The sequence below is a fragment of the Sorangium sp. So ce590 genome (assembly GCF_051521365.1).
Taxonomy (GTDB): Bacteria; Myxococcota_A; Polyangia; order Polyangiales; family Polyangiaceae; genus Sorangium.
Map to the genome: position 1 here is coordinate 3,202,501 of NZ_CP150346.1, position 461,373 is coordinate 3,663,873.

Sequence of the window (461,373 nt, forward strand, 5' to 3'; positions counted from 1 at the left end):
GAGGCGGCGATCGCGACCACCGGCGCCGATGCCCAGCAGGCGCTCAACTTCCGGCTTCGCGTGCCCATCAGCGACGCAAAGGAGACCCCGCAGGAGATCGTCGCCGACGTGCAGGGGGGGCCCATCTGGCTCTCGACCCTCGGCGTCCACGAGGGCGACATGGGGCTGTTCGATGTGGCGCGGACCTCGATCGTGAGCCGCGCGCGGGTCGTCCTGTCGGCGGACGGTCAGACACTGGGCGTCGACGGCGAAGGGAGGCTGAAGAACCTCTCCCTGCGGAGCACGGCCCTGGCGGACGAGCCCATCGCCGGGCTCGATCTGGCGTGGCGAGCCAAGGCGAACGGCAAGCTCGACGGGTCCAAGCTCGTCGCCGAGGACGCCGAGATCGATCTCGGCGCGCTGAGGCTGATCGCGCGCGGCGAGTACGAGCACGCCGGGGCTTCGCACCGGGTCCGCGGCAGCTTCGAGGTGCCTCTCTCGGCGTGCCAGTCGATGCTGGACTCGGTGCCCAAGGGGGTCGTGGCGAAGCTCCACGGCATGAGGCTCGCCGGCTCGTTCGGGATCGAAGGGAAGCTCCGCTTCGACACCGCCAACCTGGATCGGACCTTCGCGCTGGACTGGGGCATCTCCAACACCTGCCGCGTCACGGAGATGCCGCCGGAGCTGAGCGTCGACCGCTTCAAGCGCGCGTTCCGGCGTCTGGTCTACGGGCCACGCCGCCAGCGCGTCGAGATCGAGTCGGGGCCGGGGACCGCCGAGTGGGTGCCCTACGAGGACATCTCCCGCTTCATGGAGGTCGCCGTGCTGACCACGGAGGACGGCGGCTTCCATCGGCACCACGGGTTCGACGAGGAGGCCATCAAGAACTCGATCCGCGAGAACCTCCGGAAACGGCGGTTCGTGCGGGGCGCGAGCACTGTCAGCATGCAGCTCGCCAAGAACCTCTACCTCGAGCGGACCAAGAGCGTGGCGCGCAAGCTCCAGGAAACGCTGCTCACGATGTACCTCGAGCAGGAGCTCACCAAGGAGCAGATCATGGAGCTCTACCTGAACGTGGTGGAGTTCGGGCCGCTTGTCTACGGCATCGGCGCCGCCGCGCGGCACTACTTCAACGCGTCGGCGGCGCAGCTCTCGCTGGGGCAGGCGCTCTACATCGGGTCGATCCTGCCCAACCCGAGCGTGCAGCACTTCAATGCCAGCGGCGAGGTCACGCCCGCGTGGAGCGGGTACCTGCGCAAGCTCATGCAGATCGCGCACAGGCGCCGTCGGATCTCCGACGAGGAGCTCGAGAAGGGGCTGCAGGAGACGGTCGTGCGGGGCTCCCCCGCGCCCCATCTTGCGCCCAGGCCGCCCACCGGGGACGGCAGCGAGGCTGTCGACGAGCGACCAGAAGAGGAGCAGGGCGGCGCCTGGGTGGCGCCCTGACTCGCGCCCGGGCGGGCCTGGACGTCAGCGCCTCTGGGCAGCGGTCCGGAGCTTCGCAAAGAACGCGCGGAGCAGGGCGGCGCACTCGTCCGCGAGCACGCCCGACGTGACCGCAAAGCGATGGTTGAGCCGGGTGTCGCGCCCGATCGCGAAGAGCGTGTCGACCGCTCCTGCCTTCGGGTCCGGACAACCGTAAACGAGCCGCGCGATCCGGGCATTGACGAGCGCGCCCGCGCACATGGGACACGGCTCGAGCGTCGCGTAGACCGTCGCGCCTTCGAGCCGCCATCGACCCAGCTGCCTTGCCGCGGCCCGCAGTGCGTCCACCTCGGCGTGCCCGGTCGGATCCTGATCGATCTCGCGCCGGTTACGGCCGCGCGCCAGCACGACCCCCTCCGCGTCGACGATGAGCGCCCCCACGGGCACGTCGCCGGCAGCCGCCGCAGCCTCGGCCTCCGCGAGCGCCTCGCGCATCCGCAGCGCATCGACGCCGCCGGCACCTTCGTCGCCGGCATCCTCCGATCGCGGTATGGCGGAGGAGAGCACATCGGCTCCGTCATCGATCATGACGGTCTCAGGATCTGTCACACAACCAATCAGGCGCGCCCAGGAAGATTCGAACTTCCGACCCCCGGCTTCGTAGGCCGATGCTCTATCCAGCTGAGCTATGGGCGCTCTGGTGAAACAAGTAGCAAGACGTGGCTACGCCACCGCACTCCTCGCGTCGCGCTCGTTTGCGCGAAGTGAGTGCCGGCGTTTATACGCCCCCGAGCGGCCTGTCAAAGGAAAAGTGATCGGAACCTGAGGGCGCTCGCTCAGGGGCGTGACTTTCGCGGGCAAATAGCGCCGATTCTCGCTGCTCCCTCGGGGGCTCTGCTCCCGCCTCGTGGCGAGCCACGCCTCCATGGCTGAGCTCGCCTTTGTCGTGAGCCGTCCACACGACCGAGCGAGCGAGCGGCCCGCGCCGTCCCCTGGCCGGCGATGCGCACGGAGCCGGCCGCCGGGGCAGCCGACCGCAGGACAAAACAATGGCGCGCGGCGATTCCACCACGGAATGGCCGCGCGCTCTCACACGCTCTCGAAGGCAAGCGAAGCTCTGAAACGCTAGAAAGGGCGAGCAGGCCAAGCAGACAAAACGGTAGAAGGCGTAAGCCAAGCAGCAGCTGAGCGATGGACGAGGCGAAACAGCGCCAGCCGAACGACGAAGCGCAAGCTAATGAGGCCCGTCAGGAGGGAGGAGGACCGCGACACGCTGCAGCCCACAGCGAAGAACACGGTCAATTCCGCCTTGAGCAGCCTCCGTGCCATTTCGCCGCGTCGGCCCCGGTGCGCCCTCGGCACGGGGCGTCCGGCGGAATAATCACGTTTCACCGCGGTTTCTTCGGTGGTCACGGAATCCCCTCCAACGAGAGCTCGGGCGGCGATGTCGCGCTGGGCGCCGTGCTTCGCAATCTTTGCGTAGTTGAGCCACCGACCGCCGGCGGGTCGCGACGCACTGCGCTATCGCGGGCCTCCGAAGAGACGATCGTGCGGGGCGTCTGCATGGCAACGTTTGCAGAGGGATAAGGCGCCGCGGTGGGTGGACGTGCCCTGCGGTGTGAGGACGAGGTACTCCCAGTCGCCGCCGTCAGGGTCGTAGCCGGCCGAGCGCTTCACCATGGCGAGCAGCGTCACCGGCTCCGAGGCGCCCGCCGGGTAGTGGAGCTCGACGACGGCCGCGCCGGGCGGGAGAACGCGAGCCGGGCCGAGCGCCGGGTAGGGAGCGGCGGCCGCGTTGATCCGCACCTCGGCTTCCATCTCGCCGGTGAAGTGCTGGGAACGAGCCCGGCCCGTGGCAGGCGTGAAGCTCGCGAGCTGGCCGGCAAGCTCCCAGGCCGACGGCGCCGCGGGCGCAGGCGCAGCGGGCGCAACGGCCGATGCGCGCGGCTCGGCGGCGGCGCTGGAGCCGCGCCCGATCCACGCCGTTGCCCCCTCGGGGTGCGTCCGGGAACGCGTCGGCGCACACCCGAGCGGCAAGGGAGCCGACCCCCAGGGGGACCGCGCCCCCGTCGAGAGCATCGGCAAGGCCAGGGCCGCCGCAGCGAGCGCGCTCCACGCAGAGAGGCGGGGTCGGGACCGCACCGGTCGAGATGCTACACTGCCAGGATGCACCTGGCCTCTTCCAGGCGAGGCCGCGTCTGGCGCGCCCTCTTCGCTGCGACGTTTGTCGCGCTGTCGGGCGCCGCGCTGATGGGAGGTGCCTCACAGGCGGCCGCCGAGGAGGCGCCCCGCCGCGCCTGGCTGGGCGTGGAGCTGGAGCCCGGGCCGGCCGGGGGGGTGCTCGCGAAGCACGTCGTCACCAGCTCGCCGGCGGCCAAGGCCGGCATCGTGGACGGGGATCAGGTCGTCGCGGCGGATGGCGTCCCGCTCGAAGATCCGAAGCAGCTTGTCGCCCGTGTCGCGCTCGCCGGGCCGGGCAACGTGGTGAACCTCCGGATCCGGCGCGGCGGCCAGGAGCGAGACGTCGCGCCGACGCTGGTGCCGTTCCCAGGGCGCGATCAGATCCTTCGCCTCGACAAGATCGGCACCTTCGCGCCCGCCTGGAAGCCGCTCGCCACCGTCGCGGGGACCGTTCCGGCGAACGTCGGGGCCCTGCGTGGAAACGTGGTGCTGCTCGATTTCTGGGCCACGTGGTGCGCGCCGTGCCGCCTGATGGCCCCGCAGCTCTCGAAGTGGCACGCGGCGTACGCCGCGCAGGGGCTGCGGGTCATCGGCCTGACGAGCGACAGCGTGGGCGTCGCCACGAAGACAGCGCAGGCCCTGTCCATGCGCTACGCGGTCGCCGCGGACGCCTCGGAGTCGACCTCCGCGGCGTACGGCGTCAACGCGCTCCCCACGATGTTCGTGATCGACAAGAAGGGCGTCATCCGCGATGTGGTGGTCGGGTACGACCCGTCCCGGCACGCCGAGATCGAGAAGCTCCTCAAGGCGCTGCTCGCGGAGCCTGCGCCGGCGCCGTAGCCGCCGCGGGGCCGGTAGCTCCCCATGCTGCTCTCCATCGACGAATTTCTATGGGCGCTGCGGCGCGACGGCTTCGCGGTGTCGACGGCGCAGGCCATCGACGTCGCGCGCGCGTGCGCCCTCGTCGGGTTCGGCGACCGCGCGCGGCTGCGGGACACCATCGGCGCGGTGGTCGTCGAGCGCGCCGCCGATCTCCGCCGGTACCATGCCTCCTTCGACCGCTTCTTCTCACCGGAGGGCGCGCACGTCGGCGATCTGTGGGCGCGCCTGCGGGAGCGCGGGTTCTCGGAGGGGGAGCTCTCGGCCCTGCGCGATCTGCTGAGCGCGGCCGCGGAGCGGAGCGGCGCGTTCGGCGACGCGATCGGGTTCCAGGCGCTCGCGGGGACCGCAGGGGAGCTCGACCAGGCGCTCCGGTCGGCGGGGATCGCGCGCGTGCTCGCGCCGATGACGAGCTCGCTCCAGGTCGGGTTCTTCGCGCAGCGGGTGATGGATCAGCTCGGGGTGCCGGCCGTCGCCGGCGCGCTGCGGAGGATCCGGAGCGCGCTCGAGGAGGCGCTCGGCGAGGACCGGGGGAAGGCCCTCGCCGAGGCGCTCGCCGCCGAGATGGAGCGGATGCGGCACCGCGTGCGCGAGCACGTGACGCTCGCGCTCCGGCGCCTCGAGGGGGAAGAGCCCGCGGCCCTCGGCCGCATGGACGTGCCGTTCGCCTCGCTCAGCGAAGGCGAGATGGACGAGGTGCGTCGCGCCGTGAGGGCGCTGTCCCAGAGGCTCCGGGGCGCCGAGAGGCTCCGGAGGCGCCGCGCGCGGCGCGGCAGGATCGATCCCCACCGGACGCTGCGGCGCAGCCTCCAGACCGGCGGCGTGCCCTTCCAGCCGGCCCGGCGGGCGCGCCGGCGCGACAAGCCGCGCCTCATGGTCCTCTGCGACGTGTCGGACTCGGTCCGCGTCGCCGCGCGGTTCATGCTCGAGTTCGTCTGCGCGGCGCAGGAGCTCTTCGACCGGACACGATCGTTCGTCTTCGTGAGCGAGCTCGCCGAGACGACCGAGCTCTTCGCGACGATGCCGGCGAGCGCGGCGCTCGAGCGCATCCAGCGCGGCGAGGTGGTGAGCCGCGCGCACAACTCGAATTACGGGCGCGTTCTCCACGCCTTCGAGGAGCGGTACGGGCGCGACGTGGACCGGCGGGTGACCCTCGTGATCCTGGGCGACGGGCGCACGAACTACTTCGCGGACGGGGCGGAGGCCGTCAGGAGGCTCCGCGACCGGGCGCGGGCGCTGCTCTGGCTGTGCCCCGAGGGGCCCGGCGCCTGGGGGACGGGAGACAGCGCGATGCTGCGCTACGCCGCAGCGTCGACCAAGGTGCTGGTGGCCCGGACCGCGCGGGAGCTCGAAACGGCGGCGCGGGAGGTGGTCGCCCGGCGCGCTTAGGGCTATGGGTCGCGCCATGTCGCTCGATCAGAAGCTGAGGGAGCTCACGGCGCGCATCGAGAAGGGGGGCGCGCAGAAGTACCACGAGAAGAACGCGGAGCAGGGCAAGCTGTTCGCGCGGCAGCGCGTCGCGCTGCTCCTCGATGAAGGGAGCTTCATCGAGGATGCGGCGCTCGCCAACGCGCTGGATCCCGAGCTGCCGGCCGACGGTGTCGTCACGGGCACCGGGACCATGGGCGGACGCCCCGTCTGCGTGATGGCGAACGACTCGACGGTGAAGGCCGGCTCGTGGGGGCGCCGCACCGTCGAGAAGATCCTGCGCGTGCAGGAGACCGCGCGGCGCCTCCGGTGCCCGCTGCTCTACCTCGTCGACTCCGCGGGGGCGCGGATCACCGACCAGATCGAGATGTTCCCCGGGCGGCGCGGCGCGGGCCGGATCTTCTACAACCAGGTCGAGCTGAGCGGCCTGGTGCCGCAGATCTGCCTGCTGTTCGGCCCGTCGGCGGCGGGGGGCGCGTACATCCCGGCGTTCTGCGACGTCGTGTGCATGGTCGAGAGCAACGCGAGCATGTACCTGGGCTCGCCGCGGATGGCGGAGATGGTGATCGGCGAGAAGGTCACGCTCGAAGAGCTCGGCGGCGCGCGCATGCACTGCTCGGTCTCGGGGTGCGGGGACGTGCTCGTGAAGACCGAAGAGGAGGCGATCGCGTTCGCGAAGCGCTACCTCGCGCTGATGCCGCAGAGCTCCGCGGAGGCCTCGCCCCGCGTCGAGCCGCGACCGGAGAAGCCAGGGCAGCGGCCGCTCGAGGAGGTGATCCCCGCCGACGAGAACAAGCCGTTCGACATCATGGCCGTGATCGACGCGGTCATCGACGAGGGCAGCTTCGTCGAGATCAAGAAGCTCTACGCGAAGGAGATCGTCACGGGGCTCGCGCGCATCGAGGGGCGCGCGGTCGGGATCGTCGCGAACCAGCCGAAATACAAGGGCGGCGTGCTGTTCGTGGACTCGGCCGACAAGGCCGCGCGGTTCATCTGGCTGTGCGATGCCTTCAACATCCCGCTGCTGTACCTCGCCGACGTGCCCGGCTTCATGATCGGGACGGTCGTCGAGAGGCAGGGGATCATCCGGGCCGGCGCGAAGATGATCGCCGCGGTGAGCGAGGCGACCGTGCCGAAGCTGTCCGTCGTCGTGCGCAAGGCGTACGGCGCCGGGCTCTACGCGATGTGCGGGCCGGCGTTCGCGCCGGACGAGTGCATCGCCCTGCCCTCGGCGTCCATCGCGGTGATGGGGCCGAGCGCCGCGGTGAACGCCGTTTACTTCAACAAGATCCAGGCGATCCCGGCGGGGCCCGAGCGTGAGGCGCTCGTCCAGAAGCTGCGCGACGAGTACCGCGCCGACGTCGACCTGGAGAAGCTCGCGAGCGAGCTCGTGATCGACGCGATCATCCCGACGGCGAACCTCCGCCGCGAGGTGGCGCGCCGCTTCGAGCGATACGCCGGCAAGGTCGAAGAGCGGCCGCGCAAGAAGCACCTCGTGCCGCCGGTGTGAGCGGCGCGCCCGCGCGTTGCGCGTGGCTCCGCGGCGCGATCCGGAGAGCGCGCGGCGCGGGCGACGCGCTCCGCGGGCCCGGCCGCGTGGGAAGAAGGTGGTGTAGACTCGTCGCGTGCTTGCCCGCAGGCTCCCGCTCCCCCTCGCGCTGCTCGGCCTCGCTCTCGCGGCGGGTGATGCGCGCGCCGACGTCCCGGCCCCGGCGGTGGCGCGCCTGCTCAGCTCGCGCCTTGGCCGGCACCCGCTCGCCGATCCGCACGGGCGCATCCCCGTGCTGGTGCCGCTCCCCGCCGGCGCCGACGCGCGGTCGCTCGGGCTGCTCCCGGTCGCGCCGGGCTTCGGGGCCGTCCGGCTCGCACCCGGCGACGTCGGCGCCTTCGCCGCTGCGCGCCCGGAGCTCTCGCTGCTCACGGGACCGCCGCGACAGCCCCTCCTCGATCGATCCAAGAGGTGGATCCACCTCGAGCCGTACCGGAAGGCCACCGGAGCGGACGGCCAGGGGGTGATCGTCGGCGTGGTCGATACCGGGATCGACGTGGCCCACCCGGATTTTCGGGACAAGAACGGCAAGACACGGATCAGATGGGTGCTGCAGGCCGGGCGCCCCAGAGGGCTGCACGGATCGCTCGAGCAGCGCTACGGGTGCGATGATCCGGAGCAGTCCTCGTGCGCGATCTTCTCCGGCGCCGACATCGACGCCATGCTCGCGAAGGGGGATACGGGCATCCTCCGCGACATCGCGGGGCACGGTACGCACGTGGCCTCCATCGCGGCGGGCAACGGCGGGCCGATGCTCCCGAAGCTGTCGCGGTACGTCGGGGTGGCGCCCGCCGCGACCCTGATCATCGCCGCTCCGTCGCGGCCCGGTGAGGGCTTCGAGGATCCGGACATCCTCAACGCGGTGAGGTTCATCTTCGATCGCGCCGAGGAACTCGGCATGCCGGCGGTCGTCAACCTGAGCGTCGGCAGCGACTTCGGGCCCCACGACGGGACGAGCCCGCTCGAGGCAGGGCTCGCCGCGATGGTCGGCGACGCTCACCCGGGACGCGCGATCGTCGTCGCCGCCGGCAACAGCGGCGCGATGTACGAGCTCGACGGCGAAGGACCGATGGGGATCCACACCGAGGCGCACATCTCGAAGTACGGCGAGACGCGCGTGCCCATCCGTACGCCGAGCGCGTCGAGCGGGCAGGGATACGTCTGGATCACCTTCAGGCCCGGGGACGAGGTGTCGGTCGGCCTCGAGGGGCCGGGCGGCGAGACGTGGATCGGCCTTGTCGAGCCCGGAGAAGACGCCGGCTACACAAGCGACGACGGCGAGACGACCGGCGCCGTGATCAACCGGCTCGCGAACGGGAAGTCGCCCATCACGGCGGACACGAACAGCGCCGTCGTGGCCTTCAGCGGGGCGTGGAAGGCGGGCGAGTTCGCGATCCGCCTGCAAGGCCACGGGGACGCGCAGCTCTGGGTGACGGGGCTCGGCGACGTCTCGGTAGCGCACGATCTCGGGCTCCAGTTCACGCGCGGCATCCAGCAGGGGACGATCAACGTGCCCGCGAGCCACCCCGGCCTGCTCGCCGTGGGATGCACCATCAACCGCGTCCGCTGGGAGCCGTACGAGAGCTCCACGAGCGTGCGCTTGACGAGCCTCGACGGCGAGGCGATCAAGGAGGGGAGCGCCTGCTACTTCAGCGCGACCGGCCCCACGCCGTTCGGGGTGGCCAAGCCCGAGATCAGCGCGCCCGGCGGCCTGGTCGCCGCCGCGATGGGGAGCGAGGTCGACCCCCGCGACAGACCCGGAGGGCTGTTCGATACGCCCGGGTGCCCCGACGACACACCCTGCTTCGTCGTCGACGACCACCACGCGATCGCGTCGGGCTCGTCGATGGCGGCGCCGCAAGTCGCAGGCGCGATCGCGCTCCTCTTCCAGAACAACCCGAACCTGAGCCAGGCAGAGGTCACGGAGGTGCTCCAGGCCGGCGCGCGGCGCGCAGAGGACGCCGAGCCGTTCGGCGCGCAGCTCGGGCCCGGCGTGCTCGATCTGGAGGGCGCGCGCCTCGCGCTGGAAGCCGCCGAGACCGGGGACACCGCGCCGGCGCTCGACAAGAGCTGGTACGTCCTGTCGAGCACCTACGCGAGGCCCGACCCGTCCTGGCCGGTCTGGGGGACGATCGAGCTGCGGCGCGCGGACGGAGCCCCGGTGAGGGTCCCCGCCGACAAGCTCACGGTCGCGCTCCGCGGCGGGGTGATGCACACGCCGCTCAGAGAGGTGCGCCGCGGGCTGTGGCGGTTCGCGTTCGCAGCGCCGCGCGGCTCCGGCGGAGCCGCGCTGGCCGTCGACGTGCTCTACGACGGCGCGTCGCTCGGCGCGCACGAGCTCCCGGTCGGGAGCGACGTGTGGATGGCGAACGGGGAGCTCGAGGCAACGAGCGGCGCGTGCTCCTGCGCTGCCGTCGGTGCGGACCGCGCGCCGCCGCCGAACCGCATCGCCTTCGGGCTCGCAGGCGCCCTCGCCGCCGCGTTCGCGGCGCGACGGCGGCGCCGCGGCTGAGCGCCGGCCCGGGCCGGGGCCCGACCTCGGCCCCAGGAGCCCGCGCCCGGCTGCAGTCCGGCGGCGTCCGTGTCACCGTGGCCGGGCGGGCACCAGGGCAGGGCAGACCACGATGACGATGGAGCAAGGGACCATGGAGAGACAGGTGAGCGCCGATCGACCTCCCACGGCAGAGGCGGACACGGGGCGCATGCCCGCGCCGAGGCCGCTCCGGTTCGCGGCGCGCACCGGCTGGGACCTCTCGGAGAACCGGCTCGCGTCCGTCCTCGTCGAGGCACGCCGGGCAGGGCGCGCGCTCGTCGACTTCACCGAGTCGAACCCGACGCGATGCGGGATCATCGAGACGGCTCCCCTCATCGCGCGGCTGGGCGAGCCGCGCGGCTCCAGGTACGCCCCGCTGCCGCTCGGCGACCCCGCCGCGCGCGCCGCGGTGTCGCGCTACTACCAGGAGCGCGGGATCGACGTGGATCCGGCGGGCGTGGTGCTGACGGCCAGCACAAGTGAAGCGTACGGCTGGCTGCTCAAGCTGCTCGCCGAGCGCGGCGACGACGTGCTCGTCCCGGTGCCGTCGTACCCGTTGCTCGAGTACCTGGCCTGCCTGGAGGACGTCGCGCTCACGCCGTACCCGCTCCTCAAGGAAGAGGGGTGGCGCATCGATCTCGGCGCGCTGGAGCGCGCCGTCGGCGAACGGACGCGCGCGGTGGTGCTCGTCCACCCGAACAACCCGACCGGCTCCTTCGTGCGCCGCGACGACGCCGCGGCGCTCGAGGCGTGCGCCCGGGAGCGCGGCCTCGCGCTGATCGTCGACGAGGTCTTCGGCGACTACGCGCACGGAGACCTCGCCCCGGACCGCCTGCCGAGCTTCGCCGGAAGGCGGCAGGCGCTGACCTTCGTGCTGAGCGGGCTCTCCAAGGTGATGGCGCTGCCGCAGCTCAAGCTCGGCTGGATTGCGGTCTCGGGACCGCCGGAGCTCGCCGCCGCGGCGGTGGAGCGGCTCGAGATCATCGCCGATACCTACCTCTCGGTCGGCACCCCGGTGCAGCTCGCGCTGCCGGAGATCCTCGCCGCGCAGGCGCCCGTCCAGCGCGCGATCCTGTCGCGCGTTCAGGCCAACCTGGCGGCGCTCGACGCGGCGATCGCGGCGCGCGCCGGGGGCGCGGTCAGGCGGCTTCCGATCGACGGCGGATGGTACGCGACGCTGGAGGTCCCGCGCGTGCACGACGAGGACGGCTGGGTCGAGCTCCTCGTGCGCGACGAGGGGATCATCGTCCACCCCGGCTACTTCTTCGACATGCCGCGCGACGGCTTCCTCGTGGTCGGCCTGCTGCTCGAGACGGAGGTGTTCGCGGAGGCCGCGCCGCGGCTCGTGGACCGGATGGCGCGCGCGATCAGCGGTGAATGAGGACGACCGTGGAGCGGCCGGCGTCGCGAGAGGCCCGCAGACCGTGCCACCCCTCCGGAACCGGCGGGTCGGTCCAGGCGAACATCTGCTTCGCGTCGATGGGGGAGAGGTTGACGCAGCCGCCGCTCTTCAGCTCGCCCCAGGCGTCATGCCAGTACGCGCCGTGCAGCGCGTGAGGGCCGTGGAAGTTCTGCACGAACTGCACCTCGGAGTGGACGATGTTGTCGTTCGAGCTCGACACCATCGTCGCCGTCACGAACTTCCCGTCGATGCGGAAGCGCCCCGTCGGCGTCGCCGCGGTCTCGATGGCGGGGATGCCCTTCTGCGGGACGCCGCCGCGCCCCGGTGAGATGAGCGTCGCGAAGACCGGGGTGAGCTCCTCGTAGGCGACGAACCAGCCGCCGAGCACGCTGATCTCGATCCACTTGCGCGGCGGTGAGGAAGGCTCGTTCTCGCCCTCGAGCGGCGAGCGCTTCGCCGCCTCGATCACCACGGCGTCGTCCGCGTGCACGTAGATCCCCGGCTCCTGCGTCTCGAGGAACCGCTCGCCGTCCTCGACCTCGGCGCGGCTCGTGAGTCCGACCGAGGCGAGCCGCACGAACGACGCGCCCATGGGCTCGAAGCGGCCGCCGGCGCCCCGCTGGTACTTCGGTCGATCGGTCTTGCGGAAGAACGCGAGCGGGAGCGAACGCTCGCCCTTCAGCCACACACCCTGGAAGCTCGAGCGCGGGTACGGCCTCAGCCGATCCTTCGGCATGTACGCCTGGTCCGACGTCACCACCCAGGTCCGATCCTGCGCGTCGAACACCTGGGTGAACGCCACCGTCGAGCCGTTCACGATCCTGTCGCGCCCCTCGCGCACGAGAGCGCCAAAGGGAAACAGCGCCGGCGCGGCGACGCCCGCGGGCTTCAGATCGACCCCGACGAGGGCCTGGTCGATCTCCCCGATGGCTTCGTCGCTCAACCCCTCGGCGGCGCGCACCTTCGCGGCGTTCGCGAGGTGCTTCTCGATGTCCCACTCGGAGCGCCGCAGCTCTTTCGCGCTCGGGAGCTGCCGGTAGCGCGGCGCGCCGGTCGACTCCGCGTAGTCGTAGGGCCACGGCGAGTCGATCCTGGGCGCGTGCGGCCGCAGCGCGGCGACGACCGGGTCGTTCGGGTCGACCGTGGCGCTGGCGCCGGCGCAGACGTAGCCCCGCGGCTCGACTGCGTACCACGCGTCGCAGCCCTCGCCCGGCGTCCGCGCGGTCTCGACGCTGCCGCCGCGGAGCGCGACGGAGCCGCCGAGCCCCAGGTAGCCGCTCCAGCCCCGTGTCGGGTACGGGCCGGGGTTGATCCATGCAAACCGCGCCTTCGAGTGGATGCGCGCGCCTTCCTTCGCCGCGCTCGGCGAGGGCGTCGCTCCGGCCTCCGCCTGGACCGGGGTGGGTGCCGTCGCGAGGTGCGCCGCCTCGACGACCGCGGCGCGCGGCGCCTCGGCCTCGGCGCGCGGCGCCTCGGCGGCGCGCGGCGCCTCGGCCTCGGCGGCATGCGGCGCATCCGCCTCGAGCGAGGCCGGCGCCGCCAAGGCGGGGCTCTCTTCGGAACAAGCCGCGGTGCCTCCCGACGCGATCACGCACGCCAGGGTGGCGAGGAGCAAGGAGGAAGGTGACCTAGCCATGCAAGCGGGAGAGACTACTTGCCGGAAGCCGCCGCGGACAAGCTAGCGGCGCCCGCGCCGCCCGCCTGTCCCAGGAGAACCGCCCTACAGCCTGCCGAGCACGGCCACGACGAGCAGGATCACCCCGACGAGCGCCGCGGTGAGCATCATGAACCTCGCCAGCCGCGGCTTCAGCCACCTCCACAGGACGAGGCGAGCCACCTTCCACAAGAGCACCAGGATCTGCCGGAGGACCTTGCCCACGACCGGAGCGTAGCTCAGTCGCGTGGCGCGCGCCCCCAGCAAGGGCGGGAGATTTCGCGCCCGATGGACAGGCCCAGCGACAGCCCTCCGCGCCGGACGGGGCCGGGACACAGGGGCAGGCGGCGCGCTGGCCGGCCCCTCCGCCGGCGCTGGCCAGCGGGCGGACGGCCGGCAGCGAGCGGCGTCAATCGATGTCGACGCTCACCTTCGAGGCGTAGCTGCCAGGGGAAGGGAAGGTGATCTCGCGGAGCGCGCCGGCGACACACTCGGCCGCCTCCTCGCCCCGTTCGTCGGCGCTGGAGACGCCCACGCTGAGCGGCTTGCCGTCGGTGTCGATGTAAAGCGTCGCCTTGAGCTGGGCGCCGCCCGCCCGGCTCCGGCAGGAGTTGAGCGCCGGCCGCGCCTTCTTGTACGGCGTCCCGAGCTGGTCGGGCGTCCACGGCACCGGCGGGCGCTCGTCGCTGCTCGGCTCGAAGGTGAAGCTGTTCTCCGCCAGGCCCTCTCCGCCGACCGGCTTCGGCCACCGCGCCGCCTTCAGGACGCCGAGCATGCACGTCTCGGTCTCGCGGTCTCCCAGGGTCGAGTCCTTCACGAACGCCCAGCGCGCCGTGCCCTCCTCGGTCACCCGGACCTTGAAGCGGATCTCGCCGCCGAGATAGGGGATCCGCTGGACGCCCCTGTGATAGCAACGCGAGAGCCGCGGAGCGGCGCGCTCGAACGCCGCCTGCACCTTCTCCTCGTTCATGCCGCCGATCTCGGACCGCGCGCTCATCGTCGAGCGCGACGCCTCGATAGGCTCGGCGTCGCGCATCACCGGCGCCGCGGGCGTGGGGTCGGCGCCGCCGCAACCCGGGAGGGCCGCGGACGACAAGACAGCAACGAGGGGGACGGTGCCCCTGAGCAAGCCAATGAATTTCATGATCCGGCGAGGACTCTATACGAGCCACGTCTCCGGCGAAAAGAGGGCGGTGAGGGGCACCGCGCCTCCAGTGCATGTGAGAGATTCTACGCCAGCGCGAACGCCGACGCGCCGCTCCGGACGCGCGCCCCTCCGCCCTGCCGACGACGAGGCGCGCCGTGACGCCCCCACCGCTCGCTCGCGACGCGGTTGTGACAGGGGCCGGCGGCGCTCTACCATCGGCCGCCATGCGGGGTGCCGCAACCATCTCGGACGTGCTCGTGCGGGTCGCGTCGTCGGGCGCCCTCGGGATCGGCATCGCCGCCGCGCTGCTCCTCGCGCTGCGGTTGCTGATGCCGCCAGCGCAGCGCGGGAAGCTGCGCCTGCCGGTCGCGCTGCTCGGCCTCCACGTGGCGGCGCTGCTCGCCCGGCTCCCGCTCGAGCCGACCTCGTCGCTTCGCGTGGGGCTCTCGGCCGTCGCGCTCTTCTTCCTCCTGACCGCGCTCGGTCGGGCCGCCTTCCTCCTCGTCGTCGACCTGATCTTCGTGGTGCGCCTCGGGCGGCCGATGTCCCGGATCATCCGCGACATCCTCCAGGGGCTCGTCTACGCGAGCGTCGCGCTCATCACGCTCCGCGCGGCGGGGGTCGAGCCGGGCTCGCTGCTCACCACCTCCGCGCTGCTCACCGCGGTGATCGGCCTGTCGCTCCAGGAGACGCTCGGGAACCTGTTCGCCGGGCTCGCGATCCAGGCGCAGCAGCCGTTCGAGGTGGGGGACTGGATCCAGATCGAGCCGGATCCTAGGCTCATCGGGCAGGTGGTCGAGATCAACTGGCGCGCGACAAAGGTCCTCACGAACGATCAGATCGAGTTGACGATCCCGAACGGCGCGCTCGCGAAGAGCACGATCCGGAACTTCACGAAGCCCACCGTGACCGCGCGGCGGACGATCGAGGTGCGGGGCCCCTACGACGTGTCGCCGCGGCTCGTGGAGCAAGCGCTGCTCGGCGCGGTGGCCTCCGCGCCGGGGGTGCTGCTCGCGCCGCCGCCCTTCGTGCTCGCGGCGAGGTTCGACGAGAGCAGCATCGGCTACCAGGTCTGCTTCTTCACCGACGACTTCGCCCGCCGCGACCGCGTCGATTCCGAGGTTCGTCAGCGGATCTGGTACGCGTTCCAGCGCGAGGGCATCGCGGTCCCGTTCCCCACCCGCACCGTCCGGATGGCCGAGACGTCGACCGAGTCGCAGGCGCGCAGCGCGGCCGACGAGCGGCAGCGCCGCCTGCTGTCGCTGCGCGTCGTCGACTTCCTCGCCGCGCTCCCGCCGCCGCTCCTCGACCAGCTCGCGAGGCTGTCGACGACCTGCAGCTACATGACCGGTGAGGTCGTGATCCGGCAGGGGGCCGCGGGGCACGAGCTGTTCATCGTGCAGTCGGGCGAGGTCTCGGTGATCGTGGGGCGGGAGGGCGGCAGCACGGCCGAGGTGGCGCGCCTCGGCCCGGGCAAGTTCTTCGGCGAGATGTCGCTGATGACCGGGGAGCCGCGCAGCGCGACCATCCAGGCGGTGATCGATTGCGAGCTCGTGAAGGTCGACAAGGAGGCTTTCCACGAGATCCTGGCGGCGGCGCCGGGCCTCGCCGAGAAGATCACCGAGGTGCTTGTCGCGCGCCAGTCAGCGCTCGACGAGAACGTGTCGGTGCGCCGCGCCCGCGCCGGCGCGGAGGAGGCCAAGACGACCGCGCTCCTCGGCAAGATCCGGCAATTCTTCTCGCTTTAGTTGCACGGCGGGGGCGCGTCACGGGGCGGGCGCGGCGCTGCTCGGGACGGGGAGAGCGCCGGCGGTGACACGATCGCTCTCCTGGTTGCCCTCGAAGGTGTTGTCCTGCGAGAGCTTCGGCGCACGCGCGCCCTGAAGGACCAGGCCGAACCGGTTGCCCGTGGAGCGAGAGCGCGCGAGCGCACCGTGGCTGTCGCTGAAGAGCAGCCCGGCGCGCGCGCAGCCCTCCGCCTGCACCGAGCTCACCTGCGCCGCCGAGCGGAGGACGAGGAGGCCGTCGCCGATGTCCGGCACCGATTCCTCCTGCCCGCCGGCGCTCGGGGGGGAGAACGTCCCGCTCTCGACGCCCCGGATGACCGTGTCCTCCACCGTGCTCGGCGACGCGAGCAGCAGCATGCCCGCCACGCGGCTCTCCAGCACCGCCGACCTCCGGACGACGACCCCCGCCGCCCCGGCGCTCAGCAGGCCCACGCCGCCGGTGCCGTCGCGCTCCTCCGGCAGCGCGCGCTCGATGAGGCTGTCCGTGAGCTCGAGCTCCGCTCCCCGGGACGCGGCCACGCCGGCGACATGGGCCTCCAGGACATACGTCGACGCCAGCGTGGCCCGCGCGCCCTGCACCACCACGCCGGCTGCGCGATCCCGGTGGATCGGGCGCGCGCGCGTGCCCGCGATGACCACGCCCCTGGCCGAGAACGTCCCGCCCGACACGAACAGGCCCGCGTCGCCGGCCTGACGCACGAGGCTCGACGACAGCGAGAGCGCTCCGCCCCGCTGCTCGATGGCGTACCCGAGGCGGCCCTCCTCCGCGGTGGCCGCGCCCTGGAAGAGGGTCCCGGACACCTCGACCGCCGTGCCGGCGTCCGCGACCACGAGCTGCGCGTCGCACGCGCCGGACAGCACGCTGGACTCGAGCGTCGCGCGAGCGCCCTGCTCCACGATCACGCCGCCGGCCTCCAGCGCCCCCTCGGGCGGAGCGGCGATGAGGCTGCGCGTCGCCACGAGCTCGGCGCCGGAGCCCGTCACCAGCGCGCCCAGGCGGTGGTGGACGAGCGCGCTCGCGTCGAGCCTGAGCGTGCCCGCGTCGAGGAGCACGCCGACCGCATCGCTCGTCTCCGTCTGCAGGGCGGTGGCCTCCAGCAGGTTGCCCTCCGCGACCACCTCCGCGGCCTCGGAGGTGATCCGCAGGCTGACCGTGCCGTCGACCAGCGCGTTTTCCGTGAGCCGCGCGCGCGCCCCGGATGCGACCAGCACGTTCGTCCAGAGATCGCCCGTGCCCTCGCCCGCCCACGACGCCTGGACCAGGCTGCGCGACATGTCGAGGCTCGCGCCCGGGAGCGCGACGACGACGCCGTTGCCGCTCCCGCCCGTCACGCGGACGTCGCGCACCGATACCTCCGCTGCCTGGATGAACAGCCCGATGGAAGGGCTGATCACGCTCACGCCGCGCACGCCTGCGCCCTCGACGTCATGAATCCAGACCGCGCTGACGTTGCCGCTCGAATCGTCCTGCTCGCCCCGGAGCACGACCCGGGACGCGCAGCGCCCGACGAGCTCGATAGGCTTCATGATCTCGACCGGCTCGTCGTACTCGCCCTCGGCCAGGACGACGCGCCCCCCCGCCTGCGCCGCCGAGAGCGCGCCCGCCAGCGTCGTGAACGGCCTGTCCCGCGACCCGTCGCCGTCCCCTCCCGCGTAGGTCAGATCGACATGGATGTCGCCGGGCACCTCGACGACTTGGCCCCACGGCCCCGCGCCGCAGCCGTCTGGGCCGTCGATGGAGATACACCCCTTCTGCGGGACCGCGAAGGTCCCTTCCGGGCACCTGGCCATGGTGGGATGACAGCCGCCGCCCTCCACGAACTCCGCCGCACAGCCGGGGATCCCGACTTCGACGCAACCCTCGTCCACCCTCGGGACCGTCCCGGGTGAACACTTCTCGAGCGCCGGACGGCAGAAGCCGTCCTCGCCGACGAAGTCGCCGGGGCAGCCCTGAATGCCCGCCGAGACACATCCGCTCACGCCGCTGAGTTGCCCCGGTGCACACCCGGGTCCGCCAGCGTCGTCCCCCGGCAGGTGAGAATACGGCGGGAGCTCGGTGCCCTCGCAACCGAGGAGCGACGCGGCGCACAGGCTGACAGTGAAAGAGAAGAGACACAGGAGCGCTGAGAGTCCAAGCTTTGCGCACAACACCCGATCAACGTAGCAGATGAGCCGACGCGCATGCCGGTAATGCGCTCTTTTCCTCGTCGCTCCCGGCCGCTCGAGACCGGACATTCACAGGCGTGACCCGGACAGCTGCACGTCGGCTCGCGCCCAGGCGCGCTCGAAGCGCTCGTGTGCGGCGGTTGCCTCCTCTTCCCTGCCCTGTGCGCGCAGGCTCTGCTCGAGGCCGCGGAGCGACAAGCCATTGTCGGGGTTCCGGGCCAGATCCTCCCGGTACGTCGCCTCGGCGTCGCGCGGGCGACCCGCCCTCGAGGAGCGCCGTGCCGAGCGTGTGGCGGACCGGCTCGGGCCGGCCGTCGAGCGTCCAGAGATCCCACGGGCGCAGGTCCATGAGCGCCTCGGCGAAGAGGGCGCTGGCATCGAGGTCGTCGGGGAAGCGGCGGGCGAGCTCGCACATTGCGCTCGCGTAGGCGCGATCGAGGGCCGTCCGCTGGAGCTCCGATCGACGCGGGCTCCGACGGTTGTACATCCCCTCGCGGGGTCGCTTTGCCTCGGCTCCGCTCTCCGGCGCGAGCGCGGAGGTCGAGCCGGACGACGGTCACGCACGCGCGATTCCCCACCGGCCGGGAAGGCAGCGCACAGAGGACACGGCGCGCGCCCGAGCCGATCCTCGCACCTGCTGCATCAGCGCGGTGTGCGATGGACGGACGGCGCGACTTGCGGCAACCTCGAGACATGACGACGTGCAGGGATGAAGCTCTTCGCTGGGTTCACCGCTACGCAATTGGCGGCGCTGCGTTCGCCGCGCTCCCGCTCCCGATCTCGACGTCCACCGGGCTCGTCGCGATCGAGACCCACATGATGGGGATGGTCGGCGAGATCTACGGCGAGACCGTCGGATCCGTGGCGACGACCGCCGCTGGCGGGAGCTTCGCGATCCTCGGGCAAGGCTTGAAATTCCTTGTCACCCGGGCCGTCGGCTTCGTCCCACTGATCGGGCCGGCCATCAAGATGGGCATCGCCGGGCTCACGATCGAGGCGATCGGCCGCGGCGTCGTGGGCCATTTCGAGCGCAAATATCCGGGCAAGCTCTTCCAGGAAAGGTGAGCTACCCGCGCGCGAGGGCCGCGCGCGGGACGGGGGCGCTGCGTGCGCGCAGCAGGTCGTCGCGGCGCGCGACAGGCCGGGAGGCCCGCGCACGGCACGCAACGCGCCGACGCGCTGCGCCCCCGGATCGTCCGGGCACGCCGCGCGCCGCCGCGTCGCTATCGATGTCCGTCAGCTCTCGCAGCCGCTGCAGGCAAGGGGACAGGTCCCGTTCACCGGCGCCTGGCAGTGCACGTCAGGCGCCTCGGCGCTGGTCCCGTAGTCGCAGCAGATCGTGCCGTCGTTGCAGCACGTCACCCCGCAGCAGATGCCCTCTTCGCACCCGAAGTCGGGGTCGCAGGGATCCTTGCACTCGCCCTGGATGCACGCCTGCGCCTCGGCGCAGCGCGTGTCGCACGAGCCGCAGTTGAGCGGATCGTTGGCCAGGTTGACGCAGGCCGGGCCACAGCACGAGAGCCCGGCCTCGCACGCGCACGCCATGCCTCCCGCGCCGCCGTCGCCGCCCGCGCTCGTCGTGGAGACGGTGGTGGTCGTCCCGACGTCCTCCCCGCCCGCGCCCCCGCCGGAGGAGCTCGATACGCTGATGTAGTTCGGCAGAACGTTCACGGTGCCCGGGTCCGCTTCACATCCAGCAACGGCGAACAACGCGGCCAACGACACCAATGCGATCACCCGATGACAGGGCATGAGCACCTCCAAACCAACCATGACACTACCACGGCGGGTCGCGGTCACACGAGGAGTATGGCGCAGGACGCTCGGCGCGCGCCCTGTGCACTGCGTCGCGCGGCGCGCGCCGCGCGTGACGCGGGCGAACGCAGCAGCGCCTGCCACATCAGGGGTTGATGAGCTTGCAATCCGACAAGAGCCCCGTGTACCAGTCATCGGTCCGGTCGAGCCATGCGCCCTCGCTGGTCCAGCGGATGCCGGGCCGCTTCATCTTGCCTTCGACGGTGTAGGTGCACTTCACCGCAAACCGTGCGGACGGCAGCTTGCCCGCGGTGAGGGCGGGCTCGCTCCAGAGGCCGGCGGCGAGGAACTGGACGCGGTCGGTCGTGGTGTAAGGACGGAGCAGCTTCTTGTCGTCCGCATCCCCCTTGGACCAGCCCTTGGTGGCCGACTCGAACGCACAGTGCCGGCCGGCGACCTCTTCGGCCGACCAGCAAGCGAGCTCCTTGATGTCGCTGGACACCAGGGTGACCTCGACCTGCGCCTTGTCCCCGGGCTTCCACTTGGGGCCGGCCGCGCCGGGCGCGGGCTCGCGCCCGAAGTAGGCGAAGGCCGCGGCCAGGCCGCCGATGATGATCAGGAACAGGATCATGCTCTTGCCGAGCGATCCGCCCTGCGGTTGGGTGGCCGCTCGCGGCCGCGCCCCGGGCTTCTTGCCCGCCGGGCGCCGGGCGGCGCCTGCCTGCTTCGCCGGGCGCGAGGCCCTGGCGGGGCTGGCGGGGGCCGCTGCGTCGGCGCGGGCATCGGCGCGGCCCTCGCCGTCGTCCTCCTCCCTGCTGGTGTCCTGCGCGTCGGCCTCGCCGGAAGGTGCGTCGTCCGTGTCGGGGCGGTCTTTGTCTTCGGAGCTCGTAGCCATCGCGGCGCTTTATGTACCGGAGCGCGTCCGCGACTCAAGCATTCCGTGTACCGGGCCCGGCGCTCGATCGCCGGTCCCAACGCGCAGCCCATGATGTAGGCTGCGCTCCCAATGACTTTCGATGCCAGAAATCCCCGCGCGCGCATCCTCGGCACAGGCCGCTCCCTGCCGCTCGCCGCCCCGGAGAGCGCCGCGCCCGCAGGCGCGCCGCCGGCGGACGGCGCGGCGCGCGACGCGAGCGCGGGGGGCGGCGCGCCTGCGGGCGCCCGCGCGGAGGACGCGCGGCGCCGCGGCCCGGCCGGCGAGACGACGAGCGATCTGGCGACGAGGGCGGCGAAGGCGGCCCTCGACGCGGCCGGCCTCGGGCCGCGCGACCTCGAGATGATCATCCTCGCCACGTCGAGCGGCGACGCGCCGATGCCGGCGACGGCGGTGTACGTGCAGCAGAAGCTCGGCGCAGAGCTCATCCCGTCGTTCGACCTCTCCGCGTCGCTGACGGGTCTCCTCTACGGGCTGTCGGTGGCGACCCAGTTCGTCACGGCGGGGACCATGAAGCACGTCCTCGTGATCGGCGCGGACCTGCTCTCGCGCCGCATGGATCCGCGCGATCGGGCCTCGGCCCAGCTCTTCGGCGACGGCGCCGGCGCGGTCGTGGTCGGGCCGGCGGCCGGCGACGGGCGCGGGATCCTGAGCGTCAGCCTCCGGGCCGACGGGAAGAGGGCCGACGTGCTCCAGGTGCCCGGCGGTGGATCCGCGGAGCCGCTCACGCTCGAGCGGCTCGCCGACCGGCGGCAGTACCTGCGCGTGAAGCAGCCCGAGCTGCGGCAGGCGGCGGAGGAGCACCTCGGCGCGCAGGCCCTCGCGGCGCTCGGGGCGGCCGGGCTCGCGCCCGCGGACATCGACTGGGTGATCCCGCACCACGCCGACCCCCAGCTCGCGGCGCACCTCGCCGATCGCCTCGGGTGCCCGCGGCAGCGCGTCCTCGGCGCGCTCGACGGCGAGGGCGCGGCCGGCGCCAACGCCGGCTCGGTCGCCGCGGTGCTCGACGAGGCGCTCCGCGACGGGCGGATCCTGCCCGGGCATCACGTGCTGCTCTGCGCGCTCGGCGGCGGGCTCACGTGGGGCAGCGCGGTCGTCCGCATGTGATCCGACCGGGGTGAGGTCGAGCGCGGCCCGCCCGGCGCGCGCGTCGATGCGGCGCGCCCCGGGCTTCGCTGAACGGCTGCTCGACGGCGGAGCGCGCGCAGCAGGTGTCGTCGCGCGCGACGTCCTCCGCGTACGCCGCGACCTCCGCGATGGACGCTGCGGGGCCACGCGTGCCCGGCTCGGCCTCGAGCCGCTCGTGCCAGAGCGTCCCGACCCGCGCGACGGCCAGCGCGCTCAGCGCGGGCGCGCGGGGTTGAGCGCGGGCGCGCGGGGCTGGAGGATGCAGAGCTCGCCGCCCGCCGCCGCGGGGGAGCGAGGCTGTCACGGCAGAAGCGATGACGCGCGCGGCGGCGGTCGAGCGCAGGGCGCGCGATCGTCTGTTGTGCTCACCCAGCCTCGCACGCCCGGCCCTGCACGGTAGAAGTCCCCCGTCTTGCGCCAGTGGGGGGACCTGTTATCGTGCGCCCTTCGTCCTGTTCAGGAGAACTCATGATCGACGCTCCCCTTTACAAAGATGCCAAGCAACCCGTGGGCAAGCGGGTGGAAGACCTCCTGAGTCGGATGACCCTGGACGAGAAGATCGGCCAGCTCATGCAGCTGGACGCGCAGGGAGATCTCGAGGACGCGATCGGGCGCATGAAGGTCGGCAGCCTCCTGCACTGCAACGGGAAGGACGCGGACGCGGCGATAACGCGCGCGCTGGGCACCCGGCTCGGCATTCCGGTGCTGATGGCCGATGACGGGATTCATGGTCACTCCTTCTGGGCGGGCGCCACGATCTTCCCGACGCAGCTCGGCATGGCGTGCAGCTGGGACACAGGCCTTCTGGAGCAGGTCGCCCGGGTCACCGCCGCCGAGATGCGGGCGACAGGGCTCAAGTGGACGTTCTCTCCTGTCCTGTGCCTGACGCGTGATCTGCGCTGGGGCAGGGTGGGGGAGACGTTCGGCGAGGATCCCTACCTCATCGGGGAGCTCGCGTGCGCGATGGTCAAGGGCTATCAGGGGAAGGGCCTCGACGATCCGGACGCGGTGCTGGCCACGGCAAAGCACTACGCGGGCTACTCGGAGACGCTGGGCGGCCGTGACGCGTCGGAGGCGAACATCTCGCGGCGCTACCTGCGCTCCTATTTCCTGCCGCCCTTCGAGAAGGCCGCGCAGAGCGGCTGCATGGCGTTCATGACAGGATATCAGTCCATGGACGGGATACCGGCCACCGCCAACCGCTGGCTCCTGACCGAGGTCCTCAAGGAGGAGTGGGGCTTCGCGGGGATCGTCGTGACCGACTGGAACAACGTGGCCAATCTCGTGCTCGATCAGAAGGTCTGCAAGGACATGGCCGAGGCGGCCACGGTGGCGATCCGGAGCGGCAACGACCTGATGATGGCGACCCCGCAGTTCCATGAGGGGGCGCAGGAGGCGGTGCGCCGCGGGCTCCTGGCCGAGGCCGAGATCGACGCGGTGGTGCGGCGCGTCCTCTCGCTCAAGTTCTCCCTCGGGCTCTTCGAGGACCCCGGGTACAGCAGCGAGCGGCGGATCGAGGAGATCATCGGGTGCGCGGCCCACCGGGAGCTCAACCTGGAGGTGGCGCGGGCGTCGCTTGTGCTGCTGAAGAACGACGGCCTCTTGCCGCTCGCGGACGGCGCGGGCTCCCCGGCGGCGAGCGACGCCGCTCGCGGGGCGGGCGCGGCGCCGGGGCCCTTGCGGCGGATCGCGGTGATCGGTCCCAACGCGGACGACCCGATCGCCCAGCTGGGCGACTGGTCGCTCGGGTCGGGCCAGATGAGCGGCGGCAACGGCCCCCAGCACCCTCGCTCGAGCATCGTCACGATCATGGAGGGGATACGGGAGCTCGCTCCCTCGGGGTGCGAGGTCGTCCATGCTGCGGGGTGCTCGGTCGTCAGCGAGGACGAGTCGGACATCCCCGTGGCGGTCGAGCTGGCCCGGGGCGCCGACGTGGTGGTCCTGGTCCTCGGGGATCGGATCGAGCTCATCGGCGAGACGAAGAGCACGGCGACCCTGGAGCTCATGGGCGGGCAAAGGGCCCTGGCGGACGCGATTGCCAGGACGGGCGTGCCCACGGTCGTGGTCCTCGTCAACAGCAAGCCGCTGGTGATGCCGCGCTCGGTGCTCGGCACGTCGGCCATCGTCGAGGCGTTCAATCCGGGGATGATGGGCGGGCGGGCGGTGGCCGAGGCGCTGTTCGGGCGGATCAACCCCTCGGGCAAGCTGACGATCTCGTTTCCCTACCACGTGGGCCAGCAGCCGGTGTTTTACAACCAGGCCCGCGGCCAGCACGGGAGCCGCTACGCCGACCTCACGCAGGAGCCGGCGTTCGCGTTCGGCTTTGGCCTGAGCTACACGCGCTTTGCGTACAGCGACCTGAAGGTCCTGACGCCCAGCGTGGGGCGAGGCGGCGTGGCCTCCTTCGAGGTGACGATCACCAACACAGGAGAGCGCGAGGGCGTCGAGATCGCCCAGCTGTACATCGAAGATCGGGTGACGTCGTCCACGTGGGCGCTGAAGGAGCTCAAGGCGTTTCGCCGGCTGCGCCTGGCCGCGGGCGAGGCGCGCACGGCGCGGTTCGACGTCCCCGCATCGGCGCTGTCCCTGATCGACGCCGAGGGGCGCCGCGTGGTGGAGCCGGGGGAGTTCCGCGTCCACATCGGCTCGTCGTCCCGGCCACAGGACCTGCTGAGCGCCGGCTTCGACGTGGCGTAGAGCATGAGGACGTGTGAAACGTCTCCGGGCCAATGACAGCCCCACCCTTCCGACGGCCTCCGGTAGATACGGGGGCTAGACGACGTTCAACGGCTCGATGCTCTAGCGCCGCCCTGCGCTCTCCGGCCGCGCCCCGGGTCCGGCCGCCGCCGCCGGCTGGCCGCTCATGTCCTGCGGCGTGGGCAGGTACTCGAGCGTCACCCATGTCTCGCCCCCCGCCGCGCGCAGCGCCCCGCGGTACAGGTGGTAGTCCACCGATTCGAACGTGGCCGTGACGGTCTCGGCCGCGGCGCCCGGCGCGGGGGCGAACGTGCCCTCGAACCGGATGCTGCGGTGATCGATCGGGGTCAGCGCCCCCTCGATGCGCCGGGGCTCCCCGACGCTCTCGAGCCGCCGCCCGCCATCGCCCGGATCGATGATCCGGCACGGGAGCCGCGGCTCCTCGCGGTCGCCGTGGTGGAACCGGCAGAAGAACTCGCCGGCCCTCACCTCGAAGAGAGGCCGCTCCGGCGGGCTGATCCCCCGCGAGTCCACGAGCGCCGCCGTGGAGGGCCGGGCCGCGGCGCAGCCCACGAGACCGACCAGCGCGAGCCCGGGCAGAGACCAGGGATGACCGAATGCCGTATTCTCCCGCGGCATCTCGGCTATTCTAGATGCCGCCCGGCCGATGTCGACCCCACGCAAGCGCACGCGCCTCGGGCCTGGCTCGCCAGCGCCCGTCCTGCTCGTCGCGCTCCTCGCGGGGTGCGCCGCCAGCCCGAGCAGCGCCCCCGGTCATCCGGACCGCGCGGCGCTCGCCGGGAGCAGGCCCGCGGCGCAGCGAGGCCAGGTGCCTGTGACGGTCACGGCCGACCGCGGCGCCCTGCGCGACGGCATCGTCTCCCTCGGCGTGCCGTTCCCGTCCGGCGTGCTCCTCGACCCGGCGCACCTCCGCGTCGTCGACCCCGCCGGCGCTGAGGTGAGCCTCCACGCCGCCTCGATCGCGACCTGGCCCGCGGACGGCTCGCAGCGCGCCGTGCTGGTGGCGTGGCGCGCCTCCCTGGACGAGGGCGCCTCGGCGACCTTCTCCCTGGAGTACGGCGCGCCGGGCCGCCGCGACGCCGGCGCGCTCGCGCCCAGCCCGGACGGCCCCGCGGTCGCCCGGCTGCCGCCGTCCTGGTACGCGAGGAGCCGCGTGATCGGCTACCAGATCACCGCGGACCAGAACACGGCGTTCAAGGTCTGGGAGGACAAGAGCGAGCGCTACCTCGCCGAGATGACGCCCGCCTGGCAGGCCTATGGCATCGGCTGCGGCGCGACGGCCATGGAGCGCACCTATTACGACGCGCCACACGCGCTGTTCCAGCGCTTCATCCACCACGGCACGCCCGGCGCGTACCGGCGCGCGCGCGAGGAGTCGACCTGGTACCGCGGGAACGAGCTCCGCTGGTTCGCGGGCGGCGAGGTGGCCCTCTACGCGTGCGCCGATCGCTGGGACCCGGCGACGCCCATGGCCTGGAGGCACCTGCGCAACATGCTCGGCCAGGGGATGCTCGACGACTACCTGCTCACGGGCGATCCGCAGGCGCTCCGCGCGCTCCGCGGGCTGGGCGAGGCGTACCTGCGGAACCTGCCCGCCCTGAGGGCAGGGGACAAGCCGCAGATCAAGGGCACCGAGCGCAACCTCGCGTGGACGCTGATGGGCCTCGCCAGCTACTACGCGGTCGAGCCGCGCCCCGACGTGCGCGAGGCCCTCGTCGCGCTGATCGGCACGGCCTTCGAGTGGCAGCGCGCGAGCCGGAGCGGCGCCTTCGAGCACGACATCCACGCTCCGGATCCCGAGGAGTGCGGGCGGGGCCCGCGCGGGGGCTCGCCGTTCATGACCTCGCTGCTCGTCGAGGGCCTGATGGACGCGTGGCTGCTCCTCCGCGATCCGCGCGTCCCCGAGGTCGTGGTCAGGGCCGCGGCGTGGTACCGCGACCACGCGATCAACCGCGATGGGGTCGCCTTCCAGTATCTCTGGGGCTGCGAGGACGTCGCGTACCAGAGCAGCGCGTGGGGGACGCTCAACCTGCTCATCTCGCACGTCTTCGGCGCGGCTTATCTGGTCTCGGGCGACACGTCGTGGCTCGACTTCGGCGATCGCATCGCCCGCCACGGCATCGATCACCTCTATGCCGGCCGCCCGAAGAACTGGACCCAGGGCACGCGCGGCTTCCTGAAGTACATGGGCTACCGCGCAGAGGGCCGTTCTCCCTAGCCATGCTGAACACCCTTCTCCGCCTCTCCCCGCTTCGCCCCGCCGTTCGCCTCGAGACCGTGCAGCGGCGCGACTTCACCGAGCAGCGCCTGCGCGAGCTCCACGCCCTCGCGAGCGCGCTCATGGCCGAGGACTTCGATCACTTCCGCGTCCACGCCGAGACAAACGATGTCGTTCATGTCTTCCGCCGCGTCGACTCGGGGGTGATCGTCGGATTCCAGTTCTGGAAGACCGCGCCCCTCGCCCTGCCGCGCAGCCGGGCCATCGTCGGCGGGAAGCTGCGGATCTCGCCCGAATTCCGGACCCGCGGGCTGCACCTCGCCTCCGGACTCCTGTTCTTGATCGAGACGAAGCGCCGCGCGCCGCGGACTCGCCTCTACCGGCTCTCGCTCGCCAGCCTCTTCGGGTTCGTCTCCATCACCGAGGCGCTCGCGCGCTACGAGCTCTTCGATCCGAAGCGCCGGGGCACCGCGGAGGACGAGGCCGTGCGCGAGGCGCTCCTCACGCTCGCCAGGGAGAGCGACTACCGCGTGGACGACGAGACCGGCCTCGTCTTCGTCGACATCTTCATCACCGAGGAGACGCTGCGCCGCTATCCAGCGCGCTACTTCGACCGCCCGGCCGCGAGGCGCTACGCCGCGGTCAACCCGGGCTTCCGCACGAACGGCTGCTACGTCGGCTTCTGGTTCCGCTTCACCGGCGATAACCTCCTCGCCATGACCCGCGCGGTCGTGAGGAAGCTCTTCCGCCAGGTCGCCCCCGTCAATCCGCCGCCCGACGCTCGATAGCGTATCGCGATGGCCCTGCGGAACAGGCGGCCATCCAATCCGGCCACCATGGGGTGGTGGGGGCATTTGCCCGGAGAGATGTCACATGAAGTCGGGAAGGCGGGAAGATCATTGACGATTTCCTTCCTGCCTTCCCGCCTTCGGGGGCAAATCGCCCCCCCGCACCCACCCTTGCGCCGTACGGGATCGGCCATCCGGCGCGAAGATCCCCGGGACATCCTCCGATCCGCCACATCTCGCGCGCGGCCCGGCCACGGCGCCGCGCCACGCTCCGTCTCATGACCGACCTCTCTTCCACCGGCGTCGTGGTCCGCCCTGGGGCCGCTGGCCGCCTGCGCCGGCTCGGCGCCGTCGCGCTGTCCCTGCTCGTCGCGACGGCCGTCTGGCTTCCCAGTCTCCAGCTCTTCTTCCGGCACGAGCCGGGCGAGCACCGCGCTTCCGGCGCGCTCTCGCCGCGCGGAGAGGCGCTGCTCGCGCATCAGCTCTCGCTCTGGGACGAGGACGGCGCCGCGCAGGACGCGGCGCTCGCGCGGATGCGGGCCACGAACGCCGAGTGGGATTTCATGGGACGGACCTTCCTCGTCCTCGGCCTCGCCAACGCCGCGCTGCGGGATCCAGGCGCCGAGGCGCGCCACCTCGCCGTCATCGACCGGATCGTCGACGAGACCCTCGCGCTCGAGCGCGAGCGGGGGATGCTGCACTTCATGATGCCCTACGCCACGCGGGGGCCGTTCGTGCAGCAGCCTGCGCGCAGCCTCTTCGTGGACGGCGAGATCGCGCTCATGCTGGGCGCCCGCGCGCTGGTCGCGCGGCGCGCCGATCTCGAGGCCGAGCTCGACGCGCGCGTCGCCGAGATGCGGTCCCGCATGGAGCGGAGCCCCATGCTGTCGGCCGAGAGCTACCCCGACGAGTGCTGGACCTTCTGCAACACGCTCGCCCTCGGCGCGATGCGCATGGCCGACGCGCTGCGCGGCGAGCGCCGAGGCCTGGATCTCGGTCGCCGCTGGCTCGCGGCGGCGCGCGCCCGCCTCGTGGACCCGAGGACAGGGCTGCTCGTGTCGAGCTACACCCACGACGGCAGGATCCTGGACGGCCCGGAGGGATCGTCCCTCTGGCTTGTCGCGCACGCGCTGCTCCTGATCGACCCTGATTTCGCGCGCGATCAGTACGCGCGAGCGCGCCGTGAGCTCGGCGCGGAGCTCCTCGGCTTCGGCTGGGCGCGCGAGTGGCCGCGCTCCTGGTCCGGCCCGGAGGACGTGGACTCGGGCCCGATCGTGCCCCTCGTCGGGGCCAGCGCCGGATCGAGCGGCCTCGCGCTGCTCGGCGCGGCGGCCTTCGGCGACGCGCCGTACCTCGGGGCGCTGCTCACCTCGCTCGACCTGGCCGCGTTCCCGATCCGCGAGGGCGGCCGGCTGCGCTACGCCGCGAGCAACCAGGTCGGCGACGCGGCGCTGCTCTACGCGCTGAGCTTCGGCCCGCTCTGGGAGCGGATCGCCGCCGCGGGAGGCGCCCCGTGAGCCGCCTGCTCGCCCTCGGCGCCGCGCTGCTCGTGGCCGCCTTCGCCGCCTGCCACCTGCTCGGCCTGCGCGAGCACGTCTCCGTGCTGAGCGGCACCGCCCCGCCCGGCAGCGGGGGGGGCGACGCCTCGCTCGGCGTCGCCTACGCGCTCTCGTGGTTCGGCGGCGTGGTCTGCGCGCCGATCCTCGCGATCGCGGCGGGTGTGCTCGCGGCCGTCGATCGGCTCCGATCGCGATAGGCGGGCTGCTGTGCCCGCAGCACAGCGGCAGCAGCCTACTGCCTGCGAAACAGGCGAGCCGCCGGGCGGGCTTGCGTGGCGCGATGCCGCCCGGAGGCGCGCCGCGCAGGACGACAGGGCGCCGCGCAGGCCGGCGTGTGTCATCTCACCTGCGGAGGTGGGGTGAGAAGAGCATGGAATGAAACGTGCTCTGCCGCGGCTCCCGCGACGCGCGACGACCCAGGCGTCGTGTCTGCGGATGAAAGGGAGCTGATCTTGGACCTCGAACTCACCGGCAAGCGGGCCATCGTCACCGGCGGTAGCCGCGGCATCGGCAAGTCCATCGCGCGGGAGCTGGCGCGCGAGGGCGCGGACGTCGTGATCGCCGCGCGCGGCAAGGACAAGCTGGAGGCGACCGCCGCCGAGCTCTCGGCGGAGACGGGCCGCCGCGTCGTCCCGCTGGTGGTCGACACAGGCAACGAGACCTCGGTCAACGCGCTCGTCGAGCGCGCCGTCGCCGCGCTGGGCGGCGTGGACATCCTGGTCAACAACGCCGCCTTGCCGGGCGGGATCTCGCCCGCCACCCGCCTCGACCAGATCCTCGACGCGCAGGTGATCGAGGACATCAACATCAAGGTCGTGGGCTATCTGCGGACCGCGCGCGCCGTCGCGCCGCACCTCATCGCGAACGGCTGGGGCCGCATCATCAACATCGGCGGGCTGGCCGTGCGCAAGACCGGCCGTCCGGTCGCCACCCTGCGCAACGTCGGCGTGGCGGCGATCACGAAGAACCTCGCGGACGAGCTGGGCCCGAAGGGGATCAACGTCACGGTCGTGCACCCCGGCGCGACGCGCACCGAGCGCACCCGGTCCGAGTCCGAGAAGGATCTCGCCGCCTCGGTGAGCATCGGCCGCATCGTGGACGCCCGCGAGGTCGCGTGGGTCGTCACGTTCCTCGCCTCGCCGAGGAGCGTCGCGATCAACGGCGACGCCGTCGTCGCCGGCGGCGGGAGCGTGGGGCCGATCTATTACTGATCTGCCGCCGCTCGGCCATCTCCTTTCTTCCCAAGGCGCTTCACTCCGCTCGGCGTGCCCGATTGACATCCCGAGCCACCCTGCCCACAACTCTACGGGCCACTCCCGAAGAAATCACGGAACACCATGACCCTCCCGACCACCCGCCTCGGCCGTACCGGCCTCACCGTTTCTCGCCTGTGTCTCGGCACGATGACGTTCGGTTTCCAGACGGACGAGGAGACCTCCCGATCCATCCTCGACAAGGCCGCCGGCGCCGGCGTCAACTTCCTCGACACGGCCGACGTCTATCCGCTGGGCGGCGGACTGCCTACCGCCGGGCGCACCGAGGAGATCGTCGGCCGCTGGCTCAAGGGCAAGCGCGACCGCTTCATCCTCGCCACCAAGTGCGTCGGCCGCGTCGGCCCGAACGAGTGGGATCAGGGCGCCTCGCGCAAGCACATCCTGGACGCCATCGACGCCTCCCTGCGCCGGCTCGGCACCGACTACGTGGATCTCTATCAGCTCCACTCAGACGACCGCAACACGCCCATCGACGAGACGCTGGAGGCGCTCGACACCGTGGTTCGCTCCGGCAAGGCGCGGTACATCGGCGTATCCAACTACCTGGCGTACCGCCTGGCGCGCGCGCTCGGCCGCTCCGAGGCGCGCGGGCTCGCGCAGCTCGTGTCCGTGCAGCCGCGCTATGCGCTGCTGTTCCGGGAGATCGAGCGCGAGCTGCTCCCGCTCGCGCAGGAGGAGGGGCTCGGCGTCATTCCGTACAACCCGCTCGCCGGCGGGTTCCTCACGGGCAAGCACCGCCGCGGCGAGCCGACGCCGGGCACGCGCTTCACGCTCGGCGCGGCGGCGAGCAACTACCAGCAACGCTACTGGAACGAGCGCGCGTTCGCGACCGTGGAGAAGCTGCAGGGCATCGTCGCCGAAGCAGGCCAATCGCTCACGACCGTCGCCGTCGCGTGGGTGCTCGCGAACCCGGTCATCACCTCGGCCATCATCGGCGCCAGCCGGCCCGACCAGCTGGACGCCACGCTCGCCGCGGCCGAGCTCGCGCTCGATCCGCAGCTCAAGGCCCGGCTCGACGAGGCGACGGCGGAGTTCCGCCGCGGCGACGCGCAGCGCTGAGCCTGCGGCACCCCGCTCGGCCCGCGCGTCAACCCCCGAGCGGCGTGTCGAGCGCCTGCCTGCGCGACAGCGTCCGCAGCTTGCTCAGCGCGTTCTCCTCGATCTGCCGGATCCGCTCCCGGCTCACCGAGAACATGCCGCCGATCTCGGCGAGCGTGTGCGTCTGCTCGCCGTCGAGGCCGAACCGGAGCCGGAGCACCTCGCGCTCGCGCGGCGTCAGCGACTCGAGCAGCGAGCGAACCTGCGTGTGGAGGCGGCGGTGGACCAGGAGCTCGTCCGGCGCCGCATCCTCGCTCGCGAAGGAATCGCCCGCGCGCGGGCCGTCGTCGTCGTCCCCGACCGGGGCGTCCAGGTACACGAGCGGCAACGCCATCTCCCGCAACGTCTGGAGCTTCTCCATCGACAGCCCGCTCCGCTCGGCGACCTCCTCCGGCGCCGCCTCGCGCGCGTTCTCCTGCTCCAGCTCCTTGCGCGCCTGCAGCGCCCGACGACGGGTCTCGGCGAAGTGGACCGGCACCTTGATGACCTGGCCCTGATAGATCAGCGCGCGCGCGAGCGACTGCTTGATCCACCACGTGGCGTACGTGCTGAACCGATAACCGCGCCGGTAATCGAACTTCTCCGCCGCGCGCATCAACCCGAGGTTGCCCTCCTGGATGAGGTCGAGCAGCGGCACGCCGCGGTGCCGCAGCTGCCGGGCGGCCGCCGCCACCAGCCGCAGGTTCGCGCGGACGATGTCCGCCCTCGCCGCCGCCGCCGCGTGACGGGCGCCGCGCATCGCCGCCAGCGTCCCGTCGATCGCCTCCCGGCCGGGCCCGTCGGCCGCGGCCGCGGCCTCGCACAGCGCGCGCTCGAGGCGCTCCTCCACCGCGGGGCCCAGGCGCACGTCGGTGAGCCCGGCCGACAGGTCGGCCCGGGCGCGCTGCCCGCCCGGCTCGGTCTGGCCGGCCTCCGCCGCGGCTCGCGCGAGCCCGAGCAGCCGCGCGAGCCGCACGGACGCCGCGTCGCGCAGCTCGTCGTCCGCGTCCGCATTCAGCAGCAGATCGCCCACGCCCACCCGACCTTCCTGCAGGTCATCCGCGAGTGCCGCGAGCTCGCGCAGCGCGACGGGCGACGCGACCCAGGCCTCGATCCCCGCGCGATCCGCCGACTCGATCCGCCGGCCGATCTCCACCTCGAGATCCCGGCTCAGCGGCGCGTTGCGCGAGATCTCCTGAAGGTAGATCTCGGTCACGTCCTCGCCCGGCCGCGCGGACGGCGCAGCTTGCCCGCCAGCGGGCGCCTCCCGTCGCGACGGCGCAACCCGGCCGAACCCGGCGTCGAGCTGCACCTTGGCGCGCGCGTCCCGCTCCTCTGGAATTGTCGTTTCGGTCTCGCCCGCCAGGAGCGAGCTCATGGGCTTCTCCTTCATCTCGATCGCTCCACCAGGGTGCCGCGCCGCGGTGGTCGGCCCGGCCGCTCACCGGAGCACGAAGCCCTGGAGGACATTCCCCAGGAGAGACCACCAAACGACGCCGGCCGCGCGACGGCAGAGCAAAGGGGCTCCGCCGGTCCTTGCACCGTAATCACTCGCCGCGCTCGGGAAAGGGGCCAGCGCAAGGAGGCTCCAGATTGCCTGTCAGAGCAGCCCCGCGCCAGGTCGCTCCTGGTCCGCGCTCGCGTCCGCGTCCGCGTCCGCCTTGGTCTGCCCGGTCGAGAGCCGCCGGACGTCACAGCAGCACGGCGAGGGGGAGCACGGCAGGGCGCCGCGAGGCCTCGCGCCGGAACACCCGCCGCACGCCGCGGCTGAGCGCGTCCTCCAGCGCCGGGCCCAGGGTGCGCGCCGCCGGCGACAGCGCCGCGAGCGCGTCGCGCGCGCTCGCGAGCGCGGCAGCGAACAGCGGGCCGCCCTCCTCGAAGTGCGCCACGCCGCGCCCGAGGAGCTCGGGGCCGCGCAGGACCTCGCCCGTCTTGCGGTCGGCGACCACGAGCACCATCACGAGGCCCTGATCCGAGATCTGCTCGCGCTCGCGCAGCACGATCTGGGAGACGTCGAGCCCGCCGCGCGCGTCGAGCCACACCCGCCCGCTCTTCACCGCGTTCCCGGTGCGCATCTGGCCCTCCTCGATGACCAGCGACTCGCCGTCCTCGATCACGAAGACCCCCGACGCCGGCACGCCCATCCGGAGCGCCGTGCGCGCGTGGGCGAGCAGCATCCGGTACTCGCCGTGGATGGGGACGAAGTGCTCCGGCCGGACCGCGTCGAGGAGCATCTTCTGCTCCTCGGCCTGGGCATGGCCGCTCGCGTGGATCGGATCGAGGCCGCGATCGATCACCACGGCGCCGCGCCTCGCCAGGCGGTTGGCGAGCTGGCTGACGGCGATCTCGTTGCCGGGGATCGCGCGCGACGAGAAGATCACCGTGTCGCCCGGGTCGACCCGCAGCCGGTGGTGGTCGCCCACGGCCATGCGCGCGAGCGCGCTGTTCGGCTCGCCCTGCGCGCCCGAGGCGAGCACGATGAGGCGCTTGGGCGGGAGCGTGGCCGCCGTGGCGTCGTCGACGAGCACGCCGGGGGGGATGGTCAGGATGCCGATCTCCTCGGCGATCCGCGTGTTTGTCGCGAGGCTGCGCCCGGCGAGCACGACCTTGCGGCCGAGCTGGGCGGCGAGGTCGAGGACGCTCTGGACCCGGTGGACGTTGGAGGCGAACAGCGCGACAAGGATGCGCCCCTTCGCCTCGCGAAACGGCCGGACGAACCCCTCGGCCACGGCGGTCTCGCTCACCGACCAGCCGTCGCGCTCGGAGTTGGTGGAGTCCGACAGGAGGGCCACCACGCCGGCGCGGCCGTACTCGGCGAAGCGGCCGAGGTCGAGCCGGTCGCCGCCCACGGGGGTGAGATCGATCTTGTAGTCGCCGGTGTGGATGACGATGCCCTCGCCCGTCTCGATCGCGAAGCCGACCGCGTCGGGGATGGAGTGGGTCACGCGCAGGGGCTCGGCGCGGAACGGGCCCGCGGTGAAGTGCTGCTGCGGCTCGACCTCGCGGAGCGGCACCTCGATGCCGTGCTCGACGAGGCGCTCGCGCACGAGCCGGAGGGTGAAGCGCGTCCCGTACACGGGGACCGGGAACTCGCGCAGCAGCGACGGCAGGCCGCCGATGTGATCCTCGTGGCCGTGCGTCACGAGCACCGCGTCGATCCCGCCCACCTCGCGCACGTAGCTGAGGTCGGGGATCGCGACCTCCACGCCGAGCACCTGGTCGTTGGGGAACATGACGCCGCAGTCGACGAGCACGCGGCGGCTCCCCTCCTCGATCAGCATCGCGTTCATCCCGACCTCGCCGAGGCCGCCGAGAGGAATGATCCGGACTCCCATGGGCGCGCAGCCTAGCATCGTCGATCGCGCGAATACTCCCCCACCGCCATCGCGGCGCGCGCGACCGGCCCTCGCGCCCGCTGCGGGCCGGTCGGCGCCGGCCCTCGCGCCCGCTGCGGGCCGGTCGGCGCCGGCCCACGCCGCGCCGCCGGCGCGGGTGAGCCGCGCCGGGAGAGCCGGCTCGCCCGCCTGGCGCGGGTGTGTGCTCCGGTCTGCGGATTACCTCTCCCGCCCCACCGGAGGGGCTCATCCTCGGCGCCCTGCCCCTCGCACGCATCGTCCCCAGGACGTCCACTCCGCCATCGATGGCTCGAATGACCTCATCGTCGCCCTCACCCGCCTGTCCGCGCGCAAGCCGTCGGCGAAGATCGCCGGTGTGATCCTCGGCGCGACCGATCTCTCCGACGTGCTCACTCACCTCGATCCGAGGCCAACCGTTCTCTGGCTCACCCACGCTCCGCGAGCCGCGGTATCGCGCCGACCGGACTCGCGATAACCGCGCCGCGGCGAACATCACCCGCTTTGCCGCGGCGAGCTTACACGCTTGCCACAGGCGTTCTGCCCATGCAAGCATCGACAAACCATGCGCAAGACCAGGATCGGAGATCTACCCTTCACACTGGTTGAGCTGATGTGCGAAACCGCCGATACCGTAATCTACCGCCCACGACGCGACGCAGACGGTACCCCGGTGACGATCAAGGTGGTGAAGGGTGAGCACCCCGGTCAGCGGCACGTCGCGCAGCTCCGGCACGAGCTCGAGATCTCGCGCCACCTCAACCTCGATAGCGTCGTTCGCGCCGACCGGCTGGAGAGCATCCCGGGCGGGGCGGCGCTCGTCATGGAGTACTTCGCCGGGGTGCCGCTCGACAAGCTCGCATGTCCGCTTCCACCTCCACGCCGCTGATGTAGGCGTCGACAGGAATGACGCGTCATCGCGGCTGGTCGCGTGTGTGAGGCGGGAGGCGAGAGGCGCGGAGGTGAGGAGGCGCGGTTGCTCGTCAACGTGTCAGTCGCGCGCACCGCGCGGATCGCCGGTGTCCCGCCTCGAGTCGCCTGTGCCCCGCCGCCTACCGGCCGCGGTGGGGCACAGGCAGGGCGGGGGGACGGGCTCGTGTGTGGTGGGGAATACGAATGGCGCTCACGGGTCGCGCCTCGGCCGAGGGCTCTCCGACGCGCGTCCCGCCCACATACCCCCCGGATGGCGGCGGGTGCAGGAGGGGATTGGATCCGGCCCGAGGACGCCGTAGGCTGGAGGGCTCGTATCGACCACCGGACCCAACATCTTCGATCGCCGACGCATGAGCCGAGAGCCTGAGGTCATGTCGAGGAAGCGCCGGACGATCGCGTTTCTGATCAACAACGTCGTCGGCGACTACCAGTCGGAGCTGCGCGCCGGGGTCGAGCGCGCCGCCGAGGTGCACGACGTCAACCTCTTGACGGCCTTCGGCGACCCGTCCAGCGGCCTCCGGCCGGATGAGGCGGACCGGAGCACGTTCTATCACCTCATCGGCCAGGACACGGCCGACGGCGTCATCGTCGCCTCGTCGACGCTCTCCCACCACTACGGCGGCGTCGACGTCATGCGGGCGTTCTGCCGGTCGTTCGCGCCGCTGCCGGTGTGCAGCCTCGGGATGGCGATCGATGGCGTGCCGAGCCTCATGGTCGACAACGCGCTCGGCAGCGAGATCTCGGTCGCGCACCTGGCCGATGAGCACGGGCGCCAGCGCATCGCGTACATCGGCGGGCCGGTCAACAGCGAGGAAGCGCAGCTGCGCGCCGGCGGGTACCGGAGGGCGCTCTCGACGCGGGCTCTCCCGTGCGACGAGCGCCTCATGGCGGTCGGCGCGTTCACGATACCGACCGGGCGCGACGCGATGCGCGAGATCCTGGCGCGCCGGGTCGGCTTCGACGCCGTGGTGGCCGCCAACGACAGGATGGCGCTCGGGGCGATCGAGGTGCTCAAGGAGGAGGGGCACCGCATCCCGGAGGACGTCCTCGTGTGCGGCTTCGATGACGTCGGCATCGCGCGCTTCACGAAGCCGTCGCTCACCACCGTGCACCAGCCCATCAAGCGGCTCGGGAGGATCGCCGTGAGCACGGTCCTCCGCATGATCGGCGGCGAGCCCGTCCCGGCGCTGGAGCTCGTCCAGGTCGAGCTCACGCGGCGCGAGTCCTGCGGCTGCTGGGTTCACGCGGGCGACACGACCCCGCCGCCGGCTCCGTCGTCGCGGGGCTATCCGGGCGCGGTCGCCGAGCAGCGGGCGTCGCTGGAGAGCGCGCTCAGGAGGAGCGTGGCGATCCCGATCGGCGCCCTCGACGGCTGGGCGGGCGAGCTGCTCGCCGCGCTGGAGGAGGAGCTCGCGGGCGACAGGGGCCGGTTCCTGCGCGCGCTCCAGGAGCTGCTCGACGAGGCGAGGCACGAGGGCGTGCTCCTCGACCAGTTCCAGGCCGTGATCTCGCTCCTGCGCGCGCGGGTCCACCCGTCGCCTGCGGGCGGCGACGCGGCGGCCCTGGAGCAGCTCTGGCACGCCGCGCGGATCCTGATCGGGAGCGAGTCCGTGCACGTCGAGGGAGAGCAGCGGCTGAGCGTGGAGCTCGCCGCGATCGACGTCACGTACGGCGCGCGGGGCTTCGCCGCGTGCTTGAGCCTGCCCGTGCTCAAGGGCCTGCTGGCGTCGGAGCTGCCGAGGATGCAGTTCTCGCAGGTGGCCGTGTCGCTCTACGACGATGCCCAGCGCGCCACGCTGAAGCCGCTGTTCCTGATGGAGGACGGCCGCGAGGTGGAGGCGCCGCCGGTGAGCTTCCCGGCGCGCAACCTCGCGCCCCCGGGGTTCCTGGACGACGCGGAGCGCAGCAGCATGGTCCTCCTCCCGGTCGCGTTCGGCGATGTGGAGAAATTCGGCGTCGCGGTGCTCGACAGCCATGCCAGCGAGATGAGCTACGACGTGCTGCGCCTCCAGCTCGGCTCGGCGGTCAAGGCGGCGGCGCTGCACCGGGACGTCGTGCGGGAGGTGGAGCTGCGCGAGCGCCTGGAGCAGGAGCGGGTGCGCCAGGAGAGCCAGGTCGCGGCGCGCATCCAGACCACGCTGGTGCCCAAGCAGCTCTCGATCGAGGGGCTCGATCTCTGCGCGGTGATGAAGCCGGCGGCGGAGGTCGGCGGCGACTACTACGATGTCATCGCGACGCCCGGGGGCGGGTGGCTCGGGATCGGCGATGTCGCCGGGCACGGCCTCGCGGCGGGCCTCATCATGCTGATGATCCAGAGCATGGTGTCGGCGCTGACGTGCAACGACCCGAGCGCGAGCCCGGCGAAGATCGTCGCTGTGCTCAACAAGGCGGTCTACAAGAACGTTCGCGATCGCCTGGACCGCGACGAGCACGCGACGCTCGTGCTGCTCCGGTACGAGCGCAACGGGCGGGTGACGTTCGCCGGCGCGCACGACGACATGATCGTGTGCTCGGCGCGCACACGGCGCTGCGCGTGCATCCCGAGCTCCGGGGTCTGGATCGGGGCGCTGCCCGAGATCGGCGCGATGACGCGGGATGCCGAGCTCTTCCTGGGGGACGGGGACGTGCTCGTGCTCTACAGCGACGGCGTGACGGAGGCGCGCAACGCCCATCACGAGCAGTTCGGGCTGGAGCGGCTGTGCGCCGTCATCGAGGCTGTCCAGACGGCGCCCGTCGACGCGATCCGCGACCGGATCCTCGAGGAGGTCGCGGGCTGGTGCCCGAGCCCGGACGACGACATCACGATCGTCGTGGCGAGGTACCGCGCGCCCTAGCGCGCCCGAGCAGCGCGACGGGGGGTCGCAGCGGCCGGGATCGAGCATCGCGGCGATCGATCGAGGTGGCGCGGTGCGCCCGGCGCGCGGGTCACCGCGAGCCGGTGGTCTCCTGGATCAATCGACGATGGTGTGGCACCCGAGCTCTCTGCCGCGTTGATGGCAGGACGGGAAGTCCATCGGCGCCGAGCCGCCGAGGCGCATTCGCTGACAGACCCCCGGGGTACGCGTCAAGTACACCTGCCCCCATTCTCTCCCGGTCGGGCTGAACCCCGACGACATGGTGCACTGGAGCCCTGCTTGCCGGAGCGAGGCGTCTTCGCTCGCAGGTGCGGCATCGTATGCCGAGGCGGATGCGGTCAGGGACGCGAACGCCGTCACGAGCGCGAGCGCGAGCCCAGCTTGGATTTTCCGAGGAGTGCCCATACGTAACCTGCCTTTCGATGGAGGGACGGGGTGCGCGATGCAGCGCCCGCCGCATCGTCGCGATCCCTCGCCGTGGTCCCCGGCCGTGGTTCATTGCAACGGGAGTGCCCGGGGCGTGCGTCACCCGGAGGCACGGCGCCCGGGAGTCTCTCTCGGTGGTCGCTCCATTCGCTCAGCTGGCGAAAGCGCGTGATTGCCGGTGAGCGGCAGACGGGGAGATGCGTGGCGATTCGAGCGGACAGGGAACGTGGGTGAGTCCCGGAGGATGGGCCTTGATGTGGCGCCTCCAGCGCGAAGGGCATGTCGACGGGGGGCTCTGGGCAGTCGAGGTCCTCGTCCGGGGTCGAAGCGCGATCTGCGCTGTCAAGGCCGCTCGGCCCTGATTGCCTGGCGCGCCTCATGAAGCCGCGCTTTCCTGATTCAGCGCGAGGTGGGCGAGAAAGCCGCTCCGGCGCGGGCGATCCATCGATAGAGCTCCGCGGTGACTGTGCAGGCCTTGATTCGAGCCCGCTCCTCCGGCGTCAGCGACAGGCACGCGTGCGTCGAGCACAGCGAGCAGAGCCTCCTGCTTGCCTTCAGCCTTGACCTCGGCCCTCCCCCGTTTTTCAAAGAAGAGCCGGAAACATCGAGACGCTGGGGCTTCAGGGGCTTTGCTCGGATCCATGGCCAGCTCCCTGAGCGAGGCGAGCATGGCCTCGCTCAGCACGGCGCGAATTTGGCGAGGCATCAAGTCTCGAATTCGCTCCTCGTCCGATGAGATCCGTGCATCAGACGAAAGATCCGCGAGAGCCTCCTTCTTGCTACTCCTGACGAAATAGGTCTGGCGCGCGTAATGACGTACGGAAGGCGCCAGGTCGCCACCCATCCGAGGAACGGCGAGCGGCGGCGTTCGCCTGTCGCGAAGCCGACGTTGGTTCGCCGGGCTGGGGACGAGCGCCTCGGTCACGGCGACTTCCCCTGGCGGCCGCCACCCCCTCCGCCGCGTCCGCCACCCCTGCCGCCTCGTAAGTCCCTGAAATCGCGTCCATCCGCGCCTGGCACGTTGTTCGCGAAAGGGGTCCGGCATGCAGGCCACGGCGCTCACGTTCTCTCTGCTCGGGCTCGACGCCCACCCCATCCGCGTGGAGGTCGACTCGGGCCGCGGTCCGTCGTTCTTCCAGATGGTCGGCCTCGCCGAGGCGAGCGTCCGCGAGAGCCGCGTGCGCGTCCGCGCCGCGCTCCAGCAACTCGGCGTCGAGCTCGACGAATACGTGATCACCGTGAACCTCGCCCCGGCAGACCTCAAGAAGAGCGGCGGCGCGTACGACCTCGCCATCGCCATCGCCGCGCTCGCGGCGCTCGGCAAGGTCCCCGCCGAGGGGCTCGACAAGATCGGTTTGCTCGGCGAGCTCTCGTTGAGCGGCGCGGTGCGCCCCGTGCGCGGCGTCCTGCCGGCGCTGCGCGGCGCGGCGGAGCAGGGGATCCTGCGCGCGATCGTGCCCCACGGCAATGCGCGTGAGGCGGCGAGCGTGGCCGGCGTCGACGTGCTCATCGCGGAGCACCTCGGCCACGTCGTCGCGCACCTCCGCGGCAACAAGGCCCTTCCCGGCGCCGGATCCATGGCCACGGTCGCGGCCGAGCCGGGCGGCGCGGCGGTGGACCTCGCCGAGGTCCGCGGCCAGCACGGGGCGCGGCGCGCCCTCGAGATCGCGGCTGCCGGTGGACATAACCTCATCATGATGGGCCCGCCGGGCAGCGGGAAGACCATGCTCGCTCGCCGACTGCCCACCATCATGCCGCCGATGTCCTACGACGAGGCGCTGGACATCACGGCGATCCACTCGGTCGCCGGGCTGCTCTCTCCGGACAGGGGCCTTGTCGCGGCTCGCCCCTTCCGCGCCCCGCACCACACGGTGAGCGCCGCGGGCCTCGTCGGCGGCGGAGATCCGATCCGCCCCGGCGAGGTCTCCCTGGCCCACCATGGTTGCCTGTTCCTCGACGAGCTCCTCGAGTTCCGCCGCGGCGTCCTCGAGGCGCTGCGCGAGCCCCTCGAAGAGGGCACGGTCGCCCTCTGCCGCGCCCGCGCCCGCGTCATCTTCCCTGCGCGTCCGGTCCTCGTCGCCGCCATCAACCCCTGTCCGTGCGGCTTCTACGGCGATCGCGGGAGCCGCTGCGTCTGCTCTCTCGACCGGGTGCGCGCCTATCGCGCGCGGCTGAGCGGGCCGCTGCTCGATCGCATCGATCTGCACATCGCCTTGCCTCCCGTCGATGTCGCTCACCTGTGCGCGCCGCTCCGGGCGTCGGGGGTCGACGGCCGGTCGTCGCTGCACGCGCCCGAGAGCTCCGCGGCGGTGCGGGCGCGCGTGGTCGAGGCCCGGGCCGCGCAGCGCGCGCGCTTCGAGGCGGGGGAGGTCGCGGCGACGCACAACGCCGAGCTCGGCCCGCGCGATCTCGCGCGCGTCGCCATGCCGGACGTCTCCGGTGCGCGCGTGCTCGCGTCGGCCGTCGAGCGGCTCGGCCTCTCGGCGCGGGCGTACACAAAGGTGCTGCGGGTCGCCCGGACGCTCGCCGACATGGACAGGACCTGCGCCGTGCGCGCGGCGCACGTGGCCGAGGCGATCGGCGCGCGGCTGTTCGACCGCGAGGCCGCCTCCGGCCCTCCGCCTGCCACCGCCGCAGCGGGCGCCTGAGCCTGCCGCGCGATCCAAGACCATTGCGCCCGCGGTGACGCAGGCGCGATCGCGGCCGCCCCGACGGCCGCGCTGAATCGGCTGTTCGCGCGCTCGGGGGCGCGCACGTTCAACACGCAACACGCAACACGCAACGAACGCACGTCGAGAGGAAGAGACCAACATGATGACCGAGATCGCTGAGAAGCTCCGCACCGTGAAGACCGTCGTCGGCAGCATCGAGAAGCAGTTCGGGAAAGGGGCAATCATGGTATTGAACGATGAGAACGAGACCCGCGACATCGGCCTGATCCGGACCGGATCGCTGTCGCTCGACGCGGCGCTCGGGATCGGCGGCTACCCGCGCGGGCGCATCGTGGAGATCTACGGCCCGGAGTCGTCGGGGAAGACCACCCTCACGCTCCACGCGATGCGGGAGGCGCAGCGGATGGGCGGCGTCGCCGCGTTCATCGACGCCGAGCACGCGTTCGACGTCACGTATGCGCGCTCGGTCGGCGTCGACATCGACAGGCTCCTCGTCTCGCAGCCGGACAACGGCGAGCAGGCGCTCGAGATCGTCGAGATGCTCGCGCGCTCGAGCGCCGTCGACGTGATCGTCGTCGACTCGGTGGCTGCGCTGACGCCCAAGGCCGAGATCGAGGGGGACATGGGCGAGTCGCACATGGGCCTCCAGGCGCGGCTGATGAGCCAGGCGCTGCGGAAGCTCACGGGCATATGTCACCGGACGGAAACGACGCTCATCTTCATCAACCAGCTCCGGCAGAAGATCGGCGTCGTCTTCGGCAACCCCGAGGTGACGACCGGCGGCAACGCCCTCAAGTTCTACGCGAGCGTGCGGCTCGACGTGCGCCGGGTGGGTCCGGTGAAGGTGAGCGATGAGGCCATAGGATCGAGGACACGGGTCAAGGTGGTCAAAAATAAGATGGCACCGCCCTTCAGAGAGGCCGAGTTCGACATCCGCTGGGGAGCGGGCATCGACGGCGCGGCGGACCTCATCGACTTCGCCTGCCAGCTCGGGGTCGTGGAGAAGAGCGGCGCGCACCTGTCGTTCGGGGGCGAGCACATCGGGCAGGGGAGGGAGCGCGCCCGCGAGGCGCTGATCGGCAAGCCGGCGCTCGCCACGTCGCTCCGCGCCGCCGTCGACGCGGCGGCGCCGGCGCGGCCCGGCGCCGCCCCGGCGATGGATGCATGAGCCCAAGCGGGCGGAAGACGACAGCAACGACAGCAAACGACAGCAAACGACGGCGACGACAGCAACGACAGCAACGACGGCGACGACAGCAAACGGCAGCAACGACGTCAAACGACAACAACGTTACGATCTGGAGCACGTCATGAACGAAGGACTGAACAAGGTGATTCTCATGGGCAATCTCGGCTCGGATCCGGAGCTGCGCTACACCGGCAACGGCACGCCGGTGCTCCAGCTGCGCATGGCGACGAACGAGTCGTTCGTCGACAAGAACAAGGAGTCCAAGGAGCGCACCGAGTGGCACAACATCGTGTTCTGGGGGCCGCGCGCCGAGGCGCTCGCGAAGGTGCTGACCAAGGGCGACGGCGTGCTCATCGAGGGCGGGCTGCGGACATCGAGCTACGACAAGGACGGGATCCGGCGCTACCGCACCGAGGTGATCGCGCGGGATCTCCGCTTCACCGGGCGCCGGTCCATGGCGCAGCCGCCGCCGGGGCTGGAGGACGAGGGCGAGGCGACGCAGCCCGGGGTGGGGGTGCCGACCACCGCGCGGCTCGGGATGAACGGCGCGCGGGGACGGCCGCCGGAGGTGCCCGTGCTGGATGAGCTGCCGTACTGAGGGCGGAGAGACGGGCGGGGGCGGCTGTCGCAGGCCGCCTCGCGTGCCTCCGCTCACGCGGAGCGCGCCGCTGACCGGGAGCTCGCGCCCCGCTCGGGCGGCTGGAGCCGCGCGACTCACCGTCAACCGCCCCTCGCTCCTCTCGCGCCCTGGGACGCACCCCATCGCAGATCCATTGAGCCCCAGCGTACAGCGAGTGGAGTGTTGCTGGATTCCAGCGGGACCTGTTTCCGGGATCGATGTCTCACGAGGTCGTCCCTCACGGGCGCCAGCGCGCGGCGTCTGCCGCAAGGTGCCAAAAGATGTCTGAGTCGATGACTCGCGGCGGCGATCATACGGTGGACACTATCCGGCGGTGCCGGCGGAAGAGCTCTTGTGTCCTACATGAGCGCATGAAAATGAATCAGTGAATCGGGAAATGCTCGAAGTGTGTTGACGGAGACCATGTTTGGGAAGTAAACATTGGACGCTAGGCTCGACGCGACCAGGTGCGATTCTCTGGCTACGACCGATCGACATCCTCTACCGAATCTGCTCGGCCTGCGGAACTGCAACGTAGTAACCGTCAACCGAGGTAATTCATGTTCAGCAATGTGGCTCGTTTCCTGATGGCGTCTGCTGCTGTTTCGCTCGTCGCTTTCGGCTCCGCCCCCGCGGATGCGTGCGCGGACATCTCCGACGGCGCGCTCGATATCATCAGTGGTGCCCTACCTACCCCTCCGGGCGTGACGATCGGCGTCGGGGCTGGGTTCTTCACATGGACTCAGAGGCTCGTGTACGGGGTCTCGGGGCAGGATATCAACAACCTCTGGAACTCGAATAGCCCGACCTCGCTGAAATACTACGACGAATTCGTCATCGGGACCCATGCGACGTCGGTCACGAACGCCACCAATATCGCGGCGGGCGACGTCCTCGTCATAGGGAGAGGCACGACAGGATCGTACGGCGGGCACACCGTGATCGTCACGGGTGCGGCGCTTGAGCTCAATACGGTGGCGAACCCGGCGTTGAACCCGAAGTATACCGACACGAGGCAGTGGGCGCTGCCGATCGCCGACTCCACCAGCACAACCCATGGTTGCAACCCCGATTATCCCGACAGCCGGTGGACGGGTACTTGCGCCGGCGGCACGTTCACCCCTGGGCTGGGGACGGCGTATATGCGGATCTACAGCGATCTCTCGGGAAATCTGTCGGGCCTCACGGGAAGTCTGACGGGCCAGGGCCACAGCTGGAGCGTCACCTCGGGCGCGACCGTTTACGATTCCACGACGCGGCCCTACGTGATCGGTCGGGTGATGCCCTGTCCGCTCTTCCCATGATCTGAGCCTCTCCTCCACGAGCCGCGTCGCCGCGCGTTCCAGGAGGCTCGCGCCTCCTGGATGGCCCTCTGAGGCCCTCTTCGGCGGGAACACACGCTCTCCAGAGCAGGCTGCCTCTGACGAACGCCGCGAGCGGTCCGAGACCGGTGCTCGTGGCACGACGTGCCCCGTCAGACGCGGCCTATCGCATGCCCTGCTTCTGATCTGCCGCGGGCACGCGGCAGAGCTGGGCGATGCCCTTCCCGCTCAGCTTCTCGCGCGTCAGCTCGAACTGCGGCACATACATGCAGAAGCGTCCGCCCTTCTCGGTCGCGATGCTCGCTCGACGCGCGATCATGCCCTCGAGCTCCGAGCGGGTGACGGCCGTGTCCGTCTTCAGCGTGTCCGTGACCCGGAGCTCGGGCGCATTCGGGCAGCTCATGGAGGCGGAGACGGTGAGGTTGGGCTTCACCCGCTCCTGCTCGCCAGCCGTCGATCCGGCCTGATCACCGCCTTGCGCTCCGCCGGCCTGGGCGCCTGCGCGGGCCTGGCTGCCGTCCTGAGCTGCGCCGGCCTGGTGGCCGCCGCCTTGAGCGCCGCCGGCCGGGGCCTGGCTCCCGCCGGTGTCGCGGCCGCGATCCTGAGCGCCGCCGGCCTGGGCCTGGCTGCCGCCGGCAGATCCTTGCGCGGCGCCGCCGGTCTGGCCCTGCGCACCCGTGCCGCCCCGTCCCTGGCTACCGCCACCGGGCTGGCCACCCGACGCCTGCTGCGCCTTGCCCGCCGCGGCGGGCTCGATCCGGCCGTTCACGGAGGCCGTGTAGGTGCACCCTTCCTCGACCTGGAACGAGATGTGCTCCTGGAGCTTCATCGCCTGCTTCTTCTGGCCTTGCCCCTGTTGCTGCTGCGCGCGCTTCCCGCTGCTCGCGCCAGGCTGATCGCCCCGCTGCTGCTGCGCGCCGCCACCCTGCGCCGCCCCGTGGGCGCCGCCCTGCTGCTGCTGCGCGCCGCCCTGCTGCGCGCCGCCCTGCGGCGCTCCCGGCGTGCCCGATTCGCGCTGCTGCGGCGGGCTGGTGCTGCCCGTCTGAGCGGCCGCGAGCGCCGGCGCGATCGCGAGCGCGCCCATGGCGAGCGCGAGCTGGATGGACCGATTCGATTTCATATTACCCCCGTGGAACCTGCTTCCGATCGTGTTCGTCGCCGTCGCGGGCCGATCGCCCACTATGCAGCTCGCTCCCAGACCTTCCTCGACAGCGCGTCCTTGATCCACGCGAGGTGCCGCTGCTCATCGGTGTAGTTGCGCTCGACGATGGTCCGCGCCTCGGTCGTGAGCGTCTCGTCCAGCGCCGCCTGGTACTGCCGGTTCGTGAGCTCCTCGTTGCCGCGCATCGCGAGGAGCGCGCTCTGGTCTCCCATGCTCGTGATCGCCGTGAACCCTTCGATGAGCTTGCCCTTGAGGTCGCGGGCCTGCGGCGGGATGCCGCCGAGCGACGCCACGTGCGCGCTCAGATCCACCACGTGACGCCCGTGATCGTCCCTGAACCTCGCGAGCATCTCCCTGGAATGAGCGTGCTCGCACGCCTCGATGGCCTGGTCGTAAGCGGCGATCGCGTCGCGATCGAGCTGGATGAGACCGTTGAGCACCTCGATAACGTCTCTCGCCATGATCGACACTCCTTTTCGGGGTCGCGCTCCGCGCACGGACCCCCTCGCCGACCACCTTGGGCATTTGCGCGGGGACGCAAGCCGTGCGCAGGCCGCGAGCCGAATCGGGCGCCGCTCTGGCCGCGCTCGGCTCGACGGCCCCGCGGGGCCGCGGGGGGCGGCCGGGAGCGGCGGCCCGGCGGTATGATCGGCCCGGCAGCCTCGACCTGGCACGGACCGTGAACCCTGTCGGGAAACCCTGACAGCTTCCGTGGACCGGCGCGACCAGCGCCGGCGCCGCGGGGAGATGGGATGTGCCTATGAAACGCTCTCTTGGCTCCTCGATCCGCGGCGCGCTCGCGTTGCTCCTCGTCGCCGCCTCCGCGGCGTGCGCCGAGGGGCTCGCGAACGCGCCCAGCATCAACCGCGAATGGACCCCGGACGACCGCGAGCACGACGCCATCGCGAACGGCCCGCGCTCGTGCCCGAGGGAAGGCCAGGATCCGCTCGCGCCCCCCGGCGACCAACGCGCGATCTGTCCCAAGGTCGCTCCGCCGACGATGCCCAACATCGCCGCGTCGCCCTGACCGCCGGCGGCGCGCCGGAGAAGGCCTCCGGACGCGCCCGCTCGCGCGGGTGCAGGAGCTCGCCCCGAGCGCGGCAGCCGAGAGGCCCTTCTCATGCAGTGAGCCGGTCGCGCACCGCTGCGCCCGTCACACAAGGCAGAATGTCGCGGCTGAGGCGAACTGCCTCATGCAGCAGGAACGATCGCCTGGGGCTCTCGTCCCGCTCACAGCTCGGGCGCGCCGGCCTCCGCCGTGGAACCGGCCGCCGAGGGGCGGCTCCGCGGCTCGCCGGCGGGGCACTCGCGGAGCCCGGCGGCCGCGGCGGCGGGGGTGGACTGGCCGGTCCGGCGATGCTGCGGCGCGGCCGGGATCGTGACGGGCTGCTCGATGAGCTCCGGCGCGAGCGCGCCGCAGGCGGGGACGAAGCGCGGCTCGCCGGGCTTGCGATCCTCGGCCACCTTCCACGTGCGCGGCACCGCTCTCAGTCCGACGGGGTAGACGGTGAGCCCCTCGCGGTGGACGTGAATCCGCAAGAAGTTCTTGTAGTCCTCGATCTGGAGCGCCGAGAACGCCTCGTTCCCGTGTCGCCGCGCGAGGTTGAGCGAGATCAGGAGATAGACGCCCATCAACGTCGACCCGACCACGGCGCCGGTCACGCCGACGAAGAGCATCACGCCGACGAGGCTCCACATGGACTGGAGATCCCGGACATCGACGCCCAGCAGCGCGGCGCCGGCGTAGGCGAGCCCCAGCGCGGCCGCGAGGTGCGCGAGCGCGTGGAGCGAGCCGGCGAGGTAGCGATACCAGCTCTTGTGCGTGTCGGTGAAGACGATGAACACGAGCAGGACGACGAGGACCCACGCGACGGCGCCCGGACCGGGGCGGGGCAGCGTCAGCGAGGAGAGCATGTAGACGAAGGCAGCGGCGGGCCAGAAGCCGAGGTTGTACCGGGCGAACAGGAGGTTGCGCCAGGTGAGCCGGCGCGACTCCGACTCTGATGGAAACGAGGCCTTCAGGGTGTAGGGGCGCTCGTCCGCGCCCTCGCCGGAGCGGACCACGGCGACCGGATCGCCGTGGGTCGGGTGGAGGAACGCGCCGCCGCCGCCGGCGATGATGTTCTGCCGGCCGTCCGCGGACTCGTGGCGTCGATAGTGGTGCAGATCTCCGGCGATGCGCGCGACGATCTCGACCCCGGGCCGCGTGACCTTGAGCTGCTTCTCGAAGAACGCGAGGTTGTTCTGGAGATCGGTGCTGTAGAGCGCGCCCTTCACCCAGTCGGGCTCGGCGGTGCAGAGGACCACGCGATCGCCGTCGCGCATGTCGTGCCTCGCCAGCTTGCAGAAATACTCGATCTGCGGTTGATCGATGTCGGACTCCAGGTGGATGTCCACGCCGAGCAGCCAGAAGCCGTGGGGGAGCCTCAGCGCGAAGTAGCTGCGCGACTGGAGCGTCTTCCACGCGCCGAGCGTGCGCTTCTGGCCGAAGAGGCGCATGAAGCTCATCAGCCCGTCGTACCAGTCGTGGTTGCCGGGGATGGCGAACAGGTGCGGCGCCTCCGTCACGTCGCCCTTCGCGAGCGCGGCCGCGTAGGGCTCGACGAGGCGCGTCCAGTACGCCTGGCGCGTGGCCGAGGGGTACACCTGGTCCCCGCCCATGATCAGCACCTCTCCGCGCCTGGTCTCGCGGCCGTCGAGCGAGAGCGTCGGCCGGGCGAGCAGGCTCGCGATCGCGTAGGTGGGGTTGAAGCCGTCGCCCATGTCCGCCACGTAATCGATCCAGATCTCGTCGCGCGGGAGGCCGTTTCGGACGGCATAATCGAAGGGCGGCTGCGGTCCGGCGATCGCCTCGATGAGCCTGAAGTCGCCGCGCGCGCCCATCAGGTGGGAGACGGTCATGTCGAGCGCAGAGCGGGCCAGCTGGAAGGGGCTGTACCAGCTCGTCATGGTGCTCGCCTGGAGCCTCTCGAGCTGCTCGTGATCCGGGCGATCGGTCATCTATCCCCTCCCGTCGCTCGACGCTATCACCGCCGGAGCGCGGCGTCGCCTCCGCGCCGCGAGCCGCCACGCTGCGCGGCGGCATCGTCGTCAATCGCGCGACGCGAGCTCACCCGGGTGAGCCGGACGACCCAGGAGGCCGCGGCGGCGGCGCGCGATCAGGCGCCGTCCTTGAGGCAGCTGGCGAGCTCGTTGAGGAGCTTGTCGGCCGCCTCCAGCCCGCTCGTGAAGACCTCGCCGTCCCTGGCGCGACGGGAGAGCCGCATGTCGGGCGAAATCCGGTACGGCGAGCCCTTCAGCTGGACCAGCCTGAGGACCTTGGCGTGGTCGAGCGGGGTGTCCTCGCGCAGGTGCAGCGTGACCCCCTTGGCGCTCGCCTCGCACGCGAGCGCCTTCAGCCGGCGCAGCTCGGTCTTGAGCCGCATGAGATGCACGAACCGGCGCGCCTCGATCGGCGGCGCGCCGAAGCGGTCCTCCACCTCGACCGCGAGATCCTGCACGTCCTCGGCCGAGCCGGCGCCCGCAAACCGCTTGTAGAGGGAAAGACGTACGCCTACGTCGGAAATGTACTCCTCTGGCAGAAGCGCGTCGGCGTCGAAGGAGAGCTCGGTGTCGACGTCGTGGATGACGGGCTCGCCGCGGAGCTCGTGGACGGCCTCGTCGAGCATCTGGCAGAAAAGCTCGAAGCCGACCTGGGCGACGGTGCCGCTCTGCTCGGCGCCGAGGAGGTCGCCGGAGCCGCGCAGCTCCAGGTCGAGCGAGGCGATGTGGAAGCCGGAGCCGAGCTCGGTATGGCGCTCGAGGGCCTCGATGCGGGCGCGGGCCTCGTCGGTCATGGCGTTCGGGGGCGGGACGATGAGGTAGCAGTAGGCCCGCTCCTTGGCGCGGCCAACGCGGCCGCGCAGCTGGTAGAGCTGCGAGAGGCCGAACATGTCGGCGCGGTCGATGAGGATGGTGTTGGCGCGGGGGATGTCGAGGCCGCTCTCGATGATGGCGGTGGCGCAGAGGACGTCGTAGCGCCCCTCGACGAAGTCGAGCATGGCCTGCTCGAGGTTGTGCTCGCTCATCTGGCCGTGGGCGACGCAGATGCGGGCGCTCGGGACGAGCTCGGCGAGGCGGGCGGCGCGCTCGTAGAGGCCCTCGACGCGGTTGTAGACGTAGAAGACCTGGCCGCCGCGGCCGAGCTCGCGGAGGAGCGCCTCGCGGATGACGGCCTCGTCGTGGCGGGTCACCACGGTGCGGATGGCGCGGCGGTCGACCGGCGGGGTGGTGATGATCGACATGTCGCGGAGGCCGGAGACCGCCATCTGGAGGGTGCGGGGGATGGGGGTGGCCGAGAGCGTGAGGACGTCGACGTTTGTCTTGAGGGCCTTGATGCGCTCCTTGTGGGTGACGCCGAAGCGCTGCTCCTCGTCGACGACGAGCAGGCCGAGCCGCTTGAAGTGGACGTCCTTGGAGAGGAGGCGGTGCGTGCCGATCACGACGTCGACCCTGCCGTCCCGGAGGCCGCGGGAGACCTCGTCCTGCTCCTGCTTGCCCTGGAAGCGGGACATGGCGCGGACCTCGATGGGGTAGGAGGCCATGCGGGATTTGAAGCTGAGGTAGTGCTGCTGCGCGAGCACCGTGGTTGGGCAGAGGACGGCGACCTGCCTGCCGGCGCAGGCGGCGCGGAAGGCGGCGCGGATGGCAACCTCGGTCTTTCCGAAGCCGACGTCGCCGCAGACGAGGCGGTCCATGGGACGGCCGGACTCGAGGTCGGCCGCAACCTCGGTGATGGCCCGGGCCTGGTCGGGCGTCTCGTCGAAGGGGAAGGTCGCTTCGAAGGCGTGGTAATCGTCGTCCGTGGGCGGAACGGGCTCGGCGGTGGCGGCACGGCGCTCGGCGTACAGGCGCAGGAGCTCGTCGGCCATCTTGCGGACGCTCTTCTCGACCCGCGCCTTCGTCTTGGCGAAGGTCTGCCCACCGAGCCGGTCGACCTTGGGTGCGCCCTCGCCGCCGCTGAATTTCTGGATCTGGTTGAGGCGGTAGACCGGGAGGTAGAGCTTGTCGCCCCCGGCGTACTCCACGGCGATGAGGTCGACCGTGGTTGAGCCGACCTGCTTGTGGACGAGGCCGAGATACCGGCCGATGCCGTGCTCTACGTGGACGACGTAGTCGCCGACACCCAGGTTGCGGAGGTCCTCGAGGAAGGCCTGCGCGGGCTTCGTGGACGAGGCGGCGGCGCGAGCGGCCCGGCGGTGGGCGCGGGCCCCGAAGATTTCCTCCTCCGTGACCAGAGCGAGCCCTTCGGCCGGAGCGATGACGCCACGCGCAAGGGAGCCTGTGACGACGAGGGCGGTGTCGCGCGGAGAAGCCGAGCTGCTGCCATCGAGGAACCCGGGGTCGAACGGACCGAGGTTGGCCTTTACCCGCACGTCTCGGTGGCGGAGCAGGGTGACCAGGCGCTCAACCTGGGTCTGTGCGCGCGCGGCGATGAGCACCCGCAGGCCCGCCTCTTGCCAGGCGACCACGCGGCGGACGAGCGGGTCCAGGGCGCCGTGCTTGCCGCGTGAGGCGCGGGTCGCCTTGATGGCGCGCTCGAGGTCCGACTGGTCCCGCATGGCGAGCGAGGGGGCATCCTCAGGAACCACCTCGAAGCGCTCCAGCGAGTCCTGATTTTCCACAGCGCCCTCAACCCCGGTGCGGTGCAGCGCAACCCCGGTGCGGTCCCCTAGCCACGATGCGACGTGCGCCTCGTCCTCGTAGAAGGCCCCGAGCGGGAAGTGCGGCTCGCGATCCTTGTGGCTCCGGTCGGCGGCGGCGCGGCCGAGCTCGTCGCGCAGGGCGGCGGTGAGGGAGGCCGGGTCCTCGAGGACGACGAGCGCCTCGCTGGGCAGGTACGAGGCAAAGGGCGCGAGATCGACGTAGGCGGGCAGGTAGCCCTCGGCCCCGAAGAAGGCGCGGCCGCTGGCAACGTCGTCGACCAGGGCGCGCGCCTTGATCGAGGGAAAGTCGATGGCGTCGCAGGCGGCGCGGACACGCTGGCGGGCGCGCTCGACGTTGTCCGCCGTGAGGATTGCCTCGCGCGCCGGCGGGAGCCAGACCTCCTTCACGTCGGCGACCGTGCGCTGATCGTCGGGGTTGAAGGTCTTGATCGACGCGATGACGTCTCCGTAAAAGTCGATGCGCACCGGCAGCTCGGCGGAGGGCGCCCAGACGTCGAGGAGGGCGCCGCGGACGGCGAACGTCCCGGGGTCCTCCACGAGGGGGCTGCGCACGTAGCCGGAGGCGCCGAGACGCGCGGAGAGCGCGTCGCGATCCATCTCCTGTTCGGAGATGACGAGCTCGGCGTGCTCGGTGACCTCGTCCTTGGGAACGACCTTGCGGGCGAGCGCGGTGATGGGGCAGACGAGGACCGACCACGGTAGGTCCATGCCGAGGTGGAAGAGCGTGGCGAGGCGGGTCTGGGCGCCGCGGCGGTCGGGGTTGACGTCCGCGTAGGGGCTGGCCTCGTTGGGCACGTAGAGAAGGACGCGGCCGGATGCCATGGCGCCGGCGGCCTCGGCGGCGTCGGCGTCCCGGTCGGCGAGCAGGAACGAGGTGTCCGCCGCCAGGGCGCGGGCACTGTCGACGTCGGGGGTGAAGGCAACGATGGGGCGGCCGACGGCGGCTGCGGCGAGACGACGGATGACGAGGGCGCCGGCCGAGCCGGCCGAGCCCGTCACGTGGCGTGTACCATGCGCCGCTGCGGCGAGCTCTGCGGCGAGATCGCGGGGCGTCACGACGCGGCGGTCCGCGGGGAGGTCGAACGACGGGAGCGGCTCGTGGTCGGCCGGCGTGGAGGCGAGGGGGCCGCTGGCGGCGGTGTCGTTCGAGGCGAGCTCGTCGAGGTCGCCTGCGAGCTCGCCCATCGTTGCGGTGAGTGGGGAGCTCGTGGAGGAGGGAAGGGAGCGCTCGGGGGGCATCGGCGCAGCGCGGTCTAGCATGGCGAGGGTGAGCTGTGAGCCGTGAGCCGACCGTGCTGGGCGCGTGGGCGTGTGAGTACGGCCGGACCGGAGCCGAGGAGGTCGACCTCGCCCCCGAGCCAGCCCCCCGACCCGAACCGCCCCGCCGAACCGACCGTGGTTGCGCCCGCCCGTACCGCCCGCCCCGCCCGCCCCGACCGTGGTTGCGCCGTTGCCGACCCGTGGTTGCGCCGTTGCCGACCCGATCACGCCCACCCGACCGTCACCCCAACCCGGCCCGGCCCACGGCCCACCCGACCGTGGTTGCGACTCGAATTCGAATTCGGTATCCGGATCCGGGATCCGAACCGACCGTGGTTACGCCGAGCCAGCCAGCCTGCTTACGCCGAGCCCAGTCCCGATCCCGGTGCCCGGACCGAGTAAGGCGAACGGGTAGCTACGCCGACCCGCTATGATCACGCGGCCAGAAACGGACGTTGTGAGCCCATGAGCAAGCCTAGGTGAGCGTGAACGTGTGGTCCTGCGTGCCACCCCTACAGTACGGCAATACGACCTGGACCCTGGTTGTACGACGGGAGAGGCACCACCCGTGGCATCCGCTTACCCCTCGTCGATTTCGAGCCGTGCTCGCTCTGCGCCTATGCTGCAGCGCGCTCGCCCTCATCAACGGAAGCTCCGTGGAACACACGCATCCACCACGTCCCTGTAGGGAAGATTATGCTGCGCGCGCCCGCACGCCATTGCTCGAGTGATTTGCGATACGCGGCGCGGAAGGCGCGCACGGCGGCGATGGCATTGTTTAGCGCGCCGGTTCGCCCGCGACCAACCGCGAATGTCGGATTGAGTTCGCGAAGCGGCTCGATGGTCTTCGCGCGCTTGTAAGGGGAAACCTTGCTTGCACGTGCACGTCCGAGGAAGCCGAGCCCCTGTTGTTCCAGGCTCGCGCGAGCCCGTCGCTCGTATTGATCGAGCTTTGCCGCGACCTCGTGACGAAAACCATCCGTCTCGCTGTTCGCGATCACAGGTGGAATTGTGATCGAAATGGCAGCTTCCTCCGGCCATTCGGTGTTTTTCGAATTGAAATATATCTCAGGGCGTTGGGCTCGCAGTGCACCGCAGCCGAGTTCTCCGACGAGCACCTTCGCCCCTGGCCATTGGTGTGCATGCTGCACGAGGCCAGCCACCACCGGATTCGCGAGCGTGTAGGCGATCTTCTCAACCAGCGCGTCCCTTGTTGTTAGGTGTACCGCGCTCGTCGCCCCGTGGTCCCATACCGGGCCTTCCCACGCTCGCAGGACCTTGGTCCCGAGCGCGACGAGGCGATGAAATCGCTGAAGAAATCGTGGGAGCTCGCCACGCGTGTCTGTGACGACAAGATGAAGATGCGTGGACATCACGCAGAGCGCATGCACGAGGATCCCATAGCGTTGGGCCGAGAGCGCCAGGGTATAGATCACGAGTTGTGTGATGGCGGAATCGGGGCGGAGGAGGAAGTGTCTCCGCAGGACACGGCGGGTGAGGAGGTAGGTAGCGCCGGGGACGATAGCGCGGGGCTGGCTCATGTTCATCGGCGATATCAAGAGCCGTGCCATGCGAGAATGCGGTTGTTCCGGGCGACTGCCGCGCTTGGGCGGGTGGCGGCCGCCACCCTTTCCGCCAGCTATCGCTGCTGTCGCGCAACATGGATCGGGTCCGGCACGGCACACGCGGCACACGGCACACGCACGGCACACGCAACGTGGGTCGGTTCCGGCAGGTCCGGCAACGTGGGTCGGTTCCGGCGCAACGTGGGTCGGGGATCCGGGGATCCGGGGTCGACCGCGCTGCGCCCCCGGCCTGCCTTTCTCTACAAGCGGACCCCGCCTCCCAGCGACGCCCCCCACACGGTTGCCCCTCGCTGGCCAGCCAGCCCGGAGGGGGCATCCAGGTTGACGGCAACCTGGGAGCGCACGAACATCGCGTCGAATTCTGCGTTCGCGTACAAGATCGCCGCCCACTGCGAGAAGTCCCGTCCGGCGAGCGGTGCCGTTTGGGCGAACATCTGCACCCGCAGCCCGGGCGTCAGCGGACCCATCCTGAAGCCCGCGTACGCGGCGGCCATGATCGCCAGCCGCGACGGATTGGAGTTCACGGAAATGAGCACGGCCGGATCCAGCTCGGCGCCAACGACCACCGGCGTAGACAGCTCCATCCGGCTGCGGAGCAGCAAGGCGATCGGGATCGCATTCGGCGCCCACAGCCAGTAATCCGCGAACCCGCGCGCTGCCGTCGCGACCGCGTAGTTATACTCGGTTTCCGTGTTCTCCGGGATCGTGCCAGGGAAAGTCGTCAACGGCGGTGCAACCCCGATCCCGGCGCGGAACGAGCGCTGGCGTTCCTCGACCAGCGCCGCCTGCACGGTAATGAACGGGTTCCCGAAGCGAAACGACGAGCGCCTCGTCTCGCCCTCCACCTGAAACGTGGTCCAGGCCGAGGTCACGTCCGTGGTTGCGCTCAGCCAGCCGTTCAGACGAACGCCCGCCGACACCTGCGGCGCGACATGGATCGTCGCCAGCTCCCTATCCTGCGGCGAGGCCGTAAATATGCCGTACAGCGCAACATGGCCGCGGTCCTCGAGCCGCTCCGGCATCTCGCCCGTCCCCTGCGCCCAGCTCGGCGCTGCCGCGAGGGCGCCTACTCCTACTACTCCTGCTGTGGCAACCACGGTCAACGCGAGCGTGCGCCCGCTCACCTCGTCCTCCTGAACTTCTGCACGCCGCGACCCCGCAGGCTGGTCACGTAGACGCTCCCGTCCTGCCCGACCGCGATCCCGTGTCCCCAGTCGATCTCCCCGGGGCCGTCCCCCGAGGTTCCCCATCGGTCCACGATCTCTCCATCGAGGTTGATCCGCACCACATGCCCCCGCGGCCGCTCCGGATCCTGGTCCCCCCCGTCGACCACATAGATGTGCCGATCGGGCCCGAAGGTGATCGCCCACGGTCGCCCCAGCGCGGCGCTCTTCCACTGCGCAAGGTAGTCGCCGTCTGCGCTGAAGACCTGCACGCGCGCGTTTTCCCGGTCCGCCACGTAGACCCGCCCCTCGTCGTCGGTGACGATGCCGTGGGGCGTGTCGAGCTGCCCACGCCCGAACCCCTTCTCGCCCCACTCCATCAAGAACTCGCCGTCCTCGGAGAAGCGCGCGATGCGAGCATGGTTGTAGCCGTCCGCCACGTAGATGTCGCCGTCCAGGCCGAAGGCGACGTTCGTCGGCCGGTCGAGCTGCTCCGGGCTCGCCGCGCACCCGAGCCCCGCAAGCGACGCGAGGATCCACGCGCCTCGTCCCCTCATGGCGCCTCGCCGAGGGTCATCACCGTCTTCCCCTCCGCCGTCAGCTTGAACACCCGGTTCTGCTCGGAGTCCGTCACCCACACGAAGTCGTTCCGATCGACCTCGATACCGTGCGGATAGACGAACAGCCCCTCTCCCCACGCATCGAGCAGCTCCCCCGTCCCGGCATCGAACACCAGGACGGTCGCCTCGCTGATCGGCGCGTCGTTTCCCGACGTGCGCCCCGCCGCATGGCTCACCAGCACGCGCCCGCGCGCGTCCACCGCCACGTCGAGCACTGGCCCGAACACCATCCCCTCCGGGACGCGCGGCCACCCGTCCACCACCTCATACGGCCCCGCAGGCGCGTCGTCCGCCATCGGGGGCCGCGACGTGCACGCTCCCGAGAGCGCGCCCACCGCGAGCGCCAACCCCACCGCCAGGCCGCGGCAGCCGCGCTGGGCCCCGGAAGCGGCCGTCTCGTCGTAAAGGAATCCCATCCCCTCCAGGGATAACAGTGTTATGCTGAGCGCGTCAACAGGCGAAGCGCGGACGTGGCAGGATCGTGGGTATGGGTGTGACGGAGGCAGATGAGCCGGTGGAGCGCGTGTTCCAGGCGCTCTACGACGGCCGGCTGGCGCGCGACGATCTGACTGCCCGCAAGATCGCCGCGTTCCTGGGCCAGACGACGATGGTGCTGTATCACCACTTCGGCTCGCTCGACGGGTTCCTCATCCGCATCGACGGGGCCGGGTGGCGGCGGCTCGCGGAGCTCCTCGAGGCGCGGGCGCGCGCCGGCGCCGACGCGCGGTCGCTCGCCGTCGGTTATGTCGAGTTCGCGCTGCGCCACCCGGATCTCTACTGGCTGATGGCCGAGCGCCGCTTCGACCGCGCCCGCCTGCGCGAGCAGGGGCGCCTGCGGCTCACGCGCCCGCTGTGGAGCGGCTTCGTCGAGCTCTTGCGCCGCTACGGCAGCGCGCGCCCTGCGGAGGACACCCACGTGCTCTTCGCGGGCCTCCACGGCATCGCGATGCTCGCGCTGAGCGGGCGCGCCAACCTCGGTGAGGGCTCCGTCAACCCCGGCGCGGGCCCCGCCAACCTCGGTCAGGCTCCCGCCAACCTCGGTCAGGCTCCCGCCAACCTCGGTCAGGACCTCGCCCCGGACGAGGAGGTGGCCTTCGTTGCGGCGCGCCGCCTCGCGGATCTCGTGCTCCCCGCCCGTCCCCCCGACCCGCCCGCCGCGCAGGCGATCGACGGCTGCGGCCCGCGGCGCAGCGCCTGAGCCGGCCCCCTCAGGCAACCGCCGGCGCCCGAGGACCCGACCCGCCATCCGCGCGCGACGCACGGGGCGCCCCGCTCTCCACGGCCGGGAAGAACGGGAAAGGACGTCGAGGCGAGCCTTCGCGCCGGGCGCATCTGCCGCGCCGACGCGCGGCCTGCGTCGATGTCGCCCGAAAACGACCGCAGCGCATCGGGCCGCGCCGCTGGACGGACCGTGCGATGTCGGGGAAATCGGCACGTCCTGCGAGCTCGCGGCATCTATCTCGGTTCGGAGGTGCTTATGCGCGCGCGACGCAGGGTCGCTTGGTTGGTCGGTGGGGGGCTGCTCACCGCCGGCGTGGGTTGCGGCAGCGACGAACTGGAGGCGTCCGGCGCAGCTCGGCTCGCGATCGCCGCGAGCGCGGACCGCGCCGTGCATTCCCCCGACGCGCTCGGAGCCCAGAACCAGGCGACGATCGCCGCGAACGCGGACGCGAGCATCCTCGTCGCGACCTACACCGATCCGCGCGGCGCGCTCGCGAGCCCGCTCAGCCTGTCCGGGGTTGCGCGATCCGCCGACGGGGGCAGGACCTTCGCCGAGGTGGTCGGCCCGAACGGCGAACGCGCGCTGCCCTCGGTCCCCGGCGGCCAGGTGCTCGGCGCGCCCCGCGTCGTCCACGATCCGGGCCGCGACGTGTTCATCAGCGTCTCCACCTACGCTCGCCCGGCCGATGGCCTCCAGGGCCTCTGCATCCATGGCTCGAACCCCGGCAGCGCGGCCGGGACCTCGTGGTCCGCGCCGGTGGAGGTCACTCCCACGTTCGTCGCTGGGGAGAGCGCCGAGCAGGCCTCCATCGACGTCAACGGGGCGACCGGGCGCCTGTCCGTCACCTGGGTCCAGCGCGGCGGCGCGCCGCCGAGGATCCTCTACAGCCACTCCGACGACCTCGGCCTGACCTGGTCGCCCGCGGCCGTGCTCGCGCAGGCGCCGGCCGGCGGCGATCTCGACGGGCCGGGCGCGCGCATCCTCGCCGGGACGACCGACCGGGATTCGGTCGTCTATGCCGTCTTCCGCTCCATGGAGCCCGGGACCTCGCTGCGCAACCTCGGATGCCGCCGCTCGACCGACGGAGGCGCCACCTGGGAACCGCTCGTCCTCCTCGACGCGACAAGCTACCCCCCTGAAGACCAGGTCCTCGGCGTCGACCACGCAAGGAGCTCCCCGTCGATCGACATCGACCAGGTCACGCGGCAGGTCTACGTCGTCTATCAGCGGAGCGGCGACCGGGGGACGGGCGACATCGCCCTGCGCTCCTTCACGGAACGGTGCGCCGCCGGCAGCGCCGTCCTCCTCAACAGCGATCCGGGGCGCGATCGAGCCCAGTTCTTCCCCTGGGTCGCCGTCGACCGATCGACCGGCACCGCGCACGTCGTCTATTACGACCAGGATGTCGCCGGCTCGGGCGACCTCACCGAGATCATGCACACCGCGTCGAGCGATCAAGGCGTCTCCTGGAGCCCGCCGGCGCCGATCTCGGACCGCCCGTTTCACGCGGGCCATGGCAACGACGCCTCGCGGCAGAACCTCGGCGAGCACATCGGCGGCGTGGCGCTCGGCGGCGAGCTCTACAGCGTCTTCAGCATGACGGCCGCCCCACCGCGGTTCGATGAGGGACAGCCGACGTCGACCTCCATGATCGCGCCGAATGTTTACCTCGATGTCCTGGACGAGTTCGCGCGCGTCCCGCCGCTGCGCGCCGCCGGCACCCGGGTTGCGGATACGGCGTGCGGCGCCCTCGCGAACGAGCGCATCGATCCGGGAGAGCTCATCGAGGTCGGCGTCTACCTGGAGAACTATGTCGCCAACCCGGTCTCCGGCAGGACGACCCTCTCCGAGATCACGGCCACGCTCGCCACGGAGACGCCCTCCGTGACCGTCGTGAGGGCGAGCGCGACCTACCCCGATCTCGAGCCGCTCCGCGTCGCCGCCAGCGACGCGCCGTTCCTCCTCACCACGGCCCGGGACTTCACCCCGGGATCGCCTATCGAGCTGACGCTCACGGTGCGCTCCGCTCAGGGCTCGATCGCGCTGCCCATCGAGCTCGAGACGGGCGTGCCGGGCGCCGCGGACGTCCTGCTCCGCGAGGACTTCGACGCCGCGAGCGCGCCCGCGCTGCCCTCCGGCTGGCAGTCGGTGCGCGACGGCGGACCGGCCTCCGCCGCGCCGTGGGTCGTCGCGCGGACGCTGACGCCCGACAACAACGCGGCATTTCACGACGAGGAGCCGGCGACGTCGCACGTCGCGCTGGTGTCTCCCGCCGTGACGATCCCGGAGAGCCCCGGGGAATCCCATGTCACGCTCGACTTCGATCTCATCTACGAGCTGGAGGACGATCCGCACAGGCTCGTCCAGGCGTTCGACGGCCTGACCTTGCGCCTGGAGGATCTCACGCCCGGCGCCGCGCCGCGGGCGGTCCTCGCCGAGGCGTTCGCCGAGCGGATCATGACCGGCGCGAGCCACCACTTTCCCAAGCACCTGCCCGCCCGGGACGACCCGGGCTACTTCGGGGATCACTCGGTCTGGTCCGGCAGCTCCGGCGGGAGCAAGCGCGTGTCGATCCGCTTCCCTGGCGCGGGGCTGCGCGGGCGGACCGTCCAGCTCCGCTTCGACTACACGCAGGACGACAGCCTGGTCTGCACGGACATCGGGCGTCCCGGGCCGTGCGGCGTCGCGATCGACAACGTCGTGCTCGCGGCGGTGCCGGTCGCGTCCGGGACCTGCGGGGCGGATCTCGCCATCACGCTGGCGGATGCGCCGGATCCGGTGTCGCCCGGCGCGCAGTTCGTCACGACGATCGGCGTCTCCAACGAGGGGCCGGGCGACGCGAGCGACCTCGTCGTGACGCACGTCCTGCCGTCCGGGGCGAGCTTCGCCAGCGCCTCCGGGACCGGCTGGACGTGCAACCCGACCACCGAGCGGCTCGTGTGCCGGCGCGCGTCGCTCGCCGCGGGGGAGAGCTCGTCGATCGCGGTCACCCTGGTCGCGCCCGCGCTCACCCCGCCCGCGGTCGCCCTCGAGATCGACGGCAAGGCGGAGGTCGCCGCGAGCGAGCACGATCCGGCGCCGGAGAACAACGAGGGCGAGACGCACACGACCGTCTCCGTGCCGACGCGCCTGATCGGCTTCCTGACCGTGCTCAGCGAGCGCACCGCCGGCGGGGAGGTCGTCTACACGTTGCTCATCAACAACACGGGCGGCCGCGCACAGCGCAACAATGCAGGGTTCGAGTTCGTGGACGTGCTCCCGCCGGAGCTCCTGCTGCAGGGTGCGGTCGCGGACGAGGGCGCGGTCACGTCCGACCCCGTGACCAACACGATCGGCTGGGACGGAGAAATTGTGCCCGGGGAGTGGGTGATCCTCACGATGCAAGCGACGATCCGGCCGCTCACCGAGGGGCTCGTCATCACGAACCAGGGCACGCTCTCCTTCGACGCCGACTCGGACGGGGTCAACGAGTCGAGCGTGCTGACCGACGAGCCCCTGTTCGCCGGCGCGGCCGATCCGACCGTCTTCACGGTGAGGCCCGCGATCTGCGGGGACGGCGTGCTCGGGCGGGGTGAATCGTGCGACGACGGCAACCTCCTTGACGGCGACTGCTGCTCGGCGCTGTGCGCCGCCGAGCCGACGACGGTGCTCTGCCGCATCGCGAGCTCGCCCTGCGATCCCGGGGAGTACTGCGACGGCGCCGGGCGCTGCTCCGCGGACGTGATCCTGCCGGACGGGGTCATCTGCGACGACTTCGATCTCTGCAATGGCATCGAGCTTTGCTTCGAAGGGAACTGCGTGAGCGACATCCCCCTCGACTGCGATGATGGGGATCTGACGACCACGGACGAGTGCCACCCGCTCTTCGGCTGCCGCAATCTACCGATCACGTCGCCGGACACCCCCATTGAAGGGACCGGGGGCAGCGGCGCAGGCGAGGGCGGCAACGCAGGAGTGGGCGGCGGCGCGAGCGGCGGTGGCGGCGGCAGCGCGAGCGGCGGCGGCGCGAGCGGCGGTGGCGGCGGCGCGAGCGGCGGTGGTGGCGGCGCGAGCGGCGGTGGTGGCGGCGCGAGCGGCGGCGGCGGCGCGAGCGGCGGCAGCGCAGGACCTGGCGGCAGCGGCGCGAGCGGCGGCACGGGAGGCGGCGGCGGCATGGCCGCAGCCGGGGGAGAGGGCGCCGGCGATGGTGGCGGCGCCGAGGCCAGCGGAGCGGGCGGCGACGGCGGAGGCCGGGATGCGGCGGGCGGGGCAGGGGGAGGAGACCACGCCGAGGGAGGAGCGCCGCCGGGGGCGTGCAGGTGCTGCTTCAGCTTCAACTGCACGGTTGCCGCCGTGGGCGGCGAGGCGGGGCACGCGTCGGGCACCTCCCGCGCGCTCGCGCTCTTCGGCCTCCTCCTTTCGCTCGGCAACGCGCGCCGCGCCCGCCGCCGTCGCTGCTGAAGGCGGCGCCCCCCGCGCCCCCGCGCCGCGCGCGCCCCCGCGATCACTGGTAGAGGAAGACCCCCTTCAGGTCCTCGGTCTGCGAGATGGGCGTGCCGTCCTTCTTCGAGGTGGCCCTGAACTGATAGATCATCCCCGGGTCCAGCGCTGGACCGTCGTACGCGACAGAGACGTTCTTGCTCCCCGACACCCTGGGCACCTCGAGGTTCTCCCAGATCTTCGCCCCGAGCGCGTCGAACAGCGTCACCTCGTAGAGATCTTCGCTGGAGTCGTCCTCGAAGACGAACGTCGGTGCCCCGCTCACCTCGTCGAGCGAGCTCGCGCCGGGCGAGACGACGGCGAGCGCGCCGGTCACCTTGAACGACTCCTGGACAGGGTGGTCCTCGCCGGAGACCGTGATGCGCACGATCTCGGTCCCGCCGATCGACGTGTCAGGATCCCGCACGAGCGCGTCGTTCTCGAACGCGGCGAGGATCACGTAGTCGCCGTCAGGCACCCCGGCGATCGAGAACTCGCCGGTCACGTTGCCCTGCCGGAGCCCGCGCGGGGTCTCGCCGCGGGCGGTCCTCTCATCGAACGTATCGGCCACGACCAGGATGACCGAGGTCACGCTCCCGCCGGACGCATTCACGATCTCGACCTTGCCGCTCACGATCGCCGTGGCGTCTCCCGTGGCGTGCAGATCGACGCCGGTCGTCTCCTTGCCCGCGCTGACGGTCGCGCTCGCCGTGTCGAGCGCGAGGCCGGCGCCATAGCCTTTCACCGTGACCTCGCCCGCGGCCACGTTGAAGATCGTGTAGCTGCCGTCGAGATCGGCCGCGCCGGTGGCGCCGCCCGCGACGAGCAGCGTCCCGCCGGGCTGGTCGGCGAGGACGACCCCGGAGATGGAGCCGAGCCCCTCGCTGTCCGGCAGCGGCAACAGCGCGATCTCGGTGGCCGCCGACGCGACGGCGAGCGGCTTGCCCGACGCGGTCGAGAGGTCGATGGGCAACGCGACCCGCGGCGCCTTCGGGAAGGTCTCGTGAGCGAGCGCGTCGGCGCGCAGCGTGACATCGGTCTTGACCGGAGCCCCGCTCGCGTCGCGCCGCGCCGGCACGGCGAGCTCGTAGCTGCCGTCGGCCCCCGTGATCGCCACCCGGGAGATCACGGCGTCGTTCGGGTCCCGCGCGAGCACGCGCGCGCCCGCGATGCCCTTGTCGTCGAGCGAGTTGTAGACGCGGCCCTTCAGCGTCACCGGCTCGAAGCAGGCGGGCTCGGCGCCCTCCACCTCCTCGCACACCTGCGGCGCGGTGCACCCCGTCTGCTCGGCCACCGAGCAGCTCTTCGGCTGATCCTCGTCGTCGCCGCCACACCCCATCGCCGTCACGGCGCAGAGCATCCCAACAGCCATCGAGCGCATCCCCATTGACTCGTCTCCTTTCAAACCCTGTGTCGTCACCGCAGGCACAACTTCTCAGCTCGCGGGCGTTCAGCGCTGCGTCCTCGCTCACGAAACCAGGGATGATCGTGGGCGATGCGATCGCTAGTTCACGATGGGCTGGCAGCAGCCGGTGATGCAGTAGTGGTACGCGTCACAAGGCTCCTGGCCGGCGAGCCCGCACGGCTGCACATCCGGCGCGCACTGGCCTCCGCTGTCGCCGCCGGTCCCGCTGCCGCCGGTCCCGGCCGCGCCGCCGCCGGTCCCGCTGCCGCCGGTCCCGGCCGCGCCGCCGGCGCCGGTGCCGGCCTCGAAGCAGTCGGCGGGCAGCGTGTCCTTGCCGAGGCACAGCTCGCAGCGGCCGCAGTCGTTGAGGCAGGCGTCCACGGGCATGCACGGCTCGCAGCGGCTCGGGTCGGAGATGCCGTCGCGCGAGCACGAGCCTTCGCCGGTGCCGTCGGCGTCGGAGCCGAGCCAGACATACTCCCCGCTGCCTGCCGGCAGCTCGCAGCAACCGAAGCAGTCGCAGCCGTTCGGCGTGAGCGGACCGCAGACGTCGTGGCAGAGATCGGACTGCGCCATCTTGAGCTGGCTGCAGCTCCTGCCCTGGGCGCCCGGCGTCGAGGCCGCAGAATCATAGGCGCACATCGCCCCGTTGCTCGACTCCGGGTGATATCCGGGCGCGACCTCGTTCGGATCGCACTGATGGTTCCAGTGGCAATCGTCGTTGCCGGCCCCGGAGTCCTGGTCGAAATAGCAATCGACGGTGCACGCCGGCCCTGCCTGGCCGGGGATCCCGCCGTAGTAGCTGTCCTCGGTGTTGTCGCACGGGCCGAGGCAGTCCGGATCCTGCGCGTCGAGGAGCCCGTCCTCATCGTTGTCGATGAGATCCCCGCACTGGTACACCTTGCCCTGGCACTTCACGATGCTCGTCGGGAGCGCGACGCCTCCGCCGCCCGCGGCGCCCGTGCCGGCCCCGGCCCCGCCGCCGCCGCTCGCGCTGCCGCCGCCGCTCGCGCTGCCGCCGCCGCTCGCGGCGCCTCCGCCGCTCGCGGCGCCTCCGCCGCTGTCCCCTGCGCCTGCGCCCCCGGACGGGGCGGCGCCATCCACGGCGCTGTCGCTGCAGCCGGCGCCTAAGGAAACTCCGAACAGCGTGGTCATCAGCAATGAAAGAGAGAGCGGGAGAGCAAGGCGCATGGTGTCTCCAAAGGTGGCTCAAGCCGCCCCCGCCCGCAGCACGGGCTGCGCAGCGGGCGTACCGGCGCGTTCAGTCGGAGCAGTTACACCGACGCGACGTCACGGCTCAGGAAAATGCGCGGACCGAGATAAGGCAGAAGCCCGCCCGGAACCGGCGTGGGGTGATGGGTGATAACCCACCCCGTGCTTGCAGCCATTCCCAGGTAGCCACCGAGCGGGCGCTCGCGTCGCTCCCCTCTTCCTTGTCGTGCAATAGGGAGGAATTTGAATCACAGAGGCACAGAGGACACAGAGTTTCCTTGTTCTCTCCTCTGTGTCCTCTGTGCCTCTATGGTTTCTTCTCTCAGAAAACCAGGAACGAGCGTGGATGATACGGTGTTAGCGTAACTCCTACCTTCTCGCTCTCGTGTCCATGGGACGGAGCTGCCGTGCCGCGCGCCGACAGCCCTTCAGGGCTCCTGGCGCAGCTGCGCGGCCGTGCCGCGCGCGACGGCGCTCACGCCGCCCGACCGCGACGCCGGCGGGAGCCGAGGCCCAGCGCGCCGGCGAGGAGCGTCACGAGGCCGACGAGCGCACCGCCGCTGCCGTCGCCTCGCTGCATCGCGCAGACGAAGCCGGACGAGACCTCCGGCGCCGTGGTCTCGCCGCCGCCCGTCCCGCCGCCGCCCGTCCCGCCGCCGTTTCCGTCGCAGACGTCGCCGAGCCCATCGGCGTCGCCGTCCGCTTGATCCGCGTTGGCCGTGAGCGGGCAGTTGTCGTCGCCGTCCGGGACGCCGTCATCGTCGTCGTCCGCGTCATCGACGTCGCAGGCGTCGCCCAGATCGTCGTCATCGCCGTCGGCCTGATCGGCGTTCGGGACGGCGCCGCAGTTGTCCGCCGCGTCGGGCACGCCGTCGTTGTCGTCGTCCTCGTCGCAGGCGTCGCCCTGCCCGTCCCCGTCGCTGTCGGCCTGATCGGGGTTGTGCTCCTCGTCGCAGTTGTCCGCCGCGTCGGTCAGGCCGTCGCCGTCGCCGTCCGCGCAGGCGTTGCCCACGCCGTCATCGTCGGCGTCCGTCTGATCGGGGTTCGGGACCTCCGGGCAGTTGTCGACGTCGTTCGGGATGCCGTCGCCGTCGACGTCGGCTTCGGCGTCGAAATCGCAGGCGTCACCGCGGCCGTCGGCGTCGCCGTCGGACTGATCCTGGTTCGAGACGTGCGGGCAGTTGTCGCGCTCGTCCGCGATGCCGTCGTTGTCGTCGTCTTCCTCGCAGGCGTCGCCGATGCCGTCGCCGTCCGTGTCTTCCTGGAAGATGTTGGAGTCGACGGGGCAGTTGTCCTCCTCGTCGTCTCGGCCGTCGTCGTCGCTGTCCGGATCGCAGGCGTCCCCGAGGCTGTCGCCGTCCGTGTTCTCCTGGTCCGGGTTCCGATCCGCAGGGCAGTTGTCCTCGGCGTTGACGAGCCCGTCGCCGTCGGCGTCGACGTCGGGCTCGCAGAAGTCGCCGATGCCGTCGCCGTCGCCGTCCTCCTGGTGCGGATTGCGCGTCGCGGGGCAGTTGTCGCAGACGTCGCCGACCTTGTCGTCGTCCCTGTCCTCCTGGCGCGGGTTCGCCACGAAGGGGCAGTTGTCGACGTCGTTCGCGATGCCGTCGCCGTCGTCGTCCCCGGACTCACAGACATCTCCGATGTCGTTACCATCGGTGTCCGCCTGGTCGGCGTTCGCCGCGAAAGGGCAGTTGTCGTCAGCGTCGATGACACCGTCGTTGTCGTCATCGTCGTCGCAGCTGTCGCCGGTGCCGTCCCCCTCCGCATCGCCCTGGTCCGGGTTCCCCGTGACAGGACAGTTGTCGCAGGCATCGCCGAATTCGTCTCCGTCGGTGTTCTGCTGGTCCGGATTGAATACAGACGGGCAGTTGTCGTTCGGATCGGCGATCCCGTCAGAATCTGCATCCACCCCCGCCCACCCCGCGACCGGCAAGATCAGCCCGATCACGCCCGCCGTGAGCCCCATCGCCAGCCGCCGCCCGCGCGACCGCACGCCCCTTGTCCCCGCACGTTTCATCGCGCCTCCATCCTTCCTGGCGACAGCCGCTTCACGGCGACAGCTTGGCCACGAACACGTCCGTCCCCGCGCCGCCCTCGAGCTGCTTCTCCCCGAACATCACCTCGCCGGTGAACGCCCCCGTGACGAACACCTGCCTCTCCCGGTCGATGGCCACCCCCGTCGCCCGGTCCGCGCCCGCCCCGCCGAAACGGTGGCTCCACCGGTAGCCGCCCTCCGGATCGAGCTTGGCCACGAACACGTCGTCGTCTCCCGCGCTCGTCACGGGCCCCTCCGCGAGCGACGCCTCCCCGCGGAACCCGCCCGCCACGAGCACGTCCCCCGTCCCGTCGACGAGCAGCTGGCCCAGCGTCGCGCCCTCCTCGCCGATGACCCGGCTGTAGAGGTGCTCGCCCCTGGCATCGAGCTTGGCCACGAACACCGCCGCGCGCGCTCCGGCCACCCGCGGGCCCCCGCCGAGGTCGATCGCCCCGGCGAACTCCCCGCCCACGATCACGTTGCCCGCGCCGTCCACCGCCACGGCCCTGGCCCGCTGCAGCGCCGCGTCGCCGAAGCGCCTGCTCCAGCGGTGCTTGCCGAGCGCGTCGAAGCTCGCCACGAACACGTCGAGATCCCCCGCGCTTTTCAGCGGATCGCCGCCGAGGTCGAGCGTCCCGGCGAAGTCCCCGACCACGATCGCGTTGCCGAGATCGTCCATCGCGACCGCGCGCGCCTGCTGATCGAAGCCGTCGCCGAACCGCTCGCTCCAGAGCGGCGTCCCGTCGGCCTCGAGGCTCGCCACGAACACGTCGCTGCCGCCGGCGCTCTGGAGCCGGTCCTTGCCGAGGCTCAGCGCGCCGGAGAAGCGGCCGGCCACGACGATGCGCCCCGTCGCGCTCGCCGCCACGCCCGTCGCCGCCTGGAAGCCGATGCCCCCGAGCGGCTGCAGCCACAGCTCCCGCCCCTCGGCGTCGAGCCGCGCGACGTAGCCGTCCCGCCCGCCGGCGCTCGTCCGCGGCGCGCCGCCGAACTCCAGCTTGCCGGAGAACTCGCCCGCGACAAGGAGGCCCTCGTTCCCGTCCGTCGCGAGCCCGTTCACGATCTGCGGATCGAACGCCCCGAACCGCTTCAGCCCGAGCCCCGCCCCGTCGCTCGCCGCGAGCCGCGCCCAGAAGACGTTCTCCACGCCGATCGGCGTCACGCGCTCGTCGTCGAGGGCCACGCCCTCCGCCGCCGTGAGCCGGCCGAGGAGCGCCGCGCTGCGGTCGTCCGCGACGGCCACGCTCGCCCCGGCCTGCTCCCCGCCGCCCCCGAGCGCGCGCGCCCACTGCACCTCGCCGCCCGACCGCGGCGCGCGGCCGCCCTCACCCCCGGAGCCTCCGGCACCCCCGGAGCCCCCCGAGCCCGTCGCGGCCGAGAGGCTGAGGTCCGGCGCGCAACCGAGCGCTGCGCCGCCGAGCACAGCCGTGATTGCAATGATGGCGTAATTTGACATTGACATCAGAACACTCCCCGCCACACCACGCCCTGCGTCGTGGGGGTCAAGAGCGGCACGAGCGACGCCGCCGCCCGCTCGTCGCCCGTCCTGGGCCGCAGCAGGATGCCGCCGAGCGCCGCGCCGACGCCGGCGAGGCCGACCGCGCCGAGCGTCAACGACAGCCCGAGGCTCCGGTTCCACCGCGCCCGGAGCGCCTCCATGCTCTCGAGGTCGTGGGCGCGCCGATCGCACACGGACCCGGGGCAGTCCTTCTCGACCTTGTCGCGCGCGGCCGCGTGGTCGATCGCGAACGCCGCGCTCCCCGCGAGCGCCGCGAGGCCCACGCCGCCCGCCGCCCAGGCCCACATCGGCACGGGCGCGCGGGGCTCCGGCGGCGCGCCTCCGGGCGGCGGCTGCCCGCCACCCCCGGCGGCCTCCGGCTCGGCCCCGCGCCCGGGGACGAGGGCGATGCGGACCTCCACCGGCGCGCGCTCCGCCTCCTTCAGCGTGATCTCGCGCCGCTCCGTCTGGAAGCCGGGCGCCGCCACCACCACCTCGTGGCGACCGGGGTTGAGCTTGCGCGGGTAGGGGAGCGCCGCGCGGGGGATCGGCTGGCCGTCCACCTGCGCATCGAGCTGGTCCAGCGACGCGCCCTCGACGCGCAGCACGAGCGACGGAATGCGCGCGTCGAGCTGCTCGACCATGGCCGCGGCCGCCGCCCGCGCCTGCGTGAACGCCTGGGGCTCGTCCTTCCCGAGGGGCAGGTGGACGACCTCGTAGGCCGTCTCCCGGGCCTCGAGCAGGCGGCCCAGCGCCTTGTCGGCGCGCGCCAGGTCGAGCCCCGTCGTGGGGACGCGCATGAGCGCGTGGGCGGCCTGGAAGTCGGCGCGGGCGGCCGCGACGTCCCCCGCGTCGCGCTTCTTGCGCCCCTCGATGAGGAGCGTCCGCGCTGTCTGTCGATCGGCCGCCGAGGGCTCGGCCCACGCCGGAAGCGCCCCGGCGACCGAGAGGACAGCCAGGGCCATGCCTGCGGCGCGGGAGGCACGAGGGCGCAGCAATTTCATCTCATCACCAAGCTGCCGGGGACCGTCCCGGACCACCTGGTCATGATCGCACGCGGCTCGCGCGGGGGTCAACTGCACCACCGTCGCCCGCGCATCACGCGCAATCTCTCATGACGCGCTCAAGCATTCGTGGCGCGCTCATCCTGTGTCGTGCGTCGCGCGCCCGCCGATCAGCTGGCCGGGCGATTCTCGGGCAGGCTCACGGCCGTCACCGGGACGGCGACGACCTCCGGCGCCCTCGGCGGCGCCACGGAGTCTCCGGCGCCGGCGGGCGCCTCGACCGGCGCGACCGGCGCGAGATCGGCCGTCGCCGGCCCGCGGAGGACGCGGCCCATGGCGTCGAACCGGGCGCCGTGACAGCGGCAGTCCCAGCTGCGCTCCGCGGGGTTCCACGACACGATGCCGCCGAGGTGGGAGCACATGGCCGACCTCTCGTGGATCTGCCCCTGCGGATCGCGATAGACGGCGAGCTTCTTCAGGCCCCTGCGCACGACGGCGCCGGTGCCCGGCGCGATCTGCGCCACGTCGCCGACATCGCCCTTGCCGAGCCACGAGGCGTACTGGCAGGCGACATTGACGTTCTCCTTCACGAGCTCGGAGACCGCGGCCAGGCTCAGGTTGACGCGCGAGGGATCGAAGAGCGACGCCATCCGGTTCTCCCGGTCTTGCACGAGGTCCGAGATCACGAGCCCGGCGATCGTCCCGTGCGTCATGCCGTTGCCGCAGTCGCCCGTGGCGATCAGGATCCTCGAGTCCCTCTTGACGCGGCCGATGTACGCGAGCCCGTCGACCGTCTCCATCACCTCGCCGGACCAGCGGTGCAGCACCTCGCCGGCCTGCGTGAAGCGCTCTCTCGCCCACGCCTCGAGCCGCGCGTAGCGCTGGTCTGCGTCGCTGGCCTGGCCTGTCTTGTGGTCCTCTCCGCCGACGATGAGCACCTCGTCCGGGCCGTCGGCGCCGTCGACGTTGGCCAGGCGGACATAATGGAACGGCTCGGCCGTGTCCCAGTAGAGGCCCGGCGGGACGGCGTCCCGGGGCATGCGCAGGCCGATGACGTAGGTCCTGTATCCGGCCTGCTTCATGTGCACGCTGATGCGCGGGATGAAGGGGGAGCTCGTGGCGAGCACCGCCTCGCTCGCGATCACCTCGAGGCCCCGCGCCGTCCTGACGACGACCTCGTGGGGCAACGCGTCCTCGTCGACGTCGACCACGTGCGCCAGCGTGTAGAGCTTGCCGCCGTCGCGCTCGATCGCCCGCGAGAGCCCTGCGAGGTACCTGCGGATATGAAACTGCGCCTGATCGGGGAAACAGACGGCGGGGCCCGTGTCGAAATCGAGCAGCGGGGCCCGGTCGACGTAATGGGTCGAGCCGAGCCCGGCGCGGTGCGCGGCCTCGATCTCGTCGCGGAGCGTCATCGAGGGCGACCCCGGGGCCGCGAAGAGATAGCCGTGGACGCGCTGGAAATCGCAGTCGATCTCCTCTTCCTTGACGATGCGCTCGATGGTGTCGATGGCCGCCGTGTGGCTCCGCGCGGCGAGGCGCAGGCGGCTCACCTCGTGGAGCTTCGCGAGCGAGGCCCAGCGCCTGTCGAGCGCGTGGGTGATGTGCGCGGTGGTGAGGCCAGACTCGCCCCCGCCGACCGCGCCGTTGTCGAGGACGACGACGCGCTTGCCGGCCTTCGCGAGGAGATACGCCGTCGTCAGCCCGGCGATCCCGGCGCCCACCACGCACACGTCCGCCGTGTGGTCGGTCGCGAGGGGGGCCATGGGGGGGAGAACGGCGTGGGTCCAGGCGGTGTTCTTATCGCAGGCTCGATCCGTCATAAAATCTCCGCGTGTGGACGCCAAGGGCTGCATCCCGGCGCTCGGTCTCGGTGATCGGTCGTCTCGCCCGCCTCCCGCGAGGCGTGGTGCTCTGTCGCCGCCGGGGAGGCACGGTAGCAAGGCGTGCTGGGTCAAGCCGGCACAGGCCTGCGGCGCGACGCCGCCCTCGGGGGCGCCGACGCTCTCGCGGGCGCGGCTCTTGTCGCCGCTGCACGCGGAGAGCGCGAGCGCACAGAGGATCGTCGCGCGCTGAAGCCAAGCCGTCTGCATCGGGCTGCTGGACGATGCAGATCGCATACCGCGACCGCCCGCTGCTCCAGCACGGCGCGCTCGCCCAGAGTCGCCGCGCTTGTCGCGCGCCCGCGGTGAGGCATTCCGCCACGATGAGACAAACCTGCACCGCGCGGGGCGGACGTGCCTGTCGCGCGCCGGAGCGGATCACCTGTGTGGGGCGCGACGCGCGGGCGCGCTGTCGAGGCGGGGCGGGCTGTGGAAAAGGGATGTGTTGTGGAGGCGGAATCGAGAGGTAGCAGGTTGTCGCCCCGGATTTCGCCGAGACAGCTGTTGATTCGATCGGCGGGCACGCGTACTCCAGCTCCACGACACAGCGGATAGGACGTTCGACACCCCACAACGATGGGTACCGGACCATCCTCGGCTCCACCGAACGCCCCGCGGCGCGGGTTCTTCGTCGAGACATGGAGGAATGAGTGAGAGAGCACATCGTGACGAGAGTGGCCCAGATTGCTCTTCTGACGAGCATGGGGTTCCCCCTGGGCTGCGACGGCTGCGACTCGGAGCCTGGCGGCGGAACCACCGCGTCATCGAGCAGCGCCGGGGGTGCCGGCGGGGAGGGCGGCGTCGGCGGGGAGGGCGGCGTCGGCGGCGAGGGCGGTGACGGCGGCGCGGGCGGCACCGGCGGGCAAGGTGGCGCCGGCGGGCAAGGCGGCGCCGGCGGGCAAGGCGGCGCCGGCGGCAGCGGCGAGGGCGGAAGCGGCGAGGGCGGCGCCGGCGGGCCAAGCGGCGTAGGGGGCGCCGGTGGGCAAGGCGGGCAAGGGGGCGCGGGCGGCAGCGGCGAGGGCGGCGCCGGCGGGCCGAGCGGCGTCGGCGGCGCGGGCGGCAGCGGCGGCGCTGGCGGCGCGGGCGGCAGCGGCGGCGGCGAGCCTCCCGCGTTCCTCGGAGAGGCCCTCTGGGGGTTCGGCGCCGGCGAGGAGAAGAAAGAGAGCGTCGAGGCGATCGCGGCGGATCAGGACGAGAATGTCGTCCTGGTCGGCGGCTTCGAGTCGGCGATCAACTTCGGCGGCGAGGCCGACCGCCTCGTGAGCGAGGGCCAACACGACATCTTCGTGGTGAAGCTCGATGCGGCGGGCGGCCACGTCTGGAGCAAGCGCTTCGGCGACGGGTCCGAACAGAACGCGCTCGCGGTGGCCACGGACTCGAGCGGCAACGTCCTCGTCGCCGGCGAGTTCGAGGGGACCCTCAACTTCGGCGCGGACCCGAGCACGGCGCTCGTGAGCGCCGGCGGGCGGGACCTCTTCGTCGCCAAGCTCGATCCCGACGGCAACCACCTCTTCAGCAAGCGCTTCGGCGACGCGCTCGGCCAGTCCGCCACGGCCGTGGCCGTCACCGCGGAGGACGAGATCGTGGTCCTCGGCATCGTCGACGGCGCCATCAACTTCAGCGAGGATCCCGGGGCCGCGCTCACGGGCACCGGCAGCGCCAACGTCGTCGTCGCGAAGCTCGACGCCGCCGGCGGCCACCTCTGGAGCAGGCGATTCGGGTCGGCGAACAGCTGGCAGCGCTTCCGCAGCATCGCGGTCAGCGACTCGGCCCTCTACGCGACCGGCGCGTTCGGCGGCATCCTCGAGATCGACGGCCAGATCGTGGAGAGCGCCGTCGACGGCGAGACCTCCGGCGCCGGAGGCGCCGGCGGCGGCGGCGTCGAGCCGATCTACGGCATCGACGGGCTCGTCGTCCGGTTCGAGCTGGCGTCGGGCAGCCTGGTCTGGGCACGCCCGCTGGGCGCCGCCGGCGAGCAGTACGCGAAGTTCGTCAGCGTGGGCCTCGACGGCCATCCCGTCGTCCTTGGCAACCACGGGGCGGCGTTCCGGGTCGGCTCCACCGACGTCGAGCACACCGAGGCGGCGGGATACGACCTCTACGTCGCCCGGCTCGACGCCGCGGCGGGCGAGCCGCTCGCCGCGCGCGCGTTCCTGTCCGAGGGCGACGAGTTCGTCTGGGGCTTCTCGCAGGATCCCTGGGGCAACCACGTGCTGAGCGGCTACTTCACCAGGTCGCTGGCGCTCGGCGGAGCGCCCGTCTCGATCGGGGCGCCCGCCACGGGCGACGCGTTCGTCGCGAAGCTCAGCCCGGACTTCTCCGAGGAGCTCTGGTCCGATGTCTACCGGGATCAGTTCTTCTCGTACACCACCGCTCAGGCGATCACCGGCGGCGGGAACACGGTCGTGGCGGGCCTCTTCTTCGGCGAGCGGCTCGATCTCGGCGAAGGCCTCCCCGCCCTCGAGCACAGCGCGCCCGCGCGCAATCGCGGCAACGGCGACGTCTTCCTCGTCACCCTTTCGCCCTGACGCATCCGATCGAGGGCGCGGCGCTGCCGTGCGCTCCGGGCGCCGCATCGCGGCGGTGCACGCGAGCAGCTGGTGAATCCAGCTGCCGCGCGTACCCGGGCGCCGGCGTCCGCTGGGCCGCCGCGCGGATCAGTGGGCGCGGCTCTGCGGGCCGGCCTCGACGTGCTGCTCGTCGCCGTCGCCCTGCTCGCGCTCGCCCTCGCCGTCGCCCTGCGCGGTGCTCGCGTCGCTCGCGCCGTCGCCCCGCGCCTCGCCGCCCTTGCGGCCGATCTGGGCCATGTGCCCGCGGTTCTGGCTCACGGCCGCGCCGCCCTTGCGGCCGATCTGGGCCATGTGCTCGCGGTTCCGGCTCACGGTCGCGCCGCCCTTGCGGCCGGCCGCGCGCGCCTCCTCGGAGCTGAACTCGTGGGCCGTGCCCTTCTCGTGCGCGGCCTTGCCGCCCATGCTCGCGATCGAGCGTTGCTGCTTCTGATCCATCGCCGCGAACCCACGACTGCTGCTCTGTCCTTGTTGCTGTGCCATGAGATGTCTCCTTGGTGTCTGGCGCATCGCTCAGCACCGTCACGGGGCAACCCAGGTGGCGTGCCCCGTCGGATCTCCGCTGAACGATGTCGGCGGGGAGGGGTGACTGCAACGTGGATGCCATGGAGAAGAACCCATGGATACTGGGCGCCTCCGACGCAGATCCTGCGAGGTGCCCCCGGATTTCCGTGCGAGCTCGCGCGTGTTCAGGATGCGTCCCGCCCGCCTCGAACGACAAGGTTGCGTGCGGGCGCAAGCGCGTCGCGGCCCAGATCGCGATCCCGCCGCCGGCCTGCGCTGCTCAGCTTGCGCCGCGCGCTCCTCAGCCTGGCTGAACCCGGTTTCCAGCCAAGGATCCGCCACGCGGCAGACTGCCTCACCGGCCGTGGGCGCGCGGGCCATCGCGCCTCGTCCGCAGCGCGATCCGCCCCGAGAGCCGCGACGAGCGGATGAACCCGAGCTCGCGAGCTCAGCGCATTTCGTTGGACCTTCAGCGCGCTTCAGGCGCAGACGAGCCCGGCCATCGGCTCGCATCGGCGCCGCGCAGTCGCGGTGCGCGGTCGTTCGCTCGGAAAGATCTCACATGAAGACGATAAATGAGTAATACGTGAAATAATAGGAGTTTTATCAGCCTCCTCGCCCTCCTGTCCTGTTCAAACCATGGTTGCTGCACAGCGCCGCCGTCACGGGGGTCGATCAGGAGCCGTTGACGATCTCGTGGGGCAGGGGCTCGCCGTCCACCTCGATGCTCGCGCTGGTCGGCCGATGGGAGAAGGCCGGCGTGGCCGTGACCGGGGGTGATCCAGACGTCATTGAGCTGTTCACGATCTCCATCACCGGTCTCCGACTGGCGCGGTGGGTGCAGCACGCGCGCAGATCCTGCGGAGCGCGCAGTCGCGCAGATTCTGCGCGCTCCGGAGCTCGGCAGCGCGGCGCCGGAAGCGAGAGAGCAAGGGGGAGAGACGCGTAGCAGCTGCTCCGCTGCGTCGCCGCGTTCGCACGCGCGCGAAGCGGCGTCCTGCGCGTGCGAACGCGCACGCGGCCCGCCGCGGCGGTGGTGGGCTGCGCTGCCGCGGCGATGGGCTGCGCCGGGGCCGACGCGCCGGAGCGCGGCGGCGCCTTGCGGCTGTCACGCAGCGCGAAGCAAGCCCGTCGAAAACTCGACGACCGCGTGGCCCCCGGGTTGCTCCCCCGAGCTGCTGGCGCGTCGCGGATGTCACGGCGACGCCACACGTGATACAGAGCGAGCTGACGCAACGGACGCACCTGACGCCAACTGACGCCAACTGACGTAAGCGACCCGCGCGCGCACCATGCCATCCCTGGAACCTTCCCGTATGCAAGAGAGGCTTACAACGGACTGTGATAAGGACGCCGGCTCCCGCGGCCTGGTCGACGTCGAGCGCGCCGGGGCGCTCCTCAGGGACGCGCTGCGCGGCCTGGTCGCCATGTTCGCCCTCCAGGACGCGATCCTCATCGGTTACCTCGTCGTGACGACGGTCTGCTTGCTCGGCGCGCCGCCGAGCGAGGTGCGAGCGGAGTGCGTGCTCCGCAATCTGGCCGGCATCGCCGCGCTCGTGTCCCTCTGCGTGTTCGTGCGCCGCGCGACGTTCGTCCCTCGCCTGCTGCGGAGCGTGGTTTACCGGCTCTCGCTCGTCGGCGCCTTCCTCCTCAACTACCTCTCGCTCCGGACCATCCTGCCGACGGTCCGGAGCGACAGCCTCGACGCGCAGCTCCTCCACCTCGATCTCCTCCTCTTCCGGGTCGAGCCGGCGCTCTGGATGGAGCGCTTCAACACGCGTCCTGTCGTGGAGTGGTTCTCCTTCTTCTACTTCAGCTACTTCTTCATCTGCTTCCTCTCGATGGCGCTGGCGGTCTGGGTCGCCCGCCTCGGCCGCGGCACGACCGAGTACGCGGTCGGCACCTCGCTCGTCTACTGCATTGGCCAGCTCGGCTACATGGCGGTCCCCGCCTACGGTCCCATCCAGGCGCTGAGCCACCTCTATCAGGGGCCGCTCGACGGCGGCTTCTTCTGGGGCTGTGTGAGCAGCGTCGTGCAGGCCGGCGGCGCCATGAAGGATGTCTTTCCCTCCCTGCACACGGCCGCGCCGCTCTGGTTCGCCCTGTACACGTTCCACCGCGCCCGCACCGACAGGCGCCTCTTCTGGCCGGCCGTGGTGGCCGCGTTCTTCTCCCTGAACATCATCATCTCCACCATGCTCCTCCGCTGGCACTACGCGGTCGACGTGGTGGCCGGCGTCGCTCTGGCCGTCGGAGTCGCGTGGCTCACGCCTCGGCTCGTCCGCTGGGAGGAGGGCTTCCGGGCCCGGATGGACCAGCCGCAGCCGTGGAGCTTCAGGTGAGCTCGGCCCATCCCACCTGCGCGCGGAGGCGGTAGGCCGACGGCCGAGGCGCGGCCCCGCCCGAGGCGCCCGTGGCTCCCGGCCTGCTCGGGCCGACGCCGCTCAGACGAGCGGGGCCTCCCACGCCTTCAGGGGCACGGACAGCGGTAGTCCGTCGGCGCTCCCGGCCGCCGGCTGCGGGCGCGGCGCCTCGTGGACGCGGACAGCCGGCGCCTCGCTCGGCGGCGCCTCGCTCGGCGCCGGCTCCCCGGTGGGGCTCTCCACCAGGAAGCCGTCCGACTGCTTGCTCCAGAGCCGCTGGTAGGCCCCGTTCCGCGCGAGCAGCTCGGCGTGGGTGCCGTCCTCGATGATCCGGCCGTCCTCGAACACAAGGATGCGGTCGAGGTGGACGATCGTCGAGAGGCGGTGGGCCACGACGAGCACCGTCTTGCCCTTCATGACCCCGTCGAGCGTGTCCTGGATGGCCTTCTCGGTGATCGAGTCGAGGCTCGACGTCGCCTCGTCGAGGATCAGGATCGGCGCGTCCTTCAGGATGACGCGCGCGATGGCGATGCGCTGGCGCTGGCCGCCCGAGAGCTTGACGCCGCGCTCGCCGACCATGGACCGATAGTGCTCCTTCATCTGCAGGATGAAGTCGTGCGCGCGCGCCTTGCGCGCGGCCTCGACGACCTCCTCCTCGGTCGCGTCCAGGCGCCCGTAGCGGATGTTGTCGAGGAGCGTCCGGTGGAAGAGGCTCGGGTCCTGCGGGATCAGGCTGAGCTGCGCGTGCAGCGCGTCCTGCGTCATGTCGCGGAGGTCCACGCCGTCGATCAGGATCTGACCCGAGTTGATGTCGTAGAGGCGCAGGAGGAGGTTGACGAAGGTGGATTTGCCGGAGCCGGAGAAGCCGACGAGCCCGACGCGCTGGCCGTGCGGGATCGTCACGTCGAGGCCCTCGAAGATCGGGCGATCGGGCGTGTAGCCGAAGGTCACGTTCCGGAGCTCGATCCGGCCGCGCTCGAGGCTCGGCGCGACGGCCTCGGGGCGGTCGACGAGTTCGTGGGAGCGGACGATGGTGTTCACCCCGTTCGCGACGTTGCCGACGAACTCGAAGAACTCGAGGAAGCGGCGGCTGAGGTTGCGCGCCTCGTTGATGATGAGGAGCGACAGGCTTGTCGCCATGACGAACTCGGCGACGCCGATGGCGCCGCGCTGCCAGAGCCTGAGCGCGTAGTAGAGCGTTCCCACCTTGAGCAGCGCGGCCGACGCGAACTGGAACCAGCGCACGCGCTCGGAGTACCAGTTCGACCGGCGCACCGCCCGGAGCTCCCTGACCAGCTGCTCGTCCAGGTACTCGCGCTCGAAGCCGAGCCGGGCGAAGAGCCGCGCGCTCGTGAGGTTCGAGACCGAGTCGACGAGCTTGCCCGTCGTCTCGCTCCGCGCGCCCGCGGCGCGCACCGCGTGCGGCTGGCAGCGGGTCGCGAGCCAGTAGGAGATGCCGACGAACAGCACCGCCCAGACCGAGACGAGCGCCGCGAGCTCGGGGTGAGCGCGGTAGAGCAGGCCGATCGAGACGGAGAAGACGATGGCGATGGGCCAGAAGTCGAACAGGATGGCCCACAGCGTCTGCGAGACCCCCATCGACGTCTCGCTGATGCGGTGGGCGAGCGCCCCGGCGAAGTTGTTGCTGAAATATCGGTGGGAGTGGTGCTGGAGGTACGCGTAGAGGTTGCGGGTCACGTTCTGGCGCTGCCACGGCCCGACGAGGATCTGGCAGAGCCCCGCGACGCGGCTGAACAGGAACTCGCCCGCGATGAGCGCGACGAACAGCGCCAGCGCGTCGCGCAGCCGGCCGCTCAGCGCGGCCCGGCCGGCGCCCGACGTCTCGGTCACCCCCTTGATGACCTGCCCGATGGCGTAGGGGATCATGATCCCGAACGAGGCGTGGGCCGACTCGAACACGAACATCGCCAGATACCAGGCGCGGTAACGACCGACGAAGTGAACGATGAACCGGAAGGGCGTGTCCGGGAGCGCCGGAGCGCCGGGGGCGCGCTGCAGAGAGGTCTTGGGTTCCACCGAGTTGTCCTGGGCGGGACGAGAGTCCGCCGGTGCCGCCGTCGGCGTATGCATGAATCGGGCCAGTGCGGTCGCCGGCGTGGCGGAGCGGTGGGTGGCTCCGCTGCTGCCCTGGCAGCAGCCGGTGGTGATCGGCTGCTGCCCCGGGGGCGGCGGGGGCTATCCCCGGCTCGGAAGGCGAGCGCCCCGCGGGGGATGAGCAGGGCGAGCCGGGGGGGTGAGGCGGGCACGTCGGGGGATGACTTTGGTGAGGCGCTGGCGCGACTTGCCCGCTGCCAGCCGGTGATGGTTCGCCTCGTCCTTGTGCCGTAGTCTCCCGCCGGAAGGGATCGAGACATGCCTTCCATGAGGAGGACGGGGCGAAGGTCGCGTCGCGCGCTCTTGCTCGCGATGAGCGGCGTGCGGGTCAAGGACGAGGAGCTCGCGCGCCTGGGGCTGACGCTGCCGGGCTTCGTCGAGCGCAGCGAGGTCATCGCGTCGCTGCCGAGCCTGGGGCTGCTCACGCTCGCCGCGCACACGCCCGAGGGCTGGGAGGTGGAGTACCGCGAGCTCGACGCCGTGACCGAGGCGGACGTCGCGCGCCTCGTGGACGGCCGCTACGATGTCATCGCCGTCTCGTCGCTCGCGGCGCGCGTGCTCGACGCGTACGCGCTCGCCGACCGGCTGCGCGCCGAGGGCGTGACCGTGGTCCTCGGCGGCCTGCACGCCTCCGCGCTCCCGGACGAGGCGGCGCGGCACGCCGATTCGGTCGTCCAGGGCGAGGGGGAGCTGCTCTGGCCGGCGCTGCTCCACGACCTCGACGAGGGCCGGCTGCGCCCCCGCTACAGCGCCCGGAGCGGCGCGTCGCCCGCGTTCCGGCTCGAGGACGCGCGGACGCCGCGCTACGACTTGCTCGATATCGCGCGGTACAATCGGCTCACGCTCCAGACCACGCGCGGGTGCCCGCTCGCCTGCACCTTCTGCGCCGCCTCCCGGCTGATCAGCCCTTACAAGCGCAAGCCGATCCCGCTCATCCGCCGCGAGCTCGACGCCATCGTCGCGGTGTGGCCGCGGCCGTTCATCGAGCTCGCGGACGACAACACGTTCGTGCAGAAGCCCTGGGCGCGGGAGCTCGCGCGGCTCTTCGCCGAGTACAACGCGCGGCGCACGCAGGCGATCGCGTGGTTTACCGAGACGGACATCTCGGTCGCCGACGATCCGGAGCTCCTCGACCTGCTCGCCGAGGCCAACTGCGCCGAGCTGCTCATCGGCCTCGAGTCGACCGACCCCGCCGCGCTCCGGGCCGCGGAGCCGCGGGGGTTCAAGGCCGCCGAGCGGGCCCGCTACGTCGACTCGGTCGGCCGCATCCAGGAGCGTGGGATCCCGGTGAACGGCTGCTTCGTGCTCGGCTTCGACGAGGACGACGGCGGCGTCTTCGAGCGCACGCTCGCGTTCGCCCGGGAGTGCGATCTCGCCGAGGTGCAGATCACGGTGCTCACGCCGTTCCCGGGCACCGCGCTCCACCGCGCGCTCGAGGCGCAGGGGCGGCTGCTCCGCCCCGTGTTCTGGGACGCGTGCACGCTCTTCGACGTGACCTTCAGGCCTGCGCGGATGAGCGTGGAGGAGCTCGAGCAGGGGTTCCGCTGGCTGATGGGCGAGCTCTATCGTCCGGAGGAGGCCGCGCGCCGGCGGAGCCGGTTTCGGCGCGCCACGCGCGCCCGCAGAGGACGACATGCGCAACCCTGATCGACCTTCGTTCGCCCGCGCTGCGGGGCTGCTGCTCACCTTCCGGCTCTCGCGCGAGGAGCTCGCGCGCCTCGACGGGCGGCACCTCGCGCTCGGTCTGGCCTGCACCTGGCTCGTCGGCGTCGGGCGGTACTGGGACGACCCGGCGGCCAGCGTCTGGCGCAAGACCGGCCTCGGCTCGATCGTCTATGCCGCCGTCCTGTGCGCGTTCCTGTGGATCGTCGTGGCGCCGCTCCGGCGCCCGGGCGAGCCGTGGCTCTCGTACACGAAGCTCCTGACCTTCATCACGATGACGGCGCCCCCGGCGGCGCTCTATGCGATCCCGGTCGAGCGCTTCGTCTCCATGAGCGCGGCCATCCAGGTGAACCTCTGGTTCCTCGCGGTGGTCGCCAGCTGGCGCGTCGCGCTGCTCGTCCACTATCTCTCGCGCGGTGTGGGGTTGCGCTGGCCGGCGGTGATCGTCGCGACGCTCCTGCCCCTCGCGCTGATCGTGACGGTCCTCACGTACTTCAACCTGGCCGACGGTGTGATCTCGATCATGGGAGGGTTGCGCGAGCGGGGCGAGACCGCGGACGACGGCGTCAACGGCGTCCTTCTGGTGCTCGCGCTGCTCTCGTATCTCGCGGTGGTCCCGCTCCTGCTCGCGTACGGGGTGCTCGTCGTGAAGGCGCGGTGGTGGCAGGGCGGGCCGAGGCGCGCGCTGCCGCGATGAGCCCCGCCGCGTCAGCCATGCTCCGCTGCTGCGCGGAGGACCTGTCGGCATGCGGTGACGAGGGGCGCTGACCGCCTCGAGCGGCGGCGAAGGGGGTATTCAGGGCATCAAGTGGAGCATCGCCATCATCCCCATGTCCGCGTGATCGAGGATGTGACAGTGGAACATCCACATGCCGGCGCGGTCGTCGAACGGGATGGCGATCCGCACGGTCTCTCCGGGCACGAGGTTGACGGTGTCGTGCCATGCGCGCACGGGGGGCGCGGCGCCGTCGATGTCGAGCACTTGAAAGAAGAACCCGTGCAGGTGGAATGGGTGATCGTAGTTTGTGGTGTTGGTCAGCGTCCAGACCTCGACCGTGTTCGTCTCCGCAAACAGCATGAGCGAGCCGTCGGTCTGGCCGTTGATCCCGAGCACCGAGCCGTCGGCGCTGCCCTGCTCCATGAACTCCACCGCCTGTCCTCGCGCGCCCGTGGTGTCGATCGAGGCAATCTCGGTCAGACGCCTGGGAAGCGGCGGCGCGCCGTGCCCCGGAGGCTCGTCGACCAGCTCGAGACGCATGAAGTCCCTTGGCGCCTCCTCGGCCGGCAGGTGGAATCGGTTCGCGTCGAGGAGCGGGATCACCACCGACTCGCCCTCGACGGGCAGCATGTAGAGCTCCCTGCGCTCCCCCGGCACGAGCGTCACCTCGTCCACCGGTAGCGGGCGCTCCAGGAGGCCCCCGTCTCCGCCGATCTGCACGAGCGGCTGGCCGGGCACGGCGAAGCGGAAGTAGTGGGCGCGCGCCGCGTTCACGACGCGCCAGCGCTGCGGCACACCCGCCCGCGCCGCGATCGTCGGCAGGATCTTCCCGTTGACCAGCACGGTCGAGCCCTCGCGCCCGAAGTAATCGCCGAACCATCCGCTCTCGTCGGCAGGGGCGAGCGAGCCGTCGTCCTTGATGCCGATGTCGCTCAACACGAGCAGCAGATCGTCGCCGAGCTGCGCCTCCTCCGCGGCCTCCTCGACCACGAACGCACCGTAGAGGCCCGCGCCGACCTGGGGGCTCGAGCGAATGTGCGGGTGGTACCAGAAGGTGCCCGCGTCGTGCACGTCGAAGGAGTACTCGAAGCCTTCACCCGGCTCGATGGGCTTCTGCATGTGCTCCGTCCCATCCATCGTCGCCGGCACGCGCAGGCCATGCCAGTGGACGGTCGTCGCCTCGGGCAGGTGGTTCTGGACCTTCACCACCACGCGGTCTCCCTTCTTCGCGCGGATGGTCGGGCCGGGGAGCATCCCGTTGTAGGTCCAGACCTCGGTCGTGAGCCCCGGAATCACCTCGATCTCGACCGCCTTCGCCTCGAGGTGCACCTCGACAACGTCGGGCGCGGGGTCGTGATCCTCGGCGTCCGGCAGGCGCAGCGCGTCGTCCCAGCCCGCCGGCTGCCGGAGGTCCGGCGGCGCGACTTCCTCGCCGCAACCGGCGAGCAGGGTCACGAGCAGCAGGAAACCCGCAATATTTGCGCCGCAGCGCGCCGGGGACACGCATCCTTTGCGCCTTGCGCGCGGCCCTTTGCGCCTTGCGCGCGGCAAGGCGCCTCCAATCCAAAGCATGCGCCTCGCCTCTGCAAGGCGTGATCCGCGCGCAGCTCGGTGAGCTCCGCCGCCGCGAGGGGCTGCACGGAGGCTGTGCGTGTGGGGTCAGGGGGCGCAGCCGATCCGCTCCGACGCGACCGCCACGTCGTCGTACCACATCGAGCGCGCGGGGCCGTGGAAGCCGAGGTAGCCGAAGCTGAACGTCTTGAAATCGAACTTCTTCCAGCCGGTCTTGTCGATGATCTTGTCGCCGTTGGCGTAGACTTGCACGTTGCCCTGGGGGCCGTCGAAGTAGGCCTCCATGCAATGCCAGGTGTCCTTGGGGAGCTTCGTGCCGCTCCCGCACATCGCGGTGGCCCCCTCGGAGAGGACGAGGTCGTCGCGCTGGTTCAAGAGGATCTGGCAGAACTGCTCGGCGATCTCCACGTTGTCGCCCGCGTTGGGCTCGCCGTCGCCGGTCATCGCCTGGAAGTAGGCGTTGTGACCGGACTGGCCGATATCCACGCTGCTGCGCATGTAGAGCCGGACCCAGAACGTCGGCCCGGGCGTCTCGACGGAGAGCATCCTCCAGTCGTATCCGCTGCCGCCCGGCTTCACGTGCAGCGAGCTCGCGCCGGCACGGAAGGTGGCAGTGTCGATCACCATGTTGTTCGCCGCCTGATCCGCCTGGTACGAGGGGCGGTAGGTGGCGCCCTCGGGGAGCCCCGCATCCTCGAACCCGGAGCAGAACGTCGCGTTCGGCGGGCACGCGCCGGTCGGCGTCCCGCCGCCGCTGGTCGACGTGCTGGCTGCGCCCCCCGAGCCGCTGCTGGCGCTGCTGGCGCTGCCGCTGCTGGCGCCGCCGCCGCTGCCGGCGCTGGCGCTGGCGCTGCTGGCGCTGCCGCCGCCGCTGCTGGCGCCGCCGCCGCTGCCGGCGCTGCCGCTGCCCGCGACGGGGGTGCCCGAGCTCACGCTCTCGGAGCCGCCTGCGCCGCCTGCGCCGCCTGCGCCGCCGTCCCCTCCGCCGCCCGATCCGTCGCAGCCCGCCGCGACGGACATCGCCCCGACGAGGGCAACACAGGAGATCCAACCCGAAGTAAAGCGTGCAGTCTCGCGATGAAAAGTCATGTGAATACTCGAAGGTGAAGGGACCCGTCGACCGAAGATGCGCGCTGCCGCAGCGCAGCACATTCGCCGGTAGGTCTGAGTGAAACCGCTGCTTGCGCCGGAGCGGGATCAGCGCTCCGGCGCGGCAGGCAGCTCTTAGCAGAACCGGCCCCTCCCCGGGAGTCGTTCTGGCGGGTTTGCGGCAGATCCTGGGGCGAGTTTACCCCCGCGCGCTCGCCGACACGTCGGCCGTGGACCGGGCCGCGCACGACGACCGCCCGCCGCAGCGCGGCGTCCGCCATATCGCGCGACGCGCCGTCGCGGAGCGCCTCCGCCGGCCCGCCAGGCCGCCGGCCGGGCCGAGCGCGCGGGGGTAGACTCGCCCCGATGCCCCGCCCGCCCGCGCGCCTCGGCGCAGGCCAACTCCACACAAGCTCGCCCGCCCAGGGCAAGGCGATCAGACCTTGCGCGGTTCTCCATGTCCACTATGCGCTTCAGGATGGGCTGTTTCCTCTGTGGGGAGCGATCGCAGGCGTGATGAGCGACGGGATGAAACAGCGGTGCAGCGAGGAACGAGCGGAAGGGCGCGACTTCATCGAACGCCTGGAAGACCTCACGATCGTGAGACCCGTGGACGACTCCGAGGAACGGCTCCTCCAGGACACCGAGCTCCTGAAGCAGGAGCTCACGCGCGCGAGCTCAGGGCGCGAGTCCGGGCTGATGCGGCTCCTCGCGGCGCGGGTCGCGATGAACTGCGCCTTCCAGTTCTGGGGCCTGCTCGACGCCGACGGCACGAACTGGGAGTCGAACTATGCCTCGGTCCGCGGCGCCGGCGTGGAGCGGAGGGAAGTGCACGGAGTGCCCTTCTGGGACTGCCGCTGGTGGCAAGGCGCGCCGGAGGCCCAGGAGCGGCTGAAGGACGCGGCGCGGCGCGCGGCGCGCGGCGAGTTCGTCCGGTACGACGTGGAGATCCTCGGGGGCAACGAGGGAGAGGAGATCATCACCATCGACTTCAACCTCAAGCCCGTCAAGGACCGTCAAGGCAACGTCGTCTTCATGATCGCCGAGGGGCGCGACGTCACCGAGCAGCGGCGGCTCGAGCGGGAGGTGGCGCGGCACAGGGACGAGCTCGCGACGCTCGATCGCCTCAAGACGGAGTTCGTGGCCAACGTGAGCCACGAGTTCCGCACCCCGCTCACCCTCATCCTCGGGCGCGTGGAGGACGCCCTCTCCCGCCCGGCGGGGTCGCTCTCGGGCGAGGCCCTCGCCGCCGTACACCGGAGCACCCTCCGGCTCCTCCGGCTCGTCAACACGCTGCTCGACTTCTCGCGCATCGAGGCGGGGCGCCTCCAGAGGTCGTTCGAGCCGACCGACCTCGCGCAGCTCACCGCGGAGCTCGCGAGCTCCTTCCGCTCGCTGGTCGAGGGCGCGGGCCTGTCGCTCGTCGTCGACTGCCCGCCGCTGCCGGAGCCCGTCCACGTCGACAGGGCGCAGTGGGAGAAGATCGTGTCGAACCTCGTGTCGAACGCCTTCAAGTTCACGTTCGAAGGGGAGATCGCGGTCTCGCTCCTGCCCCAGCCGGCCCACGTCGAGCTGTGCGTGCGCGACACCGGCACCGGGATCCCGGCGGACGAGCTCCCGCGCATCTTCGAGCGGTTCCACCGCGTGCAGGGCGCCCGCTGCCGGAGCATCGAGGGCACAGGGCTCGGGCTCGCCCTCGTCCAGGAGCTCGTCCAGGTGCACGGCGGCGCCCTGCGCGCCTCGAGCGAGCCGGGTCGGGGGAGCGCGTTCACCGTGTCGATCCCGAGGGGCCGCGCGCACCTGCCGCCCGAGCGGGTCGCCGCCGCGGCGGCTCCCGCGCCCTCGCCGGCGAGCACGAACCTCCACGTGATCGAGGCGTCGCAGTGGTCCCCGCGCGGATGCAGCGGCGCGGCGCCCAGGGGCCCGGACGCGCGCGCCGGGGCCGCGCCGGGGCCGTGGCCGCGGGAGGGCGAGGGCCGGATCCTCGTCGCCGACGACAACGCGGACATGCGCGAGTACCTCGTCCACCTCCTCGCGCCCCGGTGGAGCGTGGAGGCGGTCTCCGACGGGCGGGCGGCCCTCGCGGCCGCGCTCGCGCGCCCGCCGGACCTCGTGCTGAGCGACGTGATGATGCCCGGGCTCGGCGGCGTGGCCCTCGTCCGGGAGCTCCGGGCCGACCCGAGGACGAGCATGGTCCCCGTGGTGCTCGTGTCCGCGCGCGCGGGCGACGAGGCCGTCGTCGAGGGGCTCGACATGGGGGCGGACGATTACCTGGTGAAGCCGTTCTCGGCGCGCGAGCTCCTCGCCCGCGTCAGGACGCAGATCGAGATGGCGCGGATGCGGCGGAGGGCGGCCGAGGCCGCGGAGCGGGAGCGCGCGCTGGAGCTGCCCCGCTTCCTGGACGCGGCGAGCGTGGTGCTCGCCGATTCGCTGGACTATCCGACGACGCTCGCCCGGGTCGCGCAGCTCGCGGTGCCCGTCCTCGCCGACTTCTGCCTCGTCGACCTGCTCGACGAGGAGGAGGGCGCCTTCCGGCGGGTGGGCGTGGCCTTCGCGGATCCCGCGCAGGCCGCCCTGGCCGAGGAGGCGAAGCGCTTCACGCCCAGGTTCGACGGCAACCGCGCGCACCCGCCGACCCGGGTGTTCATCGAGCAGGAGTCGTTGCTCATCGAGCATTTCACGGACGATGACATGCGCGCCATCGCGCATGACGAGGAGCACCTCCGGGTGATCCGGGCCATGGGGGGGCGCTCGTCCATGTGCATCCCGCTGGCGCGGCGGGGTCGGCTCTTCGGGACGCTGACGTTCATCGCCGCGCAATCCGGGCGCCGGTACACCCGGGACGACCTCTCGGCCGCGGAGGAGCTCGCGCGCCGCTGCGCGCTGGCCGTGGACAACGCGCGCCTGTACAAGGACGCCCAGAGCGCGATCGCCCTGCGCGACGAGTTCCTCTCGATCGCCTCTCACGAGCTGAAGACGCCGCTCACCCCGCTCTCGCTGCAGATCCAGATCCTGGCGCGCCGGGCGCCGGAGCTGTGCCCCGACAAGGAGCGCCTCGCGTGGCTCACGGACCGGCTCGGGCTCGTTCGCCGTCAGGGCGAGCGGCTGAGGCGGCTCGTCGACAACCTGCTCGACATCTCCCGCATCTCCGCGGGGCGCATTGCCCTCGAGCTGGAGCCCGTCCGGCTGTCCGAGATCGTCCGGCAGGTTGTGTCCCGCTTCCACGAGGGCGGCGAGATCGCGGAGTCGGCCTCCCGGGTCACGGTGAGCGCGGACGACGACGCCGCCGGCAACTGGGATCGGCTGCGGCTCGAGCAGGTCGTCGACAACCTCGTCTCGAACGCGCTCAAGTATGGTCAGGGAAAACCCATCGAGATCGTCGTCACCTCGACAGGCTCGATGGCCACGTTCACGATCGCGGATCACGGTATCGGGATCGCGTCCGAGCACCTCGGGCGGATCTTCGGGCGGTTCGAGCGGGCCGTGTCGGCGCGGCACTATGGTGGTCTGGGCATGGGGCTTTACATCACGAAGCAGCTGGTCGAAGCGCTGGACGGCTCGATCGAGGTGAGCTCGGTCCCTGGCGAGGGCTCGACCTTCAAAGTCACCTTGCCGCTGGCCGGCCCTGGCGCCGCGGGCCCGCGGGACCGGCCGGACGCGGGGATCGGCTGAGGCGCTCGGCGCGAGCGGGCTTCGCGGGCCCGCCCGCGGGCGCAGCGCCGCTGGACCCTGCTGTCTCGGGAGGAGAGCGACTGCGCATGACGATGAGCCGCCCCACCAAGCGCATCTTGATCGTCGATGACGACGCCGCGATCCGCCGGACATTGAGCGAGCTCCTGGAAGACGAGGGCTATGGGGTCGCGTCGGTCGCGAACGGGCGTGAGGCCCTGGAGTATCTGCGGGACGATCCGTCGTCGATCTCGCTGGTCCTGCTCGACCTGATGATGCCCGTCATGGACGGGTTCCAGTTCCGGGCCGAGCAGAAGAGCGACCCGATGCTCGCCTCGATGCCCATCGTGGTGATGACCGCGCGCGGCGGGACGGAGCGCGCCGGCATCGACGCGGACGCGGTGATCAGCAAGCCGTTCGATGTCCTGAAGCTGATGGACACCATCGAGCGGAGCTGTCGGAGGGCGTGAGAGCCGGCGGCGGAGGGGTCTCGGCGACAGTCCGGAGGGGTCTCGGCGACAGTCCGGAGGGGTCTCGGCGACAGTCCGTACCCCTCTGATCGCTCGTCGGACCGTTCCACCAGCACAGCAGCGTCCCAGGGCCTCCACGCCAATCCGGTCGGCGCCCTACGAGTCCCCCCTCGATCCGGCGATGTTCGCGAGCACCGCGAGCAGCTCCGCCGTCTCGATGGGCTTGGGGACATGGGTGTTGAACCCGGCCCGCAGGGCGCGCATGCGGTCCTCCGTGCGCGCATAGGCGGTGAGCGCGATCGCCGGGGTCCGCCCACCGCTGCTCGCCGGGAGCGCGCGGATCTCGCGGATCAGCGCGTAGCCGTCCTCGCCGGGCATGGCGATGTCGGACACGAGCACGTCAGGCCGCAGCGCCTTGAGCGCGAGCAGCGCCTCGGCGGTCGACGCCACGGCCGTCACGTGCGCGCCGCACTGCTCCAGCATCGTGACGAGGAGCTCGCGCGTGTCGTCCTCATCGTCCACGATGAGCACGTTCAGCCCCTCGATCTCCGGAGGACGATCGCTCCCGCCGGAGGTGCCCGGCAGCGACATCATCCGGCGATCCCGGGCGTGGCTCGGCACCACCGCGAGCGGCAGCCGGACGATGAACGTCGCGCCCCGCAGCTCCCCGTCGCTCAGCGCCTGGACCGTGCCGCCGTGCATCTCCACGAGGCTCTTCACGATCGTGAGCCCGAGGCCCAGCCCCCCGTGCTTGCGGGTGGTGCCGCTCTCGGCCTGCCGGAACTGCTCGAACACGTAGGGCAAGAACGCAGGATCGATGCCCTGACCGGTGTCGGAGACGACGATCTCGGCCGACGCCTCGGAGCGCTCGAGCCGGATGCGCACGACCCCGCCCCGCGACGTGAACTTCACCGCGTTGCTGAGGAGGTTCCAGATGACCTGCTGCAGCCGGCCCGCGTCCCCCGCGACAGGGCCCACCCCGGGATCGAGGAGCGGCTCCAGCCGCACCCCCTTGGCGTCGGCGGCCGGGCGCACCACCTCGAGCGCGGCGTCGATCACCGCCACGAGCTCCATCGGCTGGACCTCCAGCCGGAGCTTGCCGGCCATGATGCGCGAGATGTCGAGCAGATCGTCGATCAGCTGCGCCTGCGCCTGCGCGTTGCGCTCCACCGTCTCCAGCGCCTTCTCGCGACGATCCTCGGCGAGCTTGCCGGTGCGCAGCATCCGGATCCAGCCGAGGACCGCCGTGAGCGGCGTGCGAAGCTCGTGGCTCATCGTCGCCAGGAACTCGTCCTTCAGGTGGCTCGCGGCCTCGGCCTCCTGCCTCGCCGTCTGCGCCGCGGCGAGCAGGCCTTGCCGCTCCTCCTCGGCGCGCCTGCGCGCGGTGATGTCGAAGAACGAGGAGACGACGCCCACCACCGCGCCGTCCGAGCTGCGGAGCGGCTGCGCGTTCACCGACAGCCACAGGTCCGAGCCGTCCTGCCGCTCCAGGCGGAGCAGGACGGCCGACTGGGGCGCGCCGGTCCGGAGCGCGACCTGCGCGGGGTACATCTCGAACGGGAACAGCGAGCCGTCCTCGCGCACGATCTTGCTCGACGGATCCAGCAGCGTCGACCCGACGAGCTGCGCCAGAGGCCGCCCGAGGATCCGCTCGGCGCTCGCGTTTGCGGTGCGGATGACCCCGCGCTCGTCCTGGAGCGTGATGCCCTCCTCGAGCGCGCTGATGATCACGCGATAGCGCTCCTCGCTGTCCCGGAGCGCTCGCTCCGCCTCGAGCGCGTCGGTCTCGTCGCGCGTGATCAGCACGGCGCCGGCGGGCGATCCGTCGGCGTGCCGCAGCGGCGACGCGGTCCCGGCGAGCGCGCGGATCGAGCCGTCCGGGCGCGTCACGAGCCAGCGCGCGTTCTCGACCTTCTCGCCCCGGATCGCGCGGTGGAGCGGGTCCTCGTCGGGCCGCAGCGGCCGGCCGTCCAGCGCGAGCAGCCCGTTCGCCCGGAGCGCCTCGATCGCGGCGCTCGCGTCGCGCGCGTACACGCCGTGCTGGCGCTGGGCCTCCCCGTTGCAGATGCGCAGCGCCCCGTGCTCGTCCGTCGCCATGATGCCGTCGCCGCTCTGCTCGATGAGCGCGCGCAGCAGATCGCGCTCCACCGCCGCGATCCGCTCGGCGCGCTCGGCCCGCTCGCGGAGCCGCTTCGAGCGGAGGAGCGCGCCGACGCGCGCCGACAAAGCGGCCGGGGGGCAGGGCTTGACCACGTAGTCGTCGGCGCCCGCGGTGAGCCCCTCGACGAGGTCCTGCTCGTGCCCGGCCACGGTCAAGATGAGGATCGGCAGCCCGACCGTGGCGGGGCGCGACCGGAGCAGGCCGCAGATCTCGTTGCCCGACATCCCCGGCATCACCTGGTCGAGCACGAGGACGTCCGGGAGATCGCTCCCCGTCACGCGCTCCAGCATCACCGCGGCGTCCGTGAAGACCTGGACCTCGTACCCGGCCGCGAGCGAGCACGCCGCCATCTCGGCCTCCAGCGGCGAGTCGTCGAGGATCCACACGACCGCGCGCGGCGCGCGCTCGCTCGGAGGCGGCTCCGTGCCCCCGCCCCGGGCGCCCCGCGCGGCCGGGGCCGCATGGCGCCGCGGCGTGGCGTTCGCTTCGCGCGTCGCGTCGGCGAGCACGGAAATCATCGTTGTCGGACGATTCATCGTTCTCCAGGAGCAGCAGGGGCCGTGAGACTCCTCCTCCTCCCGCGAGGAGCCGCTCTCCGGATTGAACCGGGGCGCGGAGAGGCATTGGCTCTCCAAGCGTCGTTGCCGCCCAATCTCATCTGAGCGAGCGCCTGCGGCGATGCAAGCCCAATGCGCGGAAATGCGTGCTGTCGCGTTCTGCTACATTCCGCGCCCACCGCGCGCCGCCCGAGAACGCGCCTCTCCACCCCCGGCGCCGGCCGGACGCGCCGCCGGATGAGCGCGCCTCCGCCGCGCATCAAGCGCGGCGCTCGGGGCCGATCCGACAGGAATTCCCTGATTCGCGCGGGTGTGCACCGGCGGGCAATTGACACCCAGCGGGCATGCCAGCTATTCCCTCGACCGAGTACCGCTGTGGCAGAGATCCTCGTCGTCGATGACAGCAGGGTGATGCGTGAGATGGTCGTGGCCTGCCTGCGGGCCGAGCAGTACAGGTTCGCTCACGCGGCGAGCGGGCTCGAGGCGATTGAGACGCTATCGCTGAGGCCGTTCGATCTCGTGGTGCTCGACCTGAACATGCCCGATATCGGGGGACTCGAGGTCATCGAGTTCGTCCGGGGCCAGGACAAGCTGCGGAGCCTGCCGATTCTGGTTGTGACCACGCGGGGTGATGAGGAGTCCCGGGCCCGCGCGCTCGGCGCGGGGGCCTCGGAGTTCATGACGAAGCCCTTCACTCCCGACGCCATCCTGGCCAGCGTGCGAGCGCTCCTGGGGGAGGGTGTCGCGAGCGCCGGATGAGCGACGGGCTCGATGTAAGCGAGTTCGTGGCCGGCTACCTCGTCGAGGTGGAAGAGCACCTCTCCGCGTCCACCGCGAACCTCCTCGCCGTCGAGGCGGCCGTCCGCTCCGGGGAGTCGAACCCCAGGGCGATCCGCGAGCTCTTCCGAGCTCTTCACACCATCAAGGGCCTCTCCGCCATGGTCGGCGTGGAGCCGATCGTGGACATCGCGCACGCGATGGAGACCGTGCTCCGGGCGGCGGACAGGGCGGCCGGGAGCCTCTCCACGTCGTCGATCGAGGTGCTGCTCCGCGGGCTCAGGGCCATCGAGGAGCGGAGCCGCGCCCTCGCCGGCAAGCAGCCGGTGCCGCCCGCGGCGCCCGCGCTCCTCGACGCGCTCTCCGCGCTCGAACTCGCCGCCTCGCCGTCGCCCCCCGCGCCGACGATCAGCGCCGATCCCGAGATCCTCGCGAAGCTCGGGCCCGGCGAGCAGGTGCAGCTCGCGCAGGGCGTGGCCGGCGGGCGGCGCGCGCTGCGGGTCGATTTCATCCCGTCGCCGGCGCGCACGGCCGAGGGGATGAACATCACGACCGTCCGCGAGCGCGTCGGCAAGCTCGCCGAGATCGTCAAGGTCGTCCCGCTCTCGGTCCCGGCCAGCGACAGGGCGCCGGGCGGCATCACCTTCGCGCTCCTCGTCCTCACGAGCGCGACCGACGAGGAGCTCGCGCGGGCGGCGGGCGCCGATGGCGTCCGCGCGCTCACGGTGGAGCCCCCCGTCCCGCTGGCCGTCGCCGCCCTCACGGCGGACGATCCGGACGATCCGGCGGACCGGGAGCCCCAGCTCCGCGGCGTCGTCCGCGTCGAGGTGGCGCGCCTCGACGACGCGCTCGACAAGCTGTCGGCGCTCGTCGTCACGCGGTTCCGGCTCGCCCGGGCGGCCGCGGAGCTGCGCGCCCGCGGGGTGGACACCCGCGACCTCTCGGAGATCCTGCGCGAGCACGACCGCCAGCTGCGCGACCTGCGCGGCGCCATCATGCGCGCGCGCATGATCTCGGTGACGGAGCTCCTCGAGCGCGTGCCGCTCGTGGTCCGCGGCCTCGGCCGCGCGACGGGCAAGCAGGTCCGGATCGAGATCGACGCGGGCAAGGCGGAGCTCGACAAGGCGGTCGCGGAGCGCATCTTCCCGGCGATCGTGCACCTGCTCCGCAACGCGGTCGATCACGCGATCGAGCCGCCCGCCGAGCGGCGGCGGCTGGGCAAGCCCGAGGAGGGCGTCGTCCGGGTCTCCTGCTTCGAGCGCTCCAACAACCAGCTCGAGCTCAGCGTCGCCGACGACGGGCGCGGCATCGACCGCGCGCTCGTGGCGGCGCGGGCCGGCCGCCCCGCGCCCGACGGCGACGCGGGCCTGCTCGATCTCATCACCTTGCCCGGGCTGTCGACGCTCGACCAGGCGACGAAGACCAGCGGCCGCGGCCTCGGGATGGACATCGTGCGGCGCATCGCCGTGGAGCAGCTCGGCGGCGAGCTCTCCGTCAGCACGGCGCGCGGCGCCGGCACCACCTTCATCCTGCGGATCCCGCTCACGTTGACCATCGTGGACGCCTTCTCTTTCCTGTGCGGAGGCCAGCCGTTCGTGACGCCCGTCGCCGGCGTGGAGGAAGTCCTGGAGATCGACGCGGCCCGCATCTTCCGCGGCCCGGTCGCGGGCGCGACCCGGGGCGGGGCGGAGCTGCCCGCCGCGGGCCGCGACCGGGGGCCTGTCGCGGGCCGCGCCCGGGGCGGGGCCGAGCTGATCGAGCGCCGCGGCGAGGTCGTGCCGCTCGTCGACCTCGCCGCGCTCTTCGAGCTCGGGGCCTCGTCCGCGAGCCGGGCGCTCGTGGTGCGGCGCAACGGCGCGCCCTTCGCGTTCGGCGTGACCCGCGTGCTCGGCCAGCAGGAGGTGGTCGTGCGGCCGCTCGAGGACCCGCTCGTCAAGGTGCCGGGCGTGTCCGGCTCGACCGATCTCGGCGACGGGCGCCCCACGCTCGTCCTCGATCTCGTGAACCTCAGCGGCAGGCTCTCCTCCGGCCACGGCGGCCGCGACGGCCTCGTCCGGGTGGCCTCATGAACGACCTGCACGTGGTCCTGAAGGTGGCGGACACCGAGTACGCGATCTCGGCGGCGGACGTGCTCCACATGGAGTCGTTCACCGGGGCGACCCGGGTGCCGGGGACGCGGTCGTACGTCGGCGGCCTCATCCAGATCCGGGGCCGCGTCGTGCCGGTCGTGGATGTGCGCACCCGCTTCGGGCTCCCGACCGTGGAGCCGACGCTGGACTCGCGGGTCATCGTCGTCCAGAGCGGCGGCCGCACCGTGGGCCTCCTGGTGGACAGCGCGCGGGAGGTCGTCAACATCGGCGCCGACGCGCTGCGGATGCCCCCCGAGGTCATGGCGGAGGAGAGCGCCGGGTTCGTGAGGGCGGTCGCGCAGCTCGGGAAGCGGCTCGTCATGCTCGTCGACGTCGGCAGGATCATCGGTGAGGAGCAGGATCATGGCAGTTGATGCAATCGCGGACATCGACGGAGCGCTCGCGCGGGCAGAGCAGACCGAGCACTCGTTCCGTCAGGCGATCACGGCCGTGGCCGGCGCCGAGCAGGCGGCCACGCGGCTCGCCGCCGCCGGCGCCGAGCACGCCGCCTCCGGCAGGCAGCAGGGCGCCGCGGCGGGGGCGCTCGCCGGCGAGCTCGAGGAGGCGGGGGCGGCGGCGCAGGCGCTCGCCCGATCGGGGCAGCGGATCAGCGACGCCGTCGCCGAGGCCGCGCAGGGGTCCGAGGTGATGACGAGCGGCCTCGGCGCGCTCGCCCCGGCGTTCGCCGGCGTGAAGGGTGACGCCGACGCGCTCGCCGGCTCCGCGGAGATGACGGCGGCGGCGCTCGAGGAGCTCGCCCGTTCGGTGAAGGCGGTGAGCGCCAGCGCCGAGGAGCTCGCGTCCTCCAGCGAGGAGCTCCTCGGCTCCGTCTCGGTGACGTGCGGGGCCGCCGACGAGGCGGCGGCCCGCGGCGAGAGCAGCGCCGCGGCGCTCGAGGAGATCGGCGCCACCATCGAGGAGATGTCGAAGGGCGTCGCGCGCCTCTCGGCCGACGCCAGGGCGGTCGGGGCGCAGATCTCGACCATGGCCGGCACCGTCGCGGGCGTGAGCGGCTCCCTCGACCGCGTCGCGCGGGACGCCGCCGAGATGGCGAGCGCGGTCGAGGAGACCGCCGCGACCGCCGAGCAGATGGCGCGGTCGATCCGCGGGGTGGCGGAGAGCGCCAAGGGGCTCGACGCGAGCGCCTCGCTGACCGCGAGCACGATCACCGAGATCGCGAGCTCGGTCGAGGAGGTCGCGGCCACGGCCGAGAAGAACGCGGCGACCATCGAGGCCAACGCGGTCGCCGCCGAGCAGCTCGCGCGGACCGCGCAGCAGGTCTCGCAGAGCGCCGAGCAGATCAGCGGGCTCGCGTCCGGCAACGCCGCCGCCTCGTCGCAGGTCGAGGCCTCCACGCGGCGGATCGTCTCCATCGTCGACACCGCGCGCACGACCGCCGAGCAGGGCATCGCGACCGCGCGTCAGGGCGCCGCGACGGTGGGCAGGTCCATCGCCGGCCTCGGGAGCATCCGGCAGGCGATGGCCGACTCCGCGGCGGTCATGAAGGAGATGGGCAAGCGGGCCGAGGAGATCGGCGACATCGTCCAGACGATCAACCTGATCGCCGACCGCACGAACCTCCTGTCGCTCAACGCGAGCATCGAGGCCGCGCGGGCAGGGGAGCACGGCCGGGGCTTCGCCGTCGTCGCCGAGGAGATCAGGAACCTCGCGGACCGCGCGGCCGTCTCGAGCGCCGAGATCGCCAAGATCGTCCGCGCGCTCCAGTCGAGCGCCCGCGAGGCGGTGGCCGCCTCGACCGAGGGCGTGAAGGTGGCCGACGAGGGGACCCGGCTCGCGGGCGACGCCGAGCGGGCGCTCGCGTCCATCCTGCAGGGGGTCGAGGAGCTCGGCCGCTCCATCCGCGAGATCGACCGAGCGAACGCCGATCAGGTGCAGGTGGTGGGCTCTCTCACCCAGACCGCGTCGCGCATGAGCGAGGAGGGCAGGGCGGTCGCGCGCTCGGCGGCCGAGCAGACGAAGGCGGTCCAGGCGCTCGCGCAGGCGAGCTCCGAGATGCGGCGCATGGCCCGGCAGACGAAGGAGGCGACCGCCGAGCAGGCGCGCGCGCTGCGCGACGCCGTGAAGGCGAACGCGCAGCTCACGTCGAGCGCCGAGCGGGTGTCGCGGGCGATGGAGGAGCAGGCCACGGGCGCATCGCAGCTCGCGAAGGTCGCCGCGCAGATGCGCGCGCTGACCCATCAGACCAGCACCGCCATGGTCGAGCAGACCCGCTCCCTGGCCGGGATCACGGCGCTCACGCAGGAGGTCTCGGGCGCGTCGCAGCGGATGGTCGCCGGCCTCGCCGAGCAGGCCGGCGGCGCGACCGAGGTGTCGCGCGCCATGGATGACATCCGGAAGCTGTCGGTCCAGTCGGCGCGGGGGAGCGGCGAGCAGGCGCGGGCCGCGAAGCAGCTGGAGGCGTCCGCCCGCCAGGTCGCGCGGCTCGCGGCGACGGTGACCGCCGCCACGTCGGATCAGAGCAAGGCGACGGCGTCCCTCGCGAAGGAGGGGGAGTCCGTGCGCCGGATCGCCAAGCAAATGGCGCGGGCGGTGGCCGATCAGGCGGAGTCCGTCGCGGCGCTCGCGTCGGGCGCGAGCCGGCACGCGTCGTCGCTCCAGGGCATCGCCAGGGGGGCCGCCGAGCTCTCGGCCCGGAGCGAGCAGCACGCCGCGTCGCTCGCCCGCCTGCGCGACCCGATCCGGGAGATCGTCGCCGCCGCGGCCAGGCAGGCGAGGGAAGCCGGCGCGGTCGCGGCCGACGCCGGCCACGTGCTCGAGCAGGTCGGCAGGATCCGGCACGCGAGCGCCGAGCACGTGGACGCGGTCGCGGGCGTCGCCGCAGCGATCGCGCACCTCAGGGCGAACGGAAGGCAGCCCCACGCCGCGCCGGAGACCTCGTGATCTCTCGGCGGCCCGCGCTCGCGGTCTCGGAGGCGGAGCGGCGGCGCGTCGATCAGGTGGATCGGCTCGCCGCCTCCGGGACGCTGGGGGTGCCGTCGCTCGTCGAGATGCTCGCGGATCCGAGCTGGACCGTGCGGCGCGCCGTCGTCGCGTCGCTGGCCGCGCTCGGCGACGCGGCGGTGGCGCCGCTCTGCGCGTGCCTCTCCGCGTGGCGCGACAGCGAGGCGCGCATCGCCGCCGCGGTCGACGCGCTCGTCGCGTCGCTCGGCGACGTCGACGACGCCGTGCTCGCGCTGACGCGGGACCCTCGCCCCGCGCTCGTCGCCGACGCGGCGCAGATCCTCGGGCGCCGCAGCAGCGCGAAGGCGGTCTCCCGGCTCGCGGAGCTCACGTCGCACACCGACGACAACGTGGCGGTCGCCGCGATCGAGGCGCTCGGCCGCGTCGGCGGCAGATCGGCGGTCGACGCGCTCGTGGTGGCCGTCACCAGCGGAAATTTCTTCCGTGTCTTTCCGGCGATCGACGTGCTGGGCCGGAGCGGCGACCCGCGCGCGATCGACCCGCTGGTGGCTCTCCTGGACGATCCGCGTTACCTGCTCGAGGCGGCGCGGTCGCTCGGCCGCACATGCAGCCGGAGCGCCGTGGCGCCGCTGATGCGCCTCCTCGGGCGCCCGAGCGACGCGGTCGCGCGCGTCGCCGCGGTGGCGCTCGCCGAGCTGCGCGAGCGGTACCGCGAGCGCTACGGGACGGCCGCGCCGATCGACGAGGCGCTCCGGGGCGAGGCGCCGGCGCCCGGCGCGGCGCGGCGGCTCTCGCAGAGCCTCGCGGGGGCGGATCCGGCCGAGCAGGCCGTCATCTGCAGCGTGCTCGGCGCGATCGGGGGCGAGGACGTCCTGCTCGATCTGACCCGCCTGCTCGACGCCGATCCCCCCGTCGCGAGCGCCGCGGCGGAGGCGCTCTTCCAGCTCTCCCGGAGCGCGGACTCCCGGGTGCTCGCGGCGCTGCGCGACGGCGACAGCTCCCGCAGGCTCCTGCTCCTGCCGCTCGTCCGGGGCGTCGCGGCCGCGGGTGACGTGGAGCAGTGCCTCGCGGATCCGGACCCGGAGGTCCGCGCGGCGGCGTGCGACGCGCTCGCGCGCATCTCGGAGCCCGGCTCGGCGCGCGCGCTGTTCCAGCTCCTCGACGACCCGAACCCCCGCGTGGTCCACGCCGCGACGACCGCGATCCAGTGCCTGGGCGGCCCCGACGTCGAGGCGCTCGCGCTCGCCGCGGCCCGCGAGGGGACCCCGGCCGTGCGGCGGACGGCGCTGCGGATCCTCGGCTACTTCGCGCCCCCCTCGGCGCTGCCGGTCTTCCTCGACGGCCTCCGCGATCCCGATCTGCGGGCGCGCGAGCGGGCGATCCACGGCCTCGCGTCTTTCGCGCAGCCGGAGGCGATCGAGGCGCTCGCCGTGCTCGCCGCCGACGCCTCGGAGCGGGTCCGGGCGGTGGCGATGCGGGCGCTCGGGCAGGCGCAGCGGGCGCCACGCGTCATCGAGGTGCTCCTCGTGGGGCTCCGCGACGACGACGCGTGGGTCCGCTACTACGCGTGCCAGTCGCTGGGAAAGCTCGGGTGGGAGGCGGCGGCCGGGCTCATCGCCGAGCGGCTCCGGGACGAGAGCGGCCAGGTGCGCGTGGCGGCGATCGAGGCGCTGTCGGCGATCAAGGGCGACCTCGCGCTCTCGGCGCTGGAGAACGCCGCCCGGGCGAGCGACACGGACATGCGGCGCTCGGCGCTGATCGGGCTCGGCATCGCCGGGCGGGAGGCGTCGCTGCCGACCTTGCTCGGCGCGCTCTCGTCCCCGGACGTGGCGACCCGGCTCGTCGCGGTCTCGGCGATCTCCGGCTTCTCGTCGCCCGAGGTCCTGCCGGCGCTCGTGCGCGCAGCGGGCGACCCCGACGAGAGCGTGCGCGCGGCGGCGACCAGCTTCATCGCGGGGCGGCCCGGGGTCGACGCGACGAGGAGCCTCATCGCGCTGCTCGTCGCCTCGCAGGCACAGGGACCGCTCCCCGCCGCGCTGTCCACGCCCGTGCCGGGGCGCATCGAGGGCATCCTCGACGCGCTCGCGGCGGCGGACGACGAGCTCGCGCCCGTCCTGACCGCGGCGCTCGCGCGGATGCGGCTGCCGGCGGCGCACACATCGCTCCTCGATGCGCTCCGGCTGCCGCACGCGCCGGCGCGGAAGGCGGCGGCCACGACGCTCGCCGCGGTGGCCACACGGGAGGGCTTCGCGGCGGTCGAGCTCACCTCGCGGGCCGATCCGGATCCGGAGGTGCGACGCGTGGCCGCGTCCGTCCTCTCGCAGTGGGCATGACGCCGTTGTCATGACGAGCCGCCTCCCCATCTCTCCGCAGGTCTTCGCGATCTTCAGCGCCCTCATCGCCGAGAAGATCGGCGTCCACTACGACGCCGGCGATCGCGAGCTGCTCGGCGACAAGCTCGCGGTGCGCGCCCTCGACGCCGGCTTCGACTCGCTGCTCGATTACTACTACTTCCTCCGCTACGACCCGGCGGGCGCGGCCGAGATGGACGCGCTGATCGACGCGCTGGTCGTGGGCGAGACGTATTTCTTCCGCGAGCTCGCGCAGCTCGAGGTCGCGGTCTCGGAGCTCGTCGCGCCCCGCGTGGCGGCGGGCGAGCGGCCGCGGATCTGGTCGGCGGCCTGCTCGAGCGGCGAGGAGCCGTTCACGATCGCGATGCTCCTGGCCGAGCGGGGCCTGCGTGACAAGGTCGATCTCGTCGCGAGCGACATCAGCCCGCGGGCGCTCTCGCGCGCCCGGGCCGGCGTGTTCGGGCCGCGCTCGCTCCGGAGCAACGCCCCGCCGCCTCCGTTCGCCCGCCGGTGGCTGGAGGTGACGCCCGAGCGGGTCGTCGTGCGCCCCGAGCTCCAGGGGGCGATCGACTGGCGGCGGATCAACCTGCTCGCGGCGCCCGACGTCACGTCGCTCGGGCCGTTCGACGTCATCGTTTGCCGCAACGTGCTCATCTATTTTCATGACAACACGGCGCGGTGGGTGATCAATAACCTCTCTGGGGCGCTCGCCGCGGGCGGGTTCCTCCTGGTCGGGGTCTCCGAGTCGCTGCTGCGGCTCGGCACCGCGCTCAGCTGCGAGGAGCGGGGCGGCGTGTTTTTCTATCGGAAGACCGCGCAATGAAGATCCCGCCTGTCCGCGTGCTCGTGGTCGACGACTCTGCCTTCGTGCGCAAGGTGCTGCGGCAGGTCCTCGGCGCGAGCGCCTCGATCGAGGTCGTCGATACGGCCATGGACGGCCTCGACGCGCTGGAGAAGATCGAGCGCTACAAGCCGGATGTGGTCACGCTCGATCTCGTGATGCCGAACCTCGACGGCATCGGCGTGCTCAGGTCGTTGCCGCGCGAGGGCGCGCCGCGGGTCGTCGTGGTCAGCAACTCCGAGGCGGACAGCGAGCTCGGCGTCGAGGCGCTCCAGCAGGGCGCGGTCGATCTCGTCGAGAAGCCGACGTCGCTCGCGACCGATCGTCTCTTCGAGCTCTCGGACGAGCTGGTCCGCAAGGTGCTCGCCGCGGCCGGGGCGAGGGTCCACCCGGCAGCGCCTCGCCCGCTGCCGCCGCCCCTGCCCGGCGCGATCCCCGCGCTGCCGCGCACGCGCCTCGTCGTGGTCGGCACGTCGACCGGCGGCCCTCAGGCGCTGACGCGGCTCTTCGCGGCGATGCCCGGCGATTTCCCGGTCCCCGTCGTCGTCGCGCTGCACATCCCCCCGGGCTACACGGAGTCGCTGTCGCGCCGCCTCAACGACGGGAGCGCGCTCTCGATCGTCGAGGCATCGGACGATCTCCAGCTCCGGCCCGGGCTCGCGGTCATCGCGCGCGGGGGGACGCACCTCGAGGTCCGGCGCCAGCGGGAGCGCGCCAGCGTCCGCTTCGCCCAGGCGGTCAGGGCGTCCCTTTATTGCCCGTCGGTCGATCTGCTCTTCGCGAGCGCCGCGGCCGAGTTCGGGTCGGGCGTCCTCGGGGTCGTGCTGACGGGCATGGGGGACGACGGCCTGGAGGGGTCCCGGGCGATCCAGAAGGCCGGCGGGAAGATCCTCGTAGAGGCCGAGTCGTCCTGCGTCGTCTACGGCATGCCCCGCCGCGTGCTGGAGGCCGGGCTCGCCGCGGCGCAGGCGCCGATCGACGAGATGCCCGCGGCCATCGTGCGGCACCTCTGACGCCGGGCGACGTCGCGCCCGTCAGAGCGGCCAGTAAACGACCTTTCCCTCGATCTCCTGGAACGTGGCCGCGTTGCCGTCCTGGGAGACGATGAAGGCGATCCGGTCCGGGTACCCGGCCACGAACGCCGCCGCCGCGCGGTGGCGGGTGCCGCGCGCGTCGAGGCTCAGGCTCGCATCCATCCTCTGGTCGGGGGTGGCGGCGAAGACCTCGGAGATGATCGCCCTCGGCGGGGGCAGCTTCGCCCCGAACGCGAGCACGTCGAGGGCATGGCTCATCACCACCGCGCCGTCGACGGTCGTCAGCCGCACGATGAGGTCGAGCAGCCGGTTGATGCGCTCGGCGCCCTCGATCGCGTGGTCCGAGCCGCGCGCCTGCCTGTGCGCCGCGGGCTGCTCTCCGTGCGACTGCCGCCGCTCGCTCGGCGGATGGCTCTCGTGGACGTCGAGGATGGCCGCGCCGAGGCACAGGGAAGGCTCCAGCCGCTTGACCTCGGTGTCGAGCTGATTCCCCTCCTCGCCGAAGAGCTGCGGCAGGCCTTCGCCCGGGCCCAGGACGGCGACGAGCCCGCCGCGCCCGAGCTCGACCATCCCGTCGACGATGCGCAGGAGATAGCTGCGCACCTGGCGGACGAGCGGCCTGCCGTGGTCCCCGAGGACGGTCCTCGCGATGGATTCCAGCTGCGGCCGGCTCTTGGACATCCATGTCCGCACGGCGCCGCGCTCGTAGCGGACGATCTCCCACTCGCCGCGGTACACGGCCACGACACCGGGCTTCGGGACGACGACGCGCACGAGCTGATCGCTGTCGAACGAACGCCGGCCGTGCGGCGTCGCGATGCCGGCGATCACGAGCGACCCGCCGAGCGGCACCACGGACAGGAAAGAGCGCGGCCATGCGCACGCGGAGGCGAGGTTGGCCACGTGCTCCACGTCGAACGCCACGGCGGACCCGAACCGCACGAGATCCCACGCGGGCTCGTCGAGCTCGAGGTCGGCGAGGCTCCCGGCGAACACGATGCCGACCGGGTTCAGCCGCCCCTCTTCCGTCGCCATGGACGCGAAGAACATCGTCTCGATCAGCTCGGTCAGGATCGTCGCGAAGGGGGGCGGCGACGCCGCGTCGGGGGCGACGCCGGCGCTGCAAGCCAGCTGCTGCGCCGTGAGCTCGGGCTGCTCCTGCAGCTCGAGAAATGCGGCCGTGACATCCGCAGGATACTTGAGGCGCATGAGCTCGTTCTATCATCCCGAGCGCCGCCGGTCAGGCCGACGGGCTGCATATGGGCTCGTTCTCAGCGTCGCAGCGCGGCGCGCTACGTCGCGATGCCTGCGCAGGCCGGTATTGTTACGCATTCTCACGAATCGTTACGAGACGAGCCGTGTGGCATCACGCGGCCCGGCGCGAGCGCTCCTCTTTACTCTTCGGGGTCTCTGCTTTTCGCACCTTCGAGCGGGCGTCGTCGGCCCGCTTGTCGTCGTTTGCGACGTTGGCAGCCTTCGCGCCCTTCTGGCCGAGCCTTCGCGATGCCGACCTTGCCCGTCTTCCGCAGGGCCTCGCGCAGGAGCACGTACGCCGTGACCGACGATTTCTTCTTGCTGTTCGGCGATGCGGGGGCGAGGTAGTACGGCTTCTCGTAGTACATCGGGTCGATCTTCGAGGCATCGACGAAGTCGAGGATATCCACGGTCTGCGTCGCCTCCACGTTCGCGCGGCGCAGGTCCTCGTCGGACATGACGACATACCCCGCGCGTCGCGCCCGTCCCGGCTGCTCGGCGCCCGCCGCGCCGCGGCGCCGCCGGGGCCGGCGTCGCGCTTCGCCACAGCGGGCCTCGGGCGTGGCGATTGCTGCCCCGCTGGTCCGGGTCCGCTATAAACAGCGGTCGACATGCCGCGCCGGACCCACGACCTCCACGGAGCTGCGCCGGACAACAGCCGGACCGCGCTCCTCCTCATCGACGTCATCAACGACCTGGACTTCCCGGAAGGCGACCGGCTGCTCGCCCATGCCCTCCCGATGGCGCACCGCATTCGCGCGCTGAAGCAGCGGTGTCGCGACGCCGGCATCCCCGCGGTCTACGTGAACGACAACTTCGGCCGCTGGCAATCCAACTTCCACCGGCAGATCGAGCACTGCCTCGAGGAGGGCACCCGCGGCCGGGAGATCGCGGCGCTGCTGCGGCCAGGAGAGGAGGATTATTTCGTGCTCAAGCCCAAGCACTCGGGCTTCTACGGCACCACGCTGGAGATCCTGCTCGAGTCGCTCGGCGTGCAGACGTTGATCCTCACCGGCATGGCGGGGAACATCTGCGTCCTGTTCACGGCGAACGACGCCTATATGCGCGATTACCGGCTGCTCGTCCCGTCGGACTGCATCGCCTCGGAGGGCGAGGAAGACAACGGCTATGCGCTCCGCCAGATGCAGCGCTTCCTCAAGGCCGACATCACGCCGTCGGACGAGGTCGACCTCGAGCGGCTGCCCGCCTGACGCCTCCGGGGGGGCCGGGCGTCCGGCGGGCAGCTGCCCGAGGTCACGTGTCGCGTCAGGGCGTCACGCTCAGGCGAGCGCCCGCTGCTTCGACGAGATGCCCTCCTCGCTGAGGACCGCGATGTCGGTCGCGCCGCCCCGCTCCAGGACCTGCTTGGCGAGCGCGCGCTCGTTGCTGTCCTCGACGTGGACGGAGATGAGGATGTTGCCGCCCTTGATCTTGCCCTCGTACTGCTTGGCCTCGACCTCGGGGATGCCGAGCCCGATGAGGGCGCCGGTCACGCCGCCGACCGCCGCGCCCGCCGCGGCGCCGCTCAGCGCGGCCATGATCGGGCCGGCCGCGATGAAGGGCCCGAGCCCGGGGATGGCGAGCGCGCCGATGCCGGCGAGCAGGCCGATGGTCCCGCCGAGGGCGCCGCCCGCGCTGGCGCCCGCGGTCGCGCCCTCGGGCGCCTTCGTGTTCTTCTCGTGCGCGAAGTCCCGCGTCCCGTGCTTGTCGGGGAACAGCGCCGAGATATCGCTGGTCATGAAGCCGGCGCGCTGGAGCTCGCCGACGATGATGTCTGCCTGCGCGAGCGTGCTCACGAGGCCCAGGACCGCTTTCTTCGTTGCCATGGTGTCTTCCTTTCGGACTGGTTCAGTCAACGTCAACTTCGAGCTGGTTATCGACCCGCTGGACGCCCGGGATCCCCTGCGCGATCGCGGCGATGTCGGCCTTCTCCTTGTCGCTCTTCACCGGGCCGCGCAGCGTGACGACCTGCCCGCTCGTGATGATCTTGACGTTCTTGGCGTTCATCGACAGCGCGTCGCTCGCGACCACCGCCTGGCGGATCTTCTGCGTGATCGTGCGGTCGGCCTCGTTCTCGCCCTGATCCCCGGGGGTCAGCGCGGCCGGGTCGCGATCGCGATCGTTCTTGTCCGTGTTGTCGGCGGCCACCGGCGTGGGGTTGTTCGCGCGCTGGGCGACCTCACCCGGCACCGTCGCGGTGTTGTTGTTCGAGCGAGGCGTGCCTTCTGCTCTGTCGCAGCCGACCGCGGCAGCGATCGAGAGAGACGTCATGAAGAAGAGTTTCGCTGTGTCCATGACCCGATGCCCTCGCAAGCCTTGGGCCATCTCGGGCAGAGAGCGCCTGTCGGCGCACGGCTGCGGTCGGGGCGGACCATGAACCCCGTCACTTCTGATAATGAGTTGTCTTTTTCGCGCTGCACCGTGGACGCGTCGCCCGCGCGCGTGGCAGCGACGCGAAGCGACTGGCAGCCTCATGCGTGGATCGAGGCCGGGCTGCCCCAGGTGAGGCGAACTGCCCCGTGCCGGCCGCGCCAAGTCAGGAGAGCTTGACTTCTCGGACGAAGCGGAGCTGTGCTGTTATGCCTGCGGCGGACACGGACCTGCGCGCGGAGGCGCTCAGTCGTCGCGAGGGCTCGCCGGGCGGCCGCTCGGGTGCTTTGTCGGGCGTTCTTCTGAGCGGTCCGTTGGACGTTCTGTCGGACGCTGGATCCCGAGGCGCCGCAGCTTCCGGTAGAAGGTCGCCCTCGACATGCCCGCCTCGCGCGCGGCCTGCAGCGCGTTCCAGCCGGTGCCCTCGAGCGCCGCGAGCAGCGCGGCGCGCTCGTCCTTCAGGGGGCGCGGCGCGCCGCGGCCGCTGCCTTCCCGCGCGCGGGGCAGATCCACGTCGTCGGGGCCGATCCTGCGGCCGTCACAGAGCACGACCGCCTTCGTGATCACGTTCTCCAGCTCGCGCACGTTGCCCGGCCAGCCGTGCTGGCTGAGGCGCCGCAGCGCCTCGCGGGAGAGCTGCGGGGCCGGGCGGCCGAGCTGCTCGGCGGCGCGGCGCACGAAGTGGAGCGCGAGCTCCGGCAGGTCCTCCAGCCGGTCGCGCAGCGGCGGCAGCTGGATCTGCACCACCGCGACGCGGTAGTAGAGGTCCTCGCGGAAGCGCCCGCGCGCGGTCTCGGCGAGCAGATCGCGGTTCGTGGCGCAGACGAGGCGGAAATCCACGCGCACGGCCTCGGCGCTGCCGACCGGGCGCACCTCTCGCTCCTGGAGCACCCGGAGCAGCTTCGCCTGCACCTCGAGCGGCATCTCGCCCAGCTCGTCGAGGAACAGCGTGCCGCCGCGCGCCGCGACAACGAGCCCGGTCCGGTCCCGGTCGGCCCCCGTGAAGGCGCCGCGGACGTGCCCGAAGAGCTCCGACTCGAGCAGCGCGGCGGGGAGCGCGGCGCAGTTGATCCCCATGAACGGGCCGCTCTTGCGCGGGCCGGCGAAGTGGATGGCGCGCGCGACGAGCTCCTTGCCGGTGCCGCTCTCGCCGGTCACGAGCACGCTGACCGGCGTGTCGACAACGCGGTCGAGCGTCGCGAACACGGCGCGGAGCGCGGGGCCGCGCCCCACGATGGCGCCGTAGTCGTAGCGGTGCTCCAGGGCCTGCTGGCGGACGAGCACCTCTTCTTGCAGCCGGTCGATCTCGGCGGCCTGGCCGCGCAGGAGCTCCTCGACGCGGCGCCGCTCGGCCTCGAGCTCCACGGTGCGGCGGCGCAGGTCGTCGACGAGCCGCGCGTTGCGCAGCGCGAGCGCGACCTGATCGGCGAAGGCGAGGAGCAGGTCGACGTCGTCGGGGGCGAAGCGTGCGCGCCGGAAGCGGTTGTCGAGGTAGAGCGCGCCGAGCACGCCGTCCGGCGAGCGGATCGGCACGGCGATCACCGACCGGAGCCGCATGGCGTGCACCGACGCGTGCTCGCGGAACCGCGGGTCGTCCTGCGCGTCCACGGTGACCACGGGCTCCTGCGTCGCGATGGCGCGCTCGGCGATGCTGTAGCTGAACTTGAGGTGGCTCCTGCCGACCTTCTCGCGGTCGACGTTGCGCGCGACCGTGACGCGGAGCTCGCCGCCCGGCTGCTCGAGCAGCAGGAACCCGCGCTCCGCGGCCGTGAGGTCGATCGCGGCGTCCATGGCCATCGCGAGGATGTCGGCGATCTCGACGGATGAGTTGAGCTTTCGGAACATCGCGAGGAGCCGCTCGAGCTTGGCCGCGCGCTCCGCCGCCGGCTGCGTCTGGGCGCCGGCGGCCCCGGGCGGCGCAGCTGCCTCGGCCGGCGCGGGCCGGGCGGCGCGGCGGCGGGGGTGCATCCAGAAGGCGTGCTGGAGCGCTTCCGGGAGCGAGCGCGCCATGGTGGTCCACGCGGCGGTCGCGCGCTCCCGCTGCGCCGCTGCGACCTCGGGCTCGCCCGCGAGCTCCTCGGCGTCGGCGAGCGCGAGGCGGACGTCCGCGACGAGGTCGGGCTGGGCCGCGCGCTCGGCGAGGCCGAGGGCGCTCTCGAGGAGCTCCTGGGCCGCGGCGAGGTCCTGACCGGGGTTGGGCTGACCGGGGTTGAGGCCGGCCTGACCGGGGTTGGGCCCACCCAGGTTGGGGTTGGCGCCGCCCTGACCGGGGTTGAGGCCGGCCTGACCGGGGTTGGGCCCACCCAGGTTGGGGTTGGCGCCGCCCTGACCGAGGTTGCCGTCGCCCTCGCCGTCGAGCAGCGCGAGCCGCCCCTCGAGCAGCGCCGCGCGCGCGCCGAGGTCGGGCGCCTCCCGGACCGCCCCGTGCTCGCGCGCCCGGGCCAGCGCGGCGCGCGCGTCGCCCAGCGCGCCCCGCGCGAGGTGCGCCCGGCAGAGCTCCAGCTCCTCCTCCACGACCTCGCGCTGCGCGCCCTGCGCCTCGAAGCCCCCCCGCGACCGCTCGAAGCAGCGCGCCGCCTCCTCGGCGTCGCCCGCCGCGAGCGCGCAATCCCCGAGGACCGACGCCGCGGCCGCCGCGAAGAACGGGGCCCCCCGCCGCGCGGCCTCCGCTTCCACCCGCGACGCCACGCGCGCGGCCCGCTCGAACGCCCCCACGTCTGCCCAGAGCTTCGCCAGATCGAAGTCGAGCACGAGGACCAGGTCCGCCTGGCCCAGGGCCGAGGCGAGCCGCGCCCCGCGCTCGTAAGCGGCGAGCGCCTCGCCCAGCTCACCCGACTGGTGGCACGCCGTACCCACGTTGAGGCTGCAGCGCGCGACAAGGTCGCCGAGGCCGTGCTCCTCCGCCGTGGCGAGCGCCTGCCGGTAGCCGGCGAGCGCCGCCTCGACCTCCCCCGCGCGGAAGGCGTCGATCGCCTGGTACGACAGCGCCCGCACGAGCGCCCGCGGCGCGCGCCGGTCGCGGTGCAGCCCGGCGGCGAGCCCGAGGTGCAGCCCGGCGAGCCGCCGCTCGCCCAGGTAGCTCGCCGCGACGCCGACGTCCTCGTGCAGGCTCGCCAGCACCTCCGGGTCGTCGCACAAGGCGAGCGCCGGCTCGGCGCGGGCCCGCGCCTCCGCGTGGGACCCGAGCCGCAGCAGCGCCCGGCCCGCGAGGTCGGCGAGGCCCGCGCGCTCGCGCGGGCTGAACGGCGACGACGGCGACGCCTCCCCGCAGGCCTGCTCCGCCTCGTCGATCCGCGCGAGCGCCGCCGTCGGATCGCCCAGCTCGAGCAGGCACGCGCCCAGCCGGACGAGCGCCTGCCCCCGCCGCGCCCCGAGCGCGGCGGCCTGTCCCTCCGCGAGCAGCTGCTCCAGCGCCTCGCGGGCCCGCGCCGCGCGGCCCCCGCGCTGCAGCGTGGACGCGATCTCCAGCCGCGTCTCCGCCGCCGTCGCCGTCTCGAGCAGCGCCTCGGCCGCCGCGGCCCACGCCCCCGGGTCCGCCTCGCGCTCGGCGCGGCGCGCGAGGAACAGGCGCTCGGCGGCCGCCGCGTCGCCCGACAGCGCGAGGTGCAGCGCCTGCTGCTCGACCCGCGCCGGGAACGCCGCCGCCGCCCGCGCGTGCGCCGCGCGGACCGCCTCGCCGCCGAGCGCCGCCAGCAGGGCGGCGCTCGGCCCGGCGCGCGTCAGCGTCCAGCCCCCTGCGGCGCGCGCGGCCACGCCGCGGGCGGCGAGCTCGGCCAGGTGCGCGACCGGCAGCCCGAGCGACGGCAGCTCCTCGTCGGCGACCGCGCCGCCCTGCACGGCCAGCGTGGCCACGGCGTCGCGCAGCGGCCGCCCCAGCCCCCGCAGCCGCAGCGCGTAGCGCGCGCTCGCCCCGGGCGTCGTCGCGTCGAGCCCCGCGATGTCCCCGCTCTCCGCGAGCCGCCCGGCGATCACCACGAGGTCGGCGGGCCACCCGGCGCTCGCCCGCAGCACAACCTCGGTCGCGTCGCCCAGCCCGATGTCGTCCATCCAGCGTTGCACCGCCTCGCGCCCGAGCGGCGGCAGCGCCACCTCGCGGGCGCTCCGCCCCGCCTCGGCGGCCACGGCGGCGAGCGGCGCCCGGCCGCCGCCGTGCGGGATGCGCTCGGCCGCCAGGACCAGCACCGGATCGTCGGGGCCCAGCAGCCGGACCAGCGCCTCGAGCATCTCCCGGTCCGCCCCGGTCACCTCGTCGGCGTCGTCGAGCACGAGCACGAGCGGCTCTGCCCCCGTGCCTGCCCGCGCGCGCGTGAGGCGCTCGTGCGCGCGCAGGGCGCCGAGCGCGCCGGCGGGGAGCGCCTCCTCGCCGGTCGCCCGGCCGAGCATCGAGGCCACCGGCGCGCCGGCCCGCGCGAACCCCTCCACGGCTTCCATCCTGAGCTCGGCGCTCCACTTCGCCTCGCGCAGCAGGCGGCTCTTCCCGCAGCCGGGCTCCCCGGCGATCACGCAGAGGCGCGGCCCGCTCTCCCCGCGCTCGAGCGCGGTGATCGCCTCGGCGACGGCGCGCAGCTCGGCGTCGCGGCCGACGAGGTGGGGCGGCTCCGGCGGCGGCGGGGCCAGGGCGCGCGGCGACGCGCCCACCCAGTCGAGCGCCTCGCCCGCGTCGGCCGGGCGGTCGCGCGGCTCGGGCCGGACGAGGCGCTCGACGAGCGCGGCGGCCGCCTCCGGCAGCGGCTCCGCGAGCAGCGGGGCGATCGCGCCGAGGGTGCGGCCGAGCGAGAACAGGTCCGCGCGGCCGTCGGCCGGCTCGCCGCGGATCACCTCCGGCGCGACGAAGCCCTGGGTGCCGGAGACGCCGTCATCGGTCCTCCCGCCGACCCGCGCCGCGCACGACAGGTCGATCAGGACCGCGCGCCCCGACGCGCCGACGAGGATGTTGGCCGGCTTCACGTCGCCGTGCCGGATGCGCGCCCGGTGGAGGAAGCGCAGGGCGTCGAGCACGTCGACGATCGCGGCCCGCACCTCCTCGAAGCGCCGGCCTGTCACGTACTCGTCGAGCGGCGCACCGAGCACCGCCTCCGACGTGAAGTAGAAGCGCGCCTCTCCGGTCTCCCGGAGCATGCCGAAGTCGTGCACCCGGACGAGGTGCGGATGGAACAGGCCCGCCAGCATCCTGAACTCGCCGCGGAGCGCCGCCCGCTCCGCGGTGCGCGCGCGCCGGAGCAGCTTGAGACAGAGATCGCGCCCGAGCGCCTCGTCGCGCGCGAGCCACGCCGTCGCAAGGCCCCCTCGCCCCAGGGGGCGGAGCAGGCGGTAGCGGCGGGCGACAAGCGTCCCCTCGGCTGGGATCATCCGCACAGTGTCTCACGGATGTGCCATCTGAGACAATGAGACAGTCAACGAGACATCTGTGCCTGATGTTTCACGATGATTTCTGCCGTTTTTCCGTCGTAACCGTGTTCGGCATCGTGTTTGCTGAGGGGGCAAGCATGGCGATGCGGACGACAGGCAGACACGGGGACCGGCGGGGCGCGGTCGTCTCGGCGCTCCTCGCGCTGCTCCTCGGCGGCTGTGTCGTGAGCCCGCAGCCGAGCCCGCCTGTCCACGAGCCGATCCTGGACGGGGGGCTCGTCGGCGTCTCGGGCGAGGTCATGCTGCTGGCCGACCAGATCTCGCTCCTGGGCCAGGCGGGCGCGGTCACGCCGGCGGGCGGCGTGATCGTGGTGACGAACCTCGACACCCTCGACGCGCCGGTGCTCGCCGACGTGAACCCCGACGGGAGCTTCGTCGCCACCTTGATCGCCCGGACGGAGCAGGTCCTGCGGATGCAGGTGAAGCAGGGCGAGCTCCGGTCCGCGCCGGCGGATCTGCTGCTCGCGGGGTCGCCCATCAGCGGGACCCACAAGACGCTCGAGCACCTGCTGTGCCTCGAGATCGAGCCGGCCGCCTGGGTCTCGTTCGAGGGCGCCGGCGGCGCGCGCGACGTGGTCGTCCGCAACACGTGCGCCGGCGACGTGTCCATCGACGCGCCGCGCCTGCGCCGCGGCGATGCGCCGTTCAGCGTCAGCCCGGAGGCGCCGTTCGTGGTGCCGGCGGGCGGGTCCACCGTCATCACCGTGCGCGCGGACGGCGGCGGGGACGAGCTCGAGGACGTGCTCTTCCTCGACGTCACGGCGCCCGAGCCCGGGCGCCGCGCGCTGACGCTCACGCTCCCCGACTGAGCGGTCGGGGGAGCGATCCACGGATCACGCGCCGCGCCTGTGCGCGGCGCAAGAGCGCCCTTCCTCACGAGGGGCTCGTGCATGTCGTTCGCCTCGCCGGTGACGGCGAGGCCATGTTGGAGGAACATCATGAACGTTCAGAATCGCATCAAGAGCAGCCGTATCGGTTCCGTTCTCTGGCTCGCGCTGTCGATGATCCCGCTCGCTGTGGGCTGTCAGGTCGAGATGACCGGCGACAACACCGGCTCCGACTCCGACGAGGTGCGGGGCGGCAGCCGTGCCTGCGGCGGTCTCCTCGGCCTCGAGTGCAAGAAGGGCTTCTTCTGCGACTACGAGCTCGAGGCCATGTGCGGCGCGGCCGATCAGACGGGCACCTGCGAGCGCATGCCGGAGGCGTGCACGGAGGAGTACAAACCGGTCTGCGGCTGTGACGGCAAGACGTATGGCAACGAGTGCGCCGCGAACTCGGCGGGCGTGTCGATCTCGTCGCGCGGCGAGTGCAAGCCGCCCCCGGAGCAGCAGTGCGGCGGCATCGCGGGCTTCGCGTGCGACCCCGGGTTCTTCTGCGACTATGCGCCCGACGCCATGTGCGGCGCGGCCGATCAGATGGGCAGCTGTGCGCCCATCCCGGAGGTGTGCACGAAGGAGTACAACCCCGTCTGCGGCTGCGACGGCAACACCTACAGCACCGCGTGCGTCGCGAACGCGGCGGGCGTCTCGGTCGCGTCGCCCGGCGAGTGCGAGAAGGCTCCGGGAGCGGTGTGCGGCACCCGCGGCGCCGAGGCGTGCGGGCCCGGGCTCTTCTGCAGCTTCCCGCCCGAGGCCGAGTGCGGGATCTCCGACAAGCCGGGCACCTGCGCGCCCATGCCGGAGGCGTGCACGTTCCAGTACGATCCGGTCTGCGGCTGCGACGGCAAGACGTACGGCAACGCGTGCTCCGCTGCCTCGGCGGGCATGTCGGTGGCGTCGCGCGGCGAGTGCGAGAAGGCTCCGGAGCAGCACTGCGGCGGCATCGCGGGCCTCGCGTGCGACCGCGGGGAGTTCTGCAACTACAGCCTGGAGGCCCTCTGCGGCGCGGCCGATCAGACGGGCGTCTGCGAGACCCTCCCGGAGGTATGCACGGAGGACTACACCCCGGTCTGCGGCTGCGACGACAAGACGTACAGCAACGCGTGCAACGCGCACGCGGCGGGCGTGTCGGTGGCGCTGCTCGGCGAGTGCCCTGAGCGCCAGTGAGAGAGCGCCGATAGCGGCCGGCCGCGCCGCGCTTCCCGTGACGCCGACGCGGCAGGTCCTGTGTCTCTTCCTTCGCGGGGCTCTCCGGCAGAGCCCCGTCCCCGCCTGATCGGGGAACGCCGGACCGGTCTGGGCGATTGAACCGGGGGGGCGCGCGGCGTATGCCTGCGTTGCCCTCCTTCTCCCATGCATCCCGTGCAGACCTCGTCCTCGCCACCGCCCCGGTCGCTGCGCCTCGGGCTGGTCTGGCTGATGGCGGCGGCCTCCGGCGCCACCGTCGCGAACCTCTATTACAACCAGCCGCTGCTCGGGGACATCGGCCGGGAGCTCGGCGCTTCGGGCGGCTCGCTCGGGCTCGTGCCCACGATGACGCAGGTGGGTTACGCGGCGGGGATGCTCCTGCTCGTGCCGCTCGGCGACAGCCACGAGCGGCGGCGGCTCATCGTCGTCATGGCGGCGCTGGCGAGCCTCGCGCTGCTCGGCGCGGCGCTCGCGCCGGATCTGCCGTGGCTCATCGCGGCGAGCTTCGCGGTGGGCATCACCAGCGTTGTGCCCCAGCTGCTCTTGCCGTTCGCGGCGCAGCTCGCGCCGGACGAGCAGCGCGGGCGCGTGGTGGGGATGGTGATGAGCGGTTTGCTCATCGGCATCCTCCTGTCGCGCACGGTGGCCGGCTTCGTCGGCACGCAGCTCGGCTGGCGCGCGATGTTCTGGGTGGCGGCGGGGCTGATGCTCGCGCAGGGCCCGATATTGCGCCTGGCCTTGCCGGCGCAGCCGCCGGTCGCGGCGATGTCGTATCCGGAGCTCCTGCGCTCGCTCGGGCGCCTTGCCCGGACCGAGCCCGTGCTGCGGCTGCACTCCGCGCTCGGCGCGCTCACATTCGGCGCCTTCAGCGCGTTCTGGGCGACGCTCGCGCTCTATCTCCAGAGCATGCCCGAGCGCCACGGCCCGCAGGTCGCGGGCCTCTTCGGCCTCGTGGGCGTGGCCGGCGCCGCCGCGGCGCCGCTCGTGGGCCGGTACGCGGACGTGCGCGGCGATCGCTGGATCAACGCCCTCGCGATCGGGGTGCTGCTCGGGTCCTTCGGCGTGCTCTTCGGGCTCGGATCCTGGCTGTGGGGCATCGCGCTCGGCGTGGTGCTGCTCGATCTGGGGGCGCAGGCCAACCAGATCTCGAACCAGGCGCGCGTGTACTCGCTGCGTCCCGAGGCGCGCAGCCGGATGAACACGATCTACATGACCACGTATTTCGTGGGCGGGGCGGCCGGGGCGTGGCTCGGCACGGCGGCCTGGACGCGCTGGGGGTGGCTCGGGGTGTGCGCGGCGGGCGGGGCGATGTCGGCGACGGCGCTGGTCTGGCTGAGGCTCGGGGCGGCGCGGGGCGCGCGCGCTGCGCGCGGAGGGGGAGGGGCTGGCGCGGGCTGAGCAGGCATCGCGGTGACCTGCGCTTCTCCGGGTCGCCGCGGGTGAGGCGGCGGCCGTGACGTCACGGCGTCATCGGCAGCGCGACAAGGATGTTCAGGTTGCACATCTCGTTCTGCGTGCCCCAGCCGGGAAGGACCGGGGCCTCGGCGTCGCGCGTGTCGAAGGTGCATGTCACCTCGAGCGACGAGCTCGGATCGAGCAGCGGCCGCGTGCGGTACCAGTACATGCCCTGCCAGTGGACGTCCCAGTCCTCCACGCGCGCGATGCAGCTCTCCTGCTCTCCCGACGTCACGCGCGTGTCGAAGGTGCGCCCGCGCTCGTGCATGTGCGGCATCACGCCGAGCACCTCGATCGGGGGCAGCGCCGGGTCGAGCGCCAGCTCCGCCCGCGTCCTGCGCCACGTGGTGCTGGCGTCCTTCTGGCCGGGCGGCAGCGAGTCCGGGCCGTCCGGCTCGAAGAGGGTCGTGAGGAAGCCGTCGTCCCCGAGGAACACGGCGCGCCGCTCCACGGTGTCCTCGTAGCGGAGCCGGACGCGCGTCGAGTCCTCGGCTCCGGCGCCCGCGTGATCGTGGATGTTGTAATGCACCTGGACGACGAAATGGTCCTTCGCGCTGACCGGCGCCCCGGTGCCGCCGGGGAACTCGACAACGACCTGTCCGGGCGCCCAGGCGAGCAAGGGCTGGAACGGCATCCCCTCGGCCGGCCCGCCGAAGCACTCCCAGCCGGGCCGGTCCGGCGAGGCGTCGTCGAGCTCCGTCATCAGATCCTGGTTCGTCTTGCCCTCCACCAGGGACGCCTCCGTGGGCGTCACCCGATAGATCGTGACGTGGTGAACGATGGCCCGGACCCCGGGCGTCACCTGATATCCGGTGATGAAGCGGTCGGCGTCGAGGCCTGGGTCCACCTGAAAGCACCTCCACTCGTCGTGCGCCGCGAGGGGGTTCTCGGGGTCGGCCACGGGGGTTATCGGCGGTGTCATGTAGTCGACCCCGCCCTCGAGCGCGGGCGCGGGCGGGGCGGGCGGCGCGCCCGCGGGATCCCCCTCGGCGCGCGCCCCGGTCGCCCAGCGATGGATGATGTCGAGCTCCTCGGCGGTGAGCGTCTCCTCGTCCTCGAAGTCGCCGCACGAGCCGTCGTGCGTCACGAGGAACGGGGGCATATGGCCGCCCTGCACCGCGTCGTCGATCGCGCCGGCGCGCGCCTTCGCCGAGATGTAGTCGTCCAGGCGGAAGGGCGCGAGCCCGCCCTCCTGATGACATGCGGTGCACTTGGACGCCGTGATCGGCGCGACGTCCTGCCAGAACGTCGGCTCCGGCGCCGTCTCCGGCTCCTCTGCCGCGCATCCGAGGGAAAACGCGAGCGGCACGAGGGCCGCGAGGCCGCGCGCGTGGAGGGGCATGGTCGTCGTTCGCATCGATGGCCTCGGGTCGTGCAGCTTCAAGCGGACCTCCCTGGGCTGTGTATAATGTACACAGTTATGTGTGTGGTATACGCAGTTGAGCGATGGCTGTCAAACCAAAGAGGCGTCGAAAGACGGCGACGGAGTACAGCGGGGGCGGCGACGCCGTGCGCAGCCTCGAGCTCCTCTGGGGGGCCAGGAAGCGGCCGAACCGGGGGCCCAAGCCGGGCCTGAGCCTCGATCAGATCGTGCGGGCGGCCATCGAGCTCGCGGACGGCGAGGGGCTCTCGGCGCTGTCGATGCAGCGGGTCGCCGCGAAGCTCGGGTTCACCACGATGTCGCTCTACCGGTACGTGCCGAGCAAGGCCGAGCTCCTGGATCTCATGCTGGACGCCGTGGCGGCGGAGCTGCCCCTCGTCGACGGCGTCCCCGGGGGATGGCGGGCCAAGCTGGAGGCGTCGGCGCTCGCGGACTGGGCGCTCTACCACCGCCACCCGTGGTTCTTGCTCGTGACGCCGGTGCGCCCCGTGATGGGCCCGAACGGGATGGCGGCGTACGACGCGGAGCTCCGCGCGGTCTGCGGGATCGGCCTCACCGACCGCGAGGTGCTCGCCGCCGTCCACCTCGTCGACGGGTACACCCGAGGCGCGGCGAGGCTCTCGGTGGACGCGGTCGAGGCCGAGCACGAGACCGGCGTCACCGACGAGCAGTGGTGGTCCGAGCGCGCGTACTTCTGGGACAGGCTCTTCGACCCGGGCCGCCTCCCGACGATGGCGAAGCTGATGCGCTCGGGCGCCTTCGACGCGCACCCCTTCGCGGAGGACGTCTTCCTGTTCGGCCTGCAGCGCGTGCTCGACGGCATCGAGGCGCTCGTCCGGACGCGCGCCGGCCAGTGTGATGAAAGTCCCGAAGCGTCACGATCCCCGGCGCGCCTCTGTGACGAAACTGCCGACGATGCCTCTCCGCGTGACGAGGGGCCGACGTGCGCGCAGTGCGGCGGCGAGATCGCCCAGCCTGCCACGGGGCGGCCGCGGGCTTACTGCTCGCGGGCTTGCCAGCAGCGCGCGTACCGGGCGCGCAACGCGTCGGACGGACGGTGATCGTCGCCCGTCCGCGCCCGCCGCGCCCCGGTGGCGGGCGCGGCGGCGCCCTCTCAGCGCGCCGCCAGCATCCAGGCCGGCGCCCACCAGTAGCGGTGCAGCAGCCGGCGGTCGACGCGCGCGAAGCCGGCCTCGCGCAGCAGCGCCGCCCAGTCGTCGATGGGGTGCTCGAACGTGGTGCGGGTGGCGCCGCGGTCCGCATAGCCGAAGAGCACCGGCATCAGGAAGCCCTGCGCCACCGTGTCGAGGTCGGCGCCGGCATACTCGGCCAGCCCATCGCGGTAGCGCTCGAGCACGTGCCGCGCGGTGTCCGGCGACAGCGGCTCGTCCATGCGCGGCGCGTCGAACTCGGCGAGGAGCAGCAGATCGCAATGCGCGCGCGCCCAGCGGAGCAGCGCCGGCCTGTCCGCCGGACCGAGCGCGTGCAGGCAGAAGGTCGCCTGCGCCACCGCCCAGCGCCGCGACGCCATGTCGGGGTCGGCGACGAGATCCTGGAGACGCCCTGGGAATGCCTCGAAGTCGACCCCCCGCGCGGAGAGCGCCGCGGCACATCGCTCGAGCAGCGGCGCCGCCGGCTCCACCACGGTTGCCCGCCGCACCGCCGGCGTCAGCGCGGGTAGCAGCGCCATCCCATCGCCGGCGCCTATATCGAGCAGATCGAACGGCGCCTCCGGGTACTCGCTGGCCAGCGCCGCGCTGGTCTCCCGGTAGAGCGGCACGTTGCCGCCCCCGCGGATGAAGGCGGTGAATCCCTCCGCGGACACGTAGACGTTGCGCTTCCCCTCTTGGGCGACCCGCTCGAGGTGCGCCGCGGCCGCATGGAACAAGAGATCCCCCGGCGAGGCCTCGCGGGCGCGCGCGGCGAAGGCCGCGGCGTCCGCGTAGCGCTCGTCGGAGAACGCCAGCATCGCGAGGTAGCCAAGGTCCTCCGGCGACGGCGCGGCGACGGCGGCCGCCGCCTCGTCGAGCCCGGCGGCGCGGTAACGATCCCAGATCCTGTCCAGCATGGCGGAAGCTTACCGTCGCACCGGCGACCTCGTGGGCTGGATTCGGGGCCAATCGAGGCGGAGCCGAGTCGCCGGATCGATCATTCCGCCCGGCGAGCTTACCCGAAACGAGGTTCCCTCCGGCGTGATCCATGAATCCATGGAATCAGCGTCCCCATCCACAGCACGTGGACGGGCTGGCGCTCGGCGGGCGAGGGGACGCCGGCGCCCGCCCGCGACGCGCGCGTGACGCCATGACGGCACCTCGGGGCGGGTCGAATGAACCCCAAGGGTCGTGCCGCTCGCTTCCGCTTGCATCAAATATTTACATCTCGTGCCCTCGGCGCGCGCTCGTATCGCGCCTGATGTGGGGGTGCCGTCATTTGCCCAGAGCGGTTCATATGAAAACAACTCCGACGATCGCCGAGCTCGAGCACGAGATTGCCGCGCTGCGGCAGCGCGTTGCCGAGCTGGAGATCCCCGCGCGCCGCTATCAGGCGCTGCTCGACGGGGGCATCGTGAGCATGATGATCTACGATCGCGAGAGCCGCGCGCTCGAGGTGAATCGCCGGTGGGAGCAGCTCTGGAATCTGCGCCTCGGGGATCTCACCGAGTGGCGGTTGCTGGCGGATGAGCAGGTGTCCGCCAATGGGTCGATGCCCCTCGTCGAGCGGGCGTTCTTGCGGGGCGAGGCCACGGCGTTGCCTACCATACGCTATGATCCGGTCCAGGCGGAACCGCTCCAGGTCGATCCCGGCGGCCAGCCCCGAGATCAGCGCTTCACCACGGGTGACGCTCCGTGCAATTTCCGGATCGAAGTGGCCTGATCATCAAAACGAGAGGCCGGCGCCGAGGTGGAGCGTCCAGGTGACCGCGGGCACCTCGTGAATGAGCTGCGCCGGGCTCTCGAACACGAACGAGCGCCGCACCAGCGAGAACTGCGGTCCACCTTGCACGTCGACGCGCACGAGCGCGCCGGGCGAGACGGTCACGCGCGCGAGGAGCCCGAGGCTGGCCCAGGGCACGGTGACCTCGTTCACCTCGACGATCGTCGCGCCGACCAGCCCGCTGCCGTGGAGAAAGCCGGCCTCGGCGCCCGCGCAGGGCGCGAGCGCGAGCCAGCGCGCCGGGCGGAGGAGGTCCGCGCAGGCGTCGAGCCGGCCGATGCCGCGGGTGAAGCGGGCGCCGCCCGGCCCGGCGTCGACGGCGCCGGAGGCGGCCATCTCGGCCGCGACGCGGAGCGAGGCGCTGACGCCAAGATCGGCGCGCAGCTCGAGGAAGGCCCCCCCGCCGAGGAGGACCTCGGGGGCGACCCCGGTCGCCGCGCTCGCCTGGAGGCCGAGCGTCCACCGGCGCTCCTCCAGCCGCGGCGGAGGCGGTGGCGGGGAGCGCGGGGCGACGGCGGCCGGTGACGCTGGGCGGGCCGGGAGGGCGGCGCGCGGCGGGCTCGCCGGTCGCGCCGCGTCACCGCCGGCGAGAGCCGCCGCCCCGGCGGGGTTTGCAGCCGCGGCGGACCCGGCCGCGGCGCTCGCCGCCCCGGCGGGGTCCGGAACCTCGGACGAGCTCGGCTCCGCGGCCTGCAGCTGCGGGGCGAGGGAAGCGGTGGGGTCGATCCTGAGGGCCGTGATGAGCGCCAGCGCTGCGACGACCTCCGCGCAGGTGGAGCCGCCGACCTCCCGGACACGCGCTCTCTCCTCCCTGCCGAGGGTGATCCGGCCGCGGCTCGCGCCCCCGCTCCGCGTGATGTGCACGCGCACCTCGAGCGCCGCCTCGTCCGGCGCGGCGGCTCGCGCGCGGCTCGTGCGCGCGAGCAGCTCGCGCAGGAACGCCTCGGCGCTGGGACAGCCCTCGTGGGCCTCGTACGAGATGCGCAGGTGCGGGACCTCCGCGCGCGCGTCGGACCCGGCCAGGGCGCCGGCGAGCACGACGGCGGCTGCGAGCCAGCGCGGGTGGAGCACGGCGCTCTCGAACGGTCGCACGGCGGGGCAGGGTACACCGAGCCGCCGTCCGTGGCGGCGTCGATGCGACGGCAAGCGCGACAGGCCGCAGGAAGACGCCGTCCTCTCCCCGGGGCGTTTCCAGCACCTGATCCCACGTCGCCTCAACAATCGCTCGCTCCGGTGAGGCGCTCGAGCCGAGCCTCATGAAAGCAGAGGGCGCCGGCAACCTCCATCCTGTCTCTTCTCTCCTTCATCACGCCTCTGTCCACCAGCGTGCCCTCGTGTCTGGATCTCCTCTCCTGTTCATGTCGCGGCGCCAGAGCCGCGCTGACGAGGGCGGCTGCGCTCTGTGCGCATCACCCTGGCCGCGAGCTCCCCGCCAGCCATGGCCCCTGTTCCGTGCTCCGGCCTGCTGTGGCTGGAGCTGCAGGCCGCGCGCCGCGCAGGCTTGCGATGGGTTTCGAATATTCTGTACAGAGCGGATTGGTGGCGACCGCTGCCGCTCTGCGGCATGCCGCGGCGTTTCGAGGTAGGACCTGCGCGGGACACCGCCTCCGGAGGGAAAGCGCTGCCGTTCGATCGGCTCACGGTTTTACCGAAAGTGGCCGGCGGCGCGTGAATAGAGCATCCTCTCTGCGCCATGTCTGTTTTATTACAGCCGAGCGCCTCGCCCGAGCCCGGCATGAAGGAGGCGCTCCGCCAGAGCGAGGAGCGCTTCCGGCTGCTCGTCGAGAGCGTGAAGGACTACGCGATCTTCATGCTCGATCCGCAGGGCGTCGTCACGTCCTGGAACCTCGGGGCGGAGGAGCTCAAGGGCTACAAGGCCGACGAGATCCTCGGCCAGCATTTCTCGCGGTTCTACCAGGAGGCGGACGTCCGCGCCGGCAAATGCGCCTGGGAGCTCGCGACCGCCGAGCGCGATGGGCGGGTAGAGGATGAGGGATGGCGCATCCGCAAGGATGGCACGCGGTTCTGGGCCAGCGTCGTCATCACGGCGCTCCGCGGCCCGGGCGGGGAGCTCGTCGGGTTCGCGAAGGTCACGAGGGACCTCACCGAGCGGCGCCGCGCCGAGGAGGAGCGCCTCCGCCTCGCGCAGGAGCAGGAGGCGAATCGCATGAAGGACGAGTTCCTCGCGACGGTCTCGCACGAGCTCAGGACGCCGCTCAACGCGATCCTCGGGTGGTCGTCGCTCCTGTGCGACAGCGTGACCGACCCCGCGACCGCGAAGGCCCTCGAGACGATCCGGCGAAACGCGCAGGCGCAGGCCAGGATCGTGGAGGACGTGCTCGACGTCTCGCGCATCATCACCGGCAAGATGCGCATCGAGACCAGGCCGATGAGCCTCGCGGCCGTCGTGACCGAGGCGCTCGAGGTCGTCCGACCGGCCGCGCAGGCGAAGAGCATCGAGCTCTCGGTGCAGGGCGCCGAGCGCCCCCTCCTGCTCCTCGGGGACCCGACGCGGCTCCAGCAGGTGATGTGGAACCTCCTGTCCAACGCGGTGAAGTTCGCCGAGACGGGGGGACATGTCCGCGTGCGCCTCGAGCAGGTCGGGTCGAGCATCGACCTCGCCGTGCACGACGACGGACGCGGAATCGAGCCCGCGATGATCCCCCACGTGTTCGAGCGGTTCTGGCAGGCCGACAGCTCGATCACCCGCAGGCTAGGCGGGCTGGGGCTCGGGCTGTCGATCGTCCGCCACATCGTCGAGCTCCACGGTGGCACCGTCTCGGCCCAGAGCGCCGGGCTGGGCCAGGGGGCGAGCTTCTTCGTCACGCTGCCCGTGCGGGAGACGGCGCCCGTCGCCGAGCAGGGCCCGAACACCGTTGCCGGGGCGGCCGCTCGGCAGGCAGCGCGAGAGCAGCTGGACGGCCTCCGCGTGCTCGTCGTGGACGACGAGCCGGACGCGCGCGAGCTCGTCAACGCCGTGCTCTGCCAGAGCGGGGCGGAGGTGCACGTCGCGGGCTCCGCGTCCGAAGCGCTCGGCGCGCTCGCCGCGGCGAGGCCGCACGTCATCGTGAGCGACATCGGCATGGCCGAGCAAGACGGCTACGCGTTCCTGCGGAGCGTGCGGGCGATGTCGCGGGACGCCGGGGGGGAGACGCCGGCGATCGCGCTCACGGCCTACACGGGCGGCGCGAGCCAGCGGCTCGCCTTCGAGGCGGGCTACGACGAGCACCTCGGAAAGCCGGTCAACCCGGAGGACCTGGTGAGGCTCGTCCGGAAGCTCGGGCATCGCGGGCCCTAGCCGGAGCTGTCGCGCGCGGGTATCGCCGAGCAACGCCGTGACGGTCGGCCGGTAGACGTCGAGGGGGATGCGGGGATCGAGCGCGATATCGCCGACGACCGCCGGCGTCCGATTCTGCATCACCCACCCGCTGACGCAGCTCGACATCGGGAATCGTCTTCCCTGCCAGAGCGAGGAAATCGCATCTTCCTGGGCATCATGGCAGAGCTCACCGTCGCGGAGGACGAGCGACGCACCGTCGGCGCCGGTGAGCTCCCTGACGGCTCGGGCTGCGATTGTCAGACGCGATCCATTGAATGGTATTTGTCCTTGGAGTTCGCTCACGGAACGTGCTATCGTGTCAAGTCAGCCTTCTTGATTCAAGAGTCCACCGGGGGTTCGCGCCTTCACGCCGGTCCCGCGCCTGATGTCATCGTGATCCTGGGGTCTGCGGTCCACGCGCGACGGTGAACCACGGTGAAAGGAGAGCTATGCTCAGGTCCTTTGCATTCGTGCTTGCTGGTACGGTAGTCCTCGGGGTCTCGTCGCCGGCACACGCGACGTCGTCGGTCCTCGTCGAGGGGGCGCGGCTGCACGGCGCCAACGGGATGAACGTGGGACCGGACGGCCGGCTGTACGTCGCGAGCCTGCTCGGCGATGAGATCGCCGTCGTGAACCGCAAGAGCGGGGCCGTCGTGGGGCGGCTCGACGGGTCGGACGGGGTCGACGGTCCGGACGACCTCACGTTCGGCCCGGATGGCTCGCTCTACTGGACGTCGCTCCTCACCGGGAACGTCGTGCGGCGCTCGCCGTCGGGCGCCATCACCCAGCAGCACGTCGCGCCGGGGGTCAATCCCATCACCTTCTCCGATACGGGGAGGCTCTTCGTGGCGCTCGACTTCCTCGGGGACGGGCTCTACGAGCTCGATCCGGATCTGTCGGATCCGCCGCGCTTCATCGCGGGGAACCTCGGCTTCCTGAACGGCATGGACTGGGGGCCTGACGGCAGGTTGTACGGGCCAATCTGGACGCAGGGCAGGGTGGTCAGCATCGATGTGGACTCCTGCACCGGCGCGGTCGACCCGGAGGTGGAGTGCGATCTCCAGACGGTCGCCGACGGCTTCTTCATCCCCGCGGCGGTCAAGTTCGACGGGCTCGGCCGGCTCCACGCGGTCGATCAGGACGGCGAGGTGGTGCGGATCGACGTCCTGACCGGCGACAAGGAGGTCCTCGCGGTGCTCCCGGTCGGCCTCGACAACCTCGCCTTCGACGCGCAGGACAACCTCTATGTCTCGAGCGCCGCCGACGGCTTCGTCGTCCGGATCGCGCCGGACGGGCAGGTGCGCACGCTGCTACGGGGCGGCCTTGTGCTGCCCGGCGGCCTGGCCGTGCTGAGCGAGGGAGGGGCCGAGTCGGTCTATCTCGGCGACACGGCCTCGCTCCGGAGGTTCGACGGCGACACGGGCGAGCAGCTCGGCGTCGAGCCGTCGTTCCTGGGCTTCTCGGAGCTGCACGGGCCCTCCACGGTGTCGGCCGACGGCCCGGAGTTGATCTTCAGCTCGTGGTTCGCCAGCGTGGTTCAGGTCTACGACACGACGACGGCCTCGGTCGTCGAGACCTACAGCGATTTCGCGACGCCGCTCAACGCGGTCCGGCTCCAGGGAGATCTCGTGGTGGCCGAGCTCGGCGCGGGGCCGGGCGCGGGGCGCGTCGTCCGCCAGACCAGCGGCGGGCGCGTGACGCTCGCGCCGGTGGCCGTGCCATCGGGCCTCGCCGTGGCGGGCGGCGACCTCTGGGCCGCCGACTGGGCCGCCGGCGCGGTCCTCCAGCTGGTGTCCGGCGGCGTGACGCTCTCTCCGCCGCTCGAGGTGGCCGCCGGCCTGTGGCAGCCCGAGGGAATGGCGGTCGATCTGGACGGCTCCCTGCTCGTCGTGGAGAGCGGGAGGCGCCGCCTCCTCCGCGTCGATCCGTCGACGGGACACACCTCGATCGTGGCAAAGCACCTCGCGGTGGGGCTCGAGGCGATCACCGGGACGGTGCCGACCTACGGGATGAGCAGCGTCGCCGTCGGCGCGTCGGGCGCGATCTACGTCTCCGGCGACAAGGGCAACGTCCTCTATCGGTTCTGAGCGGTCGGACCATCCGTACGGCGCGGCGATCGCGACGGAGCGCCTGCTCGGGCTCGCGGGCGGTCCCCCTGTCGGCCCGGGCCTCCACCACCCGGAGAGCGTGCTCGACCCCGCGAGCGTCGTCGCGCGGCTCGAGGAGCTCGGCGCGCGCGTTCGCCGCAGCGCGAACCGCCACGGAGCGTGACGCGGGAGGGTCCCGGCTTGACAGGTCTCGGCGGCGCGGAAGATCCTCCGCCGAGATCGCGCGCCACGTCGCCGCGATCGACCGGGGGAGGGATGCATGCGTGGCTTTGGTGTCGAGTGGCTTGCCCTGCGGGAGCCGGTGGACCATCGCTCGCGGAGCGGGGACCTGTCGAGCGCGCTCGCCGCCCGCCTGGGCGCGCGCGCCCAGATCTCCGTGGTCGATCTCGGCGCCGGTACCGGCTCCAATCTGCGCGCGACGGCGCCGCTGCTCGGGCCTGAGCAGCGCTGGACGTTCGTCGACCACGACGGCGCGCTCCTCGCGGCGGCGCGGGCGGCGCTCACGCGATGGGCCGAGACAACCGTCGAGGACGGCGAGCCGCTTGTCGTCGAGAAGGCGGGCAGGCGCATCACGGTCTCGTTCCAGCGCGCCGACCTCGCCGCCGATCTCCCCGCCGCGCTGGGCCGCGCGCCGGACCTCGTCACGGCGTCGGCCCTCTTCGATCTCGTCTCCCCGGAGCGCATCGTCCACTTCGCCGCTCAGGCCGCCGCGCGCCGCGCCGTCTGTTACGTCGCGCTCACCTACAACGGCGTCCAGCGCTGGTCGCCGAGCCATCCGGCGGACAGCGCCATGGCGGCCGCGTTCCACCGCCATCAGAGGACGGACAAGGGCTTCGGCGCGGCCGCCGGTCCGGCGGCGCCCCAGCACCTCGCCGAGCAGCTCCGGCGGCGGGGCTACGAGGTGCTGGAGGGCGACAGTCCCTGGGTGCTCGGCGCCGCCGACGCGGCGCTCCTCGGGGAGCTGCAGAGCGGCTTCGCGCAGGCCGTCAGCGACGTGGGCACCCTCGATGCCCTCGATGCCAGAACGCTCGATGCCTGGTCGCGGCTCAGGCGTACCGGCGGGGTGGTCGGCCACACCGATCTGCTCGCGTTCCCGCCCTGAGCCGTCTTGCTTTTTCTCGACCCTCGGACTAGAGGACCAGGCCGACCTCGAGGCGTGGAATGCGTTCCGGCGCGCGCGATGCCGCCCGGGGGGCCCACGCGGGCAGATGCGACGCTCGAGCGTCTCGGATCTGCGAGATGACCATGCCTGTCGGTCTCTGCTCGTCGCCCGCGAAGAGACTGCGACGGTCGGGCGGTTCGGGCTCAGCAAGGAGGCAATCGTGATGGATCGCCAGTTCATCCATGTGCGCGGCGCGCGCGAGAACAACCTCAAGGACGTCTCGCTGAACATCCCCAAGCAGAAGATCACGGTGTTCACCGGCGTCTCCGGCTCCGGCAAGTCCTCGCTGGTCTTCGACACCATCGCCGCCGAGGCGCAGCGCCAGCTGAACGAGACCTTCACCGCGTTCGTGCAAGGCTTCCTGCCGCACCACGGCCAGCCCGACGTCGATCGCATCGAGCACCTGAACGCGCCTATCATCATCGATCAGAAGCGGGTCGGGGGCGGCTCGCGCTCGACGGCGGGCACCTACACGGACATCGCCGCGCTGCTGCGGCTGCTCTTCTCGCGGGTCGGGCAGCCCGCTGCGGGGGCGGCCTTTGCCTTCTCGTTCAACACCCCGCAGGGGATGTGCCCGGAGTGCGAGGGCATCGGCAAGACCGTCCAGCTCGATCTGGACAGGCTCCTCGATCGCAGCAAGTCCCTGAACGGCGGGGCGATCCTGCACCCGGACTTCAAGGTCGGGAAGTGGATGTGGAAGATGTACCCGCTCTCGGGCCTCTTCGACAGCGACAAGCCGATCGAGGACTACACCGAAGAGGAGCTGCGCGCCCTCTTGTACGGCGCTGACGTGAAGGTCTCGTTCGGCGAGTTCGGCTCGAAGTACGAGGGCCTCGTCGAGCGCTTCACCCGCATGTACATGAAGAAGGACGCGGCGGCGATGTCCGAGCGCAACCGGGCGGTCTTCGAGCAGTTCACCACCTCGCAGACGTGCCCGGTGTGCCACGGCGCGAGGCTCAACCAGGCGGCCCTGAGCTGCAGGATCCACGGCCGGAACATCGCCGAGCTCTCCGACCTGGAGGCGACGGAGCTGATCAAGCTCCTGCGAGACCTCACCGACCCGGTCGCCGTGAGGCTGGCCGCCAGGCTCATCGAGCGCTTGCAGCACCTCGTGGACATCGGCCTCGGTTACCTGAGCCTCGGCCGGGAGACCTCCACCCTGTCCGGCGGCGAGTCGCAGCGCTTGAAGATGATCCGGCACCTCGGAAACAGCCTGACCGACATGCTGTATATCCTCGACGAGCCCAGCGTGGGGCTGCACGCGCGCGACGTTGCCCGCCTGAACCGCCTGCTCCAGGAGCTGCGCGACAAGGGCAATACCGTGCTGGTCGTCGAGCACGATCCAGACGTGATGGCGATCGCCGATCACGTGGTGGACATCGGCCCGAAGGCAGGAGTGCACGGCGGTGAGGTGGTCTTCGAGGGGAGCTACGAAACCCTCAAGAACACCGATACACTGACTGGAAAATTCCTGAAACAACACCTGCCGATCAAGCGGAAGGTCCGGCAGCCCACCGGGCAGAGGGTCATCAAGAACGCCACCCTGCACAACCTGAAGAACGTCACGGTGAGCATCCCCACCGGCGTGCTGACCGTCGTGACGGGGGTCGCCGGCTCCGGCAAGAGCACGTTGATCAACGATGTCTTCCTGGAGCAGCACCCGGAGGCGATCGTGATCGACCAGTCCCGGGTGACGGCCAACAGCCGCTCTGCTCCTTGCACCTATACCGGGATCATGGATGACATCCGGCAGGCGTTCGCCAAGGCGAACAAGGTGAGCGCCTCGCTCTTCAGCTTCAACTCGGAGGGCAGCTGCCCGAGCTGCAACGGTCTGGGCGTGGTCTACACCGATCTCGCGTTCATGGAGGGCATCGTCTCCACCTGCGAGATCTGCGAGGGCAAGCGCTTCAAGTCGGAGGTGCTGGCGTACAGCCTGCGCGGCAAGACGATCAGCGACGTGCTGGACATGACGGTGGAGGAGGCCTTGGCCTTCTTCGCCGAGAAGAAGATCAAGGCCGTGGTGCAGGCCATGAACGACGTGGGGCTGGGCTACCTGAAGCTCGGTCAGCCGCTCAGCACGATGTCGGGCGGCGAGGGGCAGCGCCTGAAGCTCGCCACCGAGCTCCACAAGCAGGGCAGCGTCTACGTGATGGACGAGCCCACCACCGGGCTGCACCTCTCCGACATCGGGCTGCTGATGGGCATCATCGACCGGCTGGTGGACGCCAGGAACACGGTGGTCCTGATCGAGCATCACCTGGACGTCATCCGGCAGGCCGACTGGATCATCGATCTCGGCCCGGAGGGCGGCAGGGCGGGTGGCGAGGTGCTGTTCGCGGGGCCGCCGTACGAGCTGAAGGGCTGCGAGCGGAGCATCACGGCGAAGTTCATCTGAGGGCGCCTTCACGCCGGGACCCCCTGTGCGTGACAGGCACATGCCGACCCCATCGACCGCCGGAGACTCTGTTTCTTCCTGAGCAACGCCGGGGAGCCGGCGGCCGCGACCCGACCGGGGTTGAGACGAGACCGGCCGGGCGATCACTTCCTTCGATACGCGCCGGGCGTCGTCCCCGTGCGACGCTTGAACGCCGTCGTGAGATGCCCCTGATTGGAGAAGCCACAGGCCAGAGCGATCTCGGCGATGGACAGCCGCTCGTCCCGGAGCATGGTCATCGCCATTTCGATGCGGCGTGAAAGCACGTACTGATAGGGAGTCTGATGAAAGGCGTGCTTGAACAGGCGCGAGAAATGGTCCGGCGAGTAGCCCACCAGCCCCGCCAGGTCGACGAGCCCGAAATTCGAGGAGAGCTCGCTGTCCACGAACTTCTCGATCTGAGCGCGCTGGCTGCTCGAGAGGCTCGCGGCGCGCAACGAGATCTCCGCCTTGGCCCCCGCGCCGTACCGAGCCGAAAGGTAAGAAGCCAGCGCCAAGGAGAGCGACTGCACGTAGACGGCGCCAAAGTACTCCTGCCCCTCGGCCTGCGCCTGCAGGCGATGAACCAGGTCGACCACGTGGGCGTCGATCAAACCAAACCGTGGGCCCCGCTCCAGAACCAAGACGGCGGAAGGAGACGAACAAAGAGCCGACATGGAGGCCTGGGGAAAGTTCACCGACGTGCACACGGACGGCCGCCCCCGCCACTCGACGCTGTGAAGCGTGGTCCTCCGCGGCAAGAGGTCGATCATGCCCGAGAGCCGCTCGAAGGAATGCTCCCGAACCTCTCCCGAGGTCGGCTCTGCGAAGCGAATGTCGATCTGCGAGGGGCCTCCCGCCCAGACCAGGACCGCATCCGACTCGCTGGAGAGTCCCTCGACCCGGCCGCTTTCGGGCATGTACCCGATCCGGAGAGGCAGCCCCACCCAGTCCGATCCGGTGAGAGCCGCTCCGTACTTCGCTGAAATTTCCGCTGTCATGCTCGGGGTCGACCCAGAGCATCGTCGACCTCGAGGAACACAGGGGTCAAGCCTTTCAGGCACGGGGCGTGCCCCAGCCCGCACCCCAGCCCGCTTGCGCCGAGCGGATCGGACCCCGCGTGTCGAGATCCTGAAAACCTTCGCCGGGAATTTGAACGACGTCGCCGCGAGCGCTGCGTAGCCTTCCGCCACTTCCTCACAGAGGCCGCGCGGGCGGTGGGGCATCGAGCCAAGCGCTCGCCAGTCTTCTGCCCAAAATACAATTTTCTACCTTCGGTCGCCTGCGACCGGGAGCTCTGCTCACATGTCTACCTCGACCTCTCCGCTGCTCGTCCGCCGTGGTGCATCCGGCGCCTTCGCCCGCGGGATTTCGCTCGCGAGCCTTCTCCTTGTCGGTTCCCTGGCCTGCTCCAGCTCTTCGGATGGGTCGTCCGATGGCTCGGATGGGTCTGGAGAGGCCTCCTCCGGCGGCGCCACGACGGGCGGGGCTGGGGCCACGGGAGGCGCCTCGACCACGAGCGGGGCGGGCAGCACGACGGGGACCGGTGGCTCCGCTTCCAGCAGCTCGAGCGGAGCCAGCTCGAGCGGAGCCGGAGGGGGCGGGGACGGAGGAGGCGGCGGCGGCGCGACGGGAACGTCGAGCGCGGGTGGGGGCTCTCCCGATCAAGGGTTCCAGCCTTGCCCCGCGACGGGCCCCTGCAAGGTCCTGCCCCTCGGGGACTCGATCACCTTCGGTCTCGGCTTCGATGGCGGGTACCGGGTCGAGCTCTTCCGCCTGGCCCGGCAAGACGACCACGAGATCACCTTCACGGGCACGCAGCAGATGAACGGACCGTCGATGGTCGATGGCGCGCCGTTCCCCCGCAATCACGAGGGGATCAGCGGACAGACCATCGCCCAGATCGCCGGTCGTGTGCCGAGCCCGGCGCTCAACGAGATGCCGCACATCGTGCTGCTCCACGCGGGCACCAATGACATGTATCAGTCCCCGAACGGCGCCGACACCCGCCTGGGCGCTCTCCTGGACGAGCTGATCGCCGAGGCGCCCGACGCGCTGATCGTCGTGAGCAACATCATTCCTTTTCCGGGCGGCGCAAGCGCGGTCAATACGTTCAACGCCACCGTCCCCGGGCTTGTCGAGGCGCGAGCCAGCGCGGGCGCGCACATCGTTTACGTCGACCAGTTCGCGGGTTTCCCCACGTCCGAGCTCGGCGACGGGGTCCATCCCAATCAGGCGGGTTACGCCCGGATGGCGGGCGTCTGGTACGACGCGATCTCCGACTACCTGAGGTGAGCCGGCGGGGGGTCGAAGGCGAGCGCGCCTGGGCCGCGTGCGGCTCACGGCGCCCGAGCCGCGGCCCTCGGTTGCAATTGCAATCGAGGCACCTCCACTCCACCTGGCCTTCGGCTGGCACGCCGAACCGCTCCGCCGTGTGCTTCTCGAGGTCGCTCAGGTTCCCCGACGGCCGGGCGTTCTGGGTGCAGCAAGAGGATGGACGCGGTGGAGCGCCGTGCGCTCTCGGAGCACCGGCTCAGCGGACCCTTGCGATGCAGCGCAATCAAGGGTGGATCCACGCGATCACCCCCCCCGGCGGAGATGGCTCGGCCAGCACCTGTGGGGCGATCTCCGGGATCGCCCCACGCTACCGCGCGGGCGCGATCTCGGCGAACAGCCGCTCGTGGGCGGCGAGCATCGCCCCGAGGCTGAAGCGCGCGTCGAACGCCTGCGCGTTGCGCGCGCCCATCGCGGCGGCGGCCGCCGGATCGGACAGCAGCGCGAGGAGCCGATCGGCGAGCGCCCGGGGCTCCTCGGGGGCGACGAGGTAGCCGCCCGCGCCGTCCTCGATCGCCTCCGGGACGCCGCCGACGCGGGTCGCGACGATCGGCTTTCCGGCGGCCATGGCCTCGAGGACCGCGAGCGGGAGCCCCTCCCAGCGGGACGAGAGGACATAGGCGTCGAGGCTCGCCATCACGTCGGGCACGTCGCTGCGCAGGCCGAGGAAGTGCACGCGCTCCCGCGCCGCCATGCCGGCGCGCCGGGCCTCGAGGTCGGGCCGGGCCGGCCCGTCTCCCGCGATCACCAGGTGGACGCGCGGGTCGCGCGCGAGGACCTCGCCGGCGGCGTCGAGCAGGACGTCGATGCCCTTCTGGCGCGACAGCACCGCGACCGTGCCGAGCACGCGGGCCCCCTCGGGCAGCCGCAGCTCGGCGCGGACGCGGTCGCCGCGCCCGGCCCGGACGCGCGCGCCGTCGATGCCGTTGCGGATCACCCGGATGGGCCTCCGGACGCCGAGATCGCGCCGGAGCTTGGTCGCCAGATCGTCGGAGACCGCGATGACCGCGTCGGCGAGGCGCACGTAGTACCTGAACTTGCGCAGCGAGCGGGGGCTCGCGCTGTTGATCTCGTTGTGCTCCGAGTAGACGACGCGGGGGCGCGGCAGGAGAAGGCGCGACGAGACGCCGCCGAAGATGAGCGGGGCGAAGTTGTGGACGTGCACGACGTCGGCCCGGACGTCGCGGAGAAAGCCGCGGATCGCGAGGGGCAGCTCGGGATCCACGCGGGCGAAGCCGAGGTTCAGCCGCGGGCGGCGCCGCAGGACGAGCCGGCGCTCGGGCGGGAGGTCGACCTGATCGAAGAGCTTGCCGGGGGCGTCCAGGCAGACGAGCGACGGGTCGAAGCGGGCGCGATCGAGGCCGTTCAGGAGGCTGACGGCGACCTTCTCGAGGCCCCCGACGTCGAGGTTGATGACCACCGTGCACACGCTGATCTTCCGCATGGGGCCCGCCTCCCGCGGTCGTACCATGGCGCCGCGGCGCCGGGGAAATCGGGTGCGGCGCGCGCGGCGATCATGTAAAGCGGGGGCTCTGCGGCGGCTCCGGATCCTCCACCTGATGCCCTGTCGCTTCTGGGGCGGCCCGGAGCGGCAGACCGTGCAATCGGCGAGGATCCTGCGCGATCGCGGCGCGTGCGACGTCTCGTTCGCCGTGATCCCGCACCGGCAGGCGAAGGTCGCGGACAACCCGCTCGTCGTGGGGGCGCGCGCGGAGGGGTTCGAGGCCGAGCCGCTCGCGATGGCGCGGGGCTACGACCTGCTCGAGGGGGCGCGCCGGCTCCGCGCGATCGCGGCGCGGCTCCGGCCCGACGTTGTCTGCACGGTGAGCTACAAGGCGGACCTCCTGGCGCTCGGGCTGCGCGGGCGCGGCGCGCCGCGGGTGCTGGCCGTGGCGCGCGGGTGGACGGGCGAGGACCGGAAGGTGCGGCTCTTCGAGTGGGCCGATCGACGGACGCTGCGCTGGCACGACGGGGTCGTCGTCGTGTCGGAGGCGCAGCGCGCGCCGGTGCGGGCGTGCGGGGTGAGCGAGGCCCGGATCTTCCGGGTGCCCAACGCGATCGACCTGGATCGGATGCCGCCCCCGGTCCCCCGCGCGCAGCTGCTGGCGGAGCTCGGGCTCGGCGCGTCGGCGCGGCTCATCGGCGCGGTGGGGCGGATCAGCCCCGAGAAGGGGCAGCGCTCGCTCGTGGAGGCGTTCGCGGCGGTGGCGCGCGCGGACGCGCAGGCCACGCTCGTGCTGGTGGGCGACGGGCCGGACGAGGCCGTGGTGCGGGAGGAGGTGGCGGCGCGCGGGCTCGGCGAGCGCGCGCGGCTGCTCGGCCTGCGCCGGGATGGCGCGCAGCTCATCGGGGCGCTGGACGTGCTGGCGCTGCCGTCGCGCACCGAGGGGCTGCCGAACGTGGTGCTGGAGGCGTTCGCGTACGGGACGCCGGTCGTCGCGAGCGCCGTCGGCGGCGTGCCGGAGCTCGTGCTGGACGGCGAGACGGGGTGGCTCGTCCCGCCCGGGCAGCCGGACGCGCTGGCGCGGGCGCTGCTCGACGCGCTCGGGCGGCCGGAGGAGGCGGGGGCGCGGGCGACCCGCGCCAGGGCGCGGCTCCTGTCGCAGTTCACGGCGGAGCGGCAGGCCGAGGCGTGGCTCGAGGCGTTCGCCGCGGTGACCGGCGCCGCGGTGGCCTGAGCGGGCGGCGGGCGGCGCCCGCGTCCGCCGCGGCGCGCGGCCGATCTCCCGGGGGGAGCGCGGATCAGCTGGGCGGCGTGGCGAGGCTCCCGGGCATGGGCGCTGCGGGGGCGCCGCGGCGCTGCTCGGCCAGCTGCTTGTAGATGCGGGCGAGCGTGTCGCCCACCACGCTCCAGTCGTATCGGCTCTGGACGAGCGCCCGGCCGGCCGCGGCAAGGCGCGCCCGCAGCGCCGGATCCGCGTCGAGCTCGAGGAGCGCGCCGCGGATCTCCTCGACGGTCCGGGTGATGATCGCGTGCTCGCGGTCGCGCAGCGCGAGCCCCTCTGCGCCGAGCTGCGTGGAGACGACGGGCACGCCGGCCGCGAGCGCCTCCAGGATCTTCAGCCGCGACCCGCCCCCGATGCGCAGCGGCACCACCGACGCGAGCGCGTCGGCATAGTAGGGCCGCACGTCGGGCACGGTCCCGGTCACCTCCACGCCGGGCAGCGCGCCGAGCGCGCGCACCTCCGGCCCGGGGCTCCTGCCGACCACGGTGAGGCGCCACGCGGGCCGCGCGGCGTGGATGGCGGGCCAGACGTCGCGCGCGAAGGCGACGATGGCCTGCGCGTTCGGGCGGTAATCCATCGAGCCGACGAAGACGATGCGGCGGCGCGGCTCGGAGCCGCCCGCGCCCGCGGGGAAGGCGTCGACGTGGACGCCGTTGTCGACGGCGAAGGCGCGCAGTCCGGGGCGGAGCGCGAGGAGCTTCGCGCGATCCCGCTCGCTGACCGTGAGGTGCGCGTCGAACTGCTCCAGCACCTTGCGCTCGAAGCCGGCGAGCTGCGAGGCCAGGGCGAACGCCGCGAGCCCGCGGAGGGGATCGGGCGCGTGCTTGCTGTAGCGAGAGAGCACCTCCGACTCGATGTTGTGCCAGTCGCAGAGGAGCAGCGGTCGATTGCGCGCCGCGCGCAGCAAGGGCAGGTAACCGGCGAGATGGACGCTCTCGACCTGCACGGCGTCGAACTGGCCTGTATCGAGGACGCGCGCGAGCTCCTGGCGCATTGCGTCCGTCGTGTAATTGAGGACGACGAGCGGCAGCTGCCCCACGGCCCCGCGCAGGATCTTGCCCAGGGAGTTCGGCCGCTCCTGGGTCAGCGTCAGCACCTGGTCGGTGATCTGCGCGATATCGTTCATCGATTGAGGAGCGGGACCGGCACCGCCCATCCGTGCCCGCCCGTTCCTGACGGCGCCGTCGTCGGCGAAGCTCAGGTAAGTGACCCGCGCAAAGCGCGACAGCTGCCGGACAAAATGCCAGTTGCGTAGCTTGGCCCCGGTATCGAGCGGCCAGCAGGCGCGAGGTGCAAAATAGAGAATACGCATCTGTCGCATGGCGGTCATGGACACCTCCGGCTCGCGCGCGACGCGCAGGCGGGTTGGACCGGTGCCTCGCGGCGTCGCGCGGCACGTTCAGCGCGATGAACGGTCCGAGCCTTCCGGCGCCGGCTCGGCGATGGGATTGGATGGTCAACGCCCAGAGAGCGGCGACCATGACCTGGAAAGCTAACATGGCTCACCAGTGCGATGTAAAGAAATCAGCGCTGGGCGGGTCGCGTGAGCGTGCGTGGCGGCGGACGGAGGAGGCCCTGGCGCGTCGGCTGACACTGGCATTTGGCGACGGAGGCGACGCTCGGCGACGTCGCCTGCTTGACGCGCCGCGTCCCGCGGGGCTCGCGAATGACACTGTGAGGAAACGTGGCTCTGCTCGGATCACCGCGGGGCCTTTCGGGCATATAGGACGCCCGCTCGCGGACGCCTGCTTCGGGCACCGCCACGGGTCCGCACCCCTACGATTGAGGATTTCAGCGATGAACAGGGCACGAGGTTCGACGATCGGCGTATTGCTCGCGGTTTTCTTCGTGGCGTGCGGTTCCTCGAACAGCACGACAAAACCTGAGGGCTCGGGGGCGGGGGCGGGTGCGGGCGGCTCGGGGGCGGGTGCGGGCGGCTCGACCGGCTCGGGCGGCTCGACCGGCTCGGACGGAACAGGGGCGGGCGGTTCGACCGGTTCGACCGGTTCGGGCGGTGCCGGCGGCGATCCGACCGGAGACGGCGGCGCTGGCGGCTCGTCCACCGGAGGCGGGCCCCCCGTGATCGAGCCCGTGTTGGTCACTTCCGGGCCGAACGACTACTGGAAGACAGGGGCGCCGACGGAGGTGACGAGCGGCAATGCCGACGTGACCGTCAACGACGCGACGACGTACCAGCGATGGGACGGCTTCGGCGGCACCTTCAACGAGGCGGGATGGCACGTGCTCTCGATGCTCGGCGATGCCGAGAGGAGGCGAGCCATCAAGCTGCTCTTCGACACGCACGAGGGCGCGGCGTTCGCCTACGGGCGCGTCCCCATGGGGGCCAGCGACTATGCGATGGATCGCTATACCCTCAACGAGACGCCGAACGATACGACGATGGCGAGCTTCTCCGTCGCTCGGGACAGGGAGAGGTTGATTCCGTACATCAAGGCGGCGCTCGCCGTGAGGCCCGACCTCCACCTCTGGGCCAGCCCGTGGACGCCCCCCACCTGGATGAAGAGCAACGGCGCGATGGATGGCGGCCGCATGAAGGACGACGCGAGCGTCCTGCGGGCGTATGCCCTGTACTTCGCGAAGTTCGTGGAGGCGTACGCCGACGAGGGCATCACCATCGAGGCGGTTCACCCTCAGAACGAGCCGAACTACGAGACGAGGTACCCGAGCTGCCTGTGGACGGGGCCGCTCATGGCCAAGTTCATCGGCACCTACCTCGGGCCGACGTTCGACGAACGAGGGCTCACGACCCAGATCTATCTCGGCACGATGTCCAACGCCGACAGCGGGAAAGACGGGACGATCATCAGCGCGGTGACCGGCGATTCCACCGCGATGAAGTACGTCAAGGGCTTCGGGCTGCAGTGGAACATGTTGGGCAGCGTCTCCGGCTTGAGGTCGCGCAACATGCCGATCGTGCAGACGGAGCACAAGTGCGGCAACTACCCCTGGAACCCTGCGGGCATGCCGCCGTTCAACGAGAATATGCCGCCGAACGATCATGCCTACGCCGAGGAGAGCTGGAAGCTCATCCGCGACTGGATCCAGGCAGGGGTGACCTCGTACAGCGCCTGGAACATGGTGCTGGACACGGCGGGGAAGAACCTGGACTCGCAGCGGCCGTGGCCCCAGAACGCGCTTCTTACCGTGAACACGGGGATGGGCACGCTGAACGTGACCCCCGCCTACCACGTCTTCCGCCACGTCTCCGGATACGTCGATCCAGGCGCGGTGCGCGTCGGCACGACCGGCGGCGATGCGCTGGCCTTCAAGAACCCTGACGGCACCATCATCACGATTCTTTACAATTCCGGCAATGCAGAGAAGACGACCGTCCTCGGCGTGGCGAGCAAGAAGCTCCAGTTCAGCATTCCTGCCCACGGATGGGCCACCGTCAACTGGAAGTGAGGCGAGCTCTGGTCATGGCGGCGGATCATGCCTAATGTCCGCCGCCGATGGCTTCCACCCCGCTCGGCCTGGCCGAGTCACGCGACCAGCGCATCGCCCAGGTCCTGCTGTTCGTCACCCCGGCGCTGTTCACGGCCAACATGGTGCTGGCGCGCGCCACGGCGGATTTCATTCCGCCGGTGGCGCTGGCGGAGCTGCGCTGGCTGGGCGTCGTGCTGGTGCTGCTGCCCTTCTGCGGCCGCGAGCTCTGGCGCGGCCGCGCCTCGCTGCGCCGCGACTGGGCCCGGTATGCCCTGCTCGGCCTGCTCGGCATGGGCATCTGCGGCGCTGGCGTCTATCACGGCGCCGCCAGCACCACGGCCACAAATATCGGCCTGATTTACGCCGCGTCGCCGGTGATCATCCTCCTGCTGTCGCGGGCCATGTTCGGCGACCGCCTCAGCCGGCGCCAGGGCCTGGGCGCCGGGCTGGCGCTCACCGGCGTGCTGGTCATCGTGCTGCGCGGCGACCCGGCGGCGCTGCTGGCGCTCAGCTTCAGCACCGGCGACCTTGTCATCCTCGTCGCCGCGATCTCCTGGGCGCTGTACACCGTGCTGCTGAAGCGCTGGCCCGATCCGCTGGGGGTCAGCGCGCGCCTCACCGCGATCGCGCTGGCCGGGGTGATCGTTCTGCTGCCGCTGCTCGGCTGGGAGCTGGCCACCCGCGGTCCGCCGGATTTCGACCTGCGCACCGTCGCCGCCGTGCTGACCCTGGTCCTGGTGCCAGGCGTCGGCGCCTACGCCACCTACGGCTACATCACCCAGCACCTCGGCCCGAGCCGCACCGGCCTGCTGCTCTACATGTCGCCGGTCTATACCGCCGTGATGGCCTGGATGCTCCTCGGCGAGGCGTTTGCCCTCCACCACTGGCTCGGCGCGGCGCTTGTGTTGCCGGGCCTCTTCTTCGCCACCCACAAGCCGGCGGCGACCTGAATGCCTGTGCCTCGCGGAGGGGCGAGCTTTGCGGACGCTGGGCTAGCCAGCTCGCCCCTCGGTCCCTCAGGGCGTCACCGCAGGCCGCTCTTCACCGCCGCGATGAGCTCGCCGTTCGTCGTGTCGCCGCTCAGCTCCCAGAACATCGCGCCGCCCAGCCCCTTGTCCTTGATGTAGCGCATCTTGACCCCGAGCGACGCCGGGTTGTCGTAGCTCCAGAACTCGGTGCCATTGAAGGTGTAGAACGCCTTCGTGTCCGGGTGGGTGTAGCCGGGGTGCCCCTTGGCCTTCAGGATCTTGTAGTCCTCGATGCCCGCCTCGTACGTGCCCGGCGCGGCGCCGGCGGCCGACTGCCACACCCCCTGGCCGGCGCTCGTGACCCCGGTCCAGCCGCGGCCGTAGAAGGGCACCCCGACGACCAGCTTGCTCGCCGGCGTCCCGCCGTTCAGCCAGGCCGAGACCGCCTCGTCGGTGCTGTACTTCAGCGCCTTCGCGGGGTTCGAGCCGGAGTTGTAGAGCGGCGCGTGGAAGTTCGTCGTGCGCTCCCACGCCCCGTGCATGTCGTACGTCATCAGGTTGATGAAATCGAGGTGCCGGTGGATCGCCCCGACCTGGATCTTCTCGATCTTGTCGAGTCCGGCGGGCGCCGCGATGGTGAGCTGCAGCCCGGGCCTCACCGCGTTGAGCTGGCTGCGGAACTCGGCGAGCAGCGCCGTGAAGTTCTGGGTGTCCTCGGGGCGCTGGTTGCAGGTGCTGCCGCACGCGGCCGGGTACTCCCAGTCGACGTCGATGCCGTCGAACACGCCGGCCCAGCGGGGATCCTTGATGAAGAGATCGACACACGAAGAGACGAACGAGGCGCGGTTCGCGGGCAGCGCGGCGTCGGAGAAGCCGGCGGACCAGGTCCAGCCGCCGAGCGAGATCATCACCTTGAGGTGCGGGTGCTTGCGCTTCAGCTTGCGGAGCTGGTTGAAGCTGCCGCGGAGCGCGCCGGTGTCCCAGGTGTCGGCGACGCCGTCGACGCTGTCGGCGGCGCTGTAGGCCTTGTCGTAATCGGCGTAGGTGTCGCCGAGCGCACACCGGTTGCCCACCACGTTGCCGAAGGCGTAGTTGATGTGCGTGAGCTTGGCGGCCGAACCGCTCGTGTCGATGTTCTTGACGTGGTAGTTGCGGCCGTAGATGCCCCACTCCGCGAAGTAGCCAATCACCTTCTTGTCGCCGCCCGCGCCGCCGCTGCCTCCCTCGCCGCCGGAGCCGCCGGAGCCGCCGTTGCCGCCCGAGCCGCCGCTGCCGCCCGAGCCGCCGGCTCCGCCGCTGCCGCCGGAGCCGCCGCTGCCGCCTGCACCGCTCGTGCTGGCGCTGGTGGTGCTTGTGCCGCTGCCGCTGACCACCCGCCACAGCGCCGGGACGATCGGCGGCTCCCAGCCCGGAAGAGAGGTGTGCCCCTGAATGCAACTGTACGTGACGCCGCCGTAGGTCACCTCGGAGTTCACGGCATACGCGGTGTACGGCGCCCAGGCAGCGGCGAGGGCGGCTTGCTCCGTCTCCTCGATCTCTGCTCCATCCGGGCCGATGCGCCCCACGTCGTCGCCATCGAGGCCGCCGCACGCGGCCAGAGCCATCACGGCAAAGAGCGGCAGGGTCGTGAGAGGATAAAGCTTCATGGCAGATCTCCTTGAGTGTGCCGGTTTCCGGTCGTCGCAAACCTCATCAGCAACCGGCGTACCGCACGCGGCGATGACCTCGATGATCGATGCCAATGAGCCGCCTCAGCGCGTTTTGCGCTCCCCGAGGAGGACACACGCCGCGATCGCGCCCGGCGATCCCGGCGCGCACGGGGGGTGATCCGGGAGATCGCCGGGCGATCCTCCCGATCGCGGGAGAGCTCCCGGATCGCCCCCCGGGGCCTCCCGGCGATCCCCGGGAGATCGCCCGGCGATCGCCCGGCGCAGCGCTCTTCTTCGCTTCCTCCCTCCCGCAGCAAGCGGCCCCGGAGCAGGGCATGACGCTTGCTTTTGTCGGGATCCGTGGATGGAACCATCGAGCCCCTCGGCCAGGAACCTGTCGAGCCACATCCGGGTAGCATCGCGGTCGAAATGCACACCAGCGAACCGCTGACGCTCCTCGCCCCGCTGTCCGGTCCCATCGTGCCCATCGAGTCGGTCCCCGACGCGGTCTTCGCCGACAAGATCGTCGGCGACGGCATCTCGATCGATCCGACCTCCCAGACGCTGCTCGCCCCGTGCGACGCGACGGTGACCCTGCTCCACGCGGCGCGGCACGCCATCACCCTGAGCGCCGCGGGCGGGGTCGAGATCATGATCCACGTCGGCATCGACACCGTCGGCCTGAAAGGCGAGGGCTTCACGGCACGGGTGAGCCAGGGAGACAGGGTCTCCGCCGGCCAGGCGCTCCTCGAGTTCGACGCCGATCTCCTCCTCCGCAAGGCGCCCAGCCTGCTCACGCAGGTCATCGTCCTGAGCGGCGAGACGAGCGCCATCGTCGAGCGCGCGAGCGGCGTGGCCAGGGCCGGCGCGAGCCGCCTCATGACGGTGAGCCCCAGGCGGCGGACCGGCGGGGAAGCGCCACGCGCGTCGAGCGCGGGAGAGACGAGCGCGTCCAGGCCGCCGCCGCGGGCCACGGTCGGGATCACGTCCGCCCTCGTCGTGGTGCCCAACCCGCACGGGCTGCACGTGCGTCCGGCCGCGGTGCTCGCCACCGAGGCCAAGTCGTTCGCCGCCGACATCGGCGTGGAGCTCGCCGGCCGCAACGCCAACGCGAAGAGCGTCGGCGCGCTGATGAAGCTCGGCGCCGGCCCGGGCGCCGAGCTGCGCATCGTCGCGAGCGGCAGCGAGGCGGCGCGGGCGGTGGCCCGGCTCGTCGAGCTCGTCCGGAGCGGGCTGGGCGAGGATCTCTCCGCCGCGCGTCATCCATCGCCCCCGGCCGATCCCGGGCGCGCCGCCCCCGCCGCCGCGCCGCGCCCGAGCGACGACGCGCGGCACCTCCACGGCGTGAGCGCCTCGCCGGGGCTCGCCATCGGCCCGATCTGCGCGATCGACCCGCTCGCCGCCTCGGTCGACGAGCACGCGACCGACACGGAGGCGGAGCTCGCGCGCCTGCAGAAGGCGCTGCTGCACACCCGGCTGGAGCTGAAGCAGCTCGTCGCCGCGTCGGGCAAGCGCGTCGAGCAGGCCCAGATCTTCAGCGCGCACCTCGCGATGCTCGACGATCCGGAGATGATCACCCGCACAGAGGTCGCCATCGTGGAGGGCAAGTCCGCGGCGTTCGCGTGGCGCGAGGCGGTGATGTCGTCGTACCGGGAGCTCGCTCGCCTCTCGAACCCGCTGCTCGCCGCGCGCGCCAACGATCTGCGGGACGTGGGCGGCCGCGCGCTGCGGCACCTCGTCGGCGTCGACGAGGCCCAGGCCGTGCCGGCCGGCAGCATCGTCGTCGCGGAGAGCCTGACGCCCTCCGAGGTGGTGCGGCTCGCGGATCAGCGGATCGCCGGCCTGGTCAGCGTGCTCGGCGGCACCACCTCGCACGCGGCGATCCTGGCGCGCTCGCTCGGCGTGCCGTACCTCGTCGGCGTTTCGCCGTCGCTGCTCTCCGTCGAGGCGGGGGCGGCGGCCGTGCTCGACACCGACGAGGCGGTGCTGCTGCTCCACCCGGGCGCGGCCGAGCTCGACGCCTACCGCGGCCGGCTCGGCGCGCGCCAGGCGCTGCGCGAGCGGCAGGAGGCGGCCGCGGGGGAGCGCGCGGTGACCCGCGACGGGGTCCACGTCGCGGTGCTGGCCAACATCGCGAGCGCCGACGACGCCCGCAAGGCCGTCCGGCTCGGGGCCGAGGGCGTGGGCCTCCTGCGCACCGAGCTGATGTTCTTCGATCGCGACAGCGCGCCGACCGAGGCGGAGCAGACCGCCGCGTACCAGGAGATCGCCGACGCGCTGGGCGAGCGGCCCCTCGTCATCCGCACGCTCGACGTCGGCGGCGACAAGCCGCTCTCCTACATGCCCTTGCCCGCGGAGGACAACCCGCTCCTCGGCATCCGCGGCCTGCGCATCGGCGCGCTCCACCCGACGATCCTGCGCAGCCAGCTCCGCGCCATCCTGGCGGCCCGGGCCCCGGCCGGGCACCGCGTCCTCTTGCCCATGGTCGCGGGCCTCGAGGAGCTCGAGGAGGCGAGGCAGGTGCTCGAGGAGGAGCGCCGGCGCGCCGGATCGCCGCCGGTGGAGCTCGGGATCATGGTCGAGGTGCCGTCGGTCGCGGTCCAGGCCGACCGGTTCGCGGCGGAGGTCGATTTCTTCTCGATCGGCACGAACGATCTCACCCAGTACACGCTGGCCATGGACCGCACGCACCCGCGGCTCGCCGGCCGGCAGGACGCGCTGCACCCGGCGGTGCTCCGGCTCATCGACGCGACCGTGCAGGCCGCCAAGAAGCGCGAGCGCCGCGTGGCGATCTGCGGCGCGGTGGCGAGCGATCCCGAGGCCGTGGCCGTGCTGATCGGCCTCGGCGTGACCGAGCTGAGCGTCAGCGTCCAGGCGATCCCGGAGGTGAAGGCGAGGATCCGCGAGCTCGACGCCGCGAGGTGCCGCGAGATCGCCAGGGCTGCGCTCGATCTGGGGACCGCGGCCGAGGTGCGGGCGCTGCTCTCGCCCGGCGCGCGATCCGGATGATCTCACCCGCGCAGCATGCAGGCCGGGGGCCGGCCGCCAGCGCGACGCGAAAACCGCCCCGCCCAACGGAGAAGGAGCTTCGGATGAGAGGATTCAACGAGCTGCAGCGCGTCGGCAAGGCGCTGATGTTGCCCATCGCGGTGCTGCCGGTCGCGGGCTTGCTGCTCCGGCTGGGGCAGCCCGACGTGCTGGACATCGCGTTCGTCGCCCAGGCCGGCGGCGCCATCTTCGACAACCTGGCGCTGATCTTCGCCGTGGGCATCGCGGTCGGCCTCGCGCGCGACATGAACGGCGTGGCCGGGCTCTCCGGGATGATCGCCTACCTGGTGATCACGAACGGGGTGAAGAGCATCGACGAGAAGGTCAAGATGGGCGTCCTCGCCGGCATCCTCGCCGGCGTCCTCGCGGGGGCGATGTACAACCGCTTCCGCGACACGAAGCTGCCCTCGTTCCTGGGCTTCTTCGGCGGCAGCCGCTTCGTGCCCATCGTCACCGGCGGCGCGAGCCTCGCCCTCGCGCTCGTCCTCGGCTTCGTCTGGCCGCCCATCCAGGCCGGCATCGACGCGCTGGGCGGCTGGGTCGTAGCCTCGGGGCCGATCGGCGCCTTCGGCTTCGGCGTCCTGAACCGCCTGCTCATCCCGACCGGGCTGCATCACATCCTCAACAACCTCGCGTGGTTCGTCGTCGGCTCGTTCCCGGGCGCCAAGGGGGCGGCGACCGGCGATCTGAACCGCTACTTCGCCGGCGATCCCTCGGCGGGCGTGTTCATGGCCGGCTTCTACCCGGTGATGATGTTCGGCCTGCCGGCGGCGTGCCTGGCGATCTACCGCACCGCCCGCCCCGAGAACCGCAAGGCCACCTTCGGCGTGATGTTCTCGGCCGCGCTGACCGCCTTCTTGACCGGCATCACCGAGCCCATCGAGTTCGCGTTCATGTTCCTCGCGCCGGCGCTGTACGCGGTCCACGCCGTGCTGACCGGCCTCTCGCTGGCGCTGCTCGACGTGCTCGGCGTGCGGCACGGCTTCAGCTTCTCCGCCGGGTTCATCGACTACGCGCTGAACTACGGCCTCTCGACCCAGGGCTGGATGATCGTGCCTGTCGGCCTCGCCTACGCGGTCGTCTATTACGGCCTCTTCGTCGTCTTCATCGAGCGGTTCAACCTGGCCACGCCGGGCCGCGAGGCCGCGGCGGGGCCCTCCGCGGTCCCGTCCGAGGGCGTGCCGGGGGAGGGGGCCGAGGCCGGCGCAGGCGGGCTCGCCGGGCAGCTCCTGCGGGCGCTTGGCGGCCACGGCAACCTCCGCGAGATCGACGCGTGCATCACCCGCCTGCGGCTGGTCATGGTCGACCGCGATCGCGTGAAGGACGCGGACCTGAAGGCGCTCGGCGCCAAGGGCGTGGTGCGCCCGGGGACCGACAGCCTGCAGGTGATCCTCGGCCCCATGGCCGAGTCGATCGCCCGGGAGATGCGGGAGCTCAGGGACGGCGCGCCGGCCGCGGCGCCGCAGCCCGGCGCGCCCGCGGCGCAGCCGGCAATGCCGCCCGGCGCGCCCGCGGCGCAGCCAGCAATGCAAATCGAGCGCTGGCTCGCCGCGCTCGGCGGCGCCGCCAACGTCCGGTCCGTGGAGGGGTTCTCGAGCGGGCGCGTGCGCGTCGAGCTCGCCGACGTGGACACGGTCGACGACGCGGCGCTGGAGGCCGCGGACGTGATGGGCGTGATGCGCCTCCCGGACCAGGTTGTCCACCTGCTGGTCGGCCCGGAAGCGCCGCAATACGCCGCCGCGCTCGCGCGGAAGCTCGAGGGGTGACGGGCGTGGAGCTCGAAGGCAACGTCCTCACGCCGGACGGCTGGCTCCGCGGGCGCGTCTGCTTCGACGCGCGGGTCCGGGAGATCGAGGGCGCGCCGGTCCCCGAGCCCGCCCGGGGGCCGCGGATCCTGCCCGGCTTCATCGATCTGCACGTGCACGGCGGCGGCGGCCGGGACGTCATGGAGGGCGGGGACGCGGCCCGGGTGATGGCCCGCGCGCACGCCACGACCGGGACCACCAGCCTGCTCGCCACCACGATGACGGCGCCCCTTCCGGACATCGTCTCCGCCCTGCGCGCGATCCGGGCCGCCATGAACGCGCGCCGCCGCGGCGAGGCGCGCGTCCTCGGCGTCCACCTCGAGGGCCCGTTCCTCAACCCGGGTCGGCTGGGCGCGCAGCCTCCGTGCGTGCTGGGCGGCGACCTCGGCGTCGCGCTCGCGCTCCACGCCGTGGCGCCGATCCGCGTGCTCACGCTCGCGCCGGAGCTCGCGGGCCACCTGGCGCTCATCCGCGACCTGTCCGCCCTCGGGGTGCGGGTCCAGATCGGGCACACGCTGTCCAGCTACGACGAGGTCGTGGCGGCCCTCGAGGCGGGGGCGAGCGGCTTCACCCACCTCTTCAACGCGATGAACGGGCTGCACCACCGCGAGCCCGGCGCGGTCGGGGCGGCCCTGGCCCACGGCGACTTCGCCGAGCTGATCCCGGATCTCGTCCACGTTCATCCGGGCGCCATCCGGGCCGCCCTGCGCTGCGTCCCCCGGCTCTACGCCGTGACCGACGGCACCGCGGCCTCGGGGATGCCGGACGGGCCGTACCGGCTCGGCGCGCACGCCGTCGCGAAGTGCCAGAACAGCGTGCGGCTCCCCGACGGGACCCTGGCAGGGAGCTGCCTGACCATGCACCAGGCCTTCAAGAACCTTGTCGGCCTCGGGCTCTCCGTGCCGGAGGCGTCGCGTCGCTGCAGCCAGTTTCCGGCCGAGCACCTCGGCCTCGAGGATCGAGGGCGCGTCGCGCCCGGCTGCTTCGCCGATCTGCTGGTCCTGGAGGAGGACCTCGCCCTGCGGCAGATCCTCGTGGAAGGGGAGCCCCTTGAGTAATCGAACGAGCTCGATCATGGCCGAGGAGGCCCGCTCCGCCGCGCAGATCGTGGCGCAGCAGCTCACGCAGGACGAGCCTGCCTACCGCGACCTGGGCGCCCGCCTGCGGGCGGCGCCTCCGCCGTCCGTGGTCACGATCGCCCGCGGCAGCTCGGATCACGCCGCGGCCTACCTCGCTTACCTCGTGATGACGCAGCTCGGCTGTCCGGTCGCGAGCCTGCCTCCGTCGGTGGTGACCCTCTACCGCGCGCCGCTGCGGCTCTCGGGCAGCCTGGCGGTCGCTGTGTCGCAATCGGGGCAGAGCCCGGACGTGGTGACCACGCTCTCGGCGTGCGGCGCCGCGGGCGCGGTGACGGCGGCCCTCGTGAACCAGCTCGGCTCGCCGCTCGCCCAGGCGGCCGGGTCGACGATCCCCCTGCGCGCCGGTCCCGAGCGCAGCGTCGCCGCAACGAAGAGCTTCATCGCCAGCCTGAGCGCCATGGCCAGGGTGGTGGGGAGCTGGAGAGAGGACGCCGCCCTGCTCGACGCGCTGAAGGCGCTGCCGGACACCCTGTCTGCCGCGAGCGAGAGCGACGTGAGCCCGCTCGTGGGCGCGCTGGCCGGCGAGGAGCGCCTGCTCGTGCTCGGGCGGGGCCCGGGCTTCTCCATCGCGCTGGAGGCGGCCCTCAAGTTCAAGGAGACGTGCGGCGTCCACGCCGAGGCGTTCACTGTCGCCGAGGTGCAGCACGGGCCGATGGCCCTCATCGACGAGCGGTTCCCGCTCCTGATCTTCGCCCCGCGGGGCCCGGCGCAGGTCGGCCTCGCCAGCATGGCGGCGGAGTTCCGGGGGCAGGGCGCGAAGGTGATCCTCGTCGGTCCGGCCGGGCTGCCGGGGGTGGATCTCGTCGTGCCCGCGTCTCCCCACGAGCTGCTCGACCCGCTCTGTCAGATCCAGGCGTTCTATCTGGCCGCCGCTGCGTTGGCCGAGGCCAGAGGGCTGGATCCCGATGCGCCGAGGCGGCTCAAGAAGGTCACGAAAACGCTGTAGGAGTGCGTCATGAGGAGGCCTGTTTCCGATTTGGGCTGCTCACCGCCGCCCTGTTCGTGGCAGGGTGCGCCGGCGACGGGACGCCCTCGTCCACCGGGAGCACCACGATGAGCACCAGCACGGGCAATGAGGGTGGCGGCGGCGGCGCAGGAGGGGACGGCGGCGCGGCGCAGCAGCGCCCGTCGGGCGCCGAGCTCGCCGTGAGCTGGGGAGTTCTGGACAACACAAAGAACCCCGCGGTGAGCTTCGGCTCGGAGCTGACGATCACCAACCATGGGACGGTCCCGCTCGGGAACGGCGGCTGGACGCTCTATTTCAACTTCGCCCGCACGATCCTCCCCGAGAGCCTGCCGGCGGGGGTGAAGGTCACCCATATCAACGGCGACTTCTTCAAGATGGAGCCGACCGAGGCGTTCCAGCCGGTGGAGCCGGGGCAGAGCGTCGTCATTCCCTTCGATGGATCGTACTGGGCCATCAAGGAGACGGACGCCCCCGCGGGCTATTACTTCGTATTCACGGACGCCGAGGGCGTGGCCTCTGCGCCGGAGGCGGTGGGCTCCGAGACCGTCAAGCCGTTCCTGGAGGAGAAGCAGACGGACCGTTTCCCGGGCGACATCACGCCCGTGCCGACGGCGGCGTCTCGCCATGACGAGAACCAGGCGGTCCGCTTGCTCCCCGCGGGCGATGTCGACAGGGTCGTGCCCTCGCCGGTGCTCCTCGAGGCGGGCGCCGGAGAGCTCGTGTTGACGTCTGCCGTGCCCGTCGTTCATGCCGCGGGGCTCCAGGGCGAAGCGGCCTTTCTGGCAGAGGCGCTCGGGGTCCTCCTCGGCGGCGCGCCGGAGGTCCGCGAGGGCGCGCCGCCCGCGGGGACGACGGCGATCGTGTTGACGACAGGCGCGCTCGACGTCGGCGGCCAGCCGAAGCAGGCGGGCGACGAGGCGTATCGCCTCACGGTCACCGGGGAGGGCGTCGAGATCGTGGGCAGCGACGCGGCCGGGGTCTTCTATGGGATCCAGAGCCTGCGCGCCCTCGCGCCCGTGGAGGCCTACCGGGCCGCCCAGCCGGAGCTCGCGATCGGCGCGGTGACGGTGGAGGACGCCCCGCGCTTCGCGTACCGCGGCATGCACCTCGACGTCGCGCGCAACTTCCAGCGCAAGGAGGCCGTGCTGAAGCTGCTCGACGTCATGGCCTTCTACAAGCTGAACAAGTTTCATTTCCACCTGACCGACGACGAGGGCTTCCGCCTCGAGGTGCGCGGCCTGCCCGAGCTCACCGAGGCCGGCGCCCGGCGCGGCCATACCCTGGACGACCGCGACCAGCTCGTCCCCTCGTTCGGCTCGGGTCCGGACCCGGACTCTCCGGCGTCGAGCGGCAGCGGCCATTACACCCGCGCCGAGTTCGTGGAGATCCTGCGTCATGCCAGGGCGCGCCACATCGAGGTGATCCCCGCGATCGACATGCCGGGCCACGCCCGCGCGGCGGTCAAGGCGATGGAGTCGCGTCATGCGAGGCTCGCGGCCGCCGGCGACCTCGCGAAGGCCGAGGAGTTCCTGCTAGGCGATCTGGAGGACGCGTCCCGGTACATGTCCGTGCAGATGTGGCACGATAACGTGATGAATCCCTGCCGGGAGTCGACCTACAGGTTCCTGAAGGTGGTCGTGGACGACATCGTCGCCATGTACGCCGAGGCCGGCGCGCCGCTCACCACCTTCCACACGGGCGGCGACGAGGTGCCGGAGGGGGTCTGGGAGCAGTCCCCCTCGTGCCGCGCGCTCCTCGCCGAGGCGCAGGAGGAAGGCGTCGATTCCGTGGACGACCTGGCGAGCCATTTCCTCCGCAAGGTCAGCGCGATCCTCTCGTCCCACGACCTCGTGACCGGCGGCTGGGAGGAGATCGCCTTGAGCAAGGTGCAGGCGGAGGGCGGCGTCGACAAGGAGGCCAACCCCGAGTTCCTGAGCCGCCGTTTCAGGCCGTACGTGTGGAACAACGTCCGGGGCTGGGGGGACGAGGACAACGGCTACAAGCTCGCCAACGCGGGCTATCCGGTGGTCCTCTCCAACGCCACAAACCTGTATTTCGACCTCGCCTACGACAAGGATCCTTCGGAGCCGGGGTATTACTGGGCCGGGTTCGTGGACACGCGGAAGCCCTACGAGTTCGTGCCGTTCGACGTCTACAGGAGCGCCCACGCGGATCGCATGGGCAATCCGATCGATCTGGCGGCGATGTCCCGGGACCGCGTCAGGCTGACCGACGCCGGCCGGGCCAACATCCTCGGCATCCAGGGGCAGCTCTGGGGCGAGAACGCCAAGGGCCAGCGAGCGATGGAGTACCTGATCTTCCCGAAGCTGCTCGGCCTCGCGGAGCGGGCCTGGGCGCCGGACCCGGCGTGGGCGGCGGAGGACGACGGGGCGGCGCGCGCGCGCCTGCTCGCCGAGGCGTGGAATCGCTTCGCCAACAGCCTGGGGCAGCGCGAGCTGCCGCGGCTCGACCACCTGGGCGGCGGCGTGGACTACCGGCTCCCGCTGCCGGGCGCGCGCATCGAGGGCGGCCAGCTCGTGGCGAACGTCGCTTTCCCGGGGCTCCAGATCCGCTACACGACCGACGGCGCCGAGCCCGACGCCACCTCGACCCTCTATGACGGACCGGTGGCGGTGAGCGGCGTCGTCAAGCTCAGGACGTTCGACACGCGCGGTCGCGGCAGCCGCGCTTCGGTCCTCGATCCGGACGCGTCGGGTCGCGGGCGGGCGGTGAGGTGAGGGGCGGCTCGACGACCGCAGCGCAGCGGGGGGCCGCGCTGGCGCTCCTCGCGCTGCTGCCCGGCTGTTACATCGATCTCGACGGCCTGACCGGCGGGGCCCCGGACGGCGCCGGCGGGGCTCCGGGCGGCGCCGGCGGGGCCACGGGCGGCGCCGGCGGGGCCCCGGACGGCGCCGGCGGGGCCACGGGCGGCGCCGGCTCCGGCGACCCGGGTCGCTGCGCACCGGCGGGCTGCGATGCCCCGTGCGTGGTCGCCGCGGCCGAGGAGGCCGGCGGTCCTGCCGCCATCGCCGCGGCCGGGCCGCACGTTGTGTGGACGAGCCGCGCGGGCGATCGTGTCCGCCGCCTCGATCCCGCGACGGGCGCGGTGGAGGACCTCGTGTCGTTCACGCCGTCGCCGGGCCTGCTCGCGGTCGCCGGCGGGCTCGTCGTCTGGGTCGCCGCCGACGGGCTCTGGCGGTGCCCGGCCGACGGTTGCGCGGCGGGCGCGACGTCGCTCCTCGCCTTCGCGCCGGGCGAGGCCGAGGCCGTGCGCGGCCTGGCGACGGACGGGCGGCACGTGTACTGGACGCGCGACGAGCCGAGCGGCACCGCCGGCGAGCTGCTGCGCTGCCCCGTCGCCGAGGGCTGCGGCGCGACCCCGGAGGTGCTCGCGCCGAGCCAGTCCCACCCGCGCGGCGTGGCGGTCGCCCCGGGCGACGCAGGCGACGTCGTGTGGGTCCAGCGCGGCACGGGCGCCGCCTTCGGCCGGGTGCTCCGCCTCGACAAGGGCGCTCCGCCGGGCGCCCTCGCGGCGCAGATCGCGGTGTTGCTGGATTTCCCGGACCAGATCGCGCTCGGCGACACCGACGTGCTCTGGACCTGGGCCCACCCGGACGGGTCGGCGGCCGGCGTCTCCCGTTGCGACCTCGCGGAACCGTGCGCCGCGGAGCCGCTCGCGCCGCAGACCGAGCCGACGCGGCCGCTGCGCGAGCCCACGGCGCTCGTGATCGACGGCGCGGACGCGTACTGGGCGGACCGCGGCGCGGGCACGGTGATGCGCTGCCCGGCCGCGGGCTGCCCCGGCTATCCCGAGGTGCTCGCCGAGGGCCTGATGCGCCCCGCGGCCGTGGCGGTGCAGGGCGCCTGTGTCTACGCGGTCGACGAGGCCGACGGCGGTCGTGTGGTGCGCGCGCCGCGGTAGCGCTGTGTCTGTCGTCCGAGCTCGTTGCGTGCCCGGATGGAGGTTGCGCCGCCTCCAGGTCGTTCAGGAGGCTTTCGCGGGGAGCCGCTCCTCCGCCTGAGCGGCGGCGGCGGAGATCGTCCGGCGCAGCAGTGGGCCGATGGTCAGGCCCTGCAGCACGATGGAGACGACGACCACGACATAGGTGATGGTCAGCACCATCTCGCGCTCCGGCACGAGCGTGCCGTCCGCGAGCTTTCCGGGGATGGAGAGCGCGAGGGCCACCGAGACGCCGCCGCGCAGACCGCCCCAGGTGAGGATGCGGATCGCCCCCGGGGTGAAGAGCCTGCGCCTCTTCATGAAGCTCACGGGCAGCGCGACCGCGATGAACCGCGCGATCAACACGACCGGGAACGCGAGGAGCCCCGCGATCAGCGACTGGGTGTCGAAGGCGACGATCAGGAGCTCGAGGCCGATCAAGACGAACAGCACCGCGTTCAGGATCTCGTCCATCAGCTCCCAGAAGTCGTCCAGGTGCTCGCGGGTCTTCTCGCTCATGGCGCCGGCGCGCGCCTCGTTCCCGATGAAGAGCCCGGCCACCACCATGGCGATGGGGCCGGAGACATGGAGCGCGTACGCCAGGGCGTAGCCGCCCGCCGCGGTCGCCAGCGAGATCAGGACCTCGACCTTGTAGTCGTCGACCTTCCGCAACATGGCGAGCGCCGCGAAGCCGAGCGCGAGGCCGTACAGCACGCCGCCGATCGCCTCCTGGAGGAACAGCAGCGAGAGCCTCTGTGGATCGATGCCCGACGTCCCCGACGCGATCTCCAGGAGCCCGATGAACGCCACCACCGCCACGCCGTCGTTGAAGAGCGACTCCCCGGCGATCTTCATCTCGAGCTCCTTCGGCGCCCCCACGTGCTTGAGGACCCCGAGCACCGCGATGGGATCGGTGGGGGAGATCAGCGCGCCGAAGAGCAGGCAGTAAATCGGCCGGACCTCCACGCCCATCAGCGTCATGAGGGCGTAGGTCATGCCGCCCACGAGCACGGTGGACAGGAGCACGCCCCCCGTGGCCAGGATGCCGATGATGAGCCGCTGCTTCTTCAGATCCGCCAGGTTGACGTGCAGCGCGGCGGCGAACAGCAGGAAGCCGAGCATCCCCTGCATCAACGTCTTGTTGAAGTCGATGCCCGAGAGGTGCTCTCTCGCCTTGGCCTCCACCGCCGGAAACAGCTCGCCGACGGCCACCATGACGAGGGACGCCGTCATCGCGATCAGCATCAACCCGATCGTGGTCGGCAATTTCAGGAACCGATGGTTCACGAAGCTGAAGACCGCGGCGAGCGAGAGGAGCGCTGCTGAGACTTGGAATAGATCCATGCTCCCAGATCTACAGATCGACGCGCGTCGGTTCGAACGAGGCGCGGCGCTGTCCGGGTAAAAGGTTGGACGTCAAAGTACCCTTGAAGCGGAAGGAAATCCAAGTCGATTAAAAATGTCAAGGCTCGACCGCGGGACCTGCGCCAGGGGCCTGAAATCTCGGGGGGATCGCGACAGAGGGCCCCGCCGGCCGGATCGAAATCGAAAGCCCCGCCGACCGGATCGAAAGCCTCGCCCTGCCGGGGCTGCACGGAGGGCGGTACTCCTTCGCTGCAGGCGGTCCGTGCGGCCGTCAGCGAAGGAGACGTGATGAAGACGGACGAGCACGGAGAGCACGCAGTGACATTCGATCGGGCGCGAGCATCGAGCTACGACGACCACGTGCACCGCATGTGGGCGGCCTATGGCGCCATGCACCAGATCGTCGCCGAGGTGATCGTCGCGGCGCTCCCCGACAAGGAGGCCGCGTCGCTGCTGATGGTCGGCATCGGGACCGGGAGCGAGGTGACGCCGTTCGCGCGCTACGCGGGGGCCGGCGTTCGTTTCACCGGCGTCGATCCCTCGGCGGACATGCTCGCCGTGGCGAGAGAGCGGCTCGCGGCGGAAGGCCTCCTGGAGAGGACGAGCCTGCATGCCTGCGAGCTGCGCGATCTCGCGCGCGGGCCCTTGTTCGACGGCGCCCAGATGATCGGCGTCCTGCACCACCTCCCGGGGGATGAGGCTCGCCTGGAGCTCTTGCGGGAGGTCGCCGGGCGGCTGAAGCCGGGGGCGCCCTTCGTGATCGGCTGTCGGGCTGGGAGCGATCCGCTGCTGATGGCCGTCGAGGAGCGGCGGTCCTCCGCGGTCGCGTTGCCGCCCGAGGTGGCGGAGCAACGACGAAAGGCCATGGCGTCGTTGCGGGTCCCGGCCTCGGAGGCCGAGGTCTTCGCGCTCCTCGTCCAGGCAGGCCTCGTGGCGCCTCGTTTGATCTTCGGCGAGCTGCACTTCAAGGTCTGGGTGACGCGCCACGAGCCCTCCACGCTCGGCGCGTGACGTGGCGGCACGCGGGGGGCCGCGGCTCCGTGCGCCTCACGGGCGGAACCGCCCTCACAGCAGCTCGGCGATCCTCTCCTTGAGCTCCGACAGCTCACCACGGACCAGCGTCACGCCGTCGTCCTCCTCCAGGTAGTACCCCCCGGGATCCGCCGTCTCGTGCTGCTTCACCCAGAGGCGGAGCCAGTCGCAGCCCGCCGGCTCGGCGTGCATCAGCTCGAACGCCGAGGGGATCGGTCCGCCAAAGCCGTTGTAGGTCACGACGCACGTGCCCATCGCCACGTTGGCGAGACAGCGAGTCACTCGCCCGACTTCGTTCATGAAGCGGTGCCGGGAGAGCTCCACGGTATCGTCGAGGTGATCGTCGGCCGAATAGAGGTTCTCGGCGAACGGGTTATAGAGATAGAAGCCGTCGAACCCGAACCAGGCGGGGTCGGTCGCGTCGGCCCGGAAGAACCGGACGTTGTCGAGGCCGAGGCGCTCCGCAGCCGCCCGAGCGGCCTCGACGAGGTGAGCCCGCTGCTCGACACCCGTGAAGTCGAGGTCCGGCCGGGCGCACGCGGCGACGAGGCAGAACTTGCCGGGCCCGGAGCCGATGTCGAGCACCCGTCGGGCGTTGTAGCGCGCGAACAGCGAGGCCGCCTGGCGGGCAACCTCCGCGGTGGTCCAGTATCGCCTGGACTTCTCGCGGATCGGCGCGGCGTAGAGCGCGTCGAACGTGCCGTCGTCCACGGGGCCGTGGCGAAGGTCCTCCCGGAGCTGGGCGACCTCGTCGTCGGTCAGAACGCGCGTTCTCGTCGCATCGGCGGGGAGGAGATTGAATTTGACCATCAGGGTGGGTTCGGCGGCGGGCTGGGGGTTGCCCAGAGGCTCGACCTGGGAACGCCTGTGCCTGTTCCCTTGTGTAGCACGATCCTCCGGTGGCGGTCTCTATGTGCGGCTCGGCCACGTCCGGCTGAAGCAGCTGGACGCCCCCCCAGCGCCCTCGGGAGCCGCACCGGAGCGCCAGCGACCGGCGCATGGCGGGCGGTGTCACCGTGTCATCCCACGTGATACGCGCGCATTCCAGCGCGTGACCCCCCTCGCGTTCCACCTCATCCCCGCTTCCCCGGGGCTGTTCCCCCCGCAGAACGGCGCTTCGAGCGCAACACGTGCTCTGCGCACCTCCGGCACGTGGCTTGCTCTGCCACCGCTTCGAAGACGCCGCTGCAAGCGCACCACGGTACGCGATGGGCGCGAAGCGACGAGCGATGAACGACACGTGGAGACGGGGCTTCGTACGACCTGTTCTGAGCGCACGCCGCGCAGCGGCGGCCGTGCTGTCCGGGAAGCGGGCGAATCGAGCGAGCGATGGCCGGCTGACGCAGCGCCGCCATCGCTCGCTTCCTTCGTTTCTGGCGGGCGAGCAGGCCAAGCTCCACGGCGGCTCGCCGCGCTCCCCTCGGGCTTGACGAGGGCGAGGCGGAACGCCCCGGCCGGCAAGGACCCGCAGCACGCATGCCCGCGCGGCGACCGCATCGCGAGCGGCTCGTGTCCCAAACGCCGACCCGCGAGGCAAATTGAGCTCGCTCAAGGTAATGCATGCGGGGCAGCGGAAGCGGGGCATCCTGCGCGAGATGGCCGCGGTACCACCTCGACACTGTCGGCGAGCCGGCTATGGTCATCCGCAGGTGCCACCGATGATCGGTCGAATCCAAGCCATCTGCCCCTCCTGCAGGGTAGCTCCAAGCGGCCGGGTGTTCTCCCGCGCCGGTCGCATCCGACTGATCGACGCCGAGCCCGGCAACTACTGCGTCTGCGTCTGCGGCCTCGTCCTTGTGTTCGAGGAGCGCATGCAGCTACGACGACTGACGCCCGACGAAGAGCACGCGCTCGGTCCCCACGTGCGGCGCAGCTTGCGCATCTGATCCACGCCCCCCATGGGCCGGAGCTCCGGGCGGCCCGCGATGGGCTACTCGTGGACGGCGGAGAAGCGCCCGCTGGGCGTGACGATGACGTGGGCCTGGAGCGGGACGTTCAGCGCGTGCGAGAGGTCGCGCAGCTCCTGGGTCATCGCATGATCCACCTCGGTCGGCGCCGGGTCGCCGCTCGGGTGGTTGTGGACGAGGACGAAGCTCTGGGCTGCCATGTCCAGGGCCGTGCGCAGGATGGCCGCGCAGCCCACGTAGAGGCCGTCGGCGCCGCCGCGGGCGAGCATGCGTGTCTCGCGCGCGCGGCCGTGGCTGTCGAGCGCCGCGATCCAGAGCTCCTCGTGGACGAGGGAGGCGAGCTTCGGGCCGACGTGTCGCGCCACGCGGGCGGCGTCGTCGAGGAGCGCGCCCCGGCGAGCGCGCGCGGCGTGGGTGCGGCGGCCGAGCTCGAAGGCGGCAGCGAGCCGGGTCGCGTCGAGGAGCGCGATCTGGGTGCGCTCGGCGAGGGCCGCCGGAGAGAGGCGACCGAGCGACGGGAGGGCGGCCGCGCCGAGGATGCGCGGCGCCACGCCGGGGATGCCCAGCACCATCTCGATGAGGGCCGTCTCGGTCGCGGTCGGGATCTCGGCCGCCGTCTCGGCGGGGGCGTCGACAGGGGCGCTGCTCATCGGGGCCACCTCCGAAAGCGGGTGAGCGAGCGGGCGAAGAGGCGGCGCGCGAGGCGGAGGCGGGTGGCCGCCGTGGGGCGCGGGAGCGCGAGGGAGGCGGCGATCTCGTGTGTCGAGAGGCCGGTGGCGGCGAGCGACAGGGTCTCGCGAAGCGCAGGACGGAGACGGTGGAAGGCACGGAGAAGACCGCGCGCGACGAGGCGATCCTCGGGAGACGGCGCGGCGAGGGCCGCGAGGCGGTCAGGAGCGAGCGCGGGCGCCTCGTGACGCCGGTGCGCCTTGTCGCGGTCGTCCGCAGCACGCCGTCCGAGACGGGCCGACGGCACCGGAGCCGTCGAGCGGCATGGCGATCCGTCTGCCCGTGCCCGCTAGATCGAGGCGTTAGGCAGCGAGGACGTGGATCCCCGGCACCGGATCATCGTCGATGCCGTAAGCGCCGGCAGGCGGCCTCGCTAGGCCCGGGCAGTGGTACTCGGTCAGCCTGTGGCCGGAGACGGCGCCGTGGTTGCTGGCAGGCGCTCCGATCCAGCGACACGACCCGCGGCACTTGGCACGCCCGCGCAGGAACAGCAGGGACGTAGTGTGTCCTGGATTACTGTTGACGTCGCCGTCCGGTAGGAGAAGCATCGGGATTCGGGGAGAGGACATGAGGCACCGGCTGAAGGTGAAGGCGCGCGCGCTCATGCTGTGCGGCTGTGCCTGTGCGCTGGTCGTTGTTCCGGCGCCGGCAAGGGCTCTCGAGTTTAGCGGTGGCGTGAGCGTGGGCGGGATCCAGATCGGTGCCGATGCCAGGCTTGCGGTGAGTCCTTTCGGTGGATTACTCTGGCGCCGGCATAGCGACTTCCTGCTCGAAGTTCACAACATGTTCAGCATCCTTCCCGGAGAACGGGTGGGAGCCCACGATCGAACGGCAGTCACCCTCGTATACGCCTGGAAGAAAGGCAAATTCGGCCTGGGGCCGTCCTTGTCGATCTATTTGATGCCGGTGTGTGGCATCGTGATTTGTAGCCAAGTAGCGGGGATTGCTCCGGGCGGTCACGCGCAAGTGGACTGGTACTTCTCCGAGCCTTTGGGAGCGTCTGTGAGCGCCAACCTGGACTGGGTTGGCGGAAGCAGTCGTGTTCTTCGCGGCAACCTGATGGCGATGGTTTCCGTTGGGCCTGTTTGGAGATTCGGGGGAGATGCAAAATGAGAAAATTGATCGCCATTTTGGCTGTCAGCCTCGCGGCATGCAACTTCGACGTGGGCGAATGCTGGGTCCGCGGTGAGGGAACGGGCGGTGCAGGCGGCATCATCAATCTGACGACGGGTTCCGGAGACTTCGGAGGCGTGCCTCCGGAACCGTGAGGCGCCGAGGAGCCAACCGAGTGCCAGGGCACGGAGACCGGTCGTCCCGACGCTGATGCTCCGTCACAGCAAGACGCTCCGCCTCAGCCTGGCGCCTCGTCGCAGCCTGACGCTCCGTCGCAGCCTGACGCTCCGTATGAAGCTGGTCTGAAGGTGTTCTGCACCAAGCGGGACCACGGCGCCACATGTTCAGAGCGCTGCTTGGCGAAAGGAATCGGATGCGTTGCGCTCGCCGTGCATCCAAAAAAAGTTGATGGTGGAATTGGAAAGTTGTTCTCGTGTAACGATTTGACTATTGGATTTATGTGCGGATACCATTGTCCAAGTGGTGATGATTGTTATTATCCGTTCGGGCTGCCGTTTCCGAAGGTGTGTTCCTGCTCCGGCGATGATTAGAGCTGGTGTGTGTTGGCCATGTTGCTGTGAGCTGGGTGAGATATCCAAAGCGGGATAGTGTTGAGGGAAAATGTGATGGATATTGAGGAGTTGCTGGTTGATTTTTACAACGGGGCGCACACGCTCGATGTCGTTGCCGCGTGGGCCTATGTGGTTGCAAACCGCCAGGCCGTCCTTGAGAGGCTCGCGTCGTTCCAAAGGGCGTATGAGCGACTCATCGAACTGCACGCGGCGGGCAAGATCGGCGTCGGAACGGCCGACTTCTCGGCTGGCAATCTCGAGCTGGTCAAGCGGATCAATCGGCTGATTGGACCGGGCTTCGACAGCGACGAAGCGCGTCAAGCAGCTCAAGAGATCCATACTCTGGCGGAACGGTGCGTGGGGGCGTTGAAAGAAAGTGACACATTACCGGCCGGGCAGGGAGGTCAGTGACGTCGAGGCGGCGGGCAGCGGGTATGCGCCAGGTGCGTGTGCTCTCGTCCATCGACACCTCCGGCGCGAGTTCCCATGCAGCCCAGAGGCTCGGAGAGAGCACGGAGAACACCGACTGCGGCAGACTCCATCACCACAAGAGCGCTGGCCCGAGCTCTCCCAGGCGGGCCCTCCTTGCCTCGTAGTCGGGCATCACCCTGCCGAGCGCTGCCCAGAACTCCCGCCCATGGTCGTCATGGATCAGGTGCGCGAGCTCGTGGGCGATCACGTAATCGACAAGGGTTCTCGGTGCCTGCACGATGCGCCAGTTGAGCCGGAGGACGCCGCGGGAGCAGCTGCCCCAGCGCTTCGCCTGGTCCGTCACGAGGATGCGCGGGAACGACACGCCGAGCTTCCGCGCCCAGGGTGCGGACCACGCGGGGAGGCGCTCCGTGGCATGCCGCGTGTACCAGTCGATCAGCGCCGCCCGCGCGTAACCGCCGCGGTGCTCGGGCGCGAGCCCCCGCGGGAGCGGCAGCTCCAGCCATCCGCCGTGGAGGGCCAGCGGACGTGGGTCCTGCTCGGGGAGCAAGCGGAGCCGGAGCTGCCGCCCGAGGTAAAGGAACGACTCTCCGCTCACGAACTCTCGCGCGCTGCTGGCAGGCGGCCTCTCGCTCCGGCGCTTGAGCCGCGGGACGATCCAGGGGGCTTTCGACAGGACCACCGAGTCGAGGCGCGCGATCGGCGTCGCGTCGGGCGCCGTCACGACGAGCCCGAGGGCCGGATCGATCGCGATCGACACCGTGGATCTCCGGGCGCTCCGCCGGATCTCGTAGGCGAGGTGCGTCGTGCCCCACGTCACCTCGGACCGCTCCGGGCGCATCACCGGCCTTTGCGCCGCTTCATGAGGTCGACGATGCTCCCCGCCATCACATCGATCTTGTCCTCGTCGCCGAACCCCGCCGCCCGCAGCTGCCGCTTGATGCGTCTGCGCATCTCCCGTTGCACATCGTCCTTGTGCACCCAGTCCACGAGCGACACGTGGTCTTCGAGCTGCTCTTCCAGCAGCGAGGCCAGCTCCTTCTTGGACTCATCCACCTTCCCGTAAGCGTTCCCCGTCCTCTCCGCGGCGGTCAGGGGCTTGCGCTCCGAGATGAGGCCATAGATGGCGAGCCCGGTCTCCGATAGGCCCACCGCCCGGGCGGCCTCCGCCGGCCCTCGTGCCTGGTTTTTCAGCTCGTTGAACAGCTCCATCTGCCTGGCCGCGTCGGTGCGCCTGGCCTTGCGGTCCTCGATGATCTGCTCCAGGCGCTCGCGCAGCGACGTGAAGAACACGGGGTCATCGTCGAGCCGGACGTGGATCTCGTGCCGCAGCGCGTGTTCCATCTCGCTCGCCCGCGCCTCCGGGGTCTTCAGCTTCTTGAGCTTGTCCTCGAGCTCCGGCGCGAAGAGCGAGATGGGCTTGACAAGGATCTCGATCCCGTCCGCCGCGACCGCCTCCTCGATGAGCTTCCGGACCTTGGCCCCGCAGTCCGAGATATCGATCTTCGCGTCGCGGAACCTGGCCGCCGCCGACTGCCGGATCTTCCCGATCCAGCGCGCGTCCGCGACGTAGGGCAGGGCGCTCGCATCCGGCAGCAGCATGTCGAGGCTCTGCGAGAACCTCTTGAAGGCCGCGTCGAACTCGGCCCGGACGTCCTCCGGCTCCAGGACGGCGACACACGCCTGGAGGTCGTCCTTGTCCTTCACCCGGACGAAGAACCTCACCGCCGCCGCGTGCCGCGCCTGTAGCCGCGGGAGCTCGTCGGTCTTCGGCGTCATGGCGCCCTTCACCTCGGCGGGGGCGAAGATCGCGAGCGCCTCGGTGAGCGCCTCCGAGACGCCCCAGTAGTCGACGACGAGGCCGTAGCTCTTCCCGTCGGCGGTCCGGTTCACGCGGGCGATCGCCTGGAGCAGCGTGTGCTCCTTCAGGGGGGCGTCGAGGTACATGACCTGCTCGACCGGGGCGTCGAAGCCGGTGAGCAGCATGTCGCAGACGACGAGGATCGTGAGCGGGTCGTCCTTCGCGAGAAAGCGGTCGATCAGGGCCTTCCGTTGTTTCTCGCTCGTGTGGTGCCGGACGAGGTGCGCGGCGTCCTTGTTCGACTCCGAGATGATGATCGCCGAGGGCGGCCCGTGGAGGCGATCGAGGGTCTCCTTGTAGAGGACGGCGTTCTCGCGGGAGCTTGCGACGACCTGGGCCTTGAAGCCGCCGGGCTGGATGGCCTTTGCATGGTGGTCGATGAGGTCGAGGCAGATCGTCTCGACCCGCCTTGGCGCCCCGGCGAGCGTCTGCTCGTTCGCGTACTTCTTCTTGATCGCCTCGCGCTCCTCGGTCGACCGATCGGCGAACACGCGATCGAAGAGGGCATCGAGCGTGTTGCCGAGGATCCGCAGCGCGGGGAGCCGGCCCTCGTAGAAGATGGGCACGGTGGCCCCGTCGGCGACGGCCTGCTCGATTGTGTACGTGTCGATGTACGTGCCGAAGGTCGAGAGGGTCGAGCGGTCCTTCTTGTCGATCGGCGTCCCCGTGAAGCCGAAGAAGGCCGCGTTGGGCAGCGCCTTGCGCATGTTCGCGGCGAGCCCGCCGTACTGGGTGCGGTGGGCCTCGTCGGTGAGGACGAAGAGGTTGTGCGCGTCGGAGAGGACGGGGTGCTCCTCGCGGGCGGCGCGCTTTCCGGGCTTCCCGCCGGCGGCGGCGAGCTCCTGGAACTTCTGCACGGTGGTGAGCACGGTCTTGCCGGGAGGGCCCGAGAGCAGCTCGCGCAGGTGCCGGACGCTCTCCGCGCGTTCGGGGTGGGGGAACTTGCAGGCCTGGAAGGTGCCGGTGATCTGCGCGTCGAGGTCCTTGCGGTCGGTGACGAGCACGAGGGTGGGGTTCTCGTGCAGCGGGTCGAGGCGGAGCTTGAGCGCGAGCCACAGCATGGTGAGGCTCTTGCCTGACCCCTGCGTGTGCCAGACGACGCCGCCGCGGTCGGCCGGCTTCCTGGCCGTCCGGGCGCGCTCGATCGCCTTGTTGACAGCAGTGAATTGCTGGTAGCGGCAGAGCTTGCGGAGGGTGCGGCCCGTGTCGCGGTCGGGCTCGAAGACGACGAAGCTCCGGACGAGATCGAGGAGGTTCTGCGGGGCGAGCAGCCCGGCGAGGGCGACGTCCTGCGCGGTCGGCTCGCGGCCGATCAGGGAGGAGAGCTCCTCCGGGGTCATCGGCCAGGCGGTCTTCCACTCGGCGAAGAAGCGATGCGGGGTGGTGACCGTGCCGTAGACCGCCGCTTGGCCGCAGGTGGCGATGAGGACCTGCACGGTCTCGAACAGCCTGGGCGCGCCGAGCTCGCGGTACTTATCGTCGAGCTCCTGGTAGCGGCTGAACTGGTCGATCGCCTCGTGCTTCCAGGCCTCGCCGAGCGTGGGGTTCTTGCACTCGATGACGGCGAGGGGGATGCCGTTGACGAAGACAACGATGTCGGGGCGGATCGTCTTCTTGGCGCCCTTCACCGCGAACTGGCGGGTGACGAGGAGCTCGTTGTTCGTGGGGTTGTCGAAGTCGAAGAAGCGGACGTCGTGGCTCTTGCGGCCGTCGCCGAGGTCCTGCTCGAAGGAGCGGGTGTGGACGAGGGTGTTGTAGACCTCCTGGCTCGCCTCGATGAGCGTCGCCGACTGGACGGCGCCGACGGAGCGGACGGCCTTGTGGAGGTTGTCGTCCGAGAGCCAGGGATTGAGCTTCTTGAGGGCCCTGGCGAGGCGGGCGGGGAGGAGCGGCTGCTTGAGGCTCTCGCGCTCGGCTTCGAGGATCTCGGGGACGACGTAGCGGAAGCCGAGCTTCTGGAGGAGGGCGACGGCGGGGTCCTCGGAGAGGGAGGCCTCGTTCCAGGTGTTGCCGGGTGGGGTCATGGGGAGGCCTCGTCGGGGGTGACTCGGATTTCGCCGGTGAGGAGGGCGGATTGGAGGGCGGACTTGAGTTCCCGTAGCCCTTTGAGAGCACTCTGCTCCGCTGCTTCGCGTTGATAAAGGCTATCGATTACATCAATTATACTTCGTTGTTCCTCGACAGGTGGTAGAGGAACGATCGCTTCTTGAAACACTCCCACATTCAGATTTTGCTGCGCTCCGCCAGCTTGTCCTCGGTTAACTATTCTCGATCCGTGTTCAGAGTTCATCAAATGGCAGAGAAACTTAGGGAGCATGCGAGGTCCGGGACGAGATACCAGGAGTGTAAAGCACTGCGCCCCGTCGTACTCAGGAGGAACGACGATTGACACGCCAGGATTTCCGGTGCGTGCAGAAAGTACGTCGCCTGCGCGAAGCTGCTTCGATCTCATCTCATTGGCGAATTTGATTGAGATCCGGAGAATGTCGTCCGCTACAAGACGGTTTGGACGAACATTAGTCGTCCGGATGATCGGGACTCCTCCCTCGGCGACGTAGGCATGGGTTGCGGCCTGAGCAATTCCAACGAACATGCGCTCGTTCACATCGCATAGCTGGACGACCTCCCACTCCTCCGGCACCTCCCCGATCTCGGTCTTCTTGAACCGCGTGTGCCGGCCGGGAAGCCCTCGCGTCAGCAGCTCGGCCATCATCGCCTTCTTGACGACCTGGAGCTGGTCGATGACCGCCTGGGTGGCCTCGATGGCGTCGTCCACGGAGGAGAGGATGGCGGCGATCTTCCGCTGCTCGCCGATGGGCGGCGCTGGGATATCGAGCGCAAAAAGTCTTTCGGATGCAAGACGCTTCGTGCCGTGGTTCGCGACGTCGACCATTCGAAGCACGTCCGAAGCTTTCGCCTGGAGGCACTGAAGAAGGAACTCTGGTTCGAACCTTTCGCTCGGTACAAGAGCCTTCACATCTTGGTTAAAGGCGAGAGGTCGAACGGCGAGAGCAACCGGGAAGGTATGGGCGAGGATCATCCCCCGGACTACCATCAATAGGCTGCCCGCTGGCGCGAGCTGCGTTCCGCTGCCAACGGCGTGCTCGGATACATGGTCGAGCGCATCCGTTAGACGAGACCGCTTCATGTCTTTCGGACTCACCCATGGTACCGGGCCTGACCAAAGCTCCGGATTCTGTTTGCTAGGCGTCCCTCCACTCAACCATTCGCCCGTGGAGCCTAGAGGGATGGATCCCCACACCGTCATGAGTCGAACCCGAGCTCTTTGAGGTACCCGTTCATCCGCACCTCGGCCTCCCCCCGCTTCTTCTCCAGCTCGCGCAGCTTCTGCAGCGCATGCGCCACCTCGACCCTCTCCGCTGCCTCGGCCGTCTCGACGTACCGCGAAATGTTCAGGTTGAAGTCGTTCTTCTCAATCTCCTCGAGCCCCACGACCCGCGCGTACTTGTCCACGTCCTTGAAGGCCTTGAACGTCGCCGCGATCTTCTTGACGTCCTCCTCGCGCAGGTAGTTCTGCGCCGACCCGTCCTTGAACTCCCGCGACGCCTCGATGAACAGCACCTTCTTCCTTCGCGCCGGCGCCTTGCTCCTGTTGAGCACCAGCACCGCCGCCGGGATCCCCGTCCCGTAGAACAGGTTCGCCGGCAGCCCCACCACGGCCTCGACGAGATCCTCCTCCAGGATGCCCTTGCGGATCTCCCCCTCCGCAGCCCCGCGGAACAGCACCCCGTGCGGCATCACGACCCCCACCTTGCCCTTCTCGTTGGTGGTCGCGATCATGTGCTGCACGAAGGCGAGGTCCCCCTTGGTCTTGGGCGGCACGCCGAAGCGGAAGCGCCGTAACGGATCGTTCTCCGCCACGTCCCGCCCCCACTCGTCGAGCGAGAACGGCGGATTGGCGATCACCCGGTCGAACACCATCAGCCCCTCTTTGTCCCGCAGCTTCGGATCGCGGATCGTGTCCCCCTTCTCGATCCTCGCAGATATCCCATGCAGCAGCATGTTCATCTTGCAGATGGCCCACGTCCCCAGGTTCTTCTCCTGGCCGAAGAGCGACAGGTCCTTCGGGTTCTGCCCGTGCCGCTCCAGGTAATGGGCGCACTCGATCAGCATGCCGCCCGATCCGGCTGTCGGGTCGCAGATCCGCAGCCCTGCCCTGGGCTCCAGGAGCTCGACGATGAGCCGCACGACCATGCGCGGCGTGTAGAACTCGCCGCCCTTCTTGCCGGCGTCGTCCGCGAACTTCTCGATCAGGTACTCGTAGGCCCGGCCCAGCATGTCCGGCTCGGAGAGATCGGCGTTCCTGAGCGACAGCTTGGAGAAGTGCTGCACCAGCCGCCCCAGCACCACGTCCCGGTGCTTCGCGTCGCCGAGCTTCCGCTCGTCGTTGAAGTCGATCCCTCGGATCACCCCTTCGAGCTGCGGATTCGCCTCTTCCAGCGCCGACGCCGCCTTGTTGAGCGCGTCGCCGACCTGGCTCGCGACCTTCTGCAGCTCCGACCACCGGGCCCGCTTCGGCACGAAGAAGTCGTGCTCGTCCGGGTCCTCGGGATTGGCGTTCGGCACGCCCCTCAGCGCCTCGACCTCCTCGTGGAACCTGTCGCTCAGGCGCTTCAGGAAGAGGAGCCCGAAGATGAAGTTCTTGTAGTCGCTCGAGTCGATCGACCCCCGCAGGATGTCCGCGGCCGACCACAGGTGCCGTTCGAGCCTGTCGATCGTGAGCTTCTCCCCGAGGGCCAGCTCGACCTGCTCGGCCACGGCCCGCCCGGCCCCGTTCGCCCGCGAAGGCGCCGGCGGCTCGGACGCCTTCCCCCCGGCGAGCCGCGCGACAAGCACGGCCTTCTCGCGGCCGCCGTCATCGAGACGCAGGGCCCGGCAAAGCTCCTTCAGCCGGTCCCGCGAGTACGACGGCAGAAAGGCGGCCAGCGTGGCCTTCTTGGAGGCCGCCACGGCCTCCACAAGCTTCTCCTTGCTCCGCCGGTCCGGGACGTGGACATCGAACGCGTCGGCGATGGAGATCAGCTCGTCGCGGGTGAGGTGTTCGAGAACGGTTCGCTTCTGCACGATCGGCACGATGCCGACGTTACGCGGGCGGGACGGAACGGATCAAGGCGAAGGCGTGTCGGCGGACGGCCGGATCAGCCACGTGATCGCCGTGGTCACCCTGCTGCGCGCGCTCGCTGCCGCGATCTCGGCCCCGCGCTGACCGCGGCGCCTGCAAGGCGGTCAGCCGGTGCCGCTCGGCGGCGAGGGGAACCGCTCCCGAGGTCCGGGGATCGAATCTTCAGGGCGGCGGAACGGGATCGGCGCTCTGCAGAACGAGGTTTCGCGTCTCTGGAACGGGATCTTGCGTCGCGGCTCCAGAAAAATGCCTTCGGTCCACGGGATCGAAGGTCTCGAGGTCGCGCGGCGGGGTCGAGGCCCATCTCGAGACCTCGCGCGCGGTTCTCGAGAGCCAGGATCTCGTTCTCGAGGGCCAGGATCTCGTTCTCGAGGGCCAGGATCTCGTTCTCGAGACCCCCTCGGCGGACCTCGAGACCCAACTTTCCGTTCTCGGGACCCCCCTTGGCGGATCTCGAGACCCCGCTTTCCGTTCTCGAGACCCCCGCCGGAGGTTCGCGAGAGCGGATTTTTCGTTCGCATGACCGCCGGCGCCGTTCGGCGGACCGAATTTTTCGAGCGCCGGAGCCAGCCGGGCGTGCGCGCGGGCCGAGCTCGGGAACCGCGGTGCGACGAGGGCGACGGTCTCCCTGTCCCGCGCCGATCCGGAGCGCTGCACGAGACGCTCATGACAGCCTCACTCGCTGGGTGGCGATCTCCCTGGCTTCCAGACGCCTCATGGCGTCACGCAGCGCGTCGATGGCCTTTGTGCGTCGCTTGTAAATCGTGGAGAGAGGCAGCCCTGCGTCTTCGGCTATCTGGGCCATCGAGACGCCGTTCAGGTCGTGTTCTACGAGCACAAAGCGCAGCTCCGGATCGAGCTCGTGCATCGCGTCGATGGTGCCGGCCCTGATATTGTCGCATTCCATCACAGTAGCAGCGTCCGGCGCTGGATCGAGCACTTCGATCCAATCGACCAACTCCTCCCTCCGGCGCTGCGCACGCTCGTGGTAGCGCGAGGCAACGTGTACGGTGATCGCGTTCAACCAGCGTTCCGGCCTACCACGCTTCGGATCGAACCTGGGCCAGCTCTCCCAGGCGTTGACCCAGACTTGGCCCGCGACGTCGCCACGATGGCACCGTGGGACCCCCAGCCGCTCCAGCCAGCGCAGCACCGCGCGAACCAGCGTCGGGCAAAACAAGCGCGCGCGCGCGGCGGCGCGTTCGTCTGCATTCGGCGAACGACACATGGCTTCACCCCCCGGGGCGATCTCCCGTCCTAGGATGATGGCTCGCCCGCGCGTTCATGCGGCACCGGAGCTGTGTCGCATGATGGCATCGAATGGAACGTGCATCGCCGAGCGCATGCCCATTTCCGCTGAACGCGAGGCGCAGCCGCGCTCACCCATGGCTCCCTACTCCTGGAAGTGTCGTGTTCAGCGCAGAGCGTTCAATGTCATCCCAATCGGATCCGCGTGCAGGGCTTTCGCCACCCTCTTCGCGCTGCAGCGGGAAGCTCGTCAGCGTGGCAGCGCGACGCGCGAGCTCGGCGCCCGCCTCGGCGCGAGCAGGCAGCGGCGACCGCAGCCGCGGCCGTGGAGGCGGCGGGAGCTTCGCCCGTGGGCTCCTGGACGCAAGCTCGGGAGACGGCACCACGGGCGGAGGAAGGTCGAGCGCGCGAGGAGGTATCGTGGGCGGAGTCGGCGGCACCGCGCTCGGCGCCGGTAACGACGCGGGACGCGCCGAGCTCTCGCGCTTGGTGACGGGCTCGCCGAGCTGGATCACCACGGTCTCCTCCGCGTCCGTTCGGTAGTCGTCGTGTAGCCGCCACAGGCGCTCCCAGTACCGCGCCGGCGTGCCGGTGAAGGTCTCCAGCTGCCGCGCGAGGCCGGGCGTCATGGGCAAGTCGCTCCTCAGCAGCCGCTCCACCTCCCTCGGTTCCAACCCCGTGCTCTCGGCCAGCTTCCTCCTCCACGAAGGCGTCGTCGCGCAGAACGACTCGAGGACCCTTCCTGGCCAGGGGACGGGGCGCGCGCGGGCGTCTGTCAGCTCGGCGAGCGCCGCATCGACGTGACAGTCGAGAAGGCGCCGGGTTCGGTCCCGCTCCCCCGCTGCCAGCTCCTTCGCATCGGTGAGGGCCGCCTCCTCGTCATCCTGCGCGTGCTCGCGCGCCTCGCGAAGCCCGCGCTCTCGTCCCAGCGCTTCGCGCGCGGTGACCGCGAAGCCGATCGCGACGCACGCGATCATCGCGAGCCCGAGCGGCGACACGAGCCACATCGCAGCCAGCATGTCCTCCATGATAAATCTCCTCCTGGATGTGTGCATTCCTATGCAAGGCAGATCTCGGCCCTGTGCTGTCTGGTCTGAAGACACCATCAGCGTCACCGTCAGCTCGCCGTCGATCGACGGCCGACGATTCAGCGAATGTGCCTGAACAGCGCTTCGCGCTCCGCTGCGAGCCGACCGCGCGGAAACTCCCGCGCATGGGCTTCGAGCAGCAGGCGCGCCTCGTGATCGCCCTCTCCGTCGTTGTCCTCGATGGCCCTTCTGGCCTGGCCGATCAGGCGCATCTCGCGTGCGGTGACCGCTGGCCACACGGGGCTCCCCGGGGACGAGATACGAGGTGCTGTCGTCACAGAGGGCGCGGGCGTGCCGCTCACCACAGCCTCACCGCGCGCGCTGCCTATGGCCGCCGGCGACGAGCTCTCGGGCGCGGCGGGCGCGGCAGCGGACTGCGCGCTGTCATGTGAGCCCCGCGCCGTGACGTCGTCTGCTGCGGGCGCGCGCCCAGGTGCGCGGAATGCCGCCGGCTGCAGCCACGATTCCGCGCTGGGCAGCGGCGGCACCGCCGAGAGGAGCGCGCCGGTCAACACGACGAACGCGCCCTGCACGACGATCCTCACGCCCAGCCGGCGCAGCCGGGCCGTCCACGACGCACGGCGGTCCAGCCCGAGCACCAGCGGGACGCAGGCGCTCTCGTCCCTACCGTGCGCGGGTTGCTGGGCCCTCCACCGCTTTGAAGCCGCATCGAGTCGATCCCAGGCCCGGCGGTGCTGCGCCCTCACTGTGTCCAACGGGACGTTCAGCTCGGCGGCGATCGTGGAGAGCGGTGTCCCCTCCAGCTCGTGCTTGACCAGGAGATCCCGGTCCTTGGGGCCGACCCGGTCGAGCAAGTCCCGGGTCAGCTCTTCTCGCTGCCGCAAGCGCAGCAGTTCCTCCGGCGTGGGGCATTCGTCTCGCGGATCGCGCTCCTCGAAGGACGTCAGCACCTCTCCGCGGCGGCGCTCGTTCCGCCTGTGCCTCCGTGCCTCGTTGAGGGCGATCGTGAGGAAGTACCGCGCCGGATCGCCGCTCAGCTCGACCCGCCTCGCCACTTCCAATCCCCGCAGCAGCGCGTTCTGCGCGACGTCCTCGGCGTCGCGCGCTGGCACGCCGTGAAGCCTGGCCAGGCGCCGGAAGCGGTTGAAGCTGAGGAGATGGGTCGCTGGCTTGCCCACGGTAGGTAGCATCCCTGAGCCGCTCGAAACGGTGCAGGAAAGCGCAAGGAGCGGCGACTTTGGTAGCACCATGTGGTACCGATGCATGTGTTCAGGTGCTCGAGTCCTCGCTGCGCTGCCGCGAACCGGCGATCGCATTGCCGCACCCGAACGCAATTTGCCACTGTCAGGGCCACTTTGCATCGATTCGCACCCGTTGACGCCGCGCGGCTGGCGTGAGTACTGTCCAACCATGCGATGTTCCGCATGCGTTCTGCTCTTCTCTGCGCTCTTCGTCGCAACCGGCGCTGCGAGCTCGGCCAGCGCGGAGGACACCTATCCGGAGCCAGGACCACGTGACGGCGCGACGGTGAAGGACCATGTTCGCCGCGGTCGCAGGGCACGCAACGCCGGGCAGTGGACCGAGGCATACGCCGCCTACAAGGCCGCCTTGGAGGCAGCAGACCCAGCGTCCAGCACGGAGCGAGAGCGCGCGGAGCTCGCCGGCGAGCTTGGTCTCTGCGAGCTCGCGCTGCGCAAGTACCGCGATGCCGCCGAGCACCTGGCCTTTAGCCTTGAGCAGCGCACGGCGCTGCCGCTCGCGCTTCAGCTACGATTCGAGAAGGGAGAGCGCGAGGCAACATCGCACGTCGCGACACTCGTGCTCTCGGTCGATCCGCCGGATGCCGAGGTGCTCGTCGACGGCAAGTGGGTAGGCCGGGTCGCGCGGACCTACAAGCTGTTCTTGGAGCCCGGCCAACGCATGGTGCGGGCCCGTGCACCGGGCCGCCAGGATGGTTTCCATGAGTTCGGGGCTGTGGCCGCGACGGCGTACAACGTCAGAATGCCGTTGCCGCGTTTGGCGGTGAGCCAAGCTCCGGAGAGCGCGCCGGGTCCACCGAAGGAAACGCCGAAGACCAGGAGCTCTTCGCCTGCCGTGCGGGGCCGGCCGCCCAGCCCGTGGGCTTCCTGGCCAGGCGCCCTGCGCATCACCGGGTTCGGGTTGACCTTGGCGACAGGCTCGCTCGGTGCGGTCTTCATGGTTCGTGCGAGGGCCGCCGACGGAGACCTGGACGAGCGGAACGCGAAGCTCGACGCCGTGGGCGTCTCTCAAGGGGTATGTCGGGAAACGCCGAAGCCCTCCGCGTGCGGCGAGCTGACGAGGCTCCAACGACAGCGAGATCTCTTCGCCGGGCTCGGCACGGCGATGGTGGTGACGAGCGGTGTGGTGGGCGCTGCGACTCTGGCTTCGTTCTTCACGGACTTCTCTTTACTGCAGGCTGAACCGACCAAAGCTCGGGTCGCGCTGGTGCCGACGGTCGCGCCGACACAGGCCGGCCTCGTGGCGTACGGCGCGTGGTGATCAGGGGGCGAGGACATGTCTCTTCTCGAACCGCGACGAATGCGGCTGCTGTTCGCTGTAGGCGCCGTCTCCACGGTCGGCGCGGGCGGCCTCTCCGGGTGCGCTTACTACGACGATAGCTGCTACGACCGACGCCTCTGCCTCACACCGCCGACGTCTCTCTGTGACGGCGACCCCACCACGGCGCCGGCGCTCGACGAGTGCGGGGTGTTCGTCAGCGAGCAAGGTAACGACAGCAGCCCCGGCACGAAGGATGCGCCCGTGAAGACCTTCCAATATGCGGTCGGCCTCGCCGCGCACGGGCGAGGCCACGGCGAGGCAGCGACCCGGCGCGTGTACGCGTGCGGGGGGTCGTTCGAGGAGAAGATCACGCTGCCCTCGGGGGTCGACCTCTGGGGCGGCCGCCGGTGTGACGGCGGCGGTTGGTCGTATGAGGGATCGTTCGGCGGACCGGATCACCCAACGATCATCGCTCCGTCGGGGGGGATCCCGCTGCGGGTCCTCGGGGTGGAGGAGACAGCGCTCGCGGGGGACGACGCGGAGTCTGTGATCTTCGGCGTGCGCGTCGTGGCGGCGGACGCCTCGGCGCCCGATGGCAAGTCGTCGATCGCAATGATCTTGAGCACGGGGGCCAGGGCGATCGTGCAGGACAGCATGATCGTCGCGGGCGACGGCATGGACGGGGAGCCGGGAGAGGACGCGCCGAGCGTCCGCGCGAAGGACGGCGAGCCGGGGAACAACGGCGTGCTCGCCTGTACCGTGGACGCCGCCGTGGGCGCCCTTCCGGTGGTCACCATGTGCGGCGACGGCATCGAGTCGACGGGCGGCTACGGCGGTGACGGCGGACTCGAGTCGGGGGGCGATGGCGCTGCGGGGCAGCCGGTGCCCGCGGAGAATACAGAAGGCAAAGGCCTTGGAGGCACTGGCGCGGGGAGTGTGCGTTGCAGTGTTGGCGAAGACGGGAAGGACGGGCTTGACGGCGGTCGCGCGGTTGGCGCGATGGGCATAGGCCAGCTCAGCATGGATGGCTGGATCGGCGTCCGGGGTGAGGACGGGAAAAAGGGCGGCGTCGGCCAGGGGGGCGGCGGCGGTGGCGGCAGCAAATCGCGAGGCGATATGATGGCGTGCCCGGCGGGCCGACCTCAGGCCGGGGCGGCCGGCGGCTCGGGAGGAAGCGGCGGCTGCAGCGGCCAGGGAGGCAAGGGCGGCGGCTATGGCGGGGCGAGCATCGGCATCATTGCGTTGCAGGGGAGCGCGCTGACGCTCGAGCGGACGGAGGTGTTTGCGGGCAACGGCGGCGGCGGTGGGGTTGGCGGGACGGGCCAACCGGGCGGCTTGGGTTGGACTGGCGGCCCAGGTGGCGGAGCTATTGGTGAGATCTGGCCTGCTTGCCGCGGAGGCCGAGGAGGCAACGGCGGCCGCGGAGGCGATGCCGGAGGTGGCCTTGGCGGCCCTTCGTACGGCGTCGCGTCCATCGCTGCCTTCGTGACCTTCGGTCCGGACGCGCCCGCAACGGCCGGAAGAGGTGGGGACGGGGGTCTCGCCGGCAATGCAGCGCCTGATGACCCCGTCGGGATGGGCCTGCAAGGCGAATCCATGACTTATCGGCAATTCGAAGTCCCCGATCTCCCACCGCCCCAGTGAATGTCCCCCTTCACGACACGACATCGAGGGAGAACGATGCGAACCACAAGAGCGATCCATCTGTCCCCCGCGCTGCTGCTCGTCGCGGCCGGCTGCGGCACCGCACCGGGACCCAACGAGCCGGGCGGAACGGGATGCGACGGCACCTCGTCGTGTCAGGGTGACGCGCCGACAGAGTCGTTCTGTCTCGAGCGCCTCGCCGCGGACGTGTGGGAGGATGGCTGCGGGGTGTTCGTGGCCGGCGTCTGGGGCGACGGCGACGACACGAACCCGGGTACGAAGGAGCGGCCCGTGCGCACGTTGCAGCGTGCCGTCGAGCTCGCGCGTGCCGCACGAGGGCGCGTGTTCGCGTGCGCCGACGGCTTCTTCGGGCCCCTCGCGCTGCCTTCCGGCGTGGATCTGATCGGTGGCTTCAGCTGCATCGACTGGAAGCGGATGCCCCGCTTCGCGCCCTCGATCCTTCAGATTAGAGCTACCGACGGCATCGCTCTGACCGTCGTACCGGCGAGCGCCGGAGACACGGGAGCCGCGGACGGGGTATCGACGATCGTCGACATGCGGTTCCAGTCGGGCGGCCCGATCGGAATGCTCGTGCAATCCGGTACGGCCGTGGAGCTCATCCGGAGCGAGGTTCGCACGTCGTACGGATGGGCAGGTCACGAAGGGGAGGAATGGGACGGGCTAAATCACGCAGCGATCGGACCGGATGGCGTGTACGGCGACGATGCGTGCTCGGCAGACACTGTCTCCGGCGGCTCGGCGGTGGTGAATCGGTGCGACGGTGGAATCCCGAGCGTTGGGGGCAAGGGAGGTGACGGGCTCCCCGACGGCGCGGAGGACGGGGATGACGGGGAGCCGACGCCAACTCCAGACGCCACGCACGCTGGCCGGGGAGGAGGCGGGGACCTGCCAGGCATCCATTGCAACGGTGGAAACAACGGGATCTCCGGCATGTACGGCGTCGTAGGCACTGCGGGTCAGGGCATCGGGCGTATCACCGAGACAGGCTGGGTGGCCGACTGGGCAGGCGACGGCGGCAGGGGCATGCCGGGTCAAGGCGGCGGAGGCGGCGGCGGCCGTCGAGGGGGGCTCACCGCGTGCGGCGTGGCCGCCAAGGGAGGCGCCGGCGGCGGCTCGGGAGGCGCCGGCGGCTGCGGCGGCAGGGGCGGCCGCGGGGGCGAAAACGGGCACCCGACCATCGGCATCGTCGCGCTCCACGCCAAGCTGACGCTGCGCGATAGCGTCGTCACGACCATCGACGCGGGCCCAGGTGGCAACGGCGGGGAGCCCGAGGAAGGCGGCGAAGGGGGCCGAGGCGAACTAGGCGGCGCCGTGGGGGACGGCACATGGTCCTGTCAGGGTGGCGACGGCGGCCGAGGGGGCGACGGTGGCTACGGCGGCCCCGGGCGCGGCGGCGACTCGATCGGCATCGCCTACCTCGACGAGGACCAACTCACGCTGGAGGGCGTGACCTACGAGCTGGGGCTGCCGGGCCAAGGCGGCACGAGCTGGGATTGGTCGGGCGACGTGATCACGGGGGAGGACGGCATCCAGGTTGAGACGCAACGTTTCCCTGAGTAGGGTCGACGCAGAGGCTCTGTGAACACGCACCGGTAGCGCGTTGGCGGCGACGCGCCCGGGCCTTCGGGATACCGCACGTGAGCCTGATGTCAGCAAGGTGGACGGTCGCGCCGAGCTCCAGGAATCTTACTCCAGGCGGCGGCGCCGAGCCCGCGCTCGAGGAGCGCGCGGGCGACGTGGCCCAGCTTGAGTAGGTGGACGGCGGCCTCGCCGAGCTCGTCGACATTCGTATCGACCGCCCACCGCCGCGCGGGAGGTACCGGTAACGGCCTTTCTTCCAGGGAAGGGCTACACCGGATCCACCCAAGTCCACTTGGGCGAGAAGAGGCACATGTAGATCGTCGCCTCGCCCATCATCAAGCCGTCCATATCCACATCCGGCACCACCTCGTTCCCGAGCTCCGGCGGGATCGGCTGGTAGCCAGGGTACGTGGCCTCGATCTCTTCTGCGACCGCCCCCGGCATCTCGTCGGGCTCGCCCGTATCGTGGATCCCATAATAGGGCCCGAGGAGGCTCACGTGGAAGCTGAGCGAAGCCCTGCTGTTGGGCGAGGGAACGGGCTCCAAGTCCTTGGGGCGATAGATGCGGGCCGAGTACGCCGGGTCGCTCCCCCCTGCCACAAGGCTGAGCGACTCGTTTTGAAGGCCGTATCGTTCGTACATGCGGTGGATCATCGCTTCCCACGTTGGGTACTCCGCTCGCCCGCGGTTTGCGGCTTCCACCAGGCGGCGGTGCTCCTCCGTGTCCTCCCAGACGGGGTCGCCCGGAGGCACATAGATGCGGTGGATTTTATGCACGCCCCGCGGGTAGAAGCGGTAAACGACGTCGAGCAGCTCAGAGAGAGTTGTCTTCATGGATTTACTCCAGGCCGCGGCGCCGAGCCCGCGCTCGAGGAGCTCGCTGGCGACGTGGCCCAGCTTGACCAGGCGGACGGCAGCCGCGCCAAGCTCGCCGACATTCGCATCGGCCGTTCACCGCCGCGCGGGAGGTACCGGTAACGGCCTTTCGTTCCAGGGAAGGGCTACACCGGATCCACCCAAGTCCACTTGGGCGAGAAGAGGCACATGTAGATCGTCGCCTCGCCCATCAACGCCCCGTCCATCGCCACGTCCGGCACCACCTCGTTCCCGAACTCCGGCGGGATCGTCCGGTAACCGGGGTACGTGGCCTCGATCTCTTCTGCGACCGCCGCCGGTATCTCGTCGGGCTCGCCCGTATCGTGGATCCCATAATAGGCCCCGAGGAGGCTCACGTGGAAGCTGAGCGAAGCCCTGCTGTTGGGCGAGGGAACGGGCTCCAAGTCCTTGGGGCGATAGATGCGGGCCGAGTACGCCGGGTCGCTCCCCCCTGCCACAAGGCTGAGCGACTCGTTTTGAAGGCCGTATCGTTCGTACATGCGGTGGATCATCGCTTCCCACGTTGGGTACTCCGCTCGCCCGCGGTTTGCGGCTTCCACCAGGCGGCGATGCTCCTCCGTGTCGTCGTAGAATGGCTCGTTGGGAGGTACGTGGATGCGGTCGAAGTTATGCACGCCCCGCGGGTAGAATCGGTAAACGACGTCGAGCAGCTCGGAGCGGTCTATCACCATCATTTCGTCACCGAGGCGCCGAGCCCCTTATACTTGAACTTGAACGCAGCGTCCGCCGCGCTGCGAAACCTTTCGCAGAAGATCCCCGGCGGGAGATTGTAGTCCATGCTGTATCCGACCTCCTCCGTGATCTCCTCGCTGAGGCCGGCTGCACGGACTGGATCGATTTCCCCCATCAACTCAGTCCGGAGCGGCATCTTGATGGTGAGAGGACAGTACCACTCGTTGGTGCCGTCTGAAAGCCTGTGCTTGAATTTCAGGTTGGCCTTGGCCTCTTGATACCCGCCGGCCTTGCCCCGGCCGTCATCCTTGACGGTGGTGACAAACGGGAAATCCTCCGGATCGAAATTTACGTATATGATGCGAGCCATTCCAGGCGAACACTTCGAGCTGCACGCATCGCTACAGGTCAAGGCGATCGCTCCGTCTCCGGCTGTGTCGCCGACTTCGGGGCACGGGTCTGGCGGGCTCGTCGGGCTACCTGTCGGCCTCTCCGCGCTGTCGCTGTCGCTCGGTCTCTCCTCTTCGTCTTCGAGTTCCCACTCGTTGCACGCGATCTTGCGCTCGCCGCCACCTTGGGGGTCGGCCCCGAAGTCACCGGATGCGGCGGAGGTGTAGATGGGGCGGGGCTCCGAGCCTGGACCGGCACCTGCACCCGAAGTTCTTTCCCCGACAGGATAGCAGTCTCCTATCGTCCAGTTGCACGCCGCCAGCGCCCAAACCGCGATGACCAAGATCAATAATAGAACTTTTCTCACGTTCATTTCTCACTCCATCGAAGCACAGGACCAGCAACAACGACGACGGACACATAGCCCGGGAGCACCAAGCTGCCCCGACCGACCCAATCCATGTTGACGCTCACCGACACCCCAGCGGTCCGGCGACGTACGCGTTGGTCTGCGCGTGGCCGCCTACGGCCAAGCCACCGACGCGGCCGCACAAGGTGACGCCGCACGCCGGCATGACGTAGAACGCGACAGACGGCCCCGCGCTCACGTTGCCGTCCTTCCACGCGTACCCGATGTCAACCGAGGTCTGGTTGTAGACCCCGGGCCCGTCCTCCTGGGTCGGGGGTAGGATCGTGCACAGGTCGTGTACCGTGAACAGGATGTCTCTCTGGATGGGCCACGATATGCCCGCGTGCGGCCCCACCGCGAGGCGCGAAACGGTACCGGCCTGGAGCCACCCGAGGCTCACACCGGCGCTCAACTCGGACGCCTCTCCTTGCGTCGGTACGACGACGAACGGGGGGACGACCAGGACCGCCCATGGGATCCGCCGGCTTCTTGTGCCCATCATCCCCCTCTCGCCTCTCCTCAACGGACGACCAACGTGGCGGTGCGGGCCATTCTTCTGATCACAGGATCGGCGTCAAACGGAATCTAGACGACAACACTACACGGACCAGGGGTCGTACCGTCCAGAGCGTGAGCCAGGGCGTAGCTGCCTGCGCGGCTCGCGTGCTCGTCAACCTGCCGGCACCGGAAGCCCGGCCACGTCGCGTCAGAGCGCACGGACGGCCTTGCGCCCCGGGGATGCACGACGTCGCCCGCGTGCCACGGCCACGACCCGCCGCGACACCCTGGCCAGGCCGCCGCCGCGGTTGACGGTGCGATGGGAGCCGCCACGGCGAGAGGTGGCCCGGGCTCAATCAGGCACCTGACGGGGCGCACGGCATCTACGGCGGGGATGCGTGCTCGGCAGCCACCGTCGCCGGCGGGCCCGCAGTGGTGAACCCGTGCGAGGGAGGGATCCCGAGCGTCGGAGGCTCCACCCGTGTGCGAACGAGGCAAGCGTCCCGATCGTGCGCCCGCTCATCGAGATCCGCGGAGATCCCGCGACGTGCGGCTGGAGTACAAGGGTGCCGGCGGTCGGGCGGACGAAGCCCCGGCGCGGGCGGTGGGTCGCGGGGGTCGGCGGGCGGGACCCCGGGGCGGCGGGGGTCGTCCCCGGCTCGGGAGGTGAGCGTCCCGAGGGGGATGAGGCGGGCGAGGTGGGGGATGAGTCGGGCGAGGTGGGGGATGACTCGGGCGAGGTGGGGCAGGGAGCGGCAAGGCGACCGGGGAGAGCGGAAGGCCTGGGCGAGGAGAGGAGGGGGTGTGGTAGAAGAGGGCGGGAGCACCGGCTGCGAGCGGTGGAGTGACGCGGAAAACCCGGGGGGCGCTCGCAAGGCCGGCAGGTGTTTGAAAAGACGATGGATTTCGAGATGGCCGGGGGCGCGCGGGGCGGCCCCGAGTGGCCGGAGCGGGGGGTGGGACGGGGACCTCTCGCAAACCGGGTTGCAAGTGCGCGAAATGTTAGGTAGGTCTGGGAGGCCTCTCTCCGCCGCTGAAAGGCGGCGGCCCCATTGAAGCGCTGTAGGCCATCGGCCCGCCCTTATCGATCGCCGTCTCTCCGCCGCTGAAAGGCGGCGGCCCCATTGAAGCTCGTCGCGCAGCACGAACTCGTTGAACGCCGCGGGGTCTCTCCGCCGCTGAAAGGCGGCGGCCCCATTGAAGCTATGTCGCACAGGTAGGACGCAGAGAGCCCGAGCACCTCTCCGCCGCTGAAAGGCGGCGGCCCCATTGAAGCTGCGGCACCGGGAAGGCTCCCCGCGGCGCATCCTCGAGCTCTCCGCCGCTGAAAGGCGGCGGCCCCATTGAAGCCCCAGGAACAACCGCATGCGGTTACCGTAGGCGCGCGTCCTCTCCGCCGCTGAAAGGCGGCGGCCCCATTGAAGCCGCAACCAGGTACGACACTGGATGGCGCTTTTAGCGCTCTCCGCCGCTGAAAGGCGGCGGCCCCATTGAAGCTCCTCGTCGTCGCCCTCGGCGAGCGCGCGGAGGGCCTTGCTCTCCGCCGCTGAAAGGCGGCGGCCCCATTGAAGCGCCGGATCCACGTGGTTGTGCTCGTCCCGCAATGGTCCTCTCCGCCGCTGAAAGGCGGCGGCCCCATTGAAGCAGCGCCTCGTCGTTCGGTCCGAACGTCCAGTCGCGCTCTCCGCCGCTGAAAGGCGGCGGCCCCATTGAAGCGCGTCGAAGATGAACGCGGGGACCGCCCCGCGGATCTCTCCGCCGCTGAAAGGCGGCGGCCCCATTGAAGCGGTCGCACGAAGATGGCAGCCGCAGCCGCACGGGCTCCTCTCCGCCGCTGAAAGGCGGCGGCCCCATTGAAGCAAGGGGACTCCGGTCATCTCGAACTCGAGCTACAACCCTCTCCGCCGCTGAAAGGCGGCGGCCCCATTGAAGCTCAGTCACTGTGTCCAGGAACGCGCAGCAAGGCGGCCTCTCCGCCGCTGAAAGGCGGCGGCCCCATTGAACGTGGATTTCGCGCCCAGGGGGCACGAGCGAGCCGAAATTGCGGTGCGAGCCGCGCTTAGCCAAAAGAATGCGGTTTGAACTACAATTGGCTGCGCCCAGAGCATCACGAAGGCACACGCCCCCCTTACCCCCCACGAATATTTCGGCTGGTTCCATGCTCAATTGAGCCAGCGGGCGAGCTGCGAGCACGTCGGCACGTGCAGGGTCGTGCCCCGAGCCGACCGGGCCAATCTTCCCGGAACGAGGATCAGCGCGCGGCGCAGCCACGGCGTTCGCCAGCTCGCCAGGTGCGGAACGTGCTCCAGCACATAGCGGCGCATCAGGTTGGCCGTCAGCAGCTTCAGCAGCAGCGCGGCATGATTGGCGTTGAAGCAGTGGCTCGGCACGCGACCGCATCCCCACCCGTGCTTGAGCTCGCCAATGAGCGGCTCGATGCCCGCGCGCAGGTCATACCGCGCCGCGACGTCTTCCGGCGCTTCGACCGGCTCGTTGGTCAAAAAGACCTGCACCGTGTAGTCGAGCCCCTCCCAAAGGTAGATCTGTTTTCCATTCTCCCGGTCGCGTGTGCGTACGGCGATGACGCGGACTACATCGGGCCAATCGCGGCGCCTGAAGGGGACCTCGGTCACCTGCCGGCGAGGACGACCGTCGGCATCCCAGTCGATGGTCCGCCATCCGGTGGCGTACGCGACTCTGCCCACCAGATCGGGGCTCATCCGCGCCTTGGTCAGGAAAAAGCATCCCTTCGCAGCAACGGCGTGCATCAAGGCGCTGCAATCCCCAGCGCCATCGATCCGTACGTAGATGGCCGCACTCGGAGCTGCGGCGCGCGCGCGATCGATGCACTCCTCGACGAAGGGCACATCGGCTTCGCCGAAGCTCGTGTCGCCCGGTCGCAGCTTGGCCCCGACGATGGCGTCGACCTCGGCGATACGCGCCAGGATCGGATGATAGCTCGGCCGGCCGTGGTAGCGCGGGTTCGGGCCCGGCCGTGCCCCCTCCTGCATCCCGAAGAGCGGCTCCACGGTCGTGTCGACGTCGATGTGCACGAATCGGTGCTTTCGACGAGCCACGAGGGCAAGCCCATGGTCGACGACCATGCTGTGCAGCACCTCGAGCGCATTGTCATCGAAGCGGCACAGGTCCCGGTAGACGGTGTCGATGCTCGGGACGACTCCGCCGGCGAGGCGTGCGAAGAGCGGATCGACAGCGAGCGCCTCGATGCCGAAGACGCGCTCCTCGCCGGCGAGCGCGCTGTCCATCAGCAGGCGCATCTGCGCGGCCATCGGGTAGATCACCGAGCGGCCCGTCTTGAGCCGGAAGAACCTGCGGCTCAAGGCCGCGTCGACGCCGAGCTTCCGGAGGAAGGCGCCGAACGGGGCAAGCCCTGCGATGCCCGTCAGGTTCTTCTCCGTGGGCGCGAGGTGAATCATGGCAGGGTTTGGCCGCCGGATTCGCTCCTGGTGCGGCCCGTCGCCTTTCCTCTTGAGCCCGAGCTCGCGCCGGCGCACCTTGCAGGTGCTCGGCGTGTGCCTTCGTTTGGTCATAGCAACCCGGACGGGTCGCCACGCCGAGCCTTTCTTTCAAGGCGTTCCTTTTACTGCGCCGGATTTCTCACGCCCCGGATCGGATTTCTGGGCGCGAAATCCACGTTGAAGCCTGCGCCTGCTGGCCGATGGCGAGCCGCCGCACCCGGCTCTCCGCCGCTGAAAGGCGGCGGCCCCATTGAAGCTTCTACGAGCGCCTTTTCGATGAGCCGCTCCCGGCGCTCTCCGCCGCTGAAAGGCGGCGGCCCCATTGAAGCGGTGACGCCCTCCTCCTCGTCACCGGTCCAGGTGTCCTCTCCGCCGCTGAAAGGCGGCGGCCCCATTGAAGCGAGCTCGCGTGGCAGGCCTGCCGCGGCGTCGGCGGTCCTCTCCGCCGCTGAAAGGCGGCGGCCCCATTGAAGCAGGAACGGGCTCTGCGCGATGAGCTCCGCGCGAACCTCTCTCCGCTGCTGAAAGGCGGCGGCCCCATTGAAGCTCGAAGGCGGTCCACGCGGGTTCGCTCACGTCGCCGCTCTCCGCCGCTGAAAGGCGGCGGCCCCATTGAAGCTGCTGCACCGTCGTGACCGCCCACCTGTCGAGCGGGGGCTCTCCGCCGCTGAAAGGCGGCGGCCCCATTGAAGCCTGGATCTGAAACTTCGCAGCGAAGTGGTCGATGATGCCTCTCCTCCGCTGAACGTGGATTTCGCGCCCAGGGGGCACGAGCGAGCCGAAATTGCGGTGCGAGCCGCGCTTAGCCAAAAGAATGCGGTTTGAACTACAATTGGCTGCGCCCAGAGCATCACGAAGGCACACGCCCCCCTTACCCCCCACGAATATTTCGGCTGGTTCCATGCTCAATTGAGCCAGCGGGCGAGCTGCGAGCACGTCGGCACGTGCAGGGTCGTGCCCCGAGCCGACCGGGCCAATCTTCCCGGAACGAGGATCAGCGCGCGGCGCAGCCACGGCGTTCGCCAGCTCGCCAGGTGCGGAACGTGCTCCAGCACATAGCGGCGCATCAGGTTGGCCGTCAGCAGCTTCAGCAGCAGCGCGGCATGATTGGCGTTGAAGCAGTGGCTCGGCACGCGACCGCATCCCCACCCGTGCTTGAGCTCGCCAATGAGCGGCTCGATGCCCGCGCGCAGGTCATACCGCGCCGCGACGTCTTCCGGCGCTTCGACCGGCTCGTTGGTCAAAAAGACCTGCACCGTGTAGTCGAGCCCCTCCCAAAGGTAGATCTGTTTTCCATTCTCCCGGTCGCGTGTGCGTACGGCGATGACGCGGACTACATCGGGCCAATCGCGGCGCCTGAAGGGGACCTCGGTCACCTGCCGGCGAGGACGACCGTCGGCATCCCAGTCGATGGTCCGCCATCCGGTGGCGTACGCGACTCTGCCCACCAGATCGGGGCTCATCCGCGCCTTGGTCAGGAAAAAGCATCCCTTCGCAGCAACGGCGTGCATCAAGGCGCTGCAATCCCCAGCGCCATCGATCCGTACGTAGATGGCCGCACTCGGAGCTGCGGCGCGCGCGCGATCGATGCACTCCTCGACGAAGGGCACATCGGCTTCGCCGAAGCTCGTGTCGCCCGGTCGCAGCTTGGCCCCGACGATGGCGTCGACCTCGGCGATACGCGCCAGGATCGGATGATAGCTCGGCCGGCCGTGGTAGCGCGGGTTCGGGCCCGGCCGTGCCCCCTCCTGCATCCCGAAGAGCGGCTCCACGGTCGTGTCGACGTCGATGTGCACGAATCGGTGCTTTCGACGAGCCACGAGGGCAAGCCCATGGTCGACGACCATGCTGTGCAGCACCTCGAGCGCATTGTCATCGAAGCGGCACAGGTCCCGGTAGACGGTGTCGATGCTCGGGACGACTCCGCCGGCGAGGCGTGCGAAGAGCGGATCGACAGCGAGCGCCTCGATGCCGAAGACGCGCTCCTCGCCGGCGAGCGCGCTGTCCATCAGCAGGCGCATCTGCGCGGCCATCGGGTAGATCACCGAGCGGCCCGTCTTGAGCCGGAAGAACCTGCGGCTCAAGGCCGCGTCGACGCCGAGCTTCCGGAGGAAGGCGCCGAACGGGGCAAGCCCTGCGATGCCCGTCAGGTTCTTCTCCGTGGGCGCGAGGTGAATCATGGCAGGGTTTGGCCGCCGGATTCGCTCCTGGTGCGGCCCGTCGCCTTTCCTCTTGAGCCCGAGCTCGCGCCGGCGCACCTTGCAGGTGCTCGGCGTGTGCCTTCGTTTGGTCATAGCAACCCGGACGGGTCGCCACGCCGAGCCTTTCTTTCAAGGCGTTCCTTTTACTGCGCCGGATTTCTCACGCCCCGGATCGGATTTCTGGGCGCGAAATCCACGCTGAAAGGCGGCGGCCCCATTGAAGCTAGCGCCCCGCCCCCCAACGCGACCGCACGGTTTCCCTCTCCGCCGCTGAAAGGCGGCGGCCCCATTGAAGCAGGGCGGGATAGGGTCAAAGCTACGGTAAGCGGTGGCACCTCTCCGCCGCTGAAAGGCGGCGGCCCCATTGAAGCGAGGCGGTTCACCGCTTCATGTTCTTCGTGATGGAGACTCTCCTCCGCTGAAAGGCGGCGGCCCCATTGAAGCGACGCCAAGATGAACCCGCTCCTGTACCAGCGTCCCCTCTCCGCCGCTGAAAGGCGGCGGCCCCATTGAAGCCCGCCCTCGTAGACGTACGCGCCGGTGCGAGTGATCCGCTCTCCGCCGCTGAAAGGCGGCGGCCCCATTGAAGCGACAAGGTGGACGTCTCCTCCGTGGGAGACTTCCTCCCTCTCCGCCGCTGAAAGGCGGCGGCCCCATTGAAGCGCGAGGCCGACCGTCTCGAAGGTCTTCTGGACCCCGCTCTCCGCCGCTGAAAGGCGGCGGCCCCATTGAGTCCACAAAGAGTGGTCCTCCAGGCTCACTATCGCCTGGTTGGCATCCCCAAGCCCAAGGGCTACTGCTTCTTCCTGACCAACGTGCCCTGCAAGACGCACGGCCCACATCAGGTAGGTGATCTCTACCGCGTCCGTTGGGAGATCGAGATCGATAACAAAGGCGAGAAGGCGGGTGCCAGGCTCGACGAGATCACCGCGCGCAAGCCGGTCAGTGCGAAGGTCCTTGTGCTTGCCACGCTCCTCAACGCAGCGATCGCGCGAACTATCGTGCAGAGCGAGAAGCTCCCCGTCGTGACGGAGAAGAAGAGCGCAGATGAGCCCGCCTCGCGCGCCCCCCCTTCACCCGATCTTGTTGATGCGGGCTCTCAGCTCGGCTCATGGAACGATCACTCGGCTTCTGTGGGACACTGACGACCAACCGCTCATGTGGGGGGAATCGATGCTCCGGTTCCGCGACCTCGGGTCCGACCCAAATTGGCGTCGACGACCGAGTGTCCTGGATCGAATTCAAGGGCTGACGGTGCCACCCAAGCCGCGTCGTCGAACGAGACACACTGCGTGATGGCGCATCTGCTATCCGATCACCCATGGACTGCGGGGGGAGCGACTGCCCGTCCTGCTGGTAGGCATCGCGTGCGGGCTTGCACGAGATCGGCTTTTCGTCCGGCGCCGGAGCGTCCGCTCAACGCGGACCGTGGTTGCCGAGTCGCCGCTGAATCGGTGGAACGCCGCGGGGTGACACGCCCCGAACGCCAGCTACGGCGCGCCGCGTCGCAGGGGACGGTTCCGGCTACTCGTCCTCATCAAGCTCGGACTCGTCGTCGCTGACCTCCTCCTCGTCGAGCTCCTCCTCGCCCGTCTCCTCCTCGCTGGTCTCCTCGCCGTCGTCCTCTTCCTCGGCCACCTCCTTCTTGCCGGCCGACGCGCGTTTGGCCGTGGTGAGGCCGAGCTTGAGCTGCGCCTTGGTGCCGAACACCTGCCGGAAGGTGGTTGCCCAGTCGTTGAACCAGTCGCGGAGATCGTCGAGGGCTTCTCGCTGCGCTTGCTGGGCCTTCGCGAGCTCGGCGGCGGACACCTTGCGCTGGGGCAGCGGGCCTCCGCCGACCTCGAGCCTGCCGAGCAGATCGCGGACGTCCTTGAGCTTCTCCTCCGTCAGGCCACGCCTTACGAGGGTCTGCCGGACCTTCTTCGCGTCCTCGTCGCTGCTCTGGGAGAGGCCGTCGAGGCGGGAGAGGAACGTCCGGACCGACACGATGACCGCCGGCCCGAGGGGCTGTTGCTCGAGGTTTTTGAAGAAAGCGGCCTCGAAGGCGTCACGGCGGGCGCGCGGGACGATGCGGCGAATGACGACGTGTGTGCGGGGGAACCACATATTTTCGAAGGCGTCGACGTCCTGGAGCAGGCGGAGCCGCTCCGCGCCTTGCAGCACGCCGCCGTTCGCGACCTCGACGAAGAGGTGATCGAGCGGCTTCTCCTCGCCCGAAGCGATCCTGAGGAGCCGCCACCCTTCGCGATGCTCGTCGGTGGTATAGCCCTCGCGACGGGCACGCGCGCTGAAGGGCGTGGTCTGGATGTTGACCAGCAGCTTGAGGGAGCGCTCCAGGAGATCCTGCTCCGCGGCCGTCAGGACGAGCGGCGGCGGTATCTCCTCGGCCGTGCCGGCCGGCGCGGATTTCTCGGATGACTTCTTCGGGGATTTGGACTTGGCCATGGGATGTTCCTCCGGTGGAGGGATGGTAGCGGCGCATCCCGCTGCCGCACAACGGCCAAGTACCCCGCGGATTCGTGCTCGCTCGCGGGATCGTCCGATCCGGCCGGCGTGAGGGGGGCCCACGTCCGCCTTGACGCCGCGCGGCCTCGGCGACGACGTGCGGGCGGCGACGGAAGGGGTGTCCGGCGAGGATGCGGAGGAGGTGCTCCGGCGGGAGCGCCGCGAGACGCCCGCGGCCGCGCCGGAGAAGGTGGCGAGCGCGGCGCCGGCGGCGGTGGAGAGCGGCACCCTCGCGCGAGCACGACGTTCGCAGCCATTCTCGATCGGCGTCAGCCAATGGCAAGGTGCGCACCATCACGCGACGGTCCTACGGCCTCCACGGAGCCTCCTCCCTCATCGCGCTGATTCATCTCTGCTGTTCAGGTCTCGCGCTGCAACCTGTTCACACGTGGACACGCTTCCACCAAACCTAAAAGAGAGCCCTTTTTCACTCTGGATGAAATGTCCGGCCGTGACCGCTTCGGTAACCCACAGGGTAATACCCCGCGCGGGAACCGCGCGGACGACAGCATCTCGAATCTACGCCGCCGTTGTAGGTCAGCCCGCACCCGCTCCGCGGGGTGGGGGCGAGGAGAGATGGGGTCGAGGCGACGGGGGCGAAGGCATCGCGGCGTCGCCGCCTGGCGGCGGTTGCGGCCGGCCTGGTCGCGGGCGCTGGCCGTCTTCGGGTCGAAGATCCGGGACATGCGCGGCGATCGGCGAGCCTGGCACGGCCGGGTGACGCGATTTGTGTTCGGGCCCGGGTCTGCTGAAGAGACAATTCCACGGCATGCCGCCGCCCTCCAGACCCTCCTTCGAGCTCACGAGCTCCCGCGTTGCGCAGCGCCACCCTGGCGTGGGACGCGTCCTCGGGGCGCTCGCGCTGCTCTCGATCGCGGGTCCCATGCTCGTCAGCGAGCTCGCCGCCGTCCTCGGGCAGAAGCTCGCCTCACCGCTGTTCGGCCAGATGGCCCGCGACGTCGGGGCCTGGCGCGGAGCCGGCATGCTCGCCGGCATCTTCCTCGCGCTGCTGAGCGCCGCCATCACCGCCGCTCCCCTCGCCCGGCGCGGCGCGGTGCGCGTGGCGGCCTGCGCGACCGGCCTGCGCCTCACCCGCGGCGCCGCGGTCCGCTGGATCCCGCGCGCCGCGATCCGCTCCGGCCTTGTCGTGCCCGAGCCGCGCTCCCACGTCGCGCTGGAGCTCCGCGGCGGGCGGCTCCTCGAGGTGCAGGTCGAGCGCGAGGAGGAGGGCGCGCGGCTGCTCGCGGCCCTCGGCCTCGGCCCGGCGGCGCGGCGCGTGGCGGTCTCGCTCGGCAGCGCCAGCCGCGAGCTCGCGGCCGGCTGTGCCTTCCTGCTCGTCTCCATGCTCTGCTTCCACTGGGTGTTCTTGAGGGCCGACAGCTTCCGCGGCTCGCCCCTCGACTACGCCGCGTTCGCGGCGAGATGGCTTGTGCTCTCTCTGCTGCCTGCCTGGCTCATCAGCCGAGGCGCTCGCCCCACGCGGGTCGTGGTGGGCAGCGACGGCGTGCTCGTCGAGCGCGACTTCTCGCGCGACTGGCTCCCTTACACCGAGCTCACCGCGATCCAGACGCGCGACGACCGCCTCTTCCTGTTCCGCCAGGGTCACGATGTCCCGGCCGAGCTCCGGGCGGGGCGCGGCCTGGCCGAGGCGCTCGCGCAGCGCATCCGCGAGGCGCACGAGCGCGCCGCGGGGGGCGCGGCCCCGCCAGGCGCCGAGGCGCTGGAGCGGCGCGGCCGCGAGCCCGCGGCCTGGCGCGAGGATCTCCGCAAGATGCTCACCGCAGGCGACTACCGCGCGACCGGCCTGACGCCCGAGGACGTGCTCCACACCCTGGACGACGCCAGCGCCCCGCCGGATCGCCGGATCGGCGCTGCCCTCCTCCTGCGCGTCACCGGATACCCCGAGGCGCAAAGCCTCATCCGCGTCGCCGCCGAGTCCACGGCCGATGACGAGCTCCGCGCCGCGCTCGAGCGCGCTGCCGAGGACGAGCTCGACGAGGCATCGCTCTCGCGGACCGTACGCTGAGCCCCGCGCCGGGGGCTGGCACGCGCGCCGCGCGGTCCGCTCCTGCCGGGAGCCTCCCGGGAGAGCTGAAACTCGACCCCGAGGCGAGCTCGGGCGATCCGGCGTTCGACGAGCTCGGCGCTGGCCGCTTCGGCGGGCTCGCCGTAGGATGGCCGCGCTGCGAGGCAGACTGCATGGCGCCTATCGTTCCCGACAAGAACAAGATCAAGAGCTTCCGTACCGAAGCCGAGCTCGAGGCGTGGCTGGCCGTAAACCACGCGCAGGAGACGGAGCTGTGGCTGAGGATCTACAAGAAGGGCTCCGGCGTGCCGACGGTGACCAACGCGCAAGCGCTCGACGTGGCGCTCTGCTGGGGATGGATCGACGGGATCCGAAAAGCCCTGGATGAAGCCTCGTTCTTGCAGCGGTACTCGCCGCGCAAGGCGCGGAGCGTCTGGAGTCAGATCAACCGCGACAACATCGCCCGCTTGACCGCCGCGGGGCGCATGACGCCCCACGGGCAGCGGCAGGTGGACGCGGCCAAGGCCGATGGCCGCTGGGATGCGGCGTACGCGCCGATGCGCAGCGCAACCCAGGACACCCTCCCCGACGATCTTCGCGCCGCGATCGAGGCGAACCCACGAGCTCACGAGACGTTTCGGACGCTCGGGCGACAGAACCTGTTCGCGCTGGCGTTCCGCGTGAGCAACATGAAGACGCCCGCGGGGCGCGCGAAGAAGATCGCGGATCTTGTGGCGATGCTGGCGCGCGGTGAGACCATCGTGCCGGAAGGGCGTCGACCGTCAAAGGCGCCCCGGTCCCCTGCGGAGTGAGCCGCCCTCGCCGATTCCGTCGGCGCCTGTCAATCGCAGCGGCAGTACAGACACCCAGGGTGGTGCGGGCCGGTGCCGCGATATCCGGCCCACCCTGTATTGCTGCACGTGCAGGGGTCATGAGGGCGGAGACAGCTGTCCAGCTTGCACGGCTGGTCCGGCGTCTCGATCGGCGAATCGCCGCTCGGGGTGTCCGCCGACGCGCCGTTCGCCGGAGCCTCGCCGGATGCCGGACTGTTCGCCGCCGGCTCCTCCACGTGCGCCGCGGGGCCCGCGGCGCCCATCCCCAGCGCGGAGAAGAGCGCCACAATCGAGAGGATCCATCGATTTCCCGAGGTCGGCTCGAGGAGGCGAAAGGGCTCCGCCGGGAAGACAGGGAAGATCTGCTGCGGGCCGTTTATCGCAAGTCGGCGATGCCGCAGCGGCATGCTGTGCGTGGCCAGGTCGATCCGTTGAAATCGAGCAGCCGCCCCTCAGTACCGGCCGCCGAGCGCCGCGGCGGCGCCCCCGGGCAAGAGGACCCCATGCACGGCGGCGGCGGGCGAGGCGGCGTCGGGGCGGCGCAGCAGGAGCGCGGCCACGGCGCCGCCGAGCGCCGCCACGCCGACGCCGAACGCGATGTTCGCGGCGAGGACCTTGGTCCGCACGGCGTCGACGTCCGCCTCGGTGCAGCGCGGCGCGCAGGTCGTCCGCAGGCGTTCGGTGTCGGCGCGCGCGCTCAGGCCGAACGCCGCGTAGGCGACCCCGCCGACGACCGCGGCGCCGCCGAGCGCGATGGGCAGGAAGAGCGCGCTCGCGGGCGACGACGCGGCCCGGTCCTCGCGGGGCGCGAGCGCGCCCGCTCCCGGCGCGGCCGACCGGGCGAGCCGGGCCGAGACGCGGCGCAGCTTCTCTCCCTCGCGCACCACGAGCCGCAGCTCCACGGGAGCGCTGCCCGCGCGCTCGAAGCGGAGCACGCGCTCGCCCGGGTCGACCTCGACGGCCTTGCCGTCCAGCCGCGCGGCGAGGGGCGCGCCGTCGATCGTCAGCCGCACGTCGGCCACGTCGTGGCCCTGCTCGTCCTGGGCGCTCACGATCAGCGTCGGCACGCGCGCGGTGACGTCGGAGAGCCAGCCCGCGCAGTCCGACTGGACGAGGGCGGGACAGGCGGCGCCGCCGCACGCGATGAAGCGCGCACGCGCCTCGCGCAGCCGGCCTTCGTCGCGCAGGCGCTGGCCCTCCTCGGAGGCCGTGAAGCAGGCCTCGGCGTCGCCGGCCAGGGCGCGGGCCGGGTGGAGGCAGGCGAGGGCCGAGAGGGCGGCGGCGACGACGAGGGAGCGGCGAGGGGTGCGCTGGTTCATCCGGCCTCCGTCAGAAGCATTCGCGCTTGTAGCGCTTGTGGCCCTGTCCATCGATGACGAACGGTGGAGTGCACCCGTCGCGCGCCGGCTCGCGGCGTGGCGGCCGGCGCGGGCCGGGGCGGGCGGGCGGCGCGGCCCGCGCGGCGGGCGCGGCCTGCGCGCTCGCGGTGCCCGGCTCGGCTGACGTGCCCTGCGCGCTCGCGGTGCCCGGCTCGGCTGACGTGCCCGGCGCCACGACCGCGCCCCGCGCCCCCGGCACGCCCGTGCTGGCGCCGCCGGCCACGGACGGCGCCTGATGCGCGAGCGCACCCGGCCGCGCCGCGCCCCGCGCCCGCGCCGCCGCCGCCGCGATGCCGGCCTTCGCGCGCACGCGCAGCGGCGCCTCGGCGCGCGCGAGGCCGATCGCCGCCGCCGCGATGGCGAGCAGCGCGCCCGTCGCCGCGACCGCGCCCCAGCGCTGCCGGCTCGCGGCCTGCGGTGCGCTCGACGCGGCGGCCTCCGCCGGGCCTGCGGCGGCCTCCGCCGGGCCTGCGGCGGCCTCCGCCGGGCCGGTCCCGAGCTCCGGCGCCGCGCTCGGGGTCGACGCCCTCGGCTCGATCGCGGCGATCAGCGCCGCGCGCTGCGCCAGCGACTCGCCCGCGAGCGAGGACACCCACCCGCCCACCTCCGAGGTCGACGCCGCGAGGCCGGTCGCCTCCAGCGCGAGCGCCATCGCGCGCGCCGTCGGGAATCGGTCCTCCGGACCGCGCGCGAGCGCGCGCAGCGTGATCGCCTCCAGCTCCGGCGGCACCCCGGGCCGGCGGGCGCTCGGCGGATCCACGCCCGCCTGCAGCAGCCGCAGGATGGAGAGCGCCTCGCCCCGCCCCTCGAACAGGCGCTCGCCCGTCAGCGTCTCCCACAGCACCACCCCGGCCGAGTACACGTCCGCGCGCCTGTCGAGCGGCTCGCCCGCGATCTGCTCGGGCGACATGTAGGCCAGTTTGCCCTTGATCTGCCCGTCGCGCGTGATCTGCGCCCGCCCGGCGGACTTGGCCACGCCGAAGTCGAGCACGCGCGCCACCCCGTCCTCGCCGACGAGCAGGTTGTGAGGCGATACGTCGCGGTGCACGAGGCCGAGCGGAGCGCCGTCCTCGGTGGTGGCCTCGTGCGCCGCGTGCAGCCCGTGGAGCGCGCCGGCGAGCACCGCGCACGTGATGCGCGGCGGGGGCGCGCCGCCGTCCCTCGTCGCCGCGCGGAGCAGGCGCGCCAGCGACTCGCCGTGCACGTACTCCATCACGAGCAGCACCTCGCCCCCGCTCGACACGACGTCGATCGTCGAGACGACGTTCGGGTGCCGGACGCGGGCCGCCACGCGCGCCTCGTCGAGGAGCATGGCCACGAGCTCGGGATCCCGGACGAACTGCGGGTAGAGCCGCTTGACCGCGACGGTCCGCCGGAACCCGGCCGCGCCGTGCTGGCGGCCGAGATGCACCGTCGCCATGCCGCCGGCCCCGATCTCGTCGAAGAGCAGGTAGCGGACGACAGCCGACGCGCCGCCCTGGGCCCGCAACATCGGCGCGACGATACCACGCCCGAGGCGGAGGCCGCGGCGACATGTCGGGTCGAGCGCCGCGCACGCCGCATCTTCAGGTGGAACGCCGCGCGCGCAGGATCTGGAAGTACCGCCGCGCGATGCCCGACGCGGCCGCCGCGCTCCGGACATTGCCCCCGTGCTGCGCGAGGACGCGCTGCACGTAGCGCCGCTCGAAGTGCTCGACGATCCGCTCCCGCGCGCGCGGCAAGGGCAGGTCGAGCGCGAGGATCTCCTCGATGATGTCGTCCGATGTCGCAGGCTCGGCGCCCTCGCCGGCCCCGGCGCCCGCGGCCGACGCCGGGGGCACGGGCGTGGACGGCGGCATCGCCGCGGAGGCGGGCCCGCCCGGCTGGGCCGTCGACGCGGGCCCGCCCGGCTGGGCCGTCGACGCGGGCCCGCCCGGCTGGGCCGTCGACGCGGGCCCGGCCGCCTGGGCCGTCGACGCGGGCCCGGCCGACGAGGTCAGCCCGGCCCGCGTGGTCTCGATCGGCGCGGCCTCGCCGAGCGCCACGCGGCGCGCCACGGCGTTGTAGAGCTCGCGCACGTTGCCCGGCCAGTCGTAGTCCGAAAGCCGCTCGCTGAACCCCTGCGGGAACGGCGCCCCGCGATCCGCGAGCTGCCGCCAGAGGTGGTGCGCGAGCACCGTCACGTCGCCCCGCCGCTTGCGCAGCGGCGGCAGCTCGATCCGGGCCACCGCGAGCCGGAAGAACAGATCGTCCCGGAACCGGCCCGCCTGGATCTCGCGCTCCAGATCGCGCCGCGTCGCCGCGAGCACCCGGATGTCGACGCGGATCCACCGGTTCGAGCCGACGCGCTGCACCTCCGATCGCTGGATGGCGCGCAGGAGCTTGGCCTGCAGGGCGAGATCGAGATCGCCGATCTCGTCGAGCAGCAGCGTGCCGCCGTGCGCCTCCTCGAAGACGCCGCGGCGGGCCTCGTTCGCGCCGGTGAAGGCGCCGCGCTCGTGACCGAAGAGCGCCGACTCCACGAGCGTCGGCGGCACCGCTGTGCAGTCGAACACGACGAACGGCCCGGCCGCCCGCACCCCCTGCTCGTGGATCGCCTCCGCGAGCACCTCCTTGCCGGTCCCCGTCTCCCCCTCGATGACGACAGGGACGCTCGAGGCCGCGAGTCGCTCGCACAGCGGATAGAGCCGCCGCATCTCCTCGCTGGCGCCGACGAGCTTGCCGAAGCGCACGGCGCGCGACAGCTCCGCCGCCTGCGTCACGCCGAGCGCCTCGACGCGGAGCACGGTCTCGCCGATCCTGACGAGCTCGCTGCCCTGCAGGTACGCGTCGCCGACGCGGATCCCCTGGACGAAGGTGCCGTTTGTCGAGCCGAGATCGGTGACGCGCAGGCGGGCGCCGGCGAGCTCGAAGGCGGCGTGGCGGCGCGAGACGAGCCGGTCGGTCAGCGGGATGTCGCAGGCGGGGCTGGTGCCGGCGAGCACGCGCGCGGGCAGCCCCGGCGCCACGGTGAACCGGAGGCCCTCGTCCGGGCCGGCCATGACGGAGAGGGCGAAGCTCTCGGCCGCGGCCCCGGTGGGGCGCATCGGCCCCGGCAGGAGCTCGGTGGCTGCGGCGTCGTCGTCGTTCCACGGGGGCATACCCCCATCTCATCAGGCCTCCGCGCCGGCGTCACGCGGCGCCGCCGCGTGACCGTTCACACGCCGGCGAGGCGGGGCCCCGAGCGCAACGCGATCTCGCCGGGGTGTTACCGATCGTAACGCCACATCGCGGCATCGAGATCAACCGCGCCTCTTCCGGGAATGAAACATGTCGTCTCTTGAGCCCCGTTGTGGCACCGTGGGCGGCGAGTGTAAGTGACATAGCATTGGACGAGGATCATGCGGAAAATTCTTTACGCACTTCTGTTTCTATCGATCACCGCCTGCGGCGATGATTCACCCGGAACCGCGGCGACGAGCGGCGCGACGACCGGTTCGGGAGGCGCGACGAGCTCCAGCAGCACGGAGGCTTCCGGCAGCACCGGAGTTGGCGGCAACGACGCTGGAGGGGGCGGCTCGACCGCGACCGGGACCGGCGGAGCCGGTGGCGAGGGTGGCGCAGGTGGCGCAGGTGGCGAGGGCGGCGAAGGCGGCGGCGGTGAAGGTGAGAAGCGCTGGGTCGGGACCTGGACGACCGGTCCGCAGCTGACCGAGCCGGGCAACAACCCGCCCGCGCCGGGCCTCGCCAACAACACCCTGCGTCAGGTCGTGTACACCTCGATCGGAGGCAGCAACGTGCGGCTGCTGCTCTCGAACGAGTTCGGCGACGGGCCGGTGACGATGAGCTCCGTGCACATCGCGGACTCGACGACCGCCGACGGCATCGAGGCGAGCACCGACAAGGCTTTGACCTTCGCGGGCGCCGACTCGGTGACCATCCCGGTGGGCAAGACCGTCTTTTCCGATCCGATCGACTACGCGCTCAAGCCCCTCAGCAAGCTCGCGGTGACCATCCGGTTCGGCAGCGTCCCGGCCGGCATCACCGGGCACCCGGGCTCACGGACGAACTCGTACATCCAGACCGGCGATGGGGTCTCGTCGCCGACGCTGTCGTCGCCGGTGAGCACCGCTCACTGGTACTACATCACGGGCCTCGACGTCATGGCCGGCCCCTCGGCCGCGGCGATCGCCATCCTCGGCGACTCGATCACGGACGGCCGCGGCTCGGTCACGGACGGGAACACGCGCTGGCCGGACTTCCTGTCTCGCCGGCTGCGGGCCAATCCCGGGACCGAGGACGTCGCCGTGCTGAACCTGGGGATCGGCGGGGGCACCGTGCTGGCCGGCGGGCTCGGGCCGACCGCCAAGCTGCGCTACCAGCGCGACATCCTGGACCAGCGCGGGGCTCGCTGGGTCATCATTTTCATCGGCGTGAACGACATCGGCAACGACAGCGCGCCGCCCGTCGCCGACGGTCTGATCGCGGCCTATGGCGAGTTCATCGACAAGGCGCACGCGAAAGAGATGCTCGTTTACGGCGTGCCCATCCTGCCGTTCAAAGGCAACGGGTACTACTCCGACGCGCACGAGGCCACCCGTAAGACGGTCAACACCTGGATCCGCACGAGCGACAAGTTCGACGCGGTCATCGATATGGATCCGGCGGTCGTCGACCCCAGCGATCCTACAAAGCTGCAGGATAGCCTCGACTTCGAGAATGATGGGCTGCACCTGAACCCGACTGGCCTGGAGGCGATGGCGAATGCCATCGACCTCTCGCTGTTCACGAGCAAGTAAAGCGGACGCCGATCGCGGGGGGGGGCGCCCGGTCGGGCGCGCGGAGCTCCGAGCTCCCGCGCGCCCGGCGAAGACCCCCCGCTCCGCCGGCGAGGAAAGCGCCTCGACCCTCGCGTGGCGCCACGATCGATAACTCCCGGTGACCTCGCGCCAGGATCTGTAACGCAGAAAACTGAGCTATATAACATTGACGCGTAGCGGCGTATTTCCGCACGTGTTCAGCCGTTCCGGTCCTGAGTAGCCTTGCTCCCATGCGCGGAGGAGACGACGCGGAGGCCGGCGCGACGCGCGAGCTCACGCCGCTCGTCCGGAAGGCGCTGCGCCGCGACGTTCACGCGGGCGCGCCCGGGGCACGGCGCGGGCCCGAGGTGGCGCCGTGAGCCGGATTTTGCTTGTCGAGGACGAGGTCGTCATCCGGACGGAGCTCCGGCGGCTGCTCGCGCGCCACGGGCACGACGTGGTCGAGGCGGGCTCGATCGCCGAGGCCGAGGCGGCCGACGATCTGCGCGCGTTCGAGCTGGTGCTCGCCGACGTGCGTCTGCCCGGCGCGCCGGGCACGGAGCTCGTCGGCCGGTGCGGCGGCGCGCCGGTCGTGCTCATGACGAGCTACGCCACCGTGAAGGCGGCCGTCGACGCGGTGAAGCGCGGTGCCGCGGATTACCTCTCGAAGCCGTTCGATCACGCCGAGCTCGTCGCCCTCGTCGAGCACCACCTCGCCGGCGCGCGCTCCGGGCAGAGCGCGCCCGCGGAGAGCGCGGCGCGCCCGTCGTCGCCCGCGCCATCGTACCCGCCTTCATTCATGCCGCCCGCGCCTCCCTCCATGCCGCCCCCGTCGGCCTCGATGGCGCCTGCGCCATCGTACCCGCCGCCCGCGTCGGCCTCCATGCCGCCCGCCCCGGACGACGACGAGCTCGAGGGCATGATCGGCGGCTCGGCGGCCATGCGGGAGGTGTTCGCGCGGGTGCGCAAGGTCGCGCCGAGCGAGGCGACGCTGCTCGTGCTCGGCGAGAGCGGCACCGGCAAGGAGACGCTCGCCCGCGCCGTGCACCGGCTGAGCCCGCGGCGGCAGTTCGCGTTCGTCCGGGTCGACTGCGCGGCCATCCCGGAGGGGCTGATCGAGGGCGAGCTCTTCGGCTACGAGCGCGGCGCCTTCGCGGGCGCGCTCTCGGCGCGCGCGGGGCTCTGCGAGGCCGCGGAGGGCGGGACGCTCCTGCTCGACGAGATCGGCGAGCTGCCGGCGCGGGTCCAGGCGCGGCTCCTCCGCTTCCTGCAGACGGGCGAGGTGCGGCGCGTGGGCGCGACGCAGGCCCGGCGCGTCGATGTGCGCCTCATCGCCGCGACGCACCGGGATCTCGCGGCGATGGTGCGCCAGGGGTCGTTCCTGAGCGATCTCTACTTCCGGCTGCGGGTCCTCGAGATCCGCCTGCCGCCGCTGCGCGAGCGGCCGGGCGACGCGGTGCGCATCGCGGAGTCGCTGCTCACGCGGCGCGCGCGGACGACGGGCCACCTGCCGCTCGCGCTGTCGCCGGAGGCGCGCGCCGCCATCGCGGCGGCCCCCTGGCCGGGCAACGTCCGCGAGCTGGAGAACGCCATCCACCGCGCCATGGTCCTCGCCGAGGGCAGCCAGATCGGGGTGGCCCTGCTCGGGCTCGACGACGCGCCGCAGCCCGCGGCGCCCGCTCCCGCCTCGGCCGCGCACGAGAGCGAGCCCCCGTCCGACTCGCTCGAGGGCTATTTCCGCCGCTTCGTCCTCGAGCACCAGCACGAGCTGACCGAGACCGAGATCGCCCGCCGCCTGGGCATCAGCCGCAAGGCCCTCTGGGAGCGGCGCCAGCGCCTCGGCATCCCTCGGCCGCGCTCCTGAGCCGCCGGTCGACCGCGCCGCGCCGCGCGGGTCGCTGCGATCCGTGCGTTACCGATCGTAGCGCCGCGCCGACGGGTGTTACCGGACGTAGCGCGCCCTCGCCAAGCAGGATACTCCGCGCGATCTCTCGCCGGTAGAACGTGTATTCTCTCGGTCCCTCGGTGAATCGAAGACTCTTGGCTTGGCAGGGTCAACATGCGTAGTTTGCTTTTGATTTCAGGTGTCTGCGCGATCATTTTGGCGGGCTGCGCCAGCGAGCCGAGCGGCTCGGGCACCAGCTCGACGACCGGCGGTACGTCCAGCAGCGTGAGCGGCGGCACGCCCGGCTCCGGCGGCGGCGGCTCCGGCGGTCAGGCAACGAGCGCCAGCACGGGCGATGGCGCGAGCTCCTCTGGCTCCGGCGGCGGCGGCGGCGGCTCCGGCGGAAGCGGCGCGGGCGGAAGCGGCGGCAGCGGCGCGGGCGGCGCGGCTGGCTCCGGCGGAGGCGGCTCCGGCGGAGGCGGCTCCGGCGGAAGCGGCGCGGGCGGAAGCGGCGGCAGCGGCGCGGGCGGCTCCGGCGGCAGCGGCGCGGGGGGCGACGGTGCCGGCGGCAGCGGTGGAGACGGCTCCGGTGCCGGCGGCAGCGGCGGAGACGGCGGCAGCGGCGGAGACGGCGGCAGCGGTCCGGGCGTGCTTTCGGGGCTGCCGGTCCCGCCTGGCGGAGGCGTGGCCAGGCCGTCCGGCACCCCGGGGAACCTGGTCGTGATCAACTGGGCGGGATTCAGGGGCGCCGTCTCGTACTCATTCGACGATGCCCAGCCGTCGCACATCACCCATTACGCGGCGCTCCAGGCCGAGGGCGTCCCGATGACGTGGTACCTCAACAGCGGGAGGAGCGGCCTGGCGAACTTCGACGCGACGTGGACGCGGGCGGCCGCGGACGGCCACGAGCTCGGCAACCACACGGCGCACCACTGCCACGCCAACATGACCGAATGCGCGGGCGGGTCGGCCGGCAGCCTGCTCGCGGAGATCGACGAGTGCACGAGCTACATTGAAGAGCACTACGGTCAGCAGGTCTGGACGATGGCCTCTCCCTTCGGGGACGCGGGCTGGAGCAGCCCCGCGCAGTCAAGGTTCTTCCTGAACCGCGGCGTCCAGGGGGGGACCATCGCCCCGAACGACAGCTCGAACCCGTGGAATCTGCCGACCAAGATGGCGAACGGGGGAGAGAGCGCGAGCACGTTCAACGCCGACATCGACGCGGCGAGGTCGGGCGGCAGGTGGGTCATCTTCCTGTTCCACTCGATCCTCCCGGGGGACAACTGGTACGCGGGGGTCCAGCTGTCGAGCGTCACCGGGAGCATGAGGCACGGCAAGGCGCTCGGCGACGTGTGGCTCGACACGGTGGTCAATGTCGGCGCGTACTGGGCCGGCCAGAAGGCGCTCTCGTCGGCCATGCGCGCCACGTCCGGCAGCAACACGACCTGGACATGGACGCTGCCGGATCACTTCCCGCCGGGCAAGTTCGTGCGCGTGAAGGTGGACGGCGGCACGCTCAGGCAGGGTGGCCGCGCGCTCGCGTGGGACGACCACGGTTATTACGAGGTCGCGCTCGACGAGCGCTCGCTCACCCTGTCACCGTAGCGGGCCCCCACGCGAATCACGTTGATGAAGCGTTGTGCTGTCACCTTTCTGTTCGCGCTGGCGGGCTGCGGCTCATCGAGCGACAACGGCCCAGCTCGGGCGGCGCGGGCGGCGCGAGCAGCTGGGGCAGCCTGGCCAGCGCTGGGAGCGGGGGGTGAAGGTGGCTCGGCGAGCACGGGAGAAGGGGGGGCCAACCCCCCAGCCGTTCAACATCAGCGTGCAGACGGTCGTCGGCGAGAACGGGCAGGGGATTCGCGCCCTCAAGAAGGGCGCGACCGACACCGGCGAGATCGGCATGCAAGACCGTATCGGCGGGTCGTGTCGGTGGTCAGACGTCCGTGCGGGGGGCACCTTCGCTCCACGGCGCGCGCGGCGACGGGGTGACTTTCACCCGCTCCGTCGGTAACCTCTCCCGTCCCAGGGAGGAACTCTCGCGATGCCGACGCTGCTCATCGTCCCCGGCTACACCGGCTCCGGCCCTCGCCACTGGCAAACGCTCTGGGAGCAGAAGCTCGCTTTCGCGCGCCGCGTGGAGATGCCGGACTGGGATCACCCTGACCGGGGCGCGTGGGTCGAGGCGCTCGACCGGGCGGTCGCCGGCAGCGCTGAGCCCCCGGTGCTGATCGCGCACAGCTGCGGCGTGAGCGCGGTGGTCCACTGGGCGGCCCTGGGCGCGCGGCCCGTGCGCGCTGCGCTGCTCGTCGCGCCGGCCGACACCGAATCGCCGAGCTACCCGCGCGCAGCGCTGACGTTCCATCCCTTGCCCGGCGTCAGGCTCCCGTTCCCCTCGATCGTCGTCGCCAGCTCGAACGATCCCTACTGCACCCTGGGGCGAGCCGAAGCCCTCGCGCGCGTCTGGGGGAGCCGGTTCATCAATGTGGGGCCGTCCGGGCACATCAACGTCGACGCCGGCTTCGGGCCCTGGCCCGAGGGCGAGCGGATCCTCGCCGCGCTGGCAGGCGAGCCCGCTGACGTGGTGCAGCAAACCTTCCTCGTGGAGCCGGTGTCAACGCGTGTGTGCTCGTGATCTCCTCGTCCGGGGTGCTCTGGTGGAGGCGGAGGTCGCACACGACAATTTCCGCTGCCGCTGGTGCGGTGCTCGTCCGTGCTCGAGGGCACGGCGCAGCTCCTTCACGAGGTGGGCGCGGTCACCCGGACGCTCCGCGTCGGCGCCGGCCTTTCGATTCGATGATCAGGTCGCCGCGATCCGGAGATTGCAGGAGGTGTGAGCCGTGGCGAAGCGCTGAACCTGGTGCATCTCCCTGCCGCCGTTCCACCCGAGCGCCTGGCGGCGACGGGGCGCCTCGCCGCGCTCGTGGCGGAGCACTCGACCTTCGTGTGGCGCTCGCTGGTGCGGCTCGGCGTGCCGCGCGCCGACGCGGAAGACGCGGTGCAGCAGGTCTTCCTCGTGGTGGCCCGGAGGCTGGGGGAGATCGAGCTCGGCCGGGAGTCGGCGTTCCTGTTCAGCACGGCGCTGCGGATCGCCTCGCGCGCGCGGAGGACGCAGCAGCGGCGCCGGGAGGTCTTCGAGGAGGAGCCCCGCGAGCGCGTCGACCCGGCGCCGGATCCCGAGGAGATGATGGATCGCGCCCGCGCCCGCGCGGCGATCGACGCCATCCTCGACACGATGCCGCTCGATCTGCGCGCAGTCTTCGTGCTGTTCGAGCTGGAGCAGATGACGATGGCGAGCATCGCGGTGATGCTCGATCTGCCGGCGGGTACGGTCGCCTCCCGCCTTCGCCGCGCGCGCGAGCACTTCCAGGCTGCCGTGCGGCGGCTCGAGGCGCGGGCCCATTTTCGAGGTGAGTGCAATGAGTGATCCTGAGCGCCTCCTGGACCAGAAGGAGAGTGAGCTGCAAACGATGCTCCTCCGCGCGGCGCTCGACGAGAGCCCGCCGATCGGCCTGACCCGGCGTACGCTCGTCGCGCTCGGCGTCACCGCCGCCGCGACGGGCGCGTGCAGCGCGGCAGCGGCGATGGGGGCGGGCGGCGCGGTGGGGACGGGCGGCGTCGCGGCGGGCGGCGCGGTGGGGACGGGCGGCGTCGCGGCGGGCGGCGTCGCAGGGGGGGGCGGCGTCGCAGGGGTGGGCGGCGCGGTGGGGGCGGGCAGCGTCGCGGCGAGCGGCGTCGCGGCAGGAGGCGCGGTGGGGACGGGCGGCGTCGCGGGGACGGGCGGCGTCGTGGCGGGCGCGGTCGCCGCGCTGAAGCTGGCGGGCATGGGCGGGCTCTTGAGCGCATTCGGCATCGGCGCGGTAGCGGGGATCATCTCGCTCGGGGTCGCGGAATGGACGAGCGTCGACGCGCCGGCGCCGGCGCCGGCGAACCAGGCTCAGAAAGCGCCCGGCGCGCCGTCGCCGCTCGCCGCGCCGCCCGCGTCCGGCCCGGCCAGGACGGAGCCGGCGCCCGTCCCGGAGGAGCGCGCGGCCGAGGAGCCGCCCCCGCCCGCCGCGACGGCGGCGGGCAGCCCCCGGGCGCGCGAAAGGAGCGCGCGGACGCTGGCCTCCGAGCTGGCGTTGCTCGACAAGGCGCGGCGCGCGCTGCGAAGCGGCGATACGGCGGCCGCCCTCGCGCTGCTGGCGCGCCACGCGCGCGAGTTCGCCGACCCTCAGCTCGCCGACGAGGCCGCCGTGATCCGCGTCGAGGCGCTGGCGAGCAAGGGAGATCGCGCGGGCGCAAACGCGGCGGCGCGGCGCTTCCTCCAGGAGCATCCAGGCAGCCCTCACGCCGATCGTGTCGAATCGGCAGCCGGCATCAACGCGCGCGGCGAGAGCGTGATCCCGAGGAAGAAGCTCGGAGATTGATCCGGCAGGACGCTCTGTCATGAGGCTCTTCCATGCCCTGACGCCACTCTGCTGCTCTTCGGCGCTCGCGCTCCTCAACGCCGCGTGCGGGATCTCGATCCTGGGCTATGGCCCCGGCAATGACGGCGGCGGCGGTGACCATGGCACCGGCACACGGAGCGGCCCGGGAGCCGGAGGCAGCACGGGCGCTGGCTCGGTGGAGATCTCGGACTGCGAGGCTGGGTACAACGAGATCAGCGATGGAAGAGGCGGCGTGAACGTCGAGCAGGTCTGCCCGCTGCTCGTGGACAGGTCGGTCTCGCTGGCGGCCTTCACGTCGACCCTCTATCCGCTGCTGCGCGCGAGCTGCTCCAGCTGCCACAGCACCGAGACCCGCGCCACCGCGCCCCTCATCGCCGACGTCGACGCCGAGCTGGCGCACGAATACGCGCTCACGCGCGTGAGCTTCAAGCAGCCGGCGGACTCCAAGCTCGTCGTCCGCATGGGCGTCGACCGGCACGCTTGCTTCGGATCGAACTGCATGGATGCGAACCGGCAGATGCTCCAGGCCGTCCAGGCGTGGGCCGCCGCTGTCGCGCCGACCCTCCCGGAGGCGCCGCGCCCCGTCCCGATGGACGAGGAGATCTCCGGGATGGACGTGACGGGCTGGATCGAGGCGGACAGGGCCGGGATCCCGGCGGCCGACGCGGAGTTCATCAAGTACGCCTCGCTGCACGAGCTCCACAACGCCGGCGTCTCCGCGGACGAGCTCAACGTGGCTCGCGTGGCGCTGTCGAAGGCGCTGAACTCCACCGCGCGCTGGGCGCCCGAGGTCGCGAACCCGGTGGACATCAACGGCAAGGGCATCGTGTACCGCTTCGATACCCGCGACTACTGGGGCTACAACAAGGGCGTCACAAGGCTCCATTTCGGCGGCTCGGACGACGACGTCTTCTTCGGGTACACGACCGTCAACTACCTGGGCGAGCCGGTCGGCAGCGACGTCACGACGAAGGAGAAATACGGCTACACGGCGGAGGTCCAGCGAGACCCGAGCTTCGCGCGGCTTGTGTGGGGGCGCGTCCTCGCGGGCAACGTCGAGGGCGCCTCGGCCGGCAATCCGCTGCCGCCCTTCGTCGATGGGTTCAAGACGGATTACATCGAGGCCAGCCAGCTGGTGTTCACGCTGACCCGTCCGGACGTGTACAGCGCGATCATGGCCATCCCCTGGTACGCGCACGATCTCGAGGCCGAGCTCGGCGTGATCAAGGACGAGGGCATGAAGTCGTACGAGTACATGGTGACGAAGGAGGCCCACCCCATCGACTCCCGCATGTACTGGCGCGCCAGGACGACGAGCGGCGGGTATTACTGGAAGACGTGGGACGTCTGGACCGGGCAGCTCGCTGACGGCGTGAAAACGATCGAGGAAGCGTACGCGACGGGGCAGATCCGGTTCCCCTTCTGGGCGTACCCGATCCCGAAGTTCGTCAGCGGGACAGGCGGCGGCGTGGCGCCGGCGACGTTCAGCTTCATCGCGACCCTGGCGCAGCCGTTCAACTCGACACCGCCCGGGTGCGACCCGCAGCCGAGCTACGCCGGCGCGCAGTTCTCCAACTGCCGCTACTACACAGGGACCGACGGGATGCAGCAGTCCGAGGAGGCGGTCATCTGGGATCTGCCGAACGGCTTGCAAGGGTACGCCCTCTGGGGCGGCTTCGGCCAGCGCCGGATCGATTCGATGGTCAACGCCGTGCGAGATCCCCGCCTCCACCGGGGCCTCACGGACGCGAGGCTGGCGAGCGAGATCGGCTATGCCATCCCGGACCGCCGCCAGAACGTCGGCAGCTCGTGCATCGGCTGCCACGCGGACGGCGTGAGCCGCGGGGACAACGATCTGCGCGACTGGCTGGACAGCGGAGGCCCGCTCCCGGCCGGGGAGCGCGGGGTCGACCGGTGGATCGACGACGAGCAGACCGTGGCGCAGGTCAGGGAGCTGTACCCCCCCTCCAGCGTGATGAGGCCGAAGATGGAGGACGACCGTCGCGGCTTCCTGGCGGCGATGGCGAAGATCAAGCGCGAGATGATCCTGGGCGAGGACAAGAACGTGTACGTGGAGCCCGCCATCTGGACCATCGAATGGGCGCAGAGCTTCTACCGCTACCCGGTCACCACGTCGAACTGACGTCGTTCGCCCGCCGCTCTCCCGTCGCCCAGGGTCAGTCCGGCGGGAGCAGGGCGAGCAGCGCCCTGGCGGTGACCTTCTTGTCGGAGACGAGCACGCTCCGGATGAGCCTCGGGCTCCCCGTGACCTTCTCGCCCAGCGCCTCGCCTGGAAGTTCGAGCCGGCAGGCCATGAGGCGCTGTCGGTACCGGGAGAGGAGCGCGTCGCAGTCGCGATAGAAGCGGGTGCTGCCATCGTTCGCGAGAAAGAGGAGGCGAGACGCGCGGGCGTTCTGCGGGCTCTCCGGGGCCTTCCTGGCCAGCGCATCCAGCCCCTTCTGCTCGCTGGCGAGCTTGTCGGCGATGAGCTCGAGGCCGTGGCAGGCGTGCTCGGCCAGGAGCGCATTGCGAAGCTCCGTGGCCAGCGCCTCGGTCATCGGGAGGCTCGCCACCCGGTTTCGACCGCTCTCCCACAGCAACCCTGCGTGCTTCGTGAGGAGGGTGGACACCGCGTCGTGGCGCGGATCGGCGACGAGATCTTTCGGCAGCTTGAGCACAGGCACCTCGACGCGTACGCTACCAGACCGGGCGCCGGCTGACGACCACCGCACCGGCGAGGCGCGCTTTTGCGCTCCCTCGCTTGCTGGGCGGCGCGGAGGCGTGGATTGCTGTAGAACGACGGCTCAAAGGACGCTGCTGGCTCCCACCCGCCACGAGGTTCGCCGATGAAGTTCGCCTTCGACAACACCTACGCCCGGCTCCCGGACCGCTTCTACGCGCGCGTCTCGCCCGCCCGGGTCCGCGAGCCGCGCCTCGTGAAGGTCAACCGCGCGCTCGCGGAGGTGCTCGGGCTCGACGCCGAGCAGCTCGCTTCGGCGGAGGGGGCGCAGGTGCTCGCGGGCAACGCGCTGCCGGAGGGCGCGGAGCCGATCGCGCTCGCGTACGCCGGGCACCAGTTCGGCAGCTTCGTCGGGCAGCTCGGGGATGGTCGGGCCATCCTGCTCGGCGAGGTCGTCGGCAAGGACGGCAGGCGACGCGACATCCAGCTCAAGGGCGCGGGGCGGACGCCGTTCTCGCGCGGCGGAGACGGGCGCGCCGCCCTCGGGCCCGTGCTGCGCGAGTACGTCGTCAGCGAGGCCATGGCGGCGCTCGGTGTGCCGACGACGCGCGCGCTCGCCGCCGTGACGACGGGCGAGCCGGTCTATCGCGAGGAGGTGCTCCCCGGCGCGGTGCTCACGCGCGTGGCCGCGAGCCACATTCGCGTGGGCACGTTCCAGTTCTTCGCCGCGCGCAATGACCGCGAGGCGCTGGCCACCCTCGCCTCGTACGCGCTCGCCCGGCACCACCCCGAGGCGGTGGGCAGCGGCAACGACGCGCTGGCGCTGCTCGATCGCGTCGTCGAGGCGCAGGCCAGCCTCGTCGCGCGCTGGCTGGGGGTCGGCTTCGTGCACGGCGTGATGAACACCGACAACACGTCGATCTCGGGCGAGACCATCGACTACGGGCCGTGCGCGTTCCTCGACGAATACGATCCTGCGAAGAAGTTCAGCTCGATCGATCGGGGCGGTCGCTACGCCTTCGGGAACCAGCCGCGCATCGCCCAGTGGAACATGTTGCGGCTCGCCGAGGCGCTCTTGCCTCTCCTGGCCGACGACCAGGAGGAGGCCATCCGCGTGGCGACCGAGCGCGTGGAGCGCTTCACCGGCCTGTTCGTGGAGGCGCACGAGCGCGTCCTGCGCGCCAAGCTGGGGCTCGCGCGCGAGGAGGACGAAGATCCCGCGCTCGCCGCCGATCTGCTGGAGCGCCTCGCGTCGAACGGCGTCGATTACACGGTCTTCTTCCGCCGGCTCTGCGCTTCCGCGGCCGACCCCGCCGCCGACGCGCAGGTGGCCTCGCTGTTCGCGGAGCCCGGCGCCTTCCGCGACTGGGCCGAGGGGTGGCGCCGGCGGCTCGCCAGGGAGGACGTCGACGGCGGAGCGCGCGCGAGCGCGATGCGGCTCGTCAATCCGGCGTTCATCCCGCGCAATCATCGGATCGAGGCGCTCATCCAGGCTGCCGTTCTCCGGAACGACTTCGAGCCCTTCGAGACGCTCGTGCGGGTGCTCGCGCGACCGTACGAGGATCAGCCGGAGAACGCCCATCTGAGCGAGCCCCCGCGGCTGGACGAGCGCGTACAGCACACGTTCTGCGGGACGTGACGGCGGATCGCACCCGGGGGCCTCACTCCCTCCGATCGACGTCTCGGGTGAGGGTGGCCGTCAGTCGGCCACGAAGCCTTTCCATCGCCGCAGGTACCCGGCGAACGTCTCGGAGACGCCGCGCTCGTACAGCTCGGCGCGCGTGAGCGGCGGCCGCCGCGGTTGCCACGCGGGGTCGGCGATCCGCTGTGGCCAGTCGGGGTTGACGATGGCGGCGCGCCCCAGCGCGACCGCGGTGGCGCCCTTGTCGAGGAGCGCCTCGGCCTCGGCGCGCGTCCAGACGCCGCCGGCGGCCACGAGCGGCAGGCTCGCCCCGACCGCCTCGCGGAACAGCGGCAGCGGGTGCGTGTCCGGGCGCTTCTGCGAGGGCTTGCTCGAGTCCCACAGCGAGAGGTGGAGGAAGTCGGCGCCGTCCTCGGCGAGCCAGCGGGCGAGCGTGAGGTTCTCGTCGAGGTCGAGCCCCTTGGCCTGGCCCCAGTCCTCGGGCGACAGGCGCACGCCGACCACGAAGGACGCGGGCACCGCGGCGCGGACCGCCCGGAGGGCCTCGCGCAGGAGGCGAGCCCGGTTCTCCCACGCGCCGCCCCAGCGGTCCGTGCGGCGGTTCTGGGTGGCGGACAGGAACTGGCCGAAGAGGTAGCCGTGGGCGCCGTGCAGCTCGACGCCCGCGAAGCCGGCGGAGAGCGCCCGCGTCGCGGCGTCGCGGAAGCGGTCAATGGCGAGGAGGATGTCCTGCTCGGTGGCGGCGCGGGGGACGGGGAGGTCCGGCTCGGCGACGGCGCTGGCGCTCCACGTGGGCACGCCGGATACCTCGGGATTGGCGCGGAGGCCGCCGTGAAAGAGCTGGACGAGGCCCAGCGCGCCGTGGGCGGCGATCTCGGTCGCGAGCCGGCGCAGGCCGGGCAGCAGCCGGTCGGCGAAGACGCCGAGCTCGCCCTGCCAGGCCTGGCCGTCCTCGGCGACGTGGGCGGCGCAGGTCTCGACGACGCCGAAGCCGCCCTGCGCGCGGCAGGAGAGCCAGCGCAGCTCGTCGTCGCCCAGGGAGCCATCGCCGTGGCTTTGCCCGTTCGTGAGCGGGGCGAGCCAGACGCGGTTCCTGGCGGTGAGGCCGTTCGGGAAGGAGAAAGGAGAGAGCAGCGGTGAGGTCACGGGCAGGTGTTTAGCACTCGCCCCGACCGGAGCGCTATCGCCGGCCGGTCTTGCCGAGCAGCTCGCCGAGAGACGCGACCTCGCGCTCCGGGAAGCTCCTCCTCCGGCTCGAGGAAGCATGCACGATGTCCCAGTCTAGAGCGTGCGGGCTCCACGCCGTCCGTCCGAGGTGAGCGCGTCCCGCAGCTTTGTCCTGTCGATCGCGGCGGACGGCAGCCACTCCACGATGCCGTCGATGGCCCGCTCGATGGCGATGGAGTCGGCGCCGTCGCTGAGGAGGTACTCCTCCGCGACGATCTGTCGTGGCACGTCGAGCGCGAGCAGCGCCGCCGCAATGACAACGCCGGTCCGGTCTCTTCCCGACGTGCAGTGTACGTAGACAGGCCAGGCGAGCTCGGGGGTCGCGAGCACCGAAAGGGCCTTGCCGAGCCAGCTCCTCACCCGGCGCTGCCGCGTGTCGTAGTTCTCGACGTCATCGTCCGCGGCGACATGTACATACGTGACCCCTGTGAGATGACCAGGGTCGGGGCCGCGTCGGAGATTCAGTATCGTACCGGGGGAGCCGAGATCGCTGGCCGTCGTCATGAGGTCGAATCGCCCGCCGCGGAGCAGCCGGCCCGCTGGGATCGGCGATACGTCGAACCAGAGGCCGAGGGCTTCGCCCACATCTCGGTAGTTGGTGGGTTGGAACATCGCGCTCAACCGCCGGCCTCCATGGCCGTCCGCCATATCGGCGGGGCCGGGGGGAAGCAAGATCCTCTCGCTCGAATGCGATGAACGGCCGGTGGACGTCGACTCTCACCATCGCGTCCTTCGCGGAAGCGCGTGGCGAAATGTCGCAGTGGGGCAGGTGTGCAGGTCGCGCGTGGGAGATGACGGCGGGGGATGAGGTGCCGTCGTCGGCCGCCGGCGCGTTCGTGCAAACTCCTCGCGTGCGTTTCATCCAGCCAGCGCTCGGCTCGAACGCCTGGATCGCGCTTTGCAATCGCACGCATCATGCATCAACACGCTGCGCTCGGATTGGGAGTCATGGGTCTCGCGCTGACGCTCGGCTGCGCCGGCGAGACTGGAACGGTCGAGGCGCTCGACGAGAGCGCCCATGAATTTTCGACGGCGCCGGGGGAGCCGAACCACGAGGAGATCACCAGCACCGCGCTGGCGTTCCTGAAGCCTGCCGTGCTGAAGGCCCTGATCGCCGGCAACGTGTCCACGGACCCCACGTTCCTTCTCTTCAATGCCGCCCACTTCGATGACTGCAACTTCAGCGGAGGCGCCGCCTTCGTCGCCGAGTACCAGGCCAGGGCCGTGAAAGCGCTGGGCCCGGGCATCGCGCTGCTGGACGGAGATGCCCTGGCCCTGCTGGCCTTCTCCCGCTCGCTGCACGCGGTGCAGGACTTCTACTCCCACACGAACTGGGTCGAGCTCGGCGGCGACGCCCTCGTGGATCAGTCGCTCACCGCTTTCCCCCGGCTCGCGCCGTACTCGGCGATTCCGTCGACGGGCTTCGTCGTCGTGCAGGGCGACAAGCCGAGGCAGACGGCCTTGGTTCGCGACGCGGAGGCCCCGTACCCGGAGTACGCGGTCGTGACGGTCCGCCACCGGCGGACGACCGCCCATGGGCTCGTCTCGGGTACGGTCCACTACGAGCCAGGCGACGACTGTCCGGCCCCTGTCGCGATGACGCACGACGAGCTCAGCAAGGACAAGAGCTCGTTGTCGGATCGCACGGCGCAGCATGAGGCGGCGAAGTCGCTCGCGATCCAGCAGACACGCCATGAGTGGTGCCGGCTCAATCAGCTCGCTCACGATGCGTGGGGCGATGTCGGAACCGCGCGCCTCGCGGCGTGGGTGGCCGACCCGAGCGCGGCGCCCGACTGCACCGCCGAGTGACGGTCCTCCCAGCCCGTCGAGCGGCCCGTCACAAGGGAAGGGCCATGTAGCGGGCGCCGGCGACCGGGTTGTGCCGGTAGGGCGGGACGTCCTTGAACCCGAGCGCCTCGTACATCGCCGCGGCACGCGCCATCGACGGCAACGTGTCGAGGTAGATACGCCGGTACCCGATCGCGCGAGCCTCGTCGAGCACCCGAGCGACGAGCCGCCGCCCGAGCCCGAGGCCGCGCTGCCCCGGCCGCACATACAGCCGCTTCATCTCGCAGTCCTCGGCGGTGATGGCGCGCAGCGCGACGCAACCATGCGGGACCTTGTCGACGGTGCAGAGCAGGAGTCGACCGGACGGCGGGGCGGCTTGCTGCCGCCGGCCGGGACCCTGGCGCGCGCGATCGGCGCTCCAGCTCACCGAGCTGCCCGCCGACCGGGCGCTCTTGGTGGTGCGCAGGCCGGCAGCGAGCGCCCACGCACACGCCTCGCTGACGACAAGGCGCCTCTGACGACTACATCACCGCGGCGCGCTGGGTCCTCAGCGGGGCGAGCACGCCCTTCAACTGTTCCGGATCGCTCCCGCGCTTCGTCAATCTCCGCTACCCGATTGACGCGCTGCTCGATTCCGCGTGACGTATCCTCGGGGCTTCGTGTTGCAGAGGCGACGGAGCTGACGTGTCGGGCCGCCGATCGTCGCTGACATCGATGTCCCAGGAGGATCATCATGAAGCGCATCTTCTGGGTGCGGTCCGCGATCGTGGCGGCCGCATGTCTCGCCGTGCTCTGCGTCGTCCTGGGCCGCACGGCCATGGGCAGGGGGGCCGGGCGCTGGACCGTCCACGGCAAGGATCTCGCCAACACGCACTACGCGCGCGGCGAGAACGACATCGGGCCAGCGAACGCCGCGTCGCTCGCCGTGAAGTGGGCCTTCACCACGAGCGGCATCGTGCCCGCGACGCCGGCCGTCGACCACGGCGCGATCTACTTTCCGGACGGGGGGGGCAACCTGTACAAGCTCGACGCCGAGACCGGGCTCCCGCTCTGGACGCGCACGATCGCAGGCCTCACGGGCACGCCCGGCGCCGTCGCGCGCACGAGCCCCGCACTCCACGGCCACACGCTGTTCCTCGGCACCCAGGCCGGCGCGCACATGCTCGCCGTCGACAGCCGCACCGGCGATCTCCTGTGGAAGACGCAGCTCGACCCGCACCCCGCGGCGATCATCACGCAGTCTCCCGTCGTGCATGGCGGCCGCGTGTACGTGGGCGTCTCCTCGCGCGAGGAGCTCTTCGCGGCGGACAACGCGTATCCGTGTTGCAGCTTCCGCGGCAGCGTGGTCGCGCTCGACGCGGGGACCGGGGCGCTGCTCTGGAAGCGCTACACGGTGCCCGCCGGCTACACCGGCGGCGCGGTCTGGGGCGGCGCGCCCGCGATCGACCTCGAGCGCCGCACGCTGTACGTGGCCACCGGCAACAACTACACCGTGCCGCCCTCCGTCTCCGCGTGCGTGGAGGCCGCCGGCGACGACGCCATCGCCGCCGAGGCCTGCCTCGCGGAAGACAACTACATCGACGCCGTGCTCGCGCTCGACCTCCGCACCGGCGCGCTGAAGTGGGCGCGGCGGCTCCAGGGCTTCGACGCCTGGACGGGAGCGTGCTACTTCGGGGGCGACTGGTGCCCTGATCCGGCGGGCCCGGATTACGACTTCGGCACGGGCGCCACGCTCTTCACGGCCGGCGCGGGGGCGGAGCGCCGCGATCTTGTCGGCGCCGGCCAGAAGAGCGGTATCTTCTGGGCGCTCGACAGGGACGACGGGAGCGTGGTGTGGAGCACGCTGGTCGGCCCCGGCGGGGAGCTGGGCGGCATCATGTGGGGCGTCGCCGTGGACGAGAGCAGGATTTACGTGCCGATCGGCAACAACGGCCAGGTCGAGTACACGCTGCAGCCGTCCGGGGAGGTCATCCACTGGGGATCGTGGAGCGCGCTTGACGCGGCCACGGGCGACATCCTGTGGCAGACGCCCGATCCCACGCCGGGCGCGCAGACCAGGGGGCCGCTGACGGTCGCGAACGGCCTGGTCTACGGCGGCTCGATGAGCGGCAACGTCCACGCGCTCGACGCCGCGACGGGCGCCGTCCTCTGGAGCCATCCGGCCGACGGCTCGGTCAACGCCGGGCCGGCGGTGGTGGACGGCACGGTGTACTGGGGGAGCGGCTACGAGAGCTTCGGTATCGGCACGCCGGGTAACACGCTGTTCGCGTTCGGCTTGCCGGAGCGCTGCCCGGGTGGGAGGTGGTTCGGCTGTTGCGGTCCACGCTGAACGGAGCACGCGAGCGGCTCATCTCGCCCCTACACTGCATGCACGGCATGATCACTTCCGCTCTGTGAGGTCGGCGGACCGCTGATCGGGATGGGGGAGGCAGGCCGTGATGAACCCGCCCGCGCCCGGCGCGTCACCCGCCCGGGCCGCGGAGCCCCGCCGCCGTCACCGCCCGCTCCACGAGGTCGGGCGACCACGCGCCGGCGTGGCGCGTGAAGAGCGTTCGCCCCTTGAACGCGCGCCCCGCGAGCTCCGCGGGCATGTCGGGCCAGCGCGCGACGAAGCTCCCCTTCGGCGCCCCCTTGCGCGCGGCGACCCAGGGAGGGGCCCCGCCCTCGATCGTGAACCAGTCGATCACGCGATCCACGTCCTGGGACGCCTCGAGCCGCCCGATGAGCTTCGTGCTCGTGTTGCCGAACACGTTGTAATCCACCGAGCGAGGGCTCTGGGTGCACAGCAAGCAGCCCACGCCGTACTTCCGGCCCTGGGTGAAGAGCCGGATGAGCGGCTGCTTGGCGGGTGGCTTGCTGCCGCCGGCCGGGATCCAGTCGCGCGCCTCGTCGATGTAGAAGAGCAGGTTCACGCCGCCGGAGGTCGCGTCCACCGTCGTGATCATCCAGCGGTACAGCTCGGTCGCGAGGGCCGCGAGGAAGAAATGCTTCTCGTCGTCGTTGCTGAGCGCGTTCAGGTAAACGATGTTGAGCGGGACGCGCCCCGGCTTCGAGGGCCGGAGCAGCTCGGTGAAGTCGAGGCGCGTCCCCCCCGAGAACAGCCGCGCCGACGGGCCCTGCACGAACGTGTTGAGCCGGCGCGCGAGCCGCTCGCGCTCGGACTTGCGGATGAGGCTCTCCACCTCGTCCATGCCCAGGTCCTCGGGGGCGGTGACGGCGGCCACGATGTCCCTCAGCCGGACCGGCGCCGCGCGCGGCAGGTGCCGCAGCACCTGATAGAGGAACGTCCGCTGCGACTCCTCCTCACCGCCGCACGCGCACAGGCTGACGAGGTTGGCCGCCACCGCCACGAGCAGGCCCTCCTCCTCCTCGGCGCGGAGCGCGGGGTTCGCGATGTGCGAGAGCTCGCTCGCGCTCGGGAGCCGCAGGGGGTCGAGGCAGAGCCTCTGGCCGTGCGAGGACCCGGGCGTGAGGATGCGCGGCTCCATGCGCTCCTGGAGCTCCTCCCACGCGCGGCGCAGCTCCGCCGGCACGTCGGCGGGCGGGCGCGCCTCCATCATCTGGACGAGATCGCCCTGGGGGTCGATCGCGAGGACGGGAACACCGGCGCGCAGCGCCTCCTCCGCGATGATCTTGGCCATCCAGGTCTTGCCGCTCCCCGCAGCGCCGACGACCGAGACGTGCGTCCGCAGCACCGCAGGGTCCATGCAGACGGGCGAGCCGCCGTCGTCGAACCCGAGGAGCATGCCGCTGACGTTCGCGGCCCGGGCCCCCGGCGGCCTCGCTGCCGTATCGAGCTCCGCGGGGGTCGCGCGCTCACCGCTCGGCGGAGCTTCCGCCGGCGCCTTGGGCCCACGGCCCGGCGCCGGCGCCGGCTTCGGGCGCTCGGCCGCCGGCTTCACGACCGCCTGCGCCTCGTCGAGCTCGGGATCGTCCTCCACCATCGGCTCGTCCGCCATCGGCTCGCCGGCCGTCGGCCCGTCCGCCCCCGGCGCGCCGGCCGCGACGCGCTCGCGCTCCGTCGGCGCGTCGCCGCCGCGGGTGGCCTCGAGCGCCGTCCAGCGGCGGTCCCACGCGCCCCCGTCCTTGGGGCCGAGCTCCGCGACGCACGCCCCGGAGCGCTCGTGCTTGCAGCCGTCGCAGCTCGCGCGGTCGCCCGGCGGCGCCAGCCCCCCGGCGCCCAGCGCGTGGTCGGACCAGGCCACCATGCTGGCGATGAGCTCGTAGACCTTGCCGCGCTTCGCCGCGATCTCCTCCCAGCGCGCCTCCCGGACGCTGCGCGTGGGGTGCAGATAGAACACCGCCACGTCCGGTTGCGTGCCGTGCTGGTGATGGTGCATCAGCGCGTAGGTGAAGACCTGGAACAGATCGCTGTTCGGGGAGGTCGCGGGCGTGAGCTTGTAGTCCACGATGCGGTGCTTCCCGAGCCGCGGATCGAAGTACACGTAATCGATCGCCCCGGTCACGTGGACGTGGACGTCCTCCCCCACGTGGAACGTCACGTCGACCCGCTTGCGCGAGTCCCCGAAGAGCTGGCTCCGGAGCTCCGCCGCGGGCAGGCCGGCCGCCCTCGCGTGCACCGCGAGCCGCGCGAGCTCCTCCATGTAGAGCTGGACCGCGGAGATGAAGCCGAGCCGCAGCGGCACCGGGCGCGCCGCGAGCGCGTCGAGGTTCAGGCACGAGGCGTTGAACCAGCGCATCAGCGCCTGCTGGAGGCTCATGGCGTCGCGGGCGGCCTCCAGCGCCGACAGCACCTCGTCCGAGCTCCGCGCGGCGGCGTTGAAGCGCTCCACAGCGGTGTGGAACAGCGCGCCGCAGCCGGGCGCCGCGCCGCCCTTGCGCCAGATGCGGCTCACGACCTTCTTCCCGTCCTGCCGCTCGGCCGTGGCGCGGGTGTCGAACCAGTGGAGCCTCGGGCACGTCGCCGCGACGCGGAGCTGGGTCACGTTGACGTGGACGAGCCTCACTTCCTGCTCTGGAGCTGGACGAAGAGGTCGTCGTCCGTCGCCGTGGCGTGGACGTGGCCCTCGTCATGGAGCGCCTGCGCCGTCTTCTTGAGGTGCGACCAGACCTCCGGGAAGCGCTTCTCCGGCAGCTTCTTGCGGGTCGCGAAGATCTGCGCGAGCTCCTTCGCCATCAGGCCGAGGCGCCACGACAGCTCGGCCATGATGTGCTCCCGCGTCTGCTGAGCATCCCACGCCGGAGGCGGCACCGAGTCCGCGCCGCCCTTCACGATCTCCTCGGTGAGCAGCTCGCGCAGCACCGGGGGCGCCAGCAGCAGGCTCTGGCGGTGGAACGACGCCATCACCTCGGCCTCGGTCACCTTGCGGTACTGCCCGCGCGGGTGCTCGATCTCGAGGTCCTGGCTCCTCGCGGCGCCGAGGAGCCCCGCGAGCGAGTCGAGCTCCGCGTGCCCGGAGAAGTCGAGGTGGAGGTGGAGGAAGCGCTGGCGGCCCAGCTTGCAGAGCGCGTCGTACGCGGCCTTGCCGGCGCCGCCCAGCCGCAGCGGGCGGCGCTCCTCGTCGGTGACAAGGATGCGCTTGTCCGTGTGCTTCGTGTCGTCGACCATGCGCTGGAGCGGCATCCGCGCGCCGTGCCCGCTCGGCGCGCAGAGGAACGTCACGCCGGTGCTCACGATCACGCCGTCGGCGCGCTTCTCCCTGGCCAGCAGGTGATACGCCGGGGCCTTGCCCCGCTTCTTCGGGGTGAGGTGCTCGACGCTCAGGAGCGTCGAGCCGCCCTGGCCGGCGCACCTGGCGAGCAGGTGGTGCGTCAGGCTCGCGAGGTTGTCCTCGTCGGGCGGGAGCGACGCCTGCTGCAGCCGGCGGCGGTTCTTGCCTTCCTCGAGCTTCTTCCTCACCTCGGCGTCGATGACGTCCTCGAGCTTCGCCACGGGCGGCCTCGGTCTGTCGTCGCCCGGGCCGGGCCACTCCTTGAGCCAGCGCTTGCCGCCGACGGCCGCGAGCCGATCTTGCTGTGCCTCCCAGCGGTCCCGCGCCCAGAGGATCGCGTCGCGCGGCCGGAGCTCCTGCACGCCGTCGAGGCGCTGCTCGAGCCACTCGCCGCCGAGCGGGAACAGCCGATCGCGCTTCCGCGCGGCGATGACCTCCTCGATCTCCTTCTCCTCGAAGCCGGAGAGCGCGGCGTCGAGCCGGCCCTCCAGGATGGCGCGGGCTTCCTCGGGCGAGATCATGTGCAGCTCGAGGATCCGCTCGGCGATCCGGTCCCAGGCGGCCGCGGGGATCACCTCGCCCGCGCGCATGGAGAGCATGGACTGCTTCACGCCGGAGACGATGACGACGAGGTGCTTTGCCCTGTCGAGCAGCGCGTGCGCGTACGACATCAGGGCGCGCACGGCGTCCGGATCGAGGTTGTCGATCTGGTCGAGGCAGAGCACGAGCGGGAGCTCGGCGAGCGCGCAGAGGTGCGCGAGGACGTGGAGGACGCGCTCCACCGCGGCGTCGTCCGCGAGGGCGAGGCCGTCGTCTCCGGCCGCCTGGTCGAGCAGGCGCGCCTCGTCGGGCCCGAGGGTCTCGCCGGAGAGCCAGAGCACCGCCGCGTGGGCGCGCCTCTCGGCGCCGGCGTCGCCGAGGCTCCCGTGCGAGGTCCCGGTGAGGAACGCGTTGAGCGCGGGGATGACCGCGTTCTGCGGGTCGATCTGGGCGCCGAGGCGGGCCAGCGCCTCCTTGCGCGCCTCGATCGCCTTGGGCCCCGTCATCATCTTGCGGCCCTTGAGCGCGCCCGTCCGGATGAGGGCGCGGTTGAGGATGGTGTAGAGGCGCGACTGCGTGTAGTCGCTCCCGCGGTGCCCCGCGAGGTCGCTGACGGTCGCGTTGAGCACGTACCGGAGCATCCGCTCGGGCGAGGCGAGGATGTTGTGCAGGTAGACGATGGTCGCCTTGTCTTCCCCGGCCCACTGGAACAGCCGCGCGAGCAGGTGGCTCTTGCCGACGCCGGGGGCGCCGATGAGCAGCGCGCCGAGGCTCGTCGGCTCCTTCGCGGCGTCCTGCACGACGCGCACGAGCTTGTTGAAGGCGTTCTTGTGGATCGACGCGACCGTGGCCTCGGTGCTGCCGACGTCGGTGATGCGGTGGCTGCGGAACGGGTTGGTGCCCCGGACCGCCGCGAGGAAGCGCTCGAAGGTGGGCTCTTCGCTGCTCATGCGTCGTGCCTCTGCGCCACGTAGACGAGCAGGTTGCCGGCCTCCATGATGCCGGCGTCGCGCTCCGCCTCGGCCATCTGGTGGTGGCGCCCGTCGGACGGGTCGAGCGAGTAGCGCCGCTGCCGCCGGAGCGCGGCGAGCTCCGCGTCGAAGACGGCGCGCGGCACGTCGGGGAGAGCGGCGCGGAGGGCGTGGAGGGTGACGTAGTTGTGGCCGCCGGCGTCGCGGTCGAGGGCGGCGAAGGCGGCGTCGAAGCGATCGGTGAAGGGCGCGGGGGCGGGGGCGGCGTCGGCGTCGGCGTCGGCGTCGGCGTCGGCGGCCGCGGGGTGGGGAGCGGCGTCGCGGGGGGCGTCGGGGACCGTGTGGCGGGGAGCGCCGTCGAGGGCCGCGTGGCGGGGAGCGCCGTCGAGGGCCGCGTGGCGGGGAGCGCCGTCGAGGGCCGCGTGGCGGGGAGCGCCGTGGGGCGCGGGCGCGGCGGGGTGCACAGGCGCGCCGGCGGCCGGGAGGACGGCGTCTGCGATGAAGAAGAACAGCGGCTTCTTACCGGTCAAGGCGCCCACGGTCCGGGGGAGCCGGCGCTCGGTGACGCGTTGATCGAGCGCCGCCTTGAACGCGCGGCTCAAGGCAGGCAGGAGCCCCTTGGGGAGCTGCGCCAGAGCGACCGCGGGAGCGCCGGCCGTGCGCGCTGACTGGAGCTGCAGCTCCAGGAGCCGGTCGGACTGCGCGACCGCCTGGAGGTCGTCCGCGAGCAGCACGAGCGTGGTACCGGGCGCTGGCTTCTTCTTGCCTCCCACGCCGCGGGAAAGCAGCAAGCGCGCCTTCGCCTCCCTGGTGGTCAGCGCCTTGGCCGTCACCGCGGGCGTGTCACCGGTCAGCTCCGCGAGTCGCTCGAGCGTCGGCGGGTACGACGCGCCGCCGAGCTGCTTCTGCGACTCGAGGACCCCGAGGAGCCTCGACACCGGCGAGGGCGACGGAGCCTTCTTGCTCGCCGCGGCCCTCGGCTTTGCGGGAGCCTTCTCCTTCGGCGCGGCGGCCTTCCGGGTCGCGGCGACCTTCTTCGGCTCCTCGGCGCTGCTCTTCCGGGCTGCCGTCGTCTTCGTTGTCGTCGCCCGCACGCGCGAGCTCGATACGCGGTTCGTGTTCGTGACCCACCTCCCTGGTGGCCGAGACTACCCGGGCGTCCAGCCATGGGAAGGGGCTCCGCTCCACCGCGCTGACGCGGGCGGCGAGCAGCTCGTGTCGCTGGCGCTGGGAGGTGCACACCCCGCCGTGGAGCCCGGGGCGAGGCTACCGGGTGTCACATAGTGTCATTTCGCAGGCAGATCTGTAAACGGATGGGCACACGTAGTGTCATTTCGCAGGCAGATCTGTAAACGGATGGGCACACGTAGTGTCATTTTGCAGGCAGATCTGTGAACGAATGGGCACACGTCGTGTCATCCCGCAGGCAGCTCCGTGAGCGGCGGGGCGGGGGGCCCAGGCCCATGCGAACCCTGCGGCCAGCGAGCGCCGCCCGAGAGCGTCGCGACACAGGTCGTCGAGAACGTCGACGGGACGCATTCACCGAGCCTGCACGTAGAGCGAGAACGGGAAATTGCCCTGCCCGTCGGCGAAGGTCGCGTCAGGGACGTCGATCACGAACTCGTGCATGCCGGCGCTCGCGGCCCCCCACGGGACGATCCGGGTGTCGATCACGTCGCCAGGGCACCAATTGCTGGACGACTGCCACACTTCGTCCGAGCGCGGGGACAGCCCGTAGATACCGTTGCTCTGGGTATTGTACTTGCGAAACGGCTCGCACGACGTGCGCCCGGGCTTGTACTGCAAGGCCAGCTCGCCGTCGACGTACACGTAATGCTCGCGGCGAATATACTCCTCGCCGCGCTGGTTGGCGCCGTGATTCGACGTGATCAACACGAGCTGTGCATTCTGTGTATCTGCCGGCAATTCGAAGCTGACGGTCTTGCGGGTCGTGCCGACCTTGTCGCTGGCGCCCACGGCGTAATTGTTGAAGTCTTCGCCGATCGCCAGCGGCAACAGGACGCTGAAGTCCTGGGCCTCCTGCGCGCTGTCGGTATACAACCGCAGCGATCCGAGCTGCGTGTCATCGCGACCAGCGCAACCGGCGACCTCGTCGTTCGCGGCGTAAGGCACGCCGAAGATGCTCAATTCGAACCAAAAATCATGATCGGCCAGGAGGTCGGGGTCTTTCAAGATCGGCACGAGGTTGCTGGCCTCCCATTCGTAGGGGACCGTCGTCGGCTGCTTGTTCATGTTCATGAACGGCGTGACGAACCGCGCGACCTCGATCCGGTCGACCTCGCCGGAAACGTAGGTCTGGGCACCCTTGGGGACCAGCGCCAGGTTGACCGAGCCGAGTCGGTCGTAGTTGTCGCACAGCGCGCCCACGACCACGCGGACCTTCAGGGTGGTCTGGACCTTGGCGAGCAGCTCGTCGGTCAACCTGGTCGCGACCAGCGAGTTGTTGTGGCGGATCACGCCGTCCGGGATCGGTTCGTCCACCGTCGCGGCGTAGCCGTCGTAGAACACGATGTTCTCCAGCACCGGCACCTCCTCGGGTCCGAGGGCCGGCTCCTCGCCGCTGCCGCCCGTGCCGCCCGTGCCGCCAGCGCCGCCAGCGCCGCCAGTGCCTGCGCTGGTCCCGGTCACTGCGCTCGTGCTGCCGGTGCTCTCGGGGGTCCCGGTGCCTCCGCCTGTGCCCACGTCAGAGCGCTGTTCATTCGTGCACGCGGCGAGCAGGGCCGACAGACAGAAGGATGGGATCGCGCGACGCAGGTTCATTCGTCGAACTTATCAGATCGCCGGCTCGATGTCGCGCTGGAGCGGCGGACCCACCACGTCCAGGTGGGGGTGTCCTGATTAGGGCATTCGAGTTATCCAAGAAGGGTCTCAGTCGAGCCCTTCCTTGCCCGGTGCCCAATCAGATCGCGTTCGGATCTGACGGCTCGAGAGACCGAGCGACCGCAGCTGCTTGTTCAATCGCTGGATGGAGGATGCCTTCCCGAAAGAGCGCAGCCCTTGATGGACCTGGCCTGAAGGTGATCGACGGCGACGCTCTCGATCTCGCTCCGGTGCGATTCGTCGGACGTTCGCTCGATCACGTCGTCCGCTTCAGCTTTTGCTGGTCGCGCTCGGCGTGCCCCCTCGGGGACAATGGGCTCGTCTACGTTCTGAATCACAGTGGGCAGATGCTCTCGGCAGACGGCTGCTCGCTGTACGTCTTCACCGGTTTTCCCCAAGACTGCTTGATCGGCGACGACCGCTCAGTGGCGCGTCCTGAGCAGCTCGCTTTCGGTGGGCACGCCTCGCGCGCCCGTCGCGCGGGGGACGCGCGCGCTCCGCGGCGCCCGGCGGGGGTCGGCCGGGCGCGCGGCCTGCGCGGGGAGGGGGCGCGGCGCGTCCGCGAGGACGGCGGCCTCGTCGGGCGCGGGGACGGCGGCCCCCACCGCCGCGGCGTCACCTGAGCTCGCTGCCGGGCGTGGGCTCGCCTGGGCTGCGATGCGCGCTTGCGCGGCGCGAACGATGGAGGTGGCGCGCGCGTCGACGCTCGACGCCCGCAGCGCGGCGGGGACCTGGGCCTGTGCCCGTAGCGCGCCGGTCGACAGCACGACGCCAAGCGCCACGACGAGGCCGGCCGCAAGGCCCAGCTTGCCCCGGCGCGCGGGCTCGGCTCGCGCCGGCTCACCCGACGGGCCGACCGCGGCCTTGTAGGCGGCGACCATGGCCTCGATCGAGGGGAACCGCTCCGTCGGATCCAGGGCGAAGGCGCGCGCGAACCAGGCCGAGAGCGCTGGCAGCGCCTCCGGGTACAGCGCCGGCTGAGCCGGTTGCGCTCGGGCCAGGATCGAGGCGAGCACGTCGCTCATGGTGTGGCCCGGGAAGGGCAGCCGGCCCGTGAGCGCCTCGTACGAGACGACCGCGAGCGCCCACATGTCCGAGTGCGGGCTGGTGTCCCCGTCGCACGCGTGCTCCGGGCTCAGGTACGCCGGCGTGCCCAGCACCACGCCGTCGGCGGTTCGGCGGGGGAAGTCGGCAGGCAGCTCCTTTCGGATCCACTTGGCGATGCCGAAGTCCGCGACCTTGGCGCGCACCTCACCGCTGCGCTCCTCCTCGAGCAGCACGTTCGTCGGCTTGACGTCGCGGTGCACGATGCCGAGGCCGTGCGCGACCGAGAGGGCCTCTCCGATCTGGCCGAGGAGCGGGGCGAGCTCCGCCGGGGATATCGGTCCCCGCTCCTGCATGAGCTGCCTCAGGGACCGACCTCGAACGTAGCCCATGACGAGGTACGGACCCACGGCAGGATCGTCGCCGACGTCGCGCACGGCGACGACGTGGTCCGTCTTCTGCGCCAGCTGCGCCGCGACCTGGGCCTCGAACCGGAAGCGCTCCAGCGCGGCGCCCGCCTGGCGCTCGCGCTGGACCGCGAGGAGCTTGAGCGCGACGTCGACCCGCAAGGCCCCGTCGTGCGCGAGCCACACCTCGCCCATCGCGCCGCGTCCGACCCGCCGCAAGAGCTTGTACCGCCCGGCGACGAGCTGGTTGCGCCGCGGGTCCTGCGCCACGGCGCCCCGCCCGGCTGCGGAAGAAGCGGGACCGGCGTCGCCGGAGCAGTCAGAGCGCGCCGCAGCGGCACGCGCGCTGTCCGCCATCTGGAGGTTGGCGTCAGATCGTCCACCGGAAGCCGATGCTTGCCACACGAGCGGTACCCTCCGTGCCGTCGCCGTGTCCAAGCTCATTGACGCGCTGATGCGACAACGCTCCTGGGCACCGAGACCGGGGCATGTCGGTCACAGTACCACCGGGAGGGCGAAACTGACATCAGGAACGATGGAATCGCCTGGCTCGGGAGTCTCCGGATTCACCATAAGGTGCTCAAGGGTGGTGAATCAGCGCCATGGCGAGCGCCCTCGCCCAGGTCAGAACGTGATCTCGATAGCGTCCGCCGATCGGTTCGCCGGCCGTGGTGGACGACCTCGATGTTATTTCCGTCGGGAGCGAGCTCGGACGCAGCACGCTCCGATGACTCGATCCCAAGCGAGCAGGCTTGGACGATGGTCCCCACCTCTCGCCTCTCCCCCTTGGTCTGTAGTTCTATCTCTCCTCCCCGTCTCCCCGTCTCCCTGTGTGCTCTCTCTTGTTCTGGCCGCGGCGCCCTTGGCCCTTGATGCGTCCGGGGCGCCGCGCGCGCAGGAACCGCGGCCAGAATCCAGATCATCGCTGGACGAACCGCGTTCTCCGTCTATCCTCGACGGGTGCGCTCGGGGGAGCTCTTGGGGGGGCGCTTCCGCGTCGAAGCGCTCGCGGAGACCGGAGGGATGGGGGCGGTCTACCGCGCCTGTGACGTCACCACCGGAAGGCGGGTCGCGGCCAAGGTGCTGCACGATCCGTCGCCGCACCACCTCGAGCGCTTCGCGCGGGAGGCGGAGCTCCTCGCCCGTCTCGCGCACCCGGGGATCGTCCGGTACATTGCCTACAACGCGGCGCGCGAGGACACGCCCTTTCTGGTCATGGAATGGCTGGAAGGAGAGGACCTCTCCCGCCTCCTCTCGCGGCGGCGGCTCACGGTCGACGAGGCGGTGGAGCTCGGGGCGCGCGTCGCTGCGGCCCTGGACGCCGCCCACGCGCGGGGGATCGTCCACCGCGATCTCAAGCCGGCCAACATCTTTCTCGTCGGCGGCCGGATCGCGGAGCCCAAGCTCCTCGATTTCGGGATCGCCCATTTCCCGGGCAGGGTCCCGATCACCGGCGCCGGGGTGCTGGTCGGCACGCCCGAGTACATGGCCCCGGAACAGGCGCGCAGCGGAGAAGATGTCGGCCCGCCCGCCGACATCTTCTCGCTCGGCTGCGTGCTCTTCGAGTGCCTCACCGGCGCCCCGCCGTTCCAGGCAGATCACCTGATCGCCCTCCTCGCCAGGATCATCTTCGACGAGCCGCCGCGCCTGTCGGAGCGCTGCCCCGGCGCGCCCCTGTGGCTCGACGCGCTGCTCTCGCAGATGCTCGAGAAGGATCCGGCGCGGCGCCCGCGCGACGGGGCCGCGGCCCACGCCGCGCTGGCGACGCAGGAGGTCCACGGCGGGTTGATCCCGGCACCGGCGAGCTCCGCGCTCACCAGCAGCGAGCGCCGCTTCCACGGCGTCGCGGTGGTGGGCCGCGCGCCAGCTTCCGCGCTGGACGCCACCCTCTCGGTCGGCGAGGTGGGCGCGGACGACGGCACGCTCCGGGAGGTCGCCGCCCGCTTCGAGGGGCGCCTGGAGCTGCTCGCCGACGGTACTGCGGTGCTCATCTTCGGCCGCCCGCACGTGCCCACCGACGTCGCCGCGCAGCTCGCGCGCTGCGCGCTGGCCCTGCGGGAGCGCGTCCCTGATCGCCCGATCGCGATCACCGTCGGCTGGGGCGAGCTCGGGTGCGGCCTGCCGGTCGGCGACGCCATCCAGCGCGCGGCGGAGCTGCTCCGGAGCGCGGGCCGCACGGGCGCGCCGCGGATCCTCCTCGACAAGATCACGGCCGGGCTGATCGAGGCCCGCTTCGAGGCCGCGATCACCACGTCCGGCGCCCTCGAGCTTCGCGGCGAGCGCGGCGCCGCCGAGCCGTGGCGCCCGCTCCTCGGCAGGCCAACGCCCTGCGTCGGCCGCGATCACGAGCTCCGCCTGCTGGAGCAGACCTTCGCCGCGTGCGCCGGCGAGCCCGCCGCCCGGGCGGTGCTCATCATCGGCGCCGCGGGCATGGGCAAGTCCCGCCTCTTCCAGGAGCACCTCGCGGCCCTCCGGCGCGCCGGTGCGCCCGCGGAGATCTGGCCGGGGCTCGGGGATCCGCTGCGCGCGGGATCGATCGGCGGCCTGCTCGCGGAGGCGCTCCGGGGCGCGGCGGGGATCAAGGGCGGCGAGCCCATCGAGGAGCGGCGCGCGCTCCTCCGGGCCCGCGTCGCCCGCCGCGTGCCCGAGGCGGATCGGCGCCGGATCGAGGAGTTCCTCGGCGAGCTCGCCGGCGTGCCCTTCCCCGACGAGGACAGCCTCCCGCTCCGCGCCGCCCGGCAGGATCCCGAGCTGCTCGGCGACCAGATGCAGCGCGCGCTCCGCGATTTCCTGCGCGCCGAGTGCGCGGCCCAGCCGGTGGTGCTCGCGCTGGAGGACGTGCACTGGGCCGATCGCGCCTCCGTCGCGGCCATCGACACGGCGCTGCGCGAGCTCGCGGACCAGCCGCTCGTCGTGCTCGCCACCGCGCGCCCGGAGATCAAGCAGGCGCACCACGATCTCTGGGCCGAGCGCGGGCGGCAGGAGCTCTGCCTCAGGCAGCTCTCGACGAGGGCGTGCGCGCAGCTCGCGCGGGAGGCGCTGGGCGACGCGGCCGACGGGGCCGTCATCGATCGTCTTGCCACCCAGTCCGAGGGCCAACCCTTCTTCCTCGAGGAGCTGATCCGCGCGACGGCGGAAGGCCGGGGCGACGCGCTGCCCGAGACGGTGGTGGCGATGGTGCAGGTTCGGCTGGAGGCGCTCTCGCCCCCCGCGCGCCGGATCCTGCGCGCCGCCAGCGTGCTCGGCGAGGTGTTCTGGCGAGGCGCCGTCGCGCACCTGCTCGGGGGCGGCGAGGCCGCTCCGCTCGCGGATCACCTCTCCGCGCTCGTCGCCGGGGAGCTCTGCGTCCGTCACCGCGAGGGCCGCTTCCCCGGCGAGGAGGCGTACTCCTTCCGCCAGGCGCTCCTGCGCGAGGGCGCTTACGCGCAGCTCACCGAGGACGATCGAGCGCTCGGCCACCGCCTCGCCGCCGACTGGCTGGAGGCCGCGGGCGAGACCGATCCGCTGGTGCTCGCGGCGCACTGCGAGCGCGGCGGCCTGACCGCCCGGGCGGCGTCGCTCCTCGTCCGCGGCGCCGAGCTCGCGGCCGCGCGCCGGGCCTACCTCGACGCCGAGGGCTGCTACGGGCGCGTCGAGGCGCTGCTCGGCGCGTTGCTCCCCGCGGCGCGCCGCGCGCGGGGCCTCGCTCGCTTCCGGCTCGGGCGCCACACGGAGGCCCTCGCCGACCTCGCCGCGGCGCGCGACGAGGCGGCCGCGGCGTCGGAGCCAGGGGCGGAGATCGAGCTCCTCCTCGATGAGGCGATGCTCCTCGACTGGACAGGCGAGTACCGGGCCGCGAGCGAGCGGGTCGCGGCCGCCGAGCGCCTCGCCGACCGGGTGGCCTCACCCCTGCTCGGCGCCCGCCTGCTCCTCGGCGTGGGCCGCTCGCTCCACCGCGTCGACCGCGAGGACGAGGCCGCCGCGGTGCTGACGCGCGCCGCGGCGCAAGCTGCGCGGCTCGGGGACGAGGGGCACGAGACGTACCTCATCGCCCGGCTCCTTCTCGGCTTCATCCTGGCCAGCCTCGGCCGCGTCGAGGAGGCGGCACGGGACCTGGACGCGGTGATCCTCAGCTGCGAGGAGCGCAGCGATCTCATGCACCTCGGCGCTGCGCTCAACAACCGCGGGCTCGCGCGGGCCCTCCAGGGCGACCGCGCCGGGATGATCGCCGATTTCGAGCGCACCATCACGCTCGGGCACGACCTCGGCCAGCCCGCGCTCGAGCTCGTCGGCCGCTACAACCTCGCCGAGTACCTGTATTTGATGGACGATCTCGCGGCCGCGACGCCCCATGCGTGCGCCGTCCAGGCGACAGCGCCGCGCTGCGGCGATCGCCACGCGTCGATCGCCGTGGCGCTCCTGACCGCGCGCCTGCGCCTCTACCAGGGCGACGAGGCGGGCGCTCGCGGGATCGCCCTGCGGCTCCGCGCGGCGCAGGATGAAGCCGGCTGCGAGGCGCTGAAGCCTTCGGAGGACGTGCTCTGCGCGATGATCGAGCTCGCGACCCGCGACGACGACGGCGCCGCGTGGGCCGCGCTCGAGGAGCGGTCCGCGCGCTGCTCGGTAGGGCAGGAGCGGATCGAGGTGCTCGAGGCACGGGCCCTCGCCTCCCTCCGCCGCGGCCGGCACGTCGATGCCCGGGCGCAGCTCGAGCGCGGCCTCGCGGCCGCCGCCACCATTCCGACCGTCATGGGCGGTCGCCTCCGTCGCTGGTACGCGGAGCTGACGAAGCTGACAGAAACGGACGCTCCGGACACCCACCTTGCCGCTGCATCATCGCCTTTCACCGGCGCGGCAGTGCGGGAAAAAGTAGAATAATAACTCATCAGCGAATCGAGGGAGGTGGTTGGTGGGCCCGCGCGCGCCGCGCCGCGCGCAGGGAGCCGCCGGGTCATGCGCCAGGAACAGGGGGGAATCCATGTCTCTCAAGCGGACATTCATCGTGCTTGGTTGGGCTGGGGCGCTGTCGGGCTGCATCGCCGAGGTGGGGGACACCGGCGCGCGGGATGAGCTTGTGGGGGAATCCCAGGGGGCCCTCCTGGGCGGCAACGCGCTCAGCGCGAACGCCCTGAACCTCAACGCCCTGAACCTCAACGCCCTGAACCTCAACGCCCTGAACCTCAACGGTCTCAGCGCGCAGAACCTCGCCACGATCCAGGATCCCGGGCCGAACGGCACGCTGGCGCGCGAGTTCGTGCGCTATGCGACGAACTGCGCCCTGAGCAGCGCGGGGTCCTTCGACTTCTCGTGGACGGACTCCAGCGGCAACATGCACCACGAGAGCTACCCAGGGCTGCTCGGCGTCGCGCCCACCTGGGCGAGCGGGCCGCTCGACGAGCTCGGGCAGCGCATGGTCTCCAGCTGCGTGGCGGCGCGCGTGAACTACTATCAAGTACCGGTCGTCGTCTCCGCCCGCTCGCTGCGGACTCCGCTGAAGACGCTCTCCTCCAGCCGGGAGCTCATCGATTATCCGGACGTCGAGGGGGCCTTCTGGGGCAACCTGTTCGCCGCGCAGCCCTACCTCAACGCCTGCTACAACAGCGCGACGGTCAACAACTCGCGCGCCTACCAGCGCGACTGCGCCGCGGGCCACCTGACCTCCGGGGACCAGGTCGTGGAGTGCGGGGTGATCCGCATCGCCGGGCCATGCGACCGGGTCTGCCAGAGCCTCAACGGGGCCGGCCAGTACTACCCGTCCTGCGTCGACCGCCCCGGCCAGAGCACCGCGACCACGAAGGAGGTGGTCACCACCGCCTTGCCCTGACCGACGCGCCGCCGCGACCCGCGACCGGCGATGACGTACGATGCTGAAATGAACCATCCAACAAGGGGACACGAATGCCGAGCAAGCCGAATATCTTGATCATCTGGGGTGACGACATCGGCATTTCGAACCTTAGCTGTTACAGCGACGGCTTGATGGGCTACCGCACGCCCAACATCGATCGGATCGCGGCCGAAGGCGTCCGCTTCACCGACTCCTACGGCGAGCAGAGCTGCACGGCTGGCCGGGCGGCGTTCATCACGGGGCAGAACCCGTACCGCACAGGCCTCACCAAGGTCGGCCTTCCCGGCGCCTGCATCGGGCTGCGCGCCGAGGACCCGACGATCGCCACCGCCTTGAAAGCCCAGGGCTATGCCACCGGCCAGTTCGGCAAGAACCACCTCGGTGATCGCGACGAGTTCCTGCCAACGATGCACGGGTTCGACGAGTTCTTCGGCAACCTGTACCACCTCAACGCCGAGGAGGAGCCCGAGCTCGAGGACTACCCGACGCCGGAGGACTTCCCGCAGTTCCAGGAGCGCTTCGGCCCGCGCGGCGTGCTCCACGCGTGGGCCAACGGCGACGGTACCCAGCGGATCGAGGACACCGGCCCGCTCACGAAGAAGCGCATGGAGACCTGTGACGAGGAGTTCCGCGACGCGGCGATCGACTTCATCAAGCGCCAGCACGAGGCCGGCACCCCGTTCTTCGTGTGGTTCAACAGCACCCACATGCACTTCCGCACCCACGGAAAGCCAGGAAGCAAGGGCCGGGCGGGCCGGTGGCAGTCGGTCTACCACGACACGATGTGTGACCACGACGACCTCGTGGGTGACCTCCTCGCTCTGCTCGACGAGCTCGGCATCGCCGAGGACACCATCGTCATCTACTCCACGGACAACGGACCGCACATGAACACCTGGCCCGATGCCGGGATGACGCCGTTCCGCAGCGAGAAGAACTCGAACTGGGAGGGCGCCTACCGGGTACCGGCCGTGGTGCGCTGGCCGGGCAGGATCCCGGCCGGTCGCGTGCTCACCGGCATCGTCAGCCAGAACGACTGGTTCCCCACGCTCCTCTCCGCCGCAGGAGTCCCCGATATCGTCGAGCGGTTGAAGGCGGGGGCCGAGCTGAACGGCACGCCGTACAAGGTGCATCTCGACGGTCACGACCAGCTGCCGTACCTCACGGGCGAAGCGACCGAGAGCCCGAGGAAGCATTTTTTTTACGTGTCCGACGACGGCGACCTCACTTCAGTCCGGTTCGACAACTGGAAGCTCGTGTTCCTCGAGCAGCGCGCTGTCGGCACCTTGAAGATCTGGGCCGAGCCCTATGTGCACCTGCGCGTCCCGAAGATCTTCAACCTGCGGACAGACCCGTACGAGCGGGCTGACATCACGTCGAACATCTACTACGACTGGTTGCTCGACCACGCCTGGCTGCTTGTACCTATCCAGGCCTACGTCGCCCAGATGCTCCAGACCTTCGTCGAGTTCCCGGCCAGGCAGAGGCCGGCGAGCTTCAGCCTCGAACAGGTGATGGCCAAGATCGAGGCTGGTATCACGAGCAGCTGAACGAGCTCGAAGCCGACCACGGGGTCGGCGCCACAGCTGCCCCGCCGGAAGCCGGCAGCCCTCGCGCCGCCGCGGAGCAACACCGCCACGGGAGGGCCCGGGGGGCCCAGGCCCATCCGGTTGTGCCTTCCGCTGCTGTCCATGAACCCGGCGCAGGGCTCCCTACCAAGACGAACCTCAACAACGATGAGGGCACGGAGACGGTCGAGGAGGGCGCCCGCGAGGCGGTGCGCCTCGCGCTGCTCGGCCCGGACGGCCCGACGGGTACGTTCTCGCACGCAACACTCGGACGGCTCCCGTGGTGACGGAGTCTCCTGGGCGCGCGCATCCAGAGTACGGGTCGCGCGAAGTGGCGCTCGATGATTCCTGCTCCCGCGCGCCGTCTTCGACCGCCTCGCCGCGCAGGAGCCGGTGAGGGGCGACTACGGTCCAGGATCCTCCGTGGTCTGGGACTTCGGTCACCTCGACAAGTCGGCGCTCGCGCCGTGAGACGACCGCGGCGCGCCCCGGCCGGATCGAGGCCGAGCCGGGGCGCGCCACCTCGTGGCCCGCCCCGCCCCGCGACCACCTGCTCGATCAGGTTGAGCCGCGGCCGCGGCTCCGGCGCGACGAGCGCCCAGCCGCCGCCCACCTCAGGCAGGACCGCCGGTCGATGCCGCGGCCGTGGGACGTGCCAGACACGACACGGTACGCCCCGGCACCGTGACATGTCACGCCTGCAGCCGTGACATGTCACGCCCCGGCACCGTGACATGTCACGCCTGCAACCGTGATTTGCCCCAACCAGCAACGTAGGGTCGTGCGGACGCGCGGCGGCCGGAGTCTCGCCCCTCTGGGACGGTGGTTGGCTTGGTAGTTGCTATGGGTCGTCGCTGAAGAAGCGGTTCACCGGTTCCTGGTTCGGGGCTTTCGTCATCGACAACAGGGCCCGTTGGAAGGCTGCGACGATCGCGTCCCCTCCCAGGGGCCCCGGTGCGAACCGGCGGCCTCGTCACGCGGGCAGCCGGCAGCACGAAGGCGCCGTGGAGAGGCCCTCGAGCCGACGCCATAGCAACAGCTCATCCGAACGGCGAATGGGCCGCCCTCGCTCCACAGCCAGCCTGAAGTTCTAGAAAAGGAGACCAATGCGTCACTGGTTAGTATTGCTGGGATCCATCATCCTGGTCGGCGTTCCAATCGTCGCCGACGCGCAGAGCACCCAATGCCGAACCGAAGCTCAGCTCTTTGCGGTCTCGCGGTTCCGTGACACCGAAGCCCACCCGTCGATCTACGTGTACGACGGCGACCACGTCTTCACCGTGCGCGGCAACAACTACGGCGAGCCCCATTACGCCACGGCCATCACGTTCGCCAACATCGACGAAGATCCGCACCTCGAGCTCATCGCGGGGCGCAACTGGCGCAACTGCGCGAACTGCGACGTCGTGCCGCGCCTGGTCGTCTACGATGACAAAACCACCCACTTCAAGCAGATCGCGACGCTGGGCAACTGGAGCACGAGCAACGGTGTGGAGGCCCTGGCAGCCGGCGACCTGGACGGCGATGGCGACGACGAGGTCGTCGTCGGGATGAGCGAGAGCACCGATGCGCTGGCGGCCAGGGTGCTGGTCCTGGATGACTTCACCCATGAGGGCGAGAGCCCCCACTTCCAGACGATCCTCGAGCAGCGCTCGGACCCGGAATGGGGCCCGGACTACTACGTGACGGGGCTCGACGTGCGCGACATCAACGGAGACGGTCGCGACGACGTCGCCATCTCCAGGGACAGGCAGTGCGGCATCGGGTGCAGCGGCATCGGGCGCCGCGTCGAGGTCGCGACCCTGGTTGGCGGCAATCTCACCACCCTCTTCAGCGCGGGCGATAGCGTGTTCGGCGACGCCCCCGTCGTGTTCGGGGTCAAGCTCCTCGACTTCGACGGCGACGGCAATGGGGACCTCGCGGCGATCGCCGAAGGAGATCACGGCGACCCGCGCGTGTTCGTCTTCCCCGGCACGCACGACTTCTTCACGAGGGAGATCGCCTTCGGTGCTCCTTTCGACCCCGGCAGCGACAACTGGGACGGCGACCTCCAGGCCATCTCCATCAGCTCCGGGGACATGAACGGGGATGAAAGGGAAGAGCTGGTGGTCGGGCGGAGCGGGGGTGACCAGCGCTCGAAGCTCGTGATCTTCAGCAAGAACGCCGACGGGACCATCTCCCAGACCACCCGCGGTCAGGAGTGGGGCGAAGACGTCGGCGCGAGCGCGGTCGCGATCGTCGACACGGATCTGGATGGCCGGGGCGAGCTCGTGTTCGGCCGCACCGAGAGCCCGAACCCGAGGTGGGGCGTCTACGACGACCTGCTCGCAGACGTTGTCTACCAGAAAGGGGGTACCAGCGACTGGGACGAGGACTACTACGTCACCGACATCGCCGTCGGCGACAAGGTGTGCGTCGTCCACGGCGATCCGCACCCGATCCCCGACTCGGTCGCGGACGCCAACGCCGAGTACGCCGACCGCGTGGAGCGCCTCTTGAAGGCGTGGATGCTCACCTTCGAAGGCGACATCACCAACATCGGAACCTGGGAAAACGCGAAGACCGCAGGCTTCCGCCGCATCGCCGCGGGGCTCGCGGCGCTCGTCCATCTGGACCCGGAGGACGATCTCAGGCCGCCGGAGGACTTCCCGCAGATCGTCGAGGACTGGCTCGTCAACAACGCGCATTTCAGCGATGACGTCGGATCGGAGGCGGACTTCGATTTCTATCTCACGAGCGCGATGACGCTGCTGAACGCGTTCGGGAATACGCCCGAGGGCTCGCAGCCGCTGCTCACAGACAAGGCCGTCAACGCGCTCCTCTTGTACCCAAGGAGTACTCGGACAGAGTGCGCCAACATGGACCTGCCACACGACGATATTGAATACCAGTGGCACTGCACCCCCTTCGCCCTCTACGCCGGAGACAAGGTGCGCAAGCTGGAATACCCGACTTTCTGGGTGACCGTCCCGGAGACCGAGAACCACGTCCTCATGATCAACGCCTGGATCTATCTGGCGAATCAGTGGATCCGCAATAACCCACGACAGGATCCGGAGCTCCAGGCCATTCACGACCGGAGCCCCGAGAAGTTCGTCAACGACGGCACGGAGCTCGAGCAAGCGCTGCTCGCCATCCTCGGCCGGTTCACGAAGAACGGCTACTTCGAGACCAACGCGCGCCCGTACCAGGGCCTCACGCTGCGCGCCTTGATGCAGCTCGCGAGCCATGCCGAAGGCGAAAAGGTGCGGACCGCCGCGCGCAACGCCGTCGATTACACGGCGGCCATGATCGCCTTCCAGTCCCACCACGGCAAGCGCTATGCTCCGATGCGGCGTCGCTTTGAGTACAACAACGTCCTGGAGCTGTACACCTCCGATTATCCGCCCATCATGTTCGGCATCCTGACGGGCGCGTATTCGTTCAACGATGATCCGTTTTGCCCGAAGACGGCTCGCAACTGCATGTGGTGGAACGGCGGAGACCAGTACAAAGGGTTCGCCCTCGACGCCGTGCTCAGCGGCTACGAGGTGCCGGAGCTGATCCACCACTTCATGCTGAAGCCCGACAATGAACAGCCCGGGTTCGGCGCATACACGCGCGCCGGGTCGCGCTACTCCACGGAGATGTATCGGGTTCACGGAGCAGCGAACTACCCGGCGCCCAACGTGATGGGCGACGAGGATCTCGACGCCATCGCGCGTGACCTCGACATCAACCCGACCGAGCAGCCGCCCGGGACGACCGGGTCCTGGCGATACGAGCCCGCGGCCGAGCACTACTTCTCCACGAGCGACTTCCTGAGCAGCTCAGGCGGCAGGTACGGGCGTTTCGTCCACGCGGGGGTGTGGCCTCACGAGCAGCTCTTCGAGCCTGAGGACAAGAAGAACGCGCACGACTTCCTCGCGAAGCCGAGCGTGCTGTTGCTCCCCGGCGATCAGGGCAACTGGGGTGTGACGGAGGCTCAGCACCTCACGCCGCTGATGAGAGGGAACGGCTATACTTCGAACAACGGGCCCGTGTACAAGAACGTCACGCTCGGCTTCGATCCCCATGAAGATTGGCCGACGCGGACTCCGGATGGCTGGGCCCAGAGCGACGTCGTCATGCTGGACAACGGATCGAGGGCCAAGGTGATCACCAAGCCGGGCGGCGACCTGCACCTCGTCGTGGTCTCCTTCCCCGTCCTGCACGGCGGCCTGTGGGAGGTCGTCCCTGGTCATTGGGGCTCAGGCACCGAGGAGGCGGGCGTTCCGGCCGCGGAGGTCCTGAGCGCCGTCGTGTCCAGGAACGCCGGCCTGACGGCGCTGGGCAGCATGCTCCCCTACCAGACGGTGGTGAGCAACGAGCGGCTTGACATCGGCTTCTCGGAGGAGGAGTCCCTGATGTGGATTGATCGGATCGCTGGCCTCTCCGCGGGCGCGTTCGACCCGCAGGAGCCGCAGGACGTCATCGATTTCCCGCTGCTGCTGGTCCAGGAGGTCGACGCGGACTATCAGTTCACGGGGGTCGAGTACGTGCGCGCCACGGGCGACGGGCTCGTTACGATCCACAACCCGCACCTGAGCTCGACGTTGACCCTCGACTCGAGGGACCACCACAACCCGACCCGCATCGCTGAAGGGGACGCAGCCGTGGACCCCCCCAGCCAGATCCGGTTCGACGAGAGCTGGCTGTTCCCCGATGCCGGCTCCGCCGAGCAAAACGCCGACGGCAGCGGCTTCACCATCACCCCGGACGGCGCTGGCAACGCCCGTATCGACCGCGAGTACCAGCGCACCGGGACGAACTGGACGCCGGGGTCGGTGTCGTTCTCGGTCGGGGTCACCGGCAACCCCACGCGCAGCGCCCGACTCAAGGTCACCCTGGAGTCCGCCTCGACCGGCACCGTCCAGCTCGGCTCGACCGTGGTGCTCGCCGATGTCGTCACGGCGGGCGAGACGGACGTGCTCTTCAACGTCCCTGCCGCCGCCCTGGAGGCGCTCCAGCAGACGCAGGAATTCGTCAACATCGCCATTGACGTCGCGGGCGCTGCCGGCGCCGTCGTGCACATCAAGTCGCTGCGGGCCACCACGTACCGCGCCACGCCGCGCGGCCAGGCCAGGATCGGCACCTGGGACGGGCTCTGGGCGACCACGGCCAGCACCTCGAAGAGCCCTGTCGCGACCGTGGGAAAGACGTCGCAGCGGGTGTGCTCCTCGGGCTCCCGTACGCTCGAGAGCGATTCCTTCGTGCCGAAGAGCTTCACCTGGATCTCTCGCCACCTCGCGCTCGACGTCCGGATCCCCACCGGGCTGCCGAACCCGGCCTGGCAGGGCTCCCTCCAGCTCTACTACCATGATCGTCCCGAGGACACCGTCGCCCAGTTCGCCGGGCAGTTCGACCTGACGGGCTATCCGGCGGGCGAGTGGGTCACGGCGCACTTCACGCTCCCCGAGCCGATCTTCGAGGCCCTTCAGGAGACCGACCGCGGCTCCACCCTGCAGGTCTCGCTCATGGCGGAGGCGGCGAACGGCGACTGCTTCCAGTTCGACAACGTGCGGTTCATGGGGGAGCTGCAGTGGAACGGGGCGACGAGCCCCGGCTTGGGCGACGGGCCGTTCGTGCCGGTCACCACCGCCGAGCGCGTGCTCGGCTTCGAGACCGAGGACGCCTGGCACGTCGTGCAGGGCACCACGGCGAGCCTCGTTGAATCGCCGACGAATCCGGAGACGAACGCGCTCTCGCTCCCCGTGTCGAACTACACCGTCATCGAGAGCACGTCGTTCCCGACCAGCGAGCTCTTCACGTTCGGGCCGACGCTGAAGCTCGACGTTGTGTCGCCGCCGCCGGTCAACCCCAGCTGGTCGGGCGATGCCACGATGTTCCTTGCGTGCATGGGAGCGAACATGTCGCACCAGGAGGTCGCGACGAACACGGTCCCGCTCCCGCAGGGGTCGGGCGCCCACGTCGTCAACTTCGTCGTGCCTCCGGCGGGTCTCGCGCTCCTCGCCCAGGACAACGAGTGCCAGCTCCGGCTCGTGCTCAACGGCCCCACGAACGCAGGCACCTACGTGCTCGACAACCTGCGCTTCTCGCTCTGACACCACGCCCCGCAGGGCCGCGCGACCCCGCGCGGCCCTGCGCGGCCCTGCGCGCTGACCGGCGAGACGAACGCATCTATGAGCTGGAGCGGGAGAACGCCGCGCTCCGTGCCCACGATCGCCCTCGTCGATGCCGCGCGCCTTCGCCTCGGCGATCACCCCGGCGAAGTCGCCGTCGCCCACGCGCTCGCGGAGGCTCGCTCCCGCGCGCGCCGGGGCGGCGGCGACGCGCGCTGGAGGAGCGCTCGCGCCGGCCGTACCGGCGCCGGCCGCGTCCTCGCGCGCAGCAGATACGCGCGCGGAAGGCTCGTGCGCCGGAGGCGCGCCCAGGCCCGCGGCGGGCGGCGGCGCCGCGCTGGCCGGCACCCGGAGCCTGCCGGGACGAACCCCCTGGTCGAACTCGGTGCCTGTCACGGTGACCGTGAAGGGCCCCGCCTCCGCGGCTCACGCGGCGCCCGGCAGGTCCGCGACGCGAAAGCGCGCGCTGCCACCCTCGGTGCCGCTTGTCGGTCGCCGGCGATATACCCACCGCCTCCGCCGCTTCCGTGAGCTCCAGGCCCTGGATGTTGCGGAGCACGAAGAGGAGGCGGGCCTTGTCGTCCAGCCGATCGAGCAGCTGATAGAAGCGTTGGAGCGCCTGGCGGACCTCGGGCGCGGTCCCCTCCCGCGCCTCCTCCGGCAGAACGCCGTCGTCCGTGAGGAAGATCCAGCGACGAAGGCGGCGCCGGCGCAGGTCGTACCGCGCGACGCGCGCGGCGATGCCGAGCAGGAACGGCCGGAGCGCAGCGGGGTCGCGGATGTCCTTGATCTGGCGGAAGAAGAGAAGGAACGACTCCTGGACGAGATCCTCGATGTCGCCACCCGGCCCGAGCGCGCGGCGGAGCAGCCCACGCACGACCACGGCGTAGCGATCCCAGACCGCGGCGGGAGCGCCGGCCTCGCCCTTGATCAGGCTGCGCGCCAGCGCGGCGTCGTCGAGCTCGGCGACCCGGACGCTGCGCACGAGCGCGAGCCGGTGACCGGCGAGGGGGAGAGAGGTGGAGGACACGGTGGCGCGGGGGGAGTGGCTGCGGGCCGTGTCCCGTGGCTCAACGAAATGCTCCCGACCGGGCCGGCTCCGGAGCCGCGCACGGCGTGCACCCTCTTGCAGAACCGCGCCGCCGATCGGGAGCTTCGGGTCGTCAGCGGCTACGCCGTCAACGACGGCGCCGACCGGCCGCGGCGCTTCGAAGCGGGCTACCGCGACGGGCGCTACCACCGGCTCGGGCGGGGGGTTCTCGGGTTCGGGGAGCGCGTGGTCGTCGAGGTGGATCGAATCCGGTTCACGAAGCACCCTGGACGGTGTTATTCACAGGGCACCCGCCCCAGATTTTTCATCCTTTCGGGTGCCGCGCGCCCACTTTGCTGACCAGCGTCGCGCACCCAGCCAGGCTTTAACAAGTGCCGAAACCCGTTGGGTCTCTTTCCCCCGATCGAGGCGCGTGGTTGACGCCCGGTCAGTGCTTCAACGTTCTGGGAATCGCCGCGATCCACGCAGGCGCCGTGCTCGCCCTCGTCCGGGGGGGGACCTGGAAGCTCGTCGCGCTCGCCGCGGCGGCCTACCTGATCCGGCTGTTCGCGATGATGGCCGGATATCACCGGTATTTCTCGCATCGCACCTTCAAGACGAGCCGCGCGTTCCAGTTCTTGCTCGCGCTCGTCGCGACGACGGCTGCGCAGAAAGGCCCGCTCTGGTGGGCGTCGACCCACCGGGTGCATCACAAATACTCGGACACCGATCGCGACGTCCACAGCCCCACGCGCCGTTCTTTCTGGCATGCGCACATGGGCTGGTGGATGGGGCGGGAGCACGAGGCGACCGATCTCTCGCTCATCCCCGATTTCGCTCGCTACCCGGAGCTCCGCTGGCTCGACCGGTGGCACGCTCTCTCAATCGTGGCGATGGTCGCTGCGCTCCTGATCTTCGGTGGCCTCGACGTGGGGCTCTGGGGCTATTGCGTGTCGACCTGTCTCTTGCACCACGTCATCTATGCGATCAACTCCGTCGCGCATGTCAGCGGCTCGCGCCGCTATGCGACCACCGACACGAGCCGCAACAACCCGCTCCTCGGCCTGCTCTGCCTCGGGGAGGGCTGGCACAACAACCATCATCACTACCAGAGCAGCGCGCGTCAGGGGTTCTTCTGGTGGGAGATCGACATTACCTATTACGGGCTGAAGGCGCTCGAGAAGATCGGCCTGGTGTGGGATGTGCGCGGCGTCCCCGAGAGCGCGTTGCGGCGCAACCTCGCCGCCGAGATCGGCGAATCCCCCGAGCTGGTCCCCGAGGAGGCGTCCGCGATCGTCGGTGGAGACGCTGTGGCGGTGCAGAAGCTCGACTGATGTGGTGAGCGCCGCGCCCATGAGTCGCCTTGTGCCGTTTTGCGCCATAGGCTCGTGGCTCCTGCCTGGGCGTCCGGGAAATTCGTTGGCATGATTATCGCCCATGCGGCTGCTGCGTTGCCAGGAAGGGCTGACGCGCTGCCTTGAAGGAGGATTCAAATGCTCAGGCGATGGGTGGTGATGATAGAGATGGTGGTGACAGGGTGGGCGGTCGCAGCGTGCGGCGACGGGACCGGCGGCGCGGGCGGGGCCGGCGGCGCGGGCGGGGCCGGCGGCGCGGGCGGGGCCGGCGGCGCGGGCGGAAGCGGCGGTGAGGCGCCATGTGCATCCGAGTGCTGTCCGAGGGAGCCGTTTGCGTGCGCGAGCGTCGATGAGGCGGCATGCCAGGCGAAGCCCGGCTGCGTGCCGGTGCACGGTGTGCCGCTCGGCGACGACGGTGAGCCGAGCGGGTCGGCGGTCTATCTTGGTTGCAGCTCGTGCACAGGCAGCGGCGATTACCAGACATGTGTCGTCGATCCGGCACAGCCGACCGCCTGTTATCAGGTCCAGAAAGCGTTGGTGCCGGACGGGTGGCAGGAGATCTTCGAGTGCAACGCCTGCACACCCGGCGGCGAGTGATGCGCCGGCGACCGCACCCACGGAAGCCATCGAGGCGTATCTCCGGGGTATCCCCCGCGCCCGCTCATTCGACCTCTTCGTCTTCGTCGTCCTCCTCGTCGTCTTCGTCTGTGGTGTCCGGGGCCTCGCGCTCGAGCTGCTCGGTGATGGTCTTCACCTGGACCTCCGCGGCGTGGATCTTCTGGCGGCAAAGCGTCACCAGATCCGCCGCCTCCTTCACGAGCGCGGAGAGCTCATCGATGTCGACCTGACCTTCCTCGATGTCCTGCAAGATCTCCTCGAGGCGCGACGAGGCCTCACCATAGGAGCGCTCTTTCGTGGCGCCCTGCGGGCTTGCCGTGCTCCCGGCGGACGGTTCCTTCCTCTCGCGCTTCGGCTTTGCCATGGTCCTATTTCTCCTCCGACCCGTCCGAGCGAAGCCGCAGCACGCCCTGCTTCAGCTCGGCCGTGAGCGTCGTCCCGCGGGGCGCGCGCGCCGCGTCGGTGAGCACGGTCCCCGCCTCCGTGCGCAGGATCGCGTATCCCCGCTCCACCACGCGCCGCGGGTCGAGGAGGCGCAGGCGCCGCGCGCGCGAGTCGACGCGCTCGGACTCGAGCGCGAGCCTCCGGGAGGAGCGCGGGCCGAGGAGAGAGGCCATCTCGCCGACGTGGTGCGAGGCGGCGTCGAGATCGCGCCTCGCTCCCTGGCGAAGCTGGCGGGCCGCCTCCTGGAGCTGGCCCGCTCGGCGCGCGATGAGCAGCGACGCGGTGCGCGGGACCCGGGCCGCCCCGCGGGTGAGATCCGATGAGGCGGACCGGAGGGCCCGCCGGCCCTGATCGAGGATGTTCAGGAGGGACGATTCGACAGCATCCCTCGCGTCCGAGACCCGCTTGACGAGGGATGCGGCCGCGGCGGTCGGGGTCTTTTCGCGCCAGCCCACGAAGTCGAGCGCGGACATGTCTCTCTCGTGGCCGATCCCGACCACCACGGGGAGCGGGAATGTGGCGACGGCCCGGGCGATCGGCTCGGAGTCGAACCAGGCGAGGTCGGTGCGTGAGCCGCCGCCGCGGCATATCAGCAGCACGTCGAGCTCCGCGGCATGCGCCCGGAAATAGTCGAGCGCGTTCAGGACCGATGGCTCCGTCTGCCGCCCCTGGACTCGCACCCCGTGCGCCACGACGCGGAACGCGAAGCCTGACTCGTTGAACGTGCCGAGCACGTCGTTGTAGGCGTCCGAGCCCAGGCTCGTCACGAGGCCGACGCGGAGGGGCAGGGTGGGGAAGGGGAGGGAGCGGTTCTGCTCGAGGAGCCCTTCCTCGGCGAGCCGGCGGCGGATCTCGTCCCTCCGCCGGGCGGCCTCGCCGAGCGTGTAGCCCACGTCGAGATCCTCGACCATGAACCGGTACGATCCCCACGGGACGTACAGCTCCACGCGCCCGCGCACGCGGATCTGGATCTCGTCCTCGATCTGGAATGGATTGCCCGCGGCGGCGAGCCGCCGCTCGATCTCGGAGCGAGCGCGATCGAAGAGGGTCGCCTTGATCTCGGCGATCGTCTTGCCATGCGCGTCGCGCTCGACGAGCTCGAAGCCGACGGTGCTCTTGTGGGCGGCCCGGTTGTAGCTGCAGACCTCTCCGACGAGCCAGATCGAGGCTGGAAACGCTGCTTCGAGGGCGGCGCGGACCGTTCCGTTGAGCTGCGAGACGGTGAAGTCGGAGGCGGCTGGGGTGGCTGGGGTGGCTGAGCTCGGCCGGGGGGCCATCCTGTCGCGCGGCGCATCGGAGCGGATGGGCTCCGCGGCGTGGACCGGCGCGACGCGCGCTTCGTCGAGGGCGAGGGCGCCGCCGCGTTCCCGGTAGAGGCGCTGCGTCACCTCGCAGAAGGCGAAACCCTCGAGGTGCAGCCTGTCCACCACCGCGACAACGTGCGCCTCCGGGACCCACCAGGTCTTCTGCTCGGGATTCCAGCGGCGGGCGGGGAGCAACTTCACGACCTCCACCAGCCTGCGATCGAAGGCGAAGTGGATCTGGAGGGTCCCGGTCCCGTCGTTGGTGACCCGGCGGCTCATCGCGCGACTCTATCATCGCGGGCGGGGAACGCGGGCGGGGAACGCGGGCGGGGAACGCGGGCCGGCATCGCTCGGCCGTGCGTCGAGGTGAAAAGGTCGCGACGTGGCGCCCAGGTGCCCCGCCGAGGCGGGCGTCGGCGCTGCGAGACGGGCGGTCGGCGCCGCGAGACGGGCGGTCGGCGCCGCGAGACGGGCGTCGGCGCCGCGAGGCGGCCGAGCGTGCGCTGTGCCGCGGTCGGGCGGGAGGCCATCGCAGGTCGCCCGGCCGCTCGCCGACGAGCTCTCTGGGCCGCGGCGGCTCGCCGCCTCTGCAATGCATGCACTGCATGATCACTTCCTCTGTCCGAAGTCGGCGGACCACGGATCGGAATGGGGGATGGCGTGAGACGGCGTGCGCCTCGGCGATCGCCAGGCTCTCGCTGTGCTGCACCGCGGTGCTCTGCTCATGACGTCGAGGTCGCTCCCCGCGGGGCTTGTCCCTGGCGAAAGCTCCACGGTTTCCTATCCGCGGAGCGAGCACGTTGCGGTCGGGATGGCACCGTCCCGACGATCCGATTCCTGCTTCGGGTGCCCCCGCGTCCTTGAACTCCGTTATGCTCGGCGGTGCTTTCCATCCCAGGAGGTCCAAGTTGAGTCGATCAGCACTTGTCAAGCTCGGGTTCGCGGCATTTCTTGCGGCAGCGCCGCTGCTTCCAGCATGTATCAGCGGTCCGGACGGCGCGGAAGAGGCGGAGCTCACCGGTCGCGCGAGCATGTCCCTGGTGACGCAGGCCAATGGACGTGTGTACCGGTTGAGCAACGCGCTCTTCGTCATCGATGGGCCGCTCTTCGGCTACCTCAGCAGCTCGGACAATCCAGGCGAGACGGCGCTCACGGCGGCGTTGCCCGTGGGCGATTACACGAGCTTTCTGGAGACGGGCTGGGTCCTGGAGCGCGACGACGGCGGTACGTTCGTGCCCGTGCAGGCGACGCTCGTCTCCGGCAATCCTGCGCTATTCACCGTTCACGCCGGGGCCACTACCGCGCTGGTTTACCAGTTCCAGACGGACGGCACGATCGTCACCGTCGGGGATGGTCAGCTCGACATCTCCATCGAGGTGACCGAGGTCGGCGGTGTGTGCACGCCGTTCGGCGCGGGCTGCAGCGGCGGCGAATGGTGTGTTCCTGGAGAGGTGGCGGCCGGAGAGCCGATCTGCCTCGCGGAAGGCGATATCCCCGTCGGCGGCGCCTGTGACGACCTTTCCCGGTCGTGCGTGCTCAATGCGCTGTGCGGCGAGGTTGAAGGAACGGGCGCCACCTGCATCGCGCTCTGCCCGATGGGCAGCCTCGGATCGCCGTGCGCCAGCGGCGGGATCTGCACCGACATCGGCTACACCGAGTTCGGGATCTGCTTCTGATCGTGACCCGCCCCGTCAGGGGCCAGAGCCGCGACGTCGCCGCTCATGTGCTGCAGGCCGAATAGCCGCCCTCGCTGAGGTCGCCCGCGCCGTCCGCCGCTCCCCGCCCAGGTCACGACCGCGGTGAAGCCGTCGACGGGCCGCTCCGTGGTGGCGTGGATCCTGGAAGGGCGCCTCGCCGAGGCGCGATGTCGCCTGCGCGACACCGACGAGCTCGTCGAGATCATCGCCGAGCTCGTCGGCTGTGCCGAGTACTGACTCTGTCATGTGACCTCCGCGAATTCGGGAGCATACCACGCCATCGTGAGTCGATGCGACCTCACGCTGAGAAGACCTCGTCCGTGCGCGCTTGCAATAGTGCGTGGGCTTCGTCGCGCAGCGGCTCTCCGTGCGCGCTGATCAGGTGTCGGAAGGGAAGCGCCAGCAGGCGGCGGAAGTCGTCAACACTCGGGTGGCACGCGAGCCGCCAGGTGGATGGGATGTTCGCGGCGCGGATCCGCCCTTGCTCCGCGAACAGCTCACCGCATCGGGGAGAGAAGAACTCATCGATGTGCGTCCAGTTCTGAACGGCGTCGCAGGTGATCAGGATCCCGCCTTCGTGGTGTAGCAGCACCGCTGCTTCGGGGAAACGCGCCGACGAAAAGACGAAGACCTCGCCGGTGCGTACTGGAAACGCTCCACCCGAGGCGAGCTCTCGATCGGGACCTCGACCGTCGAGAGGCGCTGCACCAGGTAAGGTCCACAGCGTGGCGCCGTAGCGATCCCGATAAAATGGATCGTCGCGACCATGGAAGGCGCCGAGCCGGACCACATTTCGCACCTCTCCGAGGCCTTCCAGGTCGCGCAACCCTTCCTCCGTGAGCCGCACCGTGTTCAGCAGTGTCAGCGCGCCGTCCTCACGCACGACGACCATGGTCCGACTGGTTTGGATCCCGACGCCGTCATGCTGCGTCTTGTTCGTACCGATAACGAAGAAGAGCTCGGGAAACGCGATCCGTAACCTGCCATGCGGCCAAGCAGGGCTGTACTCGAACATCTGAAGCTCCTCCACTCTCTTTGGGACGATACATTCCACGATCGCTGCGACCTGGAGAAAAGTCGCCTCGTCTTCGGTCTGCCGTTCCATGACCAACGCCTCCAGCGCCCGCCGCATCGGCTCACGCGACCCGTTCCAGATGAGCTGAAACTAGACCATCGCGCGCTCCTGGTCGAGCCGGCCGAGGGCAACGAGCGCCGCCTGGACCACGGCGAGCCCGTTCGGCCCGTTGCCATGCGCCACCGCCGAGAGCACCGAGAGCTCGGTCTCCGCTTCCGCGTCGGTCGGGTCGGTGATCTCGGGTACGCTGGTCACCGTGCATCGAGCTTGCTGGTTCGTTCTCTTGATCATTTCGACACGGACCGGGCATAGACCGGGCATAAGAGGTGCATACGCATACGCATGCGAACGCCAAGGCATCTGTCGTACATCGGTGCAGCAAGTTTCGCACCTCAGCACCTCTCTTCGCTGGCTGCACCGGCACCATCGCGGACAATGCCGAGGCGGGCGGACCTCTGAATCCATGGAACGCCATGAAAGCTGAGGAACGTCGAACATGAGCAAGAAGCTGAACCGGAGAATCTTCCTTCGTGGCATGGGCGGAGCCGTCCAGGCTGCGCCGTTCCTCAGCTCCGTGTGGGAGCGCACCGCAAGGGGCGACCCCCCTGCACCTGGGAAGTCGCTCATCGTGATGTTCACGCACTATGGGTGCATCACGAACAGCTGGTTTCCCGCGAAGACCCAGGGTGAGCTCACGGCGGATGACCTCACGCCGACGAGCCTCGCGCCCCTCGCTCCCCATGCGAAGAAGCTCCTCATGCCGCGCGGCATCCGCTCGATGAACGAGTGGACCGTCAACAGGTCGCGTGGACAGGGGAACGACCCACATACACAGACCGTGGGGTCGTTCTTCACCTGCCAGCCGATCACTCCGAACAGCAACGACCCGTTCAACTTCGACGGGGCGACGAAGTTCAATGCAAAGCCTGTCGGTCCTTCGCTGGATCACGTCATGGCCCAGCAGCTCAGCCCGCAAGGCGCTCCGTTGCTCTTGAACATGGCGGGTCAGAATCAACACCCTCAGTCGGCGATCTCCTACTCCGCCGCCGAGATCATGCACAGCGGCCTCGACGCGTCGCAGGCCTTCAGCAGCCTCACGGGCCTCTTCCACACGGGGATGCCGATGAACCCGGACACCTACGCGGCGATTCGCGGCAAGAGCGTCCTCGACCTCGTAAAGGATGATCTGCAGACGCTCCAGCGGTTCGACATGAGCAAGGCCGACAAGCAGAAGCTCGAAGCCTGGAAGGAGCTCCTCAGCTCGACAGGAGACGTGATGGTTCCCGCGCTGTGCAACGCGGAGCTCGCCGAGCGGCTCGGTGCGACGGCGGCGAACGCCTCCAGCGTGGAGGCGCATGTCCCGGGCAGTGACGCCCTCACGACCAAGGTCTCCGGCGATCTGGATGGAGCGGATATCTATTCGGCCATCGCAGCGCTCGCGGCCGCCTGCAACGTCAACCCCTTGATCTTCTTGAAATATCCGGCAAATTACGTCTTCGCAGGGCTCGACATCCCTACGGAGTCGCACTCCCTCTCTCACCGCCTCGACAATGCAGGCATGCTGGGCGACTGCCTGCCCGACGCGATCGAGTGGCTCCTGCGGATTGATGCCTACTACGCGCAGAAGTTCGCGAACCTCGTCGGAATACTCGACAGCATCCCCCAGGAGAATGGGACGACGGTCCTCGACGACAGCGCCGTCATCTGGTTCAGCGAAATGTCGGACGGCAACGCGCACAACCTCAACAACGCTCCGATCCTCCAAGCCGGTAGCGCAGGCGGTTACTTCAAGACCGGTCAGATCATCAACGTCGACCCCGCGTGGACCCCGACGAACGGCAACAGTATGGCGCAGTGCGCCGACGGTGCGGGCGAGGCCAACGGTGTCAATCAGGCCACCGGAACCGATCCGAGCGTCGCCAACGCGCCGATCAACAAGTACTTCTGCAACATCATGAACGCCATGGGCGTGAAGGCGGGCGCGGATGGCTTCCCTGCGAAGGGCGGCTCCGCGGAAGTGACAAAGTTCGGCTATTCCGACAGGACGGAAGACTTCATCGGTGGCAAGGGCGCGGTCGCCGGCGCCACGAACCACGATCCGGGCGAGTTCACGGCGCTCAAAGCCTGAGCGCGCGCGGGGCGAGAGCCTGAGCACCCGGACGAGCTCGGGTCCAAAGACTCCTCTGCCTGAGCCTGGCGGCGGCGGTCCGACGTGCCGGTGGGATGCTCGCCCTCGCGCTCGCGCCATCGACTAGCGCGTGCGCTCGATCTCGGGGGTCGAGCGTCGCTTCATGAACGCGACCGGCGAGAGCCCCGCGAGCTCGCGGAACTCCCTGACCAGGTGCGGCTGATCGCAGTAGCCGCTCGCGAGGGCGACCTCCGACCACGACCCGCGGGGGACCTGCACGTTCGAGACGACGCGCTGGAAGCGGGTGATGCGCGCGTACTGCTTCGGCGAGACGCCGACGGTCGCCACGAAGGCGCGCCGCAGGTTCCGCGGGCTGACGTGGAGCGCGCTCGCCGTCTCTTCCACGGTGATCCCTCCGAGCGAGAGCTTCCGTACCGCGGCGCGCGCGACGGCCGCCGATGCCGGCTCGAACACGTCGGGACCGAGCATGCGGCCCTCGAGGGCGCGTTCGATCGCGTCCAGGCGAGCTCGCGTGGGGTCCAGCGTGACGCCGGCTCCGACCGCCACAAGCTGCTCGAGCAGGGCGTCGGCGTGTCGGCCCCAGAGATCGCGCGCCGGGACGAGGCGATCGGCGAGCTCGTCCATCGGCACACCGAAGAAGGGGTACGCGCCGCCGGGTCGAAAGACCACCTGCACCGCGAGCAGGAAGCGCGACATGCGCTTGTACACGGCCCGCGTCTGAGGCCCGAGGACGACGAGATCGGCGCGGTCGGCGTCGAGGAGGCGAAAGACCAGCGATGTCGTGCCATCGGGCAGCAGGTCGAGGCTCGTGACCGGCGGCGTTCTGGCGCGAACGTCGACGACGAGATTGCGGAGCACACGCGACGCCGGCGCGCCGACCGCCGGGGGCGAGGCGCGCCGCGCGATGGCCTGTTCGATCGAGCCCAGCACGATGCCATCGTGCGCTCGCCTTGGGCCGCCATCAACCCTCCCGGCCCCGTCCTGGCCGTTTCCTCCAAGATTGCACGCCGGCGCGGGCGCACGGTGGGGTCCAGCAAGGGCTCCTCAGCCGGAGCCCGCAGGAGAACCACGATGACCCTCGACAACTACGTCACCCTCGGCCGCTCCGGGCTGCGCGTCAGCCCCCTGTGCCTCGGCGCCATGACCTTCGGCGAAGACCTCGGCTTCGGATCCAGCGTCAAGGAGTCCGAGGCGATCCTCGATCGCTTCATCGAGCGCGGCGGCAACTTCATCGACACCGCCAACTTCTACACAAAGGGCCACTCCGAGAAGATCATCGGCGACCACCTCGGCCGCCACCCGAGCAAGCGCGACCGGGCGGTGATCGCCACGAAGTTCGCCGCCAACCTCTACCTCGGCGACCCGAACGGCGGCGGCGCCGGGAGGAAGGCCATCTTCGCGCAGTGCGAGCAGTCGCTGCGCCGCTTGCAGACTGACTACATCGACCTCTACTGGATGCACGTCTGGGACAAGAACACGCCCATCGAGGAGACGGTGCAAGCCCTCCACGATCTTGTGGCGGCCGGCAAGGTCCGCTACGTCGGCGTCTCCGACACGCCGGCGTGGAAGGTGGCGCAGGCGCACGGTCTGGCGGGCTTCCGCGGGTGGGCGCAGTTCATCGCGCTGCAGATCGAGCACTCGCTCCTCGAGCGCACGGTGGAGGGGGAGCTCATCCCCATGGCGCGCGAGCTGGGCCTCGGCGTCACGCCCTGGTCGCCCCTCAAGAGCGGCGTGCTCTCCGGCAAGTACACGCGGGAGAACGCCGGCAAGCACACGTCCGATCGCGGCCCGTTCGTGCTCTCCGCGCTCACCGACAAGGCGTACGAGATCGTCGACAAGCTCGTCGAGATCGCCAGGGATCTCGACACGACGCCGGCGCGCGTGGCGCTTGCCTGGGTGGTGGCCCGGCCGGGCGTCACCTCCACGATCATCGGCGCGCGCACGCTGGCGCAGCTCGACGACAACCTCAACTCCCTGGAGGTCAAGCTAACGCCCGATCAGGTGGCCGCGCTCGACGCGCTCTCGGCGCCGGTGCTCGACTTCCCCGCCGGCTTCCTGCGCATGGCCGGCGCGTTCATGAACGGCGGCACGACGATCAACGGCGAGAGCGCGCCGGCGCTGCCGATGGTGCCGCAGAACGAGAGCGAGCGGTACTGAGCACGTACCCACGCCGCGGCGCTACGTGCGCCGCGTACTCCCGTTGCCTCGCGCCGACGCCTTTTTGGGCCTGACGGCGCCACCGACGAACGCCGCCAGGTGCTCGCCGGTCAGCGTCGACCTCGCCGCCACAAGGTCGGCCGGGGTGCCTTCGAATACGATCCGTCCGCCGTCGTGGCCCGCGCCCGGCCCGAGGTCGATGATCCAGTCGGCGTGCGCCATCACCGCCTGGTGGTGCTCGATCACGATGACCGACTTGCCGGAGTCGACAAGTCGGTCCAGCAGGCCGAGCAGCTGCTTGAGATCGGCGAGGTGCAGCCCGGTGGTCGGCTCGTCGAGCACGTAGACGCCGCCGTCGGCGCCCATGTGCGTCGCGAGCTTGAGCCGTTGCCGCTCGCCACCCGACAGCGTGGGGAGCGGCTGGCCGAGCCGCAGGTAGCCGAGCCCCACGTCGGCCATGCGCTGCAGGATCGCGTGCGCGGCCGGCGTACGCGCCTCGCCGGCGCCGAAGAAGGCGACCGCGTCTTCGACGGGCAGGTCGAGCACCTCGGCGATGTGGAGCCCGCCGAGCCGGTACTCCAGCACCGACGCCTGGAATCGCCGGCCCTCGCACTCCTCGCAGACCGTGCTGACACCGGCCATCATGCCCAGGTCGGTGTAGATCACCCCGGCGCCGTTGCAGGTCGGACAGGCGCCCTCCGAGTTCGCGCTGAACAGGGCGGGCTTCACGCCGTTGGCCTTCGCGAACGCCTTGCGGATCGGCTCCAGCAGATCGGTGTACGTCGCCGGGTTGCTGCGCCGCGAGCCATGGATCGCGCTCTGGTCGATCGACACGACCCCGTCTCGACCGGACACGGAGCCGTGGATGAGGGAGCTCTTGCCCGACCCGGCCACGCCGGTCACCACCACCAGCACGCCGAGCGGGATGTCGACGTCGACGTTCTTCAGGTTGTGCCTGCGGGCGCCGCGCACCTTCAGCACACCCGACGGCTTCCGCACCGACGGCTTCAGGGAGGCCCCGTCGCTCAGGTGACGCCCGGTGAGCGTGCCGCTCGCCCGCAGCCCGTCGACGGTGCCCTCGAAGACCACCTTGCCGCCCGCGGTGCCGGCGCCGGGGCCGAGGTCGACGACGTGGTCGGCGATCACGATCGTCTCCGGCTTGTGCTCGACCACGAGGACGGTGTTGCCCTTGTCGCGCAGCCGAAGCAAAAGGTCGTTCATCCGCTGGATGTCATGCGGGTGCAGCCCGATCGTCGGCTCGTCGAAGACATAGGTCACGTCGGTGAGCGACGACCCGAGGTGGCGGATCATCTTTGTGCGCTGCGCCTCACCGCCCGAGAGCGTGCCGGACGGCCGGTCGAGGCTGAGGTAGCCGAGCCCGATCTCCACGAACGATTCGAGCGTGTGGCGCAGCGCCCCGAGGAGCGGCGCGACGGACGGCTGGTCCAGACCGCGCACCCACTCGGCGAGGTCGCTGATCTGCATCGCGCAGACATCGGCGATGTTCTTGCCCTTGATCTTGGAGGACCGGGCGGCCTCGCCAAGCCGGGTGCCGCCGCACTCGGGACAGGTGGTGAACGTGACCGCCCGCTCCACGAAGGCGCGGATGTGCGGCTGGAGCGAGTCGACGTCCTTGGACAGGAACGACTTCTGGATCCTCGGGATCAGACCCTCGTACGTCAGGTTGATGTTGTCGACCTTGATCTTCGTCGGCTCCTTGTGGAGCAGGTCGTGCAGCTCCTTCTTTGTGAACTTGCGGATCGGCTTGTCCGGGTCGAAGAAGCCGCAGCCGTTGAAGATGCGGCCGTACCAGCCGTCGATGCTGAAGCCGGGGATCGTGAGGGCACCCCCGTTGAGCGACTTGCTGTCGTCGTACAGCTGAGACAGGTCGATGTCGTTGACCGAGCCCCGGCCCTCGCAGCGAGGACACATGCCGCCGGCGCGGGTGAATGTCTGTTTCACGGTCTTGCTGCCGGCGCCGCGCTCGACCGTGATCTCGCCGCTCGCCCGGACCGAGGGGACGTTGAAGGAGTACGCGTTGGGCGAGCCGATGTGCGGCTTGCCGAGGCGGCTGAAGAGGATGCGCAGCATGGCGTTGGCGTCTGTGGCGGTGCCGACCGTGGAGCGGGGGTCGGCGCCCATCCGCTCCTGGTCGACGATGATCGCCGTCGTCAGCCCGTCCAGTACGTCGACCTCGGGCCGGGCCAGCGTCGGCATGAACCCCTGCACGAACGCGCTGTAAGTCTCGTTGATCAGCCGCTGGGACTCCGCCGCGATGGTGCCGAACACAAGCGACGATTTGCCGGATCCCGAGACGCCGGTGAACACGGTCAGCCGCCGCTTGGGGATCTCGACGCTGACGTCCTTCAGGTTGTTCTCCCGGGCGCCCTGGATGCGGATCAGGTCGTGGCTGTCTGCGGAGTGCTGGTTCTGGGAGGTCATGTTCGCAATCATGTCATCGAGCATCGACGGTTTGCGGTTGTGCGGTCCTGTCCGTGGAAGTCACTCGTCCATCTTCTCCAGCAGCTGTTCAAGGCGATCGACGTGCTCCGTCCAGAAGGCGCGGTAGTGCGCGATCCAGTCGATGAGCGGCTTCATCCCGCGCGGCTCCACCCGGTAGTAGACACAGCGCCCCTCGCGCCGGCCGTTCACCAGCCCGGCGTCCTTCAGCGTGGCGAGGTGCTGCGAGACCGCCGGCTGCGAGATGTTGAAGCGCGCCGTGAGCTCCTTCACGGCCGCTTCGCCACGCGTGAGCGACTCGAAGATCGCCCTGCGGCTGGGGTCCGCCAGCGCCTGAAAGATCTTGTCCTCGGCCACAGCCGCGCTCTGCATCCCTTACGTATAAGCTGTCGCTTATTGGTTGTCAAGCGCGCACATCGGGCGTCTCGGCTCGAAGGTTCACTCGTCACTGTGTCCCTTTTGGACGGGACGCTCTCCTTCAGTCGTGTCGGCGCGCCGCCGCTCGGCTCGGAAGGGGATTCACGCTAGCATGCCGCAAGGCTCATGCCCGAGGTCCTGCGCAACGCTCATTTCATCGTGGCCGTCGATCGCATCGCGAAGATCGTGAGGGTCACGCGGACCGCCGAGCCATTCGATTCCATCGAGCAGATCGAGCAGGAGTGTCTGGAGATCACCGCGGCGCTCGCGCCGGTCGACCGGAGCGCGATGTCGCTGCTCCTGGACATCCGGGCGGCCCCGGGGCGAAACGATCCCAGGTTCGAAGACGCGACGCTGCAGCTGCGGACCGCGGCCGTGCGCGGCTTCGGGTGCGTGTCCGTCCTCGTGGGGACGCCCGCCGGTGCGCTGCAGGTCCGGCGCCATAGCCGCGAGGACGGCATCGATCGCCTGATCAGCGACAACGAGGGCGAGCTGCTCGCCTATCTCGCCGCCTTGCCCTCGCGCCACTGCTGATCGCGGTCTCGGCGGTCGCGGGCCTCATCTCGCGCTCCGTCACGACGGGCTCAACGCTGGAGTCCATCTTTCCACGGGACACAGAGCGCGGCATGCCTATCAAGGAGTAATCGATGACGATGAGCGCCGGCAGGGTCAAAGGAGAAGAGGGCGGCGACGACCCTGCGCGTTCACGTACACACTAGAATTCGAGCTCGAATGCGCCACGCGCAGTGACGACCGCATGCCCCCCGACCTCTGATTCGAATTCGAGCATGGGTCTCTGGCGACGTCGGCGGCAACACGAACGCGCTCTCGGACAGGTTCATCTCGCGCGCGAGCACCTGCATCGTCGCGGAGTCCAGCCCGGCCGCCTCGGTGAACACCGCGAGAGGATTGCCAGCAAAGGGGCGGTCCGTGAACACATCGCAGAGTCGGTAGGGCAGCGTGCGCATGCCCAGCAGGCTATCCTGGTGGAACCGTGCTGGTGAAGGCCGACAGGCGGCGCATCAGCCCGGAGAGCTGGGGATACATGTCCCTGTAGATCCCCAGCAGCGCCGCGTAGCGCCGCCGGCGCTCGGGCTCGGGCTGGAAGGTCGCTGTGGCGGCCCCGCGCATCGCCTTCGCGGCCGCCTCGATGCTCCCGGCCAGTCCGGCGCCGGCGGCCGCGCACATGGCGGCGCCCAGGCAGGCCGCCTCGACCGTCTCGGACCGCTCGACGACGACGCCCGTCGCGTCGGCCATGACGGCGCACCAGAGGTCGCTGGCGGCCACGCCCCCGACCGCGGCGAACTCGGCGACCTCGATCCCCGCCGCGCCGCGCATCCGATCGAGCACCAGCGCCTGCTCCAGCGCCACGCCCTCGATCAGCGCGCGGTAGACGTGCCCGCGCCCGTGCGCGTCCGTCAGGCCCAGGATCGCGCCGCGGGCGTCAGGGTCCCAGTGGGGGTTCATCGCGCCTTCCCAGTAGGGCAAGAGCAGCAGGCCGTCGCTGCCGGGCGGCAGCGACGCCGCCTCCGCCTCGATCGCGCCCATCGCGGCCTCATCGCGTGGATCGACGCCCAGGAGGCGGCGCAGGAACCAGTCCGAGAGCAGGGCCCCGCTGCGCAGGCTGCTCTCCAGCACGTAGCCGCGGCCGGAGGCGCTGGTCATGGTACGCCACGCCGGGTCCTGCCGCGGCTCCGGGCAGAAGACGCCGAAGACCACGGCCGTGCCGAGGTTCAGGTAAGCGCGCCGCGGATCCAGGGCATCGACGCCGAGCCCGGCCACCTGGCCATCGCCGCCGCCGGCCAGCACCGGCGTGCCCGCGCGCAGCCCGGTGGCCGCCGCGGCGGCCGCCGACACCGCGCCGAGCAGCGCGCCGGGGGGAAACACCTCGGGCAGGCGGTCGGGCGTGATGCCGACGGCGCCGCAGAGCTCGTCCGACCAGCGGTGCGCGCCGATGTCGAAGAGCGCGAGCGGGTCGGCGCTCGCCCAGCTGGTGCGGGCGCGCCCGGTCAAGGACTGCACGAGATAGGCCTGCACGTCGCAGAAGAGGGCGGTGCGGCGGTGGATCTCCGGCTCCTCCTTGGCCAGCCAGGCGATCTTGGGCAGCGCTGGGCCGAAGTCCGCGGCCTTCCCGGACAGCGCCCTCAGCCGGCCTTCCCCGATGCGGCGGACCAGGGAGCCGAGGTGCCCCCGCGCGCGCCCGTCCAGCCACAGCATGGCGGGGCGGAGCGGCTCGCCGTCAGGACCGAGGCAGGCGAAGGTCTCGCGCTGGTGCGCGATGGCGAGCCCCGCGATGCGCCCCGGGTCCACCGCGGCGGTGACCTCCGCGAGCGCCGCGCACAGGGCGCCCCACCACGCCCGGGGATCCTGCTCGAACCGGTCGGGCGCCGGACGCTCCAGCGAGAGCGGCGCCCGGCCGGCGGCCTGCAAGCGCCCCCCGGCGTCGAAGACGGCCGCCTTGGCGGCGGTGGTGCTCAGGTCGATTCCGAGGACGAGGTCGGCCCGCATGGCGAATCGGCCCCCTCAATCCCCGCCGCGCGCAGCCGGCGCGCCGCGGCGGTCGTCGAACCCGGTCAGCCGCACCGCCGTCATCAGCGCTCTCCCGCGCTCAGGCCATCAGCAACCCGGAACGTGTGTTGACAATCGATCACCGAGGCAGATTACATGCGGGGCCGCGCCGGCACAATTGTCCGCCTCGGCGCGGTCGGGTACCGGCGGGATCGCGAAAGGGAGAGTGAAGCTGTGCGCGCAACGTTCATTCACGGGATCCGCGACGTCCGGCTCGGCGAGGTCGAACCGCCGCAGCCGCGCGAGGGCATGGTGACAATCCAGGTCGCGGGCTGCGGGATCTGCGGCAGCGACCTGCACTATTACCTGGAGGGCGGGATCGGCTCGGCGAGGATCCACCACGCCTTCGTGCCGGGGCACGAGCTCGCCGGCTGGGTCCTCCAGGACACCCCGGAGCTGGGCCTGTCCAGGGGGCAGCTCGTCGCCGTCGACCCCGCGCACGCCTGCGGGCGCTGCGAGTGGTGCCAGCGAGGTCACGTGAACCTCTGCCCCTTCGTGGAGTTCCTGGGCGCGCCGCCGCTCCATGGCGGCATGGCGGAACGGGTGGTGGTGCATCCCGACCAGGTCGTGCCGGTTCCGCGCGGCTTCTCGGTGCGCCGGGCCGTGATGCTGGAGCCGCTGGGCGTCGCGGTCCACGCCATGGACCTGGCGCGGCCCCGCCTGCAGGAGACGGTGGTGGTGCTGGGCTGCGGGCCGATCGGCCTGTGCCTGGTCCAGCTCGCGCGCCGCTCGGGCGCCGACCGCGTCTTCGCCGTCGATCCCGTCGCCTACAGGGCGGAGGCCGCGCGCCGGCTGGGCGCGCACGACGCGGCGCCCACGTTCGAGGCCGTCGCGGCGTGGACGGGCGGCCGGGGCGTCGATCTCGTCCTCGAGGCGACGAACTCGCCCGATGGCTTCCACCACGCGGCCGAGTCCGCGCGCATCGGCGGGCGGATCCTGCTGGCGGGCATCCCCGACGGCGATCGCTATTCGCTGCCGGCGGCGCTGTGCCGTCGCAAGGGGCTGAAGGTCAAGTTCTCCCGGCGCATGGGGCATGTGTACCCGCGGGCGATCCGCCTGGTCGCCGAGGGGGCGGTGGACGTCGATTCCATCGTCACCCACCGCTTTGACCTGTCGAACGCCGAACAGGGCTTCCGCCTGCAGGCGGACTGCCAGGACGGAGCGCTGAAGTCGATCATCGTCCCGGAGGACGGGGACGCGCCGTTCTGATCCAGATCGACGGCAACTCCACGCATCGAGGGGGCCGCCTTCGCTCGACAGCCCGAGGGATCTCGCCCAGACAGAGCGTTTGCTCGAGCGCGCGCGGACGACTGCACGCCGGTTTCGGCCGAGCAAACGCCTGTCCGGTGGACGCCGCCCTCGGTCGCCCAGGATGACGCGGAAGGCTGCACAGCTGTCGTGTGCCTGTCTTCGCTCCACGACCTGCGGAACCTGCGGGCACGAGCCGGTGACAGAGAGATAGCGTGTGCCGTTGTCGCACCCTGGCGCGCGCTGTCCGCTCGCTCGATGTCAGCGCCCCCGGGACCAAAGGATCCTGCCATGTGTACGGCAACACACCGGAGACGGCGATCGACGCGCGCCTGGGAGCGAGGCGGGCGTGCTCGCTGCTGCGCGTGGCCGCAGCGCAGCGGGCGAGCGAAAGCTCTCCAGGGGCGAGAGGCCGGGGCCTCACTCCTCGACACGGATCCTCGACATCGACGGCGTGATCGATGTAGTGTGTCAAGCTGGACATGGCGCAGCCCGACAGCACCACCAGCACGCTTGACGACTTTTTCCTGAACTGTACGGATCTGGTGTTCATCGCCAGCGAGGGCGGGGCGCTCCTCCGTAGCAGCCGCGCGCTCACGAGCGCGATGAGCGCCGAGCTCCTCGATGCGTCCTCGCGAGCGGGGCTCGCCCCGCTGGTCCACCAGGACGACAGGCGCTCGTTCGACGAGGCGTGGGAGCGCCTCCGCGCCGCGGCCGAGCCCATGGCCGTCGATCTGAGGCTGAAGACGGCGGATGGCTCATTCAGGTACTTCCAGTGCACCGCGCGATGGGTGCCCGAGAAGGAAGAGGTGTATGGAACGCTCCGCGACGCCGAGGAGCGGATCAAGCACGAAATACAGCTCAAGCTCCTCAACGCGATCAACGACCACCTCCCCATCTGCCTGTGGGCGATCGACGAGCGAGGGGTCTTCGTCCTCCACGAGGGGAAGGGGCTCGGAGCCGCCGGGCTCAAGCCGGGGCAGTTCGTCGGTCTCGACATCTTCGAGCTCTACCCGGTAGAGGGCTTGGTGATGGTGCGCAAGGCGCTCGAGGGCACGATGTCCTACTTCGTGGTCGAGATCGACGGCGTTCACTGGGAGTCCTGGTATCTGCCCATCCAGAACGAGCGCGGTGACGTCACCCACGTCGCGGGGGTCACCCTCGACATCACGGCCTCGAAGCGCACCGAGCAGGAGCTCCGCGGGAAGCTCCAGCTCATCGAGCGGCAGCAGCAGGTCATCCGCGCGCTGTCGACGCCGATCCTCCAGGTGTGGGACCGCGTGCTCACGCTGCCCCTCGTGGGCATGTTCGACACCACGCGCGCGGCCGACGTGATGGAGGGCGTCCTCCGCGAGGTCGTCCGGACGCAGGCGCGCTATGCCATCCTCGATCTCACCGGGATCGAGGCGATGGACACCGAGACGGCGAACCACCTCTTGAAGCTCTCCTCGGCCATCAGGCTCCTCGGCGCCGAGGGGATCATCACAGGGATCCACCCGGCGATCGCCCAGACCCTCGTCGGGCTCGGCGTGGATCTCTCGTCGATCGAGACGCGCTCGACGCTGCGGCAGGGTCTCGAGCACTGCATTCGAAGGATGGGCCGCTAGGTCAGGTAGCGCGGCTCACCGTCGCCGGCCGCCCGGCGCGAGCTCTCCCGCCTGCGTCCCCGCGTGAGACGCGCGCCTGCGCCCCCCGCGCGGGGGACGCGCGCCTGCGCGCCTGCGCGCCTGCGCGACCGCGCGGTCTGGCAGCGTGCGTCGACGTCGCCGGCCAGCGCCGCACAGGCGATGATCCCGCACGTGCGCCTGAACCGGCAGGGCGCCGATGTCGAATGTGCGATAGGAACATATGACAAGAAACCCTGGCGCCCGAGTCACGAGCATTCGTGATGAACTGTGCTTGACTCGATTTGTTAAGACATTTATATAATATCATTGTTCCTTGGCGACGTGCGCGCGCCCAGCGAAAGAGGTGAGATCTATGAGCACGAACGGCGGTCGTTTCAGCAGCTTTCTGCGTCGTGTCCTGCCGGTGGCCTCCACGCTCGCGCTGGCGGGCGCTGCCATCGTGTCGGTCGCGACGCCCGCGGAGGGCACGCCCCCGAACGGTCTCCCAGAGCTCAAGGCGCTGCAGGAGATCGAGCAGCTCGAGTACTGCTATGCGGCCGGGACCGACGCGATCGGTCGCGGTGATCTGGCGACGGGCAAGCAGATCTACGCGAAGTGCTTCGCGCCGGACGCCCCCGTCGTGATCTGGGAGGCCGGCGCCGCGCCGGGCGATCCGCCGGTGATCTCGGTGCCCAGCGCCGAGGCCTGGGCCGATCTCATCGACGTCCTGTTCGCTGACTCCGGTTATGTGGGCACGCAGCACCTGATCAGCAACGTTCGTATCGACATCCTCCCCGGCGGCCAGCAGGCGAAGATCACCTCCTACCTGATCGCGACGCACGTCTACGACCCGGTCAGCAGCGCCCATATCGCGTACGGCACGTACGAGAACGAGGCGGTCCGGACGCCCTCGGGCTGGAAGCTCAGCAAGCGCACGTTCCGCACCCTCTCGTTCATGCGCGTCGACTCGCCGCCTCCCTGAGCGCGCGCCGCGAGCGCCCGTGGCCGCCGCGCGCCGCCGGCGGTCACGGGACGAAGGCGATGTCGTCGACGAGCAGAGCGAACACGGTCGACTTCGCCGTGTGGAACTCCACCGAGTCGACGTGCGCGGCGTCGAGCGCGGAGGGCGCCGGCACGCCCCAGCCGTCCGGGCTGAGAGCGGAGAACATGACCGTGTACTGCGCCCACTCGGTCGTGAGGTCGAGCCCCTCGCCGAAGTGGTCGCCGCAGCCCGAGCCCTCGCACACGCCGCCTTCGCGATCGGTGTTGCGGTCGGGGAAGTTCACGTAAATGTGGGTCGGCGCTGCCGCCTTGGCCCAGAAGGTCAGGCCCGCGTAGGCGGAAGCGTCGTAGCTCGACTTCGCTCCCCCTGGGGTGAGGTTCAGGTCAAATCCCATCCCGGCCCCCCTCGAGACGAAGCCGCTTCCGGCGACGTGGGCGGCGTAGTTGCTCGGGTCGTGCCCGGGCGATACCGGCACGAACGGGCGGCCGGGTAGCGGCGTTTGCGTGCCGCTCCGGGGGCCGTCGTTGTTCGTGTACCAGCTGCCGATGCGGCCCTCACACCGGAGGATCGCGCTGTCACCGTCCTCCAGGTCATCCAGGAGCGCCGTGCAGGGAGGCGGCTCGGCCCCGGCGTCCGATGCGCCGGCGGCCCCGGCACCGGCGGCCCCCGCGGCGCCTCCGGCCCCCCCCTGGCGCCCCCATCGAGGTCGAACGGATCGGGGTCGTACTCGCCGGATGAGATGCCGAGGACGAGACCGCATCCGGCCGCGACCATCGACGCGCAGAGGCCGACGATGAGCGCCTGGAGACGCATCAGAAGCTGCCTTGCACGAGCGCGCCGCCCACCGTGGGCGTCAGCCCGACCGACGCGCCCTTCGTCGGGCTCTTCGCGGTCAGCCAGAGCACGCCGCCGCCGGCGATGGCCGCGAGGCCGACGCCGAAGACCACCGTCGCGACGTTCGCGCGCGCCACGGCGCTGTCGCGGATGTCCATGCCGCGCCGATCGCAGCGGTCGCCGTTGCAGAACGCGCTCGACTCATCGAACCTCGATTTGGCCGCGAAGCCGAGCGCCGTCGCGACGCCGACGGCCACGATCCCCGCGCCTCGTGCCGAGCGGCGCGATGGTGAGCGCTCCCCCGTCGAGGGGCATGGTCGCCGCGGAGATCGCCGCCCCGGCCGTCGAGGCCGCGAGGGGAGCGCCGCCCGGCGGGGCCGCGACCGGGAGCGCGCCGCGCAGCGCGCCGAAGACGCGCTCGGCGGTCGCTCGCAGGTGAGGCGGGGCGAAGGGCGCAAGCGCGAGCGCGAGGTCCGCGATGGTCTGGAAACGGCGATCGCGATCCCGCGCGATCGCCGCGAGGATCACCCGCTCCAGCGGCTCCGGGACGTCCGGGCGCAGCGCGCGCAGACGCTGCGGCTCACCCTGCGTGACCAGGTAGACGAGCTGCGCGAGCTCCTGCGCGACGAACGCTCGATGGCCAGGGGCACCTGGAGATATCCGCTCTCCGCGAGCACGGCGGCGAGGTCCTTCCCCTCGAGGTGGTCCATCACCATGTACGGCGCGCCGTTCTCCAGCGTGCCGACGTCGGTGACGCGCACGACGTGCGGGCTGCGAATGCGCACGGCGGCGCGCCCTTCTCTCAGAAAGCGCTGGAGGACCTCTGCGTCTTGCACGTACTTCGGCAGGAGCACCTTGATCGCGACGCGATCGTCGAGCGCGAGGTGGCGCGCAGCGACGACGAGCCCCATCGCGCCCCGTCCGAGGACGTTCTCCACGCGGTACTTGCCGAGGAGCACGTCTCCGGGGGCAATCGGGTACTCGTCGGGGGTGAACACGATGAACCGGGCATGGTGGCGAAGGAGCGTCCAATATGCTACGGTCAGAGGTTTTGGTAATTCCACCGCATCGGCTCCCTCCCTGTCTGAATCGCGGTCACGCGGCGCGCGCGCTGGACGAGAGCGAGCGTGAACAGGGCGGCGGACGCGAGGGCCGCCAGCGTCCTCCATCCGTGGTCATGGCTTCTTGCCAGAGGCCTGCTTCACGACCCAGGCGTCGACGGCGGCGAGGATCTCGGCGAGCACGCTGTCCCCCGTCCGGCCCGCAGATTTCAGGAGCTCGAGCGAATGGTCGCCGCCCTCCACCACATGCAGGCTCGCGCGCCTGCCGAGGCGCTTCAGCACCGGCCGGAGGAGATCGAGCTGGCACAGCGGATCGCGCGTGCCCTGGAGGAAGAGCATCGGCGCCTCGATGGTCGAGAGGTGCTCATCGCGGAGCGGGGCGCGCTTGCCCGCGGGGTGCAGCGGGTAGCCGAGGAACACGAGCCCGTCGCAGGGGACGGCCCGCGCCGCGAGGAGCGAGGCGATCCGCCCGCCCATGGATTTGCCGCCGATCACCAGCCGATCCGGCTTCTCCTCCCGTAGCCGCGCGATGGCCGCCTCGTAGGCGATCTCGAGCTTCTCCGGCCTGTCGGGCGCCTTGCGGCCGAGCTCCTTGTACGGGAAGTTGAAGCGCAGCACGGTGTGCCCGCGGTCGTTGAGCCCCCTGGCGACGTCGACAAGGAGCGGCGCGTGCATGTCGCCGCCGGCCCCGTGGCCCAGCACCACGGCCACGCCGGAGCGCTTCGCGCGCGCAGCGGGCGCGTGGAGCACGCCCGAGACCGCGTTGCCGCCTGCGATGGGGATCGAGAGCGCTCGCTCGGGCATGGAGCCCTCATGCCATGGTGGAGGGGCCCATGTCGAGGAGTCGCTTCCACGCGGCAGCGCTCGCCGATTCTACATGTCCGCGCTCGCGGGAGACGCGGAGATGGGCGCCTCGTCACGGCGCTACTTCCCCGGCGCGGACGGACCCATCGACGCCCGCCGCATCCAGGTCGCGCCCTCTCTCACCATGCGCCGCACGCGGATCGGATAGCTGACCTCGCCGCCCGCGCCGTCGCGCGCGATCTCGAGCTCGTTGTAGCCGTTGTGCTCCTGCACCTCGCGGCTCGAGAGCGACGGCGCCGCCGCGATCCGGATCGTCCAGTCCTCGTGCCGCTCCGGCCATTGCTCCTTGCCGAACCAGCCGGTGTGGCTGTGGCCGTGGAGCACCAGGCAGAACTCCTTGTGGGCCGAGGTCATCGTGGAGCAGATCTCCCGCGATGGATTCCGCAGGATCCGTTTCGGGCGCGCTGAACCGTGATTGGCGTCGACGGTGGCGGGCCGGCGGGGCGTGGTCAGACGTCTGGCGGTGCGTGGCCAGACGTCTGGCTGCGGCAGGCTCAGGCCATCGGCTGCAGATGATGCGTCGAACTCCAAACGCATCGCGCTGACACCAGGTAAGCGCTCATCGAGGCGCCGTCGTGCCCGCGGAGCGTGCTGCGAGAGGCGATCGACGATTTCCGCCGGTTGCCGGAGGATGCGCCGGAGCGGGCCGTCGCGCTCGGTCGTCTGCTACGCTTCCGCGCGGAGGTCGCCAAGCGCGGGCCGGTGACGCCGGAGGAAGCCGGAGGAAGCGGAGTTCGTGATGACCACCCAGGCGCTCGTCGAGCAGTTCATCGAGCAGCGCGCACGCAGGGGATCGCGCAGGGCGCCATCGCGCTGTACGAAGCTCGCTTCGGCCCCATGCCGCCGTTGCTGCGCTCCGCCGTCGAAGCCATGCGCGACCTGCCGACGCTGCGGACAGGGCTCGTCCTTGTCGGCACCGGGACGCGCGAGGAGGCGCACGACGCCATCACCGCCGCTCCCGCCGGGCATTCGTCCTGACCCCCGCGCCGGCGCCTCGCGCGCCGCCACGCTGCGAGGTGACGGCGCGCCCCTGCGCGGCTAAGCTCTCGCCCGTGCCGAGCCTCCGGAAGATGAACCCCCTGCGCCGCCTGCCCGCGCTCGCGCTCGCAGCGCTGGCGGCGATCGCCGGTCCCGCCTGCGTCAGCAAGCCGACGATGCAGCTCGATCACGCCGAGATCACCGGCATCCGCATCGCCTTCCCGCCGAGCCTCGGCGTCCTGATGACCGTGGTCGTCAACGTCCACAACCCGAACTCGTACGACGTCGCCGTGCGCGCGGTCCGCGGTCAGGTCGTGCTCGCCGGCCGCTACACGATGCCGGTCGACTTCCGCGCCAGCGGCGACGGGGTCTGGCTCCCCTCCGACCGCACGACCCAGGTCCGCGTCCCCGTCAACCTCCCCGTCGATCTCGGCTTCCAGCTGGTCCGCGAGTCGTTCTCCTCGCCCGTCATCCCGTACCGCTTCAGCGGCCGCGCGGACGTCACGGCCACGCGCACCTTCCGGCTCGAGGCAGACGATTACTCGGTCGACGACCACGGCGTCGTCTCCCGCCAGCAGATCGAGGCCGCCCTCGGCATCCTGCGATAGGCTCCGCGGCGCGCCGGGCGACGAGACCCGCAAGACACGCTCTCCTGGAGGACGTCAGTCCACTTCGCCGCTGTCCGGCGGCGGCGGCGCGCCTCGCGAAGAACGCCCGCGGCGCGCCTCGCACGGGCTGCTGGGGCCGCCGGGGGCGACCCGACAGGCAGGGGTTGACGTCGGATCGAACAGCGCCGCAGTGGCGCCGTGGGCCCCGCAAGGGGACAAGAAGCACGCCCCTTCGTCGTGACGAGGAGCGTTGGTGCGCTGGGCGATGCGGTGCTAACGCGTGCCGGCGCCCAGGTTGGCGACCATGGCGAGGCGCTGAGGACCGTCGCCGAACCGCGCCTGTAGCCGGGCGAGGATCGCCTCGCCGAGCTCGTCCCAGCGCGCCGCGCCGAGCTTGTCCCGCAGGAGCACGAGCGGCGCGTTGCTCCGGCGCATCGAGCGCCAGAGCTCCTCGGTCGAGGTCGCTTCCAGCGCGTGCTCGACCTCGCGCACCGAGACGTCGCGAAACCCCGCGGCCTCCATCTCGGCGCGGAACTCGCCCAGGTCTCCGAGCGGCGCCTTGCCGTCGCCGAAGGGCAGCCCGGGCAGCTCGGCGCGGAGCGCCGCGAAGAGCTCCTCCAGGATCGGCGTCCTGTCCATCAGCGCCCAGCTCCCGACGACGGCCCGGCCGCCGGGGCAGAGCACCCGGAAGAGCTCGCGGAAGCCGCGGTCGCGTTCCGGGAAGAACATCAGCCCGAACATCGAGAAGGCGGCGTCGAAGGAGCCGTCCTCGAACGGCAGCGCCATGCCGTCACCGACGCGGGCGTCCACCGCGAGCCCCGCGCGCGCGGCGCGCTCGCGCAGCCGCTCGACCATCGCCGGGGAGAAGTCGATGGCGGTCACGCGCGCCTCCCCGGCGGCGAGGAGGGACAGGGTACCTGGCCCGGCCGCCACGTCGAGCACGCGGGCGCCCGGCCCGATGCCGGCCAGACGGAGGGCGTCGGCGGCGTACTTCTCGAAATGCGGGACGAGATCGACCGCATAGTCCTCGGCGACCATGTCCCAGGCGACGGGGATGGCGAGGGGGCTCGTGGGCTGGGTCATGGGCCACGTGCTACCACGTGCGCGCCGAGCAGATCCAGCCGGCACCGCCCGGCGACAGTCGCAGGATATCGAGAAGGAAGAGGAGAAGAGACCTACGGCAGAGATGCTGTATGGAACAGGGCGCTCACCGACATCGTGACGCTCCCTGGAACGCCCGCGACCGCGCGGGTGTCACCGCGCGGGCGCGCTCTCGCGCCGCTTCGCCACACGCGCCTGCGCCAGCGCCTTCGACCCGCCCCTCGCGCCGGCGGTGCCCGCGGCCGCCTCCGGCGAGCTCGGAGCAGCAACCGAGTCCGCGTCCTGCGCCTCATCCGTCTTGTCCTCCGTCTTGTCGGCGCCGGCCTCGGTCGCGTCGTGCGGCGGCAGCACGGCCTTCGCGGTCGACACGAGCAGCACGCTGGTCAGCCCGACGACGCTCGCCGACCCGGCGACGAACACCGCGATATGCATCATGGTGCGCTGGAGGAGGCTGCCTTCATTCAACTTCCGGAGGATCTTCAACATCGTGCTACCTGCCTCGTTCGCGAGCGTCCGCTCGCCGCCAGCGTCTCTGCGACATCTCCTGTGAATGCGAGCGTCGTGCCAGCAGCCATCTGCTGGATCCACCGCATGGGTCGCGGGGGTTTTGGCGCCGTTCTGCCAAAGTGGACACGTCGGCCGCATGTACAATGGCGCATCCTGCCAAAATGACAATCCGTTCTGCGGGAGCGTCGCCACCGCGGCGTGTCGAGCGTGGCGCACGGAACACGGCGTACCCCCGAGGGAGCTGCCAGGCCTTCCGTGCGCTCGGCGCGCCTCCTGTCCCGTCGACCTGACCCCCATCGACGAGGTGTCCGCCGGCTTCGTCGGGAGGTGCCTCTCAGCGCGAATTCGGGGGCTCGTCAGCCGCCGCGGGAGCGGCGGGTGAGGCGCCGGCGAACGCGCGCACGGCCTCCGGGTGCTCCGCGATGAGGCGGAGCGCGCGGCCGAGGAGCGAGATCCCCGGCTCGGTCTTGTGCCAGGTCGACGCGCCGCTCGGGTGCGGCAGGCAGATGACGTCGGCCTCGACGCCGTGAAAGCGAGCCCGGCGCGCCTCGCCGATCACGCCCGCGAGCGGCCCTCGGTGGCCGAGCACCTGCTCCACCGCCAGGCCGCCCACCGGCAGGATCAGCCTCGGCTCCAGGATCCCCACCTCCCGCTCGAGGTGCGCCCGGCAGCGCAGGATCTCCTCGGGATCGGGCTTCCGGTCGCCGCCGCCCTTCGCCTTGCCGGGGAAGCAGCGAGCGACGGCCGACATGTAGACGCGCCGCCGGAGCTCCTCCTCGGGGACGCCGAGCGCCGCCTCGAACCAGCGGAACAGGGTGCGGCCCGCGGTCCACGCGAACGGGCGGCCAAAGCTGCCCTCGCGCGGGCCGGGCGCCTGGCCGATGAGCAGGATCCGGCTCGGGACGGCCGGACCATGGACGACCGGGCCGACCATCTTCGGGCAGGCACGGCACGCCTCGAGCTCGCGATGCAGCGCCGCAAGCCTCTCCTCCGAGCTCAGGACGGGAAGACGGATCGCGGGGCCCCTCATCGCGCCGACATCAAGCGCCCTCCGGCGCCGGGGGCCTGCGCGGCCTGCGCGCGCAGGCGCCCCCCGAGGAGGCGCGCCGCGAGCACGCCGCCGAGGAAGCCGAAGAGATGGCCCTCCCAGGAGATGCCGACCTGCGTCGGGAGCACGCCCCAGAGCATCCCGCCGTAGACGAAGCCGACCACCAGCGAAAGCGCGATCGAGAGGACGCTCCGCTCGAACCAGCCGCGGAGGAGCAGGAAGCCGAAATAGCCGAAGATGACGCCGCTCGCGCCGATATGCACCGAGCTGCTCGACCCGATGAGCCAGACGCCGAGGCCGCCCACGAGCGCCGAGAGGAGCGTCACGAGGACGAGGTCGCTCGTCCTGCGGAGCAGGATGAGCCAGCCGAGCGCGACGAACGGGACCGTGTTCGCCGCGAGGTGGGCGAAGCCGCCGTGCAGCCACGGCGCGAGCGCAATCCCGAGGAGGCCCTGGATCGTGCGAGGGCGGATCCCCAGGGCATCGAGCGATCCGCGGAACATCAGGAAGTCGAGGATCTCGATGGCCCAGAGGAGCGCGACGAGGCCTCCGAGCAGCGCCGCATGCTGCTTGAGCTCACGGGTGATCGTCTTGGTTTCGCTTGTGCTCATGCTTGTCCTCGCCGGGCCGCTGGAGAGGGGCCCACCCCTCGAGCGTAGCTCCTGAAACCGTCACGCGCGCGTGGTCTTCCCGCGAGGCGCGTCCTCGGCGCCGATAGCTGCCCCGTCCGGCGAACGGCGGGGTAGAGATCGGGCGTCATGCTGCTCACCCGCGCCGAAGCCACCGGATTCCGCGAGACCTCCCTGCACGCCGACGTGATGCGGTTCGTCCGCTCGCTGGAAGCCCGCAACGACCCGCGCCTCTCCGTGACGACCTTCGGGACCAGCCCGGGCGGACGGGAGCTGCCGCTGCTCGTGCTGTCGAAGGACGGCGTGCGTTCCCCCGCCGAGGCCCGCCGCGCCGGACGCCCCGTGGTGCTGATGCTCGACGGGATCCATCCCGGCGAGGTGGAGGGCAAGGAGGCCAGCCTCGCGCTCGTCCGCGACCTGCTCGACGGCCGGCACCCCGACTGGCTCGACACGCTCGTGCTCCTCGTCGCGCCGCTGTTCAACCCGGACGGCAACGACGCGCTGGACCCGCGGAACCGCCGCCTCGACCTGAAGAAGCTCGCCGGCCAGCCCGGCCCCGTCGTGGGCACCCGCACGCAGAGCCAGGGCATCAACCTGAACCGCGACTACCTCCGCCAGGCCGCGCCCGAGATGCGCCTGCTCCAGGAGCGCGTGTGCATCCCGTGGGCGCCCGATCTCACGATCGACAACCACGCGACAAACGGCTCGGTGCACCGGTTCCACATGACGGTCGACGTGCCCCACACCCACGAGTCCGGCCGCGCCGAGCCGATCGCGATGATGCGCGATCGCCTGGTCCCCGACGTGATGGCGGCGGTCCGGAAGCGCGGCTTCGAGAGCGGCTGGTACGGCAACTTCGTCGAGGACGAGCGCGTGATCGACGCGGGCGGCGACGTCGATCCGACGGCGCCCGTCGGCCTCGGCTGGATGACGTACCCGCACCATCCGCGGTTCGGCTCCAACTACCGCGGGCTCACGGGCCGGCTCGACCTGCTGCTCGAGTGTTATAGCTATCTCCCGTTCGAGGAGCGCGTCCAGACCGCCTCGGCGTGGCAGATCGAGGCCCTCTCCTGGGCCGCCGCGCACGACGGCGCCATCCGCGAGGTCGTGGCCGCGAGCGCGCGGCCGCCGGAGCGCGTCGCGGTCCGGTACCGCCTCGAGCCGACAGGGACCCCGATCGACATCCTCACGCGCAGCCCGCGGGCGTTCGACGGCGAGCCCGTCACCGTGCGGATCCCGCACCACGCGCGCTTCGTCGGGACCACCGTGGTGGACCGGCCGCGGGCCTACCTCGTGCCGCCGGCGCTCGCCGAGGCCCTGCGCCGGCACGGCCTCCGCGTCGAGCTGGCCGAGGGCGTCCACGACGTCGAGGTGGCGCGGGTGGCGTCGCTCGGCGCCGAGGGCGGCCGCGCGATCCTGGAGGCGACCCGGGTCGGCGAGGTGGCCGTGCAGTGGCGCGAGGAGGCCCGGCGGGCCCCCGAGGGCTGGTCCCGGGTCGACACCGAGCAGCCGCTCGGCGCGATCGCCGTGTACCTGTGCGAGCCCGAGAGCGACGACGGGGCGGTCGAGAACGGCCTCGTCGAGGCGCCCGCCGTCGGGGACGAGCACCCGGCCTGGCGGGTCCGATGAGCCCGGAGGCTTGGCATTTCTCCGGCGTTCTGCTTTTTCACGAGGCGGCGATCCGCTCCACGCCTCGCTGCTCGATGCTGCTCGCTGACCTGAAGCTGACCTGAAGGAGAGCGATGAAGGACCAGATTCCCGGCTTTCTGTTCATCGACCACATCGCCATGGCGGTGCCCGCCGGGCAGCTCGACGCGCAGGTGACGGCCTACGAGCTGCTCGGCTTTCGCGAGGTGCACCGGGAGGAGGTCCGGGGCACGGATCAGGTCCGCGAGGTGATGCTGCGCGTCGGCGACAGCGACAACCACATCCAGCTCCTCGAGCCCCTCTCTCCCGAGTCTCCCGTCCAGAAGCTCATCGACAAGAACGGTGGACGCGGGGGCTTCGCCCACGTCGCCTACCGGGTCGGCGACGTTCAGGCCGCCTTCGACGAGCTCAAGGCGCGGGGCTTCCGCATCATCGACGCGGCGCCCCGGCCCGGCTCCCGGGGCACAACGATCTTCTTCATGCACCCGAAGTCGCGCGAAGACGCGCCGTTCGGTCACCTCATCGAGGTCGTGCAGGCCCATGGATGACAGGCTCTTCGCCGAGTTCGCGCCGGTCGCGCTGGAGACCTGGAAGCAGGCGCTCCAGCGGGATCTCAAGGGCAAGACCGCGGACGATCTCTCCTGGGCGAGCGCCGAGGGGCTCCTCGTGCCGCCGATCTTCGGGCCGGACAGCCCCCCGCTCCCCGCGGCCGAGGGCGGACCGCTCGTTGCGTCGCTCGTCGCCGAGCTCCGGAGCGGCGCGCCGGAGCTGCGCTTCACGCTCGGCTGCAGCTACTTCTTCGAGATCGCCCGCCTCCTCGCCGCGCGCCTCCTCGCCGCGCGCCTGCGGCCGGGCGCCACCCTCACCGCCGTCATCCCGTCGGCCGCCGTGCCCGGCGACGAGCAGCACAAGAACCTCCTCCGCGGCATCGTGGCGATGATGGCGGCCGTCGCCGGCGGCGCGGACGACGTCGTGATCACCCCGCCCGAGCGCCTGCTCGGCAACGCCCGGGTCATCCTCCGCGAGGAGGCCCGCTTCGAGGCCGAGGGCAGCCCCGCCGCGGGCTGCTGGTACATCGAGCAGCTCTCGCAGAGCCTCGCCCGGGCGGCGATGCGGCAGCTCGATGACACCGTGGATCTCCCCGCGCCGGCCGCGGCCCCGCAGGACACCGCGCCTCCCGAGCACCTCGGCTTCTCCTCCGGCATTCCGCCGTTCCTGCGCGGGCCGTATACCAGCATGTACGTGGTCCGCCCGTGGACCCTCCGCCAGTACGCCGGGTACTCCACGGCCGAGGAGTCGAACGCGTTCTACCGGCGCAACCTGGCCGCCGGGCAGACGGGGCTCTCGGTCGCCTTCGACCTCGCGACCCACCGCGGCTACGACTCGGACCACCCGCGCGTGGTCGGCGACGTGGGGAAGGCCGGCGTGGCCATCGACACCGTGGAGGACATGAAGATCCTCTTCGACCAGATACCGCTCGACAGGATGAGCGTGTCGATGACCATGAACGGCGCCGTGCTCCCCGTCATGGCGTTCTACATCGTCGCCGCCGAGGAGCAGGGCGCGCGGCCCGAGCTCCTCTCCGGAACCATCCAGAACGACATCCTCAAGGAGTTCATGGTCCGGAACACGTATATCTACCCGCCGGCGCCGTCGATGCGGATCGTCGCCGACATCTTCCGCTATACGGCCGAGAAGACGCCGAGGTTCAACTCGATCAGCATCAGCGGCTATCACATGCAGGAGGCGGGCGCGACCGCCGAGCTGGAGCTCGCCTACACGCTCGCCGACGGCCTCGAGTACCTGCGCACCGGCATCGCGTCGGGCATGGATATCGATGATTTTGCCGGTCGATTCTCGTTCTTCTTCGGGATCGGCATGGACCATTTCACCGAGATCGCCAAGCTGCGGGCGGCGCGGCTGCTGTGGGCGAAGATCGTGAAGGGGTTCCACCCGAAGAACCCGAGATCGATGGCGCTGCGGACTCACTGCCAGACGTCGGGCTGGAGCCTCACCGAGCAGGACCCGTTCAACAACATCACCCGCACGGCCATCGAGGCGCTCGCGGCCGTGCTCGGCGGCACCCAGTCGCTCCACACGAACGCCCTGGACGAGGCGCTGGCGCTCCCCTCGGACTTCTCGGCCAAGGTCGCGCGCGACACGCAGCTTTTCTTGCAGAGGGAGACCGATGTCTGCCGCGTCATCGACCCGTGGGGCGGCTCTCACCACGTCGAGCGCCTCACGGAGCGGCTTTCGCGGAGCGCGTGGCGGTTCATCCAGGAGGTGGAGTCGCTGGGCGGCATGGTCAAGGCCATCGAGAACGGCCTGCCCAAGCTGCGCATCGAGGAGGCGGCGGCCCGCAAGCAGGCCCGCATCGACGCGGGCCGCGACATCATCGTCGGCGTCAACGCGTACAGGCTGGAGAGGGAGGCGCCGCTCGAGCTCCGCGAGGTGGACAACACCGCGGTGCGCGAGACGCAGGTCGCGCGGCTGGTCGCGGTGAAGGCCGCCCGCGCGGAGGCCGCGGTGGGCGAGTCGCTCGCCGCGCTCACCCGCTGCGCCGCGACGGGCGAGGGGAACCTGCTCGCGCTCGCCGCCTCTGCCGCGCGCCGCCGCGCGACGCTCGGCGAGATCTCGGGCGCGCTGGAGCGCGTCTTCGGCCGCTACGAGGCGCCTGTCCGCACCGTCAGCGGCGTTTACGGCGCCGAGATCCGTGAGGCGGGCGCGGGTCGCGAGGTGGAGGCGCTCGTCCGCGAGTTCGCCGCCCTCGAGGGCCGCCGCCCGCGCATCCTCGTCGCCAAGATGGGTCAGGACGGGCACGACCGGGGCATGAAGGTGATCGCCACCGCCTTCGCGGATCTCGGGTTCGACGTCGATATCGGCCCCCTCTTCCAGACGCCGGAGGAGGTGGCCCGGCACGCCGTCGAGAACGACGTCCACGTGGTCGGCATCTCCTCCCTCGCGGGCGGCCACAAGACCTTGGTGCCCCAGCTGATCGACGCGCTCGGGGCGGCCGGCCGCGGGGACATCCTTGTCGTGGCGGGCGGGGTGATCCCGCCGCAGGATTACCGTTATCTCGAGGAGCGCGGCGTCGCCGGCGTCTTCGGGCCAGGGACGGTCATCCCCGACGCCGCGGCGCGGATCGTCCGTACGCTCATGGACAGGCTCTCCTCGCAGGAGGCTCGCTAGGTTGAAGCCGGGTCCGAGACAGCTCGTCGACGGCCTCCTCGCGGGCGACCGCGCGGCGCTCGCGCGCGCCATCACGCTGGCCGAGAGCGCGCTCCCCCGCCATCAGGAGCTCGCCGAGGAGGTCCTGGAGCTCTGCTTGCCTCACGGCGGCGGCGCCGCGCGACTCGGCATCACCGGCGTGCCCGGCGCCGGCAAGAGCACGTTCGTCGACGCCCTCGGCGTGCACCTCGTGCGCGAGCGGCAGGAGACGGTCGCGGTGCTCGCGGTCGACCCCACGAGCCCTGTCCACGGCGGGAGCATCCTCGGCGACAAGACCCGGATGCCGCGCCTGGCCAGCGATCCGCGGGCCTTCATCCGCCCGTCGCCGTCGGGCGGCTCGCTCGGCGGCGTGGCGCGGGCCACGCGCCAGGCCATCGTTCTCTGCGAGGCGGCCGGCTACCGCAACATCCTGGTCGAGACGGTCGGTGTCGGGCAATCCGAGGTCGCGGTCGCCGACATGACGGATTGCTTTCTGCTCCTCCTGCTCCCCGGGGCCGGCGACGAGCTGCAAGGCATGAAGCGGGGCATCATGGAGCTCGTCGATCTCGTGATCATCAACAAGGCCGACGGCGGGAACGAAGGCCGGGCCGCGCGATCGCGCCGCGATTATGAGAGCGCCTTGCACCTGTTCCCGCCGGCGCCTCACGGCTGGACGCCCGTGGTCGGCGCCTGCTCGGCCCAGGAGAACCGCGGCGTCCGCGAGGCGTGGGAGCTCGTGCTGCGCCACCGCGCGCACATGCAGGCGAGCGGCTGGCTCTCGCGCCGCCGGGCCGCGCAGGCGCGCCGCTGGCTCGTCGAGCTCATCGAGGGGCACCTGCGCGAGACGTTCCTGCGCAGCGCCGCCGTGCGCGCGCGGATGCCCGGGCTGGAGGGCCTCGTCGAGGCCGGCGCGCTCAGCCCGCTGCGGGCCGCGCGGCAGCTGCTGGCGGCCTGGGATCCGGCCGGAGAGGGCTGACGATGCGCGACGTCTGCTGGCGCTGCCGGCGCCCCGGTTCCGTCTGTTACTGCGCGCTCCTGCCCTCCTTGCCGACGAGGACGCGGGTCGTGCTCCTCCAGCACCCGCGCGAGCGGCGGGTGGGCATCGGCACGGCGCGCATGACCCACCTGTCGCTGCCCAACTCCGAGCTGCACGAGGGGGTGGTCTTCGAGGAGGACCCCCGGATCGCCGCCCTCGCCGCCGATCCGACGACGGCCGTGCTCTATCCCGGGGGCGACGCGCACCCGGCGGACGGGGCGCCGGTGCGCTCGCTCATCGTGGTCGACGGCACGTGGTGGCAGGCGAGGAAGATGCTCGCGCTGAACCCCCGCCTGGCCGCGGTGCGCCGCATCGGCGTGACGCCCCGGGCCCCGGGCAACTACCGCATTCGCAAGGAGCCGCGCCCCGAGTGCCTCGCCACGGTCGAGGCGGTGGCCAGCGCGCTCGGCGCGCTCGAGGGCGAGCCCGCGCGCTTCGACGCGATGCTGCGGGCCTTCGAGTTCATGGTCGACCGGCAGATCGAGCACCAGGCGAAGAGCGACGCCCCGCGGCGGCGGCGCGCGCAGGCCGCCCCGCCGCTCTCGCCGCTGCGCCCCTACCTCGCCGATCCGGCGAGGGTCGTGCTCGTCGATGGCGGCGCCAACGCCGGGTGGCCGGCAGCCGCCGGCGCGGCCGAGCCCAGGACCGAGCTCGTGCACCTCGTGGCCTGCCGCGCGTCGGGCGAGCGCTTCGAGGCGTTCCTCCGCCCGCGTCGCCCGCTGGGCGAGAGCGTCGCGCACCAGCTCGAGGTGCCCGAGGCCCGCCTGCGCGACGGCGAGGACGCGGGCGCGGCCGTGGCGCGGCTCCGCGCCTTCGTCGGCCACGGCGGCGTGCTGGCCACCTGGGGCGCCTTCACGGTGGACCTGCTCGCGCAGGAGGGCCTCGGGCGCGCGCCGTTCCTCGACTTGCGCGACCTCTGCGCGCGGCACCTGCGACGGCGGCCCGGCGGCATCGCCAACGGGGCGCGGGCGCTCCAGGCCGGGGAGCCGGCGGCGCGGGGCAGCGGGCGGTGCGGGCGCACGGTGGGGTGGCTCGAGGTCGTCCTCGCGCGGCTCCTCGACCTCGCGCGGGACGAGGGCGTTGCGGCGCCAAGCCCTGCATGAGATGCTCCGGCCGTGGCATTCTCCCGGCTGCGCTGAGCTCGGCATCCTCGTCCTCCCTCTAGCCCCGGCGCGGCCGGAGCGACGTGGCGAGCGCGCGGGTGCCTGTCCGTGCCCTGTCTTCCTGGGATCCCCCCGCAACATGGAAGACCGGGGCGCGGAGCCTCACGCCCGGCAGCCTGGAAGGAACACGCCACGCACGCCTGAACGGTCGTGAGCTCGCGCCGCGAGTCTTCCCCATGCACGCGCGCCGTCGCCTGGCTCGACGGCGCGCGAAGAGGCTCGCGATCATGACCGAACGTACAAGCACCCCGTCTCCGGCTCCTTCCTCCTTCGCGCCGATCGACTCCGTCGGCGCGCTCCTCGATGCGGCGCGCCGCGAGGGGCTCCGGCTCGTCACGTCGCACGCCGACCTCGACCAGACCGGGCTCGACTTCCTCGTCGTGCACGCCCACGACGAGGAGGGCGTGCCGTGGGTCGTGCGCACGCCGCGCCGGCGCGCGGTCGTCGAGTCGGCCCGCGTCGAGGCGCGCGTGCTGGCCCTCGTGCGCAAGCACCTGCCGGTCGCCGTGCCCGACTGGCGCGTGCACACCGACCAGGTGATCGCCTATCCACGGCTCGGCGACGTCCCCGCGGTCTCGGTGGATCCCGAGGCGGGTGTGCGCTGGACCCGCGTCGATCCGGCGGCGCCCTCGGCGGCGTTCATCGCGTCGATGGCAGAGGCCCTGGCGGCGCTGCAGCGCGTGAGCGCGGCGGCGATCGAGGCGGCGGGCGTCCCCGCGAAGTCCATCGATGACGTGCGCCAGCTCCACGCCCGGGCCATGGACGAGACGCGCGCCGCGCTGGCGCCGCCGGACGTCCTGTGGGCGCGGTGGCAGCGCTGGCTCGCGAACGACGCGGTGTGGCCGCGCCACCTCGCCCTCGTGCACGGCGACCTCCACCCCGGGCACATGCTCCTCGACGAGGGCGGCCGGCTCACCGGGATCCTCGACTGGACCGAGGCCCACCTCGGCGATCCCTCGGTCGACTTCGCGCTCTTCGCCGGCGCCTTCAGCAAGGCCGCGCTGGACGCGTGCATCGCGCGCTTCGAGGAGGCCGGCGGCACGACATGGCCCGGCTTCGCGGCCCACGCCGCCGAGCGCTGGGCGGCGTGGCCCGCGCTCGCGGCGAAATGGGGGATCGAGTCGGGCAACGAGGGCGTGATCGCGTACGCGCGCTCGATGCTCGACCAGCTCGCGTCCGAGAGCGGGTGAGCGGCCCATGTTAGCTGGAACCCACGAAAATCATTGAGATTTTCCACCTATTTCGCCGCCTCCAAGTTCGCATGACAGCGCGACCCGGCCCTGGGTAGCCTCTTGCCCATGCGCGGAGGACACGACGCGGAGGCCGGGGCGGCGGATCGCGCGCTCGTGCTCGTGCTGCTGGGCGCGTTTTTCCTCGTGTCGCCGGCGCGCCTGCTCTGGGCGCGCGGCCCGCTCGCGGTGGCGGCCGTCTTCGCGGTGTGGGTCGCGCTGATCGCGCTCGCCTGGCTCGCGACGCGCGCCGACCGCGGCGACGCCGGCCGCGGCGACGGCGCCCGCGGCGAGCGGGAGCCGCCGCCGTGATCGACATCGGCGTCCTCCTGTTCGCCACGGTGGCCTGGCTGGCCGTGCTCGCCGCCATCGCGCTCGCCGCGCAGCGCGAGCGCATCCCCCGCGCGCTCGCGCGGCACCCGCTCGTCCTCGCCCTCTCGCTCGGCGTCTACGCCTCGTCGTGGACCTACTACGGCGGCGTCGGCTTCGCGCAGCGCCACGGGCTCGTCTTCCTCGCCGTCTACCTGGGCCCGACGCTCGCGTGCGTGGCCACGCCGCTCCTCTGGTCGCGCGTCCTCCACATCACGCGCGAGCAGCGCCTCTCCTCGCTCGCCGACCTGCTCGCGTTCCGCTTCCAGAGCCCCGCCGCCGGGGCGCTCGTCGCCGCGTTCTCCCTCGTCGCCAGCGTCCCCTACGTCGCGCAGCAGTTCCGCGCGACCGAGCAGTCGGTCCGCGTCTTGTCCGGGCCGGGGCACGAGGAGGCCGTCGGCGCCGTCTTCTGCGTGCTGCTCGCCCTCTTCACGGCGTTCTTCGGCGCCCGCCCGTCCGCCGAGCAGGGGCGCGAGGACGGCCTCGCGGCGGCGGTCGCCTTCGAGTCGGCGGCGAAGCTCGCCGTGCTCGCGGCCGTGGGCCTCATCGCCGTGCTCGGGGCGTTCGGCGGGCTGAGCGGCCTCGCGGGCTGGCTCGGCGATCACGCCGCCGAGGTCGAGGCGCTCGCCCGCCCCGTGCGCGAGGACAGCGGCTGGACCTCGATGCTCGTCATCAGCTTCGCCGCGGCCTTCCTCCTGCCGCGGCAATGGCACCTGGCCTTCGCCAGCGTCGCCGGGGACCGGGCGCTCGCGAAGGCGGCCTGGGCCTTCCCGCTGTTCCTGCTCGCGCTCAACCTGCCCGTGCTGCCCATCCTCTGGGCGGGGACCCGCATCGCCCCGACCGAGCCCGCCGACAGCTACGTGCTGCTCGTGCCCCAGCTGCTCGACCTGCCCTGGCTCGCGCTCGCCGCCTTCATCGGCGGCATCTCCGCGGCGAGCGCCATGGTCATGGTCACCGCCGTCGCCCTCGCGAACGACAGCGCGACGCACCTGCTCCTGCCGCTCGCCCGCAGGACGCTGCGCCGCAACGTCTACGCGCGCGTCCTGTGGATGCGGCGCGGGCTCCTGACCGCCATCCTCGTCGGCGGGTGGCTCTTCCACCGCGCGCAACCGCACCGCGGGCTGCTCGTCGAGAGCGGCATCGTGTCGTTCATCGCCTTCGCGCAGCTCCTGCCAGGGCTCTTCGCCGTGCTCTTCTGGGAGCGCGCGACGCGCGCGGGGTTCATCGCCGGGCTCCTCGCCGGCATCGGGATCTGGACGGCCATGTGCCTCGCGCCGCTCCTGCCCGGCATGCCAGGGCTCGATCCGGCGTGGGTCGATCTCCTGCGCGAGGGCGCGGACCACGGAGGCCGCGCCGCGCGCGCGGCGTCCCCGGACACCTGGTCGCTGCCGACGTTCGTGTCGCTCGCCGTCAACGGCGCGACGCTCGGGCTCGTCTCGCTCCTGCGCCCGCCGGCCAAGGCGGAGCGCGAGGCGGCGCGCCTGTGCAGGCGGCGCGAGATCGGCCCGTCGGTGGAGCGCGCGACCGTGGCCACGAGCGTCGGCGCGCTGGAGGAGCGGCTCGCCCGGCTGCTCGGCCGCGAGGCGGCGGGCATCGAGGTCACGCGCGCCCGGATCGAGCTCGACATCCCGCGCGACGAGACGCGCCCCACCGAGCTCCACGCGCTGCAGGAGCGCCTGCACCGCAACCTGTCCCCGCTGGTCGGCCCGGTGCTCGCGAGGACGGCCGCGGAGGAGGAGGAGGCGCACGCCCCCGCGGCGGCGCCGCGTGGGACCGTGAGCGGCGCGCTCACCGAGGAGCTCCGGTGGCTCGAGCGCCGGCTCGCGCGCGGGGAGACGCGGCTCGTCGGCGCGGCGCGGGAGCTCGACCTCCTGCGGCGGTGGCTCCGCTCGGTCCTCGCGCAGCTGCCGCTCGGGGTCTGCGCCGTGGGCTCCGACGGCGCGATCAGCCTCGTCAACCGGCGCCTCGAGGCGCTCGTCGGCGTCGAGGAGCGCGACCTCGTCGGGGCGCCGCTCGACCGGCTGCCGGCCCCGTTCGCGGAGCTGTTCGCCCGCGCCGTGCGCGCGGCGTCCGCCGGCGAGGCCGGCGCGGGCGCCGAGGAGATCGAGGCGCACGTGGCCGGGCGCGCGCGCTCGCTGCGCGTGCACCGCGCCGCGCTCGACCCGCTCGACGCGCGCGCCGCCTCAGGGGGCGTGGTCTTCCTCGTCGAAGATCGCACCGAGCGGCGCGCGCTCGAGGCGCAGCTCGCCCACCGGGATCGCCTCGCCCAGATCGGCCGCCTCGCCGCGGGCGTGGCCCACGAGGTCGGCAACCCGCTCACGGGCATCGCCTGCCTCGCGCAGAACCTCCGGGCCGAGGCCGACAGCGACGAGATCCGCGCGCGGGCGGGCCTCATCCTCGGCGAGGCGGCGCGCATCGAGGCCATCCTGCGAACGCTGCTCGAGCACAGCCGCACCGGCGCCGTGCCGTCGCCCGGCGAGAGCCCGCGCGCGCGGGTCGGGCGCGTGTCGCTCGCCCAGGTGGTCGCCGAGGCCGAGCGGCTGCTCCGGCTCGACCGCGCGGCGCCGCACGTCCTCGTGGAGCAGGCCTGCCCGGAGTCGCTCGTCGTCATCGGGGATCGGCGCGAGCTCGTGCAGGTCTTCGTCAACCTGCTCGCGAACGCCCGCGACGCCTCCGGGGCCGGCGCGACCATCGCCGTCCGGGGGCGGCTCGAGGCCGGCGAGATCGTCGTCGAGGTCGAGGACCACGGCAGCGGCATCCCCGAGGAGCTCCTCGCCGCGGTGCTCGAGCCGTTCGTTACGACGAAGCGCGATCCGAGCGGCACGGGCCTCGGCCTGCCGCTCTCGCGCTCGATCGTCCAGGATCACGGCGGCACCCTCACGCTGCGGAGCGCGGTGGGGCAGGGGACGACGGTCGTCGTGCGGCTCCCGCTCGCGGGCGCGACCGGGGCGCGGCGCGGGCCCGAGGCGGCGCCATGAGCCCGTGCCTGCGCGCCGACGACGAGAGGGGCACCTGGAGCGCTGCTGGGTGTTACCGATCGTAACGGAGCGTCATCGCACGAGCCGGCCTACGTGATTGGCCGGTGACGGAACGGGTATTCTCTCGGCTCTTTGCGTGATATTCGGATCCTGGAGAGCTGGAGACGGAAAAGCGGGGTGACATGGCATCGCACCACGCGTTGCCGTGCGCTGCCCGGCCTCTCGTCCTCCGCGCGCGACGGTCACGCCGTCAACGCCGTCGCGCGCGGGGGACGAGAGGCCATGAACGACACCGTGGCTCTCTCTCCACGGCTCGACGCCGGCCCTAGGCCCGACTTCAGCCCTCCCGACAAGCGCTGGAACTCCTTCGAGGAACCGCTCCCATGGCACAGACGTCTCCCGAAATCCTCGCCGTGAACCCCACGAGCAGCGCCAGCAAGGGCGCGCGTGAGGTCGTCGACAGCCGCACGCTCTGGAAGGTCATCTTCGCGTCCGCCGGCGGCACAATGATCGAGTGGTACGACTTCTACATCTTCGGGAGCCTCGCCGCGATCATCTCCACCCACTTTTTCCCGAAGGACAACCCGACAGCGGGCTTCCTGCTGACGCTGGGCACGTTCGCCACAGGCTTCGTGGTCCGTCCCTTCGGCGCGCTCGTGTTCGGGCGCATCGGCGATATCGTCGGTCGGAAGTATGCGTTCCTCGTGACCTTGCTGCTCATGGGCGGCGCGACGGCGCTCATCGGCTTCTTGCCGACGTACGACAGCATCGGGATGCTCGCTCCGATCGCGCTCGTCCTGATCCGGCTCGTGCAGGGCCTCGCGCTCGGCGGCGAGTACGGCGGCGCGGCGGTGTACGTCGCCGAGCACGCGCCCGACGAGAAGCGCGGCTTCTACACCTCGTTCATCCAGATCACGGCGACCCTCGGCCTGTTCGTCTCGCTGGCGGTGATCCTCGGGACCCGCCTGCTCCTCGGCGAGGAGGCCTTCAAGGAATGGGGCTGGCGCGTCCCGTTCCTCCTGTCGGTCCTCCTCGTCGGCGTGTCCTTCTACGTGCGTGTCCGTCTCAAGGAGTCGCCGATCTTCGCCAAGCTCAAGGCGGAGGGGAAGACGTCGTCCGCTCCCATCAAGGACAGCCTCGGCAACAAGCGCAACTGGAAGGTCATCCTGATTGCCCTCTTCGGCGCCACGGCCGGCCAGGGCGTGGTCTGGTACACGGGGCAGTTCTACGCGCTCTACTTCCTGCAGAACACGCTGAAGGTCCCGTTCATCACGGCCACGGTCGTGATCGCCGCCGCGCTCGCCCTCGGCATGCCGTTCTTCGTGTTCTTCGGCGCGCTCTCGGACCGCATCGGCCGGAAGAAGATCATGCTCGCGGGCAACCTGTGCGGCGCGATCGGGTTCTTCCCGGTGTTCTGGTTGATGAAGCAGAACGCGGACAGCCCGGTCATCCTCACCGCGCTCGTGTTCGTGCTCGTGATCTTCGTCACGATGGTCTACGGCCCGATCGCTGCCTACCTCGTCGAGGCCTTCCCTGCGAAGGTGCGCTACACGTCGCTCTCGATCCCGTACCACGTCGGCAACGGCGTGTTCGGCGGGATGCTGCCGCTCATCGCCTCCTCGGTGACGGTCGCGACCGGCAACATCTACGCGGGTCTCCTCTACCCGATCGGGGTGGCGCTCATCACGGTGGTCGTCGGTGGGATCTACCTGAAGGAGCGGAGCGACGTGCGCATCTGGGACGAGCTCGATCACGCGCGCGAGTCCTGACGCCTGGAGGCGACGCCTCGCCGGACGGCGCGCCGCCGCGCGCCGTCACCCCCGCCTAGCCCGAGATGACCGAAGCGGACCGCGCTCCCGCGGGACCGCAATGCACCCGCCGAGATCGGCGGCATCGCGTCGCAGCGCGCTCGATGCCCATCCGCGCGCCATGCGCGCTCGCGAACCCGCGTGTCGAGGACATGGATTTCTCGAACCCGCAGGGCGCCCGTCTCGGGCTCGCTCCACGACTCCCCTCCGTCTTGCCGCGTCGCCGGTACCTCGTCACCTGAGTCCGTCCCTGGTTCCGTGGTGTAGAAGAAGTTGAACCACAGAGGCACAGAGGACACAGAGAGGAGAGGACAAAGAAACTCTGTGTCCTCTCGTGAACTACGCGGTGGCGTTCGAGATGCAGGTGCCCTGAGACGCGCCGGCAGGGCGGTTCCATCCAGATCTTCGCTGCCGAGCGCGGGCAGTCAGACGTCTGACCCCGGACGGCCAGACGTCTGGGTATCCGTTCAATCGATCGGCGGGAAGTGGTCGGGCAGCTGCCACGTGTCCGTCGTCACGCCGCCGGACTCCATGCTGGTGCCGGAGGTGACCTGCGGCATTCGCTACAAGCTGGGGCCCGTCAGGGTCGCCACGATGCGCTCGATCGACCAATAGCCTGCCATTCCGCCCATCGCATACACCAGACCGCGCCGCACCGTCGCTGGTTGCATGGGAACCCGCGCGGCAAAGAGGCTCAGCGCGACCACCAGCGCGATCACGCCGAGCTGACCGATCTCCGCGCCCACGTTGAAGAACAAGAGCGCGGTCGGCACATGCTTTTCCGGCAGCCCGATGTCGAGCAGCGACGACGCGAATCCGAGCCCGTGAAGCAGCCCAAAGGCGAACGTGACGATCCACGGGGCCCGGCTGGTAAGCGAGTCGGTCGGCCGTATGCACTCGCCGCAAATCAGTACGATCGAGAGCGCGATGGCCGCTTGGACCGGCGGGGCCGGCAACGTCAACCAGCCGAAGACGGCACAGGCCAGCGTCAGGCTGTGCGCGACCGTGAAGGCCGTGACGGCGCCGGCCAGCTTCCGGCCGCCGCGCACGAGAAGGGTGAGCGCGACGACGAAGAGAAGATGATCGAACCCGGTCAGAATGCGCTCGATGCCGAGCCACGTGTAATCGACCACGATCGGCTTCAGCGCGCGCAGCCCTGCGGAAGCGGGAATACCGTAAACCACCACGCTCGGGTTGCTGCCGGTCAACACCCGAAGAAGTCGGCTCCCACTCCGCCACTCGATCGCCACCATCACGTTGGTCTCGGTCCCCTCGATCCAAGGGAGCTCGACGGTGCCGACCAAGCCGGTTTGACCGCAGTCGAGGAATGCGCCGTCGAGCTTGCAGGGCGGGGGGAACACAGCGGGCGCCTCAAGCTTGGACGTGAGCGTGGACGAGCTCGGCTCCCAGCGTACGAGGAACCGCCCCTCGTGCCCTTCCACTTCCGTCAGCGAAAGAGACGCTGGATTGTGGTCGTGGCCATCTGCGGGGGCAGACGCCAGAAATACGGCCAGCGAGAGCGGCAGGGACCGAGCCAGCCGGGGCAGATACAGACGATTCAAGGCTTCTCCTCGAATCGGTACCGCGCGACGACGCTCTCGACGAAGTCGTCGACGGCTTGCTTCTTCCTCGCGGCGACCCAGTCGGCGGCGAGGGTCGGGCGCAATGCCTCGCGACTGGGCAGCCCCCCATCGATCCGGTTGACCCGCACGAGCAGCAGGCTGTCCTCGATCTCCAGGGCCTGCCATGTTGTGAGCGGCAAGTTGCAAATGCTCTCGGAGACCGCAGGCCCGAACTTGGCTGCGAGCTTGTCGCGGGTGAGGTTGCCGCCCACGATCGGACGACCGAGCGTCCTCGGGTCCGCGCCGTCGGCCAGCGCGAGCCGAACCTTCGACCGCTGCGTCTCTGCAGCTGGGTCGCTCTTGGGAAAAGCTACGAGCTCGAAGTTGTACCGCAGCGGTGCTTCGTATTGGCTCCGGTGAGCAGCCAACCACGCGTCCAGCTCTGCATCTGTCGGCTCCCGCGCCGCCATCTGCTGAGCCGCCCGTGCCCGCAGCCTGTCCGCCAGCAGGGTCCGCACGGCCGCATCCTGCCGGTCGAGCCCCTCCCGCAGCGCCTCACGATAGAGCGCCTCGTCCCGCTTCCACGCGTCGAGCGCCGCCATCAGCTCCGCCTCCGTCGGCGCCCGCCCCGTCTCATCGAGGAAATGCCATTCCACGTCCGCCTTCAGCCCCGGGCCGACGACGATCCTCCTCGGATCGCCAGCGATGAGCCGGTGGGCGAGGAACAACAGCGCGCCGATGAAGAGGAAATGAATGACCGGTTCTCGGAGCAACCGAGCGAAGCTCCCCATGGTTCTCCCGCTGGTCTCAGGCATGGTACCTGTGTATCGAAGGGGCCGCCTTCTCGCCGCAGTCTGCGGGGGCCGCGCTCGACGCCATCGGTGCCGTAGCCGCTTGCTGGTCGCGGCCCTGCGTGGCCGCTATCCTGGCATGAACGGGTGGGGGGCGGCTCCGCCCGAAGCCGCGCCGGTGGCGGCGCGGGGCTTCGGGCGGCTCGCTTCACGGCGACAGCGTGACGGACTCCGGATCGAGGGCAACCTCGTAGTAGCCGTGCGGATTCCAGGGAAGCGCGGCGCCGTTCTGCTTGAGCGTGCCGCCGGTGACCGTCACGCGCACGTACTTGCCCGGCGGGAAGTTGTCGGGGAGCTGCCACGTGTAGGTCGTGTCGCTCGCGGACTGCGTGTTGGAGCCATCGGCGAACGCCTTCTGGCCGCGCCAGTAGGCGCCGATGTTGACCATGCTGTCGATCCACACGTCGCCGAAATCCTTGACGTGCTGGACGTGCTCGCGGAAGGCATTGAGCGATATGGGCTGATAGGCGCCGTCGCTGCCGCCGGTGAAGCCGTGGATACAGAAGGTGCGCCACTTCTTCTGGGACCGCGCGCTCGTGACCTCCGCGTCCATCATCGCCGCGGAGGCGTTCTGCGGGGGGAGGTAGGAGGGCACCTTGAACGGATTGGTCGAGTCGTTCGGGCCGATCAGGCCGTTGGCCACGCCGCGGTTGATGAGGAAGCGCGACTGGGCGACGCTCACATACGCATCCGAGCCCATCGGAGCCGCCATGGTATACGGCGTGATGCCGAACTTGTCCTTGATGAATTTCGTCGCGATGTCCGTATCGGCGCCGCTGTCGCCGCTGTCGTGGCGATTCGTGTGGTTGCCGAGCTCGTGCCCGTCCATCAGCGCCTTCTGCCACACCGGATCGTTCGATTCGCTCCTGTTGGTCCAGAGATAGAAGGTGAACCGCACGCCGAGCGCGTTCAGCGCGTCGTAGTTCTGGATCTGGCTCGAGTTCGAGTCGTCGAGGCTGTACGTCACGGCGCCCGAGAAGCCGGCCCAGTCGATGACCTTGAGCCCGCCGACCGCGCCGGACGGCTTCGCCACGTTGTCGGGGCCGGGGGGCGTCGGAAGGCCGGAATTGACCGGCGTCCCTCCACCGCCCGATCCTCCGCCGCCCGTTGCGTCGTCGCCGCCGGTGCCGGTGCTGGTGCTGGTGCTGGTGTCGGTGCCGGTGCCGGTGCTCGCGCCGCCGGTGCCTCCGGTCGACGCCGAGGTCGTGCCGCCCGGATCGCCGGAGGTGACGCTTCCCGTCGTGCCGCTGCCGCTGCCGCTCGTCGCCGGCTGGCCGCCGCTGCCGCCGGCGCCTCCGTCACCCCCACCCCCACCGTCATCGCCGCAGCCGGTGCAGTGCAGCGCGCCTAACAACAGCATCGCACCGAGCACTGGTGACGATGATGCAGTAAAATTTCTGAGATGGCGGAATCGCGATAGGTTCGACATAGTTCGATCGTAAAGATTCCCGCAAGGCGCTCGGATGATCAAGATGCATGCGAGTTGACGCAGTGCATTGTCGCGGCGATGCCGATCGAGCACCGCTCGATCGCTCTCCCGCCCTCGGTCACAGCCGAGGATCGATGGGCTCGCTCTCCAGCGCGAGCACGCCGAACACGCACTCGTGCACGCGATGGAGCGGCTCGCCCTCCACGAAGCGGTGGAGCGCCTCCAGGCCGAGCGCGTACTCCCGGAGCGCGAGCGCGCGCTTCGAGGAGACGCTGCGGCTCCGCAGCCGCGCGAGGTGCGGCGGCATCAGGTACTCCGGGCCGTAGATGATGCGCAGGTACTCCGGCCCACGGCACTTGATCGCCGGCTGGACGAGCCCGCGCGGGCCGCGGACCACCCACTCCCACGACTTGACCACCATCCCCTCGCCGCCGCGCTCGACCCGCTCGGTCCAGAAGGCCACCCCCTGCGCCTCGCTCTGCGGGTCCGAGAGGTCGACGACGCGGTGCGGGGTCGGCACGAAGAACCCCGGATCGACCTCGCAGAGCCGCCCGAGCTGCCGCAGGTGGAAGCCGTGATCCCGCGAGGCGTGCACCGCGCCCTCGCTCGCGAGCAGGTGAAACGGGGCGAGCCGGAGATCGGCGAGCGACCGCACCGGCCAGCAGTAGCGCCGGTAGGCCGCCACGTACCCGTCCATCGCCGCCTCCCGGGCCGCGTGGCGCTCGAGCAAGGGTCGCGCGCTCTCGTCGCGCGCGGCCGCCATCGAGAGCGCCCCGACCGCGGCGCCGAGCGACGCGCGGCCCGACGCGCCCACGGCGGCGTACTGCCCGCGCAAGAGGTCCTGCGCCTTCGCGGACCAGGGGAGGAGCTCCGCGTCGAGGCAGACCCAGTCGGTGCGGAGCTCGGTCCAGAGGTCCGCCCGGTCCATCGCCGCGCGCACCCGGTCGATGAGCTCCCGGCTCCGCGCCTCGTCCGGGAAGAACGGCCTGCCCGTGCGCGTGACGCACACGCCGAGCGGCCCCTCGTCGACGCGGAACCGCCGCTGCCGCGCGGCCTCGTCGCGGCACACGACGAGCACCGCGCGCGACCCCATGTGCTTCTCCTCGCACACGACGCGGCCCACGCCGTTCTGCCGGAAGTACGCGAACGCCTCGCGCGGGTGCTCGAGCAGGCCCCCGTCCTTCGCGGTCTCGCTCGGCGACATGGTCGGCGGCAGGTAGATGAGCCACCGCGGATCCACGGCGAAGCGGCTCATCGCCTCGAGCGCCGCCGCGGCGTTCTCCTCGCGGATCGTCACCATGCCGTGCACCCGCGTCCGGATCGCGCGCCGGCCCCTCACGTCGTCGATGTCGAGCCCATCGCCGGCCTGCCCGCGCGACTCGGCCCTCGGGTCGCCACCCCCGCGCGGCGCGAGCGGCTTCTGCGGCTCGTAGTACACGCGGCGCGCCTTGACCTCGACGAGCTCGCGCTCCGGGTAGCGGAGCGCCGTGAGCGCGCCGCCGAACACGCACCCGGTGTCGATGCAGATGGTGCGGTTCTCCCACTCGGCCACGGTCGTCGGCGTGTGGCCGTAGACCACCATCGCCTTGCCGCGGTACTCCGAGGCCCAGTTGTACCGCACCGGGAGGCCGTACTCGTCGGTCTCGCCCGTGGTCTCGCCGTACAGGCAGAACTCGCGCACCGCCCCCGAGCCGCGGCCCTGGAACGCCTCCTTGACCCCCGCGTGCGCGACCGCGAGGTTGCCGTCGTCGAGCACGTAGTGGCTGACGAGCCCGTCGATGAAGTCCGCCGCCTTCGCCTTGAACTCGTCCGTCTCCACCTCGAGCTGCGCGAGCGTCAGCTCGAGGCCGTGGGTCGCCCGCACGTCGCGGCCCCGCAGCTTCTTGAGCAGCTTCACGTCGTGGTTGCCGGGCACGCAGATCGCCGCGCCCGCCTCGACCATGCCCATCGCGAGGCGCAGCACGTCGGGCGAGCGCGGCCCGCGGTCCACGAGGTCGCCGAGGAAGAGCGCGCGCCGGCCCTCGGGGTGCGACGCGCGCGGCGCGTCCGGCAGCCCCTCCAGGCGGTAGCCGAGCGCCTCGAGCAGCTCGACGAGCTCGTCGAAGCAGCCGTGGACGTCGCCGATGATGTCGAACGGCCCGTGATCGTCGCGGCGATCGGTCCACAGGCGCTGCCGCTCGATCGTGGCCGCCGCGACCTCCTCGGGCGAGGAGAGCACGTGCACGTAGCGGAAGCCCTCGCGCCGGAGCTCCCGGAGCGAGCGGCGGAGCTCGCGGCTCTGGCCCCGCACCACGTGCGGGCCGAACTGCCGGTCCGGGCGGCCGGCGTTGCGCGCGCGGCAGAGCTTCTCGGGCAGGTCGAGCACGATGGCGACCGGCAGCACGTGGTGCTCGCGCGCGAGCGCCACGAGCGGCCTGCGCGCGTCGGGCTGCACGTTTGTCGCGTCGACGACGGCGAGCCGCCCGGCCGCGAGCCGCTTGCCCGCGATGAAGCGCAGGACCTCGAACGCGTCCGCGCTGGCGGCCTGGTCGTTCTCGTCGTCGGACACGACGCCGCGGTAGTGGTCGGACGAGAGGATCTCGGTCGGCTTGAAGTGCGCCCTCGCGAACGTGCTCTTGCCGGAGCCGGACGCGCCGACGAGCACGACCAGCGAGAGCGAGGGGACGACGAGGGGCTTCGGCTCGCTCACGACGCCACCTCCGCCGTCGGTGCCGCGGCGCCGCCCGTGTCGTCCGCGCCGCCGGCGCCGCCCTCGCCGGCCGCGCGCGTGAAGATCGCCATCTGCGTCGGCGCGCCGAGCGACGGATCCATCGGGCCGATGGGCAGGTGCTCGACGGCGTAGCCGTGCGCCGCCGCGACCTCCGCGCAGAAGGTGTGAAACTCGGCGCGCGTCCACTCGAAGCGGTGGTCGCCGTGGCGGAGCGCGCCGGGCGGCAGCCCCTCGAACCGCACGTTGTACTCGGCGTTCGGCGTGGTCACGACGACGACGCGCGGCCGCGCGTGCTCGAAGACGGCGCGGGTGAGCGCGCCGAGGCGCGAGAGGTCCACGTGCTCGATGACCTCGACGAGGGTCACGGCGTCGTGGCCCGAGAAGCGCGCGTCGCGGTACGTGACCGACGCCTGGAAGAGCTGGATCCGCCGCTTCTGCTTGTCGGGGAGGTCGTCGAGGCGGAGCCGGTTCCTGGCGATCTCGAGGCTGCGCATCGAGACGTCGGCGCCGGCGACGCGCTCGAAGACGCGCTCGTCGACGAGCCGCTTCAGCAGCTTGCCCTCGCCGCAGCCGAGGTCGAGCACGCTCCTCGCCTCGGCCCGGCGGAGCGCCGCGACGACGGCCGCGCGCCGCTCCTCGTCGAGGCTCATCCGCGCCTCGGCCCTGTCCTCGGGCGCGGCCTTCTCGTCCTCGGCCTCCTCGGGGCTCGCCGCCTCGTCGGCCACGAGCCGGGCGAGCGCAGCGCGGAAGAGCGGCCGGCTATGCTTGAGGTAGCGGAGCGCGATCGCCTCGCGCTCGGGGTGCTCCGCGAGCCAGCCCTCGCCCTTGGCGAGGAGGTTGTCGACCTCGGCGTCGCCCACGTAGTAGTGCTTCTTGTCGTCGAGCACGGGCACGAGCACGTAGAGGTGCGCGAGCAGCTCCCGGAGCCGGCACGTCCTCGCGAGCGAGACGCGCAGGTAGGCGCTCTGGCCCCACTCCGGGAACGTCTCGTCGAGCGGGAGGCGCTCGGCCGCGACCTCGTAGCCGAGCGGCTCGAAGAGCCGCCGGAGCAGCGCCTCGCCGCCGCGGCACGGCAGCGCCGAGAGGGTGGCGGAGAGGGGGAGCGGCACGTCGGCGAGCTCCGGGCGGTCGCGGCACTTGCCGCCGAGCGCCGAGCCGAAGACCTGCGCGATCGCCACCGAGAGGAACGACGAGGCGACATAGGGCCGGTCGTTGACGTACTGCGCGAGCGTGCCCGGCTCGCCCGCGCCGCGCCCGCGCACGAGGTCCACGGGGTCGACGTCGAGCAGGAGCGCCGCGGTGCACCGGTCCTCGGTCGCCTCCGGATAGAACACGTGCGCCTTGCCGAACGAGAGCGCGAACGACTGCGTGTGCGCCGGGTTCTTGACGAGCAGGTAGCCGAGATCGGTCGCCGGCCTGTGCGTGGTGGTGAGCGTGAGGAGCATCGGGGGCCGCAGTCTACGTGAGCGGGGCAACTCGCGACAATCGCGGTCGCGCGGCGCTCGCCGCGCAGCGCGCGCCGCGCCGCGCCCGGGCGCGGCAGACAGGGGATCTCCCCAGCTCGGTTGGCTGAAGTCGAGTGTTCGCGGAGGAGACGGTGGTGATGTGGGCGCTCGTGGGGCGCGATGTGGGGAATCGACGCCTGTGCAGGTGCTTTGCCAGAGGTGAAATGTTCGATGAAACAGCGGCCTTCTTCGCTCGGGGGAGATCATTCCAGAGTGCTTGTCTGCCAAAATGATTTTTCTGTATGTTCGAGCGATGGCGAGCTCATGAGTTTGCATTCATGAAGATGCTACCGGTCGCGCTCTCTCGGCGCGCCGATGACGTGGAGACTCAGGATGCGATCTTTGGCTTATGGATCTGCTGTCGCGCTATCTTTCTTTGGCCTCTTCGCCGCCGCGTGCACCGCCGAGGTGCCGGGCGAGGAGGAGGTCGCGGGGGACCTCACCAGCGCCGTGGTGACGACCGACGGGCTCGGGGTCGCGGCGCTGACGAGGTCGTCCGACTGGGGCAGCGGCTACTGCGTGAACGTGAACGTCGTGAACGAGGGGATCACGCCGGTGACGTCGTGGACCGTCGTGATCGATCTCAAGCAGTCCTCGGTGACCAGCCTGTGGGGGGGCCAGTCGAGCCGGAGCGGCTCGATCCTGACGGTGACCCCGCCTTCCGGTAACGCGCCGATCCCGGTGGGCGGCTTGACCAGCTTCGGGTTCTGCGGGAACGCGACCGGGGGCGACTACCGACCGGTGATGGTGTCCATGACCCAGACCGGCGCGACCGGCTCGGGTCAGACGACCGGCTCGGGGGCCACGACCGGCGCCGGCGGCTCGGGCGCGGGCGGGGCAGGGGGGAGCGGTGGGGGCGCGACGACCGGCGCCGGCGACAGCTCCGACGGCGGCGGCACCTGCTCGATCCCGCTCCCGAGCTACGAGGACGGCGACGGATCGGCGACGTGGTACACGCTCAGCCAGGGCTCGGGCGCGGTGAACTGCAGCTTCCCGGTCCTCGGGCGCAGCCCGGACCGGATTGCGCACGTGGCGACCGGCGGAGGCCGGTATTTCGCGGCCATGAACACGGCCGACTACGACACCGCGGCCGCGTGCGGAGCGTGCGTGGAGGTGAGCCGCGACGACGGGCGGAAGGTCGTGGCGACGGTCGTCGATCAGTGCCCGATCGGCAGCAACCCGAAGTGCACGGCCGGGCACATCGATCTGAGCAAGGAGGCCTTTCAGCAGATCGGGTCGACCGAGGAGGGCTATCTCGGGACCGGTAACGGCGGGGCGAGGGGCAAGATCTCCTGGAAGTACGTCCCGTGCCCGGTCGAGGGGAACCTCTCCATCTCGCTCAAGGAGCAGAACAGCTGGTGGAACGAGTTCCGCGTGCAGGGCCATCGCAACCCGATCGAGCGGGTCGAGGTCCAGCTCGGCGGGACGTGGAGGGAGGCCACGCGGCAGTACTACAATTACTGGCGCGTCGGCAACGGCAACATGACGCCAGGGCCGTGGCGCGTGCGCGTGACCGACGTCTTCGGCGAGACGATCGAGACAACGGTCCAGGTCAGCACGGCCGAGCAGACAGCGTCCTCCCAGTTCTCGACGTGCGAGTGAGCCGGCCGCTCTCCGGTCCGCTCCAGCCCTCGCCACCGCTGCTCCGGCCTCACCCCCGAGGGGCTGTCACGGACGTGCGCGCCTGCGCGAATCCCAGATTGACGTCTTGGCCGGATCGGTGCCAGTCGCGGCGTGCCCGTCGGGGGCGACGCGTGGCGGGCTGAGCCGGTACACTCCGGCAGACGGGCACGCGAGCTCGTGGACTCGGAGGATTTATGAGCACAAGCTCTCAGCTTTCGGGCGAGAAGATCCGCGTCGACGTCGGGGGAATGCCGATCGAATGGGATGTCGACAGCGGCCAGTGTACCTGGGCCGGTGTTCCCTCGGTGTCCATGTTCGTGCCGAGCAGCGTGCTCGGGCTGATGTCCGGCTTCCAGCGGATGGCGGGGACCGAGCGCTTCAACCTCGCCGTGGAGAGCGGGGGGCGGCTCAGCATCGAGGACGACTGGACGTTCCTCTCCGGCTACCCGACATTCGAGGAGGGCTTCAGGGCGCTCGGCATCGGGGCGGCCACCGCGGGCTGGGGCCGGTGGCAGGCGGTCTCGGTGGACCGGGAGCGGAAGGAGGCGCGCTTTCGCGTGGTGAACGGGTGGGAGGCGCTCTACCAGAAGGAGCTGGATGTCTGCTGGGGGAGCAGCATGATGGCGGGCAAGCTTGCGGGATTCTGCACGAGGCTGTTCGGGCAGGAGTGCGAGGTCGAGCAAACGTCGTTCGCCGCGCGGGGCGATCTCCACGACGAGTTCACGGTGCGCCGCGCGACGATCACCCTGGAGGAGCGGCTGCAGCGCCTGCTCGACGAGGAGCTGGCGACGAAGACGGATCTGGCCATCGCGCTGCACAAGCTGAAACGCGAGGTCGAGGAGCGGGTCCGCATCGCCGAGGAGCTCCAGAAGACCGAGCAGGAGCTCCGCGAGAAGCTGTCGTTGATCGAGCGGCAGCAGCGCGAGCTGCGCGCGCTCGCCACCCCGATCCTCCAGGTGTGGGACGGCGTGCTGACGGTCCCCTTGATCGGCACGCTCGACGGCGTGAGGGCCGGGGTGATCACGGAGGAGCTGCTCGACGCGATCGTCCGGACGGGCGCCCGCTATGCGATCCTCGACATGACCGGCGTCGACGGCATCGATGAGGCGACCGCCGACCATGTGATCCGGATCGTGCGCGCGGTCGGGCTGCTCGGCGCCAAGGGGGTCATCACCGGCGTGCGCCCCGCTGTGGCGGTGCTGATGACGTCGCTCGGCCTCGACATGTCCGCCGTCGCCACGCAGCGGAACCTCCGCGAGGGGCTGCGGATGTGCATCCGGTCGCTGGCCGGCGCGACCGCTGGGGGGAGCGGCGGCAGGTAAGCCTGGGGCGGTGGAACCGCTCGGCGAGGACCGAGAACACCCTGGGGAAGGCGGTGGAACCGCTCGGCGAGGACCGAGAACACCCTGGGGAAGGCGGTGGAACCGCTCGGCGAGGACCGAGAACACCCTGGGGAAGGCGGTGGAACCGCTCGGCGAGGACCGAGAACCCCCTGGGGAGGGCGGTGGAACCGCCCCAGGAGCACCGGATCCGTGATGGGGAGGCGGTCTGATGGAGAGCTACCGGTCAGCCGGCGCCGCCCGCACCGCCCGCGCCGCCGATACCGCCCGCACCGCCCGCGCCGCCGATACCGCCCGTACCGCCCGCGCCGCCGATACCGCCCGTACCGCCCGCGCCGCCGATACCGCCCGTACCGCCCGCGCCGCCGATACCGCCCGCACCACTGGTGCCGCCCGCGCCGCCCGTGCCTGAATTGCTCAGCGGGTATCTTTCGTCGAGGCACAGCCGGCCTTGAGGCGTCACCGTGCAGACCTCGCCTTCTTCCGTGCATTGCCTCTGGCCCCGCGGGCAAGCCGTCGGTCCGAAGAAGCAAAAGCCGTTGCCGTCCAGCCCCACGAACCCGCACGAGGCGTGCGGCATCGGGCAATCGCCGTGGCTCGTGCACGCCTTGGCGCAGGCACCGGCGTCGCCGATGCCGGGATCGTCCGTCAGCGGGTAGGCGCACAGACCGCTCTCCTGCCCTCCGCAGTCCTCGTTCGCGACGTCCCCGCCGAGCGCGCACAGCCCGGCGCAAACGGCGAACGACGCGCTGAAGCGGATGCACCACCCCGCGCAGGGATCCGTGCCCTCGTCCCCGACCTTGCACGCTGAGCCCGCAGGGAGCCCGGCCGTCGGCTCGTCGACGCAAAGGTTGATCCGGGGGTCGCACACGCGGCCGGCACACTGGCTGTCCGAGCCGCAGCCAGGCATGCACACGGTCACATCCTCACCGATGCTGTCACAGCGAAGGTCCTCGCGGCCGTGGCACTTCGCCGGATCGAGCTCGTCGACGATGCTGACGAAGGGGGGGTCTCCCAGGGGGCAGCCCAGAAGACAGATGCCTTCGAGGCACACGCTGCCCTCGCCCTCACAATCGCCGTCTGCTGCGCACGACGTCGTGCAGTACCCGCCCGCCGGCCCTCCGCCGAAGAACTCGTTGCCCGATTCGGAGAGGCAAAGGCCGCGCGGGCCGCAGTCGGCGTCCACCTCGCACCGAGCGCCGAGCCCCCCATTGCCGCCGCCGTCACCGCCGTCACCGCCGCTGCCGCCGTCACCGCCGCTGCCGCCGTCACCGCCGCTGCCGCCGTCACCGCCGCTGCCGCCGGCACCGTTGCCGCCGTCTCCGCCCACGCCCGAGCTGGCGCTCCCGGAGACGGAGCTCGTGCTCGGCGAGCTCCCTCCCGAGCCGTCCTCCGCGTCGTCAGAGCAACCGAGGAGCCCTGTCGAAAAGGCGAGCGTGGCGAGAAAAACGGCCGAAAGTGTTCGCGTTTTCATCGATGTCTCCCGCGCCAGGAGGCCCTGCCCACAGCGGGCGCGCCCTCGACTGATCTCGAGACAGTAACGGAATCGGCGCTGCTCCAATATCGGCAAACGGCCTCACGCCGTCTTCCGATGTCGCCGCCGGCGGGCGACCCGATCTCGCCTCAGAGCCGCACGAGCAGCCCCAGATACCCCGCGAACGCCGGCCTTCCCGCCGTGCCGAGCCGCTCGCCGCCCAGCGTCACGACGGCGCGGGGCTCGGCGAAGATCGCGTGCGCGTCCAGCAGGAGCGCCGCGCGCTCGGTGAGGCGCAGCCCGGCGCCCCCGCCAAAGGTCGCGGCGATCGACCAGACCTCGCCCGTGGCGCTCCGGAGCGGGGGCAGGGGGTCGCCGCTGATGAACAGGTGGAATCCGCCCAGGCCGGCCGAGAGCACCGGCGAGACCGCGGTGCCCGTCTCCAGCGCCCACACCGCCTCCAGCAGCGCCATCTCCTGCCGGACCGACACCGCGCCGAGCGCGCCCTCCAGCGCCGGCCCCAGCGCCGGCCCCGCGAACGTCAGCCGCGCCGCGAGCCCCGCGGGCAGCGCGCCCCCGCCGCCGCCCGCGCCGGTCCCGTACGACAGCCGCAGCGCCGGCCCCAGCGCCGGCCCGATGCCGCCCGCGCTCAGGAGCGCCACGAGCCCGGCCTCCACGCCGACGCCCGCGAGCATCCCGGCCCGCGCCGCCGCCGGATCCGCGCCGGCCCGCCGCCGCACGGGCGCCATCCACCGCCGCACGTCGTCAGGGACGGCGACGCGCTCGCCGCCCGCCGCGCCCTCGGGCGGCGCGCGCGTCGAGAGCAGGTTGGCCTCCAGGAGGCTCGCCTGCAGGAGCTCGACGGCGCGCACGGCCATCACCGAGGGGGCCGCCGCGCCGGACACCTCCACCGTGCGCACCACGGTCTTCTGCGTCACCCGGTCGACGATCCAGAGGTCCGCCGTGGCGCCCGCGCGGGAGCGGAAGATCGCCGCGGCCGCGAACGCGCCCTCGTCCCGGGCGGCGCGCTCCAGCGCGTCGCGCGCGTCTCCCTGGCGCCCCCGCGGGACGCGCACCACCTCGAACCCCGCCGCGCCGAGCTCGGCCCGGAGCCGCGTGGCCGCCTCGCGGACCAGCGGGTCGTCCGCGTCCGCCTCGACGATCACGACCCGCGAGGCGGCCGCCGCGGCCTCCGGCGGGGGCGCCGCCTCGGCCCGCGCGGGGGCGAGCGCCGGGGCGAGCAAGAGCCAGGTCAGAAGGGGAAAGGAGCGCACTCGCCCAGGGATTTACCAGATCGCGGGCGGGGCCGGAGACGCGTCACGGCTTCACGAGATCGCGCGCCACGGGCGCGTGCGCGCCGCGCGGGTGGCGCTTCAGGTAGAGCTCCGCCACCGGGCGCGCCGCCGACCGGCCGCCGGTGCGCTCGACGGCGACCATCTTGCGGCCGAGCGCCTCGGCCGCGAACGGGCCGCCCGGCGACTCGGCGAGGTACGCGTCGTACCAGGCCACCGCCGCGCCCGGCGCGCCGCCGTCGTCGACCATGCGCCCGAGCAGGAAGGCCGCCGCCTTCCCGTGGCTCGTCCCGGGGAACCGCTTGCGCGTCGCGGTGAGCGCGCGCTGCGCGACGTCGCCCCGCCGCGCGTACCGCGCCGCGTCCGCCAGCGCGACAAGGTCGTCGAGGGGGCCGTGATCGAGCACGCCGCCCAGGCCGCGCTGCTCCGCGTCGGCCAGGACCGACCGGAAATCCCCCGCCGCCACGCGCTTCGCCCAGCTCGGCGCCGCCGCCGCGCCGTCCGGCGCCGCCGCCGAACCGTCCGGCGGAAGGCCCGCGGGCGCCCCTTCAGCCCGCGAGCCCTCCGGCCGTGCGGCCCCGGCGTCGCCTTCGTCGCCAGGTCCGGTGTTCCTCTCTCCGCCGGGCAGCGCCGCCCCGGCGGACGACGGCCCCTGCTGCGCCGGCCCCGCCGCGCTGCCGACCGTGCTGGCCGCGTCGCCGCTCGAGATCTGCACGTCGCCCTCGCGCATCCGCGCCACGAGCCGCTGTCCGGCGCGGAGCGGCAGCCCGTCGAGCGCGAGCGGCCCGCGCACGGTCACGCTCCCCTCGTGCAGATCGACGCGCAGGGTGCCGTCGCCGCGCGTCCACGACACGTCGAACGCCGTGCCGGTGACCAGCACCGCGAACGGCCCCGCCTCGACCGACCAGCGCGCCTTCGGCCGCGGCGTCACGCGCAGCGACGCCCGGCCGTCCTCGAGCAGCATGCGCGCCCCGACCGCGTCGACCTCCGCCACGCGCAGCGCGCTGCCCGGCGAGAGCGCGACCGTGGTGCCGTCCGTGAAGCGCAGCCGCGCCTCCTCGGCCGCCGCGGCGATGTAGCCGCCCGCGGCGCCGGGCGCGCCCTCGACCGCGTAGTCGAGCCGCCGCGACGGCCAGAGCGCGACGAGCGCGAGCGCGAGCGCCGCCGCGCCGGCGAGCGCGAGGCCCCACCGCGCCCGCCCCGCGTGCAGAGGCCAGAGCCCGAGGGAGCGCAGCCACGACGCGACGCGGCCCAGGTCGCCCTCGCGGCGGCGGGCGGCCCCGCGGCTCACCGCCTCCACGAAGCGGGCGCGCTCGGCGGCGTCGTGCGCCGCGTCGACGTCGGCGGGGAGGCCCTCCCGCGCGAGGTCGGCGAGCCGGCTCAACTTCTCCGCTTCATTCATCGTGCTCTCCTCCGCAGGCAAGGAGGCTCCCGGGCTGATCGAGCGCTTGCGGGGCCTTCGCGAGGTAGGCCGAGAGCGCGGGATCGCGCTGCGCGGCGGTGAGGATCCGGTGAGAGGCGCGCGCGAGGTGGCGCTTCGTCGTGGCCAGGGAGCACCCGAGCGCGCCGGCGATCTCGGTGAGCTCGAGCCCCTCGATGAACCGCAGGACGAAGAGCGTCCGCGACCGGTCGTCCACCTGGTCGAGGATGCCGTAGAGCCGCGTGAGCGCCGCGCGCCCCTGCGGATCCTGCTGCGCGCCGCCGACGTCCGGGAGCTCGCCCGAGGGCGACAGCTGGAGCCAGCGGCGCAGGCGCCGGCGCCGCAGCTCGGCGCGCGCGACGCGCACCGCGATGCCGATGATGAAGCTCGAGAGCAGCGACGGATCCCGCAGGTCCTTCGCCACGCGGAAGAAGCGCAGGAACGTGTCCTGCACGTGATCGTCGACCTCGTCGCCCGGCCCGAGGGTGCGCGTCAGGATCCGGCGCACGAGGGGCGCGAACCGCTGCCACACGACCGGCGCGGCGCCCGGGTGTCCCTGCGCCGCGGCGCGCGCCAGCGCCACGTCGTCGGTCGCGGACAGCGGCAGCGCCTGCACGCTCCCCCTTTGCGTGGAGGGCGCGACCGCTGTCAAGGGCGGGACGGTCGAGCGGCGCGTTCGGATCACGCCCAGCAGTGCTCCCCGGGGGGGCTCCGCGGCTCAAGATTCGGCACATGGACGGAGCGGCCCCGCCGCGACCTCCGGGGCCGCTCCGGCGCGACCGCGGGGCGCCGGGAGCAGCACCTCCACGTCGAAGAGCCGCGACGTCGAACGCCGCCACGGAAGGTGTCGTATCGGTTGTAATCTGAACGCATGACGAAACTCGGCGCGGTTCATGCTACTGGATCAGCGAGCCCGCTGCAGGGCTACGCCGCGGACGCCATCCTCCACGAGGGGCCGATGAGCACCGTGCGCCGCGCGCGCCGCGCGTCGGACGGGCAGCCCGTCGTGCTGAAGGGACCGAGCGCCGGGCGGGCGTCGCCGCGCGCGATCGCGAGGCTCCGCCACGAGCAGGTGATAACGCGCGAGATCGCGCACCCGGGCGTCCTCCGCATCCTCGACGTCGAGGAGTGCGATGGGGGGCCCGTGCTCGTCCTGGAGGACTTCGGCGGCGCGTCGCTCGACATCGTCCTGCGGAGCAACAGGCTCGGTCTGGCCACGATCCTGCGGATCGGCATCCACGTTGCGGACGCCCTCGCGTCGCTGCACCACGCGGGCGTCATTCACAAGGACGTCAAGCCGCACAACCTCCTCGTCCGCCTCGATCCGCTGGTGGTCAAGCTCTCCGATTTCGGGATCGCAACGCGCCTGTCGCAGGAGGCGCCGCGGGCCGAGAGCCCGGACGCCGCGGAGGGGACCCTGGCGTACATGTCACCCGAGCAGACGGGCTGGATGAACCGCAGCCTCGACTGCCGGACGGATCTCTACTCCCTGGGCGTCACCCTCCACGAGATGCTCACGGGCGCTCCCCCGTTCACAGCGCCGAGCGCCATGGAGCTCGTCCACTGTCACCTGGCCAGGACGCCGACGCCGCCGCACGCCGCGTCGGCCGAGATCCCGCGCGTCGTCTCCGATCTCGTCATGAAGCTCCTCTCCAAGGCCGCCGAGGATCGGTATCCGTGCGCCGAGGCGCTGCGCGCCGATCTCGAGGAGTGCCTCCGGAGGTACGAGGCCGACGGCCGCGTCGATCCTTTCCCGCTCGGCGAGCGCGACGCGGGCGGCCGGCTCTGGCTGCCGGAGAAGCTCTACGGGCGCGAGGCCGCGACGCAGGCGGTCGTGGCCGCGTGCGAGCGCGTGGCGGCCGGCGCCGTCGAGCTGTTCCTCATCTCCGGCCACGCCGGCGTCGGCAAGTCCGCCCTCGTCCGCGAGGTCTACAAGGTGCTCGCGCGGCGGGCCGGGTACTTCGTCTCGGGGAAGTTCGGCCAGCTCAAGCAGCGTACCCCCTACGCGGCCATCGCGCAGGCGTTCGGCGAGCTGTGCGAGCGCATGCTGTCGGAGGGCGAGGAGTCCGTGGCGCGCTGGAAGGCCCGGCTGAGCGCCGCGCTCGGCTCGATCGGGCAGGTCGTCGTCGACGTCATCCCCGAGCTCGCGCGCATCCTCGGCCCCCAGCCCCCCGCGCAGCCGCTCGGGCCGAACGAGTCGAAGAACCGCTTCAGCCTGGCGTTCCAGACCTTCGTCCGCGCCGTGACGGAGGAGCACCTCCTCGTGCTCTTCATCGACGACCTCCAGTGGGCCGACCCGGCCTCGCTGAGGCTCCTCGAGCTCCTGATGACCGATCCGGACGCCCGCGGGATGCTCGTGATCGGCGCCTACCGCGACCAGGAGGTCGACGACGCCCACCCGCTGGCGAGGCTCGTCCGCGACCTGCGGGCGGCGAACGCGCCCGTCTCCGATGTGTGGCTCGGGCCGCTCGAGCTCGAGGACATCCGCCGGCTCCTCGCCGACGCCCTGCGCTGCCGCCTCGAGGACACGGACGCCTTCGCGGCGCTGATCCTGGAGAGGACCGCGGGCAACCCGTTCTTCATCCACCAGCTCCTGCAGGCCCTCGCCGGCGAGGGGATCGTGCGCTTCGATCCGGCCGCGGGGGCGTGGGCGTGGAGCCTCGACCGCGCCCGGAGCGCGGAGGGCGCGGAGGGCGTCGTCGAGCTGATGGCCGCGAAGATCCGGCGGCTCGCGCCCGGCGCGCAGCGCGCCCTCCGGCTCGCCGCCTGCGTTGGCCACCGCTTCGACCTCAGGACGCTCGCGCTCGTCGCCGAGCAGCCCCCGGGCGAGGTGGCCGCGGCCCTCTGGGAGGCCCTGCGGGAGGGCCTCGTCGTACCCCTCGATCCCGAGTACCGCTTCGTCCACGCCGGCGACGCGGTGGTCGCGGGCAGGCTGCTCGAGGACCCCTCGTTCCGCGTCTCGTACCGGTTCCTGCACGATCGCGTCCAGCAGGCGGCGTACGCGCTCATCGACGAGCCGGAGCGGAGGCGGCTGCACCACCGCATCGGCCGGCTGCTCGCGGCGAGCCTCGGCGAGGACCCGAGCGACGAGGAGCTGTTCGTCGTCGTCGGCCACCTGAACGTCGCCGCGGCCCTGATCGAGGATCCGGCGGAGCGCGGCGAGCTCGTGCGGCTCAACCTGGCCGCGGGGCGGCGCGCGCAGGCGGCGACCGCGTACGACGCCGCGTTCGGCTACCTGAGCGCCGCGGCGTCCGCGCTCGGCCCGGATCCATGGGCCGGCGAGCCTGGCCTCGCCCTCGACGTCTTCGACATCCATGCCGCGAAGGCCGAGTGCGCGCACCTGAGCGGCCGCTGCGACGAGGCGGAGGCGCTCTTCGACGCCCTCCTCGAGCGCGCCGCCTCGGACGTGGAGCGCGCGCGCGTTTACTGCATGCGGATGGTCCTCTACAACGCGCAGCACCGCTGGGCGGACACGCTCGCGGTGGTGCTCCAGGGCCTGCGCCGCTTCGGCATGGAGGTGCCCACCGAGGGCGAGGCGCTCGCCGCCGCGCTCCGCGCGGAGCTCGCCGAGGCCGAGCGCGGCTTCGCCGCCCGGCGGGGCGAGGACGTCGGCGCGGGCTCCGAGCTCGCCGATCCGCGCGTCAGGGTCGTGGTGGAGATGCTCGGCTACGGCTCGCCATCGGCGTATTTCCTCAACCCGCCGCTGGCCCAGCTCCTCGCCGTCAGGATGACGAACCTGTCGCTCCGGCACGGGAGCTCGCCGATGGCCAGCGTGGCGTACGCGCTCCACGGCTTCTACCTGGCCGCGTTCAGGGGCCAGCCGCACGAGGGCTACAGGATCGTGCGGATGGGCGTCGCCCTGAACGACAGGTACCGGATCGATGCCATCAGGGCGAAGGTCGACTTCAACTACGGGGTCGTCATGAACCTCTCGAGGCCGCAGCGCGAGGCGCTCGAGGTCCTCCAGCGGGCGCGGGTCGCCGGGATGGAGACCGGCGACTTCATGTTCGCGTCGGCGGCCTCCAACATCGTCGCCCAGATGAAGCTCAGCCTGGAAGGCGAGCTCCGGCGCGTGCGCGAGGACGTCGGTGGGTTCCTGCGCTTCACCTCCCGCACGAAGGACGCGCTGTCGACGGCGGTCCAGACCGTCGCGCTGCAGGTGATCCAGAACCTCGAGGGGCGCACGCTGGACCGCGGCACGCTGAGCGACGCCGGCTTCGACGAGGACGCCTTCGTGCCGAAGCTCGATGGGGTGGCCTTCGCGATCGTCGCTGGCTTCTACTACACGAACAAGCTCGCGCTCGCGTACCTCTACGGCGATCACGAGGGCGCGCTGCGGATGGCGCGCCGCGCGCACGAGCGGGCCCGCGCCCTGACGGGCCAGTACATCGGCGTCGTCGATCTGCCGCTCTATACCTGCCTCACCCTCCTGGCGCTCGGGCCTCGGGCGAGCGGGGAGGAGGGCGGCGCGCTGGCCGAGATGCTCGCGTCGAGCCACGACAAGCTCGCCGTCCTCGCGCGGGACTGCCCCGAGCTCCGGCACCTGGAGCTGCTCGTCCGGGCGGAGCGCGCGCGCGTCGCCGGGGAGGCGCTGGAGCCGATCCTCGAGCTCTACCAGCAGGCGAGCGGCGCGGCGGAGCAGGCGGGGTACGTGCGCTACCGCGCGCTCGTCAGCGAGCTCTGCGGCAGGTTCCTCGCCTCGAGGCGCATGCCGTGGCTCGCGCGGTCGTGCCTCGTCGAGGCCTACCAGGCCTACGCGCGCTGGGGCGCCACGGCCAAGCTGCGGCAGATGGAGGAGGCCTACGTCGAGCTGCTCCCCCGCGCGGCGGCGGGCCAGCCCGCGTCCGCGGACCTCCTGTCGAACCTGACCTCGGTCGTCTCGTCGACGACCGAGATGGTCGCGCGGCGCGTGGCGCTGCTCGACGCGGCGGCGCTCATCCGCGCCGCGCAGGCCGTGGCGCGCGAGATCGACCTCGGCCGCGTCATGACGCGGCTGCTCCGGCTCGCCATCGAGAGCGTCGGCGCCCAGCGGGGCGCGCTGATCCTGGACCACGAGGGCGGGCCGCGCGTGGAGGCCGTCGTCGAGGACGAGGGCGAGGTGCGCGTCGGCCCGTCGACGCCCGTGCGCGAGAGCGGCGCCGCGGCCGCGCGGGTGATCGAGCTCGCGATGAGCAGCGGGGGCGCCGTCGTCGTGGCGGACGCCGCGCAGGACGCGCGCTTCGACGGCGATCCCTACGTCGCGGCGCGCAAGCCGCGATCCGTGCTCGCGCTGCCCATGGTGAGCCAGGGGGACGTCTCGGGCATCCTCTATCTGGAGAACAACGCCGCGCCCGACGTGTTCTCGCGCGCCCGCCTCGACGTGCTCGAGCTCGTCGCCGCGCAGGCCGCCATCGCCGTGAAGAACGCGCTGCTCTACGCGCGCGTCCAGGCGGCGAGCGACGAGCTCCGCCGCGCCAACGGCGCGCTCGAGGCGGCTGTCGCCGCCCGCACAGCGGAGCTCTCCTCGGCGAAGGCGCAGCTCGAGGAGGAGCTCGCCGAGCGGTCGCGCGCCGAGCAGGAGCGCGCCGGCCTGCAGGAGGACCTCATCCGCATGCAGCGCGAGCGGCTCGCGGAGCTGTCGACGCCGCTCATCCCGATCACCGACAGGATCATGGTCATGCCGCTCATCGGGACCGTCGACGCGCAGCGCGCGGACGAGGCGCTCGCCGCGGCGCTCCGCGGCGTGTCGGAGACGGGGGCCCAGGTCGTCATCCTGGACATCACGGGCGTGCGGGGCGTGGACAGCGGCGTCGCGGCGACGCTCCTGCGCACCGCGACAGCGCTGCGCCTGCTCGGCGCCGAGGCGGTGATCACAGGGATCGCCCCCCGCGTCTCGCAGACGCTCGTCGGCCTCGGCATCGATCTCGGCGAGACCGTCGTCCAGGGGACGCTCCAGCGCGGGATCGCCTACGCGATCCGGAGGACCGGCGAGGCGCCGCGGTTCGCCAGCGTGGCGTCTGGCGGCCGTGGCTGAGGGCGGCCCGGCTGGCGCGCCTGCGCGACGCGCCGCGGCTCGCCAGCGCGGCGTCCGGCGCCGTCGCCGAGGGCGCCTCAGTTGGCGAGCTTGTTCTCCTCGCGCGGGCCGAAGATCGCCTCCCAGTTGGAGCGGTAGGCGTCGGTCGCGACCTGGGCGGGGCCGGACCGGGACGCGTCGGCCCCGCGGGGCGCCGGGAGCAGCACCTCCACGTCGAAGAGCCGGGTGTGCTCGGACCGCTGCGTCAGCTTGACGAGCTCTCCGGCCAGCGGGCGCCCGTGCTCGGTGGGCCGCAGCTCACCGATCTCGAGCCGGTCCTCCCGGCTCCGGATGACCCGGAAGCCCTCTCCCTGCTCGACGGGGCTGTGGATGAAGACGACGTCCTGGTTCGCGGGCGGCGCGGGCTTGTCCTGGTTCTGCGGCGGCTCGTCCTTGCCCATCACCGAAAGCTTCCCACGTTTGCCCCCTGGGGCGCCAGGCGAAGCGAGCGGCCGATCTCCACGCCGCGCCCGCGTCTCGCCGCCTCGCGCGGCCTCCAAAATTTGGCCAGCACGGGGCTTAGGCCGTACTGCCGGCCAGAGGGCCCTCTGCACCGCGGAGGTCCCGCGATCGCGGACGCGGCTTCGCGGCGAAGCGGAGGAGTGGGCGTATGAACGTTCGAGGCGCAGAGGGAGATGGCGTTCGCAAGGCGCCGGAATCCTTGGAGAGAGATCGCGAGAGCGGCGGCGGCGAGCGGCGCGCCGGCGCGGGGCAGCGGGTCCGTATCGAGGCGCTCGTCGCGGTCGGCGAGACGTCGGGCGGCGGCTTCGAGGCCGAATCGATCGACATGTCCCCCGAGGGGATGCGCCTGCGCACGGCGTACCTGCCGCGGGTCGGCGACGCGCTGATCTGCCGCTTCGACGGGCTCGGCAAGGAGCTCGTCGTCGAGGGTGAGGTGTGCTGGCGCGCCGAGGAGGCGCGCGGCGGCGAGTTCGGCCTGCGCTTCACCGGCCTCGACGCCGAGGCGGAGGAGGCGGTGCGCTCGATGTGCTCGTCGATGGATGCCGGCGCCGGCGCCGCCGCGCCGGCGCTCGCGGTCCCCTCCGGCGCGGCGCAGCGGGGCGCGCGCGTGCGGCTCCACATCGACGGGCTGAGCTCGCCCATGAAGGCGCGCGTGCGCGCGGGGGGGCTCGACGATCTCGAGGTCGGCTCCAACCTGGAGTTCCTCAAGGTGGGTCGCTCCCTCGAGCTGGAGGAGGTGGAGCAGGGCACGCGCCGCGAGGCGTACATCGACCACGTGAAGGTCGAGGTCGACCCGGCGACGAGCGTGCCGCAGCTCGTTGTCACGCTGCGCTACGAGGCGCCCCGCGCGGCCAGGGCGTCGCGCCCGCGGGCGGCGTCGTCCGAGTCCCTGCCCCCGGCGAGGCCGGCGGCGGCGCTCGACGCGGGAGCGCCCGCGCGGGCGCCGTCGGTCCCGCCGCCGGGCGAGAGCCCGCGGGCGTCGTCGGCGCCGCCGGCTGAGCGCGCGGCGGGGCGGGCGTCGTCGGCGCCGCCGGCTGAGCGCGCGGCGGGACCGACGGCGCCGCCGGCTGAGAGCGCGCCGGCGCGGGCGTCGTCGGCGCCGCCGCGCGATCCGGGCGAGCGCGCGCCGGGGCGGCCGTCCGCGGCGCCTGCGCGCGATCCGCAGGGCGAGCGCGCCTCGGTCGGCGCGAGCGCCGCGCGCGGCGGTGCGGCGGTCGAGGGGGACGACGATCACGACGGCGACCTGTCGCCGGCGCCCTCGGCGGGGGAGGCGCGCGCGGCGGACGCGGCGCCGGTCTCGGCGCAGGACGCGGCGCCCCTCTCCGCGCGGGAGGGGTCGGAGGACGCGGGCGCAGCGCCGGCGGCCGACGCGCAGCCGAGCCGGCTGCGCGACGTCGGCGAGAAGGCCGCGATGGCCGGCAAGGCCGCGGCGGGCAAGATCGCCCCGGCGCTCGCCGGCGTCGGGGCGCGCGCGGCCACCGCGATGGCCGGCATGGTGGCGCGGATCAAGGAGCGGCGCGCCGCGCGCGCGGCGGGCGAGGGGGACGGGTCCAAGGAGGGCGGCCATCGCCGCACGACGGCGCCGCCGCCGGCCGGCGCGCTGAAGTCCGGCGGCCGCCGGCTGGTGCGCGAGGAGGCCGACGAGACGGCGGGCGAGGGGGCCGAGCCGCCGCGCTTCAACAAGAAGGCGGCCGCGGCCGGGAGCTTCCTCGGGCTGGCGGCGGTGCTCGTCGTCTTCGGGGCCGCGCGCCTCCTCGGCCTGCAGGGCGGCGACGCGCCCTCGGCCGGGACCGCGGCGACCGCTGCGGGCGCTCCGGCGCTGCCGGCGTCGCCCGGCGCGCCTGCGCTGCCGGGGGCCGCGGCTGCGCCGGGCGGCGTGCTGACGGCGAACATCCCCCTGTTCGGCGCGACGCCGCTGTCGACGACGGAGCCTGTGCCGCCGACGCCGCCGGCCGACCCGAGCGCCCTGGCCGGCGACCCGCTCGCGCGGGCGGCCGCGGTCCCGGGCGGCCCCGGCGAGGACGACGAGGCGGAGGCGGACGACGACGAGAAGGAGGGCCCGAAGGAGTGGGGTCAGGGGACCGTGAGGAGCCCCGTCGTGCTGAAGCTGAAGATGGACGGCCCCATCGAGGAGCTGAACGGCGCTGCCGGCGCGATGGGCTTCACGGTGTCGCTGCCCGACCGTCGCGCGCTGTCCTCCGGCAGCGGCCTCGCCCGGAAGGACAAGCGCATCGCGTCGGTGCGCGTGGTCAACACGCCGCACGGCGCGGAGATCACGCTGCAGTTCAAGGACGGCGTGCCCGCCTACAAGGCCAAGGCGCGCGGCGATCGCCTGGAGATCGCGCTCGGCCGCGACGAGCCGAAGAAGGTGGCGTCGAAGTCGAAGAAGGACGACGACAAGAAGAAGAAGAAGGGCGGGAAGGGGAGCGACAAGAAGGACAAGGCGCGCTGACGCGCTCGCGCGCCCCCCGCGGCTCGAGGCGCTGAGCGACCCTCGGCGCCTCCCTGCCCGGGCGGTCCCGCTCCACGAACATGTAAGGCGAAGGCGAGAAGAACAGACACATGTTCTTCTCGCCTTCATGCCTTCTCGCCTTCGCCTTCGCCTTCGCCTTCGCCTTCACGCCTTCACGATCAATCCGACCATCACCTGCAGTTGACCAGGGAGGCGGACATGGAGGCATGGGCCCCGTCGACGCCCCCCGGTTGCCCGGCCTCCCCGCGAGCTTTGCCTGACAGGGCATGAAATCCGCCGCTGCGATGCACAGCCGAGCCGCGCTGTCGTCGAGTTCAGCAGGTTGTGATGTCCGGTGGCGACACGTGAGCGTCTCCGGAGGTTCTGTCATGGAGTAAAGACCGTTTCATTTGTTCTTTGAATTGCGTCTGTCTCGGATATATACATTGGTTCGAGGGGGTGCCTCTGGGCCGTGGGGGCAAGAGGCGCTGGTCCTCGCAGGATGTGCGTCGGTTGCGCGGCGGCTGACGGCTCTGCCACGGCCGGTGAAGCCGCTGCCTCGTCTCGGTCCCACTTTGCCCTTCGCGCGCGGAGCGAGCGCCTACCCCCGCGGGCGCCCCTCTGCGGACAGGAGCATTCGATGTCCAAACCACGTCATCTGAGACCGCGTCACGCCGGGTTCGTGCTTGTGTTCGGCGCCGGCGTGCTGACGGCCGGCTCGTCCGGCGTCGCCGGCTCCCCTGTGCAGGCGCAGTCGGGAGGCGATCATCGTGAAGGTTTCATGAAGGTCCCTCTCTACCGGGGCGCCGGCGTCCCGCCGGAGGCCACGGTCATCGCGCTGCCCCACAACTGCGAGCGCGAGATGCAGGCCACCCTGCGATGGAGCGAAGAGGACAACTCGGTCCGGATCAAGATCACCGGCAAGGGGGTGCTCGTGCCCTCTCCGAGCGTCGATCGCACCCCGGGGGTGAGCTTCTTTCCAAACCCCTTCTGGCCCGAGAGCGAGGACATCGTGAACGGGCGATATCAGTTCTGGGTCGTCAGCCAGGCAGGGCTCCTCAAGTTCTATTACGACGCCGCCACGCGGGATCTGCTCGGCAGCGAGCTCGATTTCGCGGCGCCCCCGCCCGGCTCGATCGCCATCGAGCTGCCGACGGTGAGGGCCATCGGCTCGCCGCTCTTCCAGCCCGACGCGGACGGCGACGTCGATCTGGAGTTCACCCTCGCGTACGACAAGACGGTGCGCGCGGATCTGCCCGAGTACGCTCAGGTCGTCGAGGGGTTCCCGCCGCCGAACCTGTGCCTGTCGGACCCGAACCGGATCGATCTGTCGACGATCCGGGGCTACGCCAAGACGCTCCCCGCCTCGGAGGCGGTCAGCTTCTCGGACTACCTCCGGAGCGGCTTCTTCCTGAGCGTCACGATCGAGCCGACGGAGTACTACACGTTCCCGCCGCGCGGGCACCTGTTCTCCACCTACAGCAACGGCACCCAGTTCGGCGGCGTCATCCCGCGGGGCTACGCGTGGGATATCGACGCGACCTTCGGCAACGTGGCGCCGCCGATCCGGCCGTTCGCAGGCGCCGGGACGTGCGAGGACTTCTTCACCGGGGTGCACACAAAGGGCCTGAACTTCTGCAGCCCGGAGGGGAGCTAGCCATGACGACGAGACTCCTGCGACTGCTCTTCGCCGTCGGCCTCGCGGCGTCCCTCTCGGCGTGCACCGGATCACGCGACGACCTGGAGCTGCTCGGCGCGGCAGGGTCCGAGATCAAGGTCACGAACAGCGGCACCCACAACCTGCATCTGGAGGAGTCCCTGCGGTTCAATCCGACCCAGCCGGGGGCGGATCCGGTGCGGGGCCGCGCCCTCTTCGGCCTGGCCGCGGACAGCGACGCGGAGGACAAGAGCCAGGCGATCTTCGAGGGGCCCTCGGTGGCCTTCGGGGGCACGGTCGTGAGCAACCAGCGCACGTGCTTCACGTGCCATCGCGGGCTCGAGGTGGAGCTCGGGCTCCCGCCCCCCCCGCTGTCCGCGTCGGTGTCTCTCGACGACGCGCTGTTCACGGGCCTCCACGGCGACGCGCAGGGCGACCCGGACGGCCTGCGCAACCTCGACGAGCTGGCCCTCATCAAGTATCGCCCGAACCGCTTCAACCTCCAGCGCGCCGAGGACGACCCGTTCCGGCAGGTGTTCTTCTGGCGCAAGTCCATCCGGCTTGTCAACCTGGCCTTCTCGAACGGGTTCCTCCATGACGCGCGCGCGCGCACGATGTTCGAGACCGACCGGGGCGCCGTCTTCAGCCACACGCAGGAGTCGGACAAGCGCTTCGACGACCTCTTCACGGTCCAGGACGGCAACGACCTCGAGGCGTTCCAGTTCTCGCAGCTCTCGGATCCGCGCCTCGCCGCGCTCCGCGACCCGTCGCACCCGATGTTCCGCGTGCTGGCGCGCGATCCCTTCCACACGGTCCGGATCCGGACGCGGGCCGAGGAGCGCGGGAAGAAGGTGTTCGAGCGCTCGTGCATGACGTGCCACAACGTGCCCAACGTGTTCAACAACCTCTCGAACGTCGAGGCGCTCGGCAACGGCGAGACGGACGTCAAGAACCCGGTGTTCGGGCCGAGCGTGACACGGACGTTCAACGTGGGCGTGTCCGAGCGGAACAGGCACGGTCTCAGGTTCTCTCACCACGCCGGTGGGGGCGTCTTCGAGCCCATCGTCCTCCCGCTCGTCCGCGAGGACGGCGTCATCGTCCCCTTCAAGGTCACGAAGGACGTCGGGCTGGCGGCCACGACCGGGCGGCTCGAGGACGTCGGCCGCTTCAAGGTCCCGCAGCTCCGGCGCCTCGCGCGGAACGCCCCGTACTTCCACGACAATTCGGCGATGTCGCTCGAGGAGGTCGTCGACTACTTCAACAGCGATTTCTACAACAAATCGAAGGACGGCAGGCGGTTCCCGATCCGCCTCTCGCGCGCTCAGCGCTCGGATCTGATCGCGTTCCTGAAGGTCCTCTGACGCCGCGCCCGGACGGCGGCCACGCGCCGTCGTCCGGGCAGCCCGCCTCGTCCACGCGCCGAGGGGCAGCCCGCGCCGACGGACCCCCCTTGCCTTGGTCGCGCGCGGGGGTCACCGCCGGTCTTGTGCGCCTGCGGGCCGCGCCGCTGCCGCGCTCGGCCCCGGCGAGCGGGGGGCGGTCGCGGCGCGCGTGGTCGAGGCGACCGCGTGGCGGAGCGCGTCCTTCAGGGTGCCGAAGGTGACGAGCCCCTGCGTCTCGGCGCCGAGCTCCGTCATGGTGGCCGCGATCTGCGGCGAGATCCCCGACACAACCCCGCGCGTCCCGAGCAGCTGGACGGCTCGCATCATGTCCAGGAGGTGCTTGGTGGTCGCGATATCGACGCTCTCGATGCCGGTCAGATCCATGATCGCGACCCTGGCCTGCGTGCGCACGACCTCGTTGAGGAGCGTCTCCGTGATGCGCGACGCGCGGACGTCGTCGATCGCGCCGATCAGCGGGAGGGCCAGGACGTGCTCCCAGACCTGGACCACGGGGGCCGACATGAGCCGGATGGCCTCGTTCTGGGTGCGCAGGCTGTCCTCGCTGCGCATGCGCTCGAGGATCTCGTTCTCGAGGAGCCGATTCTGCTGCTCGACCTCCTCGGCGGCTGCCTTGAGCTGGATCATCGACTCCTGCACCCGCGCCTCGAGCCGTCGCTGCTCGGTCACGTCCGAGACCGCGCCGACGACCTTGACCAGCTTGCCCTCCGCGTCACGGAGGATCACGCCGCGGTCGATGAGCACGGCGTACTCGCCGGTCGCCCGGCGCAGGCGGTACTCTGCGCTCCAGGTGCTGGCGCCGGAGCCCATCGCCGACCCGAGCGCGTCGCTGACGTTGTTCACGTCGTCAGGGTGGATGTGCTCGCGCCACCAGCCTGCGTCCGCGTAGAGGTCCTTGGGCGCGCCCGAGACCTTCTCGAAGGTATCGCTGCGCCAGACCGCGCCGGTCGCGACGTCGAAATCGTAGATCGCATCCTGGACGGCGAGGACGACCATGCGGAAGCGCTCCTCGCTCTCGCGGAGCGCGTCGTTCGCGCGCGTCCTCTCGGCGGAGCATTCCGGCGTGTGCTTCTCGCGGGTCTCCCTGACGACCGCCATGAGCCCGGAGGCGGCGCCGGACGCGTCGCGCTCCACCACCACCGGCGTGATCTCCAGATCGATGCGGGCGCCGTCCTTGCGGAGACCTTGCGCCGCGAGCGGAGCCTCCTCGTCGCCCGGGCGCTTCCACCACGCGTCGACATCGTCATGGCGCAGGCAGGGCAGCTCGCGGCCGAGCACCTCCGCTTCGGTCCACCCGAACAGCCGCGACGCCTGCCGGTTCCAGAAGCGCACGACGCGCTCACGGTCACACACGATCATCGCAACCGGCGCCACCTCGGCCATGACCGCCAGCTTCGCGTCGTTCCAGCGAGATCGGTCCGAGGGTTTGACAGAAGGATCGATCACCTGTTCCGTTGTCATATCCGCTTCTTTCGCAGGTGCAGCTGCCCGGCTCCTCGGAAGACGGCGCGCGATCGGCGGTCGCCTGGCCCCCCCAGGACATCGCATCTTGCCCGTGCGCGTCACGAAAAGGCAAGGGGTTCGTAAGGACTTTTGCCTGCGCCCGCCCGGCAGCCGACCAGCCGTCGACAGCCGACAGCCGACAGCCGACAGGGGCGCCCGGAAGCTGTCCGTTCACGCACACGCGGTCCGCGACGGCTCTGCACCGACGGCACGTCGGCGCGTGGCGTCGCACATCTCGTTCAAGAATTCCACGAGGCTGCTGCCGCCCGTGCCCTGAGCCTGCTTCTCGTCCGATTCCCGGAGGATATAGCGGACCGTGATCTCGGCGTGCACCTCCCGGACGCGGACGAGGGCGTTCACGCACGCGTCGTGCGCGTCGCACAGCGCGGGGTGGCTCGGCGCGTGCTGTCGAACGAAGCGCCGGAGCGAGGGGCCGCGCTCGACGACCTCGAGAAAGCGGCGGTGGCCCGGTAACATCGAGACGCGCATCTTGAGGAGGAACGAGCGCACCCCGTCGGAGGGCGAGACCCCGAGGATCGCGTCAAAGAGCTGTAGCAGGGGGCTCTGGGCGCCGCTCGAGCCGCCGAAGCGCCGGGGCGTGTCGTCGACCCCCGCGTAGATGACCCCCGGCTCGGGCCAGCCGCTCAGGAAGCGACGGAGCCGCCGGTAAAAGATGTAAGGATCACACTGCTCCGGCATGCGGGCAAGGAGCTCGCGGATATCGTTCAGGGCCGCTGTCATGACGTCGAGGGCGCGCGCCACCTCCTCCACGCGCCCGTCCGCGCAGGCGCGCCGGGCCTGCACGATCGCCTGGATCGCGGGCGCGCACGCGGCGTCCATGGCCACAGCGATCCGGAAGAACCAGTGCTCATCCATGCCCCCGTGGAACAGCTGCAGGATGGCGAGGTTCGACAGCGTGATGCCCGCGTCGTCCTCGAGGCGCCGGAAGTTCCAGAGCGTCATCGTGGCGTGGACAAGGGTCGGCGGCAGGCCATGGCGCTCCGAGAGCTCCCACAGCGGCACGGCGACGCTGCGCGGCAGGACGGTGGCTGGCTCGCTCCCACCCCAGACGTGCGCCGACGCCAGCATCGAGACGAGCAAGAGGCCGCGCCGGGCCTGGCCGACGTCCTCGAGCCGGTCGAGCGGCAAGAGGGGCATTCGCTCCAGCGCCTTTCCGAGCTTCTCCGCCGAGAGGAGCGCGGGGAGGCTCGCGGCGATGCGCTCCCACGCATCGTATGCAGGCGGGAGCCGGACGACCGGATCCGTGGCGGGGAGATAGCCCCGCACCGCATCCATGTCGAACGACGCGAGGTCGTCGAGCTCGCCCGCGTCGAAAGGCGCCGCCGAGGGGGCCCCCTCCGCGGCGCTGGCCGGGTCCGTCGCGCCCCTCATTGGCCGTGTATCTGCCGGAGGAGCTGGTAGTTCGAGGGCAGCGTGGAGAGGAGGTGTCGCTGCTTCTGCGCCACCCTGCCGAAGACCGCCTCGGCTTCCCCGATCGACGCTGTCTTGTAGGTCAACGCCGGCATCGGGCGCTCCGGGAGGAGGCCCAGGCCGGCGAAGATGGCGTAGTAATTGCCGTTGGTCCAGAAGCTCCGGAACTCGGCCTCGAAGTTCCCGTAATAGCTCGTCTCGTCCGTCACCGGCGCGTTCACCGGCATGCCCGCCTGGTAAAGCGCCATCTTCTCCTTGATGCCGTCGGTCAGGGCCAGCGACTTGTTGGCCTTCCAGAACGGCGTGTCCGCGCGGGGAGCGAGGTAGAAGTGGGCCTGGATGAAATCCCGGGTGTCGTCGAACATCGTCTCGATCTGGTACCAGTAATGCGACAGGGGGATGTGATCGTGCTCGGGCAGCAAGCCGAACTGGTGATAGAAGTGGTCCGACCTGCCGTCGAGGGGCCTGGACGTCGCGGCGCCTTCGCCGGGGGTGCGCCAGTTGATGAACTTGACCGCCATCTTGAAGGCGGCGTTGCATTCGCGCATCCACTCGTCCTCGGCGACGCCGAGGTAGTCGAAGAAGGTCTTTTGCAGGTTGGGGATGGTGGCCTCGCCGACGCCGATCCTGGGGATGGACGGGGCCGTCAACACGGTGATCCGCACGCTGCCCTGGAGGGCTTTGCCGAGGTATGCGGCCGCCATCCATCCGGCGGTCCCTCCACCGAGGATGACGACGTCTTTGATGCGATTATCCATGGTCAAGAACCCTCCCCTTCTCCAGCGCGTGCCCCAGGCGGCAGACGTCCTCGAAGCTACAATACAGCGGCGCGACAGCGATCCGCACCACGTCCGGCGCCCGTGTGCCCACGAGGACCCCGTGGCTCCACAGTCGTCGCGAGATCTCGGCGGGGCTCTCCCCGCGCACGCGCAGCGAGATCTGCCCGCCTCGAGAGCCCCGCGGCGTGATCACCTCCACCCGCTCCCGCGGCAGCCCGTCCACGTGGGCGAGGAGCTCCGCGACCAGCGCTTCGCGCTTCTCGACAAGCCGATCCATCCCGGCCTCCTCGAACGCCTGCAGCGCCCCTGACAGCGTGGCGATGCTGGCGATCGGCGGCCCGCTCTGCCGGAAGCCCCACGCGCCGACCTCGGGCTCGAAGGGGTCCGGCATGGCCAGGCGCGTCTCCCTCCGCTGCCCCCACCAGCCCGAGAGACGCGGCAGCCGCGTGTCCCGCCCGTGACGCTCATGCACGAAGAGGCCGGCGACGCCGCCGGGATCGGCGTTCAGGTACTTGTAATGGCACCACACGGCGAAATCGACGTCCGAGTCGTGCAAGCTCAGCGCCACGTTGCCGATCGCGTGCGCCAGGTCCGCCCCGACGAGGCAACCGGCTGCGTGGGCGGCCCGCGTGATCGGCTCGAGATCATAGGCCTGTCCGCTGAAGTGATTCACGCCGCCCAGCAGGACGAGCGCGATCTCGTGGCCGCGCGCCGCGATGTGCGCGACGACGTCCTCGGTGGTCGCGTACGATTGCCCTGCCGGGACGGGGATCTCGCGCACGCTCGTCGCCGGATCGACGCCCGCGAGCCTCGCGTGCGAGGCGACGACGTAGCGGTCGGACGGGAATGCATCGGGCTCGAGCAGGATGGCGTGACGTCCGGGCGTCGGACGGTAGAAGCTGCGCATCAGGAGGTGCAGGTTCGCGGTGACGCTGCCCATCACGGCCACCTCCTCGGGCGCGGCGCCCACGATGGGCGCGAGCCTGCGGGCGAGCAGCTCGTCGGCGTCCAGCCATCTCGGCGTCGCGTCGAAATACGCCCGGAAGCCGAGGTCGCGCCACTGGTCGAGCGCCCCCGCGAGCGCCGACTCCGCGTCCCTGGAGAGCAGCCCCAGCCCATTGCCGCAGAAATAAGCCGCCCCCACGCCGTCCGGCCCCGGCGGTCGATGAAAGCGCCCCCGCAGCGCGGCGAGCGGATCCTCCGCGTCGCGGCGGCGCGCGGCTTCGAGGCGCTCGCGCCACGCGGGGCTCGCCAGCGCCTCACGCGCGAGCGAGTGCGTGGGCGCCGCGCTCGCCGGCCCCGGGGAGCTCGTCGTGAAGACGGCTGGGCCCTCCACGAGCCGTTTCAGCAGGGCGAGCTCCTCCTCCATCTCGCGCTTCATCGCCGCGAAGCGCTCGTCCGAGATCCCCGGCCGCTGGAAGAAGGTGTAGAGAAAGACGGCCCCGCCCGCCGCCGGCATCACCCGCGTCGGCGAATAGCGCCACGCGCCGTCGGCTCCAAGATGGCCGAAATCCACGACGCCCAGGGCGCGGTCGGCGCGCATGGCGAAGCGCACCTCGCCGCGCGCGGTCGCGGCCCAGAGGGCGTCCCCGTCGGCGCGCACGCTCGAGCAGAAATGGACCGCCCAGCGGGGGATCTGCGCCGGGTCGGAGACCACCCCGAAGACACGCTCCGCCGAAGCTGCGATGAAGACCGAATGTGTGCTGCTGTGCATGGGGAAGATTCACTCTTGGAGTGAGAATAAGCCCACTGATCGCAGTGATCGATACGCCAAGAGCGTATCATACGTGCTCGAGTGCCCCGGTAAATAAAATGTATTTCCTTTCCGTGCGACGAGCTTCGCCAGGCGCGCGGCGCTGTGCTCCGCGTCTCCGCGTCTCCGCGTCTTCTCGTCTCCGCGTCTCCGCGTCTCCGCGTCTCCGCGTCTTCTCGTCTCCTCGTCTCCGCGTCTCCTCGTCTCCTCGTCTCCGCGTCTCCTCGTCTCCGCGTCTCCTCGTCGATTACGAGAGCCCGACGGGCTGCGGCCGACTCGTCCTTGATGGCCTGTCCACGCACACCACCGGCGAGGTGTGGCGTGGGTCGACGAACACCCGCGCTGGGCGCCGCGCTTCTCCCCCGTCACGCGTCTTGCGACGAGGATAGGCCCTCGGAGACCGTGTTCGTGGCGCGGCGAGGCCGATGTCCGAGCGGGCCGTGCAGCTCGGCACGGCCTCCCGCGCAGCCAGGGACGCGCCTGGCTAGGCTCCGCCCGGCCCCACCGGCGGCGGGATCGACCACTCCGCGCTGTCCGACAGCCGCGGCTCCGCCTCCTCCGCCGCGCTCCCGAAGAAATCCGCCACGTCGTGCCGCCTCGCCTCCGCGTCCGCCCGCCCGAGCTCGATCAGCTTCCGCGTGAACGACCCGTCGAACAGGAGATAGCTCGCGAGATCCGCGTCGTTCGCGGCCCCCACGTCCACCAGCGAGAGCAGCCGCCGCATCATCGCCGGCCCGCCCTGCACCTTGCCCGCCCTCACGTGCTCCGCCGCGAGGCGGCCGAGATCCACGCTCGGCCGCATGACCAGCGTCTCCACCCGCCGGTACGGCAGCGCCCCGCGCTGCGCCGCCGCCGCGTTGATCGAGTGCAGGAAATCCGGGCCGAACGCCTGCTCGCCGTCCTCGATCATGTGGTTCACCCGCGTCAGCACCTCGAAATCGGTCTGGATGTGGTCGAGCAGGAACGCGTTCAGCACCTTGCCGAGCACCAGCGCCATCCCAGGCGGCTTGCCGCTGTCCCCCGCGTCGATGCTCCGCACCTCCCGCGACAGGCCGATCGCCAGCACGTGCGTCGCCCCCAGCCGGAGCGCCGGCGCGATCGGCGTGTTCTGCCGCACGCCCCCGTCCATGTAGAGGTCCCGGCCGATGCGCACCGGCGGGAACAGGATCGGGATCGCCGCCGACGCGAGCGCGTGCTGCGGGCCGATCAGCGCGCCGCGGATGATCGTCCGCGGCGGCGCCGTCGTCGGCAGCGCGCCGTCCGGGCCGGTCTGCATGAAGATGACCGTGCGGCCCGTCCCGATCTCGGTCGCCGACACGCTGACCGCCGAGAGGTAGCCGTGGCGCAGCGTGCGCGCGATCGCGCGCCACGGGATCTCGCGCTCGACGAGCCTCTGCATCGGCGAGACGTCGAACAGGCCCACGCCCTCCGAGCCGCCGCCGAACATGAGCTTCGGCAAGGAGATCGCCTGCCGGACCCCGAAGCCGAGCACCGTCTCGAGCTTCAGCTGCGTCCACAGGTTGACGAGCCGCCGCACGCCCAGCGTCGGATCGTCGAGGTGCGCCGCGAGGTAGCACGCGTTCACCGCCCCGACCGACGTCCCGCACAGGATGTCGATGCGCGGCGGCGCCCCGCGGCGCCGGGCGAACACGTCGAGCACGTACGACATCACCCCGACCTCGTACGCGCCCCGGGCGCCGCCGCCCGAGAGGATCACCGCGACCTTGCGCCGCGGCTTCGTCCCTGTCCTTCCGCCGGTACCGCTCATGCCATCTCCCCGCGGCGGAGCGGGTCCAGCCCCGCCGCCGGACCCTCGGCCTCCGCGGCGAGGATGCGCCGCACAACGGTGCGCTCCAGGAACAGCGCCCGGAGCCGCGCGTCGCGGATGTAGCTCGCCACCTGCCGCACGTGCATCCCGGCGCGGTGGTACGCGTCCCCGGCGCTCGCCGGCGCGCCCTTCTGCAGCGCCTCGCAGCAGAGGTCACGCACCTCGATGCCGTACTCCGAGCTGCCCGCCTCGACCGCGCCGAGCGCCGTCCGGGCGAGCAGCACCCCCGAGTGCACCTCGCCCGCGTCCACCCGCGCCCCCGCCTCGATGGCCGTCGCGTACGCGTGGTAGCTCATCAGCCCCTGCGACTCGGCGAGCTGCCGCGCCTCCGAGGCGTTCGCGATCGCGCCCTGGACGTCGCCCTGCACCTTCGCGAGGAGGCCGCGCACGTTGCGCTCGTGGATCATGTCGTAGACGCTGCCGGTCACCGCGATGAGCGCGCCCGCATCGGCGCAGAGGGTGTGCGCTGCGTCGAGGTCGCCCGCTTCGAGGAGGATCCCCGCCGAGCAGAGGAGCGTGTCGGCCCGCGCGTCCTGATCATCATAGCGCTCGTGCGCCTCCCGCGCCCGCTTCATGTAAGCGAGGCTGCGCAGGAGATCCCCGAGCTTGGCATACGCGTGGCCGATGTTGCTCAGCGTCTTCGCGATCTGGAACCGACCCCCGATCGCGAGATCGATGGAGATCGACGAGAGCCCGACCGCGATCGCGTCCTCGAAGCGCTCGAGCACGAACATCGCCACGGCGAGCGAGTTCTTCGCGCGGGCCTCGCTGCGGCGCGCCCCCACCGCGCGGAACACCGCGATCGCCTCGGCGTAGGCCTCGACCGCCTCCTGCACGCGGCCGACCCGGCGCAGCAGCACCCCCTTCGTGCGCAGCACCTCCGCGCGCGCCCGCGGCGTCAGGCCGCCCATCTGCGTCACCCGGAGGGCCCGGTCGGCCGCGCTGATCGCGCCCTGGACGTCGCCGAGCTCGCGCAGCACCTCCGACAGGATCGTGAGCGCCTCGACCTCGAGCGCGGGGCGGCGCGCGATGCGCGCGATCTCGGCGGCCCGCTGCGCCACCGGCAGGCCGCGGGCGAGGTGGCCGTCGTCGAGGTCGAGGCGCGCGGTGCGCACGAGCGCGAGCGCCGCCCAGCGCGCCTGGCCGCTCTCCTTCGCGAGCTGGCGCAGCGCCGCGAGGTGCTTCCTCCGCTCGCGGCGGCGGCCGAGGTGGCGGAAGATCGCCTCCAGCGCCTCGTGCGCGATCATCACGCGGGTGTCGCCGGTCGGCAGGAGCGCCAGCGCGCGCTCGTAGTACCGGCGCGACAGCTGCGCCTGGTGTCCGGCGCGCGCGGCCCGCGCCGCGTCGAGGTAGAGCTCGGCCGCCGGCCCGGGCGCCTCGCCGCGCGCGAGGTGCTGCGCCACGATCGCGGCCGAGAGCCCCTGCGCGAGCGGCGTCGTCGAGAGGTGCTCGCCGAGCCGCCGGTGCATGCGCACGCGGCTCGCGCCGTCGAGCGCGAGGTAGGCGACGTCGCGCGCGAGCGGGTGCCGGAAGTCCACCGCCCCGGCGCGGCGATCGCACAGGCCGCGGGCGCAGAGGCGCGTCACGGCCTCGTCGTCGGCGAGCCGCGTCAGGTTCATGATGTCGTCCTTGAGCAGCGGGCCCCCCGCGACCGCCAGCCAGTTCACGACGTCGTGCTCCGCGGGCGGCAGCTCGCGCAGGCGATCGCCGATGAGCTGCTCCAGCGTCGAGGGGAGCGGCTCGCCGCGGTCCCCGGTCCGGTCGTGGCGGACGAGCTCGTGCCGCCCGTCCGGGTGCTCGACGATCTCCAGCGTGCCCCGCTCGAGGAGCGCGTCGACCATCTCGAGCAGGAAGAACGGGTTGCCGGCGACGCGCGGCACGAGCTCGCCGCAGACGGCCGCCACGCCCTCGCGCACGCCGAGCCGCGCCTCCACGAGGCGCATCTGCTCCTCGGCGCTGAGGCCGCGGAGCTCGATCCGCACGAGCCCCTCGATGAACGGGGTCACGCGCTCCTCGGGGCGGGTGAGGAGCAGCACGAGGATCGGGAGCCGCTCCGAGCGCTGCTTCAGGAGCTCCGAGATGAGCTCCAGGCTCGGGCGATCGGCCCACTGGAGGCCGTCGATGACGACGACGAGCGGCTGGTGGCGCGCCAGCGAGCCGAGCAGGTACTTCACGCCGCGCACCACCACGTCGCGGCCGTAGGCCGCGGCGTCGTCCTCGGGGTGGTCGAGCTGCTTGCCCGTGACGAGCTCGGCGAGGCGCGTGACGATGCGCGCCCCGAGCGGCGAGCGGGCGATGGGCCCGAGCAGGGCGCGGATCACGTGGGCGGCGTCGTCGATCGCGTGGTCGAGCCCCATGCCGGTGACGTCGCGGAGCACGTCGCAGACCGTGGCGAGCGGCAGCTCGCTCTTCACCGGCGAGCACTCGACGTGGAGCACGCGCGCCTCGCCGGGGAGCTCCGAGAGGAACGTCGAGATGAGCGCGCTCTTGCCGATGCCCATCTCGCCGACGAGGACGCGCGCCACCGACTGGCCCCGGAGCGCGCCGCCCGGCGGGCCCGGCGGCTTGCTCTGCCGGCTCGGCGGCGGCTTGCTCTGCCGGCTCGGCGGCGGCGGCTCGCTCTCGCCGTAGCGCGGCGACGGCGGCTCGGCGAGCCCCTTCACGGGCGGCGAGACCGCGCGGTGGTAGGCGGCGTGCAGGTCGGCCCGCTCCGCGTCGCGCCCCACGAGGTCGTTCGGCGAGAGCGCGATCTCGGCCATCCGCTCCTCGCGGGTGAGCGGGCGCTGCAGCGCGTAGAGCCGCATCTGGTGCGGGACCTGGTAGCCGCCGGCGTCGTTGAGATCGAGCGACGGCGCGTCGCCCCAGCGGAAGTCGCGCCGGACGAGGCGGTAGACGCCGCCCGCGACCCAGGTCTTGCCGAACGGGGTGCGGCTGCCGAGGCGCTCGGCGAGGAAGTTCGCGGGCTCCTTGAGCGCGTGGTTGATGAGGTGCCCCTGCTCGTCGCGCTCGCCGTACGCGATGCCGCGGACGATGCCGATGGCGGCGCGGAGCTCGACGGGCAGGTCCTCCGACGCGCCCGCGAGCGCCTCGTGCACGTCGACCGCCAGCGAGGCGGCGTCGGCGGCGGCGCGCGAGGGGTTCGCGAGCAGCCCCACGACCGCGCGCGCGCCCGCGTGCGACTCCCAGGACCAGATCGCCCCGTGCTTGAAGGCGATCGCGTCGAGGGTCGTGCGGATCGAGCGCCCGCTGCGCCGGCCGGCGAGCCGCCCCTGCGCCCCGAGCAGCTCGTCCACGCCCTCGATGCGCATCGTCACCACGGCCACGTGGCGCACCTCGCGCACGACGCGCGGCGCGCCGGTGTTCTCGTGCTCGCCGCCCGTGCGCGCGGCCGGCACCGCCGCGAGCGTCTGCGGCTGCGCCACGGAGCCGTCGCCCTCGGCCGCCTCCTCCGCGCCGCCGGCGGCGTTCTCGCGCGCCTCCTGCTCGCGGTCGCGGCCGAGCAGGTGGGCCACGGTCTGCTCGACCGACGCGTTGTCGACGAGCTCCTGCTTCGCGAGCAGGACGCGCGCGATCGCGCCGGCCAGGTCGCGCGCGGTCTGGAAGCGGTCCTCGGGCGCCTGCGCCATGGCGCGCATCACGATCGCCTCGAGCTCCGCCGGGACGTCGCGCGCGTGCGTCGACGGGGGCTCGAAGAGGCTCTCCTTGACGGCCTGGAGCAGCGCCTCGTCGTCGAGCTTGCCGTAGGGCGAGCGCATGGCGAGCAGCTCGTAGAGCACGACGCCGAGGGCGTAGATGTCGCTCCGCCGGTCGACCCGCTCGCCGCGCGCCTGCTCGGGCGACATGTACCCGAACTTGCCCTTCAGCACGCCGGGCTCCTCGCGGAAGAGGTTGGCGCTGGCGATGCCGAAGTCGGCGATCTTCACGACGCCCTCGTACGACAGCAGGATGTTCTGCGGCGAGACGTCGCGGTGGACGATGGCGAGCGGCATGCCGCCCTCGTCCCTGCGCTCGTGGGCGTAGTGCAGCCCCTTGGCGGCCTCGGAGACGACGAACGCCGACACGAGCGGCGGGATCCGCGACTCCTTCTGCTGGGCGGCGCGCATCAGCTTGCCGAGGTCGTAGCCCTCGACGTACTCCATCGAGAGGAGCAGCCCGTCCTCGCCGTGGTCGGAGAACTCGTAGACCTGGACGATGTTCGGGTGGTTCAGGCGCGTCGCGAGGTGCGCCTCCTCGACGAACATCGCGCGGAAGCGCCGCGACGCCCCGTGCGCGGGGAGGATCCGCTTGACGACGAGGAGCTTGTACGTGCCCTCGGCGCCGCGCTTCTTGGCGAGGAAGACCTCCGCCATGCCGCCAGCGCCCAGGCGGCGCTGGATCTCTAGGTCGGCGAGCTGGGACGGGTGCTTGGCCATGCAGCGAAGCGGCGCGCGGGCGCCGTGGCTGGGAGGCGCCGGGCGCGGTGGATCGGGGTGACCGATGAGATGAAGGACCGCGCGCGGTTCCCCCGATCCATGGGAGGACTACGGGTTGACCTGCATGGTAGCGTCCCGCCCGCGTCTTCGGGGAGACAACCATGCTGGAAAGGCGAATCTTTCTGGGCGGGTCGGAGATCCGCACGGGCGGTGAGCCCGCCTGCGCGCAGCGGCTCCTCGGCCTCGGCGCCGTCCACGATCGACCCTGAGCTTTTGCTTGCAGGGCGCCCTCACGGCGGGCCACCGGCCGCCGCGGTCGGGCGAGGGCCACAAAGCGATTGCCCAGGGAGGCGCTGTCTGTTAAAACGGATGATGCGTCCGTGATGGAAGACGCGGTGCGTCCGACCCCTGGCTGCCGGGCTGATCGGCGGCGGGGTGGTCGTGTGCGCGCTTGAAACCTCGAGGATTCGCAATGGACATTCGCGTGACAGAGGCGGACGTCGTCGTCGTGGGCGGCGGCAGCGCAGGCTCCACTGCAGCGGTGGAGGCGCAGCAGCGGTTGCCGCGGGGGCGGGTGGTGCTCCTCGAGAAGGCGCATATCAAGCGGAGCGGCGCGATCGCGATCGGCATGGACGGGCTGAACAACGCGATCATCCCCGGACATGCGACGCCCGAGCAGTACGTGAAGGAGATCACGGTGGCCAACGATGGCATCGTGAACCAGCGCGCCATCTATGAATATGCTCGGAACAGCTTCGCGATGATCCAGGAGCTCGACTCGTGGGGAGTCAAGTTCCAGAAGACGCGCTCGGGCGATTTCGACGTCAAGAAGGTCCACCACAACGGGAGCTACGTCCTCCCGATGCCGGAGGGCTACGATCTCAAGAAGATCCTTACGCGCATGGTGAAGCGCGCCGGGGTGCGGGTCATCAACCGCGTCATGGCCACTCGGATCCTCGTGGCCGACGGGCAGGTCGCCGGCGTGATGGGCTTTGACACCCGCGAGGGCCACATCGAGGTCATCAAGGCCAGGGGGGTCATCCTCTGCTGCGGCGCCTCCGGGCGGCTCGGGCTGCCGTCGTCCGGCTATCTCCACGGGACGTACGAGAACCCCTCGAACGCCGGAGACGGCTACTCGATGGCCTACCACGCCGGCGCCGAGCTCTCGGGCATCGAGTGCTTCCAGATCAACCCGCTCATCAAGGACTACAACGGTCCGGCGTGCGCCTACGTGACCGGTCCGCTCGGCGGACACACGGTGAACGCGCGGGGGCACCGCTTCATCGAGAGCGATTACTGGAGCGGGCAGATGATGCTCGAGTTCTACAGGGAGCTCCACTCCGCGAACGGCCCTGTGTACCTCCAGCTGACCCACCTCGCGCCGGAGACGATCACCGAGGTCGAGCGGGTGCTCCACCAGACGGAGCGGCCGAGCCGCGGTCGCTTCCACGAGGGGAGGGGGCACAGCTACGGGAGCGATCTCGTCGAGATGCACATCTCCGAGATCGGCCTGTGCAGCGGCCACAGCGCGTCGGGGGTCTGGGTGAACGAGAAGGGCGAGACCACCGTGCCCGGGCTCTACGCCGCCGGCGACATGGCGTGCGTGCCGCACAACTACCTCCTCGGCGCGCTCACCTACGGGAAGATCTGCGCCCAGAGCGCCCTCGACTACCTCGATCGCGCGCCCGCGGTCGAGCCGCTCCCCGCCGCGGTCGACGCCGAGCGCGAGCGCATCCTCGCCCCGCTCTCGCGCAGGAGCGGGGTGGCGCCTCACCAGTACGAATACAAGGTGCGGCGCCTCGTGAACGACTACCTGCAGCCGCCCAAGACGGGGAACCGGATGACGCTCGGGCTCGAGTACTTCCTGCGGGCGAAGGACGAGCTCGAGGAGGTCACGGCGACGAGCCCCCACGAGCTCATGCGGGTGATGGAGTGCCACTTCATCCGCGACTGCGCGGAGATGGCCGCGCGCGCCTCGCTGTACCGGACCGAGAGCCGCTGGGGGCTCTACCATCACCGGCTCGATTTCCCCGAGATGGACGACCGCAGCTGGTTCGTTCACGTCAACCTGAAGAAGGGCGATGACGGCGAGATGGTCGCCTTCAAGAGGCCCGTCGAGCCCTATCTCTTCCCGATCGACGACGGCGAGCTCAAGACCTACCACCAGCTGCGCATCCCGGCCGAGGATCAGCGCGCGCCGCTCTGACGAGCAACGAGGTTCAATCGATGGGTCACCTTCTCAACCGCGAATCCGTCAAGGCGCAGCGCGCCAGGACCGTGGGTCACGCCGAGGCCGCCGTCCGGCTCGATCTGCCGGTCGTGATCGACGAGGCGTCCTGCATCAAGGGCTGCCGCATCTGCATCGAATCGTGTCCGGTCGACTGCCTCGCCATCGATCCAGAGACGAAGAAGGCGCACATGGCCTACGACGAGTGCTGGTATTGCCTCGCGTGCGAGATCGATTGCCCCAAAGAGGCCATCACCGTGAAGATCCCCTTTCTCATCCGGTAGCGTCCCGGAGGCGGAGAGACGATATGACACAGCCTTCGCTCGCACAGGAGCTCGTGAGCGTCCTCAGGGATCCCGACCCTGGCGCGCGCCAGCTCGCGCTGACGCAGATCGAGGACCTCTCGGATCCGGAGATCCTCCACCCGCTCATCGAGGCCGTCCGCGACGCCGACCCGACGGTGCGGGCGCTCGCGCTGGGGCACCTCGAGGACCTCGGCGACCCCCGCGCGGTGCCCGCCATCCTCCGGGCGCTCGACGACGAGGAGACCCACGTGCGCGAGGCGGCCGCCACCGCGCTCCGCGAGCTCCGCGCGACGGACGCCGCCACGTACCTGATTGACGCAGTGCGTCATGATGACCCGTTCGTGCGGATGTCGGTGATCGTGGCGCTCCGCGAGCTCCGCGATCCGCGGGCGCTGGAGCACCTCGAGGGCGCGCTGCTCGACCCTGCGCCCGAGGTGCGGCGCGAGGCGGTCGTCGCCCTGGCCTACCTGCGGCGGCCCGAGACGGCGGCTGCCCTCCGCGGCAGCCTGCGCGACCCCGACGCGCGGGTGCGGCAGGTCGCGATCGGCGCGCTCGAGTCGCTCGGCGCGGCGGCGCAGGTCCAGGACTTCGTCGGGCTGCTCTCCGACCCCGACTGGCGGGTCCGCGTCGAGGCCGCCATCGTGCTCGGCCGCTCGGCGCACGCCGTCGCCGCGCCGCACCTCCGGAGCGCGCTCGAGGACGGCGCCTGGCAGGTCCGGAAGGAGGCGGCGCTCGCGCTGGGGCGGCTCCGGGCCGCCTCGGCCACGCCGGAGCTCGTCGCGCTGCTCGGGAGCGACCTCCCGGATCTGCGCAAGGCCGCCGCGCAGGCGCTCGGCGAGCTGGCGGCGGCGGCCGCCGAGGCGCCGCTCCAGCGGCTGCTGGGCGACACCGACGTCGAGGTGCGGAAGGCGACGGCCCGCGCCCTCGAGGCCATCCGGGCCGGGGCCGGACGACGTGGAACCTTCGCGAGAGATTGAGTCGATGAACCAGGCAGCGCGCGTGCTCTTGCTCCTCGTGGCGGTCCTCGTCGGCCTGTCGTGCACCCCGGACGCGAAGCGGACGATCCGCGTCGCGATCGGGACGCAGGACACGACAATCAACTGCGCCACCGGCGGGCTCCTGATCCGGGAGCTCAAGCTGCTCGAGAAGCACCTGCCGAAGGACGGCAAGTACAAGGACGTCTCCTACGAGATCGAGTGGAAGGACTTCACGTCAGGGCCGCCGCTCACGACCGAGATGGTGGCCGGGAAGCTCGACATCGGCGGGATGGCCGACTTCCCCGGCGTGCTGAACGGCGTCGCCCACCGGAAGCAGGGGAGCCGCAGCCTCTACATCGCCACGCTGTCCGGCAGCGCGCTGGGGAGCGGCAACGGCATCGTCGTGCCGAGCGACGCTCCGGCCCAGGGCCTGAAGGACCTCAAGGGAAAGCAGATCTCGGTCCCGTTCGGCTCGTCCGCCCACGGCATGCTGCTCCGGGCGATCCGCGATCTCGGCTGGGATCCGGAGAAGGACGTGACGGTCGTGTCGCAGTCCCCGGAGGTCGGCGGCTCCTCGCTGAAGGCGAAGAAGATCGACGCGCACGCCGATTTCGTCCCGTTCGCGGAGCTGTTCCCCTTCCGCGGCTTCGCCCGGAAGATCTACGACGGCTCCAGCGTCAAGGTGCCGACGGCGCACGGCGTCCTGGTGCGCGCGGCGTACGCGGAGGAGCACCCCGAGATCGTCGTGGCCTTCCTCAAGGCGGCGCTCGAGGCGGACCGCCTGTTCGCGGAGGAGCCCGAGAGATACAGCGAGCTCATCGAGGAGGTGACCGGCGTGGACGCCGAGGTCGCCTACATGTTCCACGGGCCGCTCGGCATCCAGACGCGGGACTTCACGATCAAGCCCGAGGTCCGCCGCGCGCTCCAGGTGGCCGTGGACACGCTCACGCTGCTCAAGCGCACGGACACGACCCTCGACGTGGGCGCGTTCGTGGACGACCGGTACATCCGGCGCGCGGCCCAGGAGAGCGGGCTCGACTACGAGGCGCGGCTCGCGAGCCACGCGAAGCTCCCGCTGTCCGGGAGCGACGCCCTGTCCGGCGGTCCGATCGCCGAGCCGGCGCTGGCCGCGCAGATCTGGGTCGGGGGCGAGCCGAAGGTGCGCGCGTACGGGAGCCCGGGCTCCGCGCTCGCCGCGCTGAAGCAGCTCACGGCCGAGGGCAAGGAGATCCGCGTCGTCTTCGTGCACGATCGCCTCAGCGGGGTGAAGCTCCTGGCCGATCGCGCGTGGTACGCGCGGCACCCCGACGGGGGCCTCTCGGCGTTCCTGGCGAAGGAGGACGCCGAGCGATGGGCCGCGGAGAACGCGTCGGCGGTCGTCGACTTCGCGACCCTGCGGGGCGACGTCACGAAGCTCACGGCGGCGGCGCCATGACGATGCTCTCCGAGCGCAGCGCGCCGGCCGGACCGGAGCTCGGCGGCCGCGCCGCCTTCGCGCCCGCGCTGGAGAGCGCGGCCCTGCGGCGCGCGTCCCCGGCGCCGGGCGGCGCGCTCCGCGAGCGGCGCCCGCGGCGCGACCTCGGCCGCGCCTGTCTGCGCGCCCTGTCGGTGGCCGCGTGCATCGGCCTCTGGCAGTGGGCGTCGACGTCGCGCGTGGACCTCGGCCTCGTCACGTTCATCAACGTGCCCGCGCCGACGGAGGTCCTCGTCGCGGCCCGGGAGCTCTTCGGCTCGCCGAAGCTCTGGCTGCACCTCTGGAGCAGCGTGCTCCGCGTCCTCGCGGGCTTCGCCGTCGCGGGCGTCACGGGCGTCGCGCTCGGGCTCCTCATCGGCAGGTCGCGGCTCGCCGAGGACACGCTCCTCCCGCCGCTCGAGGTCCTGCGCCCCATCCCCGGCGTCGCCTGGCTCCCGCTCGCGATCCTGATGTTCCCGTCGGCCGAGCTGAGCATGATCTTCATCACGACCCTGGGCGCGCTGTTCCCGATCCTGCTCGCGACCATCCACGGCGTGGGCGCGCTCGATCCGCGGCTCATCGCGAGCTCCCGCAGCCTCGGCGCGCGCCCCTTCCGCCTCTTCCTCGAGGTGATCTTGCCGGGCGCGCTGCCCAGCATTCTCACGGGGATGAGCATCGGCATGGGCACGTCCTGGTTCTGCCTCGTGACCGCCGAGATGATCGGGGGCCAGTACGGCGTCGGCTACTTCACCTGGGAGTCGTACAACTTGCAGCGCTATCCGGACATCGTCCTCGGCATGCTGCTCATCGGCCTGTTGGGCATGCTCAGCTGCGCGCTCGTCCAGCGGATCGGCGCGTGGCTCACCCCCTGGCACCGGCCGGAGGAGAAGGGCCGATGACGCCCGCCGCGCGCGCGCCGCGCCGGGAGAGCCCGGGGGGTGCCGTCGAGATCCGCGGCCTGTCCGTGGCGCTGGGGACGGGCTCCCGCCGCGTCGAGGCGGTGCGGGATCTCGATCTGACCGTCGAGCGTGGCGAGCTCGTGAGCCTGCTCGGCCCCTCCGGGTGCGGCAAGTCGACGATCCTGAACGCCGTCGCCGGGTACGTGGCGCCGGAGCGCGGCAGCATCGCGGTCGGCGGCGAGCGGGTCGAGGCGCCCGGGCCGGAGCGCGGCATGGTCTTTCAGCAGTGCTCGCTGCTCCCCTGGAAGACGGTGCTGAACAACGTCGGCTTCGGCCTCAAGATGCGCGGCGTCCCGGAGCGCGAGCGCCGGGAGGCGTCCCGGCGGCTGCTCGATCTCGTCGGGCTGTCGGGGTTCGAGGACGCCTATCCGGCGCAGCTCTCCGGCGGCATGCAGCAGCGGGTCGAGATCGCGCGCGTCCTGATCGCGGAGCCGCGCGTCGTGCTGATGGACGAGCCGTTCAGCGCGCTCGACGCCCAGACCCGGCTCTCGATGCAGGCGCTGCTCCTCGGCGTCATCCGTCACGTGCGCACGACGGTGCTGTTCGTCACGCACGACATCGACGAGGCGATCTTCCTGTCCGACCGCATCGCCCTCATGACCTGCCGTCCGTGCCGCGTCGGCGCGCAGATCGCGGTGCCGTTCGAGCGGCCGAGGAGCGCCGCGATCGTGGGATCGAGCGAGTTCGCCGCGATCAAGCGACGGTGCCTCGACGCCCTCGGCGACGGGCGCTCGAGCGCCGCGGCCCCCGCGCGCGGGCACGGACAGCACACCGACGCGTGAAGCGTGGACCAGCGCGCCGGCTCGCCCTCCCGGCCAGCGGGGATCCGGGCGCGACGCCCCGGATCACGGCGCGTCGTGTTCCGGTGAGCGAGCTTGATGTTCCCTGCGTTTTTCCTTACTAACGAGCCGAGAGGAGTGTTCCCCGATGCTCAAGAGATTCCTGCGGGTGACCGACGTGCCGTTCTCGGCCTCGGTCGCGCTGCTCGTGCTTCGCGTTGTCACCGGCATCGCGTTCATCCTTCACGGCTGGGGGAAGATCCAGGCCCCGTTCAGCTGGATGGGGCCCACCGCGCCCGTTCCGGGGTTCCTGCAGGCGCTGGCCGCGATCGCCGAGGTCGGCGGAGGCCTCGCCTGGATCCTCGGGCTCCTGACGCCGCTCGCGTCGCTGGGCATCGCCGTCACGATGGCGGTCGCGGTCGCGACGCACGTGATGCGCGGTGATCCGTTCTTCGCGATGGGCGGCTCCTCCTACGAGGTGGCGGCGGTCTACTTCTCCATCTCCCTCGTGCTCCTCCTCGTCGGGCCGGGGAGGCTCTCCGCCGACGCCGCGATCTTCGGGACGAAGCGCTGAGCTCCTCCGCGCGCCCTCGCTCGATCGACCGCACGAGGGCGTCGCCGCCCGAGCTCGGGCGACAGATCTGAGCTTCGCCGCGTCCTCCGTCCGGCTCGGCGCAGGAGGCCGGCACACCCTGGAGCGCGCGGTTCCATCGAGAGCGGACCGCGAGCGCCTGGCCCATTTTGCGCCTGTGGAACCGCGCCGCGCCGATGGCCCCGGTACTATGGTGTGGCCGGGAGGGCACCATGAGAGACGGCGGGGCCACGGCGCCTTCAAAAGGCGCGCCGCGCGGTATTGCCATCGCGGCCGCCTGCTCGTTCGCCCTTGGGTGCGCGACCCTGCTCGGCTGGTGGATCCAGGCGACCGCCCTCATTTCCATCGTGGACGGCCTGCCGATCATGGTGCCCAACACCGCGATCGCCCTCGTCCTCGCGGGGGTGTCGCTCTGGGCGCTGGGCGCGCGGGAGCGTCCGGCGCCGCTCCGCCGGCTCGGACAGGTGTGCGCCGCTTTCGTCATCGCGTACGGCGTCGCGGTTCTCGCGCAGTACGTCTTCGGGTGGGATCTCGGCATCGACCGCCTGCTGTCGCCGGCGCGCGTGGAGTCCTCGAGCAAGTTCCCCGGCAGGTCCCCGCCGTACATCGCGCTCTGCTGCATCCTGATCGGCTCGGCGCTCCTCTCGCTGCCCGTGAAGACGCGGCGGGCCTGCTGGCTCTCGGACGGCGGCGCGCTCTCGGCCGCGGCGCTCGCGCTGACCGCGTTGACCGGTTACGTGTTCGGCGTCGGCTACGCTTACGGGCTGCTGCCGCTGTTCCCGTTCACGGGCATGGCGCTCCACGCCGCGATAGCCTTCCTCGCGCTCTGCGCCGGGCTCTTCATGGCGCGGCCGGATTGCGGGGCGTTCGCCGCGCTGACGGCCAGCGGGCCCGGAGGCATCCTGTTGCGGCGCTTCCTGCCCTTCGTCGTCCTGGCTCCGCTCGTGATCGGCCGTCTCTTCCTGATCGGCGCAGATCTCGGGGCCTACCCCCTCGCGGCGTCGTTCTCGCTCTCCTCGGCCATCACGACGCTCCTGCTCGGGGCCCTGCTCTGGGTCAGCGCGGCGCGCCTGGACCTGCTCGACGAGGCGCGGCGCCGGGCCGAGGAGGCGCGCGCCTTCCTCGCGACCCTCGCGCACTCCTCGGACGACGCCGTGATCGGCACCGACCTCGACGGGACCATCCAGAGCTGGAACCCGGCCGCGGCGCGCCTGTACGGCTACAGCGCCGGGGAGGCGATCGGGCGCGCGGTGCTCGTCCTGTACCCGCCCGAGCGCGTCGAGGAAGCCAAGGAGAGCCTGGCGCGCCTGCGCCTCGGCGAGCACCTCGATCACTTCGAGACCGCAGGCCTGACCAAGGACGGGAGGACCCTCGATGTCGAGATCACGGTGTCGCCGATCGCGGGCGACGCGGGGCGCATCACCGGCTTCTCCGCGATCTGCCGTGACATCGCGCGCCGCAAGGCGATGGAGGCCGAGGTCGCGAGCGCCCACGAGGCGGAGCGGCGCATCCGCTCGCAGATCGAGGCCGTCGGCGCCGCGAGCGCGGAGGTCTCGGAGGCGCTGGCGAGGCTGCCGCGCTCCGAGTCGGGGGTGCGCTCCGTGCTGGAGGTCATCACGCGGCACGCGAAGGAGATCTCGGGCGCCGACTACGCGGCGCTCGGCATCGGAGAGGACTGCGGGCGGCCGTTCGATGCCTGGGTCTCGAGCGGCGTCACCGCGGAGCAGATCGCGCGGATCGGCGCCCTCCCGCGCCCCATCGGCGTCCTCGGCGCGGTGGCCCGCGGCGGCCGGTCGATCCGGCTCGACGATGTCCGCGCGCACCCCGAGTTCATCGGGCTACCGCCGCACCACCACCCGCTCGAGGCGTTCCTGGGCGTGCCGCTCCGCTTTCACGGCCGGAGCGTGGGCAACCTCTATCTGGGCAAGCGCCCCGGCCGTCCGCCGTTCACCGAGGACGACGAGCGCGTCGCCGAGCTGCTCGCCGACCGGACCTGCGGCGCGATCGAGACCGCGCGCCTCTACCGGGTCGAGGCGAACGAGCGAAAGCGGCTCGAGGCGGTCGTCGAGCAGATGCCCGAGGCGGCGATCCTTGTCGACGCCGAGGGGCGGCTCATCACGTGCAACAGGCTGGCGCTCGAGTACGCGGCCTGTCGCGCGGGCGAGGTCGATCCCTGGGGCAACGCGATGAGCTTCGACCTCCGGTACCCATCGGGGGAGCCCATGGACTGGCCCGAGCGCCCGCTGATCCGGGCCCTCAGCCGCGGGGAGGTCGTGACGAGCGCCGAGGCGCAGATGCGCCGCGCCGCCGACGGCGCCGTCGTCCCGGTGCTGGTCAACGCTGCGCCGGTGCGCTCGGACGACGGCGAGCTCCAGGGCGCCGTCGCCGTCTTTCAGGACATATCGGCGCTCAAGGAGATGGAACGGCAGCGCCAGGAGTGGGTAGGCGTCATCGCTCACGACCTCCGCCAGCCCATCCAGGTCATCGCGACCGCGAGCCAGCTCTTGCGCGTCCGGTCCGGCGAGCAGCTCGTCGCGGACGGCCAGAAGCAGCTCGGGAGGATCGCCTCGTCCGTCGAGCGGCTGCGCCGCATGATCGACGACCTCCTCGACGCCTCGCGCATCGAGGCGCGGCAGCTCGATCTGGAGCGTGTTCCGGTCGATCTCCGCGCGCAGCTCCGGGAGATCATCGACAGGTCGACCGCGGCGACCGCGGGCCACGCCGTGCATCTGGACGTGCAGGGCGACGTGCCCGCCGTCCTGGCGGACCCCGGGCGGCTCGAGCAGATCGTCACCAACCTGCTCTCCAACGCGGCCAAGTACGGCGAGCCGGAGCGCGACATCGTGGTCTCCGCCGGCGTCTGCCAGGCGAGCGCGCAGGTCTGCGTGACCAACTGGGGCCGCGGCATCGCGGAAGCGTCTCTACCGCACCTGTTCAAGCGCTTCTGGCGGGCGGCCGAGGGCGATCCGCGCCGCGTCCGCGGCGTCGGTCTCGGCCTCTACATCACGAAGGGCCTCGTGGAGGCCCACGGCGGCAGCATCTCCGTCGAGAGCAGCCCCGGGGCCACGACGACATTCCGCTTCTCGCTGCCGTTCGCGGGGGCCCCACGCGCCGCCGGCGCGTAGCGCGTCTCCTGCCCTGCCGGCCCCCCTCGTCCCGGAGAGAGCGCCCGCGGCGAGCTCGGCAATTCGGGGTCAGCGAGCTCGGCAATTGACCCTCAGGGGCGCGAAGGGAGTTTTGTTACCTCGATGTCTCTTCTCCGCGTTCCGTTTTTCGGCACCACCACCCTTTCGCAGTATTCTGTGCTCAGGCCGCTCAGAATGATCGCAGAAGGAACTTCCTGAGGTTCTTATCCTTGCTACACCTGAGATTCGCTCCGGCCCAATGCTGGGGTAGTGAGGTGGCGCAGCAGTGAATTCCTGGTTCTTGCACGTGGGTAGGCGGCTGGGGCCCGCGGGTCGTCGGCTTTGGGTACTCGGGATCATGGGGGTGGTGCTTGCGGTGACTCTCGGGTTCGCGCTCCGTGCGGCGCCGAAGGAGCGCGCGGCGACGTACACCGAGCTGCTCCAGATCGCGCAGGCGGGGCAGGCGACCGCGGTCGAGGTGAGCGGCGATCGCTTCTTCGTGAGCCAGGCGGGCGGCGTGATGGTGACCGCCGTCGTCGACGAGCCGACGCTCCGGCAGGAGCTGGTCTCGCGGTTCGTGGGCGCCGGCGCCTCGGTCGACTTCGCCTCCCGGGAGGAGCCGTCGCGCGCCGCGTCCGCCGTGCTGCCGGTGGTCGTCCTCGCCGCGGTCGGGTTCGCGCTCTTCATGGTGAGCCGGCGCCGCAGCCCGAAGGTCTTCTCCGACGTGAAGGCCGGGGTCGTGCGGTCGCCCGTGCGGTTCGCCGACGTCGCCGGGATGCACGAGGTCAAGCAGGAGCTCGCCGAGACGGTCGAGTTCCTGAAGAGCCCCGATCGCTTCGCGCGCCTCGGCGGCCGGCCGCCGCGCGGCGTGCTGCTCACGGGCGAGCCGGGGACCGGCAAGACGCTGCTGGCGCGCGCCGTCGCGTGCGAGGCGGACGTGCGGTTCCTCTCGGCGTCCGGATCGAGCTTCCAGGAGATGTTCGTCGGCGTCGGCGCCTCCCGCGTTCGCGCGCTCTTCGCCGAGGCGCGCAAGGCCGCCCCGTGCATCGTCTTCATCGACGAGATCGACGCCGTGGGGCGGGCGCGCGCCAAGGGGCAAGGCGACTCCGCCTCCGCGGAGCATGACCAGACGCTGAACCAGCTGCTCGTCGAGATGGACGGGTTCGACCACGCGACCGGCATCGTGGTGATCGCGTCGACCAACCGCGTCGACATGCTCGATCCCGCGCTGCTCCGGCCGGGGCGCTTCGATCGCAAGGTCACCGTGCCGCTGCCCGACGTGCGCGGCCGCGAGGAGATCCTCAACGTCCACGCCGGTCCGATCCCGCTCGAGGGGGAGGTCGATCTCGGCACCATCGCCCGCAGCACGCCGGGCTTCTCGGGCGCCGACCTGGCCAACCTCCTGAACGAGGCGGCCATCCTCGCGGCCCGCGAGGGCGCCGACGCGGTGGACCCGACGCACATCGACCGCGCGCGCGACCGCGTGCTCATGGGGCTCGAGCGCAAGGGGGTGCTGGTCGACGAGGAGGAGCGCTACGCGACCGCCGTGCACGAGGCCGGGCACGTCGCGGTCGGGCTGCTCGCGCCGAGCTGCGATCCGGTGCACAAGGTGTCGATCCTGCCGCGGGGCCGCGCGCTCGGCGTGACCCAGGCGCTGCCCGAGAAGGATCGGCTGATGTACCGGAGGGAGTACCTCGAGGATCAGATCTGCATGCTGATGGGCGGCCGCGCCGCCGAGATGGTCATCCTGGGCACGATGACGGCCGGCGCCTCGGACGACATCCAGCGCGCCGCGACGATCGCCTGGAAGATGGTCGCGGAGCTCGGCATGAGCCACCTCGGCCCCATCTGCGTCGGTGACGGGCACCCCGCGCGGAGCCCGGCCCTGCTCGACCGCGTCGACGAGACGGCGCGCGCGCTCACGGACGCCCAGCTCGCGCGCGCCGTCGAGATCGTGAAGTCCCGGCAGCGCGAGATCGACACGCTCGTCAAGGCGCTCCTCGTGAAGGAGACGCTCGGGATGGACGAGATTCAGGCCTGTTTCCCGGCCGATCGACGGCCGCGCGCTGCCCACCAGGCCGCCTGAGGCCGCGCAAGGATCGAGGGCGCCGGGAAGGGAAGCCCCTTTCTGGCGTCCCCGGCGACTCCAGCGATTCCACCTCCGCACGGTCGCTCATCCGCGCTCTGCCGGGCTCCCCTCTCCCCTCCACTCCAGCCCTCTCCCCGCGTCACCGGCGCTCCTGGATCCGTCAGGGAGGCTCCTGGATTGGCGGCTGGCTCACCAGGTGCCCGTTGTCTCGGGCCTTCGGCGCGCAGAAGAGCTCGCCAGGGGGCATATCGCGCCGGATTGAATGCGTCGCGGCGCCTTTGAACCATGGCGCGCTGCATCGTTCATTCCGTCCAGAGAGCGCAAATCTCCCCTTGCGATTGCCGGGCAAGCTGGTGAAGTGGCGCCACTTGCATGCATGGATTCCGTCGCGTTCGTATGTCCTTCGACGGGGCGCTCTCTCCACATTCCGGCTCGGACAGCCCTGCCGCGGGTCGCTCCCCGAGGTCGGCGCCGCCGTCGCGCGCTCTCCCGCCCCGCGCGGGCGTGCGGCGCTGCGGCGCGGAGGCGCGCAGTGCCTGAGCCCCGGATACTGCTCCTGTCCAACAGAGATCCGGAGGAAGCCGTCGACGAGCCGCCACTCGCGCAGCGGGTGGGGAGCGGCCGGCTCCGGCTCGGCCGGGTGGACGGCAGCGCGGCCGTCGCCGAGAGCGTCCTCGCGGCCCTCGCCGCGGCCCCCGGCGTGCGCGTGGCGCACCGGCCGGTGCTCCGGCCGAGCGAGGTGCTCGCGGCCATCGGCGATCATCGCCCCGACGTGATCTTCAACCTGTGCGAGGCGCTCGACGGCGACAGCCGCCACGAGGTCATGTGCGCGTGGCTGCTCGCGGGGCTCGATATCCGCTTCACGGGCAGCGATCACGTCGCGCTCCGGAGCTGCCTTCACAAGGCCGAGGCGAACTGGATCCTCGCGCGCGCCGGCGTGCGCGTGCCCGAGACGGTGCGGGTCGACGGCCCGGATCGCCTCCCGGACGTCGCGTTCCCGGTCATCGTCAAGCCGGAGCGCGAGGACGGCTCGACCGGGATCGATCGGGGCTCGGTCGTCCACGATCGCGCCGCGCTCCGCGACCAGGTCGCCGCGGTCGTCGCGCAGTGCCGCCAGCCGGTCGTGGTGCAGCGCTACGTGCACGGGCGAGAGCTCTCGGTCTCGCTGCTCGGATGGCCGGCGCCGCGCGTGCTGCCGCCCGGCGAGATCATCTTTCAGGGGCTGCCCGATGGGCACCCGCATGTCGTCACATACGAGTCGAAGTGGCGCCCGGAGACGGCCGCGTGGCTCGGTACACCCTCCACGGCGGCGGTGCTGCGGCCGCTCGACCTGCGCCGGGTGGTCGCCATCGGCCGCCGCGCGTTCGAGGTGCTCGGGCTGCGCGACTACGGCCGCGTCGACGTGCGGCTCGACGAGCGCGGCACGCCGTACGTCATCGACGTCAACCCGAACTGCGACCTCTCGCCGGACGCCGGCTTCGCGCGGGCGGCGGCGCGCGCCGGGCTCTCGTACGCCGACGTCGTCTGGGAGATCCTCCGCGCCGCGCTCGCCCGCGGTGCGCGCCAGGGCGATCTGCTGCGCGCGCGGGGCCGCCCTCCGGCGCGCGGCCGCGCCGCCGTGCGCCCCGCCGCCCGCGGCGCCATCGCCGCCGCGCCCGAGGCGCCGTGAGCACGCAGCGCGGGCTCCGCCCCGAAGACCGGCCGCTCATCGCGGAGCTGCTCGACTCGCTCCCGGCGTTCACCGACGACGAGCGCGCGGTGGCGCTGGAGCTCGTCGACGTGGCGCTGGCCCAGCCCTCGTCGGACGGTTACCGGTTCGTGCTGAGCTTCCACGGCGCGCCGCGCGACGGCGGGGCGCCGCGGCTGGCGGGGTATCTCTGCTATGGCCGCACGCCGATGACGCAGTCCACGTACGACCTGTACTGGATCGCGACCTCGCCGGATTTCGCGCGCTCGGGCGTGGCGCGCGGGCTCGTCTCGACCATGGAGAGCGAGATCGCGCGCGAGGGCGGCGGCCTCGTGCGCGTCGAGACGGGCAGCCGGGAGGGGCACGGCGCGGCGGTGCGCTTCTACGACGCGGTGCAGTTCACGCGGGCGGCGGTCATCGCCGACTTCTACGCGCCGGGCGACGATCTCATGATCTACACGAAGCGGGTCGCACAGGTGCGCGCCTCGGCTGCGCCCCCGGCCGTCGAGGGGGCGCGCGCCGCCTGGCCCGGCGCGCGCGGCGAGGCGCCAGCGCGCGGTGAGGCGCTCGCGCCGGGCGAGGCGCCCGCGCCGGGGGAGCCTGCGCTCTACGATGCGGCCTTCAGCTACCGCGACTACGCTGCGGAGCGCGACTTCCTGCTCGCGTGCGCGCGCCGCTTCGGTGCCCGCCCGGTGCAGCGCGTGCTCTCGTGGGCCTGCGGGCCTGCGCGGCACCTGGCGGCGTTCGCGGAGCTCGGCGTCGGCTGCGTCGGCGCGGACGGCTCCGCGGCGATGATCGCCTACGCCGAGCGCGCCGCGTGCGCCCGCGGCGCCGGGGCGGGCATCCGCTTCTGCCGTGCGGAGCTCGACGAGCGCCCCGACGTCGCGCCGGTCGATCTCTCGTTCGTGCCGCTGTCGGCGATCCACCAGCTGGCCACGCCGGCGGCGCTCGAGCGCCACCTCCGCCTCGCGGCCTCGCTCCTCTTGCCGGGCGGCGTCCACGTCATCGAGGCGACCCACCCGGTCGATCTCACGCCGTCCGGCGTGAACCGGACCGAGTGGACCGAGCTGCGCGGCGAACAGTCGATCGACGCGCGGTTCCGCATCCACATCGAGAAGGCGACGCCCGATCGCGTGGTGCCCGTGAGCCTCGAGGTCGTGTGCTCGGCCCGGCGCAACGGCGGCGCGCCGCGGGAGCTCTCGTCGTTCCGGCAGGTGGCGACCTGGCACATCCCGGACCTCGCCGGCTGGCGGCGCGTCGCGGAGCGGGTGCCGGAGCTCTCCCTGGTCGCGACGCTCGGCGACTTCAACGTCGACGTGCCGTTCGAGCGCGCCGCGGCGTGGCGGCTGATCCTGGTGCTGAAGCGCCTCTGAGCGCGCGCGGGCGCTCGGAGGCGCGCCGGTCAGTTCAGGTCCCAGAAGTACTTGCCCCCGCTCGGCGGCGGCTCGTCTGCGCCACCGTCGGGGCCTCCGCCGTCTTCGGAGCGGGTCAACTGGAGCACTTCTTCGAGCGAGCTCGCCTCGTCGCGCCAGTACGCCTCCGTGCCGAAGTGCGGGAAAGTCCTCGGGAAGATGGGGTCGTGCCACCGCCGCGCGATCCAGGCGGCGTAGTGGATCATGCGGAGGCCCCGGAGCGGCTCGATCAGCCCGAGGGTCGACCGGTCGAAGCGGCGGAGCTCCTCGTAGCCCTCGATGAAGAGCTCGCGCTGCTGGCGAGCGGCCGCGTCGCGGCCGGGGAGGACGAGCCAGAGGTCCTGCACGGCGGGGCCGACGACCATGTCGTCGAAGTCGAGCACGCGGAGCGCGCCGTCGCGGAGGAGCAGGTTGCCCGGGTGCAGATCGCCGTGGATGCGGTGCACGTCGACGCCGCGCAGGCGCTGCTCGGCCGCGTCGGCGACGGCGCGCGCGGCCGCGAGGTACCGCTGCGCGACGGCGGCGGGGAGGACCTTGCGCTCGGCGAGCCAGCCGAGGTCCTCGCGCGCGTACGTGTCGGCGGAGAGCCGGATGCGGTGCTCGGCGGTCCGCTGCGCGCCCACGTTGTGGATGCGGGCGGCGAGCCTGCCGAGGCGCACGAACAGCTCGTCTCCGAGCTCGTCGGGGGCGCGGCCGCCCATGCGCTCGAAGAGGCAGTACTCGATGTGGTCGATCTGGTGGAGCGTCTCGCCGTCGGGGAAGAGGCGCGTCGGGCACACGGGGATCTCGGCGTCCGCGAGCTCCGCGAGGAACCGGTGCTCTTCCAGGATCTGCTCGCGCGTCCAGCGCCCTGGTCGGTAGAACTTCGCGATGATGCGGGTGCGGTCCTCGAGCTCGACCTCGTAGACGCGGTTCTCGAACGAGTTCAGCGGATAGCAGACGCGGTTGCAGAGGACGCCTGCGGCCTCGACGGCCTCGATCACCTTGTGCGGGGTCAGCGAGAGGAAGAGGTCGGTCGGGGTGGTGGAGCTCATGGTCGGGGAGTCGAGGTGGGGGGAAGACCGAGGTGGAGGGGGAAGACCGAGGTGGAGGGGCTGATCTGGAGGAGGAGTTGAGCACCAACCGGCGGTGGTGGTGGCCGGATTTGAACATGCAGGCGGGAAGCCGGGAAGAAAAGATCAAGGATCTCCCTGCCTTCTCGCCTTCATGGGATTCACTCCGGGGCAAATCCGAGCGCCCCGGTGGCGCCGAGCGAGCGGGCGCGCGGGCGCCGTGTCCGGCGGGGTCGTGATACGCTAGCCTGAGGACCTCATGATGGAAGAGACGCAGCTTTCCTTTCCTCACCTCGAGATCAGCAAGCTCGAGGCGATGGTCGAGATCATGTTCCTCGCCGCGTACGCTGACGGATCCATCAACGAGGCTGAGCGCGCCGAGCTCACGGCGCACGCGGCGGCGATGAGCGCGGGCCGCCTCGGGGCGGATGTCGTCGAGTCGCTCATCGCCGTCACCGAGCGCTCGGTGCGCGAGGAGGGCAGGCACGGTCGCTTCTCGGCCCTCCGCGAGCGCCTGCCCGACGTGCGGATGCGCGAGGCCGCGATCGAGCTGGCGGTCCGGCTGATCGCCGCCGACGGCGTGATCCACGAGAGCGAGCACGCGCTGCTCGTCGAGGCGGCCAGGGAGCTCGAGGTCCCGATCGCGTTCAAGGGGCGCGTCCTGTCAGGCGCGCCCCGCTGAGCCGTACGAGGCGCGCGGGAGGCGCGATGGGCGCGAGGATCGGGCGCAGCTCGGCCTCGTGCCGCTCGGGACAGGCAACGACCTGGCCCGCACGCTCGCGATCCCGTTGAGGGGCAGAGGGCTGACACCCGACGCCGATATGCTCGCCGCCCCGAGGCGCCGTGCGCAGGGAATGCGTTGCGCGACAACCCTTGCGCCGGCGGCTCGGTCGCGCGCTGTCCCGGACCGCTGGAGCCGGCGGCGCGCCGCTGGTCTGAGGCGACCTGACGGCGAAGGGCGCTGGATCTGAGGCCTCGGCCCCGCACCGCGGCGCCGAGCGGGCGCGAACGAGGCGCAGTTGCGGCGTTTTTTGTCGGCCTGTTCCTTGCAGTACCCGTGGGCAAGGCAAGGTCATGGACACCCGACGAACTGACAGCTCCACGACGCCACATGGCGCATCGATGGAACCCGCGTCGAATCGATCCCGTCCCCCGAGCGGGGGCAGAGCTTCTTCTCCGCGCGCGTACCGCTCGCCGCGGTCTCCGCGCTGGCCTTCGCCGCACCGCTCTCCGTTCGAGCCTGTCGACATCCGGACGCCGGGCAGGCTGTCGCGGCCGTCCGGCTCGGTATGGCGCCCTGGTGGGGATGTCGTGCCGCTGGACCCGGCGAGCGACGCCCCGGCCGCCCCGGCGAGCGTGTCGCCCGCCACGCTGCGGGCCGGGCTTGCCGGCATGTCGCCTGTTGCCGCCCTGTCGGTTCCGCCGAGCGATGCGCCGGCCGTCGCGCTGCGGCGCTACGCCCCAGGCGACGTCCTGGCGGCGCGCTATCGCCTCACGGAGATGCTCGGGGAGGGCAGCATGGGCGCCGTGTGGAAGGCCCGGAATCTCGCCCTGAACCTCGATGTCGCGCTGAAGCTCATCCGTCGTGACTGCGCGGTGCCGGAGGCTGCCTCGCGGCTGCTCAAGGAGGCCCAGGCGACGGCGCGGGTGTCCCACCGCGCTGCGGTGCGGGTGTTCGATCTCAGCTTCACGGAGGAGGGGGAGCCGTTCGTGGTGATGGAGCTCCTCCAGGGCCGGTCGCTGGCCCAGGCGCTGGCCGAGTCGGGCGCGATGTCGCCCATCTCCGGGGTCCAGCTGCTCCTGCCGGTGATCGGGGCGCTCAGCGCCGCGCACGGCGCCGGGGTCGTGCACCGGGACGTGAAGCCGGCGAACATCGTGCTCGTGCGCGACGGCCGCCGGATCGTCCCCAAGCTGATCGACTTCGGCATCGCCTTCACGGCGACCCGCGCGCTCGACGACGGGCCGAGGGAGGCGCTGGTCGGGAGCCCTGCCTACATGGCGCCCGAGCAGGTTCGCGGCGGGCCGGAGTCGGACGCGCGCTCTGACGTGTGGAGCGTCTGCGTGGTGCTCTACGAGCTCGTGAGCGGCCGGCGCCCGTTCGGCGGGCCGGAGAGCATCTCCATCGTGCACGACGTGCTGCGCGTCGATCCGCAGCGCCCGGAGGTGCTCGAGCCGCACCCGCGGCTCTGGGAGATCATCGAGCGGGGGCTGGCCAAGGCGCCCGACGGGCGCTTTCCCACGATGGCGGCGCTGGGGCGCGCGCTGGCCCAGTGGGCGATCGCGAGCGGGGTCGCCCACGATGTGACGGGGGCGTCGCTCGTCGACTACTGGCTGCCTCCCTCGTAGTCCAGCGCCGCGGCGCCGATGCTGTTCCAGGGGCGCCGAGGAGAAGAGCTCCTCGGTGCCTTGTTTTTTCCCCGGCTCAGTACTGTACGTCGCAGCCCTTCGAGTCGGCGAAGGCCTTCATCGTCTCGAGCTCGGTCGTTGTCGCGTCGCCGTAGGCCCAGCTGATCGCGCCGGCGTATCCCTGGCTGTACCAGCTCTCCAGGAGGATCGACAAGGTGGCGGTGGCCAGGCCGGCGATGGGGAAATCGGCCATGACAACCGGCTTGTCGGTGATGCCGTAGTCCGCGGGCGACTGGTTGTAAGGCCAGTAGCGGTTGACCCGGTCGTTCATGTGAAATGTGTAGAAATCGAGGTCGGCGGTCGTCCAGGCGCGCGCCCACTTCATCGAGGCCGAGCCGATCGTGATGAGCGCTTTGCTCTCCGCGCGCAGCACCCCGATCGTGTCGCGGAGGAAGGTCTCCATCGGCTCGTGCGCGATCGGCTCCACCTGGGGGTCCGGGGCGTAGTCGGGGTCGCCGTACGGGCTCGATCCGGTCATGGCCAGCTCGGGCTCGTTGATCACGTCCCAGGCGACCATCCGGTGCCGGTAAGGGCTCTGCTCGACCGCCTGGGCGAGCGGCTTGACGACGTTCTCCAGGAGCGCCGCGCGCCTCTCGGCGTCCGTCACGAGGGAGGCCAGGCCGACGGTCTTCACGTCGGCGTCGACCCGGGTCGCGTGGAAGTTGTCGAACGAAAAGAGACAGAACATGAGGTGGACGTCCGCCTGCTCGGCGAGCTCGAGCGCCTTCTCGACGTCGCTCCGCGTCGTCCCGCCGAGGCCGATGGGGTTGTCGTTCGCGTCGAACACGACGCTCTCGCCCCGGAGCTCCGGCAGCATCCACCACCGCACGACGCTGGCCCCGTGAGCGCGGATGCCAGCGAGGTTCTTCGCATGCGTCTCCGCCTCGGCCGCGACGCCGCGCTTGTCCCACGCGGCGATGCCGCCGAAGTCGCCGGCGAAGTTGTGCCACGCGTAGTTCATTCCGAACATGAAGCGGGTCTCGCAGCCGATCTTGATTCCACCCTTCTCCGCAGGGCACTCGTCGACACACTCCATGACGCCGACCTGGCCGCCCTGGCCGCCCTGGCCGCCCTGCCCGCCGCCCTGGCCGCCCTGGCCGCCCTCGGCGGAGACGCTCCCCCCGCCGCCGTCCTTGCCCGCCGCCACGCCGTCAGGCGATCTGGCACCCGAGCAGGCGGCGAGGACCAGCGCGGCTGCTGTGATGAGAGCGCGGTGACCGAGTGGACAAGGATGGGTGCGCATAAGGATAACGGAGCGATGGTACGCGCGCCGGTCCACGAGCGCCATCCGATTCACTGCCAAGCTGGCCGAGAGCAACCTTTCGTGACGCCGCGTGAACGGCGGGCAATTCCTCGCGCAACAGAGGTTGTCTGCCCCACGCGCGGCGCGCGTCGTCTGTGGGGTGGAGTGGGAGCACGCCCCGCCGGGCGCGCGGGCGGGGCCCTCGTCGCGGGAGGGGGCGAGCGGGCCGCGTCGGCGGCGCGGCGCGGCGCGCCGCCGGCCGGGTCCCCCTTGAAACCTGCTTCCCCGGCCGGCTATTGGAGGGGCTCGGGCGCCGCTCAGGCCCCGAACGCCCCGCTTGCGGGAGGAGAACCACCGATCATGAAAGCGCGCGCAGCCGTGGCCCACAAGGCCGGCGAGAAGCTCACGGTCGAGGACGTCCAGGTGGAGGGCCCTCGCGAAGGCGAGGTCCTCATCGAGATCAAGGCCACAGGCGTCTGTCACACCGACGCTTACACCCTCTCGGGCAAGGATCCGGAGGGCCTCTTCCCCGCGATCCTCGGCCACGAGGGCGCCGGCGTCGTCGTCGACGTCGGCCCGTCCGTGAAGAGCCTCAAGAAAGGCGATCACGTGATCCCTCTCTACACGCCCGAGTGCCGCCAGTGCTCTTATTGCACCAGCGGAAAAACCAACCTCTGCCAGGCCATCCGCGCGACCCAGGGCCGAGGGCTCATGCCGGACGGAACGAGCCGCTTCTCGATCGGCAACGAGCGGATTCACCATTACATGGGCACGTCGACCTTCTCGAGCTTCACCGTCCTGCCCGAGATCGCCGTCGCCAAGATCCGCGAGGACGCGCCGTTCGACAAGGTCTGTTACATCGGTTGCGGCGTGACGACGGGCATCGGCGCCGTCATCAACACCGCGCAGGTGCGGCCCGGCGACAACGTGGTGGTCTTCGGCCTCGGCGGCATCGGGCTGAACGTGATCCAGGGCGCCAGGATGGCCGGCGCCGACCTCATCGTCGGCGTCGACATCAACCCGAAGCGCCGCGAGCTGGCCGAAAAATACGGCATGACCCACTTCGTCAACCCGAACGAGGTGGCGGGGGATCTCGTGCCTTACCTCGTCGACCTGACCCGGGGCGGCGCCGATTTCAGCTTCGAATGCATCGGCAACGTCAAGGTGATGCGCCAGGCGCTCGAGTGCTGCCACAAGGGCTGGGGAACGAGCATCATCGTCGGCGTCGCCGGGGCCGGCGAGGAGATCTCCACGCGCCCCTTCCAGCTCGTCACCGGGCGCGTCTGGAAGGGCACCGCGTTCGGCGGCGCCAGGGGGCGCACCGACGTCCCCCGGATCGTCGACTGGTACATGGAGGGCAAGATCAAGATCGACGAGCTCATCACCCACACGATGCCGCTCGACGACATCAACCGCTCCCTCGACCTCATGCACTCGGGCGAGTCGATCCGCAGCGTCGTGCTCTTTTCCTGAAGCGCCTCTCCGTCTCTCATCTCCCTTCCGCTCTCCTCCCTCCATCGCGAGCGCTCTCCCGTCCCGCGCGAGGAGGGAGGGCGGTCAGTCGCCGTCGCACGTGGCGCTCGGCGCCGCCGGCTGCGCGTGACCGCCGGGGCGGACGCGCGCGAGCGATGGCGCCCTGCGGGTCAGGGGCGCGGCGCGGGCGCGCGGCGACCGGCCACGTCCGGCCAAGCTGCCTTGGGGGGACGATGTCGGTTCTCTGCCGGCGGCGACTGGTGCTGCAAAAATGCTGACCCCTGTGACATCATCCGCCGCCATGGTCCATGTCACTTCCCTTGCGGGGCTGCCCGCCAACGCCCTCGTCGAGTCGACCGCGGCGACCGCGGGCTGCGATGCTGTCGTCCTCGTCGCGCCGTCGCCGATCGCGAAGCACGCGGGGGGGCTCGGGCCCGCCCTCGGCGCGGTGGTCGAGGCGGCCGCGCGCGTCGACGGCGCGCTGGAGGGCAAGTGTGCGCCGATCGTCCTGCCGGCGCCCGGGGTGCCCGGCGGGCGCCTGGTGCTCGCGCCGACAGGGGCGCTCTCGGAGGACGTCGACGACGTCCGCTCCGTCGCCGAGGCGGCGGCGGCCGGCTTCGCGCGGGCGGTGGACGCGGGGGCGAGCCGGCCGCTGCTCGTCGTGCGCGCGCCGGCCGCGCCGCGGTTCGCGCGGGCGATCGAGGTGGGCGCCCTCGCCGCGCTCGGGAGCCAGTGGACCCCGCTGGAGGCGCGGGAGGCGGAGATGGCCCCGCGCTCGGCCGAGTCGCTCGCGGTGCTCGGGCTGCCCGAGGCGCGCGCCCGCGAGATCGCGGCCATCGAGGTCGGCCGCGCGCTCTGCCGCGACATCACCGGCACCGAGCCGGAGCGGATGGCGCCCCGCCGCGTCGCCGAGATGTGCGAGGCGGCGTTCGCCAGGACGGGCGTGCTCGTCAAGATCGAGCGCAACGTCGACGACTACCCCCTCATCAGCGCGGTCTCGCGGGCGTCGCGGGTCGTCGAGCGGCACCGGCCGTGCGTCGTGCGGCTCGACTACCGGCCTCGCGGGGAGATCCGGCGCACCGTGCTGCTCGCGGGCAAGGGCGTCACCTACGACACCGGCGGCGTCGACCTGAAGACCGACGGGCACATGGCCGGGATGTCCCGCGACAAGGGCGGCGCCGGCGCGGTCGCCGGGCTCGTGCGGGCGGCCGCGGCGCTCGGCCTGGAGGGCGTGCGCATCGTCGGGCTGCTCGGGCTCGTGCGCAACAGCATCGGCGAGGAGTCCTACGTCAGCGACGAGATCATCCGCAGCCGCGCCGGCGTGCGCGTGCGGATCGGCAACACCGACGCCGAGGGGCGCCTCATCCTGGCCGACCTCCTCGCGCTCGCGCGGGAGCTCGCCATGAGCGGCGCCGCCGACCCGATCTTGTTCTCTGTCGCGACGCTGACGGGGCACGTCTACCGCGCCCACGGGCCCTACACCGGCGCGATCTGCAACTCCGCGGCGCGGACCGAGCTCGACCGGCTCGACGTCCTCGCGGAGCGCTGGGGCGAGCCGATGGAGCGCGTGCGGCCGCGGCGCGAGGACTACGCGTTCGTCGCGCCTCGGTCGAGCGCCGAGGACGTTGTCTCGTCGAACCGCCTCGCCTCGGTGAACACGCCGCGCGGGCATCAGTTCCCCTTCGCGTTCCTCGACATCGCCTCGGGGCTCAAGGGGGGGACGCTCCCGTTCATCCACCTCGACATCGGCGGCGTCGGAGTCGAGTCCGCCGACTGGCAGTTCGGCCGCCCCACCGGCATCCCGATCCCCTCCCTAACCTCCTACCTCTCTGGTGAAGCTTAGGGGCTCACCCGCTTCGGATACGGGCCCATCTCGACGTTTTCGGTGCTCGGCGTACAGGAGTACGCCTCCGCGCCGAAAACGCCGATCTGGGCCCGTCTCCTGTGCGGGTGAGCCCCGGCAACGGTTGGGGGGGATGGATTGAGAGAGGGGGAGGAGAGGGGGAGGAGAGGGAGAGGAGAGGGAGAGGAGAGGGAGAGGAGAGGGGGAGGAGAGGGGGGCTTCGGGATTTTGGGGGCGGGGGGCAGGGGGCGCTGATTTTGGGGCGGGGGCGGCGCTCGATGGGGGGGATCCGTTCGGGGTGGCGGGGGCGGGGCCTGGGCGCGGATGTGCGGAGCGGTGTCAGGGGCGGGGGGGCGGCGGCGGGCACGTCGCTGGCAAGCTCGGCGGGTATGGGGAGAACTCGCTCGACCAAGACCGTCCATCGCGCCCTGAGACGGACCGCGCTCGCCGGAGGACTCGCTCTCGCGACGGCGGCGTGCGGGGGCGGTGAACGGGGAAACAACCTGGATTCACCGCGCCTGCCAGTGGCGCAGCGCGATAGCGGCGATGTGCTCCTGGCCGCCGCAGGGGACGACGGGAGGAGCGAACGCGCGCAGCCGGCGCCCGACACGGCAGGGATCGCGAGCTCGGCGATCCCGATCGGAAACACCGGGTTCTCGCGCGGTAGAGCGACGGCGGTCGTCAAGGCGCCGGTGGAGCGCGTGCGCGCCACGGTGCTCTCGTTCGAGCGCTATCCGGAGTTCATGCCGCACTACAAGAAGTGCCGCTTGCTTGGGCGCACGCCCGCTGGCGGATGGGATATCTACATGGAAGTCTCGGCGCTGCAGGGCGCTGTCACGATGTGGGCGCGCATCGAGATCCAGAAGCCGGTCGTCGTGGACGGGATCGAGACCTACTCGTCCCGCTTCGCCTCCGGCAACGTGAAAGATCTGCAAGCCACCTGGCGGCTGGAGAAGATCGACGCCCAGACGACACGCCTGTCCCTCGATGTCTTCCTCCGGCCGAAGCTGCCGCTGCCGAAGAGCCTCCTCAACGCGGAGAACCTGGACGGCTCGGCGCGCGCCGTCGCGGCCATCCGGGCGCGCGTCGAGCAGGCACCGGACGGAAACCGCTGACGCGCGCCGGAGCGAGGCAGAGCGGCAGCGCGCGCTCCGGGGCCCCCGGCCGAGCGCTGCTCCGGGCGGCGCCGGCGCTGTCCTCAGGGCAGCCGGATGCTGAGGTTGTCCATCGGCCCCGAAGGGCCGTCGGGGGGAGGGGAGCCGAGCGTCCATTGGCGGACCGGCGTCCCGGGGGGCAGACCGACGTAGTTGTGGCGATGACAGGACCCGTTCAGGTGCGCCCGGTTGCCCGTGAAGGCGCTCAGCCCGGCGGGGTCCTCGTTCTGGATGCCGTAGAGCGTGTTCCTCGACAGCGTGTTTCCCTCGACAAGCGCGCGCGCGCAGGCCCGCAGCCAGATCCCTTTGCCATCGTTGTTCGCGGACTGGCACCCGACGATCCGCGCGTCCTTCTGGCGATCGAGCAGGAACCCGGCCCCCTTCTGCGGGTCGCCGCGCGACGGACCGGCGTCGACCGGCGGGGCCGGCGGCTGCACGAACAGGGGGGTGCGGTGGACCGTGTTGCCGTCGGCGATGCAGTCGACGAACGCGTTGTCCTCCCCTCCCACGAGGCCGCCCTCCGGGGCCGCGAGCGGCGCCGACGCGATGAACCCGGCCGCGAGCCCGTCATTCTCGGCGGCTCCGCTCGCGTTTCTGTTGCCCACAGCCACGCAGCGCCGGAGCACCACCTGGCGGGTCGAGTGGAGCGCGAAGCCGGCGGCGGGCGCGTTCGCGCCCACGCTGTGGTTGCCCATCGCGCGGCAGCTATCGAGCAGCCCGCGGTACACCGCCCTGCCGATGCGGAAGCCGAGCGCGGAGAAATCGCGGACGACATCGGCGGACGCGACCGGGTTCGCGTTGTAATTCCCGTTCGCCTCGCAGTCGACCATCTCCAGGTTGCTCGTGGTCGAGATGTTGAATCCGCACGCCCGGTTGCCGGTGAGCGTGAAGTTCCGGTTCGCCCGGCAGCGCAGGAACTTGTAGTTCTCCCCCCACGCGAAGAAGCCGGCCGGCTCTCCGCCCGACGTGTTGTCGTGCGCCTCGCAGTCCTCCACGAGCACGTTCCGGCAGATGACGAAGTCGGCGCCGACGACGTTGAACTGCACGCCGCTCGGCTGAGCGCTTGTGTTCGCCGTGTGGTTGAACACGCACCGCTTGACCTCCACGTTGTCGCAGAACAGGACGAGCGCGCCGAGCGTCACGACGAAGTCGAGCCGGCTCGCGTTCTCCGAGCACACGCAATCGAGCATCCGGATGTCGGACGCAAAGGCGATGTTGCCGTCCGCGTCCTGGGCGCCCATCACGAAGATCCCGCCGTTCCGGCACAGGAAGCTCGTGTCGAACACCCCGTCGCCGCCGCACCGCCTGACCGACAGATCGCGCAGATCCACCTGGCTGCACGCCTTGACGGCGATCCCCACCCCCTGGATCCCGAGCACGCTGCCGTTCTTGATGACGAGCCGCCGCCGCCCCTCGGCGTAGACGCCCACGTTCCCGGAGACGACCTCGCCCCGGCACGGCCTCGCGCTCGGGCCTCGGGCGAGGGCGGGCACCGGAGGGGCGAGCTGCCGCAGCGTCCTCCCGCACAGGTCCAGCGTGACGTCGTCGCTCGCGATCGTGATCGCCCGCGCGTCCTCGCCCGCTGCTACCCAGTCGACGTCCTCCGCCAGCGCGTACTGGCCGGGCGCCGTGATGACGAAGGGGACACGGTGGCTCGGGTCCGGTCCGCCGTTGATGTCCTGCGCCGTGATCGGCGTCTTGCGGCAGCACGCGTCGCCGTGGGGGAGCTCGCTCATGGTCCTTCGCCGCGAGTCTACGCTAGTCCGCGCCGCGCCGCGCCGCGCCGGGCCCGGCGCGCCTCACTGGATCGGCGCCGCGCGCAGCGACTCGGCGAGCTTCGCGTAGAGCGAGCTCCGCGGGTCGTCGCGCCGGTACACGAGCCGGAAGTGATCGCGCGCGAGCGCCGCCGACGGGAGGAGCCGCTTCAGCTTGCCGCCGCGGAGCTCGGCGGCGACCATGTGGAGCGGCAGCACCGCCACGCCCTCGCCGGCGAGCACCAGCGCCTTCATGGCGGCGCCGAGCCCCACCCAGCGATGGCGCGCGAACGCGAAGCGGCCCACGCCGCCCATCTGGTCCGCGAGGTACCGGAAGAGCGGCATCGTCGCGTCGATGTCGAGCAGGCAGTGCCGCGACGCGTGCTCCGGGCGGGAGAACGCCTCGCGCCGCAGCAGCCTGGGCGCGGCCACGAACGCGTAGCGCTCCTCGTGCAGCGTCTCCGCCGCGAGGCTCGCCGCGCTCCAGCGGGCGCTCGTGACCACGCAATCGACGCTGCGGTCGTGCAGGCGCCTCAGCAGATCCTCGGAGGCGCCGAAGTAGAGGTGGAGTACCACCTCCGGACGCCGCCGCGTCAGCGGGCCGAGCTGGGGGACGAGCCACGACATCCCGAGCTCGAAGCGCGTGCCGAGCGTCAGCTCGACCGGGGTGGGCGCGGGGCTCATCACGCTGCGGAGGCAGTCCTCGGCGAGCGCCAGGCACTGGCGGGCGCGCGGCAGCAAGGCGAGCCCGACCGGCGTCAGGTGCACCCGGCGGGTTGTCCGCTCGAACAGCGGCGCGCCCACCTGCTCCTCGATCTGCCGGATGCGCTGGCCGAACGCCGCGGGGCTGAGCGCGACGGCGCGCGCCGCGGTCCGGAAGTTCAGCGTCCTCGCTGCAGCCTCGAAGCAGGCGAGGTTCTCCAGCGACGGGAGCAGCATGGCCGCAGTGTATCGTCCACCGCAACAATCCCGTCCGTGAAAACTCCGTTTGCGCTACGCGGGGGCGCTGCAGGCCGTGCGTGCGCGCGGGAGATGGCCCGGGGCGCTACCGGGGATCCTCGACCGGCGCGGTCCCGACCGCGACGGTGCCGCCGTTCGCGACCCACTTGAAGCCGTCGACGAGCGCGGTCGAGTCGAGCGCGTCGTCGCCGGTGTCGAAGATCATGAACCGCAGCTTGAGCTCTTCGCCGCCGGTGACCGGGGCCTGCGTGCGCAGCCAGCGGGTCGCGCCGGCGTCGTCCCACAGCCCGAAGCCGGTGCCCTCGAGCTCGTCCGGCCCGAGGTCGCACCCCTCGCAGACATCGAAGAAGCCGATGTTGACGCTGACGGGTTTGCCCAGGCTATCGAACGAGAGATTGCCGTTGAGCGACCCGGGCGGGGCCGGCGTCGCCAGCGCGAGGAACTGATCGTTGAAATGGTAGCAGATGAACTCCGGGTACTCGAAGGTGTAGAACTTGAACGCGAACTCGTAGCCGGTCGCGTTCGTCGGCGTGCGGATGACGAGCTCCAGGCCGATGTCGTCGTTGATCGTCGACGAAGGAGGGCAATCCGGGTTGTCCTGCGGGAAGCCGGGCGGCGCCTCTCCCGGCCCATAGTTCGTGCAGCTCGACGTGTTGCACGCGCCTGGCCAGTGGGCGATCCGGGCGCGACCCGTGGACAGGACAAGCATGCGGGTCCCGCCCTGCGCGTGCACGTTGGGGCCGAACGAATCGAGCACGCCCACAGCGGGCGTGGGCTCCGCGGGCGAGCCGTCGCCGCGCACGTACTCCGCGCTCAGCACGCCCCACTTCCTGTCGCCGGGCGACGCCTTGGCGCAGAGGTCGACGGCGTGGGCCCCATGAATGGCGTCGAAGTCGGCGGGAGCGATGTTCCTGTCGCACGTCGGCAGCACGTTATCGATCTCGCCGTCGCAGTCCTCGTCGGCCGGCTCGGGCACGACACCGGCGTCGTCTGGCTCCGTGATCGCGACCTCGATGGCGCCCGGATTGACGTTCGTGTCGCCGTCGTTGCAGTCGCCCTCCTCCACGGTGAAGCCGTCACCATCCTTGTCGGGCTCATCGAACTCGTCGACCGGCGCGCCGCCCTTGCCGAAATCGTCCCCGGAGCTCGTCGATGCGGGGCTCCCGCCGGCGCCGGTCTCCGCCGTCGTGGCGCGGGTCGCGCCCCCGCCGCCGTCCGCGCCGGGCGCCGGCGGGCTGGGCGATACAGCGGAGCACCCGCCCGAAATCCAGAGCGCCGCCCCGACGCTCGCACAGAGACCCAAGTAGATGAAGCGCCGGCCTCTCATGGTGCATCGACCTCGACGATTGCTCGCGACCGCCGGCGAGCCCTCTTGTCCGCGGCGGCCAATCGCACATGCAATCACATCATGGCCGGGGCTCTTTGTCTGCTGTCCCCTGCTGCGGTGGCACAGGCTCGTCGTCGGGTGGTCGCGCTCCCTGTCGCAGGAGCCGCGCGGCCCACGCCGAGAGCGCCAGCAGCCCGAGGGCCAGCGCGGCCCCGATCGGCGCGCGGTGTCGCTCGGTGAACGGGAGATCGCGCGCGAGCCGGGCGGCGCCGAAGCTTGGGTTGGCCTGCGCGGCGCCGAGCCGCGCCGCCGCGGGCGGATGCTCGCGCTCGACGCTGTCGAGGACGTCGGCCAGGTCGTAGCGAGGGCGCTGGCCGAGGGGGTCGCCGAGGTAGAGCCGGTGCGGGCCCGGCTGGCCGGCGCGGAACACGATCTCGCGCGCCCGCACCTCGCCCTGCACGCCCGAGAGGGAGAGGGGCGCCGAGTCGCCATCGTGGATCGTGAGGCGGAGAAAGCGCTTGCGGGTGGGGCTCAACGGGACCCGCGTCGACGCGAGCGCCGGCCCGGATTCGCCGAGTGGACGGACTCGATGGATCCGGCCGCTTCCCACGGAGGGCCAGACCGCGCGGTAGGTGGTCGAGGCCACGTCGACCCGGCGGCTGAACTCCGGTGTGGCGACGTCGAGGAGGACGGCCTGCAGCGGCGCGCCGTCGGCGCCGGCGTCGAGCGTGACAAGGGTCGCCTGCGCGTCGCTGTCCCGCTGCGTCTCGATGATCGCGAGCGGCAGCAGCGCGGCCTTCTGGGCGGCGGCCGGCGGCTCGCACGCGACGGTGCCGCCCGTGATCCGGACGTCCGCGGCCGCGCCGCGCGCCGGGGCGCCGTCGGGGACGAGGCGGATCCGCACGAGGGCGGCGCGCGAGAGGGGATAGGCGACCGAGAGGTGCTCGACGGCCTCCGAGCCCTGGGGGATCCGGTACACGTGGGCGCCGCGCGCCACCTCGCTGAGCGACCGCGGGTCTGCGCCTGTGTCGACGCGCGCCTCGCGGAGGAAGCTGCTGCCGAGGACGCTCAGCTCGATCCGGCAGTGGCGCGTGCCGGGCGCGTCGAGGGCCCAGGTCGCGTGCGCGACGCCGGCGGCGTCGACCCCCGGATCGAGCATCGTTGCGGCGATCCGCCCGGAGGAGGGCGCGGCGCCGGCCTCGCGCAGCACGTACGGCACCTCGGCGCCGTCGGGGCCGGCGATGCGGACGTCGGCGAGCAGCTCCTCGGCGCGGCTCTCGCGGTAGAGGTCGAGATCGACGTCGATGCGGTGGTCGCCGGCCGCGTCCACGCCGTCGAGGGGCCGGACGAGCGCGTGCTTCTCTGTCGGCAGCGCCGCGCCGGTCTGCGCCTCGGAGGGCCGCGCGAGGCCGGTCGCCGCGAGCAGCGCGAGCAGCCCGGCCGCGCCGCTCGGCCCGACGCGCAGGAGCGTCACGAGGCGCCGGCCGAACCGCGCGTAGAGGAAGCCGCCGCCGACGAGCAGCGCGCCGACGCCTGTGAAGAGCGCGATCTGGTAGATGCGCTCGACGTGCCAGACGTCCCAGGCCACGAGCTTCGCGATCGTGACGGCGAACAGCGAGAGCCCGGCGTAGCGATGGAAGGCGTCGCGCGCCGCGAACCCCGCCGTGAGCAGCGCGATGGCCGCGAGCGCCAGCACGAGCGTGGTCGCCATCGCGAGGCTCCCCTGCTGGTCCTCGAGGGCGGCGCGGTGCTGCACGGCGAGCTCGGTGAACTCGGCTGCGTCGAGCGGGGCAGGGGGCGCGGGGGGCAGCGCGGTGACCGCGCTCCGCACCTCGATGACCACGGTCGCGAGGAGCAGGGCATACCCTGCGCCGACCGCCGCGAGCCCTGAGGCGCGCAGCTCGGCGCTCACGGGGCCGACGGCGCTCGCAGGGCGCGCTGCTCCGGCGCGCGACAGCAGCCGGCCCGCGGCGAGCAGGGCCGCGCTCAAGCCCACGAACGCGTAGGCCCTCGCGTTGAGCAGGACGGGGACGGCCATCGCCCCGTCGCGGCCGTGCGTCTCGAACCAGGTCGTCACGAGCGCCTCGGCCTCGACAGAATCGACGCCAATCGCCCGCGCGAAGGCGGCGAGGAAGAGCAGCAGGGTGACGGCGAGCCAGGCGCGCTCGCCGGTGCGCGCCGCGATCGCGGCCGCCACCGCCGCGAGGATGCCCCAGACCACGGTGACCGTGGCCCCGCCGAGCCCGAACGCGACGGCCGCGGCGAAGAGGGCGAGCGCCTGCCCGAGGAGCAGGGCGACGCGATCGGCGGCCGGAGGCGCGGCGGGGGCGCGGGCCGCGCCGGCGCGCAGGAGCGCCACGCCGAGCGCGAGATCCAGGGCGCCGGCGGCAGCGGTGAGCAGCGCGCGGAGCGTCGGCGCCTCCTCGGACGTCGCGCCCAGCGCCGCCGCGACGAACCCGAGCGTCGCCACGCTCGCGGCGAGCGCGCCGTACCAGGGGAGCGTCGGCGCGCCGGGCGCGCGCGGGCGCCACGCGGAGGCGCCCACGGCGCCGAGGAACACGAGCGTGACGAGCGACGATGCGCCGAGGAAGCCCGCGTCGACGGCCGCCGCCGCGGCCGCGTCGTCCCGCGCGAGCGCGCCTGGAGCCGCCGCCGCGATCGCGCCCGCCGAGACGACCGCCGCGACGAGGAGCAGCCCAGGGAGCTCGGCCCGCGCGGCCATCCACGCGGCGACGGCGGCGGCGCCCGCGATCGCGAGCGCGAAGAGCGTCGCCTCGGTCTCGAGCAGCAGCATGCCCGCGGTGCAGGCGAAGAGCGCCGCGCCGGCGGAGCACGCGACGGCGATCCTCCGCTCGAGGCGACCTGCGAGCCCGGCGCCGCGGAGCCAGCCCGCGAGGTAGACGGCGGTCCAGACCGCGACAAGCGCGGCGAGCGCCGTCCGGTGCGTCGCCGGCGCGTCGGCGAACGTCCCGGCGAAGGCGAGGAAGGCGGAGCCCATCGGCGCCAGCAGCCAGCCGCGCTCGCCGAGCGCGCGCAGCGCGACGGTCGCCGCGATCGCGAGCGCGACGGCGGCGGCGGCGAGCGCGCGCGGGGCGTCGAAGAGCAGCGCGCCCGCGCCTGCGTGGGCGAGCACGAGCGCGGCGACCGCGAACGCGGTGGCGTCCGCGGACGCCGCTCCGGGGAGGCGGCCGGCCGGCGCGGGGCCCCTCGGGGCCGCGCCGGCGCCGGCGCTCGGGGCGGGTGCGGCGCCGGCGGCGGCGCTCCGCGCGAGCGCGCGGCGCACCCACAGCGCGCGCAGGATGCCCTGCAACGCCGCGAGCACGACGAACGCGAGCGGCGCGGCGCGGGCGGCGAGCGGGAGGTAGGGCCCCGCGAGCGCCTCGGCCGGCTGGTCGAGCCAGGGCGCCGCGGTCGGGTCTCCCGGGAGGGCGCTCGCGTCGAAGTGCCGATCGTACCAGCCCCAGAACAGCGCCGTGTGGCCTGCGAGCGCGAGCCAGGGGGCGACGCGGAAGCCGAGCTTCGCTGCCACCGCGTGGACGACGCTCGTCACGAGCAGGAGGTAGCCGAACAGGGCGAGCGGTCGGTCCTGCCCGGTCGACAGCACGACGGGGTTGAGGAAGCCGGCGACGAGGGAGAGGATCAGGATCGCCTCGCCGCGGTGGCGGAGCGCGAGCGCGGCGCCGAGCAGGAGGAGCACCGCATCCGCCGCGAAGGCGGTGCGGATCGGGATGAGCTCGTACAGCACCGCGCTCGCCCACACCGACGCGATCAGGACCGCGAGCCCGAGGCCGATGAGCGCGTGGACGAAGCGGCGCTGCGCTCGCCCGCGGAGCACCTCGGCCGCCGCGAGGAGCGCGGCGCCGGTCGCGGCGCCGATCGCGACGCGCCCGAAGGGCCCGATCCAGGCGTTGTCCGAGGCGTACTTGAAGAAGAAGAGCGCGCCGAGCAGGAAGGTGGCCGCGCCTGCGCGGGTGAGCCAGGTGAGGCCGAGCCGCTCCTCGATGGTGGGGGTCTCCTGGGCTCCGTGGCGCGCGGCTGAGCCGGCGCCAGCGGCGCTCTCGCCGAGCGTCGCTGCGGGGCGAGGCACCCGGGGGGCGGCGGTGTCCGGGAACGCGATCACGGGCGCCGCGCCGGCGGCCCCCTCGTCGACCGCGGGCGCCGCGCCGGCGGCCCCCTCGTCGACCGCGGGCAGCGCGCCCGCGGTCCCGGCGGCGGACGCGGATGGCGCGACCGCCGGGGTCGTGAGGGCGTCCTGGGCAGTCTGCTCCGGCTCCAGGGGTTGCGCGCTGCGTGGGCGCTGCGCCGCTGGAGTCAGCTCGGCGCGGGCGCGCTGCCCGGAGAGCTCGGCCAGCCGGTGCTCGAGCGCGTGGATCCGCAGCAGCAAGTCCTCGTTGCGCCGGTTGGCCCGGACGGCGAACACGAAGGCCACCACGGGGGCAACCAGGAGATAGCCGGCGAGCGCGAGCCCGAAAAAGACGACAATTCCTGCCCCCATCCAGGCTTCGTAGCATGGGGCGCGTGCCGCAGGCGCCGCCCGTCCGTGCGATCACGCCTGCGCTGTTCATGCGGTTCCTGCCGACAGCCCATCGCTCCTGCGAGGACCTTTCGGCTCGCGCTGGGACTGGAGTAAGGTGCACCCCCATGAGGAACACACGCCTGCCTGATCGCCCGGCGCCAGGCGCCTGCTATCTTCCCTGTGTTCCCGGACGGCGGCGTTGCTCGGGGGGGGAGCGCGGCCATTCGGGAACAGTTCTTTTGTGCTCTCGACCTGCTCAGGAGATCTCGCGATGCTGAAGCACCCGACCGTCTCCGCATGGCAGCGAGATCACGAGGACGGTGGGTATACGGCCGAGATGAACGGCTGGACCTTGCGGGTCCGCTGGATACCCGAGCGTCCGGGCGAGCTCCGTGGCTTCGTGTGGGAGGCCGTCGATCCTTCGGGAAACAAGGTCACATCGAGCGAGATCCACGAGGAGATCGAGGTGGCCATGGCGTACGCCGAGGAGCTCGCGGCCCCCGATCCGAAGAAGCACGGGTCGAAGACCGTCGACTGAGGCGCGCGCCCCGCGGCGGCGCCGGGCTCAGCCTGCCTTGTCCGCCGCCGCCTTGCGGCTCCGCCGGGTCGTGTAATTCCGGATCACGATCTCTCCCACGCGGCCCCTGGCGTCGCTCTTCGCGTTGATGCTCCGGAGCGCCGCGACGCGGTCGATCTTGAACCTCTTGTAGAGCGGCGGGATCTCGGGAACATCGGAGTTCGAGAGCATCACCTGGACCCCGCGCTCGTCGAGCGCCGCGAACAGGGCCGCGAGGCGCTCCTGGTCGCGGAAGCTGAAGCCGCCCGCGCTGTACGAGGTGAAGTTCGCGGTCGACGAGACCGGCGAGTACGGCGGGTCCAGGTAGACGAAGTCGCCTTCGGTCGCGTGGTCGAGCACGCGCTCGAAGTCGCGGACCTCGAGCTCGACGCTCTGCAGCGCCGCCGAGCAGGCCCGCAGCTGGGGCGGGTTGCAGATCGCCGGCTTGACGTAGCGGCCGAAAGGCACGTTGAAGCGGCCGGCGCTGTTGACCCGATAGAGCCCGTTGAAGCCCGACTTGTTCAGGAAGATGGTCCTCGCGGCGCGCTCGGGCAGCGTGAGCGAGGCGGGGTCGAGATCGCGAACCCTGTAATAATGCGCCTCCTCGTAGGCGTGGCTGCCCAGCGCGGCGATGACCTCCTCGACCCGGTCGCGCACCGCCCGGTAGCAGTCGACGAGCTCGGCGTTGACGTCCGTCAGCGCCGCGCGTTTCGGCTGCAGGCAGAAGAAGAGCGCGGCTCCTCCCACGAACGGCTCGAAGTAGCGCCCGTACGACGTCGGCAGGAGCGGCTGGAACTGTCGTAGCAGCTGGCCCTTGCCGCCCGCCCATTTGAGGAACGGACGTGGTGGCAGGGGCGCGGCGCTGTCGGGTTGGGTGACAAGGGCGGTGGTCATCGCGCAATACTGGACGGCAACCTACCAGGGCGCGCGATCGTCCTCAACCGCCGAGGTCATCGCCGGCGATCTCCCGGGTCCAGGCCGCCTCGCCGGTCCGCCCCCGGCGCGCGCGTCCCCCCCCGGGCGTTACGGACCGCGCCACGCATCGCTCCAGGCTAGGTCGTTCTATGTCCACTCCTCGGCGCCGTCGGCGGCGAAGTGCCCTGTGGACGAAGGCGGCTATTGGTAATTTTTATTAATAATTACAGATGTTTATAAGTGTGCGTGAGCGTGCGCGCCCCGGCGGGGACGCTGCCCGGATCATGGCATGTCGCGGCTTGCGCGATCGCCGAGCGAGGATAGGTTGAAGTCTCGACACGCGGGCTGAACAGCCGCCGGTTGAGCGGGGTTCTCCCGAATTCACGCACCGCCGCTTCAGGCCATCTCGCCGGTGGACCTCGGCGGCGCGGCAGGGGCTCGTCCGGGCGCAGGGCGCGGGCGCCCCGGCCGGCTTTCGGCTCTCGTGGGAGCCTCCGTTCCCTCTCGTCCCTCTCGCCAGGAGGAATGCCGCCATGATGCTTGCCTTCGACCTCGATCGCGACGACGCCCCGCAGCAGCGCGGCCCTGCTCCGGCGGACGGACCGGGCTGCTTCGGCGAGGCAGCGGATTACCGGGCTCAGCGGATCCTGTACGCCGCGCGCGGCTGGATCGCCGAGCAGGACGGCATCACCACGGACGGGCGCTCGCTCATCCTGCTGCACGCCCAGAGGACGCCCCCGGAGCGGCGCGAGACGCTCGTGCGCTGCTTCGAGCGCGTGCTCCTGCACGCCCCCCGACCGGAGCTCCCTGCGCTCGCCGCGTCGCTGCGCCAGGCGGGCCTCTCGGTGGACGAGGGGCTCTCGGTGATGGGCGCCCCGGCCGGCGAGGTGCGCGCCGCCGTGCAGGGGCTCGGCCGGTTTCGCTCCTTTCCGGCGGGCCTCCGCGCGTCCCGGGTGTCGCCGGACGACGACGTCACGATCCGGTCGATCCAGGAGCTCCAGGCCGAGAGCGGCCACGCGCCGCTCCCGGCCTGGACCCTGCGCGGCGGCGAGGGGCGTTCCTTGACCCTCGCGCTGCGCGACGGCAGGGGCGCGCTGGTCGGCTGCACCACCCTGTGCGTCCTGACGCAGCCAGATGCCGCCGAGGACGGCGGGCATCGGGCGCTCTCCCAGCTCGGGCAGCTCGGGCTGCTGGGCGCCCCGCCGCTCTGGATCTCCGATGTGGGCGAGGCGCCCTCGTGGACGGGCATGCCGATCTGCACCTGCCTCCGCGAGGAGTATCGCGGCCGCGGGCTCGGGGCCCCGCTCCAGGCCGCGGCGCTCCAGGAGGGGCACGATCGCTTCGGGATCCGGTGGTTCTACGCGCTCGTCCGGGCCGGCGACGAGATCGCGAAGCGCATGAACGCGCGCTGCGGCCTCGCCCCACACCGGGCCGAAGGGTTCCTCGGCGCGTCGGTGGGCCCCTCGGAGAAGGCCCGGCGGCCCGCGGAGGGGGCCGCGTCTCAGGCTGACCAACGAGAAGCTGGCAAGCAAAAACGACGAAAAAGTAGCGATCCCAGCGGGAATCGAACCCGCGTTACCGGCGTGAGAGGCCGATGTCCTAACCGCTAGACGATGGGACCTTGTTCTGTCGAGACGGTCGATAGCAGAGCTGATCGACCTGGCTGGGGGACAAGGATTCGAACCTTGATAGCAAGAGCCAGAATCTTGCGTCCTGCCGTTAGACGATCCCCCAAGGGGTCAGCGCCGTGTTCATCAGCGCCACGGGCCGCGGAATCTACTCGGGCCGTCTGGTATGTCAAGCGAACAAAATCGGGCCCGCCCAAGAAAAAGTCCCCGGGCCGAAAATCCCCGGTGTTTCGCGCTGTTCGCCCCGCCCCTGCCGCCCCCGTCTCCATCGCGCCGCCCTCCGCCGGCGCATCGCACCCGCGGCCGAGCTGCCAACAAATTCCGCTTATACCGTCCTCTTGCCATTGACCTGGCTCGCCTCCCGCTGCATGGCTCGACGGTGGCGGACGGCGCCCCGCGACATCGCGCGGGGTCCGGTCGCTCTATCCGGGGTCTCCAGCTTTGCGGCGTGTGGGCGCCGCCCGCGGAAAAGTCGCGACTGTCTGGCGCGCGCCCTTGACGCGCCGGGCGACTGATTTACCTTCGGCCGCGGTTTAGCCACCGGCCTAGGAGAGTGCCAAGCGACTGTGATCCTGGGCACTTAGCTCTCGTCGTGTGGGCGGAAGGCCCTGCGGGGGGGCGAACGGGACCTCCGGCGAGCCGATGGTCAGTCAACCAGCCGAGGACGAGGGAGCCACCATGAAAATCAGGCCGCTGCAGGATCGGATTGTCGTCAAGCGTGTCGAGAGCGAGACGAAGACCAAGGGGGGCATCATCATCCCCGACGCCGCGAAGGAGAAGCCGATCGAGGGGCGCGTCGTTGCGGTGGGCAACGGCAAGGTCCTGAAGGACGGCAAGGTCCGGCCGCTCGAGGTGAAGGTCGGCGACAAGGTGCTGTTTGGCAAGTACAGCGGCACCGAGGTGAAGCTCGACGGCGAGGAGCACGTGCTCCTCCGCGAGGACGACGTGCTCGCCGTGACCGAGGCCGCTTCCGCCGCGAAGTGATCCGGATCCAGGGCAACCGAACGCAAGCGTTGCAGATGCGGCCGTGCGCGGCCGCGAGGGGATTGAGAGATGGCTGCGAAGCAGATCGTTTATAGCCGCGGCGCCCGTGCCGCGATCCTGAAGGGCGTCAACACGCTCGCCGATGCGGTCAAGGTGACCCTCGGGCCCAAGGGGCGGAACGTCGTCATCGAGAAGAGCTGGGGCTCGCCGGTCATCACGAAGGACGGCGTCACGGTCGCGAAGGAGATCGAGCTCGCCGGGAAGCTCGAGAACATGGGCGCCCAGATGGTGCGCGAGGTCGCCTCGAAGACCAGCGACAAGGCGGGCGACGGCACGACGACGGCGACGGTGCTGGCCCAGGCGATCTACGGCGAGGGCCTCAAGCTCGTCGAGGCCGGGCACAGCCCGATGGACCTGAAGCGCGGCATCGACGCGGCCGTCGTGAAGGTCATCGAGGCCGTGCAGCAGGTCGCCAAGCCGACCAAGGACAAGGACCAGATCGCCCAGGTCGCCACCGTCAGCGCGAACGGCGACAAGGAGATCGGCCAGATCCTCGCCGACGCCATGGAGAAGGTCGGCAAGGAGGGCGTGATCACGGTCGAGGAGAACAAGCGCATGACGACGGAGCTCGAGACCGTCGACGGCATGCAGTTCGACCGCGGCTACCTCTCGCCCTACTTCGTGACCGATCCCGAGAAGATGACGGCGATCCTCACGAACCCGCTCATCCTCGTCCACGAGAAGAAGATCTCGTCCATGGCCGACCTCCTGCCGCTCCTCGAGCAGGTGGTGAAGCAGGGGCGCGAGCTGCTCATCCTCTCCGAGGACGTCGAGGGCGAGGCGCTCGCCACGCTCGTCGTGAACAAGCTCCGCGGCACGATCAAGGTCGCCGCCGTGAAGGCGCCCGGCTTCGGCGATCGCCGCAAGGAGATGCTGAAGGACATCGCGATCCTCACGGGCGCGACCGCGTTCATGGAGGACCTCGGCCAGAAGCTCGAGAGCGCCACGGTGCGCGACCTCGGGACGGCCAAGCGGGTCGAGATCGACAAGGACAACACCGTCATCGTCGACGGCCAGGGCGAGAAGACCGCGATCAAGGGCCGCATCGAGGCGATCCGCAAGCAGATCGCGGACACGTCGAGCGACTACGATCGCGAGAAGCTCCAGGAGCGGCTCGCGAAGCTCGCCGGCGGCGTCGCGGTGGTGAAGGTCGGCGCGGCGACCGAGACGGAGATGAAGGAGAAGAAGGCGCGCGTCGAGGACGCGCTGCACGCGACCCGCGCGGCCGTCGAGGAGGGCATCGTGGTCGGCGGCGGCGTGGCCCTGCTCCGGGCGGCCTCTGCCCTGGAGGCGCTCAAGTTCAACGACGAGCGCGACGTCGGCGTGCGGCTCGTGCGCCGCGCCCTCGAGGCGCCGCTCCGCCAGATCGCCCAGAACGCTGGCGTCGACGGGTCGGTGGTCGCCGAGAAGGTCCGGTCGGGCGCGCCCACGTTCGGCTACAACGCCGCGACCGACACGTACGAGGACCTGCTCGCCGGCGGCGTCATCGACCCGGCGAAGGTCGTGCGGCACGCGCTCTCCAACGCGGCCAGCGTCGCGGGGCTGATGCTCACGACCGAGGCCCTCATCGCCGACAAGCCCAAGAAGGAGAAGGCCGCGGCCGGCGGGGCCCCCGGCGGCATGGGCGGCATGGGCGGCATGGGCGGCATGGGCGGCATGGGCGGCATGGGCGGCATGGGCGGCATGGGCGACTTCGACATGGGTTGATCGCCTGTCCGGCCGCGCTCGGGCTGTCGCCGCTCTCCGGCGGCGCCGGCCCCGAGCGCGCCGCTCCCGACGAAGCGGGCCGAGGGGTCCTCCAAAGCATGCTGGCTTGGAGGGCCCCTCGCGCTTTGTGAGGACGAGAGCTTTTGCCTCGGTTTTTGACCGGCGGTCACGCTGGGCGCTAGACTCTCGAGCAATGTCGGAGTCGTCGTTTGCCCGCTATGGCCGCGCGTACGCGCCGGGCGACGTGCTCTTCCGCGAGGGCGACCCCGGCGATGTCCTGTTCGTCCTCCAGACCGGCGCTGTGCGGATCACGAAATCGGTCGAGGGCGAGGACAAGGTGCTCGCCGTGCTCGGGCCCGGCGAGTTCGTCGGCGAGATGGCGATCCTGAACGGCAAGCCGCGGATCGCGACGGCCACCGTCAGCGAGCCGTCCCGCTGCCTCGTGGTCGCGGCGCGCAAGCTAGAGGTCATGCTGCAGCGGGACGCCGAGATCGCCTTCCGGCTGATCAAGAAGCTCGCGAAGCGGCTCGACGCGGCGGACGCGCTCGTCGAGATCCTCATGCACCGGGACCCGAAGGCGCGGGTGATGCTCGCGCTCGCGCGCCACGCCGAGGCGTTCGGGGAAGAGACGCCGGACGGGATACGCCTCCGCGCCTCCCCCGCCGACATCGCGCGCGAGGTCGACGTCGAGCAAGGAATCGTGGACGAGGTGATGACGCGGCTCCGCCGGCTGAAGCTCCTCTCGGACGGGCCGCCTGCGCACGCGGCGATCACGGTGACCGACATGCGTCGATTCCGGGACTTCATAGAATTCTTGGAAACGCCGCAGAAGTTCGGCGGAGAGAGCTGAGCCAGTGGAGCTGCGCGTCATCGGCTGCCACGGCGGGGAGACTCCCAGGCATCGCACGTGCGCGTTCGTCGTGGACGACGTCCTCGCGATCGACGCGGGCTCGCTGACGAGCGGGCTCGAGGTGAAGGAGCAGGCGCGGATCGAGGCGTGCCTCGTGAGCCATGCGCACCTCGATCACATCCGCGATCTGGCCACGATCGCGGACAACCGCTGCCAGCTCGGGTGCCCGCCGCTCGTGATCGCGGGCACGCGCGAGACGCTGCGCACGCTCAAGAAGCACTTCTTCAACAACGTGCTGTGGCCCGATTTCGCGGTGATCCCGACGCCCGCGCAGCCGACCATCCAGTACCTCGAGCTCAAGCCGGAGCGCCCCACGATGGTCGCCGGGCGGCTCGTGCGCGCGGTCCAGGTGACGCACACGATCGACGCGTCGGCGTTCGTGATCGAGGGGAGCGGCGGCGCGATCGCGTACAGCGGCGACACCGGGCCGACCGAGCGGCTCTGGGAGGTGTTGAACCAGCAGCAGAACCTCCGCGCGCTGCTCATGGAGGTCAGCTTCCCCGACCGGGAGCAGCGGCTCGCGACCGTGAGCGGCCACCACACGCCGCAGACGCTCGCCGTCGAGCTCCAGAAGTTCTACGCGCCGAAGGATCTGCCGACGATGCTCTACCACATCAAGCCGGTCTTCCAGGCCGAGGTGGAGCGGGAGTGCGCCGCGCTGAAGGGGCTGAACCTCGAGGTCCTTCAGCTCATGGATCACTTCGTCCTGTAACCGGCGCGTCGGCGCGAGCCCATGCCGCGCTGCCCGACCCGAGGAGCCCCTCGGTCATCGCGCAGCGCGGGGACCCCGCCGGGCTCGCCTGAGCAGGCATCGAGACGCCCCGCGCGGCAACCAGGGCTGCCGCGCGGGCGGGGACGAGCCGCGGGGCTAGCGGCTCTCCTGGGTGGGCTCGTCGGTGAAGGCGCGCTTGCCGTCGGGGACCTCCTCGACGCGGGCGAGGACGACCGTGATGTTGTCGGTGCCGCCGAAGTAGTTCGCCCGATCGATGAGCGCCTTGCACGCCGCGTCCAGCGAGCCGCTCGACATCACGAGCTCGAGGATCTGATCGTCGCTCACCATCCCGGACAGGCCGTCCGAGCAGAGGAGGTACACGTCACCGTGGCGCGTCTCGTCCGTCACGAGATCGACGAGGACGTCCTCGCGGATGCCGAGCGCGCGCGTGATGACGTTCGCGGGCAGCTGCCGGACCTCCTCCTCGGTCATCCACGGCGCCATGTGCGCCGCGTCGCTGACGAGCGAGTGATCGCGGGTGAGCTGCGTGATCTGGCTGTCACGCAGGCGATAGCAGCGGCTGTCGCCCACGTGGCCCACCGTCACGTGCTCGGCGTCCTTGGAGAACATCGCCGCCACGATCGTCGTGCCCATGCCGAAGTCGGCGAGCGTCTTCAGCGAGCGGTCGAAGATGCGCCGGTTCGCCAGCCTGAGGCCGGTGACGACGTAGTTCTCCTCCTCGGTGAGGTTCGGATCGGCAGGGAACGGCCAGGTGGCATCCCTCCCGACCGTCACGGACAGGAAGTCCGAGAGGGTGCTCACGGCAAGCTGGCTCGCGACGTCGCCCGAGCGATGACCGCCCATTCCATCCGCCACGGCCACGACACGGTACTCCTCGCTGACGAGGAGGTTGTCCTCATTGTGGTCCCGGAGGAGCCCGGTATCCGTCATCCCGGCAAACCGGGTCCGCAACATGGGCAGAGAGTAGACGCGGAGCAGGGGGGCAGCGCAAGTTCAAGGCGAGGGCAAAGCTGAAATCCTGGGCCGGATCTCCCGCAGCAGCCCGTTCACGCCGGCAAGAAGCGGCCGGCGAGGGGGCGGCGGACCCGTCCGGAGGCGTCCGCTCGCCGGACGCACTTTGCTCTTGAAAGATGGAAGTGGACGTGGGGTTCCCCGCCGCGCGGCGCGTACCGGAGCGACGGGCGCGAGCCGGTTGACCGCCGCGCGCGCGAGCTCAGAGCCAGCTCTCGCCGATCGCGAGCCCGATCGAAGCCGCGATCGTCTCGGCGGCGCGCACGCCGCACGCCTGCGCCTCCTCGAAGAGCGCCATCCCGGGCTGGTCGACGTGCGCCCAGGCGACGCGCTCGGAGAGCGCGCAGACCGGCTCGAACGGCCGCGGGCCGAGGAAGCCGGGGCGAGGGCGCGGCATCGCGTGACCCCAGATCATGACGTCCATCCGCTCGACGTCGTCGCGCAGGTGCGGGTGCGCCGGCGCGAGATCGCGCAGCACGCCCTCGGCGAGCGACTCCCACGGCGCGCCGAGCAGCGCCGCGCGCGCGCCGGCCACGTCGGGCCCGCCGTACGCGCGGTAGTAGGTGAGCACGGTGCGCTGCATCGGCGTCGCGAGCCGCGAGCGCTGCGTCGTCCCCGCGGCGAGATCGGTGAGCTGGTGGCGCGCGTCGACATAGCCGAGCCCCTCGGCATCGTAGAGGACGGAATCCCAGGCGTGGTTGGGATCGATGCGCCGCTCGACGTGCAGGTTCGCCACGAGCCACGACGACGCGACGCGCGCCGGCAGCTCGCCCGCCGCGCTCCCCTCGAAGATGCGGCGCACGACGAACGCCGGCGCGGCGAGGATCGCGGCGCGCGCCTCGACGCGGCGCGCCTCGCCGCGCTGCACGTCGACGTAGCTGACCTCCACGCGGCCGCCCGGCTGCGGGCGCACCGACGTGACCAGCGCGCCCAGCGACACGCGCGGCGCCGCGCGCTCGAGCAGCGCCCTCACGAGCCGGCCGTTGCCCTCGGGCCAGATCAGGTAGTGGCTGCCCGCGAGCTCCGGGGTGCGCGCCTTCCGCCCGGCGAAGTAGTGCAGCCCGGCCCAGGCCGAGATCTCCTCGGGCGTGCCGCCGAAGTCGTCGAGCATCGCGTAGCGCACGTACCAGCGCAGGAACGGCGTGCGGTACCCCTCGCGATCGAGCCACGCCGCCATGCTCATCCGGTCGAGCTCGAGGAGCTCCGGGTCGCGCGACGAGCGATCGAGCGGGATCTGGAACGCCGCGCGCCCGTCGCGGCCGGTGAGCTCCGTGAGCTCCTCCTCGAGCGCGTGGAACCGATCGAGCTCCTCGAGCGCGTCGTCCGGGAGCGCCTCGGCCGGCGCGAGGCCTGTGTGCCACGCGCCCTCGTAGAACAGCCGCTCGGCCGGCGCGTGGCAGAGCCGCCGCGGATCGAACGTGGGGCGCCCGGCCGCGTCCCAGCCGGTGACGACGCCCATCTGATCGAGCAGCCGCAGCGTCGCGCGCGCCTCGACGTTCGGCGCGGCCAGGTAGTGCGCGCCCCACGGGTAGGGCACGACGCCGTCCTCGCCCCACGCGCTCGTGCCGCCGGGCCGCGGCTCGAGCTCGAGGACCCGCAGGTCGAGCCCGGCGCCGGCGAGCCGCCACGCGGCCGACAGCCCGCTCACCCCGCCGCCGACGATCACGACGTCCGCGCGCTCCGCGGGGCCGAACGTCGAGGCGCGCGGCGCGCCGCCGCGGAGCAGGTGCCCCGCGCCGTGGGCCGCGCCCACGATCTCGCCGGCGAGCGGCGCCCGCCCCGGGGAGGCCGTGTGCACGAGCCAGCCCGCGCCCACGGAGCTCAGGAAGGCGCGGCGGTTCACGGGATCACCGCGACCACTCCGCCCACTCGCGCGTGTACACGGAGACGAGCTTCTGGTCGTTCAGCCGGTTGATCGGCGCCTCGACGCGGCCGAGATCGCGCGGGAACCGGAAGAGCTCCGGCAGGCCGCTCGAGTCGAGGTAGCGGAGCTTCGACGCGTCGAGCCGCAGGGCGCCGGGCGCGGTGAGCCCCTCGCCGCCCGCCAGGATGAAGCCCCACTCGCCGAAGCTCGGCACGTACACGTGCAGCGGCGCGGTCCTGAAGCCGGCCGCCTCGAGCGTCGTCACGACGCACCAGTACGACTCGCGCGCGTAGTGCGGCGACGTCGCCTGGACCACGGCGAGCCCGCGCACGGAGATCCGCTGCCGGAGCAGGTGGTAGAAGGCGTCCGTGTACAGCTTGCCGACGGCGTAGTTGCCCGGATCGGGGAAGTCGACGACCGCGAGATCGAACGACTCGGTCGACTCCTCGAGGTACTTGAACGCGTCCTCGTTGCGGATGGCGACGCGCGGATCGTGGAGCGCGCCCCCGTTCAGGTCCGCGGCGAGCGGCAGATCGCGGAAGGCGTCGGTGACGGCGGCGTCGAGGTCGACGAGGAGGATCTGCTCGATCGACGGATAGCGGAGCAGCTCGCGCGCGGCGAGCCCGTCGCCGCCGCCGAGGATCAGCGCGCGCCGCGGATCGCGGCCCAGCGCGGCGACGGCCGGGTGCACGAGCACCTCGTGGTACCGGTGCTCGTCGTCCGACGAGAACTGGAGGTTGCCGTTCAGGAAGAGGCGCGTCGTGCGCGGGCTCCTCGTGATGACGAGGCGCTGGTACGGCGACTGCGCCGCGTAGACGATGGGCGCCCCGAAGTAGAGCGCCTCCGAGCGCTCGACGAACCGCGAGACGAGCGCGAGGGCGACCCCGAGCCCCGCGATCACGACCACGCAGAGCGCCCGCAGCCGGATGACGACGGCGCGCTCGAGCGGGAAGAGGAACGTGCTCGCGAGCGCGACCGCCGCGTTGAGCAGGCCGAAGAACAGGCTCGTCCGGTGGATCCCGAGGCGCGGCAGGAGGAGCGACGGGAAGAGCAGGCTCGCGGCGAGGGCGCCGATGTAGTCGAGCGTGAGCACGCGCGCGACGAGCCGCTTGAGATCCAGGGAGAAGTTGAGCAGCCGGATGAGCAGCGGGATCTCGAGCCCGACGAGGACGCCGATGAGCAGCACGAGCGAGTAGAGCAGCGCGCGGAACGCCCCGAGCGCGGTGTAGACGCGGAAGAGCATCGGCGCGGAGAGCCCGCCGACGAGCGCGAGGCCGAGCTCGATCTCGACGAAGCGCTCGAGGAGGCGGGTCTCGATGTACTGGGACAGGTACGAGCCGATCCCCATCGCGAACAGGTAGAGGCCGATGACGAAGCTGAACTGCGTCACCGAGTCGCCGAGGACGTAGCTCGCCAGCGTGCCGGTGATGAGCTCGTAGATGAGCCCCGACGTGGCGATGACGAACACGCTCGCGAGGAGCGCCGGGTGCACGAGCGGGGGCAGCGCCTGCGCCGCAGGGAAGGGCGCCGCTGCGTCCCCGCGCGGGGCGCCCGCAGCTCCCGTCGAGCTCTCCTCGGTGGCCGGCATCGGCGCGGTCCTAGCACCGCTCGCGCTGGACCACAGCCTGTTCGGGCGAGCCCCCGCGCGGCCATCGCGCTGCCCCGGCCACGCCGGAGCGACGCGTGAAACGCTTCCTCTTCCGTGACCGGGGCTTCTAGTATGGTGCTCGCGTGAGCACGCCCTTCGACCGAGCCGCCGCGTGCCCCTCGTGCGGTGCGCCGATCACGTTTCGCTTCGCGGGCGCGATGGCCCAGGTGTGCAAGCACTGCAAGTTCGTTGTCGCACGCACCGACCGCGACCTCCGCGCCGTCGGGCGCGTCGCCGACCTTGTCGAGATACCGACGCCCCTCCAGCTCGGGGCCACGGGGCGCTGGGGCAACGAGCCCTTCGTTGTCGACGGCCGCATCCAGCTCGATCGCGCCAGCGCGCCGGGCGCGCCGTGGCAGGAGATCTTCATCGCGTTCCCGGCCAGCGGCCGCTGGACATGGGTCGCCTTCGCCCAGGGGCGCTGGTACGCGACCACCGAGGCGCCGCTCCCGCTGAACGGCCTGCCCCCGTGGACCTCCCTCCAGCCCGGCGGCCGCGTCCACCTCGAGGGGCACGGCATGTTCACCGTCGTCGAGGTCGGCCGCCGGCGCGTGATCTCGGCCGAAGGTGAGATGCCCTCCGTCGCCGCGCCGGGCGTGGTGACCGGCTTCGTCGACATCGCGGGGCCGCGGGGCGAGTTCGGGACGCTCGACTACGGCGACGGGCGGCTCATCCCGCCGAAGCTCTACCTGGGCCGGCAGATCGATCCGGCCGTGATGCAGCTCGACTCCGGCGCGCCCGTCGAGAAGCCCGCGGCGCAGGTGGCGGCCGTCGCGTGCCCGAGCTGCGGCGGCAACCTGCCGCTCGCCGCCCCCGGCACCGCGGAGCGCATCGTCTGCCGGTACTGCGGCACGGCGAGCGACCTCACGAACGGCGCGCTCGTCGCGCTCGGCCAGGTGCCCCGGCCGCCCGTGGAGCCGTACGTCCCGCTCGGCGCCGAGGGCCAGCTCCGCGGCATGCGCGTGCTCTGCATCGGCTTCGTCATCCGCAGCTGCACGGTGGAAGGCGAGCGCTACAGCTGGCGGGAATACCTGCTCTACGGCGGGCCGAGCGTCGGCTACCTGTGGCTCATGGAAGAGGACGGCGCGTGGCAGCTCGTGACCCCGCTCTCGCCCGGCGAGGTCCAGCCGATGGGGTCGAGCGCGAGCTACCAGGGGCGAACGTACGCGCTCAAGCAGAGCGTCTACGCCGAGGTGGAGTACGTCATCGGCGAGTTCTACTGGAAGGTCGAGATCGGCGAGGGGGTGCAAGCCACCGAGTACCAGGGCGCCGACGGCAAGGTCAGCATCGAGCAGGCCCCGACCGAGGTCAGCGTGTCGTTCTGCTCACCCTTGCCGGGCAAGGAGCTCGCCGCCGCCTTCCACCTGCCGCCCCCGCCGAGGCCCGGGGTCGGCGGGGGAACGAGCCTGAGCGGCGGCACGATGATCGTGCTCATCGTCGTCCTGATCATCGCGCTCCTTATCCTCACCTCGCTCAGCGACTGTGGTGGGGGCGGTGGCCCCGGCGGCATCCTCTTCGTTCCGACCGGCGGGAGCAGCCCGAGCTTCGGGGGCGGGAAGTGATCCAGCTTCACTACCCGATTCGGTTGAACTTGAATTGAACGGCATCGCGGGGGCGCGACTGGCGTGATCCCGGGTGGTGTCGAGTCGGACGCGTGCGGGGCTGGACATCTCTATGTCCACTGCCGCCGCGAGAGCGACCTCAGGTCGAATGGAACGGTCGAATCCGGGCAGGTGATGGTCAGTTTCGGGTATCGGTCGCCGCCGGCCGCTCCCGGCGGTCGAGTGATTTCAACGGCTTACACCATGGCCTGCGGCGGCCCGTGACGTGCAATGTGCCGTCCGAAGCCGGCGCGGACCGGCGACGGAGGCCCATGCAAACCGTGAATACGGTCGACCCGCACGCGCAGCTGCGTGCTCTCTACATCTCGCTGCTCCGGAACCAGGAGCACTTCGACGAGTTCAAGCAGCTGCTCTCCCTTTACATCGTCTCGGCCGAGGCCGACGAGGAGCCGGCGGATGCGACCGCGGTCCGCGCGCTGCTCAACAGCCGCATCCGCTCCTGGATCGGCGGCTTCTTCGACGGGCTGAGCGCCTCCCAGGTGCTCCAGTGGCGCGCGATCGTGGTCGAGGAGCGCATCAACGTGTGCCTGTCGCCCTGGAAGGAGTCGAACATCTATTGATGCTGCGGCGCAGGCGACAGGCGGGGTTGCACCGCCATCGGCGTACGTCCCACCGGCGCGGCTCTGCCCCGGTGCCATCTACCGGCGCCCGGCGCTCGCGGCGCGGCCCGGCGAGCGCCGCGCCGCGCGCGCCGCGCCCGTCCATGGAGGTGCCCGCCCATGGATGACGCGCTCTGGGTGGACGAGCTCTACAAGGCGTTCTGGCGGACCCTCCCCGGGATGCTCCACGCCGAGGCGCAGGGGCTGGCCTACACGCTCGGCCTGGCGCCGTCGCGCGACGTGCCCTGGAGCGCCGTGTTCAGCAACGAGATCACCCTGGCCGCGCCCGCGCTGCTCGCCGAGGCCATGCCCGGGGTCCGCGGGGCGACCGTGCAGGACGCCCTCCTCGCGCACCTCCTGGCCGTCATCGAGGCGTTCGGCACCGATCGCATCCAGGACGCGCAGGTCCGCCCGACCTGGCAGCTCGAGGCCATCCTGGCCCACGCGCGCCGGGCGCGCGACGAGGCGCTGCGCCGCGTGGCGCCCGGCGTCGACGATCCGGCCATCGACTTCGCCCGCGCCGACGAGGCGACGCTGCTCGCCATCGAGACCGAGCGCAGCCTCCTCGCGAGCGGCGAGCCCGCCGGCTTCAGCCGCTACTACGCGCTCTCCCTCGGCAAGCAGAGCGTCGGCTTCCCGGCGTCGATCGCCCTCGCGCACGCCGCGGGCTGGACGGCCGAGCAGCGCGAGGTGCTCGCGCGGCTGCTCTCGTCGGTGTGGCTCGGGCTGCAGCTCCACGACGACGTCATGGACTGGCAGGACGACTACCAGCGGGGCGGCGCCTGGGCCGTCGTCCTCGCCTCCGAGCTCCGATCACGGGCGCAGGGGGAGCCCGACGTCGCGTCCACGGGCGCGCGCGATCAGGACCGCGCCTCCGGGTCGCACCACCGCGGCGCGGTCGCGTACGGGCCGCTCGGCACGCCGCCCTGGGGCATCGCCGCGACCGCGCGGGCGAAGAGCGAGCCGCCGGCCTCCGCCGCGATCTCGTCGCTCCTCCCCGTGCGCCGCATGGTCCTCGACTCGGGCGTCCTCGCGGCGATGCTCGACGGCGAGCGCCGGTGCTTCCGCGCCGCGCGCCGGCGCGCCGCGGCCATCGGCGCCCGCCGCATCGGCGCCTGGGCGGCGTCGCGGGAGGCGCAGGCGCAGGAGCTCGCGCAGTGCGAGGCCGAGAGCCCCGGCTTCGCGAACCGCGCCCACGCGCTCAACGCCTGGGCCAAGGCCGTCCTGGCATGAGCCGGGGCCGCGGCGCGGCCTCGGGGGGGGCCTCAAGGGGCGGAGCAAGCGCTCCGGAGGAGGGGCCCGCGCGCGGCCGCCCGAGCGCGCCGCCCCCCGCGTCGACCGCCTCGCCCAGGGCGCGCCCCCCGCGCCCGCCGTGGGACTTCGGCTATGCCCCGGTGCCCACCGCCGCGGGCGACGACGACGGCGGTCCCCTCGACCTCGTCGTGGCCTTGCGCTGCGCCGTGACCCCCGGCGACCTGGCCGGCGCGCTCTCGGCGCGCTGGTCCGCGGTCGAGGTCGAGCGGGTCATCGAGCGGCCGCCCATCTTCTGGCTCCGCGTCCGGTCTCCCGACCGCGGGCGGCGCGCCGAGGTCGCCGCGGCGCTCTCGGCCGCGGCGCTCCCGGTGCGCTACGTCGCGTCGGCCCGGCGCCCGAGCCCCGCCGTCGCCCCGCGCTTCGACGCGGCCACCGGCGCCGCGGCGCGCCCCGACGGGTGGAGCGTCCGCAGCGCGTCGTCCGAGGACGATCCCGTCACGCCCGGCCGCTGGTTCCTGCGCGACGAGGAGGGCGGGATCGGCGTCGACCGCCGCCGCTGCGGAGGCGGCGCCGGCATGCGCCTCGGGGTCATCGACGACGACGCCTGGGCGGCCGACGAGCTCGGCCTCGACCGCGAGGTGCTCGTCATGATCGAGCACCCCCCGCGCAGCCAGCCGCACGGCTCGTTCATGGTCGCGTGGGCGGTCGGGGGCCGTCGCCCCGGCGGCTTCCGCGGCGTCGCGCCGGACGCGTCGCCGCGGCTCTACCTGATCCCGAAGCCGGGCTCGTGCGTCCTCGCCCTCCCGGTCGCGATCATCCAGGCCGTCAGCGACGGCGCCGACGTCGTTGTTTGCGCCGCGTACGTCGAGGGCTCGACGACGCCCATGCTGGACGACGCGCTCGAGTTCGCCGCCCGCCTCGGGCGCCGCGGTCGGGGCTGTCTTGTCGTGTTCCCCACCGGCCGCGAGGCCTCGAGCCCGCCGGAGTCGCTGCACGCGAGCTTCTCGCTCGGGTTCGGCGAGCCTGCGAGCGACCCGCGGGTGATCTGCGTCGGTCCGGGCGCCCGCGGCGACGGGTGGTTCCTCTGGCGGGATCGCCGGGGGCGCAGCCGCCCCTTCGCCAACCGAGGCCCGGCGGTGCGGTGGCTAGCGCCCGGCGACGATATCACCTGCCCGCTCCCGCCGGCGTCCAGCGCGGCGCCCGCGTCCGGCGCGGCGCCCGCGTCCGGCGCGGCGCCGGCGTCCAGCGCGGCGCCCGCGTCCGGCGCGGCTCCGATGTCCGAGCGGCTCTGCCACGCCGAGTCGAGCGGGGCTTCGGCCCTCGCCGCGGGCGTCCTGCTCCTCCTCCTGTCGCGCAACCCCGCGCTCCGCCTGCCCGAGCTCGACGCCCTCGTCCGGCGCACGCTCGCGCCGGTGCCCCCCGCGGCCCCCGCGTCGGCCGAGCCGATCGCCGATCCGTGGGACATCCTCCCCGACGGGCGCGATCGCGACGGCCACAGCGCCAAGCACGGCTACGGCCGCATCGACGCGGGCCGAGCCTGCCTCGCCGCCGGCGACCCCATCGCGCTCGCGCTGCTGCTGATCGGCGAGGACGGCGCCGCGCGCGCTTGGCACGACGCCCGCGCCGCGGGTCGGCTCGCCCGCGGCCTGTACTCGCGCCGCCTCGCGCGCTGGGCCGTCCGGGGGCTGCTCGCCGACCCGAGCCTCTGCCACGGCGTCTGCGCGCTCGCGCGCCACGCCCGCCTCACCGCCGGCGACGCCGCGCGCCGGCGCGCCCACGGCGCCGGCGTCATCCTGCGGCAGCTCTCGGTCCTCGTCCGCGGCCTCGCCGCGAGCCGCCAGGCGCCGGCGCCGGCGCCGCGCGTGCGCGACGAAGTCGCCGCCCTGCTCGACCGCCTCGAGCGTTCGGCGACCGACGCCGCCGCCGTGCAGGCCGTCGAGTCGCGCTTCGGCGAGCTGGCCGACGCCGTGTTCGCCGACGCCGCGGCGCGCGGCAGGGCGCCGCCTGAGCGCGCTTCCTCACCGCGTTTCACGGCGAGATCCCCCTCTCATCTCCGCGTGAAAACGTAATGAACATCGCGTAACGGCGCCGCCGCGGTCGCCGTTACGCGGGCCATCGCGGCGGCGCGTGCCGTCCAGCGCGTGAGCCCCGTTGGTTCACCCAGGGTTCCAGCGTATCGTGGGTGGCTCGCGGCGCAATTTACGCGCCGTCGAGTCTCCCGATGCCAGCTATCGAGAATCGGCGTTGGCTCCTTGCTGCGGTCGTCATCGCGGCGCTCGTTCTGGGCGGCTCCGGGATCAGCAGCGCCTTGAGCTGGTACGAACGCCCGTTTCCTGGCGTCCTCGTCGACCCGGACGGCGTGATCTCGAGCCTGGGCCTGCCTTCCTGGGAGGGCTTCCAGAAGGGCCTCCGGTTCCCCGATCGCGTCGTCGAGGTCAACGGCTGGCCCCTCGAGAGCACGGCGGGGCGCTACCGCGCCAGCACCTGGGACGCCGCCATCGAGCAGGCGGCGGGCGCGGGGGAGCGCTCGGTGCGCGTCCGCGTCGAGACGGGCGAGGGGATGCGCGACGTCGAGCTCTCCCTCGTCCCCTTCGATCCGCTCGCGTGGTGGTTCTACGCCGGCGGGCTGATGGTCGTCGCCTCGCTCTACGTGGGCGCCGCGCTCATCGCCCTCAGCGCGAGCCCGCGCGGCAAGCTCGCCCGCGCGTTCGCGACCGCCGCGCTGTTCGCCGCGCTCTTCCAGCTCGCGCTGTTCGACTACCACAGCTCGCGCGAGCTCGTCCCGTTCTTCCACGTCGCCTACGCGCTCGTCCCGATGAGCCTGTTCGCCCTGGCGCTGCGGCTGCCGGACGACGTCGCGCTCATCGCGCGCTACCCCGTCTTCGCCCGGATCGCGCATGGGATCGGCGGCCTGCTCGCCGCCGCCCTGCTCGCCTCGCACGCCATGGGCTGGACCACCGTCGGGCTCCGGAGCATCTGCGCGACCCTGGTCGTCGCCTCGTTCCTCTTCTTCGCGATCACCCTGATCCTCCGCTTCGCCGCGGCGGAGGGGGATCGCCGCCGCACGCTGCGCGCGCTGCTCCTCGCCATGGCGCCGCCGCACGTCGTGATCGCGATCGGGTTCATCCTGGCCATGCTCGGCGTCCCCGCGTCGGCGCTCGCGTGGTTCGCGATCCCGGCGCTCGCTTTCACGCCCGTCTCGAGCGTCGTCGCGTTCATCCGCTACGACCTCTGGGGGAGCCGCGCGCTCCTGTCGCGCCCGCTCACGCGGATCATCATCGCCGCCATGATGGTCGCGCTCACGGTGATCCTCTGCTCCGCCTGCGCGGGGTACGCCGGCCTGCCGCTGCTCGGCGCGATCAAGGTCGCCGCGCCGGCCGCGATCGTCAGCGCCGCGCTCGTCGTGTTCGCGCTCGGCGCCGGCGACCGGACGCTCTTCCCGGCGCGCGCCGAGTACAAGCCCACCGTCGAGCAGCTCAGCGAGGAGCTGACGCTCGTCGCCGATCCCGACGAGGTCGCGGACGCGGTCGAGCGCACGGTGGCGCGCTGGCTGTCCTGCGAGCGGGTCACCTTCCGCCGCATCGCGGTCGAGGCCGTCGAAGCGGCCGGCGCGCCCGGCGAGCAGGACCCGAGGGCCGCCGAGCCGAGCGGCGAGCGGCTCATCGGGATCGGTCCGCCCGAGGAGAGCGCGAGCGAGCTCTCGCTCACGGTCATGTTCAGCGGCCGGCTGCTCGGCGTCCTCGAGGTGGGCAAGAAGCGCGGCGGCGCCCTGTTCACCAGCGAGGACCTCGACCTGCTCCGCACCATCGGCAACCAGGCCGCCCTCGCCCTCGCGCACGCCCACAGCTACGCCGAGCTGGAGCGGCGGCGGCGCGAGCAGGCCGCCGCCTGGCGCGACGAGCGCGCGGCGCTCATCGAGACGCTCGCGGCCGAGATCACCCACGAGGTGCGCTACCCGATCAACTTCTTCCGCTCGGTGTTCAAGCGCGGCTCGAGCAACCAGAGCCTGGACGCCGAGGAGGTCGAGATCGGCTGCGAGGAGGTCGAGCGCCTCGAGCGGCTCGTGATGGGCCTGCGCCGCGTGACGCACAGGAGGCTCGAGCGCCGGCGCCTCGCGGTCGGGGAGCTCGTGAGCCGGGCGGAGATGCTCCTGCGCGATCAGCTCGGCAAGCGGCGGATCGAGGCGCGGGTGAGCGCGACGCCGAGGCTCCACTGCGACCCCGATCAGGCCACGCAGGTGCTCGTCAACCTCCTCTCGAACGGCCTCGACGCGGCCGGGGACAAGGGGGCCGTCGGGGTCATCTGGGCGCCGTCGGAGAACGGCGCCGAGCTCGTCGTGTGGGACACGGGGCCGGGCATCTCGGCAGACGCTCCGCGGATCTTCGCGCCCTGGTACACGACGAAGCCGGGCGGGACCGGGCTCGGGCTCGCCATCACGCACCGGATCGTCCGGGCCCACGGGTGGTCCATCGACCCGGAGCGGCGCGACGGCAGGACGCGGTTCGCGATCTCGATCCCGGCCACCGATGTCACCATGACCGCAGAGGACGAGGTCGCGTGAAGATCCTGATCGTCGATGATCAGCGGAGCGGTCGCCGCACGCTGCGGCAGATCCTGAGCGCCCTCGACGGGGTCGAGGTGCTGGAGGCGGTCGGCCTCGACGACGCCATGGCCGCCGTGGAGCGGAGCGCGCCCGACCTCCTGCTCCTCGACGTGCGCCTCTCGGACGATCCGCGCGACCGCGGCGGCCTGGAGATCCTGCGGCGGGTGCGGGCCTCGGGGCGGAGCACGCCGGCGTTGATGGTCACCTCGGTCAGCGAGCTCTCCGAGATCCGGGAGGCCATGCGGCTCGGCGCGCAGGACTACGTGCTGAAGGACGAGCTCTGCCCCGAGATGCTCCTGCCGATCATCGAAGGGCAGCGCGAGCGGCTGCTCCTCAAGGGCGAGGTGGTGCGGCTGCGCGAGCGGGTCGACCGCACGTTCGGCACGAAGGCGCTCCTCGGCTCGTCCGCGGCGATGGATCGCGTGCGCCGGATCGTCGAGCGGGTCGCCGAGTCGAGCAGGACCGTGCTCATCCGCGGCGAGACCGGCTGCGGCAAGGAGATGGTCGCCCGCGCGCTGCACGAGATGAGCTCGCGCCGCGGCGAGCCGTTCGTGGCCGTCAACTGCTCGGCGCTGCCGGGGACGCTCATCGAGTCGCTCATCTTCGGGCACGAGCGCGGCGCCTTCACGGGCGCCGAGAAGCGCATGCGCGGCCAGCTGGAGCTCGCGGGCGCGGGCACCATCCTGCTCGACGAGATCGCCGAGATGCCCGGCGAGCTCCAGGCGAAGCTCCTCCGCGTGCTCGAGGATCGCCGCTTCCGCCCGCTCGGCGCCGAGGCGGAGATCCCGCTGCGCGCCCGCGTCCTCGCCGCGACCCACGTCGACCTCGAGAAGCGCATCGGCGAGGGGCGCTTCCGGGAAGATCTCTTCTATCGGCTCAACGTCGTCACGGTGCACGTCCCGTCGCTCGCCGAGCGCGACGCGGATCTCATCGAGCTCCTGCTCGCCTTCAGCGCGGAGGTCCCGCGCAGGCTCCGCTACACGGACGACGCGATCGCGTGGCTGGTCCGGCGGCCCTGGCCCGGCAACGTGCGGGAGCTCCGGAACGTCGTCGAGCGGCTGGGGCTGCTCGCCGATGACGATCTCATCGACGTCCCGACGCTCGAGGAGCTCGCGCGCGAGCGGCCGGTCGTGGACGCCACCGCGGAGATCGACCGGCTGGCCCGCGCGCTGCTCGCGCTGCCCGAGCGGCTCGGCTCGAAGCTCCGCGTGATCGAGCGCGCGGTCCTGCACCACGCGATCGAGAGCTGCGGCGGCAACAAGGCAGCCGCGGCGCGGCTCATCGGCGTCGACCGGAAGATGCTCGAGCGGCGCTGGGACCGGCACACCGGCGAGGAGCCGCCGAGCAGCCGGCGGATGTCGCTGCCGACCGCGGCGCGCCACCTCGGCGAGGAGCCGCCGAGCAGCCGGCGGCTCACGCCCGCGAACGCGCAGCGGTACCTCGGCGAGGAGCCGCCGAGCAGCCGGCGGATCTCGGTGCCGTCGCCGGACACGGACGACAGCTGAGCCGCGCCCGACGCTGACGGCGCGGTGCGCTGAGCCGCGCCCGACGCTGACGGCGCGGTGCGCTGAGCCGCGCCCCTGCTCGACGCCATGCAGCGCGCGGCGCGCTACTTCCTGCCGATGCCCGCGTAGAGGAAGCCCATCCCGCGGAGCTCGTCGGGCTCCCAGACGTTGCGCCCGTCGAAGAGCGCCGGGGAGCTCAGGATGCGCTTCAACCGGTGGAAGTCGGGTCGCCGGTACTCGTGCCACTCGGTGACGACGACAAGCGCGTCCGCGCCCTCGGCCGCGCCGTACATGTTGTCGCTCAGGAGGATGCGGTTCCCGTAGATGGCGCGCACGTTCGGCATCGCCTGCGGGTCGTGCGCCTGGACGGTCGCGCCCGCCTCGAGCAGCGCGTCGATCAGGGTGAGCGCGGGCGCCTCGCGGATGTCGTCGGTCTGCGGCTTGAACGCGAGCCCCCAGACCGCGATCGTCTTGCCCTTCAGCGCCCCGCCGAAGTGGGCGCTCACCTTGCTCGCGAGGAGCCGCTTCTGCCGGGCGTTGACCCGCTCGGTCGCCCGGACGATCTCCAGGTCGTGCCCCACCGAGCTCGCGGTGAAGAGGATGGCCGAGAGGTCCTTCGGGAAGCACGACCCGCCGAAGCCCGGGCCGGCGAAGAGGAACTTCGTGCCGATGCGCGGGTCGGCCCCGACGCCCTTGCGCACGAGCTCGATGTCCGCGCCGACCTTCTCCGCGAGCACGGCCAGGTCGTTCATGAACGAGATGCGCGACGCCAGCAGGGCGTTGGCCGCGTACTTGGTGAGCTCGGCCGAGCGGGCGTCCATGAGCTGGATGCGATCGCTCGCCCGGACGAACGGGTTGTAGAGGTGGCGGAGGATCTCGCGCGCCTTCGGGTCGTCCGAGCCGATGATCACGCGGTCGGGCTTCATGAAGTCGTTCACCGCGTCGCCCTCCTTCAGGAACTCCGGGTTCGACGCGACGGCGAACGGCTGGGCGGTGTGCGCGCCGATGATCTGCCGGAGCCGGTCCGCCGTCCCGACAGGGACCGTGCTCTTCGTGGCGATCACCTTGAAGTTGTTCATGTTCTTGCCGATCGTCTCGCCGACGGCATCGACGGCGGACAGGTCGGCGGAGCCGTCGTCGGCCTGCGGCGTCCCGACGGCGATGAAGACGATCTCCGCGTCGCGGATGGCGCTGGCGACGTCGGTGGAGAACCTCAGCCTGCCATCGCGCGCGTTCTTCGCGATGAGCACGTCGAGGCCGGGCTCGTAGATCGGCACCTCTCCGCGCTTCAGCATCTCGATCTTTGCAGCGGACACGTCGACGCACGCCACGTCGTTCCCGAAATCCGCGAACCCCGCGCCGGCCACGAGGCCGACATACCCTGTTCCCACGACGGCAAGCTGCATGGGCCGGACGCTACCACGACTCTGCTGCTGTTCGAGCCGGCAGTCGCGCGAAGTGTGATCCGCGATCGATCTGTCCTGCTCCTCAAGTGCACGCGCGGGCGGGGGCGGGGATGCAAGCGAGCGCGGCGGCCGGCCGCGGGGCGCGCGGTCTCCGGGCGCCCCGCGGCTCAGGGGTGCACGAACACCACCGTTCCGGTCAGCGAGCGCGCCGCGCCGTGCCATCCCGGCGGGACGGCCGGCTCGGTCCAGAAGAAGATGCGGCGGGCGTCCTCCGGAGAGAGGTTGATGCAGCCGTGGCTCTTGGGGCGGCCGAACTTGTCGTGCCAGTAGGCGCCGTGGAGCGCATACCCCTCCTCGAAGTACTGCACGTAGGGGACGTCGCGCAGCTCGAACTCCTCGCCGACGGCGTCCGAGTCCATGGTGATGGAGGTGTACTTCGTGTGGATACGGAAGATACCGCGCTTTGTCGCGGTGCTGGACTTGTGGTCCTCGAGCCCCGCCTCGCCGCTGGAGATCAGGGTGGCGTAGACGGGCTTCGTGCCCTCGTAGGCGACGAGCACCTGCTTCGTGAGGCTGATGTCGAGCCACTTCTCGCCGTTCTTGCCCCAGGCGGGCATCTTCTTGGCGGGGTCGATGCGGCCGGCGTGGCGATCGTCGACCCAGTCGCCGTCCTTTGTCTCGTAGTGCAGCTTGCCGCCGAAGAACTGCTGCTTGCCGGTGAGGGGCACGGCGGAGCGCCACTCGAGCTCTCCGCCGTCGACGAGCTTCTTGCCCTCGACGCGCCACCGCTTGCCGCCCTGGCGGCGCACGAGCGCGAACGGGAAGTCGATGTCCTTGCCGATCTCGACGCCGTGGAAGTCGGACCCGCGGATGGGGCGGAACCTGTCGGCGGGGATGACGCGGAGATCGGTTGTGACGTTGTAGCGCCGGCCCTCGTGGAGGAACGACTCGATGAAGGCCATGCCGTTGCGCCGCGAGACCTCGTCGATCTTCACGGCGTCGTCGGACTTGATGAGGCCGGAGAGGTTGGGGGCGCGCCGGCCGTCGCGCAGGAACCAGGGGATCTCGCGATCGGTGATGCGCTGCGCGAGCGCGTCGAGCGCGGGCAGGGCGGGCTCGGCGCTCCATTTGAGCCACACGTCGAGGCCGTAGGTGGCGCCGCTCTCCTCGTCCTTGGCCCAGCGGTCGAGGTGCTTCTTGAGGCCCGGCTCGAAGCGCGCGACGTCGTCCTGGGAGGGGATGCGCGCGTAGACGGGGCCGCCGCGCGTGACGGTGCCGTACATGTACGGGAGCTTGTGGGTGACGTCGGGGCGGCGCGCCGCGGCGCGGACGATCTCGTGATCGAGGTCGAGCGTCGCGTCGGGGCCGAGGCACACATAGCCGAACGGCTTGATCTTGCGGAAGCCGCCGGGGCAGCCGGCGGTGCCGGCGGGCTCGGGATCCATCTCCACGATCGCGCCGGCGCGCAGGAAGCCGACGCGCTTGGCGTCGGTGCTGGGCCGGGCGTAGACGCGGGTGAGCATCGCGATGCTGGCGAGCCGTGGGCTGCCCTCGCGGGCCGGCAGGGGCGGGGTGGAGACGCCGCTCAGCGAGACGATGGGCGGGGCTGCGGGCTGGCCGGGCGGCGGCTCGTCCTCGGCCGGGGCGGGGGAGCCCGGGGGAGAGGGAGACGCGGTGGAGGCGGGGCCCTGCGCGGAGGCCTCCTTGGCGCCGTCGCCCTGGGCCTCGACCGGGGAGTCGGGGGTGCTCCTGGACCGGGACTGGCCGCAGCCCGCGAGGAGCGCGGCGAGGGCGAGGAACGCGAACGCAGGGCGGCGCGCCGCGGGTGAAGCTGCGGCGCACGGTCGGGGCGGCGTGTCCATGGCGGGCAGACCGTAATGCACAGGCGGGGGAGGGGGGCCAGTTTTCGGCGGGGCGCGCGCCGGGGGCGGTCCGCTCCCGCACATCGCCCGGTCCTCGTGGAATGGTGGCGCTCACCACGGACTGCGGCGCCGAGACGAGCGACACGTGAGCGCGATGGCGACTGTCGCCGAGCGCGGAGCCGCGCGATCCACCGCGCTGCGTCGACGACGACATTGGCTATCGCATTCTCGGTCATTCCGACCGCGAGGTTTCGCCACCGATGCTCTCGATCGGACATCGCATCAGCCCCACCGGACTCCATCCACGCGAGCCACTCGTTCGCTCCGTGCAGGGCATCGGCCACGGCGACGAGCGTGCTGTCGCCGCCCACCCGTGCCACGAGAGGCGCGAGCATCTCCACGCCTCCCCAGCCGCTCAGGGTCGACACGAGCGTGACCGCGCCGGCGGCGTCGCCGAGGCTGAGGGCCTCCTAAGACTGTCTCACTGGGGGATTTCGAGCTGCTGGCACACGCCGCTCGAGCACACGTCGCTGTCCGAGCAGCAGTCCGCGTTCGCCGTGCACTTTCCACCTGACTCCTTGCAGGCCTCGCCCCCGCCCGCATCCTCCCCTGGAGCTCCGCCCCCGTCGCCGGCCGGCGGGTCCTCGCCCTCGCACGTCGAGGGAATGCACGGCCCCGGCGTCACGGTGAGCGTGTCCGACGGGTACTTGCTCGGAGACGCGTGCACGTAGCTGATTGTCGCGTCGCCAAAGCCCGCCGCGCCGAAAGCGGAGGCGCTCACCCACACGTCATAGACGACGCGGTAATCCCAGCCCGGTGTCTCCGGGTTGGGGGTGTACTCCTCGTCCGTCTCCGGGGAGTCGACGACGTACGCGCCGTACCCGCACGCGTTGAGATCGCGGTCGAGCGAGGTGGTCGCCGCGACGATGGCGCCCGGGTCTCCGAGGAGCATCTTGCCCTCTCCGCCGAGCACGCCGAGCGACCCGTAGCCCGAGGGCATGGCCTCGGCGGCCGAGAGATAGTCGACGAAGAAGTCGAGCACGAGCTCGCCCCTCCCGTCCGTCATCTGGAACTGGGCCTTGTCGCTGCCCACGAGATCCTTGAACGTGTGTCCCCCATGGCCTTTCGGCTTCGGCTTGTCGCCGGGCTTCGGCTTGTCGCCGGGCTGCGGGTCGCCGGGCTGCGGGTCGCCGCCCCAGCCGACGGCCGTCGCGCCGTACGTGTTGTCGACGAACGCGGGGTTGAGCGTCAGCCGCACGTGCACGAGCTCGTCGCCCTCGGCGATCTCGACGACCCGCTCGACGAACGCCATCGGGGTCGTCGGGTCGCTGTTCGTATAATAGCAGTCGACCTGGGCGGTCCCGTCCACCGGGATGCCCCGGCGGCTCGCCCCGCACGACATCGGATCGAGGTCCGCCGTGATGGGATCGCCGGCGCCCCACGTGCCAGACCCCGGGAAGCTCGGCGCGGGCGCGCTCCCCCCCTCGTCCGACGGGACGCAGTCATCCCCGTCATCCCCGGAGACCACGCTGCTGCCGGCGAGCCCCGTGGTCAGCCCGGTGCAGGCCGAGCCGACGACCGCGAGAGACAACAGCCCACCACAGAACCACCCTGTCAACACGAACGAACGCATCGGCATCCTCCTGCTCGAAAGCAAGCACGACCTGGAGCGCGGCCGGCGAACCCGATCGCCGGCGCGATGATCTCCTTGATGAAGTGGAAGTCGCCGGAGGCGCCGAGAGCAGGCAGGGTTTGTCAGAAATCGAAGAGCGGCTGTCGCGAAACATCTGAAGAGGCGGCTGTCACGCGCGGGCGCTCACGGGCGAGCGCCGCCGGCGCGGGAGGCGGACGTGGCTTCCTCGCGCCCGAAGCCCTGCGGGTAGTCCCTGAGGTACCGGCGCGCCTCCGCGGCGGTCCGGTCCTTGTCGCCCAGCGCCTCGATCGCGCGCAGGCGCTCGACGCGGGCGATCTCGGCGAGCGGCGAGTCCGGGTAGCGGCCGAGGAGGATGTCGAGCCGCTCGATCGCCCGCCTCGGCTGCCCCCGCCGCCGCGCCGCCATCGCGCTCTGGAGCAGCTCGTTCTCGGCCGTGAGCGAGGTGCGCGCCGGGGCCTCGCGCGGCGCGCGCGGCTCCCCCTCGACGCCGCCGCCCTCGCCGCCTCGGCTGCCCCCGCCGCCCTCGCGGGCGGCGCTGTCCTGCTCGGCCTCGCGCGGCGGCGCCTGCGCGTCGCCCGGCCGCCCCCCGGCGGGCCGGTCCGTCCGGCGCTCGTCGCCGAGGGACGACCACGTCTCGCCCGGGCTCAAGAAACGCTCGACAACGCCGCGATGCACGGCGACCCGCCCCTCCTCGACCGACACGCGCGTCTCGGCGGGCTCTCCCGCCGCGCCGGGCCGCCGCTCGACGGAGAAGCGCGTCCCGTGGACCGTGACCACGGCGTCCAGGGTCCGCACCGACAGGCTCACGCCCGCCGGCAGCGGCGGCACCTCGACGGCGATCCGGCCCTGATCGAGGGTGACGATGTCGCCGAATCGGGCGCGCCCGTCCCCGGCCGGCGCGAACCTCACGCGGGTCGAGGGCCCGACCTCGACGGTCGTGCCCGTCGCGAGCGACGCCTTCGCCCGCGCGCCCTCGCCGGTCCGCAGCTCCTCGTCGCTCGCGAGCGGCACGAGGGCGAGCGACGGCGGCGAGCGCGTCGCGCCGCCGGCCGCGATCTCGACCGAGCCCTGGAGCGCCGTCACCTGCGCCACGGCGGGCGAGGCGTCGCGCCCCCGGACCCCGATCAAGACGCCGGCGACCGCCGCGGCGAGCGCGGCCGCCAGCGCGGTCGCGGCGAGGACCGAGCGCCTCCGCCGGGCGACGCGGGCGCGCCGCTCCGCCGCCTCCGCTGCGAGCTGATCGATACGGCCGGCGATCCGCTGCTGGAGGTACCTCGCCTGGGCCCTGGGCAGCGGGGGCACCGGCTGCTCGACAAGCGCCCGCAGCGAGGCCTCCACGCCCGGCGCCGCGGCGCGATCCTCCGGGGCGGCGTCAAAGTCGTCCTGCTTCATCGTGGCTCCTCGGATCGAGCGGGGTCGCGTTGCGCCGCCGCGTCGGGTTCACAGCGCGCCTGGAGCTCCCGCCGCCCCCGCGACAGCCGCGACTGGGCCGCGGCCACGGAGACGCCGGTCAAATCCGCGATTTCCTTGAGTGAATAGCCCATGGCGTGGAGCAGCAGCGCGGTCGCGCGGTCGCCGTCCATCGCCGCGAGGTGCCGGCGCAGGGCCTCGAGATCGCGCTGCGCGCTCACCTCCCGCTCGGGGTCGGCGCTGCGCGCGGGCGCCTCGGCCCCGGCGTCGATCTCCGGCGGCCCCTGCGCGCGATCGATGACCCTGCGCTCGCGCCGGCGGGCGCGCAGCGCGCTCAGCCCGACGTGGCAGGCGATGACGGCCGCCCAGCCCGCCAGGCTGCACTCCCCCGCAAACCGGCGTTTTGTGAGCGTACTTACTATTTGCTCGAACGCGCCCTGCACGAGGTCGGCATGGTCCTGCTCGCGGCAACCCAGGATCCGGTACAGGGTCCGGTCGACGACCGGGAGCAGGTGCTCGTAGAGGCGCAGCCCGATCCCTCGCTCGCCTCGCTGGAAGGCGAGCAGGATTTCCTCGTCGCTCGCGGGCGCGGGCGCGGGGGGCTCGGCGCCCCCGGTGGAGACGAGCCTGAGCCGGCGGCTTGCGGGTCGTGGCTCGACGGTTCCCATGCTTGTGCAGTAGCCGGTCCGTCCGAAAGCAGGCTGAGCCGCGGATCTTCCTCGATGCCCGCCGCGCCGCCGCCCTGTTGGATGCCCGCCGCGCCGCCGCCCTACCGGAGGCGTAGCTGCACCCCCAGCATCCCCGTGAAGCCGCCCTTCGGCAGCGTCGCCTTGGGCTTCGGGTGTACGTGGAGGTCGGTCTGATGGATCCTCACGAACGCCTCGGCGCTGCCGAGGAGAGCGACGCTGCCCTCGGCGGGCCACACGAGATCGATCGCGGTGCGGGTCCCGAAGGCCCACCCGTGCCCGGTCTCCTCCGGCTTCTTCGGGTCGCGGGGGGAGGCCATCACCCAGTCGACGGTGCCCTCGATCCGCGCCCGCGCGAGCGCGTCGAGCGGCGCGATCGGCGCTGCGATGCCGCCGCCGCCTCCGAGCGCGAGCCACTGGACGGACACCCCCGGCGCCGGCTCGCCCAGGGCCGTGGCGTAGGACGCCGACAGCGCCCCGAAGAACCCCGAGCGCCGGTCGAGCGCCGTGGCCATGACCCAGGCGCCGGCGCGGGCGCGGGCGGGGCCGCCGTCGAGCCCGTTGCCGGCGAGCCCGCCGGCGCCGACGAACCAGCCCAGCGGGCGCGGCGGCGGGGCGCCCGCGGCCGGCTCGACGTCGTCCGGCGCGGGAGGTGGGTCGGGCGGCGCCGGGGCGGCGGCGCGCTCCGCCGCCAGGGCCGCGATGACGAGCCCGGCGGTGCGGTAGCGGTCGGGCAGGGGATCTTCTTCGCGGAACTCGATCTCGCGCGACGACAGCGTGCCTTCAGGGGCGCCGAGCGAGGCGACGTCGACCCGCAAGCGGCGATGGTCCGGCCCGTCCAGCCAGACCACGGCGAGCGCCCGGATCGGGGTCCCGGTGCGCTTCGGGTCGCCGAGCGTGCACCCGCCGCCCCCGGCGGCGCCGGAGCACGCCTCGACGAGGAGCGCCGGGAGCTCGCCGTGCACGGCAGGGCCCGACGCGATGTCGACGACGATCGGGGCTGCCACGAGAATTTTACCCGCGGCCGACGCTACCGAGGGCGAGGGGCGAAGGCAAGCCGGAGCCGGGCCCCCTCGTCGGGCGACGCGGTACCAGAGCGACGAGCGGGTTGAGACCGTCAGATGGAGAGCAGAATCTCGAACCGCCAAGGGGCCAAGGAGAGAACAGGATGCTGGCGTCCTTGGCCCCTTGGCGGTTCATTTCTCGCTCGCTCAACGTGATCGGTGCTCAGGGCCGCCCGAACCTGAGGAGCAGCCCGAGCCAGCCCCTCGCCAGGTAGAGGCCGTTGATCAGCACATAGATCCAGAAGAACACGTCGAGCCGGTCCGCGAGCGCGAACGCCCAGATGTGGCTCGGATAGTGGTTCAAGAAGCGCAGGAACGTCGTCACGAGCGCCGCCGCGCGGGCGGCGGGCGACCGGGGGCGCTCCTCGGAGGCGGCCTCGTAGTACGCCGAGACCGACGTCTCCTTGCCGCTGATCTCCGGGCGGCGGACGAAGTTCGTCAGCGAGATCGCCGAGGCGATCACCGCGACCCCGACGACCCCGGCGAGCAGGAAGCGCGGGTCGCCCGCGGGCCAGAGGCCGCCGTCGAGGCCGAGGCCGCCGCCGTGGAAGAAGCGCACCGAGAGGGCGCCCGCGAGGAGCACCGCCTTGAGCTCGTCCGTGAAGAAGTCGAAGAGGTGACCCTCCTTCGACGCGATCTTCTTGTGGCGCGCGAGCATCCCGTCGACGCAGTCGAGGAGGTAGCTCAGCTCGAGCACGCCGATGGCGATGAGGCCCCCCGCCGTCGTGGGCAGCGCGACGAGCAACGCCGCCGCGACGACGAAGACGGCGAGGTTGAGCAGCGTGACCTGGTTCGGCGTGATCGAGGTCGGCGCGAGCAGCGCGACGACGCCGCCGGCGAGCGGGCGCATGACGTAGGTGTTGAAGAGCTGATCGTGCTTCTTCCGCGTGGCCAGGTAGATCCGCTTCGCTTCGCCGAGCATGTCGGGCGCATCCTAGAGCGGGCGGTCCGGCGAGAAGGAGACAAACCGCCAGGGCCCCAAGGAAGCCGCTCCGCGCGCGGCACAGGCCTCGTTTCGCCCTGGCTTCGCCCCGGCAGCGCAGAGCCCGCCTGCCGCTGCCGCCTCGCTCCGCCGTGGCCTCTGGAGCCGGGGTAAGACCCGTCCGGAGCCGCCGAGCGGCTTCCCTCGTGCGGCGGGAACGTCTATCAAGGGATCTTCATTCATTGGGCCGGTTCCCCCGGGGAACGACGCGATCCAGCGGCAGGACCGCTGTCCAGTCACGCACGGAGAAGATCGGATGAAGCGTTCCATTCGCTGTCTCACGCTCTCGCTCGCCCTCTTCGCCGGCTCGCTCGCGCACGCGCACCCCGGCAAGCGGCCCGACCTCGACGCCTACCTGCGCGCGCCGAAGGCGGCGAGCGCCCTGGCCGACGCGCGCGCCTCGGCCGGCGCTCGCGCCGCGCGCGCGGGCGGGATCGTCACGTCCATCGACGAGCAGCGCGGCGCCCCGACCTTCCTGTGGGCCGCCAGCGGGGCTTCGCCGGCCGGGGCCGCGGCGGCCGTCGTCGCAGGCGGCACCCCGGAGGCGGCCGCCCGGCTCCACCTCGGCCGCTTCGCCGCGGCCTACGGCCTCACCCGGGCCGCGCTGGGGACGGCGCAGGGGGTCCACGTCCACGACCAGGGTCAGGGGCCCGTCATCGTCGTCCTGCGGCAGCGCGTGGACGGCGTCGACCTCTTCCAGACCGAGGTGAAGGTGCTCATGCGGCAGAACCTCGAGCTCGTGGCCATCTCGGGCAACCTGCACCCGGCCGCCGTGGCCGCGAAGGCGCGCTCGGGCCGCCGCGCGTTCCGCCTCTCGCCAGGGCAGGCGCTCGCGCGGGCGCTCGAGGACCTCTACGGGATCCACCCGGGGCCGCGAGGCGTCGTCGATCTCCAGCGCCCCGCAGGCGACTACCAGACCTTCGACCTCGCGCCGGGCGGCGCGCTCCGGGCCGCGAGCCTCCACCTCGTCGAGCCGGCCCGCGTGAAGAAGGTCTATTTCCCGATGCCGGAGACGCTGGTCCCGGCGTACTTCGTCGAGTTCATCTCGGGAGAGGTGAAGTCGGTCTCCTCGGACGCCTACGACTACGTGATCGCGGCCGACGACGGGCGCATCCTCTACCGCCGCAACCTTGTCGACAGCGACGCGTTCACCTACCGCGTCTGGGCCGAGACCACGGGCGACGGGCGGCCCCTCGACGGGCCCCAGGCCGACTTCCTGCCGCACCCGACCGGCATGCCGGACGGGTCCCAGCCGGCGTTCATCCCGGCGCCGCTCGTCTCGATGGAGGGGTTCAACAAGGGCCCGGGCGGCGCCGTCGACCCCTGGCTGCCGCCGGGCGCGGTCGAGACCCTCGGCAACAACGTGGACGCCTACGCGGACCACAATGACCCCGACGGCTTCTCGAACGGCGACCTCCGGGCGACCCTCACCGCAGCGAGGACGTTCGACCACGTCTACGATCCGCTGCTCGATCCGGTGTCGAGCGAGACGCAGATCATGGCCGCCGTGACCCAGCTGTTCTACGTGAACAACTGGCTGCACGACTGGTACTACGACTCGGGGTTCGACGAGGCCGCCGGCAACGCCCAGCAGGACAACATGGGCCGCGGCGGCCTCGGCGGCGATCCGATGCACGCCGAGGCGCAGGACGGCGCCGGCATGCCGGACGCCAACCGCAACAACGCGAACATGACCGCGATGTCCGACGGCGCCTCGCCGCGGATGCAGATGTACCTGTGGAATAGCCAGGACCTCCGGCGCACGCTGACGCTCGATCCGGGCGGCGCCAGCCTGAGCACCAACACGGCCGAGTTCGGGGCCGCGAGCTTCAACGTCACCGCCGAGATCGTCCTTGTCGACGACGGCGTCGACGCCACCCCCGACGACGCGGTGGATGGAACCCGGGACGGGTGCGAGGCGCCGCTCTCCAACGTCGCTGGCAAGATCCTGCTCGTTGACCGGGGCGGCTGCACCTTCAAGCAGAAGGCCGTGAACGCCGAGGCCGCCGGCGCGGTCGCGCTCGTCCTCGCCAACAATACGCCCGGCGACCCCGCGCCGGGCATGTCCAACGGCGCGCCCGACGTCGAGGTGACCCTCCCGGTGCTCTCCACGTCCTTCGAGGAGGGGACCCGCCTCAAGGCCGCGCTCCTGGAAGGGCCGGTCACGGCCGCGATGGAGCGCGTGCTCGGGCTCGTGCGCGACGGCACGATCGACAACACGGTCACCGCCCACGAGTGGGGGCACTTCATCCACCGGCGCCTGACCCGGTGCGGCACCGCGCAGTGCGACGCGCAGAGCGAGGGCTGGGGCGACTTCATCGCGCTGCACATGGCGCTCCGCGAGGACGACGACCTCGGCGGGACCTTCGCGACCGCGATCTACGCGGCGGAGGAGAGCGGCGACAGCGCCTACTACGGCGGCCGCCGGGCGCCCTACACGGTCGACTTCGCGAAGAACGGGCTCACGTTCAGGCACATCTCCGATGGCGTCGCGCTCCCGGAGCACCCGCTGTCCGAGGGCCTCGGGCTGCCGAACTCCGAGGTCCACAACGCCGGCGAGGTCTGGGCGCTCATGCTGTTCGAGGCCTACGTGGGGCTGCTGACGCGGGAGGAGGACGGGAGCCGCGTCTACACGTACGAGGAGGCGCGGCGGCTCATGTCGGACATCGTGGTGGCGGGGATGAAGCTCGCGCCGACCGACGCGACCTACACAGAGCAGCGGGACGCGCTGCTCGCGGCCGCGTACGCGCGGAGCGAGGCCGACATGCTCGCGCTCGCCGCCGGCTTCGCGCGGCGCGGGGCGGGGACGTGCGCGGTGTCCGCGCCGCGCGATTCGAGCGATTTCGCCGGCGTCGTCGAGGGGTTCGAGCTGAAGCCGTCGAGCGCGGTGTCGGTGGGGCAGCCGGACGACGGCGTGGAGGCGTGCGACGAGGACGGCCTCCTCGACGCGGGCGAGCGCGGCCGGGTGGCCCTCGAGGTGCGGAACGCGGGCCCCGTGCCGCTCGTCGGGGCCGCGGCGACCGTCTCCACGACGAACGGCCACGTGTCGTTCCCGGGCGGGACCACGTTCGCGGTGCCGGAGGTGCCGCCGTTCGGGGCCAGGACCATCGAGGTCGAGCTGAGCGTGGACGAGGCCGCCGAGGGGATCGAGACGCTGGAGCTCCACGTGGAGATCGCCGCCGACGGGGCGTGCGAGACGACGGTCCTCGGCGTCGCCGGGGCGCGCCTCAACGTCGACGACGTGCCGGGCGCGTCGACCGTCGATTCGGTCGAGAGCGAGGCGCCCGTCTGGGCGAAGGAGGGCGAGGAGGCGGACGCCATCTGGTCGCGCGAGAAGACGGACCTGACGAACCACGCGTGGCGCGGCGTCGACTACTCGGGCCTCTCCGACACGCAGCTCGTCTCGCCGCCGCTCTCGGTCGGCGAGGGCGAGCCGCTCGTGATCGCGTTCAACCATCGGTATTCGTTCGAGATTTCGCCGGAGACGGAGGCCGAGGCGGCGATCTACTGGGACGGCGGGCTCATCGAGATCAGCGACGACGACGGCGCGACGTGGGAGGACGTCGCGGTCCATGCGGCCCCGGGGTACCGCGGCGCGATCGGCAACACGGTCGACGAGCCGTCCGTGAACCCGCTCGCCGGCCGGCAGGGCTTCGTCGGCGAGAACGAGGCCTGGCCGGATCCGGAGCCGGTCACGCTGGATCTCGGCGCCGCGTTCGCGGGCAAGACGGTGAAGGTCCGCTTCCGCATCGGCACCGACGCCTACGCGGGCGATTTCGGCTGGGAGATCGACGACATCGAGGTCCGCGGCATCGAGAACAAGCCGTTCGGCGCGCTCGTCCCCGACGCGCCCGGGTGCGGCGCGCCGCCGGTCGGCCAGGGCGGCGCCGGCGGCGAGGGCGGCGTCGGCGGCGAGGGCGCCGCCGGCGGTGCGGGAGGGGCCCCGAGCGGCGAGGGCGGAGCAGGCGGCAGCGGCGGGGCCGACGCGCCGACCGACGGCCCCAGCGTGGTCGCCGAGGGCGACGGCTGCGGCTGCGATGTCGCGGGCGGCGGCGCGACCACGACCGCGGGATCGCTGGCCACGCTCCTGGCGATGGCGATGCTCGGGCTGCGGCGGCGCCGGGGGGCGGCCTGAGGGGCCCCGGGCCGTCAGCGCCGGGCGCGGTGCGACGCGGGCGCGGCCGCGTCCTGCGGCTCGTCGCTCCAGTCGACAGCGATCGAGTCCTCCCTCACGCTCGCGGGGCCGTCCCACTCGACGGTGACCGAGTTGCCGCTCATGGACGGATCCTCGCTCCAGTCGACGGCGATGGCGTCGGCGACGGTCGGGCGGCTCGCGGGGCTCGTCGGGATCGTGATGGGCCCGTTGTCCTCGTCCGAGGCGGCCGGTGATCGCTGTCCGTGCAGCGTGATCGCGTCGGGATCGAGCGCGTGCGCGAACCGCGACGCGTACGGGGGCGGCTCGCCGCGCAGGAGGGCGAGCACGTCCTCGAGCATGCGGCGCGCGTCGGGGTAGCGCTGGTCGCGGTCGAAGGCGAGCGCGCGGTCGACGACGAGGCACACGTCGCGCGGCGCGAGCGGCGCGCGCTGCGCGAGCGGCGGCGCCGGCTCCCTGCCCATCTTCAGCAGGAGATCGAAATCGGTGCTCGCCTCGTGCACGTGGCGGCCGGCGATCAGGCGGAACATTGTGGCGCCGACCGCGAACAGGTCGGCGCGGGTGTCGATGTCGCGGCCCTTGGCCTGCTCCGGCGGCATGTACGGCGTCGTGCCGAGCACGAGGCCCATCCGCGTGAGCTCCCCCTGGAGGCTGGAGTCCTGCCGGATGCGCGCGAGCCCGAAATCGAGGACCTTGATGCGCACGCCGCCGCCGGGCAGGGGCGTGGCCGCGGCGTCGTCGCGGACGACGTACAGGTTGGGCGGCTTGATGTCGCGGTGGATGATCCCCTGCGCGTGCGCCGCGCCGAGCGTGTCGAGCACCTGCGCGGTGAAGCGGAGCACCTCGCCCAGCGGGATGCCGCCGAGGCGGCGCTCGCGCTCGGCGAGCGACTCGCCCTCGAGCAGCTCCATCACCAGGAACGGCGCGCCGTCCTCGGCGACGTCGATGTCGCGGATCTCGACGGCGCCCGGGTGATGGAAGCGGTTTGCGGCCTGCGCCTCGCGCTCGAACCGGTCGCAGATCTCCTTCGACTTCGCGGCCTGGGGGTGCAGGATCTTGAGCGCGTCGCGGCGCCCGATGCGGTGGACGCCGACGTAGACGGCGGCCATGCCGCCGGCGCCGAGCAGCCGCTCCAGCGTCCACTTGTTGCGGATGGTGATCCCCACGCGTCGTAGGGCCGTGTCGCTGCTCATGAGGTCCTTGCGCCCATGGAAGCGGCGCGGCCGCACGCGGTCAAGCGTATGCTCCGCGCGCGCGGCAAGGTAGAGAGCGATGGCGAAACCGGACAGGCAGAGCGGGCGGCGGTACACCGAGGCCGAGGTGCGGGCCATCCTGGGGCGCGCCCTGCGGGACGCGCAGGCGCGTGACGTCAGCCATGACGAGCTGGTCGCGGCGGCCGAGGAGATCGGCATCTCGCGGGACGCGATCGAGGCCGCGTCGCGCGACGTCGAGCATGTCCGGGGGGAGGAGAGCGCCTCGAGCGCAAGCAGCGCCTCGAGCGGAGCGCGGAGGAGCTCGGGCACGCCGTCGAGGAGGGCGTCGCGACGGTGCTCTCGCGGATCGCGCAGGAGATCCGCGGCAGCGCGCCGCCGGCGCCGCCGGAAGACGCGGCGCGCCGGTCGCGGATCGCGCCGCTCGACGAGGACGGCGCCGAGTCCGAGGCGCGCGGCGAGGAAGAGGAAGAAGAGGCGGATCGCGCGGCGCGGCAGGGTCGCGGCCGGCGCTGACGGCGCGGCGCGGCCGGCCGGCCGGACGTTGGCCGCCGAAGGAGAGACTCATGCGATTGATAGGAATGCTTGACTCGCCGTATGTCAGGAGGGTTGCCGTATCTCTGGAGTGTCTCCGCGTCCCGTTCGAGCACGAGGCGGTCTCGGTGCTCGCTACGTTCGAGAAGTTCCAGAGCATCAACCCGGTTGTGAAGGCGCCGACGCTCGTCTGCGACGATGGCGAGATCCTGATGGACTCGTCCTTGATCCTTCAGTTCATCGAGGCCTCGGCGACGCAAGGAAGAACCTTGTGGTCCGCAGATCCCATGGCAAGACAGCATGAGTTCCGGGCTGTAGGTCTGGCGCTGGCGGCCTGTGAGAAGAGCGTGCAGCTGATCTACGAGCGGAATCTCCGCCCCAGGGAGGCGCAGTACGAGCCGTGGTTGGAGCGTGTGACGGGCCAGCTGCTGGCGGCGTATTCGGGGTTGGAGGGCGAGGTCCAGCGCAGGCCGGAGGTGTTTTCGGCTCTGCACTGCCAGGCATCCATCTCGGCCGCCGTGGCGTGGCAGTTCACGCAGTCCATGCTGGCGTCGATCGTTCCGGCTTCGCGTCACCCTGGCCTGGTCAGCTTGTCGACGCGGCTTGAACGCACTCCCGAGCTCCAGAAGTATCCACCCGTCGGTCCCGGCGTGTCGGCGGCCAGCAAGTGACCGCGCGGCGCTGCCGCTACTCGGTCTCTCGCGCGCCGAGCGGCGCCTCGCCGGATTCAGGGCCGAGCCGCTCGACCTCGCTCCAGAGGGAGTCGAGGTCGAGCGTGAGCCCCTCGAGGCCCGGCACGCCGGAGACCACGCCGTCCGCCGCGGCGAGCGCGTGCACGTAGCGGCCGTCCGGGCCGAGCTCGAGGAGAGCGAGCGTCGCTGCCTGCGGGTCGATGAGCCAGTACCAGCGCACGCCGAAGCGCGCGTATTCGTGCAGCTTCTCCACGCGGTCCCGGCGCGCGTCGCGCGGCGAGGGAGAGATCACCTCGACCATGATGTCGGGCGGGACGTGGATCACGCCGCGGCGCGGCGGCTTGCGGCTCCCAGGCAGGTACGCGGAGGCGTCGGGCTTCCGGCCGGAGGAGGAGGTCACGGCGAACTTCGCCTCGGAGCCCAGCACAAGCCCGCCCCGCGAGATCAGCCAGCTCCGGAGCACCCCGATGACCCAGGTCACGATGACCTCGTGAACCGCGTCCGGCACCTCTTCCTCCGCGAGCACGCCATCCACGAGCTCGCCCGGCTCGTCTTCCGGCAAACAGGTCCAGCCGGCGAGGGTCAGCCTTGGCCTGGCCGGCGCCTCGCTGTCCGCGCTCTGCCTGATCACGACTGCGCGTTGCACCCTCACGACGGTGTCCAGCGTAGCACGCCGTCGTCGGCCTCCGGGAGCCTCGTCGTCCCGGCCCAGCGGCCGCCCGGCGCTCTCCTCTCCTCTCCTCCCGCCCTCCCGCTTCCGCCCCACGGCCGCCCCGGCTACCCTCGACAGGATGTTTCACCCCGTCGTGGACCGGTGGTTCCGCGGTCGCTTCGGCGCCCCCGCCCCCGCGCAGGAGCGCGCCTGGCCAGTCATCGCGGCCGGACACGACACGCTGATCAGCGCGCCGACGGGCGCCGGCAAGACGCTCGCGGCCTTCCTCTTCTGCCTCGACCGGCTCGTCCGTGACGCGACGCGGGGCGCCCTCGAGGACCGCACCGACGTCCTCTATATCTCGCCGCTGAAGGCGCTCTCCCACGACGTCCACCGCAACCTCGAGCAGCCGATCGCCGAGATCTCGGCGGCCATGCGGGAAGCGGGCCTGCCCGCGCCGGGCATCCGGGCCGTCGTGCGGACCGGCGACAGCCCCGCGCAGGAGCGGCGCGCCATGGCCGCCCGGCCGCCGCACGTGCTCGTCACCACGCCGGAGTCGGCGTTCATCCTGCTGACGAGCGAGTCGGGGCGGCGCGCGCTCTCCGAGGTGCGCACCGTGATCCTCGACGAGGTCCACGCGATCGCCGGGGACAAGCGCGGCGCCCACCTCGCGCTCACGCTCGAGCGGCTCGAGGACCTTGTGGTCAGCCGCGGCGGCGCCCGGCCGCAGCGCGTGGGCCTCAGCGCCACGGTGCGCCCGATCGAGGTCGCCGCCCGGCTCGTCGCCGGCGCGCGCGAGCTGCCCCGGATCGTCGACGTCGGGCAGCGGCGAGACCTCGACCTCGCCGTCGAGGTGCCCCGCGACGAGCTCGGCGCGGTCTGCACGAACGAGCAGTGGACCGAGATCTACGACCGCATCGCGGCGCTCGCGGCGGGAGCGCGGTCGACCCTGGTCTTCGTCAACACGCGCCGCCTCGTCGAGCGGGTCGCGCACGCGCTCGCCGAGCGGATCGGCGAGGACGTCGTGGCGGCCCACCACGGCAGCCTCTCGCGGGCCCGGCGGCTCGCGGCGGAGCGGCGGCTCAAGGCGGGGGAGCTCCGCGTCGTTGTCGCGACCGCGTCGCTCGAGCTCGGCATCGACGTGGGCGCGGTCGACCTCGCCTGCCTCGTGGGCTCGCCGCGGTCGATCAACGTCGCCCTCCAGCGCATCGGCCGCTCGGGCCACGCGCTCGCCGCGACGCCGCGCGGGCGGCTCTTCCCGCTGACGCGCGACCAGCTCGTCGAGTGCGCGGCGATCGTGCGCGCGGCGCGGCGCGGCGAGCTCGACCGGATGGCGTCGCGCGAGGGGCCGCTCGACGTGCTGGCGCAGCAGATCATCGCGGCGTGCGCGTGCGAGGAGCGGGACGAGGAGGGGCTCTACGCGCTCGTCCGCCGGGCCGCGCCGTACGAAGGCCTGTCGCGACGCGACTTCGACGCGGTCGTGGCCATGGTGTCGGGCGGCGCCGCGGGCTCGGGCGACGAGGGCGCCTCCGCCGCCCGGGGCGCGCGGCAGCGGGCCGGGGCGCTCGTCTACCGCGACGCCATCGGGGGGCGGCTGCGCGGGCGGCGCGGCGCGCGGCTCGCGGCGCTCACGTCGGGCGGGGCGATCCCGGATATCGCGGCCGTGGACGTGGTGCTCCAGCCCGACGGCACGAAGGTCGGCACGCTCGACGAGGACTTCGCGATCGAGTCGTCCGGCGGCGACGTGTTCCTGCTGGGCAACACGTCGTGGCGCGTGCTCCGGCTGGAGGGCGGGCAGATGTGGGTCGAGGACGCCCACGGCGCCGCGCCGACCGTGCCGTTCTGGCTCGGGGAGGCGCCCGCGCGCACGCCGGAGCTCTCGGCCGAGGTCGCCGCGCTCCGCGCCGAGGTCGCCGCGCGCCTCGAGGAGGAGCGGGCCGAGGGCGCGCGGCCCGGGGCTCCGCGCGGCGAGGGCGGCGGCGAGGACGCGCGCGCGGCACGATCGCGGGCGGCGCGCTGGCTCATGCAGGCGTGCGCGCTCGACGCGCGCGGGGCGCTGCTCGTGCGCGACTACATCGAGGCGGGGCGCGCGGCGCTCGGCGCGGTCCCGGGCGGGGCGACCGTCGTGGTCGAGCGCTTCTTCGACGAGGCCGGGGGGCAGCAGATCGTCGTCCACGCGCCGCTCGGCGGCCGCGTGAACCGCGCGCTCGGGCTCGCGCTCCGCAAGCGCTTCTGCCGCTCGTTCGACTTCGAGCTCCAGGCGGCGGCGACCGACGATGGCGTGCTGCTCTCGCTGTCGGCGGAGCACGGGATCCCGATCGAGGAGGTGCTGGATCTCGTCCGCCCCGAGGGCCTCGAGGAGGTGCTCGTCCAGGCGGCGCTCCAGGGCCCGATGTTCCGCACGCGCTTCCGCTGGGCCGCGTCCCGCGCGCTGGCGCTGCTCCGCTTCCGGGGGGGCCGGCGGGTGCCGCCGGCGCTCCAGCGCATGCGCGCCGACGACCTGCTGCTCTCGATCTTCCCCGAGCAGCAGGGGTGCCAGGACAACCACGGGCTCTTCGCGCACGTCGAGCCGCCGGACCACCCGCTCGTGCGCGAGGCGCTGCGCGACTGCCTGACCGAGCTGATGGATGTCGAGGGGCTGCGCGGGCTGCTCGTCGGCCTGCGCAGCGGGGCGATCCGGGTCGTGGCGCTCGACACGCCGGAGCCGAGCGTCTTCTCGCACGAGATCCTGAACGCGAACCCCTACGCGTTCCTCGACGACGCCCCGCTGGAGGAGCGGCGCGCCCGCGCGGTCCGGGTGCGGCGCGGGCTCCCGGCGGAGGTCGCCGAGCGGCTGGGCGGGCTCGATCCGGAGGTCATCGCCGAGGTGATCGCCGAGGCGCGGCCGGACGCGCGCGACGCGGACGAGCTGCACGAGCTCCTGCTCGACCGGGTCGCGCTCCCCGCCGAGGAGGGGGGCCGGAGCGGCTTCGCGCGGCTCTTCGAGGCGCTCTGCGCCGCGGGGCGGGCGGCGGAGGTGCGCGCCGCGACCGGCGCGGGCGCGGGCGCGGGCTCGCCGCGCGCGCCGCGCTGGGTCGCGACCGAGCGGCGGCCGCTGGTCGAGGCGATCTGGCCGGAGGCGGTGTTCGCGCCCGACGTCGCCGTGCCGCCCGCGCTGCGCTCGGCCGCGGGGCCGGCTGACCGCGGCGCCGCGATCACGGCCCTCGTGCGCGGCTTCCTGAGCGCCGCGGGGCCGGTCTCGACCGAGGAGCTCGCGCGGCGGCTCGACGTGCCCGCGGACGAGGCGCTGTCCGCGCTCGCGCGGATCGAGCTCGCGGGCGGCGCGCTGCGCGGGCGCTTCCGGTCGAGCGCGCCGGCGCGCGCGGCGCAGGCCGGCGCGGGCGAGGCGGGCGCGCCGGGCGATCGGCGCGACCCGTGCGATCTGTGCGATCTGTCGATCGAGTGGTGCGACCGCCGCCTCCTCGCCCGCATCCACCGCCGCACCGTCACGGGCTTGCGCAAGGCGATCGAGCCGGCGACCGCGGCGGAGCTCCTCCGGTTCCTCCTTGCGTGGCAGGGCGTGGCGCCGGGCACCCAGGCGCGCGGGCCGGGGGGCCTCGGGCGGGTGATCGAGCAGCTGCAGGGCTTCGAGCTCGCCGCCGGGGCGTGGGAGCGGGAGGTGCTGCCCGCGCGCGTGGCCGGTTACGACGAGGGGCTGCTCGACGCGCTCTGCCTGTCCGGCGAGGTGGCCTGGGGCCGCGTGGTCCCGCGCGACGCGGCGGCGCCCACGCGCGCGGCGCCGATCACGCTCGCGCTTCGCCGCGATCTCCCGTGGCTCCTCGCGCCCCGGGAGGCCGACGGCGAGCCGCCGCCGGCGTCGCTCTCGGAGGCGGCGCAGGGCGTGCTGTCGTTCCTGTCGCGCGCGGGCGCGTCGTTCTTCGAGGACATCGTCGCGGGCGCGGGCCGGTCCCGGTCCGAGGTGGAGGAGGTGCTCTGGGAGCTCGTCGCCGCCGGGCTCGTGACCGGCGACGGCTTCGCGGCGCTGCGCTCGCTGCTCGGCGGCGGCGCCGCGTCCGTCGCGCTGGGCGCCGGGCGGCTGCGGGGCGGGGCGCGCCGGGCGGGCCCTGTCGCGTCGGGCAGGTGGTCGCTCCTGCGGGCGCGCCCGGAGGCGTCCGCGCCCGCCACCGGCGCCGCCGGGGACGGGACCGACGGCCCCGACGTGGTGGAGGCGCTGGCGCACCAGTACCTCCGCCGCTACGGCGTGGTCTGCCGCGAGCTGCTCGCGCGCGAGCCGCGGCCCCCCGCGTGGAGGGACCTGCTCCGGGTCTACCGGCGGCTCGAGATGGCGGGGGAGCTCCGCGGCGGCCACCTCATCGCCGGCTTCGTGGGCGAGCACTTCGCGCTGCCGGAGGCGCTCGACGCGCTCCGCGCCGTCCGGCGAGCGCCCCCGTCCGGCGAGATCGTCCAGCTGAGCGCGTGCGATCCGCTGAACCTCGTGGGCATCGTCACGCCCGGGCCCCGCATCCCGGCCGCGCTCGGTCATGGGGTGATCTACCGGGATGGAGTCCCGCTCGCGCCCATCGCCCCGGCGACGGGCGAGCGGCCCCGGGCGCTGGCGGCGTTCTCGCGAGCAGCGGTGTGAGCTGCGCGCCGCGCTCATCGCCTCCTCCCCGACAGCGTCGAGCGGCAGCGCGCGGTTTCAAGGAAACCCCGCGCCCGCACCCTTTATATACTCCAGGGATGCGCTCACTCGACAACGGCACTCATGTCCGCGCCCTCGTGGTGCTCTCGATCGCCGCCCTCGGCGCCGTGGCCTGCTCGCCCAAGGTGAGAAATTACGGCGATGGAAGCGGTGGCGTCGGTGAGGGTGGGGAGGGCGGCGGCGGCGCTGGTGACGGCGGCGCTGGCGGCGCTGGCGCTGGCGGCGGAGAGGGCGGCGCTGGCGGCGGAGAGGGCGGCAGCGGCGGAGAGGGCGGCAGCGGCGGCGAGGGCGGCGCCCCGGTGGGGCCGGGGCGGTTTCAATGGGCGCTCCAGATCGGCGAGAACGGCTTCGACTCGGCCGCGAGCGTCGCCGTGGACTCCGACGGGAACCCGATCGTCATCGGGCGGTTCTCCGGCGCGATCGATCTCGGCGGCGGCCCCATCGTCGCGCAGGGCGGCTCCGGGTCGTATCTCGCGAAGTTCGATCGCGACGGCAAGCACGTCTGGAGCAAGTCGTTCGGCCTGAACCTCGCCGGCGGCCAGCACGTCGCCCACGGCCTCGGCGACGCGGTCTTCGTGGGAGGGAGCTATTTCCGGAACCTCGATTTCGGCGGCGGACCGCTGCCCGAGAGCAGCGGCGGGCTCGGGCTCGCGAGGTTCGAGAGCGGCACCGGCAACCACGTCTGGAGCAAGGGGTTCGGCGATCAGTATGTGAAGGAGCTCAAGTACGTCGCCTTCGGCGGCATGGGGACGGTCCTCATCTCCGGTTCCATCGGCGGCACGGCCGATTTCGGCGGTGGGCCGATCGGTGACGAGATCAGCGGCAATGCGGTGTATGTCGCCAAGCTGGACTCGGGGGGCAAACACGTCTTCACGATATACATCGATGACGAGAGGGCGTCGCTCGGGGCCGGCGGGCTGGCCGCGGACGCGGAGGGCCATGTCGCGATCGCGGGCACGTTCGATCAGAACTTCAACCTCGACCCGAGGGTGAGGCCCTTCGTCTCCAAGGGAGGAAGCGATATCTTCTTTGCCAAGGTCGATCCGAAGGGCGCGCTGCTCTGGCAGAAGGCGTTCGGAAGTAGCCTTTACGACGCGGCCTCTCAGGTGGCCTTCGACGCCGCGGGGAACGTGTTCCTGGCCGGGATGTTCCAGGGGAGCGTCGATTTCGGCGGCGGGCCGCTCGTCGCGCTCGGCACGAAGCCGAATTTCTTCGTCGCCAAGTTCGATCCGGTGGGGAAGCACCTTTACAGCCGGGGCTTCGGCGACTCCGAGCTGCAGGACGTCGCGTCGATCGCGGTGGATCCGGCGGGCAACGCGGTCATCACGGGGACCTTCCTCGGGAGCATCGATCTCGACGGCACCATCCTCGAGAGCCAGGGCACGGTCGAGGATCCGAACGGATTCCGCAGCGGAGGCGATATCTACATCGCGAAGCTCGGGCTGGACGGCAAGCACCTCTGGAGCCGCCAGATCGGCGATCCCGTGGAGCAGGCGGCGGGGGGCGTGGCCCTCGGTCCCAAAGGCGAGGTGTTCGCCGTCGGCTCGTTCCGCGGCACCGTGGATTTCGGCGGCGGCCCCGTGACCACGCGCGGTGAGGCCGATGGCTACCTGGTGAAGCTTGGCCCCTGAGGGCCGCCCGCCGCGGGAGCTGCCTCTCCGCCGCCCGACCGGAGCTCGCGCCCTGGTCCAGAACGATCGCGGCGCGGCCAGCGCATCGGCGACCACCGCCTCGGCGTGCCTGCGCGTACGTTGCGCCCCAACGATGATGCGTCAATATCCTGTCGCAACACACGCTCGGGGGGGCGTTCTTGGTGATTCGAGGCCACCGACATGTGGATTGCCCCCCCCGCGCTCCGCCGATCTTTTAACTCCGTCCGCCGCTCCCCCAGTCAGCTCAGGGTGTTCTGGACATCCTGGGCCGCGCTCCTGGCTGTACTTCTGCAGTGCGCTGCGTGCGACAAGGAGGCAGCGCCTCGGCCTGAAGGCGCGAAGGCGGAGAAGCCTGGGGCCGGCGCCAAGGAGGTGACGCTCGCGCCGGTGACGGAGCTCGTCATCGAACAGACCATCGACATCTCGGGGACCCTGGACGCCGATGAGCAGGTGACGCTCGGGGCCAAGGTGCCGGGCCGCCTCGCATCGATCTCGGTCGACCTGGCGAGCCCGGTCAAGAGAGATCAGGTCGTCGCCCAGCTGGAGGCGAGGGATTACGAGCTGCGCATCGAGCAGGCCGGGGCCGCGCTGGCGCAGAGCCGCGCGCAGCTCGGCTTGCCGGCGGACGGTCCCGATGAAGAGCTCGATGTCGAGGGCACGGCGATCGTGAGGGAGTCGCTCGCGACGTCGAAGGAGGCGCAGGCCAACCTTGTGCGCGCGCGGAGCCTCGCCAGGGAAGGGCTGATGTCGGGCATGGACCTCGACGCGGCCGAGGCGGGGGCGGTCCGCGCGGAGGCGGCCGTGCAGTCGGCGCGGGAGGAGGTGCGGATCCGCCAGGCGGCGGTGCGCCAGCGGCGCTCGGAGCTGCGCATGGCGCGGCAGCAGCTCGCCGACGCCATGGTGCGGTCGCCGCTCGACGGCGTCGTCCAGGTGCGGAGGGCGAGCGTCGGCCAGTACCTCGCCGCGGGGGCGCCGATCGTGGAGGTCGTCCGGATCGACCCCCTGCGGCTGCGCGTGGCGATCCCGGAGCTCGAGGCGACCGCCGTGCGCGCGGGGCAGGCGGTTCGCGTGAAGATCCCGGGAGACGACGTGAGCTACGAGGGGACGGTCGCGCGCCTCGCGCCCGCGCTCGACCCGCAGAGCCGGACCTTGCTCGTGGAGAGCGACATCAAGAACCCCGGCCACCTGCGGCCTGGCAGCCTCGTCAGCGCGCAGATCGCCGTGACCGCGAGGCCGGTGCCGACCGTGCCGGCGACCTCCGTCGTCCGATTCGCCGGCCTCACGAAGGTGATCACGGTCGAGGACGGCAAGGCGAAGGAGAAGCAGGTCACCACCGGCAAGACGGCGGGCGATCGGGTCGAGATCGTGTCCGGTCTCGCGGTGGGAGAGTCGGTCGTCGCACGGCCCGGGTCGCTCCAGCAGGGGCAGCCGGTGCGCGTGGTGGAGGGCGGCTAGGATGCAGACGCTCGCCAGGATCTGCATCCAGCGGCCCGTGTTCGCCGCCATGCTGGCGCTCGCCCTCGTGGTCGTCGGCGCGGTGGCCTATTTCAAGCTGGGCGTGGACCGCTTCCCCGCCGTGGATCTGCCGACGGTCTCGGTCCGCACGACGCTCCCCGGCGGCGCGCCCGAGGACGTCGAGGCGGAGATCTCGGAGGAGATCGAGGCGGCGGTCAACACCGTCGAGGGGATCACCGAGCTCCGCTCGATCTCGTCGAGCGGCACCTCGGTCGTCATCGCCACCTTCAACCTCGATCGCGACGTCGACTCGGCGGCGCAGGACGTGCGCGATCGCGTGCAGGCCGCGCTGCGCCGCCTGCCGGTGGGCACCGATCCGCCCATCATCGCGAAGCAGGACAACGACTCGACCCCGGTGATGTCGATCGCGCTCTCCGCCGATCGATCGATCCGGGAGCTCACCGAGGTGGCCGACAAGCTCGTGCGGGTGCAGCTCGAGCGCTCGTCGGGCGTCGGCGAGGTGCGCGTCGTGGGCGGGCAGGAGCGCGCGATGAAGATCTGGCTGAACGCTGACCGGCTCGCCGCGTACGGCCTCCCGATCACGGCCGTCCGCGACGCCATCGTCCAGCAGAACGCGAACATCCCTGCGGGCAACGTGACGGGGAAGGAGGAAGAGCGGACGCTGCGCACCATGGGCCGCCTCGAGAGCGTGGGGGCCTTCAACGACATGGTCGTCGCCAGCGTCGACGGGCGGCCCGTCCGGGTGCGCGACGTCGGCCGCGCCGAGGACGGCACCTACGAGCAGCGCTCGCTGGCCCGCCTCGACGGCAAGCCCACCGTCGTCCTCCACGTCGTGCGGCAGTCGGGCGCGAACACCGTCGCGGTGATCGAGGCCGTGAAGGCCAACCTGGCGGCGCTCTCGGAGCAGCTGCCCGAGGACGTGCGGCTCGAGGTGATCCGCGATCAGTCGGGCTACATCTACACCGCGCTGCGCGAGATCAACGTGCACCTCGTGCTCGGCAGCATCCTGGCGTGCGCGGTCGTCCTCTTGTTCATGCGGTCGTGGCGGTCGACGATCATCGCGGGGATCGCCATCCCGACGTCGGTCGTCGCGACGTTCGGCATGATGTGGGCGCTCGACTTCACCCTGAACAGCGTGACGATGCTGGCGCTCGTGCTGATGGTGGGCATCGTCATCGACGACGCCATCGTCGTCCTCGAGAACATCTTCCGGTTCGTCGAGGAGAAGAAGATGGATTCCTTCGAGGCGGCGCGGGCCGCCACGCAGGAGATCGGGCTCGCCGTGCTCGCGACGACGCTGTCGCTCGTCGTCATCTTCGTCCCCGTGTCGTTCATGTCGTCGATCTCGGGGCGGTTCCTGTTCCAGTTCGGGATCACGGCCACGGTGGCGATCCTCGTGAGCCTCCTCGTCAGCTTCTCGCTGACCCCGATGATGAGCGCGCGCCTGCTCCGCAAGGAGGGGACCCACGCCCACGGCGCGGGCAACGCGGGGGGCGGGGGCGAGGCGGCGGCGCGCCCGGGCTTCTACGGGCGGATCGAGGCCGGGTACCTGCGCGCCCTCGCGTTCGCGATGCGGCACCGCGTGCTCGTGTCGGCCGGCGCCGTCCTGGTGATGGCCTCGGCGGTGCCGCTCTACGGGCTCGTGAAGCAGGAGTACATCCCCTCCGGCGCGGACGACGCGGAGTTCGAGATCCGCGTCACGGCCCCGCTCAGCGCGAGCATCGACGCGATGGACGACGTGATGCGGCGCATCGGCGACGACGTCCGCGGGGTGCGCGGGGTGCGGAGCGTGCTCGCCACGGCGGGCGGCGGCTTCATCGGCGGGGTCAGCTCGGGCGAGGCCTTCGTCCGCATCGCCCCGCACGACGAGCGCACGTTCTCCCTGACGCGGCTGTTCCGGGAGACGTTCTCCGGCAACCCCCTCCGCGCGTTCAGGGACAACTACTCGCAGAACGAGGTGATGCAGGAGGTGCGGCGCAAGCTGCGCAAGTACTCCGATCTCCGGGTCTCGGTCCGCAACGTGCCGTCGTTCAACATCGGCGGCGGGAATTTCGAGATCGACTTCGCGATCCAGGGGCCCGACATCGAGGCGCTCGAGCGCTACGCGAACGAGCTCCGGGAGCGCTCAGCGCAGCTCGGCGGCATCGTCGACGCGGACGTGACGCTGAAGATCGACCGGCCCGAGCTGCGGGTGCTCATCGAGCGCGAGCGCGCGGCGGAGCTCGGGGTGCGGACGCAGGACATCGCGACCGCGCTGCGCCTGATGGTGGGGGGAGACGACGCGGTCTCGCGCTTCCGGGACGAGGCCGCCAACGAGAACTACGACGTGCAGCTGCGGCTCGTCGAGGAGGACCGCGATCGGCTGTCGGCCGTCCGCCGCCTGTACGTGCCCCGGTCGGTGCGCGCGACGGCGGCGCCGCAGGCGGGCGGCTCAGGCGGCGCGACCGCGTCGGCCGGATCGCCGCTGCTCCGGGGCGAACTGGTGCGCCTCGACAACCTGGTGCGCATCGAGGAGGCGAGGAGCCCGTCGCGCATCGACCGGCTCGATCGCCAGCGGGTCTCGAGCCTGCGGGCCGGCGTGGCGCCCGGCTACGCGCTGGCCGACCGGCTGGAGGCGCTGCGCGGGGCGGCGCGGGAGATGGACATGCCCGCGGCGTACACGACCAGCGTGCGCGGCCGCGGCGCGGAGCTCGAGCGCACGTTCGGGGAGTTCATCTGGGCGTTCCTCCTGTCGATCGTGCTCATGTACATGATCCTGGCGTCGCAGTTCGAGAGCCTCGTCCACCCGGTCACGATCCTGCTCTCGCTGCCGATGGCGGTGCCCTTCGCCCTGCTCAGCCTGTGGGCGACCGGGAACACCCTCAACCTGTACTCGGCGCTCGGCTTCCTGGTGCTGTTCGGCGTGGTGAAGAAGAACTCGATCCTCCAGGTCGACCACATGAACAAGCTCCGCGCCGAGGGGGGCATGCCGCGCGCTGAGGCGATCCTCCAGGCGAACCGCGATCGGCTGCGGCCGATCCTGATGACCACGCTGGCCCTTGTCGCGGGCATGCTCCCGCTCTGGCTGGGCACGGGGCCCGGGGCCGAGGAGCGCCACGCGATCGCCGTGGTGGTCATCGGCGGCCAGTCCCTGAGCCTGCTGCTCACCCTGATCGTCACGCCGGTCTCGTACTCGCTGCTCGACGATCTCGCGCACAGCGAGCGCTGGGGGCGCGCCCGGGCCCGCATGGCCTCCTTCCGCGAGCGGGCGTCCGCGCGGCTCGGCCGGCTTGTCGCGCGCAGGACGATGTAGGCGGGGCGCTGGGCCCGGGCGCCTCAGCCCTTCGCGAGCCCGAGCGCGGCCACCGCCACCGCGCCCCAGCCGGCGAGCAGGAACACCCCGCCGATCGGCGTGACCGCGCCGAGGACGCGGACGCCGGTCAAGGTCATCACGTAGAGGCTGCCGGAGAAGAGCAGCACGCCGGCCGCGAAGCAGAAGCCGGCGGTGGTGGCCGCCGCCCCGCCGGTGCGCGCGGCGAGGTGGGCGGCCAGCGCCAGCGCGAGCGCGTGGAGGAGGTGGTACAGGGAACCCGTCTGCCACCAGGAAGCGCGCAGCGCGCCGTCCGGGAGCGCGTCCAGCTTCGCCTTGAGGCCGTGAGCGCCGAAGGCGCCGAGCGCCACCCCGAGGAACCCGTAGACGCCCGAGAGCAGGAAGAAGAGCCGTTCCATATCGGGCGTGGAGCTTAGTCCATGACCGGAGCGCGTCACGAGGCACGCTCGGCCTCCACGCGCCCGCGACGGGCTCGCGTCGACCTTCGAGGTGCAGGAGGACGGCTCGTCGACACGGACGAGCGGGAGCGCGAGGCGCGTCAGCCGCCCTGCGCCGGCCGTCGCGGGAAGATCGTCTCCCGGATCTCGGCGGTCGACGCGCCGGACTGCGCCGCGAGGCGGCCGAGGACGAGGCGGTTCAGCCGGCCGTCCGGCGGCGTCTTGACCGCGATCACGAAGGCGGCGTCGACCGCCACGCCGGCGTGCCTCGCCGCCCGCTCCGCGAGCGCCGCCGCCTCGCTCTCGGAGAGCGCCTGCCGCCGCGCGACGCGGATCTTCACGTAGAGCGCCGCCCGCATCAGCGTGTGGTAGCCGTGTATCCACGCCATCCAGCGCTCCTCCGCGCCCCCGGCGAGGGCCCGCGCCAGCGCGTCGTGGCGCCGCTCGATCTCGTCGAGCGGCAGGTTGTCGAGCTCGTTCAGCGCGCCGGGGAACTCCCCCGCGAGCGCGCGGAACACCTCCTTGGCCGGGATCGCCTCGCCGGCCGCCCGCGCGCGCCGGAGCTCCGCGAGCGCGCGGTACTTGCGGGCGAGCTGCGACAGGACCTCCGGCGAGAGGCGCTCGCCGCCGTCGGGGGGCGTCGCGGCGCTCACAGCCAGCCGTGGGGGAAAGCGAGGACGTCGCCGATCGACGCGGCGCCGAGGCACAGCGCGACGAGGCGATCGACCCCGAGCGCGTTGCCCGCCGCCGGCGGCATCCCCTCCTCGAGCGCGTCGAGGAAGCGCTCGTCGATCGGGTAGACCGGCTTGCCCTGGGCCGCCCGCGCCGCCTGATCGGCGAGGAGCCGCGCGCGCTGCTCGACCGGGCAGGTCAGCTCGCCGAAGCCGTTGCAGAGCTCGACGCCCGCGACGTAGAGCTCGAACCGCTCGCACACCCGGGGATCGCCCGGCTTGAGCCGCGCGAGCGACGCGAGCGGCGCGGGGAAATCGACCAGGAACACCGGGTGGGGCAGCGCCGCGATCGCCGGCTCCACCTGGTCCACGAGCAGGCGGAAGAACCGCTCCTCGTCGCGCGACGCGAGCGCGATCGCGTCGTCCGCGGGCACGCCCGCCCACCGCGCGAACGCGTCGCCGACCGAGATGCGCGGGAACGGCGGCGTGAGGCGCACCTGCCTGCCGGCCGCCGAGAGCGTCCCGTCCGCGTCGAGCGCGGCCGCGACGCGCTGCACGATCGCCTCCGTGTCGGCCATCACGTCGTCCACCCCGGCGAAGGCGCGGTACCATTCGAGCATCGTGAACTCCGGGTTGTGCCTGTCCCCGAGCTCCCCGCGCCGGAAGCAGCGCGCGAGCTGGAAGCAGCGCGGGACGCCGCCCGAGAGCAGCCGCTTCATCTGGTACTCCGGGCTCGTGATCAGGAACGTCGGGCGCGCCGCCTCGACCGCGAACGCGTCGAGGTGCAGGTCGAGCCCGGGGGAGGGGACCATGCTCGGCGTCTCCACCTCGAGGAACCCGCGCTCGGCGAACAGCGCCCGCACCGCCGCGAGCGCCGCCGCGCGCCGCGCGAGCGCCGCGCCGCGACCGCGGTGGATCGCCCGCTCCGTCTCGCTCGACGGCGGCGCCGCGGCCCCCGCGCGCCCCCGCGGCGGCCTCCGCGGCGCGATCCGCTCGACGAGCCGCGCCGCGGCGAGCGCGCCGCCGGCCGGCGCCCCCTCGACGACCGCGAGATCGCCGGCCTCGATCGGCGACGCGGGCGCGCCCTCCAGCGCGACACGCACCGCGCCGAAGGCGTCCCCGAGCACGACGGCGCCCTCCGCGACCTCGAGCACGCGGCCGCCGACGCGCACCCTGCCGGGCAATGTCGCACCGCCGGAGACGATGTCGCTCGGAGCGAACGTCGACGGGAGCTCAGTCAAGAAGTTTGTTTCGGGGAGAGCCACGGGATCCTGCGCCGGGTGTGCCGGAGACATAACACGCATGTTGACCCAAGACGTCAGGCAAGGAGCCAACCGCCGCTACAACTCGTTACTTTCCGAGAGGATGCCGCGTCGCGCCTCCTTGATGACCCAACGTAACTCGATACGTTGGTCGCGCTCGTCGGTCCGGCCCCGCCGCGCCTCACGCGAGCGCCGCTAGCAGAAATCCAGCCGGAGAGAAGAACCATGAGACGACAGCTGATCTTGCTTCCGTTGACCGCGCTCGCAGCTCTGGCCGCTGCGGGGTCGGCTGCCGCGTCCGACTGGCACACCGTCACCGCGGCGCCGGGCGCGCCCGCTGCGGACCTGTCCTCCCGCCGCACCAGCGGCGGCGCGCGCGGCGCGGCGGAGACGTATCTGAAGCACGCGGCTGCCGAGCTCCGGATCGAGGGCGTCTCGCTGGGTTACGAGAGAGAGCTCCAGGACGGCGATCACCGCACCGTCCGGTTCGCGCAGTTCCACGCCGGACACCCCGTGCTCGGCGGCGCCGCGGCGGTCCAGGTCGCCCCGGAGGGCCGCGTGGAGGTCGTGGTGCTCGACGTGGCGCGCGGCCTGTCGGTCCCGGCGGCGCCGAAATACAGGGAGGAGGCGGCGCGGAGCGCGGTCGAGGCGACCTACGGGATGACGCTGGCGGAGCGGCCGAGCGCGGCGCTCGCGGTGTTCCCCGAGGCGGAGACGGGCGGCAAGCTCGTCTGGGTCGTCGATGTCCGGTCGGAGCTCGGCGGCGAGCGCTTCCTCGTGGACGCGCACGCCGGCAAGATCGTCCACCGGCGGTCGCTCGCCGTCCACGCGCGGGGGCGCGTCTACCCGATCAGCTCCGCGGTCACGCCGCAGCTCGAGGATCGTGAGCTCGTCGGCCTCGACGCGGCGGACCCTCAGACCTTGAGCGGCTGGAACGGCAACTTCAAGGTGGCGAACTACGTGGGTGGCGACCTCGTGGGCGGCGTCTCGCTCACCCTGGAACAGAGCGTCGGGCCGAACGCGGGGGAGGACTTCCTCTACGATCCGCCGACGAGCGCGGACGACGCGAAGGACCAGTTCGCGCAGGTCGGCGTCTATTACCACCTCACCCGGATGCGCGATTACTTCACGAAGGCCCACCAGCTCGACATGGGGGCGCCAGGCTGGAAGCTCGTCGCGGTCGCCAACATGCTGGAGTCGGGCCGGCCGATGGACAACGCGTTCTTCTCGCCGCAGGGCACGGAGGCGCCCTTCCGCGCGCCGAACCTCATCGCCATCGGCCAGGGCTCGCGCTTCGACTTCTCGGACGACTCCGACGTGTTCCTCCACGAGTTCACCCATTACGTCACTGCCAACGCGGTCGGCTACAACGATGGCCAGTTCGCCGTCAACGAGTACGGGCTCTCTCCCTGGGCCGGCAGCATCGATGAGGGCATCGCGGACTACTTCGCCTGCACCGTGAACGGCGATGCCACGCTCGGTGAGGCGTCGCTCGCGCCCTTCGGCGCGGAGCGCGATCTGTCGGACAACGTCAAGACATGCCCCGACGATCTGGTCGGCGAGGTGCACGAGGATGGCGAGCTCATCGGCAGCCTCGCGTGGTCGTTGCACGAGAAATTCGGGGCCGATCTGGGCGACAGGCTCGTGTGGAGCGCGCTGACGCTGCTGACCCGCAACGCCTCGCTCGGCGACTTCGCCAAGGGGCTGAAGAGGGCGGCCGACAAGCTGGTGAGCACCGGCGAGCTCACGGCGGCGGACGCCAGCGCCGTCGAGGCGCTGATCGAGAGCCGGGGCCTGGACGACTGCGAGGAGGTGCTCGACCTGAGCGGGGGCAAGCTGCGCAGGACGCAGATGTTCGGCATCGACTCGCTGGTCTACGGGACCGGGGCGTCGTGCACGGAGTGGCGCCGGCAGCTCAGCCTCCAGAGCCTCTTCCACTTCAAGAGCACGCCGGATCGGACCGCGAAGGGCATCCGCTTCACCGTGCAGCTAGAGCCCCACGGCGGCGCCGACCTCGAGTGGGGCATCTACGTGAGGACCGCCCGGCACGTCGGCTTCACGATGGGCGACATGCTGCCGGAGGCCACGAGCTACGATTACAGCGTCGAGGCGATCACGGACACGTACGGTGAGATCGTCATCGACGAGACGTCCGATCCGCCGTTCGATCCCACGCAGACGTACTACATGGTGATCGGTCACGGGAACTGCCCGGCCACCGCCGTCACGGTGGAGAGCGCCGATCTCGGGGTCGAGCCGCCGCCGGTGGACCCGGTCGAGCCGGAGCCGGAGCCCGGCGCGACGGGCGGCGCGACGCCGGACCCGACCGACCCGGCCGAGGAGACGCCTGCAGCGGGGTGCGCGTGCCGCGCCGCCGAGCCGAGCGCGCCGCTCGCCCCGTGGACGGCGCTCTCCGGGGTCGCCCTCGCCGGAGCGGCCGTGCTCAGGCGCCGCGTGCGCGCGCGACGGACGCAGGGCTGAGGCGGCCGCGCGACGTGGGAGGTGGTGCGACGCACCGGCGCGCCGCACCTCGCGGCGCTTGCCCCTACCGCGAGGGGCGGGCGCTCGGCTAGAGTGCGGCCTCCCCCTCGTCTCGACACGGGAGCGCCCATGCCTCTTGATCCCAAGTCCCAGGTGCTGCTTGACATGCTCTCGGGACCGCCGATCTTCTCGGTGCCGGTCCGCGAGGCGCGCGCCGCCGCGAGCCAGCTCGCCGCCGCGATGCCGGCCAGCGAGGCGGTCGGACGCGTCGAGGAGCGCGCGATCCCGGGCCCGCTCGGCGACATCGCGGCGCGGATCTACTGGCCCGCGGGCGCGACCGCGGGCGCCCTGCCGATCGTCGTTTATTTTCACGGCGGCGGCTGGGTGCTCTGCAACCTCGACACGCACGACGGCGTCTGCCGCTCGCTGACGAACCTCGCCGGCTGCATCACGGTGTCCGTCGACTATCGCCTCGCCCCCGAGCACAGGTTCCCGGAGCCGCTCGGGGACTGCCTTGCGGCGGTGGGATGGGTGGCCGACAACGCCGAGCGCCTCGGGGGCAATCCGGCGCGCGTCGCGGTGGCCGGCGACAGCGCGGGGGGCAACCTCGCCGCCGCCGTCGCGGTCGCGTCGCGCCAGCGCGGCGGTCCGGCGCTCGTCCACCAGGTGCTGTTCTACCCGGCGCTCGACGCGCGCTGCGACATGCCGTCGTGCCGGTCGCTGAGCGAAGGCTACATGCTCACGGCCGCCGAGATGCGCTGGTACTGGGACAGCTACCTCACGAGCGACGCCGACCGGGAGAACCCGCTCGCGTGCCCGCTGCGCGCGCGCGACCTCGGGGGGTTGCCCGGGGCGACCGTGATCACCGCGGAGTACGATCCGCTGCGGGACGACGGCGAGACGTACGCCGCCCGCCTGAAGGAAGCAGGCGTCCCCGTGGAGCTCAAGCGGTTCGACGGCGTGCTCCACGGCTTCGTCCTGGTGGCCCCCCTCGTCGATCTCGCGCAGGGCAAGGAGGCGCTCGCCTTCGCGGGCGCGTCGCTGCGGCAGGCCTTCGCGCAGCCGGCGCCTCGGGCCTGAGGCGGCCGTGCCGCGCGCCGGCTGCGGCCTGCCGGCGGAGCGAGACGCCCTGACGAGGCGGGCCAGGACGGCCGGCGCACGGCACGGAGCGCCCGTGCGCCTTGCTTCCGTGACCGTGATGCGGCGTCCGCGTCCGCTGCGCTAGCGTCCGCCGTTGCCGCCGCTGCCTCCGGAGCCGCCGTTGCCTCCGGAGCCGCCGCTGCCTCCGGCGCCGCCGTTGCCGCCGGCGCCGCCGCTGCCTCCCGCTCCGCCGCTGCCGCCGGAGCCGCCGCTGCCTCCCGCTCCGCCGCCGGTGCCCGCCCCGCCGCCGGCGGTGCCTGCACCACCCCCCGTGCCGCTCGCGCTGGTCGTCGTGGTGCTCGTCGTCGGATCCTGGGTGGGATCGCAGACCTGCGTTATCACGTCGGGCCTGCAGCAACGGTGTTGTTGCTGCTGCTGGCCGATACCCCTGCACTCGAGGCCATCCGCGCAGTCCTCGTTGCCGTTCGCAATTTCGCAGGGCTCGCCCTCTTGCTGGTCGCTGCAGCTCGCGGCGGAGGCGACGATCGCCGCGGCGAGCGCGGCCAGGAGGAGCGCGGGGCGCAAGGCGTTGCGCGATGTCTTCAGGGCTTTCACGCGCGCTGGTCTAGCAGAACCACGCGGGCTTGCCTATTGCCCATCTACGGCGGAGGAGCCGGCCGGTTCTTCGCGTCGATGGCGTCGATGAACAGGCCCATGTACTGCGCGGCGCTCGTGATCGAGAAGACGAGCGATAGATAGATGAGCAGCCGGCCGACGTGCACCACGTCGACCTCCCCGAAGTCGACGCCGAGGTGGATGTGGTACGGGTAGCCGAGGATCAGGCAGATGATGCCGATCATCTGCAGCGCTGTCTTGATCTTCCCGCCGTCGCCCGCCGCGATGACGAGCCCCTCCGTCGACGCGATCGAGCGGAGCGCCGTGATCGTGATCTCGCGCGAGATGAGCAGCACCACCGCCCACGCCGGGATCCGGCCCATCGGGACGAGCCACACCAGCGTGGCGGAGACGATGAGCTTGTCGGCGAGCGGATCGAGGAACTTGCCGAGCACGCTCACGAGGCCCTGCCGCCGCGCCAGGTAGCCGTCGAGCATGTCCGTGATCGCCGCGAGCGAGTAGACGCACGCGGCCCAGAAGCAGTCCCGCGGCGTGCCCCTCGAGAGGAGCAGGAGGACGGCGGGGATCATGAGGACCCGCGCGAACGTGAGCAGGTTCGGGAGGTTCTTCGCGTCCTCCCAGAGCGTCCTCCGCCGCTGCGCCTTGATGCCCCGCAGGGACGTGCCCGCGCTAGCGACCATCGACAAGAACCATCCCCTCTCCACCGAACGTCACGAAGCCCTGCTGCCCTCCGGGCGCCTCGGCCGCGGGCAGCGTGCGCGGCAGGAGCCGGCCCATCCACCCGAGCACCGCGGTCGCGCGCGTCGACGTCGGCCGCGACGGGGTGATCTCCAGCGCCGCGGCGCGCTCGGGCACCGAGATCACCATGTGGCCGCGGCCGCGCAGCTGCACCATCGCGACCGCCTCGCCGTCGCCGGCCGGCAGGCGGCCGTTCTCGTAGCCGATCGGCAGCTCGAAGCCGACGAGGACGTCCTCGCGCAGGTAGATCGGCTCTTCCCCGAGCGTCACGGCGTGGAGCCGCCGCCCCTCCGGCGCGCCGAGCACGAGCTCGCAGCGCGCGGCGATCTCGACGAAGGGCGTGCTCGGTCCGCCGAGCGGCTCGTCGAAGATGCGGCCGCGCGCCTGCCGCTTCAGCACGTGCGTGGCGGTCCCGGGGTGCATGCTCATCGTGCGCAGCGCATCGAGCCGGGCCACGAAGCCCTTCGTGGCCTGCACGAGGACGACGCCGCTCGCGTGCCGCGCGACCGCGACGTCGCGCGGGAAGATGAGCAGCCGCTCGCGCGCCACCGCCAGCAGCGTCTCCGGCGGCTGCACCGCGAGCGGCGTCGTGGACGGCGGCGGCGTCCCAGGCGCCACCGTGGGGGGCGGCAGCGACGACGACCGCGCGGCGGCCTTCCTGCTCGCCAGCGCCGCGTCCCCGGTCGCGGGGACGGCGACCGTGAAGCGGCCCGTGATCGAGTGCTCCTCCGGCCCGATCGAGCCGCGGCGCACGCCAGGCGCAGCGCCCCCTGCGGGCGGCGCCTGGACCGCCGGCATGGACGGGACCGTCGGGGCCGCGCCGCCCCGCGGGCCAGGCGAGCGGGCCGCGCCGGCCGCGCTCGCCGCGCCGGCCGCGCGGCCGTCCGCCCCGAGGCTCCGGAGCGACGGCGGCGCCGGGATGGTCGGCATCGTCTCGCGGCCAGGCTCGATCGCCGACCAGGTCCCGGACGGGATGCGCGGCAGATCCGAGTCGTGCCGGAAGCCCGCGCTGGCGCGATCCAGCGCCTGCACCGCCTCGCCCGCGGCGCGCTGCACCTCGGCCCTCGCCTCGGCCCTCGCATCGGCCCTCGCCTCGGCCTTGGCCTCGACCGGCGGCTGGTCCTCGGTGTCGGGCGGCTCGATCGGGTACCTTCCCGTGGCGCCGCTCGTCATGTCGAGCAGGCGGCGCGCCATCGCGTCATGGCCGCCCGCCGCGAACGCGTGGCTCGCGCGCTCGTAGTCGCCCATGCGCTGGAAGGCGAGCCCGAGATAGCCCCAGGCGCGCTGGTGCTTCGGGTTCTGCTCGAGCGCCCTCTCGAGCTCGGAGCGCGCCTGCGCGGGCTGCCCGGTCTTGAGGTACGAGAGCGCGAGGTTGATGCGCGGCTCGACCGCGTCCGGGTGGGCCTGGATCAGCCGCTCATAGATTGCGATCGCCCGCGGATAGAGCCCCAGCCGGAAGTAGACGATCCCGAGGAGGTCCTGCCCCTTGGGATCGCTCGGCTGGAGCGAGAGGGCGCGCTCGAGCTCCGCCTTCGCGGCGTGGACCCGGTTGTCCTGCAGGAGCTCGCTGCCCCGGTGCAGGTGGAACAGGAACTCTTCCGCTGCGACTTCGCGGGTGGAAGGCCGGGGGTCGTCGCGCTCGGGCATCGTCGGGTGGAGCGTACACGAAAACGCACACGCGCCGTCAGGCGCTCGCCGCCTCGATCGCCTCGGCGAGCGTGAAGGCCCCCTCGTAGAGCGCGCGGCCCACGATGACGCCGCTCACGCCGGGGATCTGCGCGAGCGCGCGCAGATGAGCCAGCGAGCCGACTCCGCCGGAGGCCAGCACGGGGAAGCCGCACGAGCCGGCGAGCTCACGGGTGGCCTCCAGGTTGGGGCCGACCTGCGTCCCGTCGCGGGAGACGTCGGTATAGAGTAGCGCGGCGATGGGGGAGCCGGCGAGCGCGTGGGCGACGTCGAGGGCCGTGACGGACGAGACCTGCTCCCAGCCCTGCACGGCCACGCGCCCGTCCTTGGCGTCGACGGCGACCACGACGCGCTCCGGGAAGCGGCCGGCGAGGTCGCGCACGAGCGCGGGATCGTTCACCGCGGCGGTCCCGAGCACGATGCGATCGGCGCCGAGCTCGAGGTAGCTCTCGGCGGCGGCGGCGGAGCGGATGCCGCCGCCCACCTGCACGCTGCCCCCGTCCACGCCGAACGCCGCGACGACGGCGCGGACCGCGTCGGCCTGCACGGGGCGGCCGGCCCGGGCCCCTTCCAGGTCGACCACGTGCAGCCGATCGCAGGCGCGGCGGAGGCGGGCGGCGAGCGCGGCCGGGTCCTGGTCGTAGACGGTGACCTGATCGTAGCGTCCTTGATGGAGGCGCACGGCCTGGCCTCCGAGAAGATCGATGGCGGGGATGAGCTGCACGCGGCGGGTCTAGCGCGCCTCCGCGCCGGCGGGTAGAGGCGGCGAGGGCGCGCGCGGCCGCCGCGTCACCACACCCCGCTCGCCCCGAGCACCACGCCCTGCGGCCCGGCCGCGAGCACCCCTGCGCGGATCCGCCTTGACGTCGCGCCGACGGTCGGCTCGCGCTGCGTCGGCTCGGTCAGGTAGAGCACCGCGGCCGCCCCGAGCCCGGCCAGCCCCACGCCGAAGCCGATCGTGCTCACGAGCCCCGTGGTGCTCGCGCTGTCGGCGGCGTCCATCCCCGCCTGATCGCAGGCCGTCTCGTCGCTCACGCCGATCCCGCTGCCGCAGTGCTCCTCGACGACGCTCTTCTTGCCCAGCGTGAGCGCGCCCGTGATCCCGCCGATCACGAGCCCCGCCGCGCCGACGCCGCCGGCCACGACCATGGCCGCTCGCCGGCCCGAAAGGCCGCCAGCGGGGGGCGCCGATGTGTCCTTCACCTGCAGCTCGACCCGCTTCTTCTCGCCCTGGGCGAGCTGGATCCGCGTCTCCCAGACGGGCCCTCCCGGCGCCTGGGTCGACACGACGTGCTCTCCCGGCTCCGCCGGCACGCCCGCGCCGAGCGCGGCGCTGTCCACCACGCGGCCGTCGCGCTTCACGACCGTCCCTGCGGGGGCGCCCGGCGGGAGGGCGAGCGAGAGCTCCGGCACGAGCCGGGCCAGCTTGTCGTGCTCCTGCCTGGCCACCTTCGGTCGCTCCCCTTGCCGGCTCTTCTGCTCCGGCGTCAGCTGATCGACCTGCGCGAGGTACTCGCCGAAATGCGTGAACGCGGCGGCGATGCGGCCCGAGCGCGACTCGCAGATCGCCAGCGTGAACAGCGCCCCCAGCTTGGGCTCGATCCGATGGCTCTCGGCGATCGCCTCGCAGCCCGTCTCGTACCGGCCTTCCTCCATGTCGGCGAGGCCTCGGTTGAAGAGGGCCTCCGCCGCCGCGCTGTCCTGCGCCGCGGCGGGGGCCGCGGCGGCGAGCGGGCAGAGGACGAGGGCGAGAACGGCAATCCGGCGCAGGCATCGTGTCATGTTCTGGCGCATCCACAGGGCGAGAGGTCGGCCGGCGTGGGCGGTGGGGGGGGCCGGCATCGCGGCGGACATGGATCTCAATCCCGTCCGAGCAAGGGGACCTTGGGGCGCGTCGAGGAGCCCCGTCGCTCGCTCGAGGCTGGCCTCGGTGGAGCGCTCGCCGGCCGGCGCGGGGCTGGGCCCGCGACGGCGCTCGCGCTGGCGCTGGGGGTCGCGGCGTCGGGCGCCGCCGCGGAGGGCTCTGCCGCCGCCGAGGGCACTACCGCCGCGGAGGGCTCTGCCGCCGCCGGGGGCTCTGCCGCCGGCGGCGTTGCGCTCGGCGCAGGGGTGACGACGGCGCCCGCCGTGCCGGCGTCCAGCGCAGCGGCCTCCGGCGACGCGGCCACCGCCGGCTCGGCCCCGGCGCGGATCAGGAGCCAGCTCCCCGCGGCGCTCAGCGCCCCGAGCCCGACGACGACCGCCGCGGCGACGAGCGGCGTCCGGCTCGGCCTTGCAGGGACGAGCGCCCCTGCGGGGATGGAGGTCATCGAGGTCTCCGTCATGGTCGCCGCGAGCGGCACGCCCGGCGAGCGGGCCGGGTGATCCGGACCGAGCGGGGCGACGCTCGTCATCGCGGGCGTCATCAGCACGGGCGCTGTCATGCCGGGCGCTGGCATCCCGTGCGCGGCCGTCCCGTGCGCCGTCATGCCGGGCGCCGTCGAGGTGGGCGTCATCGTCCCGGGCGTCGGCGTCGCGAGCGCCGTCATGGGGGCGCTCGCCAGGGACCAGGGCGGAGCGCTCGGGTGGGGCAGAGGTCCGCTGCTGGCCGCGGCGAAGCCGAGCACCTCGGAGAGCGCCTGCGCCGCCTCGCTCGCGGTGCGGAACCGCGCCGCCGGGTCGACGGCCGCGACCCGGGCGAACCACGCATCGAAGCTCTGCGGCAGCAGCACCCGGTGCCCCATCGCCCGCTGCACCGGCGCCTCCTGCGGCCCGTGGACGACCACCAGCGCGAACGCGATCACGTCGCCGGCGCTGAGCGCCTCCGGGCTCCAGTACGGCGTCCCCACGAGCAGCGTGTACGCGATCATCCCGAGCGCGTAGATGTCGACGGCGCTGGTGAGCTTCGTGTCGACGCGGAACTGCTCGGGCGCCATGTAGAGCGGCGTCCCGAGGCTCCGCGTGACGCCGGCCGCGTTCCCCCCCTCGGCGAGCAGCTTCGCCACGCCGAAATCGAGGATCTTCATGCGGGGCGTCCCGTCGTCCCGCTGGGTCACGAACAGGTTCTCGGGCTTCAGGTCCCGGTGGATGATGGATGCGGCGTGGGTCCGGTCGAGGGCCGACCCGGTCTGCTGGAGGTACGTCGAGACCTCGCCGGGCGGCAGCCTGCCGATGCGCTTGAGGCGCTGGCCGAGCTCCTCGCCGCGGAGCAGCTCCATCACCAGGAACGGCATCCCGGTCGCCTCGTCGATGCCCGCGTCGAAGACGTCGACGATGTACTCGCTCTCGATGTCCGCCGTGATCTGCGCCTCGCGCTTGAAGCGGCCGCGCATCTCCTCGCTCTGGAAGAGATACGCGTGCATCACCTTCAGCGCCCGGCGGCGGTTGGTCTCGATGTGCACCGCCTCGTAGACGGACCCCATCGCGCCGACGGCGAGGAGGCGCACCACGCGATAGCGGTTCGCAAAGACCGTTCCGTCCGCGAGCGTGGCCGACACGGCGGGAGGGTCGCGCGCGGCGGCGGTCGCGTCAAGGATTCAGGGACCAGCGAAGGGCACCTCGGGCGAGCGTCTCGCCCGACCCGCCGGACGCTGTCGCTCCCGTCCCGAGCATCGTGGCCGAGCGCGGCCATGGGCGAGGGGCCCGGCGGCGGGGCGAAGCATCCTGGCCGAGCGGGCGCCGGTTGCGTGAGGTCGACGGGCGGATACCATCGCTCGCGACGATGGCTGTGCTGACGCTCGAGCAAGCGGCGGTCCCGCTCCGGCAGGCGTACCGGGAAGGACGCCTCATTCCTTTTCTGGGCGCAGGCTTCTCCGCCCCGCTCCAGCTGCCCATGTGGAAGGAGCTGGTCGGGTGGATGGGCGAGGCGCTCGGCTTCGAGCCTGCGCTCTTCGAGCTGCACGGCCTGCCCCCGCAGCTCGCCGGCTTCTTCGCCCGGGAGTGCACGGGCGGCCTCGACAGCTTCATCGCCGAGATGCGCGCGCGCTTCCACGCGCGCGCGGTCGACGAGCGCCGCAAGGGCTCGTGCCAGCACAAGGCGCTGGCGCGCCGCCACTTTCCGACCATCTACACGACAAACTTCGAGCACCATATCGAGGAGGCGCTCCGGGACGCGGGCAAGCAGGCCGTGGCGCTCTCCACGTTCGACGACTTCGCGCGGTGCCCGGCCCAGGGGGCATGCCATGTCATCAAGTTTCATGGCGACCTCGACCGGCCCGAGACGGTGGTGCTGACCGAAGCCCAGTATTTCAGCCGCCTGAGGCTCGAGGCCGCGCCCGATCAGCGCCTCCGGGCCGATCTGCTCAGCAACAGCTTTCTCTTCCTCGGCTACAGCTTCGGCGACGTCGACATCCGCTACATCTGGTATCGCATGGAGCAGATGCGCATCGAGGGCCGCTCGCCCGGCGCGCAGCGAGCGCCGAACCGCCGCGGCTACTGGGCGACCTTCGGCGCCGGGCTTGTCCAGCCGGCGCTGCTCGAGGCCTGGCACGTCGACGTCATCGAGCTCGACCCCAACGACAAGACGCAGAGCGTGGTGGCGCTGCTCGATGCGCTGGACGGGTGAGGGGCGCGGGTCATGGTCTATTTCGTCTGCTCGAACGAGCACAAGCTCGAGGACATGGTCCATGGTTGGAAGGACGGGCCGACGCCGCTTCGGGTCCTGCGGCTCGAGGTGCCCGAGGTCCTCTCCTCGGATCTCGACGTCGTCGTGCGGGAGAAGGCCCTCGCCGCCTACCGGCTGGCGCTCGTGCCGCTCTTCGTCGAGCACGGCGGGCTGTTCATCGAGCACCTGAACGGCTTCCCGGGCCCGCTCGTGAAGCCGTTCTGGGAGCGGCTGCAGGACCGGATCTGCTGCCTCATTCCCCCGGGGCTGTCTCGCGCCGCGCGGGTCGTCCAGAAGGTCTGTTACTGCGACGGCCGGACGCTCCGCGTCTACACGGGCAGCATCCTCGGGGAGATCGCCCGCGAGCGGCGGGGCGACGAGGGCACCCACTGGGAGCCGATGTTCATCCCGGCCGGGCAGACGCGGACGCTCGGGCAAATGCCCCGCGAGGAGCGGCTCCGCTGCTCCGCGAGCGCGGAGGCCCTGCATGCGTTCCGGAGCGACATCGGGCTGTGATCGGCGCCGGCGCGCGCCCCGCCTCGCGACCGCGCCGTCCGCGCGTCGCGATGGGGCTTGACTTCCGGATCGCCCTGGAGTTCCTGACCGTGCACGACCGCGGCAAAGGGGCAAGAGCCTGGTGTCCGGCGACCCTCTCCCCTGCGTCGAAGGTTATCCCCATTGGGCACAGCGCGGAGGAGATACATGGATTTCAGGCTGCTTGGCGGGTCAGGGTTCAAGGTGCCGGTGCTGAGTCTCGGGACGGGGACGTTCGGCGGAGGCAACGAGTTCTTCCAGGGCTGGGGCTCGAGCGACGTGGCGGAGGCGACCCGGCTGGTCGACGTCTCGCTCGAGGCCGGGATGAACATGTTCGACACGGCCGACATCTACTCCGACGGCCTAGCCGAGGAGATCCTCGGCCAGGCGATCAAGGGCCGGCGCGACCGGGTCATCGTCTCCACGAAGGCGACCTTCCGCCTGGGCTCGGGCCCGAACGACGTCGGCTCCTCGCGGCATCACCTGATCCGGTCGGTCGAGGGGAGCCTGCGCCGGATGCAGACGGACTACATCGACCTCTTTCAGCTCCACGGCTTCGACGCGCTCACGCCGATCGAGGAGACCCTCGGCGCGCTCGACGACCTCGTGCGGGCGGGGAAGATTCGCTATCTCGGCTGCTCGAACTTCTCCGGCTGGCACCTGATGAAGTCGCTCGCCGTCTCGGAGAAATACGGTCTTTCCCGGTACGTGGCGCACCAGGCGTACTATTCGCTCATCGGGCGCGATTACGAGTGGGAGCTGATGCCGCTCGCGCTCGATCAGAAGGTCGGCGCCGTGGTCTGGAGCCCGCTGGGCTGGGGGCGCCTCACCGGCAAGGTCCGGCGCGGACAGTCGTTGCCGGAGGTCAGCCGGCTCCGGAACAAGCTGTCTGTCGAGGGCGGGCCGCCGGTGGACGACGAGTACCTCTATCGCGTTGTCGACGCGCTCGCCGAGGTGGCGAAGGAGACGGGCAAGACCGTCCCGCAGATCGCGATCAACTGGCTGCTGCAGCGACCGAGCGTCGCGAACGTGATCATCGGCGCCCGGAACGAGGAGCAGCTTCGACAGAACCTCGGGTCCGTCGGGTGGACCCTGGCGCCGGAGCAGATCGCGAAGCTGGACGCCGCGAGCAAGACCAGGCTGGCGTATCCCTACTTTCACCAGACCGGGTTCGCCGAGCGAAACCCGTTCCCCGTCGCGATCTGACCGTCGGCGCTGGCGGGACGGCGTGAAGGGGTGCAGAATCGTCGGTCGTGCTCATCCTCAGCGACTTCGACGGGACCATCACCTGCGCCGACCTGACGAACCAGATCTGGGACGCTCACCTCCGCTATGACTGGCGGCAGGCGCTGCTCACGCCTTCTGCCAGCGGCGAGATCACGCCGTTCGAGCTCCTCCGGCGCGGCTATGCGGATGTGGATCGCGCGGCGGACGAGCTCCTGGCCGAGCTCCGTCCCCACGCCGGGCTGCGCCCGGGCTTCGAGGAGCTGCTGTCGCTGTGTGCCCGCCGGGGGTGGGTGTTTCACGTGGTCAGCCACGGGCTACCGTTCTACATCCGCGAGTTCCTGCCCCCGGGCACCGCGTTTTCTTGCTTCGATGCCGTCTTCGACGGGCGCTGGCGCGTGACCGTGCCGGCGGCGGTGCCGCTCGGTCCGGGGGACGACTTCAAGATCCGCGTCCTCGACCAGCTGAAGGCGGCGACCGGCGAGACCGTCGCGGTCTACATCGGCGACGGGCGGCTGGACTATCCCGCGGCGCGGTGCTGCGACCGCGTGTTCGCGGTGCGGGGCAGCGCCCTCGACGCGCTCTGCGGGCGCGACGGGATCCCGTGCACGCCGTTCGACAGCTTCACCGAGGTCTGTGCGGCGCTCGACGGTGGCGGCGCCCGCGGCGGCGAGCGCCCCCCGGGCGCGGCCGATGCCGGAGGGCGATCTCCCGGACGCGGGTGACGCGAGCTCGCCCGGTCTCTCTCTCGATGTCTTCGCCGGAGCCCGAAGGGTCCTGACGGGGAGATCAGCGCTCTGACTAGATGCCTGGACGTCTGGACGCCTGGACGCCTGACCACCCGACCACCCGACCGTCGGAATCCAGCTCAGGCCCCGCGCCGCGTGGCGCGCATGTCAGCTGAGTGCTAGGTTGCTGCTTTTACGGGCAGTCCGTGCGCCGCCCGTGTGCAGCCAGGCAAACCAGATCGCTTGAGAGGGCGTCTGTGATCGCCGGTGTACAGCATGGCTGTATAAGAGACGCAGATGACGAATAACTTGACTTCCGAGCTGCATTGGTTAGTTCCTATCCGCTTATCTCGTGCGTATGAAAGCAACGTAGGAGGCGCGCCCGTTCGTCTTGTCCGCTGCTTGTCAGCGATCACTCTGCAATTCGCCTGGTTTGTTTCGGGCGGCATTTTGTACTGACAGTCGCGCGCCGCGCACTCCCATGGGACGCGGCCGCGACTCGGGGTGAGCGTGGCGCACGTGACCTGCAAATTGCGGCCCTGCGAGAGGGCCAGCAGAAGGAGATCGGCATGATCAAGCGAATGACCGGCGTGGCATTCCTGCTGTCTGCTGCCGCGTGCAGCGTGGCCCAGGATGAACAGGTGTTGACAGAGCAAACCGCGGCGAAGGAAACCGCGGTTCAGATCGGTGGGCTCGACGCGGCGTACATCCGCGTGGACGATCGGGGGATGTCGCACGTCACCGCGTGGGACGAGAAGGCAGGTTATGCCGGCCTTTGCTATGCGATGGCGCGCGACCGGCTCTTCCAGATGGACGTGCTGCGCCGGAGCGCTCAGGGGCGCCTCGCGGAGATCTACGGGCCCGGGGACGACGACAGCATTCTCGGCCAGGATCTCCTCGTCCGCGCGCAGGACCTGCCCGCGTTCGCGGCGGCGCGCTATGCAGCGGCGGCCACGCGGACGAAGCGCGTGTTGCAGGGATGCGCCGAGGGCGTGAACAAGTACATCTCCGTGGCCAAGACATCGAGCGGCGGCCTGCCGATCGAGTTCCAGACCCTCGGCTATGAGCCGGCTCCTTGGACGCCCCAGGACAGCGTCCTGGCCTACATCTATGTGGGTGTCACGTTCGACACCCTGACGTGGTTCACCAAGCTGGAGCGCGCGGCGGTGGCCTCCATCGCGGGCACGGAGGTCGCGACGACGCTGATCAAGGAGGCTGCGGACGGGGTGTCGATGTTCGACGCGCAGGGCAACCTGAATCCGGTCTCGCAGTTCCTCGTGCCGCCCGGCCCGACCGCGCCGGTCGCGACCATCGTCGACCCGCCGCCGCCGTCTTGCCTCGAGGGGTCGCGTCAGCTCTCGCAGCAGCTCCTGCGAATGACGCCTGCGAGCGGACGCGCGAGCAATGCGTGGGCCGTCGACGGGCACCTCACCTCGACCGGAAAGCCCCTCCTCGCGACCGATCCGCACTTCCCCCACGCGACCCCGTCCGCCGTCTACATGGCCCAGCTCAAGGTGAGCGGTCAGTACAACGTGGCGGGCTGGATGATGCCCGGGTTCCCCGGGTTCATCAGCGGCCACACCGAGCACATCGCCTGGGTGCCGACGTATTCGCTCTTCGACAGCGTCGATCTGTACGTGGAGACGCTCCGCGCGGCGAGCGGAGGAGGCGAGGAGGTGCTCATCAACGGCCAGTGGAAGCCGGTCAAGAGGCGCGTCGAGACCATCCGCGTGAAGGGGCAGCCGGATGTGCAGCGGACGTTCCGCTCGACGCCCCACGGGCCGGTCCTCAACGACGGCCTGGATGGGCTGGAGGCGTTCGGCACCCTCGCGCTCAAGTCGACCGCGGGGCAATCTCAGTGGAAGGTCGACGGCTTCTTCGAGATGCCGGCGGCGCAGAGCTGGCCGCAGTTCAAGGCGGCGGCGCTGAAGCAGAGCATCGGCTGGAACTTCATCTTCGCGGACTACACGGGCGCCCACGGCCACATCGGCTACCAGAACTCGGGTCTCGCGCCGCAGCGTGAGAGCCCGCTGAACGCGCTCTATCCGGTGCCGGGGACGGGTGGACACGAGTGGACCGGGTACGCTACGAACGCCGAGTTGCCCTCGGTCTACGATCCGCCGTCGCATATCCTGGTGACGGCGAACAACCGGATGGTCCCGCGCAGCTACGCGCCGCAGGGGCGGACGGTGCACCTCGCCAACTATTGGGACATGCCCTGGCGCGCTCAGCGGATCATGACCCGGTTGACCACGGCGACGCAGCCGCTCACGCCGCAGGACATGGCGTCGATCCAGCTCGACACGCAGACCACGATCGGACTGCCGCTGCGCGACAGCTACCTGGCTGCGCTCGGGCGCGTCGGGCTGCCCGGGGACGATCCGAGCGCCCTCGCGGCGGTGGAGGCCCTGCAACAGTGGGATGGAAATGCGGCGGCGAGCAGCCGCGGCGCGGCCGTCTACGAGATGCTCACCTTGATCCTGTTGCGCAACACGGTGAGGGGCGTGATCGGTCCCGATGAGTACGCGTACTTCGCGTCCAACGTGTTCCTCACGAATCAGCTGAACGGATTGATGGACGTGCTCGAGAACCCGCGCGCGCCCTATTTCGGCATCAGCGAGGGCGTGGATCCGGGGGTCGCCCGGGATGAGGCCGTGCGTACGGCGCTCGGCGAGGCGGACGCGATGCTCCGCGGGGCCCTGGGGTCGGACGTGAGCGCGTGGACCTGGGGCGGGATCCACGAGCTGACCTACAACCATCCGCTCGCGGGCGAGGACCCGCGCTTCGACATCGGCACCTTCCCGGCGACCGGCGACGTGGAGACGGTGAACATCGGCGGGTGGTTCGGGAAGGTCGGGATCCTGGCGCTCCCGCCTGGCGAGTTCGAGGACGCAGGCGGAGTGCGAGCCGCGCTCGATCAGGACTCGCTCAGCGCGACGCGGCTGATCTGGAACCTCGCGCCGCTCGACGGCTCGCTCGGGGTGATGAGCACGGGCATCAGCGGGGATCCGCGGACGTCCCATTACGCGGATCATGCCGAGGCGTGGAGGGCGGGGCAGATCTTCCCGATGCCGTTCACGTCCGCAGCGATCCCCTGAGTCGACCGCCGCTGACGGCCGACCTGACTGCGACTCACCGACCCTGACCGCGACTCGCCACCCGCCGCCGCCCGCCACCGACCGCCACCCGCCGCGCGGACCTCAACGTGAGTCGAGGACCCGCCCCGAGGCGGACTGCCGGCAGCCGACAGGTCAACCCGGGGCACACCGCTGCCCACCGAACCCGCGTCAGCCCCCGCCGATCAGGTCGCCAGGTCCTGCTTGACGTGGCCCGCCGTCGTACCAGACGAGCAGCGATGGCGGCGATCCGCGACGCGCTCCCGGCATACGGGAACTCCAAGCGACATGAGATGTATTCGGTATTACGGTTTGTGCGCTCCCGCCCTGTCTAAAGGTCGGTTCATGGGTGGAAACAACGAAACAGGAGACATCACATGACAGCAACGACACGGGGAGCCGGGGACATCACGGTGAGAGCTTGCGGGATCACCGACCTGGGGCGGGTTCGCGAGAACAACGAGGACACGCTCCTCATCGCGCACCTCTCATCGGTCGCCAAGACCGCGCCGCCTGCCCAAGCGGTTACCTTTGAAGCCTCCTACCCCGTCCTGCTCGCCGTCTCCGACGGCATGGGCGGCGCGGCGGCCGGCGAGGTCGCGAGCGCCCTGGTCGTGGAGGCGCTTCGACGGGCGATGGCCACGGCGCGCGGCAACTGGGACGAAGCGACCCTCCTGGCTGTACAGCGAGCCAATCGCGAGGTGTGGCAAGCCTCGCAGCAGCCGGGCCGCCAGGGCATGGGAGCGACGCTCACCGCGATATGCGTGCACGGGATCGAGGCGCACGTCGCCGAGGTGGGCGACTCGCGCGCCTACCTGATTCGCAACGGACAGATCCTCCAGATCACGCACGATCAGAGCTTCGTGCAGGCGCTCATCGACGCAGGGATGATTCAACCCGAGGAGGCCGAGCAGCACCCGATGAGGAGCATGCTGCTCCAGGCGATGGGGCTCGATCCCGACGTCAAGGCCAGCGTCGCCCGGCTCGAGCTGCGGCGCGACGATCGCCTCCTGCTCTGCTCGGATGGACTCTCGAACAAGCTCTCGGCCGGCGACATGCTCGCCGTGATCGAGAGGGGCCCGTCGATCGAGGCCGCATGCCAGAGGCTCGTCGCGCTGGCGAGCGAGCGCGGCGGGGAGGACAACATCACCGCCATCGTCGCCGAGCTGCATGGAGAAGGGCTCACGCCGCCGAGGAGCGGCGAGAAGGTGGCCCAGACGCTTCACACGGTCACCGAGTTCAATCCGAGAGAGAAGGCCTGACGTCGAGCCACGCCGGCTCCGCCGAGCTCCCAGCTCAGAGCCCCGGTCCACCCGCGCGCGCCTCACCGCGGAGCTCGTCATCTCTCCACCGCGCGCGGCGAACGACCTCCGGAGAGCTCGGGCGCGTGCGCTCGGCTGTGGTACTGGCGAGAGGAAGGACAGGAGAGCGCGCATGGTGCCAGGAAGCTTTCGCGGCGTTGCCTTCGATCTGGACGGGACCCTGCTGCGGTCCGACCATTCGGTCTCACCCGAGGCGCGATCGCTGTGCTCGGCGTTGACGGGGAGGGGGCTCCTGCTCACGCTGATCAGCTCGCGCCCCCCTCGCTCCGTGGAGCAGATCGCCGACAGCCTGGAGCTGCAAGGCCCGTGGGCGGCGCTGAACGGCGCCTTCGTCTTCAGCTCCGGCAGGAGAATCCTCGACCGCTCGCCCCTGCCGGAGGGCACCGTCGAGCAGATCCTGGCGCGCTATGGACGGGACGAGCGGGTCAGCCTGAACCTCTACGCCGGCTTCGACTGGATCGTTCAGGCAGCGGACAGGCGCGTCAGGGCCGAGGCCGACATCGTCGGCTTCGCGCCCACGGTCGATGCCGGCTTCGCGAGCCGCCCCGTGACCGAGAAGCTCCTGATGATCACCGACGAAGGGCACTGCGATAACGCTCGGCTCGCGGAGGAGCTCGCGGCGCTCGACGACGGCATCGCGGTAGCGCGTTCGAAGGACAACTACATCGAGGTGACGCGCAGCCGGATAGACAAGGGGCGCGCGCTCGCGTTCATCGCCGAGGGGCGAGGGCTGTCCGCGCGGGAGATGGTCGCTGTCGGCGACGGCGAGAACGACATTCCCATGCTGAAGGCCTGCGGTCTTCCGATCGCGATGGGTCACGGCCCGCAGGCGCTCAAGCAGGTGGCCGAGCTGGTCGTCGGCAGCAACGACGACAGCTCCCTCACCGACGCGCTCAGCCGCATCTTCGGGGCGGCTCCGGCGCGCTAGATCGGGCGGACGCGCGGGAGAGCCGGCCGCTGCGGCAGGCGCGGCGCTCAGATGTGCTTCGGCGGATTCAGCTTGTCGTTCGCCGGCTTTCTCTGAACGAGCGCCTTGGCCTTCTCGTACAGGATCCGGAGCCGCCCGCCCTCGGGCTCCCAGTACTCGGCGCGCTCCACGATCAGCCTCAGGATCGCGGCGTGAGGGTGAGCGGGGCCGTCCGGCAGCCACGCCTTCCACGAGGGCTTCCAGAGGCTCCGGATCTTCTCCTCGTTCCTGTCGATCGTCGCGCGCGCCGAGATCGAGATGTACGCCCGATCCCGCGGCCGGTAGCAGCAGACCGCCACCTGCTGCTCCCGGGCGATCTCGCCGGTCTTCGCCGTCTCCTCCTGCGTCACGAACCAGAGATCGCAGTCCATCAGCTCGGCCGGCTCCTGGATCTCCATCGGCCGACCCCGCATCAGCCCCTCCGGGGTCATGGTGACGAGCATGGCCGTCTCGAACTCCCTGAGCAGCGCGTGCAGCTCACCCATGGATCCGCGGGCCTGAGCCCTGGCTCCTGGCTCTCCACTCTGGTGTTGCTCTCCGCTCTGGTGTTGCATGCGGACAAAGCTGCTCCGCGGGCCCTGGCCCGCAAGCAAGGGCGCGCCCGGACCCGCCTGCGCCGCGGCCCGGCGGCGCTCCGGAGCCGCCCGAAGCGCCGCGCTCGGCCTGACCGTCCAGGCGGCTCACGCCGCGAGGTTTTGCGCAGTTGGCAGCGCGGTGCGACGCCGCGACGCGCGTCCGCCCGGCAGAAGTGGCCCTGTTCTGCCGCCGGAAGTGCCGATCCGCGAACAGCCGTGAGCGGCACGAACCATGCTTTGCGTGATCGTGACCGAACTCCGCCAGCAGGCTCTGCCATGACCGCGCTTTGCGACAACCTCGACGACCGCGTCCCCACCGTGCCGATCCGGGAAGACACCGCCCGGCTCCGGGAGGACTTCCTCGTGCTCGCCGCGCACGAGATCAGGACGCCTGTCACCTCGCTCCTCCTGCAGCTCCAGCTGACGAAGCGGATGAGCGAACGGGAGCCGGAGAACACCCCGGCGTGGGCGGCGGCGATGCTGGCCGTCTTCGACCGGCAGCTCGGCCGGCTCGCCAGGCTGTGCGACGACATGCTCCAGGTCCGGCGCGCCGATCCGGCCCGGCGCGCGCCGGCCCGCGAGCTGGTCGATCTCGTCGTGCTCGTCCGCGATGTGGTGGCGGCGGCGGTCTCGCATCGGCCGGCCGCGCGCGGCGCCATCGCGGTCGCGGCCGAGGGCGCGGTGATCGGCCGCTGGGACCGGTCCCAGATCGAGCGCATGGCGTTCCACTTGATCAAGAACGCGATCACCTTCGGTGAGGGCAAGCCGATCTCGATCGAGGTGCGCGCGACGCGCGCGCGGGCGCGGCTCATCGTGCGCGATCACGGCATGGGGATCGCGAGGGAGGACCAGGAGCGGATCTTCGCGCGATTCGAGCGGGCGGTCCCGGATCGCTTCGGCGGCCTGGGGCTCGGCCTCTACATCGCGCACGCCGCGGCGCGCGCGCACGGCGGGGCGATCCGCGTGGAGAGCGAGCTCGGCCGGGGCGCGGTGTTCGTCGTCGATCTCCCCCTCGCGCCGCGGTCACCGGAGCGCGAGGGGCGCGCGGGCCGAGCGCACCCCTCACGGCGCGGCCTTGCCCGGCGGCCGTCCGAGCTGCCCCTGAGCGCGCACCTCAAGCTCGCGCACGTCAAGCACCTGTACCACCGGGCGCAGCGCCCGCACCCGTGACAGGTCAGCGCCGCGGTCGGCTCACCCGTTCAGGAAGCGGACGAGCAGGCGCAGGCCCGTCTCCTGGCTCTTCTCGGGGTGGAACTGCGTCGCGGTCACGTTGTCCCGCTCGATCGCCGCGGTGATCCGGTGCGGGCCGTGCTCCGTCGTCGCCGCCACCAGCGCCGGGTCGAGCGGGACGGCGTGGTAGCTGTGGACGAAGTAGACGAACGGGCGCTCGCCAGCGAACACGCCGAGCGGGCCCTCCACGTCGCGCGTGATCGCGATGCGGTTCCACCCCATGTGGGGGATCTTGATCCCGGCCCAGGGCTCGCCGGCCGCCGCCTCGGCCGCGCCCGGCTCCGGCGTGAGGCGCTTGACGATGCCGGGGAACACGCCGAGCCCCCGCGCGCCCGCCGCCTCCTCGCTCGAGTCGAAGAGGGCCTGCATGCCGAGGCAGATGCCGAGGTACGGCGCCCCCTTCCGGATCTGCTCGCGCAGCGCCTCGCCGATGCCGCTCTGCAGCGCGGCCGCGCAGTCGCGGAAGGCGCCCTGGCCTGGCACCACCACCTTGTCGGCCCGCGCGATGACCTCCGGATCGCCCGTGCGCGTGACCGCGCACGGCTCGCCGGCGTCCCCGGCGGCCTGGAGGAGCGCCCGCTCCACGGAGCGCAGGTTGCCCATCCCGAAGTCGACGAGCGCGATCGATTGCATGGCTCAGAGGCTCCCCTTGGTGGACGGAATGCCGGCGACGCGGGGCTCGATGCGGGTCGCCTTCATCAGCGCCTTGGCGAACGATTTGAAGCAGATCTCGACGATGTGGTGCAGGTTGTCCCCCTCGATGAGGCGGACGTGCAGGTTCGCGCCGACGCCGCGCGCGAAGCCCTCGAAGAACACGGGGGCGAGCTCGACGTCCCACGTGCCGAGCTTCGCCTTGGGCAGCGGCACGCGCCAGACGAAGTACGGCCTGCCGGAGAGGTCCAGCGCGCACTGCGCGAGCGCCTCGTCCATGGGGAGCGTCGCCTCGCCGTAGCGCGCGATGCCCGCCTTGTCGCCGAGCGCCTGCTGCACGGCCGTGCCCAGGGTGATGCCGCAGTCCTCGGTGGTGTGGTGGCCATCGATCTCGATGTCGCCCTCGGCGTGGATGGTGAGGTCAAACAGGCCGTGGCGGGCGATCTGATCGAGCATGTGCGTGAGGAAGGGGAGCGGCGTCCTGATCGACGAGCGGCCCTGGCCGTCGAGATCGATCTCGATGCGGATGTCCGTCTCGCGCGTCTTGCGCTCGACTTTGGCGATGCGGGGCATGGCGCGTAGGGTAGTCGCCCCGGGCGACGATGGGGAGCACCACGGATGAGCCGGCCGCCCGGCTTGCCCCGCCCCGCCTCGGTCCAGCGCACGGCCGGCAGCACGGCGACCGAGCGTGGCGGGCGGCCTCTGGCGTGGCCTGACGTGGCCTGACGTGGCCTGAACGGCCGAGGCGAGGCCTTGGACGAAAGCGGTGGATGGAATAAGGTGGCCCTCTGGATAACGTGGCGGTGGTGGCGCCCTGAAGGCCGCACCAACGCAGGAGTGTCCGTGAGCGCACCGGTTGCCGAAGGTCAAGTTCTGTCGGGGAAATACCGGGTCGAGCGCATCCTCGGGCAAGGGGGCATGGGCGTCGTCGTCGCCGCCTTGCACGAGCAGCTCCACCAGCGGGTCGCCATCAAGATGCTCCACCCCGGCGCCAACGCCGAGATGGTGGAGCGCTTCGTGCGCGAGGCGCGCGCGGCGGTGCGCCTGAAGAGCGAGCACGTCGCGCGCGTGCTCGACGTCGGGACGCTCGAGACCGGCGCGCCGTTCATGGTGATGGAGTACCTGGAGGGGAGCGACCTGCAGGAGACGCTGCGGCAGCGCGGCCCGCTCGAGCTGGAGGAGGCCGTGGGCTACGTGCTCGAGGCCTGCGAGGCCATCGCCGAAGCGCACGCGGCCGGCATCATCCACCGCGATCTCAAGCCGGCGAACCTCTTCCTCACGCGCGGAGCGGACGGCAGCGGCATGGTGAAGGTGCTCGATTTCGGCATCTCCAAGGCGCTCGCCGAGTCGTCCGCGGCCGGGGCCGAGCCCGAGCTCGGGCTGACGAAGACGGCGATGGTGCTCGGCTCGCCGCTCTACATGGCGCCGGAGCAGATGCGCTCGGCGCGCTCGGTGGACGCGCGCGCGGACATCTGGTCGCTCGGCGCCATCCTTTATCAGCTGCTCACGGCGCGGGTGCCCTTCGACGCGACCTCGCTGTCCGAGCTCATCCTGATGATCAACACCGAGGCGCCGCCGTCCCCGAGCACCTTCCGGCGCGACCTGCCGCCGGGCCTGGAGGCGGCGATCCTGCACTGCCTCGAGAGGGACGTCGCGAAGCGCTTCAAGTCCGTCGCCGAGCTTGCGGGCGCCATCGTCGATTTCGGCCCTCCGCTCGCGCTGGCGTCGCTGGAGCGGATCGAGCGGACGCTGGGGCTCGTGCCCGCGGTCAGCTGGCGCGACCGGGCGAGCTCGGCGCGCGATCGGATGAGCGTTCCCCCCTGGCCGACGACGCAGGAGCGCGTGAGCGGCGTGCCCGCGGCGACGGCGCAGGGGCGGTCCAGCGCGCCGCCCGCCGGCGCGACGTCAGGCGCCGCGGTCGGCCACACGGCCGGCCCGGTGGGCTCGGCTCCCGGCTGGACGGCCACGAGCCCCGCGTCGGCTGGCCGCAGGCGGAGCGGCGTGGTGCTAGCGATTGCCGGGGTGGGCGTCGCGGCGGTGATCGGCGGGGTCCTGCGCTTCGTCACGTTCCGGGGCGACGCGGGGGATCCTGTGATCGATCCGCTGGCCGCGACCACCTCCGCCGAGCCACCGCCGCCCGCGACGACGTCCGTGCCGCCCCCGCCGGTCCCTCCTCTGGAGGTCTCCGCCGTGGCCACGGTCGCCACCCCGGCGCCGACGACGACCGCGGTGGCGACAACGGCGCCGGCGCCGTCGTCGAGCGCCCGGACACCGACGACGGCGACCGCGAAGGCGCCCACGACGTCCACCCCCCCGGCGCCTCGACCGAGGGCCTCCGCGGTGCCTTCGGCCCCACCGGCCTCGACAGCGGCGCCCTCGGCCGCGTCGACCACGACCGCGTCACAGGGGAACGACAGCCCCAGCATCTTCGATGTGCTGAACGACAAAGGTAAGCCCAGATGAATTGGCCTGGAAGCGAACGACTCCCGCCGCGGAGCCGCAAGAGCGCGCGCGTCTGTGCCGCGCTCGCGCTCGGCGGCGCCGTGCTGGCGGGGCTAGCGCCCGCCGCGGCCCAGCCTGCGCCGGCCGCCGGCGCGCCCGCCGCGGCCCAGCCTGCGCCGGCCGCCGGCGCGCCCGCCGCGAGCGCTCCTGCTGCCCAGGGGCCGCTGTCCGAGACCCTCACGGGGGAGGCCAAGGCCGAGTATGAGGCCGCGCGGATCCTCTTCAACGACGGCGACTACCGCAACGCCATCATCAAGTTCGAGCGCGCCCACGAGCTCTCCCGCGACCCGCGGCTGCTCTGGAACGTCGCCCTCTGCCAGAAGAACCTCAAGCGCTACGCGCGCCTGCTCGGAACGGTCGAGAAGCTCCTCCAGGAGGCCGGCCCGCAGCTCACGGAGCAGGATCGCAAGGACGCGGCGGCGCTCATCGAGGCGACGAAGGCCTACGTGAGCCGCCTCGACCTCCAGGTCAGCGAGGCGGGCGCAGCCGTCTTCGTCGACGGCGAGGAGGTCGGCCGGACCCCGCTGCGCGAGCCCGTGCTGCTCGACGTCGGCACCCGGAAGATCCGGGTGACCAAGAAGGGCTTCAAGGACGTCGAGGTCTCCCAGCCGGTGGCGGGCGGCGACGTGGTCACGGTGAAGGCCACGCTCGAGCGGGAGGTCCACCAGGGGCGGCTCATCGTCGCGGCGCCGCCGAACGCCGTCATCTCCATCGACGGCCGCGTGGTCGGTCGCGGCAGCTACGACGGGCCGGTGCCGAGCGGCGGCCACGCGCTCCGCGTCACGGCGTCCGACATGGTGTCGCACCAGTCCGAGGTCATGATCCACGATAACCAGACACGCCGCGTGCAGGTCTCGCTGGTGCCGAAGCCCAAGGAAAGCAACATCGAGCGCTGGATCTGGATCGGCGGCGGCGCGGCCGTGCTCACGGGCGCGCTCCTGGTCGGCCTGGGCGTCTTCGCAGCGGAGCCGCCGGTCGACGGCAACCTGTCGCCCGGCTCGGTCGCCCTGTCCGCGCGGGGCGGCGCCTCGTTCGCGATCCCCTTCGGAGGAGGCCGATGATCCGCGGCCGCCGGTTGGTCCTCGCCGCGCTCCTCGCGCTCGCGTGCGGGGGGTGTTCTTCGCCGGACGAGATCGTCGTCGCCATCTCGACGGATCTCGCCCTTCCCAAGGACTTCGACGTCCTTCAGGTCCAGGTGTTCAAGAGCGGCGGAGGCGGGTTCAATCAAGCCTACCTGCGGCTTGGCGAGTCCGATGCCGACGCGCAGCTCCCGGCGACAATCGGGTTCTACTCCTCGGACAGCGGGGGTGAATCCATCCGGATCAGGGTCAGCGCGCGCGTCAAGGACGCGCTTGGCTCGGTGCGCATCGTGCGTGAGGCGGTCACGACGATCCCGAAGAATCGCGTCGCGTTGCTCTCCCTACCGCTCGACTTTCTCTGCGACGGCTCAGGGAAGAGCGCGGGGAACGACGTCGAGAACACGCTCTGCGGCGACGAGCAGACCTGCGTCGCGGGGGCGTGCGTGTCGAACAAGGTCGACTCGAGCACGCTGCCTGACTATTCGTACGGCGACGTCTACGGCGGCGGGAGCGGGGACTGCTTCGACGTGACGGCCTGCTTCCAGAAGGCAACGGCGGCGGAGGTCGACGCGGCGGCTTGCACGATCGTGGGCGACGGCGGGGCTCCACGGAACGTGGCGCTGGAGACCGTCGGTGGCGACGGCATATGCGACGGCGAGGGCGACGACCACCGTTGCCTGGTGGCGCTCGACGCCGCCAGCGACGACGGCTTCCGGGTGGAGGAAGACGGGCGCATCCAGCTGCCGCCGGAGGTGTGCAAGCAGATGGCGAGCGGCAAGATCGCGGCCGTGTTGACGGCGCCGGCGACGGACTGCGCCCAAAAGACCTCGGGGCTGCCGACGTGCGGGCCGTGGCTCGCGTCGGGGTCGGAGGAGCCCTGACGAAGGGCACATCGCTGCCGGGATCGCGCCCGGCAGCGTCAGCATCGAGGGCGAACGCTCGTCTTCGCGCTCCCACCCCGCCAGCGCATCACCGCGGCTAGGTGGGCGAGCCGCGCGACGGCGGCGATGGGCGGGCCGCGCGGCGGCGGCGATGGGCGGGCCGCGCGACGGCGGCGCGGTGGATCACCCCCGCCGTCGCCGCCACCCGGCGAGGAGCGCCGCAGCGGCGAGCCACACCGCAGCCGAGATCGCCGACGCGTCGGCGCGCACCGCGAGGCCGCAGCCGTTGCCGTGCGCCCGCGGCGCGCCGCCACCGGGCCGGGAAGCCGCGCCGCCGACGCCAGCGCCGCCGCCGCCGTTGTCACCGCCGCCGACGCCAGCGCCGCCGGCACCCGCATCGCCGCCAGCGCCGCCGCCGCCGTTGTCACCGCCGCCCCCGCCAGCGCCGCCCCCGCTGCTGGCATCGTCGGGCACGCAGCCGCCGGCCACGCAGGTGCCGCCGGGGCAGCGGGCGCCCTCGTTCGGGAACAGCGCGCACTCGCCGTAGCTTGGATGGCACTGCGCGGAGGTGCAGGCGTTCCCGGAGGGCGCGCACGCGAGCGGCTCGCCGCCCCTGCAGATACCGTCGTCGCAAGCATCGGCCAGGGTGCAGGGGTTGCCGTCGTCGCAGGGCGTGCCGTCGGGCTTCGGCGGCGCGTCGCAGTCGCACGCGTCGCCCACGCCGTCGCTGTTCTCGTCCTCCTGCCCGCTGTTCGACACGACCGGGCAGTTGTCGGCGCCGTCGAGCGCGCCGTCGTTGTCGTCGTCGTCATCGCACCGGTCACCCTGGCCGTCGCCGTCGGTGTCGCTCTGGCTCGGGTTCGCCGACAGTGGGCAGTTGTCGGCGCCGTCGGGCACGCCGTCGTTGTCATCGTCGCCGTCGCACGCATCCCCGTCGCCGTCGCCGTCGATGTCGGCCTGGTCGGGGTTGGGGGTCGAGAGGCAATTGTCTGCGCCGTCCTCCACACCGTCGTCATCCCTGTCGAGCGCGCTCGCGTCGCAGGCGTCGCCTGCGCCGTCGCCGTCGATGTCGGCCTGATCGGGGTTGGGGACGAGAGGGCAGTTGTCGGCGCCGTCGAGCGCGCCGTCGTTGTCGTCGTCGTCGTCGCACGCGTCGCCCAGTCCGTCGTTGTCCGTGTCGGTCTGGTCGGAGTTCGGCACCGACGGGCAATTGTCGGCCTTGTCGCCCAAGGCGTCGTTGTCGTCGTCGTCGTCGCACGCGTCGCCCAGTCCGTCATTGTCCGTGTCGGTCTGGTCGGAGTTCGGCACCGACGGGCAGTTGTCGCCGTCGTCGTTCGCGCCGTCGCCGTCAGCGTCGCCGTTGAGGTCCCAGTTGACCACGCTGGCCTGTTCGGCCGCCGTCATCCCGAGCAGCGCCCTCGCCGGGAGGGCATCGAGGCGGATCGCGGTCGCGTGCGCGTCGGCCTGGCTCGCGTGCTGCCCGCCGAAGTGCATGAGGATCCGCGTCCCCCTGGGCGGCACCGAGAGGGCGAACTCGACCGTGGGCCCCTGCGTTGTCGCGCAGTTGTCGGTGGTCATCCCGACGCTCCCCGGCGCGATCGCCGCCGAAGGCCCGTAGAAATTGAAATGGAGGCTCGGATCCGCGCCCGCGTCGACGTCGTCCGTGGCGAGCCACCGGTCCACCGGGGTGAACTCCAGATCTCCGCTGTGCGACTGCGTGATCGTTGTGTCGTTATCGGAGCCGACGTTCGTCTCGATCCGCACGACCGCCGGCAGCTCGGAGGCGGTGGGGTTGTGGAGGATCTCCAGGAACCGCGCCCACCCTTCGTCGGTGGGCACGTACACCTTCCTGGTGACCTCGAGGCGGCCGAGGAGCACCGGCCCGTGGGCGAGCTGCCTCCCGTCCATCTCCGCCACCCGGGTCGAGGGAGGGAACCTCGCCCCGTCCACCCGCAGCATCATGCCGGTGTCGAAGGCGTCGATGGTCCCGTTGTTGACCACCCCGTCCGTCCCGACATCCCACACGAAGGTGAGGCCATCCACGAGCTCCTGAATGAGGCCCGAGGCACCACACTGCGCCGCCGCGCTCCGCGGGGCAGCCACGAGCGCCAGCGTGACGCCGAGCCCTGTGGCCATGACGATTCGCTTCATTCTCTCTCTTCTGCTCCCCGGGTGCCCGTCTCGCGGCACGATCGCGCTCGTCATCGCCGCAGCGCTGCGCGGTTGCCGCCGCCCGCGGATCACTTCGTCTCCAGGACCAGGAGCTCGATCCGCCGGTTTTTCTCCCGCCCGGCCGCGCTCTTGTTGTCCGCGATCGGCTGGCTCGTCCCGTATCCCTTTGCGAGCAGCCGCTCGGCCGCGATCCCCTTCTCGACGAGCCACCTGCGCACCGCCTCCGCGCGCGCGGTCGAGAGCGTCTCGTTGAGCCGGGCATTGCCGGCGCCGTCCGTGTGCGCGGAGACCTCGATCTTCACCCACTCCGGGTGCTGCGCGATCACGTCGCGCACCTCGGCGAGCACCGCCTCGCTCTTCGGATCGAGCGGCGCCGGATCGTTCTTCAGCACGCGGAACACGACGGGCTCCAGCAGCACGACCCGCTCGCCCTGCACCCGCACCCGCGTCGGGCAGCCCCGCGCGGTCGCGTCCTCGCTCGCCGGGCCCTTCTCGCGCGGGCATGCATCGACGTCGTCCAGCAGGCCGTCGCCGTCCTGATCCGCGGGCTTGCTCGGCGCCGCACGGGGGCAGCCCGGCCGCGTCGCGCCGCCCGCCGCGTCGCCCTTCTCCGCCGGGCACGCGTCGAGCGCGTCGGGCAGGCCGTCGCCGTCCTGGTCCGCGGGACAGCCGCGCCGCGCCGGATCGCCGCCCCCGCCGCCTGCGGCCGTGTCGGGGCACACGTCGTCCGGATCGGCGACGCCGTCCTCGTCCCGGTCCTCCACGGGGCAGCCGTTTCGCCGCGCGTCGGCGCTGGCCAGCCCGTGCGTGTACGGGCACGCGTCCTGGGCGCCGGAGATGCCGTCCGCGTCCGGGTCCGGGTCCGCCGCGCGCACGGGAGGGCGCGCAGGCGGAGCCCACGCCACCGTCCCGATCGCGCGGAACGACGGCGCGCCGATCGCCTCCCCGAGGCCCGGACCGGCGGCCGCCCCGACGACGAGGCCCGCGAGCGGGCGGAGCCGGGCGCCAAGCAGGAGCTCGGCGCTCGTGGTCCTCTCCACCGCGACCCGCTCGCGCGCGGTGAGCGACAGCGAGCCGCCCTGCAGCATCGTCTCGGCGTACACCTCCGGGCCGATCTGCAGCCGCTCGTCCCAGAGGAGCACGGCCGCGCCGCCGCCGTACGCGAGCGTCGACGGGTTCTCGGAGCTCCGCATCACCGCGCCGCCCGCGACGCTCCACACCACCCGCGCGACCCGCCCGCCGAGCAGGAGCTGCGGCGTCACGCGCACCGCGCCCTCGCCGACGTACGCGTCCGAGCTGCCCGTGGGCAGGTGCAGGGCCGCGCTCGTGCCGATCTGGAGCGCGTCGCGCTCGTCGCCGAGCAGCCGGACGCGCACGCCGAGGCGCAGGTCGCCGAGCGCGGGGGACGACGGCGCCTCGGGCGCGCCCGCGTCGGCGGCCGCCGCGGGGCCGTCGCCGCTCTGGGCGAGCGCGAGCGGGAGAGAGGCCGAGACGAGCAGCCGATCCCAGAGCGAGAGCGAGCCGCCGACGTGCAGGTGCGACTGGCCGCCGACGATCACCCGCTCGGGCGAGGCGCCGTCCGAGAGGGTGAGCGGGTCCTCCGCGTGATCGAACAGGACGAGACCGCGCGGAACCAGGTGTCCGCCGATGAACGGCGACGGCACGCCGAAGAGCGGGTCGCCCGGCGGGGTCGGCTCGAACCGGCTCAGCGCGACGGCGCCGGGCCCCTCCGCGCGGGCGGACGATGCGCCCAGGGCGATGCCGAGGAGCGCGCTCGCGAGCGCCGCGCCCACCGTGATGAGGCCTCTCATGGGCGCCGGATGGTATCCTCGCGAGCGCAAGCGGAGCAAAGGCGATTTGTCCGCAACGTTTCCATGTTGCTCGCCCGGCGTGCGCATCGGTTAGCATCGCGCTGAGCGGAGCGCGGCCCTGCGAGCCCTGCCTCCGCCAGAAGGAGCATCGATGCGAGGGAAGCGTCCGGGCCAGTGGGGGTGCGCCATCGTGGCCGCGCTCAGCGTGGGGCTCGCGGCGGGCGCCGCGGTGGCCCAGCCCGCGCCCGCCCAGCCCGCGCCCGCCGCGCCCGCAGACAAGCCGCTCGCGGAGTCGCTGACCGGGATGGCCAGGGCCGAGCACGGGGCGGGCGCCGCGCTGTTCGACGACGGCGACTACGCGGGCGCGCTCGCGCGGTTCGAGCGCGCCTACGAGCTGTCGCGCGATCACCGCCTGCTCTGGAAGACCGCGCTCTGCCAGAAGAACCTGCGGCGCTACGCGAAGATGCTCGCGACGCTGCGCCGGATGGCGGCGGAGGCGGGCGCCGCGCTGTCGGCCCGCGACAAGCAGGACATCGCCGACCTGATCCAGGCCGCCGGGGCGTTCGTGTCGCGCCTCGAGATCGTGGCCAGCGAGCCGGGGGCCACGGTGTTCGTGGACGACGAGCCGGTCGGGACGACGCCGCTCGCGGCGCCGGTGCCGATCGACATCGGCGAGCGCCGCATCCGCGTGTCGAAGCCCGGCTTCGTCGATTTCGTCCGCCGGGAGAAGGTGGTCGGCGGCGGCAGCATCGCCCTCGTGGCGCGGCTCGACCGGGCGGTGCACCGGGGTCGGCTCGTGGTCGCCGCGGGACGGGACGACCTCATCGCGATCGACGGCAAGGTGGCGGGCAAGGGCCGCTGGGAGGGCTCGGTGGCGAGCGGGACCCACGCGCTGCGCGTGACCGCGCCCGGGATGATGCCGCACGAGGTGCAGGTCCTGGTCCGCGACGAGGAGCTCCGCCGCATCGACGTCTCGCTGGAGCGCGCTCCGGGGCCGGGCGGCGCGAGCAAGTGGCTCTGGATCGGCGGCGGCGCGGCGATCTTCGCCGGCGCGCTCATCGCCGGCGCGCTGCTCGTCGAGCCGGGGACGCCGGCGGAGCAGGGCAGCCTCGGCACCGTTCCGCTCGGATTTGGAGGGAGACGCTGATGCGCACGAAGCGGACGAGCTCGATGTCGATGGCGGCGGCGTTCCTCGCGCTCGCGGGGGCGGCGGGGGTCGCGTCCTGCGGCGGGGAGAAGGGGCAGCTCATGGTCGTCTTCCAGACGGACATGTCGCTGCCGAAGGACATCGACACGATCCGGGTCGAGGCGACGCTCGACGGGTCCATCGTCTACGACGAGACCTTCGAGCGGCTCGGGGGCGAGGGCTCGATCCGCCTGCCGGCCACGCTCGGCTTCCTTACCCCCGACGATCCTGCGCAGGCGCTCCGGGTGCGCGTCATCGCGAGCCGCGGCGGCAAGGACGGGGTGCGCCTGCTCCGCGAGGTGCTCACGACGGTGCCCGAGGGCCGCACCGCGACCCTCCACATGCCCATCCAGTTTCTGTGCGACGGCTCGGCCGAGGTCGAGCGCGACGAGCATGGCAACGCGCTGCGCGACGCGCAGGGCAACGTGCTCGTCAAGAACAGCTGTCCCGAGGGCCAGAGCTGCGTCGCCGGCTCGTGCGTGCCGCGCGAGATCGACTCGCGCGCCCTGCCCGTGTTCGAGGCGAAGGCCGTGTTCGGCGGCGGCGACGGCGACAGCGACGGGCTCTGCTTCGACACCGTCCAGTGCTTCGCCGCCGCCGCGTCGGCGCCGGTCGATCTGGAGCGGTTCGCCGCGAACCCCGGCGACTGCGTGGCGCACGCGCCGGGCGGCGAGGTGAACGTCGCGCTCCTCACGCAGGGCGGCGGCATCTGCGGCGAGAGCGCGTGCTACGTCCCGCTCGACGCCGAGAGCGACGCGGGCTTCCGGGTCGAGGACGGCAACGTCCTCCGGCTGCCCCCCGAGGTGTGCAAGCGAGCGCAACAGGGCAAGCTCGCGGGGATCGCCATCGCGGACGCAGGCGAGGGGAGGTGCCGCAAGAAGGGCACGGACCTGCCGACGTGCGGCCCGTGGTCGGCGTCGGGTGGAGGGCACTACACGGGGCCTGACGCATCGGCGCCGATCCCGGTCGCGGTCGCGCAGGTCCACCCGGTGTCGCTGCGGGTGACCGCGGGCGGCGTGGCCTGGATCTCCGGCACCACCTTCGACGAGGCCGGCATGGCCCGGGCGGACGGCGAGCTGAAGACCGCGCCGCCGGGCGGCGGCGAGCCGCTGTCCCTCGGCGCGGCGCAGGCCTCGCCGAGGGACCTCGCGATCGACGAGGTGCGGCAGCTCGCCTTCTGGACGAACGCAGGGGACGGCACCCTGATGGCGGCCCCGCTCGCGGGCGGCGAGCCGCGCGTGCTGCTCGCGGATCTGAAGCAGCCCGAGGGGCTCTCGCTCTCCGGCGACGCGCTCACCTGGACCGAGCTCTGGGGAGGCGGCGTCTTCCGTGCGCTGCTGAGCGGCAGCGGCGCCGAGGTCGAGCTCGGCACGCCGGAGGACCTCATGCCGCCCGGCTCGGCGTTCGCGTCCCCGTACCGCGTGGCCAGCGCGGCGGACGCCGTGTGCTGGACCTACCAGGGCACGCTGGGCCAGCAAGACGGCGCGGTGGCGTGCCGCGTGCGAGCGGAGACGCATACGATCGCCGCCGAGCAGCTCACCCCGCGGGAGATCGCGCTCGACGTGGACGCCCAGGGGAACGCGGTGGCGGTCTACTGGGCGAGCTTCGAGGGCGGCAGCGTCTTCCGGGTCGACCTGAGCGGAGAGGCGATCGGCGAGCCCGAGGAGATCGCGTCGGATCAGGGCCAGCTGAACGGCGTCGCGGTCGACGCGGAGCACGTCTACTGGACGCGCCGCGACGAGGGGACGGTCGTGCGCATGCCGAAGGACGGCGGGGAGCAGGAGGTGCTCGCCTCGCAGCAGAAGCGCCCCGGCGACATCGCGCTGGACGAGACGACGGTCTACTGGATCAACGAGGGATCGCCGGATCAGGAGGACGGCACCCCGGTGAAGGACGGGGCCATCCTGAAGCGCGCGAAGTGACGGTGACCGCGGCCCGCGGGGGCGCGCGCTCGCGCGGCGCGGGGCTCGCGGCGGGCTCGCGCCGCTCGGCGCCTGCGCGCTCGGCGCCGCGTGTGCTATGGCCCGACCCGTGAAGCGCACGGCCCTTCTCCTGTTCACCCTCGCGCTCCCCGCGTGCGGATCGAGCTATGCCCAGCAGGGCCCGAGCGACACGCTCCGGGCGTACGCGCAGGCGCTCCAGGAGGGGCGCGTCGACGCGGCCTACCGGCTGCTCTCGGACGAGGCCAAGCGGTCGATGTCGCTCGAGGCCTTCCGGCGCGCGGTCCGGGACAACCCGGACGACGCGCTCGAGATCGCCCGCGCCATCGCGCGGCCCGCGGCCGATCCGGTGGTGACGGCGACGGTCACCATGCCGAACGGCGAGGAGCTCCTGCTCGTCTTCGAGGGGGGCCGCTGGCGGCTCGACGCGGCGGCGGTCGATCTCTACGGCCAGGCGACGCCCCGGCAGGCGCTGGTGGGGTTCCTGCGGGCGTTCGAGCGAAAGCGCTACGACATCATCATGCGCTACGTTCCCGACGCCGAGAAGGAAGGCCTCGTGGAGCCGGCGGGCGGCGCGCCCGGCGAGGCGGGCGATCTCGGCGAGGCGGGCGCGCTGCGCGGGGAGGGCACGGCGCAGCCCGCTGCCCCCGGAGGCGCGGCGGGGAGCGCGGGCGCTGACGCAGCGCAGAAGCCTGGCGGTCGGCCCGGGACGGTCAGGGGCGCGGCGGGCGCGGCGCAGCTCACCCCCGAGAAGCTGAAGGCCGCCTGGGAGGGGCCGCAGAAGGAGCAGATCAACCGGGTCGTCCAGGCGATCAAGGCGGCGCTGCCGACCGCGACCATCGAGGAGACGGGGGACAGCGCCTCGATGGCGTACGGCGCCGGTGGCACGGTCGCCTTCACGCGCGAGCACGGGGTCTGGAAGATCAAGGACTTCTAGCGGCTCGCCCGCGTCATGGCTTCGAGAAGAGCGCTGTACTAGGGTTGTCTGCATGCCGACCGGCGATCCTCCTTCGCGAACGCCCCCCTCGCCCGACGCCGACAGCGTCCCGATCCTCCCGCTCCGCAACTCGGTGTTGTTCCCCATGTCGGTCGTGCCGATCAACGTCGGCCGGCCGCGGAGCGTGCGCCTCGTCGAGGATCTCCTCGGCCGCGAGCGCGCGCTTGTCGGCGTGATCAGCCAGCGGTCGCCGGACGTGGATGAGCCGACGTTCAAGGAGCTCTATTCCGTCGGGACCATCGCCCGCGTCGTGAAGGTCATCCGGCTCGGCCCGAACAACTACTCGGTCGTGCTGAACGGACTCGGCCGCTTCCGCATGAAGGCGGCGTTCTCGCTGGAGCCGTACATGCGCGCGCGGATCGAGCGCATCCCGGAGTCGCTCGTGCGCGACGTGGAGCTCGAGGCGCTCGGCGCGGGCCTGCGCGAGGCGACGCGCGAGGTGCTCGGCCTCATGCCGAACCTGCCGCGCGACACCGCGGGCATCCTCGACAACGTGCGCGAGCCCGGCGCGCTCGCGGATCTCATCGCCTCGAACTTCCCGCAGGCGCAGGCGTCGGTCGGCGACAAGCAGGAGATCCTCGAGGCGTTCGACGTGAAGGCGCGCGTCCGCCTCGTGCTCGCGATGGTCGGCCGGCAGCTCGAGGTGCTGCGGGTGAAGAAGGAGATCTCCTCCATGGTGCAGGAGGAGATGGGCAAATCGCAGCGCGAGTACATCCTCCGGCAGCAGATGAAGTCGATCAAGGAGGAGCTCGGCGAGGGCGGCGACGACGACGAGATCGAGGAGCTCCGCGAGCGGATCCGCCGCGCCAAGGTGCCGGCGGAGGTCGACAAGGTCGTGCGCAAGCAGCTCAGCCGGCTGCGCTCGATGGCGCAGCAGTCGGCCGAGTTCAACGTGACGAAGACCTACCTCGAGTGGATCGCGGATCTGCCGTGGTCCAAGACGACGGTGGACAAGCTCAGCGTCGAGAGCGTGCGGCGCTGCCTCGACGAGGATCACCTCGGGCTGGAGAAGGTGAAGAAGCGGGTCGTCGAGTACTCGGCGATCCGGCAGCTCCGCTCGGACAAGAAGGGGCCGATCCTGCTCTTCATCGGGCCGCCCGGCGTCGGCAAGACGTCGCTCGGCAAGTCGATCGCGCGCAGCATGGGGCGGCGCTACGAGCGCATCGCGCTCGGCGGCGTGCGCGACGAGGCGGAGATCCGCGGGCACCGGCGCACGTACGTCGGCGCGCTGCCCGGGCGCATCCTGCAGGCGCTCAAGAAGGCGGGGACCAAGAACCCGGTGCTCGTGCTCGACGAGGTCGACAAGATGGGCGTCGATCTGCGCGGCGATCCGGCGGCCGCGCTCCTCGAGGTGCTCGATCCCGAGCAGAACTCGACCTTCCAGGATCACTACCTCGACCTGCCGTTCGATCTGTCGCAGGTGATGTTCCTCGCGACGGCGAACAACTGGGACGGCATCCCGGGGCCGCTCGTCGACCGCATGGAGGTCATCGAGGTGCCCGGCTACACGCGGACCGACAAGCTCGGGATCGCGCGGGAGTTCCTGGTGCCGAAGCAGCTGTCGGCGCACGGGCTCACGGACGAGCGGCTGGAGTTCACGGAGCCGGGCATCGCGGCGATCATCGATCACTACACGCGCGAGGCGGGGGTGCGCGGTCTCGAGCGGCAGATCGCGGCGGTGTGTCGCTCCACGGCGGTGAAGGTCGCGGAGGGCCAAGACGTGCGCGAGGTGGCGGCGCCCGAGCACGTGGAGCAGGTGCTCGGTCCGCACAAGCACCGCCCCGAGCTCGCCGAGCGGTCGCTCCAGCCCGGGGTCGCGACCGGCCTCGCGTGGACGCCGGCGGGCGGCGAGATCCTCTTCATCGAGGCGACGAAGATGCCGGGCAAGGGCAACGTGGTGCTCACCGGCAACATGCGGAACGTGATGCAGGAGTCGGCGAGCACGGCGGTGAGCTTCGTGCGCAGCAAGGCCGAGCGGCTGCACCTCGATCCGGAGTGGCTCAAGGAGATCGATCTGCACGTGCACATCCCGCAGCACGGCACGCCGAAGGACGGGCCGAGCGCGGGGGTGACGATGTTCTCCGCGGTGGCGTCGCTGCTGCTCGGCGCGTCGGTGCGCAGCGACATCGCGATGACGGGGGAGATCTCGCTGCGCGGGCGGGTGATGCCGGTCGGCGGCATCAAGGAGAAGCTGCTCGCGGCGCACCGGGCCGGCATCCGGCACGTGCTCATCCCGGCCAAGAACCGGCGCGACCTCGAGGATGTGCCGCAGGACGTCAAGGACCAGGTCATGATCACGATGGTGTCCTCGATGGAAGAGATCCTGCCGCTCGTCCTGGAGCCGCCGCGGCGCGCGCCGGTGCAGAGCGCGTCGGCGGACGAGGTCGAGGAGCAGGCCGGGGCGTAAGCGGGAGCTTCCGGGCGGGTCGGCCCAGGAGCGCGGCCTCGCGCGCGCCGCGGCCCGCGCCCGCGCGGCGGCTAACCGTGGCACGCGCGGACGAACCCGCAGCGCAGCCTGCGGCACGCCTCGACCGGGATCCCGTCGAAGCGACCTTCGGCCCCCGCCTCGGAGAAGCGCTCGGCGAGCCGGGCGAGCTCGCGCTCGAACCGCGCATGCTCCTCGTCGGCGATCGAGCCCACGGGGCCCGAGGCCTTGAGCCACACGGGCTCCACCTCGGCGCCGACGAACAGCACACCCGCGCGGATCGGGCGGTCCGGATGGCGCCTCCGCAACGCGAGCGCGTACGCCCGCAGGCGGAGCTCGTAGGGCGCGAGATCCGCCCGAGGTCGCGCGCGCTTGTACTCGATGACATCGACGAGCCCGCTCGGGTGCAGCACCACCAGATCGAGCGCGAGCGCCAGCGCGAGCCTCGCCCCGCGCCGCTCTCCGGCGCTCTGGGGGTCGATATCGAGCACGAGCGCCTCCTCCCGGAGGAGCGCCGCCTCCTCGCCGCGCACCTCCCGCGCATAGGGCCCCCCCAGGAAGCGGGCGATGCCTTCGGCGATGCGCGGCGTGTCCGGGCCATGAGGCGCGAGCCCCTCGAAGGCGAGCCGCGCGACGACGTCCGCAGCCTCGGTCGGTTCACCCCAGCGCGCGCGCGGCCAGCGCTGGAGCACGCGGTGCGCGGCGCGGCCAGGAGGGCGAGGGTCGGCGCCGTCGTCGAGCTCGACACGCTCCTCGCCCGGCAGCTCAGGCGGGCCCTCGACGTCGAACAGGCCGAGCTGACCCTCGCCCGGGGGCTCGCTGATCCCGAGGAGGTGCCTCAGTCGGAAGCGGCGCGAGCACGCCTGGAGCGTCGCGAGCGACGCGGTCGCGATCAGCACGATCTGCGCGCGCGCGGGCTCCGTCGCCGGCGCGGCCCGGGGGAGCGGCGCGGCGCGCGCGTAAGCGTCGGTGCCAGGCGCCGGCGGCCTGGCCTCCGCGAGCAACGCGCGGGCCTCGAGCGTTGCGCCGATCGTGCCGGCGAGCGGCGAGGGAGCCTCGGCGTTCGCCGTCCCCTTCAGCGTGAGCCACGCCGAGCCGCCGCGCGGCTTGACCGCGGCGCCGACGAGCACGAGCTCGCGTCGGGCACGGGTGATCGCGACGTACGTGAGCCGCTGTCGCTCGGCCCGCTCCCGCGCCCGCGCCTCGGCGCGCGCCGCGTGGAGCGTGGGCGTGCTGAGGGGCAACGACGGCCCGTGCGCCGACCCCTCGACGTCGTGGAGCGAGCCGAGCCGCGACGACCTGTCGACGCGCCGCGCGTGGTGGCGCACGAGCAGCGCGGCTGGGCGGTCGCTCGCGCCGGGGATGTAGCTCAGGCCGGGCAGATCCGCGCGGGGCTCCGCGTTGAGATCCAGGAGCACCACGGCCGGGAAATCGAGCCCCTTGCTGGCGTGGATCGTCGTGAGCCGCACGGCGTCGTCCTCGGGTGAGAAGACGGCGGCCTCCGGCTCGTCCGCCTCGTCGCGGATCCGGCGCTCTAGCCAGCGGGCGAAGCTCGCGAGCGAGCCCCCCCGCCGGCGGGCGATGGAGATCAGCCGATCGACGTTGCCGAGCCGGGCCTGGGCGCGGGGGAGCGCGGCGAGGACGCGGTCGAGATCGAACGCGGAGACCGCGGCGCGGATCGCCTCGCCAGGCGTCGAGCGGAGCGCCGCGCGGCGCAGCCCGGCGAAGCGGGCGCGGAACGCCTCGAGGCGCTCGCGATCCGCCGCGGACAGCCGCGCGAGCGCGGGGAGGGGGCGCGCGTCGCCGGGCCCATCGTCCTCCGGCCAGGGTGCCCGGCCCCCCTGCGCCCCGGCGGCGCTCGGCCAGCGGCCGAGCAGCGGGACCGTGAGGCCGCGGCCAGGAGGCGCGAGGACCGCGAGCGCCGTGTCGGAGAGCGCCACCATCGGGCCGCGAAGGACCGTCGCGAGCGCCAGTCGATCGCGCGGGTCGAGGAGCAGGCGGAGGATCGCGGCCACGTCGCGCACCTCGGCCGCATCGAAGAGCGCGCGACCCGCCACCACGTACGGGATCTCGAGGCGCGCGAGGGCGAGCTCGACGAGCGGGATCGTGCTCCGGCGCCGGGCGAGCACGGCGACGTCGCGGAAGCGCAGATCGCCGCCCGCTTGCTCGGCCGCGCCCGCGCCGCGGACGCGCCGCGCGATGTATGCGGCCGCGATCAGCGCCTCACGCAGCTGCCCCCGCGCGTCGCGGACGAGCGCGTCGACCCCGTCCGCGGCGCTGCCGTCGTCGTCGATGAGCGCGACCTCCGTCGGGCCCTGCGCGGCCCCGCCCGGCGCCGCGACGAGGTGCTCCGCCGCGCTGTAGGCGATCTCGAACTCGCGCGGCGCGCCCGGGCTGCCGTCGCGCGCCTCGAGGGCGCGGTCCTGGGCGAAATCGCGCGCCGAGAACGCGTTGATGAACGCGAGCAGCTCGGGCGTCGACCGGCGGCTCTCGCGGAGCGCGACGAAATCGGCGCTCGGCTCGGGCGACCACAGGGAAGGCGAGAGCTCGAGCGCGCGGCCCGCGGCGGCGCCCGCGAGCTCCGCGCAGACGCGGCAGAAGATCGACACGTCGGCCCCGCGGAACCCGTAGATGGATTGCTTGCGATCGCCGACCAGAAACAGCCCATGGCCCCACAGGCCGGCGGCCGTCGGGGCGACGCCGGCCGGGCGCGCCAGCGCAGCGTCGTCCCGCTCGCGCAGGAGGTACACGAGATCGCGCTGCACAGCGCTCGTGTCCTGGAACTCGTCGACGAGCAGCACGTCGACCGACCCGCGGACCGCGTCGGCGATCGCCGGATCGTCGCGCAGGCCGTCGCGGGCGGCGCGCAGGAGGTCCCCGAACCCGAGGCCGCCCTCGGTGCGGCGGATGGCCGAGAGCCGCTCGCGGATCTCCTCCAGCAGATCGACGATCCGCGCCTCGCGGCGCGACAGCGCCGGCGCCTCGCGGAGGAAGCCGAGCAGCTGCTGCGCCTTGTCGCGGTGGGTCTCACCCGGCAGCGCCTCCCGGAAGGCGAGGAGCGCCTCGTCGGCCGGCGTGCACTTGCTCTTGTGCGGCCTGCGCTGCGTGAGCAGCTCGACCAGCGGGGCGCTCGCCGCGCTCGCGGGGAAGGGCGCGCCGCCCTCGCGGCCGAGCGCCGCCGCGAGCGCCGCCGCCGGCTCGCGGAACGCCGCGCTGCCGAGCGCCGCGCTCTCGGCCGCGAGGCGGTGGAGCTCCCGCGCGAGCGCGCTAGCCTCGGCGGCGTGGTCGGGCAGCGAGAGCCGGCGCGGCGCGAGGCCGTCCTCGTCGAGCCGGTCGAGCAGCCGCGTGACCTCGCTCCGCGCGGCCTCGACGCTGCCCGTCGCGGCGACGAGCGCGCGCGCGGCCTCGGCGCGCTCGCCCCCCTCGGCGAACGCGCGGCTCAGCGCCTCGTCGACCGCGAGGTCGCTGAGCGCCTGCGCCTCCTCCTCGTCGAGGATCCGGGCGGAGGGCGAGAGCCCCATCGCGATCGCGTGCCGGTCCACGATCTGCTTGGCGACGCCGTGGAGCGTGTCGATGCGCCCCGCCGGGAGGCGGGCGAGCGCCTCCTCCGCGCGCTTGCGCAGCTCGGCCACGGGCAGCGCTGCGCCGCCGCCCGCGCCGCGCGGGGCGGCGACCGCCGCCTGCCGCGCGCGGAGGATGTCGGCGAAGGGGATGTCCGCCTCGCCGTCCCACCGGGCGATCTCCCGGAGCGACCGCTCGATGCGGTGGGCGATCTCGCGCGCCGCCGCGCGCGAGAACGTCGTCGCGACGATGCGGTCCGGCGGCACCGGCGGCGCGGGGGACGCGGCGTCGGGCTGGCCGGCGGAGGTGAGGCCCAGCGTGAGCAGCACGTAGAGCGCCGTGAGGCGGTGGGTCTTGCCGGTGCCGGCGCTCGCGGCGACCACGACGTTGCGGCGGAAGGCGTAGATGAGCGCGTCGCCCTCGGTGAGCTCCGCCCCGTGCGGCGCGGGGCTCACGCGACCTCCTCCGCCGCCTCGTCCATCGGCACGACCGCGGGCCGCCGGCACACATCGCGCGCGTCACAGCGCGCGCACATCGTCGCCAGCGCCGGCCGCGGCGCGGCCTTGCCCTCCCAGAGCGCGACGACCGCCGCGCGCGCCGTGCGCGCGGCCTCCGCCCAGCCCTCGGCGAGCGCGCGCTGCTCCTCGGCCGTGCGCGGCCACAGCTCGATGAGCCCGCGCTGGCGCACGCCGATGTAGACGGCGCGCACCTCCTCCGCGCCCAGCGCGCGCGCCGCGATGGCGCTGTACAGCGGCAGCTGGAGCGCCCGCCGCCGCTCCTTGGCCTCGGGGAGCTTGCCGGTCTTGTAGTCGACGACCCGCACGACGCGCTGATCGGTCGACCGATCGATCCGGTCGATCTGGCCGTCGACCCACAGGCTCGGCGCGCCCGCCGTGCCCTCCGCGTCGTCGTCCGACGGGGGGAGCTCGAGCGGCTGCCAGGGGGCCGGCTCACCCGCGCCGAAGCGCCGCTCGGCCAGGAAGAAGCGGAGCTCCGGCGACGACTCCTCCCCGTCGATGGCGCGGACCACGACCTCCAGCACGTCGGCGATCGCCTTCTCGACCGCCTCGCGGCGGAGCGGGGCCATGGGCGCCGAGGCGCCGAGCGCCGCCTCGGCCGCCGCGCGCGCGGCCGAGAGCTGCTCGGCCGGATCGCGGTCCGGGCCGAGCTCGCGCAGCGCCTCGAACGACGCCTGCAGGGCGCGGTGGATCAGCGTGCCGCGCTCCCGCGCGTCGGCCGACTCGGCGAGGTCCTCCGCGCGGTGCACGTGCAGCACGCGGCGGGCGAACCCCGCGAACGCGCAGCCCACGGCGCGCTCGATGTGGGTGACCGCGATCGGCCTGTCGGGGTGCGCCCCGCCGATCGCGGCCCGGAGCTGCGCGCCGAGCGCGGGATCCTCGTCGAGCGAGACCCGCCCCGTGTGGAGGTCGATCGGCGCCCGCGGATCCAGGAAGAAGTCCGCGCGGGCGCGCTCGATCCGGATCCGCTCCGCGATGTCCGCCGCCGGCCGCCCGCCGCCCGCGAGGGCGATGAGCTCCGCGTCGCGCGGCCCGAGCGTCGCGGCGTCCGGGGCGACGCGCGAGGCCGGCTCCGTCCGCTGGGGGGCGCCGGCCGCGACGGCCGCCGCGAAGAGCGGGTGCGGCTCGTTCGGCTCGCTGTCGTCCCCCCGCGTGAAGCAGAGGGCGACGCTCCTCGCGCCGGCGAGCGCCCAGCCGAGCTCCGCGCGCTGGGCCGCCTGGCGCTCGCGCCCCGACGCGGGGCGGCACGGCGCCGGCAGCCTCGCGCGGAGCGCCTCGCCGAGCAGCGTCTCGTCGGCGCCCGGGCTGCCGCCGTAGGCGCGCGCCTCGAGCCCGGTCACCACCACCACGTCGTGCTCGAGCGCCGTGACCCCGGCGGCGACGTCGACGCGCACGGCGCCGGCGCGGCCCGCGTCGCCGCGCGGCCCCGCGCCCTGCTCGCCGGCGGCTCGATCGAGCTCCGCGTAGACCTCCGCCGCGGACGCGGGGCAGTCCTCGCAGCCGAGATCGCGCGCCGCCCGCGCGAGCGCCTCGGCCTGCTCGCGGATCGCGCGCGCGGCCCGCGCGCCCTGACCCATCGCCTCGAGCGCGATCGCGCCGCCGCTCCGCCGATCGCCGCGCAGCGCAGCGCGGAGCTCCTCGACGCCGGGCTCCCCGAAGCTCAGCTTGTCGAGGAGCGACAGGAAGCGCCGCACGATCTCGGGCCGCGTCGTCGCCTCGCCGATCCAGCGGGCGCTGGCGAGCAGCCGCTCGAGCGCGTGCGGCATCCACGCTTCATCGTCGTCATCGCCGTGCGCGTCGCCCACGCCGTGCAGCGCCGCCAGGCCGAGATCGAGCTCCGCCTCCTCGAGCCGCGCGCCCCGCCCGGCGGTCCGCGGCGGCCCCGCGCGGCGGCCTTCGCGGCGGGCCGCCACGACCGAGATGAGGCTCTCGATGAGCAGCCGGCCCGTGCGATCCACCTCGACCGGCACGTCGCGCAGCCGGTGGGCGAGGTCGGCCGAGCGCTTCTCCGCCTCGGCGACCGAGGCGCGGTCCATCCAGGCGCCGGCGTGGACCCCGGGCGCGCGGAGGATCTCGATCGCCTGCTCGCGGCGCACCGGGCCCACGGCGAGGCGGAGGATCGCGAGCGCGACGCGCCCGTCGGGGCAGCTCGCGGCGGCGCGGCCGCGCGGCTCCGAGAAGCGGACGCCCGCGTCGGCCAGCGCGGCCCGGAGCGGCTCGAGCGCGGCGTCGTCGAGCGCGGGCACGACGACGGCGATCCGCTCGGGCGGCACCCCGCGGCCGAGCGCCGCGGCCACCTCGGCGGCGGCGGCGCGCGCCTCGCCCTCCGCGGTCCTCGCGCCGATCGCGGCGAGCGGCTCCGCCTCTCGGTCGGGCACCCACGCGATCTCCGGCGCATCGTCGAGCGAGGCCCAGCGCCGTTCCAGCGCGTCGGCCACCGCCGCCGCGCCGTCGCCCTGGAGCGCCGGCAGCTCGACGGTCACGCCCGCGCCGTCCCGCGCGCGGACGGCGGCGTGGAGCGCCTCGATCCAGGCGAGATCGTCGGGCTCCCAGGCGACGGCGCCGCGGATCGTGACCTTGCGCGGGAGCGGCAGCGCGCTGGCCGCGCCGGCCGCTCGGAGCGCCCGCGCGAGCAGGAACCCTGCGCAGCGCGGATCCACGAGGTGCGCCACATGCAGGGCAGCGTCCGCCCGCTCGAGGACCTCGGCGATGGCGAGCGCATAAGCGGTGCCGAGCGCCCGCAGATCCGCCGGGGAGGTCCCGGCGCGCCGGAAGCTCCCGAGGGCGCGGTCCAGGGCGTGCGCGAGCGCGACGCGCGCGGCGGGCTCGGGCGGCTGCCGGAGCCGATCCGGCGGCAGCGCATCGAGGGCGAGCCGCGTGGCGAGGCGGGTCGCCTGCGGGCTCGCCATGGCGACGTCCGGTGCGAGCAGGGCGAGCGCCTCGGAGACAAAGCTCCACCGTGAACGGACTTCCTGACCCGCGGCGCGCGGGTCGCGCAGGTCGAGCGCGGCGAGCTCGCGCTCGACGTGTCGCTCGGTCGGGACGATGAGCAGGGATGTCCTGATCACCACCACGAGACGGCCAGCTGCCGCTCCTGGGAAGCGCAGGCGCCCCACGCGGCAGGACGCTGGGCGGGCGCCGGCGCGCGTGGATGCTCGTCCGGCAAGGGATACCTCACCGCACAGGCTTTACTTCATGCATCCGTCCCCTCGCAACCTCCGCCGGGCGCATGGCTTGTTGAAAAACTCCCGCAGAATGTGGGAATTCTTGTGGGAAGCTCGGAAAGCGTGTTGAAAAGCCTGTTGAGAACCACGGACGGTCCGGGCAGCGATCCTCTGTAAGCCCGCGGAATTGCAAGCAAGCGGGCGCGCCGCGGCACGCCCGGGGCGCTCCTCGGTTATCAACAGGCTCGGCGGTGCGCGGCGGCGGTTCGACGGCGACGGGGCCTCACGACGAGAGTCATGAGCAGCTTTGACGGCGGCAGCGGGGAAGGCGGGCGGCCTGGGCGCTCTGTCGGGAGATGCCCAGTCGGCGAAAGGGGAGCTACCGGCGCGCCATGTCCTTCTGGCGGCGCACGCTGTCGTCATCGGCCGGCGGCCGCTCGGACACGGTCGCTGGCGGCGGGGCGGGAGTCGCCGGCGTGCGGCTCTGCTCGTCGGCTTGCGTGGCCGGGGCGGAGCCGCTCGGGGCGGTCGCGGGCGCGCTCGCGGCGGCGCCGGGGGCGGCGGCGGCCGTGGTGCTCGCCCGCGCGCTGGCGGGCGCCGCGGCCTGTGCGCGAGTCCGCACCGCGGTCACTGCCCTGTCGGCCGCCCGGACGAGCTGCGTGGTGACGACCGAGGCCGGGAAGGGGAGCTTCGGGTCGACGAAGAGCTCGAGCTTCACGATGGTGTGGTGCTCATCGACGGCGCGGAGCCGCCACCGGGCGCGGAAATCGGAGACGTTGCCGCGCTTGTAACGCCCGGAGATCACCTCGTCGGCGCCGTCCTTCGTGGGCGGCGACATGTCGGCGACGGTCCAGATGTGCGCGGCGCCGTTCAGGATCGGCACCTGGAGATAGACCTCGCTCGTGCCTTTGCGCTTCGCCAGCACGCGGCTCTGGTCAAAGGAGCTGATGAAGGTCTTGTAGCTGCCGTAGGAGGTGACGAGCTTCCGGACGGCCGGCAGGGGCGCTTTGACGAGGATCGCTGCGCCCCCTGTGTCGATCGCGGAGGCCGGCCCGGTGGTCTTCAGGGTGTACCGGAGCGCCTTGCCGAGCGACGCGAGCTTCTCCGACTCGGCGTCGGCGGCGCGGGCCATGCGTGGCGAGAGCGAGAGGGCGAGGACGGCGAGCGAGAAGGCGATCAGGGACAGGGACCACAACTTCTTCATGGACTCTCCTGTGCGAGCAACGTCCGTCGGTGTGTGGGCTGCCGGTCACGTCGTGGGCGTGCGCCTCGGGCGGGCGAGAGCGCAGCCACTCACTACATGTACCTCGCTGAGCGGGCAGCCGCACCCCTGCACGTTACAGAAACTGTGCGATCCTCGACGGAGGTCGGAATTCAGCGGTCGGCGTCGGAGCGCTTCGCGGCCGCGCCGCGCTGCGCGGCGCTGCCGCTGTCCTCGGCGGCCCTCGCAGCTTGTCCGACGGCGTCGGCGTCGGGCTCGGAGGACGCCGCGGGCGGCCGCAGAGGCCGCTCGCCCGGCTCCTCCTCGAGAGGCGCCATCTTGCAGGAGCCGTCGAACTGCACGCCGCGATCGATGGAGATGGCGGGCGCGTGCAGCGCGCCGGTCACCTTGGAGGGCGCGTAGAGCTCGATGGCGTCGCGGGCGCGGATGCTCGCCTGGACCTCGCCGCCCGTGACGATGCACGTGACCACGTGGATCTCCCCGATCACGAGCGCGCCGTCGCCGATCACGAGCACGTCTTCGCCGCGGATCTCGCCGCGGAAGCTGCCGTCGATGCGCACCCGGCCCTCGAAGAAGAGCTTGCCTTCGAAGTGCGTGCCGCGGCCCAGGAGGGCGTTGATCTCGGTGGGCCGGAGGCCCCCCGCGTCGTCGCCGCGGGGGCCTCCGGGGGATCGCGACGAGAGGGGCGAGTCCCTGTCGCCCGGGAAGGACATCGGCTCCATGGCCCGTTGGCTTACTTCAGGCATCGTCACATTCGCAACGGGGGCGCGCGTCAGCGGGGTAACGCGCCCTCGGATGTAGCCATAAATACTCAATTATTTCCATTCATTGGCGTACTATTGGGGCAGGGTACGTTTTCTGCAGAGGGGGCCGACCGAGCAGGGTTCCCGGCGGGCTGAACGCCGGGGGGCGTGCGGAGCGCGGGCGGACGTCTGGCCGGGCGCGCGGTGGAGCGTGAGGGTCCGAAGCGACCAGGAGAGGGAGTGGAGATGACGTTCCGATCGTTGCTTGTGGCTGCCGGTATCCTGGGCAGCATCTCGGTGGCGTCCGCGCAGACGCCGCCCGAGCCGCCGAAAGCTCCGCCGACCGATCCGGTCCCGCCCGCCGAGCAAGCTCAGCCGACCGCTCCGGCGCCTGCTGCGCCGCAAGCCTCCCCGCCTGCTCCCGGCGCCCCTGCGGCTCCCGGTGCCCCTGCGGCTCCCGGCGCCCCTGCGGCTCCCGGCGCCCCTGGCGTCGCTGCTGGGCCCGTTGCTGCTCCGCCCGCCGAGCCGGCGCCACCCGCGGAGCCCGCGCCTCCGGTGCAGCCGCTGTCTCCCAGGGCGACCCCGCGACCCGAGGCAGGGCCGGCCGCTTCGCCTGCGGTGCGGTGGAGCCAGGTCACCGCGGCCGACGCCGTGCTGGAGGACGAAGAAGAGACGACCCTGCGCTGGCGCGGGTCGACGTTCACCTGGAACCAGGGCGGCAGCACGACCCTCTTCGGCGTAGGCGGGGAGTACATCCCTGCCATCCAGGTCTACGGCTGGGACTTCACGTTTCGGCCGAACTTCTACGTGCTCGATCGGCCCAAGGACAAAGTCGCGGTGTCCGCCGACATCGGCTGGGTCACCGAGCTCACGAACAGCGACATCACGACGCACTACCGGGAGCCGCAGTTCAAGGACGTGGCCCTCAACGCCCGGTACAGCCGCGAGCTCTGGGAGAGCGGTGGCGCGGAGCGAGGAGAGTACAAGACGGACGCCGCCATGCGGCTGCGGTTGACCCTGCCGACCTCGCCGGCGAGCTGGAACGCTGGCAAGTACTTCACGGTGTCGGTCGGCCCGCAGATCATCCAGAAGGTCAAGCTGCTCGGCGCGAAGGCCGACGGGCTCAACAACCTGACGGCGACGCTCGGCGTGACCTACGCGCACCTGTTCGCGCAGTCGTACACGCCGGTGAAGGGTGGCTTCGGGCGAGAGCGGATGACCCCGAGCGGGGAGGTGGCGCCCGACGATCAGCTGACCGGGGCATCCTTGGCGCTCGATCGCCTGTCCACGAGCCTCCAGGTCGACCTGCCGCTCTACAAGGACCTCTCCCTGGCGACGAGCTTCGGGCTGCTCAGCGACTTCAAGCACGAGTTCGAAGAGGGGTGTGTCGCCACCCAGACCGGCTGCGCCCCGTACGACGGCTCCCAGGGAACGACCTACGTCCCCCAGACGGCCTTCGACGTCAGCTTGAACTACCCGATCTTCGAGGTCGTCGACCTCACGCTCGGGTACAACAACACCAACCTGCAGCTCGGCTATGACGGCCAGCGGCGGAGCTTCTTCTACAGCCCAGAAGCTCAGTTCTATCTGGACATCACCGCCAACCTCGACGTCATCTACTCGAAGGTGACCGGGCGCGGTGAGAAGGTCGAGAAGCCGGGCACCGCCAGCGCCCCCGGCCGGCGGCAGCTCTAGCGCTGCGTCACGCGCGCCCGCGGCTCTCGCCGGTGGTCAGCCCGCCGGCGATGAGGTGCGCGGCGCGCAGCGGCTCGGGGAGGTGGCCGTGCACGGAGAGCCGCGCGATCAGCGCGCTCGTGTCTTCCAGCGAGATCCCGGCGCGCTGCACGTACACGCCCGCGACGGGCTCCATCGGGCCGGCGCGCTCGATGAGCGCCCACTTGCGGCGCCCTCCCCGGACGCGCGACAGGAGCGCGTCGCGGATCGCGTCGAGGTTCGGGAGGCGCCGCGCCACCACCACGATCGGGAGGGCGAGGGCGTCGCGCAGCGCCGCGACGTCGACCACGTTGAACCCCGCCACCGCGATGCCCTGGAGCATGACCACCTGCGCCTGAGCGTAGAAGCGGGAGCCGCGGATCATCGCGGCGATCGCCGGCGTGGCGTTCCGTCCGTCGCGGCGGACGCGGGTCGAGAGCACCCCCTCGAGGCGCAGCCCCGCGAAGACGGTCCCGACGATCGGCACGTCGCCGCGGTGGTCGCGGGCGAACGGCGCGTCGTCGACGCCGATGACGTGCGAGAGGTGGGCGACTCGAGGCGGCACGCGTCGAGCTTAACGTGCTGCCGTCTTCTCCGGGCCAGGCGGTCGTGCTGTACTGGTCCGGTGCGACCTCCCCGGCATCTCTCGCTGAGCTTCTCGCTGAGCCTCTCGCTGGCCCTCGGCCTCGCCGCGCCGCTGGCCCTCGCGCAGGGCGCTCCGGCCGCCCCGAAGGCCGCCGCCTCGGCGCCGGCGAAGCCCGCCGCCCCGCAGAAGGCGGCGACCGGCGCCGCGCAGGCCCCCCGGAAGCGCGCCCCGCGCGCGCGCAAGCCGAAGCCGAAGGAGGCGCCGGTGGATCTCACCGGGCGGCCGGTCGCCACCTTCCCCGGCTTCCGCATGCTCCCGACCGGGGGCTCGCGCGTCTTCGTGCAGATCCACGGCGGCAAGGTCGACGTCGCCGAGTCGAAGGCCGCGGGGCGCCTCGTCTACCGGATGAAGGGGGCGGGGGCGATCCAGACGAACCGCTTCCCGCTCGTCACCTCGTTCTTCGCGACCCCGGTGACCCAGGTGCAGCTCGTCGACCAGGGCAACGACCTCGACATGGTGATCGACCTGCGCGCGCAGACCGACGCGACCTACCGCGTGGTCGAGACCGATCAAGGGATCGTGCTCCAGGTCGACTTCCCCCCGTCCCTCCCCGAGCAGCGCGCCCCGACGCAGGCCGAAGAACAGCGAAAGCGCGCCGTCCGCAGCACGATCTCGCAGGAGCCCGCGGGCAGCGACGAGAGCTCGAGCGAGCTCTAGTCCCCGCGTCGGGCTACCCCAGGGTGGCGACCGCCTCCGGCTGCGTCTTCTCCCCGCGCGGGCCCGCGTCCGCCGCCCCGGCCGGCTCGCTCAGCGCGGCGGCCGCGAGCGTGACGAGGACCATCCACAGCGCATCGGCGAGCAGGAGGTGGACGAGCTGCATCCACACCGGCGCGAGCAGCAGGAGGTTGAGGACCCCCGCGCCGATCTGCAGCAGCACGAGCCCTCCGGTCGCCGCCGCGAGCCGCTCGACAAGCGGCGAGGGGCGCCGGGCCGCAATCGCGCCGCGGGCGTAGAGCAGGTAAACGCTCACGACCGCCGCCACGACCGGGTGCAGCACGCGCAGCGACACAAGGAAGTGCGCCGTGGGCGACAAATGCTGCGCGAGCCCCTCGCGGAGCGAGCCCACCGCGAAGAGCGTGTCGCCGAGCGCCGCGATGGCCCCCGTCACCCCCACCGCGAGGACGCCCAGGAGCGCGGCGGCGAGCAGCGCGCCCGTCGCGCCCTGGCCGCGCAGGCGCACGCGCCGGCCCCCGCGCGCCCAGTAGAGCGTGCACGTCATGGCGCCCACCAGCAGGAACGTGTTGATGAGGTGCACGGCCATCCAGAGCGCGCGGGCCGCCGACGCGTCGTTGGCGACGTACTCGAGCAGGACGATGCCGGCGCCGACCGCCGCCTCGGTGACCATGAGCAGCATCGACGCGGCCGCGCCGCCGCGCACCGGGTGGCCCGTCGGGTAGGCGACCAGGGCCCAGACGAGCTGCAGCGCGACGAGCAGGAAGGCGACGCCCGAGGTGGCGCGGTGCGTGAACTCGATGAAGGTCGCCGCGCTCGGAGATCGTGGGATGACGTCGCCGTTGCACGTGGGCCAGTGGCTGCCGCAGCCGGCCCCCGAGCCTGTCGCGCGCACGAACGCGCCCCACACGATCACGCCGAGCGTGAAGGCCAGCGCGACCGCCGCGAGCTTCCAGAACCGCGCCTGATTCATGCGGAGGTCCTTACCGCGAAACCGGGGCGATGACAGCTCGCGCGCGACAGGCAACGCGCGCGCGATTCATGCGAGGGCCCGCGCGGCGCGGTGCCGACGAGCAGACGGCGTGCCCGGCGACGAGAGGCGGCCTCCGCGAGCGTGCGATCTCGTTGCGCCCGGCCCCGCCCGAAGGGAGGATGTGACCGTGCCGAACAGCGAGGACATCCGTGGCGCTCCGCTCTCTGTGCCGGTCGAGCTCCTGAGCAGCCGACCGGCCAGGATCGTTGTCGCCGACGACGACCGTCTCGCGCGGCAGATGCTCGTGAGCATCCTCCAGAAGGCCGGCTTCCAGGTCGAGGCGGTCGACGATGGCCAGGAGGCGATCGAGCTCATCGGCCGGGGAGGGGTCGACCTCGCCCTCCTCGACATCGTGATGCCCCGGCTCACGGGCCTCGAGGCGTGCCGGCTGCTCAAGAGCATGACCGCAGAGACGTTCCTCCCCGTCGTGCTGGTCACGGTGAAGACCGACACCGCGAGCCGGGTCGAGGGGCTCAAGATCGGCGCCGACGATTATGTGTGCAAGCCGTTCGAGGAGGAGGAGCTGCTCGCGCGGGTCGGGGCGATGCTCCGGATCAAGCGGCTGCACGACCACGTCGCGGCGCAGCGCGCCTACCTGGAGCAGCTCTCCATCCACGACGAGATGACGGGGCTCTACAACTACCGCTACCTCTTCACGCGGCTCAACGAGGAGTTCAAGCGCGCGGAGCGCTACCACGAGCCGTTCGCCTGCGTGCTCGTCGACATCGATCGGCTGAAGGCGATGAACGACATCGGGGGGCGCACGCTCGGCGACGCGGTGATCCGGCGCATCGCCGACGGGATCCGCCGCTCGGTCCGGGAGGTCGACGTGATCGCGCGCTACGGCGGCGAGGAGTTCCTCATCGTCCTGCCGAGCACGCACTTCGCCGGGTCGCTGACCGTGGCCGAGCGGATCTGGCGCGAGGCCTCCGGCAACCCGGTCGAGTTCGGCGGCGCGTCGAGGCCGTGCAGCGTGTCGATCGGCGTCTCGCTCTACCCCTCGCGCGACGTCCGCTCCAAGGACGCGCTCATCCGCGCCGCGGAGAGCGCGCTCCACCAGGCCAAGCGCGAGGGCGGCAACCGGATCTGCGTCTTCCAGCAGCACGGCCAGATCTACACGCCGACCGGGAGCGCCGAGCCGCCGCCCCCGCCGCCCCCGGGCAAGCTCCGGCGGTCCAGCGATCCCGCCTTCCCCGCGGCCCAGGACGAGCCGAGGGAGCCGCAGACGCGCCGGGGCGCCGATCTCGCGCCGCTCACCTCACGCAAGCCCATCTAGTCCTGCCCCGCCGCCCCGCCTCGTGAACGCCAGAGCTCGCGCCCGTATCCTCCTCGTCGATGACGAGCCCGCCCAGCGCCGCGGCCTCGCGCGCGCGCTCGTGCGCGACTTCGACGTCCTCACCGCGGAGGACGGCCCCGCGGCGCTCGGGCTGCTCGCGACCACCCGCGTCGAGGCGGTGCTGCTCGACCTCGCCATGCCGCGCATGAGCGGCGCCGAGGTGCTCGACCAGATCAAGGCGGCGTACCCCGACGTCGAGGTCGTGGTGATGGCCGGCCACGACGAGGTCGACGCCGCGGTCGCGGCCGTGCGCGCCGGCGCATATGCGTTCGTGATGAAGCCCGTCGAGCCGGAGGCCGCGCTCTCGATCGCGATCGAGCGCGCCGTCGAGCGCCGGCGGCTCGCCGGGCGCGCGAGGGCCCTCGAGGAGCGCGTCGGCGAGCACGAGCAGCTCGGCGAGGTGATCGCGAGCTCCGCCGCGATGCAGGACGCGTATCGGAGGGCGCTCGGCGTGGCGTCCGTGGGCGCGCCCATCCTGCTGTCGGGCGAGCGCGGGACGGGCAAGGAGCTCGTCGCGCGCGCCGTCCACCGGCGCGGGCCGCGCGCCGGGCGGCGGTTCGTCGCGGTCGACTGCGGCGCGCTCCCGGCGTCGCGCGCCGAGGAGGAGCTCTTCGGCGGGGAGCGCGAGACCTCGCCGGACGGGCGCGCCGGCGGGGGCCTGATCGAGGCGGCGGACAGCGGCACGCTCTTCCTCGACGAGGTCTCGGCGCTGCCGCTCGCGGCGCAGGCCAGGCTGCTGCGGGTCCTCACGCGCGGCGAGGTCGCGGGGCCGGGGGGCGAGCCGCGCCGCGTCGACGTCCGTGTCATCGCGTCGACGTGCGCCGATCTGAGGGAGCGCGCCGCCGCCGGACAGTTCCGGGAGGATCTTCTGTACCGCCTCGGCGTCATCGTCATCGAGCTGCCGCCGCTCCGGCGGCGCCGGGAGGACATCGCGCTGCTCGCGAGCCACTTCCTGCACCGGTGCGCGCGCAGGCACGAGCGCGACGTCAAGCGGATCGGCCCCGAGGCGGCGCGCCTCCTGCGCGAGCACGCCTGGCCGGGCAACGCGGGCGAGCTCGAGAGCGCGATCGAGCACGCCGTGCTCTCCGCCCGCGGCGACGCCGTCCTGCCCGCGGATCTGCCGCCCTCGGTGTCGGGGCGCGCGGGGCCGGATCGGCGCCCTCCGAGGGACGCGCTCGTCCTGCCCGCGCAGCTCTGCGAGCTCCCGTACGCGGAAGCCAAGGAGCGCGCCATCGACGCGTTCGATCGGATCTACATCGGGCGCCTGCTGCAGCGCACGGGCAACAACCTCAGCGAGGCGGCGCGCCAGGCGGGCATGGATCGCTCGAATTTCCGGAGGCTCAAGAAAAAGGTCGCGTCGAGGGGAGACGAGGCGGCCGAGGGGGACGGGGCGGGGGACGGGGAAGGCGCGGGGGCAGCGGCGGCGCCGGACGGGGACGAGGCGGGCTGACGCGCGCGCGCCGCGCGCCGCGCAAGCGCGTGGCCGGCTCGTGCTACGTTGCGCCGAAAATGGCCCGACGCGCTGCACGAGGTGCCCTTGCCGCCGCCGCCGTCTCCCTCGCGGTCCGGCTCGCCCCGCTCCCCGCCGCCGCCGCCGACACCGGCGCGGCTCCCCCGAGACAGGCGGCGATGATCCACGATCTCCCCCGCGTCCTCGCGCTCGCCGACCGCAATCACCCGCACGTCCTCGCCGCCCGCGCGAAGCTCAACCAGGTCCGCGCGCAGCTCGACGAGGCCCGCTACGCCCCGTTCTCGCAGTTCAAGCTGACCGGCGGCGTCGCCCTCGCGCCGACCGTCCGCGGCAACAACATCTTCAGCCCGAACACCGACGTCTCGCTCACCTCGAGCCTCGGGGTCGCCTGGCGCGCCAACATCGACGGCGTGGTGCCGCTCTGGACCTTCGGGAAGATCACGAGCCTCTGGGACGCCGCCGAGGCGAACGTCCGCGTGAGCCAGGCGAGCGTGGAGAAGGAGCGGGACGCGGTGCGACTCGACGTCCGCAAGGCTTACTTCGGCCTCCAGCTCGCGCGCGACTCGCGGAGCCTGCTCACGGACGTGAGGACCGAGATGGACAGGGCGCTCCGCCGCCTGGAGGAGCAGGTCGAGAGCGACGAGGGCGATCCGATCGAGCTGCTCAAGCTCCAGACCTTCGGGGCCGAGCTCGAGGCGCGCGGGGCGGAGGTCGAAAAGTACGTCTCGGTCGCGCTGGCGGGGCTGCGCTTCTACACGGGCGTCGCGGAGCTCGACATCCCCGACGTCCCGATCCGCCCGCCGAAGCACCAGCTCGGGCACGTCAGCCGATACCTGACCGCGGCGCGCCTGTACCGGCCGGAGCTCGCGCAGGCGCGCGCGGGCCTCGACGCGAGGTCCGCGCAGGTGCGGCTCGCGCGCGCGCAGCTGTTCCCCGACATCGGCATCGGCCTGCAGGTCGGGGTGAGCGCCGCGCCCGAGGTCGCGGATCAGCTGAACCCGTTCACGAGCGACCCCGGCAACTACTTCCACTACGGCGCCGCGCTCGTGCTGCAATGGAAGCTCGACCTGCTCCCGCAGTCGGCGCGCATCCGCTTCGCCGAGGCGCAGCTCGAGGAGATGGCCGCGACGCAGCGCTTCGCCATGGGCGGGGTCGCGACCGAGGTCGAGACCGCCTACGCCGAGGTCGTGGAGGCCCAGAAGCGCCTCGAGGCCTACACGAAGGCGGCCAGGTACGGGAAGCGCTGGCTCGTGATGGTGCAGACAGGGATCGACGTCGGGACGATGGCGGAAAAGGACTTGATTGATCCAGCCAAGGCGTACGCCACGAACCGCTTCAACCAGCTGAACGCGACGATGGAGCTCGACATGGCGATGTCGCGCCTCGCGAAGGCGACCGGCTGGGACGCGATCGCTCCGGATGGTACTTGACCGAGGGGGCGGCCGCGCTGAGCGAGGGGGTCGCCTCGCCGCGCCTCCCGCCCTCGCCGCTGCCTCGTCGACCTTCGCCGCCGCCTCGCCGCCCCTCGCCGACCTTCGCCCGCCCCGCGTCCGACCCCAACCGCGGCTTGAACGCGACCGTCCTTGGCACTACGGTGGCGCGCTAGCATGGGAGCCAACGACGAGCGGGCGCCGCGCAGGGTGGCTTTGGCAGCGAGCGGGGACACGGCGGCGCGCGGCGCGTCGGGAGGCTCCAGCATCGCCTTCTCGGTCCTGCTCGCCGCGTCGGCCCTTGCCATCATCGGCACCCTCCATTTCGTCGCCTACGTCGTGCCGACGGAGGCCTCGATGGGGATCGTGCAGAAGATCTTCTACTTCCACGCCCCAGCCGGGTACGCGATGTACCTCGGCGCGACCGCCTGCTTCATCGGCTCCGCCGGCTACCTCGCGCGCGGGACGCAGTGGTGGGACTCGCTGGCGAAATCCGGCGCGCAGGTCGCCGTGGCGATGGGCCTGATCGTCCTCATCACCGGCCCGCTCTGGGCCGCCAAGGCGTGGGGCGTGTACTGGACGTGGGACCCGCGCCTGACGACCTCGCTGCTCAGCGTCCTTATCTACATCGCCTATGTCGTGCTCCGCGCCTTCACGGGCGACAGCGATGCCGAGCGCAAGTTCGCCGCGGCCCTCGGCGTCCTCGGCGCGGCGAACCTGCCGATCATCCATTATTCGGTGAAGATGTGGGGTGGCAACCATCCCACGGTCATCACGGGCAAGGGCGGCGGCCTCGGGCACCCGGACATGAAGCTGGCGCTCGGCCTCGGCTTCCTCTCTTTCACCCTGCTCTCCCTCGCGCTCCTGTGGGCGCGCCTCCGCGTCGATCTCGCGTCGGCGCGGCTCGCGGAGCTCGAGCAAGAGGCCCTCGAAGTCGGTATCGGAGAGGACTGATAACGTGAAATCCCTTCATTCCTTGTTCGCCCACGCGGCCCTGCAGCAACCGACGGACACGGCCTTGGGCGACCGAGCGCAGGCGTTCCGCCCCGTGGAGGGCGGCAACCAGATGCAGAGCGGAGAGAAGCTGCTCGTCGAGGCCTACGCCGCGATCTGGCTCATCGTCTTCGCGATGGTCTTCCTCTCCTGGCGCCGCCAGAAGCAGATCGACCGGCGGATCGACGTGCTCGAGGCCGCCGTGCAGAAGGCGCGGGCCGGCGCGGGCCAGGGGACGAGCTGATGCCGAACCTCGGGGAGATGACCCCGCAGCACGCGCTCTACATCCCCGTGGTGCTGATGCTGGGGCTGATCGTCGGCTACATCCTGGGCAGCCGCGCCGTGCGCGCCGAGCTCGAGCGACGTAAGCGCAGAATGAAGGAGTGACGGGGGCGCGAGCCCTCGTCCCGCGTTGCCGGCGGGCTCGGTGAGCGCCGTCCCCGCCGCACTAGCCGGAGGTCACGTGGTCGATTTCTCTGTGAGCGAAGAGCACAAGGCTCTCATCGATACGGCGCGGCGCTTCACGAAGGAGCGCGTCACCCCGATCGCGGCCGAGTGCGACCAGAAGTCGTACTTCCCGATGGATGTCTTCGTGGAGGGCTGGAATCTCGGCCTCGTCAACCCGACCTGTCCGGCCGAGTACGGCGGCCCGGGGATGGGCGAGCTCGAGAACGCCCTCCTCGCCGAGGAGCTCTCGTACGGGTGCACCGGGATCCAGACGAGCTTCCTCGCGAACGGCCTCGCGCTCACGCCCATCAAGCTCGCGGGCAGCGAGGAGCAGAAGAAGAAGTACCTCGGCATGCTCACCGCCGAGCCGATCATGGCGAGCTACTGCACGAGCGAGCCGGACGCGGGCAGCGACGTCGCGGGGCTCAAGACCCGCTTCGTCAAGCACGGGGACGACTACGTGCTGAACGGGCAGAAGTGCTGGATCACGAACGCGAGCTACGCGCGCTACTACGTCATCTTCGCGACCTCGAACCCGGAGCTCCGGCACAAGGGGATCGCGGCGTTCATCGTCGATCGCGACTCGCCCGGCCTCCGCGTCGGCAAGAAGGAGGACAAGCTCGGCCAGCGGGCGAGCGACACCGCGCAGGTGTTCCTCGATGACGTGAAGGTGCCGAAGGAGAACCTCCTCGCGCCGGAGGGCCACGGCTTCAAGCTCGCGATGGAGACGTTCAACCAGACCCGCCCCGACATCGGCGCGGCCGCGACGGGCCTGATGCGGCGCTGCCTCGAGGAGTGCGTGGCCTACGCCAAGGAGCGCAAGACGTTCGGCCAGCCGATCGGCAACCACCAGCTCATCCAGTGGATGCTCGCGGAGATGGCGATCCGCGTCGAGGGGACGCGCCTGCTCTACCAGAAGGCCGCGTGGAACCTCGATCACGGGGTGCGCGATCCGATCGTCTCGAGCTTCGCGAAGGCCTACGGCGCCGACAGCGCCATGCAGACCGCCGTGGACGCCGTCCAGGTGTTCGGCGGCAACGGCTACGTGAAGGAGTACCCCGTCGAGAAGATGATGCGCGACGCGAAGGTCCTCCAGATCTACGAAGGCACGAGCCAGATCCAGCGCATCGTCATCGCCCGCCAGCTCCTGTCGTAGCGCGCGCCGCACGCTGCGCGGCGGCGAGGGGCGTGGGTCGAGGCCGGAGGGACGCCGGCCTCGACCCTCGTCGCCGCGAGGGCCGCCGGCTTCACGTCTGCGGGTGCCAGATCAGCGTCAGCTCGGGGCCCAGGGTGAGGGCCAGACCCTCGGCGGGGATCATCACGCGGCGGACCTTCTGGCCCGCGTACCTCGTCCCGTTCGTCGAGCAGAGATCGAGGGCCATGATCTCGGTGCCGTCGCGCAGGAGCAGCAGGTGGGTCCGCGAGATGTGGGTGCTCAGGACGGCGCGCAGCCCGCGGTCCAGGCAGTTGTCGGCGCGCCCGAGCAGCACGCCGTCGTCGAGCGCCTGCTCGGGCAGCTCGACCGCGGCGCTGCGCTCGCTCGACTGGAGCGTGAGCCGAACGTACCCGGTCTTCGCGCGCGGCGCGACCATCTCCTCGATGTGCGAGACGGGTCGCACCGACGTGATGTGCGAGATCTCCCCGCGAGCGAACCGATGGCTGGTCGTGATGCCCTCGGTCGGCGCCGGGGGCGCGGCGCTGTCGGCGAGCTTCTCCGCGATGCTCTCGATCCCGCGCGGCGGCTCGCTCATCCCGCACGAGCTCACCTGCAGCACCCGCGACGAGGCGCGCGGCCCGACCGGGAGCCCGCCGACCACATGCTTGCCGATGCGCACGAGCAGCGGGCCGCTGACCACGATCGATCGCCGCGGCACGTCGTCGTCGACGAAGAACGGGATCGAGGTCTGCAGATCCATGAGCCGCAGGCCGAAGGCGCCGTCGGGGAGGTTGCAGCAGGTGGCGACCAGGTGGCGCACGCACACGTCGTCGCCCGACGCAAACTTCACGTCGCAGCGCGGGTGCGAGCCGAAGACGGCGTACGCCCCGGTGTTCGCGGGCATGTCCAGCCACGCGACGTCGCCGCCCGACACCCGGAACAGCCGGTATCCATCGAGCATCGGCGACTCGGGCGGGTTCAGCGCCATCACCGCCTCGGCGGTGGACAGGGCGCGCCGCATGGCGGCGACGTCGATCCGCGGTTGCACGGTCATCGCGCGCTCCAGATGATGCGCCAAGCCGCGCGCGCGATCGTTCGCCGCGCCGGCCCGCCGGGCTCGAGCGTGAACGGCGGAATCGCTGTGCGAGCCTGCGGCGGCGCCGCGGCAGGAGCGAGCGTGGTGGATGGCAGACAGCAGCAAGGCCTCATGCGGTCGAGCCGAATCCTACCGGAATTTTTCGTCTGGGGCTCTTTCGCTGCGCGCCCCGAATCTGCTGCGGCCGGTGGGCGCGGGCCGAGACGACGGCTGTCCGGCTCAGCTCACGCCGACGCTGACCTCCGCAACCAGCTCGCCACCCCAGCGCCAGAAGGCCACCGAGCGGCTGAACAGGAGGATGACCTCCAGCCCGAGCCCGCCGCCGAATTCGAGCCGAAAGCGCCCGACGTCCACCTCGATGAGTTGCATGCCCCAGGAAGACGCGAGAGTCGGGCCAACCGTGGATCCGTGCGCGTTGCACGCTGGTGTGTCTGCCGGGGGCACGGCCTCGCCGCGGCCGGTGCGCACGGCGCGCCGGGCCGCCGGCGTGTCCCCGGCAACGATCGCGCGGCGCGGCCCAGGGGCCCGGGGGCCGAGCGCGGGCGAGCGGGCGCGCGGTCGTCAAGAGCCGCGCGATTTTGACGCCGCCCGCACGGTGTCTATCCTGGTCGCGGTGTCCCAGATCCTCCCGCGCTTCGACTATCGTATCGAGTTCGCCGCATCGACCGATGTCGGCCTCGTCCGCCCGAGCAACGAGGACCGGATCCTCTGTTGCCCCGAGCTCGCCCTCTTCGGCATCGCCGACGGGATGGGCGGCCACGCCGCCGGTGAGGTCGCCGCCCAGATCGCGATCGACACGTTGCGCGACGAGGTGCTCCGCCCGCCCGCGGCCGCCATCCTCGACGCGTACGTGGCCGACCCGAACATCGAGGCGCGCCGCGAGGTGTTCGCGCTGCTCCGCCGCGTGGGCGAGGCGGCGCACGCGGCCATCCTGGAGGCGCGCCGCACCGAGCCGAGCTACCAGGGGATGGGCACGACGCTCGACTTCGTGGTGCTCGCGCACAGCCGGGCCTTCTTCGCCCACGCGGGCGACAGCCGCGCGTACCTCGTTCGCCCGACCACCACCGTCCAGCTCACGCAGGACCACGCCCTCTACGACACGCTCCGCGCGGCCGGCAACCCGACGCCGGCCAGGAAGCCGCAGCGGAACCCGCTCGTGAACGCGATCGGGCTCGCGGGCACCGTCTCGGTGGACACCCTGTTCGTCGATCTCTCGCGCGGCGATCGCATCCTCCTCTGCACCGACGGGGTGCACAACGCGATCGACAGCGAGGCGTCGCTCTCCCGCTTCTGCGCGAAGGGCGGCCCCGAGGACGTCGCCGCGGGCCTCCTCAAGCACGCGCGCGACCGGGGCGGGCTCGACAACGCGAGCGTGATCGTCATCGACATCAAGGAGCGCTTCGTGAAGCGCGCGGACGACGCCGGTCCGTCCTCGCGCGACCTCTCGGTGATCTCCGCCTGCCCGCTCCTCGCCGGCATGAGCCCGGCCGCGGTGCTCGGGGCGCTCGCGGCGGGCGTCGAGGTGGAGCTCGGCGCGGGCGATCGCATCCCGCGCGACGTCGCGAGCGATCTTGTCGCCTACCTGGTGCTCGACGGGGCCGTGGACCTGGCCGACGGGCGGCGGATCGTCTCCTCAGGCCTGCTCTTCCCCGAGTCGCTCGTGGGCGCGCGTCGCAAGGGCGATCTGCCCGTGGCCGCGGCGCGGACGCGGCTCATCCGGATCCGCAAGGACGACTTCGCCGAGGTGTGCGACCACGACGCCGAGCTCGCGGCCGCCCTGTACCAGCGGCTCGCGCGGTACCTCGCCCTGGGGACCGGCTGAGCGCCGCCTCCGCGATGCAGCTCTCCCTGCTCCACCTGGACGACCGCGTCGCCGCCTTCGCGAAGCCGTCCGGGCTGCTCGTGCACCGCGGCTGGGGCAGCGCGCCGGTCGTGTTCGTCGATCTCGCCGAGCGGACGCTGGGCCGGAAGGTCTTTCCGGTCCACCGCCTCGACCGCGCGACGAGCGGCGTGCTGCTCGTCGCGCTCGACGCGGTCGCGGCGGCGCTGCTCTGCGCGCAGTTCGAGCAGGGCCTCGTGCGCAAGCGCTACCTGGCGCTCGTCCGCGGCGTGCCCCCCGAGCGCGGGTGCGTCGATCACCCGATCCCGCGGCGCGAGGGGGGCCCGCGCGTCCCGGCCGTCACCGACTTCGAGCGCCTCCACGCGCTCGAGCGCTACGCCGTGGTCGAGGCGCGCCCGCGCACGGGGCGCCTGCACCAGGTGCGGAGGCACCTCAAGCACATCAGCCACCCGATCATCGGCGACGTCAACTACGGCAAGGGCGAGCACAACCGCCTCTTCCGCGAGCGCTACGCGCTGCACCGCCTCGCGCTGCACGCGGCCGAGCTCGCCGTCGCCCACCCCGAGACGGGCGCCCCCCTGTGCATCGCCGCGCCGCTGCCCGACGACCTGCGAGGGCCGTTCGACCAGCTGGGCGTGCCGGCGTGGATCGGCGCGGCGCCCGCGGCGTGAGCGCGCCGGGGCCTGCGCCTCGGCGCGCTAGCCGGCTCCCGGATCGCGGCGCTTCGGGGTGACGCCGTGCCCGGCCCGGATCCCCTCGAGCGAGAGCGCCGGGCCTCGCTGGACGAAGCCGCCGTCGAAGGGGTTCTCGGCGAGGAACATCGGCGTGTCGAGATCGACGAACGAGAACCCGCCGAGGCCGGCGGCGAAGCAGGCCGACGCCGTCATCGCGAGCATCGACTCGACCATCCCGCCGATCATCAGCCCGAGCCCCGCCGCGCGGGCGACCGCCGCGATGTCGAGCGCCTCGGCGACGCCGCCCTTCATCAGCTTGATGTTGACCACGGTCGCCGCGCGCTCCGACGCGACGCGGAGGACGTCCGCCGCGCAGGCGACGCTCTCGTCGGCGGCCACGTCGACGCCGGCGCGGCGCGTGACCTCCTTCATGCCGTCCCAGTCGTCGCGCGGCACGGGCTGCTCCAGGAGCGCGACGCGCGCGCCGAGCCGGCGCGCGTGCGCGACGAGCGCGAGCGCCTCGCCCGCCGTGAGCCCGCCGTTGCCGTCGAGGATCAGCGACGCCTCCGGCGCCGCCGCGTAGATCGCCTCGATGCGCGCGGGGTCCGACGCGGCGAGGTGGCCCCCGACCTTCACCTTGAGCGCGCGGAAGCCCATGGCCGAGGCGCGCCGCGCGGCCTCCTCCGCGCGCTCCGGCGAGCCCGTGGTGATGGTGATGTCGGTGGTGAGCGCCGTCCCCGAGCCGCCGAAGAAGGCCCAGAGCGGCATGTCGGCGCGCCTCGCGAGCGCGTCGAGGATCGCCGTCTCGATCGCGCAGCGCGCCGCGCCGGCGCCGCCGCTCGCCGCGGCGCGGAGCGCGACAGCGATGGCGCGCCACGCGCGCGCGTCCGCGCCCACCACGGCCGCGCGCAGCGAGAGGGCGGCGGCGCGCGAGGCCTCCTGCGTCTCTCCGTTGAAGGCGGGCAGCGGCGCGGCCTCGCCGAAGCCGAGCGTCCCGTCGGCCAGCTCCACGGTGACGAGGAGGTTCGCCGCGCGCTCCTGCGCGCCGCCAGCGATGCCGAACGGCTCGTGCAGCGGGATGTCGAGCGCCTCGATCGAGACGCGCCGGATCAGGGTAGGGGACATGAGGGCAATCGCCGCCTTCGCACGGGGCTCACGGAGAGGAGCGGCCGCCGTCGCTCGGCGCGGGCGCCTCGGCCGGGGGAGGTGCCGCCGGCGGAGCAGCTCTCGGCGGACCGGCCGCTTCGCCGAGCAGCGCCTCGATCTCCCGGGAGATCTTCTCCTCTTCGCCGTCCTCGTAGCCCGCGTGGACGTGGCGCACGACGCCGCTCCGGTCGACGATGAAGGCGGTCGGCATTCTCCGCGGGTTGTAATTTTTTGCCGCGCTCTGGTCCTTGTCCCAGAGGATCTTGAACTTGACGCCCGCCTCGTCCGCGAACTCGACGAGCTGCTCTTTCGAGGCGTCCTCGGGGGCGTCGAGGGCGACGGCGAGCACCGCGAGATCGCCGCCGAAGCGCTCGACGAGCTCCTGGTACTTGGGGAACGACTTCCTGCAGGGGTGGCAATAGGTCGCCCAGAAATCGACGATCACCACCTTGCCGCTCGCGTCCTTCAGCGTGGACGGCCCCTCGCCGCTCACGACCTCGGCCGCGAGCTCGGGCGCCGCCGAGCCGATCAGGCCGCCGCCCGCCTGAGGCGCCGGCGGGGCGGCGGTCGCGGCGCCGCCGCAGCCGGCCGGGAGCGAGAGGGCGATGGCGGCGCAGAGGACAGCGGCGATGCGGGCGAACGACGGCGACGGGCTCCGGCTCATGGTGAGATCTTCCTCTCTGAATCAGGGCTCGCGATCGACGACGGAGGCGAGCATCTCCCCCTCGGCGCAGAGCGTGCCGTCGACGCTCGCCTCGCCGCGCAGCTTCCAGACGTTCGAGCGGTGGTGCAGCACCTCGACGTAGAGATCGAGCCGGTCGCCGGGCGTCACGGTGTGGCGGAACTTCGCCTTGTCGATGCCGAGGAAGAACATGAGGTTCGAGGTCGCGTCGAACGGGTCCGACGCGTAGGCGAGGATGCCGCCGAGCTGCGTGAGCGACTCCAGGATCAGCACCCCGGGCATGATCGGCCGCTGGGGGAAGTGCCCCTGGAACCAGGGCTCGTTGTACGCGACGCACTTGTAGCCGCGGATGCTCTTGTTGGCGGTGACCTCCGTCACGCGGTCGACCATCACGAGCGGGTAGCGGTGCGGCAGGATCGACAGGATCTGATGGATCTCGAGCGTGACGGGCTCTTGGGGTCGTTCGGGCAAGGCCGGCTCCTTTCCGCGGCGTGGAGCGCGCGGACAGCGCGCTACTTGGCGATGTCCTTCTTCTCCGCCTGGTTGCCGCCCGCGTCGTCCTCGCCGCCGCCGGTGTTGTAGAGCTGGATGATCTGCTCCGTGAGATCGAGGTCGGCGCGCACATAGGGGGCCGCCTGCTTGTCCAGGATGATCTCGTAACCCGACCTCTTCGCGATCCGGGCGACGATGATCATCATCTTCTTGACGATGGGCCCGGTCAGCTCTCCCTGCTTCTTCTGCAGCTCCTTATTGTAGTCGACGAACACGGTCTGGAGCTCGACCATCTGGCGCTGCCAGTCCTCCATCCGTTTCTGCATCGATTCGCGCGAGAGCACGCGCGACTGCTTCTCGATGTCCTCGCGCGCCCGCTGGAGCTCGGTCTGCTTCGCGTCGAGCTCCTGCTGCCGCCGGTCGAAGAGCTTCTTCAGGGTGGCCTGCGCCCGGATGCCGTCCTCGGTCTGCATCACGGCGTGCTGCACGTCGACCACGGCGATCCGGGTCTCGGCGGCGGCGACGCTCGGCGCGGCGAGGGCGAGCGAGACGACGGCGGCGCGGGCGATCCGGACGAGGAGCGACGCGGGCCGATGCACGGGGGAGCGGGCGACCATCCGAGGCGATTACCCGCCGCATGACGGACGGTCAAGGTGTGCGGGGGCAGGACCGCGGAAGGTGAGGGGGCGTCGATGGAGGCCCTTCGTCCGCCGCGGCGGAACGGCGGCGCGAGGGGCCTCGGTCAGCGGCGGCGGATCAGCGGCACTCGCCGGAGATGCAGCTCTCGCCGTCAGGGCAGGGCTCGTCGAGCGTGCACTCGGGCGCGACCTCCTCCCGTGTCTTGCAGAAGCCGTCGTTGCAGCCGACGAAGCGGCTGTCGATGAGCCGGCAGGCCTGCTCGCTGTCGCAGGGGTAGTGGCAGTAGCCGTCTTCCATGCACTCCTGGCCCTGGGCCGCGCAGGCCGTGGTGGCGCATCCGGGCTGCGGCGAAGGGTCGGCCATGCACGCGCCGGTCACCGCATTGCACACCTCGCCGGCGGCGCAGTCGTCGTGCGTCGTGCACCCGGCGGCGCAGGCGCCCTCGACGCAGAGCGCGCCGCCCTCGCACGGCGCCGCGTCGCTGCACTCGGGGTTCGCGGGGTCGGGGACGCAGACACCGCGGTCGCAGCGCGTGCCGGCCGCCGCGCAGGGGGCGCTGTCGGAGCAGCCGTCGGCGCACTCGCCGTTCACGCACACCCGGTCCGCGCCGCACTCGTAGCTGAACTCGCACGCCGCGATGCAGAGCCCTTCGACGCACCGCGTGCCGTCCTCGCACGCGTCGTCGCCGTCGCAGGGACACGTGGTGAGCTCCGCGTCGCAGGCGACCTCCTCGCCGCCAGCGCCGCCCTGACCGGCGCCGCCCTGGCCAGCGCCGCCCTGGCCGGCGCCGCCCTGGCTGGCGCCGCCAGCGCCCACGTCGGACTCCGCCGGGCGACACCCGTAGCCGTCGCAGAGGAAACAGTTCTCGCCGTCGCGGTCGCACTGGAGCGTGGCGTCACCACAGCCGCCACAGCCCGCCGCGGTCGCGGCGATCATCAGGAACAGCGCGCCTCGACCCAGGATCTTCGCAAGGGGGGAATAAAGAAGCATCGAAGTCCTCCAGCGGCGGCCGGCACCGGCGCGGCCCTCCCGCACGACTACCATGCCGCCCGCTAACACGCAGCGTGCCAGGGGGCCGCCGGAGAGGATCGCGGGGAAGCCCGACCGGCTTCGCGCATTGTGAACCTGCGTTCACCAGCTCTCGTCGCGCGAGGTTCACTGGCCTCGGCCGCGTCTCGTCGCGCGACGTTCGCTGGGCCGAGGCGCACAACGTGAGGCGACGGAGGGGCGTCGCTCTGGGGCTGGCCTGGATCCGCCGGACGCAGCAGGCGCTTCCGGTCAGGGCGAAGACGTGGGCGCGCTCTCCGCGAGCCGCCCGGCCGATCGCCCCGCGCGGCTCACGAGCGGTAGCCGGCGTTCACGTCGACGTAGCCGTGCCCGAGGTCGCTCGTCAGGTAGGAGAAATCGCCGGGACCGCTGCCGAGCACGAGCTCGATGACGTAGGTGTCGCGCGCGAGCACCTCGTTCGCCTTGAGCTCGGCTTCCGCCCCGACGGGCGCGCCGCTCTGCACGATCGGGATCCCGCCGACGAGGATCTGGACCTCGCTCGGATCGAACGGGACGCCGGCGCGCCCCGCGGCGGCGAGCAGCCGCCCCCAGTTCGCGTCCTTGCCGAACAGCGCGGTCTTCACGAGCATCGACGTGGCCACCGTGCGCGCCACGGTGCGCGCCCCGTCGCGCGTCGCGAGCCCGCGGACGCGGATCTCGGCGACGTGCGTGCTGCCCTCGCCGTCGGCCACCATCGAGCGCGCCAGCTCGCCGCAGACCTCGGTGAGGCCCGCCGTGAGCTCGTCGCGCGACGCGCGGCGCTGGGACGCGCCGGAGGACAGGAGGAGCACCGTGTCGTTGGTGCTGGTGTCCCCGTCGACGGTGCACGCGTTGAACGTCACGTCGCACGAGGCCGAAAGCGCCGCGTTCGCCTCGCCCGGGTCGAGCACGGCGTCGGTGAACAGGAAGACGAGCATCGTCGCGTGAGGCGGCCCGACGTCGGGGTGGATCATCCCGGCGCCCTTGCCGATGCCGAGCAGCGTGGCGCCCCCGCCCAGCTTGCGCTGAGAGAGCTTCGGCCAGCGGTCGGTCGTGCAGATCGCCTGGGCGAAGTCGAGGTAGCCCCTCGGCGACAGGCGCGCCGACAGCTCGGGGACTCGCTCGACGATCCGGTGCGCCGGCAAGACGGCGCCGATGACGCCGGTCGAGGCGGGCAGGACCTCGTCCTCCTGGGCGCCGATGGCCTCGGCGACGGCGCGCGTCGTATCGAGCGCGGCCTTCCAGCCGGCCTCGCCCGTACAGGCGTTGGCACATCCGCTGTTGACGACGACGGCGCGGGCGCGCCCCGACAGGACGCGCTGCATGGCGATGTCCACGGGCGCGGCGCGCACGAGGTTCCGGGTGAACATGCCGGCGACCACCGCCGGCTGATCCGCCACCGCGAGCGCGACGTCGATACGCCCGTCTTTCCGGATCCCCGCGCTGATGGCGCCGAAGCGAAACCCTGCAACTGGCTCGAAGCTCATGAGGGCGCGGAGTCTACGCACGAACGCGCGCCGGGAGAAAGCGGCAATGGGGCCTCCAGGCCACGTTGAAGGCTGCCGGGTGGATCGCCGCGGAGCGCCGCGCTGTCCTCCGTTGTCACCGCGGCGGCGCTCCTCCTCGGGCGAAGCGCGCCGCCGAGGGGCTCGACTTCTGCGCGCTTCCCAGGACCGCTCCGCTCTTCCACCCCGTTCGCGTTGCCGCGATGAGACGCCCGGAGGCGGCCGGACTGAGCCCGGCATTTGCAATGCTTCATGCCGATGGTCACCGTCCGGATCGTCGATATCAAAGGTCTCTATCTCCCGGGCTTTCCGGACAGCTCCGC

The 461,373-nt window shown here is 71.9% G+C and carries 329 protein-coding genes, 3 tRNA genes, 3 pseudogenes and 2 CRISPR repeat arrays (2 of these 337 cut by a window edge); of the genes and pseudogenes, 177 read left to right on the top strand and 158 right to left on the bottom strand.

What is annotated here, in order from left to right; genetic code table 11:
* Positions 1 to 1,425 carry the 3' portion of a biosynthetic peptidoglycan transglycosylase gene (locus WMF28_RS12270; RefSeq protein ID WP_437602370.1) on the top strand. The gene continues 945 nt to the left of window position 1, outside the view, so the window shows 1,425 of its 2,370 coding nt (coding positions 946–2,370); the start codon falls outside the window, past its left edge; it ends in the stop codon at positions 1,423 to 1,425.
* A gap of 24 nt (positions 1,426 to 1,449) precedes the next feature.
* On the opposite strand, the gene WMF28_RS12275 is transcribed toward WMF28_RS12270, so the two are convergent.
* From WMF28_RS12275 to WMF28_RS12285, 3 genes are all read right to left on the bottom strand, one after another.
* A complete protein-coding gene (locus WMF28_RS12275) occupies positions 1,450 to 1,992 on the bottom strand; it encodes a nucleoside deaminase (RefSeq protein ID WP_437602371.1) in 543 nt (180 codons plus the stop codon).
* 34 nt (positions 1,993 to 2,026) lie between these two features.
* Positions 2,027 to 2,100: transfer RNA gene (locus WMF28_RS12280), tRNA-Arg, on the bottom strand.
* Between the two features lie 825 nt (positions 2,101 to 2,925).
* The gene (locus WMF28_RS12285) at positions 2,926 to 3,546 is read right to left on the bottom strand and encodes a hypothetical protein (RefSeq protein ID WP_437602372.1); all 621 of its coding nucleotides are present in this window, start codon (positions 3,544 to 3,546) and stop codon (positions 2,926 to 2,928) included.
* Between the two features lie 24 nt (positions 3,547 to 3,570).
* On the opposite strand from WMF28_RS12285, the gene WMF28_RS12290 reads away from it, so the two are divergent.
* From WMF28_RS12290 to WMF28_RS12310, 5 genes are all read left to right on the top strand, one after another.
* Complete coding sequence (locus WMF28_RS12290) at positions 3,571 to 4,425, top strand: redoxin domain-containing protein (RefSeq protein WP_437602373.1); 855 nt, start codon at positions 3,571 to 3,573, stop codon at positions 4,423 to 4,425.
* Positions 4,426 to 4,449: 24 nt separating this feature from the next.
* The gene (locus WMF28_RS12295) at positions 4,450 to 5,853 is read left to right on the top strand and encodes a VWA domain-containing protein (RefSeq protein WP_437602374.1); all 1,404 of its coding nucleotides are present in this window, start codon (positions 4,450 to 4,452) and stop codon (positions 5,851 to 5,853) included.
* Positions 5,854 to 5,869: 16 nt separating this feature from the next.
* Positions 5,870 to 7,402 (top strand): acyl-CoA carboxylase subunit beta, encoded by a 1,533-nt coding sequence (locus WMF28_RS12300; RefSeq protein WP_437602375.1) that lies wholly within the window; start codon positions 5,870 to 5,872, stop codon positions 7,400 to 7,402.
* 115 nt (positions 7,403 to 7,517) lie between these two features.
* A complete protein-coding gene (locus WMF28_RS12305; protein ID WP_437602376.1) occupies positions 7,518 to 9,953 on the top strand; it encodes a S8 family serine peptidase in 2,436 nt (811 codons plus the stop codon).
* Positions 9,954 to 10,098: 145 nt separating this feature from the next.
* Positions 10,099 to 11,355, top strand: a complete 1,257-nt coding sequence (locus WMF28_RS12310; RefSeq protein ID WP_437602377.1) for a pyridoxal phosphate-dependent aminotransferase — start codon at positions 10,099 to 10,101, stop codon at positions 11,353 to 11,355.
* Here the strand turns inward: WMF28_RS12310 and WMF28_RS12315 are convergent.
* The 3 genes from WMF28_RS12315 to WMF28_RS12325 form a co-directional block, all read right to left on the bottom strand.
* Complete coding sequence (locus WMF28_RS12315; protein WP_437602378.1) at positions 11,342 to 12,919, bottom strand: L,D-transpeptidase; 1,578 nt, start codon at positions 12,917 to 12,919, stop codon at positions 11,342 to 11,344. The genes WMF28_RS12310 and WMF28_RS12315 overlap by 14 nt on opposite strands.
* Before the next feature lie 177 nt (positions 12,920 to 13,096).
* Positions 13,097 to 13,255 carry a hypothetical protein gene (locus tag WMF28_RS12320; RefSeq protein WP_437602379.1) on the bottom strand — a complete coding sequence of 53 codons (159 nt, stop codon included), beginning with the start codon at positions 13,253 to 13,255 and terminating at the stop codon, positions 13,097 to 13,099.
* A 184-nt stretch (positions 13,256 to 13,439) separates the two neighbouring features.
* Positions 13,440 to 14,174 (bottom strand): AgmX/PglI C-terminal domain-containing protein, encoded by a 735-nt coding sequence (locus WMF28_RS12325; protein WP_437602380.1) that lies wholly within the window; start codon positions 14,172 to 14,174, stop codon positions 13,440 to 13,442.
* A gap of 227 nt (positions 14,175 to 14,401) precedes the next feature.
* Between WMF28_RS12325 and WMF28_RS12330 the strand changes: the two genes are divergently transcribed.
* Positions 14,402 to 15,925 (top strand): cyclic nucleotide-binding domain-containing protein, encoded by a 1,524-nt coding sequence (locus tag WMF28_RS12330; protein WP_437602381.1) that lies wholly within the window; start codon positions 14,402 to 14,404, stop codon positions 15,923 to 15,925.
* 18 nt (positions 15,926 to 15,943) lie between these two features.
* Here WMF28_RS12330 and WMF28_RS12335 read toward each other — a convergent pair whose 3' ends face one another.
* Entirely contained in the window at positions 15,944 to 17,944 is a 2,001-nt protein-coding gene (locus tag WMF28_RS12335) for a DUF1565 domain-containing protein (protein ID WP_437602382.1), read from the bottom strand.
* 879 nt (positions 17,945 to 18,823) lie between these two features.
* On the opposite strand from WMF28_RS12335, the gene WMF28_RS12340 reads away from it, so the two are divergent.
* Positions 18,824 to 19,195: a hypothetical protein gene (locus WMF28_RS12340; protein WP_437602383.1), complete on the top strand. Its 372-nt coding sequence runs from the start codon at positions 18,824 to 18,826 to the stop codon at positions 19,193 to 19,195.
* A 171-nt stretch (positions 19,196 to 19,366) separates the two neighbouring features.
* Here WMF28_RS12340 and WMF28_RS12345 read toward each other — a convergent pair whose 3' ends face one another.
* Together WMF28_RS12345 and WMF28_RS12350 are read right to left on the bottom strand one after the other, a co-directional pair.
* Positions 19,367 to 19,801 (bottom strand): hypothetical protein, encoded by a 435-nt coding sequence (locus WMF28_RS12345; protein ID WP_437602384.1) that lies wholly within the window; start codon positions 19,799 to 19,801, stop codon positions 19,367 to 19,369.
* 229 nt (positions 19,802 to 20,030) lie between these two features.
* A complete protein-coding gene (locus WMF28_RS12350; RefSeq protein ID WP_437602385.1) occupies positions 20,031 to 20,780 on the bottom strand; it encodes a hypothetical protein in 750 nt (249 codons plus the stop codon).
* 111 nt (positions 20,781 to 20,891) lie between these two features.
* Between WMF28_RS12350 and WMF28_RS12355 the strand changes: the two genes are divergently transcribed.
* Together WMF28_RS12355 and WMF28_RS12360 are read left to right on the top strand one after the other, a co-directional pair.
* Positions 20,892 to 21,926 carry a 3-oxoacyl-ACP synthase III family protein gene (locus tag WMF28_RS12355; protein WP_437602386.1) on the top strand — a complete coding sequence of 345 codons (1,035 nt, stop codon included), beginning with the start codon at positions 20,892 to 20,894 and terminating at the stop codon, positions 21,924 to 21,926.
* Between the two features lie 489 nt (positions 21,927 to 22,415).
* Positions 22,416 to 24,644 carry a glycoside hydrolase family 3 N-terminal domain-containing protein gene (locus WMF28_RS12360; protein ID WP_437602387.1) on the top strand — a complete coding sequence of 743 codons (2,229 nt, stop codon included), beginning with the start codon at positions 22,416 to 22,418 and terminating at the stop codon, positions 24,642 to 24,644.
* 102 nt (positions 24,645 to 24,746) lie between these two features.
* On the opposite strand, the gene WMF28_RS12365 is transcribed toward WMF28_RS12360, so the two are convergent.
* Positions 24,747 to 25,283 (bottom strand): hypothetical protein, encoded by a 537-nt coding sequence (locus WMF28_RS12365; RefSeq protein ID WP_437602388.1) that lies wholly within the window; start codon positions 25,281 to 25,283, stop codon positions 24,747 to 24,749.
* A 28-nt stretch (positions 25,284 to 25,311) separates the two neighbouring features.
* Here WMF28_RS12365 and WMF28_RS12370 point away from each other — a divergent pair, with 28 nt between their 5' ends.
* The 6 genes from WMF28_RS12370 (at position 25,312) to WMF28_RS12395 (ending at position 31,563) form a co-directional block, all read left to right on the top strand.
* Positions 25,312 to 26,883: a hypothetical protein gene (locus tag WMF28_RS12370; RefSeq protein ID WP_437602389.1), complete on the top strand. Its 1,572-nt coding sequence runs from the start codon at positions 25,312 to 25,314 to the stop codon at positions 26,881 to 26,883.
* 2 nt (positions 26,884 to 26,885) lie between these two features.
* Positions 26,886 to 27,671, top strand: coding sequence for a hypothetical protein (locus WMF28_RS12375; RefSeq protein ID WP_437602390.1), 786 nt, complete (start codon positions 26,886 to 26,888; stop codon positions 27,669 to 27,671).
* Between the two features lie 278 nt (positions 27,672 to 27,949).
* The gene (locus tag WMF28_RS12380; protein ID WP_437602391.1) at positions 27,950 to 29,188 is read left to right on the top strand and encodes a hypothetical protein; all 1,239 of its coding nucleotides are present in this window, start codon (positions 27,950 to 27,952) and stop codon (positions 29,186 to 29,188) included.
* Positions 29,185 to 29,427 (top strand): hypothetical protein, encoded by a 243-nt coding sequence (locus WMF28_RS12385; RefSeq protein ID WP_437602392.1) that lies wholly within the window; start codon positions 29,185 to 29,187, stop codon positions 29,425 to 29,427. The genes WMF28_RS12380 and WMF28_RS12385 overlap by 4 nt, the downstream gene beginning before the upstream one ends.
* A 255-nt stretch (positions 29,428 to 29,682) precedes the next feature.
* A complete protein-coding gene (locus WMF28_RS12390; protein WP_437579931.1) occupies positions 29,683 to 30,441 on the top strand; it encodes an SDR family NAD(P)-dependent oxidoreductase in 759 nt (252 codons plus the stop codon).
* Between the two features lie 126 nt (positions 30,442 to 30,567).
* Entirely contained in the window at positions 30,568 to 31,563 is a 996-nt protein-coding gene (locus WMF28_RS12395) for an aldo/keto reductase (protein WP_437602393.1), read from the top strand.
* 28 nt (positions 31,564 to 31,591) lie between these two features.
* Here the strand turns inward: WMF28_RS12395 and WMF28_RS12400 are convergent, their stop codons facing one another.
* Together WMF28_RS12400 and WMF28_RS12405 are read right to left on the bottom strand one after the other, a co-directional pair.
* Positions 31,592 to 32,959 carry an RNA polymerase sigma factor RpoD/SigA gene (locus WMF28_RS12400; protein ID WP_437602394.1) on the bottom strand — a complete coding sequence of 456 codons (1,368 nt, stop codon included), beginning with the start codon at positions 32,957 to 32,959 and terminating at the stop codon, positions 31,592 to 31,594.
* A gap of 313 nt (positions 32,960 to 33,272) precedes the next feature.
* Positions 33,273 to 34,934 (bottom strand): ribonuclease J, encoded by a 1,662-nt coding sequence (locus WMF28_RS12405; RefSeq protein WP_437602395.1) that lies wholly within the window; start codon positions 34,932 to 34,934, stop codon positions 33,273 to 33,275.
* 565 nt (positions 34,935 to 35,499) lie between these two features.
* On the opposite strand from WMF28_RS12405, the gene WMF28_RS12410 reads away from it, so the two are divergent.
* Both WMF28_RS12410 and WMF28_RS12415 read left to right on the top strand, forming a co-directional pair.
* Complete coding sequence (locus tag WMF28_RS12410) at positions 35,500 to 35,823, top strand: hypothetical protein (protein WP_437602396.1); 324 nt, start codon at positions 35,500 to 35,502, stop codon at positions 35,821 to 35,823.
* A 394-nt stretch (positions 35,824 to 36,217) separates the two neighbouring features.
* On the top strand, positions 36,218 to 38,701 hold the full coding sequence (locus WMF28_RS12415) for a SpoIIE family protein phosphatase (protein ID WP_437602397.1): 2,484 nt from the start codon (positions 36,218 to 36,220) through the stop codon (positions 38,699 to 38,701).
* Positions 38,702 to 39,524: 823 nt separating this feature from the next.
* On the opposite strand, the gene WMF28_RS12420 is transcribed toward WMF28_RS12415, so the two are convergent.
* Positions 39,525 to 40,073: a hypothetical protein gene (locus WMF28_RS12420; protein WP_437602398.1), complete on the bottom strand. Its 549-nt coding sequence runs from the start codon at positions 40,071 to 40,073 to the stop codon at positions 39,525 to 39,527.
* A gap of 118 nt (positions 40,074 to 40,191) precedes the next feature.
* Between WMF28_RS12420 and WMF28_RS12425 the strand changes: the two genes are divergently transcribed.
* The 4 genes from WMF28_RS12425 (at position 40,192) to WMF28_RS12440 (ending at position 44,932) form a co-directional block, all read left to right on the top strand.
* Positions 40,192 to 41,796, top strand: coding sequence for a YifB family Mg chelatase-like AAA ATPase (locus tag WMF28_RS12425; protein WP_437602399.1), 1,605 nt, complete (start codon positions 40,192 to 40,194; stop codon positions 41,794 to 41,796).
* Between the two features lie 163 nt (positions 41,797 to 41,959).
* Positions 41,960 to 42,988 carry a recombinase RecA gene (gene recA / locus WMF28_RS12430; protein ID WP_437602400.1) on the top strand — a complete coding sequence of 343 codons (1,029 nt, stop codon included), beginning with the start codon at positions 41,960 to 41,962 and terminating at the stop codon, positions 42,986 to 42,988.
* Between the two features lie 142 nt (positions 42,989 to 43,130).
* Positions 43,131 to 43,607: a single-stranded DNA-binding protein gene (locus WMF28_RS12435; protein ID WP_437602401.1), complete on the top strand. Its 477-nt coding sequence runs from the start codon at positions 43,131 to 43,133 to the stop codon at positions 43,605 to 43,607.
* A 581-nt stretch (positions 43,608 to 44,188) separates the two neighbouring features.
* Positions 44,189 to 44,932 carry a hypothetical protein gene (locus tag WMF28_RS12440; protein WP_437602402.1) on the top strand — a complete coding sequence of 248 codons (744 nt, stop codon included), beginning with the start codon at positions 44,189 to 44,191 and terminating at the stop codon, positions 44,930 to 44,932.
* A 181-nt stretch (positions 44,933 to 45,113) separates the two neighbouring features.
* Here WMF28_RS12440 and WMF28_RS12445 read toward each other — a convergent pair whose 3' ends face one another.
* Positions 45,114 to 46,070, bottom strand: coding sequence for a hypothetical protein (locus WMF28_RS12445; RefSeq protein ID WP_437602403.1), 957 nt, complete (start codon positions 46,068 to 46,070; stop codon positions 45,114 to 45,116).
* A 59-nt stretch (positions 46,071 to 46,129) separates the two neighbouring features.
* Complete coding sequence (locus WMF28_RS12450; protein WP_437602404.1) at positions 46,130 to 46,573, bottom strand: PA2169 family four-helix-bundle protein; 444 nt, start codon at positions 46,571 to 46,573, stop codon at positions 46,130 to 46,132.
* A gap of 299 nt (positions 46,574 to 46,872) precedes the next feature.
* Between WMF28_RS12450 and WMF28_RS12455 the strand changes: the two genes are divergently transcribed.
* Entirely contained in the window at positions 46,873 to 47,139 is a 267-nt protein-coding gene (locus tag WMF28_RS12455) for a hypothetical protein (protein WP_437602405.1), read from the top strand.
* Positions 47,140 to 47,342: 203 nt separating this feature from the next.
* Here the strand turns inward: WMF28_RS12455 and WMF28_RS12460 are convergent, their stop codons facing one another.
* From WMF28_RS12460 to WMF28_RS12485, 6 genes are all read right to left on the bottom strand, one after another.
* Complete coding sequence (locus tag WMF28_RS12460) at positions 47,343 to 49,112, bottom strand: metallophosphoesterase (RefSeq protein ID WP_437602406.1); 1,770 nt, start codon at positions 49,110 to 49,112, stop codon at positions 47,343 to 47,345.
* Positions 49,113 to 49,270: 158 nt separating this feature from the next.
* Positions 49,271 to 53,002: a transcription-repair coupling factor gene (gene mfd / locus WMF28_RS12465; RefSeq protein WP_437602407.1), complete on the bottom strand. Its 3,732-nt coding sequence runs from the start codon at positions 53,000 to 53,002 to the stop codon at positions 49,271 to 49,273.
* A gap of 692 nt (positions 53,003 to 53,694) precedes the next feature.
* Positions 53,695 to 54,618: a transposase gene (locus WMF28_RS12470; protein WP_437602408.1), complete on the bottom strand. Its 924-nt coding sequence runs from the start codon at positions 54,616 to 54,618 to the stop codon at positions 53,695 to 53,697.
* Positions 54,619 to 54,902: 284 nt separating this feature from the next.
* Positions 54,903 to 55,685 (bottom strand): hypothetical protein, encoded by a 783-nt coding sequence (locus WMF28_RS12475; protein ID WP_437602409.1) that lies wholly within the window; start codon positions 55,683 to 55,685, stop codon positions 54,903 to 54,905.
* A 98-nt stretch (positions 55,686 to 55,783) separates the two neighbouring features.
* On the bottom strand, positions 55,784 to 56,383 hold the full coding sequence (locus tag WMF28_RS12480) for a hypothetical protein (RefSeq protein ID WP_437602410.1): 600 nt from the start codon (positions 56,381 to 56,383) through the stop codon (positions 55,784 to 55,786).
* Entirely contained in the window at positions 56,380 to 56,862 is a 483-nt protein-coding gene (locus tag WMF28_RS12485; protein WP_437602411.1) for a hypothetical protein, read from the bottom strand. The genes WMF28_RS12480 and WMF28_RS12485 overlap by 4 nt, the downstream gene beginning before the upstream one ends.
* Before the next feature lie 71 nt (positions 56,863 to 56,933).
* Here WMF28_RS12485 and WMF28_RS12490 point away from each other — a divergent pair, with 71 nt between their 5' ends.
* A complete protein-coding gene (locus WMF28_RS12490; RefSeq protein WP_437602412.1) occupies positions 56,934 to 57,644 on the top strand; it encodes a TetR/AcrR family transcriptional regulator in 711 nt (236 codons plus the stop codon).
* 279 nt (positions 57,645 to 57,923) lie between these two features.
* Positions 57,924 to 62,108, top strand: a complete 4,185-nt coding sequence (locus WMF28_RS12495; protein WP_437602413.1) for a hypothetical protein — start codon at positions 57,924 to 57,926, stop codon at positions 62,106 to 62,108.
* 43 nt (positions 62,109 to 62,151) lie between these two features.
* Here WMF28_RS12495 and WMF28_RS12500 read toward each other — a convergent pair whose 3' ends face one another.
* The 6 genes from WMF28_RS12500 to WMF28_RS12525 form a co-directional block, all read right to left on the bottom strand.
* Positions 62,152 to 63,498, bottom strand: coding sequence for a hypothetical protein (locus tag WMF28_RS12500; protein ID WP_437602414.1), 1,347 nt, complete (start codon positions 63,496 to 63,498; stop codon positions 62,152 to 62,154).
* Between the two features lie 132 nt (positions 63,499 to 63,630).
* Positions 63,631 to 64,635, bottom strand: coding sequence for a hypothetical protein (locus tag WMF28_RS12505; RefSeq protein WP_437602415.1), 1,005 nt, complete (start codon positions 64,633 to 64,635; stop codon positions 63,631 to 63,633).
* A 583-nt stretch (positions 64,636 to 65,218) separates the two neighbouring features.
* Entirely contained in the window at positions 65,219 to 66,760 is a 1,542-nt protein-coding gene (locus WMF28_RS12510; RefSeq protein ID WP_437602416.1) for a thrombospondin type 3 repeat-containing protein, read from the bottom strand.
* Positions 66,761 to 66,791: 31 nt separating this feature from the next.
* Positions 66,792 to 68,240 (bottom strand): hypothetical protein, encoded by a 1,449-nt coding sequence (locus WMF28_RS12515; RefSeq protein ID WP_437602417.1) that lies wholly within the window; start codon positions 68,238 to 68,240, stop codon positions 66,792 to 66,794.
* Entirely contained in the window at positions 68,240 to 69,241 is a 1,002-nt protein-coding gene (locus WMF28_RS12520) for a hypothetical protein (protein WP_437602418.1), read from the bottom strand. The genes WMF28_RS12515 and WMF28_RS12520 overlap by 1 nt, the downstream gene beginning before the upstream one ends.
* A gap of 209 nt (positions 69,242 to 69,450) precedes the next feature.
* The gene (locus tag WMF28_RS12525; RefSeq protein WP_437602419.1) at positions 69,451 to 71,103 is read right to left on the bottom strand and encodes an FAD-dependent oxidoreductase; all 1,653 of its coding nucleotides are present in this window, start codon (positions 71,101 to 71,103) and stop codon (positions 69,451 to 69,453) included.
* A gap of 761 nt (positions 71,104 to 71,864) precedes the next feature.
* On the opposite strand from WMF28_RS12525, the gene WMF28_RS12530 reads away from it, so the two are divergent.
* Positions 71,865 to 73,691, top strand: a complete 1,827-nt coding sequence (locus tag WMF28_RS12530; RefSeq protein ID WP_437602420.1) for a PE-PGRS family protein — start codon at positions 71,865 to 71,867, stop codon at positions 73,689 to 73,691.
* A gap of 129 nt (positions 73,692 to 73,820) precedes the next feature.
* Here the strand turns inward: WMF28_RS12530 and WMF28_RS12535 are convergent, their stop codons facing one another.
* Positions 73,821 to 74,213 carry a KGG domain-containing protein gene (locus tag WMF28_RS12535; protein ID WP_437602421.1) on the bottom strand — a complete coding sequence of 131 codons (393 nt, stop codon included), beginning with the start codon at positions 74,211 to 74,213 and terminating at the stop codon, positions 73,821 to 73,823.
* A gap of 1,337 nt (positions 74,214 to 75,550) precedes the next feature.
* Here WMF28_RS12535 and WMF28_RS12540 point away from each other — a divergent pair.
* The gene (locus tag WMF28_RS12540) at positions 75,551 to 76,576 is read left to right on the top strand and encodes a phosphatase PAP2 family protein (protein WP_437602422.1); all 1,026 of its coding nucleotides are present in this window, start codon (positions 75,551 to 75,553) and stop codon (positions 76,574 to 76,576) included.
* Positions 76,577 to 76,678: 102 nt separating this feature from the next.
* On the opposite strand, the gene WMF28_RS12545 is transcribed toward WMF28_RS12540, so the two are convergent.
* Entirely contained in the window at positions 76,679 to 78,688 is a 2,010-nt protein-coding gene (locus WMF28_RS12545) for an ABC transporter ATP-binding protein (RefSeq protein ID WP_437602423.1), read from the bottom strand.
* A 282-nt stretch (positions 78,689 to 78,970) separates the two neighbouring features.
* Here WMF28_RS12545 and WMF28_RS12550 point away from each other — a divergent pair, with 282 nt between their 5' ends.
* On the top strand, positions 78,971 to 80,359 hold the full coding sequence (locus WMF28_RS12550; protein WP_437602424.1) for a B12-binding domain-containing radical SAM protein: 1,389 nt from the start codon (positions 78,971 to 78,973) through the stop codon (positions 80,357 to 80,359).
* Positions 80,346 to 81,071, top strand: a complete 726-nt coding sequence (locus tag WMF28_RS12555) for a hypothetical protein (protein ID WP_437602425.1) — start codon at positions 80,346 to 80,348, stop codon at positions 81,069 to 81,071. Before WMF28_RS12550 ends, WMF28_RS12555 begins: the two co-directional genes overlap by 14 nt.
* A gap of 99 nt (positions 81,072 to 81,170) precedes the next feature.
* Here the strand turns inward: WMF28_RS12555 and WMF28_RS12560 are convergent, their stop codons facing one another.
* On the bottom strand, positions 81,171 to 82,595 hold the full coding sequence (locus tag WMF28_RS12560; protein WP_437602426.1) for a multicopper oxidase family protein: 1,425 nt from the start codon (positions 82,593 to 82,595) through the stop codon (positions 81,171 to 81,173).
* Positions 82,596 to 82,751: 156 nt separating this feature from the next.
* Positions 82,752 to 83,684, bottom strand: a complete 933-nt coding sequence (locus WMF28_RS12565) for a hypothetical protein (RefSeq protein ID WP_437602427.1) — start codon at positions 83,682 to 83,684, stop codon at positions 82,752 to 82,754.
* A 597-nt stretch (positions 83,685 to 84,281) separates the two neighbouring features.
* Between WMF28_RS12565 and WMF28_RS12570 the strand changes: the two genes are divergently transcribed.
* On the top strand, positions 84,282 to 87,425 hold the full coding sequence (locus WMF28_RS12570) for an ATP-binding protein (protein ID WP_437602428.1): 3,144 nt from the start codon (positions 84,282 to 84,284) through the stop codon (positions 87,423 to 87,425).
* Between the two features lie 92 nt (positions 87,426 to 87,517).
* Positions 87,518 to 87,892: a response regulator gene (locus tag WMF28_RS12575; RefSeq protein WP_437602429.1), complete on the top strand. Its 375-nt coding sequence runs from the start codon at positions 87,518 to 87,520 to the stop codon at positions 87,890 to 87,892.
* 156 nt (positions 87,893 to 88,048) lie between these two features.
* Here WMF28_RS12575 and WMF28_RS12580 read toward each other — a convergent pair whose 3' ends face one another.
* On the bottom strand, positions 88,049 to 90,589 hold the full coding sequence (locus WMF28_RS12580; protein ID WP_437602430.1) for a hybrid sensor histidine kinase/response regulator: 2,541 nt from the start codon (positions 90,587 to 90,589) through the stop codon (positions 88,049 to 88,051).
* A gap of 396 nt (positions 90,590 to 90,985) precedes the next feature.
* Here WMF28_RS12580 and WMF28_RS12585 point away from each other — a divergent pair, with 396 nt between their 5' ends.
* The 7 genes from WMF28_RS12585 to cheB are packed head-to-tail and all read left to right on the top strand — an operon-like array spanning position 90,986 to position 100,643.
* Positions 90,986 to 91,369: a response regulator transcription factor gene (locus WMF28_RS12585; protein WP_437602431.1), complete on the top strand. Its 384-nt coding sequence runs from the start codon at positions 90,986 to 90,988 to the stop codon at positions 91,367 to 91,369.
* Positions 91,366 to 93,456, top strand: a complete 2,091-nt coding sequence (locus tag WMF28_RS12590) for a chemotaxis protein CheW (protein WP_437602432.1) — start codon at positions 91,366 to 91,368, stop codon at positions 93,454 to 93,456. Before WMF28_RS12585 ends, WMF28_RS12590 begins: the two co-directional genes overlap by 4 nt.
* Entirely contained in the window at positions 93,453 to 93,890 is a 438-nt protein-coding gene (locus tag WMF28_RS12595) for a chemotaxis protein CheW (RefSeq protein ID WP_437602433.1), read from the top strand. Before WMF28_RS12590 ends, WMF28_RS12595 begins: the two co-directional genes overlap by 4 nt.
* Positions 93,880 to 96,417, top strand: coding sequence for a methyl-accepting chemotaxis protein (locus tag WMF28_RS12600; protein WP_437602434.1), 2,538 nt, complete (start codon positions 93,880 to 93,882; stop codon positions 96,415 to 96,417). The genes WMF28_RS12595 and WMF28_RS12600 overlap by 11 nt, the downstream gene beginning before the upstream one ends.
* Positions 96,414 to 98,771, top strand: a complete 2,358-nt coding sequence (locus WMF28_RS12605; RefSeq protein WP_437602435.1) for a HEAT repeat domain-containing protein — start codon at positions 96,414 to 96,416, stop codon at positions 98,769 to 98,771. Before WMF28_RS12600 ends, WMF28_RS12605 begins: the two co-directional genes overlap by 4 nt.
* Positions 98,772 to 98,781: 10 nt before the next feature.
* Positions 98,782 to 99,612 (top strand): CheR family methyltransferase, encoded by an 831-nt coding sequence (locus tag WMF28_RS12610; RefSeq protein ID WP_437602436.1) that lies wholly within the window; start codon positions 98,782 to 98,784, stop codon positions 99,610 to 99,612.
* Complete coding sequence (cheB, locus tag WMF28_RS12615; RefSeq protein WP_437602437.1) at positions 99,609 to 100,643, top strand: chemotaxis-specific protein-glutamate methyltransferase CheB; 1,035 nt, start codon at positions 99,609 to 99,611, stop codon at positions 100,641 to 100,643. Before WMF28_RS12610 ends, cheB begins: the two co-directional genes overlap by 4 nt.
* Positions 100,644 to 100,664: 21 nt before the next feature.
* Here cheB and WMF28_RS12620 read toward each other — a convergent pair whose 3' ends face one another.
* Together WMF28_RS12620 and WMF28_RS12625 are read right to left on the bottom strand one after the other, a co-directional pair.
* The gene (locus WMF28_RS12620; RefSeq protein ID WP_437602438.1) at positions 100,665 to 101,873 is read right to left on the bottom strand and encodes a putative sensor domain DACNV-containing protein; all 1,209 of its coding nucleotides are present in this window, start codon (positions 101,871 to 101,873) and stop codon (positions 100,665 to 100,667) included.
* 185 nt (positions 101,874 to 102,058) lie between these two features.
* On the bottom strand, positions 102,059 to 102,376 hold the full coding sequence (locus WMF28_RS12625; protein WP_437602439.1) for a Ku protein: 318 nt from the start codon (positions 102,374 to 102,376) through the stop codon (positions 102,059 to 102,061).
* Between the two features lie 153 nt (positions 102,377 to 102,529).
* Between WMF28_RS12625 and WMF28_RS12630 the strand changes: the two genes are divergently transcribed.
* Positions 102,530 to 103,129 carry a cysteine hydrolase family protein gene (locus tag WMF28_RS12630; RefSeq protein ID WP_437602440.1) on the top strand — a complete coding sequence of 200 codons (600 nt, stop codon included), beginning with the start codon at positions 102,530 to 102,532 and terminating at the stop codon, positions 103,127 to 103,129.
* Between the two features lie 69 nt (positions 103,130 to 103,198).
* On the opposite strand, the gene WMF28_RS12635 is transcribed toward WMF28_RS12630, so the two are convergent.
* From WMF28_RS12635 to WMF28_RS12645, 3 genes are all read right to left on the bottom strand, one after another.
* Complete coding sequence (locus WMF28_RS12635; protein ID WP_437602441.1) at positions 103,199 to 103,744, bottom strand: DUF3341 domain-containing protein; 546 nt, start codon at positions 103,742 to 103,744, stop codon at positions 103,199 to 103,201.
* Positions 103,745 to 103,766: 22 nt separating this feature from the next.
* Positions 103,767 to 104,213, bottom strand: coding sequence for a BON domain-containing protein (locus WMF28_RS12640; protein WP_437602442.1), 447 nt, complete (start codon positions 104,211 to 104,213; stop codon positions 103,767 to 103,769).
* Positions 104,214 to 104,534: 321 nt separating this feature from the next.
* A complete protein-coding gene (locus WMF28_RS12645) occupies positions 104,535 to 109,637 on the bottom strand; it encodes a sigma 54-interacting transcriptional regulator (RefSeq protein WP_437602443.1) in 5,103 nt (1,700 codons plus the stop codon).
* 143 nt (positions 109,638 to 109,780) lie between these two features.
* Between WMF28_RS12645 and WMF28_RS12650 the strand changes: the two genes are divergently transcribed.
* The 3 genes from WMF28_RS12650 to WMF28_RS12660 all read left to right on the top strand — a co-directional run bounded on the left by WMF28_RS12650 (position 109,781) and on the right by WMF28_RS12660 (position 113,161).
* Positions 109,781 to 110,506, top strand: a complete 726-nt coding sequence (locus WMF28_RS12650; protein ID WP_437602444.1) for a hypothetical protein — start codon at positions 109,781 to 109,783, stop codon at positions 110,504 to 110,506.
* A 129-nt stretch (positions 110,507 to 110,635) separates the two neighbouring features.
* Entirely contained in the window at positions 110,636 to 111,742 is a 1,107-nt protein-coding gene (locus WMF28_RS12655; protein WP_437602445.1) for a Kazal-type serine protease inhibitor family protein, read from the top strand.
* 195 nt (positions 111,743 to 111,937) lie between these two features.
* Positions 111,938 to 113,161 carry an MFS transporter gene (locus tag WMF28_RS12660; protein ID WP_437604250.1) on the top strand — a complete coding sequence of 408 codons (1,224 nt, stop codon included), beginning with the start codon at positions 111,938 to 111,940 and terminating at the stop codon, positions 113,159 to 113,161.
* Positions 113,162 to 113,222: 61 nt separating this feature from the next.
* Here WMF28_RS12660 and WMF28_RS12665 read toward each other — a convergent pair whose 3' ends face one another.
* Positions 113,223 to 114,575 (bottom strand): hypothetical protein, encoded by a 1,353-nt coding sequence (locus tag WMF28_RS12665; RefSeq protein WP_437602446.1) that lies wholly within the window; start codon positions 114,573 to 114,575, stop codon positions 113,223 to 113,225.
* Positions 114,576 to 114,664: 89 nt separating this feature from the next.
* Here WMF28_RS12665 and WMF28_RS12670 point away from each other — a divergent pair, with 89 nt between their 5' ends.
* Positions 114,665 to 115,660: a TetR/AcrR family transcriptional regulator gene (locus WMF28_RS12670; protein WP_437602447.1), complete on the top strand. Its 996-nt coding sequence runs from the start codon at positions 114,665 to 114,667 to the stop codon at positions 115,658 to 115,660.
* Positions 115,661 to 115,713: 53 nt separating this feature from the next.
* On the opposite strand, the gene WMF28_RS12675 is transcribed toward WMF28_RS12670, so the two are convergent.
* Positions 115,714 to 116,667: a class I SAM-dependent methyltransferase gene (locus WMF28_RS12675; protein ID WP_437602448.1), complete on the bottom strand. Its 954-nt coding sequence runs from the start codon at positions 116,665 to 116,667 to the stop codon at positions 115,714 to 115,716.
* Positions 116,668 to 117,029: 362 nt separating this feature from the next.
* Between WMF28_RS12675 and WMF28_RS12680 the strand changes: the two genes are divergently transcribed.
* Positions 117,030 to 117,473, top strand: coding sequence for a hypothetical protein (locus WMF28_RS12680; protein ID WP_437602449.1), 444 nt, complete (start codon positions 117,030 to 117,032; stop codon positions 117,471 to 117,473).
* Positions 117,474 to 117,476: 3 nt separating this feature from the next.
* On the opposite strand, the gene WMF28_RS12685 is transcribed toward WMF28_RS12680, so the two are convergent.
* Positions 117,477 to 118,625, bottom strand: coding sequence for a hypothetical protein (locus WMF28_RS12685; protein ID WP_437602450.1), 1,149 nt, complete (start codon positions 118,623 to 118,625; stop codon positions 117,477 to 117,479).
* Between the two features lie 601 nt (positions 118,626 to 119,226).
* On the opposite strand from WMF28_RS12685, the gene WMF28_RS12690 reads away from it, so the two are divergent.
* The 4 genes from WMF28_RS12690 to WMF28_RS12705 all read left to right on the top strand — a co-directional run bounded on the left by WMF28_RS12690 (position 119,227) and on the right by WMF28_RS12705 (position 126,517).
* On the top strand, positions 119,227 to 120,831 hold the full coding sequence (locus tag WMF28_RS12690) for a hybrid sensor histidine kinase/response regulator (RefSeq protein ID WP_437602451.1): 1,605 nt from the start codon (positions 119,227 to 119,229) through the stop codon (positions 120,829 to 120,831).
* Positions 120,832 to 121,301: 470 nt separating this feature from the next.
* Positions 121,302 to 122,939: a hypothetical protein gene (locus tag WMF28_RS12695; RefSeq protein ID WP_437602452.1), complete on the top strand. Its 1,638-nt coding sequence runs from the start codon at positions 121,302 to 121,304 to the stop codon at positions 122,937 to 122,939.
* Positions 122,940 to 123,219: 280 nt separating this feature from the next.
* Positions 123,220 to 124,062 carry a class I SAM-dependent methyltransferase gene (locus WMF28_RS12700; RefSeq protein ID WP_437602453.1) on the top strand — a complete coding sequence of 281 codons (843 nt, stop codon included), beginning with the start codon at positions 123,220 to 123,222 and terminating at the stop codon, positions 124,060 to 124,062.
* A 223-nt stretch (positions 124,063 to 124,285) separates the two neighbouring features.
* A complete protein-coding gene (locus tag WMF28_RS12705) occupies positions 124,286 to 126,517 on the top strand; it encodes an ATP-binding cassette domain-containing protein (RefSeq protein ID WP_437604251.1) in 2,232 nt (743 codons plus the stop codon).
* A 143-nt stretch (positions 126,518 to 126,660) separates the two neighbouring features.
* Here WMF28_RS12705 and WMF28_RS12710 read toward each other — a convergent pair whose 3' ends face one another.
* Positions 126,661 to 127,455: a helix-turn-helix transcriptional regulator gene (locus tag WMF28_RS12710; protein WP_437602454.1), complete on the bottom strand. Its 795-nt coding sequence runs from the start codon at positions 127,453 to 127,455 to the stop codon at positions 126,661 to 126,663.
* A 385-nt stretch (positions 127,456 to 127,840) separates the two neighbouring features.
* Here WMF28_RS12710 and WMF28_RS12715 point away from each other — a divergent pair, with 385 nt between their 5' ends.
* Positions 127,841 to 128,830 (top strand): SGNH/GDSL hydrolase family protein, encoded by a 990-nt coding sequence (locus tag WMF28_RS12715; RefSeq protein WP_437602455.1) that lies wholly within the window; start codon positions 127,841 to 127,843, stop codon positions 128,828 to 128,830.
* Positions 128,831 to 129,179: 349 nt separating this feature from the next.
* On the opposite strand, the gene WMF28_RS12720 is transcribed toward WMF28_RS12715, so the two are convergent.
* Positions 129,180 to 130,313 carry a glycosyltransferase gene (locus WMF28_RS12720; RefSeq protein WP_437602456.1) on the bottom strand — a complete coding sequence of 378 codons (1,134 nt, stop codon included), beginning with the start codon at positions 130,311 to 130,313 and terminating at the stop codon, positions 129,180 to 129,182.
* A 115-nt stretch (positions 130,314 to 130,428) separates the two neighbouring features.
* On the opposite strand from WMF28_RS12720, the gene WMF28_RS12725 reads away from it, so the two are divergent.
* Positions 130,429 to 131,547 (top strand): glycosyltransferase, encoded by a 1,119-nt coding sequence (locus tag WMF28_RS12725; RefSeq protein WP_437602457.1) that lies wholly within the window; start codon positions 130,429 to 130,431, stop codon positions 131,545 to 131,547.
* 64 nt (positions 131,548 to 131,611) lie between these two features.
* Here the strand turns inward: WMF28_RS12725 and WMF28_RS12730 are convergent, their stop codons facing one another.
* Positions 131,612 to 132,721, bottom strand: a complete 1,110-nt coding sequence (locus WMF28_RS12730) for a glycosyltransferase family 4 protein (protein WP_437602458.1) — start codon at positions 132,719 to 132,721, stop codon at positions 131,612 to 131,614.
* A gap of 965 nt (positions 132,722 to 133,686) precedes the next feature.
* Between WMF28_RS12730 and WMF28_RS12735 the strand changes: the two genes are divergently transcribed.
* Both WMF28_RS12735 and WMF28_RS12740 read left to right on the top strand, forming a co-directional pair.
* Positions 133,687 to 135,021 carry a glycoside hydrolase family 30 protein gene (locus WMF28_RS12735; protein ID WP_437602459.1) on the top strand — a complete coding sequence of 445 codons (1,335 nt, stop codon included), beginning with the start codon at positions 133,687 to 133,689 and terminating at the stop codon, positions 135,019 to 135,021.
* Positions 135,022 to 135,068: 47 nt separating this feature from the next.
* Entirely contained in the window at positions 135,069 to 135,992 is a 924-nt protein-coding gene (locus WMF28_RS12740) for a DMT family transporter (RefSeq protein ID WP_437602460.1), read from the top strand.
* A gap of 74 nt (positions 135,993 to 136,066) precedes the next feature.
* Here the strand turns inward: WMF28_RS12740 and WMF28_RS12745 are convergent, their stop codons facing one another.
* A complete protein-coding gene (locus WMF28_RS12745; protein WP_437602461.1) occupies positions 136,067 to 137,656 on the bottom strand; it encodes a glycosyl hydrolase family 18 protein in 1,590 nt (529 codons plus the stop codon).
* Between the two features lie 432 nt (positions 137,657 to 138,088).
* Between WMF28_RS12745 and ptsP the strand changes: the two genes are divergently transcribed.
* The 6 genes from ptsP (at position 138,089) to WMF28_RS12775 (ending at position 148,540) form a co-directional block, all read left to right on the top strand.
* Positions 138,089 to 140,668, top strand: coding sequence for a phosphoenolpyruvate--protein phosphotransferase (ptsP, locus tag WMF28_RS12750; RefSeq protein ID WP_437602462.1), 2,580 nt, complete (start codon positions 138,089 to 138,091; stop codon positions 140,666 to 140,668).
* A gap of 83 nt (positions 140,669 to 140,751) precedes the next feature.
* Complete coding sequence (gene nagE, locus WMF28_RS12755; RefSeq protein WP_437602463.1) at positions 140,752 to 142,473, top strand: N-acetylglucosamine-specific PTS transporter subunit IIBC; 1,722 nt, start codon at positions 140,752 to 140,754, stop codon at positions 142,471 to 142,473.
* Positions 142,470 to 143,570, top strand: coding sequence for an N-acetylglucosamine-6-phosphate deacetylase (gene nagA, locus WMF28_RS12760; protein ID WP_437602464.1), 1,101 nt, complete (start codon positions 142,470 to 142,472; stop codon positions 143,568 to 143,570). Before nagE ends, nagA begins: the two co-directional genes overlap by 4 nt.
* A 16-nt stretch (positions 143,571 to 143,586) precedes the next feature.
* Positions 143,587 to 144,597 carry an SIS domain-containing protein gene (locus WMF28_RS12765; protein ID WP_437604252.1) on the top strand — a complete coding sequence of 337 codons (1,011 nt, stop codon included), beginning with the start codon at positions 143,587 to 143,589 and terminating at the stop codon, positions 144,595 to 144,597.
* Positions 144,598 to 144,704: 107 nt separating this feature from the next.
* A complete protein-coding gene (locus tag WMF28_RS12770) occupies positions 144,705 to 147,356 on the top strand; it encodes a family 20 glycosylhydrolase (protein ID WP_437602465.1) in 2,652 nt (883 codons plus the stop codon).
* Positions 147,353 to 148,540: a hypothetical protein gene (locus WMF28_RS12775; protein WP_437602466.1), complete on the top strand. Its 1,188-nt coding sequence runs from the start codon at positions 147,353 to 147,355 to the stop codon at positions 148,538 to 148,540. The genes WMF28_RS12770 and WMF28_RS12775 overlap by 4 nt, the downstream gene beginning before the upstream one ends.
* 63 nt (positions 148,541 to 148,603) lie before the next feature.
* Here WMF28_RS12775 and WMF28_RS12780 read toward each other — a convergent pair whose 3' ends face one another.
* Entirely contained in the window at positions 148,604 to 149,902 is a 1,299-nt protein-coding gene (locus tag WMF28_RS12780) for a cation:proton antiporter (protein ID WP_437602467.1), read from the bottom strand.
* A 309-nt stretch (positions 149,903 to 150,211) separates the two neighbouring features.
* On the opposite strand from WMF28_RS12780, the gene WMF28_RS12785 reads away from it, so the two are divergent.
* On the top strand, positions 150,212 to 150,934 hold the full coding sequence (locus tag WMF28_RS12785; protein ID WP_437602468.1) for an SAM-dependent methyltransferase: 723 nt from the start codon (positions 150,212 to 150,214) through the stop codon (positions 150,932 to 150,934).
* Between the two features lie 54 nt (positions 150,935 to 150,988).
* On the opposite strand, the gene WMF28_RS12790 is transcribed toward WMF28_RS12785, so the two are convergent.
* Positions 150,989 to 151,765 (bottom strand): methyltransferase domain-containing protein, encoded by a 777-nt coding sequence (locus tag WMF28_RS12790; protein ID WP_437602469.1) that lies wholly within the window; start codon positions 151,763 to 151,765, stop codon positions 150,989 to 150,991.
* A gap of 848 nt (positions 151,766 to 152,613) precedes the next feature.
* Here WMF28_RS12790 and WMF28_RS12795 point away from each other — a divergent pair.
* Entirely contained in the window at positions 152,614 to 152,841 is a 228-nt protein-coding gene (locus WMF28_RS12795; protein ID WP_437602470.1) for a hypothetical protein, read from the top strand.
* A gap of 44 nt (positions 152,842 to 152,885) precedes the next feature.
* On the opposite strand, the gene WMF28_RS12800 is transcribed toward WMF28_RS12795, so the two are convergent.
* On the bottom strand, positions 152,886 to 153,512 hold the full coding sequence (locus WMF28_RS12800; RefSeq protein WP_437602471.1) for a JAB domain-containing protein: 627 nt from the start codon (positions 153,510 to 153,512) through the stop codon (positions 152,886 to 152,888).
* 646 nt (positions 153,513 to 154,158) lie between these two features.
* Here WMF28_RS12800 and WMF28_RS12805 point away from each other — a divergent pair.
* The 3 genes from WMF28_RS12805 (at position 154,159) to WMF28_RS12815 (ending at position 155,687) form a co-directional block, all read left to right on the top strand.
* Complete coding sequence (locus WMF28_RS12805; RefSeq protein ID WP_437602472.1) at positions 154,159 to 154,704, top strand: hypothetical protein; 546 nt, start codon at positions 154,159 to 154,161, stop codon at positions 154,702 to 154,704.
* On the top strand, positions 154,701 to 154,859 hold the full coding sequence (locus tag WMF28_RS12810) for a hypothetical protein (protein WP_437602473.1): 159 nt from the start codon (positions 154,701 to 154,703) through the stop codon (positions 154,857 to 154,859). Before WMF28_RS12805 ends, WMF28_RS12810 begins: the two co-directional genes overlap by 4 nt.
* A 471-nt stretch (positions 154,860 to 155,330) precedes the next feature.
* Positions 155,331 to 155,687 carry a hypothetical protein gene (locus WMF28_RS12815; protein ID WP_437602474.1) on the top strand — a complete coding sequence of 119 codons (357 nt, stop codon included), beginning with the start codon at positions 155,331 to 155,333 and terminating at the stop codon, positions 155,685 to 155,687.
* 130 nt (positions 155,688 to 155,817) lie between these two features.
* Here the strand turns inward: WMF28_RS12815 and WMF28_RS12820 are convergent, their stop codons facing one another.
* The 4 genes from WMF28_RS12820 to WMF28_RS12835 are packed head-to-tail and all read right to left on the bottom strand — an operon-like array spanning position 155,818 to position 162,348.
* Positions 155,818 to 156,549: a M48 family metallopeptidase gene (locus WMF28_RS12820; protein WP_437602475.1), complete on the bottom strand. Its 732-nt coding sequence runs from the start codon at positions 156,547 to 156,549 to the stop codon at positions 155,818 to 155,820.
* Positions 156,549 to 159,593: a type I restriction endonuclease subunit R gene (locus tag WMF28_RS12825; RefSeq protein WP_437602476.1), complete on the bottom strand. Its 3,045-nt coding sequence runs from the start codon at positions 159,591 to 159,593 to the stop codon at positions 156,549 to 156,551. The genes WMF28_RS12820 and WMF28_RS12825 overlap by 1 nt, the downstream gene beginning before the upstream one ends.
* Positions 159,590 to 160,837 (bottom strand): restriction endonuclease subunit S, encoded by a 1,248-nt coding sequence (locus WMF28_RS12830; protein WP_437602477.1) that lies wholly within the window; start codon positions 160,835 to 160,837, stop codon positions 159,590 to 159,592. Before WMF28_RS12830 ends, WMF28_RS12825 begins: the two co-directional genes overlap by 4 nt.
* On the bottom strand, positions 160,834 to 162,348 hold the full coding sequence (locus WMF28_RS12835) for a type I restriction-modification system subunit M (protein WP_437604253.1): 1,515 nt from the start codon (positions 162,346 to 162,348) through the stop codon (positions 160,834 to 160,836). The genes WMF28_RS12830 and WMF28_RS12835 overlap by 4 nt, the downstream gene beginning before the upstream one ends.
* Positions 162,349 to 162,664: 316 nt before the next feature.
* Between WMF28_RS12835 and WMF28_RS12840 the strand changes: the two genes are divergently transcribed.
* Entirely contained in the window at positions 162,665 to 162,796 is a 132-nt protein-coding gene (locus tag WMF28_RS12840; RefSeq protein WP_437602478.1) for a hypothetical protein, read from the top strand.
* Positions 162,797 to 163,376: 580 nt separating this feature from the next.
* Here the strand turns inward: WMF28_RS12840 and WMF28_RS12845 are convergent.
* The 3 genes from WMF28_RS12845 to WMF28_RS12855 form a co-directional block, all read right to left on the bottom strand.
* Positions 163,377 to 163,940, bottom strand: a complete 564-nt coding sequence (locus tag WMF28_RS12845) for a sigma-70 family RNA polymerase sigma factor (protein ID WP_437602479.1) — start codon at positions 163,938 to 163,940, stop codon at positions 163,377 to 163,379.
* A 151-nt stretch (positions 163,941 to 164,091) separates the two neighbouring features.
* Positions 164,092 to 164,988 (bottom strand): helix-turn-helix transcriptional regulator, encoded by an 897-nt coding sequence (locus WMF28_RS12850; protein WP_437602480.1) that lies wholly within the window; start codon positions 164,986 to 164,988, stop codon positions 164,092 to 164,094.
* Positions 164,989 to 165,107: 119 nt separating this feature from the next.
* On the bottom strand, positions 165,108 to 166,502 hold the full coding sequence (locus WMF28_RS12855; RefSeq protein ID WP_437602481.1) for an RNA polymerase sigma factor: 1,395 nt from the start codon (positions 166,500 to 166,502) through the stop codon (positions 165,108 to 165,110).
* Positions 166,503 to 166,536: 34 nt separating this feature from the next.
* On the opposite strand from WMF28_RS12855, the gene WMF28_RS12860 reads away from it, so the two are divergent.
* From WMF28_RS12860 to WMF28_RS12870, 3 genes are read left to right on the top strand one after another with little or no spacing between them, the layout of a single operon-like run.
* Positions 166,537 to 167,529 carry a PEGA domain-containing protein gene (locus WMF28_RS12860; protein WP_437602482.1) on the top strand — a complete coding sequence of 331 codons (993 nt, stop codon included), beginning with the start codon at positions 166,537 to 166,539 and terminating at the stop codon, positions 167,527 to 167,529.
* Positions 167,530 to 167,544: 15 nt separating this feature from the next.
* Entirely contained in the window at positions 167,545 to 169,173 is a 1,629-nt protein-coding gene (locus WMF28_RS12865; protein ID WP_437602483.1) for a hypothetical protein, read from the top strand.
* Positions 169,174 to 169,209: 36 nt separating this feature from the next.
* On the top strand, positions 169,210 to 170,754 hold the full coding sequence (locus WMF28_RS12870; protein WP_437602484.1) for a hypothetical protein: 1,545 nt from the start codon (positions 169,210 to 169,212) through the stop codon (positions 170,752 to 170,754).
* Between the two features lie 288 nt (positions 170,755 to 171,042).
* Here the strand turns inward: WMF28_RS12870 and WMF28_RS12875 are convergent, their stop codons facing one another.
* From WMF28_RS12875 to WMF28_RS12900, 6 genes are all read right to left on the bottom strand, one after another.
* The gene (locus WMF28_RS12875) at positions 171,043 to 171,609 is read right to left on the bottom strand and encodes a hypothetical protein (RefSeq protein WP_437602485.1); all 567 of its coding nucleotides are present in this window, start codon (positions 171,607 to 171,609) and stop codon (positions 171,043 to 171,045) included.
* Positions 171,610 to 171,776: 167 nt separating this feature from the next.
* The gene (locus WMF28_RS12880) at positions 171,777 to 172,346 is read right to left on the bottom strand and encodes a hypothetical protein (RefSeq protein WP_437602486.1); all 570 of its coding nucleotides are present in this window, start codon (positions 172,344 to 172,346) and stop codon (positions 171,777 to 171,779) included.
* Complete coding sequence (locus WMF28_RS12885; RefSeq protein ID WP_437602487.1) at positions 172,343 to 173,107, bottom strand: hypothetical protein; 765 nt, start codon at positions 173,105 to 173,107, stop codon at positions 172,343 to 172,345. The genes WMF28_RS12880 and WMF28_RS12885 overlap by 4 nt, the downstream gene beginning before the upstream one ends.
* Positions 173,108 to 173,204: 97 nt before the next feature.
* Positions 173,205 to 173,555, bottom strand: a complete 351-nt coding sequence (locus WMF28_RS12890) for a hypothetical protein (RefSeq protein ID WP_437602488.1) — start codon at positions 173,553 to 173,555, stop codon at positions 173,205 to 173,207.
* Between the two features lie 1,109 nt (positions 173,556 to 174,664).
* Positions 174,665 to 175,646: direct repeats of the CRISPR family, unit length 36 nt; unit sequence CTCTCCGCCGCTGAAAGGCGGCGGCCCCATTGAAGC.
* A gap of 157 nt (positions 175,647 to 175,803) precedes the next feature.
* On the bottom strand, positions 175,804 to 177,192 hold the full coding sequence (locus tag WMF28_RS12895; protein ID WP_437602489.1) for an IS1380 family transposase: 1,389 nt from the start codon (positions 177,190 to 177,192) through the stop codon (positions 175,804 to 175,806).
* Positions 177,193 to 177,341: 149 nt separating this feature from the next.
* A CRISPR array of direct repeats spans positions 177,342 to 177,814; the repeat unit is 37 nt; unit sequence CTCTCCGCCGCTGAAAGGCGGCGGCCCCATTGAAGCG.
* A gap of 211 nt (positions 177,815 to 178,025) precedes the next feature.
* Entirely contained in the window at positions 178,026 to 179,414 is a 1,389-nt protein-coding gene (locus WMF28_RS12900; protein WP_437602489.1) for an IS1380 family transposase, read from the bottom strand.
* Between the two features lie 650 nt (positions 179,415 to 180,064).
* Between WMF28_RS12900 and WMF28_RS12905 the strand changes: the two genes are divergently transcribed.
* Positions 180,065 to 180,466: a hypothetical protein gene (locus WMF28_RS12905; protein WP_437602490.1), complete on the top strand. Its 402-nt coding sequence runs from the start codon at positions 180,065 to 180,067 to the stop codon at positions 180,464 to 180,466.
* Positions 180,467 to 180,845: 379 nt separating this feature from the next.
* On the opposite strand, the gene WMF28_RS12910 is transcribed toward WMF28_RS12905, so the two are convergent.
* A complete protein-coding gene (locus WMF28_RS12910) occupies positions 180,846 to 181,766 on the bottom strand; it encodes a hypothetical protein (RefSeq protein WP_437602491.1) in 921 nt (306 codons plus the stop codon).
* Between the two features lie 895 nt (positions 181,767 to 182,661).
* On the opposite strand from WMF28_RS12910, the gene WMF28_RS12915 reads away from it, so the two are divergent.
* Both WMF28_RS12915 and WMF28_RS12920 read left to right on the top strand, forming a co-directional pair.
* Entirely contained in the window at positions 182,662 to 183,852 is a 1,191-nt protein-coding gene (locus tag WMF28_RS12915; protein ID WP_437602492.1) for a hypothetical protein, read from the top strand.
* Between the two features lie 173 nt (positions 183,853 to 184,025).
* Positions 184,026 to 184,664 carry a YdeI/OmpD-associated family protein gene (locus tag WMF28_RS12920; protein WP_437602493.1) on the top strand — a complete coding sequence of 213 codons (639 nt, stop codon included), beginning with the start codon at positions 184,026 to 184,028 and terminating at the stop codon, positions 184,662 to 184,664.
* A gap of 473 nt (positions 184,665 to 185,137) precedes the next feature.
* On the opposite strand, the gene WMF28_RS12925 is transcribed toward WMF28_RS12920, so the two are convergent.
* The 3 genes from WMF28_RS12925 to WMF28_RS12935 all read right to left on the bottom strand — a co-directional run bounded on the left by WMF28_RS12925 (position 185,138) and on the right by WMF28_RS12935 (position 189,183).
* The gene (locus WMF28_RS12925; RefSeq protein ID WP_437602494.1) at positions 185,138 to 186,004 is read right to left on the bottom strand and encodes a hypothetical protein; all 867 of its coding nucleotides are present in this window, start codon (positions 186,002 to 186,004) and stop codon (positions 185,138 to 185,140) included.
* A 10-nt stretch (positions 186,005 to 186,014) separates the two neighbouring features.
* Positions 186,015 to 187,556 (bottom strand): serine/threonine-protein kinase, encoded by a 1,542-nt coding sequence (locus WMF28_RS12930; protein WP_437602495.1) that lies wholly within the window; start codon positions 187,554 to 187,556, stop codon positions 186,015 to 186,017.
* Positions 187,557 to 187,629: 73 nt separating this feature from the next.
* Complete coding sequence (locus tag WMF28_RS12935; protein WP_437602496.1) at positions 187,630 to 189,183, bottom strand: sigma 54-interacting transcriptional regulator; 1,554 nt, start codon at positions 189,181 to 189,183, stop codon at positions 187,630 to 187,632.
* Positions 189,184 to 189,423: 240 nt separating this feature from the next.
* Between WMF28_RS12935 and WMF28_RS12940 the strand changes: the two genes are divergently transcribed.
* The 8 genes from WMF28_RS12940 to WMF28_RS12975 all read left to right on the top strand — a co-directional run bounded on the left by WMF28_RS12940 (position 189,424) and on the right by WMF28_RS12975 (position 199,276).
* On the top strand, positions 189,424 to 190,821 hold the full coding sequence (locus WMF28_RS12940) for an SGNH/GDSL hydrolase family protein (RefSeq protein ID WP_437602497.1): 1,398 nt from the start codon (positions 189,424 to 189,426) through the stop codon (positions 190,819 to 190,821).
* 251 nt (positions 190,822 to 191,072) lie between these two features.
* On the top strand, positions 191,073 to 191,201 hold the full coding sequence (locus WMF28_RS12945; protein WP_437602498.1) for a hypothetical protein: 129 nt from the start codon (positions 191,073 to 191,075) through the stop codon (positions 191,199 to 191,201).
* On the top strand, positions 191,198 to 192,685 hold the full coding sequence (locus tag WMF28_RS12950) for a sigma-54-dependent transcriptional regulator (protein WP_437602499.1): 1,488 nt from the start codon (positions 191,198 to 191,200) through the stop codon (positions 192,683 to 192,685). Before WMF28_RS12945 ends, WMF28_RS12950 begins: the two co-directional genes overlap by 4 nt.
* A gap of 306 nt (positions 192,686 to 192,991) precedes the next feature.
* The gene (locus WMF28_RS12955) at positions 192,992 to 194,311 is read left to right on the top strand and encodes a polysaccharide deacetylase family protein (protein WP_437602500.1); all 1,320 of its coding nucleotides are present in this window, start codon (positions 192,992 to 192,994) and stop codon (positions 194,309 to 194,311) included.
* A gap of 436 nt (positions 194,312 to 194,747) precedes the next feature.
* Positions 194,748 to 195,338, top strand: coding sequence for an RBBP9/YdeN family alpha/beta hydrolase (locus tag WMF28_RS12960; RefSeq protein ID WP_437602501.1), 591 nt, complete (start codon positions 194,748 to 194,750; stop codon positions 195,336 to 195,338).
* Between the two features lie 198 nt (positions 195,339 to 195,536).
* Positions 195,537 to 196,130 carry an RNA polymerase sigma factor gene (locus tag WMF28_RS12965; protein ID WP_437602502.1) on the top strand — a complete coding sequence of 198 codons (594 nt, stop codon included), beginning with the start codon at positions 195,537 to 195,539 and terminating at the stop codon, positions 196,128 to 196,130.
* Complete coding sequence (locus WMF28_RS12970; protein ID WP_437602503.1) at positions 196,123 to 197,112, top strand: hypothetical protein; 990 nt, start codon at positions 196,123 to 196,125, stop codon at positions 197,110 to 197,112. The genes WMF28_RS12965 and WMF28_RS12970 overlap by 8 nt, the downstream gene beginning before the upstream one ends.
* A gap of 19 nt (positions 197,113 to 197,131) precedes the next feature.
* Positions 197,132 to 199,276, top strand: coding sequence for a hypothetical protein (locus WMF28_RS12975; protein ID WP_437602504.1), 2,145 nt, complete (start codon positions 197,132 to 197,134; stop codon positions 199,274 to 199,276).
* Positions 199,277 to 199,310: 34 nt separating this feature from the next.
* Here WMF28_RS12975 and WMF28_RS12980 read toward each other — a convergent pair whose 3' ends face one another.
* On the bottom strand, positions 199,311 to 199,817 hold the full coding sequence (locus WMF28_RS12980; protein WP_437602505.1) for a hypothetical protein: 507 nt from the start codon (positions 199,815 to 199,817) through the stop codon (positions 199,311 to 199,313).
* Positions 199,818 to 199,979: 162 nt separating this feature from the next.
* Between WMF28_RS12980 and WMF28_RS12985 the strand changes: the two genes are divergently transcribed.
* Positions 199,980 to 201,452 carry a protein adenylyltransferase SelO gene (locus WMF28_RS12985; RefSeq protein WP_437602506.1) on the top strand — a complete coding sequence of 491 codons (1,473 nt, stop codon included), beginning with the start codon at positions 199,980 to 199,982 and terminating at the stop codon, positions 201,450 to 201,452.
* 60 nt (positions 201,453 to 201,512) lie between these two features.
* On the opposite strand, the gene WMF28_RS12990 is transcribed toward WMF28_RS12985, so the two are convergent.
* Both WMF28_RS12990 and WMF28_RS12995 read right to left on the bottom strand, forming a co-directional pair.
* Positions 201,513 to 202,601 (bottom strand): HisA/HisF-related TIM barrel protein, encoded by a 1,089-nt coding sequence (locus WMF28_RS12990; RefSeq protein ID WP_437602507.1) that lies wholly within the window; start codon positions 202,599 to 202,601, stop codon positions 201,513 to 201,515.
* Between the two features lie 135 nt (positions 202,602 to 202,736).
* Positions 202,737 to 203,186: a tyrosine-protein phosphatase gene (locus WMF28_RS12995; protein WP_437602508.1), complete on the bottom strand. Its 450-nt coding sequence runs from the start codon at positions 203,184 to 203,186 to the stop codon at positions 202,737 to 202,739.
* Between the two features lie 444 nt (positions 203,187 to 203,630).
* Here WMF28_RS12995 and WMF28_RS13000 point away from each other — a divergent pair, with 444 nt between their 5' ends.
* Positions 203,631 to 204,491, top strand: coding sequence for a hypothetical protein (locus WMF28_RS13000; protein ID WP_437602509.1), 861 nt, complete (start codon positions 203,631 to 203,633; stop codon positions 204,489 to 204,491).
* A gap of 28 nt (positions 204,492 to 204,519) precedes the next feature.
* Here WMF28_RS13000 and WMF28_RS13005 read toward each other — a convergent pair whose 3' ends face one another.
* Positions 204,520 to 204,897 (bottom strand): GNAT family N-acetyltransferase, encoded by a 378-nt coding sequence (locus tag WMF28_RS13005; RefSeq protein WP_437602510.1) that lies wholly within the window; start codon positions 204,895 to 204,897, stop codon positions 204,520 to 204,522.
* 306 nt (positions 204,898 to 205,203) lie between these two features.
* Here WMF28_RS13005 and WMF28_RS13010 point away from each other — a divergent pair, with 306 nt between their 5' ends.
* A complete protein-coding gene (locus WMF28_RS13010) occupies positions 205,204 to 206,799 on the top strand; it encodes an outer membrane protein assembly factor BamB family protein (RefSeq protein WP_437602511.1) in 1,596 nt (531 codons plus the stop codon).
* A gap of 133 nt (positions 206,800 to 206,932) precedes the next feature.
* Here the strand turns inward: WMF28_RS13010 and WMF28_RS13015 are convergent, their stop codons facing one another.
* The 5 genes from WMF28_RS13015 to WMF28_RS13035 all read right to left on the bottom strand — a co-directional run bounded on the left by WMF28_RS13015 (position 206,933) and on the right by WMF28_RS13035 (position 216,215).
* Positions 206,933 to 209,437 carry a helicase HerA-like domain-containing protein gene (locus tag WMF28_RS13015; RefSeq protein WP_437602512.1) on the bottom strand — a complete coding sequence of 835 codons (2,505 nt, stop codon included), beginning with the start codon at positions 209,435 to 209,437 and terminating at the stop codon, positions 206,933 to 206,935.
* Entirely contained in the window at positions 209,434 to 211,632 is a 2,199-nt protein-coding gene (locus WMF28_RS13020) for a P-loop NTPase fold protein (RefSeq protein ID WP_437602513.1), read from the bottom strand. Before WMF28_RS13020 ends, WMF28_RS13015 begins: the two co-directional genes overlap by 4 nt.
* Complete coding sequence (locus WMF28_RS13025) at positions 211,629 to 212,747, bottom strand: hypothetical protein (RefSeq protein ID WP_437602514.1); 1,119 nt, start codon at positions 212,745 to 212,747, stop codon at positions 211,629 to 211,631. Before WMF28_RS13025 ends, WMF28_RS13020 begins: the two co-directional genes overlap by 4 nt.
* A gap of 445 nt (positions 212,748 to 213,192) precedes the next feature.
* On the bottom strand, positions 213,193 to 214,434 hold the full coding sequence (locus tag WMF28_RS13030; RefSeq protein WP_437602515.1) for a peptide-N-glycosidase F-related protein: 1,242 nt from the start codon (positions 214,432 to 214,434) through the stop codon (positions 213,193 to 213,195).
* Positions 214,435 to 214,916: 482 nt separating this feature from the next.
* On the bottom strand, positions 214,917 to 216,215 hold the full coding sequence (locus WMF28_RS13035) for a protein kinase domain-containing protein (protein WP_437602516.1): 1,299 nt from the start codon (positions 216,213 to 216,215) through the stop codon (positions 214,917 to 214,919).
* A 690-nt stretch (positions 216,216 to 216,905) separates the two neighbouring features.
* On the opposite strand from WMF28_RS13035, the gene WMF28_RS13040 reads away from it, so the two are divergent.
* From WMF28_RS13040 to WMF28_RS13060, 5 genes and pseudogenes are all read left to right on the top strand, one after another.
* Positions 216,906 to 220,802 carry a serine/threonine-protein kinase gene (locus WMF28_RS13040; RefSeq protein WP_437602517.1) on the top strand — a complete coding sequence of 1,299 codons (3,897 nt, stop codon included), beginning with the start codon at positions 216,906 to 216,908 and terminating at the stop codon, positions 220,800 to 220,802.
* A 124-nt stretch (positions 220,803 to 220,926) separates the two neighbouring features.
* The gene (locus WMF28_RS13045; RefSeq protein ID WP_437602518.1) at positions 220,927 to 221,748 is read left to right on the top strand and encodes a hypothetical protein; all 822 of its coding nucleotides are present in this window, start codon (positions 220,927 to 220,929) and stop codon (positions 221,746 to 221,748) included.
* Between the two features lie 74 nt (positions 221,749 to 221,822).
* Positions 221,823 to 223,322, top strand: a complete 1,500-nt coding sequence (locus WMF28_RS13050) for an arylsulfatase (protein ID WP_437602519.1) — start codon at positions 221,823 to 221,825, stop codon at positions 223,320 to 223,322.
* 164 nt (positions 223,323 to 223,486) lie between these two features.
* Positions 223,487 to 223,627, top strand: a pseudogene (locus tag WMF28_RS13055) (dehydrogenase); the annotation flags it as partial.
* An 819-nt stretch (positions 223,628 to 224,446) separates the two neighbouring features.
* Positions 224,447 to 229,423, top strand: a complete 4,977-nt coding sequence (locus WMF28_RS13060; protein ID WP_437602520.1) for an FG-GAP repeat domain-containing protein — start codon at positions 224,447 to 224,449, stop codon at positions 229,421 to 229,423.
* A gap of 76 nt (positions 229,424 to 229,499) precedes the next feature.
* On the opposite strand, the gene WMF28_RS13065 is transcribed toward WMF28_RS13060, so the two are convergent.
* Positions 229,500 to 230,756 (bottom strand): RNA polymerase sigma factor, encoded by a 1,257-nt coding sequence (locus tag WMF28_RS13065; RefSeq protein ID WP_437602521.1) that lies wholly within the window; start codon positions 230,754 to 230,756, stop codon positions 229,500 to 229,502.
* 152 nt (positions 230,757 to 230,908) lie between these two features.
* Here WMF28_RS13065 and WMF28_RS13070 point away from each other — a divergent pair, with 152 nt between their 5' ends.
* The gene (locus WMF28_RS13070; RefSeq protein WP_437602522.1) at positions 230,909 to 231,805 is read left to right on the top strand and encodes an acyl-CoA desaturase; all 897 of its coding nucleotides are present in this window, start codon (positions 230,909 to 230,911) and stop codon (positions 231,803 to 231,805) included.
* A gap of 159 nt (positions 231,806 to 231,964) precedes the next feature.
* Positions 231,965 to 232,423, top strand: a complete 459-nt coding sequence (locus WMF28_RS13075; protein WP_437602523.1) for a hypothetical protein — start codon at positions 231,965 to 231,967, stop codon at positions 232,421 to 232,423.
* A 64-nt stretch (positions 232,424 to 232,487) separates the two neighbouring features.
* On the opposite strand, the gene xseB is transcribed toward WMF28_RS13075, so the two are convergent.
* Together xseB and xseA are read right to left on the bottom strand one after the other, a co-directional pair.
* The gene (xseB, locus tag WMF28_RS13080) at positions 232,488 to 232,808 is read right to left on the bottom strand and encodes an exodeoxyribonuclease VII small subunit (protein WP_437602524.1); all 321 of its coding nucleotides are present in this window, start codon (positions 232,806 to 232,808) and stop codon (positions 232,488 to 232,490) included.
* Positions 232,809 to 232,812: 4 nt separating this feature from the next.
* Entirely contained in the window at positions 232,813 to 234,471 is a 1,659-nt protein-coding gene (gene xseA / locus WMF28_RS13085; protein ID WP_437602525.1) for an exodeoxyribonuclease VII large subunit, read from the bottom strand.
* A 629-nt stretch (positions 234,472 to 235,100) separates the two neighbouring features.
* Here xseA and WMF28_RS13090 point away from each other — a divergent pair.
* Positions 235,101 to 235,868, top strand: coding sequence for a hypothetical protein (locus WMF28_RS13090; protein WP_437602526.1), 768 nt, complete (start codon positions 235,101 to 235,103; stop codon positions 235,866 to 235,868).
* Positions 235,869 to 235,991: 123 nt separating this feature from the next.
* Positions 235,992 to 236,126: a hypothetical protein gene (locus WMF28_RS13095; protein WP_437602527.1), complete on the top strand. Its 135-nt coding sequence runs from the start codon at positions 235,992 to 235,994 to the stop codon at positions 236,124 to 236,126.
* Positions 236,127 to 236,187: 61 nt separating this feature from the next.
* Here WMF28_RS13095 and WMF28_RS13100 read toward each other — a convergent pair whose 3' ends face one another.
* On the bottom strand, positions 236,188 to 236,994 hold the full coding sequence (locus WMF28_RS13100; protein ID WP_437602528.1) for a hypothetical protein: 807 nt from the start codon (positions 236,992 to 236,994) through the stop codon (positions 236,188 to 236,190).
* A 60-nt stretch (positions 236,995 to 237,054) separates the two neighbouring features.
* The gene (locus tag WMF28_RS13105; protein ID WP_437602529.1) at positions 237,055 to 237,255 is read right to left on the bottom strand and encodes a hypothetical protein; all 201 of its coding nucleotides are present in this window, start codon (positions 237,253 to 237,255) and stop codon (positions 237,055 to 237,057) included.
* A 340-nt stretch (positions 237,256 to 237,595) separates the two neighbouring features.
* Here WMF28_RS13105 and WMF28_RS13110 point away from each other — a divergent pair, with 340 nt between their 5' ends.
* Positions 237,596 to 239,092 carry a DUF1552 domain-containing protein gene (locus tag WMF28_RS13110; RefSeq protein ID WP_437604254.1) on the top strand — a complete coding sequence of 499 codons (1,497 nt, stop codon included), beginning with the start codon at positions 237,596 to 237,598 and terminating at the stop codon, positions 239,090 to 239,092.
* A gap of 123 nt (positions 239,093 to 239,215) precedes the next feature.
* On the opposite strand, the gene WMF28_RS13115 is transcribed toward WMF28_RS13110, so the two are convergent.
* Positions 239,216 to 240,043, bottom strand: a complete 828-nt coding sequence (locus WMF28_RS13115; RefSeq protein ID WP_437602530.1) for a helix-turn-helix domain-containing protein — start codon at positions 240,041 to 240,043, stop codon at positions 239,216 to 239,218.
* A 141-nt stretch (positions 240,044 to 240,184) separates the two neighbouring features.
* Here WMF28_RS13115 and WMF28_RS13120 point away from each other — a divergent pair, with 141 nt between their 5' ends.
* Complete coding sequence (locus WMF28_RS13120; RefSeq protein ID WP_437602531.1) at positions 240,185 to 241,270, top strand: aldo/keto reductase; 1,086 nt, start codon at positions 240,185 to 240,187, stop codon at positions 241,268 to 241,270.
* A gap of 21 nt (positions 241,271 to 241,291) precedes the next feature.
* Here WMF28_RS13120 and WMF28_RS13125 read toward each other — a convergent pair whose 3' ends face one another.
* Positions 241,292 to 243,712: an ATP-binding cassette domain-containing protein gene (locus tag WMF28_RS13125; protein ID WP_437602532.1), complete on the bottom strand. Its 2,421-nt coding sequence runs from the start codon at positions 243,710 to 243,712 to the stop codon at positions 241,292 to 241,294.
* Between the two features lie 60 nt (positions 243,713 to 243,772).
* Positions 243,773 to 244,102 carry an ArsR/SmtB family transcription factor gene (locus WMF28_RS13130; protein WP_437580096.1) on the bottom strand — a complete coding sequence of 110 codons (330 nt, stop codon included), beginning with the start codon at positions 244,100 to 244,102 and terminating at the stop codon, positions 243,773 to 243,775.
* A gap of 171 nt (positions 244,103 to 244,273) precedes the next feature.
* Between WMF28_RS13130 and WMF28_RS13135 the strand changes: the two genes are divergently transcribed.
* Positions 244,274 to 244,681, top strand: coding sequence for a hypothetical protein (locus WMF28_RS13135; protein WP_437602533.1), 408 nt, complete (start codon positions 244,274 to 244,276; stop codon positions 244,679 to 244,681).
* A 239-nt stretch (positions 244,682 to 244,920) separates the two neighbouring features.
* Here the strand turns inward: WMF28_RS13135 and WMF28_RS13140 are convergent.
* Together WMF28_RS13140 and WMF28_RS13145 are read right to left on the bottom strand one after the other, a co-directional pair.
* Positions 244,921 to 245,115: pseudogene (locus WMF28_RS13140) on the bottom strand (PhzF family phenazine biosynthesis protein); the annotation flags it as partial.
* Positions 245,116 to 245,125: 10 nt separating this feature from the next.
* Positions 245,126 to 246,655 carry a xylulokinase gene (locus WMF28_RS13145; protein ID WP_437602534.1) on the bottom strand — a complete coding sequence of 510 codons (1,530 nt, stop codon included), beginning with the start codon at positions 246,653 to 246,655 and terminating at the stop codon, positions 245,126 to 245,128.
* Positions 246,656 to 246,889: 234 nt separating this feature from the next.
* On the opposite strand from WMF28_RS13145, the gene WMF28_RS13150 reads away from it, so the two are divergent.
* The 3 genes from WMF28_RS13150 (at position 246,890) to WMF28_RS13160 (ending at position 250,552) form a co-directional block, all read left to right on the top strand.
* Entirely contained in the window at positions 246,890 to 247,924 is a 1,035-nt protein-coding gene (locus WMF28_RS13150; RefSeq protein WP_437602535.1) for a zinc-dependent alcohol dehydrogenase, read from the top strand.
* 521 nt (positions 247,925 to 248,445) lie between these two features.
* Entirely contained in the window at positions 248,446 to 249,570 is a 1,125-nt protein-coding gene (locus WMF28_RS13155; RefSeq protein WP_437602536.1) for an STAS domain-containing protein, read from the top strand.
* A gap of 373 nt (positions 249,571 to 249,943) precedes the next feature.
* The gene (locus WMF28_RS13160; RefSeq protein ID WP_437602537.1) at positions 249,944 to 250,552 is read left to right on the top strand and encodes a nuclear transport factor 2 family protein; all 609 of its coding nucleotides are present in this window, start codon (positions 249,944 to 249,946) and stop codon (positions 250,550 to 250,552) included.
* Between the two features lie 43 nt (positions 250,553 to 250,595).
* Here WMF28_RS13160 and WMF28_RS13165 read toward each other — a convergent pair whose 3' ends face one another.
* From WMF28_RS13165 to WMF28_RS13185, 5 genes are all read right to left on the bottom strand, one after another.
* Positions 250,596 to 250,967 carry a hypothetical protein gene (locus tag WMF28_RS13165; protein ID WP_437602538.1) on the bottom strand — a complete coding sequence of 124 codons (372 nt, stop codon included), beginning with the start codon at positions 250,965 to 250,967 and terminating at the stop codon, positions 250,596 to 250,598.
* A 418-nt stretch (positions 250,968 to 251,385) separates the two neighbouring features.
* Positions 251,386 to 251,664, bottom strand: a complete 279-nt coding sequence (locus WMF28_RS13170) for a hypothetical protein (RefSeq protein ID WP_437602539.1) — start codon at positions 251,662 to 251,664, stop codon at positions 251,386 to 251,388.
* Positions 251,665 to 251,931: 267 nt separating this feature from the next.
* The gene (locus tag WMF28_RS13175; RefSeq protein ID WP_437602540.1) at positions 251,932 to 252,405 is read right to left on the bottom strand and encodes a protein kinase domain-containing protein; all 474 of its coding nucleotides are present in this window, start codon (positions 252,403 to 252,405) and stop codon (positions 251,932 to 251,934) included.
* 177 nt (positions 252,406 to 252,582) lie between these two features.
* A complete protein-coding gene (locus WMF28_RS13180) occupies positions 252,583 to 253,272 on the bottom strand; it encodes an alpha/beta hydrolase family protein (protein ID WP_437602541.1) in 690 nt (229 codons plus the stop codon).
* A gap of 120 nt (positions 253,273 to 253,392) precedes the next feature.
* Positions 253,393 to 253,686 carry a hypothetical protein gene (locus tag WMF28_RS13185; RefSeq protein ID WP_437602542.1) on the bottom strand — a complete coding sequence of 98 codons (294 nt, stop codon included), beginning with the start codon at positions 253,684 to 253,686 and terminating at the stop codon, positions 253,393 to 253,395.
* A gap of 234 nt (positions 253,687 to 253,920) precedes the next feature.
* On the opposite strand from WMF28_RS13185, the gene WMF28_RS13190 reads away from it, so the two are divergent.
* Entirely contained in the window at positions 253,921 to 254,310 is a 390-nt protein-coding gene (locus WMF28_RS13190; protein WP_437602543.1) for a hypothetical protein, read from the top strand.
* Positions 254,311 to 254,384: 74 nt separating this feature from the next.
* On the top strand, positions 254,385 to 254,918 hold the full coding sequence (locus WMF28_RS13195) for an LEA type 2 family protein (protein ID WP_437602544.1): 534 nt from the start codon (positions 254,385 to 254,387) through the stop codon (positions 254,916 to 254,918).
* Positions 254,919 to 255,191: 273 nt separating this feature from the next.
* Here WMF28_RS13195 and WMF28_RS13200 read toward each other — a convergent pair whose 3' ends face one another.
* From WMF28_RS13200 to WMF28_RS13215, 4 genes are all read right to left on the bottom strand, one after another.
* The gene (locus WMF28_RS13200) at positions 255,192 to 256,001 is read right to left on the bottom strand and encodes a class I SAM-dependent methyltransferase (RefSeq protein WP_437602545.1); all 810 of its coding nucleotides are present in this window, start codon (positions 255,999 to 256,001) and stop codon (positions 255,192 to 255,194) included.
* Between the two features lie 171 nt (positions 256,002 to 256,172).
* Complete coding sequence (locus tag WMF28_RS13205; protein WP_437602546.1) at positions 256,173 to 256,505, bottom strand: hypothetical protein; 333 nt, start codon at positions 256,503 to 256,505, stop codon at positions 256,173 to 256,175.
* 355 nt (positions 256,506 to 256,860) lie between these two features.
* Positions 256,861 to 257,556, bottom strand: a complete 696-nt coding sequence (locus WMF28_RS13210; protein WP_437602547.1) for a uracil-DNA glycosylase family protein — start codon at positions 257,554 to 257,556, stop codon at positions 256,861 to 256,863.
* On the bottom strand, positions 257,553 to 258,185 hold the full coding sequence (locus tag WMF28_RS13215) for a rhomboid family intramembrane serine protease (protein ID WP_437602548.1): 633 nt from the start codon (positions 258,183 to 258,185) through the stop codon (positions 257,553 to 257,555). Before WMF28_RS13215 ends, WMF28_RS13210 begins: the two co-directional genes overlap by 4 nt.
* 147 nt (positions 258,186 to 258,332) lie before the next feature.
* Between WMF28_RS13215 and WMF28_RS13220 the strand changes: the two genes are divergently transcribed.
* The 9 genes from WMF28_RS13220 to WMF28_RS13260 all read left to right on the top strand — a co-directional run bounded on the left by WMF28_RS13220 (position 258,333) and on the right by WMF28_RS13260 (position 271,601).
* Positions 258,333 to 259,832 (top strand): M14 family metallopeptidase, encoded by a 1,500-nt coding sequence (locus WMF28_RS13220; RefSeq protein ID WP_437602549.1) that lies wholly within the window; start codon positions 258,333 to 258,335, stop codon positions 259,830 to 259,832.
* A 113-nt stretch (positions 259,833 to 259,945) separates the two neighbouring features.
* The gene (locus WMF28_RS13225; RefSeq protein ID WP_437602550.1) at positions 259,946 to 260,398 is read left to right on the top strand and encodes a VOC family protein; all 453 of its coding nucleotides are present in this window, start codon (positions 259,946 to 259,948) and stop codon (positions 260,396 to 260,398) included.
* Complete coding sequence (gene scpA / locus WMF28_RS13230) at positions 260,391 to 263,039, top strand: methylmalonyl-CoA mutase (RefSeq protein WP_437602551.1); 2,649 nt, start codon at positions 260,391 to 260,393, stop codon at positions 263,037 to 263,039. Before WMF28_RS13225 ends, scpA begins: the two co-directional genes overlap by 8 nt.
* Before the next feature lies 1 nt (position 263,040).
* Positions 263,041 to 264,033 (top strand): methylmalonyl Co-A mutase-associated GTPase MeaB, encoded by a 993-nt coding sequence (gene meaB, locus WMF28_RS13235; RefSeq protein ID WP_437602552.1) that lies wholly within the window; start codon positions 263,041 to 263,043, stop codon positions 264,031 to 264,033.
* A gap of 2 nt (positions 264,034 to 264,035) precedes the next feature.
* Positions 264,036 to 265,196 (top strand): DTW domain-containing protein, encoded by a 1,161-nt coding sequence (locus WMF28_RS13240; RefSeq protein ID WP_437602553.1) that lies wholly within the window; start codon positions 264,036 to 264,038, stop codon positions 265,194 to 265,196.
* A 287-nt stretch (positions 265,197 to 265,483) separates the two neighbouring features.
* Positions 265,484 to 266,446, top strand: a complete 963-nt coding sequence (locus WMF28_RS13245) for a macrolide 2'-phosphotransferase (RefSeq protein WP_437602554.1) — start codon at positions 265,484 to 265,486, stop codon at positions 266,444 to 266,446.
* 108 nt (positions 266,447 to 266,554) lie between these two features.
* The gene (locus WMF28_RS13250) at positions 266,555 to 266,797 is read left to right on the top strand and encodes a hypothetical protein (RefSeq protein ID WP_437602555.1); all 243 of its coding nucleotides are present in this window, start codon (positions 266,555 to 266,557) and stop codon (positions 266,795 to 266,797) included.
* Positions 266,794 to 269,832: an ATP-binding protein gene (locus WMF28_RS13255; protein ID WP_437602556.1), complete on the top strand. Its 3,039-nt coding sequence runs from the start codon at positions 266,794 to 266,796 to the stop codon at positions 269,830 to 269,832. Before WMF28_RS13250 ends, WMF28_RS13255 begins: the two co-directional genes overlap by 4 nt.
* 383 nt (positions 269,833 to 270,215) lie before the next feature.
* A complete protein-coding gene (locus tag WMF28_RS13260) occupies positions 270,216 to 271,601 on the top strand; it encodes an MFS transporter (protein WP_437602557.1) in 1,386 nt (461 codons plus the stop codon).
* 602 nt (positions 271,602 to 272,203) lie between these two features.
* Here WMF28_RS13260 and WMF28_RS13265 read toward each other — a convergent pair.
* The 5 genes from WMF28_RS13265 to WMF28_RS13285 all read right to left on the bottom strand — a co-directional run bounded on the left by WMF28_RS13265 (position 272,204) and on the right by WMF28_RS13285 (position 279,637).
* Positions 272,204 to 273,202, bottom strand: a complete 999-nt coding sequence (locus WMF28_RS13265; RefSeq protein ID WP_437602558.1) for a HupE/UreJ family protein — start codon at positions 273,200 to 273,202, stop codon at positions 272,204 to 272,206.
* A complete protein-coding gene (locus tag WMF28_RS13270; RefSeq protein ID WP_437602559.1) occupies positions 273,199 to 273,975 on the bottom strand; it encodes a hypothetical protein in 777 nt (258 codons plus the stop codon). The genes WMF28_RS13265 and WMF28_RS13270 overlap by 4 nt, the downstream gene beginning before the upstream one ends.
* A gap of 226 nt (positions 273,976 to 274,201) precedes the next feature.
* Positions 274,202 to 275,482 carry a polysaccharide deacetylase family protein gene (locus tag WMF28_RS13275; RefSeq protein ID WP_437602560.1) on the bottom strand — a complete coding sequence of 427 codons (1,281 nt, stop codon included), beginning with the start codon at positions 275,480 to 275,482 and terminating at the stop codon, positions 274,202 to 274,204.
* A 118-nt stretch (positions 275,483 to 275,600) separates the two neighbouring features.
* Positions 275,601 to 278,171, bottom strand: coding sequence for a polynucleotide kinase-phosphatase (locus WMF28_RS13280; RefSeq protein ID WP_437602561.1), 2,571 nt, complete (start codon positions 278,169 to 278,171; stop codon positions 275,601 to 275,603).
* Positions 278,168 to 279,637 carry a 3' terminal RNA ribose 2'-O-methyltransferase Hen1 gene (locus tag WMF28_RS13285; protein WP_437602562.1) on the bottom strand — a complete coding sequence of 490 codons (1,470 nt, stop codon included), beginning with the start codon at positions 279,635 to 279,637 and terminating at the stop codon, positions 278,168 to 278,170. Before WMF28_RS13285 ends, WMF28_RS13280 begins: the two co-directional genes overlap by 4 nt.
* Before the next feature lie 393 nt (positions 279,638 to 280,030).
* Between WMF28_RS13285 and WMF28_RS13290 the strand changes: the two genes are divergently transcribed.
* Both WMF28_RS13290 and WMF28_RS13295 read left to right on the top strand, forming a co-directional pair.
* Positions 280,031 to 281,299: an expansin EXLX1 family cellulose-binding protein gene (locus tag WMF28_RS13290; protein WP_437602563.1), complete on the top strand. Its 1,269-nt coding sequence runs from the start codon at positions 280,031 to 280,033 to the stop codon at positions 281,297 to 281,299.
* 215 nt (positions 281,300 to 281,514) lie between these two features.
* Positions 281,515 to 282,642 (top strand): STAS domain-containing protein, encoded by a 1,128-nt coding sequence (locus WMF28_RS13295; RefSeq protein ID WP_437602564.1) that lies wholly within the window; start codon positions 281,515 to 281,517, stop codon positions 282,640 to 282,642.
* Positions 282,643 to 282,886: 244 nt separating this feature from the next.
* On the opposite strand, the gene WMF28_RS13300 is transcribed toward WMF28_RS13295, so the two are convergent.
* From WMF28_RS13300 to WMF28_RS13315, 4 genes are all read right to left on the bottom strand, one after another.
* Complete coding sequence (locus WMF28_RS13300) at positions 282,887 to 284,134, bottom strand: hypothetical protein (protein WP_437602565.1); 1,248 nt, start codon at positions 284,132 to 284,134, stop codon at positions 282,887 to 282,889.
* Positions 284,135 to 284,283: 149 nt separating this feature from the next.
* Positions 284,284 to 285,408: a hypothetical protein gene (locus WMF28_RS13305; protein ID WP_437602566.1), complete on the bottom strand. Its 1,125-nt coding sequence runs from the start codon at positions 285,406 to 285,408 to the stop codon at positions 284,284 to 284,286.
* 43 nt (positions 285,409 to 285,451) lie between these two features.
* Entirely contained in the window at positions 285,452 to 286,828 is a 1,377-nt protein-coding gene (locus tag WMF28_RS13310) for a FecR domain-containing protein (protein WP_437602567.1), read from the bottom strand.
* Positions 286,821 to 287,531: an RNA polymerase sigma factor gene (locus WMF28_RS13315; RefSeq protein ID WP_437602568.1), complete on the bottom strand. Its 711-nt coding sequence runs from the start codon at positions 287,529 to 287,531 to the stop codon at positions 286,821 to 286,823. The genes WMF28_RS13310 and WMF28_RS13315 overlap by 8 nt, the downstream gene beginning before the upstream one ends.
* A 186-nt stretch (positions 287,532 to 287,717) precedes the next feature.
* Between WMF28_RS13315 and WMF28_RS13320 the strand changes: the two genes are divergently transcribed.
* Positions 287,718 to 292,859 carry an AAA family ATPase gene (locus tag WMF28_RS13320; RefSeq protein WP_437602569.1) on the top strand — a complete coding sequence of 1,714 codons (5,142 nt, stop codon included), beginning with the start codon at positions 287,718 to 287,720 and terminating at the stop codon, positions 292,857 to 292,859.
* 77 nt (positions 292,860 to 292,936) lie between these two features.
* Here the strand turns inward: WMF28_RS13320 and WMF28_RS13325 are convergent, their stop codons facing one another.
* Positions 292,937 to 293,299, bottom strand: a complete 363-nt coding sequence (locus WMF28_RS13325; protein ID WP_437602570.1) for a hypothetical protein — start codon at positions 293,297 to 293,299, stop codon at positions 292,937 to 292,939.
* 260 nt (positions 293,300 to 293,559) lie between these two features.
* Between WMF28_RS13325 and WMF28_RS13330 the strand changes: the two genes are divergently transcribed.
* The 3 genes from WMF28_RS13330 (at position 293,560) to WMF28_RS13340 (ending at position 298,830) form a co-directional block, all read left to right on the top strand.
* Entirely contained in the window at positions 293,560 to 295,812 is a 2,253-nt protein-coding gene (locus WMF28_RS13330) for a PilZ domain-containing protein (RefSeq protein ID WP_437602571.1), read from the top strand.
* Between the two features lie 781 nt (positions 295,813 to 296,593).
* Positions 296,594 to 297,469 (top strand): hypothetical protein, encoded by an 876-nt coding sequence (locus WMF28_RS13335; RefSeq protein WP_437602572.1) that lies wholly within the window; start codon positions 296,594 to 296,596, stop codon positions 297,467 to 297,469.
* A 2-nt stretch (positions 297,470 to 297,471) separates the two neighbouring features.
* Entirely contained in the window at positions 297,472 to 298,830 is a 1,359-nt protein-coding gene (locus tag WMF28_RS13340; protein ID WP_437602573.1) for a hypothetical protein, read from the top strand.
* 111 nt (positions 298,831 to 298,941) lie between these two features.
* Here the strand turns inward: WMF28_RS13340 and WMF28_RS13345 are convergent, their stop codons facing one another.
* The 6 genes from WMF28_RS13345 to WMF28_RS13370 form a co-directional block, all read right to left on the bottom strand.
* On the bottom strand, positions 298,942 to 300,330 hold the full coding sequence (locus tag WMF28_RS13345; RefSeq protein ID WP_437602574.1) for a PAS domain S-box protein: 1,389 nt from the start codon (positions 300,328 to 300,330) through the stop codon (positions 298,942 to 298,944).
* A 213-nt stretch (positions 300,331 to 300,543) separates the two neighbouring features.
* Positions 300,544 to 301,764: a hypothetical protein gene (locus tag WMF28_RS13350; RefSeq protein ID WP_437602575.1), complete on the bottom strand. Its 1,221-nt coding sequence runs from the start codon at positions 301,762 to 301,764 to the stop codon at positions 300,544 to 300,546.
* Positions 301,761 to 302,561 (bottom strand): tryptophan 7-halogenase, encoded by an 801-nt coding sequence (locus WMF28_RS13355; protein WP_437602576.1) that lies wholly within the window; start codon positions 302,559 to 302,561, stop codon positions 301,761 to 301,763. Before WMF28_RS13355 ends, WMF28_RS13350 begins: the two co-directional genes overlap by 4 nt.
* Positions 302,554 to 304,296, bottom strand: coding sequence for a kynureninase (gene kynU / locus WMF28_RS13360; protein WP_437602577.1), 1,743 nt, complete (start codon positions 304,294 to 304,296; stop codon positions 302,554 to 302,556). Before kynU ends, WMF28_RS13355 begins: the two co-directional genes overlap by 8 nt.
* Positions 304,297 to 304,819: 523 nt before the next feature.
* A complete protein-coding gene (locus WMF28_RS13365) occupies positions 304,820 to 306,103 on the bottom strand; it encodes a patatin-like phospholipase family protein (protein ID WP_437602578.1) in 1,284 nt (427 codons plus the stop codon).
* Entirely contained in the window at positions 306,100 to 310,575 is a 4,476-nt protein-coding gene (locus tag WMF28_RS13370; RefSeq protein ID WP_437602579.1) for a protein kinase domain-containing protein, read from the bottom strand. The genes WMF28_RS13365 and WMF28_RS13370 overlap by 4 nt, the downstream gene beginning before the upstream one ends.
* A 472-nt stretch (positions 310,576 to 311,047) precedes the next feature.
* Between WMF28_RS13370 and WMF28_RS13375 the strand changes: the two genes are divergently transcribed.
* The 11 genes from WMF28_RS13375 to WMF28_RS13425 all read left to right on the top strand — a co-directional run bounded on the left by WMF28_RS13375 (position 311,048) and on the right by WMF28_RS13425 (position 326,141).
* A complete protein-coding gene (locus tag WMF28_RS13375; protein ID WP_437602580.1) occupies positions 311,048 to 312,781 on the top strand; it encodes a fumarate reductase/succinate dehydrogenase flavoprotein subunit in 1,734 nt (577 codons plus the stop codon).
* A gap of 20 nt (positions 312,782 to 312,801) precedes the next feature.
* Positions 312,802 to 313,086 carry a 4Fe-4S dicluster domain-containing protein gene (locus WMF28_RS13380; RefSeq protein WP_437602581.1) on the top strand — a complete coding sequence of 95 codons (285 nt, stop codon included), beginning with the start codon at positions 312,802 to 312,804 and terminating at the stop codon, positions 313,084 to 313,086.
* A gap of 23 nt (positions 313,087 to 313,109) precedes the next feature.
* The gene (locus WMF28_RS13385; RefSeq protein ID WP_437602582.1) at positions 313,110 to 314,084 is read left to right on the top strand and encodes a HEAT repeat domain-containing protein; all 975 of its coding nucleotides are present in this window, start codon (positions 313,110 to 313,112) and stop codon (positions 314,082 to 314,084) included.
* A 4-nt stretch (positions 314,085 to 314,088) separates the two neighbouring features.
* A complete protein-coding gene (locus WMF28_RS13390) occupies positions 314,089 to 315,519 on the top strand; it encodes an ABC transporter substrate-binding protein (protein ID WP_437602583.1) in 1,431 nt (476 codons plus the stop codon).
* A 2-nt stretch (positions 315,520 to 315,521) separates the two neighbouring features.
* Complete coding sequence (locus WMF28_RS13395; protein WP_437604255.1) at positions 315,522 to 316,436, top strand: ABC transporter permease; 915 nt, start codon at positions 315,522 to 315,524, stop codon at positions 316,434 to 316,436.
* Positions 316,433 to 317,278 (top strand): ABC transporter ATP-binding protein, encoded by an 846-nt coding sequence (locus WMF28_RS13400; protein WP_437602584.1) that lies wholly within the window; start codon positions 316,433 to 316,435, stop codon positions 317,276 to 317,278. The genes WMF28_RS13395 and WMF28_RS13400 overlap by 4 nt, the downstream gene beginning before the upstream one ends.
* A gap of 145 nt (positions 317,279 to 317,423) precedes the next feature.
* Positions 317,424 to 317,849: a DoxX family protein gene (locus tag WMF28_RS13405; RefSeq protein ID WP_437602585.1), complete on the top strand. Its 426-nt coding sequence runs from the start codon at positions 317,424 to 317,426 to the stop codon at positions 317,847 to 317,849.
* A 230-nt stretch (positions 317,850 to 318,079) separates the two neighbouring features.
* Complete coding sequence (locus WMF28_RS13410; RefSeq protein WP_437602586.1) at positions 318,080 to 320,992, top strand: PAS domain S-box protein; 2,913 nt, start codon at positions 318,080 to 318,082, stop codon at positions 320,990 to 320,992.
* A 358-nt stretch (positions 320,993 to 321,350) separates the two neighbouring features.
* Positions 321,351 to 323,078 (top strand): ATP-dependent zinc metalloprotease FtsH, encoded by a 1,728-nt coding sequence (ftsH, locus tag WMF28_RS13415; RefSeq protein ID WP_437602587.1) that lies wholly within the window; start codon positions 321,351 to 321,353, stop codon positions 323,076 to 323,078.
* A 535-nt stretch (positions 323,079 to 323,613) separates the two neighbouring features.
* On the top strand, positions 323,614 to 324,750 hold the full coding sequence (locus WMF28_RS13420) for a D-alanine--D-alanine ligase family protein (protein WP_437602588.1): 1,137 nt from the start codon (positions 323,614 to 323,616) through the stop codon (positions 324,748 to 324,750).
* A complete protein-coding gene (locus WMF28_RS13425; RefSeq protein ID WP_437602589.1) occupies positions 324,747 to 326,141 on the top strand; it encodes a GNAT family N-acetyltransferase in 1,395 nt (464 codons plus the stop codon). The genes WMF28_RS13420 and WMF28_RS13425 overlap by 4 nt, the downstream gene beginning before the upstream one ends.
* 29 nt (positions 326,142 to 326,170) lie before the next feature.
* On the opposite strand, the gene WMF28_RS13430 is transcribed toward WMF28_RS13425, so the two are convergent.
* Entirely contained in the window at positions 326,171 to 327,214 is a 1,044-nt protein-coding gene (locus WMF28_RS13430) for a serine/threonine protein kinase (protein ID WP_437602590.1), read from the bottom strand.
* Positions 327,215 to 327,491: 277 nt separating this feature from the next.
* Between WMF28_RS13430 and WMF28_RS13435 the strand changes: the two genes are divergently transcribed.
* The 3 genes and pseudogenes from WMF28_RS13435 (at position 327,492) to WMF28_RS13445 (ending at position 329,578) form a co-directional block, all read left to right on the top strand.
* Positions 327,492 to 327,914: a tellurite resistance TerB family protein gene (locus WMF28_RS13435; protein ID WP_437602591.1), complete on the top strand. Its 423-nt coding sequence runs from the start codon at positions 327,492 to 327,494 to the stop codon at positions 327,912 to 327,914.
* A gap of 43 nt (positions 327,915 to 327,957) precedes the next feature.
* Positions 327,958 to 328,203 (top strand): annotated as a pseudogene (locus WMF28_RS13440) (hypothetical protein); the annotation flags it as partial.
* Between the two features lie 340 nt (positions 328,204 to 328,543).
* Positions 328,544 to 329,578: a serine/threonine-protein kinase gene (locus WMF28_RS13445; protein WP_437602592.1), complete on the top strand. Its 1,035-nt coding sequence runs from the start codon at positions 328,544 to 328,546 to the stop codon at positions 329,576 to 329,578.
* Positions 329,579 to 329,654: 76 nt separating this feature from the next.
* Here WMF28_RS13445 and WMF28_RS13450 read toward each other — a convergent pair whose 3' ends face one another.
* A complete protein-coding gene (locus WMF28_RS13450) occupies positions 329,655 to 330,785 on the bottom strand; it encodes a hypothetical protein (RefSeq protein WP_437602593.1) in 1,131 nt (376 codons plus the stop codon).
* Positions 330,786 to 331,241: 456 nt separating this feature from the next.
* Between WMF28_RS13450 and WMF28_RS13455 the strand changes: the two genes are divergently transcribed.
* The 3 genes from WMF28_RS13455 (at position 331,242) to WMF28_RS13465 (ending at position 335,312) form a co-directional block, all read left to right on the top strand.
* Positions 331,242 to 332,354 carry an S-(hydroxymethyl)glutathione dehydrogenase/class III alcohol dehydrogenase gene (locus tag WMF28_RS13455; protein WP_437602594.1) on the top strand — a complete coding sequence of 371 codons (1,113 nt, stop codon included), beginning with the start codon at positions 331,242 to 331,244 and terminating at the stop codon, positions 332,352 to 332,354.
* A 301-nt stretch (positions 332,355 to 332,655) separates the two neighbouring features.
* Positions 332,656 to 334,197 carry an aminopeptidase gene (locus WMF28_RS13460; RefSeq protein WP_437602595.1) on the top strand — a complete coding sequence of 514 codons (1,542 nt, stop codon included), beginning with the start codon at positions 332,656 to 332,658 and terminating at the stop codon, positions 334,195 to 334,197.
* Between the two features lie 524 nt (positions 334,198 to 334,721).
* Positions 334,722 to 335,312, top strand: a complete 591-nt coding sequence (locus WMF28_RS13465) for a type II toxin-antitoxin system RatA family toxin (protein WP_437602596.1) — start codon at positions 334,722 to 334,724, stop codon at positions 335,310 to 335,312.
* An 83-nt stretch (positions 335,313 to 335,395) separates the two neighbouring features.
* Here WMF28_RS13465 and WMF28_RS13470 read toward each other — a convergent pair whose 3' ends face one another.
* The 4 genes from WMF28_RS13470 to WMF28_RS13485 form a co-directional block, all read right to left on the bottom strand.
* Complete coding sequence (locus tag WMF28_RS13470) at positions 335,396 to 337,087, bottom strand: right-handed parallel beta-helix repeat-containing protein (protein ID WP_437602597.1); 1,692 nt, start codon at positions 337,085 to 337,087, stop codon at positions 335,396 to 335,398.
* A 63-nt stretch (positions 337,088 to 337,150) separates the two neighbouring features.
* Entirely contained in the window at positions 337,151 to 338,044 is an 894-nt protein-coding gene (locus WMF28_RS13475; RefSeq protein WP_437602598.1) for a LysR family transcriptional regulator, read from the bottom strand.
* A gap of 106 nt (positions 338,045 to 338,150) precedes the next feature.
* Complete coding sequence (locus WMF28_RS13480) at positions 338,151 to 339,392, bottom strand: choice-of-anchor L domain-containing protein (RefSeq protein ID WP_437602599.1); 1,242 nt, start codon at positions 339,390 to 339,392, stop codon at positions 338,151 to 338,153.
* Between the two features lie 79 nt (positions 339,393 to 339,471).
* Positions 339,472 to 343,887: a DUF2339 domain-containing protein gene (locus WMF28_RS13485; protein WP_437602600.1), complete on the bottom strand. Its 4,416-nt coding sequence runs from the start codon at positions 343,885 to 343,887 to the stop codon at positions 339,472 to 339,474.
* A 292-nt stretch (positions 343,888 to 344,179) separates the two neighbouring features.
* On the opposite strand from WMF28_RS13485, the gene WMF28_RS13490 reads away from it, so the two are divergent.
* Positions 344,180 to 344,446 (top strand): hypothetical protein, encoded by a 267-nt coding sequence (locus tag WMF28_RS13490; protein ID WP_437602601.1) that lies wholly within the window; start codon positions 344,180 to 344,182, stop codon positions 344,444 to 344,446.
* Positions 344,447 to 344,473: 27 nt separating this feature from the next.
* Here the strand turns inward: WMF28_RS13490 and WMF28_RS13495 are convergent, their stop codons facing one another.
* The 4 genes from WMF28_RS13495 to WMF28_RS13510 all read right to left on the bottom strand — a co-directional run bounded on the left by WMF28_RS13495 (position 344,474) and on the right by WMF28_RS13510 (position 347,113).
* A complete protein-coding gene (locus WMF28_RS13495) occupies positions 344,474 to 345,358 on the bottom strand; it encodes a DNA adenine methylase (protein ID WP_437602602.1) in 885 nt (294 codons plus the stop codon).
* A gap of 658 nt (positions 345,359 to 346,016) precedes the next feature.
* Positions 346,017 to 346,490: a hypothetical protein gene (locus WMF28_RS13500; RefSeq protein ID WP_437602603.1), complete on the bottom strand. Its 474-nt coding sequence runs from the start codon at positions 346,488 to 346,490 to the stop codon at positions 346,017 to 346,019.
* A 438-nt stretch (positions 346,491 to 346,928) separates the two neighbouring features.
* Positions 346,929 to 347,000, bottom strand: a tRNA-Glu gene (locus WMF28_RS13505).
* A 39-nt stretch (positions 347,001 to 347,039) separates the two neighbouring features.
* Positions 347,040 to 347,113 (bottom strand) — tRNA-Gln (locus WMF28_RS13510).
* 572 nt (positions 347,114 to 347,685) lie between these two features.
* On the opposite strand from WMF28_RS13510, the gene groES reads away from it, so the two are divergent.
* The 4 genes from groES to WMF28_RS13530 all read left to right on the top strand — a co-directional run bounded on the left by groES (position 347,686) and on the right by WMF28_RS13530 (position 351,380).
* Positions 347,686 to 347,991: a co-chaperone GroES gene (groES, locus tag WMF28_RS13515; protein ID WP_437490737.1), complete on the top strand. Its 306-nt coding sequence runs from the start codon at positions 347,686 to 347,688 to the stop codon at positions 347,989 to 347,991.
* Positions 347,992 to 348,060: 69 nt separating this feature from the next.
* Entirely contained in the window at positions 348,061 to 349,758 is a 1,698-nt protein-coding gene (gene groL / locus WMF28_RS13520) for a chaperonin GroEL (RefSeq protein WP_437602604.1), read from the top strand.
* A 193-nt stretch (positions 349,759 to 349,951) separates the two neighbouring features.
* Positions 349,952 to 350,608, top strand: a complete 657-nt coding sequence (locus WMF28_RS13525; RefSeq protein ID WP_437602605.1) for a Crp/Fnr family transcriptional regulator — start codon at positions 349,952 to 349,954, stop codon at positions 350,606 to 350,608.
* Between the two features lie 4 nt (positions 350,609 to 350,612).
* Complete coding sequence (locus WMF28_RS13530) at positions 350,613 to 351,380, top strand: MBL fold metallo-hydrolase (protein WP_437602606.1); 768 nt, start codon at positions 350,613 to 350,615, stop codon at positions 351,378 to 351,380.
* 156 nt (positions 351,381 to 351,536) lie between these two features.
* Here the strand turns inward: WMF28_RS13530 and WMF28_RS13535 are convergent, their stop codons facing one another.
* The 3 genes from WMF28_RS13535 to WMF28_RS13545 form a co-directional block, all read right to left on the bottom strand.
* Positions 351,537 to 352,355 (bottom strand): PP2C family protein-serine/threonine phosphatase, encoded by an 819-nt coding sequence (locus WMF28_RS13535; protein ID WP_437490747.1) that lies wholly within the window; start codon positions 352,353 to 352,355, stop codon positions 351,537 to 351,539.
* A 259-nt stretch (positions 352,356 to 352,614) separates the two neighbouring features.
* Positions 352,615 to 354,255 carry an FAD-dependent oxidoreductase gene (locus WMF28_RS13540; protein ID WP_437602607.1) on the bottom strand — a complete coding sequence of 547 codons (1,641 nt, stop codon included), beginning with the start codon at positions 354,253 to 354,255 and terminating at the stop codon, positions 352,615 to 352,617.
* Between the two features lie 4 nt (positions 354,256 to 354,259).
* The gene (locus tag WMF28_RS13545; protein ID WP_437602608.1) at positions 354,260 to 355,864 is read right to left on the bottom strand and encodes a polyamine aminopropyltransferase; all 1,605 of its coding nucleotides are present in this window, start codon (positions 355,862 to 355,864) and stop codon (positions 354,260 to 354,262) included.
* Positions 355,865 to 356,007: 143 nt separating this feature from the next.
* Here WMF28_RS13545 and WMF28_RS13550 point away from each other — a divergent pair, with 143 nt between their 5' ends.
* From WMF28_RS13550 to WMF28_RS13575, 6 genes are all read left to right on the top strand, one after another.
* Positions 356,008 to 357,486 (top strand): DUF4178 domain-containing protein, encoded by a 1,479-nt coding sequence (locus tag WMF28_RS13550; RefSeq protein ID WP_437602609.1) that lies wholly within the window; start codon positions 356,008 to 356,010, stop codon positions 357,484 to 357,486.
* 311 nt (positions 357,487 to 357,797) lie between these two features.
* Entirely contained in the window at positions 357,798 to 358,106 is a 309-nt protein-coding gene (locus WMF28_RS13555; protein ID WP_437602610.1) for a hypothetical protein, read from the top strand.
* A gap of 159 nt (positions 358,107 to 358,265) precedes the next feature.
* Entirely contained in the window at positions 358,266 to 359,378 is a 1,113-nt protein-coding gene (locus WMF28_RS13560) for a hypothetical protein (RefSeq protein WP_437602611.1), read from the top strand.
* The gene (locus WMF28_RS13565) at positions 359,375 to 361,468 is read left to right on the top strand and encodes a S8/S53 family peptidase (RefSeq protein ID WP_437602612.1); all 2,094 of its coding nucleotides are present in this window, start codon (positions 359,375 to 359,377) and stop codon (positions 361,466 to 361,468) included. Before WMF28_RS13560 ends, WMF28_RS13565 begins: the two co-directional genes overlap by 4 nt.
* Before the next feature lie 239 nt (positions 361,469 to 361,707).
* Positions 361,708 to 363,960, top strand: coding sequence for an ATP-binding protein (locus WMF28_RS13570; protein ID WP_437602613.1), 2,253 nt, complete (start codon positions 361,708 to 361,710; stop codon positions 363,958 to 363,960).
* Complete coding sequence (locus WMF28_RS13575; protein WP_437602614.1) at positions 363,957 to 365,507, top strand: sigma-54-dependent transcriptional regulator; 1,551 nt, start codon at positions 363,957 to 363,959, stop codon at positions 365,505 to 365,507. Before WMF28_RS13570 ends, WMF28_RS13575 begins: the two co-directional genes overlap by 4 nt.
* 104 nt (positions 365,508 to 365,611) lie before the next feature.
* Here WMF28_RS13575 and WMF28_RS13580 read toward each other — a convergent pair whose 3' ends face one another.
* The 7 genes from WMF28_RS13580 to WMF28_RS13610 form a co-directional block, all read right to left on the bottom strand.
* Positions 365,612 to 366,913, bottom strand: a complete 1,302-nt coding sequence (locus WMF28_RS13580) for a UDP-glucose dehydrogenase family protein (RefSeq protein ID WP_437602615.1) — start codon at positions 366,911 to 366,913, stop codon at positions 365,612 to 365,614.
* Between the two features lie 167 nt (positions 366,914 to 367,080).
* Positions 367,081 to 368,775: a L,D-transpeptidase gene (locus tag WMF28_RS13585; RefSeq protein ID WP_437602616.1), complete on the bottom strand. Its 1,695-nt coding sequence runs from the start codon at positions 368,773 to 368,775 to the stop codon at positions 367,081 to 367,083.
* 481 nt (positions 368,776 to 369,256) lie between these two features.
* Positions 369,257 to 370,408 carry a hypothetical protein gene (locus WMF28_RS13590; RefSeq protein ID WP_437602617.1) on the bottom strand — a complete coding sequence of 384 codons (1,152 nt, stop codon included), beginning with the start codon at positions 370,406 to 370,408 and terminating at the stop codon, positions 369,257 to 369,259.
* 183 nt (positions 370,409 to 370,591) lie between these two features.
* Positions 370,592 to 371,821 carry a FecR domain-containing protein gene (locus WMF28_RS13595; RefSeq protein WP_437602618.1) on the bottom strand — a complete coding sequence of 410 codons (1,230 nt, stop codon included), beginning with the start codon at positions 371,819 to 371,821 and terminating at the stop codon, positions 370,592 to 370,594.
* Positions 371,818 to 372,507, bottom strand: coding sequence for an RNA polymerase sigma factor (locus WMF28_RS13600; protein ID WP_437602619.1), 690 nt, complete (start codon positions 372,505 to 372,507; stop codon positions 371,818 to 371,820). Before WMF28_RS13600 ends, WMF28_RS13595 begins: the two co-directional genes overlap by 4 nt.
* A gap of 101 nt (positions 372,508 to 372,608) precedes the next feature.
* Positions 372,609 to 373,532: a hypothetical protein gene (locus WMF28_RS13605; RefSeq protein WP_437602620.1), complete on the bottom strand. Its 924-nt coding sequence runs from the start codon at positions 373,530 to 373,532 to the stop codon at positions 372,609 to 372,611.
* 220 nt (positions 373,533 to 373,752) lie between these two features.
* On the bottom strand, positions 373,753 to 374,511 hold the full coding sequence (locus WMF28_RS13610) for a CDP-alcohol phosphatidyltransferase family protein (protein ID WP_437602621.1): 759 nt from the start codon (positions 374,509 to 374,511) through the stop codon (positions 373,753 to 373,755).
* Between the two features lie 316 nt (positions 374,512 to 374,827).
* Here WMF28_RS13610 and WMF28_RS13615 point away from each other — a divergent pair, with 316 nt between their 5' ends.
* A complete protein-coding gene (locus WMF28_RS13615) occupies positions 374,828 to 378,706 on the top strand; it encodes a M36 family metallopeptidase (RefSeq protein WP_437602622.1) in 3,879 nt (1,292 codons plus the stop codon).
* Positions 378,707 to 378,720: 14 nt separating this feature from the next.
* On the opposite strand, the gene WMF28_RS13620 is transcribed toward WMF28_RS13615, so the two are convergent.
* Positions 378,721 to 380,247 carry a serine/threonine-protein kinase gene (locus WMF28_RS13620; protein ID WP_437602623.1) on the bottom strand — a complete coding sequence of 509 codons (1,527 nt, stop codon included), beginning with the start codon at positions 380,245 to 380,247 and terminating at the stop codon, positions 378,721 to 378,723.
* A 24-nt stretch (positions 380,248 to 380,271) separates the two neighbouring features.
* Here WMF28_RS13620 and WMF28_RS13625 point away from each other — a divergent pair, with 24 nt between their 5' ends.
* Together WMF28_RS13625 and WMF28_RS13630 are read left to right on the top strand one after the other, a co-directional pair.
* On the top strand, positions 380,272 to 380,451 hold the full coding sequence (locus tag WMF28_RS13625; protein ID WP_437602624.1) for a hypothetical protein: 180 nt from the start codon (positions 380,272 to 380,274) through the stop codon (positions 380,449 to 380,451).
* 50 nt (positions 380,452 to 380,501) lie between these two features.
* Entirely contained in the window at positions 380,502 to 381,140 is a 639-nt protein-coding gene (locus WMF28_RS13630; RefSeq protein WP_437602625.1) for a glutathione S-transferase, read from the top strand.
* 16 nt (positions 381,141 to 381,156) lie between these two features.
* On the opposite strand, the gene WMF28_RS13635 is transcribed toward WMF28_RS13630, so the two are convergent.
* Positions 381,157 to 381,813, bottom strand: a complete 657-nt coding sequence (locus WMF28_RS13635; protein WP_437602626.1) for a Uma2 family endonuclease — start codon at positions 381,811 to 381,813, stop codon at positions 381,157 to 381,159.
* 139 nt (positions 381,814 to 381,952) lie between these two features.
* Between WMF28_RS13635 and WMF28_RS13640 the strand changes: the two genes are divergently transcribed.
* From WMF28_RS13640 to WMF28_RS13655, 4 genes are all read left to right on the top strand, one after another.
* Complete coding sequence (locus WMF28_RS13640; RefSeq protein ID WP_437602627.1) at positions 381,953 to 386,434, top strand: DEAD/DEAH box helicase; 4,482 nt, start codon at positions 381,953 to 381,955, stop codon at positions 386,432 to 386,434.
* A gap of 98 nt (positions 386,435 to 386,532) precedes the next feature.
* Positions 386,533 to 388,125, top strand: coding sequence for a hypothetical protein (locus tag WMF28_RS13645; protein ID WP_437602628.1), 1,593 nt, complete (start codon positions 386,533 to 386,535; stop codon positions 388,123 to 388,125).
* Between the two features lie 270 nt (positions 388,126 to 388,395).
* Complete coding sequence (locus WMF28_RS13650) at positions 388,396 to 389,601, top strand: efflux RND transporter periplasmic adaptor subunit (protein ID WP_437602629.1); 1,206 nt, start codon at positions 388,396 to 388,398, stop codon at positions 389,599 to 389,601.
* A gap of 1 nt (position 389,602) precedes the next feature.
* On the top strand, positions 389,603 to 392,914 hold the full coding sequence (locus tag WMF28_RS13655; protein ID WP_437602630.1) for an efflux RND transporter permease subunit: 3,312 nt from the start codon (positions 389,603 to 389,605) through the stop codon (positions 392,912 to 392,914).
* 23 nt (positions 392,915 to 392,937) lie between these two features.
* Here WMF28_RS13655 and WMF28_RS13660 read toward each other — a convergent pair whose 3' ends face one another.
* The 3 genes from WMF28_RS13660 to epmA form a co-directional block, all read right to left on the bottom strand.
* Positions 392,938 to 393,330 carry a DUF423 domain-containing protein gene (locus WMF28_RS13660; RefSeq protein WP_437602631.1) on the bottom strand — a complete coding sequence of 131 codons (393 nt, stop codon included), beginning with the start codon at positions 393,328 to 393,330 and terminating at the stop codon, positions 392,938 to 392,940.
* A 140-nt stretch (positions 393,331 to 393,470) separates the two neighbouring features.
* On the bottom strand, positions 393,471 to 394,022 hold the full coding sequence (locus WMF28_RS13665) for a hypothetical protein (RefSeq protein ID WP_437602632.1): 552 nt from the start codon (positions 394,020 to 394,022) through the stop codon (positions 393,471 to 393,473).
* Positions 394,019 to 395,281: an EF-P lysine aminoacylase EpmA gene (gene epmA, locus WMF28_RS13670; protein ID WP_437602633.1), complete on the bottom strand. Its 1,263-nt coding sequence runs from the start codon at positions 395,279 to 395,281 to the stop codon at positions 394,019 to 394,021. Before epmA ends, WMF28_RS13665 begins: the two co-directional genes overlap by 4 nt.
* Before the next feature lie 246 nt (positions 395,282 to 395,527).
* Here epmA and WMF28_RS13675 point away from each other — a divergent pair, with 246 nt between their 5' ends.
* Both WMF28_RS13675 and WMF28_RS13680 read left to right on the top strand, forming a co-directional pair.
* A complete protein-coding gene (locus tag WMF28_RS13675; protein WP_437602634.1) occupies positions 395,528 to 397,783 on the top strand; it encodes a hypothetical protein in 2,256 nt (751 codons plus the stop codon).
* Positions 397,784 to 397,912: 129 nt separating this feature from the next.
* Positions 397,913 to 398,863, top strand: coding sequence for an alpha/beta hydrolase (locus tag WMF28_RS13680; RefSeq protein ID WP_437602635.1), 951 nt, complete (start codon positions 397,913 to 397,915; stop codon positions 398,861 to 398,863).
* A gap of 141 nt (positions 398,864 to 399,004) precedes the next feature.
* Here the strand turns inward: WMF28_RS13680 and WMF28_RS13685 are convergent, their stop codons facing one another.
* From WMF28_RS13685 to WMF28_RS13710, 6 genes are all read right to left on the bottom strand, one after another.
* Complete coding sequence (locus tag WMF28_RS13685; protein ID WP_437602636.1) at positions 399,005 to 399,478, bottom strand: hypothetical protein; 474 nt, start codon at positions 399,476 to 399,478, stop codon at positions 399,005 to 399,007.
* A gap of 44 nt (positions 399,479 to 399,522) precedes the next feature.
* Complete coding sequence (gene pgsA, locus WMF28_RS13690) at positions 399,523 to 400,179, bottom strand: CDP-diacylglycerol--glycerol-3-phosphate 3-phosphatidyltransferase (RefSeq protein WP_437602637.1); 657 nt, start codon at positions 400,177 to 400,179, stop codon at positions 399,523 to 399,525.
* Positions 400,169 to 401,884, bottom strand: a complete 1,716-nt coding sequence (locus WMF28_RS13695) for a tetratricopeptide repeat protein (protein ID WP_437602638.1) — start codon at positions 401,882 to 401,884, stop codon at positions 400,169 to 400,171. Before WMF28_RS13695 ends, pgsA begins: the two co-directional genes overlap by 11 nt.
* A 37-nt stretch (positions 401,885 to 401,921) precedes the next feature.
* Entirely contained in the window at positions 401,922 to 402,647 is a 726-nt protein-coding gene (gene hisA, locus WMF28_RS13700; protein ID WP_437602639.1) for a 1-(5-phosphoribosyl)-5-[(5-phosphoribosylamino)methylideneamino]imidazole-4-carboxamide isomerase, read from the bottom strand.
* A 65-nt stretch (positions 402,648 to 402,712) separates the two neighbouring features.
* Entirely contained in the window at positions 402,713 to 403,705 is a 993-nt protein-coding gene (locus WMF28_RS13705) for a hypothetical protein (protein WP_437602640.1), read from the bottom strand.
* 77 nt (positions 403,706 to 403,782) lie between these two features.
* Positions 403,783 to 405,399 carry a serine/threonine-protein kinase gene (locus WMF28_RS13710; RefSeq protein WP_437602641.1) on the bottom strand — a complete coding sequence of 539 codons (1,617 nt, stop codon included), beginning with the start codon at positions 405,397 to 405,399 and terminating at the stop codon, positions 403,783 to 403,785.
* A 224-nt stretch (positions 405,400 to 405,623) separates the two neighbouring features.
* Between WMF28_RS13710 and WMF28_RS13715 the strand changes: the two genes are divergently transcribed.
* The 7 genes from WMF28_RS13715 to WMF28_RS13745 all read left to right on the top strand — a co-directional run bounded on the left by WMF28_RS13715 (position 405,624) and on the right by WMF28_RS13745 (position 414,357).
* Entirely contained in the window at positions 405,624 to 406,466 is an 843-nt protein-coding gene (locus WMF28_RS13715; RefSeq protein ID WP_437602642.1) for an SIR2 family NAD-dependent protein deacylase, read from the top strand.
* 12 nt (positions 406,467 to 406,478) lie between these two features.
* Positions 406,479 to 407,021: a non-canonical purine NTP pyrophosphatase gene (locus WMF28_RS13720; RefSeq protein ID WP_437602643.1), complete on the top strand. Its 543-nt coding sequence runs from the start codon at positions 406,479 to 406,481 to the stop codon at positions 407,019 to 407,021.
* A gap of 186 nt (positions 407,022 to 407,207) precedes the next feature.
* Positions 407,208 to 408,245 carry an aldo/keto reductase gene (locus tag WMF28_RS13725; RefSeq protein ID WP_437602644.1) on the top strand — a complete coding sequence of 346 codons (1,038 nt, stop codon included), beginning with the start codon at positions 407,208 to 407,210 and terminating at the stop codon, positions 408,243 to 408,245.
* A 47-nt stretch (positions 408,246 to 408,292) separates the two neighbouring features.
* Positions 408,293 to 408,988, top strand: coding sequence for an HAD-IB family phosphatase (locus tag WMF28_RS13730; protein ID WP_437602645.1), 696 nt, complete (start codon positions 408,293 to 408,295; stop codon positions 408,986 to 408,988).
* A 572-nt stretch (positions 408,989 to 409,560) separates the two neighbouring features.
* Positions 409,561 to 412,089 carry a penicillin acylase family protein gene (locus WMF28_RS13735; RefSeq protein ID WP_437602646.1) on the top strand — a complete coding sequence of 843 codons (2,529 nt, stop codon included), beginning with the start codon at positions 409,561 to 409,563 and terminating at the stop codon, positions 412,087 to 412,089.
* Positions 412,090 to 412,484: 395 nt separating this feature from the next.
* Positions 412,485 to 413,369 carry a PP2C family protein-serine/threonine phosphatase gene (locus WMF28_RS13740; protein WP_437602647.1) on the top strand — a complete coding sequence of 295 codons (885 nt, stop codon included), beginning with the start codon at positions 412,485 to 412,487 and terminating at the stop codon, positions 413,367 to 413,369.
* Positions 413,370 to 413,541: 172 nt separating this feature from the next.
* A complete protein-coding gene (locus tag WMF28_RS13745) occupies positions 413,542 to 414,357 on the top strand; it encodes a Cof-type HAD-IIB family hydrolase (protein WP_437602648.1) in 816 nt (271 codons plus the stop codon).
* Positions 414,358 to 414,404: 47 nt separating this feature from the next.
* Here the strand turns inward: WMF28_RS13745 and WMF28_RS13750 are convergent, their stop codons facing one another.
* Positions 414,405 to 414,881: a pyridoxamine 5'-phosphate oxidase family protein gene (locus WMF28_RS13750; protein ID WP_437602649.1), complete on the bottom strand. Its 477-nt coding sequence runs from the start codon at positions 414,879 to 414,881 to the stop codon at positions 414,405 to 414,407.
* Between the two features lie 366 nt (positions 414,882 to 415,247).
* Here WMF28_RS13750 and WMF28_RS13755 point away from each other — a divergent pair, with 366 nt between their 5' ends.
* Positions 415,248 to 416,141 (top strand): sensor histidine kinase, encoded by an 894-nt coding sequence (locus WMF28_RS13755; RefSeq protein ID WP_437602650.1) that lies wholly within the window; start codon positions 415,248 to 415,250, stop codon positions 416,139 to 416,141.
* 21 nt (positions 416,142 to 416,162) lie between these two features.
* On the opposite strand, the gene hisH is transcribed toward WMF28_RS13755, so the two are convergent.
* Both hisH and hisB read right to left on the bottom strand, forming a co-directional pair.
* Positions 416,163 to 416,834 carry an imidazole glycerol phosphate synthase subunit HisH gene (hisH, locus tag WMF28_RS13760; RefSeq protein WP_437602651.1) on the bottom strand — a complete coding sequence of 224 codons (672 nt, stop codon included), beginning with the start codon at positions 416,832 to 416,834 and terminating at the stop codon, positions 416,163 to 416,165.
* Positions 416,835 to 416,837: 3 nt separating this feature from the next.
* Positions 416,838 to 417,425: an imidazoleglycerol-phosphate dehydratase HisB gene (gene hisB / locus WMF28_RS13765; protein WP_437602652.1), complete on the bottom strand. Its 588-nt coding sequence runs from the start codon at positions 417,423 to 417,425 to the stop codon at positions 416,838 to 416,840.
* A 270-nt stretch (positions 417,426 to 417,695) separates the two neighbouring features.
* Here hisB and WMF28_RS13770 point away from each other — a divergent pair, with 270 nt between their 5' ends.
* Genes WMF28_RS13770 through WMF28_RS13780 form a run of 3 tightly spaced genes read left to right on the top strand, consistent with a single transcriptional unit; the run spans position 417,696 to position 421,314 of the window.
* On the top strand, positions 417,696 to 419,315 hold the full coding sequence (locus tag WMF28_RS13770) for a serine/threonine-protein kinase (RefSeq protein WP_437602653.1): 1,620 nt from the start codon (positions 417,696 to 417,698) through the stop codon (positions 419,313 to 419,315).
* Positions 419,312 to 420,415, top strand: coding sequence for a PEGA domain-containing protein (locus tag WMF28_RS13775; RefSeq protein ID WP_437602654.1), 1,104 nt, complete (start codon positions 419,312 to 419,314; stop codon positions 420,413 to 420,415). Before WMF28_RS13770 ends, WMF28_RS13775 begins: the two co-directional genes overlap by 4 nt.
* A complete protein-coding gene (locus WMF28_RS13780; protein ID WP_437602655.1) occupies positions 420,412 to 421,314 on the top strand; it encodes a hypothetical protein in 903 nt (300 codons plus the stop codon). Before WMF28_RS13775 ends, WMF28_RS13780 begins: the two co-directional genes overlap by 4 nt.
* A gap of 183 nt (positions 421,315 to 421,497) precedes the next feature.
* On the opposite strand, the gene WMF28_RS13785 is transcribed toward WMF28_RS13780, so the two are convergent.
* Together WMF28_RS13785 and WMF28_RS13790 are read right to left on the bottom strand one after the other, a co-directional pair.
* Positions 421,498 to 423,465, bottom strand: coding sequence for a thrombospondin type 3 repeat-containing protein (locus WMF28_RS13785; RefSeq protein ID WP_437602656.1), 1,968 nt, complete (start codon positions 423,463 to 423,465; stop codon positions 421,498 to 421,500).
* Positions 423,466 to 423,554: 89 nt separating this feature from the next.
* Positions 423,555 to 425,297, bottom strand: a complete 1,743-nt coding sequence (locus tag WMF28_RS13790; RefSeq protein WP_437602657.1) for an OmpA family protein — start codon at positions 425,295 to 425,297, stop codon at positions 423,555 to 423,557.
* A 151-nt stretch (positions 425,298 to 425,448) separates the two neighbouring features.
* Here WMF28_RS13790 and WMF28_RS13795 point away from each other — a divergent pair, with 151 nt between their 5' ends.
* The 4 genes from WMF28_RS13795 (at position 425,449) to lon (ending at position 431,827) form a co-directional block, all read left to right on the top strand.
* The gene (locus WMF28_RS13795; protein ID WP_437602658.1) at positions 425,449 to 426,444 is read left to right on the top strand and encodes a PEGA domain-containing protein; all 996 of its coding nucleotides are present in this window, start codon (positions 425,449 to 425,451) and stop codon (positions 426,442 to 426,444) included.
* A complete protein-coding gene (locus WMF28_RS13800) occupies positions 426,444 to 428,405 on the top strand; it encodes a hypothetical protein (protein WP_437602659.1) in 1,962 nt (653 codons plus the stop codon). Before WMF28_RS13795 ends, WMF28_RS13800 begins: the two co-directional genes overlap by 1 nt.
* A gap of 109 nt (positions 428,406 to 428,514) precedes the next feature.
* Positions 428,515 to 429,360: a hypothetical protein gene (locus WMF28_RS13805; protein WP_437602660.1), complete on the top strand. Its 846-nt coding sequence runs from the start codon at positions 428,515 to 428,517 to the stop codon at positions 429,358 to 429,360.
* 52 nt (positions 429,361 to 429,412) lie between these two features.
* Positions 429,413 to 431,827, top strand: a complete 2,415-nt coding sequence (gene lon / locus WMF28_RS13810) for an endopeptidase La (RefSeq protein WP_437602661.1) — start codon at positions 429,413 to 429,415, stop codon at positions 431,825 to 431,827.
* A gap of 71 nt (positions 431,828 to 431,898) precedes the next feature.
* Here the strand turns inward: lon and WMF28_RS13815 are convergent, their stop codons facing one another.
* The 4 genes from WMF28_RS13815 to WMF28_RS13830 form a co-directional block, all read right to left on the bottom strand.
* Positions 431,899 to 435,861 (bottom strand): UvrD-helicase domain-containing protein, encoded by a 3,963-nt coding sequence (locus tag WMF28_RS13815; protein WP_437602662.1) that lies wholly within the window; start codon positions 435,859 to 435,861, stop codon positions 431,899 to 431,901.
* The gene (locus tag WMF28_RS13820; protein ID WP_437602663.1) at positions 435,858 to 438,992 is read right to left on the bottom strand and encodes a PD-(D/E)XK nuclease family protein; all 3,135 of its coding nucleotides are present in this window, start codon (positions 438,990 to 438,992) and stop codon (positions 435,858 to 435,860) included. Before WMF28_RS13820 ends, WMF28_RS13815 begins: the two co-directional genes overlap by 4 nt.
* 475 nt (positions 438,993 to 439,467) lie before the next feature.
* A complete protein-coding gene (locus WMF28_RS13825; RefSeq protein WP_437602664.1) occupies positions 439,468 to 440,292 on the bottom strand; it encodes an SRPBCC family protein in 825 nt (274 codons plus the stop codon).
* Positions 440,293 to 440,462: 170 nt separating this feature from the next.
* Complete coding sequence (locus tag WMF28_RS13830) at positions 440,463 to 441,032, bottom strand: bactofilin family protein (RefSeq protein WP_437602665.1); 570 nt, start codon at positions 441,030 to 441,032, stop codon at positions 440,463 to 440,465.
* A gap of 576 nt (positions 441,033 to 441,608) precedes the next feature.
* On the opposite strand from WMF28_RS13830, the gene WMF28_RS13835 reads away from it, so the two are divergent.
* Positions 441,609 to 442,748, top strand: a complete 1,140-nt coding sequence (locus WMF28_RS13835) for a hypothetical protein (protein ID WP_437602667.1) — start codon at positions 441,609 to 441,611, stop codon at positions 442,746 to 442,748.
* 7 nt (positions 442,749 to 442,755) lie between these two features.
* Here the strand turns inward: WMF28_RS13835 and WMF28_RS13840 are convergent, their stop codons facing one another.
* Positions 442,756 to 443,331 (bottom strand): DUF99 family protein, encoded by a 576-nt coding sequence (locus WMF28_RS13840; RefSeq protein ID WP_437602668.1) that lies wholly within the window; start codon positions 443,329 to 443,331, stop codon positions 442,756 to 442,758.
* A 60-nt stretch (positions 443,332 to 443,391) separates the two neighbouring features.
* Here WMF28_RS13840 and WMF28_RS13845 point away from each other — a divergent pair, with 60 nt between their 5' ends.
* Positions 443,392 to 444,069 (top strand): hypothetical protein, encoded by a 678-nt coding sequence (locus tag WMF28_RS13845; RefSeq protein WP_437602669.1) that lies wholly within the window; start codon positions 443,392 to 443,394, stop codon positions 444,067 to 444,069.
* 13 nt (positions 444,070 to 444,082) lie between these two features.
* Here WMF28_RS13845 and WMF28_RS13850 read toward each other — a convergent pair whose 3' ends face one another.
* Positions 444,083 to 445,057 (bottom strand): COX15/CtaA family protein, encoded by a 975-nt coding sequence (locus tag WMF28_RS13850; protein WP_437602670.1) that lies wholly within the window; start codon positions 445,055 to 445,057, stop codon positions 444,083 to 444,085.
* A 187-nt stretch (positions 445,058 to 445,244) separates the two neighbouring features.
* Here WMF28_RS13850 and WMF28_RS13855 point away from each other — a divergent pair, with 187 nt between their 5' ends.
* The 7 genes from WMF28_RS13855 (at position 445,245) to WMF28_RS13885 (ending at position 451,950) form a co-directional block, all read left to right on the top strand.
* Entirely contained in the window at positions 445,245 to 446,393 is a 1,149-nt protein-coding gene (locus tag WMF28_RS13855; RefSeq protein ID WP_437602671.1) for a diguanylate cyclase, read from the top strand.
* Between the two features lie 22 nt (positions 446,394 to 446,415).
* The gene (locus tag WMF28_RS13860) at positions 446,416 to 447,903 is read left to right on the top strand and encodes a sigma-54-dependent transcriptional regulator (protein WP_437602672.1); all 1,488 of its coding nucleotides are present in this window, start codon (positions 446,416 to 446,418) and stop codon (positions 447,901 to 447,903) included.
* 59 nt (positions 447,904 to 447,962) lie between these two features.
* Positions 447,963 to 449,354 (top strand): TolC family protein, encoded by a 1,392-nt coding sequence (locus WMF28_RS13865; protein WP_437602673.1) that lies wholly within the window; start codon positions 447,963 to 447,965, stop codon positions 449,352 to 449,354.
* A 177-nt stretch (positions 449,355 to 449,531) separates the two neighbouring features.
* Positions 449,532 to 450,308, top strand: a complete 777-nt coding sequence (locus WMF28_RS13870) for a cytochrome c biogenesis protein (protein ID WP_437602674.1) — start codon at positions 449,532 to 449,534, stop codon at positions 450,306 to 450,308.
* 4 nt (positions 450,309 to 450,312) lie between these two features.
* A complete protein-coding gene (locus tag WMF28_RS13875) occupies positions 450,313 to 450,591 on the top strand; it encodes a CcmD family protein (protein ID WP_437602675.1) in 279 nt (92 codons plus the stop codon).
* Positions 450,591 to 450,734, top strand: coding sequence for a hypothetical protein (locus WMF28_RS13880; RefSeq protein WP_165373172.1), 144 nt, complete (start codon positions 450,591 to 450,593; stop codon positions 450,732 to 450,734). The genes WMF28_RS13875 and WMF28_RS13880 overlap by 1 nt, the downstream gene beginning before the upstream one ends.
* 76 nt (positions 450,735 to 450,810) lie before the next feature.
* Complete coding sequence (locus tag WMF28_RS13885) at positions 450,811 to 451,950, top strand: acyl-CoA dehydrogenase family protein (RefSeq protein ID WP_437580285.1); 1,140 nt, start codon at positions 450,811 to 450,813, stop codon at positions 451,948 to 451,950.
* 91 nt (positions 451,951 to 452,041) lie between these two features.
* Here WMF28_RS13885 and WMF28_RS13890 read toward each other — a convergent pair whose 3' ends face one another.
* Positions 452,042 to 453,004, bottom strand: coding sequence for an FHA domain-containing protein (locus WMF28_RS13890; RefSeq protein WP_437602676.1), 963 nt, complete (start codon positions 453,002 to 453,004; stop codon positions 452,042 to 452,044).
* Between the two features lie 261 nt (positions 453,005 to 453,265).
* On the bottom strand, positions 453,266 to 453,415 hold the full coding sequence (locus WMF28_RS13895; protein ID WP_020735437.1) for a hypothetical protein: 150 nt from the start codon (positions 453,413 to 453,415) through the stop codon (positions 453,266 to 453,268).
* A gap of 244 nt (positions 453,416 to 453,659) precedes the next feature.
* Between WMF28_RS13895 and WMF28_RS13900 the strand changes: the two genes are divergently transcribed.
* Positions 453,660 to 454,868: a protein phosphatase 2C domain-containing protein gene (locus WMF28_RS13900; RefSeq protein ID WP_437602677.1), complete on the top strand. Its 1,209-nt coding sequence runs from the start codon at positions 453,660 to 453,662 to the stop codon at positions 454,866 to 454,868.
* A gap of 14 nt (positions 454,869 to 454,882) precedes the next feature.
* The gene (locus WMF28_RS13905) at positions 454,883 to 455,557 is read left to right on the top strand and encodes a pseudouridine synthase (RefSeq protein WP_437602678.1); all 675 of its coding nucleotides are present in this window, start codon (positions 454,883 to 454,885) and stop codon (positions 455,555 to 455,557) included.
* A 27-nt stretch (positions 455,558 to 455,584) separates the two neighbouring features.
* Here WMF28_RS13905 and WMF28_RS13910 read toward each other — a convergent pair whose 3' ends face one another.
* The 6 genes from WMF28_RS13910 to argJ form a co-directional block, all read right to left on the bottom strand.
* Positions 455,585 to 456,685, bottom strand: a complete 1,101-nt coding sequence (locus WMF28_RS13910) for a dipeptide epimerase (RefSeq protein WP_437602679.1) — start codon at positions 456,683 to 456,685, stop codon at positions 455,585 to 455,587.
* Positions 456,686 to 456,713: 28 nt separating this feature from the next.
* Entirely contained in the window at positions 456,714 to 457,370 is a 657-nt protein-coding gene (locus tag WMF28_RS13915) for a TlpA family protein disulfide reductase (RefSeq protein WP_437602681.1), read from the bottom strand.
* Positions 457,371 to 457,391: 21 nt separating this feature from the next.
* Positions 457,392 to 457,859 carry a 3-hydroxyacyl-ACP dehydratase FabZ gene (gene fabZ, locus WMF28_RS13920; protein WP_437602683.1) on the bottom strand — a complete coding sequence of 156 codons (468 nt, stop codon included), beginning with the start codon at positions 457,857 to 457,859 and terminating at the stop codon, positions 457,392 to 457,394.
* A gap of 41 nt (positions 457,860 to 457,900) precedes the next feature.
* Entirely contained in the window at positions 457,901 to 458,497 is a 597-nt protein-coding gene (locus WMF28_RS13925) for an OmpH family outer membrane protein (RefSeq protein WP_437602684.1), read from the bottom strand.
* A gap of 139 nt (positions 458,498 to 458,636) precedes the next feature.
* Entirely contained in the window at positions 458,637 to 459,509 is an 873-nt protein-coding gene (locus tag WMF28_RS13930; RefSeq protein ID WP_437602686.1) for a hypothetical protein, read from the bottom strand.
* A gap of 347 nt (positions 459,510 to 459,856) precedes the next feature.
* Positions 459,857 to 461,032, bottom strand: coding sequence for a bifunctional glutamate N-acetyltransferase/amino-acid acetyltransferase ArgJ (gene argJ / locus WMF28_RS13935; RefSeq protein ID WP_437602687.1), 1,176 nt, complete (start codon positions 461,030 to 461,032; stop codon positions 459,857 to 459,859).
* Between the two features lie 270 nt (positions 461,033 to 461,302).
* Here argJ and WMF28_RS13940 point away from each other — a divergent pair, with 270 nt between their 5' ends.
* Positions 461,303 to 461,373, top strand: partial view of a hypothetical protein gene (locus WMF28_RS13940; protein ID WP_437602688.1) — the 5' portion only. It continues 1,552 nt past the right edge of the window; 71 of the gene's 1,623 nt are visible here — the first part of the coding sequence; its start codon is at positions 461,303 to 461,305; its stop codon lies beyond the right edge, outside the window.

Coding starts and splice junctions, on each gene's coding strand:
- WMF28_RS12275 (WP_437602371.1), bottom strand. CDS start 1,992: ATGATCGATGACGGAGCCGATGTGCTCTCCTCCGCCATACCGCGATCG.
- WMF28_RS12290 (WP_437602373.1), top strand. CDS start 3,571: ATGCACCTGGCCTCTTCCAGGCGAGGCCGCGTCTGGCGCGCCCTCTTC.
- WMF28_RS12295 (WP_437602374.1), top strand. CDS start 4,450: ATGCTGCTCTCCATCGACGAATTTCTATGGGCGCTGCGGCGCGACGGC.
- WMF28_RS12300 (WP_437602375.1), top strand. CDS start 5,870: ATGTCGCTCGATCAGAAGCTGAGGGAGCTCACGGCGCGCATCGAGAAG.
- WMF28_RS12325 (WP_437602380.1), bottom strand. CDS start 14,174: ATGAAATTCATTGGCTTGCTCAGGGGCACCGTCCCCCTCGTTGCTGTC.
- WMF28_RS12330 (WP_437602381.1), top strand. CDS start 14,402: ATGCGGGGTGCCGCAACCATCTCGGACGTGCTCGTGCGGGTCGCGTCG.
- WMF28_RS12340 (WP_437602383.1), top strand. CDS start 18,824: ATGACGACGTGCAGGGATGAAGCTCTTCGCTGGGTTCACCGCTACGCA.
- WMF28_RS12350 (WP_437602385.1), bottom strand. CDS start 20,780: ATGGCTACGAGCTCCGAAGACAAAGACCGCCCCGACACGGACGACGCA.
- WMF28_RS12355 (WP_437602386.1), top strand. CDS start 20,892: ATGACTTTCGATGCCAGAAATCCCCGCGCGCGCATCCTCGGCACAGGC.
- WMF28_RS12360 (WP_437602387.1), top strand. CDS start 22,416: ATGATCGACGCTCCCCTTTACAAAGATGCCAAGCAACCCGTGGGCAAG.
- WMF28_RS12365 (WP_437602388.1), bottom strand. CDS start 25,283: ATGCCGCGGGAGAATACGGCATTCGGTCATCCCTGGTCTCTGCCCGGG.
- WMF28_RS12370 (WP_437602389.1), top strand. CDS start 25,312: ATGTCGACCCCACGCAAGCGCACGCGCCTCGGGCCTGGCTCGCCAGCG.
- WMF28_RS12375 (WP_437602390.1), top strand. CDS start 26,886: ATGCTGAACACCCTTCTCCGCCTCTCCCCGCTTCGCCCCGCCGTTCGC.
- WMF28_RS12380 (WP_437602391.1), top strand. CDS start 27,950: ATGACCGACCTCTCTTCCACCGGCGTCGTGGTCCGCCCTGGGGCCGCT.
- WMF28_RS12395 (WP_437602393.1), top strand. CDS start 30,568: ATGACCCTCCCGACCACCCGCCTCGGCCGTACCGGCCTCACCGTTTCT.
- WMF28_RS12400 (WP_437602394.1), bottom strand. CDS start 32,959: ATGAGCTCGCTCCTGGCGGGCGAGACCGAAACGACAATTCCAGAGGAG.
- WMF28_RS12405 (WP_437602395.1), bottom strand. CDS start 34,934: ATGCTAGGCTGCGCGCCCATGGGAGTCCGGATCATTCCTCTCGGCGGC.
- WMF28_RS12410 (WP_437602396.1), top strand. CDS start 35,500: ATGCGCAAGACCAGGATCGGAGATCTACCCTTCACACTGGTTGAGCTG.
- WMF28_RS12415 (WP_437602397.1), top strand. CDS start 36,218: ATGAGCCGAGAGCCTGAGGTCATGTCGAGGAAGCGCCGGACGATCGCG.
- WMF28_RS12425 (WP_437602399.1), top strand. CDS start 40,192: ATGCAGGCCACGGCGCTCACGTTCTCTCTGCTCGGGCTCGACGCCCAC.
- recA (WP_437602400.1), top strand. CDS start 41,960: ATGATGACCGAGATCGCTGAGAAGCTCCGCACCGTGAAGACCGTCGTC.
- WMF28_RS12435 (WP_437602401.1), top strand. CDS start 43,131: ATGAACGAAGGACTGAACAAGGTGATTCTCATGGGCAATCTCGGCTCG.
- WMF28_RS12440 (WP_437602402.1), top strand. CDS start 44,189: ATGTTCAGCAATGTGGCTCGTTTCCTGATGGCGTCTGCTGCTGTTTCG.
- WMF28_RS12445 (WP_437602403.1), bottom strand. CDS start 46,070: ATGAAATCGAATCGGTCCATCCAGCTCGCGCTCGCCATGGGCGCGCTC.
- WMF28_RS12450 (WP_437602404.1), bottom strand. CDS start 46,573: ATGGCGAGAGACGTTATCGAGGTGCTCAACGGTCTCATCCAGCTCGAT.
- WMF28_RS12455 (WP_437602405.1), top strand. CDS start 46,873: ATGAAACGCTCTCTTGGCTCCTCGATCCGCGGCGCGCTCGCGTTGCTC.
- WMF28_RS12460 (WP_437602406.1), bottom strand. CDS start 49,112: ATGACCGATCGCCCGGATCACGAGCAGCTCGAGAGGCTCCAGGCGAGC.
- mfd (WP_437602407.1), bottom strand. CDS start 53,002: ATGGGCGAGCTCGCAGGCGACCTCGACGAGCTCGCCTCGAACGACACC.
- WMF28_RS12470 (WP_437602408.1), bottom strand. CDS start 54,618: ATGAGCCAGCCCCGCGCTATCGTCCCCGGCGCTACCTACCTCCTCACC.
- WMF28_RS12475 (WP_437602409.1), bottom strand. CDS start 55,685: ATGCCGGAGCGGCTCGAGGACCGCGGCCATGTTGCGCTGTACGGCATA.
- WMF28_RS12480 (WP_437602410.1), bottom strand. CDS start 56,383: ATGAGGGGACGAGGCGCGTGGATCCTCGCGTCGCTTGCGGGGCTCGGG.
- WMF28_RS12485 (WP_437602411.1), bottom strand. CDS start 56,862: ATGGGATTCCTTTACGACGAGACGGCCGCTTCCGGGGCCCAGCGCGGC.
- WMF28_RS12490 (WP_437602412.1), top strand. CDS start 56,934: ATGGGTGTGACGGAGGCAGATGAGCCGGTGGAGCGCGTGTTCCAGGCG.
- WMF28_RS12495 (WP_437602413.1), top strand. CDS start 57,924: ATGCGCGCGCGACGCAGGGTCGCTTGGTTGGTCGGTGGGGGGCTGCTC.
- WMF28_RS12500 (WP_437602414.1), bottom strand. CDS start 63,498: ATGGCTGTTGGGATGCTCTGCGCCGTGACGGCGATGGGGTGTGGCGGC.
- WMF28_RS12510 (WP_437602416.1), bottom strand. CDS start 66,760: ATGAAACGTGCGGGGACAAGGGGCGTGCGGTCGCGCGGGCGGCGGCTG.
- WMF28_RS12515 (WP_437602417.1), bottom strand. CDS start 68,240: ATGTCAATGTCAAATTACGCCATCATTGCAATCACGGCTGTGCTCGGC.
- WMF28_RS12520 (WP_437602418.1), bottom strand. CDS start 69,241: ATGGCCCTGGCTGTCCTCTCGGTCGCCGGGGCGCTTCCGGCGTGGGCC.
- WMF28_RS12525 (WP_437602419.1), bottom strand. CDS start 71,103: ATGACGGATCGAGCCTGCGATAAGAACACCGCCTGGACCCACGCCGTT.
- WMF28_RS12530 (WP_437602420.1), top strand. CDS start 71,865: ATGGGGTTCCCCCTGGGCTGCGACGGCTGCGACTCGGAGCCTGGCGGC.
- WMF28_RS12535 (WP_437602421.1), bottom strand. CDS start 74,213: ATGGCACAGCAACAAGGACAGAGCAGCAGTCGTGGGTTCGCGGCGATG.
- WMF28_RS12540 (WP_437602422.1), top strand. CDS start 75,551: ATGCAAGAGAGGCTTACAACGGACTGTGATAAGGACGCCGGCTCCCGC.
- WMF28_RS12545 (WP_437602423.1), bottom strand. CDS start 78,688: ATGCATACGCCGACGGCGGCACCGGCGGACTCTCGTCCCGCCCAGGAC.
- WMF28_RS12550 (WP_437602424.1), top strand. CDS start 78,971: ATGCCTTCCATGAGGAGGACGGGGCGAAGGTCGCGTCGCGCGCTCTTG.
- WMF28_RS12555 (WP_437602425.1), top strand. CDS start 80,346: ATGCGCAACCCTGATCGACCTTCGTTCGCCCGCGCTGCGGGGCTGCTG.
- WMF28_RS12565 (WP_437602427.1), bottom strand. CDS start 83,684: ATGTCCGTCGCGGCGGGCTGCGACGGATCGGGCGGCGGAGGGGACGGC.
- WMF28_RS12570 (WP_437602428.1), top strand. CDS start 84,282: ATGAAACAGCGGTGCAGCGAGGAACGAGCGGAAGGGCGCGACTTCATC.
- WMF28_RS12575 (WP_437602429.1), top strand. CDS start 87,518: ATGAGCCGCCCCACCAAGCGCATCTTGATCGTCGATGACGACGCCGCG.
- WMF28_RS12580 (WP_437602430.1), bottom strand. CDS start 90,589: ATGAATCGTCCGACAACGATGATTTCCGTGCTCGCCGACGCGACGCGC.
- WMF28_RS12590 (WP_437602432.1), top strand. CDS start 91,366: ATGAGCGACGGGCTCGATGTAAGCGAGTTCGTGGCCGGCTACCTCGTC.
- WMF28_RS12595 (WP_437602433.1), top strand. CDS start 93,453: ATGAACGACCTGCACGTGGTCCTGAAGGTGGCGGACACCGAGTACGCG.
- WMF28_RS12600 (WP_437602434.1), top strand. CDS start 93,880: ATGGCAGTTGATGCAATCGCGGACATCGACGGAGCGCTCGCGCGGGCA.
- WMF28_RS12610 (WP_437602436.1), top strand. CDS start 98,782: ATGACGAGCCGCCTCCCCATCTCTCCGCAGGTCTTCGCGATCTTCAGC.
- cheB (WP_437602437.1), top strand. CDS start 99,609: ATGAAGATCCCGCCTGTCCGCGTGCTCGTGGTCGACGACTCTGCCTTC.
- WMF28_RS12620 (WP_437602438.1), bottom strand. CDS start 101,873: ATGCGCCTCAAGTATCCTGCGGATGTCACGGCCGCATTTCTCGAGCTG.
- WMF28_RS12625 (WP_437602439.1), bottom strand. CDS start 102,376: ATGTCCGACGAGGACCTGCGCCGCGCGAACGTGGAGGCGACGCAGACC.
- WMF28_RS12630 (WP_437602440.1), top strand. CDS start 102,530: ATGCCGCGCCGGACCCACGACCTCCACGGAGCTGCGCCGGACAACAGC.
- WMF28_RS12635 (WP_437602441.1), bottom strand. CDS start 103,744: ATGGCAACGAAGAAAGCGGTCCTGGGCCTCGTGAGCACGCTCGCGCAG.
- WMF28_RS12640 (WP_437602442.1), bottom strand. CDS start 104,213: ATGGACACAGCGAAACTCTTCTTCATGACGTCTCTCTCGATCGCTGCC.
- WMF28_RS12645 (WP_437602443.1), bottom strand. CDS start 109,637: ATGATCCCAGCCGAGGGGACGCTTGTCGCCCGCCGCTACCGCCTGCTC.
- WMF28_RS12650 (WP_437602444.1), top strand. CDS start 109,781: ATGCGGACGACAGGCAGACACGGGGACCGGCGGGGCGCGGTCGTCTCG.
- WMF28_RS12655 (WP_437602445.1), top strand. CDS start 110,636: ATGAACGTTCAGAATCGCATCAAGAGCAGCCGTATCGGTTCCGTTCTC.
- WMF28_RS12665 (WP_437602446.1), bottom strand. CDS start 114,575: ATGCGAACGACGACCATGCCCCTCCACGCGCGCGGCCTCGCGGCCCTC.
- WMF28_RS12670 (WP_437602447.1), top strand. CDS start 114,665: ATGGCTGTCAAACCAAAGAGGCGTCGAAAGACGGCGACGGAGTACAGC.
- WMF28_RS12675 (WP_437602448.1), bottom strand. CDS start 116,667: ATGCTGGACAGGATCTGGGATCGTTACCGCGCCGCCGGGCTCGACGAG.
- WMF28_RS12690 (WP_437602451.1), top strand. CDS start 119,227: ATGTCTGTTTTATTACAGCCGAGCGCCTCGCCCGAGCCCGGCATGAAG.
- WMF28_RS12695 (WP_437602452.1), top strand. CDS start 121,302: ATGCTCAGGTCCTTTGCATTCGTGCTTGCTGGTACGGTAGTCCTCGGG.
- WMF28_RS12700 (WP_437602453.1), top strand. CDS start 123,220: ATGCGTGGCTTTGGTGTCGAGTGGCTTGCCCTGCGGGAGCCGGTGGAC.
- WMF28_RS12705 (WP_437604251.1), top strand. CDS start 124,286: ATGGATCGCCAGTTCATCCATGTGCGCGGCGCGCGCGAGAACAACCTC.
- WMF28_RS12710 (WP_437602454.1), bottom strand. CDS start 127,455: ATGCCCGAAAGCGGCCGGGTCGAGGGACTCTCCAGCGAGTCGGATGCG.
- WMF28_RS12715 (WP_437602455.1), top strand. CDS start 127,841: ATGTCTACCTCGACCTCTCCGCTGCTCGTCCGCCGTGGTGCATCCGGC.
- WMF28_RS12720 (WP_437602456.1), bottom strand. CDS start 130,313: ATGCGGAAGATCAGCGTGTGCACGGTGGTCATCAACCTCGACGTCGGG.
- WMF28_RS12725 (WP_437602457.1), top strand. CDS start 130,429: ATGCCCTGTCGCTTCTGGGGCGGCCCGGAGCGGCAGACCGTGCAATCG.
- WMF28_RS12730 (WP_437602458.1), bottom strand. CDS start 132,721: ATGAACGATATCGCGCAGATCACCGACCAGGTGCTGACGCTGACCCAG.
- WMF28_RS12740 (WP_437602460.1), top strand. CDS start 135,069: ATGGCTTCCACCCCGCTCGGCCTGGCCGAGTCACGCGACCAGCGCATC.
- WMF28_RS12745 (WP_437602461.1), bottom strand. CDS start 137,656: ATGAAGCTTTATCCTCTCACGACCCTGCCGCTCTTTGCCGTGATGGCT.
- ptsP (WP_437602462.1), top strand. CDS start 138,089: ATGCACACCAGCGAACCGCTGACGCTCCTCGCCCCGCTGTCCGGTCCC.
- nagE (WP_437602463.1), top strand. CDS start 140,752: ATGAGAGGATTCAACGAGCTGCAGCGCGTCGGCAAGGCGCTGATGTTG.
- WMF28_RS12765 (WP_437604252.1), top strand. CDS start 143,587: ATGGCCGAGGAGGCCCGCTCCGCCGCGCAGATCGTGGCGCAGCAGCTC.
- WMF28_RS12770 (WP_437602465.1), top strand. CDS start 144,705: ATGAGCACCAGCACGGGCAATGAGGGTGGCGGCGGCGGCGCAGGAGGG.
- WMF28_RS12780 (WP_437602467.1), bottom strand. CDS start 149,902: ATGGATCTATTCCAAGTCTCAGCAGCGCTCCTCTCGCTCGCCGCGGTC.
- WMF28_RS12785 (WP_437602468.1), top strand. CDS start 150,212: ATGAAGACGGACGAGCACGGAGAGCACGCAGTGACATTCGATCGGGCG.
- WMF28_RS12790 (WP_437602469.1), bottom strand. CDS start 151,765: ATGGTCAAATTCAATCTCCTCCCCGCCGATGCGACGAGAACGCGCGTT.
- WMF28_RS12795 (WP_437602470.1), top strand. CDS start 152,614: ATGATCGGTCGAATCCAAGCCATCTGCCCCTCCTGCAGGGTAGCTCCA.
- WMF28_RS12800 (WP_437602471.1), bottom strand. CDS start 153,512: ATGAGCAGCGCCCCTGTCGACGCCCCCGCCGAGACGGCGGCCGAGATC.
- WMF28_RS12805 (WP_437602472.1), top strand. CDS start 154,159: ATGAGGCACCGGCTGAAGGTGAAGGCGCGCGCGCTCATGCTGTGCGGC.
- WMF28_RS12810 (WP_437602473.1), top strand. CDS start 154,701: ATGAGAAAATTGATCGCCATTTTGGCTGTCAGCCTCGCGGCATGCAAC.
- WMF28_RS12815 (WP_437602474.1), top strand. CDS start 155,331: ATGGATATTGAGGAGTTGCTGGTTGATTTTTACAACGGGGCGCACACG.
- WMF28_RS12820 (WP_437602475.1), bottom strand. CDS start 156,549: ATGCGCCCGGAGCGGTCCGAGGTGACGTGGGGCACGACGCACCTCGCC.
- WMF28_RS12825 (WP_437602476.1), bottom strand. CDS start 159,593: ATGACCCCACCCGGCAACACCTGGAACGAGGCCTCCCTCTCCGAGGAC.
- WMF28_RS12830 (WP_437602477.1), bottom strand. CDS start 160,837: ATGACGGTGTGGGGATCCATCCCTCTAGGCTCCACGGGCGAATGGTTG.
- WMF28_RS12840 (WP_437602478.1), top strand. CDS start 162,665: ATGCCGACGTTACGCGGGCGGGACGGAACGGATCAAGGCGAAGGCGTG.
- WMF28_RS12845 (WP_437602479.1), bottom strand. CDS start 163,940: ATGTGTCGTTCGCCGAATGCAGACGAACGCGCCGCCGCGCGCGCGCGC.
- WMF28_RS12850 (WP_437602480.1), bottom strand. CDS start 164,988: ATGGAGGACATGCTGGCTGCGATGTGGCTCGTGTCGCCGCTCGGGCTC.
- WMF28_RS12865 (WP_437602483.1), top strand. CDS start 167,545: ATGTCTCTTCTCGAACCGCGACGAATGCGGCTGCTGTTCGCTGTAGGC.
- WMF28_RS12870 (WP_437602484.1), top strand. CDS start 169,210: ATGCGAACCACAAGAGCGATCCATCTGTCCCCCGCGCTGCTGCTCGTC.
- WMF28_RS12875 (WP_437602485.1), bottom strand. CDS start 171,609: ATGAAGACAACTCTCTCTGAGCTGCTCGACGTCGTTTACCGCTTCTAC.
- WMF28_RS12880 (WP_437602486.1), bottom strand. CDS start 172,346: ATGATGGTGATAGACCGCTCCGAGCTGCTCGACGTCGTTTACCGATTC.
- WMF28_RS12885 (WP_437602487.1), bottom strand. CDS start 173,107: ATGAACGTGAGAAAAGTTCTATTATTGATCTTGGTCATCGCGGTTTGG.
- WMF28_RS12895 (WP_437602489.1), bottom strand. CDS start 177,192: ATGACCAAACGAAGGCACACGCCGAGCACCTGCAAGGTGCGCCGGCGC.
- WMF28_RS12900 (WP_437602489.1), bottom strand. CDS start 179,414: ATGACCAAACGAAGGCACACGCCGAGCACCTGCAAGGTGCGCCGGCGC.
- WMF28_RS12910 (WP_437602491.1), bottom strand. CDS start 181,766: ATGGCCAAGTCCAAATCCCCGAAGAAGTCATCCGAGAAATCCGCGCCG.
- WMF28_RS12920 (WP_437602493.1), top strand. CDS start 184,026: ATGGCGCCTATCGTTCCCGACAAGAACAAGATCAAGAGCTTCCGTACC.
- WMF28_RS12925 (WP_437602494.1), bottom strand. CDS start 186,004: ATGAACCAGCGCACCCCTCGCCGCTCCCTCGTCGTCGCCGCCGCCCTC.
- WMF28_RS12930 (WP_437602495.1), bottom strand. CDS start 187,556: ATGTTGCGGGCCCAGGGCGGCGCGTCGGCTGTCGTCCGCTACCTGCTC.
- WMF28_RS12935 (WP_437602496.1), bottom strand. CDS start 189,183: ATGCCCCCGTGGAACGACGACGACGCCGCAGCCACCGAGCTCCTGCCG.
- WMF28_RS12940 (WP_437602497.1), top strand. CDS start 189,424: ATGCGGAAAATTCTTTACGCACTTCTGTTTCTATCGATCACCGCCTGC.
- WMF28_RS12945 (WP_437602498.1), top strand. CDS start 191,073: ATGCGCGGAGGAGACGACGCGGAGGCCGGCGCGACGCGCGAGCTCACG.
- WMF28_RS12960 (WP_437602501.1), top strand. CDS start 194,748: ATGCCGACGCTGCTCATCGTCCCCGGCTACACCGGCTCCGGCCCTCGC.
- WMF28_RS12970 (WP_437602503.1), top strand. CDS start 196,123: ATGAGTGATCCTGAGCGCCTCCTGGACCAGAAGGAGAGTGAGCTGCAA.
- WMF28_RS12975 (WP_437602504.1), top strand. CDS start 197,132: ATGAGGCTCTTCCATGCCCTGACGCCACTCTGCTGCTCTTCGGCGCTC.
- WMF28_RS12985 (WP_437602506.1), top strand. CDS start 199,980: ATGAAGTTCGCCTTCGACAACACCTACGCCCGGCTCCCGGACCGCTTC.
- WMF28_RS12995 (WP_437602508.1), bottom strand. CDS start 203,186: ATGACGACGGCCAGCGATCTCGGCTCCCCCGGTACGATACTGAATCTC.
- WMF28_RS13000 (WP_437602509.1), top strand. CDS start 203,631: ATGGGTCTCGCGCTGACGCTCGGCTGCGCCGGCGAGACTGGAACGGTC.
- WMF28_RS13010 (WP_437602511.1), top strand. CDS start 205,204: ATGAAGCGCATCTTCTGGGTGCGGTCCGCGATCGTGGCGGCCGCATGT.
- WMF28_RS13020 (WP_437602513.1), bottom strand. CDS start 211,632: ATGAGCAGCGAAGAGCCCACCTTCGAGCGCTTCCTCGCGGCGGTCCGG.
- WMF28_RS13030 (WP_437602515.1), bottom strand. CDS start 214,434: ATGAACCTGCGTCGCGCGATCCCATCCTTCTGTCTGTCGGCCCTGCTC.
- WMF28_RS13050 (WP_437602519.1), top strand. CDS start 221,823: ATGCCGAGCAAGCCGAATATCTTGATCATCTGGGGTGACGACATCGGC.
- WMF28_RS13060 (WP_437602520.1), top strand. CDS start 224,447: ATGCGTCACTGGTTAGTATTGCTGGGATCCATCATCCTGGTCGGCGTT.
- WMF28_RS13075 (WP_437602523.1), top strand. CDS start 231,965: ATGCTCAGGCGATGGGTGGTGATGATAGAGATGGTGGTGACAGGGTGG.
- xseB (WP_437602524.1), bottom strand. CDS start 232,808: ATGGCAAAGCCGAAGCGCGAGAGGAAGGAACCGTCCGCCGGGAGCACG.
- xseA (WP_437602525.1), bottom strand. CDS start 234,471: ATGAGCCGCCGGGTCACCAACGACGGGACCGGGACCCTCCAGATCCAC.
- WMF28_RS13100 (WP_437602528.1), bottom strand. CDS start 236,994: ATGGAACGGCAGACCGAAGACGAGGCGACTTTTCTCCAGGTCGCAGCG.
- WMF28_RS13105 (WP_437602529.1), bottom strand. CDS start 237,255: ATGATCAAGAGAACGAACCAGCAAGCTCGATGCACGGTGACCAGCGTA.
- WMF28_RS13110 (WP_437604254.1), top strand. CDS start 237,596: ATGTTCACGCACTATGGGTGCATCACGAACAGCTGGTTTCCCGCGAAG.
- WMF28_RS13120 (WP_437602531.1), top strand. CDS start 240,185: ATGACCCTCGACAACTACGTCACCCTCGGCCGCTCCGGGCTGCGCGTC.
- WMF28_RS13125 (WP_437602532.1), bottom strand. CDS start 243,712: ATGACCTCCCAGAACCAGCACTCCGCAGACAGCCACGACCTGATCCGC.
- WMF28_RS13130 (WP_437580096.1), bottom strand. CDS start 244,102: ATGCAGAGCGCGGCTGTGGCCGAGGACAAGATCTTTCAGGCGCTGGCG.
- WMF28_RS13135 (WP_437602533.1), top strand. CDS start 244,274: ATGCCCGAGGTCCTGCGCAACGCTCATTTCATCGTGGCCGTCGATCGC.
- WMF28_RS13145 (WP_437602534.1), bottom strand. CDS start 246,655: ATGCGGGCCGACCTCGTCCTCGGAATCGACCTGAGCACCACCGCCGCC.
- WMF28_RS13155 (WP_437602536.1), top strand. CDS start 248,446: ATGGCGCAGCCCGACAGCACCACCAGCACGCTTGACGACTTTTTCCTG.
- WMF28_RS13160 (WP_437602537.1), top strand. CDS start 249,944: ATGAGCACGAACGGCGGTCGTTTCAGCAGCTTTCTGCGTCGTGTCCTG.
- WMF28_RS13165 (WP_437602538.1), bottom strand. CDS start 250,967: ATGGGATTTGACCTGAACCTCACCCCAGGGGGAGCGAAGTCGAGCTAC.
- WMF28_RS13180 (WP_437602541.1), bottom strand. CDS start 253,272: ATGCCCGAGCGAGCGCTCTCGATCCCCATCGCAGGCGGCAACGCGGTC.
- WMF28_RS13185 (WP_437602542.1), bottom strand. CDS start 253,686: ATGACCTCGGCCCACAAGGAGTTCTGCCTGGTGCTCCACGGCCACAGC.
- WMF28_RS13200 (WP_437602545.1), bottom strand. CDS start 256,001: ATGACCCAGCCCACGAGCCCCCTCGCCATCCCCGTCGCCTGGGACATG.
- WMF28_RS13205 (WP_437602546.1), bottom strand. CDS start 256,505: ATGTTGAAGATCCTCCGGAAGTTGAATGAAGGCAGCCTCCTCCAGCGC.
- WMF28_RS13210 (WP_437602547.1), bottom strand. CDS start 257,556: ATGAGGGGCCCCGCGATCCGTCTTCCCGTCCTGAGCTCGGAGGAGAGG.
- WMF28_RS13215 (WP_437602548.1), bottom strand. CDS start 258,185: ATGAGCACAAGCGAAACCAAGACGATCACCCGTGAGCTCAAGCAGCAT.
- WMF28_RS13220 (WP_437602549.1), top strand. CDS start 258,333: ATGCTGCTCACCCGCGCCGAAGCCACCGGATTCCGCGAGACCTCCCTG.
- WMF28_RS13225 (WP_437602550.1), top strand. CDS start 259,946: ATGAAGGACCAGATTCCCGGCTTTCTGTTCATCGACCACATCGCCATG.
- scpA (WP_437602551.1), top strand. CDS start 260,391: ATGGATGACAGGCTCTTCGCCGAGTTCGCGCCGGTCGCGCTGGAGACC.
- WMF28_RS13240 (WP_437602553.1), top strand. CDS start 264,036: ATGCGCGACGTCTGCTGGCGCTGCCGGCGCCCCGGTTCCGTCTGTTAC.
- WMF28_RS13245 (WP_437602554.1), top strand. CDS start 265,484: ATGACCGAACGTACAAGCACCCCGTCTCCGGCTCCTTCCTCCTTCGCG.
- WMF28_RS13250 (WP_437602555.1), top strand. CDS start 266,555: ATGCGCGGAGGACACGACGCGGAGGCCGGGGCGGCGGATCGCGCGCTC.
- WMF28_RS13260 (WP_437602557.1), top strand. CDS start 270,216: ATGGCACAGACGTCTCCCGAAATCCTCGCCGTGAACCCCACGAGCAGC.
- WMF28_RS13275 (WP_437602560.1), bottom strand. CDS start 275,482: ATGTCGAACCTATCGCGATTCCGCCATCTCAGAAATTTTACTGCATCA.
- WMF28_RS13285 (WP_437602562.1), bottom strand. CDS start 279,637: ATGCTCCTCACGCTCACCACCACGCACAGGCCGGCGACCGATCTCGGC.
- WMF28_RS13290 (WP_437602563.1), top strand. CDS start 280,031: ATGCGATCTTTGGCTTATGGATCTGCTGTCGCGCTATCTTTCTTTGGC.
- WMF28_RS13295 (WP_437602564.1), top strand. CDS start 281,515: ATGAGCACAAGCTCTCAGCTTTCGGGCGAGAAGATCCGCGTCGACGTC.
- WMF28_RS13300 (WP_437602565.1), bottom strand. CDS start 284,134: ATGAAAACGCGAACACTTTCGGCCGTTTTTCTCGCCACGCTCGCCTTT.
- WMF28_RS13310 (WP_437602567.1), bottom strand. CDS start 286,828: ATGAATGAAGCGGAGAAGTTGAGCCGGCTCGCCGACCTCGCGCGGGAG.
- WMF28_RS13320 (WP_437602569.1), top strand. CDS start 287,718: ATGACGAAACTCGGCGCGGTTCATGCTACTGGATCAGCGAGCCCGCTG.
- WMF28_RS13325 (WP_437602570.1), bottom strand. CDS start 293,299: ATGGGCAAGGACGAGCCGCCGCAGAACCAGGACAAGCCCGCGCCGCCC.
- WMF28_RS13335 (WP_437602572.1), top strand. CDS start 296,594: ATGAAGGTCCCTCTCTACCGGGGCGCCGGCGTCCCGCCGGAGGCCACG.
- WMF28_RS13340 (WP_437602573.1), top strand. CDS start 297,472: ATGACGACGAGACTCCTGCGACTGCTCTTCGCCGTCGGCCTCGCGGCG.
- WMF28_RS13345 (WP_437602574.1), bottom strand. CDS start 300,330: ATGACAACGGAACAGGTGATCGATCCTTCTGTCAAACCCTCGGACCGA.
- WMF28_RS13350 (WP_437602575.1), bottom strand. CDS start 301,764: ATGAGGGGCGCGACGGACCCGGCCAGCGCCGCGGAGGGGGCCCCCTCG.
- WMF28_RS13355 (WP_437602576.1), bottom strand. CDS start 302,561: ATGGATAATCGCATCAAAGACGTCGTCATCCTCGGTGGAGGGACCGCC.
- kynU (WP_437602577.1), bottom strand. CDS start 304,296: ATGCACAGCAGCACACATTCGGTCTTCATCGCAGCTTCGGCGGAGCGT.
- WMF28_RS13365 (WP_437602578.1), bottom strand. CDS start 306,103: ATGAGCGGTACCGGCGGAAGGACAGGGACGAAGCCGCGGCGCAAGGTC.
- WMF28_RS13370 (WP_437602579.1), bottom strand. CDS start 310,575: ATGGCCAAGCACCCGTCCCAGCTCGCCGACCTAGAGATCCAGCGCCGC.
- WMF28_RS13375 (WP_437602580.1), top strand. CDS start 311,048: ATGGACATTCGCGTGACAGAGGCGGACGTCGTCGTCGTGGGCGGCGGC.
- WMF28_RS13380 (WP_437602581.1), top strand. CDS start 312,802: ATGGGTCACCTTCTCAACCGCGAATCCGTCAAGGCGCAGCGCGCCAGG.
- WMF28_RS13385 (WP_437602582.1), top strand. CDS start 313,110: ATGACACAGCCTTCGCTCGCACAGGAGCTCGTGAGCGTCCTCAGGGAT.
- WMF28_RS13390 (WP_437602583.1), top strand. CDS start 314,089: ATGAACCAGGCAGCGCGCGTGCTCTTGCTCCTCGTGGCGGTCCTCGTC.
- WMF28_RS13395 (WP_437604255.1), top strand. CDS start 315,522: ATGCTCTCCGAGCGCAGCGCGCCGGCCGGACCGGAGCTCGGCGGCCGC.
- WMF28_RS13400 (WP_437602584.1), top strand. CDS start 316,433: ATGACGCCCGCCGCGCGCGCGCCGCGCCGGGAGAGCCCGGGGGGTGCC.
- WMF28_RS13405 (WP_437602585.1), top strand. CDS start 317,424: ATGCTCAAGAGATTCCTGCGGGTGACCGACGTGCCGTTCTCGGCCTCG.
- WMF28_RS13410 (WP_437602586.1), top strand. CDS start 318,080: ATGAGAGACGGCGGGGCCACGGCGCCTTCAAAAGGCGCGCCGCGCGGT.
- ftsH (WP_437602587.1), top strand. CDS start 321,351: ATGGGGGTGGTGCTTGCGGTGACTCTCGGGTTCGCGCTCCGTGCGGCG.
- WMF28_RS13430 (WP_437602590.1), bottom strand. CDS start 327,214: ATGAGCTCCACCACCCCGACCGACCTCTTCCTCTCGCTGACCCCGCAC.
- WMF28_RS13435 (WP_437602591.1), top strand. CDS start 327,492: ATGATGGAAGAGACGCAGCTTTCCTTTCCTCACCTCGAGATCAGCAAG.
- WMF28_RS13455 (WP_437602594.1), top strand. CDS start 331,242: ATGAAAGCGCGCGCAGCCGTGGCCCACAAGGCCGGCGAGAAGCTCACG.
- WMF28_RS13460 (WP_437602595.1), top strand. CDS start 332,656: ATGGTCCATGTCACTTCCCTTGCGGGGCTGCCCGCCAACGCCCTCGTC.
- WMF28_RS13470 (WP_437602597.1), bottom strand. CDS start 337,087: ATGAGCGAGCTCCCCCACGGCGACGCGTGCTGCCGCAAGACGCCGATC.
- WMF28_RS13475 (WP_437602598.1), bottom strand. CDS start 338,044: ATGCTGCTCCCGTCGCTGGAGAACCTCGCCTGCTTCGAGGCTGCAGCG.
- WMF28_RS13480 (WP_437602599.1), bottom strand. CDS start 339,392: ATGAGAGGCCGGCGCTTCATCTACTTGGGTCTCTGTGCGAGCGTCGGG.
- WMF28_RS13485 (WP_437602600.1), bottom strand. CDS start 343,887: ATGGGGGCAGGAATTGTCGTCTTTTTCGGGCTCGCGCTCGCCGGCTAT.
- WMF28_RS13490 (WP_437602601.1), top strand. CDS start 344,180: ATGCTGAAGCACCCGACCGTCTCCGCATGGCAGCGAGATCACGAGGAC.
- WMF28_RS13495 (WP_437602602.1), bottom strand. CDS start 345,358: ATGACCACCGCCCTTGTCACCCAACCCGACAGCGCCGCGCCCCTGCCA.
- groES (WP_437490737.1), top strand. CDS start 347,686: ATGAAAATCAGGCCGCTGCAGGATCGGATTGTCGTCAAGCGTGTCGAG.
- groL (WP_437602604.1), top strand. CDS start 348,061: ATGGCTGCGAAGCAGATCGTTTATAGCCGCGGCGCCCGTGCCGCGATC.
- WMF28_RS13525 (WP_437602605.1), top strand. CDS start 349,952: ATGTCGGAGTCGTCGTTTGCCCGCTATGGCCGCGCGTACGCGCCGGGC.
- WMF28_RS13535 (WP_437490747.1), bottom strand. CDS start 352,355: ATGTTGCGGACCCGGTTTGCCGGGATGACGGATACCGGGCTCCTCCGG.
- WMF28_RS13545 (WP_437602608.1), bottom strand. CDS start 355,864: ATGCCGGCCACCGAGGAGAGCTCGACGGGAGCTGCGGGCGCCCCGCGC.
- WMF28_RS13555 (WP_437602610.1), top strand. CDS start 357,798: ATGCAAACCGTGAATACGGTCGACCCGCACGCGCAGCTGCGTGCTCTC.
- WMF28_RS13560 (WP_437602611.1), top strand. CDS start 358,266: ATGGATGACGCGCTCTGGGTGGACGAGCTCTACAAGGCGTTCTGGCGG.
- WMF28_RS13565 (WP_437602612.1), top strand. CDS start 359,375: ATGAGCCGGGGCCGCGGCGCGGCCTCGGGGGGGGCCTCAAGGGGCGGA.
- WMF28_RS13580 (WP_437602615.1), bottom strand. CDS start 366,913: ATGCAGCTTGCCGTCGTGGGAACAGGGTATGTCGGCCTCGTGGCCGGC.
- WMF28_RS13585 (WP_437602616.1), bottom strand. CDS start 368,775: ATGGACACGCCGCCCCGACCGTGCGCCGCAGCTTCACCCGCGGCGCGC.
- WMF28_RS13590 (WP_437602617.1), bottom strand. CDS start 370,408: ATGCGTTCGTTCGTGTTGACAGGGTGGTTCTGTGGTGGGCTGTTGTCT.
- WMF28_RS13595 (WP_437602618.1), bottom strand. CDS start 371,821: ATGAAGCAGGACGACTTTGACGCCGCCCCGGAGGATCGCGCCGCGGCG.
- WMF28_RS13600 (WP_437602619.1), bottom strand. CDS start 372,507: ATGGGAACCGTCGAGCCACGACCCGCAAGCCGCCGGCTCAGGCTCGTC.
- WMF28_RS13610 (WP_437602621.1), bottom strand. CDS start 374,511: ATGCTCGGCGAAGCGAAGCGGATCTACCTGGCCACGCGGAAGAAGCAC.
- WMF28_RS13615 (WP_437602622.1), top strand. CDS start 374,828: ATGAAGCGTTCCATTCGCTGTCTCACGCTCTCGCTCGCCCTCTTCGCC.
- WMF28_RS13630 (WP_437602625.1), top strand. CDS start 380,502: ATGCGATTGATAGGAATGCTTGACTCGCCGTATGTCAGGAGGGTTGCC.
- WMF28_RS13640 (WP_437602627.1), top strand. CDS start 381,953: ATGTTTCACCCCGTCGTGGACCGGTGGTTCCGCGGTCGCTTCGGCGCC.
- WMF28_RS13645 (WP_437602628.1), top strand. CDS start 386,533: ATGCGCTCACTCGACAACGGCACTCATGTCCGCGCCCTCGTGGTGCTC.
- WMF28_RS13655 (WP_437602630.1), top strand. CDS start 389,603: ATGCAGACGCTCGCCAGGATCTGCATCCAGCGGCCCGTGTTCGCCGCC.
- WMF28_RS13660 (WP_437602631.1), bottom strand. CDS start 393,330: ATGGAACGGCTCTTCTTCCTGCTCTCGGGCGTCTACGGGTTCCTCGGG.
- WMF28_RS13675 (WP_437602634.1), top strand. CDS start 395,528: ATGAGACGACAGCTGATCTTGCTTCCGTTGACCGCGCTCGCAGCTCTG.
- WMF28_RS13680 (WP_437602635.1), top strand. CDS start 397,913: ATGCCTCTTGATCCCAAGTCCCAGGTGCTGCTTGACATGCTCTCGGGA.
- pgsA (WP_437602637.1), bottom strand. CDS start 400,179: ATGGTCGCTAGCGCGGGCACGTCCCTGCGGGGCATCAAGGCGCAGCGG.
- WMF28_RS13695 (WP_437602638.1), bottom strand. CDS start 401,884: ATGCCCGAGCGCGACGACCCCCGGCCTTCCACCCGCGAAGTCGCAGCG.
- WMF28_RS13705 (WP_437602640.1), bottom strand. CDS start 403,705: ATGACACGATGCCTGCGCCGGATTGCCGTTCTCGCCCTCGTCCTCTGC.
- WMF28_RS13715 (WP_437602642.1), top strand. CDS start 405,624: ATGGCTGTGCTGACGCTCGAGCAAGCGGCGGTCCCGCTCCGGCAGGCG.
- WMF28_RS13720 (WP_437602643.1), top strand. CDS start 406,479: ATGGTCTATTTCGTCTGCTCGAACGAGCACAAGCTCGAGGACATGGTC.
- WMF28_RS13725 (WP_437602644.1), top strand. CDS start 407,208: ATGGATTTCAGGCTGCTTGGCGGGTCAGGGTTCAAGGTGCCGGTGCTG.
- WMF28_RS13735 (WP_437602646.1), top strand. CDS start 409,561: ATGATCAAGCGAATGACCGGCGTGGCATTCCTGCTGTCTGCTGCCGCG.
- WMF28_RS13740 (WP_437602647.1), top strand. CDS start 412,485: ATGACAGCAACGACACGGGGAGCCGGGGACATCACGGTGAGAGCTTGC.
- WMF28_RS13745 (WP_437602648.1), top strand. CDS start 413,542: ATGGTGCCAGGAAGCTTTCGCGGCGTTGCCTTCGATCTGGACGGGACC.
- WMF28_RS13750 (WP_437602649.1), bottom strand. CDS start 414,881: ATGGGTGAGCTGCACGCGCTGCTCAGGGAGTTCGAGACGGCCATGCTC.
- WMF28_RS13755 (WP_437602650.1), top strand. CDS start 415,248: ATGACCGCGCTTTGCGACAACCTCGACGACCGCGTCCCCACCGTGCCG.
- hisH (WP_437602651.1), bottom strand. CDS start 416,834: ATGCAATCGATCGCGCTCGTCGACTTCGGGATGGGCAACCTGCGCTCC.
- hisB (WP_437602652.1), bottom strand. CDS start 417,425: ATGCCCCGCATCGCCAAAGTCGAGCGCAAGACGCGCGAGACGGACATC.
- WMF28_RS13775 (WP_437602654.1), top strand. CDS start 419,312: ATGAATTGGCCTGGAAGCGAACGACTCCCGCCGCGGAGCCGCAAGAGC.
- WMF28_RS13780 (WP_437602655.1), top strand. CDS start 420,412: ATGATCCGCGGCCGCCGGTTGGTCCTCGCCGCGCTCCTCGCGCTCGCG.
- WMF28_RS13785 (WP_437602656.1), bottom strand. CDS start 423,465: ATGAAGCGAATCGTCATGGCCACAGGGCTCGGCGTCACGCTGGCGCTC.
- WMF28_RS13790 (WP_437602657.1), bottom strand. CDS start 425,297: ATGAGAGGCCTCATCACGGTGGGCGCGGCGCTCGCGAGCGCGCTCCTC.
- WMF28_RS13795 (WP_437602658.1), top strand. CDS start 425,449: ATGCGAGGGAAGCGTCCGGGCCAGTGGGGGTGCGCCATCGTGGCCGCG.
- WMF28_RS13800 (WP_437602659.1), top strand. CDS start 426,444: ATGCGCACGAAGCGGACGAGCTCGATGTCGATGGCGGCGGCGTTCCTC.
- lon (WP_437602661.1), top strand. CDS start 429,413: ATGCCGACCGGCGATCCTCCTTCGCGAACGCCCCCCTCGCCCGACGCC.
- WMF28_RS13825 (WP_437602664.1), bottom strand. CDS start 440,292: ATGAAGAAGTTGTGGTCCCTGTCCCTGATCGCCTTCTCGCTCGCCGTC.
- WMF28_RS13830 (WP_437602665.1), bottom strand. CDS start 441,032: ATGGAGCCGATGTCCTTCCCGGGCGACAGGGACTCGCCCCTCTCGTCG.
- WMF28_RS13850 (WP_437602670.1), bottom strand. CDS start 445,057: ATGAATCAGGCGCGGTTCTGGAAGCTCGCGGCGGTCGCGCTGGCCTTC.
- WMF28_RS13865 (WP_437602673.1), top strand. CDS start 447,963: ATGGCCCGACGCGCTGCACGAGGTGCCCTTGCCGCCGCCGCCGTCTCC.
- WMF28_RS13870 (WP_437602674.1), top strand. CDS start 449,532: ATGGGAGCCAACGACGAGCGGGCGCCGCGCAGGGTGGCTTTGGCAGCG.
- WMF28_RS13880 (WP_165373172.1), top strand. CDS start 450,591: ATGCCGAACCTCGGGGAGATGACCCCGCAGCACGCGCTCTACATCCCC.
- WMF28_RS13890 (WP_437602676.1), bottom strand. CDS start 453,004: ATGACCGTGCAACCGCGGATCGACGTCGCCGCCATGCGGCGCGCCCTG.
- WMF28_RS13895 (WP_020735437.1), bottom strand. CDS start 453,415: ATGCAACTCATCGAGGTGGACGTCGGGCGCTTTCGGCTCGAATTCGGC.
- WMF28_RS13905 (WP_437602678.1), top strand. CDS start 454,883: ATGCAGCTCTCCCTGCTCCACCTGGACGACCGCGTCGCCGCCTTCGCG.
- WMF28_RS13910 (WP_437602679.1), bottom strand. CDS start 456,685: ATGTCCCCTACCCTGATCCGGCGCGTCTCGATCGAGGCGCTCGACATC.
- WMF28_RS13915 (WP_437602681.1), bottom strand. CDS start 457,370: ATGAGCCGGAGCCCGTCGCCGTCGTTCGCCCGCATCGCCGCTGTCCTC.
- WMF28_RS13925 (WP_437602684.1), bottom strand. CDS start 458,497: ATGGTCGCCCGCTCCCCCGTGCATCGGCCCGCGTCGCTCCTCGTCCGG.
- WMF28_RS13930 (WP_437602686.1), bottom strand. CDS start 459,509: ATGCTTCTTTATTCCCCCCTTGCGAAGATCCTGGGTCGAGGCGCGCTG.
- argJ (WP_437602687.1), bottom strand. CDS start 461,032: ATGAGCTTCGAGCCAGTTGCAGGGTTTCGCTTCGGCGCCATCAGCGCG.